At 70.7% G+C, this 458,750-nt stretch carries 423 protein-coding genes, 6 tRNA genes and 1 riboswitch (1 of these 430 cut by a window edge); of the genes, 163 read left to right on the forward strand and 266 right to left on the reverse strand.

Features of this window, described 5'->3' with window-relative positions; translation table 11 throughout:
- Positions 1-4,798 (reverse strand): bacterial Ig-like domain-containing protein (locus B7K22_RS12310; protein WP_234983278.1); only part of this gene is annotated, 4,798 nt, incomplete at its 3' end.
- Positions 4,799-5,548: 750 nt separating this feature from the next.
- Here B7K22_RS12310 and B7K22_RS02635 point away from each other — a divergent pair.
- Entirely contained in the window at positions 5,549-6,742 is a 1,194-nt protein-coding gene (locus tag B7K22_RS02635) for an ROK family transcriptional regulator (protein WP_084038220.1), read from the forward strand.
- A 193-nt stretch (positions 6,743-6,935) separates the two neighbouring features.
- On the opposite strand, the gene B7K22_RS02640 is transcribed toward B7K22_RS02635, so the two are convergent.
- The 3 genes from B7K22_RS02640 to B7K22_RS02650 all read right to left on the reverse strand — a co-directional run bounded on the left by B7K22_RS02640 (position 6,936) and on the right by B7K22_RS02650 (position 10,320).
- On the reverse strand, positions 6,936-7,937 hold the full coding sequence (locus B7K22_RS02640) for a sugar phosphate isomerase/epimerase (RefSeq protein WP_084038221.1): 1,002 nt from the start codon (positions 7,935-7,937) through the stop codon (positions 6,936-6,938).
- 40 nt (positions 7,938-7,977) lie between these two features.
- Positions 7,978-9,144: a Gfo/Idh/MocA family protein gene (locus tag B7K22_RS02645; protein WP_234983279.1), complete on the reverse strand. Its 1,167-nt coding sequence runs from the start codon at positions 9,142-9,144 to the stop codon at positions 7,978-7,980.
- Positions 9,145-9,255: 111 nt separating this feature from the next.
- Entirely contained in the window at positions 9,256-10,320 is a 1,065-nt protein-coding gene (locus tag B7K22_RS02650) for a substrate-binding domain-containing protein (protein ID WP_084038222.1), read from the reverse strand.
- Positions 10,321-10,593: 273 nt separating this feature from the next.
- On the opposite strand from B7K22_RS02650, the gene B7K22_RS02655 reads away from it, so the two are divergent.
- Both B7K22_RS02655 and B7K22_RS02660 read left to right on the forward strand, forming a co-directional pair.
- Positions 10,594-12,114: a sugar ABC transporter ATP-binding protein gene (locus B7K22_RS02655; protein WP_234983280.1), complete on the forward strand. Its 1,521-nt coding sequence runs from the start codon at positions 10,594-10,596 to the stop codon at positions 12,112-12,114.
- The gene (locus B7K22_RS02660) at positions 12,111-13,172 is read left to right on the forward strand and encodes an ABC transporter permease (protein WP_084038223.1); all 1,062 of its coding nucleotides are present in this window, start codon (positions 12,111-12,113) and stop codon (positions 13,170-13,172) included. The genes B7K22_RS02655 and B7K22_RS02660 overlap by 4 nt, the downstream gene beginning before the upstream one ends.
- A 98-nt stretch (positions 13,173-13,270) precedes the next feature.
- On the opposite strand, the gene B7K22_RS02665 is transcribed toward B7K22_RS02660, so the two are convergent.
- The 8 genes from B7K22_RS02665 to B7K22_RS02700 form a co-directional block, all read right to left on the reverse strand.
- Complete coding sequence (locus tag B7K22_RS02665; RefSeq protein WP_084038224.1) at positions 13,271-15,286, reverse strand: ABC transporter ATP-binding protein; 2,016 nt, start codon at positions 15,284-15,286, stop codon at positions 13,271-13,273.
- Positions 15,283-17,016, reverse strand: coding sequence for an ABC transporter ATP-binding protein (locus B7K22_RS02670; protein ID WP_084038225.1), 1,734 nt, complete (start codon positions 17,014-17,016; stop codon positions 15,283-15,285). Before B7K22_RS02670 ends, B7K22_RS02665 begins: the two co-directional genes overlap by 4 nt.
- Positions 17,017-17,018: 2 nt before the next feature.
- Complete coding sequence (locus tag B7K22_RS02675; protein ID WP_144276203.1) at positions 17,019-17,633, reverse strand: TetR/AcrR family transcriptional regulator; 615 nt, start codon at positions 17,631-17,633, stop codon at positions 17,019-17,021.
- 59 nt (positions 17,634-17,692) lie between these two features.
- Positions 17,693-18,274 carry an N-acetyltransferase gene (locus B7K22_RS02680; protein ID WP_084038227.1) on the reverse strand — a complete coding sequence of 194 codons (582 nt, stop codon included), beginning with the start codon at positions 18,272-18,274 and terminating at the stop codon, positions 17,693-17,695.
- Positions 18,275-18,290: 16 nt separating this feature from the next.
- On the reverse strand, positions 18,291-18,974 hold the full coding sequence (locus B7K22_RS02685; RefSeq protein WP_084038228.1) for a ThuA domain-containing protein: 684 nt from the start codon (positions 18,972-18,974) through the stop codon (positions 18,291-18,293).
- A gap of 136 nt (positions 18,975-19,110) precedes the next feature.
- Positions 19,111-20,037: a homoserine kinase gene (thrB, locus tag B7K22_RS02690; protein WP_084038229.1), complete on the reverse strand. Its 927-nt coding sequence runs from the start codon at positions 20,035-20,037 to the stop codon at positions 19,111-19,113.
- A 2-nt stretch (positions 20,038-20,039) separates the two neighbouring features.
- The gene (gene thrC, locus B7K22_RS02695; RefSeq protein ID WP_084038230.1) at positions 20,040-21,098 is read right to left on the reverse strand and encodes a threonine synthase; all 1,059 of its coding nucleotides are present in this window, start codon (positions 21,096-21,098) and stop codon (positions 20,040-20,042) included.
- Positions 21,098-22,387, reverse strand: coding sequence for a homoserine dehydrogenase (locus tag B7K22_RS02700; protein WP_371327643.1), 1,290 nt, complete (start codon positions 22,385-22,387; stop codon positions 21,098-21,100). The genes thrC and B7K22_RS02700 overlap by 1 nt, the downstream gene beginning before the upstream one ends.
- A gap of 76 nt (positions 22,388-22,463) precedes the next feature.
- Between B7K22_RS02700 and B7K22_RS02705 the strand changes: the two genes are divergently transcribed.
- A complete protein-coding gene (locus B7K22_RS02705; RefSeq protein WP_234983282.1) occupies positions 22,464-23,321 on the forward strand; it encodes a DUF817 domain-containing protein in 858 nt (285 codons plus the stop codon).
- A 16-nt stretch (positions 23,322-23,337) separates the two neighbouring features.
- Positions 23,338-23,910, forward strand: coding sequence for a hypothetical protein (locus B7K22_RS02710; protein ID WP_159448726.1), 573 nt, complete (start codon positions 23,338-23,340; stop codon positions 23,908-23,910).
- Between the two features lie 193 nt (positions 23,911-24,103).
- Here B7K22_RS02710 and B7K22_RS02715 read toward each other — a convergent pair whose 3' ends face one another.
- Positions 24,104-24,322: a hypothetical protein gene (locus tag B7K22_RS02715; protein WP_084038233.1), complete on the reverse strand. Its 219-nt coding sequence runs from the start codon at positions 24,320-24,322 to the stop codon at positions 24,104-24,106.
- Between the two features lie 129 nt (positions 24,323-24,451).
- Positions 24,452-24,688, reverse strand: coding sequence for a hypothetical protein (locus B7K22_RS02720; RefSeq protein ID WP_084038234.1), 237 nt, complete (start codon positions 24,686-24,688; stop codon positions 24,452-24,454).
- Positions 24,689-24,861: 173 nt separating this feature from the next.
- On the opposite strand from B7K22_RS02720, the gene B7K22_RS02725 reads away from it, so the two are divergent.
- Positions 24,862-25,902, forward strand: a complete 1,041-nt coding sequence (locus B7K22_RS02725) for a metalloregulator ArsR/SmtB family transcription factor (protein WP_084038235.1) — start codon at positions 24,862-24,864, stop codon at positions 25,900-25,902.
- Between the two features lie 14 nt (positions 25,903-25,916).
- Here the strand turns inward: B7K22_RS02725 and lysA are convergent, their stop codons facing one another.
- The 6 genes from lysA to B7K22_RS02755 are packed head-to-tail and all read right to left on the reverse strand — an operon-like array spanning position 25,917 to position 31,024.
- Complete coding sequence (gene lysA / locus B7K22_RS02730) at positions 25,917-27,269, reverse strand: diaminopimelate decarboxylase (protein WP_371327644.1); 1,353 nt, start codon at positions 27,267-27,269, stop codon at positions 25,917-25,919.
- 2 nt (positions 27,270-27,271) lie between these two features.
- Positions 27,272-28,948 carry an arginine--tRNA ligase gene (gene argS, locus B7K22_RS02735; protein ID WP_084038237.1) on the reverse strand — a complete coding sequence of 559 codons (1,677 nt, stop codon included), beginning with the start codon at positions 28,946-28,948 and terminating at the stop codon, positions 27,272-27,274.
- Between the two features lie 47 nt (positions 28,949-28,995).
- On the reverse strand, positions 28,996-29,367 hold the full coding sequence (locus tag B7K22_RS02740) for an MmcQ/YjbR family DNA-binding protein (protein ID WP_084038238.1): 372 nt from the start codon (positions 29,365-29,367) through the stop codon (positions 28,996-28,998).
- 54 nt (positions 29,368-29,421) lie between these two features.
- A complete protein-coding gene (locus B7K22_RS02745) occupies positions 29,422-30,174 on the reverse strand; it encodes an MBL fold metallo-hydrolase (RefSeq protein ID WP_084038239.1) in 753 nt (250 codons plus the stop codon).
- A 4-nt stretch (positions 30,175-30,178) separates the two neighbouring features.
- Positions 30,179-30,502 (reverse strand): hypothetical protein, encoded by a 324-nt coding sequence (locus B7K22_RS02750; protein ID WP_084038240.1) that lies wholly within the window; start codon positions 30,500-30,502, stop codon positions 30,179-30,181.
- Positions 30,503-30,520: 18 nt separating this feature from the next.
- Positions 30,521-31,024, reverse strand: a complete 504-nt coding sequence (locus tag B7K22_RS02755; RefSeq protein ID WP_084038241.1) for an asparaginase domain-containing protein — start codon at positions 31,022-31,024, stop codon at positions 30,521-30,523.
- A 135-nt stretch (positions 31,025-31,159) separates the two neighbouring features.
- On the opposite strand from B7K22_RS02755, the gene B7K22_RS02760 reads away from it, so the two are divergent.
- Positions 31,160-31,232: transfer RNA gene (locus B7K22_RS02760), tRNA-Arg, on the forward strand.
- 79 nt (positions 31,233-31,311) lie between these two features.
- Here the strand turns inward: B7K22_RS02760 and B7K22_RS02765 are convergent.
- The gene (locus B7K22_RS02765; protein WP_084038242.1) at positions 31,312-32,373 is read right to left on the reverse strand and encodes an NAD(P)-dependent alcohol dehydrogenase; all 1,062 of its coding nucleotides are present in this window, start codon (positions 32,371-32,373) and stop codon (positions 31,312-31,314) included.
- 166 nt (positions 32,374-32,539) lie between these two features.
- Between B7K22_RS02765 and B7K22_RS02770 the strand changes: the two genes are divergently transcribed.
- A complete protein-coding gene (locus B7K22_RS02770; protein ID WP_371327645.1) occupies positions 32,540-32,875 on the forward strand; it encodes a biopolymer transporter Tol in 336 nt (111 codons plus the stop codon).
- On the opposite strand, the gene B7K22_RS02775 is transcribed toward B7K22_RS02770, so the two are convergent.
- The gene (locus B7K22_RS02775) at positions 32,872-33,747 is read right to left on the reverse strand and encodes an aldo/keto reductase (RefSeq protein ID WP_084038244.1); all 876 of its coding nucleotides are present in this window, start codon (positions 33,745-33,747) and stop codon (positions 32,872-32,874) included. The genes B7K22_RS02770 and B7K22_RS02775 overlap by 4 nt on opposite strands.
- Before the next feature lie 137 nt (positions 33,748-33,884).
- Positions 33,885-34,364 carry a hypothetical protein gene (locus B7K22_RS11805; protein ID WP_159448727.1) on the reverse strand — a complete coding sequence of 160 codons (480 nt, stop codon included), beginning with the start codon at positions 34,362-34,364 and terminating at the stop codon, positions 33,885-33,887.
- A gap of 22 nt (positions 34,365-34,386) precedes the next feature.
- Here B7K22_RS11805 and B7K22_RS02785 point away from each other — a divergent pair, with 22 nt between their 5' ends.
- Positions 34,387-35,235 carry a patatin-like phospholipase family protein gene (locus B7K22_RS02785; protein WP_159448728.1) on the forward strand — a complete coding sequence of 283 codons (849 nt, stop codon included), beginning with the start codon at positions 34,387-34,389 and terminating at the stop codon, positions 35,233-35,235.
- Here the strand turns inward: B7K22_RS02785 and ald are convergent.
- The gene (ald, locus tag B7K22_RS02790) at positions 35,165-36,250 is read right to left on the reverse strand and encodes an alanine dehydrogenase (RefSeq protein ID WP_084038247.1); all 1,086 of its coding nucleotides are present in this window, start codon (positions 36,248-36,250) and stop codon (positions 35,165-35,167) included. The two genes, B7K22_RS02785 and ald, sit on opposite strands and share 71 nt — an antisense overlap.
- Positions 36,251-36,611: 361 nt before the next feature.
- Here ald and B7K22_RS12005 point away from each other — a divergent pair, with 361 nt between their 5' ends.
- Complete coding sequence (locus B7K22_RS12005) at positions 36,612-37,295, forward strand: head GIN domain-containing protein (RefSeq protein ID WP_159448729.1); 684 nt, start codon at positions 36,612-36,614, stop codon at positions 37,293-37,295.
- Between the two features lie 39 nt (positions 37,296-37,334).
- Here B7K22_RS12005 and B7K22_RS02800 read toward each other — a convergent pair whose 3' ends face one another.
- The 3 genes from B7K22_RS02800 to B7K22_RS02810 form a co-directional block, all read right to left on the reverse strand.
- On the reverse strand, positions 37,335-38,177 hold the full coding sequence (locus B7K22_RS02800) for a D-alanyl-D-alanine carboxypeptidase family protein (protein WP_159448730.1): 843 nt from the start codon (positions 38,175-38,177) through the stop codon (positions 37,335-37,337).
- Positions 38,178-38,331: 154 nt separating this feature from the next.
- Positions 38,332-39,360 carry a hemolysin family protein gene (locus B7K22_RS02805; protein WP_234983283.1) on the reverse strand — a complete coding sequence of 343 codons (1,029 nt, stop codon included), beginning with the start codon at positions 39,358-39,360 and terminating at the stop codon, positions 38,332-38,334.
- A complete protein-coding gene (locus tag B7K22_RS02810; RefSeq protein ID WP_084039694.1) occupies positions 39,357-40,664 on the reverse strand; it encodes a hemolysin family protein in 1,308 nt (435 codons plus the stop codon). The genes B7K22_RS02805 and B7K22_RS02810 overlap by 4 nt, the downstream gene beginning before the upstream one ends.
- Before the next feature lie 104 nt (positions 40,665-40,768).
- On the opposite strand from B7K22_RS02810, the gene B7K22_RS02815 reads away from it, so the two are divergent.
- The 6 genes from B7K22_RS02815 (at position 40,769) to B7K22_RS02840 (ending at position 48,379) form a co-directional block, all read left to right on the forward strand.
- Positions 40,769-41,671 (forward strand): ATP-binding cassette domain-containing protein, encoded by a 903-nt coding sequence (locus B7K22_RS02815; RefSeq protein ID WP_084038250.1) that lies wholly within the window; start codon positions 40,769-40,771, stop codon positions 41,669-41,671.
- On the forward strand, positions 41,668-42,474 hold the full coding sequence (locus tag B7K22_RS02820) for an ABC transporter permease (RefSeq protein ID WP_084038251.1): 807 nt from the start codon (positions 41,668-41,670) through the stop codon (positions 42,472-42,474). Before B7K22_RS02815 ends, B7K22_RS02820 begins: the two co-directional genes overlap by 4 nt.
- 196 nt (positions 42,475-42,670) lie before the next feature.
- Positions 42,671-46,426: a multifunctional oxoglutarate decarboxylase/oxoglutarate dehydrogenase thiamine pyrophosphate-binding subunit/dihydrolipoyllysine-residue succinyltransferase subunit gene (locus tag B7K22_RS02825; RefSeq protein ID WP_371327665.1), complete on the forward strand. Its 3,756-nt coding sequence runs from the start codon at positions 42,671-42,673 to the stop codon at positions 46,424-46,426.
- Positions 46,423-47,022 (forward strand): GDSL-type esterase/lipase family protein, encoded by a 600-nt coding sequence (locus B7K22_RS02830; protein ID WP_084038253.1) that lies wholly within the window; start codon positions 46,423-46,425, stop codon positions 47,020-47,022. Before B7K22_RS02825 ends, B7K22_RS02830 begins: the two co-directional genes overlap by 4 nt.
- 38 nt (positions 47,023-47,060) lie before the next feature.
- Positions 47,061-47,384 carry a helix-turn-helix transcriptional regulator gene (locus B7K22_RS02835; protein ID WP_084038254.1) on the forward strand — a complete coding sequence of 108 codons (324 nt, stop codon included), beginning with the start codon at positions 47,061-47,063 and terminating at the stop codon, positions 47,382-47,384.
- Positions 47,385-47,452: 68 nt separating this feature from the next.
- Positions 47,453-48,379, forward strand: a complete 927-nt coding sequence (locus B7K22_RS02840) for an arsenate reductase ArsC (protein WP_234983285.1) — start codon at positions 47,453-47,455, stop codon at positions 48,377-48,379.
- Here the strand turns inward: B7K22_RS02840 and B7K22_RS12450 are convergent.
- On the reverse strand, positions 48,328-48,840 hold the full coding sequence (locus B7K22_RS12450) for a helix-turn-helix domain-containing protein (protein ID WP_371327666.1): 513 nt from the start codon (positions 48,838-48,840) through the stop codon (positions 48,328-48,330). The genes B7K22_RS02840 and B7K22_RS12450 overlap by 52 nt on opposite strands.
- On the opposite strand from B7K22_RS12450, the gene B7K22_RS12315 reads away from it, so the two are divergent.
- On the forward strand, positions 48,754-49,065 hold the full coding sequence (locus B7K22_RS12315; protein ID WP_234983286.1) for a hypothetical protein: 312 nt from the start codon (positions 48,754-48,756) through the stop codon (positions 49,063-49,065). The two genes, B7K22_RS12450 and B7K22_RS12315, sit on opposite strands and share 87 nt — an antisense overlap.
- Here the strand turns inward: B7K22_RS12315 and pstB are convergent.
- The 5 genes from pstB to B7K22_RS02870 form a co-directional block, all read right to left on the reverse strand.
- Positions 49,041-49,796 (reverse strand): phosphate ABC transporter ATP-binding protein PstB, encoded by a 756-nt coding sequence (pstB, locus tag B7K22_RS02850; RefSeq protein WP_200807397.1) that lies wholly within the window; start codon positions 49,794-49,796, stop codon positions 49,041-49,043. The two genes, B7K22_RS12315 and pstB, sit on opposite strands and share 25 nt — an antisense overlap.
- Before the next feature lie 110 nt (positions 49,797-49,906).
- Positions 49,907-50,806 (reverse strand): phosphate ABC transporter permease PstA, encoded by a 900-nt coding sequence (pstA, locus tag B7K22_RS02855; RefSeq protein ID WP_084038257.1) that lies wholly within the window; start codon positions 50,804-50,806, stop codon positions 49,907-49,909.
- A gap of 5 nt (positions 50,807-50,811) precedes the next feature.
- Positions 50,812-51,750, reverse strand: coding sequence for a phosphate ABC transporter permease subunit PstC (gene pstC / locus B7K22_RS02860; protein ID WP_234983287.1), 939 nt, complete (start codon positions 51,748-51,750; stop codon positions 50,812-50,814).
- A 73-nt stretch (positions 51,751-51,823) separates the two neighbouring features.
- A complete protein-coding gene (locus B7K22_RS02865; protein ID WP_234983288.1) occupies positions 51,824-52,816 on the reverse strand; it encodes a PstS family phosphate ABC transporter substrate-binding protein in 993 nt (330 codons plus the stop codon).
- 348 nt (positions 52,817-53,164) lie between these two features.
- Complete coding sequence (locus tag B7K22_RS02870; protein WP_084038258.1) at positions 53,165-54,253, reverse strand: type IV pilus twitching motility protein PilT; 1,089 nt, start codon at positions 54,251-54,253, stop codon at positions 53,165-53,167.
- Between the two features lie 131 nt (positions 54,254-54,384).
- On the opposite strand from B7K22_RS02870, the gene B7K22_RS12455 reads away from it, so the two are divergent.
- Entirely contained in the window at positions 54,385-54,459 is a 75-nt protein-coding gene (locus B7K22_RS12455) for a 50S ribosomal protein bL37 (protein WP_371327667.1), read from the forward strand.
- Positions 54,460-54,551: 92 nt separating this feature from the next.
- Here B7K22_RS12455 and rsrA read toward each other — a convergent pair whose 3' ends face one another.
- Both rsrA and B7K22_RS02880 read right to left on the reverse strand, forming a co-directional pair.
- On the reverse strand, positions 54,552-54,788 hold the full coding sequence (gene rsrA, locus B7K22_RS02875; RefSeq protein ID WP_159448731.1) for a mycothiol system anti-sigma-R factor: 237 nt from the start codon (positions 54,786-54,788) through the stop codon (positions 54,552-54,554).
- Positions 54,769-55,383 (reverse strand): sigma-70 family RNA polymerase sigma factor, encoded by a 615-nt coding sequence (locus tag B7K22_RS02880; RefSeq protein ID WP_234983289.1) that lies wholly within the window; start codon positions 55,381-55,383, stop codon positions 54,769-54,771. Before B7K22_RS02880 ends, rsrA begins: the two co-directional genes overlap by 20 nt.
- Positions 55,384-55,604: 221 nt before the next feature.
- On the opposite strand from B7K22_RS02880, the gene B7K22_RS02885 reads away from it, so the two are divergent.
- The 4 genes from B7K22_RS02885 (at position 55,605) to hisN (ending at position 59,513) form a co-directional block, all read left to right on the forward strand.
- Positions 55,605-56,123 carry a hypothetical protein gene (locus B7K22_RS02885; RefSeq protein ID WP_084038261.1) on the forward strand — a complete coding sequence of 173 codons (519 nt, stop codon included), beginning with the start codon at positions 55,605-55,607 and terminating at the stop codon, positions 56,121-56,123.
- Positions 56,120-57,457: a 3-phosphoshikimate 1-carboxyvinyltransferase gene (gene aroA / locus B7K22_RS12185; protein WP_200807355.1), complete on the forward strand. Its 1,338-nt coding sequence runs from the start codon at positions 56,120-56,122 to the stop codon at positions 57,455-57,457. The genes B7K22_RS02885 and aroA overlap by 4 nt, the downstream gene beginning before the upstream one ends.
- Positions 57,454-58,476 (forward strand): ribosome small subunit-dependent GTPase A, encoded by a 1,023-nt coding sequence (gene rsgA / locus B7K22_RS02890; protein WP_200807356.1) that lies wholly within the window; start codon positions 57,454-57,456, stop codon positions 58,474-58,476. The genes aroA and rsgA overlap by 4 nt, the downstream gene beginning before the upstream one ends.
- Positions 58,477-58,718: 242 nt before the next feature.
- Positions 58,719-59,513, forward strand: coding sequence for a histidinol-phosphatase (gene hisN / locus B7K22_RS02895; protein ID WP_084038262.1), 795 nt, complete (start codon positions 58,719-58,721; stop codon positions 59,511-59,513).
- A 48-nt stretch (positions 59,514-59,561) separates the two neighbouring features.
- Here hisN and B7K22_RS02900 read toward each other — a convergent pair whose 3' ends face one another.
- Genes B7K22_RS02900 through B7K22_RS02910 form a run of 3 tightly spaced genes read right to left on the reverse strand, consistent with a single transcriptional unit; the run spans position 59,562 to position 61,868 of the window.
- On the reverse strand, positions 59,562-59,999 hold the full coding sequence (locus tag B7K22_RS02900; protein WP_084038263.1) for a hypothetical protein: 438 nt from the start codon (positions 59,997-59,999) through the stop codon (positions 59,562-59,564).
- A gap of 4 nt (positions 60,000-60,003) precedes the next feature.
- Positions 60,004-61,257, reverse strand: coding sequence for a hypothetical protein (locus tag B7K22_RS02905; RefSeq protein ID WP_084038264.1), 1,254 nt, complete (start codon positions 61,255-61,257; stop codon positions 60,004-60,006).
- On the reverse strand, positions 61,257-61,868 hold the full coding sequence (locus B7K22_RS02910; protein WP_084038265.1) for a hypothetical protein: 612 nt from the start codon (positions 61,866-61,868) through the stop codon (positions 61,257-61,259). Before B7K22_RS02910 ends, B7K22_RS02905 begins: the two co-directional genes overlap by 1 nt.
- 139 nt (positions 61,869-62,007) lie before the next feature.
- Between B7K22_RS02910 and B7K22_RS02915 the strand changes: the two genes are divergently transcribed.
- Positions 62,008-62,226 carry a helix-turn-helix domain-containing protein gene (locus B7K22_RS02915; protein ID WP_084038266.1) on the forward strand — a complete coding sequence of 73 codons (219 nt, stop codon included), beginning with the start codon at positions 62,008-62,010 and terminating at the stop codon, positions 62,224-62,226.
- A 20-nt stretch (positions 62,227-62,246) separates the two neighbouring features.
- Here the strand turns inward: B7K22_RS02915 and B7K22_RS02920 are convergent, their stop codons facing one another.
- Positions 62,247-62,756 carry a hypothetical protein gene (locus B7K22_RS02920; protein WP_084038267.1) on the reverse strand — a complete coding sequence of 170 codons (510 nt, stop codon included), beginning with the start codon at positions 62,754-62,756 and terminating at the stop codon, positions 62,247-62,249.
- A gap of 117 nt (positions 62,757-62,873) precedes the next feature.
- Here B7K22_RS02920 and B7K22_RS02925 point away from each other — a divergent pair, with 117 nt between their 5' ends.
- The gene (locus B7K22_RS02925) at positions 62,874-63,548 is read left to right on the forward strand and encodes a LysM peptidoglycan-binding domain-containing protein (protein ID WP_084038268.1); all 675 of its coding nucleotides are present in this window, start codon (positions 62,874-62,876) and stop codon (positions 63,546-63,548) included.
- Positions 63,545-63,934: an Rv3235 family protein gene (locus B7K22_RS02930; protein ID WP_144276205.1), complete on the forward strand. Its 390-nt coding sequence runs from the start codon at positions 63,545-63,547 to the stop codon at positions 63,932-63,934. Before B7K22_RS02925 ends, B7K22_RS02930 begins: the two co-directional genes overlap by 4 nt.
- Positions 63,935-63,937: 3 nt before the next feature.
- On the opposite strand, the gene secA is transcribed toward B7K22_RS02930, so the two are convergent.
- The 7 genes from secA to mtrA all read right to left on the reverse strand — a co-directional run bounded on the left by secA (position 63,938) and on the right by mtrA (position 73,521).
- The gene (gene secA / locus B7K22_RS02935) at positions 63,938-66,790 is read right to left on the reverse strand and encodes a preprotein translocase subunit SecA (RefSeq protein WP_084038270.1); all 2,853 of its coding nucleotides are present in this window, start codon (positions 66,788-66,790) and stop codon (positions 63,938-63,940) included.
- A 9-nt stretch (positions 66,791-66,799) separates the two neighbouring features.
- Positions 66,800-67,684, reverse strand: coding sequence for a DMT family transporter (locus B7K22_RS02940; RefSeq protein ID WP_084038271.1), 885 nt, complete (start codon positions 67,682-67,684; stop codon positions 66,800-66,802).
- 120 nt (positions 67,685-67,804) lie between these two features.
- Entirely contained in the window at positions 67,805-68,473 is a 669-nt protein-coding gene (hpf, locus tag B7K22_RS02945; RefSeq protein ID WP_084038272.1) for a ribosome hibernation-promoting factor, HPF/YfiA family, read from the reverse strand.
- Between the two features lie 127 nt (positions 68,474-68,600).
- Positions 68,601-69,371 (reverse strand): ComF family protein, encoded by a 771-nt coding sequence (locus B7K22_RS02950; protein WP_144276206.1) that lies wholly within the window; start codon positions 69,369-69,371, stop codon positions 68,601-68,603.
- A gap of 90 nt (positions 69,372-69,461) precedes the next feature.
- Positions 69,462-71,183: an LpqB family beta-propeller domain-containing protein gene (locus B7K22_RS02955; RefSeq protein WP_084038274.1), complete on the reverse strand. Its 1,722-nt coding sequence runs from the start codon at positions 71,181-71,183 to the stop codon at positions 69,462-69,464.
- Positions 71,180-72,763: an MtrAB system histidine kinase MtrB gene (gene mtrB, locus B7K22_RS02960; RefSeq protein WP_234983290.1), complete on the reverse strand. Its 1,584-nt coding sequence runs from the start codon at positions 72,761-72,763 to the stop codon at positions 71,180-71,182. Before mtrB ends, B7K22_RS02955 begins: the two co-directional genes overlap by 4 nt.
- Before the next feature lie 74 nt (positions 72,764-72,837).
- Positions 72,838-73,521, reverse strand: coding sequence for an MtrAB system response regulator MtrA (gene mtrA / locus B7K22_RS02965; RefSeq protein WP_084038276.1), 684 nt, complete (start codon positions 73,519-73,521; stop codon positions 72,838-72,840).
- Positions 73,522-73,820: 299 nt separating this feature from the next.
- Here mtrA and B7K22_RS02970 point away from each other — a divergent pair, with 299 nt between their 5' ends.
- The 5 genes from B7K22_RS02970 to B7K22_RS02990 are packed head-to-tail and all read left to right on the forward strand — an operon-like array spanning position 73,821 to position 79,073.
- Positions 73,821-74,798: a hypothetical protein gene (locus B7K22_RS02970; protein WP_084038277.1), complete on the forward strand. Its 978-nt coding sequence runs from the start codon at positions 73,821-73,823 to the stop codon at positions 74,796-74,798.
- Positions 74,799-74,802: 4 nt separating this feature from the next.
- Positions 74,803-75,441 (forward strand): DUF4129 domain-containing protein, encoded by a 639-nt coding sequence (locus tag B7K22_RS02975; protein ID WP_144276207.1) that lies wholly within the window; start codon positions 74,803-74,805, stop codon positions 75,439-75,441.
- Complete coding sequence (locus B7K22_RS02980) at positions 75,438-76,643, forward strand: DUF4350 domain-containing protein (protein ID WP_159448732.1); 1,206 nt, start codon at positions 75,438-75,440, stop codon at positions 76,641-76,643. Before B7K22_RS02975 ends, B7K22_RS02980 begins: the two co-directional genes overlap by 4 nt.
- Entirely contained in the window at positions 76,640-77,776 is a 1,137-nt protein-coding gene (locus B7K22_RS02985) for a MoxR family ATPase (protein WP_084038280.1), read from the forward strand. The genes B7K22_RS02980 and B7K22_RS02985 overlap by 4 nt, the downstream gene beginning before the upstream one ends.
- 4 nt (positions 77,777-77,780) lie before the next feature.
- Complete coding sequence (locus tag B7K22_RS02990; protein WP_084038281.1) at positions 77,781-79,073, forward strand: DUF58 domain-containing protein; 1,293 nt, start codon at positions 77,781-77,783, stop codon at positions 79,071-79,073.
- Between the two features lie 222 nt (positions 79,074-79,295).
- On the opposite strand, the gene B7K22_RS02995 is transcribed toward B7K22_RS02990, so the two are convergent.
- A complete protein-coding gene (locus B7K22_RS02995) occupies positions 79,296-80,291 on the reverse strand; it encodes a stage II sporulation protein M (protein WP_084038282.1) in 996 nt (331 codons plus the stop codon).
- Between the two features lie 40 nt (positions 80,292-80,331).
- On the opposite strand from B7K22_RS02995, the gene B7K22_RS03000 reads away from it, so the two are divergent.
- Positions 80,332-81,159 (forward strand): RDD family protein, encoded by an 828-nt coding sequence (locus tag B7K22_RS03000; RefSeq protein WP_084038283.1) that lies wholly within the window; start codon positions 80,332-80,334, stop codon positions 81,157-81,159.
- A 142-nt stretch (positions 81,160-81,301) separates the two neighbouring features.
- Here B7K22_RS03000 and ahcY read toward each other — a convergent pair whose 3' ends face one another.
- Genes ahcY through B7K22_RS03020 form a run of 4 tightly spaced genes read right to left on the reverse strand, consistent with a single transcriptional unit; the run spans position 81,302 to position 85,533 of the window.
- Positions 81,302-82,744 (reverse strand): adenosylhomocysteinase, encoded by a 1,443-nt coding sequence (gene ahcY, locus B7K22_RS03005; RefSeq protein ID WP_084038284.1) that lies wholly within the window; start codon positions 82,742-82,744, stop codon positions 81,302-81,304.
- Positions 82,741-83,715: a cation diffusion facilitator family transporter gene (locus B7K22_RS03010; protein WP_084038285.1), complete on the reverse strand. Its 975-nt coding sequence runs from the start codon at positions 83,713-83,715 to the stop codon at positions 82,741-82,743. Before B7K22_RS03010 ends, ahcY begins: the two co-directional genes overlap by 4 nt.
- Position 83,716: 1 nt before the next feature.
- On the reverse strand, positions 83,717-85,135 hold the full coding sequence (locus B7K22_RS03015) for a phosphomannomutase/phosphoglucomutase (protein ID WP_084038286.1): 1,419 nt from the start codon (positions 85,133-85,135) through the stop codon (positions 83,717-83,719).
- A gap of 41 nt (positions 85,136-85,176) precedes the next feature.
- On the reverse strand, positions 85,177-85,533 hold the full coding sequence (locus B7K22_RS03020; protein ID WP_084039702.1) for a DUF3499 domain-containing protein: 357 nt from the start codon (positions 85,531-85,533) through the stop codon (positions 85,177-85,179).
- A 71-nt stretch (positions 85,534-85,604) separates the two neighbouring features.
- Between B7K22_RS03020 and B7K22_RS03025 the strand changes: the two genes are divergently transcribed.
- Positions 85,605-86,009, forward strand: a complete 405-nt coding sequence (locus B7K22_RS03025) for a metallopeptidase family protein (protein ID WP_084038287.1) — start codon at positions 85,605-85,607, stop codon at positions 86,007-86,009.
- Positions 86,010-86,057: 48 nt separating this feature from the next.
- On the opposite strand, the gene B7K22_RS03030 is transcribed toward B7K22_RS03025, so the two are convergent.
- The 4 genes from B7K22_RS03030 to B7K22_RS03045 form a co-directional block, all read right to left on the reverse strand.
- Positions 86,058-87,338 (reverse strand): DUF5719 family protein, encoded by a 1,281-nt coding sequence (locus B7K22_RS03030; RefSeq protein ID WP_084038288.1) that lies wholly within the window; start codon positions 87,336-87,338, stop codon positions 86,058-86,060.
- Positions 87,335-90,496, reverse strand: coding sequence for a glycosyltransferase (locus B7K22_RS03035; RefSeq protein ID WP_084038289.1), 3,162 nt, complete (start codon positions 90,494-90,496; stop codon positions 87,335-87,337). The genes B7K22_RS03030 and B7K22_RS03035 overlap by 4 nt, the downstream gene beginning before the upstream one ends.
- A gap of 24 nt (positions 90,497-90,520) precedes the next feature.
- Positions 90,521-90,841 (reverse strand): WhiB family transcriptional regulator, encoded by a 321-nt coding sequence (locus B7K22_RS03040; RefSeq protein ID WP_084038290.1) that lies wholly within the window; start codon positions 90,839-90,841, stop codon positions 90,521-90,523.
- Positions 90,842-90,907: 66 nt separating this feature from the next.
- Positions 90,908-91,921 carry a glycosyltransferase family 2 protein gene (locus tag B7K22_RS03045; protein WP_084039704.1) on the reverse strand — a complete coding sequence of 338 codons (1,014 nt, stop codon included), beginning with the start codon at positions 91,919-91,921 and terminating at the stop codon, positions 90,908-90,910.
- 101 nt (positions 91,922-92,022) lie between these two features.
- Here B7K22_RS03045 and B7K22_RS03050 point away from each other — a divergent pair, with 101 nt between their 5' ends.
- Both B7K22_RS03050 and B7K22_RS03055 read left to right on the forward strand, forming a co-directional pair.
- The gene (locus tag B7K22_RS03050; RefSeq protein ID WP_159448733.1) at positions 92,023-93,264 is read left to right on the forward strand and encodes an LCP family protein; all 1,242 of its coding nucleotides are present in this window, start codon (positions 92,023-92,025) and stop codon (positions 93,262-93,264) included.
- A 65-nt stretch (positions 93,265-93,329) separates the two neighbouring features.
- The gene (locus B7K22_RS03055; protein ID WP_084038292.1) at positions 93,330-94,619 is read left to right on the forward strand and encodes an LCP family protein; all 1,290 of its coding nucleotides are present in this window, start codon (positions 93,330-93,332) and stop codon (positions 94,617-94,619) included.
- A gap of 123 nt (positions 94,620-94,742) precedes the next feature.
- Here the strand turns inward: B7K22_RS03055 and purE are convergent, their stop codons facing one another.
- Together purE and B7K22_RS03065 are read right to left on the reverse strand one after the other, a co-directional pair.
- A complete protein-coding gene (gene purE / locus B7K22_RS03060) occupies positions 94,743-95,252 on the reverse strand; it encodes a 5-(carboxyamino)imidazole ribonucleotide mutase (RefSeq protein WP_084038293.1) in 510 nt (169 codons plus the stop codon).
- Entirely contained in the window at positions 95,249-96,394 is a 1,146-nt protein-coding gene (locus B7K22_RS03065) for a 5-(carboxyamino)imidazole ribonucleotide synthase (protein WP_084038294.1), read from the reverse strand. Before B7K22_RS03065 ends, purE begins: the two co-directional genes overlap by 4 nt.
- 37 nt (positions 96,395-96,431) lie before the next feature.
- Between B7K22_RS03065 and B7K22_RS03070 the strand changes: the two genes are divergently transcribed.
- Positions 96,432-96,944: a GtrA family protein gene (locus B7K22_RS03070; protein WP_159448734.1), complete on the forward strand. Its 513-nt coding sequence runs from the start codon at positions 96,432-96,434 to the stop codon at positions 96,942-96,944.
- Positions 96,945-97,037: 93 nt separating this feature from the next.
- On the opposite strand, the gene B7K22_RS03075 is transcribed toward B7K22_RS03070, so the two are convergent.
- Together B7K22_RS03075 and B7K22_RS03080 are read right to left on the reverse strand one after the other, a co-directional pair.
- Complete coding sequence (locus B7K22_RS03075; RefSeq protein WP_084038295.1) at positions 97,038-98,348, reverse strand: ATP-binding protein; 1,311 nt, start codon at positions 98,346-98,348, stop codon at positions 97,038-97,040.
- Positions 98,349-98,357: 9 nt separating this feature from the next.
- On the reverse strand, positions 98,358-99,035 hold the full coding sequence (locus B7K22_RS03080) for a response regulator transcription factor (protein WP_084038296.1): 678 nt from the start codon (positions 99,033-99,035) through the stop codon (positions 98,358-98,360).
- A gap of 103 nt (positions 99,036-99,138) precedes the next feature.
- Here B7K22_RS03080 and B7K22_RS03085 point away from each other — a divergent pair, with 103 nt between their 5' ends.
- Both B7K22_RS03085 and B7K22_RS03090 read left to right on the forward strand, forming a co-directional pair.
- Positions 99,139-101,262 carry a hypothetical protein gene (locus B7K22_RS03085; RefSeq protein ID WP_084038297.1) on the forward strand — a complete coding sequence of 708 codons (2,124 nt, stop codon included), beginning with the start codon at positions 99,139-99,141 and terminating at the stop codon, positions 101,260-101,262.
- A gap of 130 nt (positions 101,263-101,392) precedes the next feature.
- Positions 101,393-104,332, forward strand: a complete 2,940-nt coding sequence (locus B7K22_RS03090) for an FtsK/SpoIIIE domain-containing protein (protein ID WP_084038298.1) — start codon at positions 101,393-101,395, stop codon at positions 104,330-104,332.
- A 5-nt stretch (positions 104,333-104,337) separates the two neighbouring features.
- On the opposite strand, the gene B7K22_RS03095 is transcribed toward B7K22_RS03090, so the two are convergent.
- The gene (locus B7K22_RS03095) at positions 104,338-104,781 is read right to left on the reverse strand and encodes a hypothetical protein (protein WP_144276208.1); all 444 of its coding nucleotides are present in this window, start codon (positions 104,779-104,781) and stop codon (positions 104,338-104,340) included.
- 167 nt (positions 104,782-104,948) lie between these two features.
- On the opposite strand from B7K22_RS03095, the gene B7K22_RS03100 reads away from it, so the two are divergent.
- Positions 104,949-105,203, forward strand: a complete 255-nt coding sequence (locus B7K22_RS03100; RefSeq protein ID WP_084038300.1) for a WhiB family transcriptional regulator — start codon at positions 104,949-104,951, stop codon at positions 105,201-105,203.
- Positions 105,204-105,237: 34 nt separating this feature from the next.
- Here B7K22_RS03100 and B7K22_RS03105 read toward each other — a convergent pair whose 3' ends face one another.
- Positions 105,238-106,686, reverse strand: a complete 1,449-nt coding sequence (locus B7K22_RS03105; protein ID WP_084038301.1) for a sensor histidine kinase — start codon at positions 106,684-106,686, stop codon at positions 105,238-105,240.
- Between the two features lie 57 nt (positions 106,687-106,743).
- Here B7K22_RS03105 and B7K22_RS03110 point away from each other — a divergent pair, with 57 nt between their 5' ends.
- From B7K22_RS03110 to B7K22_RS12010, 3 genes are read left to right on the forward strand one after another with little or no spacing between them, the layout of a single operon-like run.
- Entirely contained in the window at positions 106,744-107,241 is a 498-nt protein-coding gene (locus B7K22_RS03110; protein ID WP_084038302.1) for a DUF2505 domain-containing protein, read from the forward strand.
- The gene (locus B7K22_RS03115; protein ID WP_084038303.1) at positions 107,238-107,630 is read left to right on the forward strand and encodes a CrcB family protein; all 393 of its coding nucleotides are present in this window, start codon (positions 107,238-107,240) and stop codon (positions 107,628-107,630) included. The genes B7K22_RS03110 and B7K22_RS03115 overlap by 4 nt, the downstream gene beginning before the upstream one ends.
- Positions 107,627-107,998, forward strand: coding sequence for a CrcB family protein (locus tag B7K22_RS12010; protein ID WP_159448735.1), 372 nt, complete (start codon positions 107,627-107,629; stop codon positions 107,996-107,998). The genes B7K22_RS03115 and B7K22_RS12010 overlap by 4 nt, the downstream gene beginning before the upstream one ends.
- An 81-nt stretch (positions 107,999-108,079) precedes the next feature.
- Here B7K22_RS12010 and B7K22_RS03125 read toward each other — a convergent pair whose 3' ends face one another.
- The 4 genes from B7K22_RS03125 to B7K22_RS03140 form a co-directional block, all read right to left on the reverse strand.
- Positions 108,080-109,363 carry an APC family permease gene (locus B7K22_RS03125; RefSeq protein ID WP_084038305.1) on the reverse strand — a complete coding sequence of 428 codons (1,284 nt, stop codon included), beginning with the start codon at positions 109,361-109,363 and terminating at the stop codon, positions 108,080-108,082.
- 101 nt (positions 109,364-109,464) lie between these two features.
- A tRNA-Met gene (locus tag B7K22_RS03130) sits at positions 109,465-109,538 on the reverse strand.
- Between the two features lie 70 nt (positions 109,539-109,608).
- Positions 109,609-112,599 (reverse strand): UPF0182 family protein, encoded by a 2,991-nt coding sequence (locus tag B7K22_RS03135; protein WP_371327646.1) that lies wholly within the window; start codon positions 112,597-112,599, stop codon positions 109,609-109,611.
- A 40-nt stretch (positions 112,600-112,639) separates the two neighbouring features.
- Positions 112,640-113,848, reverse strand: coding sequence for a PDZ domain-containing protein (locus B7K22_RS03140; protein ID WP_144276209.1), 1,209 nt, complete (start codon positions 113,846-113,848; stop codon positions 112,640-112,642).
- 106 nt (positions 113,849-113,954) lie between these two features.
- Between B7K22_RS03140 and B7K22_RS03145 the strand changes: the two genes are divergently transcribed.
- The 3 genes from B7K22_RS03145 (at position 113,955) to B7K22_RS03150 (ending at position 116,661) form a co-directional block, all read left to right on the forward strand.
- On the forward strand, positions 113,955-115,361 hold the full coding sequence (locus B7K22_RS03145; RefSeq protein WP_234983291.1) for a zinc-dependent metalloprotease: 1,407 nt from the start codon (positions 113,955-113,957) through the stop codon (positions 115,359-115,361).
- Positions 115,362-115,496: 135 nt separating this feature from the next.
- Positions 115,497-115,655, forward strand: coding sequence for a DUF5679 domain-containing protein (locus B7K22_RS12190; protein WP_144276210.1), 159 nt, complete (start codon positions 115,497-115,499; stop codon positions 115,653-115,655).
- Between the two features lie 169 nt (positions 115,656-115,824).
- Positions 115,825-116,661, forward strand: a complete 837-nt coding sequence (locus B7K22_RS03150; RefSeq protein WP_144276211.1) for a hypothetical protein — start codon at positions 115,825-115,827, stop codon at positions 116,659-116,661.
- 5 nt (positions 116,662-116,666) lie between these two features.
- On the opposite strand, the gene B7K22_RS03155 is transcribed toward B7K22_RS03150, so the two are convergent.
- The gene (locus B7K22_RS03155; protein ID WP_084039712.1) at positions 116,667-118,649 is read right to left on the reverse strand and encodes an ATP-dependent DNA helicase UvrD2; all 1,983 of its coding nucleotides are present in this window, start codon (positions 118,647-118,649) and stop codon (positions 116,667-116,669) included.
- Positions 118,650-118,821: 172 nt separating this feature from the next.
- A complete protein-coding gene (nudC, locus tag B7K22_RS03160; RefSeq protein WP_234983293.1) occupies positions 118,822-119,706 on the reverse strand; it encodes an NAD(+) diphosphatase in 885 nt (294 codons plus the stop codon).
- Between the two features lie 201 nt (positions 119,707-119,907).
- Here nudC and B7K22_RS03165 point away from each other — a divergent pair, with 201 nt between their 5' ends.
- The gene (locus tag B7K22_RS03165; RefSeq protein WP_084038308.1) at positions 119,908-120,852 is read left to right on the forward strand and encodes a phosphotransferase; all 945 of its coding nucleotides are present in this window, start codon (positions 119,908-119,910) and stop codon (positions 120,850-120,852) included.
- Between the two features lie 5 nt (positions 120,853-120,857).
- On the opposite strand, the gene B7K22_RS03170 is transcribed toward B7K22_RS03165, so the two are convergent.
- Genes B7K22_RS03170 through B7K22_RS03185 form a run of 4 tightly spaced genes read right to left on the reverse strand, consistent with a single transcriptional unit; the run spans position 120,858 to position 129,239 of the window.
- Positions 120,858-124,148 carry an ATP-dependent DNA helicase gene (locus B7K22_RS03170; RefSeq protein ID WP_159448736.1) on the reverse strand — a complete coding sequence of 1,097 codons (3,291 nt, stop codon included), beginning with the start codon at positions 124,146-124,148 and terminating at the stop codon, positions 120,858-120,860.
- Positions 124,145-127,288, reverse strand: coding sequence for a UrvD/REP family ATP-dependent DNA helicase (locus B7K22_RS03175; protein WP_084038310.1), 3,144 nt, complete (start codon positions 127,286-127,288; stop codon positions 124,145-124,147). Before B7K22_RS03175 ends, B7K22_RS03170 begins: the two co-directional genes overlap by 4 nt.
- Positions 127,289-127,327: 39 nt before the next feature.
- Positions 127,328-128,299, reverse strand: a complete 972-nt coding sequence (locus B7K22_RS03180; RefSeq protein WP_084038311.1) for a DUF368 domain-containing protein — start codon at positions 128,297-128,299, stop codon at positions 127,328-127,330.
- 10 nt (positions 128,300-128,309) lie between these two features.
- The gene (locus B7K22_RS03185) at positions 128,310-129,239 is read right to left on the reverse strand and encodes a DUF3152 domain-containing protein (protein ID WP_084038312.1); all 930 of its coding nucleotides are present in this window, start codon (positions 129,237-129,239) and stop codon (positions 128,310-128,312) included.
- Positions 129,240-129,299: 60 nt separating this feature from the next.
- Here B7K22_RS03185 and B7K22_RS03190 point away from each other — a divergent pair, with 60 nt between their 5' ends.
- Entirely contained in the window at positions 129,300-129,518 is a 219-nt protein-coding gene (locus tag B7K22_RS03190) for a DUF3107 domain-containing protein (protein WP_084038313.1), read from the forward strand.
- 10 nt (positions 129,519-129,528) lie between these two features.
- On the opposite strand, the gene B7K22_RS03195 is transcribed toward B7K22_RS03190, so the two are convergent.
- Positions 129,529-130,032, reverse strand: coding sequence for a gluconokinase (locus tag B7K22_RS03195; protein ID WP_084038314.1), 504 nt, complete (start codon positions 130,030-130,032; stop codon positions 129,529-129,531).
- Between the two features lie 183 nt (positions 130,033-130,215).
- Here B7K22_RS03195 and B7K22_RS03200 point away from each other — a divergent pair, with 183 nt between their 5' ends.
- The gene (locus tag B7K22_RS03200; RefSeq protein WP_084038315.1) at positions 130,216-131,859 is read left to right on the forward strand and encodes a DEAD/DEAH box helicase; all 1,644 of its coding nucleotides are present in this window, start codon (positions 130,216-130,218) and stop codon (positions 131,857-131,859) included.
- Positions 131,860-131,950: 91 nt separating this feature from the next.
- On the opposite strand, the gene B7K22_RS03205 is transcribed toward B7K22_RS03200, so the two are convergent.
- Both B7K22_RS03205 and B7K22_RS03210 read right to left on the reverse strand, forming a co-directional pair.
- Positions 131,951-132,541: a GNAT family N-acetyltransferase gene (locus tag B7K22_RS03205; protein ID WP_084038316.1), complete on the reverse strand. Its 591-nt coding sequence runs from the start codon at positions 132,539-132,541 to the stop codon at positions 131,951-131,953.
- A 79-nt stretch (positions 132,542-132,620) separates the two neighbouring features.
- A complete protein-coding gene (locus B7K22_RS03210) occupies positions 132,621-133,448 on the reverse strand; it encodes a PHP domain-containing protein (RefSeq protein WP_084038317.1) in 828 nt (275 codons plus the stop codon).
- Here B7K22_RS03210 and B7K22_RS03215 point away from each other — a divergent pair.
- Complete coding sequence (locus B7K22_RS03215; RefSeq protein WP_084038318.1) at positions 133,441-134,862, forward strand: aminopeptidase P family protein; 1,422 nt, start codon at positions 133,441-133,443, stop codon at positions 134,860-134,862. The two genes, B7K22_RS03210 and B7K22_RS03215, sit on opposite strands and share 8 nt — an antisense overlap.
- Positions 134,863-135,043: 181 nt before the next feature.
- Entirely contained in the window at positions 135,044-136,033 is a 990-nt protein-coding gene (locus B7K22_RS03220) for an LLM class flavin-dependent oxidoreductase (RefSeq protein WP_084038319.1), read from the forward strand.
- 33 nt (positions 136,034-136,066) lie between these two features.
- Here the strand turns inward: B7K22_RS03220 and B7K22_RS03225 are convergent, their stop codons facing one another.
- Both B7K22_RS03225 and B7K22_RS03230 read right to left on the reverse strand, forming a co-directional pair.
- Positions 136,067-136,912 carry a DUF3800 domain-containing protein gene (locus tag B7K22_RS03225; protein ID WP_084038320.1) on the reverse strand — a complete coding sequence of 282 codons (846 nt, stop codon included), beginning with the start codon at positions 136,910-136,912 and terminating at the stop codon, positions 136,067-136,069.
- Positions 136,913-136,985: 73 nt separating this feature from the next.
- Positions 136,986-138,386 carry a PLP-dependent aminotransferase family protein gene (locus B7K22_RS03230; protein WP_159448737.1) on the reverse strand — a complete coding sequence of 467 codons (1,401 nt, stop codon included), beginning with the start codon at positions 138,384-138,386 and terminating at the stop codon, positions 136,986-136,988.
- A 97-nt stretch (positions 138,387-138,483) separates the two neighbouring features.
- On the opposite strand from B7K22_RS03230, the gene B7K22_RS03235 reads away from it, so the two are divergent.
- The 3 genes from B7K22_RS03235 to B7K22_RS03245 all read left to right on the forward strand — a co-directional run bounded on the left by B7K22_RS03235 (position 138,484) and on the right by B7K22_RS03245 (position 141,773).
- Complete coding sequence (locus B7K22_RS03235) at positions 138,484-139,893, forward strand: aminotransferase class V-fold PLP-dependent enzyme (protein ID WP_084038322.1); 1,410 nt, start codon at positions 138,484-138,486, stop codon at positions 139,891-139,893.
- A 90-nt stretch (positions 139,894-139,983) separates the two neighbouring features.
- Positions 139,984-141,273, forward strand: coding sequence for a magnesium transporter MgtE N-terminal domain-containing protein (locus B7K22_RS03240; protein WP_084038323.1), 1,290 nt, complete (start codon positions 139,984-139,986; stop codon positions 141,271-141,273).
- Positions 141,270-141,773, forward strand: coding sequence for a DUF1003 domain-containing protein (locus tag B7K22_RS03245; RefSeq protein WP_084038324.1), 504 nt, complete (start codon positions 141,270-141,272; stop codon positions 141,771-141,773). The genes B7K22_RS03240 and B7K22_RS03245 overlap by 4 nt, the downstream gene beginning before the upstream one ends.
- A 9-nt stretch (positions 141,774-141,782) precedes the next feature.
- Here the strand turns inward: B7K22_RS03245 and B7K22_RS03250 are convergent, their stop codons facing one another.
- On the reverse strand, positions 141,783-142,361 hold the full coding sequence (locus tag B7K22_RS03250; protein ID WP_084038325.1) for a hypothetical protein: 579 nt from the start codon (positions 142,359-142,361) through the stop codon (positions 141,783-141,785).
- A 165-nt stretch (positions 142,362-142,526) separates the two neighbouring features.
- Here B7K22_RS03250 and B7K22_RS03255 point away from each other — a divergent pair, with 165 nt between their 5' ends.
- Positions 142,527-143,651: an Mrp/NBP35 family ATP-binding protein gene (locus tag B7K22_RS03255; protein ID WP_084039716.1), complete on the forward strand. Its 1,125-nt coding sequence runs from the start codon at positions 142,527-142,529 to the stop codon at positions 143,649-143,651.
- 102 nt (positions 143,652-143,753) lie between these two features.
- Here the strand turns inward: B7K22_RS03255 and B7K22_RS03260 are convergent, their stop codons facing one another.
- Entirely contained in the window at positions 143,754-144,539 is a 786-nt protein-coding gene (locus B7K22_RS03260) for a hypothetical protein (RefSeq protein WP_084038326.1), read from the reverse strand.
- Between the two features lie 94 nt (positions 144,540-144,633).
- Here B7K22_RS03260 and B7K22_RS03265 point away from each other — a divergent pair, with 94 nt between their 5' ends.
- A complete protein-coding gene (locus B7K22_RS03265; RefSeq protein ID WP_234983295.1) occupies positions 144,634-145,863 on the forward strand; it encodes a galactokinase family protein in 1,230 nt (409 codons plus the stop codon).
- Here the strand turns inward: B7K22_RS03265 and B7K22_RS03270 are convergent, their stop codons facing one another.
- The 5 genes from B7K22_RS03270 to B7K22_RS03290 all read right to left on the reverse strand — a co-directional run bounded on the left by B7K22_RS03270 (position 145,864) and on the right by B7K22_RS03290 (position 150,809).
- Complete coding sequence (locus tag B7K22_RS03270; RefSeq protein ID WP_084038328.1) at positions 145,864-146,667, reverse strand: exodeoxyribonuclease III; 804 nt, start codon at positions 146,665-146,667, stop codon at positions 145,864-145,866.
- Entirely contained in the window at positions 146,667-147,554 is an 888-nt protein-coding gene (locus tag B7K22_RS03275) for a bifunctional methylenetetrahydrofolate dehydrogenase/methenyltetrahydrofolate cyclohydrolase (protein ID WP_084038329.1), read from the reverse strand. Before B7K22_RS03275 ends, B7K22_RS03270 begins: the two co-directional genes overlap by 1 nt.
- 10 nt (positions 147,555-147,564) lie before the next feature.
- Positions 147,565-148,863 (reverse strand): serine hydroxymethyltransferase, encoded by a 1,299-nt coding sequence (glyA, locus tag B7K22_RS03280; protein WP_084038330.1) that lies wholly within the window; start codon positions 148,861-148,863, stop codon positions 147,565-147,567.
- A gap of 157 nt (positions 148,864-149,020) precedes the next feature.
- Positions 149,021-150,097, reverse strand: a complete 1,077-nt coding sequence (locus B7K22_RS03285) for an acyltransferase family protein (RefSeq protein WP_084038331.1) — start codon at positions 150,095-150,097, stop codon at positions 149,021-149,023.
- 175 nt (positions 150,098-150,272) lie between these two features.
- Complete coding sequence (locus B7K22_RS03290; RefSeq protein ID WP_371327647.1) at positions 150,273-150,809, reverse strand: GNAT family N-acetyltransferase; 537 nt, start codon at positions 150,807-150,809, stop codon at positions 150,273-150,275.
- A 65-nt stretch (positions 150,810-150,874) separates the two neighbouring features.
- On the opposite strand from B7K22_RS03290, the gene purU reads away from it, so the two are divergent.
- Positions 150,875-151,732 (forward strand): formyltetrahydrofolate deformylase, encoded by an 858-nt coding sequence (gene purU / locus B7K22_RS03295; protein WP_234983296.1) that lies wholly within the window; start codon positions 150,875-150,877, stop codon positions 151,730-151,732.
- A gap of 46 nt (positions 151,733-151,778) precedes the next feature.
- Here purU and B7K22_RS03300 read toward each other — a convergent pair whose 3' ends face one another.
- Positions 151,779-153,500 (reverse strand): DUF222 domain-containing protein, encoded by a 1,722-nt coding sequence (locus tag B7K22_RS03300; protein ID WP_159448738.1) that lies wholly within the window; start codon positions 153,498-153,500, stop codon positions 151,779-151,781.
- Positions 153,501-153,567: 67 nt separating this feature from the next.
- Positions 153,568-155,442 carry a SpoIID/LytB domain-containing protein gene (locus B7K22_RS03305; protein ID WP_159448739.1) on the reverse strand — a complete coding sequence of 625 codons (1,875 nt, stop codon included), beginning with the start codon at positions 155,440-155,442 and terminating at the stop codon, positions 153,568-153,570.
- A 327-nt stretch (positions 155,443-155,769) separates the two neighbouring features.
- Here B7K22_RS03305 and B7K22_RS03310 point away from each other — a divergent pair, with 327 nt between their 5' ends.
- Complete coding sequence (locus B7K22_RS03310) at positions 155,770-156,795, forward strand: S-layer homology domain-containing protein (protein WP_144276212.1); 1,026 nt, start codon at positions 155,770-155,772, stop codon at positions 156,793-156,795.
- A gap of 43 nt (positions 156,796-156,838) precedes the next feature.
- Here the strand turns inward: B7K22_RS03310 and B7K22_RS03315 are convergent, their stop codons facing one another.
- The 8 genes from B7K22_RS03315 to B7K22_RS03350 all read right to left on the reverse strand — a co-directional run bounded on the left by B7K22_RS03315 (position 156,839) and on the right by B7K22_RS03350 (position 165,493).
- Positions 156,839-157,714 carry an N-acetylglucosamine-6-phosphate deacetylase gene (locus B7K22_RS03315; protein ID WP_084038336.1) on the reverse strand — a complete coding sequence of 292 codons (876 nt, stop codon included), beginning with the start codon at positions 157,712-157,714 and terminating at the stop codon, positions 156,839-156,841.
- 8 nt (positions 157,715-157,722) lie between these two features.
- Positions 157,723-158,505, reverse strand: a complete 783-nt coding sequence (locus tag B7K22_RS03320) for a glucosamine-6-phosphate deaminase (RefSeq protein WP_084038337.1) — start codon at positions 158,503-158,505, stop codon at positions 157,723-157,725.
- Positions 158,498-159,403, reverse strand: a complete 906-nt coding sequence (locus B7K22_RS03325; protein WP_084038338.1) for an ROK family protein — start codon at positions 159,401-159,403, stop codon at positions 158,498-158,500. The genes B7K22_RS03320 and B7K22_RS03325 overlap by 8 nt, the downstream gene beginning before the upstream one ends.
- Complete coding sequence (gene nagZ, locus B7K22_RS03330; RefSeq protein WP_084038339.1) at positions 159,400-160,830, reverse strand: beta-N-acetylhexosaminidase; 1,431 nt, start codon at positions 160,828-160,830, stop codon at positions 159,400-159,402. Before nagZ ends, B7K22_RS03325 begins: the two co-directional genes overlap by 4 nt.
- A complete protein-coding gene (locus tag B7K22_RS03335) occupies positions 160,827-161,675 on the reverse strand; it encodes a carbohydrate ABC transporter permease (protein ID WP_234983297.1) in 849 nt (282 codons plus the stop codon). The genes nagZ and B7K22_RS03335 overlap by 4 nt, the downstream gene beginning before the upstream one ends.
- Positions 161,672-162,640 (reverse strand): carbohydrate ABC transporter permease, encoded by a 969-nt coding sequence (locus B7K22_RS03340; RefSeq protein ID WP_084038341.1) that lies wholly within the window; start codon positions 162,638-162,640, stop codon positions 161,672-161,674. Before B7K22_RS03340 ends, B7K22_RS03335 begins: the two co-directional genes overlap by 4 nt.
- Positions 162,641-162,878: 238 nt before the next feature.
- Positions 162,879-164,219, reverse strand: coding sequence for an extracellular solute-binding protein (locus B7K22_RS03345; protein WP_084038342.1), 1,341 nt, complete (start codon positions 164,217-164,219; stop codon positions 162,879-162,881).
- 68 nt (positions 164,220-164,287) lie between these two features.
- Complete coding sequence (locus B7K22_RS03350; protein WP_084038343.1) at positions 164,288-165,493, reverse strand: ROK family transcriptional regulator; 1,206 nt, start codon at positions 165,491-165,493, stop codon at positions 164,288-164,290.
- Positions 165,494-165,746: 253 nt separating this feature from the next.
- Here B7K22_RS03350 and B7K22_RS03355 point away from each other — a divergent pair, with 253 nt between their 5' ends.
- Positions 165,747-167,651, forward strand: a complete 1,905-nt coding sequence (locus B7K22_RS03355; protein WP_084038344.1) for a CHAP domain-containing protein — start codon at positions 165,747-165,749, stop codon at positions 167,649-167,651.
- Between the two features lie 30 nt (positions 167,652-167,681).
- Here the strand turns inward: B7K22_RS03355 and B7K22_RS03360 are convergent, their stop codons facing one another.
- Entirely contained in the window at positions 167,682-170,330 is a 2,649-nt protein-coding gene (locus tag B7K22_RS03360) for a CDP-glycerol glycerophosphotransferase family protein (protein ID WP_084038345.1), read from the reverse strand.
- Positions 170,331-170,433: 103 nt separating this feature from the next.
- Here B7K22_RS03360 and B7K22_RS03365 point away from each other — a divergent pair, with 103 nt between their 5' ends.
- A complete protein-coding gene (locus B7K22_RS03365; RefSeq protein WP_084038346.1) occupies positions 170,434-171,204 on the forward strand; it encodes an acyltransferase in 771 nt (256 codons plus the stop codon).
- A 49-nt stretch (positions 171,205-171,253) separates the two neighbouring features.
- On the opposite strand, the gene B7K22_RS03370 is transcribed toward B7K22_RS03365, so the two are convergent.
- The 3 genes from B7K22_RS03370 to B7K22_RS03380 all read right to left on the reverse strand — a co-directional run bounded on the left by B7K22_RS03370 (position 171,254) and on the right by B7K22_RS03380 (position 175,598).
- Entirely contained in the window at positions 171,254-173,269 is a 2,016-nt protein-coding gene (locus B7K22_RS03370) for an acyltransferase family protein (protein ID WP_084038347.1), read from the reverse strand.
- Between the two features lie 80 nt (positions 173,270-173,349).
- Positions 173,350-174,339 carry a malate dehydrogenase gene (locus tag B7K22_RS03375; RefSeq protein ID WP_084038348.1) on the reverse strand — a complete coding sequence of 330 codons (990 nt, stop codon included), beginning with the start codon at positions 174,337-174,339 and terminating at the stop codon, positions 173,350-173,352.
- Between the two features lie 41 nt (positions 174,340-174,380).
- The gene (locus B7K22_RS03380) at positions 174,381-175,598 is read right to left on the reverse strand and encodes an NADP-dependent isocitrate dehydrogenase (protein WP_084038349.1); all 1,218 of its coding nucleotides are present in this window, start codon (positions 175,596-175,598) and stop codon (positions 174,381-174,383) included.
- Positions 175,599-175,836: 238 nt separating this feature from the next.
- Between B7K22_RS03380 and B7K22_RS03385 the strand changes: the two genes are divergently transcribed.
- Positions 175,837-176,700: an aquaporin gene (locus B7K22_RS03385; RefSeq protein WP_200807357.1), complete on the forward strand. Its 864-nt coding sequence runs from the start codon at positions 175,837-175,839 to the stop codon at positions 176,698-176,700.
- Between the two features lie 120 nt (positions 176,701-176,820).
- Here the strand turns inward: B7K22_RS03385 and B7K22_RS03390 are convergent, their stop codons facing one another.
- From B7K22_RS03390 to purN, 3 genes are read right to left on the reverse strand one after another with little or no spacing between them, the layout of a single operon-like run.
- On the reverse strand, positions 176,821-177,084 hold the full coding sequence (locus B7K22_RS03390; protein WP_084038350.1) for a DUF3017 domain-containing protein: 264 nt from the start codon (positions 177,082-177,084) through the stop codon (positions 176,821-176,823).
- 18 nt (positions 177,085-177,102) lie between these two features.
- The gene (gene purH, locus B7K22_RS03395; RefSeq protein WP_084038351.1) at positions 177,103-178,707 is read right to left on the reverse strand and encodes a bifunctional phosphoribosylaminoimidazolecarboxamide formyltransferase/IMP cyclohydrolase; all 1,605 of its coding nucleotides are present in this window, start codon (positions 178,705-178,707) and stop codon (positions 177,103-177,105) included.
- Positions 178,653-179,291 (reverse strand): phosphoribosylglycinamide formyltransferase, encoded by a 639-nt coding sequence (gene purN / locus B7K22_RS03400; protein ID WP_255372165.1) that lies wholly within the window; start codon positions 179,289-179,291, stop codon positions 178,653-178,655. The genes purH and purN overlap by 55 nt, the downstream gene beginning before the upstream one ends.
- Before the next feature lie 50 nt (positions 179,292-179,341).
- Here purN and B7K22_RS03405 point away from each other — a divergent pair, with 50 nt between their 5' ends.
- Positions 179,342-179,827 (forward strand): hypothetical protein, encoded by a 486-nt coding sequence (locus B7K22_RS03405; protein ID WP_084038353.1) that lies wholly within the window; start codon positions 179,342-179,344, stop codon positions 179,825-179,827.
- Here the strand turns inward: B7K22_RS03405 and B7K22_RS03410 are convergent.
- The 3 genes from B7K22_RS03410 to sucC all read right to left on the reverse strand — a co-directional run bounded on the left by B7K22_RS03410 (position 179,811) and on the right by sucC (position 183,505).
- Positions 179,811-181,160, reverse strand: coding sequence for a DUF6350 family protein (locus B7K22_RS03410; protein WP_084038354.1), 1,350 nt, complete (start codon positions 181,158-181,160; stop codon positions 179,811-179,813). The genes B7K22_RS03405 and B7K22_RS03410 overlap by 17 nt on opposite strands.
- Positions 181,161-181,451: 291 nt before the next feature.
- Positions 181,452-182,327 (reverse strand): succinate--CoA ligase subunit alpha, encoded by an 876-nt coding sequence (sucD, locus tag B7K22_RS03415; RefSeq protein ID WP_084038355.1) that lies wholly within the window; start codon positions 182,325-182,327, stop codon positions 181,452-181,454.
- Positions 182,328-182,338: 11 nt separating this feature from the next.
- Positions 182,339-183,505 (reverse strand): ADP-forming succinate--CoA ligase subunit beta, encoded by a 1,167-nt coding sequence (gene sucC / locus B7K22_RS03420; protein ID WP_084038356.1) that lies wholly within the window; start codon positions 183,503-183,505, stop codon positions 182,339-182,341.
- A gap of 281 nt (positions 183,506-183,786) precedes the next feature.
- Between sucC and B7K22_RS03425 the strand changes: the two genes are divergently transcribed.
- Positions 183,787-185,757, forward strand: a complete 1,971-nt coding sequence (locus B7K22_RS03425; RefSeq protein ID WP_144276213.1) for a choice-of-anchor U domain-containing protein — start codon at positions 183,787-183,789, stop codon at positions 185,755-185,757.
- A gap of 127 nt (positions 185,758-185,884) precedes the next feature.
- Here the strand turns inward: B7K22_RS03425 and B7K22_RS03430 are convergent, their stop codons facing one another.
- Positions 185,885-186,532, reverse strand: coding sequence for a response regulator transcription factor (locus tag B7K22_RS03430; protein ID WP_084038358.1), 648 nt, complete (start codon positions 186,530-186,532; stop codon positions 185,885-185,887).
- Positions 186,529-187,935: a sensor domain-containing protein gene (locus B7K22_RS03435; RefSeq protein WP_084038359.1), complete on the reverse strand. Its 1,407-nt coding sequence runs from the start codon at positions 187,933-187,935 to the stop codon at positions 186,529-186,531. Before B7K22_RS03435 ends, B7K22_RS03430 begins: the two co-directional genes overlap by 4 nt.
- A gap of 225 nt (positions 187,936-188,160) precedes the next feature.
- Between B7K22_RS03435 and B7K22_RS03440 the strand changes: the two genes are divergently transcribed.
- From B7K22_RS03440 to B7K22_RS12195, 3 genes are all read left to right on the forward strand, one after another.
- A complete protein-coding gene (locus B7K22_RS03440) occupies positions 188,161-190,365 on the forward strand; it encodes an MMPL family transporter (RefSeq protein WP_144276214.1) in 2,205 nt (734 codons plus the stop codon).
- Positions 190,366-190,551: 186 nt separating this feature from the next.
- Positions 190,552-191,427, forward strand: a complete 876-nt coding sequence (locus B7K22_RS03445) for a L,D-transpeptidase (RefSeq protein WP_159448740.1) — start codon at positions 190,552-190,554, stop codon at positions 191,425-191,427.
- A 115-nt stretch (positions 191,428-191,542) separates the two neighbouring features.
- Positions 191,543-191,971, forward strand: coding sequence for a DUF2510 domain-containing protein (locus B7K22_RS12195; protein ID WP_084038363.1), 429 nt, complete (start codon positions 191,543-191,545; stop codon positions 191,969-191,971).
- Here B7K22_RS12195 and B7K22_RS03455 read toward each other — a convergent pair.
- Positions 191,968-192,927, reverse strand: a complete 960-nt coding sequence (locus B7K22_RS03455) for an L-lactate dehydrogenase (RefSeq protein ID WP_144276215.1) — start codon at positions 192,925-192,927, stop codon at positions 191,968-191,970. The two genes, B7K22_RS12195 and B7K22_RS03455, sit on opposite strands and share 4 nt — an antisense overlap.
- 168 nt (positions 192,928-193,095) lie before the next feature.
- Between B7K22_RS03455 and B7K22_RS03460 the strand changes: the two genes are divergently transcribed.
- On the forward strand, positions 193,096-194,535 hold the full coding sequence (locus B7K22_RS03460) for a hypothetical protein (RefSeq protein WP_084038365.1): 1,440 nt from the start codon (positions 193,096-193,098) through the stop codon (positions 194,533-194,535).
- Between the two features lie 14 nt (positions 194,536-194,549).
- Here B7K22_RS03460 and B7K22_RS03465 read toward each other — a convergent pair whose 3' ends face one another.
- The 6 genes from B7K22_RS03465 to B7K22_RS03490 all read right to left on the reverse strand — a co-directional run bounded on the left by B7K22_RS03465 (position 194,550) and on the right by B7K22_RS03490 (position 200,710).
- Positions 194,550-195,179, reverse strand: coding sequence for a hypothetical protein (locus B7K22_RS03465; RefSeq protein ID WP_084038367.1), 630 nt, complete (start codon positions 195,177-195,179; stop codon positions 194,550-194,552).
- A 54-nt stretch (positions 195,180-195,233) separates the two neighbouring features.
- A complete protein-coding gene (locus tag B7K22_RS03470; protein WP_084038369.1) occupies positions 195,234-197,618 on the reverse strand; it encodes a UvrD-helicase domain-containing protein in 2,385 nt (794 codons plus the stop codon).
- Positions 197,619-197,672: 54 nt separating this feature from the next.
- Complete coding sequence (locus B7K22_RS03475) at positions 197,673-198,146, reverse strand: hypothetical protein (protein WP_144276216.1); 474 nt, start codon at positions 198,144-198,146, stop codon at positions 197,673-197,675.
- Positions 198,147-198,241: 95 nt separating this feature from the next.
- Positions 198,242-198,775, reverse strand: a complete 534-nt coding sequence (locus B7K22_RS03480) for a hypothetical protein (protein WP_084038373.1) — start codon at positions 198,773-198,775, stop codon at positions 198,242-198,244.
- A gap of 265 nt (positions 198,776-199,040) precedes the next feature.
- Positions 199,041-199,691, reverse strand: a complete 651-nt coding sequence (locus tag B7K22_RS03485; protein ID WP_084038375.1) for a response regulator transcription factor — start codon at positions 199,689-199,691, stop codon at positions 199,041-199,043.
- Positions 199,688-200,710 (reverse strand): sensor histidine kinase, encoded by a 1,023-nt coding sequence (locus B7K22_RS03490; RefSeq protein ID WP_084038377.1) that lies wholly within the window; start codon positions 200,708-200,710, stop codon positions 199,688-199,690. Before B7K22_RS03490 ends, B7K22_RS03485 begins: the two co-directional genes overlap by 4 nt.
- A gap of 195 nt (positions 200,711-200,905) precedes the next feature.
- On the opposite strand from B7K22_RS03490, the gene B7K22_RS03495 reads away from it, so the two are divergent.
- The 3 genes from B7K22_RS03495 (at position 200,906) to B7K22_RS03505 (ending at position 203,935) form a co-directional block, all read left to right on the forward strand.
- Positions 200,906-202,678, forward strand: coding sequence for a PspC domain-containing protein (locus B7K22_RS03495; RefSeq protein WP_159448741.1), 1,773 nt, complete (start codon positions 200,906-200,908; stop codon positions 202,676-202,678).
- The gene (locus B7K22_RS03500; RefSeq protein WP_144276217.1) at positions 202,675-203,115 is read left to right on the forward strand and encodes a hypothetical protein; all 441 of its coding nucleotides are present in this window, start codon (positions 202,675-202,677) and stop codon (positions 203,113-203,115) included. Before B7K22_RS03495 ends, B7K22_RS03500 begins: the two co-directional genes overlap by 4 nt.
- Before the next feature lie 97 nt (positions 203,116-203,212).
- Complete coding sequence (locus B7K22_RS03505) at positions 203,213-203,935, forward strand: hypothetical protein (protein WP_144276218.1); 723 nt, start codon at positions 203,213-203,215, stop codon at positions 203,933-203,935.
- 27 nt (positions 203,936-203,962) lie between these two features.
- Here the strand turns inward: B7K22_RS03505 and B7K22_RS03510 are convergent, their stop codons facing one another.
- Positions 203,963-205,369: a stealth family protein gene (locus B7K22_RS03510; protein WP_144276219.1), complete on the reverse strand. Its 1,407-nt coding sequence runs from the start codon at positions 205,367-205,369 to the stop codon at positions 203,963-203,965.
- A 524-nt stretch (positions 205,370-205,893) separates the two neighbouring features.
- Between B7K22_RS03510 and B7K22_RS03515 the strand changes: the two genes are divergently transcribed.
- On the forward strand, positions 205,894-206,961 hold the full coding sequence (locus tag B7K22_RS03515) for a hypothetical protein (RefSeq protein ID WP_084038386.1): 1,068 nt from the start codon (positions 205,894-205,896) through the stop codon (positions 206,959-206,961).
- Positions 206,962-207,082: 121 nt separating this feature from the next.
- Here B7K22_RS03515 and guaA read toward each other — a convergent pair whose 3' ends face one another.
- From guaA to B7K22_RS03540, 5 genes are all read right to left on the reverse strand, one after another.
- Positions 207,083-208,654: a glutamine-hydrolyzing GMP synthase gene (gene guaA / locus B7K22_RS03520; RefSeq protein WP_084038388.1), complete on the reverse strand. Its 1,572-nt coding sequence runs from the start codon at positions 208,652-208,654 to the stop codon at positions 207,083-207,085.
- A 3-nt stretch (positions 208,655-208,657) separates the two neighbouring features.
- Positions 208,658-209,053 carry a DUF3817 domain-containing protein gene (locus B7K22_RS03525; protein ID WP_234983298.1) on the reverse strand — a complete coding sequence of 132 codons (396 nt, stop codon included), beginning with the start codon at positions 209,051-209,053 and terminating at the stop codon, positions 208,658-208,660.
- Complete coding sequence (locus B7K22_RS03530; RefSeq protein ID WP_084038390.1) at positions 209,050-209,871, reverse strand: SURF1 family cytochrome oxidase biogenesis protein; 822 nt, start codon at positions 209,869-209,871, stop codon at positions 209,050-209,052. The genes B7K22_RS03525 and B7K22_RS03530 overlap by 4 nt, the downstream gene beginning before the upstream one ends.
- Entirely contained in the window at positions 209,868-211,058 is a 1,191-nt protein-coding gene (locus B7K22_RS03535; RefSeq protein ID WP_159448743.1) for a diguanylate cyclase, read from the reverse strand. Before B7K22_RS03535 ends, B7K22_RS03530 begins: the two co-directional genes overlap by 4 nt.
- Before the next feature lie 122 nt (positions 211,059-211,180).
- Entirely contained in the window at positions 211,181-212,311 is a 1,131-nt protein-coding gene (locus B7K22_RS03540; RefSeq protein ID WP_159448744.1) for a diguanylate cyclase, read from the reverse strand.
- Between the two features lie 229 nt (positions 212,312-212,540).
- Between B7K22_RS03540 and pta the strand changes: the two genes are divergently transcribed.
- The 3 genes from pta (at position 212,541) to B7K22_RS03555 (ending at position 216,659) form a co-directional block, all read left to right on the forward strand.
- On the forward strand, positions 212,541-214,622 hold the full coding sequence (pta, locus tag B7K22_RS03545) for a phosphate acetyltransferase (protein WP_234983299.1): 2,082 nt from the start codon (positions 212,541-212,543) through the stop codon (positions 214,620-214,622).
- 3 nt (positions 214,623-214,625) lie between these two features.
- The gene (locus tag B7K22_RS03550; RefSeq protein ID WP_084038396.1) at positions 214,626-215,762 is read left to right on the forward strand and encodes an acetate/propionate family kinase; all 1,137 of its coding nucleotides are present in this window, start codon (positions 214,626-214,628) and stop codon (positions 215,760-215,762) included.
- A 132-nt stretch (positions 215,763-215,894) separates the two neighbouring features.
- Positions 215,895-216,659, forward strand: a complete 765-nt coding sequence (locus tag B7K22_RS03555) for a hypothetical protein (protein WP_084038398.1) — start codon at positions 215,895-215,897, stop codon at positions 216,657-216,659.
- Positions 216,660-216,691: 32 nt separating this feature from the next.
- Here the strand turns inward: B7K22_RS03555 and B7K22_RS03560 are convergent, their stop codons facing one another.
- Positions 216,692-217,375, reverse strand: coding sequence for a glutamine amidotransferase (locus B7K22_RS03560; protein ID WP_084038400.1), 684 nt, complete (start codon positions 217,373-217,375; stop codon positions 216,692-216,694).
- Positions 217,376-217,418: 43 nt separating this feature from the next.
- Here B7K22_RS03560 and B7K22_RS03565 point away from each other — a divergent pair, with 43 nt between their 5' ends.
- Positions 217,419-219,383 carry an ABC-F family ATP-binding cassette domain-containing protein gene (locus tag B7K22_RS03565; protein WP_084038402.1) on the forward strand — a complete coding sequence of 655 codons (1,965 nt, stop codon included), beginning with the start codon at positions 217,419-217,421 and terminating at the stop codon, positions 219,381-219,383.
- Between the two features lie 4 nt (positions 219,384-219,387).
- Here the strand turns inward: B7K22_RS03565 and B7K22_RS03570 are convergent, their stop codons facing one another.
- From B7K22_RS03570 to B7K22_RS03585, 4 genes are all read right to left on the reverse strand, one after another.
- A complete protein-coding gene (locus tag B7K22_RS03570; RefSeq protein WP_084038404.1) occupies positions 219,388-220,560 on the reverse strand; it encodes an ABC transporter permease in 1,173 nt (390 codons plus the stop codon).
- A gap of 2 nt (positions 220,561-220,562) precedes the next feature.
- Positions 220,563-221,462, reverse strand: a complete 900-nt coding sequence (locus tag B7K22_RS03575) for an ABC transporter ATP-binding protein (RefSeq protein ID WP_084038406.1) — start codon at positions 221,460-221,462, stop codon at positions 220,563-220,565.
- Between the two features lie 124 nt (positions 221,463-221,586).
- A complete protein-coding gene (locus B7K22_RS03580) occupies positions 221,587-222,429 on the reverse strand; it encodes a helix-turn-helix transcriptional regulator (RefSeq protein ID WP_371327648.1) in 843 nt (280 codons plus the stop codon).
- A gap of 18 nt (positions 222,430-222,447) precedes the next feature.
- Positions 222,448-223,209: an SDR family NAD(P)-dependent oxidoreductase gene (locus B7K22_RS03585; protein WP_084038410.1), complete on the reverse strand. Its 762-nt coding sequence runs from the start codon at positions 223,207-223,209 to the stop codon at positions 222,448-222,450.
- Between the two features lie 242 nt (positions 223,210-223,451).
- Between B7K22_RS03585 and B7K22_RS03590 the strand changes: the two genes are divergently transcribed.
- Together B7K22_RS03590 and B7K22_RS03595 are read left to right on the forward strand one after the other, a co-directional pair.
- Positions 223,452-225,908: a phosphoketolase gene (locus B7K22_RS03590; protein WP_084039727.1), complete on the forward strand. Its 2,457-nt coding sequence runs from the start codon at positions 223,452-223,454 to the stop codon at positions 225,906-225,908.
- Between the two features lie 80 nt (positions 225,909-225,988).
- Positions 225,989-226,399 (forward strand): hypothetical protein, encoded by a 411-nt coding sequence (locus B7K22_RS03595; RefSeq protein WP_144276221.1) that lies wholly within the window; start codon positions 225,989-225,991, stop codon positions 226,397-226,399.
- A 78-nt stretch (positions 226,400-226,477) separates the two neighbouring features.
- Here the strand turns inward: B7K22_RS03595 and B7K22_RS03600 are convergent, their stop codons facing one another.
- Positions 226,478-227,068 carry a helix-turn-helix domain-containing protein gene (locus tag B7K22_RS03600; protein WP_084038414.1) on the reverse strand — a complete coding sequence of 197 codons (591 nt, stop codon included), beginning with the start codon at positions 227,066-227,068 and terminating at the stop codon, positions 226,478-226,480.
- Positions 227,069-227,135: 67 nt separating this feature from the next.
- On the opposite strand from B7K22_RS03600, the gene B7K22_RS03605 reads away from it, so the two are divergent.
- Positions 227,136-228,710: an FAD-dependent oxidoreductase gene (locus B7K22_RS03605; RefSeq protein ID WP_234983300.1), complete on the forward strand. Its 1,575-nt coding sequence runs from the start codon at positions 227,136-227,138 to the stop codon at positions 228,708-228,710.
- Positions 228,711-228,719: 9 nt separating this feature from the next.
- On the opposite strand, the gene B7K22_RS12015 is transcribed toward B7K22_RS03605, so the two are convergent.
- Together B7K22_RS12015 and B7K22_RS03615 are read right to left on the reverse strand one after the other, a co-directional pair.
- Positions 228,720-229,262 carry a hypothetical protein gene (locus B7K22_RS12015; RefSeq protein WP_084038418.1) on the reverse strand — a complete coding sequence of 181 codons (543 nt, stop codon included), beginning with the start codon at positions 229,260-229,262 and terminating at the stop codon, positions 228,720-228,722.
- 72 nt (positions 229,263-229,334) lie between these two features.
- On the reverse strand, positions 229,335-230,462 hold the full coding sequence (locus B7K22_RS03615) for a GuaB3 family IMP dehydrogenase-related protein (RefSeq protein WP_084038419.1): 1,128 nt from the start codon (positions 230,460-230,462) through the stop codon (positions 229,335-229,337).
- 87 nt (positions 230,463-230,549) lie between these two features.
- Between B7K22_RS03615 and B7K22_RS03620 the strand changes: the two genes are divergently transcribed.
- Both B7K22_RS03620 and B7K22_RS03625 read left to right on the forward strand, forming a co-directional pair.
- The gene (locus tag B7K22_RS03620) at positions 230,550-231,302 is read left to right on the forward strand and encodes an exonuclease domain-containing protein (protein ID WP_084038421.1); all 753 of its coding nucleotides are present in this window, start codon (positions 230,550-230,552) and stop codon (positions 231,300-231,302) included.
- A gap of 40 nt (positions 231,303-231,342) precedes the next feature.
- Positions 231,343-232,611 (forward strand): Glu/Leu/Phe/Val dehydrogenase, encoded by a 1,269-nt coding sequence (locus tag B7K22_RS03625; protein WP_084038423.1) that lies wholly within the window; start codon positions 231,343-231,345, stop codon positions 232,609-232,611.
- A 39-nt stretch (positions 232,612-232,650) separates the two neighbouring features.
- Here the strand turns inward: B7K22_RS03625 and B7K22_RS12320 are convergent, their stop codons facing one another.
- The 4 genes from B7K22_RS12320 to guaB form a co-directional block, all read right to left on the reverse strand.
- Positions 232,651-234,111 carry a glycosyltransferase gene (locus tag B7K22_RS12320; RefSeq protein WP_234983301.1) on the reverse strand — a complete coding sequence of 487 codons (1,461 nt, stop codon included), beginning with the start codon at positions 234,109-234,111 and terminating at the stop codon, positions 232,651-232,653.
- Entirely contained in the window at positions 234,108-235,289 is a 1,182-nt protein-coding gene (locus tag B7K22_RS12325) for a hypothetical protein (protein WP_234983302.1), read from the reverse strand. The genes B7K22_RS12320 and B7K22_RS12325 overlap by 4 nt, the downstream gene beginning before the upstream one ends.
- Positions 235,290-235,388: 99 nt before the next feature.
- Positions 235,389-236,138, reverse strand: coding sequence for a TSUP family transporter (locus tag B7K22_RS03635; protein WP_084038427.1), 750 nt, complete (start codon positions 236,136-236,138; stop codon positions 235,389-235,391).
- Positions 236,139-236,175: 37 nt separating this feature from the next.
- On the reverse strand, positions 236,176-237,684 hold the full coding sequence (gene guaB / locus B7K22_RS03640; RefSeq protein WP_084038429.1) for an IMP dehydrogenase: 1,509 nt from the start codon (positions 237,682-237,684) through the stop codon (positions 236,176-236,178).
- A gap of 256 nt (positions 237,685-237,940) precedes the next feature.
- Here guaB and B7K22_RS03645 point away from each other — a divergent pair, with 256 nt between their 5' ends.
- A complete protein-coding gene (locus tag B7K22_RS03645; RefSeq protein ID WP_084038431.1) occupies positions 237,941-238,231 on the forward strand; it encodes a WhiB family transcriptional regulator in 291 nt (96 codons plus the stop codon).
- Positions 238,232-238,306: 75 nt separating this feature from the next.
- Here the strand turns inward: B7K22_RS03645 and groES are convergent, their stop codons facing one another.
- Positions 238,307-238,600 carry a co-chaperone GroES gene (gene groES / locus B7K22_RS03650; protein WP_084038433.1) on the reverse strand — a complete coding sequence of 98 codons (294 nt, stop codon included), beginning with the start codon at positions 238,598-238,600 and terminating at the stop codon, positions 238,307-238,309.
- A 203-nt stretch (positions 238,601-238,803) separates the two neighbouring features.
- On the opposite strand from groES, the gene B7K22_RS03655 reads away from it, so the two are divergent.
- On the forward strand, positions 238,804-240,030 hold the full coding sequence (locus tag B7K22_RS03655; protein ID WP_084038435.1) for an SAM-dependent methyltransferase: 1,227 nt from the start codon (positions 238,804-238,806) through the stop codon (positions 240,028-240,030).
- A gap of 12 nt (positions 240,031-240,042) precedes the next feature.
- Here the strand turns inward: B7K22_RS03655 and B7K22_RS03660 are convergent, their stop codons facing one another.
- Positions 240,043-240,708 carry a LysE/ArgO family amino acid transporter gene (locus B7K22_RS03660; protein ID WP_084038437.1) on the reverse strand — a complete coding sequence of 222 codons (666 nt, stop codon included), beginning with the start codon at positions 240,706-240,708 and terminating at the stop codon, positions 240,043-240,045.
- Positions 240,709-240,778: 70 nt separating this feature from the next.
- Between B7K22_RS03660 and B7K22_RS03665 the strand changes: the two genes are divergently transcribed.
- Positions 240,779-241,687, forward strand: a complete 909-nt coding sequence (locus B7K22_RS03665; protein WP_084038439.1) for an ArgP/LysG family DNA-binding transcriptional regulator — start codon at positions 240,779-240,781, stop codon at positions 241,685-241,687.
- On the opposite strand, the gene B7K22_RS03670 is transcribed toward B7K22_RS03665, so the two are convergent.
- Positions 241,657-243,354, reverse strand: coding sequence for a glycoside hydrolase family 3 N-terminal domain-containing protein (locus B7K22_RS03670; protein WP_084038441.1), 1,698 nt, complete (start codon positions 243,352-243,354; stop codon positions 241,657-241,659). The genes B7K22_RS03665 and B7K22_RS03670 overlap by 31 nt on opposite strands.
- A gap of 7 nt (positions 243,355-243,361) precedes the next feature.
- Positions 243,362-244,402, reverse strand: coding sequence for a tRNA (adenosine(37)-N6)-threonylcarbamoyltransferase complex transferase subunit TsaD (tsaD, locus tag B7K22_RS03675; RefSeq protein WP_234983303.1), 1,041 nt, complete (start codon positions 244,400-244,402; stop codon positions 243,362-243,364).
- Between the two features lie 56 nt (positions 244,403-244,458).
- Between tsaD and B7K22_RS03680 the strand changes: the two genes are divergently transcribed.
- Positions 244,459-244,827: a DUF3817 domain-containing protein gene (locus B7K22_RS03680; RefSeq protein WP_200807358.1), complete on the forward strand. Its 369-nt coding sequence runs from the start codon at positions 244,459-244,461 to the stop codon at positions 244,825-244,827.
- Position 244,828: 1 nt separating this feature from the next.
- On the opposite strand, the gene rimI is transcribed toward B7K22_RS03680, so the two are convergent.
- Genes rimI through glmS form a run of 6 tightly spaced genes read right to left on the reverse strand, consistent with a single transcriptional unit; the run spans position 244,829 to position 249,783 of the window.
- Positions 244,829-245,335, reverse strand: coding sequence for a ribosomal protein S18-alanine N-acetyltransferase (gene rimI / locus B7K22_RS03685; RefSeq protein WP_084038445.1), 507 nt, complete (start codon positions 245,333-245,335; stop codon positions 244,829-244,831).
- Positions 245,336-245,343: 8 nt separating this feature from the next.
- The gene (gene tsaB, locus B7K22_RS03690) at positions 245,344-245,949 is read right to left on the reverse strand and encodes a tRNA (adenosine(37)-N6)-threonylcarbamoyltransferase complex dimerization subunit type 1 TsaB (RefSeq protein WP_084038447.1); all 606 of its coding nucleotides are present in this window, start codon (positions 245,947-245,949) and stop codon (positions 245,344-245,346) included.
- Between the two features lie 9 nt (positions 245,950-245,958).
- A complete protein-coding gene (gene tsaE, locus B7K22_RS03695; RefSeq protein WP_371327649.1) occupies positions 245,959-246,453 on the reverse strand; it encodes a tRNA (adenosine(37)-N6)-threonylcarbamoyltransferase complex ATPase subunit type 1 TsaE in 495 nt (164 codons plus the stop codon).
- A complete protein-coding gene (gene alr, locus B7K22_RS03700) occupies positions 246,450-247,559 on the reverse strand; it encodes an alanine racemase (protein ID WP_084038449.1) in 1,110 nt (369 codons plus the stop codon). Before alr ends, tsaE begins: the two co-directional genes overlap by 4 nt.
- On the reverse strand, positions 247,556-247,915 hold the full coding sequence (locus B7K22_RS03705) for a holo-ACP synthase (RefSeq protein WP_084038451.1): 360 nt from the start codon (positions 247,913-247,915) through the stop codon (positions 247,556-247,558). The genes alr and B7K22_RS03705 overlap by 4 nt, the downstream gene beginning before the upstream one ends.
- A gap of 2 nt (positions 247,916-247,917) precedes the next feature.
- Entirely contained in the window at positions 247,918-249,783 is a 1,866-nt protein-coding gene (gene glmS, locus B7K22_RS03710; RefSeq protein ID WP_084038453.1) for a glutamine--fructose-6-phosphate transaminase (isomerizing), read from the reverse strand.
- A 114-nt stretch (positions 249,784-249,897) separates the two neighbouring features.
- Here glmS and coaA point away from each other — a divergent pair, with 114 nt between their 5' ends.
- Complete coding sequence (gene coaA, locus B7K22_RS03715; RefSeq protein WP_084038455.1) at positions 249,898-250,872, forward strand: type I pantothenate kinase; 975 nt, start codon at positions 249,898-249,900, stop codon at positions 250,870-250,872.
- Between the two features lie 46 nt (positions 250,873-250,918).
- Here the strand turns inward: coaA and B7K22_RS03720 are convergent, their stop codons facing one another.
- The 47 genes from B7K22_RS03720 to rpsL all read right to left on the reverse strand — a co-directional run bounded on the left by B7K22_RS03720 (position 250,919) and on the right by rpsL (position 282,294).
- Entirely contained in the window at positions 250,919-251,791 is an 873-nt protein-coding gene (locus B7K22_RS03720; protein ID WP_159448745.1) for a DedA family protein, read from the reverse strand.
- A gap of 100 nt (positions 251,792-251,891) precedes the next feature.
- On the reverse strand, positions 251,892-253,253 hold the full coding sequence (gene glmM, locus B7K22_RS03725) for a phosphoglucosamine mutase (RefSeq protein ID WP_084038459.1): 1,362 nt from the start codon (positions 253,251-253,253) through the stop codon (positions 251,892-251,894).
- A 10-nt stretch (positions 253,254-253,263) separates the two neighbouring features.
- Positions 253,264-253,737 carry a 30S ribosomal protein S9 gene (rpsI, locus tag B7K22_RS03730; RefSeq protein WP_084038461.1) on the reverse strand — a complete coding sequence of 158 codons (474 nt, stop codon included), beginning with the start codon at positions 253,735-253,737 and terminating at the stop codon, positions 253,264-253,266.
- A 28-nt stretch (positions 253,738-253,765) separates the two neighbouring features.
- Positions 253,766-254,209 (reverse strand): 50S ribosomal protein L13, encoded by a 444-nt coding sequence (rplM, locus tag B7K22_RS03735; protein WP_084038463.1) that lies wholly within the window; start codon positions 254,207-254,209, stop codon positions 253,766-253,768.
- A gap of 164 nt (positions 254,210-254,373) precedes the next feature.
- Entirely contained in the window at positions 254,374-255,261 is an 888-nt protein-coding gene (gene truA, locus B7K22_RS03740) for a tRNA pseudouridine(38-40) synthase TruA (protein ID WP_084038465.1), read from the reverse strand.
- A 60-nt stretch (positions 255,262-255,321) separates the two neighbouring features.
- Complete coding sequence (gene rplQ / locus B7K22_RS03745) at positions 255,322-255,918, reverse strand: 50S ribosomal protein L17 (protein ID WP_084038467.1); 597 nt, start codon at positions 255,916-255,918, stop codon at positions 255,322-255,324.
- An 18-nt stretch (positions 255,919-255,936) separates the two neighbouring features.
- Entirely contained in the window at positions 255,937-256,926 is a 990-nt protein-coding gene (locus tag B7K22_RS03750) for a DNA-directed RNA polymerase subunit alpha (protein ID WP_084038468.1), read from the reverse strand.
- Between the two features lie 175 nt (positions 256,927-257,101).
- Positions 257,102-257,491, reverse strand: coding sequence for a 30S ribosomal protein S11 (gene rpsK / locus B7K22_RS03755; RefSeq protein ID WP_061963598.1), 390 nt, complete (start codon positions 257,489-257,491; stop codon positions 257,102-257,104).
- Positions 257,492-257,494: 3 nt separating this feature from the next.
- Positions 257,495-257,863 (reverse strand): 30S ribosomal protein S13, encoded by a 369-nt coding sequence (gene rpsM / locus B7K22_RS03760; RefSeq protein WP_084038470.1) that lies wholly within the window; start codon positions 257,861-257,863, stop codon positions 257,495-257,497.
- 132 nt (positions 257,864-257,995) lie between these two features.
- On the reverse strand, positions 257,996-258,109 hold the full coding sequence (rpmJ, locus tag B7K22_RS03765; RefSeq protein ID WP_061960951.1) for a 50S ribosomal protein L36: 114 nt from the start codon (positions 258,107-258,109) through the stop codon (positions 257,996-257,998).
- A 51-nt stretch (positions 258,110-258,160) separates the two neighbouring features.
- Positions 258,161-258,382, reverse strand: coding sequence for a translation initiation factor IF-1 (infA, locus tag B7K22_RS03770; protein ID WP_061960952.1), 222 nt, complete (start codon positions 258,380-258,382; stop codon positions 258,161-258,163).
- Positions 258,383-258,477: 95 nt separating this feature from the next.
- Complete coding sequence (locus B7K22_RS03775) at positions 258,478-258,786, reverse strand: hypothetical protein (protein ID WP_084038472.1); 309 nt, start codon at positions 258,784-258,786, stop codon at positions 258,478-258,480.
- Positions 258,787-258,944: 158 nt separating this feature from the next.
- Complete coding sequence (locus B7K22_RS03780; RefSeq protein WP_084038474.1) at positions 258,945-259,670, reverse strand: hypothetical protein; 726 nt, start codon at positions 259,668-259,670, stop codon at positions 258,945-258,947.
- A 180-nt stretch (positions 259,671-259,850) separates the two neighbouring features.
- A complete protein-coding gene (locus B7K22_RS03785; protein ID WP_084038476.1) occupies positions 259,851-260,459 on the reverse strand; it encodes a signal peptidase I in 609 nt (202 codons plus the stop codon).
- Complete coding sequence (locus B7K22_RS03790) at positions 260,456-261,412, reverse strand: hypothetical protein (protein WP_144276222.1); 957 nt, start codon at positions 261,410-261,412, stop codon at positions 260,456-260,458. Before B7K22_RS03790 ends, B7K22_RS03785 begins: the two co-directional genes overlap by 4 nt.
- A complete protein-coding gene (locus B7K22_RS03795; RefSeq protein ID WP_084038480.1) occupies positions 261,412-262,809 on the reverse strand; it encodes an RICIN domain-containing protein in 1,398 nt (465 codons plus the stop codon). Before B7K22_RS03795 ends, B7K22_RS03790 begins: the two co-directional genes overlap by 1 nt.
- Positions 262,806-263,393 carry a hypothetical protein gene (locus B7K22_RS03800; RefSeq protein ID WP_144276223.1) on the reverse strand — a complete coding sequence of 196 codons (588 nt, stop codon included), beginning with the start codon at positions 263,391-263,393 and terminating at the stop codon, positions 262,806-262,808. The genes B7K22_RS03795 and B7K22_RS03800 overlap by 4 nt, the downstream gene beginning before the upstream one ends.
- A gap of 163 nt (positions 263,394-263,556) precedes the next feature.
- Positions 263,557-264,174 (reverse strand): alternate-type signal peptide domain-containing protein, encoded by a 618-nt coding sequence (locus B7K22_RS03805; RefSeq protein WP_159448746.1) that lies wholly within the window; start codon positions 264,172-264,174, stop codon positions 263,557-263,559.
- A gap of 291 nt (positions 264,175-264,465) precedes the next feature.
- Positions 264,466-265,002: a hypothetical protein gene (locus tag B7K22_RS03810; RefSeq protein ID WP_084038486.1), complete on the reverse strand. Its 537-nt coding sequence runs from the start codon at positions 265,000-265,002 to the stop codon at positions 264,466-264,468.
- A 209-nt stretch (positions 265,003-265,211) separates the two neighbouring features.
- Positions 265,212-266,021 carry a type I methionyl aminopeptidase gene (gene map / locus B7K22_RS03815; RefSeq protein ID WP_084038488.1) on the reverse strand — a complete coding sequence of 270 codons (810 nt, stop codon included), beginning with the start codon at positions 266,019-266,021 and terminating at the stop codon, positions 265,212-265,214.
- Positions 266,022-266,024: 3 nt separating this feature from the next.
- On the reverse strand, positions 266,025-266,591 hold the full coding sequence (locus tag B7K22_RS03820; protein WP_084038490.1) for an adenylate kinase: 567 nt from the start codon (positions 266,589-266,591) through the stop codon (positions 266,025-266,027).
- Complete coding sequence (gene secY / locus B7K22_RS03825; protein ID WP_084038492.1) at positions 266,591-267,889, reverse strand: preprotein translocase subunit SecY; 1,299 nt, start codon at positions 267,887-267,889, stop codon at positions 266,591-266,593. Before secY ends, B7K22_RS03820 begins: the two co-directional genes overlap by 1 nt.
- A gap of 84 nt (positions 267,890-267,973) precedes the next feature.
- Positions 267,974-268,651 carry a 50S ribosomal protein L15 gene (rplO, locus tag B7K22_RS03830; RefSeq protein WP_084038494.1) on the reverse strand — a complete coding sequence of 226 codons (678 nt, stop codon included), beginning with the start codon at positions 268,649-268,651 and terminating at the stop codon, positions 267,974-267,976.
- Entirely contained in the window at positions 268,651-268,833 is a 183-nt protein-coding gene (gene rpmD, locus B7K22_RS03835; RefSeq protein WP_084038496.1) for a 50S ribosomal protein L30, read from the reverse strand. Before rpmD ends, rplO begins: the two co-directional genes overlap by 1 nt.
- Positions 268,833-269,393: a 30S ribosomal protein S5 gene (gene rpsE / locus B7K22_RS03840; protein ID WP_084038498.1), complete on the reverse strand. Its 561-nt coding sequence runs from the start codon at positions 269,391-269,393 to the stop codon at positions 268,833-268,835. Before rpsE ends, rpmD begins: the two co-directional genes overlap by 1 nt.
- Positions 269,394-269,417: 24 nt before the next feature.
- Positions 269,418-269,789: a 50S ribosomal protein L18 gene (rplR, locus tag B7K22_RS03845; protein ID WP_084038500.1), complete on the reverse strand. Its 372-nt coding sequence runs from the start codon at positions 269,787-269,789 to the stop codon at positions 269,418-269,420.
- 3 nt (positions 269,790-269,792) lie between these two features.
- Positions 269,793-270,329, reverse strand: coding sequence for a 50S ribosomal protein L6 (gene rplF / locus B7K22_RS03850; protein WP_084038502.1), 537 nt, complete (start codon positions 270,327-270,329; stop codon positions 269,793-269,795).
- 17 nt (positions 270,330-270,346) lie between these two features.
- A complete protein-coding gene (gene rpsH, locus B7K22_RS03855; RefSeq protein WP_084038504.1) occupies positions 270,347-270,745 on the reverse strand; it encodes a 30S ribosomal protein S8 in 399 nt (132 codons plus the stop codon).
- 60 nt (positions 270,746-270,805) lie between these two features.
- Positions 270,806-270,991: a type Z 30S ribosomal protein S14 gene (locus tag B7K22_RS03860; RefSeq protein WP_061960963.1), complete on the reverse strand. Its 186-nt coding sequence runs from the start codon at positions 270,989-270,991 to the stop codon at positions 270,806-270,808.
- A gap of 1 nt (position 270,992) precedes the next feature.
- Entirely contained in the window at positions 270,993-271,553 is a 561-nt protein-coding gene (gene rplE / locus B7K22_RS03865; RefSeq protein ID WP_084038506.1) for a 50S ribosomal protein L5, read from the reverse strand.
- Positions 271,550-271,891: a 50S ribosomal protein L24 gene (rplX, locus tag B7K22_RS03870; protein WP_084038508.1), complete on the reverse strand. Its 342-nt coding sequence runs from the start codon at positions 271,889-271,891 to the stop codon at positions 271,550-271,552. The genes rplE and rplX overlap by 4 nt, the downstream gene beginning before the upstream one ends.
- Entirely contained in the window at positions 271,891-272,262 is a 372-nt protein-coding gene (gene rplN, locus B7K22_RS03875; protein ID WP_084038510.1) for a 50S ribosomal protein L14, read from the reverse strand. The genes rplX and rplN overlap by 1 nt, the downstream gene beginning before the upstream one ends.
- A gap of 61 nt (positions 272,263-272,323) precedes the next feature.
- Positions 272,324-272,611 carry a 30S ribosomal protein S17 gene (gene rpsQ / locus B7K22_RS03880; RefSeq protein WP_084038512.1) on the reverse strand — a complete coding sequence of 96 codons (288 nt, stop codon included), beginning with the start codon at positions 272,609-272,611 and terminating at the stop codon, positions 272,324-272,326.
- A 12-nt stretch (positions 272,612-272,623) separates the two neighbouring features.
- The gene (rpmC, locus tag B7K22_RS03885; RefSeq protein WP_084038514.1) at positions 272,624-272,866 is read right to left on the reverse strand and encodes a 50S ribosomal protein L29; all 243 of its coding nucleotides are present in this window, start codon (positions 272,864-272,866) and stop codon (positions 272,624-272,626) included.
- The gene (rplP, locus tag B7K22_RS03890; RefSeq protein ID WP_084038516.1) at positions 272,866-273,285 is read right to left on the reverse strand and encodes a 50S ribosomal protein L16; all 420 of its coding nucleotides are present in this window, start codon (positions 273,283-273,285) and stop codon (positions 272,866-272,868) included. The genes rpmC and rplP overlap by 1 nt, the downstream gene beginning before the upstream one ends.
- A gap of 3 nt (positions 273,286-273,288) precedes the next feature.
- Entirely contained in the window at positions 273,289-274,110 is an 822-nt protein-coding gene (rpsC, locus tag B7K22_RS03895) for a 30S ribosomal protein S3 (protein ID WP_084038518.1), read from the reverse strand.
- Positions 274,110-274,475, reverse strand: coding sequence for a 50S ribosomal protein L22 (gene rplV / locus B7K22_RS03900; protein ID WP_084038520.1), 366 nt, complete (start codon positions 274,473-274,475; stop codon positions 274,110-274,112). Before rplV ends, rpsC begins: the two co-directional genes overlap by 1 nt.
- A 31-nt stretch (positions 274,476-274,506) precedes the next feature.
- The gene (gene rpsS / locus B7K22_RS03905) at positions 274,507-274,785 is read right to left on the reverse strand and encodes a 30S ribosomal protein S19 (protein WP_084038522.1); all 279 of its coding nucleotides are present in this window, start codon (positions 274,783-274,785) and stop codon (positions 274,507-274,509) included.
- A 12-nt stretch (positions 274,786-274,797) separates the two neighbouring features.
- A complete protein-coding gene (gene rplB, locus B7K22_RS03910; protein ID WP_084038524.1) occupies positions 274,798-275,634 on the reverse strand; it encodes a 50S ribosomal protein L2 in 837 nt (278 codons plus the stop codon).
- A 16-nt stretch (positions 275,635-275,650) separates the two neighbouring features.
- Entirely contained in the window at positions 275,651-275,956 is a 306-nt protein-coding gene (gene rplW / locus B7K22_RS03915; RefSeq protein WP_084038526.1) for a 50S ribosomal protein L23, read from the reverse strand.
- Position 275,957: 1 nt separating this feature from the next.
- Positions 275,958-276,644 (reverse strand): 50S ribosomal protein L4, encoded by a 687-nt coding sequence (rplD, locus tag B7K22_RS03920; protein ID WP_084039733.1) that lies wholly within the window; start codon positions 276,642-276,644, stop codon positions 275,958-275,960.
- Positions 276,645-276,648: 4 nt separating this feature from the next.
- Entirely contained in the window at positions 276,649-277,311 is a 663-nt protein-coding gene (gene rplC / locus B7K22_RS03925; RefSeq protein ID WP_084038528.1) for a 50S ribosomal protein L3, read from the reverse strand.
- A 26-nt stretch (positions 277,312-277,337) separates the two neighbouring features.
- The gene (rpsJ, locus tag B7K22_RS03930; RefSeq protein WP_042213186.1) at positions 277,338-277,646 is read right to left on the reverse strand and encodes a 30S ribosomal protein S10; all 309 of its coding nucleotides are present in this window, start codon (positions 277,644-277,646) and stop codon (positions 277,338-277,340) included.
- A 335-nt stretch (positions 277,647-277,981) separates the two neighbouring features.
- On the reverse strand, positions 277,982-279,172 hold the full coding sequence (gene tuf / locus B7K22_RS03935; protein WP_084038529.1) for an elongation factor Tu: 1,191 nt from the start codon (positions 279,170-279,172) through the stop codon (positions 277,982-277,984).
- Positions 279,173-279,296: 124 nt separating this feature from the next.
- A complete protein-coding gene (gene fusA / locus B7K22_RS03940) occupies positions 279,297-281,411 on the reverse strand; it encodes an elongation factor G (RefSeq protein WP_084038531.1) in 2,115 nt (704 codons plus the stop codon).
- Between the two features lie 38 nt (positions 281,412-281,449).
- A complete protein-coding gene (gene rpsG / locus B7K22_RS03945) occupies positions 281,450-281,920 on the reverse strand; it encodes a 30S ribosomal protein S7 (RefSeq protein WP_084038533.1) in 471 nt (156 codons plus the stop codon).
- On the reverse strand, positions 281,920-282,294 hold the full coding sequence (gene rpsL / locus B7K22_RS03950) for a 30S ribosomal protein S12 (RefSeq protein ID WP_061960979.1): 375 nt from the start codon (positions 282,292-282,294) through the stop codon (positions 281,920-281,922). Before rpsL ends, rpsG begins: the two co-directional genes overlap by 1 nt.
- Before the next feature lie 253 nt (positions 282,295-282,547).
- Between rpsL and B7K22_RS03955 the strand changes: the two genes are divergently transcribed.
- The 9 genes from B7K22_RS03955 to B7K22_RS03995 all read left to right on the forward strand — a co-directional run bounded on the left by B7K22_RS03955 (position 282,548) and on the right by B7K22_RS03995 (position 298,566).
- Positions 282,548-283,618: an FHA domain-containing protein gene (locus tag B7K22_RS03955; RefSeq protein WP_084038535.1), complete on the forward strand. Its 1,071-nt coding sequence runs from the start codon at positions 282,548-282,550 to the stop codon at positions 283,616-283,618.
- 75 nt (positions 283,619-283,693) lie between these two features.
- Positions 283,694-284,830, forward strand: coding sequence for a serine/threonine-protein kinase (locus B7K22_RS03960; RefSeq protein ID WP_084038537.1), 1,137 nt, complete (start codon positions 283,694-283,696; stop codon positions 284,828-284,830).
- The gene (locus B7K22_RS03965; RefSeq protein ID WP_084038539.1) at positions 284,831-290,839 is read left to right on the forward strand and encodes an Ig-like domain-containing protein; all 6,009 of its coding nucleotides are present in this window, start codon (positions 284,831-284,833) and stop codon (positions 290,837-290,839) included.
- A 37-nt stretch (positions 290,840-290,876) separates the two neighbouring features.
- Complete coding sequence (locus tag B7K22_RS03970) at positions 290,877-291,842, forward strand: MoxR family ATPase (protein ID WP_084038541.1); 966 nt, start codon at positions 290,877-290,879, stop codon at positions 291,840-291,842.
- Positions 291,843-291,881: 39 nt separating this feature from the next.
- Complete coding sequence (locus B7K22_RS03975) at positions 291,882-293,204, forward strand: DUF58 domain-containing protein (RefSeq protein ID WP_234983305.1); 1,323 nt, start codon at positions 291,882-291,884, stop codon at positions 293,202-293,204.
- A complete protein-coding gene (locus tag B7K22_RS03980; protein ID WP_084038543.1) occupies positions 293,204-295,699 on the forward strand; it encodes a transglutaminase-like domain-containing protein in 2,496 nt (831 codons plus the stop codon). The genes B7K22_RS03975 and B7K22_RS03980 overlap by 1 nt, the downstream gene beginning before the upstream one ends.
- Positions 295,686-297,116 carry a DUF5684 domain-containing protein gene (locus tag B7K22_RS03985; RefSeq protein ID WP_084038545.1) on the forward strand — a complete coding sequence of 477 codons (1,431 nt, stop codon included), beginning with the start codon at positions 295,686-295,688 and terminating at the stop codon, positions 297,114-297,116. Before B7K22_RS03980 ends, B7K22_RS03985 begins: the two co-directional genes overlap by 14 nt.
- Positions 297,113-297,940, forward strand: coding sequence for a PP2C family serine/threonine-protein phosphatase (locus B7K22_RS03990; protein ID WP_144276224.1), 828 nt, complete (start codon positions 297,113-297,115; stop codon positions 297,938-297,940). Before B7K22_RS03985 ends, B7K22_RS03990 begins: the two co-directional genes overlap by 4 nt.
- On the forward strand, positions 297,937-298,566 hold the full coding sequence (locus B7K22_RS03995) for a hypothetical protein (protein ID WP_084038547.1): 630 nt from the start codon (positions 297,937-297,939) through the stop codon (positions 298,564-298,566). The genes B7K22_RS03990 and B7K22_RS03995 overlap by 4 nt, the downstream gene beginning before the upstream one ends.
- 105 nt (positions 298,567-298,671) lie before the next feature.
- On the opposite strand, the gene B7K22_RS04000 is transcribed toward B7K22_RS03995, so the two are convergent.
- The 12 genes from B7K22_RS04000 to B7K22_RS04055 all read right to left on the reverse strand — a co-directional run bounded on the left by B7K22_RS04000 (position 298,672) and on the right by B7K22_RS04055 (position 314,329).
- On the reverse strand, positions 298,672-302,547 hold the full coding sequence (locus B7K22_RS04000; RefSeq protein WP_084038549.1) for a DNA-directed RNA polymerase subunit beta': 3,876 nt from the start codon (positions 302,545-302,547) through the stop codon (positions 298,672-298,674).
- An 18-nt stretch (positions 302,548-302,565) separates the two neighbouring features.
- A complete protein-coding gene (rpoB, locus tag B7K22_RS04005) occupies positions 302,566-306,045 on the reverse strand; it encodes a DNA-directed RNA polymerase subunit beta (protein WP_084038551.1) in 3,480 nt (1,159 codons plus the stop codon).
- Positions 306,046-306,500: 455 nt separating this feature from the next.
- The gene (gene rplL, locus B7K22_RS04010) at positions 306,501-306,890 is read right to left on the reverse strand and encodes a 50S ribosomal protein L7/L12 (protein ID WP_084038553.1); all 390 of its coding nucleotides are present in this window, start codon (positions 306,888-306,890) and stop codon (positions 306,501-306,503) included.
- A gap of 61 nt (positions 306,891-306,951) precedes the next feature.
- Positions 306,952-307,473, reverse strand: a complete 522-nt coding sequence (gene rplJ / locus B7K22_RS04015; protein WP_084038555.1) for a 50S ribosomal protein L10 — start codon at positions 307,471-307,473, stop codon at positions 306,952-306,954.
- A 273-nt stretch (positions 307,474-307,746) separates the two neighbouring features.
- A complete protein-coding gene (locus B7K22_RS04020; protein WP_084038557.1) occupies positions 307,747-308,547 on the reverse strand; it encodes a glycosyltransferase in 801 nt (266 codons plus the stop codon).
- Between the two features lie 34 nt (positions 308,548-308,581).
- Positions 308,582-310,387 (reverse strand): polysaccharide pyruvyl transferase family protein, encoded by a 1,806-nt coding sequence (locus B7K22_RS04025; protein ID WP_084038559.1) that lies wholly within the window; start codon positions 310,385-310,387, stop codon positions 308,582-308,584.
- Positions 310,388-310,721: 334 nt separating this feature from the next.
- Complete coding sequence (gene rplA, locus B7K22_RS04030) at positions 310,722-311,420, reverse strand: 50S ribosomal protein L1 (protein WP_084038561.1); 699 nt, start codon at positions 311,418-311,420, stop codon at positions 310,722-310,724.
- 58 nt (positions 311,421-311,478) lie between these two features.
- Positions 311,479-311,910 (reverse strand): 50S ribosomal protein L11, encoded by a 432-nt coding sequence (gene rplK / locus B7K22_RS04035; RefSeq protein ID WP_084038563.1) that lies wholly within the window; start codon positions 311,908-311,910, stop codon positions 311,479-311,481.
- Positions 311,911-311,970: 60 nt separating this feature from the next.
- Positions 311,971-312,825, reverse strand: a complete 855-nt coding sequence (gene nusG / locus B7K22_RS04040) for a transcription termination/antitermination protein NusG (protein ID WP_084038565.1) — start codon at positions 312,823-312,825, stop codon at positions 311,971-311,973.
- A 26-nt stretch (positions 312,826-312,851) separates the two neighbouring features.
- On the reverse strand, positions 312,852-313,109 hold the full coding sequence (gene secE, locus B7K22_RS04045) for a preprotein translocase subunit SecE (RefSeq protein WP_084038567.1): 258 nt from the start codon (positions 313,107-313,109) through the stop codon (positions 312,852-312,854).
- A gap of 57 nt (positions 313,110-313,166) precedes the next feature.
- A tRNA-Trp gene (locus B7K22_RS04050) sits at positions 313,167-313,239 on the reverse strand.
- A gap of 235 nt (positions 313,240-313,474) precedes the next feature.
- Positions 313,475-314,329: a type IV toxin-antitoxin system AbiEi family antitoxin domain-containing protein gene (locus B7K22_RS04055; protein ID WP_159448747.1), complete on the reverse strand. Its 855-nt coding sequence runs from the start codon at positions 314,327-314,329 to the stop codon at positions 313,475-313,477.
- A 224-nt stretch (positions 314,330-314,553) separates the two neighbouring features.
- On the opposite strand from B7K22_RS04055, the gene B7K22_RS04060 reads away from it, so the two are divergent.
- From B7K22_RS04060 to B7K22_RS04110, 10 genes are all read left to right on the forward strand, one after another.
- Positions 314,554-315,756 (forward strand): pyridoxal phosphate-dependent aminotransferase, encoded by a 1,203-nt coding sequence (locus B7K22_RS04060; RefSeq protein ID WP_371327650.1) that lies wholly within the window; start codon positions 314,554-314,556, stop codon positions 315,754-315,756.
- A gap of 137 nt (positions 315,757-315,893) precedes the next feature.
- Positions 315,894-316,781 carry an ABC transporter ATP-binding protein gene (locus tag B7K22_RS04065; RefSeq protein ID WP_084038573.1) on the forward strand — a complete coding sequence of 296 codons (888 nt, stop codon included), beginning with the start codon at positions 315,894-315,896 and terminating at the stop codon, positions 316,779-316,781.
- On the forward strand, positions 316,778-317,620 hold the full coding sequence (locus tag B7K22_RS04070; protein ID WP_084038575.1) for an ABC transporter permease: 843 nt from the start codon (positions 316,778-316,780) through the stop codon (positions 317,618-317,620). The genes B7K22_RS04065 and B7K22_RS04070 overlap by 4 nt, the downstream gene beginning before the upstream one ends.
- An 81-nt stretch (positions 317,621-317,701) precedes the next feature.
- A complete protein-coding gene (locus tag B7K22_RS12020; RefSeq protein WP_159448748.1) occupies positions 317,702-318,493 on the forward strand; it encodes a hypothetical protein in 792 nt (263 codons plus the stop codon).
- A gap of 34 nt (positions 318,494-318,527) precedes the next feature.
- The gene (locus B7K22_RS04085) at positions 318,528-319,982 is read left to right on the forward strand and encodes a cell wall metabolism sensor histidine kinase WalK (RefSeq protein ID WP_159448749.1); all 1,455 of its coding nucleotides are present in this window, start codon (positions 318,528-318,530) and stop codon (positions 319,980-319,982) included.
- A gap of 5 nt (positions 319,983-319,987) precedes the next feature.
- On the forward strand, positions 319,988-320,641 hold the full coding sequence (locus B7K22_RS04090) for a response regulator transcription factor (protein ID WP_371327668.1): 654 nt from the start codon (positions 319,988-319,990) through the stop codon (positions 320,639-320,641).
- Between the two features lie 57 nt (positions 320,642-320,698).
- The gene (locus B7K22_RS04095) at positions 320,699-321,973 is read left to right on the forward strand and encodes a sensor histidine kinase (protein ID WP_084038585.1); all 1,275 of its coding nucleotides are present in this window, start codon (positions 320,699-320,701) and stop codon (positions 321,971-321,973) included.
- The gene (locus B7K22_RS04100) at positions 321,970-322,668 is read left to right on the forward strand and encodes a response regulator transcription factor (RefSeq protein ID WP_144276226.1); all 699 of its coding nucleotides are present in this window, start codon (positions 321,970-321,972) and stop codon (positions 322,666-322,668) included. Before B7K22_RS04095 ends, B7K22_RS04100 begins: the two co-directional genes overlap by 4 nt.
- A 124-nt stretch (positions 322,669-322,792) precedes the next feature.
- A complete protein-coding gene (locus B7K22_RS04105; RefSeq protein ID WP_084038587.1) occupies positions 322,793-323,536 on the forward strand; it encodes an ABC transporter ATP-binding protein in 744 nt (247 codons plus the stop codon).
- Positions 323,537-323,541: 5 nt separating this feature from the next.
- Positions 323,542-326,088 carry an ABC transporter permease gene (locus B7K22_RS04110; RefSeq protein WP_084038589.1) on the forward strand — a complete coding sequence of 849 codons (2,547 nt, stop codon included), beginning with the start codon at positions 323,542-323,544 and terminating at the stop codon, positions 326,086-326,088.
- 118 nt (positions 326,089-326,206) lie between these two features.
- Here B7K22_RS04110 and B7K22_RS04115 read toward each other — a convergent pair whose 3' ends face one another.
- Positions 326,207-327,280, reverse strand: a complete 1,074-nt coding sequence (locus B7K22_RS04115) for a UDP-N-acetylmuramate dehydrogenase (protein WP_084038591.1) — start codon at positions 327,278-327,280, stop codon at positions 326,207-326,209.
- A gap of 27 nt (positions 327,281-327,307) precedes the next feature.
- Positions 327,308-328,660, reverse strand: coding sequence for an MFS transporter (locus B7K22_RS04120; RefSeq protein ID WP_084038593.1), 1,353 nt, complete (start codon positions 328,658-328,660; stop codon positions 327,308-327,310).
- A gap of 195 nt (positions 328,661-328,855) precedes the next feature.
- Here B7K22_RS04120 and B7K22_RS04125 point away from each other — a divergent pair, with 195 nt between their 5' ends.
- Positions 328,856-329,896 carry a LacI family DNA-binding transcriptional regulator gene (locus tag B7K22_RS04125; protein ID WP_159448750.1) on the forward strand — a complete coding sequence of 347 codons (1,041 nt, stop codon included), beginning with the start codon at positions 328,856-328,858 and terminating at the stop codon, positions 329,894-329,896.
- A 15-nt stretch (positions 329,897-329,911) separates the two neighbouring features.
- Here B7K22_RS04125 and B7K22_RS04130 read toward each other — a convergent pair whose 3' ends face one another.
- The 6 genes from B7K22_RS04130 to B7K22_RS04155 all read right to left on the reverse strand — a co-directional run bounded on the left by B7K22_RS04130 (position 329,912) and on the right by B7K22_RS04155 (position 332,454).
- On the reverse strand, positions 329,912-330,343 hold the full coding sequence (locus tag B7K22_RS04130) for a MaoC/PaaZ C-terminal domain-containing protein (RefSeq protein WP_084038597.1): 432 nt from the start codon (positions 330,341-330,343) through the stop codon (positions 329,912-329,914).
- Positions 330,340-330,786 (reverse strand): MaoC family dehydratase N-terminal domain-containing protein, encoded by a 447-nt coding sequence (locus B7K22_RS04135; protein WP_084038599.1) that lies wholly within the window; start codon positions 330,784-330,786, stop codon positions 330,340-330,342. The genes B7K22_RS04130 and B7K22_RS04135 overlap by 4 nt, the downstream gene beginning before the upstream one ends.
- A gap of 162 nt (positions 330,787-330,948) precedes the next feature.
- Positions 330,949-331,953, reverse strand: a complete 1,005-nt coding sequence (locus B7K22_RS04140) for an endonuclease/exonuclease/phosphatase family protein (protein WP_084038601.1) — start codon at positions 331,951-331,953, stop codon at positions 330,949-330,951.
- Positions 331,954-332,024: 71 nt separating this feature from the next.
- Positions 332,025-332,189, reverse strand: coding sequence for a 50S ribosomal protein L33 (gene rpmG / locus B7K22_RS04145; RefSeq protein ID WP_159448751.1), 165 nt, complete (start codon positions 332,187-332,189; stop codon positions 332,025-332,027).
- Between the two features lie 62 nt (positions 332,190-332,251).
- Positions 332,252-332,325 (reverse strand) — tRNA-Met (locus B7K22_RS04150).
- A 53-nt stretch (positions 332,326-332,378) separates the two neighbouring features.
- Positions 332,379-332,454, reverse strand: a tRNA-Thr gene (locus B7K22_RS04155).
- An 85-nt stretch (positions 332,455-332,539) separates the two neighbouring features.
- Here B7K22_RS04155 and B7K22_RS04160 point away from each other — a divergent pair.
- Together B7K22_RS04160 and B7K22_RS04165 are read left to right on the forward strand one after the other, a co-directional pair.
- Positions 332,540-333,913, forward strand: coding sequence for a winged helix-turn-helix domain-containing protein (locus B7K22_RS04160; protein WP_159448752.1), 1,374 nt, complete (start codon positions 332,540-332,542; stop codon positions 333,911-333,913).
- A 142-nt stretch (positions 333,914-334,055) separates the two neighbouring features.
- Entirely contained in the window at positions 334,056-335,543 is a 1,488-nt protein-coding gene (locus B7K22_RS04165) for a sugar porter family MFS transporter (protein ID WP_084038607.1), read from the forward strand.
- A 154-nt stretch (positions 335,544-335,697) separates the two neighbouring features.
- Here B7K22_RS04165 and B7K22_RS04170 read toward each other — a convergent pair.
- Positions 335,698-335,779: transfer RNA gene (locus tag B7K22_RS04170), tRNA-Tyr, on the reverse strand.
- 101 nt (positions 335,780-335,880) lie between these two features.
- Between B7K22_RS04170 and B7K22_RS04175 the strand changes: the two genes are divergently transcribed.
- On the forward strand, positions 335,881-336,372 hold the full coding sequence (locus B7K22_RS04175) for a YajQ family cyclic di-GMP-binding protein (protein WP_084038609.1): 492 nt from the start codon (positions 335,881-335,883) through the stop codon (positions 336,370-336,372).
- A 4-nt stretch (positions 336,373-336,376) separates the two neighbouring features.
- Here the strand turns inward: B7K22_RS04175 and B7K22_RS04180 are convergent, their stop codons facing one another.
- From B7K22_RS04180 to B7K22_RS04195, 4 genes are all read right to left on the reverse strand, one after another.
- Complete coding sequence (locus B7K22_RS04180) at positions 336,377-336,736, reverse strand: DUF4440 domain-containing protein (protein WP_084038611.1); 360 nt, start codon at positions 336,734-336,736, stop codon at positions 336,377-336,379.
- Positions 336,737-336,741: 5 nt separating this feature from the next.
- Positions 336,742-338,472, reverse strand: a complete 1,731-nt coding sequence (locus B7K22_RS04185; RefSeq protein ID WP_084038613.1) for a thiamine pyrophosphate-dependent enzyme — start codon at positions 338,470-338,472, stop codon at positions 336,742-336,744.
- 157 nt (positions 338,473-338,629) lie between these two features.
- On the reverse strand, positions 338,630-339,505 hold the full coding sequence (htpX, locus tag B7K22_RS04190) for a zinc metalloprotease HtpX (RefSeq protein WP_234983306.1): 876 nt from the start codon (positions 339,503-339,505) through the stop codon (positions 338,630-338,632).
- Positions 339,506-339,843: 338 nt separating this feature from the next.
- Entirely contained in the window at positions 339,844-341,226 is a 1,383-nt protein-coding gene (locus B7K22_RS04195; RefSeq protein WP_234983307.1) for an FAD-dependent oxidoreductase, read from the reverse strand.
- Positions 341,227-341,441: 215 nt separating this feature from the next.
- Here B7K22_RS04195 and B7K22_RS04200 point away from each other — a divergent pair, with 215 nt between their 5' ends.
- The 7 genes from B7K22_RS04200 to rarD all read left to right on the forward strand — a co-directional run bounded on the left by B7K22_RS04200 (position 341,442) and on the right by rarD (position 351,199).
- A complete protein-coding gene (locus tag B7K22_RS04200) occupies positions 341,442-342,578 on the forward strand; it encodes a phosphatidylserine/phosphatidylglycerophosphate/cardiolipin synthase family protein (protein WP_159448753.1) in 1,137 nt (378 codons plus the stop codon).
- Positions 342,579-342,832: 254 nt separating this feature from the next.
- A complete protein-coding gene (locus tag B7K22_RS04205) occupies positions 342,833-344,620 on the forward strand; it encodes a nitrite/sulfite reductase (RefSeq protein ID WP_304441538.1) in 1,788 nt (595 codons plus the stop codon).
- Positions 344,617-345,354 carry a phosphoadenylyl-sulfate reductase gene (locus B7K22_RS04210; RefSeq protein WP_084038619.1) on the forward strand — a complete coding sequence of 246 codons (738 nt, stop codon included), beginning with the start codon at positions 344,617-344,619 and terminating at the stop codon, positions 345,352-345,354. The genes B7K22_RS04205 and B7K22_RS04210 overlap by 4 nt, the downstream gene beginning before the upstream one ends.
- Positions 345,355-345,589: 235 nt before the next feature.
- Complete coding sequence (locus B7K22_RS04215) at positions 345,590-347,293, forward strand: glycosyltransferase (protein WP_084038621.1); 1,704 nt, start codon at positions 345,590-345,592, stop codon at positions 347,291-347,293.
- A complete protein-coding gene (locus B7K22_RS04220; RefSeq protein ID WP_084038623.1) occupies positions 347,290-348,096 on the forward strand; it encodes an HlyD family efflux transporter periplasmic adaptor subunit in 807 nt (268 codons plus the stop codon). The genes B7K22_RS04215 and B7K22_RS04220 overlap by 4 nt, the downstream gene beginning before the upstream one ends.
- Positions 348,093-350,141, forward strand: coding sequence for a glycosyl hydrolase (locus B7K22_RS04225; RefSeq protein ID WP_084038625.1), 2,049 nt, complete (start codon positions 348,093-348,095; stop codon positions 350,139-350,141). Before B7K22_RS04220 ends, B7K22_RS04225 begins: the two co-directional genes overlap by 4 nt.
- A gap of 116 nt (positions 350,142-350,257) precedes the next feature.
- Complete coding sequence (gene rarD / locus B7K22_RS04230; RefSeq protein WP_084038627.1) at positions 350,258-351,199, forward strand: EamA family transporter RarD; 942 nt, start codon at positions 350,258-350,260, stop codon at positions 351,197-351,199.
- Between the two features lie 19 nt (positions 351,200-351,218).
- On the opposite strand, the gene B7K22_RS04235 is transcribed toward rarD, so the two are convergent.
- The 19 genes from B7K22_RS04235 to B7K22_RS04325 all read right to left on the reverse strand — a co-directional run bounded on the left by B7K22_RS04235 (position 351,219) and on the right by B7K22_RS04325 (position 372,216).
- Positions 351,219-352,778, reverse strand: a complete 1,560-nt coding sequence (locus B7K22_RS04235; protein ID WP_084038629.1) for a hypothetical protein — start codon at positions 352,776-352,778, stop codon at positions 351,219-351,221.
- Positions 352,778-353,317 (reverse strand): sigma-70 family RNA polymerase sigma factor, encoded by a 540-nt coding sequence (locus tag B7K22_RS04240; RefSeq protein WP_084038631.1) that lies wholly within the window; start codon positions 353,315-353,317, stop codon positions 352,778-352,780. Before B7K22_RS04240 ends, B7K22_RS04235 begins: the two co-directional genes overlap by 1 nt.
- An 80-nt stretch (positions 353,318-353,397) precedes the next feature.
- Positions 353,398-354,057, reverse strand: a complete 660-nt coding sequence (locus B7K22_RS04245) for an O-methyltransferase (RefSeq protein ID WP_084038633.1) — start codon at positions 354,055-354,057, stop codon at positions 353,398-353,400.
- Positions 354,058-354,220: 163 nt separating this feature from the next.
- Positions 354,221-355,219, reverse strand: coding sequence for a polyprenyl synthetase family protein (locus B7K22_RS04250; RefSeq protein ID WP_084038635.1), 999 nt, complete (start codon positions 355,217-355,219; stop codon positions 354,221-354,223).
- Between the two features lie 8 nt (positions 355,220-355,227).
- On the reverse strand, positions 355,228-356,808 hold the full coding sequence (nuoN, locus tag B7K22_RS04255) for an NADH-quinone oxidoreductase subunit NuoN (protein WP_084038637.1): 1,581 nt from the start codon (positions 356,806-356,808) through the stop codon (positions 355,228-355,230).
- Complete coding sequence (locus tag B7K22_RS04260; protein ID WP_084038639.1) at positions 356,805-358,301, reverse strand: NADH-quinone oxidoreductase subunit M; 1,497 nt, start codon at positions 358,299-358,301, stop codon at positions 356,805-356,807. The genes nuoN and B7K22_RS04260 overlap by 4 nt, the downstream gene beginning before the upstream one ends.
- A gap of 3 nt (positions 358,302-358,304) precedes the next feature.
- Positions 358,305-360,185: an NADH-quinone oxidoreductase subunit L gene (nuoL, locus tag B7K22_RS04265; protein ID WP_084038641.1), complete on the reverse strand. Its 1,881-nt coding sequence runs from the start codon at positions 360,183-360,185 to the stop codon at positions 358,305-358,307.
- Between the two features lie 7 nt (positions 360,186-360,192).
- Complete coding sequence (gene nuoK, locus B7K22_RS04270) at positions 360,193-360,492, reverse strand: NADH-quinone oxidoreductase subunit NuoK (RefSeq protein WP_084038643.1); 300 nt, start codon at positions 360,490-360,492, stop codon at positions 360,193-360,195.
- Positions 360,489-361,292: an NADH-quinone oxidoreductase subunit J gene (locus B7K22_RS04275; protein ID WP_084038645.1), complete on the reverse strand. Its 804-nt coding sequence runs from the start codon at positions 361,290-361,292 to the stop codon at positions 360,489-360,491. Before B7K22_RS04275 ends, nuoK begins: the two co-directional genes overlap by 4 nt.
- Positions 361,285-362,046, reverse strand: a complete 762-nt coding sequence (gene nuoI / locus B7K22_RS04280; RefSeq protein WP_084038647.1) for an NADH-quinone oxidoreductase subunit NuoI — start codon at positions 362,044-362,046, stop codon at positions 361,285-361,287. The genes B7K22_RS04275 and nuoI overlap by 8 nt, the downstream gene beginning before the upstream one ends.
- Complete coding sequence (gene nuoH / locus B7K22_RS04285) at positions 362,043-363,422, reverse strand: NADH-quinone oxidoreductase subunit NuoH (protein ID WP_084038649.1); 1,380 nt, start codon at positions 363,420-363,422, stop codon at positions 362,043-362,045. The genes nuoI and nuoH overlap by 4 nt, the downstream gene beginning before the upstream one ends.
- Complete coding sequence (locus tag B7K22_RS04290) at positions 363,422-365,932, reverse strand: NADH-quinone oxidoreductase subunit G (RefSeq protein ID WP_084038651.1); 2,511 nt, start codon at positions 365,930-365,932, stop codon at positions 363,422-363,424. Before B7K22_RS04290 ends, nuoH begins: the two co-directional genes overlap by 1 nt.
- Positions 365,929-367,254 (reverse strand): NADH-quinone oxidoreductase subunit NuoF, encoded by a 1,326-nt coding sequence (nuoF, locus tag B7K22_RS04295; protein ID WP_084038653.1) that lies wholly within the window; start codon positions 367,252-367,254, stop codon positions 365,929-365,931. The genes B7K22_RS04290 and nuoF overlap by 4 nt, the downstream gene beginning before the upstream one ends.
- On the reverse strand, positions 367,251-367,904 hold the full coding sequence (gene nuoE / locus B7K22_RS04300) for an NADH-quinone oxidoreductase subunit NuoE (protein ID WP_084038655.1): 654 nt from the start codon (positions 367,902-367,904) through the stop codon (positions 367,251-367,253). Before nuoE ends, nuoF begins: the two co-directional genes overlap by 4 nt.
- Entirely contained in the window at positions 367,901-369,244 is a 1,344-nt protein-coding gene (locus B7K22_RS04305; protein WP_084038657.1) for an NADH-quinone oxidoreductase subunit D, read from the reverse strand. The genes nuoE and B7K22_RS04305 overlap by 4 nt, the downstream gene beginning before the upstream one ends.
- The gene (locus B7K22_RS04310; protein ID WP_084038659.1) at positions 369,241-369,951 is read right to left on the reverse strand and encodes an NADH-quinone oxidoreductase subunit C; all 711 of its coding nucleotides are present in this window, start codon (positions 369,949-369,951) and stop codon (positions 369,241-369,243) included. Before B7K22_RS04310 ends, B7K22_RS04305 begins: the two co-directional genes overlap by 4 nt.
- Entirely contained in the window at positions 369,948-370,499 is a 552-nt protein-coding gene (locus B7K22_RS04315; RefSeq protein ID WP_084038661.1) for an NADH-quinone oxidoreductase subunit B, read from the reverse strand. Before B7K22_RS04315 ends, B7K22_RS04310 begins: the two co-directional genes overlap by 4 nt.
- Before the next feature lie 6 nt (positions 370,500-370,505).
- On the reverse strand, positions 370,506-370,868 hold the full coding sequence (locus tag B7K22_RS04320; RefSeq protein WP_084038663.1) for an NADH-quinone oxidoreductase subunit A: 363 nt from the start codon (positions 370,866-370,868) through the stop codon (positions 370,506-370,508).
- A gap of 64 nt (positions 370,869-370,932) precedes the next feature.
- A complete protein-coding gene (locus tag B7K22_RS04325; protein WP_234983308.1) occupies positions 370,933-372,216 on the reverse strand; it encodes a geranylgeranyl reductase family protein in 1,284 nt (427 codons plus the stop codon).
- Positions 372,217-372,405: 189 nt separating this feature from the next.
- Between B7K22_RS04325 and B7K22_RS04330 the strand changes: the two genes are divergently transcribed.
- The gene (locus B7K22_RS04330) at positions 372,406-373,668 is read left to right on the forward strand and encodes an FAD-binding protein (RefSeq protein WP_084039745.1); all 1,263 of its coding nucleotides are present in this window, start codon (positions 372,406-372,408) and stop codon (positions 373,666-373,668) included.
- A gap of 27 nt (positions 373,669-373,695) precedes the next feature.
- Here the strand turns inward: B7K22_RS04330 and B7K22_RS04335 are convergent, their stop codons facing one another.
- Genes B7K22_RS04335 through B7K22_RS04350 form a run of 4 tightly spaced genes read right to left on the reverse strand, consistent with a single transcriptional unit; the run spans position 373,696 to position 376,148 of the window.
- Entirely contained in the window at positions 373,696-374,019 is a 324-nt protein-coding gene (locus tag B7K22_RS04335) for a hypothetical protein (RefSeq protein ID WP_084038665.1), read from the reverse strand.
- 28 nt (positions 374,020-374,047) lie between these two features.
- Complete coding sequence (locus B7K22_RS04340; protein WP_084038667.1) at positions 374,048-374,779, reverse strand: FHA domain-containing protein; 732 nt, start codon at positions 374,777-374,779, stop codon at positions 374,048-374,050.
- A 56-nt stretch (positions 374,780-374,835) separates the two neighbouring features.
- On the reverse strand, positions 374,836-375,597 hold the full coding sequence (locus B7K22_RS04345) for a hypothetical protein (RefSeq protein ID WP_084038669.1): 762 nt from the start codon (positions 375,595-375,597) through the stop codon (positions 374,836-374,838).
- Entirely contained in the window at positions 375,594-376,148 is a 555-nt protein-coding gene (locus tag B7K22_RS04350; protein ID WP_084038671.1) for a hypothetical protein, read from the reverse strand. Before B7K22_RS04350 ends, B7K22_RS04345 begins: the two co-directional genes overlap by 4 nt.
- An 89-nt stretch (positions 376,149-376,237) precedes the next feature.
- Here B7K22_RS04350 and B7K22_RS04355 point away from each other — a divergent pair, with 89 nt between their 5' ends.
- From B7K22_RS04355 to B7K22_RS04370, 4 genes are read left to right on the forward strand one after another with little or no spacing between them, the layout of a single operon-like run.
- Complete coding sequence (locus tag B7K22_RS04355) at positions 376,238-377,368, forward strand: hypothetical protein (protein WP_084038673.1); 1,131 nt, start codon at positions 376,238-376,240, stop codon at positions 377,366-377,368.
- A 40-nt stretch (positions 377,369-377,408) separates the two neighbouring features.
- Positions 377,409-381,716 carry an FtsK/SpoIIIE domain-containing protein gene (locus B7K22_RS04360; RefSeq protein ID WP_084038675.1) on the forward strand — a complete coding sequence of 1,436 codons (4,308 nt, stop codon included), beginning with the start codon at positions 377,409-377,411 and terminating at the stop codon, positions 381,714-381,716.
- A 34-nt stretch (positions 381,717-381,750) separates the two neighbouring features.
- A complete protein-coding gene (locus B7K22_RS04365) occupies positions 381,751-383,010 on the forward strand; it encodes an isochorismate synthase MenF (RefSeq protein ID WP_234983309.1) in 1,260 nt (419 codons plus the stop codon).
- Positions 383,011-383,045: 35 nt separating this feature from the next.
- Positions 383,046-383,750, forward strand: a complete 705-nt coding sequence (locus B7K22_RS04370; RefSeq protein WP_144276228.1) for a class I SAM-dependent methyltransferase — start codon at positions 383,046-383,048, stop codon at positions 383,748-383,750.
- Between the two features lie 19 nt (positions 383,751-383,769).
- On the opposite strand, the gene B7K22_RS04375 is transcribed toward B7K22_RS04370, so the two are convergent.
- The 3 genes from B7K22_RS04375 to B7K22_RS04385 all read right to left on the reverse strand — a co-directional run bounded on the left by B7K22_RS04375 (position 383,770) and on the right by B7K22_RS04385 (position 387,506).
- A complete protein-coding gene (locus B7K22_RS04375) occupies positions 383,770-384,879 on the reverse strand; it encodes a hypothetical protein (protein WP_144276229.1) in 1,110 nt (369 codons plus the stop codon).
- A 72-nt stretch (positions 384,880-384,951) separates the two neighbouring features.
- A complete protein-coding gene (gene menD, locus B7K22_RS04380) occupies positions 384,952-386,619 on the reverse strand; it encodes a 2-succinyl-5-enolpyruvyl-6-hydroxy-3-cyclohexene-1-carboxylic-acid synthase (protein ID WP_084038679.1) in 1,668 nt (555 codons plus the stop codon).
- Positions 386,616-387,506, reverse strand: coding sequence for an o-succinylbenzoate synthase (locus B7K22_RS04385; RefSeq protein WP_084038681.1), 891 nt, complete (start codon positions 387,504-387,506; stop codon positions 386,616-386,618). Before B7K22_RS04385 ends, menD begins: the two co-directional genes overlap by 4 nt.
- A gap of 211 nt (positions 387,507-387,717) precedes the next feature.
- On the opposite strand from B7K22_RS04385, the gene B7K22_RS04390 reads away from it, so the two are divergent.
- The gene (locus tag B7K22_RS04390; RefSeq protein WP_084038683.1) at positions 387,718-388,650 is read left to right on the forward strand and encodes a 1,4-dihydroxy-2-naphthoyl-CoA synthase; all 933 of its coding nucleotides are present in this window, start codon (positions 387,718-387,720) and stop codon (positions 388,648-388,650) included.
- Positions 388,651-388,736: 86 nt separating this feature from the next.
- On the opposite strand, the gene B7K22_RS04395 is transcribed toward B7K22_RS04390, so the two are convergent.
- Positions 388,737-389,819, reverse strand: a complete 1,083-nt coding sequence (locus B7K22_RS04395) for a DUF3048 domain-containing protein (protein WP_159448754.1) — start codon at positions 389,817-389,819, stop codon at positions 388,737-388,739.
- 32 nt (positions 389,820-389,851) lie between these two features.
- Here B7K22_RS04395 and B7K22_RS04400 point away from each other — a divergent pair, with 32 nt between their 5' ends.
- Both B7K22_RS04400 and B7K22_RS04405 read left to right on the forward strand, forming a co-directional pair.
- Entirely contained in the window at positions 389,852-390,898 is a 1,047-nt protein-coding gene (locus B7K22_RS04400) for an AMP-binding protein (RefSeq protein WP_084038687.1), read from the forward strand.
- Complete coding sequence (locus B7K22_RS04405; RefSeq protein ID WP_084038689.1) at positions 390,895-391,791, forward strand: 1,4-dihydroxy-2-naphthoate polyprenyltransferase; 897 nt, start codon at positions 390,895-390,897, stop codon at positions 391,789-391,791. The genes B7K22_RS04400 and B7K22_RS04405 overlap by 4 nt, the downstream gene beginning before the upstream one ends.
- On the opposite strand, the gene B7K22_RS04410 is transcribed toward B7K22_RS04405, so the two are convergent.
- The gene (locus B7K22_RS04410) at positions 391,788-392,060 is read right to left on the reverse strand and encodes a DUF4229 domain-containing protein (RefSeq protein ID WP_084038691.1); all 273 of its coding nucleotides are present in this window, start codon (positions 392,058-392,060) and stop codon (positions 391,788-391,790) included. The genes B7K22_RS04405 and B7K22_RS04410 overlap by 4 nt on opposite strands.
- Before the next feature lie 32 nt (positions 392,061-392,092).
- Here B7K22_RS04410 and B7K22_RS04415 point away from each other — a divergent pair, with 32 nt between their 5' ends.
- The gene (locus B7K22_RS04415; protein ID WP_084038693.1) at positions 392,093-392,386 is read left to right on the forward strand and encodes a PLD nuclease N-terminal domain-containing protein; all 294 of its coding nucleotides are present in this window, start codon (positions 392,093-392,095) and stop codon (positions 392,384-392,386) included.
- A gap of 22 nt (positions 392,387-392,408) precedes the next feature.
- Here the strand turns inward: B7K22_RS04415 and B7K22_RS04420 are convergent, their stop codons facing one another.
- The 7 genes from B7K22_RS04420 to B7K22_RS04450 are packed head-to-tail and all read right to left on the reverse strand — an operon-like array spanning position 392,409 to position 398,372.
- Positions 392,409-393,536, reverse strand: a complete 1,128-nt coding sequence (locus B7K22_RS04420) for a glycosyltransferase family 4 protein (protein ID WP_084038695.1) — start codon at positions 393,534-393,536, stop codon at positions 392,409-392,411.
- 13 nt (positions 393,537-393,549) lie between these two features.
- Positions 393,550-394,515, reverse strand: a complete 966-nt coding sequence (gene ccsB, locus B7K22_RS04425) for a c-type cytochrome biogenesis protein CcsB (RefSeq protein ID WP_084038696.1) — start codon at positions 394,513-394,515, stop codon at positions 393,550-393,552.
- Entirely contained in the window at positions 394,512-396,140 is a 1,629-nt protein-coding gene (locus tag B7K22_RS04430) for a cytochrome c biogenesis protein ResB (RefSeq protein ID WP_084038698.1), read from the reverse strand. The genes ccsB and B7K22_RS04430 overlap by 4 nt, the downstream gene beginning before the upstream one ends.
- Positions 396,140-396,913 carry a cytochrome c biogenesis CcdA family protein gene (locus B7K22_RS04435; RefSeq protein WP_084038700.1) on the reverse strand — a complete coding sequence of 258 codons (774 nt, stop codon included), beginning with the start codon at positions 396,911-396,913 and terminating at the stop codon, positions 396,140-396,142. The genes B7K22_RS04430 and B7K22_RS04435 overlap by 1 nt, the downstream gene beginning before the upstream one ends.
- Complete coding sequence (locus B7K22_RS04440) at positions 396,913-397,497, reverse strand: TlpA disulfide reductase family protein (RefSeq protein ID WP_084038702.1); 585 nt, start codon at positions 397,495-397,497, stop codon at positions 396,913-396,915. Before B7K22_RS04440 ends, B7K22_RS04435 begins: the two co-directional genes overlap by 1 nt.
- Positions 397,494-398,114, reverse strand: a complete 621-nt coding sequence (locus tag B7K22_RS04445) for a histidine phosphatase family protein (RefSeq protein WP_084038704.1) — start codon at positions 398,112-398,114, stop codon at positions 397,494-397,496. The genes B7K22_RS04440 and B7K22_RS04445 overlap by 4 nt, the downstream gene beginning before the upstream one ends.
- A 21-nt stretch (positions 398,115-398,135) precedes the next feature.
- Entirely contained in the window at positions 398,136-398,372 is a 237-nt protein-coding gene (locus B7K22_RS04450) for a glutaredoxin family protein (RefSeq protein WP_084038706.1), read from the reverse strand.
- 51 nt (positions 398,373-398,423) lie between these two features.
- On the opposite strand from B7K22_RS04450, the gene B7K22_RS04455 reads away from it, so the two are divergent.
- Entirely contained in the window at positions 398,424-399,251 is an 828-nt protein-coding gene (locus B7K22_RS04455; protein ID WP_084038708.1) for an HAD family phosphatase, read from the forward strand.
- Between the two features lie 210 nt (positions 399,252-399,461).
- On the opposite strand, the gene B7K22_RS04460 is transcribed toward B7K22_RS04455, so the two are convergent.
- Together B7K22_RS04460 and B7K22_RS04465 are read right to left on the reverse strand one after the other, a co-directional pair.
- Positions 399,462-399,560 carry a 30S ribosomal protein bS22 gene (locus B7K22_RS04460; RefSeq protein ID WP_005504750.1) on the reverse strand — a complete coding sequence of 33 codons (99 nt, stop codon included), beginning with the start codon at positions 399,558-399,560 and terminating at the stop codon, positions 399,462-399,464.
- Positions 399,561-399,627: 67 nt separating this feature from the next.
- On the reverse strand, positions 399,628-399,867 hold the full coding sequence (locus B7K22_RS04465) for a helix-turn-helix domain-containing protein (protein WP_084038710.1): 240 nt from the start codon (positions 399,865-399,867) through the stop codon (positions 399,628-399,630).
- Between the two features lie 178 nt (positions 399,868-400,045).
- Between B7K22_RS04465 and B7K22_RS04470 the strand changes: the two genes are divergently transcribed.
- The 3 genes from B7K22_RS04470 (at position 400,046) to B7K22_RS04480 (ending at position 403,149) form a co-directional block, all read left to right on the forward strand.
- Positions 400,046-401,419 carry a TrkH family potassium uptake protein gene (locus tag B7K22_RS04470; RefSeq protein WP_144276230.1) on the forward strand — a complete coding sequence of 458 codons (1,374 nt, stop codon included), beginning with the start codon at positions 400,046-400,048 and terminating at the stop codon, positions 401,417-401,419.
- Positions 401,412-402,071 (forward strand): TrkA family potassium uptake protein, encoded by a 660-nt coding sequence (locus B7K22_RS04475; protein WP_084038714.1) that lies wholly within the window; start codon positions 401,412-401,414, stop codon positions 402,069-402,071. Before B7K22_RS04470 ends, B7K22_RS04475 begins: the two co-directional genes overlap by 8 nt.
- Before the next feature lie 103 nt (positions 402,072-402,174).
- Complete coding sequence (locus B7K22_RS04480) at positions 402,175-403,149, forward strand: DUF4349 domain-containing protein (protein WP_159448755.1); 975 nt, start codon at positions 402,175-402,177, stop codon at positions 403,147-403,149.
- 131 nt (positions 403,150-403,280) lie between these two features.
- Here B7K22_RS04480 and B7K22_RS04485 read toward each other — a convergent pair whose 3' ends face one another.
- Positions 403,281-405,704: a GH36-type glycosyl hydrolase domain-containing protein gene (locus B7K22_RS04485; RefSeq protein ID WP_084038718.1), complete on the reverse strand. Its 2,424-nt coding sequence runs from the start codon at positions 405,702-405,704 to the stop codon at positions 403,281-403,283.
- A 148-nt stretch (positions 405,705-405,852) separates the two neighbouring features.
- On the opposite strand from B7K22_RS04485, the gene dcd reads away from it, so the two are divergent.
- From dcd to B7K22_RS04510, 5 genes are all read left to right on the forward strand, one after another.
- Positions 405,853-406,428, forward strand: a complete 576-nt coding sequence (gene dcd, locus B7K22_RS04490) for a dCTP deaminase (protein WP_084038720.1) — start codon at positions 405,853-405,855, stop codon at positions 406,426-406,428.
- Between the two features lie 64 nt (positions 406,429-406,492).
- Positions 406,493-406,620, forward strand: a riboswitch (TPP riboswitch).
- A 21-nt stretch (positions 406,621-406,641) separates the two neighbouring features.
- Positions 406,642-407,748, forward strand: a complete 1,107-nt coding sequence (locus B7K22_RS04495; protein ID WP_084038722.1) for a thiamine ABC transporter substrate binding subunit — start codon at positions 406,642-406,644, stop codon at positions 407,746-407,748.
- A 31-nt stretch (positions 407,749-407,779) separates the two neighbouring features.
- Positions 407,780-409,417, forward strand: coding sequence for an iron ABC transporter permease (locus tag B7K22_RS04500; protein ID WP_084038724.1), 1,638 nt, complete (start codon positions 407,780-407,782; stop codon positions 409,415-409,417).
- On the forward strand, positions 409,414-410,109 hold the full coding sequence (locus B7K22_RS04505) for an ABC transporter ATP-binding protein (protein WP_084038726.1): 696 nt from the start codon (positions 409,414-409,416) through the stop codon (positions 410,107-410,109). The genes B7K22_RS04500 and B7K22_RS04505 overlap by 4 nt, the downstream gene beginning before the upstream one ends.
- 188 nt (positions 410,110-410,297) lie before the next feature.
- Positions 410,298-411,131 (forward strand): inositol monophosphatase family protein, encoded by an 834-nt coding sequence (locus B7K22_RS04510; protein WP_144276231.1) that lies wholly within the window; start codon positions 410,298-410,300, stop codon positions 411,129-411,131.
- A gap of 82 nt (positions 411,132-411,213) precedes the next feature.
- Here B7K22_RS04510 and B7K22_RS04515 read toward each other — a convergent pair whose 3' ends face one another.
- The 3 genes from B7K22_RS04515 to B7K22_RS04525 form a co-directional block, all read right to left on the reverse strand.
- Positions 411,214-411,918, reverse strand: coding sequence for a hypothetical protein (locus B7K22_RS04515; protein ID WP_084038730.1), 705 nt, complete (start codon positions 411,916-411,918; stop codon positions 411,214-411,216).
- Positions 411,919-412,148: 230 nt separating this feature from the next.
- Positions 412,149-413,759 carry a 50S ribosomal protein L11 methyltransferase gene (locus tag B7K22_RS04520; protein WP_084038732.1) on the reverse strand — a complete coding sequence of 537 codons (1,611 nt, stop codon included), beginning with the start codon at positions 413,757-413,759 and terminating at the stop codon, positions 412,149-412,151.
- A 38-nt stretch (positions 413,760-413,797) separates the two neighbouring features.
- A complete protein-coding gene (locus B7K22_RS04525) occupies positions 413,798-416,134 on the reverse strand; it encodes a sodium-translocating pyrophosphatase (RefSeq protein WP_084038734.1) in 2,337 nt (778 codons plus the stop codon).
- Between the two features lie 165 nt (positions 416,135-416,299).
- Between B7K22_RS04525 and B7K22_RS04530 the strand changes: the two genes are divergently transcribed.
- Entirely contained in the window at positions 416,300-416,860 is a 561-nt protein-coding gene (locus B7K22_RS04530; protein WP_084038736.1) for a sigma-70 family RNA polymerase sigma factor, read from the forward strand.
- Positions 416,857-418,812 (forward strand): hypothetical protein, encoded by a 1,956-nt coding sequence (locus B7K22_RS04535; protein WP_084038738.1) that lies wholly within the window; start codon positions 416,857-416,859, stop codon positions 418,810-418,812. The genes B7K22_RS04530 and B7K22_RS04535 overlap by 4 nt, the downstream gene beginning before the upstream one ends.
- 259 nt (positions 418,813-419,071) lie before the next feature.
- Here B7K22_RS04535 and B7K22_RS04540 read toward each other — a convergent pair whose 3' ends face one another.
- The 5 genes from B7K22_RS04540 to B7K22_RS04560 all read right to left on the reverse strand — a co-directional run bounded on the left by B7K22_RS04540 (position 419,072) and on the right by B7K22_RS04560 (position 422,287).
- A complete protein-coding gene (locus tag B7K22_RS04540) occupies positions 419,072-419,464 on the reverse strand; it encodes an Rv3654c family TadE-like protein (protein ID WP_234983310.1) in 393 nt (130 codons plus the stop codon).
- Positions 419,461-419,784, reverse strand: coding sequence for a hypothetical protein (locus tag B7K22_RS04545; protein WP_084038740.1), 324 nt, complete (start codon positions 419,782-419,784; stop codon positions 419,461-419,463). Before B7K22_RS04545 ends, B7K22_RS04540 begins: the two co-directional genes overlap by 4 nt.
- The gene (locus B7K22_RS04550; RefSeq protein ID WP_084038742.1) at positions 419,781-419,948 is read right to left on the reverse strand and encodes a DUF4244 domain-containing protein; all 168 of its coding nucleotides are present in this window, start codon (positions 419,946-419,948) and stop codon (positions 419,781-419,783) included. The genes B7K22_RS04545 and B7K22_RS04550 overlap by 4 nt, the downstream gene beginning before the upstream one ends.
- Positions 419,949-420,098: 150 nt before the next feature.
- A complete protein-coding gene (locus B7K22_RS04555; RefSeq protein WP_084038744.1) occupies positions 420,099-421,193 on the reverse strand; it encodes a type II secretion system F family protein in 1,095 nt (364 codons plus the stop codon).
- Positions 421,193-422,287, reverse strand: coding sequence for a TadA family conjugal transfer-associated ATPase (locus B7K22_RS04560; protein WP_234983311.1), 1,095 nt, complete (start codon positions 422,285-422,287; stop codon positions 421,193-421,195). The genes B7K22_RS04555 and B7K22_RS04560 overlap by 1 nt, the downstream gene beginning before the upstream one ends.
- A 144-nt stretch (positions 422,288-422,431) precedes the next feature.
- Between B7K22_RS04560 and B7K22_RS04565 the strand changes: the two genes are divergently transcribed.
- From B7K22_RS04565 to B7K22_RS04590, 7 genes are all read left to right on the forward strand, one after another.
- A complete protein-coding gene (locus B7K22_RS04565; protein ID WP_084038748.1) occupies positions 422,432-423,232 on the forward strand; it encodes an HAD family phosphatase in 801 nt (266 codons plus the stop codon).
- A 69-nt stretch (positions 423,233-423,301) separates the two neighbouring features.
- The gene (locus B7K22_RS04570; RefSeq protein WP_144276232.1) at positions 423,302-424,051 is read left to right on the forward strand and encodes a sigma factor-like helix-turn-helix DNA-binding protein; all 750 of its coding nucleotides are present in this window, start codon (positions 423,302-423,304) and stop codon (positions 424,049-424,051) included.
- 1 nt (position 424,052) lies between these two features.
- Positions 424,053-425,597, forward strand: a complete 1,545-nt coding sequence (locus B7K22_RS04575; RefSeq protein WP_084038752.1) for a hypothetical protein — start codon at positions 424,053-424,055, stop codon at positions 425,595-425,597.
- A 79-nt stretch (positions 425,598-425,676) separates the two neighbouring features.
- Positions 425,677-426,348 (forward strand): sigma factor-like helix-turn-helix DNA-binding protein, encoded by a 672-nt coding sequence (locus B7K22_RS04580; RefSeq protein ID WP_084038754.1) that lies wholly within the window; start codon positions 425,677-425,679, stop codon positions 426,346-426,348.
- Between the two features lies 1 nt (position 426,349).
- Positions 426,350-427,831 (forward strand): hypothetical protein, encoded by a 1,482-nt coding sequence (locus tag B7K22_RS04585; RefSeq protein ID WP_084038756.1) that lies wholly within the window; start codon positions 426,350-426,352, stop codon positions 427,829-427,831.
- Between the two features lie 69 nt (positions 427,832-427,900).
- Entirely contained in the window at positions 427,901-428,068 is a 168-nt protein-coding gene (locus tag B7K22_RS12025; protein WP_159448756.1) for a hypothetical protein, read from the forward strand.
- Positions 428,069-428,219: 151 nt separating this feature from the next.
- Positions 428,220-429,158, forward strand: a complete 939-nt coding sequence (locus tag B7K22_RS04590) for a hypothetical protein (protein ID WP_084038758.1) — start codon at positions 428,220-428,222, stop codon at positions 429,156-429,158.
- Positions 429,159-429,250: 92 nt separating this feature from the next.
- Here B7K22_RS04590 and B7K22_RS04595 read toward each other — a convergent pair whose 3' ends face one another.
- From B7K22_RS04595 to B7K22_RS04600, 3 genes are all read right to left on the reverse strand, one after another.
- Positions 429,251-429,520 carry a hypothetical protein gene (locus B7K22_RS04595; protein WP_084038760.1) on the reverse strand — a complete coding sequence of 90 codons (270 nt, stop codon included), beginning with the start codon at positions 429,518-429,520 and terminating at the stop codon, positions 429,251-429,253.
- 174 nt (positions 429,521-429,694) lie between these two features.
- Positions 429,695-429,850: a hypothetical protein gene (locus tag B7K22_RS12030; RefSeq protein WP_159448757.1), complete on the reverse strand. Its 156-nt coding sequence runs from the start codon at positions 429,848-429,850 to the stop codon at positions 429,695-429,697.
- Positions 429,851-429,932: 82 nt separating this feature from the next.
- The gene (locus tag B7K22_RS04600) at positions 429,933-430,874 is read right to left on the reverse strand and encodes an AraC family transcriptional regulator (RefSeq protein ID WP_084039753.1); all 942 of its coding nucleotides are present in this window, start codon (positions 430,872-430,874) and stop codon (positions 429,933-429,935) included.
- A gap of 129 nt (positions 430,875-431,003) precedes the next feature.
- Between B7K22_RS04600 and B7K22_RS04605 the strand changes: the two genes are divergently transcribed.
- The 18 genes from B7K22_RS04605 to B7K22_RS04680 all read left to right on the forward strand — a co-directional run bounded on the left by B7K22_RS04605 (position 431,004) and on the right by B7K22_RS04680 (position 447,662).
- A complete protein-coding gene (locus B7K22_RS04605) occupies positions 431,004-431,837 on the forward strand; it encodes an NAD(P)H-binding protein (RefSeq protein ID WP_084038762.1) in 834 nt (277 codons plus the stop codon).
- A complete protein-coding gene (locus tag B7K22_RS04610) occupies positions 431,834-432,289 on the forward strand; it encodes a DUF1772 domain-containing protein (RefSeq protein WP_200807359.1) in 456 nt (151 codons plus the stop codon). The genes B7K22_RS04605 and B7K22_RS04610 overlap by 4 nt, the downstream gene beginning before the upstream one ends.
- A 116-nt stretch (positions 432,290-432,405) precedes the next feature.
- Entirely contained in the window at positions 432,406-432,705 is a 300-nt protein-coding gene (locus B7K22_RS04615) for a hypothetical protein (protein WP_084038764.1), read from the forward strand.
- Complete coding sequence (locus tag B7K22_RS04620) at positions 432,689-433,309, forward strand: hypothetical protein (RefSeq protein WP_084038766.1); 621 nt, start codon at positions 432,689-432,691, stop codon at positions 433,307-433,309. Before B7K22_RS04615 ends, B7K22_RS04620 begins: the two co-directional genes overlap by 17 nt.
- A gap of 176 nt (positions 433,310-433,485) precedes the next feature.
- Positions 433,486-433,779: a WXG100 family type VII secretion target gene (locus B7K22_RS04625; RefSeq protein WP_084038767.1), complete on the forward strand. Its 294-nt coding sequence runs from the start codon at positions 433,486-433,488 to the stop codon at positions 433,777-433,779.
- 53 nt (positions 433,780-433,832) lie between these two features.
- Positions 433,833-434,207, forward strand: a complete 375-nt coding sequence (locus B7K22_RS04630; RefSeq protein WP_084038769.1) for a WXG100 family type VII secretion target — start codon at positions 433,833-433,835, stop codon at positions 434,205-434,207.
- Entirely contained in the window at positions 434,204-434,491 is a 288-nt protein-coding gene (locus B7K22_RS04635; protein WP_084038771.1) for a hypothetical protein, read from the forward strand. Before B7K22_RS04630 ends, B7K22_RS04635 begins: the two co-directional genes overlap by 4 nt.
- Positions 434,492-434,505: 14 nt before the next feature.
- A complete protein-coding gene (locus B7K22_RS04640) occupies positions 434,506-437,388 on the forward strand; it encodes a glycohydrolase toxin TNT-related protein (protein ID WP_084038773.1) in 2,883 nt (960 codons plus the stop codon).
- The gene (locus tag B7K22_RS04645; RefSeq protein ID WP_084038775.1) at positions 437,385-437,918 is read left to right on the forward strand and encodes a hypothetical protein; all 534 of its coding nucleotides are present in this window, start codon (positions 437,385-437,387) and stop codon (positions 437,916-437,918) included. The genes B7K22_RS04640 and B7K22_RS04645 overlap by 4 nt, the downstream gene beginning before the upstream one ends.
- Positions 437,915-438,421, forward strand: coding sequence for a hypothetical protein (locus tag B7K22_RS12035; protein WP_159448758.1), 507 nt, complete (start codon positions 437,915-437,917; stop codon positions 438,419-438,421). The genes B7K22_RS04645 and B7K22_RS12035 overlap by 4 nt, the downstream gene beginning before the upstream one ends.
- A gap of 239 nt (positions 438,422-438,660) precedes the next feature.
- Positions 438,661-438,849, forward strand: coding sequence for a hypothetical protein (locus tag B7K22_RS11825; protein ID WP_144276233.1), 189 nt, complete (start codon positions 438,661-438,663; stop codon positions 438,847-438,849).
- Positions 438,850-438,861: 12 nt separating this feature from the next.
- A complete protein-coding gene (locus B7K22_RS12040) occupies positions 438,862-439,743 on the forward strand; it encodes a hypothetical protein (protein ID WP_159448759.1) in 882 nt (293 codons plus the stop codon).
- Positions 439,743-440,258: an Imm61 family immunity protein gene (locus B7K22_RS04655; protein WP_159448760.1), complete on the forward strand. Its 516-nt coding sequence runs from the start codon at positions 439,743-439,745 to the stop codon at positions 440,256-440,258. The genes B7K22_RS12040 and B7K22_RS04655 overlap by 1 nt, the downstream gene beginning before the upstream one ends.
- Positions 440,259-440,395: 137 nt before the next feature.
- Positions 440,396-442,393 carry an acetate--CoA ligase gene (acs, locus tag B7K22_RS04660; protein WP_084038781.1) on the forward strand — a complete coding sequence of 666 codons (1,998 nt, stop codon included), beginning with the start codon at positions 440,396-440,398 and terminating at the stop codon, positions 442,391-442,393.
- A gap of 96 nt (positions 442,394-442,489) precedes the next feature.
- Entirely contained in the window at positions 442,490-443,890 is a 1,401-nt protein-coding gene (locus B7K22_RS04665; RefSeq protein ID WP_084038783.1) for a mercuric reductase, read from the forward strand.
- A gap of 60 nt (positions 443,891-443,950) precedes the next feature.
- Complete coding sequence (locus B7K22_RS04670) at positions 443,951-444,565, forward strand: TetR/AcrR family transcriptional regulator (RefSeq protein WP_084038785.1); 615 nt, start codon at positions 443,951-443,953, stop codon at positions 444,563-444,565.
- On the forward strand, positions 444,562-445,326 hold the full coding sequence (locus tag B7K22_RS04675; RefSeq protein ID WP_084038787.1) for an ABC transporter ATP-binding protein: 765 nt from the start codon (positions 444,562-444,564) through the stop codon (positions 445,324-445,326). The genes B7K22_RS04670 and B7K22_RS04675 overlap by 4 nt, the downstream gene beginning before the upstream one ends.
- 5 nt (positions 445,327-445,331) lie before the next feature.
- Positions 445,332-447,662, forward strand: coding sequence for an FtsX-like permease family protein (locus B7K22_RS04680; protein ID WP_084039757.1), 2,331 nt, complete (start codon positions 445,332-445,334; stop codon positions 447,660-447,662).
- 21 nt (positions 447,663-447,683) lie between these two features.
- Here B7K22_RS04680 and B7K22_RS04685 read toward each other — a convergent pair whose 3' ends face one another.
- From B7K22_RS04685 to B7K22_RS04695, 3 genes are all read right to left on the reverse strand, one after another.
- Positions 447,684-449,765, reverse strand: a complete 2,082-nt coding sequence (locus tag B7K22_RS04685) for a prolyl oligopeptidase family serine peptidase (protein WP_084038789.1) — start codon at positions 449,763-449,765, stop codon at positions 447,684-447,686.
- A 65-nt stretch (positions 449,766-449,830) separates the two neighbouring features.
- Positions 449,831-450,115 (reverse strand): hypothetical protein, encoded by a 285-nt coding sequence (locus B7K22_RS04690; protein WP_144276235.1) that lies wholly within the window; start codon positions 450,113-450,115, stop codon positions 449,831-449,833.
- Positions 450,116-450,264: 149 nt separating this feature from the next.
- On the reverse strand, positions 450,265-450,984 hold the full coding sequence (locus B7K22_RS04695; protein ID WP_084038793.1) for a phosphatase PAP2 family protein: 720 nt from the start codon (positions 450,982-450,984) through the stop codon (positions 450,265-450,267).
- Positions 450,985-451,090: 106 nt separating this feature from the next.
- On the opposite strand from B7K22_RS04695, the gene B7K22_RS04700 reads away from it, so the two are divergent.
- Both B7K22_RS04700 and B7K22_RS04705 read left to right on the forward strand, forming a co-directional pair.
- Positions 451,091-453,400, forward strand: coding sequence for an RNA degradosome polyphosphate kinase (locus tag B7K22_RS04700; protein WP_084039759.1), 2,310 nt, complete (start codon positions 451,091-451,093; stop codon positions 453,398-453,400).
- Positions 453,397-454,368: an NUDIX domain-containing protein gene (locus B7K22_RS04705; RefSeq protein ID WP_084038795.1), complete on the forward strand. Its 972-nt coding sequence runs from the start codon at positions 453,397-453,399 to the stop codon at positions 454,366-454,368. Before B7K22_RS04700 ends, B7K22_RS04705 begins: the two co-directional genes overlap by 4 nt.
- 260 nt (positions 454,369-454,628) lie before the next feature.
- Here B7K22_RS04705 and B7K22_RS04710 read toward each other — a convergent pair whose 3' ends face one another.
- Together B7K22_RS04710 and msrB are read right to left on the reverse strand one after the other, a co-directional pair.
- Positions 454,629-455,258, reverse strand: a complete 630-nt coding sequence (locus tag B7K22_RS04710; protein WP_371327651.1) for a hypothetical protein — start codon at positions 455,256-455,258, stop codon at positions 454,629-454,631.
- Position 455,259: 1 nt separating this feature from the next.
- Complete coding sequence (msrB, locus tag B7K22_RS04715) at positions 455,260-455,724, reverse strand: peptide-methionine (R)-S-oxide reductase MsrB (RefSeq protein WP_084038797.1); 465 nt, start codon at positions 455,722-455,724, stop codon at positions 455,260-455,262.
- A gap of 361 nt (positions 455,725-456,085) precedes the next feature.
- On the opposite strand from msrB, the gene B7K22_RS04720 reads away from it, so the two are divergent.
- The 3 genes in view from B7K22_RS04720 to B7K22_RS04730 are tightly spaced (at most 3 nt apart) and all read left to right on the forward strand, a layout consistent with a single transcriptional unit that may run on beyond the window.
- Complete coding sequence (locus B7K22_RS04720) at positions 456,086-457,108, forward strand: siderophore ABC transporter substrate-binding protein (protein ID WP_084038799.1); 1,023 nt, start codon at positions 456,086-456,088, stop codon at positions 457,106-457,108.
- Positions 457,109-457,111: 3 nt separating this feature from the next.
- Positions 457,112-458,092: an ABC transporter permease gene (locus tag B7K22_RS04725; protein WP_084038801.1), complete on the forward strand. Its 981-nt coding sequence runs from the start codon at positions 457,112-457,114 to the stop codon at positions 458,090-458,092.
- Positions 458,079-458,750 carry the 5' portion of an iron chelate uptake ABC transporter family permease subunit gene (locus tag B7K22_RS04730; RefSeq protein WP_084038803.1) on the forward strand. 357 nt of this gene lie beyond the right edge of the window, so 672 of the gene's 1,029 nt are visible here — the first part of the coding sequence; the start codon lies at positions 458,079-458,081; the stop codon falls past the right edge of the window. Before B7K22_RS04725 ends, B7K22_RS04730 begins: the two co-directional genes overlap by 14 nt.

Genomic DNA, 458,750 nt, shown 5'->3' on the forward strand with positions numbered 1-458,750 from the left:
GCTCCTCGGAGACCGTGACGTCGAACGTCGTCGAGATCGACGTGTCCGCGTCGTAGGTCACGGTGAGCGTCACGTCACCAGCGGCCGACGAGTCGAAGCCGGTGACCGTGAACTCGTCATCGGTGAGCACCGTGGTCTCGCTGTCGGTCCACGTCGCCGTGACCTCCAGACCAGCCAGATCCAGGTCCTCGCCCACCAGGTACTCCGTCGTGGTCGGCAACTGCGTGACCTCGATCGACTCCACCGTGGCAGGCTCCTCGGAGACCGTGACGTCGAACGTCGTCGAGATCGACGTGTCCGCGTCGTAGGTCACGGTGAGCGTCACGTCACCAGCGGCCGACGAGTCGAAGCCGGTGACCGTGAACTCGTCATCGGCCAGCACCGTGGTCGCGCTGTCGGTCCACGTCGCCGTGACCTCCAGACCAGCCAGATCCAGGTCCTCGCCCACCAGGTACTCCGTCGTGGTCGGCAACTGCGTGACCTCGATCGACTCCACCACGGGGTCCTCGGTCGACGAGGGCGCTCCGACGTAGAGCACGTCGAGGTTGACGTTGCCGTCGTCGCCCGACTCGTAGCTCAACCGGATGGTGTTGGCACCAGCATTGAGGTCGATGTCACGGGTGACGGTCCCCCACTGGTTCCATGCCCCGGTCCTGGGGAGCTCCCACGCCGCGCGATCCTGGTCGTTGACGAACAGGCTCACGGTCTTGCCGCCATCGAACGGGTTGGGACCGTTCGCGTAGCGGACCGTCACAGGGTAGGTGCCCGTCTCGTCGACGGTGACCTCGAACGACACGCCCGCGCCGACATCCTCGATGCCGTCCACGAACCCCGAGCCGGAGTATCCCGCGTGCTCGGTGTCGGTATCTGCGGATCCGAGCAGCGTCGCTTCCTCCGCCTCGTACCAGTCGCTCTCGTCGTAGACCTTGACAGCGAACGTCGTCGAGATCGACGTGTCCTCGTCGTAGGTCACCGTGAGCGTCTGGTCGCCGGCGGTCGACGAATCGAACCCGGTCACCGTGTACACGTCATCAGGCAGAACCGAGATCTCGCTGTCGGACCACGTCGCCGTGACCTCCAGACCAGCCAGATCCAGGCCGCTTCCCGTCCGGTAGTCGGTCCGCGACGGAAGCTCCGTCACCTCGATCGACTCGACGAGGACGTCCTCGTCCGGGAGGCTGCCGACGTAGAGCGTGTCGAAGTTGACGTTGCCGTCATCGCCCGACTCGAAGCTCAGCTCGACCGTGTTGGCACCGGCGTCGAACTCGATGTCAGTGGCGATGGTGGCCCACCGGTTCCAGGCGCCGGTCCTCGGGAACAGCAGGTCCCCGCGGTCCTCGCCGTTGACGAAGAGAGTCACCGTCTTGTCGCCGTCGAACGGGTTGGGCCCGTTCGCATAGCGCACCTTCACCGGGTAGGTCCCCGCCTCATCGGCGGTGACCGTGACGGTCGTTGACGAGCCCTCGTTCCAGGTGCCGCCCACGTAGCCGGCTCCCGAGTACCCCGTGTGCTCCGTGTCGATGAACGCGCCGTTCTCCAGCACGCCCTCCTCCAGCTCGAACCAGTCGGATGCCTCGTAGACCGTGACGTCGAACGTGGTCGTGATCGACGTGTCCGCGTCGTAGGTGACCGTCAGAGTCACGTCACCGGCGGCCGACGAGTCGAAGCCGGTCACGGTGTACTCGTCCGCGTCCAGCACGGTCGTGGCGCCGTTGGCGCCCGACGCCCGAACCACCAGGCCATCGAGGATCAGATCACCGCCGACCAGGTAGTCGGTCGTGGCCGGAAGCTGCGTCACCTCGATCGACTCCACGTCGATGTCGGGGGTCTCGAGCTCCTTGATCTGGATGTCCCGGAAGGACACGGTCTCGTTCGCACCATGGTTCTGGATGCCCACGAAGCCCTGCGAGAGGTCCCGCGCTGGATCGGTGCTCGTGAAGTCGTTCACGAGGGTGCCGTTGAGGTAGACCTTGATGGTCTCGCCCTGCACCACGATCTCGTAGGCGTTCCACTGGCCCACCGGGTTGAGCGACTGCTCGACCGCGGCCGCGTCGGCGCCCTGGAACGTGTAGATCGCGCCCGTGGTGCGATCCGGCGCGTCCGTGGCGTCGATCTGGATCTCGTAGCCCTGGTTGATCGCGATGTTCGGATCGGTTCCGGGGTTGGGGAAGCCCACGAACACGCCTGCGTTGTGGTCCGCCACCAGCTTCCAGTCGAGCGTGAGGCTGTAGTCCTCGAACTGCTGCTCCTCGTACCACAGGAGGCCCAGGCCGCCAGAGGTCATCAGCGTGCAGTCCGCGGGACGTCCGAAGGAACCCGCTCCCGCGTGCCTCCACGCATCGAAGCTCGCGAGCGTGCCGTCGAACAGCGACGTGTATCCCTCGTCGGGCTCGACCGCCGAGCAAATGTCGAGGGTGTCGCCCACCGACAGAGCGTCGATGTTGACGTTGCCGTCATCGCCCTCGTCGTAGCGGACCGTCACGGAGTTGACGCCTGCATCGAGCTGCACGTCTCGGCTCGCCGTCGTCCAGGTCTTCCAGTCGGGGAGTCCGGCCAGGGCCCACGGCCCCACCTTCTCGCCGTTGACGTAGAGCGACATGTCCTTGACGCCCGCGAAGGGGTTGGGGCCGTTCGCGTAGCGCAGGTTGATCGGGTACGTGCCGGCCTCGTCGACGGTGGCCGTGAAGGTCACGCCTGCGCCGACCTCCTGGATGGCGTCCACGAATCCGGTGCCCGAGTAGCCGCTGTGCTCGGTGTCGACGCCGGCGGTGCCGAGCAGAGCCGACTCCTCGGCCTCGTACCAGCCGGTGTCCGGCGGCGCGACATACCCCGGAAGCGAGTTCAGCGTGTACCACGCCTCGGTGCTCCACAGCTCCTTGTCCGTCGCGGACTCGAAGGGACGCGGAGAGCGCACGTAGACCACGTGACCAGGCTCGAGGCCCTCGACCGCCACGGTCACGGTGGTGCCGTCCTCGGACACGGTGGCGTCCGTGACGAACAGCGTCTCCTCGCCGATCTTGGGACCGCCGTACTGGGCGGTCGGAGCGTAGCTCCACTGCTTGAAGGTGTACGCGTCCGCGATGTTCGTCGCGGTCTCCTCGGAGATGGGCTCCGTGTACTCGATCTCGAAGCCGCCCTCGATGACGCGCATCTCCTTCATGTCGAAGGTGTCTTCGCTCAGGGGAGAGAGCTTCTGCAGTCCATAGCGCAGCTTGCCGGACTCGCCCCAGTTGCCACCCTCGCCGGTGCCGCCGATGTACAGCGAGCCGTCCGGGCCGTAGATGACGCGGTTGACGCCCACCTCGAGGCCCGCGGTGTGACGGAAGGCAGCGCCCTGGTACTCGCCGTCGACCTCCTCGAGGAACGTGCGCTGCACGCCCCCGTAGGTCACGTCGCCGAACAGCATCTGCCCCGCGAAGTCGCCTTCCTCGACGAGCACAGGCGTGCTCGGCGAGTTGCCGATCTCGTTCTGCGGCAGCCACAGGGCCGGAGGCGTGACGGGGTTCGAGTCGAACGGTCCGGCCGGGTTCGTGTAGTGGTTGAAGAACCTGTCCTGCTTGACGTGAACGAGCTTCGAGCTCGGCAGCCATGCGCCCTGGTTGTCCATCGCGAAGATCTCGCCGTCGGGACCGAAGCTGATGCCGTTCGGCGTGCGCAGACCGCCCGCCACGTACGTCAGCTCGCCGGTCTCACGGTCGATCGCGATGGTGGTGCCGCGGTTCTCAGCAGGCTGCGGGTTGGTGGTCGCGCCGCCGTTGTTGATCGCGACCGACAGGTTGACGTAGAAGTTCTCGTCATCGTGGATGAGGCCGAAGGCGAACTCGTGGAAGTTGCCGCCGTCGGGCCACTCCGCGAGCGTGGTGTGCACGTCGTAGAAGCCGTCGCCGTCGGGGTCGGTCAGCTCGGTGAGCTGGTGACGCTCGGAGACGAAGATCGAATCGCCGATGACGTCGACGCCCATGGGGTTGAGCAGGTCGGTCGCGACCTTGGTCGCCGTGACGTCCTCAGGACCGTCCGCCTCGACTGCCCCCTCGACCAGGAAGACCTCGCCGGGCTCGGCGTCGGGGACCCAGCCCCCGGCGCTCACGGATCCGGTGGTGCTCACCAGTAGGTCGCCCTCGTCGTTGAACACCATGCCGGAGACCTTGGGCTCGAAGCCGTCGGGCCGGATGTCGACCAGTTCGTAGTTGGGGTTGACCGAGTCGAGGCGGAGGCCGTCGCCCGCCGTGTCGGTCGCACCCTCGCAGTACTTGAGGCCCGGTGCGGTCACGCGCACCACGCCCGCCTCGGTGCCAAGCGCGCTGAGCGGGATCGACTCGAAGCCCGTGGTGCCCGGGGGACTCCACTCGAGCAGCAGCCGCTGACCGCCGCCCTGCTCGAAGAACTCCACGAAGAGGTCGTGGTCGCCTGCAGTGAGCGACACGGTGCCGTCCACGCTCTCGGTCCCGTGGAGCCCGTCATTGTCGATGACCTGCGCCCCGTCGATGTGCAGAGCCGAACCGTCGTCGCTCGTGAGACGGAAGTCGTAGTCGCCGTCGGAGGGAACGGTCAGCTTCGCCGTCACGTGCGTCACGAAGTCATCCGAGCCGCCGAAGTCCGCCTCGGACTCCAGGTCGATCTCGGTGATGAGCCGGTCGACGTTGGGCGTCTGCCCGGACTTGAGCGTGCACAGCTGGCTCATGCCGGGAGGCATGTGGTACGTGCGCATCGTGGCGCCCGGCTCGTACGCCGTGTCAGCCGCAGCCGGGATGAGGCCCGCTCCTGCGACCAGGACGCCGGCGATGAGACCAGCTCCCACGGTTCGTGGCCTCGCAGCCGGACGCGAGTGGCGCCGGCTGCCGAGAGCGATGGTTGGGGGCATCGTTGCTCCTCTGTTGTCGGGGGGAGCCGACGACTCTGCCACAGTGCCATCATCGCCAGCAGTCAACCACCCTACGATAACTTCCTTTTCGCGACGTGTCTACAACTTATGCGTGCTGTTCGTCATTTTGGACTTCATGTTGGCCGGAGGGGGCGATCTCCCAGGGACAACACCGGCTGGGGTCGGCCCGCTGGGCCGCCGGAACGCGCGTTCCCAAGCGCAATCGGTCGAAACGATCTTTACGTCGCGACGCAGGTTACTTTTGCTCGATCGTCGTCGTAAGTGTGCCTGCTTCGGTGGCCTGCCGGACTCTCCGGCGCCCCGCAGGCCGCCTTATGCGACCACGCACGCGACACGCACGCCGAGCGCTGCGACGACGGAGTAGAGACGTGCGCTCGGACACAGGGCCGCGCCCGCTGCCGCTCGGTCGAGGCCGATCCGCGACGCGCATCGGCGCAAGTGACTGACAGCACCATCGCTCGCACCACCGGCGGTCGACTCACCCCGTGGTCTCCCCCACGGCCCCGTGCGCGCCCGCCGACGAGCGGCCCCAGGCCGCCTTTCGCGGCCGCCGCCCCCTCTCTGAACCCCGTCTGCGACCGCCGTTACGACGATGCCGACACAAAAGTCGCGACTTTCCGACCGTCCGGGGTCTCGCACGCGGCCTGCGACGGCTACGATCGAGGAATGATCGATCCTCGCGGGCAGGAGACCCTCACCGGGTCGGCACAGTCCGAGGTCTTCCAGATTCTTCGCGACGGCCACCCGCGCACACGTTCAGAGCTCGCGACCCTCACCGGACTCGCGCGATCGACGGTGGCCGCACGGGTCGACGCACTCCTGCGCGCGGGACTCGTGCGGCCGGTCGCGGATGCGGCGTCGACTGGCGGGCGACCTTCCCGCCAGTTCGCCTTCGACGGCGGGGGCCTCGGCGTCCTCGGCGTCGATGTCGGGGCGACCCACGTGCACATCGGCCTCTCGGATCTCCGCGGGGAGATGCTGAGCGACACCGCCACCTCGCTCGCTGTCTCCGAGGGACCCGAGTCGGTACTCGGCTGGGTCATCGACGAGGGGCGGCGCCTCCTCAAGGAGCGCGGCAACGGCGCGTTCCTGCGCGCCGTCGGCGTCGGGCTGCCCGGCCCGGTCGAGCACACCACCGGCCGACCGGTGGATCCACCGATCATGCCCGGGTGGGACCGCTTCGACGTCGCAGGCATGCTGGCTGAGGCCTTCGGCGTGCCGGTCCTCGTCGACAACGACGTCAACGTGATGGCACTCGGCGAGCGCATCAACCACTGGCCGGAGGTCGACGACCTGCTGTTCGTGAAGGTGAGCACCGGCATCGGAGCCGGCGTCATCAGCTCAGGACGGCTCCAGCGCGGCGCTCAGGGCATCGCCGGGGACATCGGCCACGTGTACGTGCCGGGCCGCGACGACGTCCAGTGCCGTTGCGGCAACGCCGGCTGCCTCGAGGCGATCGCGGCGGGGCCCGCCATCGCTGATGTCCTGCGTGCCGAGGGCTCTGAGGTCCACACGGTTCAGGACGTCGCAGCAGCGGTGACCCAGGGCGACGTCGCGGCGGTGCGCGCGGTGCGCGATGCCGGGCGCGTGCTGGGCCAGGTCCTCACCTCGTGCGTCAGCCTCGTCAACCCTGCCGTCATCGTGCTCGGCGGACCCATCGCCAATGCCGGCGACCACCTGCTCGCCGGCGCCCGCGAGGTGATCTACATGAGGTCGACGCCGCTCGCGACGGGCAGCCTGCAGATCGTGCGTTCGCGCGGCACGGCGATGGCAGCCGTCTCGGGCGCCACGTGCATGGCGATCCAGCATGTCCTGTCGGTGGAAGGCGTCGAGGCGCTGCTGCGCGACGCGACCACCTGAGTGCGCCAACGGCTCTCCACCGTGAGATCCGGCGCGGCCGCTGCCGAGCGCCAACGGACAGTCCGGGGTTCACCCGGCGAACGCCGGACGGTTGAACGCTGCCCGCGAACCTTGCGTCCGGCCCGGGAGACGCCAAACGGCGCGGCCCCGCCAGAGCAGGGCCGCGCCGCGGAGACGGAGCTGAGGTGGTGCGTCAGTCCTTCGAGCTGAACGCCGCATCGAACGCCGCGTCCGGCGCGTCGAAGGCAAGCCGGCGGACGAACTCCAGCGCCTCAGGCGCCCCCACGAGGCGGTCCATGCCGGCGTCCTCCCACTCGACCGACAGCGGGCCGTCGTAGCCGATCGCATTGAGCATGCGGAATGCGTCCTCCCAGGGCACGTCGCCATGGCCGGTCGAGATGAAGTCCCAACCGCGACGCGGATCCGCCCAGGCGAGGTGCGAGGACAGCCGCCCGTTGCGGCCGTTGAGTCGCTTCTTCGTGTCCTTGCAGTGCACGTGGTAGATGCGGTCCTGGAAGTCCCACAGGAAGCTGACGGGGTCGAGGTCCTGCCAGACCATGTGCGACGGGTCCCAGTTCAGGCCGAACGACTCCCGGTGGCCGATGGCCTCCAGCGTGCGCTTCGCCGTCCAGTAGTCGTATGCGATCTCGCTGGGGTGCACCTCGAGCGCGAAGCGCACGCCCACCTCCTCGAACACGTCGAGGATCGGGTTCCATCGGTCGGCGAAGTCCTGGTAGCCGGCCTCGACCATGTCTGCGGGCACCGGCGGGAACATCGCGAGGGTCTTCCAGATCGCCGATCCGGTGAACCCCACGACGGTCGAGACGCCGAGCTTCGCGGCCATGCGGGCGGTGTCCTTCATCGCCTCGGCCGCGCGCTGCCGCACGCCCTCGGGATCGCCATCGCCCCAGACCTCGGGACTGAGGATCTCCTGGTGCCTGCGATCGATCGGGTCGTCGCACACCGCCTGACCCGTGAGGTGGTTCGAGATCGCCACGATCGCGAGCCCGTGCCGGGCCATCAGGTCGAGTCTGCCCTGGACGTACTCGTCATCGTTCCAGCGGCTCACATCGAGGTGGTCCCCCCAGCATGCGAGCTCGAGGCCGTCGTAGCCCCAGCCCGCGGCGTGGGCCGCGACCTCGTCGAGCGGAAGGTCGGCCCACTGGCCAGTGAACAGCGAGATCTGTCGCGCCATTGCTGCAGTCCTTGTCTCTTGATTGTCTACGTCAGTGATGTCACGCGGCCGTCGAGGTCCACGCGCTCGCGTTGCCAGCGCTGCGCTCGACGGCGTCGAGCACACGCTGAACCTGGTAGCCATCGTCGAACGAGGGCGTGGGCTGCACACCCGCGGCGATGGCCTCGGCCAGATCCTTGACCTGGTGCGAGAACCCGTGCTCGTATCCGAGCATATGACCCGGTGGCCACCAGACGTCCAGGTACGGGTGACCGGCCTCGGTCACGTAGATGCGCTTGAAGCCCTGCTCCGTCGACTCCTCGGTGGCGTCGTAGAACTGAATAGCGTTCATGTCCTCGAGGTCGAAGAGGATCGCTCCCTTGTCGCCGGCGACCTCGACGCGCAGGGCGTTCTTGCGTCCGGTGGCGAAGCGGGTCGCCTCGAACACGCCGAGCGCGCCCGAGTCGAAGCGGCCGTGGAAGGAGGCGTAGTCGTCGACGGTGACCGGTCCGCGCTCCGCGCCCGCGGTGCCGGACAGTCCGTGTCCGTCCTGGAGCACCGGACGGTCCTTCACGAAGGTCTCCAGCACGCCGGAGACGTCGGAGATGGACGAGCCCGTGATGAACTGCGCCATGTCGATCGCGTGAGCGCCGATGTCGCCGAGCGCGCCGGATCCGGCCTTGGCCTTGTCCATGCGCCACGTGAGCGGCGCCTCGGGGTCGGCGAGCCAGTCCTGGAGGTACTGAGCGCGCACCTGGCGAACGGTGCCGACGGCGCCGCGGGCGACGAGGTCGCGGGCGAAGCTCGCAGCCGGCACTCGACGGTAGGTGAAGCCCACCATGGCGAGGGCGCCGCCGGGCGCTGACGCCGCAGCCTCGGCCATCGCACGGGCCTCATCCACGGTGTTGGCGAGCGGCTTCTCGCACAGCACGTGCTTGCCGGCCGCGAGTGCTGCGATGGCCATGTCGTGGTGCAGGTGGCCAGGGGTGACGATGTCGATGACGTCGATGTCATCGCGGGCCAGCACGGCCTCGAAGTCTTCGGATGCCTCAGCCCAACCCCACTTCTGGGCGAGGGCGGCGTTCTTGGCTGCGTCGCGGCCGACCATCACGGCCATCTCGACGGGGGCGGGGAGGTCGAAGAACCGGGGAGCGGTCCTCCACCCCTGGGAGTGTGCGGCGCCCATGAATCCGTTCCCGATCATGGCGACGCGCAGCGGCGCTGGCATCTAGGTCTCGCTTTCTCAACTATGGTGCGGCGGCAGTCGATGTGACTGGGCCCGTGTGACAAGGCCGATGTGGCGGCCGCCCCCGAGAGGGCGACCGCCACACCGTTGACGTCAGGACTCGAAGCCGATGTCCATGTAGTCGTCGACGTTCTCCGCGGTCACGACCGGCGCATCGAGGACGATGCGGCGCGGGATTCCGGGGGAGACCAGGTCACCCATGTTCTGGTCCTGCGCCAGCAGTCGCGCAAGGGCGATGCCGTCAGCGGCCTGGGTCGACGGGTAGATGACGGTCGCCTCGAGGACGCTCTCGCCAGAGGCGATCTCCTCCATCGCGTTGAGCGAGCCAGCGCCGCCCACCATGAAGAACTCGTCGCGTCCAGCCTCATCGATCGCCGCGAGGACGCCGATGCCCTGGTCGTCATCGTGGTTCCAGATGGCGTCGAACTGCGGGTTGGCGGAGAGCAGCTGCGCCGTGACCTCCTGGCCGCTGTCGATCGTGAACTCGGCTGCGACGCGCGCCGACACGGACAGGCCGCACTCGGCAAGAGCGTCGTTGAAGCCCGCCGTGCGGTCGGTCGTGAGCTGGAGCGAGTCGATGCCGGCGATCTCGCCGATGATCGCGTCGGGGTTGTCACCCAGGCGCTCGCACATGTACTCGCCTGCGCTCACGCCCATGCCGTAGTTGTCGCCCAGGATCGTGACGCGCGCAGCGTCGGTGGACGAGAACTCACGGTCGACGTTGACGACGGGCACGCCCGCGTTCATCGCGTTGATCGCGGCCTCGGTGAGCGCCGCGCCATCGGTCGGCAGCAGCACGATCACGTCGACGCCCTCGTTGACGAACGTCTCGACCTGGCTGATCTGCAGGTTGGCGTCGTTCGTGCCCTCGGCCACGCGCAGGTCGACGTCGTCGTAGGACTCCGCCTCCGCGATCGCAGCAGAGTTGATCGCACCGAGCCAGCCGTGGTCGGCCGCGGGGCCGGAGAAGCCGATGACGACGGTCTCGCCGCTGCCACCCTCCTCGGGGGCCGCCGACTCCTCGGAGCCGTTCTCCTCGGTGACCTCGCCCTCGCCGTCGTCGCCGTCTGAGCTGCAGCCAGCCAGCAGGGCGATGCCTGCGAGCGCTGCGCCGGTGCCGGCCAGCATCCGCTGTCGCCGGGTCCGGAATGCGTACATGGTGTTCCTCCTCTAGAGATCACTGTCCTCATTGCCAGTGAGCTGAGTCACGCAGTGCCGGGATTCGCGGTGCGATTCGGCTCGTCGTCCACACTGACTCCGTCAAGGTAACAGAGCCCAGGGCTCCGCGCACGACTTTTGCATGCGAGCCGTCATAACGGTTTCGCAACGAAGGAGATTCTCTCGCGCGCGCGTAGAGAACCAGTGCAGTGGCGCGCGGCGCACGCGGAGAGAGGCTTTCGACGGCTCTTGGCGCTGTGTTATGTTCTTCGCGTGATCGAAGACGACCACCCCGTGTCATTACTCGAGGTCCGGGGCCTCATCAAGAGCTTTGGCGCCGCTCGCGCCCTCAAGGGCGTGGACCTGGATGTCCATGCCGGCGAGGTGCACTGCGTGCTCGGCCAGAACGGCGCCGGCAAGTCCACCCTCATCAAGACCCTCTCCGGGGCGCATCAGCCCGACGAGGGCGAGATCCGCTGGAATGGCGAGGCGGTGACCATCGCGAACCCGGTGGCCGCCCTCGAGCTCGGGATCGCCACGATGTATCAGGAGCTCGACGTGGTCGGGGGCCTGTCCATCGCGGAGAACATCTTCCTGGGCCACGAGCTCGCTCGCGGCGGAGTGATCAGCCGGAGGGAGGCGGCCAAGCGCACCCGCGAGCTCATGCAGCGGCTTGGCCACCCCGACCTGTCGCCGTCGCGCGAAGTGGGCACCCTGTCCCCCGCCAACCAGCAGATCGTGTCCATGGCGCGCGCTCTCTCGCACGACATCAAGCTGATGATCATGGATGAGCCCAGTGCCGTCCTCGACTCCGAGGAGGTGAACAACCTCTTCCGCGTGGTCGAGGAGCTCACCAACCAGGGCATCGCCGTCATCTACATCTCGCACCGGCTCGAGGAGATCGAGCGCATCGGCGACCGGCTCACCGTCCTCAAGGACGGCGCGTCGGTGGGGTCGAACCTCCAGGTCTCCCAGACGCCCACTCGCGAGCTGATCTCGCTCATGACGGGCACCGACATCGAGCACGCCTTCCCGCCCCGCGTCCCGATCGCGGATGACGCCCCGGTGGTGCTGGAGGTCGAGAACCTCACCCTCGCCGGCGTGTTCGAGGGCGTCGACCTCTCCGTGCGCGCTGGCGAGGTCGTGGGACTCGCCGGCCTCGTGGGCTCCGGGCGCTCGGAGATCCTCGAGACCATCTACGGCCACCGCAAGGCGACGGCCGGCTCCGTCAAGGTGAACGGGAAGAAGCTCAAGCCAGGGTCGGTGTCGTCCGCCGTGAGCGCGGACGTCGGCCTGTCCCCTGAGGAGCGCAAGAGCCAGGGTCTGCTGCTCGAGGAGCCGATCTATCGCAACGCGACCCTGTCGACCTTCACCCGCTTCGCCAAGGCGGGCCTGCTCGACGAGGCGGCCGAGCGACGCGCCACCGAGGAGCAGATGAAGGCTCTCGAGCTGCGACCGGCCGAGCCCAACCGCATCACTCGCACCCTGTCCGGCGGCAATCAGCAGAAGATCATGCTCGCGCGCTGGCTCATCCACGGCACCGAGGTGCTCATTCTCGACGAGCCCACCCGCGGCGTCGACGTGGGCGCCCGCCAGGAGATCTACCGCCTGATTCGCGATCTCGCCGAGGCCGGGACGGCCATCCTCATCGTCTCCTCGGAGATCGAGGAGGTCCTGGGGCTCGCCGATCGCACCCTCATCATCGCCGACGGGCACGTGCTCGCCGAGCGTTCCACCGCCGACATCGACGAGCACGGCGTGCTCGACCTGGTCATGAAGGGAAGTGCCGCGTGAGCGAGCAGACCACCACACCCGACGCGAGCGGCCTCCCGGAGGGCCAGACGCCTTCCGCACCGGAGCCTGAGCAGCGATCGGACAACCCCCTGAAGAGGTTCTTCGCGAGCCCTGCCGGGCGCAGCGTCGGCCTCGTGGTCGCGCTCCTCCTGCTGGTCGCGGTCGGCGCCATCACCGCTGGCGAGAACTTCATGAACCTCGACAACCTCCTGGTGATCGTGCGCTACGCCGCCGTCATCGGCGTGATGGCGATCGGCATGACGTTCGTCATCACCGCGGGAGGCATCGACCTGTCGGTCGGCTCCGTGGTGGGGCTGTCGTCGGTCATCGCCACGCTGGGCGCCATCCAGACCGCCTCGGAGGGGTTCTGGCCCCTCATGGTGTTCGTGGCGATCGCCGTCGGCGTGATCACGGGCCTCACCAACGGCCTCATCATCGCGTACGGCAAGGTCGTGGCGTTCATCGCAACGCTCGCGATGCTCGTGGGCGCGCGCGGACTCGCGGAGATCATCTCGGGCCGGTCGACGCAGGTGGTGAACAACCGCGGCTTCCTCGACTTCTTCCGCGGCGACTTCCTGGGCATCGACTGGATCGTGTGGATCTTCGTGGTCGTGGCCATCGCCGGATGGTTCCTGCTCAACCGCACCACCTTCGGTCGTCGCACGGTCGCGATCGGCGGCAACCCGACCGCGGCTCGCCTCGCGGGCGTGAATGTCAAGCGTCACATGGTGTACCTGTACATGATCTCGGGCGCGTGCGCCGGCATCGCGGCACTGATCACCCTCTCGCGCACGACCGCCGGAACGTCGACCCACGGCCAGCTGGCCGAGCTCGACGTCATCGCGGCCGTCGTCGTCGGTGGCACGCTGCTGATCGGCGGTCGTGGCACCATCGGCGGCACGGTGCTGGGCGTCATGCTGTTCGCGGTGCTGGTGAACGTGTTCACGCAGAACAACCTCTCGAGCTCGTGGCAGCTGGTGGCGAAGGGCATCATCATCGTCGTCGCGGTCATGCTCCAGCAGCGCTTCGCGAACCGCGAGGGCGCCACATCGACCTGACCTGGTCCCCCCTAGGCTGAAGGCCGCCTCCCCGACGCGGGGAGGCGGCCTTCGGTCTTTCGGGCACCGGCCGTTCTCAGGGCCGATGCGCCGGTGGGTCAGGTGCGCGTCGCGCCGCGGTGCGGGTCGTCGTCGAGTGGCACGACCTCGGGACCGTCGTGGGCGGCGACGGCCGGGTCCAGGGCGACCGGCGCATCGGCCGGCAGACCCATCGGCGCCGCCGGTGGGGCGTGCGGGTCCTCAGGCGGGTCGACCTCATCGATGGGCGCCGCGAACTGCGCCTCGTAGAGCCGCGCGTAAGCGCCCTTCGCCTCGAGCAGCTCGGCGTGAGTGCCCTGCTCGACGATGCTCCCGCTCTCCATCACCAGGATCAGGTCCGCATCGCGGATGGTCGACAGGCGGTGCGCGATGACGAATGCCGTCCGGTCCTTGCGCAGCTCGGCCATGGCGCGCTGGACCAGGAGCTCGGTGCGGGTGTCCACGGAGCTCGTGGCCTCGTCGAGGATGAGCACCTGCGGGCGCGCCACGAACGCGCGTGCGATGGTGATGAGCTGGCGCTCGCCTGCCGAGATGTTCGTGGCGTCGTCATCCAGCACCGTGTCGTACCCCTCCGGGAGAGAGTGCACGAACCGGTCGACGTACGCGGCCCGCGCCGCGTCGAGGATCTCCTCCTCCGTCGCGTCGGTGCGTCCGTACGCGATGTTGTCGCGGATGGTGCCGCCGAAGAGCCATGTGTCCTGAAGCACCATGCCGGTGCGTGACCGCAGGTCCGCGCGGGTCATCGCGGAGATGTCCGTGCCGTCCAGCGTGATGCGGCCCGCATTCAGCTCGTAGAAGCGCATGATGAGGTTCACGAGCGTGGTCTTGCCGGCGCCGGTCGGCCCCACGATCGCCACCGTGCGCCCGGGCTCGACGGTGAGGTCGAGCCCGTCGATGAGCGGCTTGTCCTCCACGTACCGGAAGGAGACGTCCTCGAAGACCAGGCGACCGTGGTCGTCCGCTGGGGTCCGTGCCGCCGACGAGTCCGGCTGCTGGTCGTCCGCGTCGAGCAGCTCGAACACTCGCTCGGCCGATGCGACACCCGACTGCAGCAGGTTCGCCATCGATCCCAGCTGGCTGATGGGTTGCTGGAACTGCCGCGAGTACTGGATGAAGGCCTGCACGTCGCCGAGCGTCATCGTTCCGCTCGCGACGCGGAGTCCTCCCACGATGGCGATCACGACGTAGACGAGGTTCCCGATGAACATCGCCGACGGCATGATGATCCCGGAGATGAACTGGGCGCCGAAGCTCGCCTCGTAGAGCTCCTCGTTCTTGGCAGCGAACTCGCGCGCCGTCTGCTTCTGTCGTCCGAACACCTTCACGAGCGCGTGCCCCGTGTAGCCCTCCTCGATCTGCGCGTTGAGGTCGCCCGTGTGCCTCCACTGGGCGACGAACTTGGGCTGGGAGCGCTTCGCGATCTGCGCCACGACGACGGCGGTGAGCGGGATGGACACGAGGGCCACGAGCGCGAGCTGCCAGGAGATCGAGAACATCATGATGAGGATGCCGATGACGGTCAGCACGGAGATGAAGACCTGGCTGAGGGTCTGCTGCAGCGTCTGCGAGATGTTGTCGATGTCGTTGGTGACACGGCTGAGCAGGTCGCCCCGCTGGTGCGTGTCAAAGTAGCTGAGCGGGAGGCGGTGGACCTTGTCCTCGACGCTCTCGCGCAGACGGAAGATCGTGCGCTGCGTCACGCCATTCAGGATGAGCCCCTGAGCGAGCCCCAGGATCGCCGATCCCAGATAGATGATGACGACCCACAGCAGGATGCGGTGCAGCTCGTCGAAGTCGATGGCCCCTGCGAGGAAGCCCTCGAAGATCACCGTGGTCGCATTGCCGAGGATCTTGGGGCCCACGACGGACAGTGCCACGGAGCCGGTTCCCAGCAGCACCACGAGCCACACGAGCCACCGCTCGGGGCCGAGCAGTCTGACGAGCCGCAGCCCGGAGTCCTTGAAGTTGTCGGCCTTCTCGGTCGGGGCGCCCACACCCGGCCCGCCGGGCCCGTGCTGCGGCTGCTGCGCGGGGCGGGGCTTCTTGGCCTGCGTGGCCTGCGCGGTGTCGCTCATCCCGCCACCTCCTCGGCACGCAGCTGCGTGCTGACGATCTCCTGATAGGTCTCGGAGCTCTCGAGGAGCTCGTGATGGGTGCCGCGTGCCACGATCCGGCCGTCCTCCATCACGAGGATCTGGTCGGCATCGACGATGCTCGACACTCGCTGAGCCACGACGATCACAGTCGCGTCCGTCACCTCGCGGGCCAGAGCGGCACGCAGGCGCGCGTCGGTGGCCGTGTCGAGGGCGCTGAACGAGTCGTCGAAGATGAGCACGTCGGGCCGCCGCACGAGAGCGCGCGCGATCGCGAGGCGCTGGCGCTGGCCTCCCGACACCGTGGTGCCGCCCTGCGCGACGGGGGTGTCGAGCTGCTCCGGCATCGCACGCACGAAGTCCTCGCCCTGCGCGATCCTGAGCGCCGCCCACAGCTCCTCATCCGTGGCATCGTCACGGCCGTAGCGCAGGTTGGTCGCTATGGTGCCCGCGAACAGGTAGGGGCGCTGAGGAACAACGCCGATGCGCGACCACAAGGATTCCGGGTCCGCCTCGGTCACTCTCACCCCGCCCACGCGCACCTGCCCGCTGGTCGCGTCGTAGAGGCGCGGGATGAGGTTCACGAGCGTGGACTTGCCCGCTCCGGTCGAGCCGATGATCGCGGTGGTGGAGCCACGGGTCGCGGTGAACGTGATGTCCGCGAGCACCGGCTGCTCCGCGCCAGGGTAGGTGAACGAGACGCCGTCGAAGACGACCTCGCCCGTGCCGGGCACCTCCACCGAGGAGGACTCGCGACGGACCGTGGACTCGGTGTCGAGCACCTCACCGATGCGGTCGGCGGACACCGCGGCGCGCGGCACCAGGACGAACAGGAAGGTCGCCATCATCACCGAGAACAGGATCTGGATGAGGTACGACAGGAACGCCGTGAGCGCGCCCACCTGCATCTCGCCCGACTCGATGCGGTAGGCGCCGAACCAGATGACTGCGGCCGAGCTGAGGTTCACCACGAGCAGGACCAGGGGGAACATCGCCGACATGAGCCTGCCGGCCTTGAGCGCCGACTCGGTCACGAGGGCGTTCGCGTCGGAGAAGCGCTGGTCCTCCACGCTCTCCCGCACGAAGGCGCGCACCACCCGGATCCCGGTGAGCTGCTCCCGCAGCACCCGGTTGATGCCGTCGATCCGCACCTGCATCCGCCGGAAGTGCGGCACCATGCGCCAGACGATCAGGGTCACGGCGATCACCAGGACGGGGATGGCGACGGCCATGATGAGGGACAGCTCGACATCCTGCTGGAGGGCGAGCACGACGCCACCGATCAGCGTGAACGGCGTCGTGATGAGCAGGGTGCACGTCATGAGCACGAGCATCTGCACCTGCTGGACGTCGTTCGTCGTGCGCGTGAGAAGCGACGGTGCGCCGAACCGCTGCACCTCCGCCTCGGAGAACGTCGCCACCCGATCGAAGATGCTGGCGCGGAGGTCGCGGCCCACCCGCATCGCGATCTTGGCGCCGAAGTACACGGCGGTGATGGTGCACGCGATGCCGACGAACGACAGCGCCAGCATCCACCCGCCCATGCGCCAGATGTACCCGGTGTCGCCGGTGGCGACGCCATTGTCGATGATGTCCGCGTTGAGCGTCGGCAGGTAGAGGTTCACGATGGCCTGTGCCGCCTGGAACACGACCACCCCCACGAGCAGCCGCCAGTACGGCCTGATCGCGCTGACGAGCATCGTCCAGAGCATGATCACTCCCCTTCTGCGGCGATGCCGCGCAGGATGAAGTCCGAGAGGTGGCGCGGGTCCGTCGGGGTGGACGCCCGCAGGAAGGGCATCGACGTGCCGAACACGAGGATGCGGAGGTAGTCGACGGCGTCGGCGACAGGTACGCGAAGCCTGGCGCGGTCGGGCTCCAGCAGGCGTTCGACCACGCCGGATGCCTCGGCGAATGGTCCGCGGCCGGGAACGCCATGATCGTGCAGGGGACTGTGCCGGGCATGCTCCCGTGGGCCGAGTGCGCTCATGAACTGCACGACTCCCGAGACCCGCGCGTGGAGGACGGCGACCACCTGCTCGATCTTGGCCTCGAGCGGCAGCGTCGCGTCGACCTGCTCGAGCAGCAGCAGGGTGGCAGCCGGATCCATCACCTGGGCGATCGCCGCGTCGATCAGCTCGTCCTTGTCGGCGAACGCCCGATACACCGTGCCCTCTGCGATGCCGGCCGCGTCGGCGATCTGTCGGGTCGTGACCTCGGTGCCGCGCTCGAGAAGCAGGGGGATGACCGCGTCGACGATCGACGCCCGACGCTCGTCGGGTGCCATGGGACGCGCGCGTGCGGTGCGCTCGGCTGTCGTGGGTGTCACCGCGACACTGTAAGTGAGTGAGCACTCACTCGCAAGCCGAGGGAGCCCTGGCTCTCGACCTAGCCGAGCGCGCGAGCGAAGGTGACGGAGCCGCCGTCCCCGCCGATCTCGGTGAAGCCGACCCGGGGATAGAAGGCCTGTGCGCCCCGATTGTCGCGGGAGGTCACGAGGTGGACGCCCCGCGCTCCGCGCTCGCTCAGCAGTGCGCACGCCGCCTCGATCAACGCCCGGCCCGCTCCCCTCCCCTGCGCGGCAGGCAGCAGGTCGATGTGAAGGTGCGCCGGGTAGTCATCCACCGCGTCGACGACCATGCGCACCGGATCGGCGGCCGCGGGCAGAAGCCACCGGTCGCCTTCCGTGCGCTGATCTCGCGCCGGACGCGCGGGCCACCACTCGCCCACGAACCAGCGCTGGAAGGCACGGGTGTCGTCCGTGCCAAGGACGTAGCCAGCGACACCTTCGCCCTCGTCCCACACGAGCGTGAAGCCTCCCGGCCCTTCGAGATAGGGCAGCGCATAGACGTCCGCGAGCGCCGCGTCGTCGCAGAACATCCCCGTCGCATCCGTCCCGCTGTCCCCCGTCAGGAGGCAGATGCTCGCGATGACGCTCGCGTCAGCTGCCGCGGCCGGACGCACCGCCATCACGCGAGCTGGGTCGTCACCGCGACGCCCACTCCATGCCGCGTTTGATGAGCCGCGCGACCTCCGGGCGCTTGAGGACGTCCACGGTGTGCCCGAGCGACGTGACGAAGATTCGTCCTTCGCCCCACTCCCTGGTCCACGCGACTGGCATCCTGACCGGGGCGTGCCACTCGTCGCCGTCGCCCGGCTGGAGCTCGCAGTCGGCGATCACCTCGATGAGGTTGTCGGTGAGCACCCAGTACTGCTCCGTGCGGATGTCGAAGTCGGACACCCCATCCATGATGGGATGCTCGGGCGCCTGCACGCGAACGGTGTAGTCACGGTAGGGCTCGACGTCGAGGTGCCCGCGGTCCTCGGGCGCGTGCGGATGCGCGGCGAACTGCGCGCCGACGAACTGCAGGTAGTCGGTCGAGTTGCGGAACGAGTCGATGATGCCGCCGTGCCACCCTGCGAAGCCGGCGCCGCGCGCCACCGTGCGCCGCAGCCCGTCGATCTCGTCCACGGTGGCAGAACCCATGGTGATGCACTGGACGATGAGGTCGTAGCGAGCCATCGTGGCATCGTCCGAGTACACCTCAGGCGTCTCCTCGACGTCCACGACGAACCCGTGCCGCCGCAGGACGGGAATGAAGAGGTCCGTGGCGGCCACCGGGTCGTGGCCCGGCCAACCACCACGCACGATCAGGCACTGTCGAGACACGGAATCCCCTTCGGTTCGGTGCGGTGCGGTGCGGTGGTACGGCCATGATACGGGCGCGCGGGCGTCGTCAGACCACCTGCGCGCAGACGTGATCGACCTGTGACCGTCGCGGTCAGAGCACGACGGCGCGCCCGGCTCACAGCAGGGCCGACGTCGCCCCAGGGACTCGCTCCGCCGTCAGGACGCAGCGCCACGATTCCCCGCCGACCCCCTCGGCCCAGTCCAGCGTCCCGGAGTCCAGGCCATGCGCAGCGAGATCAACGCCCAGCACCAGCACCGATGGTCCGGCGCCCGACACCACCGCCGCGAGACCCTGGCCGCGCAGGCGCTCGATCATGGCGGGCGCCGCCGCCATGACGTCCGCGCGGTACTGCTGGTGAAGCCGGTCCTCGGTGGCTGCGAAGAGATCCTCGGGCCGGCCGGCCAACGCGTTCACGAGGAGCGCGGCTCGGCCGGCATTGAAGGCCGCATCCTCGTGCGGCACCCGTGACGGGAGGACCGACCGCGCCTGCTTGGTGGGCAGCACCGAGCCAGGGATCAGCACCGCGGTCTCGATCTCCTCTGCCACCTGGAGGGGCACGGCGTGGGCGCCGGACTCGTCGGACCACGCCACGGTCGCGCCCCCGTAGATGGCGGGGGCGGCATTGTCGGGATGGCCTTCGAATCGGGTCGCGATGTCCAGTGCGATCTCGGCGGACAGCGCCTCGGGCTCGGCGATGAGGCCGCGGGCGGCGGAGATCCCTGCGACGACGGCTGCCGCGGACGACCCCAGCCCCCGGCCGTGGGGGATGCGGTTGATGGCGCGGATCGCGAGGCCCACCTGCGACGCTCCCACCTGATCGAGCGCCTCGCGCAGCGCGCGCACCACCAGGTGCGTCTCGTCGCGCGGCAGGCTGTCCGCGCCCTCGCCCTCGATCTGGATCGCGACCGACGACGTGGCGACCGCACGCACCTCGATCTCGTCCGAGACACCCAGCGCCATGCCCAGCGCGTCGAAGCCGGGCCCCAGGTTGCCCGCCGTCGCGGGAACGGACACCCTGACGGCATCGGCCGCAAGCCTCATCGTTACAGCCCCAGCACCTTGGCCGCGGCGGCGACGTCGACGGGGATCACGGTGGGCTCGACCTCGTGGCCCGCAAGTGCGGTCGCGGTGTCCTTGAGCCCGTTGCCCGTGACCGTGCACGTGATGGTCGCACCCTGCGGGACCTCTCCCTGAGCAGCGGCTGCCAGCAGGCCCGCGATGGGCGCGGCCGATGCGGGCTCGACGAAGACTCCCACGTCGGCGGCGAGCCTGGCCTGGGCCGCCAGGATCGCGGCGTCCTCGACGGCGCGAATCCAGCCGCCCGACTCATCGCGCGCGGCGATGGCGAGGTCCCACGACGCTGGCTTGCCGATGCGGATCGCCGTCGCCACGGTCTCGGGGTCCTTGATCGGGTGTCCAGCGACGAAGGGCGCGGCACCTGCCGCCTGAACGCCCCAGATGCGCGGGGTGCGGGTCGCGCCTCCCGCGTCGCGCGCCTCTGCGAAGCCCATCCAATACGCGGAGATGTTGCCGGCGTTGCCCACGGGCAGCATGTGGATGTCCGGCGCGTCCCCCAGCTGGTCGACGATCTCGAACGCCGCCGTCTTCTGGCCCTGGAGGCGGTACGGGTTGACCGAGTTCACAAGCGCGACGGGGTAGTCCTCCGACAGAGATCGCACGATGTCGAGGCACTCATCGAAGTTGCCGTCCACCTGCACGAGGCGGGCGCCGTGCACGATCGCCTGCGCCATCTTGCCCGCCGCGATCTTGCCCTGCGGGATCATCACCACGCACTGCAGCCCTGCGTGCGCGGCGTAGGCGGCTGCCGAGGCGGAGGTGTTGCCCGTGGACGCGCACACCACGGTGTGGTCACCGTCCTTGACCACCTGCGTGATCGCGGAGGTCATGCCGCGGTCCTTGAAGGAACCGGTGGGGTTCATGCCTTCGACCTTCACATAGACGTCAGCACCCACCTCCTGCGAGATCGACGGCGCGTGGACGAGCGGCGTGCCACCCTCGCCCAGCGAGATGATGCGGTCCTCCTCGGTGAACGGCAGTCGGTCCAGATACTCGCGGATGATTCCGCGCCACACGTGCGCCATCAGGCCTCTCCCTCGATCCGCAGCACGGACCACACGTCGTTGACGGCGTCCGTCGCGCGCAGGTCCGCGACGGTCGCTCGCAGAGCCGCCTCGGGCGCGCGGTGCGTCGACAGGATCAGCCCTGCGTGACCGCGCCCAGCCATCTGGCGAACGGACTCGATTCCCACCTCGTGCGTCGCGAAGATCGACGCGACGGCAGCGAGCACGCCGGGCCGATCAGGCACCGACATGCGCACCGCATAGCGCGTCATGGCCGCGTCCATGGGCAGGACCTCGTGGCGCGCGTAGTTCGACTCGAGCGGACCCTTGCCGCCGTTGGCCTTGTGCCGAGCCACCGACACCACGTCGCCCAGGACGGCCGAGGCGGTGGGTGCTCCCCCGGCTCCCTGTCCGTAGAACATGAGCTCGCCAGCGGCCTCGGCCTCGACGAAGACGGCGTTGAACGCCCCGCGGACGCTCGCGAGCGGGTGGTCGGTGGGCAGCAGGGTGGGGTGGACGCGAACGGAGACCCCACCGTTGGCCTGCTCCGCGACGGCGAGCAGCTTGATGACTCGACCCGTCTCGGTCGCGGCCGCGATGTCGTCGGGTGTGATCTCGGTGATGCCCTCGCAGTAGACGTCGTCGAGCGACACGCGCTGATGAAAGGCGAGCGACGCGAGGATCGCCGCCTTCGCGGCGGCGTCGTGGCCGCCCACGTCCGCGGTCGGGTCCGCCTCTGCGTAGCCCAGGCGCTGCGCCTCGGCCACGACATCCTCGTACGACAGGCACTTGGTGGTCATCTCGTCGAGCACGTAGTTGGTGGTGCCGTTGACGATGCCCAGGATCCGGGTGACCCGGTCCCCCGTGAGGGACTCGCGGACGGGCCGCACCAGGGGGATGGCACCGGCGACCGCGGCCTCGTAGTAGAGGTCTGCGCCCGCCGCATCGGCGGCCTCGTAGAGCTCGGCGCCATGCGTCGCGAGCAGAGCCTTGTTGGCCGTCACCACGGCCGCTCCACGGGCGAGCGCGCGCAGGATCAGCGACTTCGCGGGCTCGTCGCCGCCCATGAGCTCGACCACGACGTCCGCGCGGTCGACGAGCGACTCAGCGTCCGACGTCAACGCCTCGACGGGAACCGCAGGGTCGCGCGGCACGGAGGTGTCGCGCACGTAGACGCCCGCAAGGGAGACCGGGGCGCCCACGCGGGCGGCGAGGTCGTCGGACTGCTCGAGCAGGAGCCGCACCACCTGGGTGCCGACGGTCCCGCAGCCCAGGACGGCGATGGTCACGGAGTCGGTGGGGGCAGACACGGCCACAACTCTATCGGAGCGCACCAAGCGCGCAGACGTCCCGCGGCAGCGCGCTGAGGTGGGCGAGGATGGCCCCATGAGACCTGTCGCGACCACGACCCTCGGCCGCCGCATGGGCGCTGGCGTCCGCCTCCTGTGGCGCTTCGCCTTCACCCAGATTCAGTGCCTTGCCTTTGCCATCGCGATCTTCGTGGCGATGGCCGTCACGGACGTGGTCTCGCTCCCGATCGCCCGCTACGACGCGCTCCTCGTCGCCGGCCTCGCGATCACGGCCGTGCTGTGGTGGACCGGTTACGAGACCACGCGCGAGGTCGGCGTGATCGCGGCGTTCCACCTCCTGGGGCTGCTGCTCGAGATCTTCAAGGTCGCGCAGGGCTCATGGAGCTACCCCGACGATGGGCTGACGATGGTCGCAGGTGTTCCGCTGTACTCAGGCTTCATGTATGCCGCCGTCGGCTCGTACCTGTGCCAGGCGTGGCGCCGCTTCGACCTGCGCATCACCCGCTATCGGAGCATCCCGATGGCGGTCCTCGCTGTGGCCGCGTACCTCAACTTCTTCACGCACCACTGGATCTGGGATCTGCGCTGGGGCATCGCGCTCGGGTTCATCGCGGCGATGTGGGCGACGTTCGTGCACTACACCGTGGGCGATCGGCGGCTACGGATGCCGCTCGCCGTTGCATTCGTGCTCATCGGCTTCTTCCTCTGGGCCGCGGAGAACATGGGCACCTTCCTCGGGGCGTGGCAGTACCCGGACCAGGCCGATCTGTGGCGCGCGGTGCATGTGGGCAAGCTCGGGTCATGGGCGCTGCTCGTGACGCTGAGCTTCGTCATCATCGCGACGCTCAAGCAGTATGAGGGAACCTTCTACGGGCATCCCGGCGACCGACCGTCCGTCGAGCGCACCGACGGTTGGGGCGACGAAGCACGCTGACGTAGGCTCGCGTGCCATGAGCGAGCACCCCTCCACGGTCCGTCCCGCCCGAGTCACGATGGTCTGCACCGGCAACATCTGCCGCTCCCCCGCGATGCACTACCTCGCGCAGCGCGACTGGGGCGACGCGGCGGAGGTGACGAGCGCCGGGATCTACGCGGAGATCGGGATGGATGCGACGCAGGAGATGCGCCGTTCAGCCAGGCGCCACGGGCTGACGATCCCGCGCCACCGGCCCACCCAGCTCGATCGTGCCATCCTCAGCCAGGCCGATCTGGTCCTGGTCGCGACGCAGCAGCACCTGACGTGGATCGAGCGCGAGTGGGGCTCGCTCGCCCCTCACGTGTTCGGCATCAAGGAGGCTGCGGAGCTGACGCAGAGGGCCGATGCGCCAGCTGGGGACAGCCCCCGCGAACGGCTGACGAACGCGGCGGCCTCGTTGCACGCGGCCAGAGTTGCGCATCCGGCACCGGTGCGCAGCCTCGACGACCCATGGTCGCTCGACGAGGCCACGTACGACCGCGTCATGGGCGAGATCGTCGAGGATCTCGAGGCGCTGACGGATTGGGCGGAGCTTCGCACCGCATAGCGGTCCCAGCGGACCGCTCAGTCGCTGCGTCACTCGCTCGCGGCACCGCTCGGCCGCTGAATCGCGCTGACGCAGGGCCCCGCCGCTACCGACGGCGAATCCGCCGGTGGTCGTCCGCAGGGACAACTTCGCTGCGGACGTGACAACGGCGGCCCGGGCGCTGAGGGGGCGATCCGGGCCGCTGCCGTCTCGCCTACAGGTCTGTGGAACGAGGCTGGCGGGTGCCGCCGACGGACTCGGCAGGAGCCACGTCGTCGTCCGACGAGACCGCCTCCTGTGCGCCCTCGTCGGTGCCATTCTGCTCGGGCTCGGGGATGTCGTCGAAGGGCGTGTGACCCTTGGTCTTGCGCTCCTGCTCGACCTCGTCAGCGAGGTGCTGCAGGGACTGGGTGCCTTCGTGATCGAACGCCATGACGGTCTCCTTCCGTCCTCCGGGAGCGCGTCGGCACCCGGAGCGGTCGACACGGTCGTCGCCCGCTTGCCTACGTCAACGCGCACATGCGTCTCAGAAAGTTCACAGGTGACGGCGATCGATCACCCGTCAGGGACGTCCGCTCTGCTGACCCTGGATGAACGATCCGGGCGGGACCTCGCCCAGCACGGTGTCGTTGTCGTGGTCCTCGCGGGTCTCACCGTCGTCCTCTGGCGTGTCGTCGTCCGGCAGGCTGGTCTTGCGTCCGGCCTGCTCGCGCTCAGCCTCCACGTCGTCGGCGATCGCCTGCAGGGCCTCGGTGCCCTCGCGGATCTCCTGCTCGTTCTGGTCGTCGGGGGTGGGCATCTTCCTCTCCCTTCGTCTCTTGCGACGGCTCTTTGCCGACGCTCGGGCAAACCAGGACCACCGCCGGGTTGTTCCAAGGTCACGCCGTTCGGCCTTCTCGCTCGCGGTTTGCACGGTGCTTCGATATCTGTCAAAGTAGACAAACATCGAAATAGCACTCCGAGGAGCGACCGATGACCACCACCCATCCCGATCGCGACACGTGCCTCTCCGCCGTCGAGGCGCACACCATCGACCCCGAGCTCGCAGTCGCCGCAGCGGGCGTTCTCAAGGCCGTGGCGGATCCGCTGCGCCTGCGGATGCTCGCGCTCATCGCATCCGCGCCCGACGGCGAGGCCTGCGTCTGCGATCTCAGCGAGCTCGCCGAGGTCTCAGGTCCCACCGTCTCGCACCACCTCAAGACGCTCAAGGATGCCGGCGTCGTGACGTCGGCACGCCGCGGAACGTGGGTGTACTACCGCGTGGCCGAGGACCTCGTCCCGACGGTCAGGGCGCTGATGGAGACCCTCGTCCCTGCCGTGGCCACCGCCCCGTCCGACCGCGCCGGAGCCAAGGACGAAGGCCGCGGCATTCCCGAGCTCGACAACGTCGACCGCGCGCTCGCCAAGGTCGAGAAGGACCTCGTCGCGCGCTTCCCCGACCTCGACGCCAGCACCGTGGTGCGCGTGGTGCGCGAGTCGCACACGGCTCTCTCGCGCCGCGCCGCGATCAAGCAGCACCTCGTGCCGCTCACTCGGCACTTCGCTCGCCAGCGGTTGGCAGACCTGCGCAAAATTGCGTCGCCCGACGTGCCGCATGCACCCCAGGTCCTGTTCGTATGCGTCCAGAACGCGGGCCGTTCTCAGCTCGCCGCGGCGCTCGTCCATCGCTACGCGGGCGAGCGAGTGACGGTGCGCTCGGCCGGATCGATGCCTGCGGCGTCGATCCACGCCGCCGTGCGCGAGCGTCTCGACGCCATCGGCGCGGCCCACGCGGCCTTCCCCAAGCCCCTCACGGACGATGCCGTGCGGGCCTCCGACGTCGTCATCACCATGGGCTGCGGCGACGTGTGCCCCATCTACCCCGGCACGCGATACGAGGACTGGCAGGTAGGAGACCCCGCGGTCGCCTCTCCGGCCGGCATCGCGGCCATCGTCGACGACATCGACCAGCGCGTGAGGGCGCTGCTCCGCCAGCTCCTTCCCGACCTCGAGCTCCCCGCAGCCCAGCCCTGAGCGCTCGCGAGCCCTCAGCCGGGCGCGACGTCCCAGCTGAGGAGGTCGTCGAGCGTCTCGCGGCGGATGAGCACCTGCGCGGCGCCGTCGCCGACCGCGACAACGGGCGGGCGCAGGATGGCGTTGTAGTTGGACGCCATCGAGCGACCGTAGGCACCGGTGGCCGCCACGGCGAGCAGGTCACCACGCGCCGTGTCCGCCGGCAGCTCGACGTCGCGGACAACGATGTCGCCGGACTCGCAGTGCTTGCCGACGACCCGCGACAGCACCGCAGGAGAGTGGGAGACGCGTCCGGCGAGCTCCGCCGAGTACTCCGCGCCGTACATGATGGTGCGGGGGTTGTCGCTCATGCCGCCGTCGACTGCGACGTACTGGCGCTCGCCGCCGTCGTCGAGCGCGACGCGCTTGACCACGCCAACCTCGTACACGGTGATGCCGGCAGGGCCGGCGATCGCGCGCCCGGGCTCGATCGACATGGCTGGCCACGACCCCCCTGCCGTTGCGAGGGCCGCCGCGACCGCATCGGCGATCTCACGGGCGGCCACCGCCGGGTCGAGGGCCTCGGCGCCGTCGGTGTAGGCGATCGCGTAGCCGCCACCCAGGTCGACCTCGGGCAGCTCGACGCCGGACTGGGCCGCGAAGGCGGCGCGCAGACCGAGCATGCGCTCCGCCGACTCGCGGAAGGCCTCCACCGACAGGATCTGGCTGCCGATGTGAGTGTGGATCCCGCGGAGTTCGAGCCCCGGCGCGGCGTGGGCCGCGCCGAGCGCCTCGAGCGCGGCGCCGCTCGCGAGCGAGAGACCGAACTTCTGGTCCTCGTGGCTGGTGGCGATGTACTCGTGCCCGCCCGCGTGGACGCCCGTCGTCACGCGCACCAGCACCGGCGCTGTGCGGCCCAGCGCCTGTGCGAGCCCTGACAGCACCTCGATCTCCGTCATCGAGTCGACGACGATGTGCCCGACGCCCGCCTCGAGCGCACGCGTGAGCTCGGCATCGGACTTGTTGTTGCCGTGCAGCGTGATGCGGTCGGCTGGCATGCCTCCGCGCAGCGCCAGCTCGAGCTCTCCCCCGCTCGCGACGTCGATGCCCAGGCCGTCCTCGTGCATCCACGCCGCGATGCGCGAGGCGAGCAGCGCCTTGGACGCGTAGTAGACGTCGCACGTCGCGCCGTGCGCGGCGAAGGCATCCGCGAAGTGCGTGGCGAACGCGCGCGCCCGCGAGCGCAGGTCGTTCTCGTCAACCACGAACAGTGGCGTGCCGTGCTCGCGCGCGAGGTCGCGGACGTCGATCCCGCCCACGCTCATCGCGCCGTCGTCTCCGCGCGCGTGCGTCGCAGGCCACACCGAGCGCGGCTCGACTCCCGCCACGGCTACATCCGCTCCGGGGCGCTCACGCCCAGCAGACCCAGCCCGTTGGCGAGCACCTGCCGCGCCGCGTCGTTGAGCCACAGCCGGCTGCGGTGAAGGTCGGTGATCTCCTCATCACCGAGCGGAGTCACGCGCGTGCGGTCGTACCAGCCGTGGTACACGGATGCGACCTCCTCGAGGTAGCGCGCCACGCGGTGCTGCTCGCGAAACTCGACCGCCTGGGTCACCACGCGCGGGAATTCCCCCAGCACGCCCAGCAGCTTGGACTCCCACTCGTGGTCGAGCGCACCGGCGTCGAAGCCGTCCTCGCGGCTGATGCCGTACTCGGCGGCGTTGCGGGCGACGGAGGTGGCGCGTGCGTGCGCGTACTGCACGTAGAAAACGGGGTTCGCGTTGGTCTTCGAGGCGAGCAGGTCGAGGTCGATGTCGATCGACTGGTCCGCGCTCGAGCGCGCGAGCGAGTAGCGCGCGGCATCGACGCCCACCGCCCCGACCAGGTCCTCCATCGTGACGACGGTGCCGGCGCGCTTGGACATGCGCACCGGCTGGCCGTCCTTTACGAGGTTCACCATCTGGCCGATGATGACCTCGACGATCTCGGGGGCATGGCCCAGCGCCGCGGCAGCGGCCTTGAGGCGCGCGATGTACCCGTGGTGGTCGGCTCCCAGCAGGTAGATGCACAGGTCAGCACCGCGCTCGTGCTTGTCGCGGATGTAGGCGATGTCGCCCGCGATGTAGGCCGCCTTGCCGTCGGACTTGATGACCACGCGGTCCTTCTCGTCGCCGTAGTCGCTGCTGCGCAGCCACCAGGCGCCGTCCGCCTCGTACAGCGCTCCGGAGGACTTGAGCTCCTCGAGGGCGCGCTCGACCTTGCCCGAGTGGTGCAGCGAGTCCTCGTGGAAGTAGACGTCGAAGTCGACGCCGAAGTCGTGGAGCGACTGCTTGATCTCCGCGAACATCAGCTTGACGCCCCGCTCGCGGAAGAACTCGAGGCCCTCCGCGCGCGGACGCTCCATGGGGTTCGTGTCCCCTGCCGCCATGGCCTCGACCATCACCTCGTCGGCGACGTCCTGGATGTACTGGCCGCCGTAGCCGTTCTCGGGGGCGTCCTCGCCCGCCACCACCGCGTAGAGCGACGCGGCGAAGTTGTCGATCTGGCTGCCGTGGTCATTGAAGTAGTACTCGCGGATCACGCGCGCGCCGTGGAACTCGAGCAGGCGCGCCAGGGAGTCGCCCACGGCGGCCCACCGCGTGCCACCCAGGTGAATGGGTCCGGTCGGGTTGGCCGAGACGAACTCCACGTTGACGGTGGTCCCGGAGAGGGACTCGCCGCGGCCGTAGTCCGCGCCGAGCTCGACGATCCCGCGCGCGAGCTCACCCGCGGCGGACGCGCTCACCCGGATGTTGATGAACCCCGGTCCGGCGACCTCGGCCGACTCGACACCGTCGACGGCGACCAGCCGCTCGACGAGCGTGTCCGCGAACTCGCGTGGGTTGGTGCCGGCCTTCTTGGCCAGCTGCATCGCGATGTTGGTCGCCCAGTCGCCGTGCTCGCGCTGACGCGGCCGCTCCACTCGCACCTCGTCGGGAACGTCGAAGGGCGACAGCTGGAAGTCGCTGTCGTCGATGCCCTGCAGGAGGGCGGCGCGAATCTGGGCGGAGAGCTCTTCTGGGGTCACCGGGGAAGTCTATCGGCGGCGGCGGCGCCGATGCGCGGGCCGGCTGCTCAGCGCAGCTCGGCCTGCACTCGCTTGGGCAGGGAGGCGCGGACGATCTCGTAGGCAGACTCGAGACTCTCGAGCTGGACGTCACGCGGGCAGTCGCCGTCCACGGAGATCGAGATCCACAGGCGCTTGTTCGCGTAGTGCCCCGGCGTCACCGATGCGTACTGCGATCGCAGAGCGGCGTTCTCCTCGGGATCGCCTTTGATGGTGAGTCCGGCAGCGCCGTCAGGCAGCAGTCCGAAGCGCCCGAAGTGCTTCCCGCCCACCTGGAACGTCTGAGCCCCCCAGTCAGGGTACGGAACCACGGTCGCGCCGGGCAGCCCCGCGATCGGGGCCGCCAGCCAGGCGGGCAGGTCGGGCACGTGGTGAGGCATGCCACCACCGTAGTCACCGCCCCTGACACGGGCTCGCCGGACGGGGGCCGCCGATCAGGCCAGCGTCCGGCGCTCGCCACGCTCCAGCACCGTGAGGCGGTCGGCCTTGCCGGCAGCCTCGAACCACGCGAGCAGGTCCCCGCGCGGCTGGGAGAAGTGCGCCCAGTCGTCGATGTGAACAGGCACCAGCGTCGCGGTGGGCCACAGGTCGCCGATGCGCGAGGCGCGTTCAGCGTCGGCGGTGAGCAGCATGTCGCCCAGTGGCTTGACCTTGGCCGCGCCGGCGAACACGATGGCGATGCCGACGGCCGGGAAGCGCTCCGCGACCTTGGCAGCCTTCTTCACCGAGGAGTTGTCCCCCGAGACGTAGATCGTCGGCCAGCCCTCCGCCTCGAGCACGAAGCCCGTGACCTGGCCGGTGACATGCTTGACGATCGACGGGCCGTGTCGCGCTGGCACCGCCGTGATGGTGACCGGCAGGTCTCCGGGGATGATCGCCTGGTCCCATCGGCTCAAGCCCTGGGCGCGCTCCAGGCGCTCGCCTCCTTCGGGAGTCGTCAGTACGTGAAGGACGTCATCGAGCATCGCGCGCCCCGTCACGTCGAGGTTGTCCTCGTGCTCGTCGTGGCTCAGGAGCACCACGTCCACCGCGCCCACCTCGTCTCGCGACAGCGCCGGTCCCGCCAGCTTGGTGAGATTGCCCACCGGCCCGGGCGGATCGAAGGTCGGGTCGGTGAGCAGGCGCAGTCCCGCATACTCGATCAGGACGGTCGGACCGCCCACCAGGGCGACGGGAACGCGCGGCATGGTGCTAGTCAAGCACCTGCACCGCGACCACGTCGCACTGCACGGGGAACGACTCCGCACACGCATCGGTCCACACCTGGATGTGCGCCCCCTCAGCCACGTCATGCCTGGTCTCGGCGCCTTCGAGAGGCGTCGAGTCGATCAGCGTGAACGCTGTCTGATCGAAGTACTCGTATCCGGTGTCAGGCAGGAAGATTAGTCCCGTCGCCTCATCGCCGGGCAGGACGCCGGCGACGGTGCCGACGGCATCCGGCTCCCGATCGGGGATCCCGGGCGCGCCGCACCCCGCCAGCACGAGGGCCGCGAGTGCGAAGGCCGTCAGTCGCATGGCTCCATCATGCCTGCCTCATGCCTTCCAGCTTCTGAAGGCACCGGTCGCGGCATCCTTGCGCACGGACCCGGCGGCGAACAGGCGCGCTCCCATCGCCACGTGGACGCCGGCTGGAGCGAGCTGCGCCGCAGCGAGAGCGAACCCGAGGTTCATGTGCGCATCGGAGCCGTGGACCGACTCGGGCCGCAAGGCCCCGGTGAGCACCACCGTCACGCCGTCACGTACGCGCGACTGGAGGTAGGAAGCGGTCTCCGTCATCGTGTCCGTGCCGTGCGTGACCACGATCGCGCGTTCGACGCTGTCGGCGATCGCCCGCGCGAGCCGGGCGCGGTCGCCGTCCGTGAGGTCGCGGCTGTCCTTCGCGAGCACGCGTGCCACGCGAATCGACACCGATGGCACCACGGTCGCGAGGATGCGAGCGACGGCGGGCTCGCCCACGCCGAGCTCGCCGTTCAGCAGGTACTCCTTGTCGATGGTCCCACCGGTGGTGAGGACCGCGACGTCAGCTGTCGCGCCCATGCCGCTCCTTCCACGCCGTGCCGCCCGGCAAGGCTACGGCCCACTCGTGCCTGACGGGCCGGTGCGTAGGACCGACACGCGCGGCCGTCGGCCTCCGTGCTGGTAGCCTTGACCGTCGCGGGAGGACTCCCGCAGGCCCCCGTAGCTCAGCGGATAGAGCGCCGGTTTCCGGTACCGAAGGTCGCAGGTTCGATTCCTGTCGGGGGCACGTCGTATGCTCGCGACACACGAGCCGCAGGGCACGCTGAGAGGCGTGGCTCCCTGCGGCTCTGTCGTCCCACTGCGCGTCAGCTCTCGACTCCCTGGCCGATCGTCGCCGCGTCGATCACGAACCGATACCGCACGTCGCCCTTGAGCACCCGCTCCCACGCATCGTTCACCTGAGACGCGTCGATGACCTCGACTCCGGGCGCGATGCCGTGCTCGGCGCAGAACTCGAGCATCTCCTGAGTCTCGGGGATCCCGCCGATGGTCGAGCCCGTGAACGATCGCTGGTTGGTGAACAGCCGGAACAGGCTGACCTTCGCGGGCTCGGGCGGGGCCCCCACGTTCGCCATCACGCCACCGAAGGCGAGCGTCTCGAGGTAGGCGTCGACGTCCAGCGGCGCGCTGACCGTGTTGATGATGAGGTCGAACGAGCGCGACAGCCCGCCCAGCACCGCCGGGTCGCTCGTCGCATGGTGGGCGGCCGCACCCAGCTCGAGCGCGTCCGCACGCTTCGCTGAGGTGCGGGACAGCACCGTGACCTCCGCGCCCATCGCCACCGCGAGCTTGACGGCCATGTGGCCCAGACCGCCCATCCCCACCACCGCGACGCGCGTGCCCGGTCCGGCGCCCCAGCGCTTGAGTGGCGAGTAGGTCGTGATGCCGGCGCAGAGGAGCGGGGCCGCGGTGTCGAACGCGATCGCCTCCGGCAGCGCGAGCACGAAGTGCTCGTCCACGACGACCGAGGACGAGTAGCCACCCTGCGTGATGGTGCCGTCTCGGTCGACGGCGCCATAGGTGTCGACGAAACCCTCGTCGCAGTAGTTCTCGCGCCCTGCGAGGCAGTTGTCGCATGCGCGGCACGAGCCCACCATGCACCCGACTCCCACGCGATCACCCACGGCGAGGCCGGCCACGTCGGAACCGACCTCGGCCACCACGCCGGCGATCTCGTGGCCGACCGTGAGCGGATACGACTGCTGCCCCCAGTCTCCGCGCACGGTATGGATGTCGGAGTGGCAGATGCCCGCCCATGCGATGTCGATGCGCACGTCCCTTGGCCCGACGTCGCGACGGGTCACAGTGCCGGACTCGAGCGGTCCGTCAGGGGTGCGGGCGACGATGGCGGCGACGTCTGTGCTCATGCCGGCATGCTACGGACCTCCCCCGGCGCACCGCGAGTCCCGCCGGGCGCATCGGCTGCGCTCCCCCCGGGCGGCGTCGCCAAGCGACCGCCGGTGGCACCGCCGTGGTCCGACCAGACGTTGACGATGCGGGCGGCGCCGTGGTCGGCTGATGCCAGGAGGTGTCGTGGACGACGACGAGCGGTGGCTGGTGATCGACGGGCGTCGCTGGCGACGAACCGATCCGTCCCTGCCCCCCGACCTCGTCGATGCCCTGAAGTCCCACCTGGGCCGAGCACGCGCCGCGGTACGGCCGGCCAAGCGTTCCGGGGACGACAAGGCGCTCGCCGCCGCGCGCGAACGCGTGGGCCTCGCCAAGCGCGGCCTGGGCGAGCGCGGCCCGCGCTGGTGGGACGAGCCCGAGGATGCGCGCCTCGCCAACGCGCGCGAGGCGCTGCGCGCACTCGACCGCCTCGCCCCGCCCGCACGCACCGGTCCGGACGCCGCCGACACGAAGGGCTAGCCGTCGAGCGTCACGGCGAGCGCGGACATCTCCTCGTCCGTCAGCTCGATCTCCCCCGCGCCTGCGGAATCGAGGATCGAGCTGGGGCGCGAGGCTCCAGGGATCGGGATGACGACCGGCGCGAGCGCGAGCTCCCACGCGAGCACGACCTGCTGCGCGGAGATGCCGCGCGCATCGGCGACCGCCTGGAACGGCGCGTGGAGGGTGCCCACGTCGCCGGCTGACCTGATGCCGCCCAGCGGGCTCCACGGCAGGAAGGCGACACCCAGCTGCGCGCACAGCTCGAGTTCGGGGTACGACGACGTGAACCGGGGTGAGAACTGGTTCTGCACGCTCGCGAGCCGGCCGCCGAGGACCTCGTTCGCCTCGCGGATCTGGTCGGGGTTCGCGTTCGAGATGCCCGCCATGCGGATCACGCCCTCGTCCAGCAGCTCGGCCAGCGCGCCGATCGAGTCCGCGTACGGGACGTGCGGATCCGGCCGGTGGTGCTGATGGAGGCCGATCGCGTCGACGCCCAGCCGCAGCGCCGACGCCTTGGCCGCCTCCTTGAGGTAGGCGGGGTCGCCGTTCTGGTACCACGTGCCGTCCCCTGGACGGAGGGAGCCCGCCTTGGTCGCGATCAGGACGGTATCACGCACCGCGGCATCGGGATACGCCGCCACGGCGCGGCCGATGAGCGACTCGTTGTGCCCGACCTCGCCAGGGTTCAGGTGATACGCGTCGGCGGTGTCGATCAGGGTGACGCCCGCATCGAGCGCCGCGTGGATGGTCGCGACCGACCGCGCCTCGTCCGGCCGGCCCTCGATCGACATGGGCATGCCGCCCAGTCCGATGGCGCTGACGGTTCGCTCTCCCAGCGTGCGCTGCAGCATGACTCTCCCAAGGCTGTGACGGTCTCCTGGCCTCGACGCTAGCGGCTGCACGCGTGAACGCAAGTCGCGCCCTTGTGCCAGTCGGCGCATCGGCCCTCCGCGAGGCGCGTCGACGATGGCCGACACGCCAGCCGACCTCAGCCAGCGGCCTGCTCGTCCCCGGCCACCGTGAGCTCGCCCACGGTCGCCGCTGAGCCGTCGACCTCGCCGCCGGCGACCGGCACCACGCACTGGCGGTAGGTGTCGCCCTCGAGCCGCCAGACCACGGCGAGGACGCCGTCTCCGTCCTCTTCATACGTGGCCGCAGCGGCCTCGTACCGCCCCACCCGCTGCGCGTCCAGATCCGCGAGGGGCGTGTCGACCTCGCCGTGAGTCTCGACCACGCCGTAGTGGTCCCGCCACTCAGGCGGCTCGTAGACATTGCCTCCCTGGACCGCGGGCGAGCCGGTGCCGTCGAGAGCGGCCTCGCAGGCGGCGATGGCTGCCTCCTCGACCGGGCTCGCGCCACCGCCAAGGGCGCTCCACACGAGGGACCCTCCCACGACGACGACCGCCGCTGCACCTGCCCCCGCCAGCGGAAGCCACGTGCGCGGCTTGGGCTCCCCGTCATCGGCCATGCCTTCAGCCTACGATGGCGGCATGGACGCCTGGGACGACCTGCGCGGCAGCGACGCGCTGGGACTGGCGCTCGGGGGCGGCGGAGCGCTGGGCGCGGCCCATGTGGGCGTCCTGCAGGTGCTTCACGAGCGCGCATTGGTGCCCACCGTCATCGCCGGAACCTCGGCGGGATCGATCATGGGAGCGGCCTACGCCATCGGCATCGATCCGTACGACCTCGAGGAGCGGACCGTCCGCGCGGGGTGGGGAACCTTCGGCTCGTTCTCCGCGAGGCCGGGACTCGGTCTGCTGACGGCCGATGCGCTGCGCGAGACGGTGCACCGTGTCGCCGGGGACGCGGCGATCGAGGACCTGCCCGTCCGATTCGCCGCGGTCGCCACCGACATCGAGACCCGGCAGGCCGTCGTGCTGGACCGAGGCCCACTCGCGGATGCCATCGCGGCGTCCATTGCCGTCCCTGGCATCTTTCGCCCCGTCCGGGTGGGCGGACGGACCCTGATCGACGGAGGGGTGGTGCAGAACCTTCCCATCGAGACGGCGTTCGGCCTGGGCGCGGACCGCGTGATCGCCGTCCGCCTCGCACCCGAGTGGGATGGGATGGGCGTCGAGCCCACGGCGCTGCACGTGCATGAATGGGTGATCCGGCCCGACGTCACGCTGATCCGGCCCATCCTCGAACGGCGCTCGCAGTGGCGGCCGCGCGACCTGCCGGGGATGATCGAGCTCGGACGCCAGGCCGCCGAGCGCGCGCTCGCGGACTATCCCGTGGTCTCCGAACGACCCGAGCGCGCGGAGCCGGTCATGCCGCCGGAAGATGAGGAAATGCCTGAGCAACCGCGGGGTATCGCACGGTTCCTCCATCGACATTGACGCCCCGCTCGAGCGCGGGATCCGCCGCGATCGCCGCGCGCACGCCGGCGGCCAGCGCCTCGACGTACGGGAACGTGACGTGGCTGAGCGCCGCCGTCGACGTCGCGCCGGCCGCACCGGGCATGTTCGCGACGCAGTACAGCAGGGAGCCCGCGACCCGGTAGGTGGGATCGTCATGGGTGGTGGGGCGCGAGTCCTCGAAGCAGCCGCCCTGATCGATCGCGATGTCGACCAGCACCGAGCCGGGTCTCATCCGCTGGACGGTCGCATGGGTCACCACTGTGGGCGCCGGGCGACCGGGGACCAGCACGGCGCCGATCACGAGGTCCGCGTCGAGCACCTCTCGCTCGACGTTCGCAGGCGTCGAGACGACGGTCCGCAGGCGCTCGCCGTGCTCCCTCGCGAGCGCCTCCAGTCGCGCCTCGTCGACGTCGACGACCACCGCATCGGCCCCCATCGCCACCACCTGCGCGAGAGCCGCTGATCCCGCCACTCCTCCGCCGATGACGACCACACGCGCGCCCGCCGCTCCCGGCGCCCCTGACAGCAGGGCTCCTCGCCCGCCCTGCGGGCTGAGCAGATGGTGCGCGCCCTCGGACGCGGCGAGCCTGCCCGCGATGACGCTCATGGGGGTCAGCAGTGGCAGCGAGCCGTCGTCGAGCTGCACGGTGTCGTAGGAGATTGCCGTGGTGCGGGCATCGACGAGTGCACGCGCGAGCGGCTCGTTGGCGGCGAGGTGGAGGAAGGTGAAGAGGGTGTTGTCCCGCAGGAAGCCGTACTCGCTCTCGAGAGGTTCCTTGACCTTGAGGACCAGGTCCGCGGCCCAGGCGTCCTCCGCGGTGCCGACGCGAGCCCCGGCGTCGCGGTATGCCTCGTCCGCCAGGAATGCGCCCGCGCCCGCGCCCGACTCGATCAGCACGTCGTGGCCCTGAGCGGTGAGGGCCCTCGCCCCGTCCGGCGTGAGCGCCACGCGCGTCTCGCGGTTCTTGATCTCCTGGGGCACGCCGATGCGCATGTCAGCTCCTCTGGCCCGTGCGGCGGGTGGCCTCGGGGCGTCCGGTGGCACGGCGGCCGGGTCTCGACGCGCCGCGTGCCTCCAGCCTGACGCATCGCGACTGCTCATGCCACGGCGAGATGGCCGACACGCCGCGCAATGGAGCGGTGCGACGTCACCCACCCCACGCCCGACGCCGTCCGGGCTCAGGGGAACTCCGGATCCGCTCCCCCGCACGGGTGATGGCTCTCCCCCTCCGCTGACTGCGCGACGGCCCTCGCATGGCCGATGCGGGGGTGGAGGGGCGGCGGCTAGCCTCGGCCACGCAACGATCGCGCAGGCGCCGTCGCCCACGCGACCAGGATCCGACCGAGGAGCAACCATGCCCGCCTTCCCCACACGCGCCCACAGTCGAGCCCTCGTCGCCGTCATCGCCGTGGCGGCACTCGCCGGCTGCTCGTTCTCGGCGCCCGACCTTGACGGCGTCACGGCTGTCGAGGAACGCACGGTCGACGCGTTCAATCGCATCGAGGTCAATGGGTCAGGCGACGTCGACATCACGGTCGGCGGCGGGCGCTCGGTGACCGTGACCGGCGACACCGCCCTGCTGGAGGGCGTCCGTGCGAGCGTCTCGGACGGCGTGCTGGCGCTCGATGGTCCCGACGGAGCGTGGGGCTGGACAGACGGTGCAGTGCACTACGCGATCACGGTGCCGGACCTCGCCGGCCTGGAGCTCTCTGGCTCCGGCGACGTCATGGTCGACGGGCTGAACTCGAGCGCGTTCGGGATCGAGCTCACGGGCTCCGGCAGCGTAAAGGTCGACGGCGTCACCGACGAACTGCACATCGCGCTCGATGGAGCGGGACTCACCGATGCCGCCATGCTCAGGGCTCGACACGCGACCGTCGACCTGTCGGGGTCAGGGGACGTCACCGTCAATGCGGACACGACTCTCGATGTCGAGATCTCCGGGGCTGGCGACGTCACGTACCTCGGCTCGCCTCAGGTGTCCGCGGACACGAGCGGGTCAGGAGTCGTCCGCGCGGCAGACCGCGACGAGTCGTGACGGCCCGGCGTGCGGCCGGACTCCCCGGATCGCGGGGCGTCAGTCGCTGCTGCGGTAGACGTCGCCCGCGCTCCAGTAGCCGGACTCGTAGACGCCCATGCGGTCGGTGCCGGGGAGGTACTCCCAGTGCCACGGCTCCCACTTGGAGGACTTCGCCCAGCCGGGGTTCACCCAGCCCCAGGTGCGCCCGTTCTCCTCGAGCCACGCCTTGGTCGCGCCGCGCGAGTCCCCTCGGCACAGGTCGATGGCCAGTCCCCACCCGTGCACCGACTTGCCTGGAGTCGCCGCGAGCCAGCCGCGGCTCGCCTTGGTCGCGTACTGGCCCGACAGGGTGCGGTACGAGTCGGACAGGCAGATGTCGCGTCCGAACTCCTCCTTGAAGCGGGCGTTGAGCTCGGCGAACGCGACTGCAGCGTCATTGCGCAGCTGCTCGCCGCCGCCGATGGAGCACAGCGAGTCCTCGGTGAGACGACCGTTCCTCCCCTCCCAGCCGAGCGACGGGTCGCAGTCCGGCAGGTTGGAGCTCACCGTGAACGTCTGTGAGGCCGCGAGCGCCGCAGAGGCCGAGTCCGGGTCAGGCAGCGGCAGGTCCGACTCCAGGAGCTGAGGGCCATCGCCCAGCAGCGCACGGGCGGTCGAGGGCGCCTCGGCCTCGGCGACGCCGGGCAGGTCCTCGACGGCACCCGCGTAGGGAGCGAGCGTCCCCATCACGGGGTAGACGACCATCGCGAGAGCGAAGCCTGCGAGGACTCCGGAGCGGGTGAGGACCTTGCGACGACGATGCGTGGTGCGGACCTGGATCTCCTGGGTCTGCAGCTGACGACGGTGCTTGCGCGAACCGTGCGCATGTGCCTGCGCGTGCGCGTCAGCAGCCGTGCTCACACGAGCCTCCAAAGACCATCTGTTTGCCATCGACGTCGGGGCCTCAGCCGCCGACCTTGGGTGCGAGTGTAACCAAATGGTAACGACGGCCTCAACTCCGAGACCGACCTGGTGTGTCGAATTGCACACCGCCCCGGTCTGGGGCCGCGACCGCTCAGTCGTGAGCCATCTCGTCGCGCACCTCTCCGACGAGCTCCTCGAGGATGTCCTCGAGGAACACGAGCCCGAGCACGTCGCCGCCGCTCTCCACGCTCGCCAGGTGTGCGCCCGATCGGCGCATGAGCGCCATGACGGTCTCGATCTCGTCGTCCGGCCCGATGACAGGGAGCTCGCGCACCCGCCAGTCCTGGATGGGCTCCTCCCGCTCCCCTGGGCGGGCGAACAGAGTGTCCTTCACGTGCAGATACCCGACGTAGCGCTCGCCGTCGCTCACCGGCAGGCGGGAGTAGCCGCTCGAGACGACCGCGCGCTCGAAGTCATCGACGCTCACCCCGGCCGGCACGCCCATCACGGCGTCGACCCCGACCATGACGTCGGCCGCGGTGTGGTCGGAGAACTCGATCGCACCCGTCAGCAGCCCTGCCGGGTCGGAGAGCGTCCCCTCCTCGCTCGAGCGCTCGACGATGGAGTGGACCTCGTCCGCCGTGAAGGCGCTGGTGACCTCGTCGCGCGGTTCGATCCCCACCATGCGCAGCAGCATGTTGGCGATCCAGTTGAGCGCGCCGATGATCGGCCGCAGCACGCGCGCGATCCACACGAGCGGAGGGCCGAACACCAGTGCCGCGCGGTCGGGGCTCGACACGGCCGCGTTCTTGGGCACCATCTCGCCCACGACCACGTGGAGCCCCACCACGATGGTCAGCGCGATCGCCACCGCCACCACGTGCGAGGCTCCCTCGGGAAGGCCGAGCTCGTGCAGGGGTCCCTCGAGCGCGTGGGCGATCGCCGGCTCGGCGACCACGCCGAGCGAGACCGAGCACACCGTGATCCCCAGCTGCGCGCAGGCGAGCATGAGGGACACGTTCTCCATGGCCCACAGGACCGTCCTGGCGGCTCTGGATCCAGCCTCCGCCCGAGGCTCGATGGCGCTGCGCCGCGCGGAGATGACGGCGAACTCCGCTCCCACGAAGAACGCGTTCGCCAGCAGCAGGCCGACGACTGTCAGCACCATCCCCGCGCTCACCTGTCGACCTCCGCGTCCTCGGCGAGCGGCGTGAGGCGGACGCGGTCGATGCGCCGCCCGTCCATGCGCTCGACCCTGATGACCGCGTCGGCGCACTCCACCTCGTCGCCCACCTCGGCGACGCGTGCCAGCTGCGCCATGACGAACCCGGCGACGGTCTCGTACGCCCGCGACTCAGGGATGGTGAGCCCAGCGACCTCGTCGACCTCGTCCGGCCTCAGGTCGCCCGGCACCACCCACGCACCGCCCGGTGCCTGGTGCAGCCCCGCGCGGCGCCGGTCGTGCTCGTCGGCGACCTCGCCCACCAGCTCCTCGACCACGTCCTCGAGAGTGACGAGGCCAGCGGTGCCCCCGTACTCGTCGATCACGACCGCGCACTGCGGGCCGAGAGCGCGCAGCTCCACCAGCAGCGGGCGCATCTGCATGGTCTCGGGGATGCGCGGCGCCTCGACCATCAGCTCGGTCACCAGCGTCTCCCCGCGCTCGTGGAACGGCACCGCGATCGCGGCGCGCAGGTGGACCATGCCCACCACGTCGTCGACGCCCTCGCCCAGGACGGGGAAGCGCGAGTGGCCCGAGGCGCGGGCGATCGCCATGACGTCCGCCGCGACCGCGTCACGGGGAAGCGTCTGCATGCGCGTGCGATCGGTCATCACGTCGATCGCAGTCAGCGAGTCGAGCTCGATGGTGTTCTTGAGCAGCAGCGCGGTCGACGGCGCGAGCGTGCCCGCCTCCGCGCTGCGCCGCACCAGGGCGGCGAGCTCCTGCGGCGAGCGGCCGCCAGCAAGCTCCTCGCGAGGCTCGATGCCCATCACCCTCAGGATCGCGTTCGCGCTGCGGTTGAGGCTCACGATCAGCGGCTTGAGCGCCGCCGTGAACCACAGCATCGACGGCGTGACCAGGCGCGCGGTGCGCTCGGGGTCGGCGAGCGCAGCGTTCTTGGGCACCAGCTCGCCCACGATCATCGAGAACGCATTGACGAGCACCAGCGAGAGCGCCCCGGCGACGCCGGCCACAGCGCCGCGAGCGAGCGGCGTCGACGCCAACGGGATCTCCAACAGCTCCACGAGCGCTGGCTGCGCGGTGTATCCCAACAGGATGGTGGTGAGCGTGATGCCCACCTGCGCCCCCGAGAGCTGCGTCGAGAGTCGGCCCAGCGCACGGCGCACACGGCGGCCCTTGCGGTCGGAGTCGTCGACGTGCGCGGGATCGAGCGCGACGAGCGAGAACTCTGCGGCGACGAAGATGGCGGTGCCGACCGTGAGAATCACGCCGAGCCCCACCAGCAGCCACTCGGTGGTCATGACGAATGCTCGGTGGTCATGACGGATGACTGTCAGCGTCCATGGTGTCGCCAGCATACTCAGCGGCCGATAGGGTCGGCGAGGTGCCGAACACAAGGAGCAGCATGGAACGTCGAGCCATCGAGGTGGCGGCCCTGACCAAGCGCTACGGGGGCGTCACCGCCGTCGGCGATCTGTCGTTCACCGCCCAGCCGGGCCGGGTCACGGGCTTCCTGGGACCCAATGGCGCCGGCAAGTCGACCACCCTGCGCATCCTCGTCGGCCTCGTCGCGGCAACGGCGGGCTCGGCGACCATCGGAGGCGCGCCGTACACGCGTCACGATCGCCCCGGCGCGGTCGTGGGCGCCCACTTCGAGGGCGCGTTCCACCCCGGCAGGACGGCGCGGCAGCATCTGCGCGCGTACGCCCCGCTCGTGGGACAGGACGATGCGCGCGTGGACACGGTGCTCGACGCCGTCGGCATGACAGGTGCTGCGGACAGGCGCGTGGGCGGGTACTCGCTCGGCATGCGTCAGCGGCTCGGCCTTGCCACCGCCCTGCTGGGCGACCCGAGCGTGCTCGTCCTCGACGAGTCGGCCAACGGTCTCGATCCCGCGGGCATCAAGTGGCTCCGCTCGTTCCTGCGCGCCTTCGCCGACGGCGGCGGCACGGTGCTGCTCAGCTCGCACCTGTTGAGCGAGGTCGAGCAGACCGTCGACGACGTCGTGGTCATCGCAAAGGGGACGCTGCGTCACCAGTCGACGCTCGCCGAGCTGCGTGCGTTGGCGCAGCCCGCGGTGCGGCTCGTGAGCCCCAACGCGGAGGGCCTCGCAGAGTTCGCGCGCACCCGCTTCCCCGACGCGCACACGGCCGTTCGCGTCGGAGAGGCGGAGATCCGTGGCGCGAGCGCGTCACAGGTGGGCGCCGCGGCGTTCGCCGACGGCCTCGAGGTCCACGGCCTGAGCGAGGGCGGCGAGAGCCTCGAGACCGTGTTCCTGCGACTGACCGGAGAGGAGGCTGTCGCATGAGCGCTGTGATCATCTCCGAGATCCGCAAGGTCAGCTCCACGAGGCTGTGGTGGATCCTCCTGCTGTGCATGGCCGTCGGCGTCGCGTTCATGACCGGGACGTTCGCCTTCACGCTGGCCTTCGCCGACCAGCTGGGAGGAGCCGATGCGCAGGCGGCTCCGGCGGACCCGCTCGCGACCGCGCGGACCATCTATGGGCTTCCGGTGTCGTTCGGATACGTGTTCCCGGTGATCCTCGGCGCTCTCATGGTCACGAGCGAGTTCCGCCACCGCACCATCGACACCACGCTCCTGCTCGAGCCCAGTCGGCTGAAGGTGATCGCCGCCAAGACGCTCGCGGTCGTGCCGTTCGCCGTCGTGTACGCGGTCACCGCCATGGTGGTCGGGGTCGGCGTGGGCGCCGGGCTGCTCGCGCTCGCCGGTGACCCCACGATGCTCGACGCGACGGGGGTGCAGCGATCCATCGCGATGGGCGCCCTCGCGCTCGTCGTGTGGGCGATCGTGGGCGTGGGATTCGGATGCGCGATCACCAACCAGGTGATCGTGATCGTCGCGCTGCTGTGCTGGACCCAGCTGGTCGAACCCATCCTGCGGGTGGCATTCGCGTTCGTCGAGCCGCTCCAGGGCGTCGCGAAGTTCCTTCCGGGTGCGGCGGGCGACGCGATGGTGGGAGGCAGCTTCTACACGGCCACCGGCGGCGGCGACCTGCTCGCGCCGTGGGCCGGCATGGCCGTGCTGTTGGGCTACGCCGTCGTCGCGGCGCTGATCGGCTGGCTCGTCACGTTCAGGCGCGATATCTCATAACGATTTCCCCAAGGACGGGGCACGCGGTACCGGGCTCGCACGTTTAGGCTGAACAATGTTGAGCACCACACCGTTGTCCCCCGACGCCCTGAGCGCCAAGAAAGCGAGCGTCCCCGACGTGTCCACCGACACCAGCGCGCCAGACACTGACCGCACCACCGTCTCCAGAAGCGCCGGGGCACCATCCGTCGCTTCGCTGATCCTCGGCGCCGGAGCCGCGGACACCCCCCGGACCCCCGCGCACGAGAGCGCTGGCAGCCCCGCGAGCGCATCGGCTCCGGCGCAGGCGAGCCCCGCGCAGGAGAGCACGTCCGAGGCACCTCCCGCCCCCGCGAGCTCCAGTGCCGACCCGACCACCGCATCGGCCCCAGCGGCCCCCACGCCCACGCCCGTGGCCTCCCACCCCTCCGCCCCCGCCAGCGCATCGGCCCCGGCGATGCCGGCCGCCGCGGCCTCAGCCCCCACCCCTCCCGCCGACCCCGAGGTGGACGGCGAGTCGACGGCGACGCAGCCCATCGCGACCGCGCAGGCCCCCACCGCCGCCTACCTCCAGAGCCACGACCACCAGATGCTCTACGCCAAGGACGTCAAGCACGGCGTCGAGCGCCTGCGCGGTCCCGCTGCGCGCGTGGTCACCAACATGGAGGCCAGCCTCGCCGTGCCGACCGCGACGTCGGTGCGCACCATTCCTGCCAAGCTGCTGATGGACAACCGCACCGTCATCAACAACCACCTGTCGCGCACGCGCGGTGGCAAGGTGAGCTTCACCCACCTCATCGGCTACGCGATCGTGGAGTCGCTCACCGAGCTGCCCGCGATGAACGTCGCGTACACCCAGGACGAGGGCAAGCCGGCGATCGTCACTCCCGAGCACGTAAACTTCGGCCTCGCGATCGACCTCGACAAGGGCGACGGCGTCCGCCAGCTGCTGGTGCCGAACGTCAAGGACGCCGACCGCATGGACTTCGCGCGGTTCTGGGCGTCGTACGAGGACATCGTGCGCAAGGCTCGCACCGGCGCCCTGCAGGCCACGGACTTCCAGGGCACCACCATCACCCTGACCAACCCCGGCACCATCGGCACCGTGCACTCCGTGCCGCGCCTCATGGAGGGCCAGGGCGCGATCATCGGCGTCGGCTCGATGGACTACCCCGCCGAGTATCAGGGAGCCTCCGAGGAGACCATCGCCCGGCTGGGCATCTCCAAGGTGATGACCCTCACGTCTACCTACGACCACCGCGTCATCCAGGGCGCGCAGTCCGGCGAGTTCCTCGCGCTCGTGCACAAGAAGCTGCTGGGCCTCGATGGGTTCTGGGACCGCGTGTTCGTGGCCCTGCGCGTGCCCTACGAGCCCGTGCGCTGGGTCCAGGACTCCGCGACCAACGAGGAGGCCGAGGCCGCGAAGCCCGCGCGGATCGCGGAGCTCATCCACGCCTACCGCTCGCGCGGCCACCTCATGGCCGACGTCGACCCGCTGTCAACTCGCCTGCGCAAGCACCCCGACCTCGACGTCCAGACGCATGGACTCACCCTGTGGGACCTCGACCGCTACTACGCCACGGGCGAGTTCGGCGGTCAGGACCGCTGGAAGATGCGCGAGGTGCTGGGCCGCCTGCGCGACGCGTACTGCCGCACCGTGGGCGTCGAGTACATGCACATCGCGGATCGCGCGCAGCGGGCATGGCTGCAGGAGCGGCTCGAGAAGAGCTACACCAAGCCCACCCGCGAGGAGCATCTGCGAGTCCTGCGCCGGCTCAACGCCGCCGAGGCGTTCGAGGCCTTCCTGCAGACCAAGTACGTCGGTCAGAAGCGCTTCTCCCTCGAGGGTGGCGAGTCCCTCATCCCGCTGCTCGACGCGATGATGAGCTCCGCGGCCGTCGCCGGCATCCAGGAGGTGTGCATCGGCATGGCGCACCGCGGCCGCCTCAACGTGCTCGCCAACCTGGCGGGCAAGTCGTACTCGCAGATCTTCTCCGAGTTCGACGGCACCGCCGTTCCCGGCTCGGTGCAGGGCTCGGGCGACGTCAAGTACCACCTCGGCACCGAGGGAACCTTCACGGCGGAGACCGGCGAGACCACCAACGTCTACCTCGCGGCGAACCCGTCGCACCTCGAGGCGGTCAACCCCGTGCTCGAGGGCATCGTGCGCGCCAAGCTCGACCAGCTGGGCGCTGACCCGGCCACCGACGGCTTCCCCGTGCTGCCGGTGCTGATCCACGGCGACGCGGCCTTCGCCGGCCAGGGCGTCGTCATGGAGACGCTGAACATGGCCGGGCTGCGCGGGTTCACCACTGGCGGCACGGTCCACGTCATCATCAACAACCAGGTGGGCTTCACGACCGGCCCCGGCGACTCGCGGTCGACGCGCTACTGCACGGACATCGCCAAGGGCTACCAGATCCCCATCTTCCACGTGAACGGCGACGACCCGGAGGCGTGCGTGCGCGCCGCTCGCCTCGCGTTCGAGTACCGCGAGGCCTTCGGCCGCGACGTGATCGTCGACATGGTCTGCTACCGGCGCCGGGGTCACAATGAGGGCGACGACCCCTCGATGACGCAGCCGCGCATGTACGACCTCATCGAGGCCAAGCGCTCCGTCCGCCACCTCTACACGGAGGCGCTCATCCGCCGCGGCGACATCACCGAGGCCGAGGCCGAGGCCGTCTCGCAGGACTACCTCGCCCAGCTCGAGCGGGTGTTCATCGAGACCCGCGAGGGCTTCTCCGGCACGGATGGCGAGTCCATCCAGGGTCTCGAGCTGCCCTCGTCGCAGTCGTCCGACGCCGGCGTCATGGTCGGATGGCAGACGGCCGCGACGGCCGCGCAGATCGAGCGGGTGGGCCGCGCCCACGTGCGCCCTCCGCAGGGCTTCGCCGTGCATCCCAAGCTCGAGAAGCTCCTCGAGCGCCGCGAGGCCATGACCAGGGACGGCGGCATCGATTGGGGCTACGGCGAGGTGCTCGCCTTCGGGACGCTGCTGCAGGAGGGCGTCCCGATCCGCATGTCGGGCCAGGACTCCCGCCGCGGCACATTCGTTCAGCGCCATGCCGTCTTCCACGACCGCGCGACCGGAGCCGAATGGGCGCCGCTGCGCTACCTCAGCGGCGACCAGGCACCCCTGCACATCTACGACTCCTCGCTGTCGGAGTACGCCGTGCTCGGCTTCGAGTACGGCTACTCGGTCGAGCGGCCCGATGCGCTCACGCTGTGGGAGGCGCAGTTCGGCGACTTCGTCAACGGCGCGCAGACCATCATCGACGAGTTCATCTCCTCCGCCGAGCAGAAGTGGGGACAGTCGTCGTCCGTCGTGCTGCTGCTGCCGCACGGCTTCGAGGGCCAGGGACCCGACCACTCGTCCGCCCGTGTCGAGCGGTTCCTCCAGCTGTGCGCGGAGGACAACATGATCGCGGCCATGCCGTCGACGCCGGCGAGCTACTTCCACCTGCTGCGTCGCCAGGCGTACGACCGCCCGCGCCGTCCGCTGATCGTCTTCACGCCCAAGTCGATGCTGCGCCTGCGCGCGGCTCAGTCGGACGTGGAGGACTTCACGAGCGGCACCTTCCGGCCCGCCATCGGCGACACCACCGTCGACCCGGCGGACGTGGAGCGAGTGCTGCTGTGCGCGGGCAAGGTCTACTACGACCTCGTTGCGCAGCGCGACAGGTCCGGTGACAGGTCCACGGCGATCGTGCGACTCGAGCAGCTCTATCCGCTCGACCGCGACTCCATCCAGGAGGCGCTCGCGCCGTTCGGCGACGCGCCTCTCACGTGGGTCCAGGAGGAGCCGCGCAACCAGGGTGCATGGACGTACCTCGCGCACGCCCTGCCGCGCGTGGTCGAGCGCGAGGTGGTGGGCGTCACACGGACGGCGTCCGCCTCGCCGGCCTCGGGACTGTCCTCTCGCCACAAGGACGAGCAGGAGGACCTGGTGACGAGGGCATTCGCGCGATGAGGAACGTGTTCTTCGTGGGCGACGAGCTGGTCGCCGGTCACGGAGACCCCAAGGCCCTCGGGTGGGCCGGACGGGTGGTCGCGCGCACCCTGCCCGTGGGACCCGACCTGCGCTTCCACACCCTCGCGGTGCCCGGCGAGACCACCGGCGAGCTCGCGAGCCGCTGGGACGACGAGGCGCTGCGCCGGCGCGGCGCGGAGGACGATGGCTCGGGTCCGGACTACGTGCTGTTCGCGATCGGACGCCACGACGTGTCCCGAGGCGTCTCCCCCACCATGACCCGGCTGCACCTGGCCAACACGCTCGATCGCGCATCGGCGCTGGGCATGAACGCGATGGTGGTCGGGCCACCGCCCATCGCGGTGGAGGACCGCCGCGCGCTCGCCGAGTACGCGGCACTCTGCGAGGAGGCTGCAGCCCGCCGCGACGTGCCCTACGTGGACATGTACGGCCCGCTCGTGCGTCACGACCAGTGGGCGACCGACATGGACACTGGCGGCGGCGCGCTCCCGCTCCAGGCCGGCTACGGCCTCATGGCGTGGCTCGTTCTCCACTCGCAGTGGCACTCCTGGCTCGGACTGCCCGAGCAGGACTAGGCGCCTTGCCGGGCCAGGACTTTCGATAGACTGGCGCGGTGTCCGCCACCGAACGCCACGCTCAATCAGGTGTCCCGCTGCCCACGTTGTCGACGGCCGATGCGACCGAGCGCGCCCGCGGCTTCGCCGCGATCGCGCATCCCACGCGCCTGCGCATCCTGAGCATCATCATGGGCACTTCCGGCGGACAGGCAACCATTGGCCAGCTCGCCGATGCCCTTGGCGTGAGCCAACCCACCATCACTCATCACGTCGCTCGCATGGTGGATGGCGGGGTGGCCGTCCGGGCGCCCGAAGGCCGGCAGGTGTGGGTTTCCGTGGCCCCCGAGCGCCAAAGCGCCGTCGAGGACCTGCTGCGGTAGCCGCCATGGCAACGCTCCCACCTACGCCGGCGGGCCACGGCCGGCCGTTGTCCGTCGAGGACGCGATCATGCGTGCCGCACAGTTGGACGCTCTGTCGGACCCTGACTGCATCAAGGTCCTCGTCGCACTTGCCAGCAGCCCGGTGCCGCTGCCGACCGTCGAAGTCGCCGTCGCGGTCTCCGCCGAGGTCACACGCACCTCACGCGCGCTCGACCGGCTCGTGGAGACAGGGCTCGTGACGCCGCATCGCGGACCCGCTTCGGTCGCGAACGCCGCTCCCGGTGTCGTCCTCACTGCGGACGCCTGGTTGAGGTTCGGCTCGCTGCTGGTCGACACCAGCGCACGTCCCCAGCCCGACGCCGCGACGCCCCAACGTATCTCCCGCATGGCCGAGCAGCTCTACGAACGTCATAGTGCGCACTTCTCGCTTCCTACTGTGCGCGGGTATGTCGAGGAGAGTTACGCGCTCCTCGCTGAGAGGGCGATGGTGACGACCTACCTCCCGACGCTCGTCTACCGGTTTGCCGAGGATCGCCTCGCAGCGCTTGCACGCGCCGAGGGTCGCACCCCCTCTCGCACGCCCGAGGTGCTCTTCGTGTGCGTGCACAATGCGGCGCGATCACAGATGGCCGCGGCGATGCTGCGTCACCGTGCCGGGAGGTCCGTGCTGGTGCGTACTGCAGGCTCCCGGCCAGCCAGCCGGATCAGTCCCGTGGTGATCGAGGCGCTCGATGAGATCGGCGTGCCGGTTGCGCATGAGTTTCCCAAGCCCCTCACCGACGAGGTGGTGCGCGCCTCGGATGTCGTGGTGACGATGGGGTGCGGAGAGGCGTGTCCGGTCTACAGCGGACGCCGCTACGTCGCTTGGGAGCTCGATGACCCGCTCGTCCTACCCATGGACGGGGTGCGGCGCGTGCGCGACGAGATCTCGACGCACATCGGTCAACTGCTCGAGGACCTCGACTCCGTTCCAGTGTCCTCGATGACCACGTAGCCGACACCCCGCACGGTCTCGATGGGACTAGGGGCGTCCGGAACGGCAGCGGTGAGCGCCTCGCGCAGCCGTCCGATGGCAACCCGCACATGCGCAGCCCCGTCGGTCACGTTCCGCGGGGCGCACTCGCTTGCGAGCTCCTGCGAGCCAACCACTCGCGGGAAGGCGTCGACGAGGTACGTGAGCACGTCGAGGTGGAAGGGCGCAAGCCTCACTTGGCGCCCGCGCCAGACTGCGCCGTGTGCAACCACGCTTACTTCGAGCGCGCCGACGCGACGAGCCGGTGTCGGCACTGCAGCCCGAGTCCTCACCCGCGCCACGCTGTCCCGCAGGCGGCGAGGGCTCGCGGGAAGCGCCAGGGTTCCTTCGGGCACGTGAGCGTCGACACGGCCGCGAGTCCCGAGGATGACGGGCACGTGCGCAAGCTCGGTCGCGATCGTGACGAGATCGTCGACCACCATGTCGCCGATGTCGGGGCCGACGAGCAGCGCCGCGATCGGTTCTCCCCGCCCAAGCGCGACGAGCGCGGCGACCGCGTTGTCGGCAACCTCGACGACCACACCTTCCCGAAAGAAGTCCAGGTGACGTCCGCGGAGCTCGCGGCGAGCGTCCAACCCCACCGCGAGAACGGTCGCGGGCCACGTGGCGATTGCCGTAGCTGTCATCCGAACCTCCCGCTGATGTAGTCCTCCGTTCGCTTGTCGACCGGTGACTCGAAGATCTGCGCCGTGTCTCCGAACTCGACAAGGACGCCCGTCCGATCGCCCGTGACTTCGTGGGCCTCCGCGGTGAAGAACGCCGTCTTGTCGGCCACCCGGGCCGCTTGCTGCATGTTGTGAGTGACGATGACGATGGTGTAGTCCGAGCGCAGCTCGTGCATGAGATCCTCGATGCGTAGGGTCGCGATCGGGTCGAGCGCCGAGCACGGCTCATCCATGAGGATGACCTCGGGGCGCACTGCGATGGTGCGTGCGATGCACAGACGCTGCTGCTGGCCTCCGGACAGCCCGAAGGCAGACTGCTTGAGTTTGTCCTTCACCTCATCCCACAGCGCCGCCTTCGTCAGCGCCTCTTCCACGAGGTCGTCCATCGAGTCGACCTTGAAGCCATTGACCCGGGGACCGTAGGCGATGTTGTCGTAGATGGACTTCGGGAACGGGTTGGGCTTCTGGAAGACCATGCCGATGCGGCGGCGCACCTCGATGGCGTCGACGTCCGAATGGTAGATGTCCTCGCCGTGGTAGCTGATCGTGCCTTCGACGCGCGCACCCTCGATGAGGTCGTTCATGCGGTTGAAGGACCTGAGCACGGTCGACTTCCCACAACCGGACGGGCCGATGAGTGCGGTGATCTCGTTGTCTCCGCATCCGAAGTTGACGTCGTGCACGGCGAGGAAGTCGTCGTAGAAGATGCTCACCGAGTCGCAGTCGAGGACGGGTGGGCGGTACTCCCGCGCGGCTTCGAAGGTGTCGGCGCGGGCCGCCGCCTCGGTGGTGTCGATGGGGTTCACCGATGGCCTCTCTATTCTCACCAGCGCTGCTGGTATCGGTTGCGGATGGCGATCGCCAGAGCGTTCATCGCGAGCAGCATGACAAGCAGGAGCACACTTGCCGCAGCCGCCAGCTCGTGGAAGCCCTCTTGCGGTCGCCCGGTCCAGTTGAAGATCTGGATCGGCATGGTGGTGTAGCCGCTCATGAGGCCGTTCGGGTCGAAGCTGAGGAACACGAGACCACCCAGCAGGAGCAGCGGGGCCGCTTCGCCCAGCGCGCGGGAGAGCGCCAAGATCGAGCCGGTGGCGATGCCGGGGACGGCCCCGGGCAACGTGTTCCGCAGCACCGTCTGGAGTGGCGTCGCCCCGACGGCGAGCGATCCCTGACGAATCTCCTCCGGTACCGCGCGCAAGGACTCCCGCGTCGCGATGATGACGACAGGGAGGATCAGCATCGACAGCGCTAGCGCACCCACCCACACCATGTTCTTGTTGGTGACGCCGAACAGCCCGAGTGCGGCCAGCGTGAGCATTCCGTAGATCACCGCCGGTATGGCGGCGAGGTTCTGCACGTTGACCTCGATGAAGCGGTTGAACCAGTTGTTTCGGTCCGCGAACTCCTCGAGATGGATCGCTGCGGCGACACCCAGCGGGATCGTCATGAACGCTGTGGTGCCTATCACCCACAGTGAACCGAGGATCGCCGGCCGGGCGCCAGCATCCTCGGGGTTCGACGCTGGGTACTCCGTGAAGAGCCGCGAGTCAAGCCGGTTCCAGCCGTCGATGATCGTGGTGACGATCAGCACGGCGAGGAAGACGAGCGCGAACACGATGCTGAGCCACAGCACGACCAGAAACGCGATGGAGCTGGCGCTTGTCTCCCCTCCCTTGGCCCGACCTCGAATGGTGCGCTCGATCGTTCCCTGAACTGTCCTCATGGGTATCAGTACGCCTCTCGAAACTTGCGGACGATCGCGATGCTGATGACGTTGATCAGGAGCGTCAGGAGGAACAGCAGCAGTCCTACGGCAAACAAGGTGTTGTACTCGAGAGATCCCACACGGGAGTCGCCGAGCGCGGCGTTCGCGATGAAGCCGGTCATTGTTTGGCCCGCTTCCAGCGGTCCCTCGACGATGCGCGCCTGCTGCCCTGCGGCGAGAGCCACAATCATCGTCTCTCCAACCGCACGGGAGATGCCCAGCACTACAGCGGCGATGATGCCCGACAACGCGGCTGGAAAGATTACCTTCACTGCCGTCTGGCGGCGATTGGCGCCGAGAGCGGCCGAGCCCTGTCTCAGGCTGTTCGGCACGGCGGACATCGCGTCCTCGCTGATCGACGCGATCGTCGGGATGATCATGATGCCCATCACGAAGCCGGCCGACAGGACCGAGAACGAACCCGTGTCAAGGTCGAACCAGTCGCGCAGCACCGTCGCCTGGATGAACTGCACGGCAAAGTAGCCGTAGACCACGGTCGGGATTCCCGCGAGCACCTCGAGCACAGGCTTGAGCACTTTCCGGGTGCGCCGATGTGCGAACTCGGACATGAAGACCGCGGCGCCGAGTCCCAGCGGGATCGCGAAGAACAGCGCGATCGCCGTGGTCCAAGCTGTAGCCGTGATGAGCGGCACGACTCCGAACGATGCATCGGCGAATCGAGGTGCCCAGCGAGTGCCGAAGAGGAACTCGTTGACCGGCACCTCCGAGAAGAACTCGATCGAAGGAATCAGCAGTGCCAGGACGATGCCGACCGTGATCACGATCGTCAGGGCGGCGGCGATGCGGAAGATGGTGCGAACTGCGAGGTCCCCTGGCCGACGCCGCTGGCGCAGGTCTGGCCGGTCTGGGCGAGCAGTCTGCGTGGTCATGGTGGTGCTCACGAGGGGCCGCGCCCTCCTCCCGAGGATCGGTCTGGCGGCAGCCCTGCACGAGGCTGCCGCCAGACGTGGCGAATCAGCCGACCAGCGATGCGAGCTCGGTCTGGGCCGTCTCGATCTGCTCGTCAGTCAGGGGGACGAACAGCGCCTCGGTCGCAATGTCCACGGCGGAGCCAACGTAGTAGTCGATGAAGTCCTGGAGCTCAGGCTTCTCCGCGTAGTTGGCGTTGTTGACGTAGATGAAGAGCGGGCGACCCAGCGGCGTGTAGGAACCGTCCTGGACGGTCTCGGTCGACGGGAAGACGCAGCCCTCGCCGCCGTCAACCTCGACGCCCTTGATGATGTCGGGGTTCTCCTCGAGGTAGCTCAGGCCGAAGTAGCCCAGCGCGCCCAGCTCTCCCGAGACACCCTGGATCGTCACATTGTCGTCTTCCGACGGGCTGTAGTCCGTCCGGCTCGCGCCTTCCTCGCCGTTGATCACGTCGGTGAAGTAATCGAAGGTGCCCGAGTCGGTACCCGCGCCGTACAAAGTGAGCGGCTCGTCCGGGAACGAGGGGTCGACGTCGCTCCACGACATGACTTGGCCCTCAGACTCGGGCGCCCAGATGGTGTTGATCTGCTCGACCGACAGGCACTGCGCCCAGTCGTTCTCAGGATTCACGACGACGGAGAGACCGTCGTTCGCGATGACGATCTCGGTGAACTCGACGCCCGCGGCCGCGCAAGTCTCCGCCTCCTCGTCCTTGATCGGTCGCGATGCGTTGGAGATGTCAGTCTCGTCGGCGCAGAACGTCGCGAAGCCACCGCCGGTGCCCGACGTCGCGACAGTGACCTGGACGCCTGGCTCGACGTCCCGGTAGAAGTCAGCGGCCGCCTCGGTGAGGGGCGAGACAGTCGACGACCCGTCGGCGGCGATCGTGCCGCTGAGGCCCGATCCCTCGCCGCCTGCGGCGCTGGTGCCGTCACTGGCCTCGTCCGCGCTGGACTGGCCACCGCAAGCGGCCAGGGTCATGACGACCGCCGCAGCGAGAGCTGCCCCGGGAACGATCTTCTTGGTGCTGATGGTCACTCTCGGTCCTTTCGTCGGCGCAACTCGCGCCGCGGATGGGATTCATGCCGGCAAGTCGCCGGCCTCGACCGATAGTAGTTTCTCTATATGAACGGGCGATGAACCGTCGGTGTACAACGCCTGATTTATAGGCGTTTCTCGATGATTGCTGTGCGCGCCCGGGCAACGTCGCCCATGCGTCCGCAGCGGCCCCTGCGCGAGCCGTCGACGTCCCTCGGGCAAGTTCCGCGCGCGGACCTGCTGTGCGCACATCTGCGCCGCACCGCGCTCGGCGGGGGGCAAGTCGGGCGCCCGCGACCGCCGCACCGCGCAGCTCGCCGCGCCCGCGTTGGAGAGCGCCGGTCGGCGTTAGACGATGACGCCCGCGTTGCGCAGGCTCACGAGCAGGTCGTGCGGACGGGAGGCGATCGCGACGGCGTCGTCGACCGACACCTGGTCGTCCTGCACCAGCTGGAACAGGTGCTGATCGAACGTCTGCATCTTGTAGTACTCGCCCTCGGCGATGAGGTCCAGGATGGGCGGCTGGCTGGTCGGGTCCACGATCGCCTCCTGGATGCGACCGTGGTTGACCATGATCTCCGCCGCGAGCGTGCGACCCGTGCCGTCGCCCTTGCGCACCAGGCGCTGCGACACGATGCCGCGCAGGGTCTGGGACAGGGTCGCGCGCACCTGGCTCTGCTCGTGCGGCGTGAAGAAGTCGATGATGCGGTTGATCGTGTCCTGCGCGTCCACGGTGTGGAGCGTCGCGAGCACCAGGTGGCCCGTCTCGGCGGCGGACAGCGCGGCGCGCACGGTCTCGATGTCGCGCATCTCGCCGACCATGATGACGTCGGGGTCCTGGCGCATGGCGCCGCGCAGCGCATTGGTGAAGTCCAGCGTGTCGGAGCGCACCTCGCGCTGCGAGATGATCGCCTTCTTGTCGGCGTGAAGGACCTCGATCGGGTCCTCGATGGTGATGATGTTGACCTCGCGGTAGGTGTTGATGAGGTCGATCATCGACGCCAGCGTGGTGGTCTTCCCCGAGCCCGTGGGGCCGGTGACGAGCACCAGTCCGCGCGGCTCGAGCGCGAGGTCGGCGATGACGGGCGGCAGCCCCAGCTCCTCCATGGGAGTCGCGCCCACCGCGACGCGGCGGAACACCAGGCAGTCGGTCCCGCGCGCCACATAGGCGTTGACGCGGAAGCGACCCACGCCCGACAGCGAGAAGGCGAAGTCAGCCTCATGCGTGTCGCGGAACTGCGCGACCAGGTCCTCGGGGAGCACCTGCGCGACCATGTTGCGCGTGTCCGCAGGCGTCAGCGGCGGCACCTGCAGCTTGCGCAGGCGGCCGTCCACGCGCACGCGGGGCGCGGAGCCCACCTTGCAGTGCAGGTCGGAGCCACCCGTGCTCGCGAGCGCGTGCAGGAACGGGATGACGGAAACTGGCTGGTCGCTCACGGAACCTCCATCGGCACGTCACAGTTCGATCTTGAGGGAGCGTAGTACCCCGTGCGCGTGCCCGGAGAGCAAGTGTGGGAAGATAGACAGTCGTCGATTCGTCAGCACCCGCGTGAGAAAGGGGGATCCGGATGAGCAAGCGAGGCCGCAAGCGCAAGGCGCGCGCCAAGGGCGGAGCCAACCACGGCAAGCGTCCCAACGCCTGAGCGCACGTACGTCGAGGCCGCATCGGAGCTCTCCGATGCGGCCTTCGTCGTGTCTGGGACCGGGCGCGACACGCAGGTGAGCGCCCTCGCCATCAGTCGTGTGCGCTGCGGATCGACGCGAGGATGCGCTCGCGCAGCTCCTCGGGCGCCGTCTCGCCGCCGGTGCGCGACGTCAGGTTCTTGATGCGTTCCTTGATCTTGTGCTCTGCCTCGCATGGCGGGCACGTCTTCAGGTGATCGCCGATGCGGCGAAGCTCGTCCTGAGGCAGTTCGTCGTCGATGTACTCGAACAGTCGATCGAGGGCCTCCTCACACTCCCTTCCGGGCATGGCACACCTCCCCACTGTCCTTCGTTGCTGCCTGGCGCTTGTCGTAGACGCCGCGGTCGGCCGCATAATCTCGTAGCTTCTCGCGAAGCAGCTTCCGTCCCCGGTGCAATCGCGACATGACCGTCCCCACCGGGGTGTCCATGATCTCGGCGATCTCCTTGTAGGCGAACCCCTCGACATCGGACAGATAGACGGCCATGCGGAAGTCATCGGGCAGCTCGGCGAGGGCCTGCTTGACCTCGTCGTCGCCGATGGTCTCGAGCGCCTCCTGCTCGGCGGACGCGAGTCCCGAGCTGGTGTGCTCGGCTGCGGCGGCGATCTGCCAGTCCTCCACCTGCTCCGCGTCGGAGAGCTTGGGCTGGCGCTGCTTCTTGCGATACGTGTTGATGAAGGCGTTGGTCTGGATCCGGTACAGCCACGCCTTCAGGTTGGTGCCAGGCTTGAACTTGTCCTGGGCCGCGAACGCCTTCGAGTAGGTCTCCTGGACGAGGTCCTCGGCATCGGCCCGGTGACGCGTCATCCTGAGCGCGGCCGCGAACAACTGATCCATGTAGGACAGCGCCTCGGTCTCGAAGTCCAGCTGAGCGTCGGTCATGACGGGCGATCCTACTGCAGTGCTCACCCTGTCCCCGCGCGAGTCAGCGCGCACGGGGCGCGTCGCAGTGCCATTCATGCCGGTCACAACGCGGGCGACGGGGACCCCATTCCCGACTTCGGCGGGTGTGGTGGGTGACGTTCGTCACGCCGCGCGGCCGGGCTGCAGGCCGATGCGCGCTCCCCTGTGCGAGTCGACCGCCGCTTGGTAGCGTAGGAGGCATGTTCCGACACCTCGCCAGGCCCCTGCTCGCCACGTGGTTCGTGTATGGCGGCGTCCAGTCCGTCCTCGAGCCAGAGAAGCGCGCCGAGCGCGCCGCGCCGGTGGTCGAGCCGCTCCTCAAGGAGGCCGGGCTGGAGGACGTGAGGACCACGGACCTCGTGAAGGCGCACGGCGTCGCGACCGTTGCCGCCGCGGCCGTGCTCGCGCTGTCGCGCACGCCACGCACCGCCGGCCTGGTCCTCGCCGGCCTCACGGCCGCCACCGTCGCGGCCGGGCGACCGTTCTGGCTCGAGCAGGACGAGGTCAGGCGGGAGGAGCAGATGGAGTTGTTCCTCAAGAACGTCTCGCTGCTGGGCGGCACGCTGCTCGCGGCAACCGCGGGGCACAGCCCCCGGCGCAAGGCCCGTGCCAAGGCGCTGAAGGCCAAGGAGCAGGCCAAGGCGGAGGCCAAGAAGGGCGCAGCCGTCGTGAAGAGCGAGGCCCGCCACGCCAAGCGTGCCGTGAAGAAGCGCACTTGAGCGTCACTGCGACGCACCCGCTCGGCACCGGCCCAGGCGAGGCCTGGCCGGCCCCCGTCGCCTCGGGTCCCCTTGACGCCACCGTCGAGGTCCCGGGCTCGAAGTCGCTCACCAATCGCTTCCTGGTGCTCGCGGCGCTCGCCGACTCCCCCGTCACGGTCAAGGGCGGACTGCGCTCGCGCGACAGCGCGCTGATGATCGCCGCGCTGCGTGGACTGGGCATCGAGATCGACGACGCAGGGGCCGAGTGGAAGGTCACGCCCGGTCGCGTGCGGGGCGGCTCGCACGTGGACTGCGGCCTGGCTGGCACGGTCATGCGCTTTGTCCCGCCGCTCGTGCTGCTCGCCGACGGCCCTGTCAGCTTCGACGGTGACGAGGGCGCGCGGGTCCGTCCGATGGGTCCCCTGCTGGACGCCTTGCGGGCGCTCGGCGCGCGCGTCGAGGACGAGGGCCGCGGCACGCTGCCGTTCACCGTGACGCCGCCGCCGTCCATCCCGACCGAGGTCGACGTCGACTCCTCGGCGAGCTCGCAGTTCGTCACCGGTCTGCTGCTCGTCGCCCCACGGCTGCCAGGCGGCCTCACCGTGCGGCACACCGGCGAGGTGCTGCCCAGCCTGCCCCACATCGACATGACCTGCGAGACGCTGAGGGCGGCGGGAGCACGCATCGACCAGCCCGACGAGCGCACCTGGGTGGTGCACCCAGGACCGATCGCGCTCGGTGACGTGCGCGTCGAGCCCGACCTGTCGAACGCGGGCCCGTTCATCGCCGCGCCGCTGGTCGCGGGCGGCACCGTCCGCATCCCCGGCTGGCCCTCGCGCACCACTCAACCTGGCGCTCTGTTCCCTCAGATCCTCGAGAGGATGGGCGCCACGTGCACGCTCGACGGTGGTGTGCTCACGGTGACGGCACCTGGAATCCTGTCCGCAGACGTCGCGGACGGCGCCCTGGTCGGGATCGACGCGGACCTGTCGCCGGCGGGCGAGATCACCCCCACCATCGCCGCGCTCTGCGCGCTCGCAGACTCCCCGAGCGTGCTGAGCGGCATCGGCCACCTGCGGGGCCACGAGACGGACAGGCTTGCGGCGATCTCCACGGAGGTCGACCGCGTGGGCGGGCGCTGCCTCGCCGGCGACGACTCCCTGACGTTCGACGGGATGCCGCCCACGGGCCTCAAAGCCGCCGCGATGGAGACGTATCACGACCATCGCATGGCGACCTTCGCCGCGGTCATCGGCCTCGCCGTGCCGGGCATCGACGTGCTCAACGTCGGCACGACGGCGAAGACCATGCCGGACTTCCCCGACATGTGGAAGGCGATGCTCGGCGCGTGAGGCGCGAATACGACGAGTCGGACGCGCGGGTGCGGCCCAACCGGCGCGGTTCGAGGCCACGCTCCAAGCGCCGTCCCGCGCACGAGGACGCGGTCCCAGGCACCATCGTCGGCGTCGATCGGGGCCGCCTCACGGTGCACCTCGACGACGGCGCGGCGACCGAGATCATCGCGGTGAAGGCGCGTGAGCTCGGTCGGCGCGGCCTGGTGGTCGGCGATCGGGTCGCGCTCGTGGGAGATGTGTCCGGCGCCGACGGGTCGCTCGCGCGCATCGTGCGCCGCGAGGAGCGCGCGACCGAGCTGCGCCGCACCGCGGACGACGCCGATCCCACGGAGCGCGTGGTCGTCGCGAACGCGCAGCAGCTGGGCATCGTGACCGCTCTCGCGGACCCCGAGCCCAACCCACGCATGATCGATCGATGCCTCGTGGCCGCCTTCGATGCCGGCATGGATGCGCTGCTGATCCTCACCAAGGCGGATCTCGCGAGCGCCGATGCGCTGGCGGCGGCGTATGCGCCGCTGGGCGTGGAGGTGGTCACCACGACCATGCGGCGTGACGGCGACGAGCGCACGATCGAGGGGCTCGACGACGTCCGGGACCGGCTCGTCGGTCGCACCACGGTGCTCGTGGGGTACTCGGGCGTGGGCAAGTCGACGCTCGTGAACGCCCTCGTGCCGGACGCGGGACGCGCGACCGGCGTGGTGAACGACGTCACGGGCCGCGGGCGCCACACCTCCACCTCGGCCGTGGCGCTCGAGCTGCCTGGCGGGGGTCGCATCATCGACACGCCGGGGGTACGGACCTTCGGGCTCGCCCACGTAAACCCCGACCACTTCATCGCTGCCTTCCCCGACGTCGCCGAGGCCGCGGCCGAGCGATGCCCGCGTGGCTGCACGCACGAGTCCGCGGAGGCCGGCTGCGAGCTGGACGCGTGGGCCACGGGGGACGCTGACCGCGAGGCGCGCGTGGACTCGATCCGCCGGCTGCTCACGAGCCGCGCGCAGGCCGAGAGCTACTGAACCGCCCGGACGAACTGTCCCGCTCACCCAGCGCGCGCATCGGCCCTGCGCGACATGTGGCGCAGCACCCTCCTGCGCCCACGTGAGCGCCCCGTGCACGCGCGCGGATGCCATCTCCAGACGCGCCCGCAAGGGAGCCCAGGCGTGCGATCACGCAGGCACCGCTCGCGCGTCCGCCCTCCGGGTCGCACGGCGAACGGAGCGCGCTCGTGCCCGGCTGCCTGCCCGCTAGCCTGAGTGCCATGCAACCCACCGGGCCCTACGCTGACGACCTGGCGCTCGCCCTGCGCATCGCCGACGAGGCTGACCGCCTCACCCTGAGCAACTTCGACGCTGACTCGCTCACCGTCGAGCTCAAGGCGGACGACACCCCTGTCACGGCCGTCGATCGCGAGGCAGAGCTGCTCATCCGCCGCCTGCTCGACGAGCACAGGCCTGCCGACGCCTTCCACGGCGAGGAGTTCGCCGACAAGGCCGGCGGCGCGCGCCAGTGGATCGTCGACCCCATCGACGGCACCAAGAACTACATCAGGGGCGTGCCCGTGTGGGCGACCCTCATCGCTCTGGTCGACGACGGCCGGCCGGTCCTGGGCGTCGTGAGCGCACCGGCGCTGGGCGCGCGATGGTTCGCCGCGAACGGCTCGGGCGCCTGGAAGGGCCTACGTGCGGCCGATGCGCGGCCGATCTCGGTGTCCGGCGTCACCTCGATGGCCGAGGCAAGCCTGTCGTACTCGTCGCTGTCCGGATGGGAGGAGCGAGGCCTGCTCGACGCCTTCCTCAATGTCACACGCTCCGTCTGGCGCACGCGCGCCTATGGCGACTTCTGGAGCTACATGATGGTCGCCGAGGGCTCGGTCGAGGCCGCGTGCGAGCCCGAGCTCGCGCTGCACGACATGGCCGCCCTGGTGCCCGTGGTCGAGGAGGCCGGTGGGACGTTCACGTCCCTCGCTGGGGAGCCGGGTCCGTTCGGAGGCGACGCGCTCGCCTCGAACGGCCACCTGCACCCCGCATTGCTCGAGGCGCTCGGCGGTCATTGAGCCCGGTGGCGCGTCGCGGCCCGGGCCGTGCACGCCGCGAGCGCGTGCTCAGAGCTCGAGGGCCGCGAGCTCTGAGGCGTCGTACCAGAGCAGGTCGCGCTCCTCGAGGCTCGCCAGGGCCTCAGCGTCGCCCTTGGCTGCAAGCGTCGCGAGCTCTCCACCGTCGGCCTCATCCACGAAGGCGCACGCGACAGAGTCCGGGTCCACACGGCCCACGAGCGTCACCGCCGCCGGGTGCCCTCCCGGGACCGGCGTGACGTCCTGGCGCGGGTAGTCGACCACGACCACGGCGCGCCGTGACGCTCCGAGCTCGAGCACCGCATCGGCCGCCGCGGCGTCCCTCACCTGCTCGGCGAGCTCCTCCTCGTCGTCGACCGCCGTGATGCCGAGCAGCCGTGGCGTGAGCGCATAGCCGGCGGCTGGCTCCCAGTGTCCTTCGACGGCGGCGGCGAGATCGGTCGGGATGACGGGCACGTAGACGCGCATGGTGTCAGTCTCCCACCGCTGCTCTCTCGGCGTCGGCGCGACGCGGCGGTGCGGGGGCGATGGCGGCATCCGCGACGGCGGCCGCGATCGTGGCGAGCGCGCGCCGTGCCCGCGAGCGGGGCGCACACTCGGCGAGAACCCGACCGGTCAGCACGGATGCATCCAGGGCCGCACCATCGAACGGGACGGTGAAGACGCTCGGCACGGATGCGAACCGCGCGAGGACATCAGCGACGGTCTCCTCCGGCCGCGCACCGGCGACCGAGGATCGCACGCGGTTGACGACCACCAGCGGGCTCGCGGCGACGTGCTCGGCGAGCGTGCCCAACCCGTGGATCAGTCGTTGCATCGCGACCGGCTCCGCACTCCCGACGGCGACCACCACGTCCGCGCTCGCCAGCGCCGTGATGGTCGCCGCGTTGCGTTGCGGCGCACGAGTGTCGTACTGCAGGTCCTCGTCCGCCTCGAGGCCGAACCCGCAGTCGACGATCACCAGGTCAGCGGCGAGCCGCGCCGAACCGAGCACCGCCTCCAGCGCCGACGCGGGCAGCTCCGGCCATCGCTCGGGGCGGGTGATCCCCGTCAGCACGGAGAACCTCTCCTCGATCACGACGGCGTAGCGGCTCAAGACGGCCGCGTCGACGCGCCCGCGCTGGGACTCGCGCACGGCTCCCACCAGCCCCGGGGCCTCGTCGGTCAGCCCGATCGCCTGAGCGACCGCGCCGCCGTAGGTGTCAGCGTCGACGAGCAGGACAGTCGTGCCCGACCGTGCGGCCTCCGCTGCGACATTGAGTGCGACGGTCGTTCGGCCCGGCGCGCCCGTTGGCCCCCACACTGCCACGATCGCTCCTGGCGGCATGGCGGACGCCGGCGCGACCGGAGGCGGGTCCCACCGCTCACGCAGCCGCGGATCCGCGAACGCACGCGCGACCCAGGTCGCGATCGCAGCCGGCTCCGCACCACGGGCCATCGCCGCAGGCGCCCCGAGCTCCCTCGCCTGGTCCACCGCGTCGTCATCGCCGGTGAGGACGAGCAGCGTCGGCACCGCGCGTCGCAGCAGGTCGATGGCTCCGCGCGTCAGCTGGGGCCCGTCGGTCACGATGACTGCGGCGCCGACCCCGGCGTCGGCCGCGGCCGCGGCCTCCGCCAGATCGGCGCACCTGCGGGCGACGGTGAGGTCGGGGTGCGCCTCGATCGCGGCGGCGATGGCGGTCTCCTCCTGCCCGTCGATCGCGAGGATCACGCCGACTCTCGCCATCAGCTGCCGCCGTGTCCGACGACGGAGACCTCTCCACCGGAGGCGACGGCATCGAGCACCGCGGCGACCTCATCGCGAGGAACCGTCACGTACACGGTCTCGCCGCCGCTCACGCTGAAGGCTCCATCGGCTCGAGCCACCTCCGCCACCACGAGGCCCGCCGCGACCAGCGTCGCCACGGGGTCGTCCCCTGCAGCGATCCAGAGGTCGACCGCGGAACCGGCGCCGATATTGGGAGCCAGCGGGGCGCTCGCGACCACGCCGAGCACGCGCCCATCGAAGGCGCCACCCGCGGACAGGGCAGCCGTGGGCAGCAGCTCGCCGGCTCCGACCGTTCGCGTGACGACATGCCCCCAGGGGGCCTCTCCCCCGACCGGCAGATAGGCGTCGCCTTCGACCTTAGCTCGAGTGACCGTCAGGTCTCCTTCAGCGAGGACCGTGCCCGGCACGAGCGCGCCGTGCGCAGAGTAGTACGCCTCCGTGCGGTCGGCGGCGCCCACCGCGGCGGCGACGCCCACGATCGCCGCGCACATCAGCAGGACGCCGGCGAGCAGCCGCGGATCGCGCCACGTGGGTCGTCGCAGCCGGCCCGCCACGCTGCCATCGTCCATGCTCGACCCCCCCGGGCGTGTGCGGCGGCGCACTCGTTGCGCCACTGCCGTTGGCGCCTATCCTGCCGACTGCTCGCGAATTCGCCAAGCCCCTGTGGACAGCGTCGGTCGCGCGATGCGCCCGTGCCACAATGACCGCATGACCGCTCGGTTCCTGACTCTCGAGTCCGTCCAGGAGGTGCTGAACATCTCCTCGCAGCAGGCCTATGCACTGGTGCGCAGCGGCGACCTGCCCGCGATCCAGGTCGGCGGCCGCGGTGTGTGGCGGGTCGAGGCCACCGAGCTCGAGAACTACATCGCACGCCAGTACGAGGCGTCTCGACAGCGCGCTTCGCAGGCGCGCGCCTCGGACGCCTAGCACCCCGAGCGCGGCTCTGGTCAGCGCGCGCTGACCTCGACGATCGACGCGATCGGGACGGTGCGGACCTCCCGCGGGGCATCGGCCTGGATGTCGATGTGGTCCGCGCCCACATCGTGGATGACTCCCACGACCTCGACGCCACAGCGGACGGACACCCGCGCCCGGTCACGGCTCAAGGCGCGCAGGGCGTGGGACAGAGTCAGGCGCTCCTCGACTGCGGTCAACGCATCGGCCCGCCGCGGCAGACCCGCGATCGCGGCAACCGAGGCCAGGGGCACCAGGCGCTGCAGCCCGTCGTCATCCAGCAGCAGCCATTGACCCCCTGAGTCGACCAGATCGCCTGCGATCCTGCTGCCATCTGCGAGGTCGACCGCCACCGCCGTGCCCCGCGCGGCCGCGATGCGCGCCGCCAACGCGACGGTCGCGCGCTCGCCTCGCGTGCGCTCCGCCACCTCGCGACGCCACTGCGATTCCTCCTGTGCGAGCGCCTGGCCCTCCAGATCCCTGAACAGCGCGTCCCATCGCATGCCCTCACGCTACGGCCAGCGCTGTCCACAGCCAAGGCCCGGGCACTCGACAGTTGCGCGCCACCGTTGTATACCTAGCATTATCAAAACGCATCAAACGTCATCAAGGAGCATCTCATGGTCTTCACGCCGCCGCCGAACGGCCCGCGATCACGAGTGCTGGCCGCGCTCGCCGTCATCGCCGCACCCGCCAGCGCGGTCGGCTTGGGCTCGCACGCATGGACGCTCGCGCGCACCGTCCAGCCGTCCACCGTGCAGCTTCACGACCTCGTCGCGCTGGGCGCGGCAGGAGCGGGCGCGGCCATCGCCACCGCTCTCACGCTCTCCGCCCTCGCGTTCGGCGCAACCTCGCCCGGCTCGCGTGCACGCGCCGCCGCAGCACGGTGCATGCCGCGCGCGTGGCGGCGGGTCGTCTCTGCCGCCGTGGGCGGAGCGGTCGCTACCGGCGCCTCGCTGCCCGCGGCCGCAGCTCCGGGCGCGGGATGGGAGGAGCCGGACCCCTCGACTCCACCGCCGGCTGCGGCCGGATGGGGCGGCGTTGCGGACGCGCCGGCAGCTCCGTCGACGCCGGACCTGGGTCGCCCACGGAGCTCGACCCCCGCGCACGACGTCGTGGTCGCTGCCGGCGACTCGCTGTGGGCGATCACCCAACGAGAGCACGGCGGCCCGCCCAATCAGATCGCCCGCGCGTGGCCCCAGCTGTACCGCGCGAACGAAGCCACGATCGGCGACGATCCCCATCTGATCCACCCTGGCCAGCGTCTCGAGCTCCCTGAGGGGTGGACGCGATGAGCGCGCAGCCGCTGTCCTCAGCGCAGCCGGCCCCCGGGCTGCTGCCGCGCGCACGCCGGGCGTTGGGCGATCCGACGCCCCTCGCATGCACCGTCGCCAAGGCGGCGATGGAGGCGGTGCTCGGAGGTCCGTCGCTCGACCCCTACGTCAGATGGCTCGACCCCGCCACGTTCAACCAGATCGCCCGTCAACGATCGCTCGCCCTTCGCGCAGGTCGCCGCCTGACGGGGCCAGTGGGCATCAGGCGAGCGCGCGCCTCGCGCGTCGCCCGCGATGCCGCCGAGGTCTCCGTGGTGATCGACTACGACGGTCGCTGCCGCGCCGCCGCCCTGCGCCTCGAGGAGGTCGCAGGACGTTGGCAGGTGACTCAACTGCTCCTGGGGTGAGGCTCAGACCTCGTTCTTGCCGTGGCAGGCCTTGTACTTCTTGCCGGAGCCGCAGGGGCACTGCGCGTTCTTGGCCGTGCCGGGGAAGGTCGCGCCGTCGTCGGAGGGCTTGTCTCCCGCCTTCGGGCCCGACTTCTTGACCGCGCCCGTGCCGTCGTCCGACGGTCCCGAGTAGGTCAGCGCGCCCATCGACGACTGCATCATGGTGCCCGGCGTGGCCGAACCGGTCGACACGGCGCGGCGCTGCTGCGGCGCCGCCTGTGCGGATGCACCGGATGCCGTCGAGGCCGCCGAGGCCTCGGTGAGTCCGGCACCCTCGGGCTGCTTCTCCCGCTTCTCGACGCGATACAGCACCTGCAGCGACTGCTCCTTGATCGAGTCCGTCATGGCCTCGAACAGCTGGAAGCCCTCGCGCTGGTACTCGATGAGCGGGTCGCGCTGGCCCATCGCACGCAGGCCGATGCCCTCCTTGAGGTAGTCCATCTCGTACAGGTGCTCGCGCCACTTCGCGTCCAGCACCTGCATCACGACCTGCCGCTCCACGGTGCGGGTGAGCTGCTCGCCCAGGCGCTCCTCGACGGCGTCGTACTGGACGCGCGCATCGGCGACCAGCTCGCGCGTGAGGAACGCGGTCGTGAGGCGGTCGAGCCCGCCGGCCTCCTCGATGAGCTCGTCCTCGGTCACCGACACCGGGTAGATCGAGCGGAGGTCCTTGATCAGCGCCTCGAGGTCCCAGTCCTCGGGAGAGCCCACGAGGGTCGCGGACTTCACGTAGGCGGTGACGACCTCCTCGATGAACTGCTCGATCTGATCGCGGAAGTCCTCGCCGTCCAGCACCCGGCGACGCTCGGCGTAGATGACGGAGCGCTGCGAGCTCATCACGTCGTCGTACTTGAGGATGTTCTTGCGGATCTCGGCGTTGCGGCCCTCGAGCTGGGCCTGCGCGGAGCGCACCCCGCGGGTGAGGACCTTCGACTCGATCGGCACGTCGTCGGGCAGCGCGCCGGAGTTCATCATGGTCGCCGCGAGCCCCGACTGGAACATGCGCATGAGGTCGTCCTCGAGGGACAGGTAGAAGCGGGACTCGCCCGGGTCGCCCTGACGTCCCGAGCGGCCGCGGAGCTGGTTGTCGATACGGCGCGACTCGTGGCGCTCGGTGCCCAGCACGTAGAGGCCGCCGGCAGCGAGAACCTCCTCGTGCTCGGTCGCGACGGCCGCCTTGGCCTCCTCGAGCACGCCGTCCCAGACCCGCTCGTACTCCTCCGGGTTCTCCTGGGGGTCGAGCCCGCGATCCGCCATCGCCTGGACGGCGCGGAACTCGGGGTTGCCGCCCAGCATGATGTCGGTGCCGCGGCCGGCCATGTTGGTGGCGACGGTGACGGCGCCCTTGCGGCCCGCCTCGGCGACGATCGACGCCTCCTTCTCGTGCTGCTTGGCGTTGAGCACCTCGTGCTTGATGCCGTGCTTGCGCAGCTCCTTGGAGAGCCTCTCCGACTTCTCGACGGACACCGTGCCCACCAGGACCGGCTGGCCATTCCTGTTGCGCTCGAGGATGTCCTCGATCACGGCGTCGAACTTCGCCTGCTCGGACTTGTACAGCAGGTCCGACTGGTCGGCGCGGATCATCGGCTTGTTGGTGGGGATCGGCACCACGCCCATGCCGTAGGTCGCGTTGAGCTCGGCGGCCTCGGTCTGCGCCGTGCCCGTCATGCCGGCGAGCTTCTCGTACTGGCGGAAGTAGTTCTGCAGGGTGATCGAGGCGTAGGTCTGGTTCTCCGCCTTGATGGCCACGCCCTCCTTGGCCTCGATCGCCTGGTGGAGGCCCTCCGAGTAGCGCCGGCCCTTGAGCAGGCGACCGGTGTGCTCGTCGACGATGTCGACCTCGCCGCCCTGGACTACGTAGTCGCGGTCGCGCTTGAACAGCTCCTTGGCCTTGACGGCGTTGTTGAGGAACCCGATGAGAGGCGTGTTCGCGGGGTCGTAGAGGTTCTCGATGCCGAGCGCCTTCTCGACCTTGTCGATGCCGGGCTCGAGCATGCCGACGGCGCGCTTCTTCTCCTCGACCTCATAGTCCTCGTCGATGACGAGGGACGCCGCGATGCGTGAGAACTCTTGGTACCACTTGCCGTGGTCGGCCTGCGCGGGCCCGGAGATGATGAGCGGGGTCCTCGCCTCGTCGATGAGGATCGAGTCCACCTCGTCGACGATCGCGTAGTGATAGCCGCGGTGCACGAGCTGCTTGGGGTCGAGCACCATGTTGTCGCGCAGGTGGTCGAAGCCGAACTCGTTGTTGGTGCCGTAGGTGATGTCCGCGGCGTACTGCTCGCGGCGCTGCTCAGGCGCCATCCCTGACAGGATGCAGCCGGTCTCCATCCCGAGGAACCGGAACACGCGACCCATGAGCTCGGACTGGTAGCTCGCGAGGTAGTCATTGACGGTGACGACGTGGACGCCGCGTCCGGTGAGGGCGTTGAGGTACGCGGGCAGCGTCGCGACCAGCGTCTTGCCCTCACCGGTCTTCATCTCCGCGATGTCGCCGCCGTGGAGCGCCGCCCCACCCATGATCTGCACGTCGTACGGACGCTGGCCGAGCGTGCGGCGCGCCGCCTCGCGGACCGCCGCGAATGCCTCCGGCATGAGGGAGTCGAGCGACTCGCCGCCCTCGTGACGCTCCTTGAACTCGTCGGTCAGTGCACGCAGCTCGTCGTCAGAGAGCTCCTCGTACACGCTCTCCATGGCGTTCGTCAGGGCGACGACCCTGCTCAGTCGGCGCAGCACGCGCCCTTCGCCCATGCGGATGAACCGGTCGACAACAGACACGAATGACTCCTCAAGGTGTGGATATCCACCAGCCATCGTAGGCGCTCACGCGGGAGCGCCCTGCGCGTCTCGCTGTGGGCGCAACGCCACGACGGCCGATGCGAGGGCGGCGCCTCCGACCACGCCCCACCACCCCAGCCGCTCGCCGAGCACCACGGCACCCAGGATGGCCGCGACGAGCGGCTCGAGCAGCGACACGACGGTCGCGACGAAGGGCGGGACGGTGACGAGCCCGGCGAGATACGCCACGTACGCCAGACCTGTGGAGAAGAGCCCCATCGACAGCGCCACGGCCCAGCCGTCGACGCCCAGGGGCGCGCCCCACCCGCTGAGCAGCGCGATCGGCAGCACCATCACCGCGCCCGCGGTAAACGACAGCGCGACCAGCCGCACCGACCCCAGCCCTGCCACCGGCACCCGGTTGACCACCGTGATCGCCGCGAACGCCGCGCCGGTGGCGAGCGCCACGGCGACCCCCGCCAGCGCATCGGCCCCACCAGATATCGAGGAGGCGCTCAGCGCGACCAGTCCCACGAGCGCGAGCGCGAGCGCCGCGAGCGAGCGGGGCGCCGGCGCACGCCGCAGCGCGATCGCGTCCCAGAGCGCCACCCACAGCGGCGCGGAGCCGATGGTGACGAGCGTCGCCAGGCCCACGCCCGCGAGCGCGATCCCCGTGAAGTACAGCACCTCGAACAGCGCCGTGAGAGCCGCGGTGACGAGGACCCGCCGCCAGGCGGCGCGCCCCATGCCCTGCGGGCCTCCTCGCAGACCCACCCACAGCGACAGCGCGACTCCAGCGATGAGCATGCGCCAGAACGCGACGGACGCCGGCGGCATGCCGGAGCCGTCGGCGAGCACAGCGCCCAGGAGTCCGCCCGTGCCCCACAGGCATGCCGCCGCGACCACCAGGAAGAAGTCACGGGTTCGCACGGCCCGATGCTAGTCGTGCCCGATGCTCGTCGTGCACGGTGCTCGTCTTACCCGATGCTGCCCGTCAGGCGCGCGAGGGGCGCGGGGCCCACGGTCCCGCGCCCCGAGAGCGTGGTGGGGTCAGGCCGTCTCGCGGCTCGCCTGAGCGTCCTCCTCGATGCGGATCACGCCGTAGGTCCAACCGCGGCGGCGATAGACGGCCGACGCGAGAGACGTGTCCGCGTCGATGAACAGGTAGAAGTCGTGCCCCACGAGCTCCATCTGGTCGATCGCCTCCGACACGGTCATGGGAGCCGCCTTGTGCGTCTTGGAGCGAATGGAGATGGGAGTGCCGTCGACGGGCACCTCGACGGTGGACCCCTCGGGAGCGCCTTCCCACGCCTCGACGCTCTGCACGCCATCGTCCGCGGGTGCCGGCGCGGGATCGGGGGCCGATGCGGCCGCGAGATCCTGCGCGACGACGGCGTGCAGCGACGGCTTGGACTTGTGCCTGGTCGCGCGCCGCTCGTGCTGCTTGCGCAGCTGCTCGACGATGCGCGCGTTGGCGCGCTCGAAGGCGACGTGGCGGTCGTCCGCAGCCGCCTCCGCGCGGATCACGCCATGGTTGTGGACGGTGATCTCCACCCGTTCGCGATCGGACGCCAGCCTCGGGTTGCGCTCGTGAACCACGTTCACCTCGGCGCGCGTGGCGCGCGGAGCGAGAGATTGGACCTTCTCCATCTTGTCGAAGATCAGCTGGCGCATGTCCTCGGAGACCTTGGTGTGGCGTCCGACGATCGCAATGTCCATGGTGGAGCTCCTTCTGCTGCTGGTGGGTGGCCAGGCGGCCAGGACTTCAGGTGGTGGCGGCGCCTCAGTTGCGCCAGCGGCATCACCTCCCAGCACATCGAAGGTGACGACTGTCGTCGTCTGTTCCTCAGGGTAGCCCGGCCCGCGCTCTCGCGCGACCAGTGTCGACGAACGTCGCGGTGAGCGCCCCGACCACGGTCGCCCCGGCGCGTTCGAGCGCCTCGACGCAGCCCGCGATGGTCGCTCCCGTGGTCAGCACATCGTCGATCAGCAGCACCGGCGCGGACGGCGCGGACGTGCAACTGATGGACCGTGCGCCCTCGCGCCATCGCCCGCGCGCCGATCGTCCGCGCGACTCCCCAGCACCGATGCGCAGGACGGCCTCGCACGTCGCCCGCATCCCGGCGTCATCGCACCCGAGCGCTGTGCCTCGCGCGAGTGCCCGAGGAAGGTCCGCGCCCCGCCTGCGGGTGCTCGCTCGCCGCGCGGGCGCGGGAACCACCGCCAGCGAGTACGCACCGTGAGCGAGGAGCGTGGTGGCGACCTCCGCCGCGGCACGGCGCATGGCGCTGGCGAGCCAACCATCGAGGTCGCGCCTCGAGCCATCCTTCCACGCCGCGATGGTGCCCCCTGTCGGGCCGTCGAGCGGCGCGATGGACCACACCGGCAGCGCCGCGCGGTCAGCGATGTCGAGTCGCGGCGCGAGGCCCTCGACGCGGACGGGCTGCTCCCACCAGGGAGCGGCACACGTCTGGCACAGCCGCGCGTCGGGCAGCCCGCACCCCGGACAGGACACGGGCACCGCGAGTCTCGCGAGCGTGGCCGCGAGCCTCCAGGGAGCGCCGTCTCGCGCGAAGGCGTCCCCACGCACCCCATCCGACGCCTGTGGCCCGTTCACCACGCCAGACTCGCGCACTCGGCGGCGCGAACGGGCCACCGATGCGCGGGCCGGGGGACGTCGTACGCCTTGGCCCGGCCTGGGGACGGGTCAGCCCGAGTAGGCGAGCTCCGAGACGCCCTCCACCACGGGCACCCACGTCGACCCTGAGCGCTCCTCGGCATGGCCATCCGAGGCGACGACGAGGATCGACGTCTCGCCGGCTCTGGCCGCGAAGTCGACAGCGTCGCGGATGGTCTGGATCGGGCGCGTGCCGCCGCCCACCTCGACGAGCCACAGCGTGGTGGGCGCGCCTTCCTGCACCTCGCCCAGCACGCCGACGGTGGTGTCATCTGACCACTCCACCTCGACGGCCGCGCCCACCCCCGAGCCCACCACGATGGGATCGGCGATGGCCGTCGGGACGCCGTTGCCGTCGCGCACGATCGCCGCGACCTCGACGACCGGCTGGCCGCCCGCTCGAGACACCACGGCTACTCGCGTTCCCTCCCGGGAGACCGCGAGATCCGTGATGCTGCGGGTCTGGATCCACTCGGTCGCGAGCCACGACACCGTGCCATCCGGTGCTATGGCCGCGAGTCCGCGGGTGCCGACGCTCTCCGCCGTCCACACGTAGCCGTGCCGGTCGAACGACGGGGAGACCAGGTCGTCGCCGTCGAGGAGCATGGTCGTGTCGAGCGCGGACTCGACGGGCGCTGGCTCTGCATCGGGGTCGACGGGAACGGTCGGTTGCTGGCCGAGCACGTCCGTGGCCAGCAGGTTGCCGCTGTCGACGAACGCGACCGCGCCGCCGGCATACGCGCGGGCGAGTCCTTCGGCGCCGGCACTCACTCCCCCGAGCGCCGGGTCCGTCGCCGTGAGCGAGTCGCCGTTCCACGTCCCGAGCCGCCTTCCGACGAACGCCGCTGCCTCGACCTCCGGCACCGGCGCCGGCGCCAGCTCGATCTCGCCCGCGGTCGCGATCGGCAGTCCGCCGCTGAGCACCTCGACACGAGACACCGTCGGCAGCGCGGTGAGCATCGCCTCCATCTGCGCCTGGGCGAGCGACCGCTGCTCGGGTGTGCCCGCGGACTGCGCGGTGACGTCGACGGTCGCGACGCCCTCCTCGACCACGACGGACTGGACCGCCAGCCCCGCCGCCGCGGGGAAGCCGGTGACCACCGCATCGGCGAGCCAGGGGGAAGGCCCCTCGATGAGCTCCCGCGCGGCCGAGGTCGCGATGTTGTTGTCGGGAAGCCACCGCAGCTCGGGCACCGCCGTGGTGAGGTCCGCGGTCGCGAAGACCAGGTCGACGGCGCGGAAGAAGCGGTCGAAGCTCGCCTGCGACATCACCACGCCGTCCGCGAGCTCGGAGATGCGCCACTGGCCATCCTCGCTCTGGCTGAGCTCGAACTCCAGGGGCGCGACCGCATCGTCAGCGGCGTCGAGCCGCCGACCGGAGTCGTCGATCGTGCTGGCGAGCGGGACCGGATAGGACACCGTGCTCGTGGCGACGTTCCACTCGGGCGTCACGCCGCCCGAGTCGTACACCAGCGTCTGCGCCGTCGGATTCCAGGTGCTCGCCGCCTCGTCCGTGAGGAACTCGCGGGCGACGTCGAACGTGGTGGCGACACCGCTGGCGGAAGCGGTGAGGAAGCCGGTGACGATCGCCGCCGGGCCGTCGGTGGGGCGCGGACCCTCGAGGATGGGCACGAGTGGCGCCACCGGAGCGAGCTCGGCATCGCCCTCCTCGACAGGCCCCGAGGTCGGTATCGAGGCGCATCCGGCCAGGGCGACGGCGGTGGCGGCCGCGACCATCGTGGCGCGCCTCATGCCTTGACCTCCGTGTCCTGGCCGTCTCTGCGCAGCCAGATGCCCTCCTGCAGCGTGACGGGCGGCCCGACCTTCTCGAACTCGCGGTCGCGCATGACGAGCGCGAGTGGGGCGTTCTTGCCCAGCCCCTCCGACGTGCGCGGGAGCAGCAGCCGAAAGCTCGCGCCGTGGCCGGGCGAGCCCCACACGTCGAGGGTGCCGTCGTGCAGCAGCGCGTCCTCGCGCGCGATCGACAGGCCCAGCCCCGTGCCGCCCATGGTTCGCGCCCGCGCCGAGTCCGCGCGCCAGAAGCGGTCGAACACCCGCTCCACCTGGTGGGGGGTGAGGCCCACGCCGTAGTCGCGCACCACCACCGCCACGCCGCGCCGGTTCGACCGGACGGCGATGTCCACCGGGGTGCCCTGGCAGTGTTCGATCGCGTTGGACAGCAGGTTGCGGACGATGCGGCCGACCCGAGGCCGGTCCATGGACGCCGTGTTCGGCCCGTCGGCGACGTAGAGCCGCAGGGAGACGCCGAGATCGTGAGCGATGGGTGCGACCGCGTCCACCTCGTCGCGCACCACGGCCGCGAGGTCGTGCTCCTCGAACTCGAGCTGCGCGGCGCCGGCGTCGATGCGGGAGATCTCGAGCAGGTCGCTCAGCAGCGCCTCGAAGCGGTCCAGCTGGGTGCTGAGCAGCTCGGCGGAGCGAGCGACGTGCGGAGCGAAGTCGCCGCGCGCGTCGTGGAGCACGTCGGAGGCCATGCGGATGGTGGTGAGCGGCGTGCGCAGCTCGTGGGACACGTCGGAGACGAACCGGCGCTGCAGGCGCGACAGGTGCTCCATGCGGGTGATCTGGCGCTGGAGCGACTCGGCCATCTCGTTGAAGGTCTGCGCGAGCGTCGCCATCTCATCATGCCCGCGCACCGTCATGCGCTCGGACAGCCGACCCTCGGCGAGCCTCGAGGCGACCCTGGCCGCCTGGCGGACGGGGCGCACCGCTTGAGCGGTGACGAACCAGGTCATCGCCACGACGAGCGCGACCAGCACGATGGCGCCGATCGCGAGCACGCGCTGGATGAGCGCGAGCGTCGCGGCCTCGTCGGCGAGCGAGTACACGAAGTACAGCTCATACGGGCCAGCGACCGGGATGTCGAGCTCGCTGCCCACCACCACCCCAGGCGCGCCGTCCGCTGGCAGCTCGACGTACTGCCACGGCTGCGTGGCGCCGTCGCGGACGGCGTCGCGCATGTCAGGGGAAACGACGGTGCGCAGGCCCTCCACGGACTCGCCGACGATCAGCGGCACCGCGGAGTCATTGTCGGGACTGCGCAGCATCACGAGGCCCCTGCTCTCGCCGCCGAGCCCATTGAGCTCGCGTTGCAGGTCGTTGACGAAGGTCTGGAGCTCGTCGGGGTTCGCGGCCGTGGTCGTGGCCGCGCGCAGCTGGGCGATGGCCGCGTCCTGCGCGCTCTCGGCGAGCACGCGGTCGACGCGCTCGTCCACCAGCCCGTCACGAATGTCGGTGGTGACGTACGCGCCGAGGAGGACGACGGTGCCGATGCCGACCACGAGCGTGGACGCCACGAAGCGCAGCGACATCGACCGAGACCACCGCCGCAGCCCCTGCTCCAGCGGAGCGATCAGGACGGCGCCGACCGAGCGCGCCGTGGGCCTCACGTCTGGTGCGCGCCCGCCTTGTAGCCCACGCCCCGCACCGTCTGGATGATCTCGGGGTTCTCGGGGTCGCGCTCGATCTTGGCGCGCAGGCGCTGGATGTGCACGTTGACCAGCCGGGTGTCGGCGGCGTGCCGGTAGCCCCACACGTCCTCGAGCAGCACCTCGCGCGTGAACACCTGGCCGGGCGCCCGCGCGAGCGTGACCAGCACGTCGAACTCGAGCGGGGTGAGAGGGATGGTCTCGCCGTCGCGCATCACCCGGTGTCCGGTCACGTCGATCTCGAGATCGCCGATGCGCACGACGGCTGGCGCCGCGTTGTCGTTGCGGCGCAGGCGGGCGCGCACACGCGCGATCAGCTCGCGCGGCTTGAACGGCTTGGGGATGTAGTCGTCGGCACCCGACTCGAGCCCCAGCACGACGTCGACCGTGTCGGACTTCGCGGTGAGCATGATGATCGGCACCCCGGACTCGGCACGGATCTCGCGGCAGATGTCGATGCCGCTCTTGCCAGGAAGCATCAGGTCGAGCAGGATCACGTCCGGCGCCTGCTCGCGGAACACCTCGAGCGCCCGGTCGCCGTGGTCGCAGAAGACAGGCTCGAAGCCATCGCCGCGCAGGACGATGCCGGTCATCTCGGCCACGGCGGGATCATCGTCGACCACCAGGATTCGTGCCGTCATGCGCCCATCTTGCCACGCGCGCCCCGCCACCAGCCGCGACGCCCCTCGGCTCGGCCGGTGCGGCATGGCAGGATAGGCCGCACCGACGAGGAGGAGCAGTGAGCGACAGCGCGCCGGGATGGTCCGGCACCGGGGGAACGCCCGATGCCGCGCAGCCCCCACGATCTCCATCAGAGCCGAGCCCGCAGTCCTGGGCCGCGCCCGGCTCGGCCGCGGCTCCGGCCCCTGGCGCCCCGGCGCCTACTCCGGCCCCTGCACCAGGGTTCGCGCACGCCGCCTCTCCCGGTGGCGGCGGCTTCGTGGCCCAGCCCGCCCCCACGTACCGCTCCTGGCAGCCGGGCATCATCGCGCTCCGGCCGCTGAACTTCGGCGACTTCCTCACCGTGCCGTTCAAGGCCATGCGCTTCAACCGCACGGTCGTCCTGGGCGGACCGCTGCTCTTCACGATCATCACCTCGGTGCTGACGGTGGCGGCGGGATGGGTGCTGTTCAACGACCCGCGCGTGGGCCTGATGGACGCCGCGCCGTCGTTCGACGGCATCAACACCCAGACCGTCATCCTGCTGGTGCTGGCCGCCGTAGCGCTGTTCCTCGCCGATGTGCTGTGCAGCTCGGTGGTCGCACCCGGCGTCGCTCGTGCCGTGCTGGGCGAGCGCGTGACCCTGGGCGCTGCGCTCACGCAGATGCGCCGCCGGCTGGGTTCGCTGATCGGGCTCTACCTCGTGGCGGGCCTCGTCTATGTCGCGCTGTTCGCGATCGCGCTCGTGCCGACGTTCCTGGGCGCGCTGTTCACCGACGATGGCGCCGCGGGCGCGTTCGTGTCCTTCCTGCTGATGACGGTGCTGCTGATCGCGGCGGCCGTCGTAGTCACGCTGCTGCAGGGCGTCGCGCGCGCCATGATCGTTCTCGAGGGGATCGGCATGGGCGCCGCCGTCAAGCGCGTGATGCGGTTGATCCGCGGCCGCTTCTGGTGGTCGATCCTGATCGTCGTCGTGACGGGAGTGCTCATCAACATCGTGGCCTCGACGCTGAGCTCGGTCGGCCAGATCGCCATGCTCGTCGCGGTCGCCATCGCGCCCGAGAACGTGGTGGTGCTGGCGATCAGCTTCTTCCTGATCTTCGGGCTGTCGTTCGTGATCGCGATGGTCGCCACCTACGCGTACATGGGCGCCGTCTACTCCCTGCTGTACATCGACCTGCGGATGCGGCGCGAAGGGTTCGACCTCGACCTGGCGCGTGCCGCGGAGGCGCGCGCGGCCGCTCAGGCGGGTCGCTGAGCACGTGCGCGCCGCCATCCCCGTCGACCCCGACGCCGAGACTGCCCGCGACTGGGCCGTCGACGAGCTCGCCAGGCCCGAGTACCGCCAAGGCGGCGACTGGTCCATCGATCAGGCGATCCAGCGCGTCTGGGAGTGGCTCGTCGAGCTGTTCGAACGCATCGGCGGCGTAGGCGACAGCGTAGGCATCCCTGGCGCGCTGTTCGTCGCTCTGCTCGCGACTGCCGCGGTCGCGCTCGTGACGTGGCTCATCCTCGGTCCCCTGCGCCGCTCCCGGCGGCGCGCGGCGGGCGGCGGGGTCCTCGACGGTGACGAGCGCTCCGCCCGCGAGATTCGCGCGTCCGCCGTGGGGGCTCACGCCGCAGGCGACTGGGACCTCGCGGTCATGGAGTGGTTCCGCGCCACGGTGCGCACCGAGCTCGAGCGCGGGGCGATCATCGACTCGCCTGGTGTGACAGCGCATGAGGCCGCGGTGCGCATCGGCGCGATCGCTCCCGGCGCGCGTGCCGACGTCGCGGCGGACGCGTCGGCGTTCGACACGGCGCGCTACGGCTCGGGCGGCCTCGGGGCCGCGGATGCCGACCACGCGCGCGCCACATGCGAGGCGATCAGCGCGCGACGCGCAGAGGGCGCCCCCGCGTGACGGCCGCGACGGACCTCCACCGCGCCCCCGACGGCCCCGGGGTGCTCGCGCGCGCCCGCAGCCGTCCCCTGGTGCCGATCCTCTCCGCGCTCTTCGTGATCTTCATCGCGACGCTCGTCCTCACCTCGCGCCCCGAGGACACCACGACGCTGTCGATCGACAACAGCGCCGAGGACGGAACCCGCGCGGTCGCGCAGATCCTCCGGGCACAGGGCGTCGACGTCCGCCAGACCCCGACCATGGCGGGCGCGAGGATCGACGATCCGTCGCGCACCACCCTGGTCCTGGCGGACGCGGGCGAGCTCATGGACTACCAGATCGATGCGGTGGCCGACTACCCCGGCGACATCGCGCTGATCAGGCCAGGCCAGGACCTGCTCGCCGCCCTCGAGACTGGCCTCACCGCCGACCCGACCCTCGACGCGGAGGTCCAGAGCGCGCAGTGCGCCGACGCCGACGCCATCGCCGCCGAGTCCGTCGCCACGTTGGACACGGTCCTCTCGGGTGGCGACTCCGGAGGAGCCGAGCTGTGCTTCGTCAACGCGGATGGCGCCGGCGCCTACGCCGTGATCGACGGCGAGCGCCGCGTGAGCGTGCTCGGGTCGTGGCCGATCATCACCAACGACCATCTCGACGAGCACGGCCACGCGGCGCTGAGCCTGCGTATGCTGGGGCGTCACGAGACCCTGGTCTGGTACGTGGGCGACCCCTACGACGTCTCGACGCTGACGTGGGAGGGCTCCTCAGGTGACGGTAAGGCGCCACCCACCGAGGTCGAGGCCAATCCCGACTTCCTGCCCCCCGGCACCATCCCTGTGCTGTTCATCCTGGCGCTCACGGTCGCCGTCGCCGCCATGTGGCGAGCGCGACGGTTCGGCCGGCTCGTGCGGGAACCGCTGCCCGTGGAGGTCAGGGCATCCGAGTCCACACGCGGGCGTGCCCGCCTGTACCGGCGCGCACGCGCCAGCGGCCGAGCCGCGGCGGCGATGCGCGCACGCGCCGCGCTGCGGATGGGTCGTCGGCTGGGAGTGCCGCGCTCCGCGGATCGCGCCGCGATCGTCGGCGCCATCGCGCGTGCCGCCGAGCGCGACCCTCGCGACGTCGACCGCATCCTCTACGGCGCGGCCCCCACCACCGACGCTCAGCTCATGACGACCATCGACGAGCTCGACACCTTGGAAAGAGAGGTTCACCGACCGTGACAGAGACCCCTGACAGCACCGGGACTCCCCCTCCAGCCGACGCCCCCGGCGACCAGGCGACCCCTGCCTCCGGCCCGGCCGGCGCATCGGCCGCATCCGCTCCGCCTGCCCCGACCGAGGCCGCGCCATCGCCACCCGCCGCACAGGCCTCGAGCCAGCCGGCCGAGCAGCCGGGCGACGATGCCGCGCCGGCGCGCAGGTCGCTCGCTGCACTGCGCACCGAGGTGGGCAAGGCCGTCGTCGGCCAGGACGCCATCGTCACCGGCCTCGTCATCGCGCTCCTGTGCCGCGGCCACGTGCTGCTCGAGGGCGTGCCGGGTGTCGCCAAGACGCTGCTGGTGCGCACCCTCTCGCACACCGTGAGCCTCGACTTCAAGCGGGTCCAGTTCACCCCCGACCTCATGCCGGGCGACGTCACCGGATCGCTCGTGTACGACGCCCGCACAGCCGCCTTCTCCTTCCGAGCGGGACCGGTCTTCACCAATCTGCTGCTCGCCGACGAGATCAACCGCACGCCGCCCAAGACCCAGTCGTCGCTGCTCGAGGCCATGGAGGAGCGCCAGGTCACCGTCGACGGCGAGGCGCGCGCGCTGCCCGAGCCGTTCATGGTCATCGCGACCCAGAACCCCGTCGAGTACGAGGGCACCTATCCCCTCCCAGAGGCGCAGCTGGACCGCTTCCTGATGAAGCTGCCCGTGCCGCTGCCCGAGCGCGCGGCCGAGGTCGACGTGGTGCTGCGCCACGCCGCAGGCTTCACCGCACGCGACCTCGAGGCAGCGGGAGTGCGCGCCGCCGCGTCCGTGGCCGACCTTGACGCCGGCCGCGAAGCGGTCGCTCGCGTGAGCGTGTCGCGCGAGGTCGCCCAGTACGTCGTGGACCTGTGCCGCGCGACGCGCGAGGCTCCTTCCGTCTCGCTCGGCGTCTCACCGCGCGGCGCCACGGCTTTGCTCAGCACGTCTCGAGCATGGGCCTGGATGCGTGGCGGGACCTTCGTGACTCCCGACGACGTCAAGGCGCTCGCCGAGTGGACCTTGGGCCACCGCATCCAGATGCGTGCGGAGGCCGAGCTCGAGGGCGTCACCAGCGCCGCCGTCCTGCAGTCCGTGCTCGCGTCCGTCCCCGTTCCGCGCTGACGCGATGTACATCACCGGGTGGACCGTGCTGCTGGCGGCCCTGGGCGCCGTCCCCGCAGCGCTCGTCCACGAGCGCACGTTCGCGTGGCTGTGGGTGCTCGGGGCGCTCGCGCTCGCTGGACTCGACGCGCTGCTCGCGCCGGGCCCGCGATCGGTGGCCGTGCGCCGTGCCGCCCCCGGCAGCGTGCGGCTGACGGAGTCCACCGCCGTGACCCTCGAGGTCGTCAACCTGGGGCGGCGCCGCATTCACGGCGCGGTGCGCGACGCGTGGCAGCCGTCGGCCGGGACGCGCTCTGACCGTCACCGCCTGCGGCTTGGCCGCGGCGAGACCATGCGGCTGCGCACCCCCGCCACGCCCACCCGCCGCGGTGACCTTCATGCGGACCTCGTGACCGTGCGGCTCGAGGGTCCGATGCGGCTCGCGGGTCGCCAGCGCTCGCTCGAGGCGCCGGCGACGCTGCGCGTGCTGCCGGAGTTCGCCTCGCGCAAGCACCTGCCATCGCGTCTCGCGCGCCTGCGCGAGATCGACGGCCAGACCGCCGTGCAGCTCAAGGGCGCGGGCTCCGAGTTCGACTCGCTGCGCGAGTACGTCATCGGCGACGACGTGCGGTCCATCGACTGGCGAGCGACCGCGCGCCGCGCGGAGGTGGTGGTCAAGACCTACCGCCCCGAGCGCGACCGGCGCGTCATGATCGTGCTCGACACCTCGCGCCTGTCTGCCGCACGCGTCGGCAACGCGCCACGGATCGACGCCTCGATCGAGGCGACCCTCCTGCTGACAGCGCTCGCGACCAAGGCAGGAGACCGCGTGCAGGTCACGGCGTTCGACAGGGTGGAGCGGGCGCGCGCGATGGGCTCCACGGGCCCGACCGTGATGCCGCAGCTCGCTGACGCGCTCGCGACCGTCACGCCGGCCCTGGTGGAGCCTGACTGGCCAGCCGTCGCGCGGCTGATCCAGAGCCGGCTGTCGCAGCGAGCGCTCGTGGTGCTGCTCACCACCATCGACGCCTCGGCCGTCGACGGCGGGCTGCTGGATGCGGTCGCCGCCATCGCCGCCAAGCATGCCGTGGTTGTCGCGACGGTCGACGACCCCGAGCTCGCGGAGCTCGAGGCTGGCCGCGAGGACGCCCACGAGCACTACGCGGCCGCCGCTGCCGCACGGACCGCGCTCGAGCAGGACTCCGTCGGCGCGCGCGTGCGCGAGCTGGGGGCCGACGTCGTGACGGCGCTGCCGGACGACCTGGCTCCCGTGGTCGCCGATCGCTACCTCGCGCTCAAGGCGTCCGGCCGGCTCTGATCCTCGCGCGCCAGCTCCCGTGCCGGCTCGCACGGGTCGACGCGCGGGCATTCGTCACTGACGACCCTCGGGAAGCCACGCGCGCAGGTACCCGAGGGGCGATCGCCGCCCTCGACCTCCGCTTGCTCACTACCCCGCATGCGCGGGGAAGGTCGGGTGCGCATCGGCCACCCGCATGCACGACGCTCGCATGCGTCGGGAACGCTCGCGCCCCGAGCCTCGTCAGCCGCGGACGGCCGCCGCGTCGGTCGCGAAGTCGCCGTCGAGGTCGCCGCTGACCTGCGCGTTCACGGCGTGGCGGCCCACGATGAAGATGTACATCCAGAACGCGGCGAACGCGAGCGCGCCGATCACGATCTTCACCGGCCACAGCAGGTCCGAGCCGGTGACGAACCCTTCGATCAGGCCCGACAGGAACAGCGCGCCGACGAGCCCGATCCCCACCGAGATCGTCACGCGACCCTCCTCGGCGAGCGCCTCGAGACGCGTGCGCGGGCCGGGCGACAGCATGGTCCAGAACAGCCGCAGGCCCGCGCCGGCAGCCACGAACACCGCGCTGAGCTCGAGCAGCCCATGCGGGATGATCAGCTGGAAGAAGATGTCGAGCAGCCCGGCCTCGGCCATCACGGCGCCGGCCACCCCCAGCTGGATCACGGTGTTGTACAGGAGGATCACGGGGAAGATGCCCGTCACCCCCAAGGCGATGCATTGCAGCGCCAGCAGGCCGTTGTTGGTCCACACGGAGGCGGAGAAGGACGCTGAGTCGTACTCGTAGTAGTAGCTCTCGAACTCGAGCTGCGCGATCGCGTCGCGCGTCTCGGCGCTGCCGATGAGCGCGAGCGCCTCGGGGTGCGTGACCGTCCACCAGCCCGACAGCGTCGCGAGGGCCAGGACGGCGATCGTCACCCCCACCCCCCACCACCGGACCCGATGGAGTGCGGCGGCCAGGCCCAGCGTGAGGTAGTGGCGCGCTCCCCTGGTCGACATCTCGTGAGCCCCGGTGAGCCAGACCCTCGCGTTCGCGAGGGTGATGGACAGGCGCGTCACGAGCCCCGGTTCCGGTGCCGCCGAGCGCAGCGCGGACAGGTCGCCCGACGTCGCCTGGTACAAGCGGGTGAGCTCATCGGCCTCCTGGCCGGTGAGCGAGCGGCGGCGCGACAGCTCCTCGAGACGGTCCCAGCGCTCGCGGCGCGCTGACGAGAAGGCGTCGAGGTCCACGCCGCTACGATGCCATAGAACCGCCTGCGAAGGGACCGCCATGGACACGCTCGAGGACGAGATCCTCACCGGCGAGGGCGTCGCACTGAGCACCGGCGCCGCCGCCGTCACGCACCGGATGCTCTCCGGGGTCCTCGACCTGCTCGTCTACGGCATCCCCGCCATGGCCGCCCTGTACTTCATGACGGGGGCGACGGTGCTGGCCAACGGCGCGCTCCAACGAGCCGTGACCATCGCGGCGATGGTGGTCATGCTCGTGCTGGTCCCCGCGCTCGTGGAGACGCTGTCGCGCGGCCGGTCGGTCGGACGCCTCGCCTGCGGCCTGCGCGTGGTGCGCGACGACGGCGGCCCCGTGTCCTTCCGGCACGCCTTCATCCGCGCCCTGACCGGCCTCGCGGAGATCTTCGCGACGTTCGGCGTCATGGCGATGACCGTGTCGCTCCTGAACGCGCGTTCCAAGCGGTTGGGCGACATCCTCGCCGGGACCTACTCGATGCGGGTGCGAGGGGCCAAGCGCGCCCTGCCTCCGCTGCAGATGCCGCCGCACCTGGAGTCCTGGGCCCGCACCACGGACATCACGCGCCTGCCAGACGGCCTCGCGCTCACGAGCCGCATGTTCCTCGCGCGCGCGGCGACCTTGAACCCTGACTCGCGCGCGCGCCTGGGCCGCGACCTGTCCGCGCGTCTCGCGGGCTACGTGTCGCCCCTGCCGGAGCCCGAGGCGCACCCCGAGTACCTCATCGCGGCCGTGCTCGCGGAGCGCGGGCGACGCGAGTCGTCGATCGAGGCGCGCCGCCAGGTGCGCGCGCGCGACGAGGCCGCGCGGGTGACCCGCCTGCCTTTCGGCATCCCCGACGCCGCCGACTGACCGCACGGCCCCAACCCGCGCATCGGCCCTGTGCAAGCCCTGGTGGTCGATTCTGGTGCATCAACTTCCCTAGGTGCGCGAGTTGGGCCCAACTCGCGCACGTAGGAGGGCGGGGTGAGCGAGAATCGACCACCCTGACCGGTCAGTAGCGGTAATGGTCCGGCTTGAACGGGCCGTGCTGAGGGATCCCCAGGTAGTCGGCCTGCTCCGCCGTCATCTCGGTGAGGCGCACGCCCAGCGCGTCGAGGTGCGTGCGCGCCACCTTCTCGTCGAGCACCTTGGGCAGCCGGTGCACACCCAGCGGGTAGGCCGACAGGTTGGTCCACAGCTCGATCTGCGCGAGCACCTGGTTCGCGAACGACGTCGACATCACGAACGACGGGTGCCCCGTCGCGTTGCCGAGGTTCAGCAGCCTCCCCTCGGAGAGGATGATCACCGAATGCCCGTCCGCGAAGGTCCACTCGTCGACCTGCGGCTTGATGGGCTGGTGCTTGGCTCCCGATCGCGCGAGGCCGGCCATGTCGATCTCGTTGTCGAAGTGCCCGACGTTTCCCACGATGGCCTTGTCCTTCATCGCTGCCATGTGCTCGACGCGGACGATGTCCTTGTTGCCCGTGGTCGTGATGAAGAAGTCGGCGCGATCGACGACGTCCTCGATGCGTGCCACCTCGTAGCCGTCCATCACGGCCTGGAGCGCGCAGATGGGGTCCACCTCGGACACCACCACGCGCGCGCCCTGGCCCCGCAGCGCCTCCGCCGCGCCCTTGCCCACGTCGCCGTAGCCGGCCACGAAGGCGACCTTGCCTCCCATCAGCACGTCGGTGGCGCGGTTGATGCCGTCCGGCAGCGAATGGCGGATGCCGTAGCGGTTGTCGAACTTCGACTTCGTCACCGAGTCGTTGACGTTGATCGCGGGGAACAGCAGCTCGCCTCGAGCGTGCATCTGGTCCAGGCGGTGCACGCCCGTGGTGGTCTCCTCGCTCACGCCCACGATGCCGGCGGCCATGCGCGTGAAGCGCGTGGGATCGGTGAGCAGGGAGCGGCGGATCACGGCTCGCATGCCCTCGACCTCGGCGTTGTAGGCGGGGTCCTCCTCCTCGAGCGGCGCGGGCACGGAGTTCGCGGCCTCGCATCGCGCGCCCTCGTGCACCAGCAGCGTCGCGTCGCCGCCGTCGTCGAGGATGATCGTGGGCCCGTCGTGGCCCGCCCACGTGAGGATCTGGTCCGTGTACTCCCAGTACTCCCGGATGGACTCGCCCTTGACCGCGAACACCGGAACGCCGTCGGGCGCGGAGTACGTCCCCCGGCCGACGACCACGGCGGCCGCCGCGTCGTCCTGCGTCGAGAAGATGTTGCACGAGGCCCAGCGGACGTCGGCGCCCAGCGCGGTGAGGGTCTCGATGAGCACGGCCGTCTGCGTCGTCATGTGCAGGGAGCCGGCGATGCGCGCGCCGGCGAGCGGCTGCGACGGGCCGAACTCCTCGCGCAGCGCCATGAGTCCCGGCATCTCCTGCTCGGCCAGGCGGATCTGGTGGCGGCCGGCCTCCGCGAGAGACAGGTCGGCGACAACGTGGTCAACGGTCATGGGTTCTCCTTGGGGGGCTTGGATGGCGCCGATGCGCTGGCAGGGCTGTCGCCCTGAGCGGCAGTGCGGCGCAGGTCGGGTTCGATGAAGATGAGGCGCGCGGCGGGGACCGCCTCGCGCAGGAGTCGCTCAGCCTGGTCGATGTGGTCGGCCAGCTGGTCGACGGTGGCCCCGTGCTCGACGCCCACCTTAGCCGCGATCATCACGTCGTCCGGCCCCAGGTGCATGGTGCGCAGGTGGATCACGTCGGTGAGCGGGGACGCCGCGAAGGCGCCGCGGATCCTCGCGAGGTCCTCGTCGGTGACGGACTCCCCCATGAGCAGCGACGTGGTCTCGCGGGCGAGGATCACGGCGACAACGATCAGCAGCACGCCGATCAGCGCAGTGCCGATCGCGTCCCAGATCCCGTCGCCGGTGATGATCGTCATCGAGATGCCGAACAGGGCGCAGGTCAGGCCGATGAGCGCCGCGGTGTCCTCGAGCAGGATGACCGGGACCTCGGGCGACCGGGAACGGCGGATGTAGCGCAGCCACCCGAGATCGCCGCGCACCGCATTGCCCTCCTTGATCGCCGTGCGCAGCGACGCCCCTTCGAGAGCCATGGCGACCAGCAGCACGACGATGGGCACCCACACCCAGCTCTCGAGCGGCTCGGGATCCTGCCACTTCTCCCACGCCTCGAACAGGGAGAACAGGCCGCCGGCAGTGAACAGCATGACGGCGACGAGGAAGGCGTAGTAGTAGCGGTTGCGGGCGTAGCCGAACGGGTGGGTGTCGTCGGCGGCGCGCACCGCCTTGCGCCTGCCGACGAGCAGCAGCAGCTGGTTGCCGGAGTCGACGACCGAGTGGATCGCCTCGGCGAGCATCGATGAGGCGCCGGTGAGAGCGAAGGCGATGAACTTCGTGACGCCGATGCCGAGGTTGGCGCTCAACGCGGCGACGATGGCCTTGGTGCCGCCCTCCGCCGCCATGTCAGCTCTGCCGGATCACGGCGAGCACCGCGTCGCGCAGGCGCTCCATCTCGTCGCGCGCGGCGGCCTCGGCGTTGAGCCGCAGCAGCGGCTCGGTGTTGGAGGGGCGGACGTTGAACCACCAGCGCGGCTCGGCCGCCCAGTGGTCGAACGTGAGGCCGTCGAAGTCGTCCACCTCCACGCCGTCGGCCTCGAAGGCCGCGCGCACGCGTGCGAGGGCGTCAGGCACCGAGTCGACCGTCGAGTTGATCTCTCCTGAGGCTGCATACGGCGAGTGCGACTCGAGCAGCGCGGACAGCGGCCGGTCCTGCGAGCCCAGCGCTGCGAGCACGTGCAGCGCCGCCAGCATGCCGGAGTCCGCGTAGAAGAAGTCGCGAAAGTAGAAGTGCGCGGAGTGCTCTCCGCCGAAGACGGCGTTCAGGCGCGCCATCTCCGCCTTGATGTAGCTGTGGCCCACGCGCGAGCGCACGGGTGTGGCGCCGGCGGCGGTCAGCTGCTCGGGCACCGCGCGCGACGAGATCAGGTTGTGGATCACCGTCGGGTGCCCGCCCTCCGCCAGCTCCCGCGCGGTCTCGCGCAGGCCGACGAGCGCCGTGATGGCCGATGCCGGGACCACCTCGCCGCGCTCGTCGACGGCGAAGCAGCGGTCGGCATCGCCGTCGAAGGCGAGGCCGATGTCCGCGCCATGCTCGCGAACCGCGGCCTGGAGGTCGACGAGGTTGGCAGGATCGAGCGGGTTGGCCTCGTGGTTCGGGAACGTGCCGTCGAGCTCGAAGTACAGGGGGATGATCCTCAGCGGCAGCTCGTCGAGCCCTGCGGCCGTTCCGAGCACCGCAGGGACGGTGTGGCCGGCCATCGCGTTCGCCGCGTCGACCACGACCGTCAGCGGGCGAATCCCCGACAGGTCGACGAGCCCGCGCAGGAAGGCGCCGTACTCCGCGAGCATGTCGCGCTCCGTGGCGACGCCCCGCGTCCCCACCAGCGGGATGCCGTCCGCCAGGTACTCCGCAGCGAGCTCGCGCACCGCGCCGAGCCCGGTGTTCTCTCCCACCGCTCGCGCCAAGGGCCGGCAGAGCTTCATGCCGTTGTAGCCGGCAGGGTTGTGGGAGGCGGTGACCATCACGCCTGGGCGCTCGAGCACACCGGAGGCGTGGTAGAGGCCGTCCGTCGAGCACATCCCGATGTCGATGACGTCGATCCCCCGGTCACGCAGACCCGCGCCCACGGCGGCCACGAGCGCTGGACCCGAGTCGCGCATGTCGCGGCCGATCACCACCTCGGTCTCGCCGTCGGGAGTCACCACCGCGTCCGCGAAGGCAGCGCCGATGGCTCTCGCCACCTCCGGCGTGAGGGTGTCGCCCACGATGCCGCGGACGTCGTAGGACTTGATCAGGGAGGTGAGATCGGGGCGCTCGGTCACGGAGCCAGGGTATCGGGCCGCGGCGCGCAGCCGCTCGCGCCTCAGGCGTCGCCGGAGACGACCCGCAGGTGCCCGCGACGCGGCTCCGAGGCGAGCGGTGCCGGCACGGCGGGGGCGGCGGCGCGGGCACGGCCCGCCTCGCGCACGGCCCGCGCCAGGGCGTCGATGTCATCGGGGCTCGGTCCAGCGTCGACGAACTCCTGGTGGATGTGCACGACGTCCCAGCCCCGCGGAGCCGAGAACCGCTCGGCGTGGAACGAGCACAGGTCGTAGCTGTGGGGCTCGGCCTGGGCCGCCAGCTGCCCGACCACCACGGTCGAGTCCGCATAGACGTAGGTCAGCGTCGCGGCCGCCGGGCGGTCGCAGGAGGTACGGGAGCACTGACGCGTCGACTTCACGCCTCCGGACACTACGCGCGCCGGGGCGCGCGGCCACGCTGCCACGCCGATGCGGGGGTACCGTGAGGACCATGACGCGGAGGGACAGGCACGGCCGTGGTCTGCGCTCGCCCCTGCTTCCCTACGACGCTCCTGGCTATCGCACGCGCTCCGAGGTCTTCGACGACGAGCTGCGCGATGCCGCCGAGCGCCTCGAGTCGCGCTGGGGACGGGCGTGGGGTCGGATCGACTTCGCGGCCGAGGACGTCCCGCCCTCGGATCCGACGCCGTGGGAGCACGGAGTGCCGCTCGGCCGGGTGTTCCCTTCCGAGCTGGGCCAGCCCACGCGCGTGGTCGTGTACAGGCGGCCCATGGAGCTGCGAGCGGAGCCAGGCGTCATGCGCATGCTGCTTCGCGACGTGCTCGCCGAGCAGGTCGGCGCGGTCCTCGGCCGCGCACCCGAGGACGTCGACCCCGAGTACGGTTCCGGCGGCTGAGGCGCGGCGGTGAGCGTCGCGGCACCGCGCCGCGTCGGACGGCCCCGCCTAGGGCGCGACCACCGCCTCGAGCACCGTGGGCTCGAGCTCCGTCGACACGGGCTCGATGGTGGTGGCGAATCCCGATGCGGCATCGGTGACGAGCAGCGCCCACGCGAACGGCTGGCTGCTCGAGATCACGGTGCCGGGCGCGAGATCGAGCGCCAGGCTCGCCATGCCGCTCGCGGGCACGTCGACGGCGACGGGCTCTCCTGCCGCGTCCGCCGTGAAGGTTCCGCCGCCTGCCGAGGCGACCACCAGCTGGACGGCACCGCTCGGGACCACGGCGGCGCGCTCGCGCTCGTCGGTCGTCGCCTGACCTCCGGTCCAGGCGTGGTCGTACGCCGTGGCTCCCGCTACAGGCGCCTCGCGGGCGATCCGCACCACAGCGCCGCCGACCACCGGTGAGGACGCCTCGACTCGGACGGCCTGCAGGCCTCCGGCGGGCACCTGCACGTCCGTGACCTCGCCTGGCTCGAGAGTGAGAGCGTCGTCGCCGAGCCATGGCAGCGGGCCGTCAGCGCCCAGCAGGGTGAGCGTGGCATCCGCGCCGTCAGGCGCGACAAGAGAGAGCGTCGCGACGGCGTCGTCGGTCGCGGGGCCGGTCACGGGCACGATGAGGTCCGTCGCCGGCGACGACGGGGAGACCCAGTCGGTGCCTGCCGCGGTGAAGCCGTCGAGGCGCGAGTCCTGGAGCGCGGCCACGACGCCCGTCCCGGGTGCCCTCACGCGCACCGCGAACGACTCGACCGCGAGGGCGACGGACTCGAGCAGGACATCCTCCTGCGCGTACGGAGCGAGCAGCACGGACAGCGGGTCCGCGCTGGCGCCGAGCGGACCATGGAGGTCGATGGTCGCTCGGACCGCGCCGGCTGTCGGATTCGCGAGCACCAGTCGAGCGCTGGAGCCGCTCGTGGTGGAGCCTCCCACCAGCCACTGCTCCTGTTCGGGAGCGGTGCATGCGGCGCCCGCGAGACCGGCGATGTCGCCCGAGCCGATGCGCTCGAGGGACACGGCCTGCTCCGCGTCGACGGCGGTGCCGGCGCCGATCGACTCGCCATCGGGGATCACGTCAAGGACCACATCGGTCGACCCGGAGTCGAGCTCCTCGTCGCCCGAGATGATCGAGCCCGCAGGGACGGTGAGAGGCCCAGGGCACACGACGGGCTGGCGCACGGGATCGACGCTCACCTCGACGGCGGTGCCGGGAGCGCCGCCGACGGGCGGTGAGCCGAGCGTCGCCACGCCCAGGACGGCGGCGAGTCCGATCACGGTCAGCACGAGCCTCATGGCGTGCGCTCCTCACGACTCAGGCGGCGGGAAGGGACGGGGATGGACGCGATGAGTGCCCACACGAGTGCGGTGAGGCCCACCCAGAACCACACCCGATACGCGCGATCGTCGTAGGCCACGACCACCTCGCCCGCTCCCGTGACGTCGAAGGTCTGACGCCCCTGCCCGTCGGCGCCGCCGTCCAGGATCGCGCCGCCCGCAGTCGCGGTCCAGGCGCGGTCAGCGACGTGGGCGAGCACGAGGGTGCCGGCGCCCGGCGCTCGCCAGGTCCCCTGGGTGGCTCCCATCGGCACCGGGAGCGTGGCGCCGTCGGCGGTGACGAACGTCGCGAGCGCCACCCGGCCGTCGCCATCGGGAGCTCCCACCCTCCAGGATGTGCCGCGATCCGATGCACCCATGAGCTGCAGGTCGGGGTTCTGACCGAGCGCGCCCGCCAGCCTGTCCGCGCCGGGCGCCACCACGATCACGCCGATGCCCCACCGGGCGAAGGCGTCGAGGTCTCCGTCGCCGCCCGCCGCGAGCGACGCGATCTCCTCGCCGAGCACGCCCGGACCGGTGACGGCTGCCGCGGCGGGTCCGCGCGTCGCCGGCGCGCCGTTCGCGAGCAGCGTGCCGGCCGTCGACAGCACCTCGACGCCGTCGCCCGGGACGACGACGTACGACACGGCACCCTCGTCCTCGTCGACGAGGAGGACTCGCTGGGACGGCCGAGCCTCCTGCTCGAGCGAGGCGACGAGGGGCAGCACGTCTCGGTCGGCCGGCTCGACGTCGCCGAGGGGCGCGCGGCCCGGCCAAGCTGACGCGGCGGCCGAGCCCAGCACGGCGACCCCGACGATGGCGATCGCGACCGCGGAGGCCGTGCGGCTCGCGGCCAGGCGCAACCGCGAACGCTGCGGCGCGGTGGCCGGCACGGTCTCGGCTGGCGGCGGGGCGGCGATGCGGGGTGCCGACGCCGTGCAGATCAGCGTCAGCGCAGCGACCACGACGACGGACATCGCCGGTCCGTACCATCCGGAGCCCGCCGGCGCATCGGCGCCGAGATCCGGCGACAGCGTGATGCCTTGGACGCCCACGGCAAGGGCGAGGCTGACGGCGGCGAGCGCCAGCGCGCCGAACGACAGTGACCTGCGACGGCCGACGACAGCCGCGATGGCCGCAGCGACCATGACGAGGATCGGGAGGGACCGCATCGACGCCTCGAACAGCAGAGGGACATCCCCCGTCTCGCCGATGCCGCCCAGCAGCATCTCCGCGGCGGACAGGCCGTCGGCAGTGGCCGACGGCCCCGGCTCCCGCGCCCCGATCGCGACAGCGGTGGATGCCCAGTCGGGTGACGCGACGAGCGCGGCGATGGAGGGCAGCGACACGGCGAGCGGAGCGATGGCCGCACCCCAGACCCGCCAGCGCGCCGAGCCCGCGGCCGCGCCCGCCACGGCGACCGCCACGATGACGAGCGGCAGCAGCATGGGCGCGGCGATCACGGCGACGCCGAGCGCCGCGCCGGCACCCATCGCCGCGCTCCGCGACGGACGGCGCACCACGGGGTGCTCGGCTCCGTCGGCCAGCGGCTCGCCGCGATGCCATCCGCCGGCGCGGGCCAGCCCAAGGACGGCCAGCGGCCCGACGACGTGGACCACCACCGCTGCCACCCGCCCTTGAGCGGCTGACTCCAGGGCCATCGGCCATAGGCCGTAGGCGGCGGCCGCGAGCGCCCTTGTCGGCAGCGCCCTGGTGAACGCGCCAGAGGCCGCCCAGGCGCTGAGGCCCGCGAGCAGCGGCGACAGCAGCAGCAGAACGCCCAGCCACGTCGCGAGGCCACCAGGGATCGCTGCGAGCGGCACGAGGAGCAGGCTCAGCCCTGGATCCATGGCCGGCGCGCCGAATGCCTGCGTGGACCAGCCCGTGAGCGCCCGGTTCCACAGGTCGCCCAGCGCGACATCGGTGACTCCCAGGGTCGCGCCAGTGAGCATCTGGCCGCCGGCGAGCCCCGAGAGCCAGGTCGGGTGGAGCACGATGCTGAAGGCGGCCAGTCCGATGCTCAGCGCCACGAGGGTGAGACGCCGGCGAGCGGCTGCGGTCGCGAGCTCCGCCCTCACCACATCGGAGGGCAGAGGGCTCTGGCGTGCTCGACCCCGCGCGCCCCACTCGAGCGCTCTGATGTGGCGGGCGACCGCGCGCGAATCCGCCAGCAGCCGCCGCTCCGCGTCAGTCGCCCGCCCTGCGCGCCGCACCCTCGAGCGCGCCCGCGGGACGTGGACGAGGAGACCGAGCACGCGCCAGGGCACCAGCAGGTCCGCCGCGAGCAGCCGCGGCTCGTTCTGAGCGACGCGCAAGACCGCCCGCGCAAGCGATCCGGCGAGCGCCCACAGCGCGATGAGAGGCACCGACCACCACGGGCCGTACACGAGGGCGTGGTACCACTCTGACGCGCGGCGCTCGCCGTACGTCGCCCTCCGGCCTCCCCCCGAGGCGCCGCGGCGCGCATAGAGGCGCTCCTGACTGTGGCGCACCCGTGCCGCCGGCACAGCCACCACGTCGTAGCCCGCACGCCATGCCCGGCGGGAGAAGTCGAGGCTTGCGGGCCAGCCGTCGGCGGCAGGGTCGAGCCCGTCGAGCGCCTCCCACAGCTCTCGGCGCACGAGGGCGCCGCCGAGGGACACGGCCAGCACGTCGTCGCGCTCGGCGTACTGCCCCTGGTCGACGTCGTCCTCCTCGACCAGGGGGATCCGGCGCGCGCCGACCCGCGTGGTCGTGGTGCCGAGCGACACGAGCCGGTCGGTCGCATCCCAGCGCACGTGTGCCGCGCCCACGACCCCGGCGAGACGACGCTTGCGAGCAGTGGCGGTGAGCGCCGCGAGCGCTCCCGGCAGCGGGGCCATGTCGTCGTGGAGGATCCAGACGAGCTCCGAGGGCTCGCCCGGTCGGGCATTGAGCACCGCGTCGACGGCCGCGCCCAGATCGCCCGCCTCGACGTCGAACACGTCGATGCGTGGGCTCCACCCGCCCGGGGGCGCCTCCACGGGAGCCGTCAGGGCCAGGTGGACCTCGTCTGGAGCCGGATCCTGGCTGAGGACGGATTCCAGGGCCGCGTAGAGGTGAGGGGACCGGCCGTCGCTGACGACCACCGCACGCACCACGATGCGAGCGGGACTCATGCGCTCCCCACGCAGGCCAGCCGCTTAGACAGCGCGGCGCTTGAGCTTGCGCCGCTCGCGCTCCGACAGCCCGCCCCAGATGCCGAAGCGCTCGTCGTTGGCGAGCGCGTAGTCGAGGCACTCGGATCGCACCTCGCACGAGGCGCAGACCTTCTTCGCCTCACGGGTGGACCCTCCCTTCTCAGGGAAGAACGCCTCGGGGTCGGTCTGGGCGCACAGCGCGCGCTCCTGCCAAGCGAGAGGGCCGTCATCGTCGACGGCCCCGAAGATGTCGACGACCGATGCCAGGGCTGGCGCCGGCTTGCCTGCGTCGGATGGCACTGCACCGCCGTAGATATTCCACATAGGCCGTCCTCCGATCGACTCGGCAGGATGGTGACCCTGCCTGTAGGAATTACACCGTTGTTATCCCTACGCGTCAAGCCGAGAGTAGCGCACCCCACGCAGGAATCCCGCACCCCACGCCAGGTGCATGGTGGCAAGGACCACCGGCATGCGCAGCCCCCCACGAAGCCCCGTTCGCGGCAGCAGCAGGAGGGATGCCGCGACGACGCCCACTACGTAGGCCGCAGGCACGAGCGCCGCGCACGCGATCGCGGGACTTCCGAGAGCCCATCCAATCGCCCCGACGACAGCGCCCGCCGCCACCCCTACGGTCGCCGCCGGTGCTGCGACGTATCGAGCCGACCAGCTGTCGGGGTGCCTGCGGAAGACCTCCCGCCGCCACTGGCCCGTCGTGAAGAACTGACGCCGCAGCGCGCTCCACGAGGCTCGTGGCGTGTACGGCACAGCCATCTCCGGCACGAACCACACGGTGCCTCCCGCGGCGCGCAGACGAAAGTTGAGCTCCCAGTCCTGCGCCCGCTCGAAGCGTTCGTCGTACAGCCCCACAGCCTCCAGGGCGCCGCGCCGGAAGACGCCCAGGTAGACGGACTCGGCAGCGCCCTCGGTGCCGCCCTGCCTGTGCCCCGCGCCGCCGAGACCGAACCGCGACGACATCGCCACGGCGACCGCCTTCGAGAACGGCGCCGACGCGACCGGCACCATACGCCCGCCGACGTTGGCCGCGCCAGTGCTCCGCAGCGCGTCGACCGCGAGGGCGATGTACCCGCGCGGCATGCGCGCGTGCCCGTCCATCCGCACCACGACGTCGTGAGCCGACGCGGCGATCGCGGCGTTCAGGCCATCGGGCGTGCGCCCAGACGGATTCTCGACCACCGACACGTGCGGCGACTGCGCCAGCCCCGCCGCGATGTCCTCGGTGCCATCGCCGGAGGGCCCCACGGCGATCACCACCTCGACGTCGCCGGCGTACCCGGAGTCGAGCACCGCGCTCACGGCGGCCGCCAGCTCCGCCGCCTCGTTGCGCACGGCCATGACGACGCTGACGGGCGGAACGGATGGCAGCTCTGACAGGTCGATCACGACTCGTAGGCTATCTCGAAGGCGCGACGACGGGTTCCCGCACGGCGTGTGCCGGCGTCCTCCCACGTAGCATGGGCAGCGTCGAGCACAGAGGAGGACGCGTGGCGGTGCCTGTGGAACGGGTGAGGCACGGCGATCGGCTCGGGCCGCACCCGGCGGTGCGCGCGCTCGCCATCGCCGTCGCGGCCGCCGTGGGCTTTGGCATCGTGTTCGCGCAGACCGTCACCTCGTCGTTCTCCGGCTCGCTGAGGACCGAGGATGTCGACCCCCTCATCACGTCGACCCCCGATGCGCCCGAGCCCACCCAGGAGGGCGCGGGCGAGCCTGTCAACATCCTGCTGATCGGGTCGGATGTCCGCAGCGGCGACAACGCGGCGATCGGGGGCGCCACCGGCGGCGGGATGCGGGCAGACGTGACGATCATCGCGCACGTGTCGGGCGACAGCTCGCGGGTCGACATGGTGTCGATCCCTCGCGACCTCCAGGTCGAGGTCCCCGACTGCACCAGGTTCGACGGGTCCGCCGTGCCAGGCGGCTACGGAGACTTCAACGTCGCGCTCGCCAACGGCGGGCGCGGCGGCAACGTCGCCGAGGGAGCGGCGTGCGTCATCAACACCATCCACGACGTCTTCGACGTGCGCATCGACCACTACGCGGTCGTCGACTTCAGCGGCTTCGTCCGGATGGTCGATTCCTTGGGCGGCATCCCCATGTGCGTCCCCGAGCGCATCGTCTCGGAGGACGCAGAGCTGAACCTCCGGGCCGGGCCGCAGGTGTTCGACGGGCTGACGGCCCTCAACTGGGCCCGCCTCCGGACCGCGGAGGTGGGGGACGTGTCCGGTTCCGACCTGCAGCGCATCGCGCGCCAGCAGGATCTGCTGGCGTCGACGTTCCGCACCGCGGTGTCGAAGAACCTGTTCTCCGACGCCGACCAGCTGGCGCAGTTCGTGCGAGCGGGGGCCGAGTCGCTCACGACGGACGAGAAGCTGGGATCCCTCACCGCGATGGCGTCCCTCGCCTTCCGGTTGCGCGGCCTCGGCCCCGACGACATCAGCTATGCGACCGTGCCGTGGGAGTACACGGACGGTCGCAACAACGTGGTCATGACCGACGATGCGGACATCCTGTTCGATGACCTCCGTCACGACCGGTCGCTGTCGGTCGCGGCCCAGGGCGACGCCACGTCCGAGTGGGGGGACGACGCCGGGGACGAGCCCGCATCCGAGCCCTCCGCCGCATCCACCGTGGCACCGCGGTCGCCCCAGCCGGAATCCACGGCGACGCGCACGGAGACGGTGCAGGACATCCTGGCCGAGTGCGACGCGCACGCGCGGGAACCGTGACGATCACCTGATCGTTACCCGCCCGGTACGCTTGTCCTCGCCCTCTCCTGCCACGAAGGAAGCCCATGGCTGCTCGCCGTCGCGCTCTCGCGCGCCACGCCTCGCGTGCGCCGCACCGACGCGCGCTCACGCTCCTCGCGAGCGGCACGGCGGCGGTGCTCGGGTTCGTGCTCGTCGGAGGCGCGAGCTACGCGATGCTCGCCCAGAACGCGCTGTCGCGCCAGGACATCTCCATGCTGGTGGCGCCGACGGACGAGAACGGCGAGACGATCGAGAAGGCCCCCGAGCCCACGGACTTCGCCGCCGGCGAGCCCATCAACATCCTCCTCATGGGCTCGGACGAGCGCAACGGCGAGAACGGCGACATCGGCGGCAGGGTCGCGGACGGCATGCGCTCCGACACCACCATGGTGATGCACATCAGCGGCGACCGTGCCCGCATCGACGTGATGTCGATCCCGCGCGATCTTCGCGTGCGCGTCTCGGACTGTCAGATGTTCGATGGATCGGTCAAGCGCGGGTGGACGGCGAAGTTCAACACCGCCTTCTCCCTGGGAGGCTCGAACGGCAACAGGGCCGAGGCGGCCGCATGCACCATGCGCACGGTGACGGACTTCACGGGCATCGAGTTCAACGGCCACTACGCGGTGGTGGACTTCAGCGGCTTCATCGACATGATCGACGCGCTCGACGGCATCCCGATGTGCATCCCGCACGACATGCGCTCCTCGAAGGCGAACCTCGACCTCGAGGCCGGTCCGCAGGTGCTCGACGGCCAGACCGCTCTCGCGTTCGCACGCGCCCGCACCGGCACAGGACTCGGGGACGGCACCGACCTCATGCGCATCGATCGCCAGCATGAGCTGCTGACGAACACCGCGCGCAAGGCGCTCGGCATGAACATGCTGACCGACGTCCAGCAGCTCACGCAGTTCCTGCGCGCCGGTACCGAGTCCGTGACGATCGACGAGCAGCTGGGCTCGCTCACCAACCTCGCTGGGCTCGCCTACCATCTGCGTGGCTTCGACACCTCGAACCTCGAGTTCACCACGGTGCCGTGGCAGTACGCCGGCGACGGCTCCGGCGACGTGGTGATGGTCGAGGGGCTGGCTCAGGACATGTTCCAGAGCATCGTCGACGACGTGCCCCTCCCGGACGCCGATCCGGATGCCGCCTCCGACGAGGCCACGGCCTCCGCCAGCGAGCCTGCGACCACCGCCTCACCCAGCACCGCGCCGGAGCGCTCCACGACTCCGGCGGCAGGCGCGACCGCCGCGGCGACCCCGTCGCCGTCGGCGACTGAGCCGTTGCGCGAGACGCAGGACGAGATCCTCGCGGACTGCGCCACCGCCTGACCCCGCCGCGCCCGACCCTTCCACCACGATGGGGCGTGCGCGGGCGTGCCAGCGCATCGGCCCCTGACCCCGGTCAGCGCGCGCCCTCCCGGCCAGCCTTCCCGGCGCCGGGCCGCAGCCGCACTAGGGCTCCTGGCGCAGAGCCTCACCCTTGTCGTACGCGATCCGACGGAGGTCGTCGCGGAACGCGTCCATGCGCGCGCGCACTGCCGCCGCGTCCTCATCGGAGCCGGCCCCGATGATCCGAGCGGCGAGCAGGCCAGCGTTGCGAGCGCCGCCGATGGACACGGTCGCGACCGGGACGCCTGCCGGCATCTGCACGATCGACAGCAGCGAGTCCATCCCATCGAGGTGCTTCAGCGGCACCGGCACGCCCACGACCGGCAGCGAGGTCACGGATGCGAGCATTCCCGGCAGGTGCGCCGCGCCTCCGGCGCCGGCGATGATCACCCTCAGGCCGCGTGCGGCCGCCTCCCGCCCGTACGTGATCATCTCGTCTGGCATCCGATGGGCGGAGACCACGTCCTTCTCGTACGGGATGTCGAACTCGCGCAAGGCCTCGGCGGCCGCCCGCATCACCGGCCAGTCCGAGTCCGAGCCCATCACGATCCCCACCGCCGCGCCGTCGCTCATGCCGCACCTCCGTCCCTCACGATAGCCGCGGAGGCCACAGCCCTGGCGTAGACGGCGTCGACGGCGTCGCCCGTCACCGTCACGTGCCCCACCTTGCGGCCCTGGCGCACGCCCTTGCCGTACAGGTGGACCTTCGCCCCTGGGTCGGATACGTCGGTGAGCGCCGTGCCGAGGTCTCCGCGCGCTCCCCCGAGCACGTTCGCCATCACCGTCACCGGAGCGAGCGCGGTCGTGGCGCCCAACGGCAGGTCGAGCACCGCGCGCAGGTGCTGCTCGAACTGACTCGTCACGGAGCCGTCGATGGTCCAGTGGCCCGAGTTGTGGGGACGCATCGCGAGCTCGTTGATGAGCAGTCCGTCCGCCGTCTCGAACAGCTCGACCGCGAGCACCCCCGTCACACCCAGCTCGGTCGCAATGCGCATGGCGATGTCCCGCGCTTGATCGGCACGCTCGGCGCTGAGGCCGGGAGCGGGGGCCGTGACCTCCGAGCACACACCGTCCCGCTGGACCGACTCCACCACCGGCCACGTCACCGCGTCACCGCTGGGACGCCGCGCGACCTGCACCGCGAGCTCGCGTGTGAAGGGGACCTTGGCCTCGGCGAGCAGTCGCGGACCTCCGTGGGCCGTCGCCTCGATCCAGTCACGTGCGTCGGCAGCTTGGGCGACGATGCGCACCCCCTTGCCGTCGTACCCACCCCTCGCGGTCTTGAGGACGACCGGGCCGCCCTGATCGGCGATGAACGCGGCGAGACCCTCCTCATCCGTGATCTCGCGCCACGAGGGGTTCGGCAGGCCCAGCTCCGCCATCCGGGCGCGCATCGCGATCTTGTCCTGCGCGAACGTCAGCGCCGCGAGTCCGGGCCGCGCCGGCACCCCGGCGGCGCGGCACGCGTCGAACACGTCAGCTGGAATGTGCTCGTGCTCCCACGTCACGACGGTGGGCGCTGGCCCCGCGAGAAGCCTGGCGACGGCGTCGGGGTCGGTGGGAAGGCCGACGACGGTCTCGTGCGCGGCCGCGGCCGCTGATGCGGAGTCAGACTCGACGAGGACCCTGAGGGTGATGCCAAGGGCGGTCGCGGCCGGGGCCATCATGCGGGCCAGCTGGCCGCCGCCCACCACGGCGACGATGGGAGCGGTCATGGCTGAACCCTACCGGCGACGACTACGCTCGAGTCTCGTGAATGCACGCTTGTGGCTGAGACAGCGCGCGGGCCAGCTCGTGCGCTTCGGCACCGTGGGCATCGCAGGCGTGGTCGTGAACCTCGCGGTCTTCAACCTCCTGCGCCTGGGCCCGCTCGCCCCCGATGCCGAGGTCGCGGGCGACGATGACCGCGTGGTCACGGCGAAGATCATCGCGACGCTCGTATCGATCGCGTTCGCGTGGTGGGCTCACCGCGGCTGGACGTTCAAGGGTGGGTCGCGCCACCGCCCCGCCCGCGAGCTCGCGCTCTTCGTGCTCATCAACGGCGTGGCGCTGGCGCTCGAGGCCGGGGTGGTCGCGATCAGCCACTACGCGCTGGGCCTGACCACCCTCGCGTGGGACAACGTCGCGTCGCTGGCCGGCATCGCCGTCGGCACGGTGGCGCGCTATGCCGGCTACACGCTGTTCGTGTTCCGCGCCCAGCCCGCTGCGCCCGAGCCGATGCGCCCGCCGCCCGTGGACGCGGAGACCGGCCAGGAACCCGCCTGACCAACGGCCGTCGGTCCACCAGCTCGGCCGGACGGGGCACGCGCAGGAACACGGCGCATCGGCGTATCGCGACGAGGAGCGTCGCTGACCGGTTCACCGCGAGCGACGCCGCTGGGGAAGCGTGGTCGAGTGAGGCACGACCGTGTCGAGGTCGACCATCTCGGGGACGCCCTGCAGGAAGATCGCGAAGGCAGCGGGCGCGCGATGCGCAAGCTCGAGGCGTCCCCCATCGGCCGTCACGAGGTCCCGCGCGAGCGCCAGTCCCAGTCCCGTGCCCCTGCCACCGGTGACCTCGCGCTCGAAGATGCGCGGGGCGATGTCCTCCGGCACGCCGTCGCCCTCGTCGCGCACCTCGATCACGATCGCATGGTTGGTGCCGGAGGCGCGGGTGGCGACGCTCGTCGTGCCGCCACCATGGTGGAGCGAGTTCTCGATCAGCGTCGCGAGCACCTGCGCCAGTCCCCCAGGGGTCGCGAACACCGTGGCGTTGGTGGGAGCGATGACCAGCTGCCGTCCGGCGCTGCGGAAGGCCTGCGCCCACTCCTCGCGCTGCTGGTCGAGCACCCCCTGGAGAACGAGCAGCTCGGTGCCGGAGCCCAAGGCGCGCCGCGAGCGTCCCAGCAGCTCGTCCACGACGCCCACCAGGCGCTCCACCTGCTCGAGCGACTTCTCGGCCTCCTCGCGAACCTCCTCCTGGCTCGACGTGGCGGCGATCTCCTCGAGACGCATCGTGAGCGCCGTGAGCGGCGTGCGCAGCTGGTGCGACGCGTCGGCGGCGAACGTGCGCTCCGCCGCGAGCCGCGCGGCCATGCGATCGGCGCTGCGGGCGAGCTCGTCCGCGACCTGATCGATCTCCTCGATGCCGCTGCGGTCGATGCGCGGGCGCACCTGACCCGTGCCGAGCTGCTCCGCGCTCGCCGCGAGGTAGACGAGCGGCGCCGTGAGGCGGTTGGCCTGCCAGATCGCGATGGACACCCCTGCGACGACGGCCGACACGCCCAGGGCGAAGACGATCGCCACGTAGCGGGCCGCCTGCCAGAACACGTCCCACCACGACACCGACATCACGACCACGATCCCCGAGTCCGTGACCGTCGAGTCCGAGAAGGTCGACGCCGGCTCCTCCCCCGCCGTCAGCTCCGTGCCGTCCGGCAGCTGGACGTAGATGTACGAGCCGGCGCCCGGCGCCGAGCTCACGTACGAGGCGAGGTTGTCCTCGGTGATCGTCTCGCCCGCCTGGTACCGCACGTCGAGGGCGCGGGCGGCCGTCGCCGTGCGCAGATCGAGGTCACGGAGCGCGTCGTCGCGGACGAGCTGGGCGACGAAGAATCCCAGCGGGATGCCCAGCAGCACCACGGCGACCGCGAGCGCGGAGATCGTGGCCTGGAGGACGCGGCGGCGCATCGCGCGCGCCTAGGCGTCGTTCTCGAACCGGAAGCCCATGCCTCGCACGGTGGTGATGTACGTGGGGTCGGAGGCGTCGTCCCCGAGCTTGCGGCGCAGCCACGACACGTGCATGTCCAGCGTCTTCGACGGCGCGCCGGCGTCCGCGTCCCACACCTCTCGCATGAGCGTGTCGCGGGAGACCACGGAGCCGGCGTTGGCGACCAGCAGGTGCAGGAGGTCGAACTCCTTGCCGCTCAGCTGGAGCTCAGACTCGTCGACGAAAGCCCGGTGGCCTGCGACGTCCACGCGGACTCCACGGACCGAGAGCTCGCCCGAGCCCTCGTCGGCGACGCGCCTGCGCAGCAGCGCGCGCACGCGCGCGAGCAACTCCGCGAGCCGGAACGGCTTGGTGACGTAGTCATCGGCGCCCGCGTCGAGGCCCACCACGAGGTCGACCTCGTCAGCGCGAGCGGTCAGCATGAGGATGGGGACCTGCAGGCCCTTGTCCCGGATGCGGCGTGCCACGTCCACGCCATCGATGTCCGGCAGCCCCAGGTCGAGGATGACCAGCTCGGCGTCGTCCGCCGCTCCCACGCCACCCATGCCGGTGCCGTGCCATTCGACCTCGTAGCCCTCGCGACCCAAAGCGCGGGTCAAGGGTTCTGAAATGGTCGGGTCATCTTCGACCAAGACAATTCGCGTCATGGGGCAACATTACCGGCGCGCACCGACTTTGCAATCCGCGCGGCACGCGCGCCGCGCACGGCGATCGACGAGGGCGAGGCGCGGGCCACTAGCCTGGGGCGTTGTGACGGACAGCGCTCGCCTTGGCCTCGACGACGGCGGTGCCGCCTCGCTCGGCAGAGCCGCTCGCGCCGTCGCCGCCGCTCCCGAGCGCGCGGTGCTCGTCGTGTGCGCGACCGCGCTCGCCGCCGGCCTCGCGGTGTCCGTGGGCGCGCACCTGTGGTGGGTCGTGCTGCCGCTCGCAGCAGCGCTGACCGCGCTGGCGTGGCGCGCGCTCGCGCCCCGGACCGCCGTCACGCTCGCGGAGGCCCGCGCCGGGGCGATCGCGACGGGCGGTGCTGCGCTGTGGACCGTCGTCAACGTCGCGATGGGCGCGGAGTACCTGCTCGTCGTGCGTGATCCCGGGTTCCTGACGCTGTCAGGCATGTGGCTGGTCGACCACCCGAGCACGGACATCCCCGCCCTCGGCGCCGAGGCGGCGGCGCAGGCTGGCACCCAGACGCTGCCGGACGCCGCGGAGGCGTGGAACCTCAAGGGGGACGTGGTGCAGCCCCAAGGAGCGAAGATGCTCCCGGCCACCATCGCCATCGGCGGCTGGATCGCCGGCGACGGCGGCGTGCTCGCCGCGAACGTCGTGATCGGCGCGGCCGGCCTGCTCGCCATCTACGCCGTGAGCCGCCTCTTCCTGTCCCCGTACCTGGCGCTCGCACCGGCGGGAGCGGTCGCGCTGACCGTCGCGCACATCGGGCTGTCGAGACCCGCCTACACGGAGCCTCTGACGCTGCTGCTGATCCTCGCGGCGGTGCTGTGGGCATGGCAAGGCATCGAGCAGGGCTCGACAGCGCTGCTCGCCGGAGCCGGCATGGCGAGCGGTGCGGCGATGCTCGTCCGCATCGACGGCACCGCGTTCGCCATCGGGGCCTGCGCGGGGGTGATCGCCGCGCTGCTCCTCGCGGGCGTGCCCGCACGCCGACGCCTCGCGCTGGGCGCGAGCTTCATCGGCGCTCAGCTGGCGTTGTCCGCCGTGGGCTACCTGTCGGTCGCGACGTGGTCCACCGAGTACCTGGCGCGGCTCATCTCGCGCTCGACGCTGCTCAATGCCGCCTACGTCCTGGTCGCGGTCGTCGGCCTCGCGCTCCTCGCGATCGCGGCGGGCCCCGGGACCGGCGCAAGAGTGGACCGGGCGCGCGCGTGGCTCGCGCGGTCGCGAGGGGGACGCCGCACGGCGGTCGCCGCAGGTATCTCGGTCGTCGCGATCCTGACGTTCCTCGCGGCGCGGCCGCTCTGGACGATCTCCCGACGTGGCGATGAGACGGAGTCGACGCGGTTCGCCAACGGCGTGGTCGAGAGCTTCCAGGCGGCTCAGGGGCTCGAGATCGACCCCGAGCGCACCTACGCGGAGTCGACCGTGACCTGGCTCTCGTACCACCTGACCTGGCCCATCGTGGCGCTCGCGATCGTGGGCATGGGCGTCGCGGCCTTCCTGGCACTGCGCAGCAGGCCGGTGTGGGCCGTGCTGCTGGGGGCAATCCTCGCCCCCAGCCTGCTGTACCTGATCTACCCCTCGATCATTCCCGACCAGATCTGGGCGATCCGCCGCTTCGAGCCCGCCACCATCCCCGGCTTCGCCCTCGCGGCCGCTCTCGCTGTCGGCACTCTCGCCGCGCTCCTGCGAACCGAGCGGGCGCGAGCCGTCGCCAGCCGCGTCGGCGCATCGGCCCTCGTGGCACTGCCCGTGCTGACCTGGGTGGCGCCCACGCCCGACCAGCCCACGCCGCTGTCGTCGGCGGTGAACGTCACCACGCGGGAGATGATCGGTGCGCGCGACATGCTCGATCAGCTGTGCGCGCTCGAGCCTGGCCGACCCATCATCCTCATCGGCACCTCCGAGGCCTTCGGCAGCCTGCGGATCACGTGCGATGTTCCGGTGGTGCTCGCGCTCGTCGATCAGAGCGCCGAGGCTCTGGCGGCGATGGCGGCAGCCTTCGAGACCGCACCCCTGGTGGTGACCCGCAGCCAGGACGGGGCGCCCTGGACCTCGATGCCTGCGCCGGCGGTCGACGCGCGCGTGCGGCACTCCGCCTACACGCTTGAGGGCCTGCCGCGCACGGTCTACGAGCGGAGCTACCGATGGCTCGCCGGGATCGTCCAGCCGGACGGCAGCGTCGCGCCCGTCACCCCTCCCTGACCCGGGGAGGCAGGGTGCCTTCCTGACCCTCGCGGCACCGGTCGCCACGGCGGACCGGAGCGGCTGGCAGTTCTCCACAGATCGCGAGCCACCCCTGGCATCCACGCCGCACAGCCGCGAGCCTGTCCGCATGCGCATCACGGCTCCCGGCGACCTCGATCTCGACGTTCGCCCAGGGACGACGGCAGGCGAGCTCGCTCGTGCGACGGGGCACGCCTCGCTGTGGTGCATGGGGCTCAGGCTCGACGCCGACCACCCGGCGGGCACCGCCCCGCTCGTGCACGGCGCTCGTGTGGCGGCGGAGCGCGAGCACCCACCGTGCGTCGCTTCTGTCCCCGGCATGCCCCTCGTCAGGGTCACCGCCGGGCCGAGCGCAGGCGGCAGCGCGCTGCTGACACCGGCAGGCATGACGATCGGGCGCGGCGCGCACTGCGACCTGGTGATCGACGATCCGGCCGTGTCGAGCTCACACGCCTTCGTGACCGGCGGCACTCGCCCGCGCGTGCGCGACATCGGGTCCCTCAACGGAACGCCCGGCCGCAGCCGCTTCTCGCGCCTGCGCCGTGGACGGCGGCTGGTCGCGGGCGCGTCCTTCGCGGTCGGCAGGTCGACCCTCGCCCTCGACATGGACGCTCCGGCCGATGCGCGGGCCGGGTCCGCCGCTCACGTCGCCTCGCGCCCGGCCCTCCACTGGGGTGCCGTGGGGGCGGCGCTCGTCGCCGGGGTGATGATCGCCGCTCTGACTGGCCGGTGGTACCTGGCGCTCGTGGCGCTGGCCGCGCCGCTCGGGATGGGCGTCGCGACCGTGGTCGCTCGGCGCAGGCGTTCGGAACCCGCCGACACCTCTTGGACGCCGCCAGTCGGCCCGATCGCCGTGCGGGGCGAGCTTCCGTGGGTGTGGGGCTACGTGCGCGCCGTCTGCATCGCGCGGGAGCGCGCGCCGACCTCGCCGCAGTGGCGCGAGCCCTGGATGCGCTGGCTCGAGGCCGGCGAGCCCGAGGACGTGTTCGTGCACGTGCCGCGCGGTCAGGGCCCGCCGTCGTGGTGCTCCGCCTTCGTCGAGGTCGGTCCGCACGCGCGCGTCGAGCACGGAGCGTCAGGCGCGGCACCGGCACCGCCGCTCGCGATCTCCGCCACCGTCGCCGAGGCCGCCGCTCGCCTGATCGCCGCGCGCTCCTCGGGTGAGACCCTGCCCGATGAGGTGCGCTGGGCGGACCTCGCGTCCGGCACCGACCTCGATGTCGCAGCGGGCGGCGCGGGCGGCCTGTCGCCCGACACCACGGGCGGGAGACGAGCGGGCAGCCCGCGCGTGCTCACGGTGGCGCTCGGCGAGGGCGCGCGCGGCACGGTCGAGATCGACCTCGATCACGACGGCCCCCACCTGCTGGTCGCCGGCACCACCGGATCGGGGAAGTCGGTCGCACTCGAGCTCGTGGTGAGCGCGCTCGCGGCCGCGCTGCCTCCGACCGACCTCACCGTCGCGCTCGTGGACTTCAAGGGCGGCGCAGGGCTTCGGGCGTGCGAGGCGCTGCCGCACGTGAACGGGACGCTCACTGACCTCGACGGCGCACTGGCGGCCAGGGTGGTCGACGCGCTGACCGACGAGCTCGCGCAGCGCAAGCGCCTGCTCGCCGAGCGTGGGCACGTCTCCCTCCAGGACTGGGAGCGCGCCGGAGGGGCGCCACCGCGCCTCCTCGTGGTGATCGATGAGTATCAGGAGATCGTCGGCCGTCATCCCGCGTTCCTCCCGGACCTCGCCCGGCTCGCGGCGCAGGGACGTTCGCTCGGGCTGCACCTGGTGCTGGCGACTCAGCGCCCAGCAGGCGCCGTGACGCCCGAGGTGCGCGCGAACGTGTCCACCACGCTCGCGCTGCGCGTCGCCTCCGCCACCGAGTCCCGCGACCTCGTGGGATCCGATGCGGCCGCCGGCATCGCCGCCGCGACGCCGGGGAGGGCCATCCTGGCGCGCGGTGGCGACCTGGTCGAGGTTCAGGTCGCGGCTCCACTCGCGCAGCCCGGCCCCCGGGTGCGTCGCGCGGGCTCCGCTCTCGCAGGGGACGCCAGCAGCCTCGCTGCCCTCGCGTGCGAGCGCTGGCGGGGCGTCGCACGGGCGCGGCCGCTGTGGGTCGCTCCACTGCCCCCGAGGTGGACAGCCTCAGCAGGGCCCCGCATCAGCGTCGCCCTCGCGGACGCGCCGCGCGAGCGCCGCCAGGGACCGGTGACGTGGGACCCGGGCATAGGAGCGGCGCTGATCGTCGGTCCCCCGCGGTCGGGGAGGTCGGGCGCCCTCGCCGCGATAGCGCGCCAGGCGGGTGCGGAGGGCCTCACCCCGGTGCTGCTGCCCCACGACCCGCGCGAGGCCGCCCGCACCCTCCACGTCGCGCAGGCTCGGCAGGATGTCCTCGTCATCGTCGACGACGCCGAGGCCGCGCTGGCTCGCCTCGCCCTCGTCGACGACGGCGCCGCCGCGGACCAGCTGCTCGCCCGGCTCGCCATGCGCCGCCCCACGGCACTCGCCGCCGCTCTGCACGCGCCGTCACGGCTCGGCCAGGGCACGGGCCTGCTCGCCGTGATCCCTGGCGTCGATGCTCACGCAGCGCAGGCGTGGGGCGTGCCGCGTGACGTCCGCGGGGCACACCGGGGTCCGGGGCGCGCGTGGCTGCGCGCGGACGCCGAGTGGACCGAGGCGCAGCTCGCGTGGGAAGCGACGGCGCCCATGCAGGCGCTGGTCCAGCCGTTGAAGCCACCGCCGCCGGGCGTGTGGGGCGTCGTGGGCGACCGCGCTGAGCCCCACGCTGCGCCCCAGGGCTCGGTCACCGTCCTCGGCGCGCCCGGCGAGGCGCGCGAGAGGCTGCTGCAGACCATGCCAGACGCCACGGTCACCTGCGCGGACGCGGTGCACATGGTGCTCCCAGGCACCGGAGCGGTCGTCGTGATCGAGCCGACCCCCCGCATCCTGCGCTCCCTCGCGCCCCGCGACTGGCAGGGCATCGCCGAGCCGGTGCCCGTCCCCGGCCGCATGGCGCTCGTGGAGTCAGGAGTCGCGCGGGCCCTCCGGGTGGCCGTGTGAGCCGGTCACGCCCCGGGAGCGTTCCCGCCGTGCAGGGTGGAGTCCTGCGCCTCGGAATCCTGCGCCTCTGCCGCGCGCGCGTGCGCGAGCGTGAGCGCCATGGCGCCCAGACCGGCCGCGATCGCCGCGAGGCCCCACGCCCACGACCACTGGACGAGCAGCGCGCCGGCGGCGACCTGCAGCAGCTGCCATGTCACGATGAGTCCCCGTGGCCATCGCGCTCCGCGCAGCAATCCCCATAACGCAGCCCCCAGCGCCGCCGCGGCCACGGCGACCAGCGCCGCGATCGCGATCGCCGCATCGGCCGGCGCCTGGCCCGTCACTGCCCTGGCGATGTAGACGGCGGCGATGGCGAGCAGCGCGAGCGACTCGAGCCCGACGAGCAGCGCGGCTCCCCATGCCAGCGCATGGGGTCGCAACGCCAGGCGGCCTTCAGGCGTTGATGTCATAGAGGACAACCGTATCGGCTGGACCATGTGGACGATCGCACAGCGTCAGACTCTTGTCATCTGTTCGTAACAATGAGAAACTTGAAGCAGTGACTACCGCGATGGCAGCGGCATGAACCCCCACCACAATGCAGGGCTTTGCCGCGCCTCCAGACCCAGGAGGAACCATGGATTGGCGTAACCGCGCAGCATGTCTCGATGTCGACGACCCGGAGCTCTTCTTCCCCGTCGGCAACACCGGCCCAGCACTCGTGCAGATCGAGAAGGCCAAGGCAGTGTGCAACACCTGCGAGGTCCGCGAGACCTGCCTGCAGTGGGCGATGGAGCACAACCAGGACTCCGGCGTGTGGGGTGGCCTGTCAGAGGACGAGCGCCGCTCCCTCAAGCGTCGCGCCGCCCGCGCGCGCCGCGCTGCCAAGTAGGCAGACTCCAGGCGGCGCGTGCTGACCGCTCGGGTCAGCGCTCGTCGTCGATCCTCGCCTCGACCTTGACGCTCGAGCCGGTCTCCGTGCGCTGCCACGCGATCGACCCCGACAGCTCGTTCTCGACCAGGGTGCGCACGATCTGCGACCCGAGACCGGACGGCTCCCCCGCGAGACCCACCCCGTCGTCGGCGATCTCCGCATGAAGGGTCTGCGCCTCGCGGGCGGCCGTCACCGTGATCGTGCCTGACTCACGGCCCTCGAACCCGTGCTCGACCGCGTTGGTGACGAGCTCCGTGATCACGAGCGCGAGCGAGGAGGCGTACTGGGCGGGGATCAGCCCGAAGTCGCCCTCGCGCACGATCTTCACCTGAACCCCAGGCGAGGCCACGTCCGCAGCCATGCGCATCGATCGCTGGGCGAGATCGTCGAAGTTCACGAGCTCGTCGAGCGTCCCCGACAGGGTCTCGTGGACCAGTGCGATCGTCGACACGCGGCGCATCGCCTCCGCGAGCGCCTCCTTCGCCTCGGGCGCCTGCACGCGACGCGACTGAAGCCGGAGCAGTGCGGCCACCGTCTGCAGGTTGTTCTTGACCCGGTGGTGGATCTCGCGGATGGTGGCGTCCTTCGTGATGAGCTCACGCTCGCGCCGGCGCAGCTCGCTCACATCCCTGCACAGCAGCACCGCTCCGGTGCGCTCGCCGTGGTCGGTCACGGGTATCGCCCGCAGCGACAGGCACGCGCTGTTGGCCTCGAGGTCGGTGCGCCACGCGGCGCGTCCCATCACCACCATCGCGAGAGTCTCATCGATGTGGACCTTGTCGAGCACGATCTCGCTCGTCACCCGCGGCAGCGAACGGTTCATGAGCGAGCCCGTGACTCCCAGGCGGTGGAAGCAGGACAGCGCATTGGGACTGGCGTAGGTGACGTGTCCGGCCGCGTCCAGGCGCAGCACCCCGTCGCCCACGCGCGGGGCTCCACGGCGCGGACCGGTCACCGAGGTCTGGACCGGGAACTCTCCGCGGGTGATCATGCGCAGCAGGTCGTCGGCCGCGCCCTTGTAGTTGAGCTCGAGGCGGCTCGACGACCGCGACACGGCCTGCGAGACCTCGCGGGTCAGCACGGCGATCGCCTTGCCGTCCATGACCACCGGCATGGCGTCCTCGCGCACGGCGTACGTCTCGTCCCAGCGCGGCTCGCGCGAGGCGACGATCTCCCTGTCATCGAGGGCGCGCTGCAGGTGCGCGATGCGACCTGCCGCTGCCATGGTGCCCACCACGTCCTCCTGGTGGACCGTCGGACCCGTCGAGGGTCGGCACTGCGCGATCGCGACGAACCCTCCCTCGACCTGCCGCCACATCACCAGGTCGGCGAAGGACAGATCCGCGATGATCTGCCAGTCGGCGGTGAGCAGCGCGAGCCAGTCGGCCTCTGCGTCCGTCACCGTGCCGTACTTCTCGGCGGTCTCTCTCAGGGTTGCCACGCCCACAAGACTAGGCAATCCGGCCGCGATACCCTAAGGCAGACCCTGGGGAGTGTCATGAACTTCAGTCATTCGCATCGCTTCGCCGCGACTCCGGACGGCGTGGCCGCCATGCTCGCCGATCCCGCGTTCGTGCAGCGACGCGGCGCCGCGTCCGGCACGGGCGAGCCCGACGTCGAGGTGGAGGGCACCGCCGAGGACGGCTTCACCGTGGCGATTCGCCAGCAGGTGCCATCGGACACCATCCCCGCTGAGTTCCGCTCGTTCGTCGGCTCGCGCCTGAGCGTGCGGTACACCGAGGTGTGGGAGCCCCCCAGCGGCGAGGACCGCACGGGCACCTTCGCGGTGGAGATCGTCGGCGCGCCCGGTCACGCCGCCGGATCGCTCGCGCTGGTGCCCGACGGTGAGGGCTCGCGTTTCGTGGCGACGGGCGCCATCACCGTCCGCGTCCCGCTCGTGGGCGCAATGATCGAGGCCGCCGTCAAGGATGCGGTCGTCAAGGGCCTCGAGGCGGAGCTCGTGGTCGCGGACGCGTGGCTCGCCGGGGACCGATGAGGCTGTCCCCCGCCCTGGCGGTGATGCTGGGCGGCTGCGCGGGCGGAGCCGTGCGCATGGCGATCGATGCCGCCTGGGACGCTCCCGGTCTGCCGTGGGAGGTCCTCGCGATCAATGTGGTGGGGTCGTTCGCCCTCGGCCTCATCGCGGCGCGCACCGCCGTGACCGGCGTGCGCTGGTGGACTCCGGCGATCACCACGGGAGCGCTCGGAGGGTTCACGACGTTCTCCGCGGTCGCCGTGCTTCCCTGGACGGCCGATGCACCCGTCGCGGCCTCGGTCGCGGCGCTCGTGGGCACGACGGTCGCCGCGGTGGCGGCAGCCGGGATCGGCTGGCACCTGGGAGGCGGGCGCCCCGGCTCGGCCGAGCTGCCGGAGACGGACCTGTGAGCGCGGGCGTGTGGGCGGCGGCCATCCTCGCGTGCGGGCTCGGCGCGACGCTGCGCTACCTCTTGGCGCGCCTGGACCCCGAGGGAGCGTTTCCCTGGCCCACCGTGGTCGCCAACGCGCTCGGGAGCATGATCCTGGGCTGCGTCGCGGCGGCCGTCGCCCATGGCGCATCGCCCGCCGCACTGGTCATCGTGGGATCGGGCTTCGCCGGCGGGCTCACCACCTTCTCGACGCTCGCCGTGGACGCCGTGACGCTGCTGCGCGAGGGACGGCTCGGGGCGTCGGGAGCGTATCTCGCCGCCACCCTGGCCGTCGGCCTCGCCGGTGCTGGCATCGGGTGGGTGGCGACCGCTGGCGTCATGGGCTGAACCACCGCGCCGTCGGGTCGGCGAGTCGCCCCGCCAACCGCACGCCCGGCCTCGCGCGACTCGGTTGGAACGACGGCCGCCTCAGGCTCGCGCGCGCGAGCGACGGCGGGCCACCGTCGCCACCGCGGGCCAGCCGGCCACGGCGGCGATGGTGATCGCGAGCACCCACCACGAGTCCGCCGCCGCCGGCGCCGCCACCGCCGCCAGCACCACGCAGCCGAGCAGGCCCAGCGCGCTCACGGGAAGGGGCACTGCCAGGGTCGCGGTCGTGCCGGCGCGGCGTTGGCGCATCGCCGCGACGTTCGCGACGGCGTAGTACGTGAGGATCGAGGCGACGCTCACCAGGATGAGGTCGGCGCCCTGCGTCCACACCAGCACGATCGCGAGCACTGCCACCACGGCCTCCGCCCGCCACGGGGCCCCCGTCGACCCCTGGCGGGCGAGCACACGAGGCAGGTCGCCCTCACGCGCCATGGCCATGGCGGTACGGCCGGCGCCTGCCATCACCGCGAGCATCGCGCCGCCGACGCTCAGCGCCGCGACCACGGCGACGATCCAGACCGGCATCCCTACCCGAGCGGCCAGCGCCTCGAGCGGGACGTCGCTCAGCGCCTGCTCGGGCAACGCGACGAGCGTGTGCAGCGACTGCGCGATGCCGACGTACAGCACCACGACGATGCCGAGAGCGACCACGATCGCGCGCGGGATGGTGTGCTCAGGATCACGCACCTCCTCGCCAAGTGTGGCGATGCGCGCATAGCCGGCGAACGCGAAGAACACCGCCGCGCACGCCACCAGGAACGGCGGGCCCCAGCCCGCGTCGGCCCCGCCCGCGGCCGAGGCCGACGCGTTCGCGAACCACCCGAAGCCCGCGCTCGCCGTGGTCGCGGAGAGCACGATCAGCGCCGACAGCGCCAGCACGACGACGACCGCGATGGCTGTGGCGCCGAAGGCGGTGCGCGTGATGCCACGCGCGTTGAGCGCCCAGGCGAGGACCACCGCGGCCGTCGCGACGCCCTGCGTGTGGCCCGGCAGCACGTAGGCGCCGAGCACGAGCGCCCCCACCGCGACGGAGACGGTCTTGCCCACCACGAACGAGGCCCCAGCGAGCAGCCCCCAACCGGCCGACAGCTCCGCCCTGCCGTACGCATACGCGCCTCCGGCGACCGGGTGGGCGGCGGCGAGCTGCGCCGTCGACAGAGCGTTGGCCAGCGCCACCGCTGCCGCCACCGCTACGGCGGCGAGGTACCAGTCTCCCGCTGCCAGCACATCGGCCCACATGCCCGAGAACACTCCAGCGCCGAGCATGGACCCCACACCGATGCCGACGGCGCCGAACAGTCCGATGCGGCGCGCCGAGGTCACGCGCGCAACGGTAGCGCGACGGCGCGCAGGTGGGAAGGGAGCCTTCCTCGCGCAGATGCGACGAAGGCCCGGACCAGTGGTCCGGGCCTTGCGTCTTGTAGTAGCGGGGACAGGATTTGAACCTGCGACCTCCGGGTTATGAGCCCGGCGAGCTACCGAACTGCTCCACCCCGCGTCGGCAGTGATCAACTCTATCTCACCGTTCCCGAGGCTCCAAATCGCCTCGGGAACGGCGAGGGAGTCGACTACCGCTGAGCCTCGGCCGCCGCCTCTGCGGCGATCGCGTCCTCGAGCGCCTCGGCCAGGTCCTCCTGGGCCTCGCCATAGGCCGTCCAGTCGCTCTCGGCGAGCGCGTCGTTGCTGTCCTCGAGCGCCTGCTGGGCCCGATCGAGCGCGTCCTCGAGGTCGGCCTGCGGGTCGCCGGCAGTCGTCGGCTGCGGGTCGGGCGTGGCCGAGCCCGATACGTCGGGCGTGGGCTCCGGCGTGGGCGAGGGCTCCGGGGTGATCGGGTTGCCGTCTTCGTCGAGCTGCGTTTCCGGCTCGACCTCCTCGACGGGCTCCTCCGGCTCGGGCGCAGCGCCCTCGCCGAACACCTGGTCGAGCGCCTCCTTGAGCGTGGGCGCGAACCCGACCTCGTCGCCGAAGGCGACGAACACCCTGCGCAGGAGCGGCACCTGCGTGCCCTCGCTCGACTGGATGAAGACCGGCTGGACGTACAGCAGACCGCCGCCCACGGGAAGGGTGAGCAGGTTGCCGTTCACCACGTCGGAGTCGCCGGTGCGCAGCAGATTCAGCGTCTCCTGCGCGTCGGGGTCGGCGTTGAAGTTGTTCTGCACCTGGCCGGGCCCCGGCACGGTCGTGTCCCTCGGGAGCTCGAGCAGCCTGAGGCGGCCGTACTCCTCCGCGACCTCGCCCGCAGCGTCGCCCGTCTCCGAGTCGACGGCGAGATAGCCGGTGAGGATGTTGCGGTCGGTGTTGCCGCCGGGGATGTAGTTGCTCGTGAGCGAGAAGGTGGGCGACGTCTGCCCCGGCATCTGCAGCGTCAGGTAGTACGGAGGCTGCAACGGGGTGCCCGCGGCGCCGGTCGAGCTGGCCGTCGGGTCATCCGGCAGGTCCCACTCGTCCTGGCCCGAGTAGAAGGCAGCCGCGTCGGTGACGTGGTAGCGCTGCAGCTGGTGCCGCTGAAGCTGGAACAGGTCCTCCGGGTAGCGCAGGTGGCTCATGAGGTCGCTCGTGATCGCGGAGACCGGCTCGAGCGCCGTCGGGAAGACGTTCTGCCAGGTCTGGAGGATGGGGTCCTCCTCGTCCCAGGCATAGAGCGTCACCGAGCCGTCGTAGGCGTTGACCGTCGCCTTCACCGAGTTGCGAACATAGTTGAGCGTGGTCGGGAACTGCGGGGTGTCGTTGCCGGCGAACAGGCCGGTTCCGGACACGGCCGCCGAGTAGGGGAACGAGCTCGCCGTCGTGTAGCCGTCGACCACCCACACCACCTGCTCGTCCACGACCGCCGGATACGTCGTGCCGTCGAGCTCCAGGTACGGCGCGACGCGCTGCACGCGTTCGATGGGGTCGCGGTAGTACAGGATCTGCGACTCCTCGGTCACGCGGTCGGAGAACAGGATCTGCTCCTCGCCGAACTTGATGGCGTAGAGCAGCTTCTCCATGAACGTGCCGATGCTCGGTCCGCCGTCGCCCTCGTACGTCGTGTTGACCTGGCCGTTGGGCGAGTCGTCGTCGGGGTAGTCGAGCTCCCACGGCTCCGTGCCCTCGGGAGCGCCCACGATGGAGTAGTCGGGAACCGTCTGCCCGAAGTAGATGCGCGGCTCGTACGGGCCCATGGCGCCCGTCGACGGGATGTTGCCCTCCCAGAACGACGGCTGGCCGTCGCGCGCGGTCGTGTTGCCGTAGGCGGCCACGACTCCGAATCCGTGCGTGAAGACCGTGTGGTCGTTGACCCACGTGCGGCTGTCGTCGCTGAGACCATCGAGGTTCAGCTCGCGCACGGCGATCACGGTGTCGTTGAGCTCGCCGTCCAGCTCATAGCGATCCACGGCGAGCTCGTCGGTGAAGTCGTAGTACTGCCGGTTCTGCTGGAGCTGCTGGAAGGCCGGCGACACCACGTTGGGATCGAGCAGTCGGATCTGCGTGGTGGTGTTCGCGTCGGCTCGCAGCTGGTCGGCCTCGGCGACGACGGTCGCGTCGTAGGGGATCGTCTCGATCTCGTCGACGCCGAACGCGAAGTGGGTGGCGTCGATGTTGCGCTGGATGAACTCCGCCTCGAGCGTCTGCGCGTTCGGCTCGACCTGGAAGCGCTGCACGATCGACGGGTAGATGCCGCCGATCACCAGAGCCGAGAGCACCATCAGCGACACTCCGACGGCCGGGATGCGCCAGTCGCCTCGCCAGATGACGGCGAGGAACATCAGCCCCACCACGATCGCGATGCCCGCGAGGATGGTCCGCCCGGGCATCACCGCGTTGACATCGGTGTACAGGGCGCCAAAGTAGTCGCCGTTCTGGGTGTTGAGGAGCGAGTATCGCCCGAGCCAGTAGTTGAGGGCGATGGCGATCATCACCACGAGGCCCGAGATGGCCAGCTGGATGCGCGCGCCCCGCGAGGCGACGAACGATCGGCCCCCGCCGATCCCGCCGTACAGCAGGTGCACGAAGGCGGCGAGCAGCGTGCACAGGATCGAGATGGTGAGCAGGAAGCCCACAAGGGACTGCGCGACGGGAAGCGTGAAGACGTAGAACGACGCGTCGAGGCCGAACTGCGGGTCGCTGACGCCGAAGGGCTCGTGATTCCACCACGCGAGGAACTCCGCCCAGCGCGCGGACATCGCGAGGCCGGCGATCAGACCCACGAATGCCGGGAGGGCCACCATCACCAGCCGCTCGACCGGGCGGATCTGCTCCCGCACCTGGTCGAGCGCGGTGCGCTTGCCCGTCACCGCCGGCCGAGCGCGACGCGCGACCCACAGGGTGATCCAGATGGCCAAGCCGGCGAGGAGACCGAAGACGAGGAACATCGCGATGCGCCAGCCCCACTGCGTCGTGAACACGCTCGTGTAGCCCACCTGCCGGTACCAGGCGACCTCGGTCCACACCTGGGCCGCCGCCATCACGATCACGATGACGATCGCGACGGCGAACGCGGCGAGCATGAGCGGGGAGCGGCGCCTGCGCGGCACCTCGACTGGTCCGCGCGGCGGCGTCGGTCGATCGTCGAACGTCACTGGTCTTTCCTTCGGCTCTGAGGTGTCACGTCACAGGTCATCATGGCGCGTCGCACGTGGGCAAGGCGGCGGTGTCAGCCGCCCCGATCGCCTGAACGGCCTCGTAGGCATCGTCAAGCGTGTCCACCGAGTAGACGTCGAGGCCGTCGGGAACGTTCCCGGCCACCTCGTCGCAGTTCTCGACGGGGGCCAGGAACGCGGAAGCCCCGGCGTCCTGGGCACCATACATCTTCATTCGGATCCCGCCGATGGGCCCCACGTCGCCCGAGACATCGATGGTGCCCGTGCCTGCCACGGCGGCGCCGGAGAGCTCGTCGACCTCGGTGAGCTTGTCGATGATCCCAAGGGAGAACATCAGTCCTGCGCTCGGGCCGGAGACCTCTGCGACGTTCACGGTGACGTCGATCGGAATGTCGAACGTCGGATCGACGTAGATTCCCATGATCGCATTGCCTGCGCCGTCGTCGAGCGTGGCGAAGGTCGCCTCACCCTGGACGCCGGCGCGCACGTAGCCCACCGTCACGTCGTCTCCGGGGGCGTGGTCGCGAAGCCCGTCGATCAGGGCCGCATACGAGTCCACCTCGACACCATCGAGGGACACGATGCGGTCGCCGGGCTCCAGCAGCCCAGCCGCGTTCGAGGACTCGTCGACGAGGGCCACGTCGAGCTCGGCGGGCACATGCTGGTCGAGTGCCTCGAGCGCTGCGACCGTCGCGGCCTCCTGAGACGTGATCCAGTCCTGCTGGGCCTGCTCCTCGAACTGCTCCTCCTGGTCAGGGGTGCCGAACACCTCCTCCTCCGGGACGACGTATGCCGAGGAGGATGCCCACTCGCGAAGCACCCGGCCGAGAGTGAAGGGCGTCGAGCTCGCTCGCGCGACGGACACGGTCGTGAGGCGCAGCTCGCCCGATGCGGGAAAGGTGGGTGCGCCGGAGATCTCCACCACCTCGACCCCATCCGACTCGCCCAAGGTGTCGTACGTCGGCCCGGGCCCGCCGATCGCGTACGCCGCCGGGAGTATCGACAGCACGGCGATGAGCACCGACGCGCCCAGACCGGTCACGGACATCACCAGCGATCGTCGGTCAGGCGCGCCCCCGTCATGGTCGTCGCCGTGCGCCGCGGCGGGCTCTCGATCACCCTGGGGCGGCTCGGCGACGAACGCGCCATCGATCGGCGAGGGAGCGGACCTGCCCGCGTCGCGCGCCACGTCTCCGGTCGCGTGGGGACGGTCGGGCGGCAGGGTCACCCGCCCATCATTGCTCATAGCGAACGATGCGCCCAATCGCTCCTCCCGAGCGTTAGTTTGGACGAGGCGACGCATCAGGTGCCGCCACGACCCCCAGGAGACGCCGGTGAGCGAGGACGAGACCCCGTGGATGCGACTGTTGCGCGAGCTGTTCGGGGATGACGCCGAGGCTGCGCTCGAGGAGCTCGAGCGCATGGGCATGGATCCCCAGGCTCTCGCACAGGCCAGCGGGATGCTCTCCAATCCGGCGATGATGGACCACGTGCTCGGGCAGATCCGCTCGCTCGTGACGCAGTCGCAGGGTGAGGACGTGAACTGGAAGCTTGCCCACGACGTCGCACGCGGCGTCGCGGCGCAGGGCGGCGACCCGTCGGTGACGGCACAGGTCGCGGCGACGCACCGCGCCGCCGTGTCGAGCGCCGAGCTCTGGCTCGACGCGGTCACCGACTTCGACCCCTCCCCCCTCGAGCCGAAGGTGTGGAGCCGCGCCGAGTGGGTCGAGGCGACCATGCCCACCTGGCGAGTGCTCGCGGGACCCGTCGCCACGAGCGTGTCGAAGGCGCTGGGCGGCATCCTCACCTCCGAGGACGCTGCGGGGCATCTGGGCGGGGAGGCGGCCGGGATCGTGGGCTCCGTGAGCCCCACGGTCACCGGCATGCACGTGGGCCAGGCGGCGGGCCAGATGGCTCGTGAGGCCTTCGGCATCACGGATCTGGGCTTTCCGCTGCTCGCCGAGCCGCGAGTGGTGATGGTGCCGGGAGCTGTCGCGGACTTCGCCGCAGGGCTGGGAGTGCCTGATGACGAGGTGCGCGCCTACCTCGCCCTGCGCGAGGCCGCCCACATCCGGCTGTTCACGGCCGCACCCTGGCTGCCAGGCCACGTCCACAACCTCATCGAGCGCTACGCGGCGGGCATCTCGATCGACCTCGAGGCGCTCGACGAGGCCGTCCGCCACGTGGGCCTGACCGAGCCCGACAAGCTGCAGGAGGCGCTCACGACCGGCATCTTCGCGACGCATCACAGCGATGAGCAGCGCGAGACGCTCGGCTCGATCGAGACACTGCTGGCGCTCATCGAGGGCTGGGTGCAGGAGGTGACGCTGCGCGCGGCGGCGCCCCACCTGCCCTCCATCGGCGCGCTGCGCGAGATGATGCGCAGGCGCCGCGCGTCCGGCGGTCCTGCCGAGGACACCTTCGCGACGCTGCTCGGGCTCGAGCTGCGCCCGCGACGCCTTCGTGATGCGGCCGCGCTGTGGGCGGCGCTCGGCCAACGTGCTGGCGCCGAGCGGCGCGACGCCGTCTGGGCGCACCCCGACGTCCTGCCGGGCGCAGAGGCGCTCGACGACCCAGCGGCGTGGGTGGACAGGCTGCTCGCGGGGACGGCGACGGACGAGGTCGACCGCGAGCTCGAGGCGCTGCTGAGCGGCGCGTGGGACAGTGGTTCCGCGGCCGGCGATGGAGGCGAGGGCCGTGCCGACGACGAGACCGGCGAGCCCGGCGACTCCGCGCCCTGAGATTCGAACGCACGACACGGTGGGCCTGCATTCGCGGCCACGGACGCGCCTGCGTCTAGTCTGAAGGCGAAGTGGCCCGTCGGGGCCATCAGAGCGTGCGGCTCCGGCGGCGCGCGTGAGAGAAGGAGAAGGCCCATGGCCGACAAGTACTCTGGCGAGTTCTACTGCGTGAAGTGCAAGGACAAGCGCACCACCGAGGGAGACGTCGTTGTCTCCGAGAACGGCCGCCGCATGGCGAAGGCCACGTGCCCCGAGTGCGGCACCAAGCTCAACCGCATCCTCGGCAAGGCCTGACCCCCACCGAGACTGACGAGGCGGGCAGCCCACGGGCCGCCCGCCTCTGTCATGTCAGGAGGGCGCCCCCGACCTGGGCACGCACCTCCGGCGCGCCCTGGGACGCCCGCCCCCAAGCGGCCCTGTGGAAAGCCCCCATGCCAGCGGCGTGCCTGCAACGCTGGGAGGCATGAGACTGCGCCCGGCCACACCCATCCTCTCCCGCGGCGATGGCGGCGCCCAGGTGGGGCTGGCCAAGCCGCTGGTGCTCGAGGGACTGAGCACCAAGGAGCTCGCGTTCCTCGCCACGCTCGAGGGCGGAAGAGCGATCGGACGTCTCGAGCGCCGCACATACGGCACCCTCATCGCCGCGCTCGAGGCGAGCGACGTCGAGGCGCGGCCGCCGCGCCCTCGCGGGGTCGCTCGATTCCACTCCGCCTCGGCCATCGCAGTCGACGCCGCGACCGCGCTCGCGCGGATCGGCTGGGCGGTGGCGTTCGCGGACGCTGCACCGCTCAGGAGAAGCGGTGTGACGGGGGCTCGCGTCGCGCCTGGGTCCTCGCGCGGCCTCGCCGCGGCGCACACCGTGTCCGCGCGCGTCGCCGGAGCGGACGTGCGTGCAGCGAGCGCACCCGCTGATCTCGAGGTGCTCGTCTCCGTCGGCCTGCCCGTCTACGCCGCACGCGCGCTCATGGCCGCCGACGTCCCGCACCTGCTGGTGTGCACAGACGAGCAGGGCGCTAGCGTCGGGCCGGTGATCACTCCCGGCGTGGGGCCGTGCTGCACGTGCTTGGGGCTGTGGGCCACCGAGGCCGATGCGCAGTGGCCCGCGCTGGCGCTGCAGTGCGAGGGGCGCACCCCGCACAGCGACCCGCTCGTGGCGTCCGTCGCGGGCGCGCTCGTCGCGCTCGTGGCCTCCGACTTCGCCGAGGGGCGCGATGGCAGCAGGTGGCGCGTCGACGAGGACGGTGTGCGCGGCCAACCGGTCGGGCAACGCCACCCCGCGTGCGCCTGCGCGAACCACTAGCGCGGTCAGTTCTCGGCGACCACCCGCAGCACGTGCTCGCCGAACTGGTCGAGCTTCACGGATCCCACGCCGTTGATCCGAGCGAGGTCACCGAGGGTGCGCGGACGCTTCACCGCGATGTCGATGAGCGTGGGGTCGGTGAACACGGTGAACGCCGGCTTCGAGGCCTCCTGCGCGACGCCCAGGCGCCATGCGCGAAGCGCCTCGAACAGATGCGCCTGGTCGGCGTCGAGCCCTTCGAGCCGCTCGGAGCGCGTCGCGCGGCGCGCGCGCGGCCTCGCGGCCTCGGGCCACCAGCGCTCAAGGAACCGGGTGCGCTTGCGGTTCGCGCGGCCACCGGCCTTCCGAGCGCGCGCGTACGACAGATGCAGGTGCTCCCGAGCGCGCGTGACGGCGACGTACAGCAGCCGCCGCTCCTCCTCGACGGCCTCGTCCGTCTCCGCCAGCGCGATGGGCATGAGCCCCTCGGAGCAGCCGACGACGAACACCGCGTCCCACTCGAGCCCCTTGGCGGCGTGCATGGTCGTCAGGGTGACCCCGTCGACCGCGGGGGCGTGCTGCGCCTGCGCGCGCTCGGCGAGGTGCTCGACGAGCTCGCGCAGCGTTGCGCCTCCGCCGGCATCCGTGTCGAAGTCGTCGGCGAGCTGGGCGATCGCCTCGAGCGCCTCCCAGCGCTCGCGCACCGCACCACGCGCGTTCGGTGCCGACTCCGACCAGCCGGCCTCCATGAGCACCGAGCGCACGCGCTCGCCGAGGGGAGCCTCAGACGCGGTCACCGCCTCGCCACGCAGCAGGACCATCGCCTTGCGCACCTCCTCGCGGTCGAAGAACCGTTGCCCGCCACGCACCAGGTAGCCGATGCCACGCTCGGCGAGGGCCTCCTCGAGCGCCTCGGACTGGCTGTTCGTGCGGTAGAGCACGGCGATCTCGCCAGCGGGGACGCCGCCCTTCATCAGGGCGTCGACGCGCTCGGCCACGCCAGCGGACTCCGCCGCCTCGTCGTCGAAGGCCGTGAAGATGGGTTCGGGGCCCGATGGGCGCTGCGAGATGAGCTCGACGCCGGCACGGCGCCCGCCGCGCTGGGCCATGAGACCGTTGGCGAGGTTCACGACCTGGGGCGTCGAGCGATAGTCGCGCACCAGGCGCACGACCGTGGCGTCCTGGTGCGCGCGCGTGAAGTCGAGCAGGTAGCCGGGGCTCGCGCCTGCGAACGAGTAGATGGTCTGAGCCGGGTCGCCGACGACGCACAGCTCCCGCCGGTCGCCCATCCACTGATCGAGCAGGAACTGCTGCAGCGGCGACACGTCCTGGTACTCGTCGACCACGAAGTGCCGATACTGCCGGCGGATCTGATCGCCCACCTCGCCGTGGCGCCCGATGATGTCGGCCAGCAGCAGCAGGATGTCCTCGAAGTCGAGCACCACCGCCTCCGACTTGGCGTCCTCGTAGGCGCGCAGCACGTCGGCCATCTGCTGCGCGGACACGCCGGCCGGCACCGGCCTGCCGTCGTCGGCGACGCGCCGCGCATAGTCCTCCGCACTCACCAGCGACACCTTCGACCACTCGATCTCGCTCGCGAGGTCGCGCACGGTGAGCCGATCGGGACTCAGCCCCACGCGGCGGGCGGCGCGGCCGACGATGGGCGCCTTCTGCTCCACGAGCTGCGGGATCTGACCGCCGACCACCTGGGGCCAGAAGTAGCTGAGCTGCCGCAGCGCCGCCGCATGGAAAGTTCGCGCCTGCACACCGGGCGCGCCGAGCGCACGCAGCCGCTGGCGCATCTCGCCCGCCGCGCGCGCCGTGAACGTGACCGCGAGCACCGACTGCGGCGCATACGCGTTCACGCGGACGCCGTAGGCGATGCGATGGGTGATGGCGCGCGTCTTGCCCGTGCCCGCTCCCGCGAGCACGCACACGGGACCGTGGAGCGCGGTCGCGACCTCCCGCTGCTCCGGGTCGAGGGCGTCGAGGATCGCGTCGGCTGACATGGTTGGCATTCTCTCAGCCCCAGGTGACAGGGAGGCAGCACGCTCCTCGCGTGTGGAGGGCCGATGCGACGGCGCGGCGCCCGCCCGCCCGCACGTGCCGACGGCTGGACGGCGGGCGGAGGGCGGAGGGCGGAGGAGTCGAGCCACCACCGCCCGCTGGGGCGCCGTCGGGTCAGTCGGCCTGGAGCCGGGTGAGGCGATCGCCGTCGCCGTGCCACTCCTCGAGCATGCGGCGCGCGATCGACCCGCGCGGCGCGATGATGAGCTCGCGCGCCTCGATGGCCGCCTCGAGCTCGTCGCGGGTCACCCACCTCGCGTCCGAGATCTCCTCCTCGTCGAGCGTGAACGCCGGATCCACCGCGCGCGCCGTGAAGCCGACCATCATCGACGCGGGGAAGGGCCAGGGCTGCGAGCCGATGTAGGTCAGGTCCCTCAAGCGCAGCCCGGCCTCCTCGGCAACCTCACGATGCACCGCCTGCTCGAGGCTCTCCCCCGGCTCGACGTAGCCCGCGAGGTGCGAGTAGCGCTTGACGGACCAGTAGCTGGCGTGCGCGAGCAGCAGGCGATCGCGCTCGTCCGTGATGGCCACGATCACGGCCGGGTCCGTGCGGGGGTAGAGGTCGCGCTCGCACCGAGCGCAGCGCCGCTGCCAGCCGCCAGGCGACGGCTCGGTCGACGTCCCGCAGCGCGGGCACTGAGCGTGGGCATCGTGCCAGTGGGCCATCGCCACGGCGGTCGTCGCAAGCTCCCGGTCGCGCATTCCGCGGTCATCGCCTCCGAGCCTGCCGAGCAGCGAGCGCAGCGGCTCGAGCTCACGATCGTCCTCAGCCGGCGCGCTCACGGCGACCACGTCCGCGCCGTCGTCGAGCCCCAGGTAGCAGACCACGTCGCGGGCGTCCCACGTCCCGGGTGCGAGCCGCACCACGCCGTCCGCGTCCGCCAGGACCTTGCCGTCCTCGACCGCGACCGCCATGGCCGTGCTGGTGTCGAGCGACAGGCGCCTGTGGGCGGCACGGTCGACCCGCATCGGCTCGAAGAAGTCCTCCCGTGTGCTCACCTGCCCAACCTAAGCCATCGCCGCCCCCTCCCCTTCCCGCCCCCTCCCCGCGAGATGGATCCCTCTCGTCGTTCTCGCGCCTTGGACCAGCGAGATGGATCCATCTCGCGGTCGCGAGGGGCGGTGGGCGCCGGGGCGAGAGCGGTGGGCTCACGGAGTGGGCTGTCGCGCGCGCGAGCGCGAAGGTCCTATCGTGAGGTCGTGCCTCGTTCTCCGCTCGCGCTCGCCGCGCTCGCGTCCGTCGCCGTGCCTGGCCTCGACGTGTACGACGTCCTGCGCAGCCCCCACACGGACGCGGACTTCGACGTGGTCGTGGTCAAGGACGCCACCGGCACGCGCTGGGTGGTGCGGGCCCCCAAGCGGCCCGCGGCTGGCGCGGCGCTCGAGGCTGAGCGCAGTCTGCTCTCGGCACTCGCTCGCGCGCACGACACCGGACTGGTCCCGTTCGACGTTCCCCGGCCACGAGGCGCCGCCACGCTCGCGGATGCCGAGGGCGGCAGGGCGGTGGTGTACTCCGAGATCGCGGGCAGCCCGCTCGTGCTGTCCAGGGTCGACCCCGGCCCGGGACTCGCCGCCGCCATCGGGACGGCGCTGGCCGCGATCCACGAGCTCCCGCCGACCCTCATCGAGGACGAGGGACTGCCCACGTACACCGCCGAGGAATATCGGGAGCGGCGCATGGCAGAGCTCGACGCGGCGATCGACACCGGCAAGATCCCGCCCCGGCTCGCGGACCGCTGGGAGCACCAGCTCGAGAACGTCGCGTGGTGGCGCTTCGAGCCCACCGTGGTGCACGGCGACCTGGGCGAGCACCAGATCCACGTGCGCGGCGACGCCGTGGTGGGCATCGGCGACTGGATGGACGCACGCGTCGCGGACCCTGCCGACGACCTCGCATGGCTGGCGGCGTCAGCGCCGGAGGACGTGCTCGAATCCATCACCGAGGCCTACCGCATGGGCCGGCGCGAGGCGCGCGATCCCCACCTGATCGACCGCGCGCGGCTGGCCTCGGAGCTCGCGCTGGTGCGCTGGCTCATGTACGGCGTGCGTACGGACAATGAGGACGTGATCTCCGACGGTGAGGGCATGCTCGCGGACCTCGAGACGCTGCTCTTCGACGACACGCTCGACGACGCGGAGGCGTAGCGCGCTCAGAAATCGCCGCGCAGCAGGGCGATGATCTCCTCGCGCTCCATCAGCCGCTCGGGCCGGACGGTCTGGTCCGACCCCACGTAGTAGAACGCCGCGTCGATGTCGGCCAGCGGCACCCGCTTCCACTCCGACCACGCGAGGCGGTAGACGGCGAGCTGGACCTCGCGGGCGCGCCTCTCCTCGGGGTCGCTGGGGGGACGACCGGACTTCCAGTCCACGACCGTCACCTTGTGGAGCCCCTGGCCGGGAGGGAATACGGCGTCGATGCGTGACCGGATGGTGATGCCCTCGACGGGCATCTCGACCCTCACCTCGATGTCGGTGGGCTGGCGGGCCGCCCACTCTGAACGCTTGAAGGTCTCGCGCAGCACTCCGATCTCCTGCGCGTCGACGGCCTCGTCCTCCAGCATGTCATCGGGCTCGAGCAGCACCGGGTGGCCGTAGTGGGACTCGATCCATAGGTGCAGCGCGTTGCCCCGCGCCGATGCGAGGGTGGGCTCCTGCGGCACCGGGCGACGCAGTTGGTGGGCGAAGGCGGCGCGGTCGCGCTGCAGCGCCACCAGGTGCGATGCGGTGAGGTGGCTGGGAAGGCGCACGGTCGCGGTCCCGCTCGCGCGCTGCGAGCGCTCGTCGAGCATGGCCTCGATGTCGCGACCCCACGGCAGCTCCGACCAGGCCGGTGCGGCGTCACGGGGAGCGGTCATCGCTTCGAGCACCTGGCGCGCCAGCTCGCGACGCCGACGCTGCTCGGCGCTCGGCGGCGTCGGCCACAGTGCCGTCGCAGGCTCCGTGGCCGGTCGCTGCTCGTCGTCGGCCGGCGCCGGCTCCCACGAGTCTCGCGTCACGAGCCCTGCATCGATCATCTCGGTGAGGAACAGCGAGGGCACGGATGGTGATGCCGCCGTGGTCCACCATGAGCCCGACAGCAGGACATGCGACCGCGCTCGGGTGACGGCGACGTAGAACAGGCGCCGCTCCTCGTCCACGCGGTGGCGCCCGGACTCGGCCTTGAATGCGTCGATGGCGTCCTTGAGGCTCGCTCGGTCGACGGCATCGCCCAGGTCGAACAGAGGAAGGTCGTCGCGATCGAGGCGCAGCGGTGATGGCAGCTGACCCGCCTCCGACATCCACGCGCCGTCGTTCACGGCGATCGCGCGCCTGCCGTCCTCGGCGGTCACCCTGGGCACGCCGCCCGACGGGAACTGGCTGCGCGCCCCGCGCCCGCTGCCCTGCGTGAGGCCGGGGACGGCAACGATGTCCCACTCCAGGCCCTTCGCGCTGTGGCACGTGAGGATCTGCACGGCACCCGGTTCGGGCTCCTTGACCGGCGCGGTCAGGCCCCGCTCCTCCTCGCGTGCGGCGTCGAGCCAGGCGAGGAACGCCCCGAGCGTCGCTCGCTCGGCGCCGGCGGCGAAGGACCGAGCAGCGTCGACGAAGGCGTCCACGTTGCGGGCGGCGCGGCCGTCAGGGCGGCTGACCTCGGCCTCGATGTCGAGGCCCCACGCGCGCTCAGCGAAGACGATGAGCTCGGTCAGCGGCAGGTACGTGTGCTCCCGGATGGCGCGGATGACGGACCGCAGCGCGCTCAACCGCGTGTGCGCCGCGGGCGACAGCGCGCGACCGGCGTGCGACCGCCACGCTGGGTCGGGCAGGTCGTCGAGCGCGTCCACGATGGTCGGCGCGTGCTCGCGATCAGCGCGCGACTCGCGGTCGCGATCGGCCCAGTCCTTGAGCGCCATGAGGTCGGCGGGCCCCAGGCACACGCGCTCGCCCGCCAGCAGCCTCATGAGGGAGTCTCCTCGCGAGGGGTCGTGAGCGGCCTGCAGCAGGGCGATGAGCTCCGTCACCTCAGGCGTGTCGATCAGCCCGCCGAGCCCGACCACCTCGTAGTCGATCCCGGCACGCACCAGCGCATCGACGATGGGGCCGAACTGCGCGCGCCGCCGGCACAGAACGGCCGCGGTGGGCGGGCCGGCTGCGGCATCGCCGGACGCTGCACGCAGCTCGGCGCGCCTCGCGACGATGAAGGCGGCGATGGTCCGCGCCTCGTCCGCGAGATCGGCTGCCATGTGGGACGCCACTCCCGGCGCGCGGCGTGCCGGCTCGGGCGCTCCCAGGAACTGGCCCTTCGACCGCAGCGGCAGCACCTGCACCTGCGGGTGGACGGGAAGCGAGCGCGCGATCACGTTGGCTGCGGTCAGGACGGACGCCTCGTTGCGCCACGAGACGGACAGGCTGCGCGTCGCGACGAGATCGGGTCCGCCGAACTGCTCGACGAACGACGACAGCGCGCTCGCCGAGGCTCCCCTGAATCCGTAGATCGCCTGGTTGGGGTCGCCGACGGCCATCACGGGGTGTCCGGGGCCGAACATCCTCGCGAACAGGCGCAGCTGAGCCGGCGAGGTGTCCTGGAACTCGTCCAGCAGCACCAAGCGGTAGCGGCTGCGTTCGATCGCCTGGACGCCCTCGAGGTCCGCCAGCTGCACGCCGTAGGCGACCTGGTCGGAGAAGTCGAGGTACGAGCCGTCGCGCTTGCGGCGCAGGAACTCCTCGGCCATGGGCGCGAGGTCGACGAGCGTCGTGAGCTGCTTGAGCGCGGTGGCCTCCGGCGTGGGGTTGCCGTTCGCGTTCACCATCGCCGTGCCGCCGCGCGCCGCCGGCAGGGAGCCGAGTCCCTCGAGCGTCTGCCGCGCCCACTGGCGGATCTGCCCTGGCGTGGTGAGGTGCTCTCGGCTCTGGGCCGCGAGCCTCTTGACGGCAGCCGTGAGCGTGCTGATCGCTGCAGAGGTGCCGATGGGCTCCGACCAGTGGGAGACGATGGAGTCCGCGAGCTGCCACAGTGCCGCGTCGGTGATGGTGGCCGCATCGGGATCCACGCCGATCCGCAGCCCGTGCTCCGCCACCAGCGACGCGGCGTAGCCGTTGTAGGTCGCCACGGACACAGGAGGGCGAGCAGGGTCGTCGCCGAAGGCGGAGGCGATGCGGCGGGCGGCACGCTCGGCGATCTCCGCCGCCGCCTTGCGGGTGAACGTGAGGCAGAGGATCTCGTCCGGGCTGAGGTGCCTGCCGAACAGTCGCTCGCCGTGGTCGAGCAGGTAGACCATGCGCATGGACAGGGTCTCGGTCTTGCCGGAGCCCGCCCCGGCGACGATGAGGGTGGGCTCGAGCCCCGCGCCGATGATCGCGGCCTGCTCGGGCGTGGGGGGCCTCACAGGATCGATGACCGCCGACAGCTCCGCGACCGCTCGTCCGGACCCGATGACGTGCCCGGTCCCCTCCTCGGCGCTCACGCGTCGCTCACCTGCCTGCCCTCGGGCTGGATCGGGCACGCTCGCCTGACCGGGCAGCGACCGCACATGTCGTTCTCGACCGCCGCGAAGCGCGTGCCGCGCATCACCTCGACCACGTTCGCGAGGCGCGCGCGCTCGGCGGCGACGTCGATGGGGGGCTGCTCCTTGACGCTGGGCGCCCTGGTGGTGCCGCCCACGAACACGAGCGCCGCGCCGTCGGCATGGTCGACGCCGGGGAACGCGCCGTGCTCGGCCGCGAGCTGGTACATCGCCAGTTGGGCATGAGTCAGCGGGTCACCGGCGTAGGAGGGATCGCCGGTCTTGAGGTCGACGATGCGGGTGCTCGCGCCGCGGGTCTCCACGCGGTCCGCGCTGCCGGTCAGCAGCGCCTGGCCGATCTCGACGTCGAAGCGGCGCTCGAGCGCGACGGCGTGGGCGGGGTTGGAGGCGAAGTACTCGGCGAGACGGCGCACCATGGCCTCGGCCTTGGTCCGCAGCGCGCGGTCGGGCAGGGTCGAGTCGCCGGCGATCTCGTGCCACCGCTCGCCGAGCGCGGCCACGAGCTCCTGCTCGGAGCCTGCGGGATGGTCGTGAGCCAGCTCGTGGATGAGCGTCCCGAGCTGCTGCTTGTCGCTGTCAGCACCCACCCCGCCGGCGCTCTCCAGCGCCCACCTGAGCCCGCACCTCTCGACGCCGTCGACCTTGGACGGCGACACCCTGACGAGGCCGTCGCCGTCGAAGAAGCCAGCTTCGGTCGAGGGCTCGGCGACGCCGCTCCACGAGCCAGGGTCAGCGCCGGGAACGCCGAGCGCCGCGAGGCGGGCGAGCGCCACGGCACAGCCCTCACGCCCTTCGCCCTCGATCGCGCCTCGAGCGCGCAGGGCCGCTACGGCGTGACGCAGGTCGGACACGCGCGGAACGGTCCCGGTGGCGACGGGCTCGACGCCGGTCGCGGCGCGGATCCAGTCCACGAACCGCGAGGGCCTGCTGTCCTCGTCCTCGACGCAGGTGATGATGGCGCGCCTGGTGGCGCGTGAGAGCGCCACGGCGAAGGAGCGTGTCTCGTCGTCCAGCACCGCGCGGCGGGAGGACGCCGCCAGCCGCGATCGCGCCTCGGGCCCGAGCGGCTCCGCCGTCGCACGAAAGGTCAGGAGCTCAGCGAGGTGCTGCGCTCCGAGCACGGAGTCGCGCAACCGGAGATTGGGCCACAGCCCCTCCTCGACGCCGGCGATCACGACGAGATCCCATTCGCGCCCTGCCGCCGACGCCGGCGTGGCGAACGCGACTGCTGCGCCCGCATGGGCTCGCGCGCCAAGGCTGTCGACCGCGAACTCCTGGGAGGCGAGGTGGTCCACGAAGCCCGCGACGCTCACGCCAGAGCGCCGCTCCTCGACGTTCTGAGCCTCGCGCATCAGCGCGATCACGGCGTCGAGGTCGGCATCGTCCCTCGCCGATCCGGCCAGGGCCGCGGAGCGCCATGACTCGGCGACGCCGAGTGCCTCCCACAGCGCCCAGATCACCCGCCGGGGAGAGCCGTGCCCGGCATCGCACACGGCGCGCGCCGCCTGCACCGCCGCGCTCGCGCGCGACGCTGCGCGCGCTTCCGGCCCACGCAGGCTCGCCCATCGCGTCGGATCGGCGAGCGCGTCCACGAGGAGCTCGCCCGCCTGTGCAGCACCTCCGCCGGCTCGATCCTCGCGGACCAGCTGGCGGCGCAGTCGGCGAAGTGCGACGGGGTCCATGCCGATCAGACGCGAGCCGAGCACCTGGGTCGCCGACTCCTCGCTCCATTCGGTCTCGCTCGCCGCGATGAGCATCATCGCGAGCAGCGGCGCGATGGCGGACTGCTCGTGGAGTGCGAGACCGTCGCCGAGCGTCTCGCAGGGGATCTCTGAGGCGAGCAGGTCCGCTCGCAGCTCCCGCAGCTGGCCGTTCGAGCGGGCGACGACGCCCATGCGGTCCCAGGGGATGGCGGGCCCATCGACGCCGTGGCGTGCTCGTCGCAGGGCGGCGGCGATGGCGCGCGACTGCGCGTACCGGTGCGGCGCGACGTGGATCTCGATGTCGGCGGCGCCCCCGGCAGGCATCTCGCCGGAGGGGCGCCTGGCGGAGCCGACGGACTGCGTGCCGATGCGAGACACGACGTGGTCGACGGCGTGGGCGAGGCCCGGGGACTGGCGCAGGTTGTCATCGAGCCGCACGAGCTCGGCGTCGAATGCACGACGGCCGGTGGACGCCGTCGCCTGGGCGAGAGCGCTCGGCACGGCCCCCCGGTAGCCCTGCACGGACTCGTCGGCATTGCCCACGAGCACCAGCCGGGCGCCCCCGGTCGCGAGCGCGTCGAGCAGCTCGATGGTCGCGGCGGTCACGTCCTGATAGTCGTCGACGACCACGAGGTCCCACGACGGCCGTGGACCCCATCCTCGCCGCCAGCCGTCGAGCGCCACGGCCGCCTCGCGTGCGGCGCTCGCAGGGTCGTACCGCAGGCCTCGCCCCTCCGTGTCGGGCCAGCGCGCGACCTGCAGGTACTCGTCGTAGACCGCCGCGGCGCGGTCCCATTCGACGCGTCCGGTGAGCGCTGCGAGGTCGCGAAGCCCGTCGGGGGAGAGCCCGGCCTCGGTGGCGCGCATGATCAGGTCGCGAAGCTCCGCGCGGAACGCGGGCAGCGCCGTGGCCTCGGGGGGCACCACGCCCGTCCAGTCAGGGGCGGACCCCGCGCCGCGGCGGTGACCTTCGAGCAGGTCGCGCAGCATCGCGTCCTGGTCGGCGCCTGTGATGAGTCGCGGCGGGGGCTCCTCGAGCGCCTCCGCCTGGGCGGACAGCACGGCGTGGGCGACGGACGCGGCCGTGTGGACCACGGCGACGCCGGAAGCGCGGCCGACGCTCGCGGCCACGCCGTCGCGCAGACGCGCCGCGCTCTCGCGAGTGGGCGAGAGCACGAGCATGCGCTCGGGCGCCACGCCGAGCTCGCTGGCCAGCGCGGCGGTCGCCGCCACGACGGTCGTCTTGCCCGAGCCCGGGGGGCCCACGATCACGACGTGGCCGTCCGCCTGGACGGCACGCTCGACCGCGGCCCGCTGCGATGCGACCAGCGCGGGCACGGCCGAGCGCTCGCGGGACGCGACGAGGGAGACGGTCATGAGCTCAGCGAATCACGGAGGTCTGACACCCAGGCACGTTCACGCTGGTGCGCTCGCCTCGGGCTGCACCACCCGCGCCCGAGCCGCCCGCTCGAGCGCCATGAGCGCCGTCACCGCCGCGATCCCCATGGCGAACAGGAGGATCACCGCGCCACGATGCTCCCCCGGCGGTTCGAGAGTTCCGTCCTCGCTCTGCCAGGGCCACAGCGCACGAAGGGACCCCACCATGAGGCCCGTCATGGCCGCGAGCGTCAGGTTGCGCCGGTGAGCGAGCAGCCATTGCAGCCCCGTCACGAACAGCGCCAGTCCCAGGATCGCGCCCAGCACGAAGGTGGCGAGATAGGCGAGGTCGCGATCGTTGACGGCAGCGAGGGTCGCACCGTACATCCCGAGCACGAGCAGCATGAACGAGCCCGACACGCCTGGCAGCACGAGCGCGCACACCGCGATCGAGGCCGACAGCGCGATCATCCACGGCGCGGGGTCGTCCTGCGGGGTGCCCGTCAGCCCCGTGAGCCAGAACGCCGCCGCCGCGCCCGCCACCGCCAGCGCGACCTCGCCGGCTCTCCAGCGCGTCACCATGCGGGCCGGCACCGCGATGGACGCGACGATGAGCCCGGCGAACAGCGCACGCGTCTCGACGGGGTGCTCCTCGATCAGCGGCGCGAGCGTCGCTGACACGACGATGATCGCCGCGAGCATGCCCAGCCCCAGGGGGATGAGCACCCCCCACCGCACGCGCGAGGAGTGCTCACGCGCGAGCGCGCGGGCGTCGTCCCGATGCCGGCGGCTCGCGAGCGAGCGAACGCCCTGCACGGCCGCGCGCACGAGCGACCCCGCCGAGTCGATGAGGGTGTCGTAGACGCCGACCACGAGCGCGAGGGTGCCGCCGGAGACGCCCGGCACGATCTCCACGGCGCCGATGACGGCGCCGCGCGCGACGTTGAGCGCCGCCGCGCTCACCGGATGACGCGGCCGCTCCGGCCCGGCTGCGGGGAGATCGGCTGGCATGCCCCGAAGTCTACTGAGAGTCGCCGGCGCGACCGGCGGCGGCCGATGCGCTGGCTGAGGCGCTCGGATCAGGCAAGGGCTCGTCGGGCGAGGGCCACGGGTTGGGTTCGCACTCGTCGCTGAGGTCGACCTGGTCTGCCATGACGATGGCCCTGCCAGAGGCGCACACACTGTCCTCGTCGCCCAGCACGTGACCGACGCCGTGGTTGAGCAGGTACACCCGTGCGCCTGTCGTGTCCGTGCCGTAGGAGTCGAGCCCCGCGGCCCAGTCGTACACGCTGATCGGCACGATGCCACGGGCGGCGCACGGGAGCTCGTCGGTTGCCGACGCCGACGGCTCCGGCTCCGCGTCCGCTCCGCCCTGCCCGCCAGTGGCGGCCGCAGCGTGCGGCTCCTGGCACACCGACGGCGTGGTCGCGGGGCTCGCGAGCACCACCCTGATGTCCGCGGCTCCAGCCGTGGGCACGAACTCGTAGCGCCCGCGCGCCCCCCACCCGCGCGGGTCCTCCAGAGCCGCGAGCACGAATGTGCTGAGCGCCGCACCGTCGATCTCGAGGCCGTCCTCGACGTCGACGCGCACCCATCGCACCGCTGCTGCGTCGCCGGTGGGCACTCCGTCGCGCGACACCGTGCGGAACGAGCCGTCGCCCTCCTCGGCGATGTCCAAGGACGTGAGGCCAGCGAGCCGGTCATCGTCGTCGAGGTCACGCGTGATCGGGTCGAGCGGCTCGATGCTGACCGCCGGCTCCGGGGTGGTCGAGGGCGATGGCGATGCGCTCGGGGACGGCTCCGGCTCGGCGAGGGTCGCGCCGAGCTCCCCCGTCCCCCATCCCACGCCGATGCCCACGGCGAAGGCCGCGAGGATCACCAGGACGATCGCCAGGACGCTCGGGCCGCCAGTTCTTCTGCTCGCGAACATCGCGCTGGCGCCTCGGATCACGCCTCTACGATAGTTGCAGACCCAGCGTCCCCTGACATCCCAGCATCCCCGGAGGCAGCCATGGAGATCCGCATCGGCGTGCAGAACGTCGCACGAGAGATCGTCATCGAGACGGACATGACGGCCGACGAGGTCTCCAAGGCCGTCAACGACGCCGTCGGCGGTGCGATCCTGGACCTCTCGGACACGAAGGGCCGCCGCCTCGTGGTGCCGGCGGGAGCGCTCGGCTACGTCGAGATCGGCGAGGAGTCGAAGCGACGCGTGGGGTTCGGCGCCTGACGATCGGGCGTCAGCGCACCGTGCCGGCGATCGCACGCGCGGCGTCTGCCGCGTCGACGGGCGCGTAGCGCTCGACGTCGACGCGCCCACCCCGCTCGTCGTCCTCGAGCGGCTCGAGAGTCGCGTACTGCGAGTCGAGCAGGCCCGCTCCGGCGAAGTGGCCGTCGCGCTCGCTGCGCAGCCGCACGCGTGCCTCGAGCACGTCCTGTCGCGCGTCGAGGTGGATGAACTGCACGTCATCGCCGGCGACGCCACGGATGCGGTCCCGGTAGGCGCGCCTCAGCGCGGAGCAGGCGACCACCGCGCGCTCGCGCTCGGCCAGCCACGACGCGACCGCATCGAGCCACGGCCACCTGTCCTCGTCGGTCAAGGCGACGCCCGACGACATCCTCGCCACCGCATCGGCCGTGTGGAAGTCGTCGGCGTCCGCGAACTCCGCGCCGAGGTCATGGGCGAGCAGCCTCCCGACCGTTGACTTGCCACACCCCGTGACCCCCATGACGACCGCTCGCATGCGTCGAGCCTAGGGCCTGGCCCGCAGCCGGATGCGCCCGGTACACTGGATGACGACCCGGGGCTGACCGGTCGTCATGAGAAGCGCGGTACCGCTGCAGACAGCGAAGGCCGCAAGGACAATGATTCGCGATCGGCTGCCCGCCGACAGCGCGCCCGAGCGCGCACCCGATCAAGGACTCTCATGACTGACACACCCACGGGCGCGGTCGCGCCCGCCGACGAGATCGCACCCGAGCCGACCACCGCATCGGCTCCCGAGAAGGCCTTCGCCGACTTCCCCATCAACCCGCTCATCGCCCAGGCGCTCGCGGACAAGGGCATCCTCACGCCGTTCCCGATCCAGGCCATGACCCTGCCTGTCGCGCTGTCCGGCCACGACATCATCGGCCAGGCCAAGACGGGCACGGGCAAGACCCTCGGCTTCGGCGTGCCGCTGCTGCACCGCACCGTCTCCCCCGGCGAGGCGGGCTTCGACGAGCTCGACGAGCCCGGCAAGCCGCAGGCCCTCGTCGTGGCCCCCACCAGGGAGCTCGCCGTGCAGGTGGCCGGCGACCTCATCACGGCGTCCAAGAAGCGCTCCACGCGCATCGTCCAGATCTATGGCGGCCGTGCTTACGAGCCCCAGATCGAGGCGCTGCAGAAGGGCGCCGAGGTCGTCGTCGGCACCCCTGGCCGCATGATCGACCTGCTGAACCAGGGCCACCTCGACCTGCGCTACGTGCGCACCGTGGTCCTCGACGAGGCCGATGAGATGCTCGACCTGGGCTTCCTGCCCGACGTCGAGCGGCTCCTCGCCGCCACCCCGGCCTCGCGCCACACCATGCTGTTCTCGGCGACCATGCCGGGCCCGGTCGTCGCCCTCGCGCGTCGCTACATGACCCAGCCCACCCACATCCGCGCGGCCGACCCCGATGACGACGGTGCCACCGTCAAGGCCATCAAGCAGCTGGTCTACCGCGCCCACGCGCTCGACAAGGTCGAGGTCCTCGCCCGCCTGCTCCAGGCGCAGGGGCGCGGCCGCACGGTGGTGTTCGCCCGCACCAAGCGCACCGCCGCCAAGGTCTCCGACGAGCTGCGCGACCGCGGGTTCGCGGCCGGCGCCATCCACGGCGACCTGGGCCAGGGCGCCCGCGAGCAGGCGCTGCGCGCCTTCCGCAATTCGAAGATCGACGTGCTGGTCGCCACCGATGTCGCGGCCCGCGGCATCGACGTCGAGGACGTCACGCACGTCGTCAACTATCAGTGCCCCGAGGACGAGAAGACCTACCTGCACCGCATCGGCCGCACCGGCCGCGCCGGCAAGACCGGCACCGCCGTCACGTTCGTCGACTGGGACGACATCCCGCGCTGGAGCCTCATCGACAAGGCGCTCGACCTGGGCTACCCCGAACCCGTCGAGACCTACTCGACGTCGCCGCACCTGTTCGACGACCTCGACATCCCGGCCGGGACCAAGGGTCGCCTGCCCAAGTCCGAGCAGCACCTCGCCGGCCTCGAGGCCGAGAAGGTCGAGGACCTGGGCGAGACCGGCAAGAAGCACGGCGGCGACCGCGGCGGCCGCGACGGCGGACGCGGCGGACGCGGCGGACGCGACAACGGTCGTGGTGGACGTGGCGGACAGGGCGGACAGGGCGGCCGCGGCCGCTCGCGCGGTGGCCGCGGCGAGGGCGGCTCCCGCGAGCGCGGCGCCGATGCGGGTGCGGAGCGCCGCACCGAGTCCGGCTCAGGCGAGGGCGGGCAGCGCCGCTCGCGCAATCGCCGTCGTCGCCGCAGCGGCGGTCAGTCGGGCGGCGCGCAGGGGCAGCAGTCCCAGCCGCAGGCCTGACGCACGCATCTGAACGACAGACCCCGCCGACCACCGGTCGGCGGGGTCTGTCGTCGCAGGGCACGTCCGCGCATCGGCCGTGCCGAGGCTCCTAGCCTGAAGCGAGCCGCGCGCGCAGGCCCTCCCGTACCGCGGGCCACTCGTCCGCGACGATCGAGAACACGACCGTGTCGCGCAGGTGGCCGTCTGGCATGATCCTGTGCCGGCGCAGGATGCCGTCCTGTCGCGCGCCGAGCTTGGCGATCGCCGCGCGCGACTGGGCGTTGCGGCGATCGGTGCGCAGCTCGACGGCGATGCAGTCGAGCGCCTCGAAGGCGCGCTCGAGCAGCAGCAGCTTCGAGGCGGGGTTCACCGCCGTGCCATGCACCGCGCGCGCGAGCCACGTCCAGCCGATCTCGACGCGGCGGTTCGGCTCGTCGATGTTCACGTAGGTGGTCATGCCGACGGCGCGACCGGACTCTGCGTCGACCACGGCCCATGGCGCCATCGTGCCCTCGTCCTGCAGGCGCAGTCGGCGGTCGATCTCCGCGCCCACCGCCGCGGGCTCGGGAATCCACGTGTACGTGAGGCTCGAGAGGTCACCGGCGGCGATCGCGGCGGCGAGGTCGTCAGCGTGAGCATGCGACAGTGCCTCGAGCCGCACCCACGCGTTGTCGAGAGTCGGGGTGTCGGCGAAGGCCATGGCGAAAGTCTAGGGACGGCGCGGCGTGCGCAGCCGATGCGCCACGGCCTGGCCGCCCGATCGCGTCAGTGCCGCCGCGTCAGGACGGCCGGGCCGCCTTGAGCCGCTCGTACGACTCGGGGCTCGTGAGGTTCTCGCCCAGACGGTTGCGCTTGCCCGTGCCGTGATAGTCGCTCGCGCCCGTCCTCACGAGGTCCAGCCGGGCGGCGACGCGCGCCAGGCGGACCACCTGGCGCTCGTCGTGGTCGCGGTGGTCCACCTCGAGACCCACCAGGCCCGTCGCGGCCATCCCCTCGATCACTGACGTGGTCACGACCCTGCCCCGCGCATCGGCCCCGGGATGCGCGAACACCGTCACTCCTCCCGCCGCGCGCATGGTCCTGATGGCGTCCTTGACCTCCGGGGCGTAGTGCGGGACGTAGTAGCGCGAGCCTGGGACGAGGATGGAGTGGAAGGCCGCGTCGCGGGTGGGCACCACCCCCTGCGCGACGAGCACGTCCGCGATGTGCGGACGGCCCACGGTGGCGGCTGGCCCGGCGTGCTCGCTCACTGCCTCCCACGTCACGGGGTAGTCCTCGCCGATGCGCCGGACGATCTCCCGCGCGCGATGCACGCGCGCGTCGCGGGTGCGGGCGAGCATCAGCTCGACGCCAGCGTCGTCGGGACGGTGCCAGTAGCTGAGCAGGTGGATCGAGATCCCGCGGTGGCGGCAGGACACCTCGATGCCTGGCACGAACTCGAGGCCCTCCCGGGCAGCCGCATCCGCCGCCTCGTCCCATCCGTCCACGCTGTCGTGGTCGGTCAGCGCGACCACGTCGAGGCCGGCCTCCGCGGCCTCGCGCATCACCTGTGCGGGCGTCCCCGTGCCGTCGGAGACCCGCGAATGCGTGTGGAGGTCGATGCGCATCAGGTCAGGCTATTGCACGGTGGCGTGCGACCATGGTGCGGTGAACGACGAGCAGTCCGACAAGTCCAACAAGGCCCGCGCGCTGCGCCCCGACAACGACGAGTTCAAGGCGTGGATCGGCTCTCGGTGGGCCGAGCCGGACGACCTCGAGACCACGGCCATGGCCTCCGCGTCCTTCGCCGCCGAGCGACGGGCGCGCCTGTCCGAGCGCTTCCCCGGCAAGCGCATCGTCGTGCCAGCCGGCGACCTCAAGGTCCGCTCGAACGACACCGACTACCGCTTCTCCCCCGACCGCGACTTCGCCTACCTGACCGGCCTGGGAACCGACCGCGAGCCTGGCGCGGTGCTGGTGCTCGAGCCCGCAGCATCCGGCCACGAGGCCACGCTGTACCTGCAGCCGCCCGCAGGCAAGGACGACGACGGCTTCTACTCCGATCCGCGCTCGGGCGAGTTCTGGATCGGGAGGCGGCCGGGCCTCGAGGAGTTCGGGGCCATGACGGGCATCGCGACGAAGCCCCTGAGCGAGCTGCCCGGCGACATCCGCCTCGCCGCCCACCCTCATAAGCCCATCCGGCGCGCGCTGTCCGAGATGCGGCTCGTCAAGGACGAGTGGGAGGTGCAGCAGCTGCGCGACGCGGTGGACGCGACCATCGCCGGCTTCGAGCGCGTGGTGGGCGAGCTGCCCCGCGCGATCGCCCACAAGCGTGGCGAGCGCGTGGTCGAGGCGACCTTCGACGGCCACGCGCGCGAGGAGGGCAACGCGGTGGGCTACGAGACCATCGCCGCCTCCGGCGCTCACGCGACCACGCTGCACTGGATCACCAATCACGGCCAGGTGCGCGCCGGCGATCTGCTGCTGCTCGACGCCGGCGTCGAGGTGGAGAGCCTCTACACCGCGGACCTCACCCGCACGATGCCGGTCGACGGCACCTTCACCGACGTGCAGCGCCGGGTCTACGAGGTGGTGCTCGAGGCTGCCGATGCGGCCTTCGCGGTCGCGCGACCCGGGATGACGTTCCGCGACGTGCACGAGGCCGCGATGGAGGTCATCGAGACGAGGCTGCGCGAGTGGGGCATCGTGCCCGAAGCGAAGTCAGAGGAGTCGAAGCTCTTCCGCCGCTGGATGGTGCACTCGACCTCGCACCACCTCGGCCTCGACGTGCACGACTGCGCGCAGGCCAAGCGCGAGCTCTACATGGACGGCCCGCTGCAGCCAGGGATGGTCTTCACCATCGAGCCTGGCCTGTACTTCAAGGCGGACGACCTCGCGGTGCCCGAGGACCTCCGCGGCATCGGCATCCGCATCGAGGACGACGTGCTCGTCACCGAGGATGGCGTCGAGAATCTGTCGGCGGCGCTGCCGCGCGAGCCCGGTGCCGTCGAGGCCTGGATGGCGCGCCACCGCAAGGGCTGACGCCGTCGCGTCCAGGCACTCGCGCTCGCCGTGACTGCCTCATGATGCGCCCTGGCAGTCATCTCGTGCCGCCTGAAGACGCAGATGCGGCACTCAGCGACTGCCAGGACGCAGGGAACCCCGGGCATAGCCGCGAGCGCACGGGTGTTGCCTGGCCAGACCCCATGCACCCAGGAGATTCATGAGCACGACCCTGTCCGTCCTCGACCTCGCGCCCGTCGCTCCCGGCGAGCGACCCGCGACCGCCTACGCCCACAGCGTCGACCTCGCACGCGCCGCCGAGCAGGCCGGCTACGAGCGCGTCTGGTACGCCGAGCACCACAACATCGACCGCATCGCCTCGGCAGCGCCCGCGGTGCTCATCGCCCATGTCGCGGCGCATACCCAGTCCATTCGCCTGGGCGCGGGCGGGGTCATGCTGCCCAATCACTCGCCCCTGAGCATCGCCGAGCAGTTCGGCACCCTCGCGGAGCTCCATCCCGGTCGCATCGACCTGGGGCTCGGCCGCGCGCCCGGCGGCGACCGCGCCGTGTTCGCCGCGCTGCGCCGCGAGCCGCAGGATGCCGACCGCTTCCCGCAGGACGTGCTCGAGCTCCAGGGCTACCTCGGCGAGACCAGCCGGGTGCATGGCGTCGAGGCGACACCAGGCAAGGGCACCGAGGTGCCGCTGTACATCCTGGGCAGCTCGCTGTTCGGGGCGCAGCTCGCCGCTCAGCTGGGCCTGCCCTACGCGTTCGCCTCCCACTTCGCGCCCGCAGCGCTGCACGAGGCGACTCAGGTCTACCGCGACACCTTCCAGCCGTCGGACCAGCTCTCCGAGCCGTACCTCATGGTCGCGGCGAACGTCTTCGCCGCCGCAGACTCCGCCACCGCACGGGACCAGTTCGAGCGCTCGCGCCGGTGGCGCGTGCGGGGCATGCTCAAGCGCGGTCCGGCGATCCCTGAGTACTCGGACGAGGACATCGACGCGTTCCTCGCCTCTCCCCAGGGCGCACCGATGGCGGACATGATGCGGTGCACCGCAGTCGGCTCCGGCGCCGATGCGCGCGCCTGGCTCGAGGATTTCGCGGGCTCGGTCGGGGCTCAGGAGGTCATCACGGCACACGGTGCGCTCGACGCCGACGCGCGCGTGGAGTCGGTGCGGCTCACAGCGGCCGGGCAGTCTCGCTGACGTGCCGGCGACAGCCCGCGCGCACCGGGCGACCTAGAGCTCCGGAAAGCTGCTGCCCGGGTCGGGGATGATCGTCAGGCCGGCGCCGCGTGGGCTGCTGCCTGTGCGCCAGTCGGCCGCGAGGCACGGGCGCAGCGCCTCCCAGAGGAAGTGGCGCGCGCCCGGCACTCCTGAGTCCGCGAACCATGCCCGCGTGGTGAACGCCGCAAGATCGGCGAGCTGGATGATCTCGCGATCCCAGGTGCTCAGCTCGGAGTCGATCCACAGCGGCTTGTCGAGGATGAAGTCGAAGTTCGGGCGGTACTTGCCCTGCGACGCTCGAGCGCGCATCACCGTCCGCATCGCGCCCGTCTCGAAGAACTTCTCGTGCTCCGTCTGCTGGTCGGCGACGAACGCCGCACTCGCGCCGCCGTACACGTGCTCCATGGTCAGCGCCACGCTCTGGTACAGGGAGGCGTAGGCCACTCCGAGCGGGTCGGCGCCTGCGGTGCTCGCAAGCATGCTCTTGTCGACGATGACCGAGAACACGACGGGCCTGAACTTCGCGAACAGCCTCTCCACGCTGTGGAGCAGGAGATTGAAGCTCTGCCTCGAGTCGATCACGTCGTAGGCCGACGGGAGGTCGCCGGCAGGCCCGCCCTCGAGCCGTCGGTTCAGCTGCCAGAGGTAGCGGCCCTTGATCTCCGTCTCACCCCAGGGAGCGGTCGTCGCGAGCTCGCCGAACGCACGCCGCTTGATGGCGGCGAAGTCGGCGGCGACCGAGCTGCGTGCATCATCGGGGATCGCGGCGGCGGCCAGCGTGAAGGAGCTGGCCAGGCGCGAGCTCCCGGGCCTTGGCGCTGACGTGCCACCGCTCTCATCGACGTAGAACAGCAGCAATGGTCCACCTCCTCTCGACTCCGCTCACCCTAGCGGGGCCGGTGCGGATCCCGATCGTCAGACCCGGTGAGGATCAGGCCGCGCGCTCGGCGAGCACCTTGACGCCCAGCCGCATCTCCTCCGGCGAGAGGTAGAACGGCAGCCGGAAGTACTCGGCTCCCGCGCCTGGAACCACCTCGAACGCGGTGCCGGGGGCGACGGGCACGCCGGCGTCGGAGGCGCGGGCGGCGAACCGCTCGGCATTGCCGCCAGGGATGCGCACCCACAGGCACGGCCCGCCGTCAGGGGTGCGGAACTCCCAGTCCAACCCGTGCTCGACGATGGCGTCGACGGTCGCGGCGAGCGACTCACGCATCGCATCGAGGCGCCACGCCAGGGTCGCGTCGTAGTGCTCGGTGAGGAGGACGGTCGCCATCTGCTGGAAGAAGGCGGGGCTGCCCAGGTCCATGGCGGCCTTGCGATTGCGCAGCTGGGTGGCGAGCGTCGAGTTGGCGTGCAGCCAGCCGATGCGCATGCCGCCCCAGAACACCTTCGACAGCCCGCCGATGGTCACCACGGTGGCATCGCTGCCGAGGGCCGCCAGCGGCGTGGGCGGCGTCCCGGTGAGGGCGAGCTCGCCCGTGATCCTGTCGTCGATCACGGTGGTGCCGGCGGCCGCCGCGGCGGCGAGGAACTGCTCTGCCTCGTCCGTCCCGAGCACGGTCCCCGTGGGGTTCTGGAAGCTCGTGAGGTAGGCGACGTCCGGTCGCGCGGCCCGGATGAGCTTGATGGCCGCGGGCACGTCGAGCCCGTCGGGCGCCATGGGCAGCGCGAGGGGGCGCGAGCCTGCTGACGTGATCGCGTCGAACACCCCGGGATAGGCCACCGCCTCCATGGCGACGGGACAGGACGGCCCAGCGAGCGCGGTGACGGCGAGCCACAGCGCCTGCTGACCGCCAGCGGTGATGACGATCTCGTCGGGACGGGCAGCGATGCCGCGAGCGCGCAGGTGCTCGACGACGGCCCGCACCAGCTCGGGGTCGCCCAGGGCCGCGTAGCCGGTGGAGCCGGCGAGCGCGCCATCGAGGATCGCCCCTGGGCTGTGCAGCGCTTGCGTCACGATGGGGGCGGCGGGCGGACAGGCCGAGCTCAGTCCGACCAGGGGCGCGCGCGTGCCGGGCAGGATCTTCGCGAAGCGGTCCTGATAGGACATGCCCTCGAGTCCGCGAGCGCGGGCGCCGAGCGTGGGGGCGGCGCCCGGTCGCACCTCGAGCCACTCGTCGTCGCGCAGGCGCTGGTACGCGGCGGTGACGGTGTTGCGCGACAGGTGCAGGGCCTCGGCGAGCGCCCGCTCGGAAGGCAGCTTGGTGCCGTGGTCGAGCGAGCCGGCCTCCGCCAGCGAGACGATGGCGTCGGCGAGCTGCGAGTACAGCGGGCCGGTGCCCGACTGCCAGTGGTCGAGGACGTCGCGGAGCTGATCGGCGGTGGTGCGCATGGAGCCATCCCACTCCAAACTGGCACTCCCGAGCAAGAGCCAGTGGCGCATCGGCTGGCCCTATCTTCCTGAGGCCAGTCGGGAGCATGCTCGCCTCATGACCACCACACCCCTCGAGCGAGTCCACACCAACCCGGTGACGCGCGCACGCACCCGCGAGCGCATCGGCCTCATCACCGAGGCGGCCCGCAGGGCCGGCTCGTATGCGGCCAACTCCGCTCACCGGCCCGTGCACCCGAGCCCCGACGCCATCGCCGCGCTCGACGCCTTCCGCACTCCCCTGCCCGAGCGTGGCCGGGACGCTCGCGAGGTACTCGCGGAGCTCGACGCCTTCGGCTCGCCTGCGACCACCGTCGTCAACGACGGTCGCTACTTCGGCTACGTGGTCGGCGGAACCGAGCCAGCGTCACAGGCGGCCGGGATCCTCGCCGGGGCGTGGGACCAGAACGTCGGCGGTGGCTCACCCGTCGGCCAGGCCATCGACGCCGTCGCATGCGCCTGGGTGATCGAGGCGCTCGGGCTGCCCTCCACGGCCGTCGCCGCGTTCAACGGGGGAGCCACCGTCGCGAACCTCACCGGCATCATCGCCGGCCGCGACGCCCTCCTGGCGCGCGCCGGCTGGTCGGTCGCCGAGCGCGGCCTGCAGGGAGCTCCTCCCCTGCGGGTGGTCGTGGGCGAGGAGGTTCACGCCTCCGCGCTCAAGGCGCTGCGCCTCGCGGGGTTCGGCGCGAGCCAGATCGAGCGCGTGCCCACCGATGCCGAGGGAGCGATCAGGGCCGATGCGTTCCCTCGCGCCACCGACCACCTCACCCTGGTGCTGCTGCAGGCCGGCAACGTCAACACCGGGGCGTCGGACCCGTTCGAGGCCATCATCCCTGGCGTGCGCGAACGCGGCGGCTGGGTGCACGTCGACGGCGCCTTCGGGCTGTGGGCGGCCGCCTCGCCTGCGCTGGCTCACCAGGTGGCTGGCGTCGAGCTCGCGGACTCGTGGGCGACGGACGCCCACAAGTGGCTGTCGGTCCCCTACGACTCCGGAGTGGTGATCGTGCGCGACCCGCAGGACCTTCACCGCGCCATGTCGGGAGATGCGCCGTACATCACGTTCGCAGCAGACGCACCGATGAACAAGGGCATCCAGATCTCGCAGCGTGCCCGCGCGATCGAGACCTGGGCGATGCTGTCGGCCCACGGCCGCGAGGGGCTCGCCTCCCTGATCGAGCGCACGTGCGCGCACGCGAGCCGGTTCGCCGCAGCGCTCGCCGAGGCGGGCGCCGAGGTGCTCGCCCCGGTGCGGCTGAACCAGGTGCTGGTCGCCTTCGGCGACGAGGACACCACCCTCGCGACCATCGCGGCGCTCGAGGCTGACGGCACCTGCTGGGCCGGCACCACCGTGTGGAAGGGCAGGCGCGCCATGAGGATCTCCGTGTCCGATGCGGCGACCACCGCCGACGACGTGGACGCCTCGGTGGCGGCGATGCTGCGGTGCTGGGCCGGCGTGCGACGCTAGCGCGACGCCGTCTCGCCTCGCCTCCGTCGAGGTCTCGGGCGCGGGCGCGGCCTTCGCCGTCCACGACGGTGCCGCCAGTAGGCTGAGCGCATGAGCCAGCCAGTCGAGCGGGTGTACGTCGCGCGCCTCGCGGGCACCACCGTCTTCGACCCCATCGGCGACGCCGTGGGCCGCGTGCGCGATGTCGTGATCCTCATGCGCCGCGGAAGCGCGCCCGTCGCCGTCGGCCTCGTCGTCGAGGTCCCTGGACGCCGCCGCGTGTTCCTGCCGCTCACGCGGGTCACGTCGATCGCGCCCGGCCAGGTGATCTGCACGGGCGTGCTGAACCTGCGCCGATTCAAGGCGCGCGCCTCGGAGACGCTCGCCATCGCGGAGCTCCTCGAGCGCTCGGTCACCATCAAGGCGGGTCGCGAGCAGGCGTTCATCGAGGACCTCGCGATCGAGCCGATGCGCGGAGGCACCTGGGCCGTGTCGAAGCTGTACGTCCGCAAGGCCGAGCGCCGCAAGGGCGTGCTGGGCTTCTCCCGCCGCGGGGAGGCCGTGGTGGTCGGCCTCGACGACGTCACCGGCGTCATGAAGCGCGACGAGGTGCAGGGCGCGCAGCTCGTGATCCAACGCTTCGCGGACCACAAGCCCGCCGACCTCGCGGCCGCGCTGATGGAGATGTCCCCCGCGCGCTCCGCGGAGATCGCGGCGGCTCTCGATGACGAGCGCCTCGCGGACGTGCTCGAGGAGCTGCCCGAGGAGGATCAGCTGCGCCTGCTCGGCACGCTGCAGTCGGATCGCGCGGCCGACGTGCTCGAGGCGATGGACCCCGACGACGCCGCCGACCTGCTGGGCGACCTTCCCGATGCCCAGGCGGAGGCGCTGCTGCGGCTCATGGAGCCCGAGGACGCCGAGCAGGTGCGCCAGCTGCTGGGCTACGAGGATGACACGGCCGGCGGCCTGATGACCACCGAGCCCGTGATCGTGGGTCCGGAGGCGACCGTGGCCAGCTGCCTCGCGCTCGTGCGCAAGCAGGAGCTCCCTCCCGCCCTCGCGTCGATGGTCTTCGTGGTGCGGCCCCCGCTCGAGACGCCCACCGGTCGCTACATCGGACTGGTTCACATCCAGCGACTGCTGCGGGAGGCGCCGCACGAGTCCATCGGCAGCTACTGCGACTCCGCCATCGAGGCGCTCGCGCCCCACGACTCGCTCGCCGAGGTCTCGCGGCGCATGGCCGCGTACGACATCCTCGCCCTGCCCGTGATCGACGACGACCACCGCCTCCTGGGCGCGATCTCGATCGACGACGTGCTCGATCATCTGCTGCCCAGCGACTGGCGTGAGCACATGGACGATGAGGCGAGCGACGGAGCCGCGCCCGGGGTGGCCTCATGAGCGACCGCCTCGACCGCCCCAAGGCCGAGCAGCGCAGGCCGTGGCACCGCCGCCGCAAGGGATCCGACCGGTTCGGCGCGGTCTCGGAGGGGATCGCCCGGTTCCTCGGCACTCCCCGGTTCCTCGTCTACCTCACGGTGTTCGTCATCGTGTGGCTCATCTGGAACACCTGGGCGCCGGAGTCGCTGCGATTCGACTCCGCGTCGAATGGCTACACGGCGCTCACGCTCATGCTGTCGCTCCAGGCGTCCTACGCGGCGCCGCTGATCCTGCTCGCGCAGAACCGTCAGGACGACCGCGACAGGGTCTCCGCCGAGCAGGATCGTCAGCGCGCCGAGCGCTCGCTCGCGGACACGGAGTACCTGGCGCGCGAGGTCGCCGCGCTGCGTCAGGCCGTCGGAGAGACCGCCACGCGCGACTTCGTGCGCTCGGAGCTCAGGGCGCTCCTGGAGGAGCTGCAGCAGCTCGACGCCGAGGACGCCGCGCGCGACGCGCGGTGAGCCGCCCCCTCACACCCGCGCGCGCGAGCGCCGCTGGCGACTGAAGAGCGCGGTCGACACCACCGCGCCAGCCATGATGAGGCCCACTGCGATGACCGCGACCAGCGAGTCCAGCGACGGCGTCGCCAGCAGGTCCGCCGTCTGGACAAGCTCGTTTCTCATGAGACCGGCGACGTCCGAGGAGGGGTCGATCGCCATCAGCAGCGCCGCGCCGGCCGCGGAGGCGACGCCCCACACCAGCGTCCCCACCGCGCTCGCGGCGAAGGCCACCGACCACCGATCCCGACCCCCGCCGAGCCGCATGCCCGCCCCCGTCAGCACCCCGATGATGAGAGACGCGGCCAGCACCTCGTGTCCCGTCAGGATGAACAGAGCGACGTACAGGACGCCGCCGAGGAAGGCGAACAGCACCCCGACCACCATCGAGCGCACCTTCGGCCGACCGGACGAGGGAGTCGACGCGTCCGTCGACTCCTGCAGGGGGACGTGGATGCGGGGCGCATCGGCGTCGCCCGCGCGGAGCCACCCCTGCGGCCCGAGAATCCCGTTCGGGTCGTCGGACTCCGGGTAGAAGGTCCGGGATCGCATCGGGCCCCCTCGCGCTCGCCAGCCTGATGATGGGGTGCATCGTCCCATGCGCCCCTGCCCCGCACAAGGTTGCGACACGGTGGCTGTGACCGAGTTCACATCGCGCCGAACGGCGATCGACGAGCGGGTGAGGGGGACCGAGTCCCAGCGCCTACCATGGGTGGCATGCCTACCGTCGAGCAGCTCCGCGACGCCCTCAGCACCGTCATCGACCCCGAGATCCGCCGCCCGATCACCGAGATCGGCATGGTGCGATCCGTGGACGTCGACGGGTCCACGGCGACCATCGGCATCGACCTGACCACGGCCGGCTGCCCCATGAAGGAGCGCATCACGGACGACGTCAAGGGCGCGGCCGCCCGCGTCGCGGGGGTCGAGCAGGTGTCGATCGAGCTCGGCGTCATGGACGAGGAGCAACGGCTCGCGCTGCGCTCCAAGCTGCGCGGCGGAAAGCCGGAGCCCGTCATCCAGTTCACGCAGCCTGGCAATCTCACCAAGATCTACGCGATCGCGTCCGGCAAGGGCGGCGTCGGCAAGTCGACCGTGACCGCCAACCTCGCGGCGGCGATGGCCGCCGACGGGCTGAAGGTGGGCGTGCTCGACGCCGACATCTTCGGCTTCTCCATTCCCGGCATGCTCGGCGTGACGGGGCAGCCCACGCGCCTGGATGACATGCTGCTGCCGCCCATCGCCCACGAGGTCAAGGCCGTGTCGATCGGCATGTTCGTGCCCGAGGGCCAGCCCGTCGTGTGGCGCGGGCCCATGCTCCACCGCGCCATCGAGCAGTTCCTCGCTGACGTCTATTGGGGCGACCTCGACGTGCTGCTGCTGGACCTGCCGCCCGGCACCGGCGACATCGCCATCTCCGTGGCTCAGCTCCTTCCGCACGCCGAGCTCGTCGTCGTGACGACGCCTCAGGTCGCGGCGGCCGGGGTCGCCGAGCGCGCGGGCTCGATTGCAACGCAGACCTCGCAGAACGTCGTGGGCGTGATCGAGAACATGGCGTGGCTCGACCAGGCCGACGGCTCGCGCCTGCACCTGTTCGGCGAGGGCGGCGGACAGGTGGTCGCGGATCGCCTGTCGAAGACCCTCGGCACGAGCGTGCCGGTCCTGGGCCAGGTGCCCCTCGACATCACCGCCCGCGAGGCGGGCGACGCCGGCACCCCGGTCGTCATCAGCGACCCCGGCTCGGTCGCCGCCGAGTCGATGCGTGACATCGCCCGATCGCTGACGGCGCGCCAGCGCGGACTCGCGGGACGCTCCCTGGGCGTCACCCCCGTCAAGCGCTGACGCGCTGGCGCGTGGAGCGGGGTGTCACCGGCTCGACGCGGCGGGCTCGGCGCATGGTTTCGACCAATCAGTGCTGAGCGCGCAGTGCTGAACGATCAGTGCTCAGCGTTCACTGCGCGCGCCCCAGCCGACGATGATCGCGGCCGAGAGTCCCGCGAGCAGGCCTCCCGTCGACACCGGCGGCGTCGCGAGCGCCGCCAGCAGGGCGTCGTTGAATGACGGGCCTTCAGCGCCGATGAGCTCGAGCGCGGGGAGGTCCCCCGACACCAGCCCGGTGATGGACATGACATGCACGCCGATGACAGCGGCGATGAACGCCTCGGCCTGGCGGCGCAGTCCGCCCGCATCGCTCAGGTAGCGCATCGAGAAGCCCACCGCGGCTGCGAGCAACGCTCCCAGGATGATCATCGCGAGAACGCTGGGCTTGCCTGGAACCAACACCGACAGCAGGAGCGCCACGAGGATGGCGACCACCAGTCCGGCCGTCAGCGGTCCCACGGCATTGGCCCGGACGGAGTCGAGGAAGGACCGGTCCGTCCGCCGCGGAGCCGGTGCGCCGGCAGCATCGGCCGAGACCGCGCCCGGCGATGCGGCAGGGGCGGCATGAGCATGCTGGCCAGGGCTCGCATCGGAAGCCTCGGGTGCGGCCTCGGGTGCGGCCGCAGGTGCGGGCTCGGGGTCAGCGATGGGCGCCGTGGCGGCGGAGCCGTCGCCGGCGGCCTGGCTAGCCTTCGCCTGGCTCGCCTTCGGCTTGCGCGGCGCGGACGTGCGCGCTCCCGCCGCACCACGTGAGGCCTTGGCAGCGCTGGACGTGCGCGGCGCTCGCTTCTTGGCCGGCTTGGCCTCGTCGCTGCCGGAGCCGGCAGGCTCGGACGTGCCTTCTGACATGGGCAGACCTCCTCGTAGCGGTGCGTTCGGCCATGGTACGCCCGCCGGTCAGCCGACCGTGACGCACGGTCTCGTTCCTGGCACAATGACCGTTATGCGGAGTGACGAGCCCCTGGGCGAGCCACGATGGATCGACCCGTGGACTCGAGGGCAGGGCGAGACTCGCGTCCGCGCGCTTTTCGCGCGGACGTGGGGGGCTGAGCCCGCAGGGGTCTGGTCCGCACCTGGCCGCATCACGATCATCGGCGAGCACACCGACTACTCTGGTGGCCTGTCGCTGCCGACCGTGACGGCCCACAGGACCTATGTCGCCGCCCGCCGGCGCGACGATGACACGGTGCGCGTGCTGTCGGAGGGCGCCGACGCCTTCGACGGCCCGGGAGAGCGCTGGACGGGCACGCTCACGGACATCGGTCCAGACCAGGTGAGCGGCTGGCCCGCGTACGTCGCGGGCGTGCTGTGGGCCCTTCGCGAGCGCGGCTATGACGGCCCTGGCATGGATGTGGTGATCGCGTCCTGCCTTCCGACGGCGTCAGGACTGGCATCCTCCGGAGCCGTCGAGTGCGCGACGGCGCTCGCGGCGAACGCGCTGTGGGGCCTCGCGCTGGACTCCGACGACGGCCACGCCGAGCTCGCCGAGGCCTGCATCGACGGCGAGGAGGCCATCGCCCGTGCGCCCACCGGCGGTCTCGACCAGCACACGCAGCTGCGCTGCCGCGAGGGCGAGGCACTCGAGCTCGACTTCTCGGAGCGGCCGCCGCGTGCCACGCACAGGCCGCTGTACTTCCCCGACTACGGGCTCGGACTTCTCGTCACCGACGTGCGCACGCGTGATCGGGACCGCACTCCCGGCTACCGGCGCCGCCGCGACGAATGCGCTGCGGCGGCGTCGGCCTTGGGGGTCGAGCGGCTGCGCGATCTCGCGGGAGACCACAGGGCCCGGGCGCGGATCGAGGCGCTGGCGGACCCGGTGCTGCGGGCTCGCGCGCGCCACGTGGTCGCCGAGATCGAACGGGTCGAGGACGTGAGTGCCCAGCTGGCGGGGACGGGGCCGGCGCACGAGAGGTTCGTCGACATCGGCAAGCAGCTGTTCCGCTCGCATGCCTCTCTCGAGGTGGACTATCACGCCTCCACGCCCGAGCTCAACCTCGCCGTCGACACGGCGTTCCGCAACGGCGTCCTGGGCGCCCGCATGGTGGGGGCGGGCTTCGGCGGCTCGACCATCGCCCTGGTGCGCAGGGCCGATGCGGATGGCGTCGCTCGCTCGATCGATCACGCGTTCGTCGAGGAGGGCCTGGAGCGACCGCGCTTCCTGATGGTCTGACTAGAGCTGGTAGTCCACCACCAGCGGAGCGTGATCGGACCAGCGCGTGTCGTACGACGGCGCGCGATCCACGCGAACGTCGGTGACGGCGGCCGCGAGGGCGGGCGAGGTGAGCTGGTAGTCGATGCGCCAGCCGGCGTCGTTGTCGAAGGCCTTGCCGCGCTGCGACCACCACGTGTACGGGCCGGGCTGATCGCCGGCGTGGACGCGGTGCACGTCCACCCAGCCCGCCTCGATCCAGCGGTCGATGTAGGCGCGCTCCTCGGGCAGGAAGCCTGCGGACTTGAGGTTGCCCTTCCAGTTCTTGATGTCGTTGGTGGTGTGAGCGATGTTGATGTCGCCCATCACCACCACGCGCTCGTGCGCGTCCGCGAGGGCGCCCAGCCGGGCGGTCATCAGCTCGAGGAAGGCATACTTGTCGGCCATCGACTCAGGCTTCTCGACGCTGCCGGAGTGGACATAGACGGACACGACGCGCACGTCGCCGGCAGGTGACGGCACGGTGCCCTCGACCCAGCGGCCGGTGTGCGTCGCCGCCGTCGCCGCGTCTCCAAGCGCCTCGGCGCCGGCGTGCACGTCGGACAGCTCCGAGCGCGCCAGGATCGCGACGCCGTTGCGACCCTTCTGCTCGCTGATGTGGTCCGCGACATGCCAGGTCTGGCCCAGCTGGGCCACCAGCAGTTCCTCCGGCGCGCGCACCTCCTGGAGGCACACCACGTCAGCGCCCACCTCATCGAGCCAGGGCAGCATGCCCTTGCGCAGCGCAGCGCGCACCCCGTTGACGTTGACCGACACGACTCGCATCAGCGAATCCCCGCCTTCCTCTCGCTTGCCTCGACCACGTTCGCCAGCAGCATCGCCCTCGTCATCGGCCCGACTCCCCCAGGATTGGGCGAGAACCAGGAGGACCGTGCCACCGCATCGGCGCTGATGTCTCCGGCGACCTTCGACTTGCCCGTCTCCGGGTCCGTGACGCGTGACACGCCCACGTCGACGAGCACTGCGCCCTCCTTGACCATGTCCCCGGCGATGATGCCCGGCACGCCCGCGGCGGCGACGATGACGTCCGCCTCCCGCGTGTGGGAGGCCAGGTCAGCGGTGCCCGTGTGACACAACGAGACCGTCGCGTTGACATCCTTGCGGGTCAGCAGCAGACCGATGGACCGTCCCACCGTCGTGCCGCGGCCCACGACCACCACGTGCTTGCCCCGCAGCGAGACGCCGTGGCGTTCGATGAGCTCGATGATCCCCTTGGGCGTGCACGGCAGGCTCGAGGTCACCGGCTCCGAGGTGCGCAGCACGAGGCGACCGAGGTTGGTCGGGTGCAGGCCGTCGGCATCCTTGTCCGGGTCGATCAGCTCGAGCACCCGGTTGGTGTCGATGCCGGCTGGCAGCGGCAGCTGGACGATGAAGCCCGTGCATGCAGGGTCCTCGTTGAGGCGCACGACCGCGGCCTCGATCTCCTCCTGCGTCGCTGTCTCGGGCAGGTCCTCGCGGATCGACGCGATGCCCACCTCGGCGCAGTCCGCATGCTTGCCGTTGACGTACCAGGTCGAACCCGGGTCGGACCCGACCAGGAGCGTGCCGAGGCCGGGCACCACGCCTTGAGCCTCGAGCGCCGCCGCGCGCTCGGTGAGCTCCGCCTTGATGGTCGCCGCGGTGGCCTTGCCGTCCAGTCGCTGCGCGGTCATCGGCCGCCCCCTACTGCTGGAGTCCGTCGTACAGCGGGAAGTCGTCCGCAAGCCTCGCGACGCGCGCTCGCAGGCCGTCGACGTCCGCGTCCTTGCCGCCGATCAGCGCCTGTGCGATGACATCGGCGACCTCGGTGAACTCCTCGGCGCCGAAGCCCCGGCTCGCCAGTGCGGGCGTGCCGATGCGCAGACCGGACGTGACCATCGGCGGACGCGGGTCGAACGGCACCGCATTGCGGTTCACGGTGATGCCCACCTCGTGCAGCAGGTCCTCGGCATCCTGGCCCGTCAGCGGCGAGTGCCGCAGGTCGGCCAGCACCAGGTGGACATCAGTGCCGCCCGTGACGACGCTGACGCCCGCCTCGACCGCATCGGCCGCGGTGAGTCGCTCCGCGATGATGCGCGCGCCCTCGAGCACGCGCTCCTGGCGCTCCTTGAACTCGGGGGCCGCGGCGGCCTTGAGCGCGACCGCCTTCGCGGCGATCACGTGCATGAGCGGGCCGCCCTGCTGGCCCGGGAAGACCGCGGAGTTGAGCTTCTTCGCGTACTCGGTGTCGCGCGACAGGATCATGCCCGAGCGAGGGCCGCCGATGGTCTTGTGGATGGTGGTCGACACCACGTCCGAGTGCGGGACGGGGCTCGGGTGCAGGCCGGCGGCGACCAGGCCAGCGAAGTGCGCCATGTCGGTCCACAGCTTGGCCCCCACCTCATCCGCGATCGAGCGGAAGGCCTCGAAGTCGAGGTGGCGGGGGTAGGCGGACCAGCCCGCGATGATGACGTCGGGGCGCTCGGCGAGAGCCTGCTCGCGCACCTGATCCATCTCGATGCGGTGGGTGACCTCGTCGAGGCCATACGCGGCGACCTCGTAGAGCTTGCCCGAGAAGTTGAGCTTCATGCCGTGAGTGAGGTGGCCGCCGTGGGCGAGCGACAGTCCCATGATCTTGTCGCCGGCGTTGATGAGCGCGTGGAGCACCGCCGCGTTCGCGGTCGCGCCCGAGTGCGGCTGGACGTTGGCGTACTCGGCGCCGAAGAGGCTCTTGGCGCGCTCGATCGCGATGGTCTCCGCGACGTCGACCTCCTCGCAGCCGCCGTAGTAGCGGCGGCCGGGGTAGCCCTCGGCGTACTTGTTGGTGAGCACGGAGCCCTGGGCCTGCAGGACGGCGCGCGGGACGAAGTTCTCGGACGCGATCATCTCGAGGTAGGTGCGCTGGCGGCCCAGCTCGCGGTCGAGGACCTGGGCGATCTCGGGATCGAAGTCCTGCAGCGTCGCGTTCATGACGTCTGCGGTGGCGCTGGAGTCGGTGGTCATCACTGTCCTTGTCTGTCCTGGGCGGCGGGGCCGCCGGGTGTCCGGTGACCTTGGCCCAGGCGTACGACCAACAGTCTCTTCAGAGGTGCCGCTCCCTCGTGGTGTCCCACTGCGCCAGTCGCGACGCGCGTCAGTCTAGCAATGCGCGCGGCTCGCGTCAGGCCCGCTGCCCCAAGCGCTCGCGCCACCACCGCAGGTCCATCAGCGGACGCGTCGCGGCGACCACGCGCGGCCGCGACGCGAGCCACGCGAACGTGATCGACCCGACGATCAGCGCGGGCAGCAGCACGGCTTCTGACCAGCCCTCCGGGAACCCGCGCTCGTGGCTCGGCATCAGCACCAAGGGGTGCAGGAGGTACACGGACAGGGTCGCCGCGCCCACGCTTGCGAGGCGGCCAGAGACCGGTCCGCTGAAGGCCATCAACGCCACTGTCAGCAGCCCGCCCACGGCGAGCACGCCTGCACGTTGGGCGATGCCTGCGGCGTCGATCACGCCGAGGTCACCGTAGCTGGAGCTCAGGAACAGCGCCGAGCGGTCCACATCGGCGTGAGAGCTCCACGACCATGCGAAGGCCACGACGAAGGACAGAGCAGCCGCTGCCCGCATGCCTGGCGTCCTCACCCGATCCCACCACTCGTCCTGCCACAGCAGTCCGGCGGCGAAGAACGGCAGGAACCCGATGATGCGCGACAGGCTCAGCTCCTCCCCGATCACGTCGACCGTGCCTGCCAGCAGCGCGGCGCACGCCGCAAGGGTGACGGCGGCAGGGATCCGCGAGATCCAGGGCGCGCCGAGGCGCCAGACGAACAACGCGACCAGGTACCACAGCGTCCATGCCGGGGTGAGCGGGCTGATGCCGGTCGGGTCAGGCGAGACGATGCTCGCGAGCGCGAAGTGCAGCAGCTCGAAGACGACGAAGGGGAACAGCAGGCGCTCGGCGAGAGCCCGCGCACTGGTCGTCGAGGCCCACCTGGTCAGGTAGCCGGACAGGAACACGAAGGCGGGCATGTGGAACAGGAAGATCCACTGCAGCAGCGCCTCAGACATGCGTCCCTCGAGCGGTTCGATGGCGTGGCCGATGACCACGAGGATGATGAGCACCCCCGCCATCGTGTCCAACGACAGGTCGCGCGCGCCGGGCTTGACCGCCTCTGCATCGGCCGTCGTCACCTCTTCGGTGGACTCCTCGGCATCCATGACTGCGCCGCGACGGTCGTCGTCCGGTCGCGCCACGCCCACCTCCGGCTCAGCGCCGGGACGAGCGCTGCGAGACGAGGCATGGCGGACCGAGGCATGGCGAGGCGAGGCTGACGTGACCACGACAGGGACAACGCCCGCGTTTCTGAGAGCTGCTCAGAAATCGAGGGCTGCTGCGGGTCGTCGGGATGTCCCGCTCAGGCAGTGCGGGTCAGTTGTCCCCGCGCACGGCATTGTCGGCCTCGTCGTCGACGATGGCGCCTGACTCGAGGACCTTGCGCAGGTAGGCGTATGTCAGATCGCCGGCAGCCTGGTCGAACTGATGCTCGTAACCGGCCTTGTTGTACAGCGCGATGTTGTGCTTCGAGTCCTGGCCCGTGAACACCCAGACCTCACGCGTGGTCTCCGGGAGGTGTCCGAGAACCGCGAAGAGCAGCTGCGTGCCGATCCCCCTGCCCTGCTTGTCGGGCGTCACGGCCAGTCGGCCGATGGTCGCCTTGTCGCCCTCCAGACCCACGCGGATCGAGCCGATGAGGCGGTGGCCCTCCCACGCGCCCAGCGTCACGACGTCATCGGACTCGAGGTCGACCTCGAGCTCCTCGAGCGTCTGCGTGAGCGCGGGGATGTTGGGGTCGTTGTACAGCTGAGCCTCCACGACGAACGCGGCGCGCCGCACCGTCAACAGCTCGCCGGCATCCGCCGTGCTCACGACATCGATGCGCACCTGGCCCTCGTCCATGGTGACCATCTTGCCACCGTCCGGACCCCTCGCCGCGCGACGTGCCGTGGCGAGCCGCGGCTAGGATGCGGGGCATGCCCAGCGTCGCCGAACCCGCCTGGATTCTCAGCCTGTCCTGCCCCGACCGACCTGGGATCGTGCACGCCGTCTCCGGCATGCTCGCCCAGCACGAGGGCAACATCACGGAGAGCCAGCAGTTCGGCGACCCCGACACCGGGCTGTTCTTCATGCGCGTCGAGTTCGCGAGCAGCGCGACTCGCGACGAGTTGGCCGCCGCCGTCGACGAGCTCGCGGGTGGCTTCGACATGACATGGAAGCTCGACGTCGCGGGTCGCCGCATGCGCACCATCGTGATGGTGTCGAAGGCCGCTCACTGCGTGAACGACCTGCTGTTCCGCGAGCGTGCGGGAACGCTGCCCATCGACATCGCCGCGGTCGTGGGCAACCACCCCACTCTCGCCAAGCTCGCGGAGTTCTACGGCAAGCCGTTCCATCACGTCCCGGTGACCGCGGACACGAAGCCCGAGGCTGAGGCGCGCCTGCTGACGCTCGTCGACGAGCTCGATGTCGAGCTCGTCGTGCTCGCCCGGTACATGCAGATCCTCTCCCCCGAGCTGTCGCGCTCGCTCCACGGCAAGGCGATCAACATCCACCACTCGTTCCTGCCCAGCTTCAAGGGCGCGCGACCGTACTTCCAGGCGCACGATCGCGGCGTGAAGCTCATCGGGGCCACCGCGCACTACGTGACGGCCGACCTCGACGAGGGGCCCATCATCGAGCAGGACGTGGACCGCGTCGACCACACGGCCACTCCCGAGACCCTGACGGCGCTGGGCGCGGATGTGGAGCGGCGCGCACTCGCCCGCGCGGTGCGGTGGCACGCGGAGCACCGAGTGCTGCTCGACGGGCACCGCACCATCGTGTTCAGCTAGACGGCGCTCCCTCATCCGGGAGCAGCGGGATCGACAGCGCATGCGCTCAGAGAAGCGTGAAGTGGCCGTCGGGTGGCGGCTGGTCGAGCCATGCGGGGGTTGCGGCGGGCTGAGGGCGCTTGCGACGTCGAGGCGACTGCTTGCGCTGTGACCGGTGCTCGGGTCGTGGCACGGCATTCGCAAGGGGCGCGTTGCGGTGCCCGGCCTCGCCGGGCGGTCTGGCTGCGAGTTCGAGCTCTCGTTGTTCTCGTGCGGTGATGCCGAACTTCGCTGTGCCGCCCAGTTGCCACGGCCGTTTCGGGTCCACCGACCCTGGCGGTCGGAAGTACACGTCGGTGGCGGTGGCGTCGATGTCCCAGCCGCCGGCATGAACCGTGTGGTGGCAGGCGACGCACAGCAGGACACCGTTGTCGAGATCGGTGCGGCCGCCATGGGACCACCAGTCGATGTGGTGGGCTTCGCAGTGGCTCACGGGTGCGCCGCACATCGCGCAGCCCCCATCACGGTGCACGAGGGCGGCCCGCTGAGCCGGGGTGAACAGCCGCTGCTCACGTCCGACGTCCAGCGGCTGAGAGTCGCCGCCGAGGACGACGGGCAGGAAGCCGGCGTCAACGGCAAGGCGTCGCAGCTGCGAGATCGGCATGGCGGCACCGTCGATGTCGGCCACGCCCGCGCCGGCACGCAAAGCGTCCAGGTCGATGCGGATCTCCACTCGGGTGGTGGCATGCGCGAGGGGTGCCTGGTCGCAGCCGAGCATGTGGGTCGCGAACGACGCCAGCGCGTCGGCGCGGATCTGGCCGGTGGTGCGCTTGTCCTCAGCGAGCGCATCACCGTCGCGGCGCCGGCGCAGCGCATCCTTGACCGCACCTTCCAATGCGGCACGGATGGGCGCGGCCGACACGGGATCGAGCACGCCCTTGACCTCGATGGCGCCGTCCTTGCGGTCGGACAGGATCAGATACCGGCTGTCATGCAGGTGTTCCTGGCGCCGCTCAGCGGCAGCGGCTTGGAGCTGATGCTGGAAGCGCCGCACGATCGGCGCAAGCTGCTCGAGGGACAGTCCCGGGGTCTTGGCGACGATGCGCTCCTCAGCAATGCGAACCTGTTCGGGCGAGGCATCATCACCCACCGCGTCGAGCATCGTCGTGATCATCGACGCCGCCGCGGCCGACAGGTCGCCCGCGCTGACCGCGCCAGCCACCACCGGATACACGGGTGTGTCTGGCTCCGGCACCGGCAGCCCCGCCTGCTCAGCCTCCGCAGCCCGGCGTTCATGCTCGGCGGCCTCACCCAGCGTCGCACCGGTGCGGATGAGATCGTGCGCCTCGCGGCGCGACCCGCCCGTGATCCCTGCCAGGAACCGCTCGGGGGTGGTGTGCCCGTTCTTGCGCGCCAGCCCCTTGGCGCCGAACTCTGGCGCGGAACGCCGGCCGATCTCCGCGGCAGCGGTGGCGACCATCAGGTCCCACTCCTTGCGTGCAGCGGCGGTCGCGTGCTGGACTTCGAGCAGCGCCCCCTCGGACAGGTCCCGGACCGTGGCCGCACAGATCAACTCCTTGGCCTTCGCGCGCGCCACCCGGTCAGCCTCAAGCGCTTGCGCAAGCTCGGCGGGGACCTCCGTGAAGGAGGACTCAGCAGGGGCCGTGGACGTCATGAACCCAGTCAAACACCACCCCCTGACACGACAAACAAGCCAGGTACCAGGCTGGGGAGAACACCAACCCGACACGACCCTGGGGATGCCAGCACGCGCATCGGCGCACGGCACGAGCGATGCCCTTTGCATCGCGCTCGGCGAGCGAGAGCCCGACCCCGGCAGAGCGGCGGACGCGAGCTCAGTAGTTGGGCCTGAATGACCACAGCCACGGCGACTTGCCGTGCGCCAGGGCGCTCCTGATCCGCTCGGCGCCCGTGATTGAGGCGGTCGCGCCTGCCGACGACGTGGCCGTCACCTTGGTCGCGGCCGCATCGGAGCCTCCGGCGGTGCGCGCCGTCACCGTGATCGATACCACGTCAGGCAGCCCGAACGCGGAAGCCGCCTCCGCCTGGGTGAGGGTCATGGTCCAGGACCGGTTCGGGTTGATCGAAGACTCGGACCACGGGTCGTCCACCGACCTCAGGTACGGGAGTGCTGAGCTCCAGATGTCCTCGCTGTTCTCCGTCTGGCCGCCGGAGGAGGAGAAGTAGTACGTGGCGGCGATCGAGCTGCCGTGCTTGAGCACCTTGCCGTCCGCGCCGCCGGACGAGTTGGTCGCGTCCACGGCGGCCACCCAGCGCTTGCCGTAGTAGGCGTCGGTGCCCTCGTTCTCCTTGGTCCACCCGGTGAAGTTCTGGTCTCGGGTGTCGTCGTAGACATGGCAGGTGCAGTTCGCGCTGTAGTTGCCCATCTGCCGGAGAGCGTAGCCACGCGCGACGATGCTCTGCGCTTGGAGCGCGTCGTGGTCCCACGACGACGGCATCTCCGCGATGCCGTACAGGTACTCCGTGTTGAGCGCCAGCTCATTGGCGATGATGATCCGGCTCTGCGGGACCGAGATCAGCAGCCTGCCGTGGCGGTACGTGCCGTGAGTGGCACGCCTCTCGGAGGCGCCATCGCCCTGGTAGATGTCCACGTAGGCGTCTTCGTTCGACCCAGGCTGGTAGTAGCTCGTCGCCTCCCACTGCAGCGATATGTCCTTGGTCGCGGTCGCATTCGTGCCGCCGTCGCGCTCGACGGTCACGGAGGTGCCGGAGCGCGTGACGTGGAGCTTCTCGTTGTTCGTGCCGGTCCAGGTGGTGTGCGGCGAGGTCGTGCCCTTGTCGAAGAACCGCATGACCCACCGGCCGTCGTCCGTGCTGTCCGGCCCGAGCGATCGCACCACCACGGTGACGGAGTCCTTCCCGTCGCTCCCGGAGCCGAACACCTCGACCTTGATGTCGCGCTGAGCGCTGACGGTGCTGACGGAGGTGCCGGCGTAGTACGTCTGCAGGATCGCGCCGGCGCCATGGCCGTCGAGCGCCATGGCCTGGGCTCCGTACTGCGACATGCCCACGCCGTGTCCATAACCGGCGCCGGAGATCGTGAACGACGTCGGTACGCCCACACCTGGCACGTCGGGACGTCCGGCCATCCGGTGGAGGAATGCCGCCGTGGCTTCGCGCGTGACGTCGGATGCGGGACGGAAGGTGCCGTCGGGCCAGCCCGTCGAGATCCCCGACCCGCTGAGCCACGTCACCTCCCGGTAGAAGGGGGAGGTCGGGGTCACGTCCGTGAACGGCGACGTCGACGGCGGCGTGAATGACGGGCTGTCGTGGAACCGGTAGAGGAAGGCCGCCATGGCGTCGCGGTCGATGGCCTCCCCTGGGCGGAACGTTCCGTCCGCCCACCCCGTCGCGATGTCCTGCTGCTCGAGCCAGACGATCGGCTTGTAGAACTGAGCGCTCGTGGGGAGGTCCGTGAACGGCGACGTCGTTGGCGAGGACACGGTCGGCGACCCGGCGTACCGGTACAGGAACGCCGCGAAGGCCCCCCGTGTCACGGCCGACGTTGGCCGGAACGTCCCATCGGGATACCCGGAGGCGATGCCCATGTTCGCGGCCCAGGTGATCTCCTTGACGAACGGATGCGACGCGGGGACGTCGGAGAAGTGGGTGGCGGCCGATGCGGTCGCGGCGAACAGTGGCATCGCGACAGCGGTCGCTGCCAGGGCGCTGATGGCTCGGCGGAGCACGGAGCTGAGGGTGACGTGCACGGGGAGCCTGCCTTGCATCGAGCGAGCGCCACGCGCGGCGGCCGTGGCAGCGCGTGACAGATGTGGCCAGTGTGACACATGGGGAGGACGGCGCAACCCCGGCATGTGCGTCGACACGCGCATGCAGACGCGCGCCCTCGGGCCCCGCCACGGATCGTCAGGACGCGCGCCCGGCTGAGGCGTTTGTCACATTTCGTTGATTCGGGGCATCGCGATTTCCCAGACTCCCTTGCGTACGGCAAGCGTGCACGCTCGCGTGCGCGTCGAAGGACCTGACGTGGAGAGGTGGCGATCACGGTGGCACACATGGGTGGCATGAGGATGGCTCGTCGCGCCATCGCGGCGATGGCGCTGGGCGCCCTCGCCGCCGTCGCGATCGCGCCTGCTGGCGGCGCCGGCGCCAGCGCCACCCAGACGGGCGCCGCAGTGATCCTCGCGAAGACCAACGCCTACCGCGACGGCGCGGGTGCATCGGACCTCATGCGAGCGGGACTGATCGACGATGTCGCCCAGGCGTGGGCACAGCGTCTGCTCTCGACCAGGACCCTCGCGCACAACCCTCGCTACAGTTCGCAGATGCCGAGCACCGGGCTGTCGGCAGCCGCCGAGAACGTGGCCTTCGCCTGCGGCTACGGCGGCGCCAAGGCCAACGCCGAGCGCATCATGGGCAACTGGTACAAGTCCGATGGCCACCGCAGGAACATGCTGAACAAGAGCTACACCCACATCGGCATCGGCTACGCATACGACTCCACGTCGGATTGCGCGTACGCGGTGCAGAACTTCGGCGCCTACGCGCAGGAGTTCTTCGATGTCCCCCGTCGCCATCAGTTCTACGACGAGATCGACTGGCTGTCGGGCGAGGGCATCACCACCGGGTACGCGGACGGCACCTTCCGACCCCGGGAGGACGTGAGCCGCGGCGCCTTCGCCGCCTTCCTGTACCGCCTCGCCGGCACGCCGCGGGTCTCGCTGCCGGCGAGATCGCCATTCACGGACGTGCCCACGAGTGCGCAGTTCTACAAGCCGATCGTGTGGCTGTCCCAGGAGGAGCTCTCCACCGGCTGGTCGGACGGCACCTTCAGGCCCCAGGACGAGATCTCGCGCGAGGCGATGGCGGCGATGCTCTACCGCTACTACGACGAGCCGCCGGCGTCGCACACCTCCGCGACCGCGTTCGACGACATCTCGCGTGAGTCGCCGTTCCTGCGGGAGATCAGCTGGCTCGCCTCCTCGGGCATCACCACCGGCTATGCGGACGGCACCTTCCGGCCGAGAGCACCGGTCACTCGCGACGCCACGGCGGCCTTCCTGGAGCGCGCCGAGAGCTGACACAGCGCGCTCGGCTCACGCCGCCGATCCTGCGAGCTGCCGCTCACTCCAGGCCCAGCGCGCGGCGAGGCGCCGTGGTGGCGGCCGCCAGCGCCGCATCGCGGCTCACGCCCGCTTCCACGCATACCTCGATCGCGCGCTGCAGGGTCAGCGTCGAGCCTGCGAGCGTGTCCGTTCCCGCGATGAGCGCGCGACCGCCCCTGACCTCGACGTCCAGCGACCCCAGCCGGTAGTCGCCATCGTGCGCCGCCGCGGCTGCCATCGCATCGGTGACCAGCACCACGCGCCCGTGGGCCGCGCGAAAGATGGTGGCGATCAGCTGAGGATCCACATGGATGCCGTCGGCGATCACCTCGATGAACACGCGTTCGTCGGCGAGCGCGGCGCCCGCCGGACCGATCTCGCGGGCGGTCACGCCCCGCATCGCGTTGAACGCGTGCGTCACGAGGGTCGCGCCGCGGTCGAAGGCCTCGCGTGCGAGCGCCGCGTCGGCCTCAGTGTGGCCCACCGCCACGGCGACGCCCGCACCCACGAACCGCTCGATCGCCTCGAGGGCGCCCGGGAGCTCGGGCGCGATGGTCACCTGCCGGATGATCCCGTCGCCCGCGGCCACGAGCTCGTCGACCACTGCCGCCCCGGGAGCGATCAGCGCGGCCGGGTCGTGCGCGCCCTTGCGCGCGGGCGCGAGGAACGGCCCCTCGAGGTGCGCGCCCAGCAGCGCGGGCTGCTCGGCCATCGCCTCGCGCACCACGGCGAGCTGCTCCCGCAGGACCGGCAGGGGCAGCGCCACGAGCGACGCGACCATGGCGTGGGTGCCCGCGCGCCGGTGGGCGTCGATCGCCCCGAGCGTGGCCTCGACCGTCGACCCGAAGGCGTGCCCGCCGCCGCCGTGGCAGTGGATGTCCGTCAGCCCCCGCATCGGTCCTCCTAGATGCCCTGCCAGTCAGGCTTGTTGTCCTGCGCCCAACGGTAGTAGTCACCGTGCTGGAGCGCCGACGCCGCGGCCGGGTCGAGCACGACCGTCACGTGTGGATGGAGCTGGATGGCGGAGCCCGGCATCGACGACGACACGGGACCCTCGACGGCTGCCGCGACCGCGTCGGCCTTGCCCTCGCCGAACGCGAGCAGCACCAGGTGCCGCGCGCGCAGGATCGTGCCGAGCCCTTGCGTCACACAATGCATGGGCACCTCGTCGAGCGAGGAGAAGAACCGGGCGTTGTCGCGGCGCGTCTGCTCGGTGAGCGTCTTGACGCGCGTGAGCGACGCGAAGCTCGAACCGGGCTCGTTGAAGCCCAGGTGGCCCGTCGAGCCGATGCCGAGCAGCTGCACGTCGACGCCACCGTGCGCGATGAGCGCCCGCTCGTAGCGGTCCCCCGCGGTCTCGATGCCGATGGCGGAGCCGTCCGGGACGTGCACGTGCTCGGGGTCCATCCCGAGCCGCTGCGTGACCTCACGATCGATCACCGCGCGGTACGACTCGGGATGCCCGTCCGGCAGGCCCACGTACTCGTCGAGCGCGAAGGCCGATGCGCGTGAGAAGTCCAGGCCGCCGCTCGCGTGCTCGCCCAAGGCGGAGTAGACCGGCAAGGGCGTCGATCCGGTCGCGACGCCGAGCGTGGTCGACGGATGCTCGCGCACCAGCGCGGCGATGTGCCCGGCGACGAGCGCGGCGCCGTCCTCCTTGCTGTCGAGGACCAGGACCTCAGGCATCGCTCACCTCCAGCATCGCGGCGCCGATGGCCGCCACGGGCTCGTCCGCCGGGGCGATGCTCATGCGCTCGCCCATGCGCAGCGACGCGAGGAACGGAGACGAAGCCTCCCAGTCCTCGATGACGGCACGCGCGCCGTCGGTGAGCTCGGGGCCGAGACCCGTCAGCCCGCCGCCCACGATCACGTGATCGAGGTCGAGCGTCAGCACCAGCACGCGCACGGCGCTCGCCAGACCGAACATCAGCCGATCGCGGATGGCGACGGCCTCGGCGTCGCCGGTGCGCGCATGCGTCAGGACGTCCTCGCTGGTCTGGCCGTCGCGCCCCCATTGGAGCGCGATCCCCGAACCGGACGCGTAGGTCTCGATGCCGCCGCGCAGCCCGTCAGCCCCCACGGGGCCCGCGGGGTCGACGGAGATGTGGCCGATCTCGCCCGCAGCGCCGTGCGCGCCCCGCCACAGGCGTCCATCGAGGATGATGCCCGCGGCGAGTCCCGTGCCGAGGTTGAGATAGGCGACCGACTTCCTGCCGTCACCGAGCAGGTGCCAGGCGCCCACCGCCGCCGCGTTGACGTCGTTCTCGACGAGGACGGCCCTGCCCCAGTGCGCCTCGAGCGCGCGACCGAGATCGAGCTCGGTGACCCCCAGGTTGAGGGCATGGCGCACCACCCCGCCGCTGATCGCGCCAGGGATGCCGACGCCCACGCTCGCGGCCTGAGCGACCGAGATCCCGGCGATGTCGCACGCCGCCCCCACGGCCTCCACGGCCGTGGCGATCACGCCGTCATCGCCCCTGCGCACGGGCACCCGGTGCCGGGCAGCGACAGCTCCGTCCGCGGCGAGGACCACCGCGTCCACCTTGGTCCCGCCGATGTCGACGCCGATGCGCTGGCCGGTCACGAGACCATCTCCAGCAGCGCAGCGCCCGCGAGCCTCGAGGCCCCATACGTCGCGATGTCGGCGTAGGGCGAGGAGGAATCTGGCCACCCCATGTCCACCGTGATCACGTCGCGCGCACGCAGCGCATCGATCGCCTCACGGATCCATGGGTGGCGGTGGTTGTCCTTGCCCACGGCGAGGATCAGCGCGTCGCTCGGCAGGGCCTGGACGTCGAGAGCATCGGACGGACCGACCACCGTGGCCGCCTCGGCGCCCGCAGCGAACGGTCCCCAGGGACTCGCCCCCACCGCCATGTTGGGGGCGGGCTCGAATCGAAGCCAATGAACAGGGGTGCTCGGCGCGCGAGCATCGAGGGCCGCGCGCGCGGCGTCAGAGACCGAGAACGAGTCGCGCACCGCGGCGAGGTCGAGCCCCTCGACGACGCCCGGCTCCGCGCCGCCCCACTCGCTCGCGGCGCCCCGCACCCGGGAGGCGAGGGAGCGCACCCGAGCCGCCGCATCGGCCACCCGCGATGACTCGAGCGCGGCAGAGGCGACAGCGGCGTCGATGGCGTCGACGATCTGTCCCATCTGCTCGTCGGTGTTGGCCGTGCCGATGCACAGCAGGTCGCAGCCCGCCGCGAGCGCTCGCGCGGCGGCGGCAGGGATGCCGATCTCGCCGGAGGCGCCCGCCATGTCCAGCGCGTCCGAGACGATGAGCCCCTTGAACCTCATCTCCTCGCGCAGGAGTCCCGTGAGGATCGCGTGCGAGAACGTGGCCGGATTGTCCGGATCGAGCGCCGGCACCATGATGTGCGAGCTCATGATGGTGAGCGCGCCTGCGTCGATGACCGCCTGGAACGGCGCGAGCTCGCGGGCGCGGAGCGTGTCGAGGTCGGCGTCGACGACGGGCAGGTCGTGGTGCGAGTCCTGCGCGGTGTCGCCATGGCCAGGGAAGTGCTTGGCGTTGGCGGCGACGCCCTGCGACTGCACGCCCTGCGTCCAGGCGACCCCATGACGGCCCACGAGCGCGGGGTCCGTCCCGAACGAGCGCACGCCGATCACGGGGTTGAGCAGGTTCGAGTTGATGTCGACGTCGGGGGCGAGCGTGAGGTTCACGCCCACGGCCGCGAGCTCGCGTCCGACCTGCGCACCCACCTCTCGGGTGAGCGCGAGGTCGTCGAGCCGCCCCAGGATCGCATTGCCGGGGAACGGCGAGCCGGTGCGCTGGTACAGCCGCGACACATCGCCGCCCTCCTCGTCGATCGACACGATCGCGTGGGGGTTGGCGGCGTGGATCGCATCGGTCAGCGACCTCAGCTGGGCCGGTGACTCGACGTTGGAGCCGAACAGGCAGACGCCGCCCATCCCCTCGCGCAGGCGCCGCTCGACCCAGGCGGGCAGCTCCGTGCCCTCGAAGCCCGGCATGAGCGTGGCGAGTGCCGTCATCCCTTCACCGCCCCGCCCACGAGCCCCTGGGTCATGCGGCCCTGGACGAACATGAAGAACACGATGACCGGCACCGCGACCAGGGTGGAGGCCGCCATGACCTCGCCCCAGTTGGTGGTGTTGACGGCGCTGTCCTGCAGGAAGCCGCGCAGCCACAGGGGCAGCGTGGCCTTCGAGCCGTCGGGCAGCAGGATCAGCGCGACGGCGAACTCGTTCCACGCCTGCAGGAACGCGTAGACGCCGGAGGCGACCAGGCCGGGAGCGAGCAGCGGGAACGTGATGCGCATGAAGGCCTGGTTGCGGCTGAGGCCGTCGACCATCGCGGCCTCCTCGAGCTCCGCCGGGATGCCGGCGACGAACCCGCGCAGCATCCAGATCGTGAACGGGATGACCGTGGCCGTGTAGATCAGCGAGACGCCCACGACGGTGTTGAGCAGTCCGAACCCGGCGATCATCTTGTACTGGGCGATGAACAGCGCCTCTGCCGGGATCATCTGGATCACGAGGACCGCGAGCACGAACTGCTTGCGGCCGCGGAAGCGGAACCGCGAGATGGCCAGCGCCGCGAGGAACGCGAAGGCGATGCAGACGATCAGCGTCAGGAACGTGATCGCCGCTGACATGCCGAGCGCGCGCAGGAAGGTGCCGTCCGACAGCGCCGCCTCGAAGTTGGACAGGCTTCCGCCGAAGGGAAGGAAGGTCGGGGTGAGCTGCTCGAGCGTCGAGCCAGGCAGGAACGAGGAGTTGACCATCCAGTAGACCGGGAACGCCCAGGCGAGGGTCGCGATCACCGCGATGGTCGCCCACCCGGCGCGGGCGGCGGGGCTCTTCTTGGCGAGGTTCATGACTGCTCGTCCTCCTTCATGAGCTGACGGACGTAGACCCATGACAGGCCCAGCGTGAGCACCATCACGACGATGGACGCGGTGGCGGCGAGCCCGAAGTCCTGCGAGCCGGTGCCGAGCTTGTAGATGTAGGTGCCCAGCAGGTCGTACTGCGAGCCGAAGGACCCCGCGTCCTGCAGCAGCTGGATCTGAGCGAACACGCGCAGATCCCAGATGAGCTGGAGCAGGAACACGATCGACAGGACGGGCTTGACGATCGGGAGGATGATGCGGCGAGTCATCTGGAAGCCGGTGGCGCCGTCGAGCTGGGCGGCCTCGACCACCTCGTCGCTCACCTGCGTGAAGCCCGCGTACGCGGAGAACGCGATGAACGGCACCGAGTACCAGATGATGATGATGGAGGCGACGGCGAAGAAGCTCCACGGGTTGATGAGCCAGTCGTGGCCGATCATGTCGACGCCTGGGATCAGGCTCAGCAGATAGTTGATGACGCCGTTGCGGTCGTCGAACAGCCATGTCCACACCGTCATGTACGCGACGATGGGCATCGCCCACGCGAGCAGCATCGCGATCTGCAGCGTGAGCCGGAGGGCCTTGCCCACGTTCTTCATCACGAGGGCGAGCGCGATGCCGAGCACCATCGACACGCCTGCGGTCACCAGGCAGAACACCACCGACTTGAGGACGATGGCCCAGAAGCCCGTGTCCGTGAGCATCTCGCTGTAGTTCTGCAGGCCCACGAACGGCGCGGGCTGGCCGAACTGCTGCGCGAGCCCGTACTCGCGGAAGGACGTCACGAACTGCCAGATCAGCGGGTAGCCCGTGCCGACCACGACGACGACGATCGCGGGGATGATGAGCCAGTACGGAAGCTTGGTCCTCCGGCGGCGGGCGCGTGGCGCGGGAGGGTCCTCCAGCCGCGGGGGCTGGGCCTGCGCCGGCGGGGCGACGGCTGGTGCGGACATGGCGGAGCCTTTCGAGCAGGGGGGATGTCGCGACACGAGACCTGCGCCTTCAGTGTCGCGCAGTGCGTGCGGAGGGGGGAGGGCCGATGCGCTGGCGCGTCGGGGCGCGAGACGCGTGGGTCCTCAGGGACGCGTCGGGCGGTTCGGGGTTCCGTGGGGCCGGGCGACCCCGGCGATGCTCCTGTGGGAGCCGGTGTCCCCGGCCCGGACGCGGGGGGCGTCCGGGCCGGGAAGCGTGTCAGCCGTTCAGCTGGGGCGTGATCTGTGCGTCGTACTCCGCAGCGAGGGCGGCGACGTCACCACCCTCGGCGACCGCCTGGAAGAACTCCTCCAGGAGGCCGGAGCCCTCGACGGCGGCCCAGCCGGGCGCGGCCGGGGTGAGCTTCGAGACCTGAGCGGTGTCCCAGGCGATCTGGCGGAAGTCGTCGGTCACGAAGGAGTCCTTCGCGTTGACGTTGGCGGGACCCAGACCGTTCTCGCCCAGCAGCTGCTGGTACTCGTCGGAGAAGATGATCCGCAGCAGGTCCCGCGAACCCTCCTGGTTGGCCGAGGTCGCCGAGATGCCGATGTTCGAGCCTCCGGCGAACACGGGGGCCAGGCCACCGTCGACTCCGGGCAGGCCGTAGGCGGTGTTCTTGGCGTCGTCCCACGCGAGGACGGGGTCGCCCTCCTCGGTGGTCTCGCCGGTGTCGAAGCCGATGCAGCAGGAGGCCCACGACGGAGCCATCGAGGCGGCGGCGGGGATCCCCGACAGCGAGCCGTCGTTGATGATGAAGTAGTTGTCAGCGTCCGTGTCGTTCGCCGCGGCGACCGACGCCGTCTGGAACATCTCCTGCCACTGCTCGATGCCGGCGACGCTCTCGGGGCTCGACAGGGTCGAGACCCACTGGTCGCCATCCTTGGCGGCGAGGTCACCGCCGTTGGCGAAGATCCAGGAGATGGCGTTGCGCCAGTCCTGGCCACCGAGGTAGAGACCGCCGATGCCCTGCTCCTTGAGCGAGGCGTGGACCTCGGTCACCTCGGCGAGCGTGGTGGGCGCCTCGACGCCGCCCTGCTCGTAGAGGTCGGCGCGCGCCCACATGTTGCGCGAGCCGAAGTAGTACGGGAGCGCGTAGGGCGTGCCGTCGACCGAGCCGACCTCCGTGAACGAGGGCAGCAGGTCATCCCCGCCGAGCTCCTCGTACACGTCGGAGAGGTCCGAGAAGGCGCCGACCGAGGTGAACGTGGGCGCCCAGGTGTTGCCGATCTCGACCACGTCGGGCGTGTTCGCGGCGTCCGGGAGCGCCGTCGTGAGGCGCGGCAGCGCGTCGCCCCAGGCGACGGCCTCGACGGTGAGAGTGCCTCCGTTGACCTCCGCGTACTGCTCCTCGAGGTAGGTCACCAGCGCCTCGGGAGTGTCAGGCGCGCCCATGAGCCACAGGCTGATGTCCTGCGCGACGGTCTCCTCTGCGGGAGCCTCCGAACCGTTGCCCTCGGGCTCGGTGGTGGGGTCCTCGTCGGTTCCGGACGACGAGCATCCTGCGAGGACGATGGCGGAGGCGGCCGCGAAGGCCACCGCACCGCTGGTCATCTTCTTCATTGATCTGCTTCCTTCTGTTGTGTGTGTGCCGTCCGTGACCCGAGGGCCACGTCGTTGTGGTGCGAGAGTCAGGAGACCCCCAGCTGTCCGGTGAGGACCATGACCACGGCGCCGAGCACGACGATGTCGCGCCCGAGCGTGGTCATCCGCAGCGTGAGATCGCCGTGGAGTTCGGCCATCGTTCGACTGCGGAGCGTCTCGGAGGTTCCCTCGAGGAGGTGACCGCCGAGCACGTTGAGCGGACCGGCGAGGACGACCTCGCCGATGTTGAGCGCGCCCACGACGGGGCCGAGCGAGATTCCCAGTCGCTCCCCTGCCTCGCGCAGGATGGCCTCGCGCTCGGGCGCTCCCGGCGCAGCCGCGAGGCGGGCCTCGAGGCGCGGGGTCGCGAGCCAGGTCTCGAGGCAGCCGCGCTTGCCGCAAGCGCACTCGTCGCCGCCATCCGTGCCCACCACCACGTGCCCGATCTCGCCGGCGGCGAAGCCGGAGCCATAGACCAGCTGGCCGCCCACCACGATGCCGGAGCCGACGCCTCGGCCCACGCGGATGAGCATCATGTCGGCCCCGGCCCCGCCGAACGAGCGCTCGCCGACGGCGGCCATGTTCGCGTCGTTCGCCACCTGCACGGGCAGGTCGTAGCGCTCGGCGATGGTGCGCTGCAGCGGCAGGTCGTGCCAGTCGAGGTTGGGCGCGCTCACCACGGTGCCGTCGAGGTCGACGAGGCCCGGGCTGCCGATGCCGATGCCGATCACGGGAGCCTGCGCGCGGGCGAGCAGGTCGTCGAGCAGGTCGCACACGGCGTCGAGCGCAGCCTGCCCGGTCACCGCGTGGACGGCCGCCTCCGCACGCTCGAGCACGGAGCCGTCGAGGTTGGTCACCACGCCGCGGAACACGGCGTTGTGCGAGAGGTCGAGGCCGATGATCGAGAAGCCGTCACGGTTGATGTCGAGCATCGTCGCTGGCTTGCCGGGGCGCGAGTCGGGGCGGATCCCAAGCTCGACGACGAGGTGCTCCTCGATGAGATCGGCGACCAGGTCGGAGATGGTGACGCGCGTCAGCCCCACCTCACGGGCGATGTCCGCGCGGCTCATGCCGCCGCCGCGGTAGAGCGCCTGCAGGACCAGGGCGCGATTGTGACGACGGGCGTGCTCAGGGCGAACCCGAGCGCCAGGGCGGACCGTGGCAGCGTGCGCCCGCGCCCGGCCCTGCCGGGCCCGATCGGGCTGCTCCGCCCGGTTCGTGGCGGTCGTTCGACGCGCCTCATCAGTCGTCATGGTTAGTTAGTAAAGGTTACTAACCAATGTCGTGCAAGAGGTCGGCGACGTTTCGGCCCAGAAAGTTACCGATCCGTGACCATCGCGGCGCTCCGCGCCGGAGACATGCCGCGTGATGGCCGCGCATATGCCGCGAACTGGCGGACTCTGGGACAGATCTCAGACTGCGCAGGTACGGTGTGCAGAGACACGTTCACTGCAGCCGGGCGGCGTCAGCCCGGTCATACCCGCCTAGCCGACGGAGGCAACGACAGTGCATCTGCTCTCTCCTGGGACCAGCCGACGGGCGACAGCGCTCACGCTGGCCGTCCTGGTTCTCACCCTCACGCCCACGTCCGCGACCGCCGCCGAGCCCATCGAACCCGGCGTCGAGCCCTCCGCTCCCGCGATCGAGCCCACCGCTCCCAGCGCCGAACCCGCCGCGCCCAGCGCCACGCCCAGCGCCGAGCCCAGCGCCAAGCCCAGCGCCCCCGCGGCCGCACCCGACGATGCGCCCGCCAGGTCCGCCGCCGTCGCGGCCCAGCCCATCGACGTCACGGCGCCCCGAGACCTCACCTATGGAGAGTCGGCCCGCGTCCGGTTCGAGGGCGCGGTGCCCGACGGCACGCAGGTCTGGGTCGAGTACCAGCGCGACGGCGCGTGGGTGCGCAGCTCGATCGGGGCGCGAGCCTCGGGCGGCGCCGGCTCGGTGTCGTGGACGCCGGGGGCGTCGCGCACCTATCGCCTGATCGCGGACGGCGCCGCCTCGTCCTCGTTCTCCATCGCCGTGCGCGCTCGCGTCACCTACTCCGCACCGTCGTCCGTCACGAAGGGCAGCCCCGTCAAGGCCCGCGTGACGGTCACGCCAGCGCGCTCGGGCACGATGGCTCTCTACTACTGGAGCGACGGCGTCCTCCGGAAGTCCAGCTTCGCCGCGAAGCTCACGAACGGCACGGGCACGGTGACGTGGACGCCGGGCGCGACGCGCAGCTACCGCCTCTATGCTCCTTGGGCCGAGCTCAAGAACTTCACGGTCGCGGTCACACCGAAGAGGACCCTGTGGGTCGAGACGTCGACGCCCTCCGCGAAGTTCCGCAGCCGTGAGCAGATCCGCATCGACGCCACGATCATGAAGCACGGCCGGGGCGCAGGCGACACTCCGTACGCGATCCAGCGTGCGGGCCTGTCCTCGGGATCGTGGAGCACCATCGCGCGAGGCACGAGCTCGTCGAGCGGCAGGGTCACGTGGAAGACGAACCCCAGCCAGAGCTACCGCTACCGCGTGGTTCCCGCGATTCCGGGTGGTCTCGCCGCAGCCAGCAAGGCCATCACCTTCCAGCGCACGACAGGCTCACGGACTCTCGAAGCTCGAGCCTCCGAGCTGTCGCGCAGCATGGGCGACCCGGTCGGCGGGATCTACTCGATCTCGGCAAGCATCCTGAACCGTCACGGCAACCCCTACGGCGCCACGTCGGCTCGCTACCGCGTGTACGAGAACGGCACGCTGATCGAGTATCGCGTCGGGAGCAAGCGCATCACCGTCAAGACCGACGGCCGCATCGGTGCCAACTATCTCGACACGCGGTACTGGCACAGCTCGCTGGGCCTGCCCCACTACGACGTGCGCTGCGGGCTCACGGAGGGAGGGTGCGTCCAGCGCTTCAGCAACGGAGCGCTGTACGCGAACGGGTCGTCCATGAGCCGCGGGGTGTACCGCGCCTACGGCGACACGGACGCGACGGAGATCCTCGCGGCTGCGCTCTCTCAGGCCGGTTACGAGGAGCCGAGCTGGCGCCGGAACAAGTACAACACGTGGGTGGGCGCATCGAACGCGTGGTGCGCAGTGTTCGTCGCGTGGGCGGCCTACGCCTCTGGCCACTCGGGAGAGATCCCCAAGACCACGAGCTTCTCCCGGTACGTCTCCACTCTCGAGTCCCGTGGCGTCCTGCGTGACCCGAACCGTCAGACGCCTGGGGTGGGCGCGGTGCTCATCTTCGACTGGGGCACCGGCACTCCGTACCACACCGGCATGGTGCTGTCGCGATCGGGCTCGACCGTCCGCACCATCGAGGGCAACACCGTCGCTCAGGGCTCGTCGGATCCGACCCGTGGCGTCTACGTGCGCTACCGGCCCATGAGCGGCGTCTGGAAGTGGTACTACCCGTCAGACCTTCGCTAGGCGCTCGCGCCGCCGCCCCGACCTGGCCCCTCAGTCGCGCGGGCTCGGTCGGGGCGGCGGCGCCTGCGGGATGGCGGAGGCGCTGCGCGCCGTCACCGGACGGTCGAGCGCGGCGACGGCGTCGATCACGCGCTGGCACGCGCCGTCATCCCTGAAGGGGAACGCCGCGTCCATCCGCCGCTGGTACTCGACCGGCACCTCGAAGGAGCCGTCCGCCAGCTCCTGGACGGCCGCGACTGCCTCGTCAGCGGACTTGACCACGCGACCGAACCCGTCATCGTCGTACGAGTAATAGCCCTGCCGCGTGGTGTGGGAGCCCCGGAACACGTCGCTGCGGTCGAACTGGAAGTACACGACAGGGCGCGCGATGAACGCCGCGTCGAACGCGATCGAGGAGTAGTCCGTCACGAGCACCGCCGCGTCCGCGAGCACCCTCTGGATGTCATGCGTCTCGTACGACAGCACGTTCACGTCGTCGGGAAGGCCGAACTGGTCGAGGTAGGGCTTGATGTTCGGGTGCGGCATGAAGTCGATGCGTTTGCCCGAGGCCCGCGCGACGTCGCGCAGCTCGCTCGAGGTGAGGAACGCGCGCCACTGGGATGCGTACTCCGTCTCCGCGAAGTCGTCGCGTTCGTCGCGCAGCCCCCGCGCGTCTGCCCCGCTCGAGAAGAGGGACTCCCTCCAGGTGGGCGCCACCACGATCGCAGACCGGTCGGAGACGTCCGCCGCCAGACGCATGAGCCGGTCGAAGCGGGGCATGCCCGTCAACGCGACCTCGCGCGGGGTGAAGCGATACGGCGAGCCATCTCCCACGATCGCCGCGTACTCGTCGGAGGTCGAGGTGAGGAAGAGGTCGAATGATCGTCTGTTGAGCCACCGGTGCAGACCTGTGTGCACCACACCGTGCTGCAGGAACACGAAGCGCCACCGCAGTCGCTGGATGCTCCTCAGCGACTGCGGACTGTCGACGTACGGCCCCGCCTGCGAGGACACCACGTGAGTGGCGTTGAGGCACACGAGCATCCATCGCAGCGACCCGTAGGCGAGCAGGTGCCCCACGCCCTCGCGCTTGAGTCGCCGATAGTCGCGCGACGTGCGATCCAGCGCGAACCACACGCGGCGGTCGGGATCGGCCGCTCGCATGTGCTTGAAGAGATGCTCGGCGTTGTCGTGCGCGGAGTCCACGCGGTCCATGAGCACCCAGGACCCGGCGTACCGCGCTCGCACCGGTCCCGCCTTCGCCAAGGAGCGGATGACCCACGACCGGACTCGTGTGAGATTCAGGTATCGCGACGCCACCTCTGTCACCGTCGACGCCGACGACGTCGACGCGGGCGGGCCCGACAGCACCGCCTTGAGCTCGTGCGGCGACCAACGGGTGTGCTCGCGCTGGGGGCGCGTCCGGCCGAGCGCGACCGGCACCCCGTCGAGGCTGAGCTCGAGCCTGGGCCCGGCGCTCACCCACAGGATCCGCTCGCGGGCCAAGGTGCGACCCGCGTAGATCACGTCGCGCGACTTCGCATAGACCGGCTCCGATGCGCGGCCGTCGAGCAGCACGGTCTCCCGCGGCAGCTGCCCCACATAGTGGTAGCTAAGACACACCAGTCGACGCCGGGAGTCGAGCTCGGTGAGCAGGACCGGCGACCCATGCCAGTCCACTGCCGAGTAGCCGTATCGCCACGCCACGTAGCGATCGATCGGCAGGCGCCGAGGCGACAGTCCCTCGAGCACGTGGAGATCGACGCGCGCGAGGATCGCGGCGACCAACGCGTGAAAGCGCGCATCGACACCGTGCATCTCCGCGTTCATCTGACTGCTGGGCGCCTCGTCGCCCCTGAAGTACCATCCGAGGTCGAACAGGACCGCGTGCTGGACGAACTCCGCGACGCCCTGCCCGTCGTCGGCCGCGTCGAGCAGTCCGAGGTGCCCGACCTCGAGCACCGTGGTGAACTTGGGCTCGTGGGCGAAGTAGGAACGCCCTGCGGTCGACACGTCGTCGCGCTCGGTGAACAGGTACTCGACGTCCGCGAACACCGCGGTGGGCGAGGGCGCCGCCAGCAGCGCGCGGCACAGCAGGTCCAGGTCGCCGAAGCCGTGCTCGAGCTCCGGATCGAACCGCAGGCCCGCGTCGCTGATCACGTCGAGCGCGATGAACGCGGTCCTCATCACGATGGGGAACATCTCGGGCGACCGCGCGAGGTCCACCTTCACGGCGCCGCCATCCTCGAACGGTCCGTCCAGCTGGACGTGCCTGCGCGCCCGCCCCGTCTCGGGCCGGTACTGGTGCTGGCGCGCCGACGCGACGCAGAACTCCGGAGACAGGACCTGCGCCATCCGCGCGAGGTAGTCCGATGCGAAGGTGTCGGGCCCCTCAGGGAAGGTGACCCACCACCCGCGATGCTCGTCGGTCGTCACCGCGTCCAGGATCGCGTTGCGCGCGCCCATCACGGACGTGGGTGCCTGGACCACGACCGCGTCGACGGCAGTCGCACGGACCCACGCCTGCACCGTCGCGGACACGTGGGCGTCGGCGCCCGAGTCCGCGATCACGACGCGGAGGCGAGGAGCGTTCTCCTGGGCCGCCAGCGCTCGCAGCAGCGAGTCGACCTCAGGCGAGGCGACCACTCCCACGGCTATCGCGGTCGCCTGATCGCGCGAACCGGTGAGGCGTGGAGACATGCCGGAGAGTCTATCGGCGTGGGCTCGCGCCGCCGCGCCGCCGTACGCTCGACTCCCGGGGGCATACCCTCGTCAGCAACGTGACGCAGCTATCGGAGGCACCATGGGGACAACGCTCACCTCGCTCGCGGCGTACTCGGACGACGACGGCAACTCCGTCGAGTACGCGGGCGCCAAGGCGCACGGCGCCATCTCGATCCTCTTCGCAGGCGGCAACAACAGCCTGATCGTCCATCCCGAGGCGAGGCTGCAGAAGCTGTCCGTGCGCTTCGACTGCAACAACGCGGTGCTGACCATCGGCGCGAACACGAACGGCCGCGACCTGATGCTGGGGCTGCGGCTCGGCGAGGACGCGAGCATCACGATCGGCGACAACGTGACCACCACCAACACGGTCATCATGTCGGCCGTGGAAGGCGCTTCGATCACGATCGGCCGCGACACGATGATCGCCAGCGGCTGCCAGGTGCGCACCGACGACGGCCATCCGATCTTCGACGTCCACTCCGGTCGGCGCGTCAATGTCGCGCGCGACATCACGGTGGGCGAGCACGTGTGGCTGGGGGGCGAGTCGGTCCTCCTCGGGGGCGCGAGCATCGGATCAGGAAGCGTCATCGGCTACCGCGCGATCGTGACGAGGTCGATCCCCAACAACGTGGTCGCCGCAGGAATACCCGCCAAGGTGATCAGGAAGCACATCGCGTGGGAGCGTCCGCACCTCTCGCTCGCCAAGCCGTACTACAAGCCCGATGCCAGCACGGTGAAGAAGAGCAAGCGGTACTGGGCCCCGACGCGCGAGGAGCATGGGCGGCCGAGCCTGAGACAGCGCCTCTCCCGGCGCCTCAGGCGCGCGCGTGGAGGCGCGCCGACGTGAGCGCTCCTGGCCGGCGGGCCTGGCCGGAGGGCCAACCGGTCGCCGGCCGCTAGCCGCGCCGCGCCTCCACCAGCGCCGCGCTCACCTCGGGCAGCAGGGTCTGCGCATAGGTCTTGGTCATGTGGCCATGGTCGAAGTACGTGATCAGCCCGCCGACGACCGGCTCGCACAGCTCCGCCGCGCACAGCAGGTCCGTGACCTCGAGCACGGTGACCTCGGCGGAGTCGAACGCACCCGCGGCCACGGCGAGCGGGTCGGGCTCGAGCGCGGCATCGCGCGGCGTCGCGCAGCGCTCCTGATAGTCGTCCCCCTCCGCGACGCAGGTGGGGACGTTGACGGCCGCAGCGGGCGTGTCCCTGAGGACCAGCACGTGCACGCCGGCATCGACGAACTCCTGGATCACCCGCGAGTACGACTCCTCCGCGACGCGCTGCTTGTCATCCTCGTCGACGCCGTCGAGCGGCGCGTAGGTGCGGTTCGACATCACGACTACGTCGTAGTCGCCGCCGGTGATCTGGGCGCGGGCCCACTCCCCGTAGGCCAGGCAGTTCTCCTGCTGCTCGTCGTCCGGGAAGACGATGGGAACGTCGACCGCATAGCAGACGGAGATCAGGTAGGTGTCGAGCGCGCCGCCTTCTGCCTCGACGGCCTGCTCCACAGGCGGATGCCAGTGGCCTGCGTGGGAGTTGCCGTAGAGCGCAACCCTGAACGACCCGTCCTGCTCTCCGTAGTGGCAGATCACGCGGTCGGTGAACGGGCGATTGGTCCAGCACTCGTCGGCGTACACATCCGGCTTGTCGTCCGCCGCCACCAGCGGCGACACCATGAGCTCCGTGGGTTCGCACGCCGGATCGCGCAGCGCATCGGCTCCCGCGCATGGCTGCGTCGCGGCCTCGATCGCCGCCTCGCGTTCGCGCTCGAGATGCGACTCGGTCGACGTCCACAGCCACAGCGCAGCGCCGACCGTCACCGCGACCATGGCCCCCAGCATGGCGAAGGTCGCCGCCTTGGATCGCACCAGCGCCGGCATCCGTCGCACGGGCTCCTCGACGAGCGCCCGCGAGGCCCACGCCACGAGCGCGATCACGCCGATCGCCGCAATCTTCACCGGCCAGAACACGGTTGCGCCCAGCGCGACGGGCAGGATGATCACCACGGACCAATGCCACAGGTAGATGCTGTACGACGTGTCGCCCATCCACTGGACCGCGGGCCACGAGAACAGCCGCCGAGGGCTGCCAGGGGCTCCGTCAGCGTCGGCCAGGATGACCAGCGCCGCGCCCACCGTCGGCAGCAGCGCCGCATACCCCGGGAACGGTGTGGCACCGGTGAGGATGACGGCGGACGCCACGATCATCGCGATCCCGAGCCACGACAGCCCCGCGCGCACCGCGCTCGCGAGCACGAGCGAGCTGCGAGCCACGAACCATGCCAGCAGCCCGCCCAGGGCGAGCTCCCACATGCGCGCGAAGGTCGAGAAGTACACCTGTCCACCACTGGTCGCGGTGTCGTGGATCGACCACGCCAGCGACACGGCGACGACCCCGATCGCGACCGCCCCCGTCGCGCCCAGGGAGGACCTGCGCAGGCGCGCGGCTGCGACCACCGCCAGCCCCAGCAGGATGGGCCACACGATGTAGAACTGCTCCTCGATCGACAGCGACCAGTAGTGCTGCGTGGGCGACGCGTCCGCGCCCTCCGCGAGGTAGTCGGTGGCCTGCCCGTAGAGGAACCAGTTCTCGACGTACAGCGACGCGGCGATGATCTCCTTCGAGACCTGGATGCGCACCGTCTCGGGCATCCACAGCACGGTCGCGATCAGCGTCGCGACGAGCACCAGTGCCGATGCGGGGATGAGGCGCCGCACTCGCCTCGCCCAGAACTCCGTGAGCGCGCCCCAGGACGACACGGGACGAGAGATCAGATGACTGGTGATCAGGAAGCCCGAGATGACGAAGAACACGTCGACGCCGACGTAGCCCCCCGGCAGCCGGTGCGGCCAGAAGTGGTACACGACCACCAGCAGCACCGCGAGCGCGCGCAGGGCCTGGATGTCCTTGCGCATGCCGCGCGCGCCTGCGGGAGCCCCCGCAGGCTTCGCCGCCGATGCCTCCGTGAGCTCGGGTGCGCCTGCTCCAGCAGCGGTCAGAGCAGCCCCAGTTCCTTCACCGCGTCCCGCTCCTCCACGAGCTCGGCGACGGACACGTCGATGCCCGCCCGCGCATCGGCGTCAATGTCGAGGCCCTGGACGATCTCCCACGCCCCGTCGCGCGAGACGGCGGGGAAGGAGGAGACCAGGCCCTCGGGAACGCCGTACGAGCCGTCGGACGGCAGCGCCACGGAGGTCCAGTCGCCCGCGGGCGTGCCGTGGACCCAGTCGCGCACGTGGTCAATGGCGGCGTTCGCGGCAGATGCCGCCGATGACGCGCCCCGCGCCTCGATGATCGCCGCGCCGCGCTTGGCGACGGTGGGGACGAAGGTGTCGGAGACCCACGCCGCGTCGCCGATGACGTCCGCCGCGGGCTTGCCGGCAATGGTCGCGTGCGCGATGTCCGGGTACTGCTTGGCCGAGTGGTTGCCCCAGATGGCGACCTTCGTGACGTCCGCGACCGTGGTGCCGCTCTTTGCCGCGAGCTGCGCGAGCGCGCGGTTGTGGTCCAGGCGCATCATCGCGTTGAAGCGCTCGGCCGGGACGTCAGGGGCGTGCGCGGACGCGATGAGCGCGTTCGTGTTCGCGGGGTTGCCCACCACCAGGATGCGGACGTCGTCCGCGGCGCCGGCGTTGATAGCCTCGCCCTGCGGGCCGAAGATGCCGCCGTTGGCGGCGAGCAGATCGCCGCGCTCCATGCCGGGGCCCCGTGGACGCGCGCCCACGAGGAGCCCGACGTTGACGCCGTCGAACGCCGCCTTCGCATCATCGAAGATGTCGACTCCCGCGAGCAGCGGGAAGGCGCAGTCGTCGAGCTCCATGGCCGTGCCCTCGGCCGCCTTGACCCCCTGCGGGATCTCCAGCAGGTTGAGCTTGACCGGGGTGTCCTGGCCCAGCATCTGGCCGGACGCGATGCGGAACAGCAGCGCGTAGCCGATCTGGCCCGCGGCGCCGGTGACGGTGACGGTGACAGGGGTGGTACTCACGTCGTGTCTCCTTCGTGGGTGAGGTTCGCCGATGCGCTGGCTCAGGCCAGGCGCGCGGCGAGGTTCTGGTCGAGCGTCGCGAGGAACTCCTCGGTGGTCTGCCATTCCTGGTCAGGGCCGACCAGCAGCGCGAGGTCCTTGGTCATGGATCCGGACTCGACGGACGTCACGATGACGTCCTCGAGGGTCTCGGCGAAGCCGGTGACCTCGGGGGTGCCGTCGAGCTTGCCGCGGTGCTTGAGGCCGCCGGTCCACGCGAAGATCGAGGCGATGGGGTTGGTCGAGGTGGGCTTGCCCGCCTGGTGCTGGCGGAAGTGGCGGGTGACGGTGCCGTGCGCGGCCTCGGCCTCGACCGTCCTGCCGTCCGGCGTCATCAGCACGGAGGTCATGAGGCCCAGCGAGCCGAAGCCCTGGGCCACGGTGTCCGACTGGACGTCGCCGTCGTAGTTCTTGCACGCCCACACGTAGCCGCCCTCCCACTTCATGGCGGCGGCCACCATGTCGTCGATCAGGCGGTGCTCGTAGGTCAGGCCCGCAGCCTCGAACTGATCCTTGAACTCGCGGTCGAAGACGTCCTGGAAGATGTCCTTGAAGGCACCGTCATAGGCCTTGAGGATGGTGTTCTTGGTCGACATGTACACGGGGTACCCGCGCAGCAGGCCGTAGGAGAACGATGCCCGCGCGAAGTCCTCGATGGACTTGTTGAAGTTGTACATCCCCATGACCACGCCGCCGTCCTCCGGCATCTTCACGATCTCGTGCTCGATGGGAGCAGAGCCGTCCTGAGGCGTGTAGGTGATGGTCACCGTGCCCGGGCCGGGCACCTTGAAGTTGGTGGACTTGTACTGGTCGCCGTGGGCGTGGCGGCCGATGATGATGGGCTTGGTCCAGCCGGGGACCAGGCGGGGGATGTTCGAGATGATGATCGGCTCGCGGAACACCACGCCGCCCAGGATGTTGCGGATGGTGCCGTTGGGGCTCACCCACATCTTCTTGAGGCCGAACTCCTCGACGCGCGCCTCGTCGGGCGTGATGGTCGCGCACTTCACTCCCACGCCGTGCTTCTTGATCGCGTGAGCGGCGTCGATGGTGATCTGGTCGTCGGTCGCATCACGCGACTCGATGCCGAGGTCGTAGTACTCAAGGTCGACGTCGAGGTAGGGGTGGATGAGGCGGTCCTTGATGAACTGCCAGATGATCCGCGTCATCTCGTCGCCGTCGAGCTCGACGACCGTGCCTTCGACCTTGATCTTCGCCATGGGTGGTCCTCACGTTCGTGTTGGGGTCCGGGTTCGGGGACGAGCCTAGTCCACTCGCGCCATGACCCTCATGCCGCGCTCGGCTGCCCGGGCCCGCACGAGCGATGCGATCCTGCGCCTCGCGATCGCCCGACTCGCCGGCGCCTGCAGGCGCGCCACCGCGCATCGGCCGCACGTACCTGCCAAGATCGAACAGGACGCGCGCACGCGCGCCCGCGGACGTGTAAGGAGAACCGACATGAGCGTGCCCGAGAACAACCCGACCGACGAGGAGCTCGTCGCTGACGACATGGCCTTCGAGGAGGAGCTCGAGGAGGACGTCTGGGTCGAGGAGGCCTCAGGGCCGTCGGTCGTCGCCCGCATGCTCGCCGAGGCAGGCGGCACGTTCATCCTCGTGTTCATGGGCGTGGGCGCGGCCCTGTTCTCCGGCGTGATGCAGTGGGGGCTGCTCGCGGTGGCGTTCGGATTCGCGCTGGGCGTCATGATCGCGGCGGTCATCTTCGGCGGCATCTCAGGCGCTCACCTCAACCCCGCCGTCACCGTCGGCGTGTGGCTCGGAGGCCGCTTCCCTGGCCGCGACGTCGCGCCGTACATCATCGGCCAGGTCGTGGGCGCGGCCGCCGCGGCCGGACTGTTCTCGCTGCTGGTCTCGACCAACGAGCTCTACGACCAGCTGGGCAGCACGCGCGAGTTCATCGGCACCGCCTCCAACGGCTACGGCGAGCACTCCCCCACGCAGTTCGCGTGGCTGCCGGCAGGCATCGTCGAGATCGTCATCGCCGCGCTGCTCGTCGGCGTCGTGCTCGCGGTCACCTCGGTTGCGAACAAGGCGGGCGCCGCGGCAGCACCGTTCGCGATCGGACTCACGGTGGGCTTCCTGGTCCTCGTGGCGATCCCGTTCACCAACGGCGCGCTCAACCCTGCGCGCGCCACCGGCACGGCGCTGTTCTCCGAGACGTGGGCGCTGCAGCAGCTGTGGCTGTTCTGGGTGGCGCCCATCATCGGCGCCGCCATCGCGGGCCTGCTGTTCCGCGCCTTCGGCCCCGAGGAGGACCTCATCATCGTCGAGCGGGTCGAGACCGTCGAGGTCATCAAGGACTGACCCTCTCGCGCCCTGTGGCGGCCCGGCCTGCGCACGCAGGCCGGGCCGTTCGCGCTCACGCCCTGTCGGCGGCGCTGCTGCGCGACGGGGTGAGCGAGGCCGGCGCGCAAGGCCGCCGTGCTACCCGAGCGGCGTCGTGAGCCCCAGGTACGCGAGCGCCGCGGCGAGGACGAGCATCATCGACACGTCCACCGCGCGCCGTCGCACCGAGAACACCCGCGTCGCCGGCAGAGCGAGCCGGGCGGCGGCTCCGAGGAACGCGATGCCCGCCATCACGAGCACCGCAGCTCGCACGCTCACCATGGCGCCGAACACCACGGCGCCGGCGACGACGAGCAGCGCGACGAGGGCGACGACCACGGTGGTCTGGGGAGTCTGAGGCATCAGGTCGGGGGCGCGCGCTCAGTGGAAGAAGTGCCGCGTGCCGGTGTGGTAGAGCGCGACGCCGGCGGCGTCGGCGGCGGCGATGACCTCCGCGTCCCGCACCGACCCACCGGGAGACGCGATGGCCTTCACACCCGCGTCGGCGAGGACCTGCAGTCCGTCGGGGAACGGGAAGAACGCGTCGGACGCGGCCACCGATCCGGCCGCACGCTCGGCGCCCGCGCGCTCGACCGCGAGGCGGCACGAGTCGACTCGGTTGACCTGACCCATGCCGATGCCGACCGCGGCCCCGTCCTTGGCGAGCAGGATCGCATTGGACTTCACGGCGCGGCACGAGCGCCACGCGAACTCGAGGTCGGCGAAGGTCTGCTCGTCAGCAGGCTCGCCCGCGACCAGGCTCCACGAGTCCACGGGGTCGCCAGGGGCGTCCACCGCATCGGCTCGCTGCACGAGCAGACCGCCCGTAATGCGTCGCCACTCGACCGCGAAGGGCCGAGCGTCGACCTCGAGCAGCCGGATGCTCTTCTTCGCCTGCAGGATCTCGAGCGCCTCCGGCTCGAACCCCGGCGCGACCACGACCTCGGTGAACACCTCGGCGATCTGGCGTGCCGCATCGGCCGTCACGGACCGGTTGGCGGCGATCACGCCGCCGAAGGCGGACACGGGGTCGGTCGCGTGGGCCCGCGCGTGGGCCTGCGCGATGGTCTCTCCCACGGCGATGCCGCACGGGTTGGCGTGCTTGATGACGGCGACGGCCGGTCCCGCGTGGTCGTAGGCGGCGCGCAGGGCGGCGTCGGCGTCCACGAAGTTGTTGAAGGACATCTCCTTGCCGTGCAGCTGGCGGGCGCCCGCGAGGCCGCCTCCGTCGGCGTGCGTGTACACGGCGGCATCCTGGTGCGGGTTCTCGCCATAGCGCAGCGTGCTCAAGCGTGCGAACGACGCGCCGATCCAGGCAGGCAGGGTCGCGCCCTGCTCTGGCGCCACCACGCTGGTCATCCACGACGCCACCGCGATGTCATAGTCGGCGGTGTGGCGGAAGGCCGCGGCAGCGAGTGCCTGGCGCTGCGCGAGCGTGAAGCCGCCGCCGCGCACGGCGTCGAGCGCGTCCGCGTACCCGGCGGGGTCCACCAGCACCGCCACCGACGGGTGGTTCTTCGCCGCGGCGCGCACCATGGAGGGCCCGCCGATGTCGATCTGCTCGACCACCTCGTCCTGTCCGGCGCCCGACGCCACCGTCGCGGCGAAGGGGTACAGGTTCACCGCCACGAGGTCGAACGGTGCGATGTCGAGCTCGTCGAGCTGGTCCCGGTGGGACGCGAGGCGGCGATCGGCGAGGATGCCAGCGTGCACACGCGGGTGAAGCGTCTTGACGCGGCCGTCGAGGCACTCCGGGAAACCTGTGATCTCCTCGACCGGCGTCACGGTGACGCCAGCCGAGGCGATGCGCGCCGCCGTCGAGCCCGTGGAGACGATCTCGACCCCCGCATCGGCCAGGCCCCTCGCGAAGTCCTCGATCCCCGTCTTGTCGTACACCGAGATCAGTGCCCGTCGCACCGCCTGCCGCTCGCTCACGCGCGCTCCTTCTGCTCGCCTATCGTCACTCGCCGTCCGTCGACGGTCCATCCTTCGCGCGCCATCCGTCCCACCGTGGTGGCGACGAGCTCGCGCTCGATCACCTTGATCCGCTCGTGGAGCGTCGTCTCGTCATCAGTGTCCCAGACCTCCACGGCCGCCTGCGCGAGGATGGGCCCCGTATCGATGCCCTCGTCGACCAGCATGACGGTGCACCCGGTCACCTTGGCTCCTCCCGCCAGAGCGTCGCGGACCCCGTGCGCGCCCGGGTAGGAGGGCAGCAGCGCCGGGTGCGTGTTGACGATCCGCCCGCCCCAGCGCGACAGCGAGGGTGCGCCGAGGATCTTCATGAAGCCCGCGCAGATCACCAGGTCAGGGGTGTGGGCTGCGATCGCGTCCGCGATCGCCTGATCCCAGTCGGCGCGCGCGTCGAAGTCCGCCAGCGCGACCACGTCCGTCGGGATGCCCGCCTTCCGCGCGATGGCGAGTCCCTGCGCGTCCGGGCGGTCCGCGATCACGGCGACGATCAGGGCGCCATAGCCGTCGTCTGCGGTCGCCTCGAGCAGCGCCTTCATGGTCGACCCCGCTCCGGAGATCAGGACGACCAGGCGGCGTGGAGGGGTCCGGTTTGTCACGGCCCCGAGCCTATAGGCATGCTTGAGGCCACACCTACGTGAGGACAGACGTGACCGACCCCGACGCGCCCCAGGCGGGCGCGAGCGATTCGCCATCGAGCGCCGGCCCCTCGCACGACGACGGTCCCGGCACGGGCATCCCTCCCGAGGCGCGGCGCGACCTCAGGATCTTCGTCGTCCTGATGGGCCTGACGGTGCTCCTCTACGCTCTCGCGGCGCCCTGGGCATACGCGATGATCGTGACGGGACCCGTGGCGGCGGCGTTCGGCGCCCTGGCTCTGTGGCGCTCCCGCCGCGCGAAGGGCCTGGTGGGCTTCCGCGTCTCGGTCGCGGTCGGAATCGGCCTGAGCCTGTTCTCCGCGCTGGTCGCGGTGTCCTTCATGATGTTCGCGGCCGTTCTCGCCGACTACAGCGGCTGCATGGAACGCGCCGTCAGCCAGGAGGCGCAGAACGCCTGCCAGGCTGATTATGAGCAGGGCATCAACGACCGGCTCGAGTCCCTGCTCGAGCGGTTCGAGGTCAGCGAGACGTCGTAGCGCGAGCGCCCGAGCGCGGCTCTCGCACGCTGGGGCTCGCGTTCGCCGAGGGGGTCGACTGCGCCGATGCGCTCGCCGGCTTCGCGCCGCTCCTCACCTCGGGTGAGGCGGAGGGTCTCGCGTGGTCGCCTTGCTGCGCGCGGGCGGGCCGGAGGAGGCCGCGCACGGCGACGTACGCCCGCGCGATCAGCGTTCCCACGACGAGTCCAGCGGCGGTCAGCGCCAGGAAGGCCGTGACGACCGGCAACGGATCGGGCCCGACGACGGCGAGCCGGCCGGGTCCGGCCGCGCCGTTCGCCGCGACCATCAGCGCGGCCACCATCGCGCCCGCCGTGGCCAACGCGACCAGGTCGGCCAGCGCGTCGCGCCGCCACCCGAGCGGGCTCGTCGAGAGCGCGACCCTCACCGCGGCGGCCGCGGCGACCAGCGCCACCGGCGCCCACACCCACGGGCCGCCCGCATCCGACGGCAGAGCGCCCAGGATGGGGAGGCCGGGAAGCACGTCGGCCGTGAGCGCGTCGGGCGCGTAGGCAGTGCCGGCGCCCACCGCGAAGCCCTGTCCGGTCAGCCATGCGAGCGCCCAGACCACCATCGTGAGGGCGTACACCGTCTCCCCCACCGCCAGCACCGCAGCGCCGACGACGTCGAGGTCGAGCGCCGTCGCCGCGTCGGCGATCCGCGCGCGGCCCTGAACCGCCCACAGCGTCTGCAGGGCGGCGGCGGCACCCACGCTGACCGCACCTATCGCCGCGGCGCGCCGCAGTCCCGCCCGGACGACCGCGGGAACGCGCAGCAGCCACCCGAGCTCGACGCCATGCGCGCGCCAGATCCCGATCGCCGTGGCGAGCGCCGCGAGCGCGACCGCGGCGACCGTCACGAGCGGCGCGGCGTCCTGCTCCTCCGGCAGCAGCACCAGGCTGGATCCCAGCGTGACGACGGTGGCGTACGTGGCGACGGCGAGACCCCAGCTCCCCCACGTGCGCGCGGCGAAACGGCGCGCGATCGCGGCGATGATCGCACCGAAGGCGACCGTCAGGCCCAGCGGGATGAGAGAGACCGTCGCGCCGCCGATCTCGACGGGCAGCCCGTGCCCGAGCAGCCACACGCGTGCGGCGACCACCGCCGGGACCCCCCAGTCGATGCCGGACGTCGCACCAGCATCGGGTGCAGCGGCGACCACCGCCATCGTGGGCGCGAGCACGAGCAGGTAGGACAGCACAGCGCCCTGCAGCCCCGTGAGGATGCCGCCCAGCCACGCGGGGGCCGCCATGACGGCCGCGACGCCTCGCCTGCCGAGCGCGCGAATGTCAGAGGCGAGGGATCGGGTGGACATGGCTCCATGGTCGCCCAGAGCCGAGCCGATTCTCTGCACCGCCTCGCCCGCCGCGGACAGTCCGAACCACGACGCGGTGCGGCGAGACTGGACCCAGCCCGCGCATCGGCCCTCCGTACCGCTCAACACACGGCTGGTGCGTAGGTGACCCATGTGACGCACGGTGGCGCACACCCGCATCACCGGCCCCTCACGTCCCTCGTGTGTGTTGAGCGGTACGCGACCGAGGCGACGACAGCACAAAGGCCCGGCCCCGGGGATCCGGGACCGGGCCTTCGTGCGGCGCAGCGGCTAGCTGAGGAGCTGGCGCATGAGCTCCGCGGTCTCGGTGGGGGTCTTGCCCACCTTGACGCCTGCGGCCTCGAGCGCCTCCTTCTTGGCCTGTGCCGTGCCGGCCGAGCCGGACACGATCGCGCCAGCGTGGCCCATGGTCTTCCCCTCGGGCGCCTCGAAGCCAGCCACGTAGCCCACGACGGGCTTGGTGACGTGCTGCTTGATGTAGGCGGCCGCGCGCTCCTCGGCGTCGCCGCCGATCTCGCCGATCATGACGATCGCGGCCGTCTCAGGGTCGTTCTCGAACGCCTCGAGGCAGTCGATGTGCGTGGTGCCGATGACGGGGTCGCCGCCGATGCCGACCGCGGTTGAGAAGCCGATGTCGCGCAGCTCGAACATCATCTGGTAGGTCAGGGTGCCCGACTTGGAGACCAGTCCGATCCTGCCGGGTCCGGTGATGTTCGCCGGGGTGATGCCCACGTTCGACTGCCCGGGCGTGATGAGCCCAGGGCAGTTGGGGCCGATGAGGCGCACGCCCTTGGACTGGGCGTAGGCGTAGAACTCGGCGGTGTCGGCGACCGGCACGCCCTCGGTGATGATGACCGCCAGGCCGATGCCGGCGTCGACGGCCTCGATGACCGCGGCCTTGGTGAAGGCCGGGGGGACGAACAGCACGGTGACGTCCGCGCCAGTCTCAGCCATCGCATCGGCGACCGAGCCGTAGACCGGGATGGTGGCGCCCTCGATCTCGACGGACGTGCCCGCCTTGCGCGGGTTGACGCCGCCCACGATCTGCGTGCCGGAGGCGAGCATGCGCGTGGTGTGCTTCATGCCCTCCGAGCCGGTCATGCCCTGGACGATGACCTTGGAGTCCTTGTTGATGAAGATCGACATGTGCAGGCTCCTTAGGCGTTGGCCAGCTCGGCGGCCTTGGCCGCGGCGCCGTCCATGGTCTCGACGATGGTCACGAGGGGGTGGTTCGCGGCGGCGAGGATCTCGCGGCCCTCGTCCACCGAGTTGCCGTCGAGGCGCACGACGAGCGGCTTGGTGGCCTCGTCGCCCAGCTGCTCGAGCGCGCCCACGATGCCGTTGGCGACCTCGATGCAGCTGGTGATGCCTCCGAACACGTTGACGAACACGGACTTCACCTGCGGGTCGTTCAGGATCACGTCGAGGCCGTTGGCCATGACGGATGCCGAGGCGCCGCCGCCGATGTCGAGGAAGTTCGCGGGCTTCACGCCGCCGTGCGCCTCGCCGGCGTACGCGACCACGTCGAGGGTCGACATGACGAGGCCGGCTCCATTGCCGATGATGCCCACCGAGCCGTCGAGCTTCACGTAGTTGAGGTCCAGCGCCTTGGCCTTCGCCTCGAGCGGATCCGCCGCGGCCTTGTCCTCGAGCGCCTCGTGGTCCTCGTGGCGGAAGCCGGCGTTCTCGTCGAGGGTGACCTTGCCGTCGAGGGCGATGATCTGACCGTCCTCGGTCCTGACCAGCGGATTGACCTCGACGAGCGTCGCGTCCTCGTTCGCGTACACGCCCCACAGCTTGACGATGACGTCCGCGACAGGCCCCTTGAGGTCCTCAGGGAAGTTGGCCGCGTCGACGATCTCCTTGGCCTTGGCGGCGTCGATGCCCGTCAGCGGGTCCACGGCGACTCGGGCGAGCGCCTCCGGGCGCTCGACGGCGAGCTGCTCGATCTCCACGCCGCCCTCGACGGAGCACATCGCGAGGTAGCGACGCTCGGCGCGGTCCAGCAGCACGGAGAAGTAGTACTCCTCGGCGATCTTCGCGCCCGCGGCGATCATCACACGGTGCACCGTGTGGCCCTTGATGTCCATGCCGAGGATCGCCTGCGCGGCGGCCTCCGCCTCCTCGGGCGAGTGGGCGAGCTTCACGCCGCCGGCCTTGCCGCGCCCGCCGGTCTTCACCTGCGCCTTGACGACGACGGTGCCGCCTCCCAGGGTCTCGGCGGCGGCCTTCGCCTCCGCGGGGGTCTCGGCCACGATGCCGGGCAGCACGGGTACACCGTGCTTCTCGAACATGTCGCGCGCCTGGTATTCGTACAGGTCCATGTGCGTCCTTTGTCGCGTGGGCGCGCGGGTGTGCGCGCCGCTGTGGTTCGGTGCGACAAGCCTAGTCGCCGCGCGTGACAGGGCGAGGACGGGGAGACGATGCGCGGGCGAGGAGGACACGTGCTCGTGCGTGGGACTCGCCGGGACGAGGGGTGCGCGTCGCGCGGCCGCACGGTCGGTGACATGCGCCACACCGCTGTTGGGGGCGTTCGAGCGATGCTGCTAGGTTCTCCCCCGTACCAGCGATAACGCTGGTGTCGAACACTCGCTGAGGGGCAAACGTGACGTTTCGCATGACAGTCGCGCGCTGGCGCGCGCTCGGATCGGCGGCCGGTGTGGCCGCGCTGACCACCGCACTCGCGGTGCCCGCGGGCGCGGAGCCTGGCTGCGATGGACTCGCAGCCGACTCCGCCGACTACGAGGCCGAGCTGTGGTGCGCGTCCGAGTCGACCGACGGGGAGCAGGTCATCACGCTCACGGACAGCTTCACGGTATCTCCGGAGGCGGAGAACGTGTACAACGGGTCGCAGCCGCTCACCATCACCGCCGAGCCCGGCGTGGTGGTCAGCGGGTCGGCCGAGGCTGCCACGGATGACATCTTCACCGGCTCCTTCCTGCTCGTGCCGCCGGCGTACGAGCCCCTCTCCACCGTCGAGCCCCTCTCGATCGAGGGTGGCGACGAGCCGATCGACCTCGACTCCCTCGACGCACCTGCCCAGGCCCAGGCGCTCATCGAGGAGGTCGCGCCGCTCGCGGAGCCTTCGGCGCTGCCGGCGTCGATCACCATCCAGGACGTCACCCTTCGCGACTTCGCGGACTTCGGCGTGATCGCCGTCCTGCGCGACGCTCCGCTGCACATCAGCGGCTCCACCTTCGCGGACAACGGCCCCGAGCTCGACCTGTCGAGCGAGCCGATCTTCGAGGCCGCCTTCCTGTCGACCGTCTCCGCCGCCGGCGACGTCGTCATCGAGGACTCTCTGTTCACCGGAAACTCCGGGTTCTACGGCGCGGGCGTGTCGAACATCGTCAGCGAGCTCATGACCGGCGGCGAGCGCGGGTCGTACCCCGGCATCACGGTGTCCGACTCGACGTTCGAGGGCAACACCGGCCTGCTCGGCTCCGCGGTGCTGTCGATCGGCGCCGTGGACGCACGCCGCTCCACCTTCGCCGACAACGCGGGCCTGCTGGGAAGCGCCATCATCGCCGGCAACGACCTGCTGATCGAGGACTCGACCATCGCCGGCAATGATGCGCGGCCGCAGTCCGAGGAGGAGCAGGAGATCTCCGGTGACGGCGGGGCCGTCGCGGTGCTCGGCGCCTTCGAGTCAGGCGCCGATGCCACGGTGTCCGTCGTCAACTCGACCTTCGCTGACAACGTCTCGCCGTTGGGCACGCTCATCGCTCCGTCCGTCGGGGCTCTGACCATCGACAGCTCGACGTTCGCCGGGAACACCGTCGAGAGCGAGCAGGGCGCCGACCTCGTGCTGGGCACCGCGGAGCACGCCACCATCGCAGCGACAGTCTTCGCCTCGGACGCTGCTGCCTGCGCCACGGACGGCGACTCGGCGATCGCGACCTCGTACGTCTTCGACGATGGCTCCTGCACCGACGGCTGGGCCGGCGAGGGCGACCTGGGCGACGGGCTCGATGCCCAGCTGGGCGCGCTCGCCGACAACGGCGGACCCACGGCGACCCTCCTGCCCGCTGCCGCGAGCCCGCTGGTCGATGCGGTGCCCGCTGACGCACTGGTCGCCGCACTCGACCAGCGTGGTGTGACTCGTCCCCAGGGCGACGCGGCCGACATCGGCGCCGTCGAGCTCGAGCCGTCCGAGGCCGAGGAGCCTGCAGTCGGCGAGACGATCGACTTCCAGGTCGTGACGCCGGGCGGGACGCTCTCCGGAACGGCCTCTCCCGCGATCGCCGTGACGGACGTGGCATGGGTCGACATCGCCGACCTGCCGATGCCGCCTGCCGGCGTCGCCACCCCGTTCGGCGCCGCGACGTTCGCGGTCGAGGTCCCCGCCGCGGGCGACACCGTCACCGTGACGCTGACCGCGCCGCGTCCGTTCACCGGCGCGTTCAAGGTGTCGGGAGCGGGCTGGGAGGCCATCGAGGCCGCGACGCTGTCCGCGGACGGCATGACGATCACCTATGCGCTCACCGACGGTGGGCCGCTCGACGAGGACGGCGAGGCCAACGGCATCATCGTCGACCCGGTCGCGCTCGCGGTGCAGGCGACCTTCACGGGCTGATCGCTGCCCCCGGCTGATGCGCGGGCGCGTCTCGTACGAGACGCGTCCGCGCATCGTCGTTCTAGCGGTCGATTCTCGCTCACCGACGGCCTGAGGTGAGCGAGTGGGGCGCCGTTCGCGCGTTCGGTCAGAGCTCGGCGGCGTCCCCTGGCCGCACGAACCCTGATTCGTAGGCCACGATCACGGCCTGCGTCCGGTCCCGCACACCCAGCTTGGTCAGGATCGACGCGACGTGCGACTTCACCGTCTCGACCGAGACGTACAGGTGGCCCGCGATCTCCTGGTTGGAGTGGCCGCGCGCGAGCTCGCGCAGGACGTCCTGCTCGCGCTCGGTGAGGTCGGGCAGCTCGTAGCCGCCCGCCTCGGAGAACCGTTCGATCACCGCCCTCGTCGATGCGGGGAACAGCAGCGACTCTCCCGTCGCGACCACGCGCACCGCCTCGATGAGCTCGGGGGGCGGCACGCGCTTGAGGACGAACCCTGCGGCCCCGGACCGCATCGCCTCGAACACGTACTCGTCCACCTCGAACGTCGTGAGCACCAGGACCTTCGCGGGCGAGCCCGAGTCCACGATGAGGCGGGTGGCCTCGAGGCCGTCCATGCCGGGCATGCGCACGTCCATGAGCACCACGTCGGGCGAGGCGCGCCGCACCTCGGCGACAGCGGCCGAGCCGTCGCCGGCCTCGGCCACCACCGTCCACCCCTCCTCGGACTGGAGGATCGCCTTCAGGCCCATGCGCACCAAGGGGTCGTCGTCGACGATCACGATCCTCATGCGCTCACCTTGGCACGGACCCTGTCCCAAGGACAGTCGCTCAGCGTCGGGTCCGAGCCCGCTGGCGACAGCTGCAGCTCAAGCGGGATCAGCACCAGCACCTCGTAGCCCCCGTCGTCGGTCGGGCCGATGACGCTCGCGCCGCCCAGCAGGGCGGCGCGGTCGCGGATCCCGGCGATGCCGTGGCGAATGCCGGGCCGCGCGTGGCGAAGCGCGGCGATGGGCTCGGCGCCGGCGGAGGCAGGGCCGTTCACGACCGACAGCCCGAGCGCGTCCTCGAGCGTGGCGGTGTGGACAGCGATGGTCGAGCCCGGGGCGTGCTTCGCGGCGTTCGTCAACCCCTCTCGGATTATCGCGTAGCCGGCCCTGGACAGCGCCACGGGCGGTGGCTCGGCCGCCAGCCGCTCGTCGATGGTGAGACCGGCCGCCCGCGCCTGCGAGAGCAGCAGGGGAAGGTCATCGAGCGTCGGCAGGGGTGCGCGGGGCTCCGCGTCGTCGCCGCGGATGGTGGCGATGATGCGGTCGAGCTCGCCCATCGCGACTCGACCGCGCTCCTCGATGTTGCGCAGCGCCTGGCGCGCGAACTCGGGGTCGGAGTCGAACACGTGCGCGCCGGCGCCCGCCTGGACGATGTTCATGGTGATCATGTGGCCGATGGAGTCGTGCAGCTCCTGGTCGATCCGCACCTGGGTCTCGGCGAGCTCAGCGCGCTCCGTCGCGTGCGCCACGCGATCCTCGTCGCAGGGACCGAGGGCCCAGCGCGCGAACGCCGTCTGCAGCGACGTGTAATGGTGCGACACCCACGCGAACATCGGGATCGCCGCGAGGATGACCGGGGCACCCACGAGCACCCAGAAGCTCACGAGGTCGACGATCTTCTGGGCGGTCGGCTCGTCCGCCCCTGGTCCGTGCAGGATGCCGGTGACGTGGCCGAGCGCCGTCAGCCACGCGCCGATGAGGCTGATCGGGACGACGACGGCCAGCAGCGCGAGCACGAAACCCACGGGGCCGAGCACGATGCGCCCCATCAGCCAGGCGAGGATGCGCCAGCTCTGGCCGTCGTGAAGGAGCGCGTGGCCCCAGCGGCCCCACTCGGCGACAGTGGGCGTCTGGCCCTTCTCGTGGATCCGATAGCTTCGCCCCGGCGGCGCCTCGATGCCCGCATCGAGGAAGCGGTTGGCCGTCGCCCGCTCGAGCTCGCCCACAGGCCGCAGTGACCACTGTGCGAATGCCAGGACGACCACGCCCACCCAGATGATGAGCAGGCTGATCCCGACGGCGTACATGGTCACCACGTAGGTGAACCACACGATCGAGACTGGCAGGCCGAGCAGGAGGTAGCCGATCTCGCGCCAGGTGCGCGACGACCAGGTCACGGCGAAGTAGCGGCGTGCGGCTTCCATTGCTCCATCCTGCCTGGCATCGCGGCCGAGCCCCCACACTCGCACGGCCAGTCGTGCCTCCCCCGCACGGGTGATCGGGCATCGGCCACGCTCCCCCGGCACCGCCTCACAGATCCCCCTAACCACGTCGCATCTCGCTCGCCAGCGGGCAGACCTGCGCCCTCAGCGGTCCCTAGCGTCGAAACGTCTCGATCCATGAGCACCCCTCACCATCAAGGAGGCACCATGTCCAGGGGATTCACCGGGCGCATCGCCCGAGCCACGGCGTCACGGCCGTGGGTGACCATCGGGGTGTGGCTCGTCGCCCTCGCCGGCGCGATCTACGCCGCGGGCGGGCTGGGCGACGCGCTCACCCAGGAGGAGAGGGTCCTCGTCGACGTCGAGTCGGGGACGGTCGAGGAGCTGGAGGAGCGGCTGCGCTCGCGCGAGGGCGACGGCGCCGGCGCCGGCGCCGCGGGCCACCAGGAGACGGTAATCGTGCAGTCCGACTCCGCAGCGTTCGGCGACGCGGCGTTCGATGCCACGCTGACCTCCCTCGCTGACGTCATGGGCGAGATGCCCGAGGTCGAGTCGGTCTCCGTGCCCACCGCCGAGCAGCCGATGCCGGTGTCAGCGGACGGCTCGACGGCTCTCGCGACGGTGATCTTCGATCCGACCATCGACGCCGAGATCGCGGAGGACTATCTCGCTGCGCTCGACTCCATCGAGGGCGAGGGCATCGTGATCACCTCCGTGGGCGACGTGTCCGGCGAGCACATGTTCGACACCCTCGCCGAGGAGGGCCTCATCCGGGGCGAGGCCATCGGCATCGGCGTCGCGCTGCTGATCCTGCTGGTCGTATTCGGCGCGCTGGTCGCCGCCGGGATCCCGCTGCTGGTGGCGATCGTGTCGATCGTCATGGCGGTGGGCGCGACGGCGCTCGTGGGGCAGGCATTCGAGCTGTCCTTCTTCGTGGTCAACATGATCACGATGATGGGTCTCGCGCTGGGCATCGACTACTCGCTCGTGATGGTGCAGCGCTTCCGCGAGGAGCTGCACCACGGCCACGACGTCATGGAGGCCGTCCAGATCGCGGGCAGCACGGCGAACCGGGCGGTGCTGTTCTCCGGCATCACGGTGGTGATCGCGCTCGTGGGCCTGCTCATCGTGCCGTCGACCATCATGCGCTCGCTGGGCGCTGGCGCCATCGTCGTGGCGATCATGGCGGTCGTCACGTCGCTCACGCTGCTGCCGGCCGTGCTCAGGCTGCTGGGCCACCGCGTCAACAAGGGCCGCGTGCCCTTCCGCAACCCGGACGCCGAGCCGCGACGCTGGAACGCGATCGCGCGCGTCGTGACCGGACGCCCCGTGCTGTGGGCGACCGCGAGCATCGCTCTGCTGGCGCTGCTCGCGATCCCCGCGACCCAGATGCGCCTGACGTTCCCCGGCATCGACGCCCTCCCGGAGGACAACGAGCTGCGCGTAGGCGTCGAGGCGCTCACGACCGAGTTCGACCAGGGGCAGTCCGCGACCGTCGTCGTAATCGAGGATGCGGCTGGCGCCGAGGCCCAGGTCGAGGCGCTCGCCGCGACCATCGAGGATGACCCCGCGTTCGCCGACACGGCGATCGACTGGCGAGGTGACGTGGCCTTCATCGACACTCAGGACGTCTACGATGCGGCGGACCCGCGCGCCGAGGAGGCCGTCGACCGACTGCGGGACACGGTGGTTCCCGACGGGCTCGCCGGCACGGCCGCCGTCGGGCACGTCGGGGGCGAGCAGGCTGGCGGCATGGACTTCACGGACGTCATCACCGGCATGACGCCATGGGTGCTGCTCATCGTGCTGGGCGCGAGCTTCCTGCTCCTGCTCGTTGCCTTCCGTTCCGTGGTGGTCCCGACGATGGCGATCGTTCTCAACCTGCTGTCGGCGGGCGCGGCATTCGGCCTGCTGGTGGCGGTGTTCCAGTGGGGATGGGGCGCTGAGCTGCTCGGTTTCGCCCAGGTCGACGGCATCGCGCCGTGGATCCCGCTGTTCACGTTCGCGGTGCTGTTCGGCCTGTCGATGGACTATCACGTGTTCCTGCTCAGCCGCATCCGCGAGCGTCACGACCAAGGGGCCTCGACCCGCGAGGCGATCGCCTATGGCCTGACGCGCACTGGACTGCTGATCACGGGCGCGGCGCTCATCATGGTCGCGGTGTTCGGCGGATTCGCGCTCGGCGACCTGTCCGAGTTCGCGCAGATGGGCTTCGGGCTCGCGGCCGCCGTCATCATCGACGCGACCATCGTCCGTTCCGTCGTGGTGCCGTCCGTGATGACGCTGCTCGACAGGCACAACTGGTACCTGCCGCGCTGGCTCGAGTGGCTGCCGCGCGTGAACGTCGAGGGCGAGGCGGCCGAGGAGCGGGTCAAGCCGGAGCCCGCCCTCGTGCCCGCTCGGCTGCGATAGGGCCGTCGTAGAAGAGCGCCGATGCGTGGGCGGGGTCCCGTACAGGACCCCGCCCGCGCATCGGCGCTGCTGGCGGTCGACGCTGGCTGATCCCGGCCCCATGGCCAGCGAGAGGCACCCCACTCGGTGGCCTGCGGGCGCAGGACAGCGGACATGGACCGCCGGAACGCCCACTACCCTGATCGGGTGTCAGACCCCGAGGAGCGCCCGCATCAGCCGAGCGCAGCGCCCGCGCGAGCCGCCGCTCCACGACGGCGGCTGCGGTTCATCGCAACAGGCGTGGTCGCCGTCGCGGCCATCGTCGCCGTCGTCGTGATCGCCACGCGCAACGAGCCGCGCGCCACCCAGGAGGCCCTGCGTGCGGTCACGACCACGCCGTCGCCGTCGGCGGAGACCACCGCCGCGCCAGAGCCGTCACCCGAGGCGGCCATCGCGCCCGGCGCCCTCGTGGTGTCGCCGGCCGGCGAGTCCCTCGCGGTCTACCCCGCCGCAGGCGACGCCGAGCCGTCCGAGTCGCTCGGGCAGTGGACCGCGCTGGGCGCATCGACGACCCTGCTGGGATTCGCCACCGAGACGGTCGGGGATGCGGAATGGATCCAGGTCGAGCTGCCCGGCGCGCCCAACCATCGGGAGGGGTGGGTGCGGGCGGACGACGTCCAGACCTCTGCGACCGACGTGCGCATCGACATCTATCTCGACGAGCGCGAGCTCGATCTCACCGACGGCGGCACGGTCGAGCTGACATCGGAGGTCGTCATCGGCGCCGACGAGTCACCCACGCCGCTCGGGGTGTTCTGGGTCACCGACCCCCTCGACTTCAGCGCCAACGACAGCGGTGTCTACGGGTCCTTCGCCATGGGGCTCAACGGCTGGTCCGAGGCGCTCTCCGAGTTCAACGGAGGAGTCCCGCAGATCGCCGTCCACGGCACCAACCAGCCGGAGCTCATGGGTCAGGCAGTGTCGAACGGATGCATCCGCGTGCCCAACGACATCGCGACGGCGCTGGGCGCGGTCGCCGCGCCCGGCACGCCCGTGGTGATCCACCAGTCGCGCTCGGCCTAGTGGGCTGTCGTCGCCCGATTCTCGCGGGCGCCGGTCGTGCACCACGCGCGCGTGCGCTCCGCGGTGCCTCATGCTTCGCACCCTATGCTCGGCGCAGGCGCTGAGGAGGGCACCGATGACCGAGATCGCCGCGGGCTGGTACACCGACCCGTCGAGTCCCATGCAGGTTCGCTACTGGGATGGGAGCGCATGGACCCACCAGGTCGCGCCGCATCCGGCCGTGCCCCCTCCCGCACCCGCGAGGGTCTCCGAGGACCTGGGCCCTGGCTCAGCGCTGCACTACTTGGTGCCGGTGGGCCGCTCATGGCAGGCCGTCGCCGCCCCGTGGATCGGCCTCGCCGCCCTCGTGCTCTTCTGGGTGCCGGCGGTAGGCCTGGGGGTGGGAGCGACGGCGGTCGCCATCGGCATCGCCGCGCTGCGCCGCGCTCGCTCCGGCGGCCACGGCAGCGGGCGCGCCATCGTCGGCATCGTGCTGGGCGCGGTGGGCGCCATCGTCGGTGCGATCGTGACCTTCGTCGTCGTGACCAGCTGGTTGGGCACCTAGGCGGCGACCGCGCCGAACCGTTCGGCCGTCTCGCGGATCGAGCGGGCGGAGGCCGCGAGGGCGGTGCGCTCGGCCTCGTCGACCGGCACCTCGACCTGGTGCTCGATGCCGCGTCGCCCCACCACGGCGGGCAGCGACATGCACACCTCGCCCACGCCCGGGTAGTCGATGAGCGTGGATACCGGAAGCACGCGGCGCTGATCGCCCAGCACCGCTTCGACGATGCGCGCGCCCGCGGCGCCGATGGCGTAGTTCGTGGCGCCCTTGCCCTCGATGATCGTGTACGCCGAGCGCATCACGTCGTGGTGGATGCGCTCGCGTACCGAGTCCGTCATGACCACCGTGCCGTCGCGTCCCTTCCACTCGTTGAGGGGGAGCCCACCGATGGTGGCCGAGGACCACAGCGCGACCTCGGTGTCTCCATGCTCGCCCGCGATGTACGCATGCACGTTGCCCACCGCCACCTGACACTCCGCAGCGATCTCGTGGCGCAGCCGCGAGCTGTCGAGCACCGTGCCCGAGCCGAACATCCGCGCGGGATCCATGCCGGACTTCTTGATCGCGGCGAGCGTCACCACGTCGACCGGGTTGGTGACGAGGATGTAGATCGCGTTGGGCGCGGTCTCGAGCAGCGGAGGCAGGACCTTGTCCATGAGAGAGATCGTCGCGCCGGCGAGCTCCATGCGCGACTGTCCTGGCTGCTGCTTGGCGCCCGCCGTGATGACGACCACGTCGGAGCCCTCGACGACGCCCACATCATCGGATCCCAGCACCGTTGCCTCGGGCATGAACTGAATGCCCTGGGCGAGGTCGAGCGCCTCGGCCTCGACCTTGGCCCTGTTGATGTCGTAGAGGGCCACCGTGCGCGCGAAGCCGCGCATCAGGCCTGCATAGGCGAGGGTCGCCCCCACCGCGCCAGCGCCGACGATGGACACCTTCGAGGTCTTGGACTCCACGCGCTCCTCCAGTTCTCGTGCCTGCTCGTCCAGCGTAGCGAGCGCGCGGCGCGGGTGTCCGTCTAGGCTCGGATCGACAGGCGGCGGCGACACGCGGCATCTTCACGCACCAGCGATACCGAGCAGCGATCATGCGAGGGTCCGCGCACGACCAGAACGGGGGGCACCATGCCACGACCGACGAAGGCCGAGATCGAGGCCCGGCTGCTGGAGCTGGAGGCCGAGAACGCACAGCTGCGCGCCGCAGCCCAGGAACCACGCATCGCCCAGGAGCCACCCATCGACCCGGCGCACGCCGCCTCCCCGGCGCGCGAGCGGCGACACGGTCGCGGACGGGCGATCCTCGCCACCGTGCTGATCGTCGTGGGCGCGCTGCTCGCCCCCGTCGCCACCGTGGGGGCCTTCGGAGCGCGCCAGATGAGCGACACCGACGTGTTCGTCGAGACCCTCGCCCCCCTGGCCAGCGACCCTGCCATCCAGCAGCTGATCGTGGACGAGGCCAGCGCTGCCATCGACAGCGCGCTCGACACGGACGCTCTGGTCGCGGACCTCGTCGACTCGCTCTTCGACGAGGATGCGCGACCGCGACTCGCGGCGGCGTCCGAGCGGCTGGCACCCCTGCTCGCCGACCAAGCTCGCAACGCCACCCGCGCGGCGCTCACGCGCGTCGTCGAATCCGATGCCTTCCCCGCCATCTGGGAGCAGGCACTGCGGGTGACCCACGTCCAGATGGTCGGGGTGCTCGAGGCGGACGAGACGGGCGGCGTCACCATCAGCGACGCCGGCGTGGTCGCGATCCAGCTGGAGCCGATCATCGCGGCGATCAAGCCCGCACTCGTCGATGCCGGCTTCGAGCTCGCCAACTCGATCCCCCAGGTCGACGCCACCATCGTCGTCGCGGAGATCCCGCAGATCGCGCAGGCCCGGCTGGGCTACTCGCTCCTGCTGACGGTGGGCCTGGTGCTGCCGTGGCTCGCGATCGGCCTTCTCGTGGTGGGCGTCGTGATCCACCCACGCTCGTCGCGCGGGGTCGTGCTCGCCGGGACGCTGCTCCTGATCGAGGGCGCGCTGCTGGGGAGCGCGATCGCCATCGGCGGCTCCGTGGTCGCCGCTGCCATCGCATCGCAGGTGCCGACCGCAGCGACCGACGTGGTCTACCAGGCGCTCACCGCGGAAGTCGCGGCTGTGATGCTCGCCTACGTCGCCGTCGGCGCGATCGCGATCCTCGCGGGCCTGATCGCTGGCCGCAGCCTTCCGGCGATGCGGGCCCGCGCCGCGGGGTCGAGAGGCCTGGCGCGCGTGACGGCGTGGCTCGACCGCCGCGGCTGGCGCTCGCAGCGGATCACGGCGGCGCTGCGACCCAACGGCTGGATCCTGTGGGTGCTCATCGGCGCGCTGTTCGTGATCCTCGCCGCCTCCATGCGCCCCCTGTCTCCTGGTGACGTCGCCTGGGGCGCGGTCATCCTCGCCGTGGTCGCCGTGCTGTTCTGGATCCTGCGCGGGCCCGACGTCGACGACGCCCCCGCGTCCAGCACAGGCGACGACGACGTCAGCAGCGCGAGGCAGCAGGACCGGACGACCGAGGCGGACCCCGCGGTCGTCATCTGACCGGCGTCAGCGGTTCAGCTCGCGAGCTGGTCGAAGCACGTGGGTGTCTCGGGCTCGACGGCGCGGCCCTCCAGCACCGACCCGCTGAGCACCGTGACGCCCAGGTCGTCGTCGATGCACCACACCATGTCGCCGCCGACGAGCTCTGCGCCCGAGGACCCCAGGGAGTAGTCCCCGACCCACGACGCGCTCGCACCGTCGGGCCCGTCGCTGCGCACGCGCATCACGATGGCCGTGCCGTCGCACCGCGTGCCGAGGTCGGACCCGGGAGCGCCCGACGTGAAGCCGCCGGCCGCATCCTCCTCCGGCCCCGGGAGCCATGGCTCGCCGCACCGTGGGTTGACGAGCGACGCCCATCCCTCGAGCTCGTCCACGTCGCCGTCGCACGCGTCGGTAGGGCTCACGGTGATGGTCGGGTCGAGGAGCGTGGCGTCGAGCGACACGATCGTGCCGGTGTCGATCAGCGGCACTCGCCGCCCGACCTCCGCGGTGCCATCCACCGTGACCTCGCCGCAGTGCCCTTCCTCCGACGCCGTCACCGTGAAGGGGACGACCGAGGACTCGCCATCGCGCACGGGCACGATCAAGGCCGCTCCGAGCACGAGCAGCACGGCGACGGCTCCTGCGACGATCCACCCGCGCATGCGCCCCCCTCGGTGCCGGTGAGGACGACTCTAGGCCCGGGATGACGCGGAGCGCTACAGCTTGTCGAGGCTGTTGAAGCGCAGCACCAGGCGCTTCACCCCGCCATCGCCGAAGTCGACGACGACCACTGCGTTGCGGCCGGCGCCCTCGGTGCCGACGACCTTGCCCATGCCGAACTTGTCGGAGATCACGCGCTCGCCCACCTCGAAGCCCACGTCGCCTGCGCCGCCCGGGGGCGATGGCGGCACGCGGCGGGTCTGCACGGCACCGGCGCGCGCGTACGTGTTGCCGTCCTCGCGGTCCTGGCTGCCTCCGTAACCGCCAGAACCGTACCCGCCGGACCCGTAGCCCATGCCGGACCATGACCCGGATCCGCGCCGGTCGCCGCGGCCGCGCGAGCCCACCGATGACGTCTCGGAGACGGTCCACTCGATGAGCTCGGCGGGGATCTCGTCGCAGAACCGCGAGACCCCGAAGTACTGGGGCGCACCCCAGCTCGCGCGCACCTGCGCGCGGGTGAGGTAGAGCCGCTCGCGCGCCCGCGTGAGGCCCACATAGGCGAGGCGGCGCTCCTCCTCCATGTCCTTGGGCACGCCGGACTCGATGGACCGCATATGGGGGAAGGTGCCGTCCTCCATGCCCGTGAGGAACACGACCGGGAACTCGAGTCCCTTCGCCGTGTGCAGGGTCATGAGCGTCACGACGCCGCCCGAGCCGTCGGCGTCGGGCAGCTGGTCGGCGTCCGCGACCAGCGCGACCTTCTCGAGGAAGTCGGCGAGCGTGCCGTCGGGGTTCTCCTCCGAGAACTCCCGACCCACCGCGACGAGCTCCATGATGTTCTCCACGCGGCTTGCGTCCTGCGGGTCGTCCGACGCGCGGTACGCGGCCAGCATCCCCGACCGGTCGGCGATCGCGTCGAGCACGCCCGCCGGCCCATTGTCCGCGGCGAGCGAGCGCAGGTCGTCCATGAGCGACACGAACTGCTCGATCGCGCGCACCGCGCGCGCCTGCAGCCCGGCGTCCGACGCGAACCGCAGCGCGCCGCCGAAGCTGACGGGCGCATCGGCCGTGGTTCGTGCCCGCCGCACCCGGTCGATCGCCTCGACCGACGTGTCGCCGATCGCCCGCTTGGGCGTGTTGATGATGCGCCGCGTCGCCACATCGTCGGCCTCGTTCACGACAGCCGCCAGGTAGGCGAGCATGTCCTTGATCTCCTTGCGCTCGTAGAAGCGCGTGCCGCCCACCACCTTGTAGGGGATGTCAGCGCGCATGAAGCGCTCCTCGATCACACGCGACTGGGCGTTGGCGCGGTACATGACGGCGACATCGGCGGGCGCGAGATCGTGCTCGCGCATGAGCCGACCGATCTCGTCCGCGATGAACGCCGCCTCCTCCTGCTCGGTCTCGCCCGCGTAGCCACGGATCCTCTCGCCGGCGCCTGAGTCGGTCCACAGGTTCTTGGGCAGGCGGCCATCGTTGTTGGCGATGACCGCATTCGCGGCGGAGAGGATGTTCTGCGTGGACCGGTAGTTCTGCTCGAGGCGCACGGTGTGGGCGGTCGGGTAGTCCTTCTCGAACTCCAGGATGTTGCGGATGGTCGCGCCGCGGAACGCGTAGATGGACTGGTCCGAGTCGCCCACGACGGTGAGCTCGCCGGCGGGCAGCGACGCATCGTCCGCGGGACCCACGAGCTCGCGCACCAGCACGTACTGCGCGTGGTTGGTGTCCTGATACTCGTCGACGAGGATGTGCCGGAACCGCGTCCTGTACTCGCGGGCGATGTCGGGGTTGTCCTGCAGCAGGCGCACGGTCTTGACGATGATGTCGTCGAAGTCGACGGCGTTGGCAGCCTCGAGCCGGCGCTGGTACTCGCCGTACGCGCGACCGGCTGCATGCTCGATCGAGAAGCGTGATGCCATCTCCGAGGCCGCGAGCGCATCGGCCGGCGTGATCAGCTCGTCCTTGTAGGTCCCGATGCGGTTGAGCAGCGCCTTCGCCGTGAACTTCTTGGGGTCGATGTCCAGCTCCTTCATGACCAGCTTCATGAGGTTCTGGGAGTCCGCGGCGTCATAGATCGAGAAGGTCGACTTGAGCCCTGCGGCCTCGTGGTCGGCGCGCAGGATCCGCACGCACGCGGAGTGGAACGTCGCGACCCACATGCGCCGCGCTTCCGGACCCACCAGCGCGGCGACGCGCTCGCGCATCTCGCCGGCGGCCTTGTTGGTGAAGGTGATCGCGAGGATCTCATGGGGACGCGCGCGGCCCGACTCGAGCAGGTGAGCGACGCGGTGCGTCAGGACGCGGGTCTTCCCCGAGCCCGCGCCGGCGATGATCAGCAGCGCCTCACCTTCGTGCAGGACGGCCTCGGCCTGCGAAGGGTTCAGGCCCTCCACGAGCGGGGAGTGGGGGGAGCTGTCGATATCGAAGAGCGCATCCATGACCCGACGAGTCTAGGCGCTGGGACCGACGCTGGCCGACCTCTCCCCGTCGCGTCAGGAGGCCTGGGCCGCCACGGTCACGGCCACTGCGCCGTGCCGCTCGAGCGCGGCCAGGGCCGCATCCGCGGCGGTGCGAACTGCCGCGTCCTCGTCGTACTTGGCCAGACCCAGCAGCATCCGCCACACCTCGCGATCCGCCGGGGCGCGCCCCGCCGTGGCGAGGATGCCGAAGCAGCGCGCGACGGTCGCCCGAACGGCCGGCCGGGAGTCGCTCGCCATGACCTTGAGCTGGGGAACCATCGCCGCCAGCTCGCCGATGCGCTGGTCGCGTGCCGCGGCGCGCGCGGCCCGATCCTCCGGCGACGCTCCCAGGGCCTCGGACGCCACGACTCCCACGGCGGTGACCGCGGCGCGCGACCTGACCGCTGGAGCCGGCCCGATCCGCGGGGCCGGCTCGTGCGCCTGATGGTGTCCCACCCAGAACGCGAGGGCGCGCAGGCGCGCGTCCTCCTCGTGGCGGACCGCCACGCCTGCCATCGTGCTCATGCCATCCGGGCGCGCCCTTGGCACCCGCTCCTGGAGCACCAAAGTACTCCACTTCGGCCGTCTGACAAGTGGGCAGGTCAGGACGCCAGTCGCGGCACCTCCGAGCGGCCGGCGAAGGCCGGGAGGACGTGGCGCTGGACGCCCGCGAGGATCTCGGCGGCCAGCCGGGTCGGGTCCTCGTCGGCGCGCACGGCCCACTTCACATCGGTGCCGTCGCCGAGCATCTCGCGCAGGCGAGCGCGCAGGCCGCCGACAGCGGCCACGTCCTGTGGCCAGTAGATGGTGGGATCGGGCGCGTCCGGCAATGCCGGCTCCGCCTCGCGCCACTGCGCCCAGGCCTCGCGCGGCACGGCGAGCACGTGGACGTCGAACCGCAACGAGCCCACGGTTCCCCACGCGAGCGGAGCGAATCCCACGCCCAGGTGCCACACCGAGCTCGGGTAGGCGAAGGCGTCGTCCTCGCGCGTCAGCCCCCAGGACTCCAGCACGGGCGCGATCTGCCCGTCGAGCATCGCTCGGTAGGCGCGTCGAGCGGTCGGCTCCGCCTCCACCTTCGGCAGCTCCGCGCGAAGCCGACGGGACCTGCTGCGCTCCGCGAAAGGCACGCTCATAGCTCCTGTTCTACACAAACACCGTGATTCCGGCACGCGGAGAACCGGGGGTTCATCGAGTGTTCAGCCGCTGGGGAGGGCCGATGCACGTGCTGGCTTGGGCGCGGACGATGCGCTCAGGCGGCCCTCGAGTGGCGCACTCGGCGGCTGCCAAGAGGCACAGTACCGGAACGATGCGCCCCGGCCGTCGTGCGGTCGAGCATCAGGACGACCACGGACGCTCGGCCACCGCCACGGCTCTCGGCGACCGCCCGGGCGCCGTGGGCTAGACGATGCGGCGCTGGGCCGCCCAGTGGGCGAGCTCGTGCCGGTTGGTGAGCTGCAGCTTGTGCAGCACCTTGCCCACGTGCGTCTCGACCGTCTTGATCGAGATGAACAGCTTCTCGCCCACCTCGCGATAGGTGTACCCGCGCGCGATGAGGCGCATGACCTCCTGCTCGCGCGCCGTCAGCTTGTCGAGGTCCTCGTCCGCAGCTGCGACCTCACCTCCCGCCGCCCCGAAGGCGTCGAGCACGAAGCCGGCCAGGCGCGGCGAGAACACGGCGTCGCCCGATGCGACCCGCCTCACCGCATCCGACAGATCGGGACCCGAGATCGACTTGGTGACGTAGCCGCGCGCACCGGCGCGAATCACGGACACGACGTCCTCAGCCGAGTCTGACACGGACAGGGCGAGAACCTTCGTGCCGTCGATCCGGCCCTTCAGCTCAGCGAGGACGTCGAGCGCACCGCCGCCCTCGCCGCCGGGCAGGTGCACATCGAGGATCACCACCTGCGGCCGCGTGTCGAGGATCTCCGCGACGGCGGACTCGACGTCGCGGGCCTCACCCACCACGTCGATGTCGTCGTCGAGCGATTCACGCACGCCTACCCTGATCACATCGTGGTCGTCCACGATCACCACTGTCACGCTCATCGCGCGCCTCCCGTCGGCATCTGAATGGTCACCTCGGTGCGTGAGCCAGGGGAGCTGCGCAGCTCTGCGCTGCCGCCGTGACGCTCCACCCTCCCCATGATCGAATGGCGGATCCCGAGGCGATCGCTCGGGACGGCGCCGGGGTCGAAGCCTGGGCCGCCGTCGCGCACGAACACCTCGTACGTGCTGCCGGCGACCTCGGCGTACACGCTGATCGGGCCCTCGGCGTGCCGTGCGGCATTCGCGACCGCCTCTCGGGACGCGTGGACCGCCGCCCACAGTCGCTCGTCGGTGGGCGCGTCGCCCACGCACACCACCTCGATCGCGACACCGTGCGTGTCCTCGACCTCGGCGACCGCGTCCTTCAACGCCTGCGCCACGGACTCCTCGACGCTCGGCCGGTCCTGATACAGGTAGGAGCGCAGGTCGCGCTCCTGCGCGCGAGCGAGCCGGGCGACGGCGTCGGGGTCATCGGCCCGCGCGCGAATCAGCGTGAGGGTCTGCAGCACGGAGTCGTGCAGGTGTGCGGCGATGTCCGCTCGCTCGTACTCGCGGATGCGCTCCTCGCGCTCGATGCCCACCTGGCGGATCAGACGCAGCCACCACGGCGCGAGCAGCAGCGCAGCGCCCACCGCCACGACGATGGGCGTCACGATGGCGCGCACCACCATCGTCTCGGTGTAGTCCCATGCGGCGAACCACCACAGGGCGCCCACCCCCAGCGCGAGGCCCACCAGCAGCCGCAGCCACGCGTCCCGCCGGAAGATGCCGGCGACGTCGAGCCGGCGCGCATCCTGCCCGAACGCGCCGTCGAGCGGGCTCCAGACCAGCCCCAGCCCCGCGAGATAGATCACCAGTGGAATCACCCAGGGCGCGAGCTCCTCGGTGCCCCACCGGTCGACCGCGAGCGCGCCGGCTACCGTGAGAAGAGCCGCGCCCACGAGCACCTGCCAGATCACGGGCGCCGAGCGACGGCGCTCGAGCGGGCGCGCGATCGGGCCCCTGGTCTGGCTGGTCATGGAGCAATCGTCACACAGCAGCACCGGGACAGGAGCGCGCATCGGCTCGTCTCAGGGGTGCTCCCGCACGAAGTTCAGGGGCGCGATCAGGGTGATACCTCATAGCGCGACCCCGTGGCCGATGCCGACACTGATACCAGCGCGGCGCCCCACCTGGCGTCCGTACCCGTAACGGCACGGCCGATGGAGAGACACATGAGCGAGACCCCGCAGCCTCAGAAGGAGGCCGCGTTCTTCACCTCGATTCGCAGCTGGGGCCTGACCCGCGGCGACAACGGCGTGGTCGGCGGCGTGGTGGAGGGACTCGGCCAGCGCATCGGTATGGCACGAGTGCCCGCTCGGCTGCTCGTCGTCCTCGCATGGATCCTGCTGCCCGGTGTCGTCATGCTCGGCTACGCCGCGGCGTGGGGACTGCTGCCCGACCGCCGGGGCACCATCATCATCCAGAACTTTGGCCGTGGCGTCACCAACGTGGGGGCGCTCCTGGGCATCGCGGTGCTGACCTTGTTCGGCGTGGGCGCCCTCAACAGCGGGCCCTTCCCCCTCGGGTGGGGCGGCGACCCGTTCCCGTGGGACGACATCAGCGTCAATGGGCCGCTCGAGGCCGTCGGGACGCTGATGGCCGTGGGGTTCACCCTCGCCATCCTCGGAGGACTCGCCGCGCTGATCTTCGTGCTCGTCCGCCGGTCGCGCAGCGCTGAGCCGCCCGGCACGGGTGGCCCCCACGCCGGCGGTGCGCCCACCACTCCTCCGGCCGCGACGCCCGGCGGGGCAGCAGCCCCTGCCGGCCCGGCCGCCCCGGCGTCGCCCACCGGCGATGGCGTCGCCGGCCAGGATCCCGACGGCGCGACCCCAGGCGAGTCCACGGACCCGACTGCGGCCCCCGCGCCAGGACGCGACGTCACGGACGAGCCGGCGACCGCATCGTCGCCCCTGACGGCGGCGATCCCGGTCGCCAGCGCTCCCCAGCCATGGGAGCCCGCCCTGCTTCCCGGCGATGCCCGAGCAGGTGTGGCTCCTTCTCGAGGAGCGGCAGCCGGCGCCGCGAGCGCCGCGGCGTGGGCGCACGCGCCCTCGGGCGGCTGGCCGAGCCACGAGACGCCCCCCACGCCGCCTCATCACGCTCCCCCACCACCTTCCGCGGCCGCTCGCCCAGCGCAGCCTCGCGCGCCGCGCGTCCCCGGGCCGGGCAAGGCGGCCTGGATCGCCTTCCTGGGCGTGATGCTGGTCTCGGCGGCCGTGGTCTTCGGGATCGGACGCTCCGGACAGCTCGCGGTCCCGGCGCCGCTCGCATGGGGAGCATGCGTGACGATCGGCCTGGGCGCGATCATGGTGATCGTCGCGCTGACGGGTCGGCGTCTGGGCTTCCTGGGGTTCCTCACCATCCCGGCAGTGCTCCTGAGCGTCCTGTTCGCCAGCAATGCGGGCGAGATCCGCGACGGGTTCGATGGCAGAGGCGACTGGTGGCAGGGCGACACGGTCATGTACGGCGAGGTGTCGGACCCCGAGGTCACAGCGGTCGGGCCCGACGAGCCGGAGACCACGCCCGTCGACCTCGGCTCCGCGCTGAGCTCCGACTACTCGACCATCATCGCCGCAGGCGCGTGCACCACCCCCATCGTCGCGCAGACGTGGGAGGAGGTCTCGCTCTGGGGCGAGGACAGCGCCACCGTTCGCATCGGTGAGATCGCGGCCGACACCGACCTGGAACTGACGGCCACCGCGACCCGCGTCGCCTTCCCGGCCGGGACCAGCATCGAGATCCTCGGCTCAGGCGAGACCACCGTGATCTGGGAGGACCGCGACGTGAGCTGTTACGACTGGAGCGAGGCGGCTCTCGACGAGTGGGGCGAGCCCACCGGCGCGGATCCGAGCACCGTGCTCCGTGCTTCCAACGCCGATCAGCCCGTCCTGACCCTCTCGGGCCGCGATGGCGCCGTCATCTACCTCGAGGAGGTCGTCCAGTGACCACTGCAGCACCACGGCGTCGCGCAGGAAGGCGCATCTCCGCAGCTCTATGGGGCCTGCTCGTGATCGGCGCCGGCATCCTGTCGATCGTCGCCTACTCGGGCTACGAGATCGACCTCGAGCTCGCCGCCATCATCCTCCTGGCAGCGGTGGGCGGCTGGATGCTGCTGTCCGCAGCCGTATCGGGGCTCGGTCGCAAGCGCGAGGCGGCCGCCGCGACGGCGCCAGTCGTCGAGGAGACCACCGTCAAGCCGACCGACCAGCCGTCCTCGACCGCGGGCGACCTTGAGACGGTCGCAGCGGACGGCGCGGTGGACTCTGAGCAGGACTCGGGATCGCAGGATGGCTCGCGGGAGCCCGCGGTACCCGCCGACGATCTGGAGCCCGAGCGGGAGACCGATGCTGATGGCCGGAACGGTGGTCGCGCCGCACGCTGACAACGGACGACCGCGCGACAAGGGACCATGCGGGAAGGCTGCCGGCCGGGCCCGCGTTGGACTCGGTGACCGACCGACCGGACCCATGGAGTGAACCGTGACCTCATCCCGATGGAACGCCCCGGTGCTCGCAACCCCTGTGCTCGCAGCCCCGGTGCTCGCAGCCCTGATGCTCGCGGGCTGCTCGGGAGACGAGGGCGCGCAGCCAGACGCCACGCCCACGCCCTCTGATGTCGTCGCCTGGTCCCAGGCCACCGAGCCACCGACCTCGTCCACGTCGGAGCCATCGGTCGACGTCGGCTCCGACGGAGACTCGACAGCCGACGCCCAGGACGCCGAGGGCATCGCCGCCCTCGGCACGGCGGTGGCCACGATCCGTGTGCCGCTTCCAGACGATTGGCAGTACGAGGGCACCTATGGCGACGGCACCCTGCCGTACGCCGTGCTCGTGGACGCGTCGCGACCCTTCGACCTGTCGGAGCCCGGCTCCGACGCCTATCGAGACTCAGTGTGGGTGCAGGTAGAGACCTACGCCGTCGGCGGCGACTCCCCCGTGGGTGAGGTGCCTCGCGAGGCTCAGGAGCTCGCTGACCTCCTCGCCGAGTCCTACGGAGCCGAGGCAGAGGTGATCGCCGGCGACGTGCCGACCGTCCATGTCGCGCCTGACGACGAGCAGGGCGGCGTGATCCACGAGCTGTATGCGCGCCATGGCGACATCTGGATCCTGGCACGACCGCACAACGTGGACGTCGACGCCTACCTCGACGGCGAGGACGTCCCGATCCTGCACGCGGTCCTCGAGGACTCCGAGATCGCCTGACCACGGCGGCCCGCAGGTGGAGCGGACCTACTCGCGCTCGAAGGTGCTGGGCACAGGGAACATGGTCTCGAGGAAGGCAGGGACCACGCGGTCGAGGTGGGCGGACTGCTCGGGCGACGCGTTCGTCTCGTTGAGACAGAACACATCCACCTTGCGGTTGTGGCGCAGCCGCGCCAACCAGAGGTCGACGTCGCGGCGCGCGAGGTCGATGTAGGAGTAGCGGATCTCGCCCTCGTGCGCGCGGCCCGACGCGTAGGCCCAGTAGTGGTGCAGCGCAGACGCGATGGAGATGTCCCACGGGTGGCGGAGCGAGGATCGGCTCGTGCTCGCGAACACCGCCGGCAGGCTCGCCTCCAGCTCCTCGAGCACATCCTTGCGCTGCGGATGGGGCGTGTGCTTGAACTTGTTCGCAACGGTGACGCAAAACGCATCGGCGATCAGCTGGCGGTTGTTCTTGGCGGCCGAGAGGACAGGAAGGTCGCGCGGCGACGGCGGCGCGATGTCCAGCACCGCGTTGGACCGGAAGAACTTGGTGACCCCGCCTGGGCCGAAGAAGAGCGTCGGCGATACCGGGCGGCCGAACATGATGTCGTCGTTCAGGTAGAGGTAGCGGTCGCTCAGGCCCGGGATGTGGTGCAGCTGCGACTCGATCGCGTGCGAGTTGAACACCGGCAGGACGGAGGGATCGGTGAAGATCTCCTCATGGTCGATCACGGTGACCCGCGGGTGGTCCTCGACGAGCCACGAGGGTCGCTGACGGTCCGTGACGATGTAGACGTGCCGCACCCATGGCACGTGCATCTCGAGGGATCGCAGCGAGTACCGCAGCTCGTCCCGGTTGGCGAACCTGGACGCCACGTCCGCCGCGTCGTTGTAGCCCTCGGTCTGGATCGATCCGGTCTTGCGGGCCTTGCGCTCGAGCCAGTGCGGATCGCTGCCATCGACCCAGGTGTAGACGACGTCGATGGGATCCACCACCGCATCGATCAGGGGCGGCAGGTCGGGCGTCGCCCGAGAGTCGCCCGCGTACGACTCCCATTCGCGCGGCTCGAAGTACGCGAACGGCGTCGCCGGCTGGGATGTGCGACGGTGGAGCGTGCCCCGTTCGAAGGTCTCGCCATCGACGCGCGGGGTGCCGGCCTCCAGCTCGGCGAAGGCGAGGATCCGCACCGTCTCGCGCTTGGACGTCAACCGGCGCTCCGGTCCGTCGATGTTCCTCCACGCCTTCGCGACGAGGAAGTCCGAGCTGTCACCGCCCGCGCGCTGGCTCGTCTCTCGGAAGGTCACGGACCATCCATCGGTGGACGACAGGCCCGCGAGCGCACGGCGGACCGCCATCGCATCCGACGCGCTGACGACGAGCTTCGGGGAGAACTCGTCCTTCGCCGGCAGGAGGAGGTGACGCACTCCCTGCTCGTCGAGCGCCGTTCGCACGCGCGCGAGGTTGTCGCGGACGACCTGCCCGGAGGAGTGCCCGCGCTGCGCGGGTATCCATGCTGCGCGGGCCTCCCGCGCCCGGCTCCGAGACCACTTGAGATCGAGGTACCGGATCAGGAGAGTCGCTGACAGACGCCCCGCCACGGCCGCGCGTACACGCCGCATGAGTCGTCTCACGGAGCGATTCCTCTCTCGGTCAAGCAACAGTGGCGCCTACGCGCCCGCGAACACCCTGCATGCGTCGCGCCCGACGACTTAGTGGACAGCTGCCGGGTGGGAACGTGACGATCCTACGTGCCTGCCGAGCGGTCCTGCCCCACGCGCCGCGGACGGAGGCGCGTTCGGGAGACGAGAGAGCAGTGACGGGCCGTGGGTGCGATTGCGCAAGGTCGCCCGGCCCTGTGATCTATGGCACTCCCGCTACGCCGCTGTGACCGCGTTGCGCCACAATCGCGCCAGGACGGACGTCGTCCATTGCTGAGGCGGCAACTTCCGCTCTCCCTTCATCTCCAAGGAGCACCATGATCCGGAAGGCACTGACCGTCGTCGCCGTCGCGTCTCTCGCCACCTTCGGCATCGCCGGTCCCGCCGCAGCCGACAAGACGGCAGCCGTGGACAAGGCGGAGTTCGACCTCGTCAAGGTCGGGCACACGCTCGGCTACGTCAACTCTGTGTTCGACTCGCTCGGAACCCAGACCTCGAGCCGCACCAGCGGCACGTCCAAGACTCAGACCCGCGCGTGGGACACGGTCTACGGGGACTACGGGACCGTGACCCTCAACTTCGTCGCCAAGAACGGCACGTGGGTGGTGACGAGCAAGCACGTGTACTGGGACCGCGACGCCGAGCGGACCGCCAACAAGGCCGTGAAGTCCGAGTACGACGCGGTCAAGATCGGCATGTCGATCGCCGACGTCCGCAAGAAGTTCGGAACCGCCGGCACGGTCACCGCTCAGTACCAGTCGAAGTCCAGCATCTACGCCGACCTCTCCTGGCCAGTCGAGGACGAGTACGGATCGGTGGATGTCGACTTCAAGTGGTCCAACGGCACCTACCGCGTGATCAGCAAGCTCGCCTACTGGGGCTCGGACATCGTCGATACCGCGAACAAGGCCACCAAGGCCGAGTACGACAAGGTGCCGCTGGGCACGTCCATCGCCGACGTGCGCAAGACGTTCGGCACCGCGGGCACCGTCACCGCGCACTACCAGGACAGCAGCACCGTCTACGCCGCCGTGTCCTGGCCTACTGAGGACGCGGACGGTTGGGTCGATGTCGAGTTCGAATGGTCCCAAGGCACGTACCGGGCCACGACCAAGTCCGCGCTCTGGACGTTCGACCCCGTGCCGACCGCTGACACAGCGACCCAGTCCGAGTACGCGAAGGTCACCATGGGTATGTCGATCACCGACGTGCGCAAGACGTTTGGCACGTCGGGGACCGTGGTGTACCAGCATCACGGCAATGGCACCTTGGCGGCTGACGTCTCCTGGCCCACGGATTCCGCGTACGGGTGGGTCAACGTGGAGTTCGAGTGGAGCAACGGCACCTACCGCGTGGTCGCCAAGGACGCCTACTGGGGCATCTGACGCCTCTCGCATGTCACCGCTGAGCCGCCCAGTGCTGATCCGTCAGCACTGGGCGATGCGCTGCTCGCCCGTCACGCGGTCTGGCGGGCCGGCGTGGCGGGGCGGGTGGCGGTAGGCCCCGTCACTCCCACTCGATGGTGCCCGGCGGCTTGCTCGTGACGTCGAGCACCACCCGGTTCACCTCGGACACCTCGTTCGTGATGCGATTCGAGATGTGCGCGAGCACGTCGTACGGCAGGCGCGACCAGTCGGCGGTCATCGCGTCCTCGGAGGACACGGGACGCAGCACCACCGGGTGGCCGTAGGTGCGGCCGTCCCCTTGCACGCCCACGGACCGAACGTCCGCGAGCAGCACCACCGGGCACTGCCAGATCTCCTGGTCGAGTCCCGCGCGGGTCAGCTCCTCGCGCGCGATCGCGTCCGCTCTGCGCAGGATCTCGAGCCGCTCCCAGGTGACCTCGCCGATGATGCGGATGCCGAGCCCAGGGCCGGGGAACGGCTGGCGGCCGACGATCTCCTCGGGGATGCCCAGCTCACGGCCCACGGCGCGGACCTCATCCTTGAACAGCGTGCGCAACGGCTCGACCAGAGAGAACTGCAGGTCGTCGGGCAGGCCGCCCACGTTGTGGTGGCTCTTGATGTTCGCGGCGCCCTCGCCGCCGCCTGACTCCACGACGTCGGGGTACAGCGTGCCCTGCACGAGGAACTCGACATCCTCGCCGTGGGCGCCCGCCTCCTCGACCACCTGACGCGCGGAGTCCTCGAACACGCGGATGAACTCGCGGCCGATGATCTTGCGCTTCTCCTCGGGGTCGCTCACGCCAGCGAGCGCAGTGAGGAACCGCTCCTTCTCGTCGCGGATGATGAGGCGCACGCCGGTCGACGCGACGAAGTCCTTCTCGATCTGCTCGACCTCGCCCGCACGCATGAGGCCGTGATCGACGTGGATGCACGTGAGCTGATCGCCCACGGCCTTCTGCACGATCGCGGCGGCGACAGCGGAGTCGACGCCACCCGAGAGCGCGCAGATGACGCGCTTGTCACCGACCTGGGCACGGATCCGCTCGACCTGCTCCTCGATCACGTTCTCGCTGGTCCAGTCGGGCTGAAGGCCCGCGACGTTGTAGAGGAAGTTCTCGATCGCGGCCTGACCCAGCGGCGAGTGCTTGACCTCGGGATGCCACTGCACGCCGCACATGCGCCGCTCGAGGTCCTCGAAGGCCGCGACGGGCGCGCCCTCGGTGGTCGCGAGCACCTCGAAGCCGGGAGGCGCGGCCTGCACGGCATCGCCGTGGCTCATCCACACCTCCTGCACGGCGGGGCTGCCCGCGAGCGACTGGCCGGGCGCACCGACCGTCGCCTGGGTCCGGCCGTACTCGCGCCGTCCCGTCTGCGCGACCGTCCCGCCGAGCGCCTGCGCCATCGCCTGGAAGCCGTAGCAGATGCCCATCACCGGCACGCCGGCCTCGAACAGCGCGGGATCGATCGTGGGCGCGCCGTCCGCGTAGACCGAGGAGGGGCCTCCGGACAGGATCACGGCGGCAGGATCCTTCGCGAGCATGTCAGCCGCGCTCATCGAGTGCGGCACGATCTCCGAGTACACGGCCGCCTCTCGCACGCGTCGCGCGATCAGCTGCGCGTACTGGGCGCCGCAGTCGACGACCAGGACCGGCCGGTGCTGGGTCTGGGTCACGGTTCAGCCCTCCTGAGCGGCGCGCACCTCGCGCGTCACCCGGTGCTCGATGAAGAACGACAGCAGCGGCACGATGCCGCCGAAGAACATGGTCGCGAGGCGGCCGTAGCCCCAGCGCGCCTGCAGCCACAGCTGCATCACGGTCACCAGGTAGATCACGTAGATGAACCCGTGCACCTGCGACAGGACGCCGAGCCAGTGATCGACGTCCTCGGTGCGCTCGAAGAGCGGGGTGTACGACAGCAGACCGAGGAAAACGAGGATCAGCATGACGCCGGTGACGATCGCCATCGCGCGGTAGCGCGTCAGCGCACCTGCGGTGACGGCCGATGCGCGGGTCGGGGAGGCCGCGTCCGCCGAGGTGGCGTTCGCGTCGGGTGCGGTCTCGGGTTCCGTCACGTGGCTTCTCCGGGCTGTGAGGCGGGCGACTCGGCTGGCGACGCAGGCGGGGCCTGCGGGCGCGCGCGTCCATTGTCCCGTATCCAGCGCATGCCCACGAACACGAAGAACGCCCCGAACAGCCACCACTCGATCGCGTACGTCAGCGAGCGGAAGTCGAGAGACCGCTCGGCCTCAGGCTCCGGCAGCACGCGCAGGCCGGGACCGGGCTCGTGCGCGGTGAGCAGAGCCGAGTACAGCGGGCTCTCCCAGTGCTGCGCGAGCACCGCTGGCGACAGCCTGTCGGCCCAGAACGCGCCCTGCGGCGCCTGCAGGTCGGGGTCCTGTGCGGGCGCGGCGCCCTCCGCCGAGCGCATCACCCCGTCGATCCGGGTCGTCTCTGGAGCCGAGGTGTCGAATCCGGCGACGTCCTCGGGCGCGAGCCAGCCGACGACCACGGGGAGAGTCGCGGGCTCGCCCGTGCCTGTGGCATCCGCGCTCACCGCGAACGCGCGCACCACCATCACGGCCTCCGCACCGTCGACCTCGCGGCCGGGCACGAGCGCGACGTCGGCATCGGCCCACGCGCCGTCGGCCCACACGTCGCGTCCGATCGCCGTGTCAGCGGTCGTCGCTGGAGCGGCGACCTCGGCGATCGCGACCGGCGGGTCCGGCTGGCGCACCTCGCCCTGCTCGGACGCGCGGTTCCACTGCCACATCCCCAGCGCGCCGCACACCGCCAGGGCGCCCAGCACGAGGACGGCGGCGGGAATCACGTGACCCCAGCGGATCCGTCCGGCGGCGCGCTCGGGAGGACCCTGGTCGCGCGGAGGCGTCATCGAGCGGAACGGCTCGCAGGAGCGGCGGCGGACGTCGTCCCGTGCGTGCCGGTCGCCGCGCGCTCGAGCGAGACGACGCGGTCGCGTCCCGCGTCCTTGGCGCGATACAGCGCCTCGTCGGCACGCAGGATCGCGTGGTGCGGGGTGCCAGAGGCGTCGCCTTCCGTGAGACCGATCGACACCGTGACGTAGTGCTCTCGGCCGTCATGCACCACCGGCGATGAGCCCACGCGCGACCGCACCCGCTCCATCATGATGCGCGCATCGGACATGCTCGCTCCCGGCAACACGAAGATGAACTCCTCACCGCCCCAGCGTCCCACAGAATCGCTCACCCTCAGCGCGCCGCGGAGTCGCGCACCGACGGCTGCGAGCACCGCATCGCCGCAGTCGTGCCCGAACTCGTCGTTGATGAGCTTGAATCGGTCGAGATCCGCGATCGCCAGGCAGAACGGCTCGTGCGCCGATCCGCTCAGGACCTCGAGCCGCTCCATCACCGGCCGGCGTGTCGCGAGCCCCGTGAGCGCATCCGTGTTGGCGAGGTACTCGGCGCGGGCCGCGCTCTCGGCCGCCTCCGATCGCGCCTGCTCGGCGCGGAAGTGACTGTAGGCCGCGAGCACGAACAGCGTGCCGGCGACCAGCACCGCGTTCACGGACAGCATCGCGTTGAGAACGAGCTCCGGCAGCTCGACCTCCGCGCCTGACGAGGGCATACGGAGCTGCGCGTACAGGAACGCTGCGAGCGCGAGTGCGGCGAACACCCACCTCAGCGCGCGCTGCCGCTCCGTGAGGATGAGGAACACCAGCTGTCCGGCGAGCAGCAGGTAGAGGTGGAGGCCCGCCTCCCACCCCACCCATGCGGTCGCGATGAGGAGCTGTCCGATCACCATCGACAGCAGCACGAGCGCCGCCGTCAGCTGACGCCCCAGCCGGGCGAGCAGCACGATCGCGACGTAGCCGATCGCGAAGCCCGAGTTGAGCGCCACGAGGCTCGAGAAGCCGGTGAAGTCGAACGTCATGAAGAACGCCGAGTACGACAGCGTCACGATCAGCCCGAACACAGCGAACGCGTGGGTGGTCGACACAGCCCGGCCAGCAGCGCCGCCCAGCCGCCCCACCTTGCGATCGAGCATGCGGTCCACGACGTCGCTCAACTGGCGCGCTCGCGCGCGGTCCCCCTGGTCCACCCTTGGTCTCCCTCCGCACGGCCCCCGTGCCCGCCTGAAGCGGATCACGGCCCCCGGCCGAGACTCCACCCTACTCAGCGAGCGGCGGCCTCTCCAGGGCAAGGCCCGCTCGCGCATCGGCGCTACTGGACGGCCTCTCCCAGCGACGAGCCCACGACGAGGTTGCGACCGGAGGCCTTCGCCTCGTAGAGCATGGCGTCCGCGACCCGCAGGACCTCGTCCTTGCCCGTGTGCTGCACCGCATGGGCGACGCCCACGGACATGGTCACCGGCTCGAGCACCGATGCGTCCGCGAACTCGGCCTCCAGCGCCCGCCGTGCGCCCTCCATGCACTCCACGCCTTCCGCGAGCGTCATCCCCGGCAGCACCACCAGGAACTCCTCGCCTCCCCAGCGCGCCACCGTCCCGCGCCCTTCGACGGCCTCCGCGAGGGTGCGGGCCACGTGGGACAGCACCACGTCGCCGGCGCCGTGACCCAGCCGATCATTGATGCGCTTGAAGCGGTCGAGGTCCGCGAGCGCGACGCAGTGCTCGCCGTCGCGTGCCGCCTGCGTGAGCACAGGAGCCACCCCGCGGCGATTGAACACCTCGGTGAGCGAGTCCGTGCGCGCGGCCACCTCCGCGTCCGCGAGCAGTCGCTCGTTGCGCAGGCGCTCACGCATGAAGAAGTAGGTGTTGAACCACGCGAGGATCGACACGATCAGCACGACGAGCCCGACGTTGGCGATCGCGAAGGTGCGCACCTGCTCCTGCGTGACATCGGCAGACCCGTCCTCGAACGGGCGGCTCCCGTACGTCCACACCAGCGCAGCGGTGGCGAGCGCGGTCATCGCCGCCGCCCCGGGCCACTCGCGTGGCGCGTAGAACACGAACGCGAGAGCCCCCACCGTCAGCAGCGGCAGCTGGAACCCGGCATCGACGGAGAACACCGAGGCGAGGTAGGTGAACTGCGCGATGGGGACGAGGAGTCCACCCGTTGCGGCGCTGAGGTACAGCTGGCGACGGTTGAGCTCGATGCAGATCACCCACACGCAGATCATCGCGAGGTGCGTGAGCGCGGGGGCGACGGTCGTGGGAGGGTCCGCGAGCGCGACGAAGGGCACCCACGGAAGCGAGATCAGCGCCGCCAGCAGGAAGAACCGGTTGGCGCCCATGACGGACCGAGCGCGCATGCGGTTGAGGGGCGTGACGCCTGCGTTGAGCACCCCCGTGACGGCGCGCGACACCGGCCCGCGAGCACGGGTCTTCGTCATGGCGCCGCCTTGGTTCGTCGGATGGCCGCGCAGCGGGCACGCGTCGCCAACGCATCCCCCCTGGTACGGCTCCCTTCGCGCGGGAGTCATCTGAGTCTAGGCCCGCGCCGCCCGCCGCGGAATCGACTGTGGCGCGCTGCACATGCTCCGCCGCCTGCGCGCGGGGCATCCCGGGCCCCTCACCGCGCAGGACCGTCGTCACGGGCGCCCACGTCAGGCCCATGGAAGGATGGGCAGCGTGGCACGGAGCATCTACATCGCGTCAGCCGAGGGCGACAGCGGCAAGTCCACCGTCGCGCTCGGGATCACCAACCTGCTGGCCCGCACCGGCGGGCGCGTAGGCGTGTTCCGGCCCGTCGCGCGAGTCGCGGACGGCTCGGACTACGTCCTCGACCTGCTGCTGGGCCACGACGCCGTCGACCTGACCTACGAGGAGGCAGTGGGCGTCACGTACGAGGACGTCCATGACGACCCCGAGCGCGCGCTCGCCACCATCGTCACGCGCTTCCACCAGGTCGCGGCCAAGGCCGATGCGGTCGTGATCGTCGGCACCGACTACACCGACGTCTCCGGCGCGGCGGAGTTCGAGTTCAACGCCAGGATCGCCGCGAACCTCGGCTCGCCGGTCGCGCTGGTGGTGCACGGCCGCGGCCGCACTCCGGAGGAGATCGCCCGCGTGGTCGAGCAGTCGCGCGCAGAGCTGGAGGACAGCCACGCGCGAGTCGCGGCCGTGTTCGCCAATCGCTGCGACCCGGCTCAGCTGGACGCGGTGCGAGCGGTGCTTCCCGACGGGATCGGCATGGGGGCGCTGCCCGAGGACCCCATCCTCGTCGCTCCCCTGCTGTCCGCGCTCATGGGCGCCGTGGACGGCCGGCTCGTCGCCGGCGATGAGGCGATGCTCTCGCGCGAGGTGCGCGCGGTGCTCATCGGCGCGATGACGCCCGAGCACCTTCTCGAGCACCTGGTCGAGGGCGCGGTGGTGATCACCCCCGGCGACCGGGCGGACGCGCTCGTGACGCTGATGTCCGCTCACGCGTCCGACAGCTATCCCTCCCTCGCCGGCATCATCCTCAACGGCGGCTTCGCCACGCCCGAGCCGGTCGCCCGGCTGGTCGAGGGGCTGGGCTCGGCACTGCCGATCATCGCGACCGACCACGGGACGTTCGGCACCGCTCGCCGCGCGTGGGCGACGCGCGGTCGGCTGTCGCGCGAGTCCCAGCTCAAGGTGGACCTCGCGCTGGCCATGTTCGATCGCCACGTCGACACCGAAGGACTCTCGAAGGTGCTGGATCTCGCGCGCACCGACGTCATCACTCCGCTGATGTTCGAGTACGACCTCATCGACCGCGCACGCGGCTCGCGACAGCGCATCGTGCTGCCCGAGGGCGAGGACGACCGGATCCTGCGCGCCGCGTCGACCCTGCTCACGCGAGACGTCTGCGACCTCACGATCCTCGGGACCGAGGCCACCGTCCGCAGCCGCGTTGCTGAGCTGGGGCTCGACCTGGACGCCGCCACCGTGGTGTCTCCCCACGATCCCGAGCTCGTGGAGCGCTTCGCCACGAAGTACTACGAGATGCGCAAGCACAAGGGCGCGACCATCGACGCGGCGCGCGATCGCGTGCAGGACGTGAGCTACTTCGGCACGATGATGGTGCAGCTCGGTCTCGCCGACGGCATGGTGTCAGGCGCCGCCCACACGACGGCGCACACCATCACCCCGTCGTTCCAGATCATCAGGACCGCGCCGGGCACGTCGATCGTCTCCTCGGTGTTCTTCATGTGCCTGGCGGACCGCGTGCTCGTCTACGGCGACTGCGCGGTCAACCCCGACCCCACGGCCGAGCAGCTCGCGGACATCGCCATCTCCTCGGCGGACACGGCCCAGCAGTTCCACATCGAGCCGCGCGTGGCGATGCTGTCGTACTCGACCGGCGAGTCCGGCTCCGGCTCCGACGTCGACAAGGTCAGAGAGGCGACCCGGCTGGTCCGCGAGCGCCGCCCCGACCTGCTGGTCGATGGGCCCATGCAGTACGACGCGGCCGTCGAGCCGTCGGTCGCCCGCTCGAAAGCGCCCGACTCTCCCGTCGCTGGCCAGGCGACCGTGCTCGTCTTCCCCGACCTCAACACCGGCAACAACACCTACAAGGCCGTGCAGCGCTCGGCCGGCGCGGTCGCAGTCGGGCCGGTCCTCCAGGGCCTCAACAAGCCGGTCAACGACCTCTCGCGCGGAGCGCTCGTGCAGGACATCGTCAACACCGTCGCCATCACGGCGATCCAGGCGCGGGGCCTGGACGCTCAGGAGGAATAGCACGTGACCGTCACCTACACGGGCATCGCCCTGGTCCTCAACTGCGGCTCGAGCTCGATCAAGTACCAGGTGGTCGACACCACCCGGGACGAGCCGCTCGCATCCGGCCTGGTCGAGCGCGTGAGCCAGCATTCCGAGGCGATCAAGGAGATCATCGGGTCGCTGTCGGCGGCCGACTCGGGAGTGGACCTCGACGCGCTGACGGTGGTCGGTCACCGGGTGGTCCAGGGCGGCGCCGAGTTCTCCGCCCCCACCATCATCGACGACGACGTCGAGCGGCAGATCGCGCTGCTCGCGACCCTGGCGCCGCTGCACAACCCGCCCAACCTTGCGGGTATCAGCGCCGCTCGCGACGCTTTCCCGCACCTTCCTCACGTCGCCATCTTCGACACGGCCTTCCACGCGACGCTGCCCGAGGCCGCCTACACCTATGCGATCGACCGGCGGGTGGCCCAGGAGCACGGCGTGAGGCGCTACGGGTTCCACGGCACCTCGCACAGCTATGTCGCGCGCGAGACGGCGCGACTCATGGGCCGCAGCTCCTCGGACCTCTCGCTCGTGGTGCTGCACCTGGGCAACGGCGCATCGGCCGCGGCCATCAAGGGCGGCGTCTCCGTCGACACCTCGATGGGCCTCACCCCGCTCGAGGGCCTCGTGATGGGCACGCGCTCCGGCGACATCGACCCGGCCGTGACGCTCCACCTCGCTCGGACGGCCGGCATGAGCATCGACGAGGTCGATGCGCTCCTCAACCGGCAGTCGGGCATGCTGGGGCTCACGGGCTACTCGGACATGCGGGACGTCTGGAAGGCCGCGGAGCAGGGCTCACGCGAGGCGGAGCTCGGGCTCGAGGTGTACTGCCGCCGCATCCGCGGGTATGTGGGCCAGTACTTCGCCCAGATGGGCGCCCTGGATGCCGTCACGTTCACGGCCGGCGTCGGCGAGAACGACCACCGCGTGCGGCTGCACGCCCTCGCGGGACTCGAGGCGCTCGGCATCGTCATCGACGAGGATCGCAACGACGGTCGCAAGCAGGAGCCCGCACTCATCAGCGCAGACTCTTCGAGGGTGCAGGTATGGGTGGTCCCCACCGACGAGGAGCGGGAGATCGCCCTTCAGTCGATCGCAGCGGTGTCCTGAGTCGTCACGTTCGCGGGGATTGCCCCCTGTGTGACAAATGCCACATAAACGGGTTCCCGTGTGCGATAACGCACACCCTACTCTTGCCTGATCGCTCCTCAGCAGGATCAACAGGCAAGGCAGATATCCCCCGTGATCGACGTGACCACCTGGACCGCGCACTTGACGCGAGAGCCGGATGACTCCTTCCTGAGCGCCATGGACCGGCGTTGGCGCGACGGCCTCGCCTCGCCTGTCGCGCAGTGCGCCTGGAGCCGCTGCCCTCTGCACACGCTCGCCCTGCTGCACCTCGATCGGGCCGCACACAAGCGCCGCCTGCACGCGCGCTACTTCGGCGCGGGCTCCTGTGAGGTGACCGGCCACGGATTCACGCCCATGTCCGACCTCATCCCAGGAGACAAGTACGGCCCCGAGTGCATCGATGTCGCCCACGTCGGCTCGGCGTCCACTTTGGCCGCGGCGATCGCCGCGATCAAGGAGGACAGGCACCTGCTGGCCTGCGCCGTCGTCACCGAGGCGCAGTTCGTCGCGATCGACACCTTCGACGACCACTCTGCGGCGCTGCTGAGGCCCGGTTCCCACGGCGCCATCGTTCCGTTCGTGTACGCCGCCGAGGACGAGTCGGAGGACGAGGCGTGGGAGCGCGAGGATCTGCTGCGCGCCAACGGCTACTCGACGTACACCGTGGACGTCTCGTCGATGGGCGACGACCCCCTCGCGGTCCACCGCAACCTCGCGGGCCTCATGGAGGACGTCCTCGACGAGATCGCGAACCTCAAGGCGGACGCCGCCGCGAACATCGCGTCGGACGGCGCACTGTGGCCCCTGATCGTGGTGCGCGCGCCGGACAGCTGGAACCCTGCGCTGGCCACGGACCGCGCACAGTCCCACCGCTGACCCCTTCCGCCATTGGCCCCTCCCGCTGGTTGTCAGGACTGGAGAGCGCGCAGCCAGTCCCTGATGAGCAGCACACCCGCGGCGGCCGCCTCATCCGCAACCTCAGCCGTGCGTGCGCGCAGCCCTGCCGCGTCGACCCCGCGCGCCGCGAGCTCGACCGAGTGACCGATGAGCCACTGCTCGATACGCTCGCCGTCTGCCTCGGCGTGAAACTGCAGTGCGAGTGCCGAGCCCACCGTGAAGGCCTGGCACGGCGTCGCTGGCGTCGACGCCAGCACCGTCGCGCCGGGCGGCGGCGTGATCGCGTCTCCGTGCCAGTGGAGGATCGGAGCGCCCTCGAGCCGCGCGAGCGGGGTGCGTTCGGCCGCCTCGGCCAGGTCGACGCGCCCCCAGCCGATCTCCGGCACGCCCGGCGCCACCGAGCCTCCCATCGCGGCCGCGATGAGCTGCGCGCCCAGGCACACCCCCACCGTCGGGCGGCCGGCGTCGACGCGCTCACGCAGCAGGAGCATCTCCGTGGCGAGGATGGGATAGGCCTCGACGTCGCCGACCCCGATGGGGCCGCCCAGCATCACCGCGAGATCCGCGTCGACGAGCGGCGCGAGGTCGTCGACGCCCGCGTCGAGGTACGCCACCTCGTAGCCGTGCGCGGCGATCTCCGCCTCCCACACTCCCAGGTCTTCGAAGGCCACATGGCGCACCGCGACGCATCTCATGGCGGCGAGCCTAGCGCCGGGTGCCCGCGACTACCCTTGATGGGTGGCACATCTGCTCGGCGCCCAAGGCGTCCACCTCGACTTCGGCACCGGCACCGTCCTCGACGAGGTGACGATAGGGCTCGAGGACGGCGACCGCATCGGCATCGTGGGCGCCAACGGCGCCGGCAAGTCGAGCCTGATGAAGATCCTCGCCGGCCGCCTTGCCCCCCACGAGGGCCGTGTGACCGTGTCGCGGGGCACGCGCATCGGCGTCCTCGACCAGTCCGACCACGTGGACGGCACGCTCACCGTGCGCGAGGCCATCGTGGGCGACGCCGACGACCACGAGTGGGCCTCCGACCCGCGCATCCGCGACGTGATGTCAGGCCTGGTCCCCGACCTCGATGCGGACGCCATCGTGCACGACCTCTCGGGAGGCCAGCAGCGCCGCGTCGCGCTCGCGCATGTGCTCGTCGACGACCACGACGTGGTCTTCCTCGACGAGCCCACCAACCACCTCGACGTCGAGGGCGTCGCCTGGCTCGCGGAGCACCTGGGGCGACGCTGGGCGCGCGGGCGCGGCGCGCTCGCGGTCGTCACCCACGATCGCTGGTTCCTCGACGCCGTCACCCAGCGAACCTGGGAGGTCGTCGACGGCGGCGTCGAGCAGTACGAGGGCGGGTACGCCGCGTACGTGCTGCAGCGCGTCGAGCGCGACCGCATCGCCGCAGCCACCGAGGCCAGGCGCCAGAACCTCCTGCGCAAGGAGCTCGCATGGCTCCAGCGCGGCGCCCCGGCACGGACCTCGAAGCCCAAGTTCCGCATCGACGCCGCGAACGCGCTCATCGCCGACGTCCCTCCCGTGCGCGATCAGGTCCAGCTCGCGCGCATGGCGACGGCGCGCCTGGGCAAGGACGTGGTCGAGCTGATCCGCTGCTCGGTGCGCTACCCGGGCGCCTCCGAGGACACGCTGACCGACGTCGACTGGAACATCGGCCCTGGCGACAGGTTCGGCATCCTGGGTGAGAACGGCGCCGGCAAGTCGACGCTGCTGCGCCTCATCACCGGCGACCAGGCGCCCACGAGCGGGCGCGTCAAGACGGGCATGACCGTGCGCGTCGCCCAGCTCAGCCAGCAGCTCGCGGAGCTCGACGAGCATGCGGGCGAACGCGTGTCGGGCGTGGTCAAGCGCTTCCGCTCCATCGAGCTCGCCGACGGCTCGGAGATGACTCCCACGCAGCTCCTCGAACGGCTGGGCTTCACGAGCGCGCAGCTGAAGACCCAGGTGGGCCGGCTGTCAGGCGGTCAACGGCGGCGGCTGCAGCTGCTGCTGGTGCTGCTGAGCGAGCCCAACGTGCTGGTGCTCGACGAGCCCACCAACGACCTGGACACGGACATCCTTGCGGCCATGGAGGACCTGCTGGACTCGTGGCCCGGAACGCTCATCGTCGTCAGCCACGATCGGTACCTGATGGAGCGCGTCACCGACCAGCAGTTCGCCGTCCTCGACGGCGGGATCCGCCACCTGCCCGGCGGGGTCGACGAGTACGTTCGACTCTCGCGCGAGCGTCGCACCGGAACCGGCGGCCTGGGGACGTTCGGCACGAACGCGGCCACCGCATCGACCTCCGCCTCCCCCAACAGTGCCGAACCTTCGCGCGCTGGCACGCCGGGACCGTCGCCCGGTTCCGCGAGTGGTCGCCGGGTGTCGGGCTCGGAAATGTTCGGGAGTGTCGGCAGCGAGGCCGGGGCTGCCCGCACAGCCGATGCACGGTCAGGGTCCGCGCCCGCCGCACCGGGCCTCTCAGGCGCCGAGCGGCGCTCCCTGGAGAAGGAGCTCGCCAGCGTGGAGAGGCGCATGCAGCGCATCGAGCTGGACACCGCCGCCATCCACGAGGATATGGCGACCCACGACGCGGGCGACTACGAGGGCCTGGCCCAGCTCAACGATCGCCTGCGCGAGCTCGCCGCGGAGATCTCCGAGCTCGAGGAGCGGTGGCTCGAGCTGGGCGAGCGGCTCGGCTGAGCGCTCAGCCCTGCCTGAGCGCGTCGCGCAGCTTCATGCGGCCGCCGGTGTTGAGCACTGCGCCCGCGTAGACCCGTCCGGCGATCCACGTCAGGACCGGGATGGAGATCACGCAGATGACGATGGAGATCGCCACCTCAGCGGTCGTGATCTCGCCAAAGGCCGCGCGCATGGGCACCAGGAACGGCGCGAAGAACGGGACGTAGGTCAGCACCTGCGTGATCATCCCGTCAGGGTTGTTGGGCACCAGGTAGATCGCGAGATAGAGCGGCACCATCATGAGCAGCATCATGGGCGTGGTGACCGCCCCGATGTCCTCCTGACGCGACACGAGCGCCGCGAGCCCGCCGAAGAACACCGTGAACACGGCGAAGCCGAGGACGAACCACACGGCGAAGTTGACCAACAGCGGCCCCATCTCGATCTCGAGCGTCGACAGCAGGTCGAGATACCACGCGGCGAACAGCAGCGGCACGACCATCGAGGCTGCCTGGACGAGCGCGTACAACCCCACGCCCAGCACCTTGCCTCCCAGCAGCGTCGCCGGTCGCACCGTCGCGAGCAGGATCTCGACCACCCGCGAGGACTTCTCCTCGACCACGCCCATCATGATCACGGACGCGCTCTGGATGAGGATCACGAACAGCACGACGATGACGACGAGGCCGGCGAAGAACGTGCCACCGTCGAACTCGCTGGTGTCGCCGACCATCGTCACGGTCGGCTCGGCGGCCGCGAGCGACTCGCCCACCACGGCGGGGTCGCCGCCGAGCGCGCTGACCTCGGCGTCCAACGCGACCGCCTGGGAGGCGCCGCCGACGAGGCGTGAGAGCGTCTCGTCCCCGCCACCGAGGTAGAGCTCGGGAGAGATGGGCTCGCCCGCGACGAGAGCGTGGACGCCGTCGGGCATCTCGCCATCGGCGGCCGGAGGCGAGACGTCGGTCTCCTCGAAGGCGTAGTTCGCGTCCTGCGCCTGGGCCGAGCTCTCGAGGTAGGGGATCAGCTCGGCCGTGGCCGTGTCGACCTCGACGAGCGCAGGCTCGTCGTCCCCGGTCAGGAACGGCTTCAGGATCATCGCGGCGGCCACGATCAGCACGATCATGATCGAGCTCGAGATGATGTTCGCCTTCGACAGCGTGCGCGTGCGGAACTCCCGCTTGGCGATCAGCCACACCATGCTCACGCCACCTCCTCGGTCTCGGAGACCACGTCTCGGAACAGGTCGGTCAAGGACGGCCGGACGGGCGTGAACTCGGTGACCGTTCCGGACGCGACGGCCGACGCGAGGACGGCTTGGCCGACCTCCGCGGACTCCGCGTCGACGCGCCAGCGACCCGGCCCGTCGGCCGTGAGCGTCACGCCCGCCGGCGCTTGAGGCTCCCCGCCTGACATGGCCAGCGTCCAGGCGGCGCGATCCGTCGCTCGGAGCTGGTCGATGGTGCCGTTGGCGACCAGTCGCCCCGACCTCACGATGCCCACGCGGTCGCACAGCCGCTCCACGAGCTCGAGCTGATGCGAGGAGAAGATCACGGGAACGCCGCGCTCCGCCTGCGCGCGCAGCACGTCGCTCATGACGCCGACCGCCACGGGGTCGAGCCCCGAGAACGGCTCGTCGAGGACCAGGATGTCGGGGTCGTGCACGAGCGCCGATGCGAGCTGCACCCGCTGCTGGTTGCCCAAGGAGAGCTTCTCGACCTCGTCGCCACGCCTCTCGGCCACGCCGAGAGTGTCGGTCCACTGCTCCATGGCAGCGACCGCATCGGCCTGGCTCAATCCATGCAGGCGCGCGAGGTAGACCAGCTGCTCGCCGACCTTCATGCGCGGATAGAGCCCACGCTCCTCGGGCATGTAGCCGATGCGTCGGCGCACGGCGAGGTCGACGGGAGCCCCGTTCCATCGGACCGCTCCACCGTCGGGCCGGAGCACCCCCAGGATGATGCGCATGGTGGTGGTCTTGCCGGCGCCGTTCGAGCCGACGAACCCGAACAGCTCGCCTCCCGGCACGTCGAACGAGACGTCCTGCAGTGCCTTCACCGTTCCATAGGACTTGGTGAGGCCATCGATCTCGAGCGTGGTCACGCGGGCTCCTCCTGCGTTGCGGGGCGGTCCCGCACCACCCTAAGGAACGTCCTGGCAGACCGCCATCCTCCACGCGGAGGAGCGCATCGGGCCACGCTGCTCGTGTCGAGACGGGCCCATCCCGTCAGCCCACGCGCTGGCGCCCGATCGCGTCGAGGAACGCCAGCTTCTCCGCGCTCGGCGATCCCGGCGTCGCTGTGAACACCAGCAGCGTCTGCAGCTGCGAGGGGTCGTGCAGGTGCTGGCAGTGGACGTCGATGATGCCGACCTCGGGATGCAGCAGGCGCTTCTGGTCGTGATGGCGTCCGACCTCGTGACGGGACCAGATCGCCGCGAACTCATCGCTGCGCTCGAGGAGCGCATCGACCACGTCCCTGAGCCGCTTCTCATCGGGGAAGCGTGCGAGCGACTCGCGCAGGTCCGAGGCGAACGTCCTGGCGAGGTGGTCCCGGTCACCCTCGGGATAGATCTCGCGCGCCCCCGGCGTCGCGAAGAATCGGTACGTCGCGTTGCGCTCGAGACCGTCCAGCCCGACCTGGTCGCCCAGCATCGCCACGGCGGCCGCCGTCTGCACGAGGGTCTCGCCGAGGACGTTCATCACCTGCGCCGGGGTGTCCTGCAGGCGGTCGAGCACCCGCATGAGGCCAGGTGAGATGTGATCCAGACGGACGGATCGCGATGGCGTGCCGTGGCCCGCGAGCCGGAACAGGTGGTCGCGCTCGTCGAGCGACAGCCGCAGAGCCCTGGAGATGGCGGCGAGCATCGGCTCGCTCGGCTGCGGCCCGCGCCCCTGCTCAAGCCGCGTGTAGTAGTCGACGGACATCTGCGCGAGCGCCGCGACCTCCTCGCGCCGCAGCCCGGCAGTGCGCCGGCGCGGACCGCGTGGCAGCCCCACGTCCTCCGGCGCGAGCGCCTCACGGCGAGTGCGCAGAAGGTCGGCGAGCTGCCCGCGATCCATGCCAGTCATGCGCCCCTTTCTACCCTCCTAGAGCCGCATCCCGCCGGATGCCTCGATCCTCTGGCCCGTGACCCATCCGGTGGGTCCGGTCAGCAGGGAGGCGATGAGGGGGCCGATGTCCTCGGGCTCGCCCACCCTTCCCATCGCGGTGGACGAGGCCACGAAGGCCCGGGACTGCTCGTCGTCCCTGTTCTTTCCGCCAGCGAAGTCCGTGGCGATGGCGCCGGGCGCGACCGCGTTGACGCGAATGCCACGCGGGCCCAGCTCCGCCGCCCAGTACCGAGTGAGGTGCTCGAGCCCGGCCTTGAGAGATCCGTAGGCCGAGTAGCCCGGCGACGAGAAGCGAGCGAGGCCGGTGGACAGGTTGACGATCGCCCCGCCGTCGGCCAGCAGGGGCGCGACGGCCTGCGTCAGCAGGAAGGGCCCGCGGAAGTGGACGGCGTAGAGGCCGTCCAGTGTCTCCGCGTCGGTGTGGCCCAGCGCTGTCACGGCGCCGTGGCCCGCGTTGTTGACCAGGTAGTCGAGCTGCTCGCGACCGCAGGCGTCGCGCGCGATCTCCGGGAGGTCCCGGCCGAGTGCGGCGATCGCATCCGGATCCCCGACATCGAGCTGGAACGCGGCGACGGTCGCGCCCAGCTCGCCGGCCTCCTCGACCACCCGTGCGGCGTCCGCCTCTCCCGAGCGGAACGTGATGATCGCATCGGCTCCCTGGCGAGCCAGGGCGAGCGTGGTCGAGCGGCCGAGGCCCCGGCTGCCGCCGGTGACGAGGGCGAGGGGTCGAGTGATCATGGCGTCTCCTTGCATCGTGGATGGATGACTCCACCGTGCCGCGCCCAGCGTGCCCGATGAAGGCCGCGTGCAACCAGGGATCGGGAAGGCCAGGATGAGGGCCGATGCGCGGGCCGGCCGGCATCGCAGGTCGCGTCTCGCCCGACTCGAGTGAACGTCGGATGACGGTCGCGACCCTCGACCTCGCGCATCGGCGCGACCGGTGCAATGCTGGGACGACCAGCGACAGCACGGAGGTCAGCATGACGGGCACGGCTTGGCGCACACGTACGAGCGACGCGGCGTCGCCCGACGAGATCGGCGCGGTCGACCGCTGGTGGCGCGCCACGAACTACCTGAGCGTCGGGCAGATCTACCTGCTGGACAACCCGCTGCTGCGCGAGCCGCTGCACCGCGACCACGTCAAGCCGCGCCTCGTGGGCCACTGGGGCACCACCCCTGGCCTGAACTTCCTGTACGCACACCTCAACCGCATGATCAAGGCGCGCCAGCAGGAGACGATGTACGTGATCGGCCCCGGCCACGGGGGGCCCGGGCTGATCGCCTCCAGCTACCTGGATGGCACCTACACCGAGACCTATCAGGACATCACCTACGACGAGGCCGGCGTCCAGAAGCTGTGCAAGCGATTCTCGTTCCCCGGCGGCGTGCCGTCCCACGTGGCCCCGGAGACGCCAGGATCGATTCACGAGGGCGGCGAGCTGGGCTACTCCCTGTCCCACGCGTATGGCGCCGCCTTCGACAACCCCGACCTGCTCGTGGCCACGATCGTGGGCGACGGCGAGGCGGAGACGGGCGCGTTGGCGACCGGCTGGCACTCGAACAAGTTCGTGCACCCCGTCACCGACGGCGTCGTGCTGCCGATCCTGCACCTGAACGGCTACAAGATCGCGAATCCCACGCTTCTGGCGCGCATCGGCGAGGATGAGCTGGACGCCCTGATGCGGGGCTACGGCCACAAGCCGCACGTGTTCACCGCTGGCTTCGACGATGAGTCCCACGAGTCGATCCATGGTCGGTTCGCGGCGCTGCTCGACGACGTGATGGACGAGATCGCCGCGATCAAGGCTGAGGCCGCGGACGACCCGGACATCGAGCGCCCCCTGTGGCCCATGATCGTGTTCCGTACGCCGAAGGGCTGGACCTGCCCCGCCGAGATCGACGGCGAGAAGACCGAGGGATCATGGCGTGCCCACCAGGTGCCGCTGTCGAGCGCCCGCGACACCGATGAGCATCTGCAGGTCCTCGAGGACTGGCTGAGGTCGTACCGCCCTCACGAGCTGTTCGACGAGGACGGCGCACTGAAGCCCGAGACCATCGAGATCGCACCCCAGGGTCACCTGCGCATGTCCGCCTCGCCGCACGCGAACGGCGGCTCCGTGCTGCGGGATCTGCGGATGCCGGACTTCCGCGACTTCGCCGTGGACGTGCCGAGCCCAGGCTCCGGTCCTGCCGAGGCGACCAAGCAGTTGGGCGAGATGCTGCGGTCCGTGGTCGAGATGAACCCCGACAACTTCCGCATCTTCGCCCCGGACGAGCTCGCCTCGAACCGTCTCCAGGCGGTGCTCGAGGTCACGTCGAAGGTGTGGGAGGGCGAGCGTGAGGACGATGGCACCCATACGGGTCCCAGCGGCCGCGTGCTGGAGATGCTGTCAGAGCATCAGTGCCAGGGCTGGCTCGAGGGCTACCTCCTCACCGGTCGCCACGGCCTGTTCACGTCCTACGAGGCGTTCGTCCACATCATCGACTCGATGTTCAACCAGCACGCGAAGTGGCTCAAGGTGTCGCGCGAGCTGCCATGGCGGCTGCCCATCGCGTCCCTGAACTACCTGCTGTCCAGCCATGTGTGGCGCCAGGATCACAACGGCTTCTCCCACCAGGACCCGGGCTTCATCGACCACGTAGTCAACAAGAAGGCGGAGATCGTGCGGGTGTACCTGCCGCCGGACGCGAACACGCTGCTGTCGACCTACGACCACTGCCTGCGTTCGCGCGACTACGTCAACGTGGTCATCGCGGGCAAGCAGCCGCAGGCGCAGTGGCTGACGATGGAGGAGGCGATCGACCACTGCACGCGAGGCCTGGGAATCTGGGACTTCGCCTCCTCCGTGCCGCTGGGCGAGGAGCCGGACGTGGTGCTCGCGGCCGCGGGGGACGTGCCCACGATCGAGGTGCTCGCGGCGGTCGACATCCTGCGCCAGGAGCTGCCGGATCTGAAGGTGCGCATGATCAACGTCGTGGATCTCATGCGGCTGCAGCCCGACGAGGAGCACCCCCACGGTCTTCCCGAGCGGGAGTTCGACCACCTGTTCACCACGAACAAGCCGATCATCTTCAACTACCACGGCTACCCGTGGCTCATCCATCGCCTCACGTACCGGCGCAACGGTCACCAGAACATCCACGTGCGCGGATACAAGGAGGAGGGCACCACCACCACGCCATTCGACATGGCGATGATGAACGACATCGACCGCTACCACCTGGTCATGGACGTCATCGACCGCGTGCCGCACCTCGGCTCGCGCGCCGCGTCGCTGCGTCAGGACATGCATGACCGGCGTCTCGCGGCGCGCAGGTACGCGCGCGAGCACGGCACGGACATCCCCGTGGTCCGCGACTGGGTGTGGCCGGATGCGGACGAGAGCACCAGGCAGGCGATGCAGGGCACGCAGTCCACGGGCGGTGACAACGACTAGGGCGCCGCTGCGCGGGTTCGGGCGGACATGCGCGGCGCCCGCGGCCGGGGAGCACCGGCAGCACACCCTACGATCGGCACATGCCATCACGAGAGCCCGCGAGCGCGTTGGTATGGTTCGCGCCCACCCCGACGGAGGTGCAGCTGCTCGCCTCGTGGGTCGACGCCTGGAACGACCGAACGGGAGACAGCGCCGTGGTCGGACCCGACGTCCGAGTTCGTCAGCGCAATCCCGACCTGCGCTACCCGAGCTTCATCGCCTCGCCCATCGCCCTCTCGCCCTCGCACGCTCCCACCTGGCCACTGATCTTCTCGTGCCATGCGATGTGGCCAGACGGCACGGAGGCCGCCGGGATCTGGGTCCGGGCAGGGGACGAGGCGCTCGCGGATCGTGAGGTGAGCTTCGACATCACCGCCGCCTGGTACGACGGCTGGGTCATCCGGCCGGATGAGATGCTGTTCACGCTGAGCTCGCCCGACCGCGACACGTGAACCCTAGGGCCGTGCGGCGAGCCGGTGCGCGACCTGGCTGGGCATGGGCTGTCAGGCGACCTCGACGAAAGTCCTGTCCTAGTCGGCCCCGCCTTGCGCGACAGCCACGCCCAGGGGGTCCTCCCCCACGTGGGTGTGCATCCGCTCGCCGGCCTCGTTGAAGATCGACAGCACCTCTGCGGGACGGCCGCGTGCGGCGCTCATCGCGTGCGGCACGCGGGTGTCGAACTCCGCCGCCTCTCCTGCCGTCAGCAGCAGCTCCTGCTCACCGAGGTGCAGCCGCAGTTCTCCCGACAGCACATAGAGCCACTCGTGCCCGTCGTGCACGCGCGGGGCAGGTGTCTCGGCGACAGGCGGGTACGTGATCCGGTAGGCGCGCAGCGTCGACGACTCCGGCGCGAGCGGCACCATCACCAGGCCGCCGCGCCTGATCGGCGCCCGCCGCACGCGGGGGTCGCGGTCCGCCGGCGGGAGCAGATCATCCACCCTGATCCCCAGCTGCCGCGTCAGCGGCAGCAGCAGCTCGAGCGTGGCCTGGCGCTTGCCGGACTCGAGCCGCGACAGCGTGCTCGCGGACACCGAGGCGCGCGTCGCGAGGTCCTCGAGCGTCCACCCACGCGCCTGCCGCGCGGCTCGCAGCCGCGGACCGACCTGCGACAGCTCATCCATCGCTCCAGCCTTGCATATTCTGCAAGATGACTTGCACATCAGCATCGGGAAGGCGCAGTCTCGTCACATGACACATCACCACGCCTCCATGGAGGTCCCCTGGGACGCCATCATCGTCGGCGGCGGCGCCGCCGGACTGTCGGCCGCGCAGATGCTCGGGCGCTCGAAGCGGCGCACGCTCGTCGTCGACGCCGGGAGTCCGCGCAACCGCTTCGCGTCGCACATGCATGGGGTCCTGGGCCATGACGGCCGCAGCCCCGCCGAGCTCCTCGAGATCGGGCGGCGGGAGCTCGAGCCGTACGGCGTCGAGGTGCGCAACGCCTCCGTGACCCACGTCGCCGACGAGGACGACGTCCTCGTGGTCACCACGCCGGACGGGACAGAGCGCACCCGCGCGCTGCTGCTCGCGACCGGCATCACCGACCAGCTGCCCGACGTGCCGGGCCTCGCGGAGCGCTGGGGCGCATCGGTCTTCCACTGCCCCTACTGTCACGGCTGGGAGGTGCGCGACACCCGGATCGGTGTCGTGGTCGCGGCTCCGGCACAGGTGCACCTGGCCTTCATGCTGCGCCAGCTGAGCGAGTCCGTCACCGTCTTCCTGCAGGCCGGCGTGGAGATCGAGGATGCGGACCGCACGCGCCTGGCCTCCCGCGGCGTCGACATCGTCGACAGCGCCGTCGCCGAGGTCCGCGGCGCCGGGCGGAGCGTCGAGGATGTCCTCACCGCAGACGGCCGCGTCGTCCCCCTCGACGCGCTGTTCGCCGGCGGCGCTCCCGCACCGCACGACGACGCCGTCTCGCCCCTGGGGCTCGAACGCGCCGACATGTTCGGCATGAGCTTCATCCAGGTCGACGACTCCGGCGCGACGAGCCACCCCCGCGTGTGGGCGGCTGGCAACGTCGTCCAGCCCATGGCCAACGTTCCGATGGCCGCGAGCGCCGGGGCGTGGGCCGGCGCGCACATCAACGGATTCCTGGTGGGCGAGGACTTCGACCGTGCCGAGATCGCCCGCCGCGCCTGGCCCGAGCAGGCTCCCGCCGATTTCTGGGAGGCGCGCTACGAGGGCGACGGTCCCGCATGGTCGGGCCAGGTGAACGCCACCCTCGCCGATGCGGTGGCCGGCCTGGAACCGGGCCGCTCGCTCGACCTCGGGTGCGGTGAGGGCGCCGACGTCATCCATCTCGCCCAGAAGGGCTGGGATGCCACAGGGCTCGACATCTCGGCCACAGCGATCGAGCGCGCGCGACAGGCGGCCGCCGATGCGGGCGCGGGCTCCGCAGCCTTCCTCGCCCAGGACCTGGCGGAGTGGGAGCCGGACGGCCACTACGACCTCGTCACCGCATCGTTCTTCCACTCGCCCGTCCACCTCGACAGGACGGCGATACTGCGACGCGCATCGGCCGCGGTCCGGCCAGGCGGCCACCTTCTCGTCGTGACCCATGCGGCTGCACCGCCGTGGGCGGACCCCGAGCACGTGCGCCACCACACGTTCATGAGCGCCCGCGAAGAGGCCGACGCACTGGCGCTCGACGACGCCGACTGGGATGAGGTGCGAGTCGAGGAGGTCGAGCGAGAGGCCATCGGCCCCGACGGGCGCGCAGGCCACCTCACCGACGGCGTGGTGCTGGCTCGCCGACGATGATGGCCCTGGCTACTCCGTGATGGTGTGGCTCCAGATCTCGGTGCCGTCCGCGTTGCGGTAGATGTAGACGGCCGACTTCTGCCCTTCGACGCCTGCCGCCTCCAACGCAGGGAACACCGCGGACGTCACGAGCGTCTCGATCGTCTCGATCGTCGCGTCCTGGGTCTGGGAGAACACCTCGGGGTCGACCTCGTCAGCGAACGTGTACGAGTACTCGACGGTGGCGGGCGGCACGGCGGTCACCGTGATGTCCGAGTAGAGCACGTCGAGCGACTCCGACATCGCCTCGAGCTGGTCGCGCTCGAGCTGCACGTAGGCCTCGAGGGCCTCCGACGGCGAGGACTCCTCCGCGGGGTCCGTCTCGGGCGCAGTATCCGCCGTCTCGTCGGGAACGGTCGAGCTCTCCGCGGCCGCCGCATCGACCGTGGGAGCGACGGCCTCCTCCGGATCGGAGGGCGATGAGCAGCCCGCCAGAGCCACCGCTGCGACGAGCGCGGCGGCGGACAGTGAACGGACGACGGCAGCGGGGCGCTGCGTGCCGCGTGAGGTCATGGGGTCCCCCTCAGGAGTTGTCGGTGCCGCCAACCTAGCAGCGGTGCCCGACACCGCACGCGGTCCCGCGCGTCACGAGCCGGGGTGGTACGGCGAGACCACCACGTCCACGCGCTGGAACTCCTTGAGGTCCGAGTAGCCCGTGGTCGCCATCGACCGGCGCAGCGCTCCCATGATGTTGGTGGTGCCATCCGCCCGGTGGCCGGGTCCCTGGATGATCTCCTCGAGGGTGCCGGTCGTGCCCACCTCGACGCGCTCGCCGCGCGGCAGCTCGGCGTGGTAGGCCTCCTGACCCCAATGGAAGCCTTTGCCGGGCGCCTGCGAGGAACGCGCGAGAGCGGCGCCCAGCATGACCGCATCGGCCCCGCACGCGAACGCCTTCACCAGGTCCCCCGCCTTGCCGAGGCCGCCGTCAGCGATCACATGCACGTAGCGGCCGCCGGACTCGTCCAGGTAGTCGCGGCGCGCCGCGGCGACGTCTGACACGGCCGTGGCCATCGGCGCGTGGATGCCGAGCGTGGTGCGGGTGCGCTGGGCCGAGCCGCCTCCGAAGCCCACGAGCACGCCGGCGGCGCCGGTGCGCATGAGGTGCAGCGCCGCCTGGTACGTGGACGCTCCGCCCACGATGACGGGCACGTCGAGGTCATAGATGAACTTCTTGAGGTTGAGCGCCTCGGCGTCGCCGGAGACGTGCTCCGCGCTCACCGTCGTGCCGCGGATCACGAACAGGTCCACGCCGGCCTTGAGGACCGTCTCGTAGTGCTCCTGCGTGCGCTGCGGGCTCAGGGCGCCGGCGACCGGCACGCCCGCGGCGCGGATCTGCTGGAGACGGGCCGCGATCAGCTCGTCCTTGATGGGCTCGCGGTAGATCTCCTGGAGGCGTCCGGTCGCGTCCGCGGCGTCGAAGCCGGCGATCTGCTTGAGAAGAGGCTCCGGGTCCTCGTAGCGAGTCCACAGGCCCTCGAGGTCGAGCACGCCGAGGCCGCCCAGGCGGCCGAGCTCGATGGCCGTCGCGGGGCTCATCACCGAGTCCATGGGCGCAGCGATCACCGGGATGTCGAACTGGAAGGCGTCGATCTGCCAGGACAGGCTCACCTGCTCGGGAGCACGCGTGCGCCGTGACGGCACCACGGCGACGTCGTCGAAGGAGTATGCGCGCCGTCCGCGCTTGCCGCGCCCGATCTCGATCTCGTTGCTCACCGGGACAGCCTATCGGCCCAGGCCCCAGCGGGCGCCGGGCTCCGTCACGGAGCGTGCGCTGTCAGCCTCGCGTGGGAGAGTGTCACCATGACCTGGCTAGACGAGACCATGGTGGGCTTCGACACCGAGACCACGGGCATCTCCACCGAGAACGATCGGATCGTGACGGCGGCGATCATCACGAGGTCGGGTGACCAGGTGCGGACCCGCACGTGGCTCATCGATCCAGGAGTCGAGATCCCGGCCGGCGCGACCGCCGTCCACGGCATCACCACGGAGCTGGCGCGCGCGGAGGGGATGCGGCCAGCCGATGCGCTCGAGGAGATCGCGACGGTGCTCGCGGAGGCGCTGGCCGCCGGCATCCCCGTCGTGGGCTTCAACGTCCAGTTCGACCTGTCCATCGTCGAGGCCGAGCTCGAGCGCCATGGGCGCGCGTCGCTCGCGTCGCGCGTTCCCCAGGGAGTGCGCCCTATCGTCGATCCGTACGTGCTCGACCGCCACCTCGATCGCTACCGCAAGGGCAAGCGCAAGCTCATCGACCTGTGCACCCTCTACGCCGTGCCGGTGGTCGCGGACGACCTCCATGCTGCGGATGCCGATGTGCTCGCGACCCTCGACCTGGTGCACGCGCTCGCCGCCGCCTACCCGACCATCGGGACGGTCGAGCTCGATGCCCTGCACGACCAGCAGGTGGCCGCGCACCGAGACTGGGCCGTGGGCTTCGCCGCGTGGCTGACCTCCCGCGGACGCACCGAGGACCTGCCGCGTCCCGAGTGGCCGGTGGCGAGCACTCAGGTCCAGCCTGCGCGAGGCGCGACCACGTCCGAGTCGCTGTTCTGAGCCGCGCGGCGTTAGCGTGAGGACATGATGACGAGGTCACATGTCCGCTGAGGCACCCCCTCCCCCGGCGGCGGGTCCCCTCGCCGATGCGCGCGCTCAGCTGGCGGAGGCGATCGAGCACCTGGGCGTGGACGCCGGCACCCACCGCATGCTCGCGACGAGCCGCCGGGAGATGGCGGTATCGGTGCCGCTGCGCAGGGATGACGGCACCATCGCGACCTACGAGGGCTTTCGCGTGCAGCACAACTTCTCGCGCGGCCCCGCGAAGGGTGGGCTCAGGTTCTCGACCGCCGTCGACCTCGACGAGGTGCGTGCCCTCGCGATGTGGATGAGCTGGAAGTGCGCGCTGGTCGACGTGCCCTATGGCGGCGCCAAGGGCGGCGTCGCGATCGAGCCCCGTGACCACTCGCTCGCGGAGCTCGAGCGCGTCACCCGTCGCTATACCTCCGAGATCCTGCCGATCATCGGGCCCGAGGTGGACATCCCGGCGCCCGACATCGGCACCGATGAGCGCACGATGGCGTGGATCATGGACACCTACTCGGCGTCGAAGGGCTTCACCGTCACCGGGGTGGTGACGGGCAAGCCCATCAGCCTGGGTGGCTCGCTCGGTCGCGCGATGGCGACGTCACGCGGCGTCGCCCATGTGGCGCTCATGGCGATGGCGAGCCGAGGGCTGGACCCGACCGGCGCATCGGCTGCCGTGCAGGGGTTCGGCAAGGTGGGACGCGGCGCGGCACGCCTGCTGGCCGAGGCCGGCGTGCGCGTGCAGGCCGTCAGCGACGTCGACGGCGCCGTGTGGTCGGAGGCGGGACTGGACATCGCCCGCCTGGGCGACCACGTGGACGAGCATGGCACCGTGGTGGGTTTCGACGGAGCCGAGGCGATGGACGCCGGCGGCCTCGTGACCCTCGACGTCGACGTGCTGGTCCCCGCTGCGGTCGAGGGCGTCATCACCGCAGACAACGCCGCTGACGTCAGGGCGCGCATCCTCGTCGAGGGTGCGAACGGTCCCACCACGAGCGCGGCGGACGCGATCCTCGCGGACATGGACGTGCTGATCGTGCCCGACATCCTCGCCAACGCGGGCGGTGTCATCGTGTCCTACTTCGAGTGGGTGCAGTCCAATCAGGCATACCGATGGTCGGAGCGCGAGGTCAATGACAAGCTCGAGGAGCGCATGACGCGGTCGTGGCACGACGTGGTCGACTACTCGGGCGTCCACGGCCTCTCCTATCGTCAGGCCGCGACGGCCCTCGCGGTGAGGCGCGTGATCGAGGCGCACGAGCTGCGCGGACTGTATCCCTGATCCGCCGCACCCCAAGCTCGGGCGGCGCAGGGGCAGGGCTCAGCCAGCCGAGGTGCGCGCAGGCTCCGGCCCCTCGTGCGCGCTCAGCCCGTGCTCGGTCTTCTCCCAGTAGTGGGGCCGGACGATGAGCTGACCCAGCCCCTTGTACGCGGCGATCGAGTGGAGCACCCAGTACAGCGGGTTGAGCAGGGCCCACGGCACCAGCCAGAAGGCGCCGCGCTTGAACGGTCCCATCATGTTGAGGTAGATGATCAGGCCATTGCCGATGAGGAAGTTGAGCAGGCAGACTGCCAGCACAGCCGGCGGGAAGTAGGCATCGAAGAACTCCTCGGGCGTCAACCACGTCACGACGGTGATCACCATGAAGGGCAGCACCCCGAGGAAGGTCAGCGGCGTGCCCCCGATCAGCAGCGCGAAGCCCCAGACGCGCCGCCACCCCAGCTCGCGCACCAGTCGCCGAGGCGACCGCGCGTGCACCAGCGAGGTCTGCATGTAGCCCTTGATCCAGCGGCTGCGCTGGCGGATGAAGTTCGGGATCGAGGTGTTGGCCTCCTCCCACGTCACGGAGTCGACGATGCCCACGCGATAGCCGAGCGCGCCGGCGCGGATGCCCAGGTCGGCGTCCTCGGTCACGTTGAAGGGATCCCACCCGCCCAGCTCCCTGAGCATGCTCGTGCGGAAGTGGTTCGACGTGCCGCCCAAGGGGATGGGAAGGGTGTCGACGTCGAGCCCGGGCAGCATGTAGTCGAACCAGTAGGAGTACTCGAGCGTGAACATGCGCGTCAGCAGGTTCTCGCGCGCGTTGAAGTAGTTGAGCTGGGCCTGCATCACGGCGGTGCGCTCACCGGCATGGCGGAACGCGAGGAAGGACTTCTTGAGCTGCAGCGGGTCGGGTGCGTCCTCGGCGTCGTAGATCACCACGAACTCGCCCGTGCACATGGCGAGCCCCACGTTGCACGCGCGCGGCTTGGTCTGGGGCTTGCCCCGCGGCACCACGACCACCGTCATGTAGTCGGGGGTTCCGGACGCCTCGATCGCATCGCGGGTCTCATCGTCCTCCCCCTCGACGAGGATCAGCACCTCGAGCTTGTCGGTCGGATAGTCGAGCGCTCCGAGGTTCGTGACGAGCCGATGCACGATGTTCGCCTCGCGGAAGACGGGCACGAGCACGGTGTAGACCGGCAGCTCGCTGTCCTCCAGCGCCTCGATCTCCGCTGGATCGATGTGGTCCACCAGGTCGTAGCGCGCCCCCCGGAGAGACACCCAGAACTTGAACGCCGTCGACGCCAGGAAGACCACGCTCGAGACGCCGAGGACCGCGATGATCGTGCCGACAGGAGCGATCACCAGCGCCACCACGAAGGCGATGAGCGCGACGGCGAGCACGATCTTCTGGGAGCGCAGCACCACCACCCGCGCAGACAGCCGCGGGTCGCGCTCCCACAGTCCGTACGTGGCCTCGTGCGCGACGTCCGCCGAGGCGGTGCGGATCCGGCTCACGACGGCCACCCCCTCGCGAGGGCGTCCATCCAGTCCTGCGACGCCGGGTACAGCACGAACGCCGTCACCCACGCGACCACGGCCTGGCTCACGGCCAGTCCTATGACCAGCGCCAGGTAGCCGCCTCGCGGGCGCCGAGGAAGCAACGCGATGCCGATCGTGAGGAGCAGCAGGAACGTCACTCCCGCAGAGCCGCTCGGCGTCGCGCCCAGCACGACGGAGAGAAGGATCGACGCCGTGACGAGCGGCGGCATGAGCGCGAGCAGAGGGCGCCGGACTGCGAGCGCGAAGGCCACCCCGGCCACGGCGGGAGCGAAGTAGAGCCAGCCCCACGGCCCGGTGAGCACGTCTCGCACGAGCAGAGCGCGCTCGAGATCGAACTGCAGGCCCTGCCCGCCGAACACGAAGAGCAGGTCGGAGCGGAACACGAGCCCCAGGACCGACACGGCCCCGAAGGCAGCGACGGTCGGGAAGACGATGACGAAGGCGTTCGCGAGCCTCGCGCCGCGACGGGAGTGCACGAGGAACGGCACCACGCAGCCAGCGATCACGATGGAGAACAGGAACGCCGGCGCGGAGAGCGCGGCGAGCGCGAAGAGGATGCCCGCGCGGAAGCCCGCCTGGGTGTTGGCGAAGACGATGAAGCGGACCACGTCGACGAGCCCTAGCCCGAAGAGCGCGAGCGCCAGAGTGATCTCGAGGTTGGTCGTCACGTTGGCTGCGAACAGCGGCGTGGCACCCAGCATGAGCAGCAGCACCACGCGCTCCGGCCACCCGTAGTCCTGCCGGCGCAGCCATTCGAGGACACGCTGCAGGAAGAAGCCGGCGATGAGCGAGCCGACGATCGCGAGCCCGACCGCACCGCCGGGCACGAGGAGCGCGGTCACGCTCGTCACGGGCGGGTACAGCCGCACCAGGATGTCCACGTCGGCCGGAGCCGCCGAGAGGGCCGACACCTGGTCCACGAGAGCGGCGTTCGGAGTCGCGGTGGAGAAGTACTCCTCCGGGTCGGCGGCGAGGGCTGCCGAGATCACCAGGAAGGGCACCGCGAAGGCGAGCCGCAGGGCCCACCGCGCAAGGCGCGAGGCCGGATACTTCGGGAGGGGGCCCCGACCCAAGCCCTCCCGCCGAGACGGCCGCGCCGCGTCGAGCGCGTGCGCGGGACTCGGGAGGGACATATCGACCATCATGGCACCGGGTTCGCGCGGCGCAACTGCCAGGGGGGATCGGTGTGACCAAGTGGGCACGCGCGCGCCACGCCCCGCCACGATCCTGCGTCAGGCGACGAGCACGCGCCACAGCATCGTGAGCGACACCACGACGATGAGGACCCGCAGCACGAGCGGGTTCACCCGCAGCAGGATGTGGGAGCCGATGTACGCGCCGATGAGCTGCCCGACGATCATCACGCCGCCGATGACCCACACCACCTTGCCGGCGAACGCGAACACGATCAGCGACGCGACGTTGGTGGCGAAGTTCAGGGTCTTCGCGATGGCGGTGGAACGCCTGAGCGGGAGAGCGCGCAGCGCGACGCCGGAGAGCGCGAACAGGGACCCGGTGCCGGGGCCGAAGGCGCCGTCGTACGCGCCGATCGCCGGCACCACGGTCGCCTCATAGGCCGGATCCGACATGCGCGGCCGAGCCGGAGGGTGATGCGCGCGGGGGACGAACAGGAAGTAGGCCGCGATGACGGCGAGCACCACGGGAATGACGATCTCGAGCGCGTCCGGCGACGCGAACAGGATCGCGATCGACCCCGCGATGGAGCCGAGGAACGCCCACAGCATGGGCCAGCGAACGTCGCGCCATCGGACCCCGTGCTTGCGCAGCACCTGGTAGGTCGCCATGCCCGTCCCGGCGGGAGCCTGCAGCTTGTTGGTGCCCAGCGCCTGGAGCGGCGGCACGCCAGCGAGCAGCAGCGCCGGCACCGTCAGCAGCCCACCACCGCCCGCGAGGGTGTCGAGGCATCCGGCGACGAGCGCGACGAGTGCGAGGACCGCGAGCAGCTGCCAGGTGATCTCCACGCGTCAGCGCCTGTCCATGGTGCCGGCGGCGCGCCGGTCAGCGACCCGAGTAGTTGGGCGCCTCGACCGTCATCTGGATGTCGTGGGGGTGCGACTCCTTGAGCCCCGCGGGCGTGATCCGCACGAACTTCCCCTTCGAGCGCAGCTCGTCGATGGTCCGCGCTCCCACGTAGAACATGGACTGGCCCAGGCCGCCGACGAGCTGGCGCGAGACGTCGTGCAGCGAGCCCTTGAACGGCACCCGTCCTTCGATGCCCTCGGGGATGATGTCGTCGTCGCTGGGTGCGTCGGACTGGAAGTACCGGTCCTTCGAGTAGGACACCCGGCCCCGGGACGCCATGGCGCCCATGGACCCCATGCCGCGGTAGAGCTTGAACTGCTTGCCGCCCACGAGCACCAGGTCGCCGGGCGCCTCGGCGCAGCCGGCGAAGAGGGAGCCGAGCATCACGGACTCGGCGCCCGCGACGAGCGCCTTCGCGATGTCTCCCGAGTACTGGAGGCCGCCGTCCGCGATGACGGGCACGCCGGCGGGCGCGGCCGCCTTGGCGGCCTCGTAGACCGCCGTCACCTGGGGCACGCCCACGCCAGCGACCACGCGCGTGGTGCAGATGGATCCCGGCCCGACGCCCACCTTGACCGCGTCGACGCCGGCGTCGACGAGCGCCTGCGCGCCCTCGCGGGTCGCGACGTTGCCGCCGATGACCTGCACGTGCGACGTGGTCGGGTCCGTCTTGAGGCGCCGGATCATGTCGATCATCGCCTGGGCGTGCCCGTGCGCCGTGTCGACCACGAGAGCGTCCACCCCGGCCTCGACAAGTGCCACCGCTCGCTCCCACGCATCTCCGAAGAACCCGACGGCGGCCGCGACGCGCAGCCTGCCGTGCTCATCCTTGGTGGCCTTGGGGTACTGCTCGGACTTGACGAAGTCCTTGACCGTGATCAGGCCGGTCAGCCTGCCGTGCTCATCGACGAGGGGCAGCTTCTCGATCTTGTGCTGGCCGAGCAGCGCGGACGCCTCGGCATTGGGCATGCCCTCGCGCCCGGTGACGAGCGGCATGGGCGTCATCGCCTCGCGCACGCGCCGCGACTCGAAGTCCTTATGGTCGATGAACCGCAGGTCGCGGTTGGTGATGATGCCCAGCAGGGTGCGGTCCTCGTCGACCACGGGCAGGCCGGAGACCCGATACTTCCCGCACAGCGCGTCGAGCTCGGCGAGCGTCGCGTCCGGCCCCACGGTGACGGGGTCGGAGATCATGCCGGACTCCGAGCGCTTCACGATCTGCACCTGATGCGCCTGGTCCTCGATCGACAGGTTGCGGTGGAGGACGCCGATGCCGCCCTGGCGCGCCATGGCGATCGCCATGCGCGCCTCCGTCACGGTGTCCATCGCGGCGCTCAGGAGCGGGATCGAGATGCGGATGTCGCGCGTCAGTCGCGTCGACGTGTCGACCTCGGACGGGATGACGTCGGACTGGCCCGGCAGGAGCAGGACGTCGTCGTAGGTGAGTCCGGTGAAGCTGAAGGGGTCGTTGTCAACGGGCGCCATTCGACGATTCTACGGAACTTCGACGCGGGCGCGGAACGCGCCGCTGACGGCCCGATGACGGCCCGGTGAAGCCGCGAAGAAGGGCCTTCCCATCGACTGAACTTCCAGGTATGAATGGAGGAGTGCACAATCTGTACGACGGATGTTATCGACTGTTGACCTATCCGATATGTCCGGAATACGGTGAGGTGTACCACCCGAGGTCGGGCTCAATGGAGAGCCTGAACCGTTTCCCAACACCAAGAATGGGGGCGCGATGGATTCGGTAGCGAAGCTTCCGGCACCGACGCAGGATCAGTGGGAATGGCAGTACGACGGAGCATGCCGGGATGCAGACCCCGACCTGTTCTTCCACCCCGAGGGCGAGCGCGGCGCGGCGCGACGTCGGCGGGCCGAAGCGGCCAAGCAGTACTGCGAGCAGTGCCCGGTGCTCGAGACATGTCGGGAGCGCTCCCTCATGGCTCGCGAGCCCTTCGGAGTGTGGGGAGGCATGAGCGAGGACGAGCGCCACGCGATGCTCGCGGGACGCCTGAAGAAGGCGAGCTGACGACCGCCGCACCTCAGACGCACGAAGGCCCCGGAGAACGATCTCCGGGGCCTTCGCCGCATTCTGGGGCTGCGATCAGCCGACCACGCCCAGCAGGTCGCGCGCCGAGAGGATCAGCAGATCCTCGCCGCCGTACTTGACCTCGGTGCCGCCGTACTTGCTGTAGATGACCTTGTCACCCACCGCGACGTCCAGCGGGATGCGGTTGCCGTTGTCGTCGACGCGACCCGGACCCACCGCGAGGACCTCGCCCTCCTGGGGCTTCTCCTTGGCGGTTTCCGGGATCACGAGGCCGGAGGCGGTGGTCTGCTCGGCTGCTGCCGGCTTCACCACGACCTTGTCCTCAAGAGGCTTGATAGAGACCGACACTGCGGACCTCACCTTCCATTCATCCAAGTTCTACACGTGGATCGCGACCGTCTCACGCCCTGCCGTCGCGGGGGTCAGAGCGTCAGGCGAGTGCCGCGCACTCCGTTCGGAGCACTGCCCAATTTAGCACTCACACCCAGCGAGTGCTAACCGACACCAGACGGTTCGCGCAGCGTGAAGGAGGCCCGTGAAAGGATCGCCCCATGGACGTCGTGATGGCCCGCGCGCTGGCCTCTCCCGAGGGCCTCTCACTGCTCGACGCCCTGCCGCCCTACTCGCCATCGGAGGCTGAGCGCGTGGGGCGTGAGCTGCGGGCCGGCGGCATCGCCCCTGAGCTCGTGGCCGCCGTCCTCACCCAGTCGCGGCTGAGAGCCGATGCGCGGGCGAAGTTCGGCGACTTCGCCGCCGGGATGCTCCTCACCCAGGCGGGACTCGAGCAGGCGACGCGGCTGCAGGTGGCAGCGCTCCACGCGCAGCGCTTCCGCGCGGCGGGTGCCCACAGGATCGCTGACCTGACGTGTGGGATCGGCGCCGACGCGATGGCGGCCGCGGCGCTGGGCCTCGGTGTCACGGCCTGTGAGCGCGACGAGGCGACGGCACTGTTCGCGGACCACAATCTCCGTCACTGGGACGACGCCCGCGTGGTGCACGCGGACGCGATGGACGTCGCGCATGCGCTCGACGTGGACGGCATCTTCGCGGATCCGGCGCGTCGGACGGCGCGCGGCAGGCGCCACGACCCGCGCGACTACTCCCCCGCCCTGGACGCGGTGCTCGCGCTGCGCGAGCGCGTCCCCGCGCTCGGCGTCAAGGTAGGCCCCGCCATCCCGCACGAGGCGGTGCCCGAGGACGCCGAGGCCGAGTGGGTGAGCGTGGAAGGGGCCGTGGTCGAGGCCGGCTTGTGGTGCGGACCGCTCGCCACCACCGCCGGGCACGCGGCGCTCGTGATCGACTCCGCTGGCGCGCACCGGCTCACCGGGTCGACCGATCGAGCCGCGGCAGGCGACCTGGGCGAGCACCTCTACGAGCCCGACGGCGCCGTGATCCGCGCTGGACTCGTGGGCGAGCTCGCGCAGCGCCTGGGCGCCCGTCTGGTGGATCCGACCATCGCGTACCTCGCAACAGACGCGGCGGTCGAGACGCCCTTCGCCCGCGGCTATCGAGTGGTCGAGGCCCTGCCGTTCAAGGTGAAGTCGCTCGCGGGCGCGCTGCGCGAGCGCGGGATCGGCACCGTCGACATCAAGAAGCGCGGCGTCGACATCACCCCAGAACAGCTGCGCCCCCAGCTGAGGCTGCGCGGTGACGGGCGCATCACCGTGATCCTCACGCGCATCGGCGACCGCCGCCTGGCGCTGCTCGCCGAGCCGCACCACCGCAGGCCCGCCCACGAGGCGGCCCACCCCACGAGTCGGCGCAGCGGCCCCTCCTGACGTACCCGATGCTCACAGCCCGAGCAGCAGTGTCACCGCGAGTCCAGCCATGATGGCGGCGATGGCGCCGTCGAGCACGCGCCAGGCGCCGGGGCGCGCGAGCACGCCAGAGAGCAGCCGGGCGCCGAAGCCCAGGCCAGCGAACCACACGATCGAGCCCGTCATCGCGCCGGCGGCGAAGACCCATGGTGCGGCCTGCGTCGCTGCGACCGTGCCGAGCAGCAGGACGGCGTCGAGGTACACATGGGGGTTGAGCCACGTGAGGGCGAGCGCCGTGGTAGCGACCGACGCCACGGTCGCGGCGCGCACGGCGACCACGCCGGCGGAGGCCGGGCCCGGCGCGCCGACGGCAGCAGCCTCAGCGCCGCCCGCGCCTGCTTCCGGCTCGAGCGCGCCATCGGGTGGGCGCCAAGCGCGGCGGGCAGCGACCACCGCATAGCCCAGGAGGAACGCCGCACCTGCGACACGCGCCGCGCCGGCGATCCACGAATGCGAGACGACGAAGGCTCCGAGGCCGGCCGTTCCCGCGGCGATCAGCACGGCGTCGGACAGCGCGCAGATGACAACCACCACGCCCACGTGCTCGCGCCGCAGTCCCTGACGCAGGACGAAGACGTTCTGGGCGCCGATGGCGATGATGAGCGAGAGCCCGAGACCTAGGCCGGACAGGAAGATCATGCATCCACGCTAGGAGGATCCGATGTGAAGCACCAGCAAGGGAACCTCACGCTCCATTAGCCTTGCTGATATGAAGGTGTCCCCGGATCTCGCCCTCACCCTCGCCGCCGCCGTCGACACCGGGTCCCTCGAGGCGGCCGCGCGCGCCCTGCACCTCACCCAGTCGGCGGTGAGCCAGCGCATCGCCGCCCTCGAGCGCCTCACCGGACAGGTGCTGCTCGTCAGGTCGCGGCCGGTGCGAGCGACGCCCTCAGGAGAGGCCGTCATCCGGTACGCGCGCCAGCTCGAGCACCTCGACGAGGACCTCGCGCACGGGCTGGGCCTCGATACGGCGGCCTCCGCACCGCTGCGACTCGCCGTCAATGCCGACTCGCTGTCCACGTGGCTGCTCCCCCCGCTCGCCCAGGCCTGCGCGCAGCTCTCGATCACGGTCGAGCTCCTCCGCGAGGACGAGGCGCGCACGGCAGACCTCCTGGCACGTGGCGAGGTGCTGGCCGCCATCACCACGCGCTCCCGGCCCGTGCCGGGGTGCACCGTCACCGGGCTCGGGTCCATGTCCTACCGCGCCTTCGCCACTCGCGACTACATGGCCCGATGGATGCCGGCAGGCGTGACCGTCGACGCTCTCGCCGCGGCGCCGGTCGTGGACTTCGATGGCAGCGACGACCTGCAGACACGGTGGCTGCGATCGTGGTCAGGCGACCTTGCTCCGCCTCGCCACCAGGTGCCCTCGTCCTCGGAGTTCGCGCAGGCCATCGCGCTCGGCATGGGCTGGGGCATGCTCGTCTCGGCCAACCCTGACGGCGCGGACCTGGTCGACCTCGGCGGCCCGACGATCGACGTGCCGCTGCATTGGCAGCAGTGGCGACTGGCGTCGACGAGCCTCCGGGCGGTCGCGGACGCTCTCGTGGCCGCCGCTCGCGCCGAGCTCGCGGCGACGCCAGGGCGTCAGGTCTCCTCAGCGCCGCACACGGCGTAGGGCAGATCGACGGCGACCGGCCAGGAGCCTCCCGGATCCCGTGCTCCGGTGAGGACGTCGACCAGCCCAGCCAGCGCATCGTCGGAGCGCCCGTACAGCGCGACGAAGACGTCCGCGTCACCGCGTTCGAGGACCCACGGCGCTCCCAGCGCGACCAGCACCTCCGCGTCGGGCACATCGGCGCCAGGGCCGACCAGAGCGATCACGGTCTCCGGCTCTGGCGCCGGATCGGGCGTTGCATCAGAGTCGGAGCCTTTGGAGCCGCGCCGCCCGGCAGTCGCCTCGATGCCGGCCGCAGCGAGCCCGCGGGCGACCTGCTCGCGCTGGGCGGTCGTGCCCCCGGTGACCAGCGCGGGCGCCGCCACGAGAGGAGGGGCGCACTCGCGGGCCGCCACGGTGGCGCCGGCGACCGCCAGCTCGCGCCCGTAGTTCTCGCCAGTGTCGACGAGCGGGCCGAGCCCGTCCTGCCAGCGTTGCAGGGCGATGAGCCTGGCGGCTGCCTCGTCCAGCCGCTCCCGCGGCACGTCGCCCGAGGATACGGCCGCGACCACGGCGTCCCGCGCGGCGATGGGATCGGCGGGCATGAGCAGCACGTCCGCGCCGGCGGCGAGAGCCTTGACGCTCGCCTCGCCAGGGTCGTGCGTCTGCGTGATCGCCCCCATGTCGAGGGCGTCGGTGATCAGGAGTCCGTCGAAGCCCAGCTCGCCGCGCACATACGCGTACGCGGCGGGCTCGAGCGTCGCCGGCGACGCGCCCCACTCGGCGACCGCGATATGAGCCATCATCAGCGCCGGCGCACCGGCGTCGACGGCGTGGGCGAAGGGTGCGATGTCGCGCTTCTCGAGCGCGGCGACGCTCGCACGTTGCACGGGCAGGCCCAGATGCGAGTCGGTGGTGACGGAGCCGTGGCCAGGGAAGTGCTTGATCACGGGCACCACCCCGCCGGCGAGGTAGCCGTCCACCGCGGCCTCGACGGTCGCGGAGACGTCATCGACCTGATCGCCCGCCGAGCGCGTGCCGATGGTCGGATCCGCCGGGCCGATCGTCATGTCTGCGACCGGCGCGAAGTTCATGGAGAAGCCCAGCCCGCGCATGTCGACCGCGGCCTGCGCGTAGACGTGCGAGACCTCCGCGGGATCGTGAGCAGCCCCGGCGGCCATGAAGGCGGGCAGGTCGGGCACCAGCCCTGCCAGCCGCGCCACGGTGCCGCCCTCCTGGTCGACGCTGACGATCGCGTCCCACGGGTGCACGGATGCACGCGAGATCGCGTTCGTCAGGGCGCGCACCTGAGCGGCCGAGTCGACTGCGCTACCCATCACGATGAGACCGCCGAACTTCCCGGCGGCCATGAAGCGGGCGGCCGCATCGGCATCCGGACTCGACCAGCGCGGGACGATCACGAGACCAGCCGCCTGCTCGAGGGAGAGCGCCTGGGCGTCCGCGAGCGCGCGCCGCCACTCGACGTCGCTCGGTCCCCACGCTCGGTCGGGCCCGGAGATGGGAGCCGTCACCTCGCGCCGTCCGTCGGGATCGGATGGAGCCGATGTGCTGGTTGCGCCCACTCCCGGCTCGCCTGTGCGCGGGTGCAGCAGAGCCGGGGCGACGATCGCGGCCGTCACGGCCACGACGGCACCCAGCGCCACCGCGGCGCGCACGACGGGAGTCACCGGCGCCTCAGGCGAGGATGCGGGTGAGCGGCATCGACGAGTCGACGCCGTAGCCGAGCGCGCTGGGCGCCAGCTCGCGCCGGGCCACCGCCGAGCCCAGCGCGGCGATCATCGCGCCGTTGTCCGTGCAGTAGCGGATGGGCGGGATCCGCACGTCGATGCCAGCGGCCTCGCCGCGCGCGACCGCCATCTCGCGCAGCTGGGAGTTCGCGGAGAAGCCGCCGCCGATCACCAGCGTCTCGACGCCGTGCTCTCGGCAGGCGTTGAGGGTCTTCATGACGAGGACGTCAGCCACCGCGTCGGCGAAAGACGCCGCGACGTCGGCCACGGGGACCTCGCGGCCCGCGTCGCGCTCGCGCTCGACCCATCGTGCGACGGCGGTCTTGAGCCCCGAGAATGAGAAGTCGTAGGCGTGCCTGTCCTGGAACTTGGGCGCCGTGAGCGCCCGCGGGAACGGGATCGCCGTGGGATCGCCGTCGCGTGCGAGTCGGTCGATGTGCGGGCCGCCGGGATAGGGCAGTCCCAGCAGTCGTCCCACCTTGTCGAAGGCCTCTCCTGCAGCGTCATCGAGCGTGTGTCCCAGCTCGGTCACGGAGGTCGCGACGTCGTCGATGAGCAGCAGCGAGGTATGGCCTCCTGACACCACCAGCGCCATCGTGCGGTCGGGGAACTCGCCGTGCACCAGCTCGTCCACGGCAGCATGGCCGATCACGTGGTTGACGCCGTAGAGGGGACGGTCGAGCGCGAGCGCCAAGGACTTGGCGGCAGCATTGCCCACGGTGAGCGACCCCACCAGGCCAGGCCCCGCGGCGACCGCGACCGCATCCACGTCGGACAGCGTGCGACCCGCGCGCGTGAGCGCCTCCTCGAGCGTGGGGATGAACGCCTCCAGGTGCGCCCGCGAGGCGACCTCGGGCACGATGCCGCCAAAGCGGGCATGCTCGTCCATCGACGAGGCCGTCACGTCCACCAGCAGCTCCGTGCCCTGGACGAGCGCCACGCCCGTCTCGTCGCACGTGCTCTCGATTCCCAGCACCAACGGATCCACGCGACCAGCGTAGCCGTGGTCGTGGGCACGCCTGGCTCTGCGAGAGAATGACGGCCATGCCCTCGAGCCTCGGATCCGCCGCCGACCCACGCCCGCCGATGCCCGCCTCACGACTCGGTCGCGCGTTCGTCGCGATCGCGGTGGTCGAGGCCGTGACGTGGACGGGCCTCCTGATCGGCATGCTGCTCGAGCATGTGCTGGACGTCACCGATCTGGGCGTGAGCGTCTTCGGCCCGCTCCACGGCGTGGCCTTCCTCGTCTACTGCGCGCTGGCGCTGGCCTGCGCGATCCGCTTCCGATGGGGCGTGGGGCTGACGCTCGTGGCGTGGATCGCGGCGGTGCCGCCCCTGACCACCATCCCGATGGAGCGGTGGCTGCGCCGGCGCGAGCGGCTGGGCACCTCCGAGCCGGCCACGTCCGCCTGAGTCAGGCGCCCACGCGGCGCATGACCAGCGCGTCCACGCCCTCCGGCTGGTAGTACTTCCTGCGTACCCGCACGTCCTCGAAGCCATGCGCTCGGTAGAGCGCGAGCGCCGCCCCATTGGTGACGGCGACCTCGAGCCATACGTCGGGAGCGGCGAGCCTCGCCGCCTCGGCGAGGAGGTCCGCCATCAGCGCTCGGGCGAGCCCGCGCCCACGAGCCTCCGGCGCGACCGCGAGATTCATGAGGTGGAACGCGTCGCCCTCGAAGCCGTAGACGGCATAGGCGGCCAGGGAGCCGTCCTGGTCGATTCCCCGCCAGCGCGAGAACCCGACGAGCAGCTCCTCGCGAATCAGCGCGGGCGACCACGCGGAGCGTCCGAAGATCTGCTGCTCGAGCGCGGCCACGCGCGGCACGTCGCCATCCGCGAGGTCGCGGATGAGCGCCGATGCGACCGCGGGTTGGCCGTCGCCCTCCCGTTCGAGCTGGTCGTCGCCGCTGCGCTCGGCCATGGAGGGGCTCAGGCGCCGGGGACGCCGTGCACGTCCGGCCGGCGCAGGTACAGCGGCTCGAGCGGGAAGTCCGTCTCACCGGCGGCGAGCGCGGACTCGACGACGCCCACGAGCGCCGCGGGGTCGGGATCGGCGGCGATGGCGCCGGGGAACTCTTCGGGGTACAGCGTGGCGCCGCGGCCCACCACGTTGCCCGCCACAGGCACGTCGACCGGCGCCGCGACGGCTGGGCCGTCGACCCGCACGCCGCCCTCGTAGCGAGCCCAGTAGACCTCCTTGCGACGCGCGTCGGCCACGACCGTCGCGTCGCCGTGGATGGCGCCGACCGCGTCGAGCGAGCAGGCGCCGCGGACGGGAACCCCCCACGCGAAGCCCAAGGTGCGGGCGGTCACCAGGCCCACGCGCAGCCCCGTGAACGGAGCCGGGCCCGTGCCGACCACGATCGACGCGACGCCACCACGCGACGCTCCCGCATGCGCGAGGACCTCCTCGACCATGCCGGCGAGCAGCTCGGCGTGGCCGCGGGGCGCGAACGCGGAGCGCGATGCCAGGGTCTCGCCGTCGCGCACGAGCGCGACCGCGACAGCGGCGGAGGTGTCGATGGCGAGGATCACGCGTCCAGCCTAGAGCTGCGGCAGCTCGACGGCGTCCCACCGCCGGCCGTGCGAGGTGATGCGGACGCGCCGCTCGCCGCCCGAGGGATCGTCCATGTCGAAGACGCCGCCGCGCTCACGCAGGATGGTGAGGTGCAGGCGGTCGTCGGACAGCGCCGCCGCATCGTCGCCCCACTCGACCACGGTCACGGCGTCCTCGAGGGACGTGTCCAGATCGAGGTCGTCGAGCTCTGCGAGAGTGGTCAGCCGGTACGCGTCGACGTGGACCAGGTCCGGTCCGTCGGTGAGCGACGGGTGGGTCCGCGCGATGATGAAGGTGGGGCTCGCGACGTCGCCGCGCACTCCCAGCGCCGCGCCCAGGCCCTGCGTCAGGGTGGTCTTGCCCGCACCCAGGTCGCCCGTGAGGATCACCAGGTCGCCCGCCTGCAGCACCGGCGCGAGCACGTCGGAGCCCAGCCTGCGCATCGTCTCCGCGTCCGGGACCGTCACGGTGCGGTCGATCACGCTCGCTCCTTGTCGCGCAGCGCGCCAAAGCGGCACACCACCTCGTAGTCGATGGTCTCGATCGCGCGGGCCCACTCCGTGGCGGTGGGACCGTCGGGACCGATGAGAGTGACGGTGTCGCCCGCGCGCACCTCGGTCACGGGGCCCAGGTCCACGACGAACTGGTCCATGCACACTCGCCCGGCGATGCGGTAGCGCCGCCCGCGTATCGACACCTCGGCACGATTGCCGGCGCTGCGGAACACGCCATCCGCGTAGCCTGCGCTCACGAGCCCGAGCGAGGTCGGGTACGGGGTCACGTAGTCGTGGCCGTAGCTCACGCCGTGGCCTGCGGGCACGTCCTTGACGAGGATCACCTCGGAGCGCACCGACATGGCCCGCGTGAGGCCGAAGTCACGGCCGTCGGGGTCCGGCACGGGCGGCAGCCCGTAGATCGCGATCCCCGGGCGCACGAGGTCGAAGTGCAGGTCCGGGCGCGTGAGAGTGCACGCCGAGTTCGCGAGGTGACGCACCTCCAGGTCCAGCGAGCGCTCCTGCGCGATCGCGAGCGCCGTGCGGAAGTTCGTCGCCTGATCGTCGATCGTGGGGTGACCGGGTGCATCGGCCCAGGCAAGGTGCGACCACATCCCCACCACGGTGATGAGGCCCTCGGCCTGCGCGGCGCTCGCGACGTCGAGCAGCGACTCGAGCTCGCGCAGCGGCACGCCTTCGCGTCCCAGGCCCGTGTCGACGCACACGTGCACGCGCGCCGCGACCCCCAGGTCCCGTGCCGTCGCGGCGATCGCTCCCACGACCTCGGGCGACGAGGCCGACAGATCGACGTCCGCGATGATGAGCTCGCGCACCGGGAAGTCCGGTCCGTACAGCCACGTGAGGATGCGGCCGGTGTCACCGCTGGCGCGCAGCGCGAGCGCCTCCGACGGCTGCGCCACTCCGAGCCAGGCTGCGCCGCCGCTGCGGGCTGCCCGCCCGCTCTCGACCAGGCCGTGACCGTAGGCATCGGCCTTGACGACGGCCATCACGTCGGCGGCGCTGGCGCGCCCACGCAGCACCTCGACGTTGCGGGTGATCGCGGCGTAATCGACCATGACCTCGAGCGCGCTCATCCGTCGGACTCCGCGATCACCACGGCGGACGCGATGCCCGCATCGTGCGACAGCGACAGGTGGAAGCGGGCGATGCCCAGCTGCGCCGCTCGCGCGGCCACGGTGCCGCGCACCTCGAGCTGGGGTCGGCCGCCGTCGGCGCGCAGCACCTCGGCGTCGTGCCACTGGAGACCGGCCGGCGCCCCGAGCGCCTTCGCGAGCGCCTCCTTGGCAGCCCACCTGGCCGCCAGGCTGTGAGTGCCGAACTCTCGCTCGGGCGGCGTGAACACACGCTCGAGGAAGCCGGGCGTGCGCTCCAGCGTCTCCTCGAACCGAGCGATCGCGACCACGTCGATCCCCACTCCCACGACGGCCACGGCTACTCGACCGTGACGGACTTCGCGAGGTTGCGCGGCTGGTCGACGTCGTATCCCTTCGCTGCGGCAAGCTCGAGGGCGAAGATCTGCAGCGGGATCACGCTCAGCAGCGGCGCCATCAGCACCGGGGCGTGGGGAACGTAGAAGACCTCATCCGCATGCGTCGCGGCGACCTCATCGCCCTCCTCGGCGATCACGAGCGTGCGCGCGCCGCGGGCACGCACCTCCTGCACGTTCGAGAGCACCTTCGCATGCAGCGACTCGCGCCCACGAGGGCTGGGCAGCACCACGAACACCGGCTGGTCCTGCTCGATGAGCGCGATCGGTCCGTGCTTGAGCTCGCCGGCGGCGAATCCCTCGGCGTGGATGTACGCGAGCTCCTTGAGCTTGAGGGCGCCCTCGAGCGCGATCGGAAAGCCCACATGCCGCCCCAGGAACAGGACCGTGCGCTCGTCGGCCATGGAGGCCGCCACCTCGCGGATGGGCGCCGACGTGTCGAGGACGCGCTGGATCTTCGCGGGGATCTGGTCGAGCTCCTTGAGCAGCGCATCGATCTCGTCGGGGAACTTGTTGCCGCGCAGCTCGGCGAGGTAGATGCCCAGCAGATAGCCGGCGGTGATCTGGGCGACGAACGCCTTGGTCGACGCCACCGCGATCTCGGGTCCCGCGCGCGTGTAGAGCACCGCGTCGGCCTCGCGGGCGATGGTGGAGCCCTGAGCGTTGACGATGCCGATGACGGTGGCGCCCTGGCTCTGCGCGTGGCGCACCGCCATGATCGTGTCCATCGTCTCGCCCGACTGGCTGATGGCCACCACGAGGGTCTTGATGGACACGATCGGGTCGCGATAGCGGAACTCGTGCGCAAGCTCGACCTCGACGGGGATGCGCGTCCAGTGCTCGATCGCGTAGCGGGCGGCGAGCCCGGCGTAGGAGGCGGTGCCACACGCGATCACGATGATCTTGTCGATCGACTTCAGCACGTACTCGTCGACCATGCCCTCGTCGAGCTTGAGGCGCCCCTGCTGGTCGACGCGTCCGCGCAGCGTGTCGGCGACGGCCGTGGGCTGGTCGTGGATCTCCTTGTCCATGAAGGTCGCGAAGCCGCCCTTCTCCGCGGCGGCGGCGTCCCAGTCCACGGAGTAGGGCTCGCGCTCGACGATCTCGCCACGACCGTTCGTCACGGTGACGGAGTCGGGGGTGATCTCGACCACCTCGTCCTGGCCGAGCTCGAGCGCGGTGCGGGTGTGCTCGATGAAGGCGACCACGTCCGACCCGAGGTAGTTCTCGCCATCGCCCAGCCCCACCACGAGCGGAGAGTTGCGGCGAGCGCCCACGACCGTGCGCGGGTCATGCGCGTCGACGGCCAGCAGGGTGAAGGCACCCTCGAGTCGGCCAGCGACCGCCCGCATCGCGTCCGCCAGGGCCAGCCCCTGCTCGACGTACGACGCGAGCAGGTGGCCGGCGACCTCCGTGTCCGTCTCGGACAGGAAGTCGACGCCGGCCGACGCCAGCTCGTCGCGCAGGACGGCGTGGTTCTCGATGATGCCGTTGTGGATGATCGCGAGACGGCCACCAGCCGCGAGATGCGGGTGCGCGTTGACGTCGGTGGGCGCACCGTGCGTGGCCCAGCGAGTGTGCCCGATCGCCGCCGTCGCCGGCGGGAGCGGCTCATCGGCGATCGCCTTCGCCAACCGCTCGAGCTTGCCCGACTTCTTGGCGACCGCGACCCGCTCGGGGTCCGACCCGACCAGCGCGATGCCGGCCGAGTCGTAGCCGCGGTACTCGAGCCGCGCGAGGCCCCCCATGATGACGCCCTCGGGCCTGTCTCCCGGCTCACGCGAGCTCACGTATCCGACGATTCCACACATGCGTCGAAGTCTACGTGGCGACGCGAGACCCGCCCGCGCATCGGCCTGCTCCACCTCCTCGCCTCCCCACGCCTGCCCTCGTCCCGCCCGGCGTGGCGCGGTGCCGTGAGACCGATGCGGTTGAATGGTCGCGTGAACGAGGTCAGCAAGGAGGACGTCGACAGTCCGTTCGTCACCCTGACACGTCCCGAGTGGTCCGCGCTCGCTCGATCGACCCCGCTGCCCCTGACGGAGGCCGACATCGCGCGCGTGCGCGGCCTGGGCGATCCGATCGACCTGGACGAGGTCGACACCATCTACCGGCCGCTGTCACGCCTGCTCGATCTGTACTCGGGCGCCGTCGAGGGCCTCCACTCGGCCACCGGCGAGTTCCTGGGCGAGCGGGCGTCTCGCACGCCGTTCGTGATCGGCATCGCTGGCTCCGTCGCCGTCGGCAAGTCCACCACGGCACGCGTGCTGCGCGAGCTGATGGCGAGGTGGCCGCGATCGCCGCGCGTCGAGCTGATCACCACTGACGGATTCCTGCACCCCAACGCGGTGCTCAAGGCGCGGGGCCTGCTGCAGCGCAAGGGCTTCCCCGAGTCCTACGACCGCCGCGCGCTGCGGCAGTTCATCGCTGATGTGAAGTCCGGGCGACCGGAGGTGAGCGCCCCGGTGTACTCGCACATCACCTACGACATCGTGCCGGGCGAGACGGTCACGGTTCGCTCGCCGGACGTGCTGATCGTCGAGGGCCTCAACGTCCTTCAGCCCGCCAGCCCTCGCGACCTCGATGACACTGCGCTCGCCGTCTCCGACTACTTCGACGTGTCGATCTACGTCGACGCCCAGCCCCACGACGTGCGCCGTTGGTACATCGAGCGGTTCCTCGAGCTGCGGGGCACGGCGTTCTCTCGACCCGACTCGTACTTCCGGACCTACTCGGAGCTGTCTGACGAGCAGGCGGTCACGCGCGCAGGCGAGATCTGGGACTCGATCAACGCGCCCAACCTCGCACGCAACATCGCGCCCACGCGCTCGCGCGCGACCATCATCCTCCACAAGGGCTCCGACCACCAGGTCGAGACCGTGGCGCTGCGCAAGCTCTAGGCGCGTCGCCCGCTGGCCTGGTTCGCCGCCCGGGGCGAGCCGCGAGTCATCGCTCGCGCTCGACGCGGTCCTGGGTGCCCGCATCCTGCTGCGGGGCCTCGGGGTCCGGGCGGTGTCGGCGCGTCGGGATCTGGCCGGTGACCGCCCCTCGCCGCTCCGCCCGGTGCGACCCACGCTCCTCCCTGCGCTCCGCGCGCTGGCGCGCGAGCTCCTCCTGGCGGGCGCGCTCCTCGGGCGTCATCGACTCCTCGATCTCGCCCACCAGATCGGGCAGGTCCGGCTGGCTCAGGCCGAACCATCCGAGCACCTTATCCACGAAGAAGCCCAGCACCACGCCCGCGACCACGCCGATCACGATGGACAGCACGAGGTTGTCCTCCGGGAAGATGGCGCCGGCCGCGGTGCCCAGCAGGATGCCCCACCCCGCCCAGATGCTCACGGCGATCGCGTCGACCCCCATGAAGCGCCGGTGCGGATACCTGAGCGCGCCTGCCGACAGGTTGACGACCACGCGGCCCATGGGTATGAAGCGCGCGGCGATGATGAACGTGGTGCCGCGGCGCTCGAGCTGCGTCTCCGCCCAGTCCAGGCTGGCGCGCCACCGGTCGCGCTTGAAGATGCGCCAGTTGCGCACGTCGACCTTGGAGCCCACGAAGTACGCGAGCTGGTCCCCGCACCACGCTCCCGCCGCTCCGCACAGGAAGATCAGCACCAGGATGGGGCTGCCGGTCTGGAACGATGCCGTCGCGGTCGCGATGATCACGGACTCGCTGGGCAGCACCGGGAAGATGCCGTCGATGAGCGACAGGACGAACACGCCAGGGTAGATCCACAGCGACTCGCTGAGCTCGAGGACCCACTCCTCGACCGTCGAGGAGAAGTGGAGGAGCCAGTCGCTGAACGTGCGGTCGTCGGTCACGCGCTCAGTCTCCCAGGTGCCACCCTCGGGCGCGATGGGGCATCACGCTGATTGACGGCTCATCCCTGCGGCCGATGCACGTGGCCGCGGATCCTGCTGGTCAGAGGGTGAGACGGCGCTTGACGGCCTCGGCGAGCTCGTCGGCGTGAGCGTTCGCGAGCTCGGCGGTCGCCGCCTCCACCATCACCCGGACAACGGGCTCCGTGCCTGACGGACGCAGGAGCACACGCCCGTCGGTCCCCAGCGCCGCACGCGCGGCCCCGACGGCCTTCTGCAGGTCAGGATCGGAGTGCACGCGCGTCCGGTCCACCCCCTTGACGTTGATGAGCACCTGCGGAAGCGTCTCGATACCTGCGCACTGCTCTCGCAGCGAGGAGCCGGCGTTGACACGCGCGGCCACCAGCAGGGCGCTGAGCACGCCGTCTCCGGTCGTGGCGTAGTCCGAGACGATCACGTGGCCGGACTGCTCACCGCCCAGCGAGTACCCGCCTTCCCGCATGGCCTCGAGGACGTAGCGATCGCCGACGGCCGCCTCGATGATCGTGATCCCCGCGGCAGTCATCGCGCGGTGCAGGCCCAGATTGCTCATCACTGTTGCCACGAGGGTGTCGTGATAGAGCGCGCCGGCGTCCTTGAGCGCGAGGGCGAGCAGGCCCATGATCGAGTCGCCGTCGACGACCTCGCCGGTGTGGTCGACGGCGAGGCAGCGGTCCGCGTCGCCGTCGAAGGCCACGCCGAGGTCGGCGCCGTGCTCCACCACCGCGGCCTGCAGGCTCTCGAGGTGGGTCGAGCCCACGCCGTCGTTGATGTTGAGTCCATCAGGCGCCGCGTTGATCGCGTGAACGGTCGCGCCGGCCTCGCGCAGCGCGGCGGGGCCGACGTGGCTCGCGGCGCCGTGAGCCCCGTCGACCACGATCGTCAGGCCCGCGAGGGGCTCCTCCGCACCCGCGAAGGAACGGACCGCGGAGACCACGTGCTCGACGTATCCACCGGCAAGGTGCGAGGCGTCCCTGATGGTCCCGACCTGGTCGCCGGTGGGCCGCTCCCACTCCTCGCCCAGTCGGTCCTCGATGGAGTCCTCGACGCCGTCGTCGAGCTTGTGCCCTCCGCTGCCGAAGAACTTGATGCCGTTGTCGGGCATGGGATTGTGCGAGGCGGAGATCACCACGCCGAGGTCGGCCTCGGTGGACGCGGTGAGGTAGGCGACCGCAGGCGTCGGCACGACGCCGACGTCGAGGACGTCCACGCCCGCCGATGCGAGCCCGGCGCAGACGGCGGCGCTCAGGAACTCCCCTGAGATGCGGGTGTCGCGGCCGATGACCGCGCGGGGCCGATGCCCCGAGAACTCGCCGCGCTCGGCGAGCACGTGCGCGGCGGCGACGGCGAGGTCCACAGCCAGCTCTGCCGTGATGTCACGGTTGGCCAGGCCGCGGACCCCGTCCGTGCCGAACAGTCGCGCCATGCGCGAGAGATTAGCGCTTCGAGTACTGAGGCGCGCGGCGGGCCTTCTTGAGGCCGGCCTTCTTGCGCTCGACCACGCGCGCGTCGCGGGTCAGGAAGCCCGCCTTCTTGAGGGCGGCGCGGTTGGTGTCCGCGTCGATCTCGTTGAGGGCGCGGGCCACGCCCAGGCGCAGCGCGCCGGCCTGGCCGGAGGGGCCGCCGCCATCGATGCGGGCGTGCACGTCGAACTTGCCCTCGATGTCGAGCAGCGCGAAAGGCGAGTTCACCAGCTGCTGGTGCACCTTGTTGGGGAAATAGTCCTCGAGCGAGCGGCCATTGATCTTCCACTCGCCGGTGCCGGGCACCAGGCGAACGCGGGCGATGGCCTCCTTGCGGCGGCCGAGGCCGGCGCCGGGAGCGATGGCCGAGGCGCCCTTGCCGCGCTCGGGCGCGGACTCGGAGGTGTACTCGGTGGGGGTGTCGTTCTCGACGGTCGTGTCAGTCACGTCAATCAATCCTTGGGGTCCGGGGCGCTTACTGCGCCACCTGCGAGATCTCGAACGCCTGCGGCTGCTGCGCGGCGTGGGGGTGCTCGGGGCCCGCGTAGACCTTGAGCTTGGACAGCTGGGCGCGGCCGAGCTTGGTGTGGGGCAGCATGCCCTTGACCGCGTTCTCGATGACCCGCTGCGGGTTCTTCTCGAGGAGCTCGCCGATCGGGACGGCGCTCAGACCGCCCGGGTAGCCGGAGTGGCGGTAGACCATCTTGTCGGCAGCCTTGTTGCCCGACAGGGAGATCTTGTCCGCATTGATGACGATGACGAAGTCGCCGCCGTCGACGTGGGGGGCGAAGGTCGCCTTGTGCTTGCCGCGCAGCAGCGAAGCGGCCTGAGAGGCCAGACGACCGAGAACCACGTCAGTAGCGTCGATGACGTACCAGTTCTTGGTGACGTCACCCGGCTTGGGAGAATACGTACGCACTGTGAAGCCTTCTTACTCGTTAACGATGATGCGGCGCGAAGCGCGCCACGGGGTTCGGTCGGCGGGTCCTGCGGAGGCGAGTGGGAGGCACTTCGCGCCGGAACGCACAACGACAGACGATTCTACCGGCACGCGCCGCGAGCGGTCAATTCCAGCGAGGCCGGTCACACCGACGAGCGTCGCGCGCGCGTGAGCTCCGTTCGGGAAGCCAGCTCGTCGTCCGCCGGGTAGGACACCCGCTCGAGCGTGAGACCGTGCGCGGGAGCGACGGCGATGGCCTGCGAGCGCTCGGTGCCGGCGGCGACGGACTCGAGCCATGCGAGGTCGCGCCGGCCCTGGCCGACGGGCAGCAACGCCCCCACGAGCGAGCGCACCATCGAGTGGCAGAACGCATCCGCGCGCACCGTCGCGACCACGAGACCCGCATCGGCACCGGACGCGACGCGCTCCCAGGACAGCTCCTTGAGGTCCCGGATGGTAGTCGCGCCCTCGCGGGCCCGGCAGAACGGTGCGAAGTCCCGCAGGCCCGTGAGCAGGGCCGATGAGCGGTTGAGGGCGTCGACGTCCAGGGCTGCGTCGTGCCACAGCACGTGGCGTCGGGTGAGCGGGTCCCGGAGAGCCGAGTCGTCGGCGACCCGGTACGCATACCGCCGCTCGGTGGCGGCGAAGCGCGCGTCGAATCCGACCGGCGCGATGGCGACGGTGCGCACCGTGATGTCGTCGGGCAGGATGCCATCTAGGCGCTCGCGCAGCCCGACCTCGGGGGTGCGCACGCAGCGCCCCGGCATGCGGCTCCACGACGCGGCGGGGATGTCCGCGTGGGCGACCTGATGGCGCGCGTGGACGCCCGCGTCGGTGCGCCCGGCGACCGTGAGCCGCACGGGCATCGACTCCCCCGTCGCGGGGTCACGGATGATGCGCGCGAGCGCCGCCTCCATCTCGCCCTGCACGGTCCGCAGTGACGGCTGCGTCGCCCAGCCCGAGAAGTCGGTGCCGTCGTACGAGAAGTCGAGGCGGACCCTCACGACGTCGCTGGGAACCAGTTCCGTCATGAGAGCCCGCCTCGACCGGTGACCGGAGGCGCGGGAGCTGGCCCGCGCATCGGCCGTACGTTACTTCTTGTCGTCCTCGGCTGCGTCGTCGGCGCCCTCGGCGGGCTCCTCCGAGTGCTCGCCCTCGACGGCGGCGGCCTCGGTGACCTCCTCGGGGCCCTCGGCGGGAGCGTCGGCGTGCTGAGCCTCGGCCTCCTCCGCAGGAGCCTCCTCGGCCGCAGCCTTGTCGGCCTTGGCCTTCGGGGCAGCCTTCTTGGTGGCCTTCTCGGCCTCCTTGGAGACGGCCTTCTTGGCCGGCGCACCGAACTCGACGAGCTCGATCACGGCCATGGGCGCGTTGTCGCCCTTGCGCGGACCGATCTTGGTGATGCGGGTGTAGCCGCCGTCACGCTCGGCGAAGCCGGGGGCGATGTCCGCGAACAGCGCGTGCACGACGCCCTTGTCCGACAGCAGGCCGAGCACCTTGCGGCGCGAGGCGAGGTCGCCGCGCTTGGCGAGGGTCACGACGCGCTCGGCGTACGGGCGCAGGCGCTTGGCCTTGGCGACGGTGGTGGTGATGCGGCCGTGCTCGAACAGGCTCTGCGCGAGGTTCGCCAGGATCTGACGCTCGTGCGCAGGACCGCCGCCCAGGCGCGCTCCCTTGGTGGGGGTAGGCATGGTTGCAGGTTCTCCTTGTTACTCTTCGCTGCCCGAGAAGTACACGCCCGCGGAGTTGCCGTCGTACTCGACGGCGCCGTCCTTGAGCGAGAAGCCCAGCTCTGCGAGCTTCTCCTTGACCTCGGTGATCGACTTCTGCCCGAAGTTGCGGATGTCCATCAGGTCCGCCTCCGAGCGGGCGGTCAGCTCGCCCACGGTGTGGATGCCCTCGCGCTTGAGGCAGTTGTACGAACGCTGGGTGAGGTTGAGCTCCTCGATGGGCTGGTTGTAGTCCTCCTCGATGGAGTCCTCCGAGTCCGAGGGCCCGATCTCGATGCCCTCCGCAGCCTCGTTGAGGCCCTTCGCGAGCGAGAACAGCTCGACCAGCGTCGAGCCGGCGGAGGCCAGCGCGTCGGAGGGCGAGATCGAGTTCTTGGTCTCGACGTCGATGATCAGCTCGTCGAAGTCGGTGCGCTGGGCCACACGGGTCGCCTGGACCTTGTAGGTGACCTTGAGCACCGGCGAGTAGATCGAGTCGACGGGGATCTGGCCGATCTCGGCGTCGTAGCCCTTGTTCATCGAGGCCGGCACATAGCCGCGGCCGCGCTCGACGGTCAGCTCGACCTCGAACTTCGCCTTCGAGTTGAGGGTCGCGATGTGCAGGTCGGGGTTGTGCACCTCGACACCGGCGGGCGGGGCGACGTCGGCACCGGTCACGGCGCCGGCACCCGACTTGCGCAGGTACATCACGACGGGCTCGTCGTGGTGCGAGGAGACCACGAGGTTCTTCAGATTGAGCAGGATCTCGGTCACGTCCTCCTTCACGCCCTCGATGGTCGTGAACTCGTGCAGGACGCCCTCGAAGCGCACCGACGTGATGGCGGCGCCCGGGATGGACGACAGCAGCGTGCGGCGCAGCGAGTTGCCGAGCGTGTAGCCGAAGCCGGGCTCGAGGGGCTTGAGTGAGAACTGCGAACGGTTGTCCGAAATGACCTTCTCGGTCAGCTGAGGACGCTGTGCGATGAGCACTGTTCATATCCTTTCCGAGCACCCGCTATTTGATGCTCGCAAGACCTGCCGGATCGGTCCGTCAGGGTGGAGGTGTGAAGTTGAAAGGAGGGGGATGGCCGATGCCGTGGCACCGGCCGTCCCTGAGGGGCGTGTCGCGCGGGTCACCTGGGGCGGCCTGCGCGGCCCCCGTTCGCTAGTTGCGGCGGCGCTTGGGCGGACGGCAGCCGTTGTGCGCCTGCGGGGTCACATCCTTGATGGAGGTGACCTCGAGGCCGGCGGCGGTCAGCGAGCGGATCGCCGTGTCGCGACCCGAGCCCGGGCCCTTGACGAACACATCGACCTTGGACATGCCCGCGTCCTGCGCGCGGCGCGCGGCGGCCTCGGCGGCCATCTGCGCGGCGTACGGCGTGGACTTGCGGGAGCCCTTGAAGCCCACCTGGCCAGACGACGACCACGACACCACGGCGCCCGAGGGGTCCGTGATCGAGATGATCGTGTTGTTGAAGGTCGACTTGATGTGAGCCTGACCGTGCGCGACGGTCTTCTTGATCTTCTTGCGCGGCTTGCGCGTGGGAGCTGCCATGGCTTACTTCTTCTTTCCGGCGACGGTCTTCTTGGGGCCCTTGCGCGTGCGGGCGTTGGTCTTGGTGCGCTGACCGCGGACCGGCATGCCACGACGGTGGCGCAGGCCCTGGTAGTTGCCGATCTCCACCTTGCGGCGGATGTCGCCCTGCACCTCGCGGCGCAGGTCGCCCTCGACCTGGAAGTTGGCCTCGATGAAGTCGCGGATGGCGACGAGCTCGGTGTCCCCGGCGTCCTTGACGCGGAGGTCGGGGCTCACGCCGGTGGCGGCGAGGATCTGGTGCGCACGAGTGCGGCCGATCCCGTAGATGTAGGTGAGCGCGATCTCCATGCGCTTCTCGCGCGGGAGGTCGACGCCGACGATGCGTGCCATTGTCTTTCTTCTACTCCTCAGTAGTCGGAGGTCTGACGCTCAGGCCTCCCGCGTCGTTGTCTGGTGCGGGCCTCGGCCTCCGAGCCGGGGGTTGCCTTGCGGCTGCCTGAACGTGGTCTGATGTGTTGTTGTCTAGCCCTGACGCTGCTTGTGGCGCAGGTTGTCGCAGATGACCATGACTCGGCCATTGCGACGGATCACCTTGCACTTGTCGCAGATGGGCTTGACGCTCGGCTTAACCTTCATGCTTCTTTCCTTGCATCGGGGCACGCGGAACGCCGGTGCGTGCCCAGGTGCTTACTTGTAGCGGTAGACGATGCGGCCGCGGGACAGGTCGTATGGGCTGAGCTCGACAACCACCCGGTCCTCGGGGAGGATTCGGATGTAGTGCTGTCGCATCTTGCCTGAGATGTGTGCGAGGACGAGATGACCATTGGTCAGCTCCACACGGAAGGAGGCGTTCGGAAGCGCCTCCACGACCGTGCCCTCGACCTCGATGACGCCGTCTTTCTTGGCCATGGACTCCACTCACGTTGGTTGGTTGCGCGGGCGCGCAAAAACGCCCGACGAACAACTATACGCCACTTGGTGTCGTCGCTCAACCTCGAACGACGTCAGCGGAGGCTGTTGCGCAGCCGCTGCACGGCGGCATCGGCGATGGCGGGTGTGCGGTGGTCGGCGAGAGCGCGGATGACAGAGGCGGGCGTGCGCGGGTTGGCGATGAGCGCGCGCAGCACCTCAGGGTCGCGATCGTGACCGAGGGACATCAATGCCGCCACCGGACAGTCGGAGCGTCGAGCGACGGCGGCCCTCACGGAGGGGCGGCGGTCGACGGCGAGACGCAGCAGATCCTGAGACGCCAGCCCCGCGTCGTGGACGAGCTCGAGCTCCTCCGACACGGGTCCCGCAGGCGACGTGCTCACTGCGTCACTCTCCTCTGTCTCGCCTCACGACGGGCCACCGCCCGACCGTGACTCTTACTGTAGGGAATGCTCACAGGACAACGCGGGAGCGTGTGGGGAATTCCATACGGCGCGTCCACGTGCAGAGCGCGGCCCGCGTCGACGAGCGCCGTCGACTGTCAGCCGATGCCCGGCTGGGGGCCCTCGGGCGAGAACTGCACAGGGAGGATGCCTCCCAAGGTGACCGAGGCGGCCCGCTTGGAGGCAGGAACTGCTCCTTCTCTGCCCCGCCCGACGGCGGGCCGCGGCGCATAGGCGCGCGGCGAGGTGCGCCGGGATGGAGCATCAGCCGGCGAGGCCTCTCCTGATCTCAGCCCGGCACTGTCGAGAGCCCTGTCGTGCAGCTCCGCCGGCAGTCCGCCGCCTGCGGTGGACGGTCCGCGGTCCTGTCGCTCGGCCGCGAGCTCGGCGACGGCGCGCTCGGCGGCGCGCCTGACCTCGGCTCTCCGATGGTCCAGAAGGCGGGCACGAACCGCATCGGGCGTCGCCCGGTTGTGGGCCACGGCCCTCAGGACGGAGGAGTCGCGATCGGAGGCCAGGTGCTCGAGCACGGCGGCGTTGGCCGCGGGGTTCGCTCCAACGGCCGCGCGCACGGCAGCGCGAGCGTCGTGGGAGAGGCTCGCGAGCACGGCGAGGGGGCAGTCCTCGCGCCTGCCGAGCACCTCGCGCACGTCGACGTCGCGGTGGTGAGCGAGCTGCGCGAACCGGGGCCTCGGAAGCTCCGCGCCGGATGCCTCGTGCCACTCGGGGCTGACCTGGCGACGGCGCACCTGCGACGTTCCGAGGCCCGAGCTCGCCATGAAGGCGCGCGACCACGAGCCGTCATCGCGCGCATCGGCCGCCACGTCGCTCCTGTTCCTCGCCGTCCACCGTCAACCAGCGCCGTACCAGCGCTGTGAGTCTCAGCGACGCTACGAGACGCACCTGACGAGGAGGCGACGCCACGGTGGCCGGCCGGTGAATGTCGCACGAACATTCCGGGCACCTTTCGTCAGGCGCGACGTCAAGGGAGCAGCGTGCGCCGGTCAGGCCCCGGCGGAGGCCCCCGTGCCGGCAGAGCTGGGCGCGCGCTCTCGGCGACGCTGCACGACCGCGCTGACCACCTGGTAGCCGGCGTAGAGGAACAGCACGCCCGCCACGATCGGGATGATGACGGCGCGCATGTCCCCGTTCACCACGTTGTTGACCCAGCCGATCCACGGAACGGAGTACCAGACCTCTCCGCGGAGCTGGACCTCCATCACCGGCTCCTCGTCCGGCACGCCGTTGGCATCCCCCTTGGTGACGAACCGCGGCTCCTCGCCGGGCACGCTCGGCTGGATGATCTCGACCACGCGGTGCGTCACGACCTCGGCCTTGCCCGACTCGAGCTGATACGTGATGACGGAGCCGATGCGAACGTCGTCGGGCTCCACGGGCCGCACGATCACAAGGGTGCCCGCCGGATAGCTCGGCTCCATCGAGCTGGTGATGATCGTGTACGGCGTGCTGCCGGTCACCGCCGGCAGGAGCACGACCAGGACCGCGACCAGCGACACGAGAGCCAACAGCCCCCAGCTGAGGCCAAGGCCGATGTAGCCCAGGAGGCCACGCTCCTTGGACTCGGTGTCCTCGCGTGCATCGATGTCGGTCATGATCGTCCTCCCGCGTCGCCGCGACGCCGCAGCACCCACCACGCCGCCACGCCACCCAGCACCAGTTCGATCATCCACGCGATGACGAACCACTCCTGGTAGAACCTCTCCGTGTTGAACTCGAGCGACGCGCCCGCGGGCTCCTCGTGAGTGTCTGGGGCCGGGTCCGCCGTCGGCTCGGGGGTCGGCTCGGCCGTGGGCTCCGCCGTGGGCTCGACGGACGGCGACGGCGTGGGATCGGGCCCGCCGACGGCGAAGCCGGGCACGACGACGACGCCGGGCGACGGGCGTCCCGCTCCGCCCGAGCCCGTGCCGTCCGACCCGTCCGAGCCGGGGCCGTCGGGGCGATCCGGTCCATCGGGCGTGGGCCGGGGGTCGACGGGCGTCGGCCCCTCACCTGGCTGCTCCCCTGGCGGGGTTGGAGTTGAACAACCGTCGGGCGCGGCGACATCGTCACTGGTCAGGGTGAGGACGATGGCGAAGTTTGCTGCCTCACCCTGTGCGGTCGTGCCGTCCACGTCCGCCATTGCGAGGTCGACATCGACGCGCAGCGATCCGCCGTCGGGCACGGCCGCGCCGCTCACGAGCGACGTGCAGCTGCCCACATCTGCGAGCGTGACCGGAGCGCCTTGGCTGGTGCCGGCGCTCGCGCCGACGGTGAGCGCCTCCACCAGGGCGGCGGCCCCCGTCACGTCAGCGATGGCGACCGCCAGGTTCGCGTCGCTGCCCCCCTCATTGCGGACCCAGAACGGCCGATCGATGGCAGCTCCGGGGACGACCACGACGCCGTCGAACAGCCCGCCCGGGTACTGAGCCGCGTAGCTCGATCCATCGGGCGAGATCGCGATGCTCTCCCCTGCGGCGTGCGCCGCGGGAGCCGCCGCGGACGCGGCGGTGGCTGCGAGCGCGACCGCCCACGCCACGCGCACACAGCGCGATCCGGAGGGGGCCATCAGCCCATCCCCGACAGGGAGCAGCCGTAGGAGTGCGAGATGAAGATGATCCCGGACCGGGTCCGGCTCGCCTCTCCGATGGCGACTCTGGTGCCCGCGTCACCGCCTGGACCGACCTCGTAGAGCTCGAGCGTCCATGACGCGCTCGCCCCGGTGGACGTCGCGATGTCGATCGTGAGGGAGCCAGAACCGTTCGCCGTGTTGGCGACGACGGCGCCGTTGAGGCGCGCCTCGTAGCGCATGTTGGGCGTAGCCGCGTTCGTGGTGATGCGGTAGTTGCCCGACACGACCGAGCACTGCACCGTCGATGGTGCGCCGCCTGTTCCTGAGAACAGGTTGCGCACCACCAGGAAGGACTGATCGGCACCGCCATCGCAGTTCTCCATGGTCGCATGGACATCAGTGGCCGGCCGCGTGATGCACTGGCCTGTCGACTCGTTGACGATCTGGTAGGCCGCGCGCACGCTCGACGCGCCCGTGTTGGTGCGCTGCAAGGTCCACCGCTGGTTCTGCGCATTCGACGCGGCGTTCATCGTGATGCCGGTGCCGGTCTGCTGCATGAGCAGGCCGTTGCTCTGGTTGGTCCGGATGGTGTAGTAGCCCCCGCCGGTCGACGTGAACTGCCAGGACTGGTTGGTCACACCGGTGGTCTTGCAGGGCCAACCACCCACATTGGACTGGCCGGAGAAGTGGTCGAGGCAGTGCGCCGTGGAGCCGCCCTGCCAACCGTGGATGAACGCCCAGACCGAGGCGCCCGTCGTGGGCGTGTGCAGCGGGAACAGGAACTGCGAGGCCTGTGTCGCTGTGGCGTTCGCGGCACCCGTGTAGGTGCCCAGGCTGATCCTCGCGTCCACGCGCGGAGTGAAGGTCACGGAGCCATTCGCGGGCCAGTTCTCGGTGGTGCGCGTCGCAGTCGTGCGCACGCAGTACGTGCGCGACTCCCCCGCTGCGAAGCCGTCGCCCGAGACCGTGGTGAAGCTGGCTGCGTTGGCCCAGGTGGTGCCCGAGGGCACGAGCGATGGCCCCGGCGTCGCGGCAGCCGTGCAGGGGTTGCCTGCCGTGGATCGCCACACGACATAGCCGAAGTTGCCACGGTACGTGTTGCCGTTCGTCGCGCTCAGGTCGAGGGTCACCGCGGCGCGCTGCGTGCTCGAGGTGGTCGTGTTGTTGGTGACCGTGAAGCTGCCGGTGCGAGCGAGAGCCTCGTTGGCCAGCGTCGCGCTCAGCGAGCCGAAGTTCGCGGTGGTGACCGTCAGGTTCGCGGTCGACGCGGGCGCTGTCACGCTGGCCTGGGTCGTCCAGTAGGCCCAGCCGGCAGTCGTGCCAGCAAGCACGGCGAAGGTGGCCAGCCCCGCGATCAGCGCGAGGCGGCGACGGCCGTGGTGGGCGCGAGTCATGGCGCCACCTGGATGCCGTCGAGGGTCACGGCATAGGTAGCCGCGGTCCCCTCGGTCGTCGACGGCGCTGACGTGGGGAGGACCAGTTGGAGGCACACGGTCGCGGTGGCGCCGGGCTGCAGCGCCGTGACGACCGTGCTCGAGGTGGTGCCGAGCGCCGCTCCCGGGAGGGTGGTGGTCGGGCAGGTGCCAGCGGCGAGCCGCACGTCCCAGGCGCGGGTCGCATCGAGCCTGGCGCTCACACGGAGCGGGACCACGCCGGTGTTGTGCAGGACCAGCTGGCGGCTGGCCACGTCGCCGGGAAGCATGTTCTGAAACACGCTCGCGGGGATCGAGACGGATCCGGCCGGCGCGCCTCCTCCCTGGGAGACCAGCAGTCGAGCGGATCCGGAGCTCACGGTGCCGCTGTCACCCATCGGGGTGGCGGCATTGAGGTAGGCGTAGCTCCCGCCGGCCGCGAGCACCGCGCCGGAGATCCCGACCGCGAGCGCCACCGCGGTCGCCAGCACTCCGCGGGCGCGGGGCGCGCGCCGGCGGTTGCCTGCGACCGGGTTCTGCCGGTCGGAAGGGAGTTGAGAGGCCATCGTCTACTCCAAGGGGGGCCGCACGGGGTGCGGCGGACATCATGGTGTGCGGTGCATCGCCACAGCGGCGCGCGTGACGCGCGGCGCTGAGCTGCGCAGAGGGCTCCCTTGCCATGGGGTCTCGCGCGGTCGCGAGACCCCATGCGGGGAACTCGAGCGGGTGCTACGGGGCGATGACCTGCGTGACCGTCAGAGCACCGTCGGCCACGAGGTCGACCGCGCCCAGCTGGGCGGCGTTGTCGGTGGCCGGGGAGCTGGCGCCACCGAAGGGCCAGTCGATGGTCCACGTGACCGTGATCGTGGCGGGCGCACCGGCGTTGTCGGTGACCTCGTAGACACCCGAGGTGCCGATCTCCGAGATGCTGGCGCCCTCCACGACCGTGACGTCGATGTCGCCGTCGGCGAGGATCGCCTCAAGCGCGGTGTCCTCGGTGTCGCTGGAGGCTGCGTCGACGGCAGCGTCGGCAGGCTCGATCTCGAAGGCGAGGTCGTCACCGGTCGCGGTGACCTCGAAGGTGTCCGTGTAGATGAGCGTGTTGCCCGGGACGATCTGCACGCCGGTCAGGTCGGTGAGCGCCTGGTCGCCGGTGCCGTTGAACTGCTTGACCCAGCCGTCGCTGGCCCCGTTGATCGGTGCGATCGAGAGCTGACCGGCGTTGACGGTGGTGCCGTCAGCGCCGAGCTCCTCGGTGTCGTTCCAGTAGGCGAGCGACGCAGCGCCGCCCATGAGCAGGATGACGCCGGATCCGGTTGCGATCGACGCCTTGGTGAGCTTGTTCATGCGGGTTCCCTCGATTGCCATCGTTGGCCGAAGCCAGTGTGAAGTGTTCCTCAGCGGTCGCTTCACAGAGCCTGCGGTGACCACCGAACGGCTAGCAGGGCGTTTGCGACTCACTGCCAACCGTTCGCCGACATTACGGCATCGGATTGGTTGTCGAAACCCTTCGAGCTGTCGGGTACGTCACACGTGCGAGGCGCGGGGCCGCATCTCCCGCACGGCGAGCGCCTCGCGGTGTGAGGCAGTTCACACGGAGATGGAGGTCTCCCAAGCCGTCTCACGCGTCGTCGAGCGTCACGCCTCCTCGGCTGGACGGTAGCCACGGACCGGCGCAGTGCGGACGGGACGCGCGGGCGGCTCCTCATACAGGTGGACCACGTCCGCGTAGGTGACGCGCTCGCGGAGCTCCGGAACGCCGTGGTCGCGCCCATGGTCGGGGGCCTCCAGCGCCGCGTCGAGCCGCCTCACGGCACGCGCCCGCACCTCGTCCTTGCGGTGGAAGGCGAGCCGTTCGGCGATGGCGTGGTCGAGCACGGGGTTGTCGAGCAGCGCGTGGAGCACAGCGACGTGGCGATCACCCGCCAGATGCTCGAGGATCGACGCGGTGGCTGACTCGTTGCCGGCCATCGCGGCCCGCACATCGACGTTCTTGTCGTGGGCGAGCGCGACCATCGTGCCGAGCGGCAGGTCGGTGCGGCGCGCGATGTGCTCGCGCACGAGCGCGTTCTTCCCAGCGGCGAGAGCCTGGATCTGACTCCGCCCGAGGTCCTGGCGCTGGGCGAGCTCGACGTCCTCGCTTGCGCCGTCCGCGTAGGTGAATCCCCGTGCCATGTCGACTCCATCCCGCCGAGGCCACGGTCCGCGCATCGGACCGGGCCCGCACTCGTGACGCTACGCCCGAGCCGTTGCAGCCGCATGGCTCCCGGGTAACTGCGACGTAACGCGCTGTCGGATTCGTCACACGGGAGGGAGCTGGCGACGCTGCGCGGCGCCGACCGGCGTCACCGCTGGCAGCGGTCCGTTCTCAGTTCTGAGCGAGGCTACGGCGCCATGGGAGCGATGCCGTGAGGGGCCAGGCCCGCCGCGCCGCCATCGGCGGCCGTGAGCACCCAGATGCCATCGTCGTGCACGGCGATCGAGTGCTCCCAGTGCGCGCTCCGCGAACCGTCAGCCGACACGACCGTCCAGTCGTCCTCGAGAATGCGCGACTCGGACGTGCCCAGCACGAGCATCGGCTCGATGGCGACGCACAGACCAGGCCGAACCTTGGGGTGCCGCCCGCGGGTGCGGTAGTTCATGACGTCGGGCGACTGGTGCATCTCCGTGCCGATGCCGTGGCCCACGAATCCGATCAAGGGGTGCAGGGCCGCCGCGTCGCCTGCGTCCTCGATGGCAGCGGAGACCTCGTCGAGCCTGCGCGCCGTCGCGAGGGCGGCGATGCCTGCCCACAGGGCCTTGCGTGTGCCGTCGACGAGCCGCTCATCGGCTGCGGTGAGCGCCTCTCCCACGATGAAGGTGACCGCCGAGTCGCCGTGCCATCCGTCCACGATCGCGCCGCAGTCGACGGACACGACATCACCTGCGGCGAGGACCCGCTCCCCGGGGATCCCGTGGACCACCTCCTCGTTGACAGAGACGCAGGTGGTCGCCGGGAAGCCGTGATAGCCCAGGAAGTTGGAGGTGGCGCCAGCCTGCGCGATCACCGCCGCTGCCGCGGCGTCCACGTCGCGCGTGGTGGCGCCCACGACGGCGGCCTCGCGAGCAGCGGCGAGGGCGCGTTCGACCACCACGCCCGCGCGGGCCATGACCCGCATCTGCTCCCGGGTCTTGAGCTGGATGCGCGAGGACACGCCTCAGTGCGCCTCGGCGGCCGCGACGATCCGCTCGGTGACGTCCTCGATCTCGCCCATGCCGTCGATCTGCACCAGCAGTCCGCGCCCCTCGTAGTAGGCGCTCACGGGAGCCGTCTGCTTCGCGTAGACCTCGAGACGCTTGCGGATCACCGGCTCGGAGTCGTCGGCGCGACCCTCGATCTCGGCGCGCTTGAGCAGCCGAGCGGTCACGGCATCCGCATCCGCGGTGATCTCGATGGCGACGTCGAGCTCGACGTTCAGGTCAGCGAGCATGCCCTCGAGCTCGACGGCCTGGTCGGGGTTGCGCGGGTAGCCATCCAGCAGGAAGCCGTCGCCGAGGTCATCCTGGCTCAGGCGGTCGCGGACCATCGCGTTGGTGATCTCGTCGGGCACCAACGCGCCCGCGTTCATGTACTCCTGGGCCTTCCGACCGAGATCCGTCTTGCCCTCCACGTTCGTGCGGAAGATGTCCCCGGTCGAGATCGCGGGGATGCCCCAGCGCTCGGCGAGCCTGGCAGCCTGCGTGCCCTTGCCCGCTCCGGGAGGACCGAGGAGAACGGTGCGCATTACTTGAGGAACCCTTCGTAGTGGCGCTGCTCCAGCTGGGACTGGATGCGCTTGACGGTGTCGAGGCCGACGCCCACGAGGATCAGCACCGACGCGCCGCCGAACGGGATCGACGTGTTGAGACCCAGGATCACGAAGGTGATGGTCGGGATGAGCGCCACCGCCGCCAGGTACAGCGAGCCGGCGGCCGTGATGCGAGACAGCACGTACGCCAAGAAGTCAGCGGTGGGCTGGCCCGGCCGGATCCCGGGGATGAACCCGCCGTACTTCTTCATGTTGTCGGCGACATCGTTCGGGTTGAACGTGATCGCCGTGTAGAAGTACGCGAAGAAGATGATCAGCAGGATGTACAGCCCGATGTTGAGCGGCGACGATGGGTTCGCGACGTGATCGTTGAGCCACAGCATCCAGCCGTCGGGGTCGTTGCCCGCGAACTGCACGATCACCTGCGGGAGCATCAGCAGCGATGACGCGAAGATCACCGGGATGATGCCGGCCATGTTGATCTTGATGGGGATGTAGGTCGACGATCCGCCGAGCATGCGGCGACCGACCATGCGCTTCGCGTACTGCACGGGGATGCGGCGCTGCGACTGCTCGACGAACACCACGGCGGCGATGACCAGCAGCACCACGATGCCGACCACGATCGAGTTCTGGAGGCCGTTCGACGAGTTCCAGATGGCCGAGGCCACGCCGGGGAACGACGCCGCGATCGAGGTGAAGATCAGCAGCGACATGCCGTTGCCCACGCCGCGCTCGGTGATCCGCTCGCCGAGCCACATGATGAGGACGGTGCCGGCGGTCATCGTCAGCACCATCACCGCGATGACGTTCCACGAGTCGTTGGGGACGATGGGCAGCTCGCAGCCCGGGAAGAACACGTTGTTGCGGGCCATCGTGATGTACGAGGCGGACTGCAGCGCGGCGAAGCCCACGGTGATGTACCGCGTGTACTGGGTGAGCTTGGCCTGACCCTCCTGGCCCTCCTTGTAGAGCGCCTCGAAGCGAGGGATCAGCACGCGCAGCAGCTGGACGATGATCGACGCCGTGATGTACGGCATGATGCCCAGCGCGAAGATGGACAGCTGCAGCAGCGCGCCGCCGGAGAAGAGGTTGAGGACCTGGAAGGCGGTGTTGGTCTCGGTGGTGCCCATGCACTGCTGCACGTTGCCGTAGTCGACACCGGGAGTGGGGATGGCCACGCCCATCCGGTAGATCGCGATGATCCCCAGGGTGAAGAGCAGCTTGTTCCGCAGGTCGGGCGTACGGAAAGCGCTCAGGAAGCCACTCAGCATTGATCCTCCATGGTTGTGAGCCGTCGCTGGCTCAACAGACGCGTCGGGGCGGGCCGCACGACACCGCGCGGCCCGCCCACGACTCTAGCCCTCGTTGACCGAACCGCCTGCGCCCTCGATCTTGGTCTTCGCGGACTGCGAAACCTTGTCCGCGTCCACGAGCTGAACCTTGACGGCGATGTCGCCGTCGCCCAGCACCTTGACGAGCTGGTTCTTGCGCACCGCACCCTTGTCGACGAGGTCGGCCTTGGTGACCTTCCCGCCCTTCGGGAACAGCTCCGCGATGTCGCCCACGTTCACCACCTGGTACGTGGTCTTGAACGGGTTCTTGAAGCCAGGGAGCTTCGGGATGCGCATGTGGATGGGCGTCTGGCCACCCTCGAAGCGCGCCGGCACCTGGTAGCGAGCGCCCGTGCCCTTGGTGCCGCGACCGGCCGTCTTGCCCTTCGACGCCTCACCACGACCCACGCGAGTCTTCTTGGTGTGAGCGCCGGCGGCAGGACGCAGGTGGTGCACCTTGAGCGTCGAGACCTTGGCCGCGGACTCCTCCTTCTTGGCAGGAGCCTTCTTGGCGGGAGCCTTCTTCGCAGCAGGCTTCTTGTCAGCCGATGCTGCGGCAGGCTTCTTGGCAGCAGGCTTCTTGGCGGCCGGCTTCTTCTCAGCCGTGGCCTTGTCGGCGGCGGCCTTCGAAGCCGCAGGCTTCTTGGCAGCCGGCTTCTTGGCGGCGGGCTTGTCTTCGGTGGCCTTCTTGTCCTCGGCCATCAGTCAACCTCCTCGACGGTGACCAGGTGGTCGACCGCCTTGACCATCCCGCGGATCTCGGGACGGTCCTCCTTGACGACGATGTCGCCGATGCGCTTGAGACCGAGCGACCGCACGGTGTCGCGGTGCTGCGGCTTCACGCCGATCGTCGACTTCTTCTGCTGAACCTTGAGGCGACCCATCACTTCACCCCCGCAGCCTGCGCGCGGAGCATCGCGGCCGGGGCCACGTCCTCCACGGCCTTGCCACGGCGAGCCGCGACGGCCTCGGGGCGCTCGAGGCGCTTGAGGGCGTCGACGGTCGCGTGAACGATGTTGATCGCGTTCGAGGAGCCGAGCGACTTCGACAGGATGTCGTGGACGCCAGCGCACTCGAGGACGGCGCGCACCGGGCCACCGGCGATGACACCGGTTCCGGGAGCGGCCGGACGGAGGTACACGACGCCGGCAGCGGCCTCACCCTGCACGACGTGCGGGATGGTGCCCTGGATGCGGGGGACGCGGAAGAAGTTGCGCTTCGCCTCCTCGACACCCTTCGAGATCGCTGCGGGGACCTCCTTGGCCTTGCCGTAGCCCACGCCCACGTTGCCCTCGCCGTCGCCCACGACGACCAGCGCCGTGAAGCTGAAGCGGCGGCCGCCCTTGACGACCTTGGACACGCGGTTGATGGTCACCACGCGCTCGATGAACTTGTTGTCAGGCTCGTTGCCGCGGCGGTTGTCGCGGCGGTTGTTGTCAGCCATGCGAATTCCTTATCTGTGTCCCGGCTACAGAGCCAGGCCACCCTCTCGGGCGCCGTCTGCCACCGCAGCCACTCGACCGTGGTACTTGTTGCCCCCGCGGTCGAACACGACGGTGTCGATGCCGGCGGCCTTGGCACGCTCGGCGACGAGCTCGCCCACCTTGGTCGCCTTGGCGGTCTTGTCGCCGTCCAGCTTGCGGACGTCGGCCTCGAGGCTCGACGCTGACACCAGGGTCCTGCCAGCCGTGTCGTCGACGACCTGCGCGACCATGTGGCGCGATGAGCGCGTCACGACCAGGCGCGGGCGCGCCGTCGTGCCGGAGATCTTCTTGCGCAGGCGGAAGTGGCGGCGCTTGCGCGCAACCGTCTTCCCCTTGCCCTTGACAGTGATGCTCATGGCTTACTTACCCGTCTTTCCGGCCTTGCGGCGCACGTGCTCACCCGCGTAGCGCACACCCTTGCCCTTGTAGGGCTCCGGCGGGCGAACCTTGCGGATGTTCGCTGCGACCTCTCCGACCTGCTGCTTGTCGATGCCGGCGACCGAGAACTTGGTCGGGCCCTCGACCGCGAAGGTGATGCCCTCCGGCGGCGCGATGACCACCGGGTGCGAGAAGCCGAGCGCGAACTCGAGCTCCTTGCCCTTGAGCGCGACACGGTAACCGGTGCCGACGATCTCGAGCTTCTTCTCGTAGCCGTTCGTGACGCCCTCGACCATGTTGGCGATGAGGGTGCGGGTCAGGCCGTGCAGCGACTTCGCGACGCGCTCGTCGTTCGGCCGGTTCACGGCGATGCCCTCGTCACCCTTCTCCACGGTGATGGGGGAGGCGACGGTGTGGGTCAGCGAGCCCTTGGGGCCCTTGACCGTGACGACCGCGCCGTCGATGGTGACGTCCACGCCCGAGGGGACGGAGACGGGGTACTTGCCGATGCGTGACATGTGGTTCGCTCCTTCCCTTACCAGACGAACGCGACGACCTCGCCGCCGACGCCCTTCTTCTCGGCCTCGCGGTCCGTCAGGAGACCGGAGGAGGTGGACAGGATGGCCACGCCCAGGCCGCCGAGAACCTTGGGGAGGTTCGTCGACTTCGCGTACACGCGCAGGCCGGGCTTGGACACACGGCGCACACCGGCGAGCGAACGCTCGCGGTTGGGGCCGTACTTCAGGGTCAGGGTGAGGGTCTTGCCCACCTCGGCATCGGTGGTCTCCGAGCCGGAGATGTAGCCCTCGGCCTCCAGGATCGTGGCGATGTTCGCCTTGAGCTTGGAGTGCGGCATGGCCACGGTCTCGTGGTACGCCGCGTTGGCGTTGCGCAGACGCGTCAGCATGTCTGCGATGGGATCAGTCATCGTCATGAGTGTCGAACTCTTCCTCGCCGTGGTTTCCTCGCGATGAGGACCTGTGGCGTAGTGGTTTTACCAGCTGCTCTTGGTGATTCCGGGAAGCTCACCAGCGTGAGCCATCTCGCGGAAGCACACGCGGCAGAGGCCGAACTTGCGGTACACGGAGTGCGGGCGGCCGCACCTCTGGCACCGGGTGTAGGCGCGCACGGCGAACTTCTGCTTGCCGGCTGCCTTGTTCTTCAGCGCAGTCTTGGCCATGTCACTTCTCCTTGAACGGGAAGCCCAGCTGCTTCAGCAGCGAGCGGCCCTCGTCGTCCGTGGTCGCGGTCGTGACGATGGTGATGTCCATGCCGCGCACGCGGTCGATCTTGTCCTGGTCGATCTCGTGGAACATCGACTGCTCCGTGAGGCCGAAGGTGTAGTTGCCATTGCCGTCGAACTGCTGAGGGCTCAGCCCGCGGAAGTCGCGGATGCGCGGGAGCGCGAGCGACAGCAAGCGGTCGAGGAACTCCCACATGCGGTCGCCGCGCAGCGTGACGTGCGCGCCGATCGGCTGACCCTCGCGCAGCTTGAACTGCGCGATGGACTTGCGGGCCTTGGTGACCTGCGGCTTCTGCCCGGTGATCGCGGTGAGGTCAGCGATCGCGCCCTCGATGAGCTTCGAGTCCTTGGCGGCGTCTCCGACACCCATGTTGACGACGATCTTGGTCAGACCGGCAACCTGGTTGACGTTCTCGTGGCCGAACTCCTCGACGAGGCTGGCGATGATCTCGCCGCGGTACTTCTCCTTGAGCCGCGGCGCAGAGGTGGCGGTGCTCATTCGACGTCCTTACCCGAGCGCTTGGCGACGCGCACGCGCTTGGTGCGGGTGCGACCGTCCTGCTCGACCTGCTCCGTGCGGTAGCCCACACGGGTGCCCTTCTTGGTCTCCGGGTCGACGAGCATCACGTTCGAGATGTGCAGCGACGCCTCGGTGGTGACGATGCCGCCCGACTGGTTGTCGCGGCTCGTGCCCGGCTTGATGTGCTTGGTGACGCGCTGGACGCCCTCGACGATCACGCGGTCGTTCTCGGTGAGGACCTCGAGCACGCGGCCCTGCTGGCCACGGTCGCGTCCGGCGATGACGACCACGAGGTCGCCCTTCTTGATCTTCGCCATCAGATGACCTCCGGTGCCAGCGAGATGATCTTCATGAACTTCTTGTCGCGCAGCTCGCGGCCCACAGGGCCGAAGATGCGCGTGCCACGGGGCTCGCCCGCGTCGCCCTTGAGGATCACTGCGGCGTTCTCATCGAACTTGATGTACGAGCCATCGGGACGGCGGCGCTCCTTGGAGGTGCGCACGACGACCGCCTTGACGACATCGCCCTTCTTGACGTTGCCGCCGGGGATGGCGTCCTTGACAGTGGCGACGATGGTGTCGCCGATGCCGGCGTAGCGGCGCTTGGAGCCACCGAGCACGCGGATGACAAGGATCTCCTTGGCACCGGTGTTGTCGGCGACGCGCAGCCGCGACTCCTGCTGAATCATGTCTTCTTCTCCTGTCGTCTGGTTCTCGCTGCGCTCGGCAACGAGCCTGGTCGAACGTTGGTTACTTGGCCTTCTCGACGATCTCGACCAGGCGCCACCGCTTGGAAGCGGACAGCGGACGGGTCTCCATCACGACGACGAGGTCGCCGATGCCGGCGGTGTTGAGCTCGTCGTGAGCCTTGATCTTGCTGTTGCGGCGGATGACCTTGCCGTACAGGGGGTGCTTGACGCGGTCCTCCACCTGCACGGTGATGGTCTTGTCCATCTTGTCGCTGACCACGTAGCCACGACGCGTCTTGCGGTACGCGCGGTGCTCGGCGGTGGCCGTCGCGTGCTTCTTACTCGACATAGTCGTTCTTCCTTACTCGGCCGACGCCGTGGGCGCCGTCCGGATGCCGAGCTCGCGCTCGCGCAGGATCGTGTAGATGCGGGCGATGTCGCGCTTGACGGCCTTGAGGCGGCCGTGGTTCTCGAGTTGACCGGTGGCCGACTGGAAGCGCAGGTTGAAGAGCTCCTCCTTGGCCTTCTTCAGCTCGTCCACCAGGCGCGAGTCCTCCATGGCATCGAGCTCGGTGGGGCTCAGGTTCTTGGTCCCGATAGCCATCAGATGTCACCACCCTCACGGGTCACGAAACGGGTCTTCATGGGCAGCTTGTGCTGGGCACGGCGGAGCGCCTCGCGGGCGAGGCCCTCGTCGACGCCGGCCAGCTCGAACATCACGCGACCCGGCTTGACGTTGGCGACCCACCACTCGGGCGAGCCCTTGCCGGAGCCCATGCGGACCTCAGCGGGCTTCTTGGTCAGCGGACGGTCGGGGTAGATGTTGATCCACACCTTTCCGCCACGCTTGATGTGACGGGTCATCGCGATACGAGCGGCCTCGATCTGGCGGTTCGTGACGTAGGCGGGCTCGAGAGCCTGGATGCCGAAGTCGCCGAACGTGACCTGGGTGCCGCCCTTGGCAGAACCCGACCGCTTGGGGTGGTGCTGCTTGCGGTGCTTCACTCGACGGGGAATGAGCATGGCTTAGCCTTCCTTCCCTGCGTCGGCCTGGGGGGCCTCCGCAGCGGCAGGCGCCTCGGCACGGGGTGCCTCGGCGGACTGACGAGGGGCGCCCTCGCGACGGGGGCCGCGGTCGCCACCGCGGTCACCACGACCACGGCCACGCTGCGGGCGGGGGGCCTTCGCCTGCTCGGCGGCCCACTCCTTCTCCGTCATGTCGCCCTTGTAGATCCACACCTTCACGCCGATCTGGCCGAAGGTCGTACGGGCCTCGAAGAAGCCGTAGTCGATGTTCGCGCGGAGGGTGTGCAGCGGCACGCGACCCTCGCGGTAGAACTCCGAGCGGGACATCTCGGCGCCGCCGAGGCGGCCCGAGCACTGCACGCGGATGCCCTTCGCGCCGGCACGCAGCGAGGACTGGATGCCCTTGCGCATGGCACGGCGGAACGAGACTCGCGACGCGAGCTGCTCGGCGATGCCCTGGGCGACGAGCTGAGCGTCGACCTCGGCGTTCTTGACCTCGAGGATGTTGAGCTGGACCTGCTTGCCGGTCAGCTTCTCGAGGTTGGCACGCAGCTTGTCGGCCTCCGCACCGCGGCGACCGATCACGATGCCGGGACGCGCCGTGTGCAGGTCGACGCGCACGCGCTCACGGGTGCGCTCGATCTCCACCTTGGACACGCCGGCGCGCTCGAGGCCCTGCGACATGAGCTTGCGGATCTTGACGTCCTCGTCCACGTAGTCGCGGTAGCGCTCGCCCTTCTTGGTCGAGTCCGCGAACCAGCGCGAGCGGTGGTCGGTGGTGATACCCAGGCGGTAGCCGTGCGGGTTGATCTTCTGACCCATTACTTGGCCCCTTCCTTGACAGGCGTCGCCACCGTCACGTTGATGTGGCTCGTACGCTTGAGAATGCGGTTGGCACGGCCCTGAGCACGCGGCTGGATGCGCTTCATGGTCGGGCCCTCGTCGACCGTGATCGAGGTGATCACGAGCTCGGACTCGTCGAAGCGCTCACCGGCGGCGTCGGCCTTCACGCGTGCGTTCGCGACGGCCGACTCGATGAGCTTGCGCACATCGGTGGCGACGGCCTGCGGCTGGAACCGCAGCGTGGAGATCGCCTCGGAGGCGTTCTGGCCACGGACCAGGTTCACGACGCGGCGAGCCTTCTGGGCGGTCACGCGAACGTATCGCGTCTGCGCCTTGGCTTCCATCTGAAACTCCTCTTACCTACGCCCGGGCGCCTTAGCGGCGGCCCTTGCGGTCGTCCTTCACGTGGCCCTTGAACGTGCGGGTGGGCGCGAACTCGCCCAGCTTGTGGCCGACCATCGCCTCGGTGACGAACACCGGGACGTGCTTGCGGCCGTCGTGCACGGCAAAGGTGTGACCCAGGAAGTCGGGGGTGATGACCGACCGACGGGACCAGGTCTTGATGACGTTCTTCGTACCCGCATCGTTCTGGGCGTCCACCTTCTTCTGAAGGTGGTCGTCGACGAAGGGGCCCTTCTTAAGACTGCGCGGCATTCCAGAGCCTCCTTAGCGCTTCTTGCCAGTACGACGGCGGCGGACGATGAGCTTGTCGGACTCCTTGCCCGGCTTGCGGGTGCGTCCCTCGGGCTTGCCCCATGGCGAGACCGGGTGGCGACCACCGGAGGTCTTGCCCTCACCGCCACCGTGCGGGTGGTCGACGGGGTTCATGACGACGCCGCGGACGGTCGGGCGCTTGCCCTTCCAGCGCATGCGGCCAGCCTTGCCCCAGTTGATGTTGGACTGCTCGGCGTTGCCCACCTCGCCGACGGTCGCGCGGCAGCGCGCGTCGACGTTGCGGATCTCGCCCGAGGGCATGCGCAGCTGCGCGAAGCGGCCCTCCTTGGCGACCAGCTGCACCGAGGCGCCGGCCGAACGGGCGATCTTCGCGCCGCCGCCCGGCTTGAGCTCGATGGCATGGATGACCGTTCCGACCGGGATGTTGCGCAGCGGCAGGTTGTTGCCGGGCTTGATGTCCGCACCCGCGCCGGCCTCGACCACGGTTCCCTGCGACAGCTTCTCGGGGGCGATGATGTAGCGCTTCTCGCCGTCCGCGTAGTGCAGCAGCGCGATGCGCGCGGTGCGGTTGGGGTCGTACTCGATGTGAGCGACGGTCGCGGGCACGCCGTCCTTGTCGTGACGACGGAAGTCGATCACGCGGTAGGCACGCTTGTGACCGCCACCCTGGTGACGGGTGGTGATGCGGCCCGTGTTGTTGCGGCCGCCCTTCTTGTGCAGCGGACGCGTCAGCGACTTCTCGGGCTCCGAACGGGTGACCTCGACGAAGTCGGCGACGGACGAGCCACGGCGGCCCGGCGTCGTCGGCTTGTACTTGCGAATAGCCATGAGATTCCTGTCCTTCTTAGCCCACGTGGCCGGAGAAGACGTCCAGGGCCTCGCCGCCACCCACGGTGACGATCGCGCGCTTGACGTCCTTGCGCTTGCCCATCCCGAAGCGGGTGCGGCGCGCCTTGCCCTTGCGGTTGATGGTGTTGACGGAGGTGACCTTGACGCCAAAGATCTGCTCGACCGCGATCTTGATCTCGGTCTTGTTGGCGCGGGGGTCCACCTCGAAGGTGTACTTGCCCTCATCCATGAGCGAGTAGCTCTTCTCCGACACGATGGGTCGGATCAGGATGTCGCGGGGGTTCTTGTTCAGCGTGGTCACGTTAGTTCTCCTCCGCCTCGGACTCGGTCGCGACGGCGGTCACGGACTTGCCCTTGGCCGGACCCGCGAGGAAGGCCTCGAGGGAGCCGGACGTGAAGACGGTGTCGTCGTTCACGAGCACGTCGTAGGTGTTGAGCTGGTCCACCGCGAGCACGTGGACGCCCGCCGCGTTGCGCAGCGACTTCCACGCGACGGCGTCCGCGCGCTCGAGCACTACGAGGGCACGGCGGCCCGAGGTGATGGCGTCGAGAGCGGCGAGCGCCGCCTTGGTGGACGGGGCGTCACCCTTCACGAGCGACTCGACCACGTGCACGCGACCAGCGCGGGCGCGGTCCGAGAGCGCGCCACGGAGGGCTGCGGCCTTCATCTTCTTGGGGGTGCGCTGCGAGTAGTCGCGCGGCTGCGGGCCGTGCACGACGCCACCGCCGGCGAACTGCGGGGCGCGGATCGAGCCCTGACGAGCGCGGCCGGTGCCCTTCTGCTTGTAGGGCTTGCGGCCACCGCCCGCGACCTCGCCGCGGGTCTTGGTGGCGTGCGTGCCCTGGCGCGCGGCGGCGCGCTGCGCGACCACGACCTGGTGGATCAGGGGGACGTTGGTGACGACGTCGAACACCTCGGCGGGAAGCTCGGCGGTGCCGGCCTTCTTGCCTGCGGCGTCGAGCACGTCGACGGTCTGCGTTTCAGCCATGGTGTCACGCACCCTTCACGGCGGAGCGGATGAGGACGACCCCGCCCTTGTTGCCGGGAACCGCGCCCTTGACGAGCAGCAGGCCCTTGTCGGCGTCGACCGAGTGGACGGTGAGGTTCTGGACGGTCTTGCGGGCGTTGCCCATGCGACCGGCCATCTTCAGGCCGCGGAACACGCGCGACGGCGTCGAGGCGCCGCCGATCGAGCCGGGCTTGCGGTGGTTGCGGTGAGCACCGTGGGAGGCGCCCACGCCGGCGAAGCCGTGGCGCTTCATGACACCGGCGGTGCCCTTTCCCTTGGTGGTGCCGGTGACGTCGACCTTCTGGCCTGCCTCGAAGATCTCGGCGGTGAGCTCCTGGCCCAGCGAGAAGTCGGCGGCGTCAGCGGTGCGGACCTCGGCCACGTGGCGGCGCGGCGTCACGCCGGCTGCCTCGAAGTGGCCCTTGAGGGGGTTCGTCACGCGACGGGGGTCGACGGCGCCGAACGCGAGCTGGACGGCCTCGTAGCCGTCACGCTCGACGTTGCGCACCTGGGTCACGACGTTGGTGTCGACCTGGACGACGGTCACGGGGATGACCCGGCCCTCGTCGTCCCACACCTGCGTCATGCCCAGCTTCGTACCCAGCAGCGCACGGACGGTGCGCTGGGCATTGGAAGTCGTAGTCATGGTGCTTGGGTTCCTTTACGTCAGCTCTAGAGCTTGATCTCGATGTTCACGTCCGCGGGCAGGTCGAGGCGCATGAGCGAGTCGACGGCCTTGGGCGTGGGGTCCACGATGTCGATGAGGCGCTTGTGGGTGCGCATCTCGAAGTGCTCGCGGGAGTCCTTGTACTTGTGGGGAGAACGGATCACACAGAACACGTTCTTCTCCGTCGGCAGCGGCACGGGGCCGACCACCGAGGCGCCGGCGCGCGTGACCGTCTCGACGATCTTGCGGGCGGAGGAGTCGATGACCTCGTGGTCATAGCTCTTCAGCCGAATGCGGATCTTCTGTCCCGCCATGGCGTTGTTCTGCCTTTTCTCTCAGACGACTGTGGTCTCCCACCCCCGACCCCCGCGCTCGGGCGTGTCGCGCACTCGCGACGCACTACCGCGCTGCTCGATCTCTCGAGATGTCGTGGGTGAGTGTGTGGCTGCCCGCAATGGGCAACCTGAATATTGTGCCAGATCCGCGGGGCGCTCGCAACACGGCGCCGAGGCTGCACGCGATGCCTCAGACTACCGCGGCACGTCCCCCTCGTCACCCCTTCGCTGCGAACGCCTCGCGACTCTGCTGGAATGCGAAAGCGGGGGCCCGGCCTGAGCCGAACCCCCGCTCGCGCTGAAGCAGCGGGTGCTTACTTGAGGATCTTGGTCACCGTGCCGGAGCCGACGGTGCGGCCACCCTCACGGATCGCGAAGCCCTGGCCCTCCTCCAGCGCGATGGGCTGGATGAGCTCGACCGTCATCTCGGTGGTGTCACCAGGCATGACCATGTCGGTGCCCTCGGGCAGCGAGATCACGCCGGTCACGTCCGTGGTGCGGATGTAGAACTGCGGGCGGTAGTTCGTGTAGAAGGGGTTGTGGCGGCCACCCTCGTCCTTGTTGAGGATGTAGCACTTGCCCTCGAACGAGGTGTGCGGCGTGGTGGTGCCGGGCTGGACCACGACCTGGCCGCGCTCGACGTCCTCGCGCTTGGTGCCGCGCAGCAGCAGACCGCAGTTCTCGCCGGCCCAGGCCTCGTCCATCTGCTTGTGGAACATCTCGATGCCGGTGACGGTGGTCTTCTGCGGCTCGCGAATGCCGAGGATCTCGACGTCCGAGTTGATCGCGAGCTTGCCGCGCTCCACCTTGCCGGTGACGACCGTGCCGCGACCGGTGATCGTGAAGACGTCCTCGATGGGCATGAGGAAGGGCTTGTCCATGTCGCGCACGGGCTCGGGGACGTTCTCGTCCACGGCCGTCATGAGCTCCTCGACGGACTTGACCCACTCCGCGTCGCCCTCGAGCGCCTTGAGCGCCGAGACCTTGATGACGGGGGCGTCGTCGCCGTCGAAGCCCTGCGACGACAGGAGCTCGCGGACCTCCATCTCGACGAGGTCGAGGATCTCCTCGTCGTCGACCATGTCGGACTTGTTGAGCGCGACCAGCAGGTAGGGCACGCCGACCTGCTTGGCGAGCAGCACGTGCTCGCGGGTCTGCGCCATGGGACCGTCGGTCGCGGCGACCACGAGGATCGCGCCGTCCATCTGGGCGGCACCGGTGATCATGTTCTTGATGTAGTCCGCGTGACCGGGAGCGTCGACGTGGGCGTAGTGGCGCGCCTCGGTCTGGTACTCGATGTGCGCGATGTTGATGGTGATGCCGCGCTCGCGCTCCTCAGGAGCCTTGTCGATGTCCTCGAAAGGCGTGAAGGGGTTGAGCTCCGGGTACTTGTCGTGCAGCACCTTCGAGATCGCAGCGGTCAGCGTCGTCTTACCGTGGTCGACGTGACCGATGGTGCCGATGTTGACGTGCGGCTTGGTCCGCTCGAACTTGGCCTTGGCCATGAGGGATTCCTCCAGATTTTTCTTTGAGACGTGAGGTAAAGATGCTAGTCCGTGAGGTGGCTGCGGGCCACTCGGGGCTTCATCCCTACTGGTCGCTATTGTTCCTTATTTCCAACCGGTGGGACTACTCGCCCCGGGTCTTCGCGATGATCTCGTCGGCAACCGCCTTCGGGACCTCCGCGTAGCTGTCGAACGACATCGAGTACACCGCGCGACCCGAGGTCTTCGAGCGCAGGTCGCCGACGTAGCCGAACATCTCCGACAGCGGCACCAGTGCGTCCACGACCTTCACGCCCTGAGCGTCGGTCATCTGACGAATCTGCCCGCGACGGCTGTTGATGTCGCCGATCACGTCGCCCATGTACTCCTCGGGCGTGCGGACCTCGACGGCCATCATCGGCTCGAGCAGCACAGGCTTCGCGAGGCGAGCGGCCTCCTTGAAGGCCATCGAGCCGGCGATCTTGAACGCCATCTCCGAGGAGTCGACGTCGTGGTACGCGCCGTCGAGCAGCGTCGCCTTGACGCCCACGACCGGGTAGCCGGCCTGGATGCCGAGCTCCATGGCCGCCTGGATGCCGGCGTCGACCGACGGGATGTACTCGCGCGGCACGCGACCGCCGGTGACGGCGTTGGAGAACTCGTACTGGACCTCGGCGTCGGGCTCGAGGGCCTCGAGCGAGATCTGCACCTTCGCGAACTGGCCGGAGCCACCGGTCTGCTTCTTGTGCGTGTAGTCGTACTTCTCGACCGTCTTGCGGATGGTCTCGCGGTACGCGACCTGCGGCTTGCCGACGTTCGCGTCGACCTTGAACTCGCGCTTCATGCGGTCCACGAGGATGTCGAGGTGGAGCTCGCCCATGCCGCCGATGACGGTCTGGCCGGTCTCCTCGTCCAGACGCACGCGGAAGGTGGGGTCCTCCTCGGCGAGCTTCTGGATCGCAGTCGACAGCTTCTCCTGGTCGCCCTTGGTCTTGGGCTCGATGGCCACGTCGATGACCGGGTCGGGGAACGTCATCGACTCGAGGACGACCTGGTGGTTCGGATTGCACAGGGTGTCGCCCGTGGTCGTGTCCTTGAGGCCGATGACCGCGTAGATGTGGCCGGCCTGGATGGTCTCGACCGGGTTCTCCTTGTTGGCGTGCATCTGGAAGAGCTTTCCGATGCGCTCCTTCTTGCCCTTGGTCGAGTTCACGACCTGGTCGCCGGTCTCGAGGTGGCCCGAGTAGACGCGCACGTAGGTGAGGCGGCCGAAGAACGGGTGCGCGACCACCTTGAACGCGAGCGCCGCGAAGGGCTCCTCGGCGTCAGCGTGGCGCTCGATCTCGATCTCCTCGTCGTTGGCGTCGTGACCCTTGATCGCGGGCACGTCCACCGGGGCGGGGAGGTAGTCGATGACGGCGTCGAGCATGGGCTGCACGCCGCGGTTCTTGAATGCGGAGCCGCACAGCACCGGGTAGATCTCGGACGCGATCGTCATCTTGCGGATCGCGGCCTTGATCTCCGACAGCGTGAGCTCCTCGCCGCCCAGGTACTTCTCGAGCAGGTCGTCGTCGGACTCGGCGACGGTCTCGAGCAGGGCGGCGCGGTACTCGTCAGCCTTGTCCTTGAGGTCAGCGGGGATCTCGGTGGTCTCGTAGGTCGCGCCCATCGTCACGTCGCCCTTGGCGTCGCCGGGCCACACCTTGGCGTTCATCTCGACCAGGTCGACGATGCCGACGAAGTCGTTCTCCGCGCCGATGGGCAGCTGGATGACCAGCGGCTTCGCGCCCAGGCGGTTGATGATGGTGTCGACGGTGAAGTAGAAGTCCGCGCCCAGCTTGTCCATCTTGTTGACGAAGCAGATGCGGGGGACGTCGTACTTGTCGGCCTGACGCCACACGGTCTCCGACTGGGGCTCGACGCCCTCCTTGCCGTCGAAGACGGCGACGGCGCCATCGAGGACGCGCAGCGAGCGCTCGACCTCGACGGTGAAGTCCACGTGGCCGGGGGTGTCGATGATGTTGATCTGGTTCTTGTCCCAGAAGCACGTGACCGCGGCGGACGTGATGGTGATGCCGCGCTCCTGCTCCTGCTCCATCCAGTCGGTCGTCGACGCGCCGTCGTGGGTCTCACCGATCTTGTAGTTCACACCCGTGTAGAACAGGATGCGCTCGGTGGTGGTGGTCTTGCCGGCATCGATGTGGGCCATGATGCCGATGTTGCGGACCTTGGTGAGGTCCGTGAGCACGTCCTGTGCCACGAGTGGTTCTCCTTGGGTTTCCGTCGAACGGGCGGCGACTACCAGCGGTAGTGCGCGAACGCCTTGTTCGACTCGGCCATCTTGTGCATGTCCTCACGGCGCTTCACAGCGGCACCCAGGCCGTTCGAAGCGTCGAGGATCTCGTTCATGAGGCGCTCGGTCATGGTCTTCTCGCGACGAGCGCGGGAGAAGTCGACGAGCCAGCGCAGCGCGAGCGTGGTCGAGCGGGTCGGACGCACGTCGACCGGCACCTGGTAGGTCGCGCCACCCACACGGCGGCTGCGGACCTCGAGGGCGGGACGGATGTTGTCGAGCGCACGCTTGAGCACGGTCACGGCGTCCTGGCCGGACTTCTCGCCCACGCCCTCGAGGGCACCGTAGACGATCGCCTCGGCGGTCGACTTCTTGCCGTCGAGCAGCACCTTGTTGATCAGCTGGGTGACGACGGGGGCGCCGTACACCGGGTCGTTGATGATGGGCCGCTTGGGGGCCGGTCCCTTGCGAGGCATTACTTCTTCTCCCTCTTCGCGCCATAGCGGCTGCGAGCCTGCTGGCGACCCTTGACACCCTGGGTGTCGAGCGAGCCGCGGACGATCTTGTAGCGGACACCGGGGAGGTCCTTCACACGACCGCCACGGACGAGCACGATCGAGTGCTCCTGGAGGTTGTGGCCCTCGCCGGGGATGTAGGCCGTGACCTCGATGCCCGAGGACAGGCGCACACGGGCGACCTTGCGAAGCGCCGAGTTGGGCTTCTTGGGGGTCGTCGTGTACACGCGGGTGCACACACCGCGACGCTGGGGGCTCGACTTGAGGGCCGGGGTCTTGGTCTTGCCCGGCTTGTCCTGCCGGCCCTTCCTGACCAGCTGCTGAATAGTAGGCACTACTTCTCCGTCTGTTGGATGTTGCGAAACTCGTGAGGGTCCGACCCCCGCGCCCGGGCGTGTCGAACTGGTGTGGCGCATGCCCATGCGGGCACGCACGAGGGCCCGGCGGCGCGGGCACGAATATCTACGATACCCGCACGGCGCGGCTCCGTCAAAGCAGAGAGCGCCGGCCGCCCGCCTCCCTCGCACCTGAACGGCAGAGGCGTGGCGACTCTCGCGGGTCGCAGGGACGCTCCTTATAGTAGTCCCCGTGTTCGCCTATGCCGCCGGGGCCCCCGACAGCCCCGGATACGCCGTCGTGACAGACCGCTTCCTGGTCCTGCTGAGCGCCGATGCGCCCGCGGAGACGGTGCGCGCGCTCCACCGTCTGCTCGACTCGCCGGCGGCGTCGGCTGAGGCGGCGATCGAGCGACTGTCGGCGCCGGAGGGAGCCGACAGGTTCGCTGTGGTCGAGATCGTCGACCCCTGGACCCAGACCTTCCACGTGTCGGTGCGCGGAGACATGCGGGTGGACATGGGCGGAGCCTCCACGACGCGCTTCACGTGGCCCCACGATGACGAGCTGCTCACCGGAGAGGCGGATGGCGTCGAGACGCTTCACCTCGCTCTCGGCGAGGTCGCCGGCGACAGCCCCAACCTGCCGCTGCGCCATGGCGCGGTGCTCGCGAGCGCCATCTTCCTCGACGCGGTCAACCTCAGCGAGGGTGCTGCGGAGCCCGACCCTCAGCACGACACGATCATCGCGGGCGCGGAGCCCGCGGTCGCCTCGCCGGCCTCGTCGCACCCCGTTGCTGCCCCTGCCCTGGCCACCGGCGCCGCCGCACCCGCCCAGCCGGCCCCTGGCCCGGCCGTGCCGGGCCAAGCCGAGGGCGCGACCCCGGCCCGCGCATCGGCCGCGACCGATCTGCCCCGCGCGGTGGATCCACGGCCGCGAGCCGTCGACCTGGCCTCGCTCATGGCGACCGGCCCGGCGCCGCTGTGGACGCTCACGCTGCCCGACGGCCACGAGCTGTACGCCGCGCCGCAGATCGTCGTGGGCCGGCGTCCGTGGCGGTCGAGCCCAGACGAGACCCAGACGTACTACGTCAAGGCCCCATCCCCGCATCGCGAGATCTCCAACAAGCACGTCGAGTTCACCGTCTCGGGAGGGCAGCTCCGTGCGCGCGACCTCGACTCCACCAATGGCACGGTCGTCGAGTCGCGCGACAAGCCTCCGCGACTGCTGCGCGACGGCAACGCCACGCGCCTCGACGTGGGCGACGTCGTCGACCTCGGCGAGGGCTTCCGCATCCGCATCGGCGCGCGCGCAGGGTCGTCTTAGTCACACTGTGATGGTCGACGGCGCGCGGTTTGGGCAGAATGTGCCTGGGTCTCAGAGACATAGGGGGTGAGGGCCGTGGCTAGACGTGCGACCGCACGCCCTCCCGTCCTGCCTGGCTACAGCTACATCCGCCCGCTCGGATCCGGCGGATTCGCGGACGTCTTCCTCTACGAGCAGGACATGCCGCGGCGCGTGGTGGCCGTCAAGGTGCTCGTGGACGACGCCGTCAACCCCGACGTCCTGCGAACCTTCAACGCCGAGGCCGACATCCTCGCGCGGCTGAGCGCCCATCCCTCCATCGTCACCATCCACCACGCCTCGATCTCTGCCGACGGCAGGCCGTACTTCGTCATGGAGTACTGCCCCGAGAACATGAGCGCCAAGTACAAGAAGGCCGCGCTCGGCGTGCCCGAGGTGCTCGACGCAGGCGTGCGCATCGCCGCCGCTCTCGAGACGGCGCACCGCAGTGGCGTCCTCCACCGCGACATCAAGCCATCGAACGTGCTGCTCACGACCATGGGCGCGCCCGCCCTCGCCGACTTCGGCATCGCCGCCGCGGTGTCGCGCAGCGACGAGGCCCCAGAGGTGTTCGCCATGTCGATCCCCTGGAGCTCCCCCGAGGTGCTGCAAGGCGACGTCTCGGGGTCGATCTCGTCCGAGGTGTGGAGCCTGGGCGCGACGCTGTACACGCTGCTGGCGGCCCGCGCGCCGTTCGAGCTGCCGTCGGGCGAGCGCATCCCACGGGAGCAGCTCCAGGCACGCACCATCAAGTCCAAGTACGTCCCGACCGGCAGGGACGACCTGGGCGAGCGGCTGGAGTCGGCACTCGCGCGCGCGCACGAGAAGCGCCCGGACGATCGCTTCCCATCGATGGCGGCCTTCGCCGAGGAGCTGCGCTGGGCGCAGTACGACCTGGGCCTGCCTCCGACCGCCTTCGACGTGGTCGACTCGTCCTGGGCCAGCGCCTCCGCACCGGTCGACTTCGAGCAGGACGCCTCGCGCGGGCCCGTGATCTCGACGGTGAGGCAGGACTCGCGGCGCGCCGAGCGGGCCAAGGCGCTCGCGTCCCAGCAGCGCATCCAGGAGCAGCGCGCGTCGGAGGGGACCGCCAAGCGGTCGACGGTGAGGGCGGGGGCGATCGGCGCCGTCGTGGGGGGGATGGTCGTGGCCGCCGCCGCCGTCGGAGCTCTGTTCGCGACGGGGGTGCTGTAGGTGGCCTCCGCTCCCCCGCCCGTGCGCCGGCGCGGGCCCGTGCTTCGCTGGTCGGCGGCCGCGGTCGCCGCGGTGACCGTCGTCACAGGCGCCGTCCTCGCGCAGGGCTACGACGAGCAGGAGATGCCGCGGCTCGAGACGGGCGTGTGGGTCACCCGCGACGACGGCCGCTACGCGCGCGTCAACACCGACCTGGGCGAGCTCGAGCTGGTGCGAGCCGTCGCGGAGCCCGCCGGCGTCACCCAGGCGGGGTCCCGCAGCGTCGTCTACACGCAGGGGTACGCGCAGGCGTGGCCCATCGACCCGTCGGCGCCGTTGGACCTCGTCGACGGCGGCGAGGACGGGCCGTCCCCAGCCGCGCAGCTCGCGAGCCCCACCCCCTCCGGAACGCAGCAGGTGGCAACGGCGGGCGACTATCTGCTGTACCGCACCGCGCTCGGAGAGGTGTACCTGGGGACCTACCCCGAGCAGGGCGCTCCGATGGGGTCCACCCAGCTCCTCGATCCGCTGGCCGGTCAGCAGGACGAGCAGGCGGACGACTCCGAGCGGTACGCCGCAGCGGCGGTCGCCGTCGACGACTCCGGAACCGTGGTCGCGTACTCGGCCGCCGAAGAGGCGATCCGCGAGTTCGACGCCTCCGACGGCACCTGGACGGGTGAGCCCGTGCCCGTCAGCCCCGCGCCCGCAACCGAGGCCGAGCTGTCTCTGTCCTTCGCGGACGACCTCTGGGTCATGCTCGACGCGACCACCGGGCAGCTGTGGGTCGAGGGCGCGGACGCGCCCGTCGCCCTCGAGCTCGAGCCCGATGCGGTGCTGCAGGCCACCGCGTCCGCAGCGGATGGCGTGCTCGTCGCCGACGGCGCCGGGCTGACGCGCGTCGACACCGTCACAGGCACCGCGGAGCGCATCGCCAATGCGTCGGGCACTCCGGCGCCTCCCGTCACCATCGACGGCAGAGGCTACGCAGCGTGGGTGAGCACTGCCGGTGCGTCCCTGTGGGATGCGGCCACGGGCGCCGTCACGTCTCTCGAGGTCGAGCCCGGCACCTTCGACGATGTCCAGGCCACGGCGCCGGCGTTCCGCTCGAACGGCGACCGTGCTGTCCTGTCAGAGTCCGGGACCGGCACCATCTGGACCCTGCCGGACGGCGAGCTGGTGCCCGCCGCCGCGTGGGACGCCGTCGAGGACACAGACGAGGTGCTCGGCGAGCGGGCGGTCGAGGACGTGGTCGAGCAGGAGCCACCGGTCGCCGTCGACGATGCCCTGGGCGTCCGAGCCGGATCCGTCGTGTCCCTGCCAGTGCTGTACAACGATCACGACCCGAACAGCAAGGACGTGCTCACGATCGACTCCGCAAGCATCTCCGGCCTCGACGACCCGGACTTCGGCGAGCTCGGCCTGGTGTCCCAGGATCAGCAGGCTGTGATCCGCGTGCGCGCCGCGTCTGGATCGACCAGCTTCACCTACGCCGTGACGGATGGCACCGCGACCTCCGAGGCCGCGACCGTGACACTGTCGGTGGTCCCGGAGAGCGAGAACTCGGCGCCGGTATGGTGCGGCGTCGACGCGTGCACCCAGGAGTGGCCGCGGCCCCAGATCGCGCCGGGAGGCTACTCCGAGATCCCGATCCTGCGCGGCTGGGTCGACCCCGAAGGCGATGCGATCGTGCTGACCGATGCGCGAGCGGACGACCTCGACGCCCCCGTCACCGTGGTGCCGTCTGACGACGGCTCCGTCGCCATCCGCCACCTCGACCCCAACGCCGGCGATGCGGTCATCCCCATCACCGTGACGGTCGCCGACGCGTACGGGCTCGAGAGCACGCGGGTGCTCGAGCTCCAGGTCACCGGCGCACCCGCGCTGGAGGCCCAGCCCATCGCGCTCGCCGGGGCACTCGGCGAGCCGCGCAGCGTCGAGATCGCCGACCATGTGAGCGGCGGGTCCGGCTCGTACCGGCTCGTGGACGCGCTGCTCACGCAGGCGAGCGATGACGTCACGGTGACGCCGATCGCCGCGAGCGGGGCGATCGAGCTGACGGCGCAGGCGCCCGGCCGCTTCAGCGCCACGTACACGGTCGAGGACACCGTGACGAACGCTCAGGCGACGGCGACGCTGCGGTACACCGTCGCGGAGGAGAGCCGCCCGATCACGATCCCGCCGCTGACCGCGTTCGTGCGCGCTCAGGAGGACACGACGGTCGACGTCCTCGCGGCGGCGCAGGAGACCTCGGGGCGCGTGCTGATGATCGCTGAGGCGACGAGCGCCGACCCGAACCTCAGCGTGAGCGTCGTGGGGACGTCCTACGTGCGCGTGAGCGGCACGACCGAGGACGGCGAGCCTGGTCGTGTGGGCACGGCGGACGTCCTGGTCGCGGACGGCGCCGGCAACACGGCCTCCACGCAGCTCACGGTGTTCCTGCTGCCTCCCGCCGACGGGCTCGGACCCATCGCGATGCCGGACACCGTCTCGGTGCGTGCGGGCAGCCAGATCGACATCGACGTCCTCGACAACGATGCCTCGCCGCGAGGAGAGCGGCTGATGCTGTCGCCCGAGATCGAGGGCTCGGGGCTCGCGGACGAGCTCGCGTTCGCGTCAGGGAAGACCCTGCGCTACCTCGCGCCGGCGACTCCGGGCGTGTACACGCTGCGCTACACGACCTTCATCGAGTCCGACGTGTCGCGCACCGACAGCTCGAGGGTCACCGTCACCGTCCTGCCCGAGGGAGCGAACCTCCCGCCTGAGCCCCGCACCCTCACGGCACGAGTGCTCGTGGGGCAGTCCGTGCGCATCCCGGTGGATCCCGCAGGCATCGACCCCGACGGCGACGCCGTCACCCTCGTCGACGTCAGCCAGCCGCCTCCAGCGATGGGCACCGCGTCCGTCTCAGGATCTGGCGCAGCCATCAACTACCGCGCGCCCATCCTTCCTGTCGAGGGCGGGCAGGTGACGTTCACCTACACCGTGGTGGACGAGCAGGGCGAGGCGGCGACCGCATCGGTGCGGGTGGGAGTCCTCGGCAGCGAGCTCAGCGATGTCGCTCCGGTCACGTACAGCGACTACGTGAGCGCGCAGGTGGGCTCGACGTTCCCCGTGCCCGTGGAGCCGCTGCTCAACGACTCGGATCCGCTGCAGGGCGAGCTGCGAGTCATCGACGTCCGCCCGAACGCGACGCCGGAGTCCTCGGAGTACGCGCGGCTCGAGGCGCTGCTCGACCGCGCGGCATTCGAGGCCGATGGCACCATCGCCGTGCTGCCGGGCGACGTCGCGGGCACTCACTCGTACATCTACACCGTGGAGTCCCCGGTGTCGCTGTCGACGGCGGAGGGCCGCATCGTCGTCGACGTGTCCGAGCAGGCGAACCCGTCGACGCTGCGCATCCAGGACACCGTGCTGACGGCGCGGACGCGGCACGACCTCGAGGCCGGCGTCGATGTCGTCTCGGGCAAGGTCCAGTGGCAGGGCGGCGATGTCTCCGGCCTCCGGCTCGCGCTGTGGGACGAGGTCCCGTCCGGGCTGACCGTCAGCGGCTGGACCGTCTCCGGCAGCCTCCCCCGCGAGCGCACGATCGTGCCGTTCTCGCTCACGGGCACCGACTACGCAAGCGAGCAGGTCACGAGCTACGGATTCCTGCGGATCCCCGCACTCGACGACATGCGCCTCCAGCTCGCCGCTGACATCGCACCCATCACGGTTGAGGAGGAGGCATCCGTCGACATCGACGTGCGCGAGCTGCTGGACATCGGCCCGACCGACGCCGTCGAGCTGCGGGACGACCCGGTCTACGCCGTCCAGCGCCCGAGCGCGCGGTGCACCCCAGGTGGTGGTTCGACGGTGACCTACGCCGCGGGTCGCGAGGCCCCCTGGGCGGACACGTGCTCCGTGGTCGTGCGCCTCGCGAGCCAGGACACGTGGAGCGTCGTGGCGGTGCCGCTGTCGATCGTGCCGCTCGACCCCCAACCCATCCTGGGGCCCGTCAGCCGCACCATTCGGCCGGCCGAGGACGACACCGTCGACCTCATCGGTGAGCTCGTCACCTGGGAGGGCGGCCGCGTGGGCGACGTCGCTGACCTCGCCCTCACGACGACGTACTCCGGCTCGGCATTCGAGGTCACGACAGCGGGCGGGGTGCTCACCGCCACGGCCAGAGCCGATGCTGTGCCCGGCACGCGCGAGGTCGTGCGCGTGTCGACGCCCACCTTCGGGGGCCTCGAGACGACCGTGACGCTCGTCGTGGGCGCCGCGGCCGAGGATGCGCCGCGCGGCGCGACCTTCCGCCAGACGTGCGACGTCAGCGCCTCCAGCCGCTGCACCATCACGGTCGCCGGCGTCGCTGGCGAGTACGACCCATTTGCGGGCGCCGCCGGCGGCGGGCTGACGCTCGACACGGTCGGATCCTCCGGCACCGTCTCCTGCTCGGTGGCGACGGTCACGAAGGCCTCCGACACCCAGGTCACGGCGACCTGGCCGAGCGGCCCGCGGCCTGAGGGCGGCGAGTGCGTGGTCAACTACACCGTGGTCGACGCTCAGGGCCGTTCGGGCGCCGGCACGCTGACGATCGACGTCCAGGGATACCCCAAGCCTCCGGCGAGCGTCACGACGAGCGGGTACACGGGCACCTCCGTCACGCTCGACGTCGCCTTGGGGCCGGCCGCGCAGGCGCATCCCCCCGTGACGAGCGTGGCGATCCTCCGAGGGGGCGGCGCGGTCGACGCGGCCTGCTCCTCCGCCGGCGCGTCGCTGTACCGGTGCACCGTCTCCGGCCTCGAGAACGGCGAGCAGGCGACCTACACCGCCCGTGCCGTCAACGCTGTGGGCGAGTCGCTTGACTCGACTCCCCACACCACGTGGGCGTACGAGAGCCCTGAGATCAGCTCCGTGACCGCCGCCCCCGTGTATCGCCCCACCACGACCTCCGCGACGCAGGGAGCCGTCGAGGTGACCGTCCAGTCGAGCAGCGACACCCGGTCCTTCACTGTCTCGGGCACCGACCGGACCATCCAGCGCAGCGGTGCCTCCACCACCTTCGAGATCGCGCTCCCCGTGGGACCGCAGGTGATCCAGGTGGTGCCGGTGAGCGGCTTCCGGCCGCCCACCAGCACCGACAACCTGGGTCAGGCCAAGAACGCCTCCGTCACGGTCGCCGGAAGTCCGTCGTTCGCCCAGGGCATCGACGCTGACGCGAACGGCACGTCCATCACGGTCTCCGGCGGGGGCCTGCAGACCAACTCATCGCAGCTGGCGCGCTCCGAGGTCTGGTTCGCATGGACGGGCTCGACGCCGTCCTGCTCGATGGACGGGTCCGGGCGCGCGCGCGTCGACGGCGCGTACCGCACGTCCTCCACCAGCACCATCAGCGGCCTGGAGGAGCGCGTCCGCTACCGCGTCGCGGTGTGCGGCTCGAACGGGTATGGCGCGGTCATGAGCGGTCAGGACGACGCCTACACGTGGGTCGAGTACAACGCGCCCAACGGCAACGCGACCTACCGCGTCGCCACCACCTGGGAGCAGTCGGGGCGCACCTATCACGCCCCGCTCCGCGACGAGCCGTCGCTCGCCCGCAACAACGACGACGGCACCTTGTACTACTGGTACGACGGCCGCAACCGCTCGACCGAGTTCCGCGTGCGCGAGGACGTCATCGAGGACATCACCGCCGCCTACTGCAGCACCTTCATCATCGAGTACTGCGGTGGCGAGCGAGCCATCACACCCGCGTCGGGGTCGCCTGCGGCGCCGGTGACCGTCACCTTCCCCGCGGCCCCGGGCGTCACACACCCCGATGGGTCAAGCCAGGACGCGTGCTGGCCCCAGGGCGCGCCGCCGGGATCAGGCACGGTGTCGATCAGCGGCGCGGCGAGCGGGTCCGCTTCGATCACCGTCGCCGATGGCTCCTTCACCGTGACGTTCTCCGGCGCGTTCGCGACGCTCGAGACCATCACGCACCCCTTCACCACGTGTGATCCGCCGCCGGACCCGGATCCGACGCCCTCACCCGAGCCGTCCCCGTGACGCATCCGTCCATCATCTTCTCCCGAGAGGCATCCTCATGACGATCTCGCCCGAACAGGCCCAGTGGTACACCGAGACGTTCTCGCTGCTCGCCGACAACGTCGAGCGCGCGATCCTCGGCAAGCGCCACGTGGTCGAGCTCGTGCTCGCGACAGCGCTCACCGGAGGCCACGTGCTCCTCGAGGATGTGCCGGGCACCGGGAAGACGGCGCTCGCCCGGACCCTCGCGCAGACGGTCAAGGGGACGTCGTCGCGCATCCAGTTCACCCCTGACCTGCTTCCCGGCGATGTCACCGGCGTCACCATCTTCGACCAGAAGAAGGGCGAGTTCGAGTTCCATGCCGGCCCGATCTTCGCGAACATCGTGCTCGCCGACGAGATCAACCGGGCGAGCCCCAAGACGCAGTCGGCGCTCCTCGAGGTCATGGAGGAGGGCCAGGTCACCGTCGATGGCGTCACCCGCCACGTGGGCCGCCCCTTCCTCGTCATCGCGACCCAGAACCCCGTCGAGCAGGCTGGCACGTACCGGCTCCCGGAGGCGCAGCTCGACCGCTTCATGATCAAGACGTCCATCGGGTACCCCGACGACGCGGCAACCCTGCGCATCATCCAGGGCGCCGCAGGTCCGGCGCCCGAAGTGCCAGCGATCGTGACGCCGGACACCATCGTCACGATGGCAGAGCTGTCGCGCTCGGTCTACCTCAACCCGCTCATCGCGGACTACATCATGCGGATCGTGGACGCGACGAGGCGCGCGAGCGAGGCGCGCCTGGGTGTGTCGGTGCGCGGCGCGATCTCGCTGACGCGCCTGGTGGCGACGTGGGCTGCTGCCCACGGCCGCACCTACGTCACGCCTGACGACGTGCGTGACCTCGCTGTTCCCGCGCTCGCGCACCGTCTCATTCTCGAGCCCGAGGCAGAGTTCGACGGCGTCACCCAGGTCGACGTGATCGGGCAGGTGCTTCTCGACGTGCCGGCGCCGTCGGAGAACGGGGCCAGCTGAGCCGTGTACGAGCACACGGAGACCCAGCACGGTCACACGGTGACCGGCACCCGCACGCGCGGGGTGACGGTCACGCGGTACGCCACCGAGCGCACCGGGATGTCCGCACGGGTCGAGGCCGGCCGGCGAGCGGCTGGCCGCGTCGGTGCGGCGGTGGCACGCGCGTGGTCCGCGACGGCTGAGACGATCAACCCTGCTGGCTGGCTGCTGGTCGCGGTCGCCGCGGGTGGATTCGCGGCCGCGTTCGCGTGGGGCTGGGCGGAGGCGTGGGTCGTCGCCGTCGCCGCGACCGCCCTGCTGGTGCTGTGCATCCCCTTCCTGCTCGGACGTCACTCGTACGAGGTCGCGCTCGAGTTCGACAGGGACCGCGTGGTCGCCGGCACCGATCTCGTGGCGGCGCTCGGAGTGCGCAACGTCGGCCAGCGGGTGTCATTGCCCGCTCTGCTCGACATCCCCGTGGGCGAGGGGCTCATCGAGGCGCACGTGCCGCTGCTGCGTGCGGGGCACGACCACCGCGAGACGCTCACCATCGCTGCCGAGCGACGCGGCGTGATCGCGGTCGGACCGATGACCATCGGACGCGGCGACCCCGTAGGCGTGCTGCAGCGCGACCACACGTGGCCGGACGTCCAGCACATCTACGTCCATCCGGCGACCGTGCCGATCCCGTCGACGAGCGCGGGGCTGCTGCGCGACCTCGAGGGCGTCGTCACCTCCACCATCGTCGACTCGGACCTCGCATTCCACGCGATCCGCGACTACCGTCCAGGGGATTCCCGTCGCCACGTCCACTGGAAGTCGACGGCCAAGACAGGTCAGCTGATGGTGCGCCAGTACGAGGAGACCCGTCGCTCCCGCATCGCGATCGCCATCGACCTCGACGTCTCGCAGTATCAGCACGAGGACGAGTTCGAGATGGCGGTCTCCGCCGCATCCTCACTGGGGCTCCAGGCCATTCGCGACGGCCGCGAGGTGGTGATCACCGCGAGCGCGGAGATTCCCCGCCATGCCGTGGAGCGCGTCCACTCGCTGCGCACCCTGCCCACCCTCACTCCCACGGCCATGCTCGATGGGATGAGCGGGATCGATGGCACCGAGGATGTCATGCCCCTGCCCCTCGTGGCGGGGATGACGGCCCAGGAGGCGGAGCATCTGTCGATGGTCTTCCTGGTGACCGGCTCGCGCCAGCCGCTGCCCTCGCTGCGCAAGGCCGCGGTCGCCTTCTCCGCTGACGTCACGGTCGTCGCCGTGCGTGCCGACGCGGGCGCCGAGCCGGCCGTGCGGTCAGCGCGCGAGCTCACCGTGCTGACCATCGGCATGCTGCACGACCTCGGCCACCTCATGCTGCGGGGGTCGGTGTGATGGCGGCCGCGCGCGGACGACGCGCCGTCGATCCCGCACAGCTCGTCGCGGGGCTGATCGCGATCGCGGCGAGCGTCGCCGTCGCCGTGGCCACGGCCTGGCCCATCTACGGCGACGCTCGGCTGATCCTCGCGGCGGCGGCAGGAACCCTGGTGGGCTCCGGCGGCGTGCTCGCAGGGTGGGCGCTGCGATGGCGCTGGTGGCAGACGGCCCTGATGATCACCATCGCCTACCTGCTGGTGGTGGTCCCGGTCGCGATCCCCTCGGCCATGACGAGCCCTGCGCGACTGCTGGCGGGCATCGGCACCGGCCTGACGGACATCGTGTTCGGCTGGAAGCGCCTGCTCACCATCTCCGTTCCCGCCGCGGACTACCAGAGCGTGCTCGTGCCGTTCCTCTTCACCGTCACCGTCAGCACCCTCATCGCGACGGCGCTGATCGTGCGGGGCGGCCGGTGGGCCCCCTTCGCCGCCGCGCCGATGCTGGCGATGCCGGTGTTCGGCGCGTACTTCGGAACCTCGCAGACGCGGCCGGACCTGAGGCTCGGCCCCTTCACCATCCCCGCGCCCGCGCACGTGGTGCTCGGCGTGGCGGCCGTGGCCGTCTGCGCGTGCTGGCTCCTCGTGCGCAGTCGCATCGCGCGCGCGGAGGCGATACGCACGGCCCGGTCTCGAACCGGCACGGCGCGGCTCGGCGCCGCCGCCGGATCCGCCGCGCTGCGTCGCCACCTGCTCACTGCAGGCATCGTCGTCGTCGCGCTGTCGGTGGCGGCCGCCGCCGCGCCCGTCTCCGCCGCCATCGGCGACCGCGAGGTGCCGCGCGACCAGATCGACCCGCTGCTCATGCTCCAGCGGCAGGCGAGCCCGCTGTCCTCGTACCGCCAGTGGTTCCGGACGGACAGCTTCGACGTTCCGCTGTTCACGGTGACAGGAGCCACCGGCGTCGATCGCGTGCGCATCGCGACGCTCAACTCCTACGACGGATCGGTGTATCACGTCGACGGGGATGCCGAGCTGTCCGACTTCAGCCGCCAGCCACGGACTCAGCACGCCGATGTGACCATCACCATCGGCGTCGGCTATGCAGGCGTGTGGGTGCCGCTGGTGACGGCCGACGGCGGCGCGCCGCAGTTCGGCGGCGAGCGTGCGTCCGCCCTCGCCGACTCGTACTACGCGTCGCCCCAGCTCGACGCGGGCGTCATCGTCGAGGGTCAGGACCGCCAGTCGGTCGAGGGCCTGCGCGCCGGGGACGTGTACTCGCTCGCGGCGGCCGCGGCGCCGGACATCGACGCCTTCAGGGCTGCGCCCGGCGGCGACCCGCTGATCTCCGAGGAGCAGCATCCGGCGCTCACGGCATGGGCCGATGCGCAGGAGCTCGACCGGTCGGGCGCATCGCTGATCGAGCTGGTGGACAGGCTGCGCGCTCGCGGGTACATCAGCCACTCCGCCACCGAGGACGCCGACGCGTCCTCGTGGATGGCCGACCTCTCCGCCCGCGCCTCGTTCGCCTTTCACGGGAGTCGCTCCGGCCACTCCACCGCGCGCGTCGAGGATCTCTTCGAAGCTCTCCTCGACCAGCAGGAGCGCGCCGGCGACGGCGCCTCCGAGGAGACGCTCGTCGCCGCCGTCGGCGACGATGAGCAGTTCGCCACCGCTGCCGCCCTGCTCGCGCAGCACCTCGGGTTCGAGGCGCGCGTGGTGGTGGGAGTCCGCCTGGCCGATGCGGGCTCGGGCTGGGCGGTGGAGCCGTGCGCCGAGGTCTGCACCGGCGCCAACGTCACCGCGTGGGCCGAGGCGCGGTCCCTGGACGGCGAATGGGTGGCGCTCGATGCGACACCGCAGTTCACCGTCCCGCCCAGCCTGATCGAGGAGGGCCAGAACCCGCCTGAGAACCCCACGGAGCCCGAGCAGATCGCCGCAGAGGTCATCGATCCCCCGACCATCCTCTCCGAGACGGTCTCGGAGTCGACCCCTGAGTCCGCCGTGGAGGATCCCACGTGGCTGCAGTCGAACCTCAGGGTCATCCTGGCGATCGCGAGCGTGGCGGTGGGCACGCTGCTGCTGATCCTGCCTCTGCTGGTGTTCCCCATCGCGAAGCGCGCGCATCGACGGTGGCGCCGACGCGCGCACGACCCTGAGGTGGCGATGGTCGGCGCCTGGGAGGAGCTCATCGATCGCTACGTCGACGCAGGGATGGCCGTCCCGACAGGGCTGACGCGAGCGGAGACCGCCGACATCCTCGACCGGCCGGCGGCCGCGTCGATCGCCGCGACGGTCGACCGAGCCGTGTTCGCCGAGCACCCGCCCGCCATCGACACGAGCACTGACCTGTGGGCGATCCTCGACGATGAGAGGCGTGCGGTCCGATCGGAGCTGCCGCTGCGCCGGAGGATCCGGGCAAGCCTCACCCCCGCCTCGTTCCTGCGCAGGATTCGCGCGCAGCATGCCGATGAGCGCTCCACGCTCCGACGGAAGGACAGCCATGGGCCCGAATGACACGACGAGCGCGGTCGCCACGCTCGTGATCCTGACCTTGGCCTACCTCGCTGTAGGGCTCGGCCTCTACCTCTGGTACGGATGGGCGCTGGCGCGTCTGTTCCGCAAGCTCGGTACGGATGGCTGGCGGGGCTGGGTTCCCATCGTGAACGAGATGACCATCTTCGAGCGGGGCGGCGTGCCGCCCTGGAACGTCGTGCTCTACTTCGTGCCGATCGTCAATCTCTATGCGCTGTACCTCAAGTTCGTCGCGGCGGGACGCATCAATGAGCGGTTCGGGCACGGCACGGGGATGTCGGTGCTCGCGGTGCTCGTCTCGCCGCTGTGGGCCACCATCGTGGGCGGGGCCAAGGTCGCCGACGCCGGTGTCGCGCAGACTCGCATGGCCGATGTCGCCGGGCACCGCGAGGTGCAGGGCGGGCTGGGCGCTGCCGAGGCGGCGTCCGCTCCGCGGACGGACCAGCCTGGCCGCGTGGCTCAGCCGCCCGTGGCGGTCGCCGCGCCTGCGCAGATCGCTGCGAGCTCGGCGGGTCCCCTCTCCCCTCGCTCGGCGCCAGCGGCGCCGACGCCGCCCGCCCCCGCACCAGCATCGGCGCCGTCGGCGCCTCGCCCGACGCTGTCCCCGCCGCAGCCGCTCCCTCACTCCTCGCCGTTCCTCGCCCCGCGCGGCGGACCGGATCACGCCGCCGCGGCAGGCGTCCCGGCCAGCCCGATTGCCGTCGGCGCCGTCGCCGACAGCGCCCAGCCGGGCGTCGGGCAAGCATCAGAGCCGGCAGCGGAACCCACGCGCGCGGCAGCCGATGACGAGCACGCGCCCGGCGGCCCACCCCCGATCGTCGTGCACAACCCGTGGGCGCGGCCGCCACAGGTGCGAGCCGAGCGGGCGTCCCCAGGGATCGCCGTGCCCTCGTGGCTCGAGGACGTCGAGCAGGCCGCAACGCCGGCTGCGAGCGATGACGGCGCGGCCGGGCCCCCCACTCCCCTTCCGGCGCCGCTGCCTGACGCCGACCCCAACGCTGCTCACGCGGACGTCGATGACGACGAGGACTTCGGCGAGACCGTCGTGGTCGACCGACGCCCACGGGTGACATGGCTCTTGACGGTGGACGGCGCTGGCGACCTTCCGCTCACCTCCGACCGCGTCATCCTGGGGCGGCGGCCCGCCCCGACCGAGCCTGGAACTCAGACGCTGGCCGTGCCAGACTCGACCAGGACGCTGTCGAAGGAGCACGCCAGGCTCGAACTGACGGACGGAGAGTGGTCGATCACCGACCTCGGGTCCACCAATGGAGTGATGCTCGTGGGGGACGATGGCGAGGAGACGTTGATCGAGGTCGGCGAAGCCGCCCTCGTGAAGGGACGCTTCGTGCTCGGAAAGGTCGGGATGACCATCGGCTACGCGACGGAGGACGCATGACGACCGTGTCGCTCGCGGGGCTCACGCTGAGCGTGGCCGCCGTCACGGACCCGGGCCTGCGCCGGCCCGCCAACGAGGACTCCATGCTCGCCGTCGGACCCGCGTTCGTGGTCGCGGACGGCATGGGCGGGTACGAGTGCGGCGACCTCGCCAGCGCGGCCGTGGTGAGCGCCTTCGCCGACCGCCTCCAGGGAGCCGAGTACGGCTCCTTCGCGGACGTGCACGCGGCGCTCCTGGACGCCGATGATCGCGTCGAGGTCGTCGCGCGCTCGACACGCACGGGGGCGGGCTCGACCGCGACGGGCGCGGTGCTGATCGAGCACGCCGGAAGGCCGCACTGGCTCGTCTTCAACGTCGGCGATTCGCGCGTGTATCGCCACCTGGGCAGCGACCTCGAACAGCTCACTCACGACCACTCGCTCGGGCGCGAGCTCGTCGAGTCTGGCCAGCTGCGCGCCGAGGATCTCGCCACCTACCCGGACAGGAACGTGATCACCAGGGCCATCGGCGCCGCCGACTCCCTCGCCGACAGCTGGCTGGTCCCCGTCGTCACCGGCGAGCGCCTGCTGCTGTGCTCCGACGGCCTGCACGGCGAGCTCGCCGACGAGGACATCCGCGCCGTGCTGACCATGAGCGGACACCCCGAGTCCGCGGCCAGGGTGCTGGTCGAGCGGGCGAAGGAGCACGGGGGTCGCGACAACATCACGGTGATCGTGATCGACGTGGTCGCGGGCGGCGCCTCGGTGCTCGCCGACGGCACCACCGAGGCCCACGAGGTGGTCATCCACGAGTTCGACGACGACACGCTCACGGTGTCGCAGTGACGTCGACGCCTGACGAGAGCGACGAGGATCGCACGCGCGTGGTCGACCGTTCCGCCCCTGCGGCTGACGACGAGGACCGCACGCGCGTGGTGGACCGCCCCGGCCCTGCGGCTGAGGATGAGGACCGCACCCGCGTGGTGGACCGTCCCGGCCCTGCGGCTGAGGATGAGGACCGCACCCGCGTGGTGGACCGCCCCGGCCCTGCGGCTGACGACGAGGACCGCACGCGCGTGGTGGACCGTCCCGATGGCCCGGACCACACGCGCGTGGTCGAGCGGCGAGCCCCCGCTGACGATCATCGTCGAGAGCCCCTCACGCTGCCCGCGTCCGGCAGTCGTCGCCGCGGCATCGCGATGCCGCCCAACATGGGCGGCGGCACTCCGCGCGCCGAGGCGGCCGTGGGTCCCGGAGCGGTCCACGCCTACACTCCGAGACCGCTGCCCGACGCGCCGGAGGCCGCAGCCAGCGTGACGGACGGGCCCGAGGCGACCCGCGCATCGGCCTCGGACCTGCCCTCGGTGAGGCGGCGGGGGCGCCGCACCGCGCGCGTGGCCGTGGCGACATTCGTCGTCACCTGCGTGCTCGCGGTGGTGGGCGCCATCGTCCTCGCCGTGCTCTGGTTGTAGCGCGGGCACGGACGCGCTCCGCGCATCGGCCGCGTCACTCCAGCGCATGGATGCACGAAGGCCCGGCCCCGCCTGAGCGGGACCGGGCCTCGATGCGTGTCGCTGCTACTCGCGCGGCAGGTCGAACTCCTCGAGCGGCACGGCCTCGCCGGTGCCCTCCGAGAAGTACTGGCCCTCCCACTCCTCGTACCCGAAGGTCGGGAACAGGTTGGCCTTGGCCTCCTCGGTCGGGTCGACCGTCGCAGTGCGGTACTGCTGCAGGCCGGTGCCGGCGGGGATGAGCTTTCCGAGGATCACGTTCTCCTTGAGGCCCAGCAGCGGGTCCGACTTGCCGGACATCGCCGCCTCCGTGAGCACGCGGGTGGTCTCCTGGAAGGACGCCGCCGACAGCCACGACTCGGTCGCGAGCGAGGCCTTCGTGATGCCCATCAGCTCGGGACGCGCCGAGGCCGGCTTGCCGCCCTTGGTGACGGTCGCGCGGTTGGCGGCCTCGAAGCGCGAGCGCTCCACGAGCTCACCGGGCAGCAGCGGTGCGTCGCCTGCCTCGAGCACCGTCACGCGACGGAGCATCTGGCGCACGATGACCTCGATGTGCTTGTCGTGGATCTCCACGCCCTGCGAGCGGTACACGTCCTGGACCTCGTCCACCAGGTGCTTCTGGGTGGCACGGGGGCCGAGGATGCGCAGCACGGACTTGGGGTCCACGGCGCCGGCGACCAGCTGCTGGCCCACCTCGACGTGCTCGCCGTCCTGCACGAGCAGGCGCGAACGCTTGGTGACGGGGTACTCGATGACCTCGTCGCCGTTGTCGGGAGTGATGACCAGACGGCGGGTGGCCTCCGAGTCGTCGACCTTGAGCGTGCCGGCGACCTCGGAGATCGGGGCCTCGCCCTTGGGGGTGCGTGCCTCGAAGAGCTCCTGGACACGAGGCAGACCCTGCGTGATGTCGTCCGCGGACGCCACACCACCGGTGTGGAACGTGCGCATGGTCAGCTGCGTGCCGGGCTCACCGATCGACTGGGCAGCGACGATGCCGACGGCCTCGCCGATGTCCACGAGCTCACGCGTGGCGAGCGAGCGGCCGTAGCACTTCGCACAGGTCCCGACGGCGGACTCGCAGGTCAGGACCGAACGGACCTTGACCTCCTCGATGCCCTGGTCGATGAGCGAGTCGATCAGCACGTCGCCGATGTCGGCGCCGGCCGTCGCGATCACGTCGCCCGAGCCGTCTGTGACGTCGGTCGCGAGGGTGCGGGCGAAGACCGAGGTCTCCACGCGCTCGTCCCTGACCTTCTCGCCACCGGCCGTCGTGTCCACGATCGGCATCGTCAGGCCGCGCTCGGTGCCGCAGTCGGCCTCGCGGACGATGACGTCCTGCGACACGTCCACCAGGCGACGGGTCAGGTAGCCCGAGTCGGCGGTGCGCAGAGCGGTGTCGGCCAGGCCCTTGCGGGCGCCGTGCGTCGCGATGAAGTACTCGAGCACCGACAGGCCCTCGCGGTAGTTCGACTTGATCGGACGCGGGATGATCTCGCCCTTCGGGTTGGCCACCAGGCCGCGCATGCCGGCGATCTGACGGACCTGCATCCAGTTACCACGAGCACCGGACCCGACCATGGTGTGGACGGTGTTGTGCTTGGGGAAGGACTCCCGCATGGACTTGTCGACCTCGTTCGTGGCCTGCGTCCAGATCTCGATGAGCTCCTGACGGCGCTCGTCGTCGGTGATCAGACCGTTCTCGAACTGCTCCTGGACCTTGACGGCCTGAGCCTCGTAGCGCTCGAGGATCTCCTGCTTGTTGGCGGGAGTCGCGACGTCGCCGATGCCGATGGTGACGCCCGAGCGCGTGGCCCAGTGGAAGCCGGCGGACTTGAGCGCGTCCAGCGAGGCGGCGACCTCGACCTTGGGGTAGCGCTCCGCGAGCTCGTTCACGATGTTGCCCAGGACCTTCTTGTCCACGTCGCGGTTGACGTAGGGGAAGGACACCGGCAGCAGCTCGTTGAACAGCGCGCGGCCCAGCGTGGTGGTCAGGATGAACTCCGTGCCCTCGACGTGGTCGTCGCTCAGCTCGTGGCCCAGCGGCGGGACGGTGTCGGCGTCCATGCGCAGCTGGATCTCGGCGTTGAGCGAGATGTCGCCCGCGTCGAACGCCATGCGCGCCTCGGCGGCCGAGGTGAACGCACGCCCCTCGCCCTTCTCGCCCTCCTTGTGGAGGGAGAGGTGGTACAGGCCGATGATCATGTCCTGCGAGGGCATGGTCACCGGACGACCGTCAGAGGGCTTGAGGATGTTGTTGCTCGACAGCATCAGCACGCGGGCCTCGGCCTGCGCCTCCGCCGACAGCGGCAGGTGAACGGCCATCTGGTCACCGTCGAAGTCGGCGTTGAACGCGCCGCACACGAGCGGGTGCAGGTGGATGGCCTTGCCCTCGACCAGCTGAGGCTCGAACGCCTGGATGCCCAGTCGGTGCAGGGTGGGCGCACGGTTCAGCAGCACGGGGTGCTCCGTGATGACCTCCTCGAGCACGTCCCAGACCTCGCCGCGCGACCGCTCGACCATGCGCTTGGCAGACTTGATGTTCTGCGCGTGGTTGAGCTCGACCAGCCGCTTCATGACGAACGGCTTGAACAGCTCGAGCGCCATCTGCTTGGGCAGGCCGCACTGGTGCAGCTTGAGCTGCGGGCCGACCACGATGACCGAGCGGCCCGAGTAGTCGACGCGCTTGCCGAGCAGGTTCTGGCGGAAGCGGCCCTGCTTGCCCTTGAGCATGTCCGAGATGGACTTGAGGGGGCGGTTGCCGGGTCCGGTCACCGGTCGTCCGCGACGGCCGTTGTCGAACAGCGCGTCCACGGCCTCCTGCAGCATGCGCTTCTCGTTGTTCACGATGATCTCGGGGGCACCGAGGTCGAGCAGGCGCTTGAGGCGGTTGTTGCGGTTGATGACACGGCGGTACAGGTCGTTGAGGTCGGAGGTCGCGAAGCGGCCGCCGTCCAGCTGGACCATCGGGCGAAGGTCCGGCGGGATCACCGGGATCGCGTCGAGCACCATGCCGGTGGGCGAGTTGGTGGTCGTCAGGAAGGCGTTGACCACCTTGAGGCGCTTGAGCGCTCGGGTCTTGCGCTGTCCCTTGCCGTTGGCGATGGTGTCGCGCAGCGACTCCGCCTCCGCCTCGAGGTCGAAAGTCTGGAGGCGACGCTGGATCGCCTCGGCACCCATCGAGCCCTTGAAGTAGGAGCCATAGCGGCGCGACAGCTCGCGGTAGAGCAGCTCGTCGCCCTCGAGGTCCTGGACCTTGAGGTTCGCGAAGCGGTCGAAGACCTGGTCGAGACGGTCGATCTCGGCGTCGGCGCGCTTGCGCAGGTTCGCCATCTCGCGCTCGGCGCCGTCCTTGACCTTGCGCTTGGCGTCAGCCTTCGCGCCCTCGGCCTCGAGCTCGGCGATGTCCTTCTCGAGCTTGACGGCGCGGGTGTTGATGTCCGCGTCGCGCTGGCTCGCGATGGACTTCTTCTCCTTCTCGATCTCGTTGCGGAGCTTCGGAAGGTCCTCGTGGCGGCCGTCCTCGTCCACCTCGGTCACCATGTAGGCGGCGAAGTAGATGACCTTCTCCAGGTCCTTGGGGGCCAGGTCGAGGAGGTAGCCCAGGCGCGACGGGACGCCCTTGAAGTACCAGATGTGGGTGACAGGAGCGGCGAGCTCGATGTGGCCCATGCGCTCGCGACGCACGCGGGAGCGGGTCACCTCGACGCCGCAGCGCTCGCAGACGATGCCGCGGTAGCGCACGCGCTTGTACTTGCCGCAGCCGCACTCCCAGTCGCGGGTGGGACCGAAGATCTTCTCGCAGAAGAGTCCGTCCTTCTCCGGCTTCAGGGTGCGGTAGTTGATGGTCTCGGGCTTCTTCACCTCGCCGTGGGACCAGCCGCGGATCTCCTCCGCGGTCGCCAGGCCGATGCGCAGGTCGCCGAACTCGTTGACGTCAAGCATTCGTTCGAATCCCTCTTCTTAGATCTCGTCGACGCTGGAGGCGTCCGGGCGGCTGGACAGGGAGATGCCGAGCGACTCGGCGGCCTGGTACGCGTCCTCCTCGGACTCACGCATCTCGACGACGTGGCCCTCGGAGTTGAGGACCTCGACGTTCAGGCACAGGGACTGCATCTCCTTCATGAGCACCCGGAACGACTCCGGCAGACCGGGGTCAGGGATGTTCTGACCCTTGACGATGGCCTCGTACACCTTCACGCGGCCCACGACGTCGTCGGACTTGATGGTCAGCAGCTCCTGGAGCGCGTAGGCGGCGCCGTACGCCTCGAGCGCCCACACCTCCATCTCGCCGAAGCGCTGGCCGCCGAACTGGGCCTTTCCGCCCAGCGGCTGCTGCGTGATCATCGAGTACGGACCCGTCGAGCGGGCGTGGATCTTGTCGTCCACGAGGTGGTGGAGCTTCAGGATGTACTTGTAGCCCACTGCCACCGGCTCGGGGAACGGCTCGCCGGAGCGTCCGTCGAAGAGCCGCGCCTTGCCGTCCTCGTTCACCAGGCGGTCGCCATCGCGGTTGGGGTTGATGGTCGAGCGGAGGTTGATCAGCGTCTCCTCCTGCAGGCCGTCGAACACCGGGGTCGCGACAGGGTTGCCGGGCTCGGAGAACTTGGCGGCCTCGGGCAGCTTCTTCGCCCAGGCGTCCTTGACGTCCGTCGCATCCCAGCCGTGCTTGGCCACCCAGCCGGTGTGGGTCTCGAGGACCTGTCCGACGTTCATGCGGCCGGGCACGCCCAGCGGGTTGAGGATGACGTCGACCGGCGTGCCGTCCTCGAGGAACGGCATGTCCTCCTGCGGCAGGATCGTCGAGATGACGCCCTTGTTGCCGTGGCGGCCGGCGAGCTTGTCGCCCTCCTGGATCTTGCGGCGCTGCGCGATGTACACGCGGACCAGCTCGTTGACGCCGGCCGGGAGGTCGTCGCCGTCCTCCTCGGTGAACACGCGCACGCCGATGACGGTGCCGGACTCGCCGTGAGGGACCTTGAGCGAGGTGTCGCGCACCTCGCGGGCCTTCTCGCCGAAGATCGCGCGCAGCAGGCGCTCCTCGGGGGTGAGCTCCGTCTCGCCCTTGGGCGTCACCTTGCCGACGAGGATGTCGCCGGCGCGAACCTCGGCGCCGATGCGCACGATGCCGCGCTCGTCGAGGTCGGCGAGGACCTCCTCGGAGGCGTTGGGGATGTCCCGGGTGATCTCCTCGGGGCCCAGCTTGGTGTCGCGGGCGTCGACCTCGTGCTCCTCGATGTGGATCGAGGACAGGACGTCGTCCTCCACGAGGCGCTGCGACAGGATGATCGCGTCCTCGTAGTTGTGGCCCTCCCAGCACATGAACGCGACCAGCAGGTTGCGTCCGAGCGCGAGCTCGCCGTTGTCGGTCGCGGGACCATCGGCGATGACCGAGCCCTCGACCAGCTTGTCGCCCTCGTCCACGAGCACCCGCTGGTTGTAGCTGGTGCCCTGGTTGGAGCGCTCGAACTTGGCGATGCGGTACGAGCCGGTGGTGCCGTCGTCGTTCGCGACGGTGACCAGGTCGGAGCTGACCTCGGTGACGACGCCGGCCTTGGTGGCCACGACCACGTCGCCGGCGTCGATCGCCGCACGGCGCTCCATGCCGGTGCCGACCAGCGGCGCCTCGGAGCGGACCAGCGGCACGGCCTGGCGCTGCATGTTCGCGCCCATGAGGGCGCGGTTCGCGTCGTCGTGCTCGAGGAACGGGATCAGGGCGGTCGCGACCGACACCATCTGGCGCGGCGAGACGTCCATGTAGTCCACGGCCTCGCGGGGGACGAACTCGACCTCGCCGCCCTTCGAGCGGACCAGCACGCGCTCCTCGGCGAACGAGTTGTCGTCGGAGAGCTCCGCGTTGGCCTGCGCGATGACGAAGTGGTCCTCGTCGTCGGCGGTGAGGTAGTCGACCTTGTTCGAGACCTTGCCCTTGATGACCTTGCGGTAGGGGGTCTCGACGAAGCCCAGCGGGTTGACGCGGCCGTACGTCGCGAGCGCGCCGATGAGGCCGATGTTCGGACCCTCAGGGGTCTCGATCGGGCACATGCGGCCGTAGTGCGACGGGTGGACGTCACGGACCTCCATGCCGGCGCGGTCGCGCGACAGGCCGCCGGGGCCGAGCGCGGACAGGCGGCGCTTGTTGGTCAGGCCGGCGAGCGGGTTGTTCTGGTCCATGAACTGCGACAGCTGCGAGGTTCCGAAGAACTCGCGGATCGCGGCGACCACGGGGCGCGTGTTGATCAGGGTCTGGGGCGTGATCGCCTCGACGTCCTGGGTCGTCATGCGCTCGCGGACCACGCGCTCCATGCGCGACAGGCCCGTGCGGATCTGGTTCTGGACCAGCTCGCCCACCGCGCGGATGCGGCGGTTGCCGAAGTGGTCGATGTCGTCGGTCTCGACCTCGACGGTGCCCGCGAGCGACTCGAAGGTCGGGTGGCCGGCGTGGGCGGCGGCGACGTACTTGACAGTCGCGACGATGTCGTCGAGCGACAGCACGGAGTCGCCGAGCGCCTTGCCGACCTTGAGCTTCTTGTTCAGCTTGAAGCGGCCGACCTTCGCGAGGTCGTAGCGCTTGGGGTTGAAGTAGAAGTTGTCGAGCAGGTTCTGGCCGGCCTCGACCGTGGGCGGCTCGCCCGGGCGGAGCTTGCGGTACAGGTCGACGAGGGCGTCCTCGGACGAGTGAACCGTGTCCTTCTCGAGGGTCTCGAGGATCGCGGGGAAGTCCTTGAACTCGTCCGCGATCTGCTCGTCGGTCATGCCCAGCGCCTTCAGGAACAGGGTGACGGGCTGCTTGCGCTTGCGGTCCACGCGCACGCCTACGGCGTCGCGCTTGTCGATCTCGAACTCGAGCCACGCGCCACGCGAGGGGATGACCTTCGCGGTGAAGATGTCCTTGTCGGACGTCTTGTCGGGGGTGCGCTCGAAGTACACGCCGGGCGAGCGGACCAGCTGCGAGACGACCACGCGCTCGGTGCCGTTCACGATGAACGTGCCCTTGGGGGTCATCAGCGGGAAGTCGCCCATGAAGACGGTCTGCGACTTGATCTCGCCGGTGGTGTTGTTCATGAACTCGGCGGTCACGAACAGCTGGGCGGCGTAGGTGAAGTCCTTCTCCTTGCACTCCTCAGGAGTGTGGCGCGGCTCCTCGAAGTACGGGTCCGAGAAGTTCAGCGACATGGTCTGGCCGAAGTCCTCGATGGGGGAGATCTCCTCGAAGATCTCCTGCAGGCCAGCGATCTCCGGGACGTCGTCCCGGCCCTCCTTCTTCGCGGCGGCCACGCGGGCCTGCCAGGCGGCGTTGCCGACGAGCCAGTCGAAGCTCTCGGTCTGAATGCCCAGAAGGTCGGGCACCTCGATGGGCTCAGAGATCTGAGCGAAGGAGATGCGCGAGGAGGCGGAACGGTTGGCGATGGCGGTTGCCGAGGGGGTGCGCGAGGCAGCCAAGGGCGGGTCCTTCCCTTTTGATAGCGTGCGTGACGCGCGTCTCAGACCACGGCTCCACCGGATCCCGGGGCGAAGCCACTCTCAGAGCGGACGCACGCCAGGTAGGCATATGAGGGCAGGGCATAGACAGCGCAACTACCTACAGTAGTCGCTGGGCGCGCGATTGTCCACCGGTGCCGCGGTGCCGTCAAGGACTCCGCGCCGGCCTGTCGCCGTATCGTGACCAAACCCGCGCATCGTCCCTGACCAGCGCCCGATGCCGCGGGGGCACGCCAAGAGTACCGCGCCCCGGCCCGTCCGCACAGCGCCTGGCACGGCGCTGTGAAGAACCGGCGCGTCAGCCCTGCACCCGCATCGGCGGCCGTCCTCGACGCCCGCGCTCGAACCGCAGAGAAGCAGAACGCCGAGCCGCCCCAGGAAGGGGCGACCCGGCGTTCGAGCCGAGAGCGGCGAGACTACTTGAGCTCGACCGTGGCGCCGGCAGCCTCGAGCTGCTCCTTGGCCTTCTCGGCGTCCTCCTTCTTGGCGCCCTCGAGGACGACCTTGGGGGCCTCGTCGACCAGAGCCTTGGCCTCGCCGAGGCCGAGCGACGTGAGCGCGCGCACCTCCTTGATGACCTGGATCTTCTTGTCGCCGACGGCGGCGAGGACGACGTCGAACTCGTCCTTCTCCTCGACCTCGGCGGCGGCCTCGCCACCACCAGCGGCGGCAGGCGCAGCGGCGGCGACCGGGGCGGCAGCGGTGACCTCGAAGGTCTCCTCGAATGCCTTGACGAACTCGGAGAGCTCGATGAGCGAGAGCTCCTTGAACTGCTCGATGAGCTCCTCGGTGGAGAGCTTAGCCATGATGTTCTTCCTTATCTTTCAGCTGCGTGGACAGCAGGTTCTTGCGATGGGGGTCGCGGCCTCAGGCCGCTTCTTCCTGCTTGGCACGCAGGGCGTCGACAGCACGCGCCGCCTGGGCGAGCGGTGCCTGGAACAGGTATGCAGCACCGAACAGCGACGCCTTCATGGCGCCGGCTGCCTTGGCGAGCAGGACCTCACGGGACTCGAGGTCTGCGAGCTTGTTGATCTCCTCAGCGGAGAGCACGTTGCCCTCGAGAACGCCGCCCTTGATGACGAGCTTGTCGTTCTCCTTGGCAAAGCCCTTCAGACCCTTTGCAGCCTCCACCGGGTCGCCGGTGACGAATGCAATGGCCGTGGGGCCGACGAAGAGGTCGTCAAGACCCTCGACACCGGCCTCCTTGGCCGCGAGCGCCGTCAGAGTGTTCTTCGCGACCACGTAGGTCGCGGCGCCGCGGAGCTTGCCGCGCAGCTCAGCGAGCTGCGGAACCGACAGGCCGCGGTACTCGGTGATCACCACAGCCGTGGAGTCACGGAACGCGTCCGTCAGCTCCTGGACTGCAGCCACCTTGTCTGGCGTCGCCATAGTTGTCCTTCCTTCAGGTGACCGTCGGCGCCTCCTCGCGGAGACGGCCCACCCCGGACAACAGAAAAGCCCCGCGCAGGCGGGGCTGGGCAGGACGCGTTGATGCGCGATCCTTCTCAGTTCACCTGCGCTGGCCTCCGCTGCTGCGGGACTTCGGACTGGTTCGCATGGCGAACCGGACGACCGGCGGTCTTGGGCCTGGACAGGATACGCGACCAAGGCGCCGTTGAGCAAACCGGCCGATGCGCGGGCTGGCCGCCGCGCCTGAGCGGCTCAGTAGCGAGCCGGCCGCAGGAAGCGCACCGCCCCACCCACCCCGATGGTCCTCAGGTGGCGCAGCGCGAACGCCGGCTTGAGCAGCCACACCCAGCCGCCGACGGCGCGGCTGAGCGCCGCCGACCTCGCATCGATGTCCGCTCCCGTCCCCCACCGCGAACCCGAACTCTCCGTGGGATGCATCGCCACCGTCGCCGGGACCGCATCGGCCCGCAGGCCGGCCCTCAGCAGGTCGGCGATGAAGATGTACTCGTCGCCCAGGTACAGGGCGGCGCCGGCGCCGAAGCGCTCGTCGAACCAGACGCCTGCGGCGCGCGTCTGCTCGACGTCCGCGATCATCTCGTAGGTGGCGGCCTTGCCGCTGTTGCGCAGCGTGAGGCGGGCGACGTCGTCGGGATAGGACTTGCGGAGCGTCCCCGACTCGTCCACGGCCCGGCCCAGAGCGAGGGACGCGCCCGACGAGCGCAGGTGGCCCAGCGCCGCGGCCACGCCCTCGAGGTCGACGGTGACGTCGTCGTCGCAGAACAGCAGATACCGCCGGGTCGCACGGCGAATCGCCTCGTTGCGGCTCTTGGCCACGCCGCGAGAGCGCAGCACCACCACCGTCGCGCCGCCCTCCTGGAGCCGCGCGATCTCGCGCGCCGCATCCTCGCTGACTGGCGCGTCATCCTCGCTCCCCGTCTGCGCGACCACCACCTGCTCGGCGCCGCCCAGCGCATCGGCGGTCGGAATGGCAGCCAGCCGGTCCACGAGGCTCGAATAGCCGATGGTCAGGTCGCTGAGGTCCGGCGCAGTCATGATGGGTCCATCATCCCCCACCGTGGCCGCGCGACTACGCCACGAGGCGCCCCTCCACCGTCGCGACCGCGTCGCGGATAGCGCCTTCGACGTCGTCGAGGACGTCTTCGCCCAGCCGCACGTCGAGCGTGAGCGGGTCGAGGTCGATGCGGGACAGGTCGGTCCCCACCACCGTCGGCTCCCTCAGGCCGTGGATCCCGACGCCGAGCGCATAGTCCTCATACTTGACGCCGCTGCCATGCACGGCGTCCTCGAAGCCCTCGAAGGTCACCAGGGCGCACGGGATCCCATAGCTGTGGCACGCGATCATCACGTGCATGGCGCTCGTCACCACCCGGTCGTAGCCCATCAGCTGCGCGAGCAGCTCCTCGATGCGGTGCGGGTGGCCGGCGAGGACGCTGAGCTCGTCCATGTCCTCGGCGAGCGCGAGCGGGGCGCGGACGTGCGCGTGGTGACGCACCACCGCGGTGCGCCCGTTGGTCTGCGCTCGCTCCAGGCTCACCACTCGGCGCACGAGGACGCCGGGGTCCCCGAAGCGCTCGACGTCCGGCCCTCCGGAGCTGCGGAGCGCCTGGGCGGTGAGCGGACCGCGCACCGACACCCACGTCGCGCGGGCCGCCAGCTCGACGTCGAGCGAGGAGACTCCCGTCCCGACCACCGTCGAGGTCCGCTCGACGAACCTGCCGATCGACCCCAGGCCCACGAGGTGCGCCCTGGCCTTCTTCGCGGTCGGCTGCTGGAGCGCGATCGGGCGACCGGAGACGTGGCCCACGATCATGGGACTGAGCCAGTCGCCGAAGTTGCCCGGGAAAGGCCGCGGCCACCACGCGAGAGGCAGCGGGGCGCCGACGCCTCGCGTGCGGTGGTGGAGGATGGCGTCGGCCGCGTCGAGCGCGGCGTGCTCCGCGTCGGTGAGCACCGCAGCGGCCACGAGGGCGGCCCGTTGGGCCGCGAACGCCCCGACGTCACCGCTCTGTGCGCGTGCGAGGAGCGATGTCACGATCGCCTGCCGTGCGGGAGACGAGAATCGCAGGTCATCCGACTGGCCGCCGAGGCCTCCGCCGGTCAGGACGGCCGTCACCCCCATCGAGTCCGCGACACGGCGCAAGGAGCGCTGCGCTCCCGCTGGCACGGTCCGCTCGAGGCGCTTGGCTGCCGCGAGGCCGGCTCGCCTGGCGTGCGCCAGAGGCGACTGTCGCCCCGACTCGGCGGCGCGCTCGTGCTGCGCGACCCTGCCCTTGAACTCCGCCACGTTCCCCGACGAGCCGAAGACGAAGAAGGCGCCGCCCGGGGTGGCGCCGTGGACGGCTCGCGACACCACGGCGATCGAGGGGATCACCTGAAAGGACAGCCGGTGCGCGTTCGCTCGCCAGGCCTCCTCGAAGAAGTAGTCATCCGTGGCCTTGAGCGTGGACGACCGCTCGAGCGCCGCCGCGTCCGCGATGAACCTGCGACCGGCGGCCGACGCCGAGATGCCGAAGAAGCACGGCTCCCAGAACCGCGTCCTCCGGTCATAGCCGATCGTCATCGGACTGCCGAAGCCGCGCTGGAATCCCACCAGGTCGGCGGAGAAGTGACGCACCGAGTCCGGAAGCGACACGAGGTCGCAGTCGACGTCGAGCCAGAACACGCGCCGCCCCGGATTGGCTTCGCAGACCTCCCACAGGAACGCGACCTTCTGGCGGCACACGTCTGCCCAGTCCTGATCAGCCCCCTTGTCGACCTCGCGAATCACGTGCTCGAGGCCCAGCGCGTCGAGCGAGCGCCGCAGGCGATCGCCGTGCGCCCGGTAGTAGTCGTCGGGGGTGTGGAACGAGCACACGATGGGCGCCTCGGACACGCCTGCCTCCTCCTGGGGTCGCCTACGCGCCCGTCTCACCGCAGGCTAGGGATCTCAGGTGACCGAAACCTGTCCAGACGATGAAGGTCTGGCGACGAGCGCATCGGCACCGAACGCATCGGCACTGAACGCATCGGGAGTAGGCCGGACGGGCTGAAGCAGTGAGCGGCGCCGATGCGGTGCCCGGGCATGCAGAAGGCCCGGCCCCCTGCGGGGACCGGGCCAGGCGCGGCATCGCCTGCCGGGTTACGGCACGGAACGCCACGCGTGCTCTCGGACGCTCGGTCCCGGGGTCGCCGGGCCTCGCGCGAGCGCGTCTGCTGAGGCTTGCGCCCTACTTCTCGACCTTGGCGAGCGAGTCCACCGGAATGCCGGGGCCCTGCGTCGCGGAGATCGAGGTCTTGATGATGTAGCGGCCCTTCGAAGCCGAGGGCTTCACACGCTGGACCTCGTCCAGCACGGCCTGGAAGTTCTCGAGCAGCTTCTCGTCGCCGAACGACGCCTTGCCCAGCACCGTGTGCAGGTTGGCGTGCTTGTCGACGCGGAACTCGATCTTTCCGCCCTTGATGTCGGAGACGGCCTTGGCCACATCCATCGTCACGGTGCCGGTCTTGGGGTTCGGCATGAGGCCGCGGGGGCCGAGCACGCGGCCCAGGCGACCGACCTTGCCCATGAGGTCGGGCGTCGCCACGACGGCGTCGAAGTCCTGACGGCCGCCGGCGACCTCCTCGATGAGCTCGTCGCCGCCGACGATGTCCGCGCCGGCCTCGCGGGCGGCGTCCGCCTTGTCACCGTTGGCGAAGACCAGGACCCGAGCGGTCTTGCCGGTGCCATGCGGGAGGATGACGGTGGAGCGGACCGCCTGGTCCGCGTGACGAGGGTCGACGCCGAGCTTGAACACGACATCGATGGTCGAGTCGTTGCTCTTCGAGGACGTCTTCTGCGCGAGGCGAACGGCCTCGAGCGGGGTGTACAGCTGGGCGCGGTCGACGAGCTGCGCCGCATCCTTGTAAGCCTTGGAGCGCTTGGTCATCTGCTTCTTCCTTTGCAGTCGTGGTGCGGGCCAGCGCGGCCCTGCCACTGGGGGGGTGTTAGTTGACGGTGATGCCCATCGAACGCGCGGTGCCCGCGATGATCTTCGCGGCGGCGTCGATGTCGTTGGCGTTGAGGTCGGCCATCTTCTGCTCGGCGATCTCGCGCACCTGAGCGTCGGTGATCGAGCCCACCTTGTCCGTGTGCGGGACGCCGGAGCCCTTGGCGACGCCAGCGGCCTTCTTGATGAGCTCTGCGGCCGGCGGGGTCTTCGTGATGAAGGTGAAGGAACGGTCCTCGTAGACCGTGATCTCCACCGGGATCACGTTGCCGCGCTGCGACTCGGTGGCCGCGTTGTAGGCCTTGCAGAACTCCATGATGTTGACGCCGTGCTGACCGAGGGCGGGGCCCACGGGCGGCGCAGGGTTGGCGGCGCCGGCCTGGATCTGGAGCTTGATCAGACCAGCGACCTTCTTCTTCGGTGCTGCCATGATGTGTTCGGGTCCTTCTGTGTTGGTGCGGCGGCGGGTGCCGCCTGAGGTGCTGGGAGCCTAGATCTTGGTGACCTGGGTGAACCCCAGCTCGACCGGGGTCTCCCGGCCGAAGATGGAAACGAGGACGTGGAGCTTCTGGGACTCCACGCTGATCTCGGAGATCGTGCCAGGGAGGGTCGCGAAGGGGCCGTCGATGACCGTGATCGACTCGCCGACCTCGAAGTCGACCTCGACGGGGCGCGCCTGCGCGGCCTGATCGGGCTCGGCGCTCGCGGCCTGGGGCTGCGACGGCGCGAGCATCCCGTAGACCTCGTCGAGGGTCAGCGGCACGGGCTGCTGGGCGTGGCCCACGAAGCCGGTGACACCGGGGGTGTTGCGCACGGTTCCCCACGACTCGTCGGTGAGGTGCATGCGCACCAGGACGTATCCGGGCATCCGGACGCGGGTCACGATCTTGCGCTGCCCGTTCTTCACCTCGGCGACGTCCTCCATGGGGACCTCGACCTGGAAGATGAAGTCCTCCATGTGGAGGGACTCGCGGCGGTGCTCGATGGCCTGCTTCACGCGCTTCTCGTGACCCGAGTAGCTGTGGACCACGTACCAGTCGCCCTCCTGCATGCGCAGCTCGAGGCGGAAGTCCTCGGCAGGGTCGGCCGGCGCGTCCTCGACGGCGATGGCCTCCTGGGTGGCCGCCTCGAGGGCGTCCTCGCTGGGCTCGCCGGGAACCGTGTCGTCGTCACCCTCGACCACCGCATCCTCGGGCGCGTCGCTCAGCGTCGCCTCGTCCACGGCGGGGGTGGTCTCCTCGCCAGCGACGTCCGCGGCCTCCTGAGCGCGCTCGGTGGCGTCGGCGATGTCGGCCACGAGCTCGTCAAGCTTGTCGCCGGCCTCGTCGAGCTTGTCGTCACTCACTCGTCATCACAACCTTTCCGAGACGGCTATCCGCCGAAGACCCAGGCCGAGGCCCAGTTGAACACGAAGTCGAGCCCGAACACGATGAGCATCATCACCGCGACGAACGCGAGCACGATCCAGATGTATCGGATCAGCTCTTCGCGCGTGGGGGTGACCACGCGCCTGAGCTCGGAGATCACCTGGCGCACGAACAGCGCGATGCGTCCAAAGATGCTGCGGCCCTCGCGGCTCTCGTGCCGCGGGTCCTTCTCTCCGGAATCCGTCACGGCAGATTCGCTCACCGGGAAGTCCTTCGCTTGTGGGGGTGGGGATCGTGGGCGCAGCGATGCCGCGCTCAGCAGGGTAGGAGGGACTCGAACCCCCAACCGTCGGTTTTGGAGACCGATGCGCTACCAATTGCGCCACTACCCTCCGGGAGCGTTGGGACTCCCGATGGCGATCCGATGGTCCGTGCCGGGGCGCGAGCCATCATGACGAAAGTCAATCGCCGAACTGCAATGGTACGGGCTCCGCGCCAGGAAAGCGAACCCGGCCCCCGCATCGTCCGTCCCGTGCCCTCCATGCGGGATCCTCCGCGCCCATCGTCGCATCCTTCCTCGGGATGCCACGTCCGTGGCCTCTCGAGGGCCGGACCCTCGCGCCGCCCTCAGGTGCCGCGAGAACGCAGCAGACTGATCACCGCATCCCCGACGTGCGGCGCTCCCGGCTCCACGAGCTCGCGGTGCGCGTAGCGCAGCACCGGCAGGCCAGAGGACTCGAGACGCCGGTCACGTCTGCGGTCGCGTATGAAGGCCTCGGGGTCCGTGTGGTGGGCGCGTCCATCGACCTCGACCACCACCGAATCCTCGACCACCATGTCCACGCGCCCGACCTGCCGAATGTACCGCTGCGGGTGCACCGCGAGGCCTCGCTCGACCACGTCCAGGCGGGCAAGCGTCTCCCCGATGGACTCAGCGCGCGGATCGGCGTGAGCCATGAGCCAAGAGCGACGCTCGCGCGACGTCAGAGTGAACCCCGCGACCTGGTCGGGCCGCACGAGGCCCTGATGCAACGCCGAGTCGACGGCGACCAGATGCTCGCGACGGTCGAGACAGCGGCCTGCGAGGTCGAGTGCCGTCGCCACGTCCTGCACGTGCGCCGGCCCGCGCATCGGCGGCAATGCCGAGCAGTAGTGGATCTGGGCAACGCTCGCGGCCCGCCTGCGCGCGCGAGTCGAGCGCGAGAATCCGTTCACCACAGCCACATGCGGCGCGCGCCGAGGGTGCAGGAGGAGCACGCCATGGCGAGAGAGCGCGCTGACGCACGCGAGGGCTCCACCCAGGCTCGCCGCGATCACCAGCGCCGGGTCCGCATCGTGCACCGCGTAGAGGCCTCGGCTGACGCGCCGGATCGACCCGTTGACGACGGCCGTTGCGATGGCTCGCTCCGAGGCGCCCTCGCGCAAGAGGTCCGATGTCCTGCAGACCCCGCCCGCGTGCTCGATCACCTGTCTCACATCCATGGGGATCAGCGTGCCCGGCCGTGTCCGGTTGCGGGATCCGGCACAGCAACCTGTGGACAGCGCATGTGGCTTCTCGAGGGTGAGCCGTGAGGTAACCCCGTGAGATCCCCTCATCTGTGGGCTCGGGCGGGCCGCCGGCCACGCGCCCCCTCAGGATGCCCCGGCCGTGGGCGGCGCGAGCCCTTCGGGTGACCCGGCGCGGCTGACATGGAACAATCGCAGCCGTGACCTCCAAGAACCGCGTCTCCGCCCGTCTTGGCGCCATCGCGCCGTCCGCCACCCTCGCCGTCGATGCGAAGGCCAAGGCCCTCAAGGCCGACGGCCGCCCTGTCATCGGGTTCGGCGCGGGCGAGCCCGACTTCCCCACGCCGCAGTTCATCGTGGACGCGGCGGTCGAGGCCGCCCGCGACCCGCGCAACCACCGCTACACGCCCGCCTCCGGCCTGCCCGAGCTGCGCCAGGCGATCGCGGACAAGACCAAGCGCGACTCGGGCTACGAGATCGACCCCGCCACCACGCTGGTGACCAACGGCGGCAAGCAGGCCGTGTTCCAGGCCTTCGCGGCGATCCTCGACCCGGGCGACGAGGTGATCCTCCCCGCGCCGTACTGGACCACCTACCCCGAGGCGATCGGCCTCACCGGCGCGACCACGGTCGAGGTGTTCGCCGGCGCGGACCAGGACTACCTCGTCACGGTCGACCAGCTCGAGGCCGCCCGCACGGACGCCACCAAGGCGCTGCTCTTCTGCAGCCCCTCCAACCCGACCGGAGCCGTCTACTCCCCCGAGCAGACCAAGGCGATCGGCGAATGGGCGCTCGAGCATGGCATCTGGGTCATCACCGACGAGATCTACGAGCACCTGCTCTACGACGGCGCCCAGTTCACGCCCGTGCTCTCCGTGGTTCCCGACCTGGCCGACACGTGCATCGTCCTCAACGGCGTCGCGAAGACCTACGCGATGACCGGCTGGCGCGTGGGCTGGATGGTGGGTCCGCAGGACGTCATCAAGGCGGCCACCAACTTTCAGAGCCACCTCACCAGCAACGTCGCGAACGTGTCGCAGCGCGCCGCCATCGCTGCGCTCGAGGGCGGTCTCGAGGAGGTCGCGCAGATGCGCGACGCCTTCGACAGGCGCCGCCGCACCATGGTGGAGATGCTGCGCGCGATCGACGGCCTCGAGGTGCCCACTCCCACGGGCGCTTTCTATGCGTATCCGTCGGTCGAGGGCGTCCTCGGTCGCGACATCAAGGGCCGCGTCGCCACGACGTCCGCGGAGCTCGCCACCATCATCCTCGAGGAGGCGGAGGTGGCCATCGTGCCTGGCGAGGCGTTCGGGCCGTCGGGGTACGCGCGCCTGAGCTACGCGCTGGGCGACGACGACCTCGCCGAGGGCGTGGGGCGCATCCAGGAGCTGCTCGCGTCGTAGGGGCCGCACCCTTCGTGGTCGGCACGGCTCGTCCAGACGGCCGATGCGACCGCCCGCTCGCGATCGTCCGCGCGGCACCCGGCGCTCAGCCGCGCGGGTGACGCGGCACCGGCGTCCCGGGTCTAGCCTCGGTGGTCATGGACGCACCCGCGATCGCCGTCACCGGACTACGGAAGACCTATGGCGGCACTCACGCCGTCGACGGCCTCGACCTCGAGGTCCGTCGGGGCGAGGTGTTCGCTCTGCTGGGCCCCAACGGCGCCGGCAAGACCACCACCGTCGAGATCCTCGAGGGGTTTCGCAAGCGCACCGCGGGCGACGTGTCGGTGCTCGGCGTCGACCCCGCGCACGCCACGCGCGAGTGGCGCGAGCGCGTCGGGCTCATGCTCCAGGGCACGTCGGGGCGCTCGGCGTTCACGGCGCGCGAGACGCTCCAGCACGCGAGCCGCGTCTACCCGAACCCGCGGGACGTCGACCGGACGCTCGCGACCGTCGGGCTGACGCACAAGGCGGACGAGAAGCCGCAGCGGCTCTCGGGCGGCCAGCGGCGCCGTCTCGACGTCGCCGTCGCGGTGATCGGTCGTCCCGAGCTGGTGTTCCTGGACGAGCCCACGACGGGGTTCGACCCCGAGGCGCGCCGCCAGTTCTGGGACATGATCGAGTCCCTCCGGGTGGGAGGCACCACCATCGTCCTCACCACGCACTACCTCGACGAGGCGGAGCGCCTCGCGGACCGCATCGGCATCATCGCCAACGGCTCCATGGTCGCTCTGGACACCCCCGCCGGGCTGCGCGCTCGCGCCTCGGGCGCGCACGTCACCTGGTCCGAGGGCGGGCGGCCCAGGCACGAGCGCACCGATGCCCCAGCGGCGCTGCTGCGGACCCTGCTCGCGCGGCACGACGGCGAGCTGCCCGATCTCGAGGTCAGGCGGCCCACGCTCGAGGAGGTCTATCTCGACCTCGTGGCGCCTGCCACGGCACCCGACGACATCATCGCCCAGCCCGCGACCGAGGAGGCGTCATGACCACCGCCGCTCGCGCATCGGCCCGAACGGCACCGCCCCGGCCCTCGTGGCTGTCCATGACGGCCGGCCGGATGCGCTACGAGATCACCGACTTCATGCGGTCGCGCGAGCAGATGGTGTTCATCTTCGCGCTGCCCATGATCTTCCTGGTGCTGTTCGGAACCATCTTCGGCACGGACGACCTGTACGGCACGGGAGTGTCCTTCGGTCAGTACTTCCTCGCCGGCATGATCGCCACCGGCATCCTCAACACGGGCTTCCAGTCGCTCGCGATCTCCATGGCGATCGACCGGGACGAGGACGTGCTCAAGCGGATCCATGCGACGCCGTTGCCGCCCACCGCCTTCTTCACGGGCAAGATGCTCCAGGTGCTGTTCGTCTCCATCGTGCAGATCGCGATTCTCATCGCGATGGGGGTGGGCCTATACGGCGTCGAGCTGCCCACGGACGCCGGGCACTGGTGGACGTTCACCTGGGTGTTCGTGCTCGGCACGGCGGCCTCGGCGGTGCTGGGCATCGCGACGAGCTCGCTGCTGCGCAACGGCAAGGCCGCGTCCGCGATCCTCACTCCTGTGGTCCTCGTGCTGCAGTTCACGTCGGGCGTGTTCGTGGTGTTCACGCAGCTGCCGGGCTGGATGCAGGACTTCGCGTCGGTGTTCCCCCTCAAGTGGCTCGCGCAGGGCATGAGGTCGGTGTTCCTGCCGGAGCAGTTCGAGGCGGTGGAGGCCTCCGGATCGTGGCAGCATCCGATGACGGCGTTCGTGCTGGCGGCATGGTTCGTCGTCGGCCTCGTCGTGGCGGTGCGCACGTTCCGGTGGCTGCGTGCCGAGGATCGCTAGCACGGAGCGATCCCGGCGCCGATGCGCTGGCTGGGACATCTCTGAGACGGGCCTCAGGCGCTGCGCGGCACAATGAGTGCCATGCCACGACCGAGCCTTCGCACCATCGCCGTCGCCGCGGGCCTCCTCGGCGTCACGATGATCGTGGCGGGCACGGCGACCGCGATGACGCAGGCGGAGCCGGACGTCCCGATAGCGAAGGCCGTGACGGTCGATGCGCTCGACACCCCTGTCGCGGCGGCAGCGGCGGCGCAGCCCGTCGAGGTGGGCCTCGAGCCGATCAGGTGCTCGGACGAGGGCGCCTGCGAACCGGGTGGCGGCCGGCCCGATGAGACGGAGCCGGCGCCTGCGAAGGAGGACGCCGCGGCGAGCACCGTGGCGCGCGAGCCGGCACCAAGAGACGCGCAGGAGCCAGCCCCGAAGAGGCCGAAGGACCCGGCGCGCAAGCCATCGACTCCCGCCGCGACCGCGCCCCCGTGCGACATGCCCGAGCCGCCGGCCAATCCGGAGGGCGAGGACTGGTCCGCGTGGAAGCACCAGTGGCGCACGTGGTTCGACCAGGCGCGCTCCGCGGCCCAGGCCTGCGGCCTCGGCCCGCGGCAGTGGCGCGAAGCGATGGAGGCTCACGAGTGGGGCGGCGCCCAGACCTGGGGCGATGCGTCCGCATGGCCCGACGGCCAGGCGCCCGAGACTGGAGAGCGGGCCGACAGGCACGGCGACGGCGGGGGCGAGCGCCTCGAGTGGCACCAGGACGGCTGGGCCAAGGACGACCGACGGGCCGACGGCTGGGGCGACGGCTGGGGCGAGCGCGGCAGCTGGGACCGTGGCCATGACCGCGACCGCAGCCACGAGGAAACCCGCAGCGGCCGCTGACGCCCCGCGTGCCGGCGTGCGCCGGCGCGGTAGCGTGACGGACGAGGAGGGTCCCATCGCGCATCTGCTCCGCACGCTCACGCGCCCCGCCCGCGGCATGACCGTGAGGGCGCGCGTGCTCGCGTACCTCGTCGGGCTCACCGCGCTCGCGCTCACCGTCGCAGGCGTGACCGCGTTCGGGATCGAGCGCACACGCATCGACGCGTCGATCACCGAGGACATCGGGCTGCGCACGCAGGCCTTCATCGAGCTTGCCCAGGAGCCGGACCCCACCACGGGTGAGCCGTACGCGTCCTCGGACGACCTCATGCGCGAGGCGATGATCCGCGTGGTCGCGACGCCCACGGAGAGCGCAGTGGCTCACACAGGCACGATCGCGAGGTTCGTGCCGTCGAACCCCAACCGGCTGAGGCTCGAGGACGACGCCGCGTTCCTCGCGACCGCCGCGCAGAACGCGACCGAGGTGGTGCGCGTGAGGTCCACCACCACCGACCTGGCGAACTACCGCTATGCGGCGGTGCCGATCATCGAACCCGAGGGCGACACGGTCGGGGTGTTCACGATCGCCGCTGACCGCGGCGCGCAGATGGCGAGCCTCAGGGAGACCTTCACGGTCTACGCGCTCGTCGCGATCCTCGCGCTCGCGCTGATAGGCATCGTCGCGTGGACGACCGTCGGGCGCATGCTGCGTCCCATCACCGTGCTCCAGGAACGCGCCCGTCGCATCAACGAGCACGGCCTCGCCGAGCGCATCCCCGTCACCGGGCACGACGACCTCGCGCTGCTGACGCGTACCGTGAACGGCATGCTCGACCGCCTGGAGCGCGCGTTCTCGGACCAGCGCCAGCTGCTTGACGACGCGTCGCACGAGCTGCGCACGCCCCTGTCGATCATGCGCACCAACCTCGAGCTGATCGAGCCCCGGGACCCGGACGAGGTCATGCGCACGCAGCGTGATCTGCTCGAGGAGGTCGAGATGATGTCGCGCCTGGTGGACGACCTGGTGACGCTCGCCAAGTCGGATCGCCCCGAGTTCGTGCTGCGCGAGCGCGTGGACCTGGCCGACCTCACTCGCCAGACCTTCGCGCGGGCCCAGGCGCTGGGCGATCGCGACTGGCAGCTCGAGGCCGTCGGCGATGGGCCGGTCGAGATCGACGCGCAGCGGATCACTCAGGCGTGGCTGCAGCTCGCGGCGAATGCGGTGAAGTTCTCCGACCCTGGGACCGTGGTCGCGCTGGGGACCGCGATCGAGGGCCCCGACGTCCATCTCTGGGTGCGCGACGAGGGCATCGGCATCGCACCGGAGGACCAGGCGCACGTGCTCGAGAGGTTCAGTCGCGTCGACCCCGAGGCCGAGGGAGCGGGGCTCGGGCTGCCCATCGCCGCCGCGATCGCCGCCGCTCACGGCGGCCGACTGGCCATCGAGTCGACCCTGGGCAAGGGCTCCGCCTTCGCCATCATCGTGCCGCGCAAGGGAGGCGATCCGTGATCAAGATGCTGCTCGTGGAGGACGAGGAACGGCTGATCGCCTCGCTCACGCAGGGCCTGCGCACCGCCGACATCGCCGTCACGAGCGCCCGGACGGGCAGGGACGGCCTCCGCATGGCGATCGAGGACGGCTTCGACATCATGGTGCTCGACATCGGCCTGCCAGACCAGGAGGGCTTCACGGTGCTGCGCAAGCTGCGCGCGTCCGGATCAGACCTCCCGGTCATCATCCTCACCGCGCGCTCGAGTGCCGAGGACACGGTGCGCGGCCTCGAGCGGGGAGCCGACGACTACATGCCCAAGCCATTCTCCTTCGATGAGCTCGTCGCCCGCATCCGCCTGCGTGCGCGCATCCCGGCGGAGGTCGCCGCGACCGAGACGAGGACCATCAAGGTGGGCAGGTGCGAGCTCGATCCGATGGAGCGCACGCTCGTCTGCGACGGCGCGGAGATCCCCTTGAGTCCTCGCGAGTTCCAGCTCGCGCAGCTGCTCATGTCGCGTCAAGGCGAGGTGGTGAACCGCGCCGAGGCGCTCGAGGAGGTGTGGGAGGGCGCCGCCAAGGACAACGTGCTCGACGTCTACATCCGCTACCTGCGCGCCCACCTGGGAGCCGATGCGATCGAGACCGTGCGAGGCGTCGGCTACCGGTTCGTAGGCTGAGGCCATCGGCCACGAGGCCGATGCGCGGGCGGCGGCATCGCCCTACGCTGAGGTGCCATGGACCTGAGGCCCCCACGCTGGAACGACGCTCTGATCGCGGGCGGGCTGCTCGTGCTCGGGGTGCTGTGGGCGGTGCAGCTCGAGAGCGCCCAGCTGCTGGCCCCGTCGCGCGAGATGGATCCGCTGGGGTACGTGCTGCTGGTGGGGCAGGTGATCCCGCTCATCTGGCGCCAGCGCTTCCCCCGCGCGGTCCTGTGGCTGACCTCTACGGTGTGGTTCGCGACCGCCGGCCTCGGATACGAGGCAGGCCCTGCGCTGCTGGCCGTGTTCGTCGCGATCTACGGCATCGGCGCGTTCCTGCCGCGCTGGACCGCCATCCGGCACGGCGCGGTGCTGCTCGGCCTCATGGTGGCCTGGACGTCGGTGGGTGTCGTTACCCTGGACTCGGTGCCGTGGTCGGCGCTCGCCGCCGTCCCGATCGGCGTCCTCATCCCGTTCGTCCTGGGCGTCACCGACAGGCGCCGGCGAGCCCGAGTCATGGAGCTCGAGATCGCGAGCGTGAGGCGCGAGCAGGCCGGGTTCGAGGCGGCGACCGACGCGGTTCGCGCCGAGCGTGCGCGCATCGCGCGCGAGCTCCACGACGTGGTCGCTCACGAGATCACGGTGATGACCCTGCAGGCGGAGGGTGCCCGCAGGCGTCTGGGCTCAGACGACGCCGAGCTGCAGGAGGCGCTCGGCACCATCGCGGCATCAGGGCGCAAGGGGCTCGAGGAGATGCAGCGGATGATCGGCGTGCTCCGTGCCTCGGAGCTCGAGGCCAACGAGCGGGCGGACGTCGACCGCGCCGTAGCCGCAGGCTTCGCGCCCGCCCGCGCGTCCGCGCTCGACGGGCGATCCCCCATGCCATCGCTCGCGGCGCTGCCATCGCTCGTGCAGCACGTGCAGGACTCCGGCCTGCCGGTCACGCTCGAGATCTCCGGGTCCGCGCACGTGCCGGCGGGCGTCGAGGTGAGCGCCTACCGGATCGTGCAGGAGGCACTGACCAACGCGCTCAAGCACGCGGGGTCCGGGGCGAGCGCGGAGGTGACGGTCAAGCGGACCGCGGACGCCGTCCACATCTCCGTCGTGGACGACGGCAGGGGCGCCGCCGAGGGCACCCGCCTGCCAGGCGGCCATGGCCTCGCGGGCATGGCGGAACGCGTGCAGGCGCTCGGCGGCGCCCTGTCGCACGGCCCGCGGCGTGGCGGAGGCTTCCAGGTCCACGCCGTGCTGCCGTCGGGGGATGATCAGGTGACCGGCCCCACGCCGGCGACGAAGGGAGCGAACGCGTGATCCGAGTGGCGCTGGTCGACGACCAGGCGATGGTGCGAGTGGGTCTCAGGATGATCCTCGAGGCAGAGGCCGACCTCGAGATCGTGGGCGAGGCGTCCGACGGCGCCGATGCGGTGGCGCTCGTGAGCGCCAACGCGCCCGACGTGGTGCTCATGGACATTCGGATGCCGGGCGTGGACGGGCTCGCCGCGACGGAGCAGGTGCTCGCCGCCCACCCGGAGGCGAGGGTGGTCATCCTCACGACCTTCGACGACGACGAATACCTGTACGAGGCGCTGAGGGTGGGCGCCTCCGGCTTCCTCCTCAAGAGCGCGGACGGCGACACGCTGGTCAACGCCGTTCGCGTGGTCGCCGCCGGTGAGGCCCTCCTCGCCCCCGAGGTCACCCGCCGGGTCATCGAGCGCTTCTCCGCGCATCGGCCGTCCGACGGCAACGCCGCCGAGGCCGATCACGTGAGCGCCGAGGACTATGTGCCGCCACCCGAGGCCATCGGGGACCTGTCCGAGCGCGAAGTCGAGGTGCTGCAGCTCATGGCGCGCGGCATGTCGAACCAGGAGATCGCCCAGGAGCTGTGGGTCTCCCCCACCACCGTCAAGACCCACGTGAGCCACATCCTCACCAAGCTGGGTGTGCGCGACCGCGTCCAGGCCGTGGTCGAGGCCTATGACTCCGGGATCGTGCTGCCGCGCGGTTGACGCGCAGGGGTCATCCCTGAGAACGAGTGGCTCGAACCGTTCTGAGGAGGGATTCCCGGCACCCGGCTCGCCTTGGCAGACTGAACCGCGGAACGGACCATCACCTCAGACGAAAGGCCCCGCCATGACCACCACGGCAGCCCCCGCGCTCGCTGCGACCATGCGAGACGGATACAAGGACTACGGCCACGGCGAGGCCGCGGTGCGCGCCCTCGACGGCATCAACGTCGACATCGCGCGCTCGGAGTTCACCGCGATCATGGGCCCGTCCGGATCCGGCAAGTCCACGCTCCTGCACACGCTCGCCGGCCTCGACCGCCTCACCGCCGGGTCCTCGACCATCGCGGACACCACCATCACCACGCTCACCGAGGCTCAGATCACCGAGGTGCGCCGCAAGTACATCGGCTTCGTGTTCCAGTCGTTCAACCTGATCCCCTCGCTGTCCGCGAAGGAGAACATCACCCTGCCGCTCGACATCTCCGGCGCGGAGGTCGACAAGACCTGGTTCGACGAGATCATCGGCATCCTGGGCCTCGCGGACCGCCTCACCCACCTGCCGGCGGAGCTCTCGGGCGGCCAGCAGCAGCGCGTCGCGGTCGCTCGCGCGCTTGTGTCGCGGCCCGAGATCATCTTCGCCGACGAGCCCTCCGGCAACCTCGACTCGCGGTCCGGGGCGGAGCTGCTGGGCTTCATGCAGCGCGCCGTCAAGGAGTTCGGCCAGACCATCGTCATGGTCACGCACGACCCCACGGCGGCGGCCTACGCCGACCGCATCCTGTTCCTCGAGGACGGCACGATCGTCGACGAGATGCGCGAGCCCACCGCGGACCGCGTGCTCGACCGCATGAAGCAGATGGGGCACTGAGCGCGATGTTCCGGCTTGCAGTCAAGTCCGTCCGGCACAATCCGAAGAGACTGATCCTCACCGCGATCGCGGTGGCGCTGGGCGTCTCGCTGGTGGCGGCTTCGCACACCTTCACCAACGCCTTGTCCAGCGGCTTCTCCGGCCTGTTCTCGGAGATCTACGCCGGCACCGACGTGATCGTCGAGAACGATCCCGATGCTGCGGAGACCGAGGGCGGCGACCCGTTCGCCGCGGTCGAGGGCGTCTTCGAGCCGTCCGTCGTCGATGACGTGGCGGCCGTCGACGGCGTCGAGGTCGCCATCGGCGGCATCCAGGTGGCCGGCTCGGTGCTGCCTCCGCCGTCGGACGACGCCCCCACCGACCCCTTCGCCGGTGGCGGAGGGGCGCCGAGCCAGATCTTCAACTGGTCCGGAATCCCCGAGATCGATCAGTCCACGCTCATCGACGGGCGCGGCCCGGAGTCCACCGGGGAGATCGTGCTCGACGTCGACTCCGCCCCCAGGCTCGGGTACGAGCTCGGCGACATGGTGGGCATCGCCACCGAGTCCGGCGTCGAGGAGTTCGAGCTGGTGGGCACCGTGCAGTTCGGCGAGTCCAACAGCCTTCAGGGAGCTACGCTCGCCTACTTGACGGACGATGACGCCCACGCCCTGGCGGGCGACGCCAACTTCCAGCAGATCAGCGTGCTCGTCGAGGACGGCGCTGACGCCGGCGCGGTGGCAGGCTCCATCGCTGACGTGCTGCCTGAGGGCACCCGAGCGATCACCGGCGAGGACAAGGCGGCCGAGGAGACCGAGGCGCTCGACGACGTGCTCCAGTACGTCGACATCTTCGCGATCGCGTTCGCCCTCATCTCGCTGTTCGTGGGCGCCTACATCATCGTCAACACGTTCCGGATCATCGTGACGCAGCGCACGCGCGAGTTCGGCCTCATGCGCGCGATCGGCGTCACGGGCTCGCAGGTGCGGTCGATGATCCTGCTGGAGGCGATCGTGGTCGCGATCCTCGCCTCGACCATCGGCATCATCGCGGGCTATCTCCTCGCGCTCGCCGCCTCCTGGCTCGTGAGCCTGTTCGTGGGCGACATCTTCGGCACCATGACCCTTCCCGTCGACGCGATCCTGTGGGCCTATGGCCTGGGAACGCTCGTGACGCTCGTGTCCGCGCTGCTGCCGGCCGTCCACGCCTCGCGCATCTCCCCCATGGAGGCGCTTCGCGAGTCGGCCACGAGCGGCAAGCAGCCCCTCAAGGTGCGCAACATCGTCGGCGGAGCCATGGCGCTCGTGGGCGCGGTCGTCATCTGGATGGGACTGTTCCTCGAGCTCGAGCGCCCGTACATCTATGTGGGAGCGGGCGCCGTCGCGCTCGTGATCGGCGTGACGCTGCTCGCGGCGCAGGTCCTCGTGCCCATGGCGTTCGGCCTGCGCAGCCTGCTGACGCGCATGTTCAAGGTGGACGGCAAGCTCGCCGCCAACAACATCCGCCGCGAGCCCCGGCGCAGCGCCAACACCGCGGCGGCGCTGATGATCGGCGTCATGCTGCTCGCGCTCGTCGCCACGTTCACCGAGTCGCTCAAGACGGTCGTCACGGCGCAGTTCTCGCAGACGCAAGCGGACTTCTTCGTCTTCTCCGGTCAGGGCGCGATCCCGACCGGGGCCATCGACGTGCTCGAGGATGCCGAGGGCGTGGCGCTGGTCACCACCCTCGGAGTCGACTCCGCAATCTACGAGGGTGAAGGACGCGCCGTGGCGAGCGTCGAGCCCTCGACGGTGGGCGAGGCGTTCGAGTACAACTCCGAGCCCGCCATGTCGGAGCTCGGCGAGGGCGAGGTCTTCATCGACCCCGTCATCCAGGATCTGGGAGTCGAGGTCGGTGACGCGGTACGGCTCGAGGGGCCCGAGGGGTCCGTCGATCTCGAGGTGGCCGGCCTGTACCTCAACGAGGGCGATGCGAACTTCTGGGTCGACCAGGCGACGGGCGAGGCGCTCTTCGGCGACTACTCGATCCTGCAGGCGCTGGTCGTGCTCGACGACGGCGTGGACGTGGACGAGGCGCAGACCGACATCCAGGAGGCGCTGTCCGAGGAGTTCCCGATGGTCGCGCTCCAGCAGCCCGGCCAGCTCGAGCAGCTCGCCAACACCTTCATCGACCTCCTTCTCGGCGTGATCTCGGCGCTGCTGGCCAGTGCGCTCGTCATCGCCATCCTCGGCGTCGCGAACACGTTGCTGCTGTCCGTCACCGAGCGCACCAGGGAGATCGGACTGCTGCGTGCCGTCGGTCTCAAGCGGTCCTCGGTGTGGCGCATGATCACTGTCGAGTCGATGGTCATGGCGGTGTTCGGCACCGTACTCGGCATGATCCTGGGCGTCTCGCTCGGGTCCGCGCTGGTGCTCGCGCTCGAGGACTTCGGCTTCGACGGCGTCACCGTGCCGTGGATCTGGCTGATCGTGTACACCGTGCTCGCCGCGATCGCCGGCGTGCTCGCGGCGCTGTGGCCGGCCTGGCGAGCCTCGCGGCTCGACATCCTCAAGGCGATCGCCACCGACGGCTAGCAGCTCCCACCACGGCGAGGGGCCGATGCGCGCTCACCCGAGCGCGCATCGGCCCCTCCGTCGCTCCCCCGGACGGTGAGCGAGTGGGGCCTCATACGCGCGCCCAAGGGGTGGGGCCTCAGAGCTCGATGCCGAGCAGGACCGGCTCAGGGACCAGAGTCACGCCGAACGCATCGCGCACCCCGTCACGCACCGTGCGCGCGAGCTCGACCACCTCGGCTGCGGGGGCGCCCCCGCGGTTCGTCACTGCCAGGGTGTGCTTCGAGGACAGGGCGGCCCGCGCATCGGCGCTCACGGAGAACCCCCGCGAGAATCCAGCATGCTCGATGAGCCATGCCGCCGACGTCTTGACCCGTCCCCCGTGGGCGGCGAACCTGGGCGCGTCCTCGGGCAGCGCGGCAGCCTGCTCGACGGACAGCACCGGGTTGGTGAAGAAGGAGCCCGCGCTCCACGTGTCGGGGTCGCTCTCGTCAAGGACCATGCCCTTGCGCCCGCGCACCTCGAGCACCGCGGCGCGGACGTCGGTCAGCGGCGCGCGATCGCCCTCCGCGATGTCGAGCGCGGCGGCGAGCTGCGCGTAGCGCACCGGCGCCGACAGGGTGCCCTGGCGCATCTGCATGGTGACGTCGAGGACCACGTAGCGCGGCGTGGGTGACCAGACGCCGGCGTCGGGCGCCTGGCCGAGCATCGAGCGCTTGAGCAGCGAGTCGCGGTACGAGAAGGCGCAATCGACTCGCGCGAGCGAGCGCACGCGACGCTCGAGCCGGTCCCAGACGCGCACCAGCGCGATCACGTCCGCGACCTCCGCGCCGTAGGCGCCCACGTTCTGCACGGGCGTGGCACCCGCCGAGCCGGGGATGCCGCTGAGCGCCTCGATCCCCACCCAGCCCTCCTCGCACGCGCGCTCCACGACGTCATCCCAGGGTGTGCCGGCGGTCACGGTGACGGAGACGCCGCCGCAGGCGCCGTCGTCCTGCACCATGATCTCGTTCCGCCGATCGCGCACCACGGTGCCTGCGAAGGGCTCGTCGCCCGCGAGGATGTTGGAGCCGCCGCCGAGCACGAGAACCGGTTCGCCCGTCTCGTCCGCGTCCTGCACCGCGTCGATCAGGTCACGCTCGCCGCGGGTGTCAACCAGGGCGCGGATGGCACCGCCCACGCGCAGCGTGGTGAGGTCGGCGAGCTGGGTCATGGTCTCAGCGTAGTTCCGCCGCGCCGGTCACTCGCCGCGCACGGGCGCGTCGGGTGCTCCGGTGCCGGTCGCGGCGCCCGGGGCGATGGCAGGTCCGTCCTTGTCGGCGAGCGCGAGACGGGCGGACCCTACGCGGCGCTCGGCCGCACGCCGGCTGCCGAGGAGCCTGCCGTCCTTGCGCACGGCGCGCGCGAGGGCGAACGACGTGATCGAGGCAGCGCTCACGACGAGCAGCGCGACGTTCATGGGGACCAGCTCCCCCAGGTTGCCGATCAGGGGCGGGACCATCAGGCCCGCCACGGTGGAGAAGGAGGCGACGGCGGCGACGCGCGCTGCGGCGCGCTTGGGGTCGTCGGCGGCTGCGGAGAACGCGATGGGCACGCCCAGCGCGGCGCCCAGACCCCACAGCATCGCGGCGAGGGGGACCAGCCACAAGGCGGGCGCGAGGGCGAACAGCAGCAGGCCGGCGACCACAGCGACAGCGCTCGCCCGCAGCGACACCACGCGGCCCAACCGGCCGATGATGGGGGCCCCGAACCAGCGCACCGTCACCATCGACACCACGAACACCCAGTAGATGAGGTCGCCCACGGACTCCGTGCGATCGAACTCGTCGACCACGGCGATCGACATCCACTGCGCGGCGGTCATCTCGGTCATCGAGGCGGCGAACACGATCAGGCCGATGAGCACCACGCGCCGCTCCTTGTACTCGGCGCGGGCGGTGGCGAACGGCCCGCCCAGAGTCGCGCCGGCCGCATCGGGGTCCGGCATGCCGTCGATGGCGGCGGCGGGAATGATCGCGAGCCGCACCACGGTCGCGACGGCAGCGGCCGCGATGAAGTGGGTGACCGGGGGGATGCCGGCGTGCGAGACGAGAGCACCGATTCCCAGGGCCACCGCCATGCCGATCGAGAACGCGGCGTGGAACTGCGGCATGACAGCGCGGCCCATCCGCCGCTCGACGTTGGCGGCCTCCGCATTCATCGCGACGTTGGTGAACGCGAACGAGAAGCTCACGAAGAAGTGCCCGACAGCGAACAGGGGCCGCGACTCCATCACCGTCGACACGGCGACCAGGGAGAACGCCGCGACGTGGCTGACGGTCGACCAGAACAGCAGCGCTCGCGTCCCGAAGCGCGCGGCCGCCCAGCCCGTCACCATGAGGCCCGCAAGGGCGCCGAACGAACCGAAGATGATGAGGTTCGCGAGCCCTGAGACGCTGACGTCCAGCAGGTCGCGGACGGAGGGCATGCGCGACAGGAACGTCGACAGCATCGCGCCCATGAGCGCGAAGAGACCGAGCACGCCCCAGCGGGCGGAGCGCACGCGGGCGTCCGTGGGAGAGGTGGTGGGCGGGTAGCCGTAGACCAGTGGCATGAGTTCCTGTCGATCTGGGGGGCGGTCGCCCCGATGGCGCCGCACGCCCGTCGCTGAGCGCACCAGGGTGCGCGCCGGCGCGTGCTGTGGCGCATGCGGTCGCGCGTGCGATCCGAGCGCCATTGTGCGGCTACGCTGTGGTCAGCGTCAAAACAGCCGGAGAGGGTGGACGTGGCAGCCAAGAGAAGGCCGACGATGGCCGACGTCGCCGCCAAGGCGGGCGTGTCCCTGTCCACGGTGTCGCTGGCATACTCGGGCGCCGGGCCCATCTCCCCCGAGATGAAGTCCCGGGTCGAGAAGGCTGCTGAGGACCTCGACTACGCGGGTCCGTCGGCGCAGGCGCGGGCGCTGCGTTCGGGCCGTTCGCACGTGGTGGGCGTGGTGATCCACGACACCTTCACCCTCGCCTTCCGCTCCCCCTACATCCTCGACGTCATGGACGGCCTGATCTCGAAGCTCGGAGACATGGGACTCGGCGTGCTGCTGATCCCTAACCCCAGCGACGAGTCGGACGAAAAGTCGCTCCTCGACACCGCGCCCATGGACGCCGCCGTCATCTTCCGCGTGCGCGACCACGACGAGCCCGCGATCGAGAAGCTCCGCAGGCGCTCGCTGCCCTTCGTCGTGCTGGACGGGGTCGCGCCAGCAGGGGCAGGACAGGTGTCGATCGACGACACCACGGCGACGGTGCAGCTCATCGAGCACCTGCGCGGGCTCGGGCACGAGCGCATCGGCACCATCACCCTCCCTCACGGGCCCGGCGTCGAGACTGGCCTGCGTCCCGTCGACTACATGCCCGAGTCCGCCTGGTCGCCCATGCACAACCGCCTCGAGGCGTTCCGCCGCGCCGGCGTCGAGCCGTGCGTGGTGGTCGAGGCGCGCGAGACGCTCGTCGCCGAGGGGATCGCGGCGGGCCACCTCGCGCTGACGCACGAGTCCCAGCCCACCGCGATCGTCGCGCAGTCTGATGTCCTCGCCGGCGGCGCGATCCTCGCGGCTCGCGAGCTCGACCTCAACGTGCCTCAGGACGTGTCGATCACGGGCTTCGATGGCATCGAGCTGCCATGGCTGGCCCCGCTCGAGCTCACCACCATCGTCCAGGACGGCGTGGTGAAGGGCGAGGCCGTGGCCCGAGAGGTGCAGGAGCTGCTGAGCGGCGAGACGCCGTCCCACAAGTGGATGGAGCTCGAGTTCCGGCAGGGCACGACGACCGGCGCCGTCAGCGCCAGACGCTGACGGCCTCGCTCGCCGTCACGTGCAGTCGACGACGGCCTGCGCCTTGCCGAGCACCTTGGTGTCGCCGTGGGACACGGTAAGGTCCACGCGTGCCGTCCGTCGCTCCGCGTCCAGCGCGCCGATGCGTGCGCTCACCGTGACGATCGCCTCACCAGGGTTGGGGACGGGCACCGGACGCGTGAAGCGCACCTGGTAGTCGGCGACGTTGCCCGCGCCGGCCCACTCCTCGACCACCGAGGCGCCCAGGCCCATGGTCAGCATGCCGTGGGCGATGACGCCGGGCAGGCCCACCTGCTCGGCGACCACATCGTTGTAGTGGATCGGGTTGAAGTCGCCCGAGGCGCCCGCATAGCGCACGAGCATGTCGCGCGTGACGGCGACCTCGCGCTCGGCGACCACCTGGCCCACCTCGAGCCCCGCGAAGCCCGGGCTGGTCGACTCCGTCATGCCGCCTCCCTCACCGCGAGCGTGCTCGTCACCGTCGACACGGGCGCCCCGTCGAGGTCGACGAGCTCCGCGCGGGTCGTGACCATCGAGATCCCTGCCCGCTGCTTGATCTCCTCGATGTGCACCGTCGTGGTGATGACGTCGCCTGCGATGAGAGGCCGCACATGCGTGAACCGCTCCTCCCCGTGCACGACCATCGAGAAGTCGACGCCCACCTCCGGGTCCGTCACCACGTGGAACTCGGCGCGCTGCGCGATGACCACGGCGAAGGTCGTGGGCGCGACGAGATCGAGGTAACCCTCGGCCTGCGCGACGGCGACCTCACGGTGAGCACCGGAGTAGGCGTCGACGGCGTCGGCGAACTCGCGGATCTTGACCCGCGTCACCTCGTACGGCTCGAAGGGGCCGTAGCTACGGCCCGCGGCTTCTGGATTCACTGGCACACGGCCAGCCTAGCGAAGGCCGAGGCCCCGAGCGGATGCACGAACCCGCAGATCATCTGCGGCGCGCGCGGGCGCCCCACACTCGCCGCGCGGACACTCTCAGACCTGTTCTGCGAGGTCGTGCAGACGACGGCCGGCCGATGCGCGGGCTGGCTTCGTCTCTCACTCACCTGGGTACGCGTACGTCACGACGAGTGCGCGGTGATCGGAGCCGGCGACGACGTCGGTGTCGACGTCGGTCGCCGCGAAGTCGACGTCGCGGGCGAGCACGTGGTCGATCGCGACGAACGGGAAGGCCGTGCGCTGCTCGGGGAAGGTCATCGGCAGGCCGGCGCCCGCCTGGTCCACCGCATCGATCAGGCCTTGGTCCAGCAGGTCCCGGAACGCGCGGTGGTCGCGCGTGAGGTTGAGGTCGCCGACCACGAGGGTGGGGCCGTCGATGCCGTCGAGCAGCGAGACCAGCGCCGTCGTGTCCGCGCTCCATCCTTCGTGGCGCCACGGGCCGGGAGCGGCCGGGTGGGGCGCGACGACCGTCAGCCCGCCGACAGCGTCGAGCTCGGCGCGGATGGTCCGCGAGACGAAGCCCGGCACCGCCGTCTCGCTGAGCAGCGGCTCGCGCGACCATAGCCCCGTGCCGGTGAAGCCGGGCTCCGGGTACGCCGCATCGTGGGCGAGCTCGTCCTCGAGACCCGCGGCGACGAGCGCCTCGGCTGCCTCAGGCGTGAGCTCCTGGATGGCGAGGACGTCTACCTCGTGGTCGCGCACGAGAGCGACCACGGCGTGAGGGTCGGCCTGGCCGAAGGTCATCGACACGGTTGCCACCGTGAGTGCGCGGGGACCCGCTGGGACGGCCCCCGAGGTCCACAGCGGCGCGTTCCACAGGACGACGGGCATGGCGACGATCACTGCTGCGGCGGCGAGCACCGCCGACCGGCCGACCACGGCGAGCACCACGGCGACGGCGGCTCCGAGCAGGGCCCACGGCGCGAGCGCCACGAGCAGCGCGAGCGGTCCCGCCTCGAGGCTGGCCGCGCGCGCGACGACTGCGAATGCCGCAGGCGCGATCGCGAGCCAACCGAGCGCCGTGGCGACCCTGCGCCCCGCGGTGCGATGCGAAGGCGAGGGACGCGGCGACTCCGCCCGCGCATCGGCCGTCCTGCCTGTCATGGGAGGAGTGTCGCATGCAGAAGGCCCGCCGCCTCCGAACGGAGGTGGCGGGCCTTCTGGATCAGCTCAGATCAGCGCGTCTCGCGGTGGGCGGTGTGCTTGCCGCAGTTGCGGCAGAACTTGGCGAGCTCCACGCGGTCAGGGTTGTTGCGACGGTTCTTGCGCGTGATGTAGTTGCGGTTCTTGCACTCGGTGCACGCGAGGGTGATCTTGGGACGGACGTCGTTCTTGGCCACGGGTTGCTCCCAGCCTTGTCGTGACGCGCGAAGCGCGTGAGCCAGGCGGACTGCCTGGAACGTAGCGAGGGCGGGACTTGAACCCGCGACCCCACGATTATGAGTCGTGTGCTCTAACCAACTGAGCTACCCCGCCGCGAGAATGGGACCGCCGCCGGCCTCGCGAGAGGTGCGGCGGCGAGCCATCCTTGGAGCCCCGACAGGGAATCGAACCCTGGACCTTTTCCTTACCATGGAAACGCTCTGCCGACTGAGCTATCGGGGCCAGCCGGACAAGAGTACACGCCGCGAGCGCCCGTTGTGAAATCGGGCAGCGGCCGCTGTCGGTGGCTCCCTCTAGGGTGAGGAACGTGACTGCAGACCTTCCCTCGACGGTGACGGCGGCGCAGGCCAGGCGCATCTTCCTGAGCGCTCAGGGGCTCTCGCGGCGGCGTCCTGCGCGACGAGCGCGCCCGACCGATTTCGCGGCGTACCTCGCGTTCCAGGGCGTGCTGCAGCTCGACACCGTCAACGTCCTCGCGCGGGCGCATTACCTGCCGCTGTTCTCACGCTACGGGCCGTACCCCATGGCAGAGCTCGACGCATTCCTGTGGGGCGACCCCCAGGGCCACTCGCCTCACGCCTTCGAGCACTGGGGACACGAGGCGTCCGTCATGCCCGTCGACGTCCTCCCGCTCATGCATCACCGCATGCAGGGACCATCGTTCCTCAACTGGAAGGCGCGCACACGCACCCGCCTGGAGCGCGAGAGGCCGGGCCTGGTCGACCAGGTGCGCGCCGTCGTCGAGGCCTCGGGCCCGCTGGTCGGCGCGGACGTCGAGCACCTCTCGCCCCGCGACGGGCCCAAGGGGCCCTGGTGGGACACGAGCCACACCAAGGACGCGCTCGAGTACCTGTTCATCTCCGGCATGGTCGCCGCATCGCGGCGCGGACACTTCGCGCGAACCTACGACGCGTGTGAGCGCGCATGGGGCATGCAGCCGGCCGATGCTGGCGCGGCTCCCGGCGCGGACGGCACCCAGGCGATCGAGGGGCACCCGTGGGGCGTTCCCGCGCCCGAGGCGCGTCAGGCGCTGTTCGACCGTGCCTTGTCGGCGTGCGGCATCGGCACGGTCAAGGACCTCTGCGACCACTTCCGGCTCCGCTACCAGGCGGGCCCGCGCACGCGCGACGTGGCGGGCGGCCAGGCGTGGGCGGCGTCGGCGGTGGAGCGGGGCCTCGCGCGCTGGGTCGAGGTCGAGGGGTGGCGCGAGCCAGCGCTGCTCGCCGTGGCACCGCCGGATGAGGCGGCACCCTGGCGGCGGGTCGCGCATGATCCCGGCCGTGCGACGGGGGCCGCGCTGCTGAGCCCGTTCGATCCGGTGTGCTGGTTCCGGCCGCGCCTGGCACGCATGTTCGGCATGGACTACCGCATCGAGATCTACACGCCCGCGCCCAAGCGCGTCTACGGCTACTACTGCCTGCCGCTGCTCGTGGGCGACCAGATCCCCGCGCGGTTCGACCTCAAGGCAGATCGCAAGGCGGGCGTGCTGAGGGTCGCGGCCTCCTGGCGCGAGCCCGCGACCGCGCCCGGCGCTCGCCGCCTGCCGGACGAGCGCATCGCCGCCGCTGCGGCGGACGAGCTGACGTTGACGGCCCGCTGGCTCGGGCTCGTCGACGTCGACGTCGCCCCTGTCGGCGACCTCGCACCCGCCGTCGCGTCCGCCTTCTCTGCGGGGGCCTGAACAGAGCGGGAGCCGCGGCTCGCGGGCGCATCGGCCCACGAATATGGCCGGTTCGGGAAGCGCCACAGCCCCACGAGGGTTACGGTGACGAGTATCAGCCCGGATGCGCGCTCGCATCCGCCGACGGCAGGAGATGTCACCGATGACGAGCACGCCAGCCTCCACCCCGACCGCCGCATCCCGCCTCAACCGGCGCGTGGTCGGCATCAGCATCGGAGCCGCCCTGGGCGGGTTCCTGTTCGGGTTCGACTCGTCCGTGATCAACGGCGCCGTCGACTCGATCCAGGGAGAGTACGAGCTCTCCGATGCCTTCACCGGCTTCGCCGTCGCCTCCACCCTGCTGGGCTGCGCGGTGGGCGCGTGGTTCGCGGGCACCATCGCCAACCGCTACGGACGCATCCGCGTGATGGTGATCGCGTCGATCCTGTTCCTCGCCTCCGCGCTAGGGTCCGGTCTCGCGTTCGGCATCTGGGACCTGGTCATCTGGCGCGTGCTGGGCGGTCTCGCAGTGGGCGCCGCGTCCGTGATCGCGCCCGCGTACATCGCCGAGGTGTCCCCCTCCAAGTTCCGCGGGCGCCTGGGATCGCTGCAGCAGCTCGCGATCGTCACCGGCATCTTCACCGCCCTGCTCACCGGTCAGCTCTTCGCCGAGGCGGCGGGCGGCGCCTCGGAGGACTTCTGGTTCGGCCTCGAGGCGTGGCGCTGGATGTTCATGGCCGAGGCTCTCCCCGCAGCGATCTACGGCATTGCGGCGCTGCGCCTGCCCGAGTCCCCGCGCTACCTCGTCGGTCAGGGTAAGGATGATCAGGCCGCGGACGTGCTGCGGATGTTCACCGGCGTCGATGACGTCGACCACAAGATCCAGGAGATCGAGGAGTCCCTCCACCGCGAGGAGAAGCAGAGCCTGCGCGACCTCCGCGGCCACGCGCTCGGGCTCAAGCCCATCGTGTGGACCGGCATCCTGCTGTCGGTGTTCCAGCAGTTCGTGGGCATCAACGTCATCTTCTACTACTCGACCACGCTGTGGCAGTCGGTGGGCTTCGAGGAGAGCCAGGCCTTCCTGACCTCGACCATCACCTCGGTCACCAACATCGTCGTCACCATCGTCGCGATCATCCTCGTGGACCGCATCGGCCGGCGCCTCATGCTTCTCATCGGCTCCACCGGCATGGCGATCTCGCTTGGCATCATGGCCATCGCGTTCTCGCAGGCGATCACCGATGACGCGGGCGAGGTGACCGGCTTCAACGGCGAATGGGGCACCATCGCGATCGTGGGAGCCAACGCGTTCGTCGTGTTCTTCGGCGCCACCTGGGGCCCCGTGGTGTGGGTGCTGCTGGGCGAGATGTTCCCCAACCGCATCCGCGCATCGGCGCTTGCGGTGGCGGCAGCCGCGCAGTGGCTCGCGAACTGGGCCATCACCGTGTCGTTCCCCACCTTCGCCTCCATCGGCCTGACGTTCGCGTACGGCTTCTACGCCTCGATGGCGCTCCTGTCGCTGATCTTCGTGTTCTTCCGGGTGCCCGAGACCAAGGGCATGGAGCTCGAAGAGATGAGCAGCGACGTGTCGGTCAAGCGGGGGCACTTCGTGCGCGAGACGGCAGGCACCGCGGCTGACGAGATTCGCTGAGCGCTGGTCGTCGTGGCGCTCAGCCGCCATGCTGTGACGCCGCGCGGCTGCGACCGACCGTGAGCCACCAGCTGCGCAGCAAGGTTGCGCCGGGGCGGGGGCGAGGCGCGCAGTGGGCACGCGAAAGGCCCGCCGCATCGCGACGGGCCGTGCGTGGCAGGTGAGGGATTCGAACCCCCGAAGTCAGTGACGGCTGATTTACAGTCAGCTCCCTTTGGCCGCTCGGGCAACCTGCCATGCGCCTGGTCGAAACCGCAAGCGGCGCGCATGGAAGGATAGCAACAGAAGCGGCCCCGGCGCGAACCGGCGCTGGCCCAGGTGACCCGAGGAGGATCCCATGGCAGGAGACAGCACCTTCGACGTGGTGAGCAAGATCGACCGCCAAGAGGTCGACAACGCGCTCAACCAGGCCTACAAGGAGATCAACCAGCGTTACGACTTCCGCGGCGTGGGTGCCTCGATCGAGTTCTCGGGCGAGGCGATCCTCATGAAGGCCAACTCCCCCGAGCGCGTGAATGCGGTGCTCGACGTGCTGATCGCCAAGCTCGCCAAGCGCGGCATCTCGATGAAGTCGCTCGAGTACGGCGAGCCGGTCGCCTCGGGCAAGGAGTTCCGGCTCGTCGCCGAGCTCAAGGAGGGCATCACGCAGGAGATCGCCAAGAAGCTCGGCAAGATCATCCGCGAGGAGGGACCCAAGACCGTCAAGTCGCAGATCCAGGGCGACGAGCTCCGGGTGTCGTCGAAGTCGCGCGACGACCTGCAGAAGACCATCCAGCTCCTCAAGGGCGCGGACGTCGACGTCGACCTGCAGTTCGTGAACTTCCGCTAACGACTCACGGCGACTGCTGGTGGACCATCATCCGCCAGCCGCCGCGCGAGCGCACGTAGGTGCTCGCGAGCATGGCGTCGAAGGGGTCCTCCTCGTCGCGCTCCGCGTGCACGTGGTACGCGACCACGGCGATGCCGGCTCCTACGTCGTGCACGGTGATGTCGTCGATCCGGTAGTCCTTCCACCGTCGCGACTCGGCCATGCCGTCAATGGCGTCGTCCCTGTTCATCACGCCGAACGGGAAGACCATCACAGCCTCACCCGCGAGGACGTCGTCGTAGAACTCCCGCGCATGGCCGTTGGTCAGCGCCTCCCAGCCGTCCCGCTCCAATGCGACCAGCTGCTCTGCTTCCTGCGTTCTCATCTCTCCTACCTCCTGCTCTCCACGGCCTCCGTGAGCTTCGCCACCGCGTAGCCCCACGCCTGCGACACCTTCGGGTTGGGCGGCACCGCGATCTCGTCAGGGTTCGTCACGACGTCGAGGAGCACCGGCCCGTCCTGCGCGAAGGCCCAGGCGAGCGCATCGTCGAGGTCACTCGGGTCCTCGACGCGCCGTCCAGCGAGGCCCAGCGCGACCGCCACGGCGGCCAGGTCGGGGTTGTCGAGCTGCGTGCCGAAGGAGGCGAGCCCACCCTCCTGCTGCTCGAGCTGGACCATGCCAAGCGACGCGTTGTCGAACACGACGACCACGACCGGCAACCGGTAGGTCACGGCGGTGCGCAGGTCGCCGAGCAGCATCATGAGGCCGCCGTCGCCCGACATCGACACGACCCGACGCGAGCGGTCGAGCGCCTGGGCGCCCAGTGCCTGCGGCAAGGCGTTCGCCATCGAGCCAAGGTTGAACGATCCGATGAGCTCACGGTCGCCCCGCATCTCGAGGAACCGCGCCGACCAGGTGGTCGACATCCCGGTGTCGGCGGTGAAGACCGCATCTTCGGGTGCGTGGCGGTCGACGGCGGCCGCGAGCGCCTCGGGCCGGATGCGGTCGTCGGGGTTGTCGAAGACCGAGCGCACCTTGGCGACCACGCCCGACTCCTCATAATCGGGATCCGCGACGTTCGCCTGGCGCTCGCGCCACTCGGAGTAGTCCTCGCGCGCCGAGTCGAGGTGAGAGGTGTCATCCCGCGCCGAGAGCCGCGGCAGCAGGGCACGCAACGTGTCACCCGCGTCTCCCGCGACGGCGATGTCCACGGCGACTCGGCGCCCGATGTGGGTCGCATTCTGGTCGATCTGGATCACGGTGGCGTTGTCAGGGTAGAAGTCGCGGTAGGGAAAGTCCGTGCCGACCATGAGCAGCACGTCGCAACTCTTGAGCGCGTTGGTCGCGGCCGGATTGCCCAGCAGGCCGGTCTGCCCCACGTGATACGGGTTGTCGCCATCGAAGCCGGTCTTGCCCTTGAGCGTGACGACCATGGGCGCGGCGAGCCGCTCGGCCACGGCGAGCGTGTCCTCGCGGGCATGCTCGGCGCCGCGACCCACGAGCATCGTCACCTTGGACGCTCCCTCGAGGGCCGATGCGGCAGCGGCGAGGTCCTCCTCGCTGGGGACAGCATCGCGGCCGGGCACGGCGAAGGCGGACGGCGCGGTGCCGTCCGGCAGCTCGAGCTCGCCCACGTCGCCTGGCACGGTCAGCACCGCCACGCCGCTCTGCGCGTACGCGGCGTTGACGGCCTGCACGAGCATCTGCGGCAGCTGCTCGGGGGACGTGAGTGTCTCATTCCACACGGACACGTCCTCGAACACGCGGTCGTTCGCGACCTCCTGGAAGTAGTCGGTGCCGATCTCCGGGCTGGGCACCTGGCCGCAGATCGCGAGCACCGGGGCGTGCGACTTCTTCGCGTCGTAGAGCCCGTTGATCAGGTGCAGCGAGCCGGGACCGACGGTGCCCATCACGACGCCGATGCGCCCCGTGAGCTGCGCCTGAGCGGCTGCAGCGAAAGCACCCGCCTCCTCGTGCCGCACGCCGATCCATTCGATCCGGTCCTCGGACCTGATCGCGTCCGTGAAGGGGTTGAGGGCATCGCCGACGACGCCCCAGACCTGGGACACGCCGTGCTCAGCGAGCGCGTCGATCACGTGCTTCGCGATGGTGGTGCTCATGCGGGAGTCTCCTCGTGGGCCGCTGGTCGCCTGCCGAGGTTCCCGCCGACAGGCCTCACCTCAGGTCCAACGCGGCCGCAAGGCCAAAGGATTCCCCGTTGCCCGCGCGCAGGCGCGCCACAGACGCGCGAGTGACATGCGGGCGGGGAGCCGCGAGCTAGAAGAGCTGCCCGTTCGCCCTCGCCATGCCCTCGAGGCGCGCCACCCGCTCGTCCATGGGCGGGTGCGTGGAGAACAGCTTCGCCATGCCGGCACCCGAGAAGGGGTTCGCGATCATCATGTGCGAGACGTTCTCGAGCGGCGCGTCCTGCGGGAGCGGGCGCGCCTTCGTGCCGGCCTCGAGCTTGCGCAGCGCGCTCGCGAGCGCCATCGGGTCACCGGTGAGCGCGGCACCGTCCTCGTCCGCGTCGTACTCGCGCGTCCGGGAGATCGCCATCCTGATCAGGCTCGCGGCGATCGGCGCGAGCAGCACCATCGCGAGCATCCCGAACACGCCCAGCGGGTTGTCGCGGCTGTTTCCCCCACCGCCGAAGAAGAAGAGCATCTGCGCGATCGCGGTGATCATGCCGGCGAAGGCGGCCGCGACGGAGCCGATGAGGATGTCGCGGTTGTACACGTGCATGAGCTCGTGCCCGAGCACGCCGCGCAGCTCGCGGTCGTCGAGCAGGTGGAGGATGCCCTCGGTGCAGCAGACGGCCGCGTTGCTGGGGTTGCGGCCCGTCGCGAACGCGTTGGGCGCCTGCGTGGGAGACACATAGAGCCGAGGCATGGGCTGGTTCGCCTCGGCCGACAGCTCACGCACGATGCGGTACATCGCGGGCTGCTCGACCTCCGTGACGGGCCGGGCGTGCATGGCCTTGATCGCGAGCTTGTCGGAGTTCCAGTAGCCGTAGGCGGTGCCGATCAGGCCCAGCCCGGCGAAGATCCAGATGTACTGGCCACCGCCCACGACCGAGCCGATGCCGAGCAGCACGACCCACAGAACCACGAACAGCCCGCCGGTCTTCAGACCATTGAAGTAGCGCTTTCCCAACTCATCCCTCCGGAAGACATTCTTGCGCATGAGAAACGGGCGATGGGGCATGCCGGTTCCCGGGCTCAGCGGGTGCGAGTCTCGCGAGGGCCGACTCGCGCACGTGCCCTCGGTTCGCCACCGATGCAGCTTCACGAGGGGGGTGCGGTCCGAGAGCCCTCTCGGCGCAGAGCGCGGGTGCGGGCGCGATCGCCGGAGTCGCCCGAGATCCGACTCGGGCGAGCGTAGTGGCGGGACGCTCGAGCCGAGCCGCCCTCGTCGGCGCTCGGGCGCCAGCCGGGCGTCGAACGCACGTGAGCCGGCGCCGGATTCTCCCCGGCGCCGGCTCACGTGTGAGATCAGGCCTGCTGCTTGAGGCGGCCCAGCGCGATGTCGGTCATCTCCTCGCGCGGCACCACCTTGATGCGCTCGCGGCCGTCGGCCTCGCCCAGCGCGCGCTCGTGAGCGTCGAGCAGCTCCCAGTCGTGCCACTGGACCACGGGCACGCCGCGCTCCTTGAGCAGGTGCAGGAGGTTGTCGGGGCTGAGCTGCTCCGCCCCGGCCTTGGACTCCGCGTAGAGGCGGTCGACGTCCTCGACCAGGTTCGCGATGGTCTCCTGGGCATCGGACTTGGTGTGGCCGATGAGGCCCACGGGCCCGCGCTTGATCCAGCCGGTGGTGTAGAAGCCGGGGACGACGTCGCCGCCGTCGACCACGCGGCCGCCCTCGTTGGCGATGGTGCCCTTCGAGTGGTCGAACGGCAGGCCCTCGATCTCGGTCCCGTAGTAGCCGACCGCGCGGTAGACGGCCTGGACGGGGTAGTCGATGAACTCGCCGGTGCCCTTGACGTTGCCGTCGCCCTGGAGCTCGGTGCGCTCCATGCGCACGGCCACGACCTTGCCGTCCTCGCCCAGCACCTCGTGGGGGCTCTGGAGGAAGTGCAGGTGGATGCGGCGGGAGGCGCCGGAGGGCTCCTTGAGGGTCCAGTCCGTCAGCGTCTTGACGACCTGCTTGGTCTGCTTGTTGTTCTCCGCGGCGTCGATCGAGGCCTCGTCGAACTCGTAGTCCTCGGGGTAGACGATGACGTCGACGTCGGGAACGTGGCCCAGCTCGCGCAGCTCGAGCGGCGAGAACTTCACCTGGGCGGGACCCCTGCGGCCGAACACGTGGACGTCCGTGACGGGCGAGGCCGACAGGCCCTCGAGCACGTTGTCGGGGATCTCCGTGACGGCGATGTCCTTGGGGTGCTTGGCGAGCACGCGCGCGATGTCGAGAGCGACGTTGCCCACGCCGAAGATCGCGATCTCCTTGGCGTCGAGCGGCCACGTGCGAGGCACGTCGGGGTGGCCGTCGAACCAGCTCACGAAGTCGGCCGCGCCATACGACCCCTCCAGGTCGATACCAGGGATGTTGAGATCAGAGTCCTTGAAGGCGCCGGTCGCGAAGATGACCGCGTCGTAGTGCTCCTGAAGATCCTCGAGGGTGAGGTCGGTCCCGACGTTGACGTTGGCCAGCAGGCGGATGTCGCCGCGGCCCAGGACGTTCGCGAGCGCGACGATGATCTGCTTGATGCGGGGGTGGTCGGGGGCGACGCCGTAGCGGACGAGCCCGAACGGAGCAGGGAGGCGCTCAATGATGTCGATCGACGTCGAGATGCCCGACTTGGACAGGATGTCGGCGGCGTACGTGCCAGCCGGTCCGGCGCCGATGATGGCGACGCGCAGCGGTCGTTCAGAGGTCACGAGGTTCTCACTTCGTCGGTGGGAGGCGGCGCGCCCGGCCGAACAGGCGCAACGGCACCAGAGTATAGACACACCTGCTGCGCGTATTGCATCGAGCTTCTGCGAACGGCGTCGCTCCCGGCACGCGTGGCCGCGAGGTGACCGACCCGTGAATCTTCCGTGACGCCGCGCGGCCGCGCCCGCCCCCGCGCGCAGCGCCGTGCCAGCCTGACGGCGTGACCGACACGGCATTCGCACCCGGGACTGATGGCAGTCACCGCGCGGTCAGCCCAGGCCCCGAACGAGGCAGGTCGGCCACCACCCTTCTGTGCGGGCAGGACTACGTCGCCGATGCGGCAGCGGCCATCGGGCGGGCGCGCAGCCGGGTGCGGCTCACCACGCTGACGATCGCCCGAGACGGCGCGACCGAGCGGATGATCGAGGCGCTGATCGCGGCCGCGCGGCGCGGCGTCGACGTCGCCGTCAGCGCCGACGTCTTCACGTTCGCGGACGTCGCGGGCAGCGTGCTGGGGCCCGCGACGCCCACGCCCAGGCGCCGCTCGGCCGTCGAGCTCACGCAAGAGCTCGAGGCGGCCGGGGTCCGGATGACGTGGCTGGGGTCGCCGCGCGGGCTGCTCTGGAGAGGCAGGACGCACACCAAGCTCACCGTCGTCGATGACGTCGCATGGTCGTTCGGGGGCGTGAACCTCGATGCTCCAGGCGTGCGCAACGTCGACTACATGGTGCGCGTCGAGGACGCGCGTACGGCCGATGCGCTGGCCGGGCTGCACGATCGCATCACCCAGGAAGGCTTCAGCCGGGCCGCGTCGACGAGCGTCGATGTCGCCGCCGGCAGGCTGCTGATCGACGGCGGACGCCCCGGCGACTCCGCGATCTATCGGGCAGCAGTGGCGTGGGCCGCGCGGGCGGAGCGGGTGCTGCACGTGTCCCAGTACTGCCCGACCGGGCCGCTGGGGCGGCTGCTCGCGGCGCGGGGCGACCTGTGGTTCAACGCGCCGCACCGCGCCTCCCCCGCCAACGGCGCCCTGATCGCATCCTCGATGCTCGCCACCGGACATCGCTCGCGCTATCGCCGGCGGCGGTACCTGCATGCCAAGGCGCTGGTGTTCACCATGCCCGATGGCTTGCGGGTGGCGCTCACGGGCTCGCACAACTTCGTGGCCGCCGGGGTGCGGCTCGGCACGCGGGAGATCGCGCTCGAGACGCACGACCCGACGCTCATCGACCAGATCGAGAGCTTTCACCGCACCGAGGTGGCGCAGAAGCGAGAGCCAGCCCACGCATCGGCCCTGCGCAGCACCCCCCACTCTCACGAGCGAATGGGGCCCCATTCGCTCGTCAAGGCCCCCTAAGTGACCGAGTTGGGCCCCATTCGCCGGGAAAGGGAGGGGTACCGCTCCCGCCGGGTCCTATGAGAGACTTGCACGCATGGCCCACTCGCAGAACGCCCGCGCATCGCTGATGTGCTGCGTCTGCTGTGCCATGTGTCTGTCGGCCTGACCGCCCACGGATACGTCCCACGTAGCCCCTGGGCGCTCGGCCACCGAGCGCGAACCAGCCGCGCTCACCTGGCCGAAAGCCCTCCCGACATGTCGAGGAGTCCTCGGTGACCGACACCGATGCCACCACTGCGGAGACCCGCACGCCTCAGGAGATCGCTGAGGCCGAGGAGCGCCGCCGCCACCGCGAGGAGGCGCGCGCCATCCGCACCCGCGAGGCCGCCGCGCGCCGCAACACCGCGTCCAAGGACGGCCAGTGGGCCGCCGGCGACCGCACGCCGCTGAACCCGAACGAGGAGATGAAGGCAGCGGGCGACCCGCTCGAGGTGCGCCAGCGCATCGAGTCGATGTACTCCAAGTGGGGCTTCTGGTCGATCCCTCCGGGCGACCTGCGCGGCCGCTTCCGCTGGTGGGGCCTGTACACGCAGCGTCGGCAGGGCATCGACGGCGGCAAGACCGCCGTGCTCGAGCCCCACGAGCTCGACGACGAGTACTTCATGCTGCGCATCCGCTCCGACGGCGGGCAGCTGTCGGTGGCGCAGGCGCGCGAGATCGGGCTCATCTCCCGCGACCTCGCGCGCGACACCGCCGACGTCTCCGACCGCCAGAACATCCAGCTGCACTGGATTCGCATCGAGGACGTCCCTGAGATCTTCCGCCGCGTCGAGGAGGTGGGACTGCTGTGCACCGAGGCGTGCGGCGACGTCCCCCGCGTGATCCTCGGCTCGCCCGTGGCGGGCGTGTCCAAGGACGAGCTGATCGACCCGACGCCGCAGATCCGCGAGATCATGGACAAGTACATCGGCTCGCCGGAGTTCTCGAACCTGCCGCGCAAGTTCAAGACCGCCTTCACCGGCCAGCCCGTCCCCGACATCCTGCACGAGGTGCAGGACATCGCCTTCTGCGCGGTCGAGCACCCCGAGCTCGGCGTCGGCTACGACCTGTGGGTGGGCGGCGGCCTGTCCGTCAACCCGTTCCTGGGCCACCGCCTGGGCGTGTTCGTCAAGCCAGAGATCGCGCACGAGGTCTGGAAGGGCGTCGTGTCGATTTTCCGCGACCACGGCTACCGCCGACTGCGCACCCGCGCCCGGCTCAAGTTCGTCCTCAAGGCGTGGGGCCCCGAGAAGTTCCTCGAGGTGCTCGAGAAGGACTACCTGGGCTACGAGCTGCCCAAGGGCCCGGCTCCCCGGCAGGCCGAGCGCGGCGACCGCGGCGACCACGTGGGAATCCACGAGCAGAAGGACGGCAGGTGGTACGTGGGCGTGGCCCCCGTGGCCGGCCGCGTCTCGGGCGAGAAGCTGCTCGAGATCGCGCGCATCGCGGAGTCCGTGGGCTCCGACAGGATCCGTCTCACGCCGCTCCAGAAGATCCTCGTGCTCGACATCCCCGAGGACCGCGTGAGCGAGGTCGTCAACGGCCTGCGCGCGCTCGAGCTCGAGTCCGAGCCCGGCGAGTTCCATCGCAACGTGATCGCGTGCACGGGCATCGAGTACTGCAAGCTCGCGATCGTCGAGACCAAGGCGACCGCACGCGAGGTGGTCAAGGTGCTCGACGAGAAGTTCCCCACGCTCGACAGCCCCATCACCGTCCACGTCAACGGCTGCCCGAACTCGTGCGCACGCGTGCAGATCGCGGACATCGGCTTCAAGGGCCAGCTCGTGCTGGACGAGGAGTCGGGCGAGCAGGTGCCAGGCTTCCAGGTCCACCTGGGCGGGCGCCTGGGCCGCGGCGACGACAACGACTTCGGACGCAAGATCCGCGGCCACAAGGTCACCCAGCTCGGGATGCCCGAGTACGTCGAGCGCGTGACGACCAACTACCTCGCGGACCGTACGGGGCCCGAGGAGGCCTTCGCCGATTGGGCCTTCCGCGCGGAGGAGGAGCTGATCCGATGACGATTCCATCGCTGCCGGGCAGCCTGGCCCTGACGGCGCTCAACCCGAGCGAGTGGAACGCCGAGACCTGCGCGCAGGCGAACTCGCTGCTCGAGACGGCCTCAGCGGAGCACGTTGCGGACTGGGCGGTCGCCACCTTCGGCAGGAGCCTGGGCGTCGCCGCCTCGATGCAGGACACGATCCTGCCGCACCTCTTCGGCACCCGGCTCGAGGGCGTCGACGTGCTGTTCCTCGAGACCGGCTACCACTTTCCCGAGACCGTCGCGACGCGCGACGAGGCGGCTCGCGCCTTCCCCATCACCGTCGTCGACGTGACGCCCCGCCAGACCGTCGCCGAGCAGGACGCGGAGTTCGGCAAGGACCTGTTCGCGCGCGACCCCAACCTGTGCTGCTTCATGCGCAAGGTGGATCCTCTCGCGAACGCCCTGACCCACTACGACGCGTGGGTCACCGGCGCTCGCCGCGTGGACGCCGTCACCCGCTCCGAGATGCCCGTGGTCAGCTGGGACGCCAAGCACGGCCTGGTGAAGATCAACCCGCTCGCGCTGTGGGACGACGAGGACGTGGAGCGCTACCAGGTGGACCACGACCTGCCTCGCAACCCGCTGGTCGCCCAGGGGTACCCGAGCATCGGCTGCGCGCCGTGCACGCGCAAGGTGCTGCCCGGCGAGGACGCACGCGCAGGGCGCTGGGCCGGCCAGGGCAAGACGGAGTGCGGCATCCACACAGGCTGATGTCCCTGGTGGGAGCACGGTCTCGAGATTTCTGTGGCGAGATGCTGGACATCTCAGACAGGTGACGCCCAGGATGGGTGTCGAGGGCATCGACCCTTGCGCCCCAGGGCCTGGCGTGGCCCTGAGTCCGTCGAAGACGCCGAACCCGTGACCCCTGTGAAGGGGGTCATGTCCCGCACTGACGAACGCGGGTCGCGAGCGTCTCGCTCCGGCCCACCGCCGCACGGAGCGAAACATGACTGCACCAGGTTCTTCCGCACCCACCGCACGCCTGAGATCCCTCCCCGAGCGAGAGCACGGCGAGAGGCCCAGCCCGCTGATGTTCCTCACCGTGGGCGCCGCCGGGCTCGGCGCGCTCTTCTACTCGCTGTTCCTGCTCGACCCCGACCACCGCGGGGACCCGCTGCCCTACGCGCTGGTGATCGTCACTGAGCTGATCCTGATCCTGCAGGCCTTCCTGGGGATGTGGACCATCCTGTCCGGAGGGCAGGATGCGCGCGACAGCACGTACTTCCACGAGCGAGACCGGCTCTACTCACCCGAGCGCTCGCGCCATGGGCTGCCGCCGCAGCTGTGGGACACCCACGTGGCCGGCCGGAGGGTCACGGTCGACGTGTTCATCACCACGTGCGGCGAGGATCCCGAGGTGATCAGACGCACGGTGCGCGCTGCCATGCACCTGCATGGGCGGCACCGCACCTGGGTGCTCGACGACGGCAGGTCCGACGCCGTGCGGGACGTCGCCGCCGGGGAGGGGGCGCGCTACGTCCGCCGCCTCAGCTCCGGCGGGGCCAAGGCCGGCAACATCAATCACGCGCTCACGCTCGCCAAGGGAGAGTTCTTCGCGGTGTTCGACGCCGACTTCGTGCCGCGCCCGGAGTTCATCGAGGAGACCCTGCCTCACTTCCACGACCCGGACCTCGCGTTCGTGCAGACCCCGCAGGCCTACGACAACCTCGACACCGTCATCGCCCGTGGCGCCGGGTTCATGCAGGCCGTGTTCTACCGGTTCATCCAGCCCGGTCGGAACCGCTTCAACGCGGCGTTCTGCGTGGGCACCAACGTGATCTACCGCCGCGCGGCCGTCGAGGACGTGGGCGGCATCTACACCGACTCGAAGTCCGAGGACGTGTGGACCTCGCTGATGCTCCATGAGAACGGCTGGCGGACGCTCTTCGTCCCCGACGTGCTCGCCGTCGGCGAGGCGCCCGACACCATCGAGGCGTACTCGAAGCAGCAGCTGAGGTGGGCGACAGGCGGATTCGAGATCCTCCTCACCCACAACCCGCTGAGCCCTCGCCGCCGGCTCACCGCCGAGCAGCGGATCCAGTACCTCGTCACGTCGACGTTCTACCTCACCGGCATCGTGCCGCTGATCCTGCTCGTGGTCCCACCGCTGCAGATCTACTTCGACCTCGCGCCGATGACCGTCGAGGCGTCGCCGCTGACGTGGCTGCTCTACTACGCAGGGTTCTACGCGATCCAGGTGCTGCTCGCGTGGCACACCATGGGCACCTTCCGCTGGGAGACGCTCACGCTCGCCGCAGTGTCCTTCCCGATCTACGTCAAGGCGCTGGTCAACGCCATCCGGCGCAAGGACGTGGGCTGGCAGGCCACGGGCACCGCTCGCGGCCGCTCGCCGTTCGACTTCATCGTCCCGCAGATGCTGGTCACGCTGTTCCTCGCGCTGACGTCCGTGGTCGGAATCCTCAAGGATCTCGATGCCGGCGCGCTGTCGCTCGCGACGGCCTGGAACGTGACCAACACCATGGTGCTCCTGCTGTTCGTGGTGACGGCGTGGCGCGAGTCGCGGGCGCGGCGGCGTGGCGACAGCGGTGCCGATGCGGTCGTCACCTCCCAGCCGCAGCGCACCGTCGTGGCGCGCCCCGATCCGGTCGGGGCGCAACCGTCCTGGGCGCGCGTGCGGGGCGCGTCATGAGCGCGACCACGTGGCTCCGTGTGAGCCTGGGGACGATCCTGGTGCTCGTGCTGGTGGCCGGGCTGCTCTACCTCTACACCGAGCGCATCTCCCACGCGGACAGCGAGGCCGCAGGCATCTCGGCCGACCTGCTGCCGGTCGGCACGGAGTACGGCGGGCTGGTGCTCGAGCAGCACGTCGAGGTGGGCGACACCGTCGCGGCAGGCGACGTGCTGCTCACGATCGACTCGAGCCAGCTGGAGGACGAGCTCGCGTCGCAGGTGCAGATCCTCGAGGCGCAGTACGAGGCGGACCTCGCGGTCGCGGAGATGGAGGCGCAGGGCCCTGAGCCGTCCGCATCGCCCGCGCCCGAGCCGCCCGTGCTGCCCGAGGTGACGCGACAGTGGCAGGTGGTCGCGGCCGCCAACGGCACCGTCGCCGACATCCCGATCGCCCAAGGCGGGTACGTGGGCTCCGGTGGCATCGTCGCGGAGATGTTCGCCGCGGAGTCGCTGTTCGTCGACGCGACGTTTCGCGTGGACGGCGACGACCTGCCCGCGATCTCGGAGGGCGCCGCCGCCGTCATCACGCTGCCCGATGACACGACCCTCGACGGCTCGGTCGAGACCATCCGGTTCGCGCAGGACGAGCTCGGCACCGTCATGGTGCTCGAGGTGGCCTCGAGCGAGCTCGAGGCGATGGACCCTGCTGGCGCGGCGACCCCGGGCACCCCCGTGCACGCCACGGTCGAGATCTCGCCGTCGGGACCGCTCGCCGACCTGCGCCGAGCGGCCGACAGCGCGATCGCGGGCATCGGCCAGTGACCCGCGCGCGGGTCGCCAAGGCCGCCGTGGCCGCCGCCGCGGCGACCGCGATCGTGGGGCTCGCCGCCTGCACAGGCGGCGATGCCGCGCAGTCGTCCCCGCGCGAGCCAACGCTCTCGGCCGGCGCATCGGTGAGTGCTCCGACGGGTGGGCTTGCCGACCCGGAGGGCGCGGCAGCCATGCTGCCTGCGATCGACGCCCAGCCGCCGACGACCCTCCACGTCGCGGACGGGATCCCACCCCCGACCAACCGCTGGTACTCGGCGCTCGCCTTCGGCGAGCAGGCGAATCCGGCATTCGCCGAGCCCCTGATGATCACGGCCCGCGACGGCGGGCTCGTGGTGGGCCTGCCCACCATCAGCGGAAGCGCCGACGCGATCACCGCGACACCCGGACCGACGCTTCAGATTCATGTCGAGGGCGGCGTTGGCAGGCCCGTCGTCAGCCGCGCAGATCCGGTGGGCGTGGGACTCACTGCGCGTGACGGGGACGGCGCGGATCTGGTCGAGTACTCCGCTGCCGCTGGCTGGCCAGCGATCGGGCTGACCGGCCTCGCGGATGCGACGGTGCTGGTGTCCGCTCCCCTCGAGCGTGCCAGCGGCGGTGCGTGGGTGGCCACGATCGACGGCTCCCGTTTCGTGGTGGTGGTCGACCGCGCCGAGGTCTCGGACCATGCGATCGACCTGGAGCCGGGCGGCACGGCCGTCATCGGGGCGGTGCCAGAGGGAGGCGATGCAGCCGCGGTCGCGGCAGCACTCGGCGACCCCGTGGAGGCCGTCGAGGTGGCGATGGGCGTGGGCGGCATCGTCGCGACCAAGCTGACCTACGCGGACAGCGAGACGGTGCTCGCCGTGCCCGAGGGCCGCACCGATGGCCTCGAGTGCGAGCTCGGCACCTACGCGTCCGTGACCGGCGAGCTCCACGCCTGCCGCGGCCGCTCGATGCGGTGGGAGGTCCCCGCCGTCGCGGCGCCCTCGAGCGTCGACCTGTCGGGCGCGTCCGACGAGGAGATCGACGCGGTGAGGACGGCGCTCGAGTCAGATGCGATGGAGGACGCCGAGCTGCCTCCTGACACCTACTTCGGAGCGAAGGCGCTGTACCGACTGGCCACCCTGGCGATGATCGCCGACGAGCTCCGCGAGGAGCGCCTGCGGGACGAGCTGGTCGGGCGCCTGGGCGCCGCTCTCACGACGTGGTCCGAGCTCGACGGCTGCGAGACGCGCGACGAGCGCTGCTTCGAGTACGACCCCACGATGAGGGGCGTCGTGGGGCAGCAGCCGGCGTTCGGCTCGGAGCAGTTCAACGACCACCACTTCCACTACGGCTACTTCATCGCGGCCGCGGCGACAGCGGTCGCGCTCGACCCGACTCTCGAGGAAGCCATCGCGCCGGCCATCGATCTGCTCGCGGCTGACATCGCGAGCACGGCGGCCTCCGAGAGCTTCCCCGCACTGCGAGTGTTCGACCCCTTCGCCGGCCACTCGTGGGCGTCCGGCACCGCGCCCTTCGCGGCCGGCAACAACCAGGAGTCGAGCTCGGAGGCGGTGCTCGCATGGTCAGCGCTGGCATCGTGGGCCCGCACACGCGGGGATGACGGACTCGAGCGGACGGCACAGTGGATGCTCGCTCTCGAAGCCGATGCCGCCGAGCGGCTATGGGTCGCCCCTGACCTGTCCGCCTACCCAGAGTACGCGCATGAGATCGTGTCGCTGACGTGGGGCGGCGCGCGCGAGTACGCGACGTGGTTCTCGGACGAGCCGAGCGCGAAGCTCGGCATCCAGCTCATCCCCATGGCTCCGGTGCAGGCGCACCTCGCGCCCGGCGGCGACGGTTCAGGGAGCGCGCTCACGGCGCGAGTCGAGGAGGCGGGGGGCGCGACACCGGGCCTCCCCCTGGCCGACTACGTGCTCATGTACAGCGCGCTAGCGGGCCCCGACGCACGCGCGTCAGCATGGTCCGCGGCTGCGACCTGGCCCGACGAGGCGATCGACGGAGGCAACTCGCGGACGTACCTCCTCGCCTGGATCGCGGCCGCGCCGCGCTGACAGGCGAGCCGTCCATCCGCCCCAGGTGCCAGCCCCGCCCTCACTGGAGCCTGGATCCTCGCTCGCACCCGCATCGGCGCGGTGCAGTGGGCGGTGCGCGGTGACACAATGCCCAGGTGAGCGAACCCCTGAGCAGAGCGGGCCTCGCCTACGGCGCCGGCGCGTACCTGATCTGGGGGACCTTCCCGCTGCTGATGGCCGCGCTCAAGCCGGCGGGCGCGCTTGAGATCACCGCGCATCGCGCCGTGTGGTCGGTGCTCGTATGCGCCATCATCGTCGCCGCGGTGGATGCGTGGCGGCGCGTGCGGTCAGCGCTGACCAACCCGCGCACCCTCGGGATCCTCGCGCTCGCGGCGTTCTTCATCGCCATCAATTGGCTGATCTACGTGTACGCGACCGTGACCGAGCACGTGAACTCCGCGGCCCTGGGCTACTACATCAACCCGCTGTTCACGGTCGCGCTGGGCGTGGTCTTCCTGGGCGAGCGGCTGCGGCGGCTACAGGTGGTCGCCATCGGGATCGCGACCATCGCCGTGGTCGTCATCGGCGTGGGGCTGGGCGAGTTCCCGTGGATCGCGCTCGCGCTGGCGACGTCCTTCGGCCTCTATGGACTCATCAAGAAGCGCGTGGGCTCATCTGTCGACGCGCTCACGGGGCTCACCGTCGAGACGCTCGTGCTCGCTCCCGCGGCCCTCGTGGGCCTGTGGTGGATTCACGACAGCGGGAGGCAGACGTTCGCGGTGCGCGGCGCGGAGGGGCTCGGCGGCGGGCACGACCTGCTGCTGATGTCGACCGGGGTGTTCACGGCGGGGGCGCTGCTGCTGTTCGCGGCCGGCGCCCGGCGGCTCCCGCTGTACGTCACAGGACTGCTGCAGTACATCGCCCCCACACTGATGTTCATCCTCGCTGTGTGGCACTTCGGCGAGCCGATGCCCGTGTCCCGGTGGATCGGATTCTCCCTGGTGTGGGTCGCGCTGGTGGTGCTGACCGTGGACGGATGGCGGCTGGGGCGCTCGCGGCGCGGCGAGGCGCGGGTCGAGCCCGCCGAACCGGTCTGACACCGCCTCGCCACGCCGTTCAGCCGCGTTCGGGGAAGTACACCTGCCAGGTCATCTCGTCGGCACTGGGGCCGTAGCCGTAGATCAGGCCGAGCTCCGCCTGTGCGACGTCGTCGGGATCCACACCGTCGCACGCCAGCGCGAGGTGGGAGGTGTCGCCGATGTACCAGAGGCGGTCGCCGGCTTGGGTTCCGGGGATCGGGTAGAGATCGTCCTGGCCGTAGCCCAAGACCAGGCCCTCATCCTCCTCCGTGTAGTGCTGCTGCCGCGCGATGATCCGGTCATCGTCGTCGACCCAGATCAGCGCCTCGTACACCACATTGCCCTCGACCTGTCCGGCGCGTTCGAAGGACGTGCTGTTCCACCCGGTGTCCATGCGACCCTGCCATTCGACCCCCTCGTACGTCGCCTCGGGTGCGCCCAGGATGTATCCGCCTTCTCCGAAGTCGAACTCGATCCCGGCCTCCTCGACGTCGAAGTATCGGCCGGTGTGGCGCTCGAGCCGTGTGGGCTCCGAGATGAGCTCCGCTGGGACCGGCGCTGAGCACCGGAAGATGGCGGACTCCGGGCCCTCCAGGTAGGGCTCCGCAACGAAGCCTTCCGGCTCAGGGGCGCCGCCGCTGGCGCCTGCTGCACTGATCGGCACCGGCACCCCGCACGCCGCCTCGTAGGTCTGCGTCGCGTCGTAGTGCGAGGTGATCTCGTAGGTCTCGCCGTCGGTGGCGGTCGCACGTATGGAGGCGCTCACCAGGCCGTCGTATTCGGCGATGGTCGCGCCCGGCTCTCCGCGACCGATCCTCACGGCCTCCTCCGTGCCGTCGGCGTACCGCACCACGGTCTCGACCACGGCATCGGCCCCGGCCACGGCAGGTCCGAGCCCCGTGCCCCCGAAGCCCAGCGTCGCCGTGTGGACCTCCATCAGCCGCTGCGGGTCGACCCACTCCGGAGCCGACTCGGGCGCGACCGTGGTCCACTCGTAGCCCAGCCCGGGGCCCTCAGGGCCGGCGAGATAGGCGGTGCCGCCCGCGCTTCCGTCCGTGCTGAAGTCGATGGCGAGATGCGACCACGGCATGGTCGCAGCGTGCTCTGGATTCATGCGATGGACGTAGTCGGGGACGTCCGGGTCCCCGGGCTCGGCCCGGGTGCCATCCGGGAACACCCATACCGCCTCGCCCGTGTCGTAGTTCTCGTAGAGGCGGCCGGCGTAACCAGCCGGGCCCCACGCCTCGGCGTTGGGCGCCGGGTACGTGTCGAGGTAGCACCACGCCGGGGCCCCGGCGGCGGGGCTCGGCAGGACGACCGGCTCGACGGTCGCCGCAGAGGGAGCGGTCGACGACTCCGCGGCCACGGTCGACGGCGCCAGAGCTCCACCGTCGTCACGCAGGGTCGGCATCGCGACGGCCGCGACAGCGATGGCCGTGCACGCTGCGGCGGCCCCGGCCACCGAGGCTGCCGCACGCCCGCGCCTGCGCCTCCGGATCTCCCGGAGCGCCGTCGTCGGCACGCCCGCAGCCGCGCCATCGAGCGCGCGCGCGTGCCCGTCGAAGGCATCGTGAATGACGTCTCGCAACTCTCGCATCACTGTCCCCTGCCCTTCGCCGCGACCACATCGATGGTCATCGGCTCCTCTTCCCAGTCCTCGGTCACATCCAGCAGCGGGGCCAGGCGCGCCGTCGCGTCGTACAGGTAGCGCTTGACCGACCCCTGCGCGAGCCCCAGCCGGTCCGCGATCTGCGGCACCGTGAGATCATCGAAGAAGCGCAGCACCACGCAGACCTGCTCCCGGGGTGCCAGCTCGCGCAGTGCCCGGCGCACGTCGAGGCCCGCCTCCAGATCGGGTCGCGCAGGCTCGCGCTCGAAGGAGCGGTCCATCGCACGACGCCGGCTCGCGGCGCTCCGGGCACGATCGATGACGATGCTGGGCATGGCTGATCGCACATAGGCTTCTGCCTCGCCCACCGACTCCAGGCGGCGTCGCTTGGAGAACACCTTCACCAGCGCATCGTGCACCAGGTCCTCGGCGTCGCCGTCGCGCCCCACCAGCAGCGCGGCGTAGGCGGTCAGGCGCGGCCCCCGCTCACGGACCAGCTGCTCGACCAGCGGCTGCCACGACACCATCGTCTCTCCCCTTGCTTCGTTGCTCTACCCCCCTGAACGGAGCCGCGCCAGGAATCGTTGGGTGGCGAGCAAGGGTTGGCTCAGTCCAGGACAGTCGCGAGCAGCAATCCGTCGTAGCCCTTCGAGCCGACCGTCTGCAGCACGGTCCCCTCGACACGGGGATCGGCGCCCACGCGCTCGAGGACTGCGCGCGAGCCCTGCACGCGCGCATCGGTCGATGCCGCATCGGCGACCGCGCCGTCGCGCACCACGTTGTCGACGATGACGATGCCACCAGGCCGCATCCGCGTCATCGCCGCCTCGTAGTAGTGCACGTTGTGGGGCTTGTCCGCATCGATGAAGGCGAGGTCGAAGGGCTCGTCGTAGGCGAGCGTGACGAGGTTGTCGATGGCGGGCCCCACCCGGATGGTCACGCGGTGACCCACGCCGGCCTCGTCGAGACTGGCGCGTGCGACGGCCGCATGACGCTCATCGATCTCGAAGGTGACCACCTGCCCGCTCGGCGGCAGGGCACGCGCCAGGCACAGCGTCGAGTACCCACCCAGCGTGCCGAACTCGACGGCGCGCTCCGCGCCGATCGACCGGGCCAGCACGCTCAGCAGGGCTCCCTGCGCACGGCTGACGGCGATGTCGGGCAGCCCGGCCGAGCGCTGCGCGGCCAGCACCCGATCGCCATCGGGGTCCGCGCCGAGCACAGCCTCCTCGACATAGGTGTCGACGTTCGTCCAGCGCTGGTCCATGGACCCACCCTAGAGGGCGGATGCACGGCCGAGGTGTCCGCGAGTGGACGCTCGACGATGTCCCGAAGTGCGCGAGTGGGGCCCAACTCGCTCACTTAGAGCCCTTGATGCGCGAGTTGGGCCCAATTCGCGCACCTGGGGGAGGGACGATGCGCCCGCTGGGTCAGGCGGCCCGCGCCACGAGGGCGTCGGCGAAGGTGAGCAGCGCATCGCGCACCTCGCCGTCCGGCAGCGGCTCGACCGCGGCCTTGGCGCGCTGCGCCCAGTCCTGCGCGAGCCGGCTGGTCTGATCGACCACGTCGTGCACGGCGAGTCTCTCCACGACGCTCGCAAGGGCCTCGTCCGAGGCGAGGTCGCCGTCGATGTCGGCGAGCAGTGCCGCGTCCTGCGCCGTCGCGTCGCCGCTCGCGACCAGGGCGCGCAGCAGCAGGACGGGCATGGTGGGCACACCCTCGCGCAGGTCGGTGCCGGGTGTCTTGCCGGTCGTCTCAGCGTCCGAGCGCACGTCGATGACGTCGTCGGCGAGCTGGAACGCGACGCCGGCGAGCTCACCGTACTCCGTGACGCACTGGACCACGCTGGGCGTGCAGCCGGCGAACATCGCGCCAAAGCGCGCTGATGTCGCGATCAGCGATCCCGTCTTGTCAGCGAGCACCTGGACGTAGTGCTCGATCGGGTCGTCCTCTGGCGCGGGACCGACGGTCTCATGAAGCTGGCCCAGGCACAACCGCTCGAACGTCTGCGCCTGGATGCGCACGGCCTCCGGCCCGAGGCCGGCGACCACGCGCGAGGCTCGTGCGAAGAGCAGGTCCCCGGTGAGGATCGCCACGGAGTTGCCCCACACCTCGTGCGCGGCCGGTGCTCCGCGCCGCGTGGGCGCGGAGTCCATGACGTCGTCGTGGTAGAGCGTTGCGAGATGCGTCAGCTCGACCACGACGCCAGCCTCGACCACCTCGGGTCGGGCGCCGTCGCCCAGCTGTGCGGTCAGCAGCGTCAGCATCGGCCTCAGTCGCTTGCCCCCAGCGTCCACGAGGTGGCGGGAGGTGGCGTCCGCGAGGCGATCCGACTGCGCCACCGCATCCCGCAGCCGCTCCTCGACGAGTGCGAGGCGGGGCGTCAGCTTGGCGTCGAGCGACGGCGAGCCGAGCGGCAGCTGGGTCATCGGAGGGCTCAGCCGTTCGGCAGCACGAGGAACTGCGCGGCGTCGGCGTAGACGTCGAGCACGCCGGAGGGCAGGATTCCGAGCACGAGCACAGCTGCGGCGGTCACCATGATCACCAGCCTAGCGAGCGAGCCATCCTCCACCTCGATCGCATCCTCAGCGCCGTCGGGCACGTCCGTCAGGAACATCAGCACCACGAGCCTGACGTAGAAGAACGCGGCGACGGCCGAGGCGATCACACCGATCAGCACGAGGGGCCAGCCGCCGCCGGCGACCGCAGCGGAGAACACCTCGAACTTGGCGATGAAGCCGGCCGTGAGCGGGATGCCGGCGAAGGACAGCAGGAACAGTGCCATCGCGCCCGCCAGCAGCGGTGAGCGCCTTCCCAGCCCGGCCCACTGGCCGAGCCGGACAGCCTCCGCGCCCACGCCGCCGTCCTCGCCGCGCTCGCGCACCTGCGAGACCACCGCGAAGGCGCCGATGGTCGCGAGACCGTAGGCGAGCAGGTAGAACGGCAGCGCGGCGATCGCCTCCTCGGTGAAGCCTGCGAAGGCCACCAGGATGAAGCCGGCGTGCGCGACCGAAGAGTAGGCGAGCATGCGCTTGATGTTGGTCTGCACCAGCGCGAGCACGGTGCCGAGCGCCATCGAGGCGATGGCGACGGCCCAGAACACCCAGCTCATCTCCCACTCGAGGGGGTAGAGCGAGGTGTAGACGATGCGCACGAGAGCGGCCGTCGCCGCCGCCTTGGTCGCCGCTCCCATGAACGCGGTGACCGGGGTGGGGGCGCCCTGGTAGGCATCCGGCGTCCATGAGTGGAATGGCACGGCGCCGATCTTGAACAGCAGGCCCACGAGCACCAGCGCCACGCCGGCGAGCAGGAGGGGCTCGCGGCCGCTGATCGCATCGATGCCGCGTCCGACCTCGACGAACGACGTCTGCGTGGTCGCACCGTAGACGAGCGCCACGCCGAACAGGTACAGCGCGGACGAGAAGGCGCCCAGCAGGAAGTACTTGAGCGCCGCCTCCTGAGACATCAGACGCCGGCGGCGCGCGAGCGCCACCATGATGTACAGCGCGAGCGAGAAGACCTCGAGCGCGACGAACAGGAACACGTAGTCCGTCACGCACGTGAACAGCATCATCCCGCCCACCGCGAAGAGCAGCAGCGGGAAGACCTCGGTCGCCTCGAAGCCGCGGCGGCGGGCGACGGTCTCCTCGATCGAGCCGGGCGCGGTCGAGCCGAGCGGGGTGAATGCCGACTCCCCGGCGCGGGTGCGCGACGCGAACAGGATCAGGCCGAGGATGCCGAACACGAGCAGCATGGTCTGCCATGCGAGGGACTGGCGGTCCACCGTCAGCATGGACTGGGCGACGACGGTGCCGCCGCCCTCGAGCGCCACCCACTGGACTATTGCCACGCCGAGCGCGACGACCAGCGCGATCAGGCTGTAGACGAACTGCACCGAGCGGCGCGTCGCCGGCGTGCGGATGAACGCCTCGATGAGCACGCCGATGGCGGCCGCGCCGAGCACGATGATGATGGGGGCCAGCGGCGCCCACGAGATCTCGGGGGTCACGAAGTTCACGCGCCGGCCTCCTCGATGGTGACCTGGGCGACCACGTCAGCAGACGGCTCGCGCAGGTAGTCGATGGCGACGCCGGGAGCGAAGCCCAGCAGCACCATCAGGGCGATGAGCGGCCAGGCGACGAGCCGCTCGCGCAGGGTCAGGTCGCGCACCGCCGGCACGGGCTCGGGCACAGGCCCGGTGAACACGCGCTGGTAGGTGCGCAGGATGTACAGCGCCGCGAGCACCACGGAGATCGCCGAGATGATGACCGCGACGGCAGCCACGGGGTACGCGCCCACGAACACCATGATCTCCGACACGAACGGCGACAGCCCCGGCAGCGACAGGGAGGACAGGCCGACGACGAGGAAGGTCCCGGCGAACACCGGCACCACCCGCTGCAGACCGCCGTAGGCCTCGACGTCCGCCGTGCCCGTGCGAGCGACCAGGAAGCCCACGAGCAGGAACAGCGCGCCCGTCGACAGTCCGTGGTTGAACATGTACAGCGCGGCACCCTCGATGGACGTCTGCTGGAACGCGAAGATGCCCAGGATCATCACGCCGAAGTGGCTCACGGAGGTGAACGCGACCAGGCGCATCATGTCCCGCTGCCCGATCGCGAGCAGTGCGCCGTAGATCACGGAGATGACGGCGAACACGATGATGCCGGGCGCGGCCCACTGCGCGGCCTCAGGGAACAGCACCAGGCACAGCGAGATCATGCCGAAGGTGCCGATCTTGTCGAGCACCGCGACGAGCAGGGCGGTCGTGCCCGGGCGCGCCGTCTCGGCCACGTCGGGAAGCCACGTGTGCACCGGCACCATGGGCGCCTTGATCGCGAAGGCCAGGAAGAAAGCCAGGAACATCAGTCGCTCCTGGCCCACGGACAGGTCCAGCGACCCGGTGAGGCCATCCGTGAGGAACGCCTGCTCGCCGCCGGGGCCCGCGAAGTACAGCGCCACCACCGCGACGAGCATGATGAGGCCGCCCGCGAGCGAGAACAGCAGGAACTTCACCGCGGCGTAGCGGCGCTGCAGGCCGCCGAACCGGCCGATCATGAAGTACAGCGGGATCAGCATGGCCTCGAACAGCACGTAGAACAGGAACACGTCGCGCGCGGCGAAGATGCCGACCATGAAGCTGAGCGACACCAGGATGAGCGCCATGTAGTCGCGGCGCGCCTTGACGTCCTTGTCCTCGCGCCACGCGGCGAGGATCGCGAGCGGGGTGAGGATCACGGACAGAGCGATGAGCAGCAGGCCGATGCCATTGATGCCGAGCGCCCAGCTGGTGCCGATCTGCGGGATCCAGGCGTAGGTCTCGGAGAACTGGAACGCGCCGGCATCACCCTTGTCGAACTGGAGCGCCATGATGGCGAACAGCACGATCTCGATGACGGTCACGCCCAGCGCGACCTCGCGGGCGCGGCTGCGCGCCGATGCGGGAAGGGCCCACAGCACCGCGGCGCCCACGGCGGGCAGCGCGACGAGGATGGTCAGGAACGGGAACACGGCTTAGAGACCCCCCACCACGATGACGGCAGCCAGAATGACGAGACCTACGAGCATGGTCGCGGCGTAGGAGCGGACCTGGCCGTTCTGGAGGCGGCGCGAGGCCTCCCCCAGGCTGGCCCACCCGCGCGCCTGCTTGTTGACCGCGCCGTCGACGACGGCGGCGTCCACATAGACCAGCGTGCGGGTCAGGTGCTGACCGGGGCGCTGGAACACCGCGCGGTTGACCGAGTCCTGGAAGAAGTCGCTGCGGGCGGTGATGGTCGCGAGGGACGCCGCCGGCGCCTCCTCGGGCACGTCGCCGCGACCGTACTTGAACCACGCCAACGCCGCGCCCAGCACGACCAGGATGAGCGTGGCGGCGATGATCACGGGGATCGGCAGCACGGGCTCGTGGTGCTCGGCGTGGCCGGTGACGGGCTCGAGCCAGTGGGTGAAACGGTCGCCCACGGCGAGGAACAGTCCGAGGAAGGCCGAGCCGACGGCGAGGATGATCATCGGCACCGTCATGAGCGCGGGGCTCTCGTGCGGGTGCTGGTCGTCCGTCCACCGCGCCTTGCCGTGGAAGGTCATGAAGAACAGGCGCGACATGTAGAACGCCGTCAGACCGGCGCCGATGAGCGCCGCTCCGCCGAACACCCAGGGCTGCCAGCCTTCGCCCACGAACGCTGCCTCGATGATCTTGTCCTTCGAGAAGTAGCCCGAGAAGGGCGGGACGCCCAGGATCGCGAGCCAGCCGAGCCCGAAGGTCACCCACGTCACCACCATCGCGGTGCGCAGCGCCCCGAACCGGCGCATGTCCACCTGGTCCTTCATGCCGTGCATGACGGAGCCGGCGCCCAGGAACATGCCGGCCTTGAAGAAGCCGTGCGTGACGAGGTGGAAGATGGCGAACGCGTAGCCGATGGGCCCAAGCCCGGCGGCGAGCATCATGTAGCCGATCTGAGACATCGTCGAGGCGGCGAGCGCCTTCTTGATGTCGTCCTTGGCCATGCCGATGAACGCGCCCAGCAGCAGCGTGAACGCGCCCACGGCGGCGACCACCACCTGCGCGTCGGGCGCGCCGTTGAACACGGGCGCGGAGCGGACGATGAGGTACACGCCGGCCGTCACCATGGTCGCGGCGTGGATGAGCGCGGAGACGGGTGTGGGGCCGGCCATCGCGTCGCCCAGCCAGGACTGCAGCGGGAACTGTGCGGATTTTCCACACGCGGCGACCAGCAGCATCAGGCCGATGGCCGTGAGCTGGGCGGTGGTCGCGGCCGGCGCCGACTCGGCGACGGTCGCGAAGTCCAGGCCGCCGAAGTAGGTGAACATCAGACCCATCGCGATGATGAGGCCGATGTCTCCCACACGGTTGACGAAGAACGCCTTGTTCGCGGCCGTCGCGTACTCCCGCCTCTGGTTCCAGAAGCCGATGAGCAGGTAGGAGGCCAGGCCCACACCCTCCCAGCCGACGAACAGCAGCAGGTACGAGTCCGCGAGGACCAGCAGCAGCATCGCTGCGACGAACAGGTTGAGGTAGGCGAAGAAGCGACGGCGGTCGGGGTCGTGCTCCATGTACGCCACGGAGTACACGTGGATCAGCGTGCCCACGAAGGTGATGAGCAGCACGAACGTGATGGACAGCGGGTCAGCGAGCAGGCCGACGTCGACCTGCAGGTCGCCACCGGGGATGAACCTGTACAGGGTGGTGTCGAGCGCTCGCTCCTCAGCGGGCTTGCCCAGCATCTCGAGCAGAGCCCCGGCGCCCACAAGGAAGGCGCCGCCCGAGGCGGCGACTCCTGCCCAGTGACCCCACGCATCGGCCCTGCGTCCCAGACACAGGAGGATCGCGGCGCTCGCCAGCGGCAGCGCGATGGCGAGCCAGATCAGTGACTGCATTGCAGGCTTATCCCTTCAGCTCGGCGGGTTCGTCGAGCGAGATGGTCTGGCGGGCGCGGAACACCGCGATGATGATCGCGAGGCCCACCACCACCTCGGCAGCGGCGACGACCATGACGAAGAACGCCATGATCTGGCCGTCGAGCTGACCGTGGAGACGGGAGAAGGCGACCAGCGCGAGGTTGGCCGCGTTGAGCATGAGCTCGACACCCATGAAGGCGACGATGGCATTGCGGCGTAGCAGCACGGCCGCGGAGCCGATCGAGAACAGGATCGCGGCGAGGTAGACGAAGGCCATGGCGTTCACTTGCCGTCCTCCTCGCTCGCGCGGGGCGCGCGCTGGTCAGACTCCCGCGAGGGCGCGTGGTGCGGCCGCTGGTGGTCCTCGGGGTTGGCGGTGCTGTCGAGGCGCTCCCGGAACTCGGCGCCGTCCGACATCTGATCGCGCACCTCGAGCACGCGCGAGACCGAGTGCTCGATGGGGTTGCCGTCCGGGTCGAGCGCAGGGACGTCGAGCGCGTTGTGGCGCGCGAAGACGCCCGGCATGGGCTTGTTGACCGGGTCCGCGCCGGCGAGCACACGCGCGGCGTGCAGCTCCGCCTGAGTCTTGCGCGGCAGGAGGCGCGGCGTGTGCGTCATCACGAGCGCGCCGATCGCGGCCGTGATGAGGAGCATCCCGAGGACCTCCATGACGAGCACGTAGCGGTCGAAGAGCACGAGCGCGATCGCCTCGGGATCGCCCACGACCTCGTCCGCCGGCGCGATCGTCACGCGGCCGATCACCGCGATCAGCAGCACGGCGAGGCCGCCGGCGGTGAAGAACGCTATCCACCGCTGACCCTTGATGGTCTCCTTGAGGTTCTCCCGCTGGTCGACGCCCACCAGCATCAGCACGAACAGGAACAGCATCATCACGGCGCCGGTGTAGACGACGATCTGCACCACGCCCAGGAAAGGCGCGCCGAGGCCGACGTAGGCCGCGGCGAGCCCGACCATGACCAGCACGATCGACATGGCGATGTGCACGGCCTTGCGCGCGAACAGCAGGGCGAGCGAGGGGATCACCGTCAGCAGGGCGACCACCCAGAACAGCACGGGGCTAACCACGGGTGCGACCTCCCACCGGGCCGGCGGGGCCGCTCAGCGCGGCATCCGGGGACTGCTGCGCGGGGCGCGAGCTGGCATCGTCCTCAGCGGAGCGGTTCTCGGGCAGCGTCGGGTCATCGGGCCGGCGCTCGCGCACCCAGGCCGTCTGCTCCTGGACCACCTGGGTCACATCGCCCTTGTAGTAGTCGTCATCGACCGTGCCGGGGACCATGGGGTGCGGAGCGGCGAGCATGCCGTCCTCCATGGGCGCCAGCAGATCCTGCTTCTCGTAGATGAGGCCCTCGCGCGTGGGTCCCGCCAGCTCGTACTCGTTGGTCATGGTGAGCGCACGGGTGGGGCACGCCTCGATGCACAGGCCGCAGAAGATGCAGCGCAGGTAGTTGATCTGGTAGACGCGGCCGTAGCGCTCGCCCGGCGAGTACTGGGCGTCCTCGGTGTTCGAGTCGGCCTCGACGTAGATGGCGTCCGCTGGGCACGCCCACGCGCACAGCTCGCAGCCGATGCACTTCTCGAGGCCGTCCGCGTAGCGATTGAGCTGGTGGCGGCCGTGGTAGCGGGGCATCGCCGGGGTCTTCTCGTCCGGGTACTGCTCGGTCACGGTGGGTCGGAAGAAGTTGCGCAGCGTCACGCCGAACCCGGCGACGGGCGCGAAGGTCTTCGCGATGGGTCCGTACTCGGGGAAGTTCGACTCGAAGCGCTGAGCCTCCCCGTCGCGCTCGCGATTCACCTTCCAGACGTCGTCGTGCTCGCTCATGCGGGCTCTCCTTGCGTATCGACGGCTTGCTTGTCGACGGCTTGCGTGTCGGCGGCGCCGGTGCGCGCCTCGACGGTCCTTCCGGACCGGGGCGACGCTGGCAGGGTCTGGTGGGGCAGCGGGGGCACCGGGTAGCCGCCCGCGAAGGCATCGAGCTCCTCCGGCTCGGGCTCGGGCTCCGGCTGGGGCTCGCCCTTGATGAAGCTGATCACCGCGATGGTCAGCAGCACGGCGACCAGGCCGGCGACCGCGTCGAACACGTTGAGGTCGCGGCCCCACGCCGCGAACGCCTGGCGGCCCACGGCGAAGAACACGAGCCAGCCGAGTCCGACCGGGATGAGGATCTTCCATCCGAACTTCATGAACTGGTCGTAGCGGAATCGCAGCAGCGAGCCGCGGATCCACACGAACAGGAACATCAGCAGCCAGATCTTGATGATCAGCCAGATGGGCGGGAAGATCCCCGAGTTGAGCATCTCCGCGCCGGGCCACGAGGCGGGCCACGGCGCGCGCCAGCCGCCCATGAACAGCGTCGCCGCGACCGCGGACACGTTGATCATGTTCATGTACTCCGCGAGGAAGAACCATGCGAACTTCATCGACGAGTACTCGGTCATGAAGCCCGCGACAAGCTCGCCCTCGGCCTCGGGCAGGTCGAAGGGCAGGCGGTTGGTCTCGCCCACCATCGAGATGATGTAGAGCACGAAGGCGGGGAACAGCGGCCAGATCCACCAGCGGTCGGTCTGGGACTCGACGATGCCCGAGGTGGACATGGTGCCCGCCAGCAGGAACACGGTGACGAACGCGAGCCCCATCGCGAGCTCGTAGGAGATCACCTGGGCGGTGGAGCGGATCGCGCCCATGAGCGGGTACGTCGACCCCGAGGCCCAGCCGCCCAGGACGATGCCGTACACGCCGAGCGCGGCGCACGCGAGGATGAACAGGATCGCGACGGGGAAGTCGGTCAGCATCAACGGCGTGTGCACGTCGGTGAACGGGATGTGGGTGACCGGGCCGAACGGGATCACGGAGAAGATCAGGAAGGCGCAGAACACGGAGATCGCCGGCGCGGCGATGTAGAGCACCTTGTCAGCGGCGCGGACGGTGATGTCCTCCTTGAACAGCAGCTTCATCGCGTCCATGACGGACTGCAGCAGTCCGAACGGGCCGTGGCGGTTGGGGCCGGGGCGCTCCTGGAGGCGGCCGATCACGCGGCGCTCGAACCACACCGCGAACAGCACGGAGGTCAGCAGGAACACCAGGATGATCACGGCCTTGATGATCGAGATCCAGATGGAGTCGTTCGCCAGCGCCTCGGTCACGGTGAGATCAGCCGGGTCGGCCACCTCCGTGGCGAGCAGGGACAGGCCGTGCATCAGATGCCTCCCTTGACGGTCACGAGCGTGCCGGGCTCGACGCCCAGCTCCTGCGCGACCCAGGAACCGGGCGACTTGGCGGGCACCCAGACCACGCCGTCGGCCATCTCGGTGACGACCACGGGCAGCTCGATCGCTCCCTTGGCAGCGCCGGTGATCGTGACCACGCCGTCCTTGACGCCGATGCGCTCGGCCGTGTGCGCCGACAGGCGGGCGACGGCGGTGCGTCCCGTTCCGGCGAGGTAGGGCTCGCCGTCCTGCAGGGCTCCCTCGTCGACGAGCATGTGCCACGACGCGAGGATCAGCTGGTCTCCCGTGGCCGGCGCGGGCTTGGCCGCCTTGACGGTCGGCGCCTTCATGCGCTGCCCCTTAGGCGCGGCACCCAGCACCGCGAGCTGCTCGTTGACGTCCGCGACCGTGCCGACCTTCAGGTCGACGCCGAGCTCGCGGCCCAGGAAGTCGAGCGCGCGGTGGTCGGAGATCGCCTCGGTGCGGATCGCGGTGGCGAAGCCGCGCAGCCGGCCCTCCCAGTTGACGAAGGTGCCAGGCTTCTCGAACGTGGGCGCCACGGGCAGGACCACGTCGGCGTGCTCAGACACCTCGGTGCGTCGCACCTCGAGCGACACCACGAAGTCGGTCGCCGTGAGCGCAGCGCGCAGGTCCGCCGTGAGGTCGGACGGCGTCACGCCGCCGACGACCAGTCCGGAGAGCTCGCCCGCCGCGGCGGCCGCGATGATGCCGGCGGCGTCGCGACCCGCGGCCTCGGGGAGCGAACCGACGGACCAGGCCTGCGCGACGGCGTCGCGCGCGGCCTCCGAGGCAGCGTCGCGCCCGCCGGGCAGCAGGCCCGGCAGCGCGCCGGCCTCAGCCGCGCCGCGCTCTCCCGCGCGACGCGGGATCCACGCGAGGCGGGCGCCGGTGCGCTTGGCCAGGCGCAGTGCCTCGGCCAGCGCACCCGGGACCGTGGCGAGCCGCTCGCCAAGGATGACGACGGCGCCGTCCTCCGAGAGCGCATCGGCCGTGTCCGTGCCCGCCTTGACCGCGGCGAGCGCTCCCGCCTCGCCTCCGGGGGCCGTCTGGATGAGACTCGCGGAGAGCTTCTCGGCGCCGCGCGACAGGAAAGGCGCGACGGTCAGGACGCTCTGTCGGCCCACGGACTTGCGCAGGCGCAGGAAGACCACGCCGCCCTCGTCCTCGGGCTCGAAGCCGACGAGCAGGACGGTCGGCGCCTTCTCGAGGTCGCCGAAGGTGACGCCCAGCCCGGTGCCGGCGACCGACGAGCCCAGGAACGCCTGCTCCTCGTCGGAGGCGCCGCGGGTGCGGGCGTCGACGTCGTTCGTGCCGAGCGCCACGCGAGCGAACTTCTGATAGGCGTAGGCGTCCTCGAGCGTGACCCTGCCGCCGGGCAGCACGCCCACGCCCTTCGCCTTCCTGTCGGCGGGGGTGCCGGTGCGGCCGGCCGCAGCGCGCAGGCCCGCTGCCGCGCGCGCGATCGCATCGGGCCAGGAGGCCTCATGGAGCTCGCCGTCCTCGCCGCGCACGAGCGGGCGCTCGAGGCGGTCGGAGAGGTTCTGCCATGCGAACGCGAAGCGGTCCTTATCGGTGATCCACTCCTCATTGACGACTGGGTCGTTGTCGGACAGGCGACGCAGGACCTTGCCGCGACGGTGATCGGTGCGGATGGCGGCGCCGGACGAGTCGTGCTCCGAGATGCCAGGGCTCGACACGAGGTCGAAGGGGCGGGATCGGAACCGGTACGCGGCGCTCGTGAGCGCGCCGACCGGGCAGATCTGGACCGTGTTGCCCGAGTAGTAGGAGGAGAAGGCCTTGCCGGACTCGTCCTCGGCGGCGACGCCGATGGGCTCGTAGCCGTCGAAGTCGAGCACATCCTCGTCGAACGTGCCGATCTGCTGCATCGCGCCGCGGTTCTGCAGGTCGATGAAGGCATCGCCCGCGATCTCCTTCGAGAACCGGGTGCAGCGCTGGCACAGGACGCAGCGCTCGCGATCGAGCAGGATCTCCGAGCTCAGCGCGAGCGGCTTCTCGAACACGCGCTTGACGTCGATGAAGCGCGACTCCGCGTGACCGTGGCTCATCGCCTGGTTCTGAAGCGGGCACTCGCCGCCCTTGTCGCACACCGGGCAGTCGAGCGGGTGGTTGATGAGCAGCAGCTCCATCACGCCCTCCTGAGCCTTCTTGGCCTCATCGGAGGTGTTCTGGGTGTTGACGATCATGCCGTCCATCGCCGTCATCGTGCAGGACGCCTGCGGCTTGGGGAACGGCCTGACGTTGCCCTCGCGGTCGGGGGCGGCCACGTCGACCAGGCACTGGCGGCACGCGCCGGCCGGCTTCAGCAGAGGGTGGTCGCAGAAGCGCGGGATGTTGATGCCCACCTGCTCGGCGGCGCGGATGATGAGCGTGCCCTTCGGGACGGTCACCTCGGTGCCGTCGATGGTGAGCGTGACGGTCTCGACGACCTCGGCTGTCGCCTTGTCTGCGGTCGAGGTCATGCGTGCGCCTCCTCGGTCGCCTCGGAAGTCTCGTAGTCGAAGAGTGCGGACTCCGCACGGTCGAACGGGCATCGCCCCTCCGTCACGTGCTGCTCGTACTCCTCGCGGAACAGCGTGACGGAGCTCGTGATGGAGCTGGTCGCGCCGTCGCCGAGCGCGCAGAACGAGCGCCCGAGGATCGAGTCACAGGTGTCGAGCAGCTGCTGGATGTCAGCTTCCGTGCCGTGGCCGTGCTCGAGGCGCTCGAGGATCTGGTCGAGCCAGAACGTGCCCTCGCGGCAGGGGGTGCACTTGCCGCACGACTCGTGCTTGTAGAACTCGGTCCAGCGGGACACGGCCCGCACCACGCAGGTGGTCTCGTCGAAGATCTGCAGCGCGCGCGTGCCGAGCATCGAGCCCGCGGCGCCCACCGACTCGTAGTCGAGGGGGGTGTCGAGGTGCTCGTCGGTGAACAGCGGGGTCGAGGACCCGCCGGGCGTCCAGAACTTCAGCTGCTTGCCGCCGCGCATCCCGCCCGCCATGTCGATGAGCTCGCGCAGCGTGATGCCCAGCGGCGCCTCGTACTGACCGGGGCGCTCGATGTGGCCCGAGAGGGAGAACAGTCCCATGCCCTTGGAGCGCTCGGTGCCCATCGAGGTGAACCACTCCACCCCCTTGTCGATGATCGCCGGGACCGACGAGATCGACTCGACGTTGTTCACGACCGTGGGGCGGGCATACAGGCCCTCGACGGCGGGGAACGGGGGCTTCAGACGCGGCTGGCCGCGCCGTCCCTCGAGCGAGTCGAGCAGCGCGGTCTCCTCGCCGCAGATGTAGGCGCCGGCGCCAGCGTGGACCGTCACGTCCAGGTCGTAGCCACTGCCGTGGATGTCCTTGCCCAGGTGGCCCGCCTCGTACGCCTCGCGCACGGCCTGCAGCAGACGGCGGTAGACGTGGACCACCTCTCCGCGCACGTAGATGAAGGCATGGTTGCAGCCGATGGCGTACGACGTGATGGCGACGCCCTCGACCAGGACGTGCGGCGCGGACAGCATGGTCGGGATGTCCTTGCACGTGCCGGGCTCGGACTCGTCGGCGTTGACCACGAGGTAGCGCGGCTTGCCGTCGTCTGGCGGCAGGAAGCCCCACTTCATGCCCGTGGGGAAGCCGGCGCCACCGCGGCCTCGCAGGCCCGAGTCCTTGACTGCCTGGACGATGTCGGCAGGGGCGAGACCGAGGGCCTTCTTGAGGGCGCCGTAGCCGCCCGCGTTCTCATAGGTGCCCAGCTTCCAGGACTGCTCCGCGTCCCAGGTGGCGCTCAGCACCGGCGTCAGGTCAGTCACTTGGATGCCTCCCAGCCCTGCTCGCGGGCGATCGTGAGCCCCACGACCGTGGGCTCCCCGATGCCCTGGTCCTCATCGGCGCGGCCGTCCTCGAAGCCCGCGAGCACCCGCGAGACCTCCTTGAACGAAGCGACCTTGGCGGGCCCGCGGGTGGGCTTCACGTCGCGGCCTTCGAGGATGTCGTCGACCACGCGCAGCGCCCGGTCGGGCGTCATGTTGTCGAAGAACTCCCAGTTGACCATCATCACCGGCGCGTAGTCGCACGCGGCGTTGCACTCGAGGCGCTCGAGGGTGATCTTGCCGTCCGCCGTGGTCTCGTCGTGCCCCACGCCGCAGTGCTCGGAGACCTGGCGCCAGATCTCGTCGCCGCCCATGATCGCGCACAGCGTGTTGGTGCACACCCCCACCTGGTACTCGCCGTTGGGACGGCGCTTGTACTGCGTGTAGAACGTCGCGACGGCGCTCACCTCGGCGCTCGTCAGCTCCACCTGGCGCGCGCAGAAGGCGATGCCGTCGGGGCTCACGTAGCCGTCGACCGACTGCACGAGGTGCAGCAGCGGAAGCAGGGCGGAGCGCTTGACGGGGTAGCGGGCGATGATCTCGGCCGCGTCCGACTCGAGCTGTGCCAGCGCGTCTGCGTCGTAGGTCATCGGTCGACGCCTCCCAGGACCATGTCGATCGACGCGATGGCGACCACGACGTCGGCGACCTGGCCGCCCTCGCACATGATGCCCAGCGCCTGCAGGTTGTTGAAGCCGGGGTCGCGGAAGTGCGCGCGCCATGGCTTGGTGCCGCCGTCGGAGACCAGGTGGACGCCGAGCAGGCCCTTCGGGCCCTCGATCGCCTGGTAGACCTGGCCGGCGGGGACGTCGAAACCCTCGGTCACCAGCTTGAAGTGGTGGATGAGCGCCTCCATGGACTCGCCCATGATGTGGCGGATGTGGTCCAGCGAGTTGCCCTGGCCGTCAGGACCGAGCGCGAGCTGCGCCGGCCACGCGATCTTCTTGTCGGCGACCATGACAGGGCCGTCGCCCAGCTGCTCGAGCCGGTCCGTGCACTGCTCGACGATCTTGAGCGACTCGTAGCACTCCTCCATGCGCAGCACCATGCGCGACCAGGCGTCCTGGTCGGTGCTGGTGGGGATCTGGAAGTCGTAGGTCTCGTAGCCGCAGTACGGCTCGGACTTGCGCAGGTCGTACGGCAGCCCGGTGGCGCGCAGCATGGGGCCGGTGATGCCCAGCGCCATGCACGCGGACAGGTTGAGCTCGGCGACGTTCTTGAGGCGCAGCTGCAGGATGGGGTTCTTGAGCTGCAGCGCCACCAGCTCGTCGAGCTTGGCCCTGACCTTGGGGATCATCGCGCGCAGCTGCGCGATCCCGTCCTCCGGCAGGCCTTGCGAGACGCCGCCTGGGCGGATGTAGTTGTTGTTGGTGCGCAGGCCGGTGATCGCCTCGATGACGCGGAACGTCTCCTCACGGCCCACGAAGGCCGTGGTCATGATGGTGGTGGCGCCCAGCTCGTTGCCGCCGGTGCCGACCGCGACCAGGTGAGAGCCGATGCGCGTGAGCTCCGCCATCAGGACGCGGAGGACGGAGGCGCGCTCGGGGATGTCATCCGTGATGCCCAGCAGCTTCTCGATGCCCAGGCAGTAGACGAGCTCCTGGCTCATCGAGGCCACGTAGTCCATGCGGGTGCAGAACGTGACGCCCTGCGTCCACGTCCGGTACTCCATGTTCTTCTCGATGCCTGTGTGCAGGTAGCCGATGCCGGCGCGGGTCTCCGTGACGGTCTCGCCCTCGATCTCGAGCATCACGCGCAGCACGCCGTGGGTGGACGGGTGCTGCGGGCCCATGTTGACGACGATGCGCTGCTGGCCCAGGCGCTTGGCCTCGTCGACGACCTCGGTCCAGTCGCCGCCGTAGACGGTGTACTCGGGTGCGTCGGGGTCCTCGACGAAGGCCCCGGTCGCGTGCGCGGTCTGGGTGCTCATCGGTACTGCCTCCGCTCGTCGGGCGAGGGGATCTCCGCGCCCTTGTACTCGACGGGGATGCCGCCGAGCGGATAGTCCTTGCGCTGCGGGTGGCCCACCCAGTCGTCCGGCATCTCGATGCGCGCGAGCGAGGGGTGGCCATCGAACACGATGCCGAAGAAGTCCCACGTCTCGCGCTCGTGCCAGTTGTTCATGGGGTAGACGGAGGTCACCGAGGGGATGCGCGCGTCGCCGTCGGCGACGGCGACCTCGAGCCGCAGGCGGCGGTTGTGGGTGATCGACTGCAGCGGGTACACCGCGTGCAGCTCTCGGCCGGTGTCCGCGGGGTAGTGCACGCCTGACACGCCCAGGCACATCTCGAAGCGCAGATCCTGGTCGTCACGCAGGTGCTGGCAGACGGCGACCAGGTGCTCGCGCGCGATGTACAGGGTGAGCTCGCCGCGGTCGACGACCACATACTCGATCGCGTCGTCGGCAGCGTCGCCCAGCAGTTCGGTGAGGATGTCCACCACCCCGTCGAACCATTCGCCGTAGGGGCGCTCGGAGGCGCCGGGCATGTGCACGCGATCGACCAGGCCGTCGTAGCCGGAGGTGTCGCCGCGCGCACCGAAGGCGCCCTCGCGGACGTTGATGAGGGTGAGCGGCTGACGGCCCTCCGACGACGGGGCCGCCGGCACGCCTGCCTGGATGTCGCTTCCGTCGGTCACCGCAGCAGCCCCTTCATGTCCGAGGTGGGCGTCGCCTCGAGTGCGGCGCGCTCGGCCGCGGCGGCGATCTCGCGGCGGTTGGCGCCCATGGGGCGGTCCCGCACCTGCTGCTGGAGCTCGAGGAGCGCGTGCAGCAGCATCTCGGGACGCGGCGGGCAGCCAGGGAGGTAGATGTCCACAGGGACGACGTGGTCGACGCCCTGCACGATCGCGTAATTGTTGAACATGCCGCCCGAGGATGCGCACACGCCCATCGAGATGACCCACTTGGGCTCGGCCATCTGGTCGTAGACCTGGCGCACGATGGGCGCCATCTTGTTCGACACGCGGCCGGCCACGATCATCATGTCGGCCTGCCGCGGCGAGCCGCGGAAGACCTCGGAGCCCAGGCGGGAGATGTCGAACCGCGGCGTGCCGGTGGCCATCATCTCGATCGCGCAGCACGCGAGGCCGAACGTCGCGGGCCACAGCGATCCTGCTCGCATGTAGCCCACGAACTTCTCGACCGTGCCGAGCATGAACGGAGGTGCGCTCTCTTCAATACCCATGTCTGATCAGTCCCACTCGAATCCGCCGCGGCGCCACTCGTACACGAAGGGGATCGTGATGAGGGCGAGGAAGGTCATGGTCGCGATGAGCCCGAACCATCCGAGGGCATCGTGCGCGATGGCCCAGGGGTAGAGGAACACGACCTCGATGTCGAAGATGATGAAGGTCATCGCGACCAGGTAGTACTTGATCGGGATGCGCCCGCCGCCGATGGCGCCCGGGGTGGGCTGCAGGCCGGACTCGTACTTGTCGATCTTGGCCGAGTTGTAGCGCTTGGGCCCGCCGACGAGCGAGCTCACCACCAGGCCGGCGACGGCCATGGCGGCGGCGACGCACACCATCACCACGATCGGCACGTACGGATTCACTGGATCGCTCCCACGGTTGTCATCTTGCTGATCGTCATCTCGTTGCTGGCCAGCCTCTCGCAGCTCAGGCGGCAGGCGCCAGTCGGGTGAGGCTCGACATCAAGCGGTCGGCCCAGTCGCCGCCGCGCGGCTCGTAGACGTCTGCCAAGAGTTTATGCGTGAATTGCATGACCAAGGGCCGCGGCAGCCCGTAGCGCGTGCAAGCCTTCATCACGGCCGGCCGAGAGATGAGCTGCGCGAACACCCGGCCCAAGCTGAAGTAGCCGCCCAGGTCCTCCTTCATGCGCGTCGCGTACGCCGCGAGGGCGGCCTCCTTCGCGGCGTCGGTGCGGGCCTCTCGCCATGCCACGGCCTGCTCGGCCGCGCGGCGAGCCGCTTGCATCGCGTAGGCGATGCCCTCGCCGTTGAAGGGGTTGACCATGCCGCCCGAGTCGCCGATCAGCATCATGCCGGGCACGTAGTGCGGCTGGCGGTTGAAGGCCATCGGGATGGCCGCGCCCTGCACCTTGGACACGGGCGCATCGGCATCGAAGCCCCATCCCTCGGTGCCGTGACGGACCCAGTTGTCGAACAGTGCCCGGTGGTCGAGCCTCGAGGGAGCGCCATCCGGGCTCAGGGTCCCGAGGCCGACGTTGGCCGTGCCATCGCCGAGCGGGAAGATCCATCCGTACCCGGGAAGCAGGTCCGACCTCTCTGGCTCGCCGCTCCAGATGGTCAGGTGGCCCTCCATCCACTCCTCGTCGTGGCGGGCGGTCTCGAAGTACGTGCGCACCGCGACGCCCATGGGCCGCTTGTCCATCTTCTCGATGCCCAGGCCGAGCGCGATGCGCGCGCTCACGCCGTCCGCGGCGATGACGAGCGGCGCCGAGCAGGTGACCTCGTCCCCCGTCTTGCGGCCCTTGTCGTCGGTCGCTCGCGCGGTGACTCCGGTGACGCGGCCCGTCCGCTCGTCGCGCACCGCGCCGGTGACGAACCAGCCCTCCCGCACGTCCGCGCCGGCCGCGCGCGCATGCTCGGCGAGGCGGTGGTCGAAGCTCGCACGCGGCAGCGAGAGGCCGTAGCTGGGGAACGAGTCCTGCTCGTGCCACGGGAACTCCAGGCGGTGCCCGCCCCCCACCATGCGCAGGCCCCAGTTGGGGATCCAGCCCTCATCGCGCGGCGTCGGCAGGCCGATGAGCTCCAGCTCTCGAACCGCGCGCGGCGTGAGCCCGTCGCCGCAGACCTTCTCGCGTGGGAAGAAGGACTTCTCCAGGGCGATGACATCGAAGCCTTCGCTCGCGAGGTAGCGAGCGGCCGCCGCGCCGCCGGGGCCGGCGCCCACGACGATGACATCGGCGGTGTTTTTCACGCCCCAAGCCTAATCGTTGTGAGCGAGTGGTCACGAACGCGTCCACGGCCGCTGTGCACGCAGAACAGGTCACTCCGCGGATGCGTGAATGGCCGCGCTGGCCCCCGCCGCATGGCGCCACCTCGCGCCGGCATGGGTCAGCGCATGGAGAGGTCCGGACCCGATCCGGCGACCGCCTACGCTCGAGGCATGAGCATCGGAGCCACCTGGGCCGGCACCCACACGTTCGCGGCGGCACGCCTGATCGAGGCCACGAGCATCGATGAGCTGCAGGAGGCCGTCGCGACGACCGACGGCCCCGTCCGAGCGCTCGGCACGCGCCACAGCTTCAACGACCTCGCCGACTCCCCCGGCACGCTCATCACCGTCACAAGCATCCCTGCGGACCCGGCGCTCGACGTCGGCAACCGCACGGTGACGGTCGGAGCCGGCGCCCGCTATGGCGATCTCGCGGTGTGGCTCGAGGCGCAGGGCTGGGCTCTGCACAACATGGGCTCGCTGCCGCACATCTCGATCGGCGGCGCGATCGCGACCGGCACGCACGGATCGGGGGTGACGAACGGCTGCCTCTCGGACGCGGTCGCGGCAGTCGAGTACGTGGATGCGGGCGGCCAGCTGCGCTCCGTGCGCCGCGGCGACGAGGGCTTCGAGGGGCTCGTCGTCGGGCTCGGCGCGTACGGCATCACCGTGCGCGTCACCCTCGACGTGCAGCCCACCTTCCTGGTGCGCCAGGACGTCTACCGCGACCTGCCGTGGAACACGCTGCTGGAGGACCTGCCGGGAGTGATGGGCGCCGGCTACTCGGTGAGCGCCTTCACGATGTGGGCGGAGGACACCGTGCAGCAGGTGTGGCGCAAGTCGCGCATCGGCATGGGCGACACGCCCCAGCCATCGTGGCTCGGCGCGCGCTTCGAGCGTCCCGACGAGTCCGGCCTCGTCGACGTGCCGCCGGCGAATCTCACCGTGAAGGGCGGCGCCGCGGGCCCCTGGCTCGAGCGCCTGCCGCACTTCCGGCTCGACTCCACGCCATCGAACGGCGACGAGATCCAGACCGAGTACTTCGTGGCGCTGTCCGACGGCGCGGAGGCCCTGCGCGCAGTGCGCTCCCTCGCCGATGACATCTCCCCGCACCTCCTCGTGACGGAGCTCCGCACGGTCGCCGCAGACGGGTTGTGGCTGTCCGGGGCCCACGGCCGCGACACCCTCGCGATCCACTTCACATGGCGCAACTCCCCGGCAGCCGTCGCCGCGCTCACCCCGAGGATCGAGGCCGCGCTCGCGCCGTTCGGCGCGCGCCCCCACTGGGGCAAGGTCCACTCCATGACGGCCGATGCGGTGGCTGAGGTCACGCCCCGTCTCGCCGATGCTCAGGAGCAGTTCGAGGCGCTCGACCCGGATGGCAGGTTCGCCAACGATCACCTGCGTCGGCTCGGGCTGCGGACGCCCCGATAGGAGGGGTGTTCGCGCGTCGCGCGACCGCTACCAGCCGGCGTGCCCCTGACACGCCTGCCCCAGGAGGTACATTCCGCGCTCGCGATCCGAGAAGGCGGCCCACACCCGCGCGCCGTCGCCGGCCTCTGCGGCGGCGCGGATCTCGCGCAGCGTCTGCACGCCGTGCCGTGTCCAGCCGTCGGCTGCGGCGGGCATCTGCGCGGGCCGCGCCGACTCGTTGGCCAGCAGCTCGTCCACGATCGTGACGATCTCCGCGCCCTTGCCGGGATCGGACTGGATGTCGAAGGCGGCGGCCATCAGCTTCACGGTCGGATCCTTGGCAGCCGCGCAGTAGTCGTCAATGTCCGCCACAGGTGTCCTCCTCGGTCGCGTGGTCGTCTCAGGTCGCCTGGCGCGCGACGAGGGTCGCCCGCACCTGGCCGAACAGCAGGGAGTCGCCGTGCCCGATCGCGACGGGCTCGCCTGGCACGCAGGTCAGCGTGACGCCGCCGCGCTCGACCTTCGTGCCGTTGGCGGAGCGCAGGTCCTCGACGGTCATCAGGTCGCCGCTGCGACGCAGCACGGCGTGGGTCCGCGAGATGGTGCGTCCAGCGTCGTCGACGGCGATCGCATCCGCATCCGCGTCGGCGGACGGCCGGCGACCGACGAACACGTCACGCGACAGCACATGGTCCGCTCCGTCGAGGGCGAGCACCCAGACGTAGACGGGGCCGCCCTCCTGGGCCCGGCCGTCGTGCGCGGGCTGACCGTCCGAGTGAGGGCGAGAGCTCGCCACGGGCTCCGAGTCAGGCGACGGCTGGACGGGCACAGGAGCGACCGGCGGCTGCGCGACGGGCGCCTGCGGCACGGGAGCCGCGCCAGGCGCCGCGACCTCCGGCGCCGTCACGCCAGGGGGCGCCGAGATGGGCGAGCCAGCACCCGCATCGGCACCGCGGTGCTCGTGCCCAGGAGCGCCTCGCGACGCCGGCCTGTCCGTGCTCTCTGCGCGATCCACGCGGGTCGCGCCGCGCGAGGGCTCGGCGCCGCGGCGGGCGACGAGCTGTCCGCAAGCGAGGCAGAACATGCTGTTCGGGCGCAGGTCGGCTCCGCAGTACGAGCACTGTGCTGCCACGTTCCGTTCACTCCCCCTGCCGTTGCGTCGCTCGCGAGTCTAGACGCTGGCGCACCTCACTGAGTAGCGCCGCCGCCGCACCCGCGTGCCGACGGGTCCGCCACCGCTGACCATTCGCTGAACTCCACCTCGGCGCTCCCGGACGGGTCGTCGACCGTGAGAAGCAACGGCACTGGGTCGCCGACCCCCGACACGTCGAGCTCGCCCACCACGGCTCCGCCGGCGACCACCTGGAAGGTCACGATGGCCCCGCCCGCGCTCACCTCGGCGCCACCCAGGAGCGCCTCGCCCAGGACCGTCCCGAGCAGCGCGTCGGCGCCGTCGAGCCACTCCCATCTCTCGCGCAAGGGGTCATCCTCGGCCAGGCACAGGTCGACCGAATCAGGTCGGCCGAGCGCGTCTGCGTACGGGGCATCGGCGCCCAGCCACCACGACTCGCCATCGCGCGACAGGGCGACCGTCGCGTCGTCCCACGTCACGGTCGCGTCGTACGCGACGTCGGAGCCCGACAGCGTGAACGCCAGCGGGGTGCGCTCGACGGAGCCATCCTCCTGCGTCGCGGTGCGCTCGAGCGCACCGGTCACCTCGACGGATGTCTGAGCCGCGACGGCGTCGAGGATCGCGGCGGGCACGGCGGCTGCCGGGACCACCTCGATGCCGTTGCGCTCAGCCGGCAGAGGGGTGACGGGAAGCGCGTCCAACCCCACGGGGACGGACGGTGAGACTCCGGTGACGGGCGCATCGGCTCCGCACCCGGCGAGTCCGAGCGCGCCGGCGACCCCTGCGGCCACCAGCGCGGCGAAGCGGCGCGTGGTCACCCGTCCGACACGCAGATCATCGATCCGCCGGCCTCCGCGGCGGCCTGCGCGGTCTCTGGCACCGGTGCGGCCTCCTCGCCCACGGGCACCACCACGAAGCAGGTGCGAGGCGTGTAGAGCCCCGCGCTCAGCGGAATCCACGCCGCCTCGCCCTGCACCAGCTGGCTCAGGTCCGCCGGGGTGTCGTCGCCGGGGTCGTAGGCGTACAGGGCGGCGCCGCCCGCCGCGCCCGACCAGGCCAGCGTGACGGAGCCCTCCTCGGTCGCGATCGTCAGGTCCTGGACCGCGAGCGCGGCGTCATCGTCACCGAAGGGGTCGAGCACGAGCAGGACGACCATCGCGATGATCGCCAGCACCGTCGTCACGACCGACACCACGAACGCGGGGTGGCGGAACCACCGCCGGCTCGCGGACTGCGCCTCCTCGACCTCGGGCAGCACCCGGCGGGGAGACTCGAGCCGCACGCGCGCCGCCTGCGAGTCGAGGTGCGGCACCTCTCGCCCCTCGTGGTCGTCGTGGCTGACACGGTGGTGCCCTGGGGCCACGCTCATTGTTGCCTCACGTCCTGCGGGATAGACTCCCGGCGACTCTCGATCGCGATGGTGACACCAGCATCCTAGGGGGACAGAGGGATGACCCGATGAGCCGCGGACACGACGGTGTGCCCGGCGCGCGCGCACGGCATGCCCTCGCGGCACCGGTGCTCGCCGGCGCCCTCGCCGTGGCCTGCGCCGCTCTCGCCCTGCCCTCGGCCGCGACCACCGACGCGCCAGACGAGGCGGCGGATCCTGGAGCGGATCCCATGACCGTCGAGGTCCCGTACCTGGCCGAGACTCAGGTCTCGATCAACCCCGCATGGACTCTGACGGCGTGCCCGGCCGCGCCCGACGGCGCCCCCGTGTCGGTGGCCTGCGACGAGTCAGGAGAGGGCATCGTCGTCACGGCCACCTCGTACGACCGGGATGCAGGTCCGTGGCCCTTCCCCGTTGAGGTGGAGCGCAACGGGGCCGAACCCGCCACTCTGGAGTACACGCTGGCGCTCGCCCCGCCCGAGCCGCCGACACCGGTCGCCGGCAGGCTGCCGGTCCCTGGCGTCGCCGGCGGCCGCACCCTCATTCCGCTCGCCTCGCTGGTCGAGGAATGCACCTACTGCGGCGACGGCGTGGCGGTGACCGCCGTCGCCGTCGAGCCCGAGGACGGGCCGATGCGCGTGCGGGCCTGGGTGGCGGAGCGCCACCTGGTGATCGATACGGACGAGGGCGCCACCGAGGCCGTGATCGAGGTGACCGTGGAGGACTCGGCTGGAGGTGCGTCGCAGGCGAGCGAGGTCACCGTGTCGCTCACCGGCCCGCCCTCGTCGCCTGCGGTGGGACTCCACGTGGTGATGCCAGCGACCTCCTCCGTGGAGCTCACGCCGGCCGACCTGGTGCTCAACGGCGGCGACGACGCCTGGAGCATCGTCGAGTGCGTGGGCCCGGCGCGTGGCACCCTGTCATGTGCTCCCGAGGGCATCGGCTACGAGCGCGACGCCACGGACCACCTCGACGATCAGCTGGCCGTCGTCCTGATGGCGCCGGACGGTCGCACGGCCACCGCGAGCGTCACCGTCTCCTCGTCAGCCGTGCGCCAGCACCTCGCCGGAGCCGCCAGGACCGAGGGGGGCCTGGCACCGGTCGCCACGCGGTCGCCGGCGAGCACGGCCACCGTGGACGCTGGGGCCGACACCGGGATCCTGACCGCGCTGTGGAGCCGGATACCGCGCCTCACCTGACCGCCGCCGACCGCACTGACGTACTGACCGAAGGAGCACCGTGACCCGCTTGCGACTGACAGCGCCGAGCAACGACGGCACCACCCTGTCGACGGACTGGCTGGTCGAGGTGGACGACGGCACGACGGTCGAGGAGCTCGCGCAGGCCATCGGGGTGCACCCTGGCGTGGTCGCGGAGCATGCGGACGGCGGGACCACCCTGCTCGAAGCCGCGGTCACCTCGGGAGCCGACCTGGCGCGACAGGGCTCGGTCGCGGCGGTCGGCTCGCTGCGGCTCGAGATCGTGGGAGGACCGCTCGCCGGGCACACGGTGCCGCTGACGCCTGGTCGACGACTGTCGGTGGGCCGATCGGGCGATGCCGCCATCACGATCGACGACACCTACCTCGAGCCGCTCCATGCCCATGTGACGCTCGATGCGAGCGAGGGCGGCGGACCGCTGACCCTGACGGTCGAGCCAGCGCAGGGCGCCCTGGTGGTGCTCAACGGCACCACCGTCACCGAGGACAGCTTCACGACCGTTCCGGCCGACCTCATCCAGATGGGCGCCCACATCCTGCGCTTCGGCATGGTGCCCGGCTCGGACGCCGACCTCACCCAGGACGACGCGGGCCACCGCGGGTTCAACAGGCCATCGCGCATCCTGCCCCGCACCGACGACCCGATCGTGTCGCTGCCAGGCGAGCGCCCCGAGGAGGAGGAGGGCACACCGCTGCCGTGGCTGTCCGCGATCGTGCCCGTGGTGCTGGGCGTGTCGATGGCGATGATCTTCGGTCGCGCGGTGATGCTCCTGATGGCGGCTGCGTCGCCCATCATGGTGGTCGGGTCCTTCCTGGCCAACCGCAAGCTCGCCCGCCGCCGCGGCGAGCGCACGGAGGCCACGTGGCGCGAGGAGATCCGCGAGACCGAGGAGCGCATCGACTCCCTCGTCCGAGAGCAGCGCATCCAGGCCTGGTACGACCAGCCCGATCCCGTCGTCATCCATGACACCGCCACTCGACCCACCGCGCGACTGTGGGAGCGCCGCTACGACGACCCCGACGCGCTGCACCTGCGCGTGGGAGTCGCTCAGCGCGACCTCCGCGTCTCGTTCGAGGGAGGCGGGCAGCGGTTCAGGGAGCAGCCCCACAGCGCGGGAGTGTCGCCGGAGCCCATCTCCGTGGACGCCGCCCAAGGACCCATCGGCATCGCAGGCACCGCGCACGCGACGCGCCTGGTGGCGCGGGCTCTGCTCGCGTCGATCGCGACGCTGCGGTCGCCGCGCGACTGCCAGATCGTCGTCATCTGCGACGACGACCCCGACCAGTGGGCCTGGACGTCGTGGTTGCCCCACACCCACGAGGACGCGCGCGTGGCGTCGACCATCGGCAACTCCGAGGACTCGCGCCGCGAACGGCTGCGCGAGCTCGCGGCGGTGCTCGAGATGCGGCGCCTCGCCTCCGCACAGGGGGTGGCCGCCGGCTCGCACGTGTTCGTGGTGCTCGACGGTGCGCGCCGCTACCGCATGCTTCCCGGGATGGTCGACCTGCTGCGCCGCGGCCACCAGCACGGCATCTACGTCATCGCGCTCGACGACGACCGGTCGCGGCTTCCCGAGGAGGCTGCGACCGTGCTCGAGATCGACCGCACGGACGCCGCCGTGGCGCGCCTGGAGTCCCGCGGCGAGTTCCAGCCGCGCGTGCTGCTGGACGGCATGTCGATCACCCATGCCGAGCAGATCGCCCGCGCCCTGTGCGGCTACCACCACATCAGCGGCATCGGCGACGACGGCGTGATGCCCCGCAGCCTGCGCTACGTCGATCTGCTCGGCGTCGACCTCGAGCGGCCTGGTCCCATCCTCGAACGCTGGGAGCGCACGCCGCGCCAGACATACGTGGTGATCGGCGCGGACGCGGACGGGGAGGTCGCGGTCGACCTCGCCGCTGCGGGGCCCCACGCGCTCGTGGCGGGAACCACGGGCTCGGGAAAGTCGGAGTTCCTGCAGACGCTCATCATCGCGCTCGCGATGGCGAACAGGCCCGATGCCCTGACCTTCGTCCTCGTCGACTACAAGGGCGGCTCCGCCTTCGCCGACTGCGAGCGCCTGCCCCACACCGTCGGGATGGTGACCAATCTCGATGCGCGCGAGACGGAGAGGGCGCTCGCCTCGCTCGAGGCGGAGCTCAAGCGCCGCGAGCGGGTGCTGAAGGACGACATCGGCGCCAAGGACGTCGACGTCGCGTGGGCGAAGAACCCCGAGGCGGCCGCGGCGGCCGGACTGGCGCGGCTGGTGCTCGTGATCGACGAGTTCGCCGAGCTCAAGACCGAGCTGCCGGACTTCATCAATGGCCTGGTGAGGATCGCGCGCGTGGGCCGTTCGCTGGGCGTGCACCTGGTGCTCGCGACCCAGCGCCCGTCGGGAGCGGTCACGCCCGAGATGCAGTCGAACATCAACCTGCGCGTCGCGCTGCGCGTGACCGACCACGCCGATTCGTCCGACGTCATCGGCTCGGGTGAGGCCGCGCTGATCAGCACCACCACCCCCGGTCGCGGCTACCTCAAGGCTGGCGCCAACCAGGCCCCCACGGCGTTCCAGGCCGCCCGCGTCGCCGGCGTGCGGCCCGGCACGGTCGCCGAGCACCGTGCGGCGCTGCCCGTGGCGCGCATCGGCTGGGACGCCGTCGCGTACGCGCCGCAGTTCCCGCCGGAGCCCACGCGAGCTGCCGACACGGTCGACCACGACGACACCGACCTGCGCGCGCTCGTGAACGTGGTGCTCGCCGCGGCTGACGCCGCGGGGATCCCCAAGAACCCGTCCCCCTGGCTCACGCCGCTGCCGAGCGTGCTGACCCTGGACCACTTCGTGGGCCAGCGCCTGCCGTCAGGCTCGCTCATCATCGGGCTCGAGGACGTGCCTGACGAGCAGCGCCAGGCGCCGCGACTGTGGAACGTCCTGGATGACTCTCACCTGCTCATCGCGGGCGGGGCGCGCTCGGGCCGCACGACGGCGCTGCGCTCGCTGATGCTCCAGATGGTGCAGCGATTCTCTCCTCAGGACCTGCACCTGTACGGCATCGACTACGGCAATGGCGCTCTCCTGCCCTTCGAGGGCGCGCCGCACACGGGCGCGATCGTGCCTGGCCTGGAAGCGGCCCGCGTGTCCCGTCTGCTCGATAGCCTGCTCCGCGAGCTCACCCGCCGTCAGGGGATCCTCTCCGCCGCGGGCGTGGGCTCGATCTCCGAGCAGCGCGCCCGCGAGTCCGACCCGTCCGCACGACTGCCGATCGTCGCCGTCGTCGTCGACGGCTGGGAGCGCGCGTCCGCGACCATGACCGCCGACGAGATGACCGCGCTGCGCGACAAGATGATGCGGATCGTGCGCGAGGGACCTGCGACCGGAATGACGCTCGTGCTCAGCGGCGACCGCACCCTGCCGGCGGACCGGATCGCGGGCGCCGTCGGCTCCACCTACGTGCTGCCCATGCGCGACGTGGCGGACTACCGCGCGGCTGGCATCATGATCCGCGAGCTGCCGGAGAACCTCCCTCCTGGCCGCGCGATGCACGGCACCGACGGCCGCGAGCTGCAATGGGTGGTGCTGTCACCCGACACCTCAGGCGAGGCACAGCACCGGCTGGTCGTGGACGTCGTCGCCGCAGTCAGCACGCACTGGGCGGAGACACCGGTGGCGAACCGCCCGCTGCGAGTCGACACTCTTCCGGCCCGCATCGATCTGGACAGCGCTCTCGCGCTTCCGGTCGCCGAAGGCTGCGACGCTCGCCATGTCACGCTCGCGGTCGGCGGCGACGAGCTGTCGCGCCTCACCGTGGACCTCGGCGCCCGCCAGCACCTGCTGATCGCGGGCGAGCGCGGCACAGGCAAGTCGACCGCCCTCGCCACGCTGTGCGTCCAGCTCGCGAGCGCAGGCGCGACCGTGCTCGCGATCTGCCCGCGCCCATCCCCCTTGTCGGAGGCAGCCGCCGCGGTCAAGGTCCCGGTGGTGTCCGATCCGACCACGGACGCCGCCGGGCTCGGCACCCCGCCGCCCGGTCGCATCGTGGTGCTCGTGGACGATGCCGACGCCATCAAGGACACTCCGCTCGAGATGGCGATCATGATGGACAGCGCCAACCGCACGTACGTGGCAGCCGCACGCACCGGATCGGTGGCGACGGCTTTCAGCGGCCCCATCGCGGAGGCCAAGAAGGCCGCACGCGGCATGATCCTGCAGCCGGCGTCGAGCCTGCTCGGGACGCAGGCGCTGGGGCAGTCGGTGCCCAAGCCGCTCGTTGGTCGCGGCACCCCTGGCGAGGGTGCCCTCCTGCTCGACGGCGACTACCTGGGTGTGCGAGTGCCGTTGCCGCGGTGACTCGACCCCCATCTCCGCGACGTAGGCTGACCGGGTGAGCGTGGAAGCCGCGACCCCTGGGCCGCTGACCGTCAGGACCGTGTCGATCGACCCTCCCGAGGACCTGCTCGCGGCCCTTCCTGAGGGCGGGATGTCGTGGGTGCGGCGCGGCGAGGGCCTGATCGCGTGGGGCGAGGTCGCGAGGTTCCGCGCCGAGGGCGCCAACCGCATCGACCAGGCGGATGCCTGGTGGCGTCGCGTCACCCGCCACGCGGTGGTGCGCGACGACGTGCACCGGCCCGGCACGGGGCTGGTCGCCTTCGGGTCCTTCTCCTTCGCCGACGCGTCCGCGGCCGGCGGCGCGCTCGTGATCCCGCGCTACGTCGTCGGGCTGCGCGGTGACTCGGCGTGGCTCACCGTCATCTCCGAGGACGGCCGCGCGGCCATGCCTGCCTTCGCCGACGTCGCAGCGCATGAGCCCGCGCCGCCGCTGCCTCCCGTCTCGGTCGACGAGGGCGACCGCGAGTCCTGGACCGGCGCCGTCGCGGCAGCCGTCGAGCGCATCGGCTCCGGAGAGCTCGAGAAGGTGGTCCTCGCGCGGGCCGTGTCCGCGCGGACCGAGCGACCGGTCGACGTGCGCGCGATCCTCGCTCCCCTCGCCGCCGACTACCCCAGCTGCTGGACCTTCCACATCGACGGGCTGGTCGGAGCGACGCCAGAGCTGCTCGCGCGCGTCGACCACGGCCTCGTCACCTCGCGCGTGCTCGCCGGCACCATCCGGCCCACGGGCGACGAGATCGCCGACCTCGCCCACGCGGCCGCGCTCGCGCGCTCGTCGAAGGACCGCGAGGAGCACGAGTACGCCGTGCGCTCGGTCACCCAGGTGCTCGAATCGCATTGCGGCTCGGTCAACGTGCCCGAGGAGCCTTCCGTCCTGCACCTTCCCAACGTCATGCACCTCGCGACCGATGTGACCGGCGTGCTGAGCCACAACGCCAGCGCACTCGAGCTCATCCGCGAGCTTCACCCGAGCGCCGCCGTCTGTGGCACGCCCACCCTGGCCGCGGCGCGCCTCATCGACGAGCTCGAGGGACTCGACCGCGGTCGGTATGCCGGCCCGGTGGGATGGATCAACGCGGCCGGTGACGGCGAGTGGTGCATCGGCCTGCGCTCCGCGGAGATCGATCCCGAGGACGCGACGCGCCTGCGTCTCTTCGCGGGCTGCGGGATCGTCGCGGCGAGCGAGCCGGACGCCGAGTGGGCGGAGTCGGAGGCCAAGCTCGAGCCCATGCGCCGGGCGCTCCAGGGCGGTTGACCCTCCCGCGACGAGGATTTTGCTGGCACAGTGGGATGTGGCAGGCCGCATGCGGCGCGCGTCATCGGCGGGAGGCGATCATGACGGAGATCCACACCTACGCCCCGCGTCACGACGAACCGGCTCGCGACGCTCACCGCGCCGCATGGGAGGAGCGCTACCAGTCCCGGCCAGCCGTGTGGTCCGGTCAGCCCAACCAGCCGCTCGTCGACGAGATCGAGCACATCGCCGAGCCCGGCAGGGCGCTCGAGGTGGGGTGCGGCGAGGGCGCCGATGCGGTCTGGCTCGCGGGACAGGGCTGGCTCGTGACCGCGGTCGACCTGTCGGCGACGGCGCTCGAACGCGCCGCCGTGCTCGCGGCCGATGCGGGGGTCGCCCAGCACATCACCTTCACCGACGCCCCGGTCGAGGACGTCATCGCGGGCTCCGAGGCGTTCAATCTGGTCACCTCGCTGTACACGCACCCGGATGCCGGGGGCCGTTGGCTCGTGGACACGCTCGCCTCCGCAGTCGCCCCTGGCGGCATGCTGCTCGTCGTCGCGCACCATCCGACGGACCCTCACGCCATGGAGCACCCTGACCTGCGCACGACGGCATTCGACGCGGCCGAGGTCTCCGACGCTCTCGATCGCGATCTGTGGGAGGTGTCCGCGACCGTCCGCGAGCGCACCACCCGCATGGCGGACGGCCATGAGCGGCTCTGGCGAGACTCGGTGCTCGCCGCGCGGCGGCACGGCTGATCCGCACCGCGCCTGCGGGTCAGCCGACCGGCACGCCTTCCGCCGTGCTGGCGATCCCCCGGACGCCGTCCGGCGGCGTCAGCGCCTCGAACTCGCCCGAGTCCGGCGCGTACCACCCGAGAGCGGGCGAATCGGCTCCGCTGGGGGCCCACGGGTCCAGGTCCCGAGCGGCGAGAATGCGCCGCTCAGCGGCCGCCAGCGCGGTGAGCCTGTACTCCTGCTCGGTCCGGGCGGTCGCGAGCACCGGCGTCCCCTCCACCGTGTTGGTGTTGACCCAGTGGCGGTCGAGCGCCACGAAGGCCGTCGAACCGAAGAAGAACGGATACTCCCCGAACTCAGCATCCGGAGCGTACTCGCCGGACGCCGCGTCGGGCGTCGCAAGCGCGACTGCACCGATCTCGAAGTGTGCATGCTCGACCTCGCACGTCACCGCGATCTCGATGCCGGACAGCCGGCCGCTCGCGATGCACGGACCGGGCGCTCCCGTCACCTCGACGAACCGCTCCTGGTCGGCCACCCACATCAGTGAGTCCTCGTGCGGAGCCGCCTCCCCCGGCGCGAGCACGCCGGAGCGCGCATCGAGCGTCGCGACCGTGGGCTCGTCGCCGCAGTCGGCGTGTACGAGGAAGCCGTTCGCGGTGGGGCTCAGCAGGCCGATCACGTCGGGCTCGCCCCTCGCGCAGGTCACGGGCGCGGCGTCTCCGGTGTCGAGATCCCACACCGCCCACTGCCGCGCAGAGGAGGTGTCGGACACGTCGACGGCGACGAGCGCCGTGCGCGCCTCCGCGGCGAGAGCGACGGGCTCGACGCGCACACCGCCCTCGAGTGCCAGTGCCTCCGCGACGGCTGCGTCGACATCGGAGTGCCAGGCCACGATGCCGTCCCCTCCCACGACCACCAGGGCACGCGGCCCGGAGGGGGCGGGCATCATGTTCGCCTCCTCGCCGGCCTCGAAGGTCCACGCAGCCACGACCTCGTCGGGCCACTCCACCGCCGATGGGGGTGGTGTCCCATCCACAGGCGCCCCATCAGACCCGCCTGGTCTCGCCTCGGCAGAGCTGAACGAGCACGCCGTCAGAGCCGACGCCGCGCACGCGAGGGCGACGGAGACGACTGGCGACACGCGCATCGGCTCTCCTTCCCCCTGAAAGTGTGACGTACGCGGACTCCGCATCGTTGGGGCCAGCCGCCGACTCGCAGCTCAGCGCACGCGTGCCTCGACCACCTCGAGCCCCCCGGGAGGCTTCGCGAGGGCCCGAGAGAGCGCCTCGGAGCTCTTGACGGCGGTGTGCGAGACGCCGTAGCCCGCGCACAGCGCGGCGAGGTCGGCGCCATGCGGCGTGGTGAACACGCGTTCGAAGTTGCGGGGATCCGCCTGGGAGTGCTCGAGGCCAGAGAAGATGGTGCCGCCGCCGTCGTTGACCACGACGATGCGCACGCGCGGCCTGCGCTCGCGCGGTCCCACCAGCAGGCCGCCGACGTCGTGGAGAAACGTCACGTCCCCCATGAGCGCGTGGGTGGGACGGCGGGTCGCGAGCGCGACGCCCACGGCCGTGGAGACCGTGCCGTCGATGCCCGCCAAGCCTCGGTTGGCGATCACCGTGGGAGCCTCACCAGCTGCCCACATGCGCCGGTCGCGATCGATGGCGCGGATGGGCCCGGAGGAGCCGACGACGGCGAGGTCCTCGGCCGTCAGGGCGTCGAGGAAGGCCGCTGCGACGGCGGCCGAGCCCCACGTCGGCTCCGGGACCTCGAGCGCATCGGCGGCCGCCCGCCATTGGGCGAGCCACGCCGAGTCCCCGAGCTCGAGCCTGCCGTCGGCCCGCGTCAGCCAGGCGGGCGGCACGGTCCTCAGCACCCGGTCCGCGTGACGCGGCGCCTCGCGCCACCGCGCGCCGTGTGCCGCGACGTACAGGGCGGGTGCGCGGGCGATGAGGCGTTGGATCGGGCGCGACAGCGTGGGCCGGCCGATCACCACCACCTGATGCACCTGCTCCGTCAGGTCCTTCCCCGCGGGAGCCTCGAGGAGATCCAGGTAGGCGCCGATGCAGGCATCACCCGCGCATGCGCCGGAGGTGGGCTCCGACAGCAGCGGCCACCCGTGTGCCTCGGCGACCTGGCGCGCCACGTCGCCTGCCCTGTCGCCGGCGATGACGACGCCGCGCTCGACCGCCGGAAGCGCAGCGGGGAGGTCCTCGCGGGTGATCACGCGCGAACCGTACGAGGGCGTGGCGTCCACGTGAGGCGGGCTGTCCCACACCCCGCCGTCGCCTCCCAGCGGCTCGCGGAACTCCAGGTCGAGGTGCACCGGACCCGGCGTGCCGGTCATGTCGTCGCGCGCCGGATCCCCCATGGCGATGAGGACGGCGCGCGCCGCGAGCTCCGCCGCTCGCCCCGGTGACTCCCCCTCGTCGGGTGCGGCCGCATCGGCGCTCCAGCGCACGAACGTTCCGAAGATCCCCACCTGATCCGTGGTCTGGTTCGCGCCCACGCCGCGCAGCTCTCCTGGCCTGTCCGCCGTGAGCAGCAGCAGCGGCACGCCGCCGTGGTGGGCCTCCATCACCGCGGGGAGCAGGTTGCCCACCGCGGTGCCCGAGGTCGTGATCACCGCCACCGGGCGGCACGCGCCCGCCGCCTCGTGGCCGCGCGCCAGGCCCAGCGCGAGGAAGGCCGCCGCACGCTCGTCGATGCGGACGTGGAGGTTCACGCTGGGCGCGCCGAGCGGAGGGTTGTCGCTGCCCGCGTCCGCGAGCGCGTGCGCGAGCGGTCCCGAGCGGGAGCCGGGACACAGGACGAAGTCCTCGACGCCGCGGGCGTGCAGCGACGCGATCAGCTCTCGCGCGAACGCGGCGGACGGGTTCGCGCTCACGCGGCGACCTCCAGCGTTCGAGGACCGAGGCGTCCGTGCACCGGCAGCCATGTCTCGGTCACCGTGTCGGTCGCGAGCAGCTCTCCGGTGCCCAGGCCACAGGCGAGCGGCTCGACGGGAAGGGCGCACGCGAGGGCGACGCCGGCGGCGAGACCCACGGAGGACTCGAGGGCGCTCGCCACCACGATCGGGCGCGGGTGCACCTGCTCGGCGATCTCGAGGCAGCGGCGCACACCGCCCAGAGGCTGGGCCTTGAGGATGATGACGTCCGCGGCATCGGCGGCCAGGACGGCGTCCGCGGTCCCGGGGACGCGGATCGCCTCGTCGGCGGCGATGGGCGTGTCGATGCTGCGCCGCAGCCGCGCGAGGTCGTCGACGGTGTCGCACGGCTGCTCCACGTACTCGAGCCCGGGCAGCCCGCCGCCGCGTGCCGCCCGCTCGAGCTCGTCGATCGCTCGAATCGCGTCATCGACGTCCCAGCCGCCGTTGACGTCGATGCGGAGGGCACCCAGCGGGCCGAGCGCGTCGGCGACCGCCTCGATGCGCGCGATGTCCTCGGCGAGGTCCGCTCCGCCCGCGACCTTCACCTTCGCGGTGGTCGCTCCGCCGGCTGTCGCATACGCGCGTGCCTGCTCCGGCGCGACCTGCGGGACGATGCTGTTGACGGCGACATCCGCGCGCACGGGGTCGGGCCAGCCGCCGGTCGCGGCCTCCATGGCTGCGCGCCACCACCGGCTCGCGCGCTCGGCGTCGTAGTCGGAGAAGGGGCTGTACTCGCCCCAGTGGGACTCACCGTCGGGTCCTGAGCCGCGGATGAGCACGCCCGAGCGACTCGTCAGGCCGCGAAAACGGGTGCGGAGCTCGACGGTGAAGGGCCTGAACTCCATGGGCACAGCGTACGGCCGGTGCGCGCCAGCCGCCGCGCGCCCGTCCCGCCCGTCCCGCCCGGACACTGCGAACCACCATCGCGGGTGCGCACCGGCGTGTCCCCCATCTGGGGCCGTTCACGCCGGCGTGTCGTTCGGCACGTGGTTCGCACTGTCCGGGCGGGGGCGACAGAGCGGTCGGTCGCCCGAGACGGGGCCTAGGCTGGCGAGCATGAGCGAGATCCCGGCGCAGGTGTCCGACACGTTCGATCCGCAGCAGTGGCGCGCGATCGACGGGTTCCCTGACGGGGACATCACGTACCACCGGTGGGTGGCGCGATCCGAGGACGGCGAGCGCGACCTGCCCGCCGTGCGCGTCGCGTTCAACCGGCCCGAGGTCCGCAACGCCTTCCGCCCGCAGACCGTCGACGAGCTCTACCGCGCGCTCGACCACGCCCGCCAGACCTCGGACGTGGCCGCCGTCATCGTCACCGGCAACGGTCCTGCACCCAAGGATGGGGTGTGGGCGTTCTGCTCGGGCGGCGACCAGCGGATCCGCGGCCGCGACGGCTACCTCTACGAGGGCTCCGCGACGGACGCACCCGCTCACGGCGGGCGTCTGCACATCCTCGAGGTCCAGCGCCTCATGAGAACCATGCCGAAGGTCACCATCGCCGCCGTCAACGGCTGGGCGGCTGGCGGGGGGCACAGCCTTCACGTGGTCGCCGACCTGTCGATCGCGTCGCTCGAGCACGCGCGCTTCAAGCAGACCGACGCCAACGTGGGCTCGTTCGACGCGGGCTACGGCTCGGCGCTGCTGGCCCGGCAGGTGGGCGACAAGCGCGCGCGGGAGATCTTCTTCCTCGCGCGGGAGTACTCGGCGGCCGAAGCGGCCGAGTGGGGCGCCGTCAACGAGGCCGTCCCGCACCAGCGGCTCGAGGACACGGCGCTCGAGTATGCGCGCCTGGTCGCCTCCAAGTCGCCGCAGGCCATCCGCATGCTGAAGTTCGCGTTCAACCTCGCCGACGACGGGCTCGCCGGCCAGCAGGTGTTCGCGGGCGAGGCGACCCGCATGGCCTACATGACCGAGGAGGCGCAGGAGGGACGCGATGCGTTCCTCGAGCGCCGCGACCCGGACTGGACCCGGTTCCCCTACGCGTTCTGACGCGCAATCTCCTCACAGGGGACGCGGGTCGGGTGAAACCGACACTGACGTCCTCATAGAGCGCTCAGGCGGAGATGGAGGCGCGGCTAGGAGAAGTCGACCGAGCCCTTGCCCGCACCACCCGACTGCGGAACCAGCTCGACCCACGTCTTGCCTGGCACGAGCTCGACGGGATCGCCCGCCTCGGTCGTCAGCACGTAGGGATCGAACTGCCCGGCCTTGGACCAGGTGATCGGAATGTACGAGTCCTCGACCGCCACGTAGCCGGTGCCCGAGTCCGTCACCACGATGGTCTCGGGGACCGACGAGCCGCCGCCTGAGCTGTTGCTGCGGAGGTCGGTCCACAGCACCACGACGTTGGTCGCGTACAGCTGCGTGCCGTCGGCGGTGACGTGCGGCGAGCCCGCCTCGGTGCGCAGCCAGACGCCGTCGCCCGCGTCCCACTCCCAGCCGGGCTGCATGCGCGGCGACATGTCGATGTCGATGGAGCTGACCGCGGTGCCCTCCTCGGCGACGTTCGAGGTCTCCGGCGGATAGACGTACGTGAACTGCGTGTCGGGGGCCGTCGCATCGGTCTGCTCGTAGAAGTCCGCCATCGTGCCGTGCAGGTTGTGCGGCGCTGGCTTGGTGCTCACGCGGAAGAAGCCGTAGCCGCCGACATCCTGGGCGATCAGGTCCTGACCCGAGGCGGCGGCGTCGTTGATGAACCCTCGCTGTGCGCCGGAGAAGATCAGCGGCCCACCCATGGAGCCCATGATGTTCTTGTCCATGGGTCGCATGGAGCGGATCGGGCCCACGGTCTCAGGAATGTCCGACTGGTAGACCGCGACCAGGCGCGAGATGCCGTACTCGACCTGCTCCTCGAACACGAGGTCCGCGTACTGCAGGTTGGACTGGGGGCGCGCGTTGGAGGAGTTCTCGATCTTGATGGACAGCGCGGCGCGTCCGACGTCCGCCGGGTCCGCGTCCGTGGCGTCGACGCCGGTGAGGGGCCACACGACCTCGGGCACGGGATCCTCGGGCGGCGGCGGCGCGGCGGATCGCGACGCGGTGGGCGAGACGCTCTGCGTGGTCGCGGGCCCAGACTCGACATCGGGCGAGGCGCATGCGGCCACCGTGAGGGTGAGAGCAGCGAGAATGGACGCAGGCGCGAGGCGCTGAACACTCATGCGCGACATTCTAGGCACTCTAGGCTGAGAGCATGACGTTCGCGCGCCTCGCCGATGGGCCCGCGCGGGCCGTCGCCGGGGCGGTCGCTGGAAGCGCTGATGGGCTGGTTGCGCCCACGTCAGGATCGACAGGCGCACCTCGCGACGTGCTCCTCCCGCGACGGGCGATCGTCGCGTCAGCGCAGGCCACGCTCGAACGACTGGGGGGCGGCGGCCACTGGCTGCTCGCGCTGCCGGACTCGAGGATCGCGGGAGCCATGGTCCGCGCGAGGGCGCTGATCGCCGATGCGCATCTCGCCGTCATGCCGGATGGCCCCTTCACCTCGGACGGCTTCGCGACGGCGGCGGCCGGCATGCCTCCCGGCCCCCGGTACGTGTCGCTGGTCCCCACCCAGGTGCGGCGGCTGCTGGCCGACCCCCGCGGGGCCGATGCGCTGGCGGGCTTCGACGCCGTGCTCGTCGGGGGCGCACCGCCGGGGATGGCGCTGCCGCCCAACGCGGTCGAGACGTACGGCATGACGGAGACCTGCGGAGGATGCGTCTACGACGGCACGCCTCTGCCAGGCACGAAGGTGGCCGTGGGCGGGGACGGGCGCATCCGGCTGGGCGGCCCGACCCTCGCCGCCGGCTACGCGGACGGCGACGATCGTGCGTTCGAGACCCGTGACGACGAGCGCTGGTTCCTCACCTCCGACCTGGGCAGCTGGGACGGCGCGGCGCTCGCGGTCCATGGCCGAGCGGATGACGTCATCATCACCGGCGGGCTCAACGTGCACCCCACGGCGGTCGAGCGAGCTCTGCTCGCGTCGCCGGAGATCGCCGATGCGGTCGTGACGTCCGTCCCGGACCGGGAGTGGGGCGAGCGGGTCGCCGCGCTCGTGGTGCTCGCCCGCGAAGGCGCGACAGGCGCCACGGCCGACGCCGCGGGCCAGGTGGCGGGCGCCGCCCAGGGGCTCGGGGCGCACGAGCGACCCCGGTTCGTTCTCGCGGTGGATGCCATACCTCGCACCGCCGCTGGCAAGATCGATCGCAGCGCCGCACGCGCGATCGCCGCGAGCGCCGCGAAGGAGGCCCCATGAGCACCACTGGATCCGACTGGATCGCCGGCGCGCGGCCGCGCACCCTCTGGACGGCGATCTCGCCGGTGGCGGTGGGTTCGGCGAGCGCCGCGGCGCTCGGCGCCTTCGACCCCGCGGCCGCGCTGGTCGCGCTCGTGGTCGCGCTCGCCCTGCAGATCGGCTCGAACTACGCCAACGACTACTCCGATGGCGTGCGCGGCACCGACGTCGACCGGATCGGCCCCGACCGCCTGGTCGCGACGGGCAAGGCGACGCCGTCCGCCGTCAAGGGCGCGGCAGTCGCGAGCTTCGCCATCGCGGCGCTCGCCGGGATCTTCCTGGTCGTGATGACGAGCACCTGGTGGCTGCTCGCGGTCGGCGCCCTCGCGATCGCCGCGGCCTGGACCTACACCGGCTCCAGCAAGCCGTACGGGTACGGCGGCTTGGGCGAGGTCAGCGTGTTCGTGTTCTTCGGCCTGGTGGCGACGCTCGGCACCATGTACGTCCAGGCCGGCACGATCACGTGGTGGGCCATCCCGGCGGCCACCGGCGTGGGCCTCTATGCCGTCGCGATGCTCATGGTGAACAACATCCGCGACCTCGACACGGACGCCGCGGCGGGCAAGCGCACTCTCGCGGTCAAGCTCGGCTCCTTCCGCGTGCGTCAGGTGTTCTCGGCCGTGGTGCTGAGCCCCGTGCTATGCACGATCCTCGTCGCCTTCGCCCAGCCGTGGGCGCTGCTGTCCGCCGTGGTCGCGCTGCCGAGCCTGTACTTCGCCATCGCCGTGCGTGTGGATGGCGCGATGCAGGAGCGGGCGGGGATGCCTCCCGCGACGCTCAAGACGGTGTTCGCGGGACTGTCCGCGGTGGGACTGCTCTACGGCCTGCTGCTCGCGCTGGGGATCGCCCTCTAGCGCGCGGTCTCGCCGGGGCGGTCGGAGGAGATCTCCTGATCCTCCTCGGCGTCGAGCCTCTTGATGCCGCGCTGAGAGGCGTCCATCGCGCTCGCCATCTGCTCCTGCGCGGCGCGCCGCAGCCCTGGCAGGGTGAGATAGGACACGAGCCACGCGATCACGAGCGCCGCGATGACGGCGATGATGTCGAACCAACCGACGGCCGCGAGGATCGCGAGCACGGCCACGAAGATGCCCGTGCGGGCGCCCCAGTACGCGACGATCTTCATGGCTTCAGGGTACGCGGCGTTAGAGTGAGGCCATGCCCCGGGTCCTGTTCTTCGCGGTGTACATCGCGATCACTGTGTACTGCATCGCCGACGCCGTCCAGCATCCCGACAGCGAGCCCTACGGCCTGCCTCGGTGGGCGTGGGTCGCGATCATCCTGCTCTTTCCCTATCTGGGCGCCGGAGTGTGGCTGTTCCTGAAGTTCTCGCGCCGCACCGGCGGAGCGCACCCGCGCAGCGCCGGCCCGATCGCCCCCGATGACGACCCGGACTACCTGCGGTGGCTCAAGGACCAGGAGCGCCGGCGCAAGCGCCAGGGCGGCGAGTAGTAGCGAGTCACCTCACGAGCGCTCACGCGGCGTAGAGGGCGAGCACCTGCTCCCCCACCGTCGCGACGTTGAACTGGCGCACCCGCTCGGCCTGCTCGGCGTGGAGCTCCTCGCGCAGCGCCGCGTCCTCGATGAGCCGCGTGAGCGCGGCCCCGAAGGCGTCGGAGTCGCGCGCGTCGACGCTCACCTCGGGACGCTCGCCGATCACCGACAGGTATCCGGGGTTCGCTCCGGCGAGCACCACGCCTGCTCCCGATGCCATCGCCTCCACCAGCACGATCCCGAAGCTCTCTCCCCCGGTGGCGGGGAACGCCGCGATGTCGGCATCGGCGTAGAAGGCGGCCTTGTCCCGCTCGGCGACGAAGCCCATCATCGTGACCCGATCACCCAGCCCCAGTCGGGAGATCTCCCCAGCCAGCGCATCGGCGAGAGGTCCCTTGCCGCCGATCCGCACCTCGATGCGGCGGAGCACGTCGGGCGCGACGGCCGTGCCGAGCGCGCGCACCAGCTCGACGGCGCCCTTGCGCTCGACCAGGCGACCCAGGAAGGCCACCACCAGCCGGCCGTCGGTGCCGAGGACGCGCGGCCGGGCAGCAGCATCGGCCGCGAAGCGGTCCACGTCGACGGGGCATGGGATCACACGAGCGGTGATCCCGAAGGCTCGGGCCGCGAACTCCCGCGCAGGCGGCGACACCGCGCAGAACGCGTCGAACTTCGCGAGATTGCGGCGCTGCCAGCGGCCCAACACCCGGGTGCCGTACTCGCTGACGACCCCGTCGGGAAGGATGTGGAACGTGCCCACGATGCGCACCGTCCGGGCCTGCACGCGCCGCGCCTCGTCGACCACGCGGGAGGCGAACAGCGGCGAATGGGGGATCTGGACGTGGATGACGTCGTAGCGCTCGCGCTCGAGGAACGCCCGCAGCACCGCCCGCGACGTCGGCAGCGGGACGCGAAGCCCGTTGCCGTTGAAGGTGACCCCGACGTTGCGCGCGAGGGAGTGCACCGTGACATCGTCGCGCGTGGCGGACGAGCACACGTAGTGCACCTCGTGGCCCTGACGCTCCAGGTATGACCCAAGCGTCAGCACGTACTGCTGGACGCCGTCCGGACGGTCGATCGAGTCGTCCAGCACCATCGCGATCTTCATGCAGGCAACCGGGTCACGCGTACGTGTGCATGCCCTGGAAGTAGATGTTGACCACCGTGAAGTTCATGATGAGGGCGACGAACCCGATGAGCGCGAGCACGGCGCTGCGACGGCCAGCCCAGCCCTGGGTGGTGCGCGCGTGCAGGTAGGCGGCGTAGATCACCCAGATGACGAAGGACCACACCTCCTTGGGGTCCCAGCCCCAGTAGCGGCCCCACGAGTGCTCGGCCCACACGGCGCCGGCCATCACGGTGAAGGTCCACAGCACGAAGCCCACGGCGTGCAGGCGGAAGGCGAGGGCCTCGAGCGTGGCAGGCGACGGCACGGCCTCGAGCCAGCGGAAGGGCTGCAGCCACGCCGTGCCGTTGTCTCGGTAGTCGCGCATGAGCTGCAGGACCGTCGCGACGGCGCCGACGATCAGGACGCCCGTGGCGATGATCGCGATCGACACGTGCACCACGAGCCAGAAGCTCTGCAGCGCGGGGCGCAGTCCCGTCGAGGCCTCGTACAGCACCGTCATGCCGATGCCCAGCGCGATGGTCGCGAAGCCGGTCACTCCCGGCGCGAGGTAGGACACGTCGCGCCGGCTCTGCACGATGAGGAAGACCACGACGGCGACGAAGGTGCCGGTGATCGTGTACTCGTACATGGTCGACCACGGGGCGTGCCCGGCCTCGACGCCGCGGGCGACCACGCCCACGCCGTTGAGGATCGCGCCCACGAGCGTCGTCGACTTCGCGATGCCGGCGGCCCTGGATCGCACGCGCGGCTCGGGCGCGGCGTCAGGACGCGCCGCCGATGCGCCCGCTGGGCTCTCGTCCGCAGGTCCACCGACGGCGACGGCCGCCTTGGCACGGGCTTTGGCCGCGACCTTGGCATCCGCGACGCGCGCGAGGTGGACCGAGGAGGCGACCATCGCGATGGCGTACAGCGCGACGGCGCCCCACAGCGCGAGCCAGCTGAGCTCCTGGGCGGTCATCGTTCCTCCGGGGTCGGTGCGACGGCGGGCGAGGTGCCCGACGTCTGGGCGAGCACCCGCTCGAGATCGTCGCGCACGCCAGCGTCGTGCGCGGGAGCCCAGGCGGCCGCCGTCACCACTGTAGTCTTCTGGCCCTCCGCGGGATTCACCGGGGCGACGAGCCAGATGCGGCGGCGCGGCGCGAACAGGCTCATCGACAGGCCCACCAGGGCGCCGATGGCCGAGCCCAGGAGCCATGGCAGCGTCGGGTCGCGGCGCAGGTCGAAGGCCGCGAAGCGCGGCAGCTCCTCCCACGTGACCGTGCCGAGGCCGTCGGGCAGCTCGATGGTGTCGCCCAGCTCCATCTCCACCACGAGCGGCTGGCCGTCGTCGCCGCGCAGGGGGCTGAGCTGCGATTCATCGAGCTCGTAGACGTTCTGCGGCACGCCGTCGTCCAGACCCAGGTCCCCGGTGTAGGCGCGGAGATAGATCACGGGGTTGGTGGGCGAGGGGTGCAGGGACTGCGCGGAGTCGCCGTCGGCCACCGCGGTGGGCAGCAGCGTGGCAGTGAAGCCCAGCTGCTCGCCGCTCGTGACATCCGGCACCTTGATGACTCCGGTCGAGGTGTAGACGTCGTCCTGCGGAAGGAACGGAACGGCGTCGCGGAAGGCGACGTTGCCGTCCGAGTCCGTGATGGAGAACACCGGGGCGTAGCCGTTGCCCTGCAGGTAGATCTTGGCTCCCTCCACCTGGATCGGGCGGTTCACCTGGGACTCGACCTCGCGCGGCTCCTTGCCCGGCTCCGTGAGAGTGGCGTGGGCTGTGAACTCCGTGGGCAGGCCCACGAGGTCGAACTCGGCGTCGAACTGGTCGAGCGTGAGCGTCCACGGCTCGAGCTGGCCCTCGCTGAACAGCGCCCCGGACTCGTAGGAGTCGTAGGCGACCACCGCGTTGGTGAAGGTGTCGCCCACGACGATCAGCGCCTGGCCGCGGTAGGTCAGCATCGCGCCCGTCGCCATGCAGATCAGGATCGCGACCAGCGACACGTGGAAGATCAGATTGCCCAGCTCGCGCACATGGCCCTGGTGGGCGGACAGCGCGAGCTCGGCACCCTCGCGTCCCTCGCGCTCGTCGATGCGCACGCGGTAGCCGCGCGCCCAGCGCCACGGCTGGGGACCCGAGCCCTCGAGACTGCGACGGGCCGATGCGAGGGCCGCCTGTGCCTCCACGTCCAGCTCGGCGGTCGTGGGCTCGTAGCGGTCGAGCCGGCTGGGGGCAGCCGGGATCGGGGCGCGCAGCTCGCGCCAGTAGACCAGGCAGCGCGGCACGATGCAGCCGATGAGCGAGGCGAACAGGAGCAGGTAGATCGCGGTGAACCACGCGGACCCGAACACGTCGAGGAAGCCCAGCCGGTCGAGCAGCGGACCCCAGAAGGGGTTCTCGTCGATGAATCCCTGCGTGTTGGCGGCGTCCTGCGGCCACTGCGGGAGCACCGAGCCGGGGATCGACGCGAGCGCGAGTAGGAGCAGCAGGATGAGCGCGACGCGCATCGAGGTGACCTGACGCCAGATCCACCGCAGCCAGCCGGTGAGTCCCAGGCGGGGGACGTTCGCGTAGGCGTAGTTGTCGATCTTGACGCGAGCCATCACACGGCCACCCAGAAGCCGTCGATCCAGCCCTGCAGCAGACTCGTCAGCTCCGCCCACAGCCCCGTGACGAGCAGCATGCCCAGCACGATCAGCATGGCGCCGCCGAGCAGCTGCAGGCCGCGGCGGTGGCGGCGCAGCCATGCGAGCACCGGCTTGGAGCGCTCGAACCAGATCGCGAGCGCGAGGAAGGGCAGGCCGAGCCCCAGGCAGTAGACCACCGCGAGCACTGACCCGCGCACGACGGTTCCCTCGTTGAGGCCCAGCGTCAGCACCGCGCCCAGGGTCGGGCCGAGGCATGGGGCCCACCCCAGCCCGAACACGATCCCGAGCAGCGGCGCGCCCGCGAGGCCGGCCTTGGGGCTCACGTGCAGGCGGCGCTCGTTCTGCAGGAACGGCACCGCGCCCATGAAGGCGAGGCCCAGCAGGATCACCAGCACTCCCAGCACCCGGGTGACGATCTCGAGCTGCTCGCGATACTGCGCGCCCGCCGCCGTGACGACGATGCTCAAGGTGACGAACACTGCGGAGAAGCCCAGGATGAACAGCAGCACCCCGAGCACCAGGCGAGGTCGAGAGGACCTGCCCCCCGCATCGGCCCCCGCCATGCCCGAGACGTAGCCCAGGTATCCGGGTACGAGAGGCACCACGCACGGAGAGGCGAAGCTGACGAGCCCCGCGAGGAGCGCGATGGGGATGGCGGCGAGGAGCGAGCCGGTCAGAATCTGCGAGGCGAAGTCGGAGCCGATACCGCTCGCAAGCGCGCCGGGCATCAGCCGGCGGCCCCTGACTCACTGCTGCCGGCGGCCGCATCGAGCAGCGCGGTCAGCGTCGACGGCTCGACCCGGCCGACGATGCGCGCGGCCAGCCGTCCCTCCGCATCGAGGATCAACGAGGTCGGCACGGCATTGATCGACACCAGGCCCTGCAGCTGCGCCGTCGCCTTGCCGTCGCCGTCGTCGATGCTCGGGTATTCGACGGAGAAGGTGCGATCGAAGGCCTGCGCCGTCTCCGCGTCGTCCCTGCTGTTGATGCCGATCACCTGGACGTCGTCGCGCTCATCGGCGGCGACGAGGTCGGGCGCCTCCGCGCGGCACGGCGGGCACGCCGCGTACCAGGTGTTGAGCAGCACCGCCTGGCCGCGGTAGTCCGCGACGTCGACCTCGTCGCCCTCGAAGCTCGTGCCCGTGAGGTCGAGGGGCTCGCCCCGCGAGGCCTCGTCGAACTCGGTGACGGTGCCGTCGCCGGACACATACCCGGGGCTCTCCGCGGCGTCGCCCGGCGCGCAGGCCGCGAGCCACAGCACCACGGCGATCACGATGGCAGCGAGCACCACCAGGCGGGCGCTGCGCTTCACGCGGGCACCTCGATGTGGGCGGCGGGCTCGCTGTACGACAGCGCCACCGGCTCGCCACCTTCGAAGCGGAAGCTCGTGAGCGACGCGAGCCCGCACTCGCGCGAGCGCGGGTCGTGCAGGTACCGGCGCTGCTCGTAGCTGAGCCGAGCCACCCAGATCGGAAGCTGATGACTGACCATGACGGTGTCGGAGTCGGGGTTCGCGGCGACGGCATCGCGAATCGCGGCCCACATGCGCTCGCGCTGCTCGGTGTACGGCTCTCCCCACGAGGGGCGCCACGGGTTGCGCAGGAGCCACCAGTCGCTGGGTCGCAGGAAGTCCTTGGCGCCGGACTGGACCGGCCGTCCCTCGTACGCGTTGAGGGCCTCGATGATCCGGTCCTCGGTGGCGATCTCGAGACCGAAGGCCGCGGCGATGGGCGCGGCGGTCTGCTGTGCGCGCAGCAGGGGGGAGGCGATCACGCGTCCCACCGGGACCTCGCGCGCCACCAGGTCGTCCGCCACGGCCTGCGCCATCGCCTGGCCGGCGTCCGACAGCCGGAACTCCGGCAGGCGCCCGTACAGGACCTTGTCCGGGTTGTGGACGTGGCCGTGACGCAGCAGGTGGACCGTGGGCATGGCGTCTATTGTCGCGCAGGGTCACGCCAGCGCGGAACGGAGCCTGTCCGCGTCGATCCGCCAGAAGCCCACCACCTGGCCGTCGACGATGACCACCGGCACCTCCTCGGCGAACCGCTCCGCGAGCCGAGCGTGCGCGTCCACGTCCACCTCACGCCACTCGACCCCCGCGGCCGAGCACACGGACGCCACCACAGCCCGCGCATCGGCGCACAGATGGCAGCCCTCGCGAGTGATGAGGCTCACACGGGCGGGCATGCGCCCAGAATACGTGCGGGTGGGCCGCGCCCCGTCGCATAGGCTGGCACGGTGACTGGCCCCGACACCGATGGCGCCGCGACGCGCATCGCAGCGTTCTTCGACGTGGACAACACGATCGTCCGAGGCGCCTCGGCCTATCACATCGCCCGGGGCCTCCATCAGCGCGGCTACCTGCGCAAACGGGACATCCTGCGCTTCGGCTGGGAGTCCGCCAAGTACTCGATGTTCGGCGAGAACAAGGAGCAGATCGACGACCTCCGCTCCGAGGGCCTGTCGATCATCAAGGGCTGGTCCGCCGCGGAGATGAACGCCGTGGGCGAGGAGGTCTACGACGAGGTCCTCGCGCTGCGCATCTTCCCGGGGACGAAGAGGATCATCGACGGCCACCTCGCGCAGGGCCACGAGGTGTGGCTCGTCACGGCCTCCCCCATCGAGGTGGGGCGGGTCATCGCGCGGCGCCTGGGCGTGACGGGAGCCCTGGGCACGGTCGCGGAGCAGGAGGGCGGCTACTACACGGGGCGCATGGTGGGCGACATGCTGCACCGCGAGGCCAAGGCGGCCGCGGTCCAGAAGCTCGCCGAGGAGCGCGGGCTCGACCTGGCGCGCTCCTACGCGTACGGCGACTCGACCAACGACGGACCGATGCTCGAGGCCGTCGGCCACCCCACGGCCATCAACCCCGATGCGCGCCTGCGGCGCCAGGCCGTGCAGCACGGCTGGCCCATCCAGGAGTTCCGCAAGCGCCGCAAGTCGGGCAGGCGCGGCGTGGTCAAGGCGTCGATCACCGGCGCCGTCTGGGCGTTCCTCGCGGTCGCACGCGGACTGCGCGCGTGCGGGCGGTCGATCTGGCGCAGCATCGTTCGCCGCGGCGCCTAGCCCTGGTGGAGTGTTCTCGCTCGTCTCAGTGCCTGAGGCGCGCGAGTTGGGCCCAACTCGCGCATCCAGGGGCGGTTGGTGAACGAGAATCGACCACCAGGAGGGCCGATGCGCTTGCCGGCTTCACGCCCCAGGCGCGACGACGCCCGCGCCACCATGGGGTGACACGGGCGTGCGCGTGCGTGCGGCCGGGACCTGCCCGGCGGGACGCTACTTCTTGTTGCGGCGCTGGTGGCGCGTCTTGCGAAGGAGCTTGCGGTGCTTCTTCTTCGACATGCGCTTGCGACGCTTCTTGATGACGGAACCCACGGAACCTACCTCGGATAGACGATGGTGCTACGGCGTCCAGTGCGCGCTGGACGCGACAGACAGCGACCTAGCCTACCGTGCCGGAGCGCCGGTCGTCATCCTGGGCCGGGAAGCCGCCCTGCAGCTCGGCCTGCTCCATGAAGGTCGCGACCGCAGCGGCGGGGACGCGGAAGGAGCGTCCGAAGCGAACGGCGGGCATGTCGCCGGCGTGCACCCAGCGGTACACCGTCATGCGGGACACACGCAGCATCTGCGCCACTTCGGCCACGGTGAGGAACGTGGTGCGCGACGCGCCATTGTCTGCCATGCGGTGTCCTGTCTCCCTCAATGTGCGATCGGCAGATGTATCGGCCGTCCGCCGCTTCAACTGTAGTGGCAGAAGTGACAGTTGTGAAGTGTGTTAAACCTGCCGATGATGAGAGAAGGCGGGCTTTGCCTGCCCTGTCGCAGCCCGCCGGGGCCGTGGCCCGAGGATGAGGAGTCGCATGGACACGCTGCGCGAGGCGCGAGCCGCCGCAGGCGATTGGTTCGACCGCACCGTCCTCCTGTCCCCCGCGCGCCTCGCGCTCGGCAGCTTCGCGCTCGTCATCCTGCTGTTCACGGGACTGCTGTCGCTGCCGGCGGCCACGGCCGAGGGGGTGCGCGCCCCGTTCATCGACGCCCTCTTCACCGCCACGTCCGCGGTCTGCGTGACGGGCCTGGTGACGGTCGACACCGGCACCTACTGGTCGCCGTGGGGACTGACGATCATCGCGGTCGGCATCAAGGTGGGCGGCCTGGGGATCATGACGCTCGCGTCGCTCGTGGGCCTGGCGGTGTCCAGGCGGATCGGACTCACCCAGCGGATCCTCGCGGCCGGCGAGGCCCGAGCGGCGGGCCTGGGCGACCTTCGCTCGCTGCTGAAGACGGTCGTGATCGTGTCCTTCAGCGTCGAGATCGTCATCTTCCTGATCCTGCTGCCGCGCTTCCTCACGCTCGACTACGGGGTCGCGAAGTCCTTCGGGTACTCGTCGTTCTACGCGATCTCCGCGTTCAACAACGCGGGCTTCAGCCCGGACCCCGTGGGACTCATCCCCTACGCCGGCGACCTGTGGATGCTCGTGCCCATCGGGCTCGGGGTGTTCGTCGGCGCCCTGGGCTATCCCGTCTACCTCAACCTGGTGCGAGGCTGGCGCCAGCCTCGGAAGTGGTCGTTGCACACCAAGCTCACGCTGATCATGGTCACCGCGCTGTCCATCGTGTCCGCGGGCCTGCTCGCGATCTTCGAGTGGTCCAACCCGGACACGCTGGGCGACCACTCCTCCGGCAAGACCATCGGCAACATCTTCTTCCAGTCGGTGAACCAGCGCTCGGGAGGCTTCAACTCCTTCGACATCGGCGACGCGCGCGAGCAGACCTGGCTGCTCGAGGACGTGCTGATGTTCATCGGCGGCGGGTCCGGATCGACCGCCGGAGGCATCCGCGTCACGACCCTCGCGGTGCTGCTGCTCGCGATCTGGGCGGAGGCTCGGGGCCGGCGCGACATGGAGGCCTTCGGCAAGCGCATCGGCACCGAGGTGCTGCGCGGCGCCATCGCCATCACCCTGATCTCCCTGTTCATGGTGATCGTCGGCACAACGGTGTTCATGGCGCAGACCGACATCCCCCTCGACCGCTCCCTCTACGAGGTGGTGTCCGCGTATGCGACGTGCGGCCTGTCGACCGGCATCACCAGCACGCTGCCGCCCGAGGCGAAGGGCACGCTCATCGCGATGATGTACCTGGGCCGCGTTGGCTCCCTCACCATCGCCGCGGCGCTAGCGTTGAACAAGCAGCGGCGCGTGATCCGCTACCCGTCAGAAAGGCCGATCATTGGCTAACCCCACCGCCACCGGCGTGCTCGTCATCGGACTCGGACGCTTTGGATCCGCCCTGGCCAACGCGCTCGACAGCATGGACCAGGAGGTCCTCGCCATCGAGCGGGACCCTGCACTGGTCGAGCGCTACTCCAAGCTCTTCCCCGTCGTGGAGGCGGACGCATCGGACCCCCTCGCGCTCGAGCAGGCGGGCGTCGAGGACTTCGGAGCCGCGGTGGTCGGCGTCGGCACCTCGCTCGAGGCGTCCGTGCTCATCACCGGCAACCTCGTCGACGCGAACGTGCCCGAGATCTGGGCGAAGGCCATCTCGGAGGAGCACGGCAAGATCCTGAGGCGCATCGGCGCCCATCACGTGGTGCTGCCGGAGTCCGAGTCGGGCAACCGCGTGGCCCACCAGGTGGGCGGCCGCATGCTCGATTACATCGAGATCGACGAGTCGTTCTCCATCGTCAAGATGAGCCCGCCCAAGGAGACGCACAACTTCTCGCTCGCTGACCTGCAGCTGCGCGACAAGTACGGGATCCAGGTCATCGGCGTCATGTCCCCCGACGGTGAGTTCGAGTACGGGCGCAAGGCCACGGTGGTCCACCCCGACGACGTGCTGGTCATCGGCGGTGACGAGGACCTCGTGATGCGGTTCGCCAACCGGCCGTAGGCACGCTCTGCCAGAACGGCCGATGCGGGGGCCGGGTCACGCTTTGATACCAGGCGCGACCCAACTGTTCCGGCGCCGTGTCCGTCTCCCTACTATGAGCGCCATGATCACGCATCAGCCGACGGCCCGACGCAGCGCCGTCCCAGCCTGGCTCGTCGCCGCGACCGCCGCCATCATGGTCGTGCTGCTCCTCGCGGCATGCTCCTCGAGCGACGGGGCGGAGATGTCGGCCTCCGACGCGGCCTACGCCGAGGGCGGCGACGCCGGCGGGTTCGAGGCCGACCGCGACGCGGCATACGACACGGGCGAGGAGTCGGGCGGCGACCCCGTGCCGGATGCCGGCCGATCGATCATCGTGACCGGCGAGATGTACATCACGGTCGACGACCCCATCGCCGCTGCGGATGAGGTGGCCGACGTGGTCCAAGGCGCTGGCGGTCGGATCGACGCGCGCGACGAGGAGGCGCCGAGCGAGAACTTCGGCGGCTCGGCCTCGATGACGCTCCGCATCCCCTCGGGCGACCTCGACGCGGTGGTCGACGACCTGCGGGGCCTTGGCGACGTCGACCGGTTCAGCACCAGCAACGCCGACGTCACCAACGAGGTGACGGACCTCGAGGCGCAGGTCTCCACCTTGCGCGCGTCGACGCAGCGCATCGAGTCCCTGCTGGTCGAGGCGGAGGACATCGCGGACATCATCAAGCTGGAGGACGAGCTCGCGAGCCGTCAGGCCGAGCTCGAGAGCCTCGAGGCGCGCCAGCGCGGCCTTGACGACGCCGTGTCGATGTCCACCATCCACCTGTCGCTCACCACCGAGCCCGCGGTCATCGTCGACGACGATCCCCGCTCGTTCTGGGACGGACTGGTCGCCGGCTGGGCTGGACTCGTCGGGTTCCTGTCCGGCCTGCTCGTGGTGGTCGGCGTGCTCCTGCCGTGGCTCGTGCTGCTCGCCGTCGTGGCCGCTGTGGTCCTCGCCATCGTGCGCGCCATGCGTGCCCGAAAGCTGCGCCGGGCCGAGATGCCCGCGTCGGGCCCCACGGACGCCGCTCCTCACGCGAACGACCGCAGCTCGACCTGACCCGCGCATCGGCCCTCAGCGTGGTGGTCGATTCTCGCTCACCATCCGTGCTTCGTGCGCGAGTTGGGCCCAACTCGCGCGCCTGAGCGCGTAGATGAGCGAGAAGCGACCAGCAGGGCCCGTCGATGTCGTCAGACGGTCGCGGTCACCTGCACCACGGACCCGGGCTCGGCATACGGCACCAGCGAACCCTCGATGGGCTCGCCGTTCACCGTCAGGACCGCACCCTTGCCGCCAGAGTTGGTCACCGTGATGACGTACTCGGCTCCGCGGATCTGCCGGCGCACCGTGTACTCCGCGATCTCGGCGCCGATGCACGGGTCGACCACGAGGCCGTCATAGTCCGCGCGCACTCCCAGCAGGTGCTGCGAGACCGTGACGAAGTTCCACGAGGCGGTGCCCGTGAGCCACGAGTTCTTGGCCTCTCCGTGGCGCTCGGCGTCCTTGCCGGCGATCATCTGGGCATACACGTAGGGCTCGAGGCGGTGGACCTCGGAGATCTCCTCGCGGTACGCGGGCGCGATCTGCTTGTAGTACTCCCAAGCCTGCTCCGCGCGGCCCACGATGGTCTCCGCGATGATCACCCACGGGTTGTTGTGGCAGAAGATGCCCGCGTTCTCCTTGTAGCCCGGCGGGTAGCTCGTCACCTCGCCCAGCTCGACGTGGTACTCCTGGAACGCCGGGTTGAGCAGCACGATCCCGTGCGGCGTGTTGAGCCGCTCGCGCACCGAGTCGAGGGCCTGGACGGCCTTGCCGTCCTCGAGGCCGATGCCGCCCATGACGCAGTAGCCCTGGGGCTCGATCCAGATCTGGCCGTCCTCGTTCTCGCTCGACCCCACAGGGTTGCCGTAGTAGTCGTAGGCGCGGCGGAACCACGCGCCGTCCCAGCCGTGCTCGACCACGGCGGCCCGCATCCGCTCGACTGCCGCCTCCGCGCGATCGGCCTCGGCGTCGTCTCCTCGCCGGCGGGCCAGCGCGGCGTACTCCGGGCCGATCGCGCAGAACATGCCCGCGATGAAGACGGACTCAGCGACGCCGCCGGTCTTGTTGCCCGTGGTCTGGAAGGACTCGCCGGGCTCCGTGGAGAAGCAGTTGAGGTTGAGGCAGTCGTTCCAGTCCGCGCGCCCGATCAGCGGCAGGCCGTGGGGGCCGGCCTTCTCGAGCGGGTGGTCGAAGCTGCGCCGAAGGTGCTCCATGAGGCTCGCGGCCGTGGACTCGTCGTTGTCGAACGGCACCTGCTCGTCGAGGATCGCGAAGTCGCCGGTCTCCTTGATGTAGGCCGCGACGCCGAGGATCAGCCACAGCGGGTCGTCGTTGAAGCCCGAGCCCAGCGTGTGGTTCCCGCGCTTGGTGAGCGGTTGGTACTGGTGGTAGGCGCTGCCGTCCTCGAACTGGGTGGACGCGATGTCGATGATGCGCTCGCGGGCGCGCTCCGGCACCAGGTGCACGAAGCCCAGGAGGTCCTGCGAGGAGTCGCGGAAGCCCATCCCGCGGCCCATGCCCGTCTCGAAGTACGAGGCCGACCGAGACATGTTGTAGGTCACCATGCACTGGTACTGGTTCCAGATGTTGACCATGCGGTCGAGCTTCTCGTCGCCGGACTCGACCGTGTACGAGCCCAGCAGGTCGTCCCAGTACTGGTTCAGCCGCGCGAACTCGGCGTCCGTCTTCGCGTTGTCGTCGAATCGTGCGAGCAGCTCGCGAGCGCCCGTCTTGTTGATGACGCCGGGTGCCTCCCACTTGTCGTCGCGGTCGTTCTCGAGGTAGCCCAGCACGAAGGTGTACTGCTTGGCCTCGCCCGGCGCGAGCTCGACCTTGAGGTGGTGCGAGCCGATGGGGTACCAGCCGGACGCCACCGAGTTGGTGGCCTCGCCCGCGTGCGGCACGGCGGCCTCATGGAAGCCGTTGCCGAAGCCCAGGTATGCGTCGCGGTCGGTGTCGAAGCCCGCGACGGGCGCGTTCACGCCGTAGACCGCGTAGTGGTCGCGGCGCTCGCGGTACTCGGTCTTGTGGAAGATCGCGCCGTCCTCGACCTCGACCTCGCCGATCGACAAGTTGCGCTGGTAGTTGGTCTGGTCGTCCTCGGCGTTCCACAGGCAGAACTCGATGAAGCTGAACAGGTCCACGCTCTTGGGCCCATCCGTGCGGTTGGTCAGCGTGACCTGGTGGATCTCCGCGTTGACGTCCACCGGCACGAACAGCAGCACGCTCGCCTCGAGTCCGCCGCGCTCGCCCGTGATGCGGGTGTAGCCCATGCCGTGGCGCGTCTCGAAGCGGTCGAGGTCCTTCTTGTACGGCCGGTAGGACGGGCTCCACACGTCGCCGCCGTCGTTGATCGAGAAGTACCGGCCGCCATCGTCCACGGGCACGTTGTTGTAGCGGTAGCGCGTGAGGCGGCGCATCTTCGCGTCGCGGTAGAAGCAGTACCCACCGGCCGTGTGTGACACGAGCCCGAAGAACTCCTGGGACCCCAGATAGTTGATCCAGGGGTAGGGCGTGTGCGGCGTGGTGATCACGTACTCGCGGGCTTCGTCATCGAAGTGACCGAACTGCATGGGGTGCTGCCTTCCAGGGATACGGGCCGAGCGGGTCTCACTCTAGCCGACATCGAAACGTTTAGATGCACCGCTTCCCCTCCAGTCTCCGCTCCTCAGCGTCCTCGCGCCCCCGTCTGCGCCACCCGACACCCGGTAGCGTGGGCGCATGCTGCTCTCCGACAGGGACATCCGGGCCGAGATCGAGGACGGGCGCGTCACGCTCGACCCCTACGAGCCGGACATGATCCAGCCGTCGTCCATCGACGTGCGGCTCGACAAGTACTTCCGCGTGTTCGACAACCACAAGTACGCCGCCATCGACCCGAGCGCGGAGCAGCCAGAGCTCACCCGCCTGGTCGAGGTGAAGGAGGACGGCCCCTTCGTCCTCCACCCCGGCGAGTTCGTGCTGGGATCGACCTACGAGTCCGTCGAGCTGCCCGACGACATTGCCGCGCGTCTCGAGGGCAAGTCCTCGCTCGGGCGTCTGGGTCTCCTCACCCACTCCACCGCTGGCTTCATCGACCCGGGCTTCGAGGGCAACGTCACCCTCGAGCTGTCCAACATGGCGACCCTGCCCATCAACCTGTGGCCCGGCATGAAGATCGGCCAGCTGTGCTTCTTCCGGCTGTCCTCCGCGGCCGAGCACCCCTACGGGTCCTCCGCCTACGGATCCCATTACCGCGGCCAGCGCGGCCCCACCGCGAGCCGGTCCTTCCAAAACTTCCACCGCACCGACGTGTAGCCGGCGCCGCCGCATCGAGCGGCGCACCCGCGACGGCCGGCTCGCGCATGGGCGCTATGCTGGCCGGACACGACAGGGGAGCGCTTCCCGACCACGACCGGTGGGGACCAGAGCGCTGAGAGTGCGGACCAGCCGCAGACCCTCGAACCTGATCCGGGTGATTCCGGCGTAGGGAGTCGAGACTCGTCCCCTCCTAGCAATGGGAGGCAGCACATGCGCATCGCGCGTGCCACCACCGCGGGGGCCATCGCCCTCGCCACCATCACCATGGCCGCCTGCTCGACGGACGCCGACGAGGGCCCCGACACGAGCGCGGACCCCACCCCCGCATCGGCCGAGCCCACGCCGACGGAGAGTGCCGACCTCACCGGGCAGACCGTCACCGTCGTCACCCACGACTCGTTCGCGGTGCCGGACGAGGTTCTCGCCGCCTTCGAGGACGAGACCGGCCTGACCGTGGAGTTCGCCGCACCCGGCGACGCCGGCGCGCTGGTCAACCAGCTGATCCTGACCAAGGACGCGCCCATCGGCGACGTGGTCTACGGCGTCGACACCACCTTCGCGTCACGCGCGATCGACGAGGGCGTGTTCGCGGACTACACCTCGACCGCGCCCGCCGCAGCAGATGCCGCGCAGTACGCGATCGCCGGCTCCAGCGCGCTCACCGCGATCGACTACTCCGACGTGTGCCTCAACTACGACATCGCGTGGTTCGAGGAGTCGGGGCTCGACGTGCCGCAGTCCATCGGCGCCCTGTCCGATCCTCAGTACAACGGCCTGCTGTCCGTCACCAACCCGGCGACCTCCTCACCTGGCCTCGCGTTCCTGCTCGCGACCGTCGCGGAGCTGGGCGACGACTGGACCTCCTACTGGGAGGCGCTGCGCGAGAACCAGGTGCGCGTGACCGCCTCGTGGTCGGACACCTACTTCGTCGACTTCTCGGTGCCCAACTACGGGGGCGATTACCCGCTGGTGCTGTCCTACGCCTCGTCCCCGCCGTCCGAGGTCATCGACGGCGAGCCCACCTCCGCCGCGCTCCTCGACACCTGCTTCCGTCAGGTCGAGTACGCCGGCGTCCTCGAAGGAGCGGAGAACCCCGCCGCCGGGCAGGCGGTCGTCGACTGGATGCTGTCCGACGAGTTCCAGGCGAACCTGCCGGACAACATGTACGTCTACCCGGTGTCCTCGTCCGTCGACGTGCCCGAGGCGTGGGCCGAGTTCGCGCCGCTCGCGGACGACCCCATCACGATGGACCCCGCCCAGATCTCCGCGAACCGCGACGACTACATCGCGGAGTGGACGTCGATCGTCATCGACTAGGCGCGGTCATGAACGCAGGCCGAGGAGCGCGATGAGGACCGCCGCCCACCATTCCCTCAGCTGGTGGCTGCTGGCCCTGATTCCTCTCGCGTTCCTCGGCCTGTTCTTCCTGTGGCCGCTCGGGTCGGTGCTGGTGCACGGCCTGTTCGACGGCGGGTTCGACGTCGCGGGCACCTGGGCGGTCGTCACGTCATCGCGCACGGCCGATGCGGTGGTCACGACGGCGCTGCTGGCGTCCGCTGGCACGGTGGGCTCGGTCCTTCTTGGGGTCCCTGGGGCGTACGTGCTGTACCGGCTGCGGTGGCGTGGCCAGCGCGCGGTCCGGGCCGTCGTCGCCGTGCCGTTCGTGCTGCCGACCATCGTGGTCGCCGCCGCGTTCTCGGCGCTGCTGGGGCGCTCGGGCCCGCTCGGCCTCCTGGGGCTGGACCAGTCGGTCGCGGCCATCATCGCCGCTCTCGTGTTCTACAACGTCTCCGTGGTCGTGCGCGTCGTGGGCGGTGCCTGGGCGGGGCTCGACCCGGCGACCGCGGCCGCCGCCGCCACCTTGGGCGCGGACCGGCGACGGGTGTTCGCGCACGTCACCCTTCCCGCGCTCGTGCCGGCGATCGCGTCCGCCGCGTCCGTGGTCTTCCTGTTCTGCGCGACCGCCTTCGGGGTGGTGCTGGTGCTGGGCGGCACGCGCGTGCGCACTCTGGAGACCGAGATCTACCTGCAGGTGAACCAGTTCCTCGACCTGCGGGCGGCGGCCGTGCTGTCGATTCTGCAGATCGTGTTCGTCGCGCTCGCACTGTGGCTGTCGGCGGCGGCGCGGCGCCGCCGCGAGCGGGTGCTCGGGGGTCGCTCGCTGGACGGGACCCGGCCGTTCGTGAGGGCCGATGCGTGGGTCGCCGCGCCCGTCCTCCTCACCCTGGGCGTGCTGGTGGCAGCGCCGATGTACGCCCTGGTCGAGAGGTCGCTGCGCACCCTCGACGGGCACGGGTTCGACCACTACATGGCGCTGTTCGGCGAGCCGGGCCGGACGGTGCTGCCGGTATCCGTCGCGCAGGCGGCCGTGAACTCGCTGGTCACGGCAGCCATCGCCGCCGCGGTCGCGTGCGTGGTCGGCCAGGTCGTGGCGGCGCTGCTGACGCGCCGCTCGCGACGGTCGGGCGCCTTGGATGCGGTGGTGATGCTGCCGCTGGGCGTGTCCGCGGTGGTGGTCGGCCTCGGCATGCTGCTGACCCTCAACCGGCCGGTGCTCGGGATCGACCTGCGGGGCTCGTGGTGGCTGGTCGCCATGGCGCAGGCCGTGGTCGCGCTCCCGCTCGTGGTGCGCACGCTGGTGCCGTCGGCGCGCGCGATCGACCCCCGTCTGCGCTTCGCAGCGGCGACGCTGGGGGCATCGCCCTGGCGGGTGTGGACCCGCGTGGACTGGCCGCTGCTGCGCCGTGCGTTCGGCCTGGCGGTGGGGTTCGCCTTCGCGATCGCGTTGGGCGAGTTCGGGGCGACCACGTTCGTCGCGCGCCCGGACCGGCCCACCCTGCCGACGGCGATCTATCGGCTGCTCGGGAGGCCGGGCATCGAGAGCATCGGCATGGCCTTCGCGGCGGCGGTGGTGCTGGCCGCGATGACGGCCGCGATCATGATGGTGTCCGAGCGCATGCGCACGCAGGTGGGAGCTGATCTATGAACCACTCGACCCAGAATGCAGCGTCGCGCGCGGGCTCGGCGCCGGCCGGTCTCGAGGTGCGAGACGTCCGGGTCGTGTACCCCGGGACACCACCCGTGGTGGCCGTCGAGGGCGCGACGCTGAGCGTCGCGCCCGGCGAGACGGTCGCGCTGCTGGGGCCGTCGGGCTGCGGGAAGTCCTCGCTGCTGGGTGCGATCGTCGGCATCGTGCCGGTCGCGGCCGGCGCCATCCTGTGGGACGGGTCGGATGTCACCGCCGTGCCGGTGCACAGGCGCGGCTTCGGTCTGGTGTTCCAGGACGGCCAGCTGTTCCCGCATCGGTCCCTCGCACGCAACGTGGCCTTCGGGCTCGAGATGGCGGGGATCGCGCGCGAGGAGCGCAGGGCTCGTGTCGAGGAGCTGCTGGACCTCGTGGGCCTGGAGGGATACGGCGCACGCGCGGTGACCGAGCTGTCCGGCGGCCAGCGCCAGCGCGTCGCGCTCGCGCGCTCGCTCGCCCCGCGCCCGCGCCTGCTCGCGCTCGACGAGCCGCTGAGCTCCCTCGACGCGGATCTGCGCGCCCGGCTCGCGGTGGACGTGCGCGACATCCTGGCCGCGGCCGGCACGGCAGCGATCGTCGTCACGCACGACCCGGCGGAGGCCGAGGTGATGGCCTCGCGCGTGCTGCGCATGGCGGACGGCCGCCTGCTCTGAGCCCGTCGTCCCCCGAGCCCCTGACGGCGGCCCAGCCGGCGCATCGGCCGTGCCCGAACTCACGGGCCAACCCGAGCGGGACCGCGGTTCCGAGCGGGCGGCAGCTCGACGGCCGGCAGTTCATCTGTGACGTCGTGCTCGGTGGCTCTGTTCACGTGGCCGTCACCGCGCTCTGAGAGGATGGACGCGTGAACACTGACAGAGTCGAACGGGCCATGCGCGACGTCGCGGACGAGGTGATCCGGCCCCGATTCCGCTCCCTCGCCGATGGCGAGATCTCCGCGAAGAGCGGCCCCAACGACCTGGTCACCGTCGCGGATGTCGAGGCCGAGCGTGCGCTCACGCCGCTGCTCGCCGACATCGAGGCGATCCCCGTCGTGGGAGAGGAGGCGACCGAGCTCGATCCGTCGCTGCCCGATGTCCTGGCGACCGCATCGGCCGCATGGACCCTCGACCCGGTCGACGGGACGTGGAACTTCGCGCATGGCTCGGTCGAATACGCCGTGATGATCGGGCGAGTCGCGGCCGGCGACACCGATGCCGGATGGATCCTGCACCCGGAGACCGGCGACCTGCTGCGCGGAGGCCGGGCGCTCGCACCCGAGGTGGTGAACGGCGACGGCGCGGTGACGGCGATGCGGAACATCGCCGGCCTCGAGCCGCGCCCGCTCGCCCAGCTGCGCGGCATGGCGACCCTCACCTTCGCTCCCGGGCCCGTCGCCGAGGGACTCACGGGGCTCCACGCCGACGTCGCCGAGATCACCCCGCCGCGCATGTGCGCCGGCTGGGACTACTGCGACCTCGTCAACGGCGACCTGGACTTCCTGCTGTACTTTCGCGCCAAGCCCTGGGACCACGCTCCCGGCGTCGCGATCGCTCGGGCGGCCGGACACGTCGCCCGTCATCTCGACGGCGCCGCCTACCGGCCGGGGGCGCCGGGGCGGCCCTTCCTCGTGGCCCGCGCCCAGGAATGGGACGCGCTCGCTGCGGCCATCAACCGCCACACGAACCACACGCTCTAGGTGCTGTCCCCCGCCGCGCTCGCGCGGTGGACGCGCTGCAGGGCCCCCGCTCATGTGCGAGGGCCCTGCAGTGGTGGTGAGATCAGGCGTTGACGGGCTCGTCGATGGACTCGATCGCGGGCGCCTCCTTGAGCGCTGGCTTCCTGCGGTCACCTGCCGCGGCCCAGATGAGGCCGCCGCCCGCGATGATCAGCGTGGCGCCCAGTCCGGCGGCGATGGCCGCGACGCCCAGGCCCATGGTGAGGACGTTGGCGGTGACGGAGCCGACGCCCAGCTCGCCGATGAGGGCGTGTGCGGTGGCGGTCCAGGCCTCGGCGCGAGCCGGGCCCTCAAGGGGGTGCATGCGGTCGAAGTCGGCCCAGTACTTGCCGTCGGTCGCGACCTCGTACGTGCCGGCGTCGAAGGTCTCGCCGTTGTACTCGACGGGCTCATCGAGGGTGACCGTGGTGGTGCCGTGCAGCGTGTGGTACGCCACGAGGCCCATCTGATACATGTACTCGGAGCCGGTGTTCACGAGCGGGTCGTTGGGGTCGAGCTCCGACGCCTTGAGGTCGTAGCCCCAGTCGTTCTCGACGAGGTCGATGATGCCCTGCGCTGCCGCGGTCTCGCCGCGGTCGATCAGCTGGCCGTCCTCGTTGTAGGTGAGGGTGACGTTCTGCGCCTCGGAGAACTTCTCGAGGGAGTGCTGCCCGGCGGCCACCTGGGTGTAGGCGAAGGCGCCCACCCCGATGAAGCCGAGTCCGATGACGGCGAGGACCACGCCTAGCGCCTTGAGTCGTGCGGTCATGATTTCTTCCTTTCCATCCGGGGTTGGATTCCGGTTGACTCAAGCGTTGCGGCAACGTTTCCGATTCATCCGGGACCATGGGCCCGGTGGTCGTCCCACACATGATCTACCAGGCAATACTCTGCGAAGAATGGTGGTGACGGTATGGCAACGGAGTGCGTTTCGCGTCGGGATCCGGACATTTCCGGGACGTTGGTCCCGCTCCCTGGGACGCCCGCTCCAACGCCGCGCTAGTGAACGAGGAAGCCGTCGCGCACCAGGTCGCGCACCGCGGGGACGAGCCCGCTCAGCATCCGACTCGACGGCACGTCCAGCAGAGCCGCGAGCGCGTGAGCGATCTGGCCCACCGTCAGCTCGCCATCGCACGCGCCCACCAGCCCCGCGAGCGCGGTGTCCGCCTTGATCGACCGGCCGAACCCGCCTCCCTGGCGCAGGAGGATGTGCTCCGGCTCGACCTGAAGGGGTCGGCCATAGGTCTCCTTGGTCACGTCGGGAGCGACGGTGAGCGCCGTGTCGAACAGGGCGTGGTCGCTGGTGTCGACCAGCCAGTCGTGGGCCTCGAGCGCCGCCGCCAGCGTGGGACCCAGGGGCGCTGCGAGCGCACCCTCGTGCTCCTCGAGCCGGCGCAGGGTCGGCACGCCGCTCGCTGGGCGGCGCAATGTGACGATGCCGAAGCCCACCGCATCCGCCCCGACCGCGTCGAACGCTCGCAGGTATGCCTCGTAGGCCGCCCAGAACGTCGCGGGATGGCGCTCGGGCGTGATGCCCGCATCCCGCAGCCAGGTCTCGGCGTACTCGGCCGGGTCGAGGACGTCGCGCTGCACGACCCACGCATCGACGGCGACGTTCGACGCGTCGAGCCACTCCTCGAGCCGCGACCGCCAGTCGCCGTGCATCTCCCAGTTGCCCAGAAGCTGAGCGACACCCCCGGGCGCCAGTACGTCCCCGAGGCCCGACAGGAGCCTCTCCATCACCCCGTCCCGCTGGAGCCCGCCGTCGCGATACTCGAACGCCGGCGCTCCGGGAGGCGTGATGACGAACGGCGGATTCGTGACCACCTGATCGAACTGCTCGCCGGCGATCGGCTCGAGCAGTGACCCCTCGCGCAGGTCCCACGGGGCGTGCGCGGCGGAGGGCCGATGCGCTCTCGCCTCCCGTTCGGCCGCTGCAGTCTCGCTCGCGTCGTCGCGCGGGGAGGGACGTCCGAGCGCGGGCGCGTTGAGCGCCTCGTTGAACCTCGCGAAGCCGAGGGCGCGGCGGGAGACGTCGGTGGCCACCACCTCGTCGGCGTGGAGAGACGCGTGGAGGGCCTGGATCCCGCAGCCCGTGCCGAGGTCGAGCACCCGCCCACGAGGCGAGCGCATGGTGATCGATGCGAGCGTGGTCGAAGCCCCGCCCACCCCGAGCACGTGGTCCTCCCCCACCGCGCGGCCCGTGACGGCCTCCCCCAGGTCGGAGGCGACCCACCAGTCCACCTGGCCAGCCTCGGTGGTGGCGGCATAGGGGCGCATGTCCGCGACAGCCGCCACAGCATCGGCGCTGTCGTTGCCCTGCGTGCGCACCAGCCCCGCCCGCTCGAGACCTGCCGCCCCCACCCGAGGCAGCGCGGCATCCACCTGAGCGCGGCTGACGGGATCGCCCAGCATCAGCAGCCGCGACAGCACGGCGATCCGGTCGGATCCGGCGTCTCGCGCCGCGACGACCGCGGGCATCACCTGCTCGCGCCCGAGCGCGCGCGTCGCCCGCTCGCCCAGCCGTTCGGACACCGCGTCGACCGTCCAGCCCGCGAGGTCAGCGCGCAGCGCGGCTGCGGTGGGCGCGTCGAGAGCCGGGGTGACCATGAGGGCGAGGCTAGCGCGCGGTCACCGCGGCGAGCGCGCTACTCGACCCGCTCGTCGACGGCCCCACCCGGCATGGGAGCGGCGTCGCCCTCCCCTGACGTTCCGTGGTCAGCCTCCTCCTCGATGCCGGAGGCATGCGACCGCCGCGAGGCGCCAGCGACGGCGACGATCGCGATGACCGCTGCGATGAGGGCGATGCCCCAGCGCATCCACGGGTTGGCGTCGTCGCCGTAGGACAGCAGCACCACCGCGGGAGCGATGAGCAGCGCGACCAGGTTCATCACCTTAATCAGCGGATTGATCGCGGGACCGGCGGTGTCCTTGAACGGGTCGCCGATGGTGTCGCCGATGACGGTGGCCTCGTGCGCAGGCGAGTTCTTTCCGCCGTGGTGGCCGTCCTCGACGATCTTCTTGGCGTTGTCCCACGAGCCGCCCGAGTTGGCGAGGAAGACCGCCATGAGCACCCCGGTGCCGATCGCGCCGGCGAGGAACCCGGCGAGCGCTCCCACGCCCAGTGCGAAGCCGACGAAGATGGGAGCCATCGCGGCCAGCAGGCCGGGGGTGGCGAGCTCGCGCAGCGAGTCCCTGGTGCAGATGTCGACCACCCGGCCGTACTGGGGGCGCTCCTCGCCGGTCATGATGCCGGGGTGCTCGCGGAACTGGCGGCGCACCTCGAGCACGATCGCGCCGGCGGCACGGGTGACGGCGTCGATCGCGAGGCCTGAGAAGAGGAACACGGTCGCGCCGCCGATGATCACGCCGACGAGCGTGAGCGGGTTGATGACCTCGTAGGAGAAGTCCGCGGCCTGTGCGGCGGCGTCGGACAGCGCGAGCGTGACGGCGTCCTGGTACGAGCCGAACAGGGCGGTCGCCGCGAGGACGGCGGTCGCGATCGCGATGCCCTTGGTGATCGCCTTCGTGGTGTTGCCGACCGCGTCCAGGTCGGTGAGGGTCTGCGCGGCCTCCTCGTCGACCTCGCCTGACATCTCCGCGATGCCCTGGGCGTTGTCCGAGACGGGACCGAAGGTGTCCATGGCGACGATCACGCCCACCGTGGTCAGCAGCCCGCAGCCCGCGAGGGCCACCAGGAACAGCGCGAGCGTGATGGACCCGCCGGCGACGAAGAACAGGATGACGACGGCGCCCGCGATGACGGTCGCGGTGTAGACGGCCGACTCCAGGCCCACGCCGATGCCAGAGAGCACCACGGTCGCGGCACCGGTCTTCGACGTCGCGGCCACGCGGCGCGTGGGCTTCTTCGCGGTGTCCGTGAAGAAGCCCGTGAGCCACAGGATGATGCCGGCCAGTCCGATCCCGACGAACACGGCGACCGTCGCCATGATGCGTGGGTCGCCGGACTCGTCGGCGATGGCCTCGGTGCCGATCTCCGCGAAGGACGAAGGAAGGTAGACGAAGGCCGCGACAGCGGCGAGCACGGCGCCGATGGCCGCGGAGACGTAGAAGCCACGGTTGATCGCCGCCAGCCCGGACTCGCCACCGCGCACCTTGGTGATGAACACGCCGACGGTCGCGACGATCGCGCCGATCGCGGTCACGATGAGCGGGAAGACCAGGCCCTGCTCGCCCATGGCGGCCTTGCCGAGGATGAGGGCGGCGACCAGCGTCACGGCGTAGGACTCGAACAGGTCGGCGGCCATGCCCGCGCAGTCGCCCACGTTGTCGCCCACGTTGTCCGCGATGGTCGCCGCGTTGCGGGGGTCGTCCTCGGGGATGTGCTGCTCGACCTTGCCCACGAGGTCGGCGCCCACATCGGCGGCCTTGGTGAAGATGCCTCCGCCCACGCGCATGAACATCGCGAGCAGGGCCGCTCCGAAGCCGAAGCCCTCGAGCACTGCCGCCGCGTCGCCGCGGTAGAGGAACACGACGGCCGCCGCTCCCACGAGCCCCAGGCCGACGACGGACATGCCGACGGCGCCTCCGGTCCGGAAAGCGATGCGCGCGCCCTCGGCGCGCCCGTTGCTCTGCGTCGCGGCGTAGGCGACGCGCACATTGGCCCGCACCGCGAGCCACATGCCCAGGTAGCCGATGGCCGCGGAGAACCCAGCACCGAGCAGGAAGAAGATCGAGCGTCCCACCCGCACCCCGGCGTCCCCTGGCAGCAGGAACAGCAACGCGAAGACGATGACTGCGAAGAGCACGAGGGTGCGGAACTGGCGGTTGAGATACGCGGAGGCGCCCTCCTGCACGGCGCCCGCGATCTCCTGCATCTTGGGCGTGCCGTCCGACGCCCTGAGCACCTGCTGGCGAAGGACGAAGGAGAAGATCAGCGCCGCGGCGGCGATCGCACCGATCACCGCGACGATGGTCAGGCTCGACCCGCCCACCTCGAGCTCGCTCGTGACTGCTGTTGTCATTCGTCCTCCTTGACGAGACAGACGTGGCGCGACGCCGGTGTCGCGCGAACGGTATGCCGGTCACTCTAGGGGACGATGAGAGGCGGGGCGAGGCGCGACCCAACGTTTCACGCCACCCGTGCGTCGACAGTGCGAGGAACCCGATCAGAGACGACCGGAGGGGACATGTCTCAGTGGCAGGACACGATGGAGCAGCTGGTGCGCACTCGCGAGCGCGCGCTGCTGTCCTACGCGTACCTCGTGTGCGGCAATCCCGTGCAGGCGCAGGACCTGGTCCAGGACGCGCTGGTGCGGACCTTCTCACGCGAGCGCAAGGGACTCACGGTCGTGAAGGCCGAGGGGTACGTGCGGCGCGCGATCACGACCGCGTACGTGGACATCTATCGCCGCCAGCAGCGGTGGCAGAGGGTTCAGCACCTCTTCCGACCGGACGCGTTCGCGCCTGACCGGCTGGGAGAGGTGGAGGCGGGATCGGACGTGGCCGATGCGCTCGCGACCCTGCCGCCACGCGTCAGGGCGTGCGTGGTCCTGCGGTACTTCGACGATCTGACGGTTCCTCAGATCGCGCGGCAGCTCGGCATCGCCGAGGGCACCGTGAAGCGCTATCTCAGCGACGGGCTGGGTCAGCTGGAGCTGGCGTTGGGTCCGCTCGAGGATGCGCGGTCAGCCGATGCGGGTGAGACCACCGTGGACTCATCGCGCTCTTCAGGAAGGAACGGATCATGAAGCTCTCAGATGCGCTTCGGGGCGCGGCGGACCGCGCTCCCGTCGACGAGGTGTCGGTGGGCGTGGGCACGGTTGCGGGTCGCGTCAGGCGTCAGCGAGCGGTGCGGACGGGGTCGACCGCGCTCCTGGGTGCGGGAGCGTGCGCCGTCATCGCCTTCGGGGCGCTAGGGCCCGTGTCGACCATCGCGAGCTCAGGGGACAGCGGCGAGGCCAACGCGCCCGCGGCAGCCTTGGAGGGCGAGGCCATGGAGGAGTCCGGCGCCGGCTACGACGCCGCGGGCGATACCGCGCTGGCGCGCCCGGCGGAGCAGTGGTGGTGCGGCTCGACCTTCTCCGCAGACGACGGCACGTGGGCCTGGGGCGACGCCTCGGGGGTGGACTTCGAGCTGGGCGAGCCCACCCTCGACGGCACGGAGCTGCAGCTGCCACACACCCTCACCGCGTCTCGCCCCGTCGACCTGATCTCGTCGCCCGACGCACTGATCGTGTGGGATGGGATCGTCGTGGGCCGGCTCGTGGGCGAGTCGCCGTTCACCTACGGCCCGGCCGACGAGCCCATGCTGCCCGAGGAGGTCTACGAGCGCCTCGACCCCTCGACGGAGTTCAGCTCCCTCGAGCAGTCCACCGTGATGGAGTCCGTGAACTGCTGGGATGGCGAGCCTCTGCCCGCTGGCACGTACGAGGTCCACCAGGCGTGGACGCTCGCCTACGCGGACGGCGCCGCGGAGCCTGCTCCCGCCGAGACCACCGAGCCTGCTGGGGAGCCCACGACCGGCCCCACCGACGTGCCGACGGAGGACGTCGCAGGGACCGACTCGTCAGTCGCGACCGACGGCGCCGAGTCCGGCGCGGCTGGCGGCGGTGCAGGTGGCTCGGAGGGCACGGCTTCAGAGGGCGAGCCGACGCCCGGCTCGGCGCCCTTCCCTGAGACGTTCCGGGTCGCGGCGGGACCCGTCCAGCACGTGGTCGACGGCGATCCGGTCGACGACCCGTTCGGCGCCTACCTCGGCTCGGGCGAGCCGGGTGAGCCTCCCGTCGACCCGATCGACCCCGTCGAGCCGAGTGACCCGGTCGACACTCCTGACGACCTGCTGACCCCGGAGTTGGCGAGGGAGCTGTTCGACGCGACCCGAGCATCGGCGCTGTGGGACATGGCACCCGGATCCCAGCGCTGGATCAAGACGCTCGACGCGATGGCGCACACCGACGACGCCTGGGAGTCGCGCTACTACGGATGCGTGTGGGATCAGGGCGTGGACGGCGCGTTCCCGAAGGAGTCTGCGGAGATGGGACTGCTCGATGTGCAGGTGGATGTGCCGTCCTCGATCTCGGTCAGCTACGGCTACGTCGTGGATGGCAATCCCCTCGTCACCGGCACGACCACCAACGTGTCGAAGCACACGATCCCCGGCTACTACTCGGGGCAGACGCCGGTCCTGGCACTCGTCAAGGATGGACGCGTGGTGGCGGAGTCATACACCGAGTCGCTCCAGCGCGGGGGACACGGCGTGGTCGAGCCGGCGATCGCCGAGATGTCCGTCGTCCCCGACGATGGCTTCTTCGCGCCCGGCCAGCAGAGCCACGCGGAGGCGCTGCTGCGCAACGTCAACGCCTGCGACGGATCCTCCGCCGTCGAGCCCGGGACCTACACCGTGCTGGTCCAGAGCAACGTCCACGTGGGATCCGGATACGCGGTCGCCTTCGGCGGCGCTGAGGACCTCATGGCGGAGCAGGAGGCTGCGGATGGTCGCGCGAGCAACGGCGAGCTCGACATCGAGAGCGGAGCCGAGGGCTCCTCGGTCCTCGAACCGGACGTCGGCACTCTCGTGGATGAGCCGAGCTTCGGCGGAGACGATGCGACCGACGCGGCGATCCTGCCCGCTCCTGACGGAGCGTACGACTGGGTGGAGTTCCAGGTCTGGACGTCGTTGGGCTCGCTGACGGTGCGCTGAACACAGGTCCGGCGGGCCCGATCGGTGGGCCCGCCGGACCTGCGCCATCGTCGGCGCAGCTCCAGTGTCCGCCCAGGCGCGTGGTGTGGCACGATGGCGCCAAGAGCGCGCCGGGCGATGCCCATCCGCGCTCTTCATGGCCCCGGAGGCGGCGTGATCCCCTCAGCCGCGCCGCCTCCGGGTCCCAGGTCCCGGGTCCCGGGTCCCGGGTCCCGGGTCCCAGGTGCCAGTCCCCTAGCTCGCGCTGGAGCGGTGGGTCTCACGGCGCGCGGGCCCACGCAGGTCCGGCGACGGCGGATGCCTCGGCACCGCGCCCGCCTCGCACCAGGACGGTCAGGGTCGCACCCGCTGCCGCGCACCGCACCACCGTGGCACGGTTCGCCCGGGCGGCGGCGCTCGCCGCCTCGCACGCGGCCTCTCGGGACTCATCGCCTTGAGCTGCGTGGCCTCGCGCTGCGTGCGCTCCGGCGAGCGCGGCCAGGTCCGCCGCGTTCTGGGCGTCGACGCGGGCGAGAGTCCGCGCCCCTGCACTCACCAGTGCCATGCCCAGCACGACGATGGCCACGACCAGAGCCAGCGTGAGCACGCTCCCCGACCCGCGCTCGCGCCCGCCCCCGGTGAAGGGAGCCGCCACCGCAGACGGCGCGCTCACGGAGGTCCCATGGCCGTGGAGGCCGCGCTCGCCGCGGGAAGCCACGCGGCAGTCTCGACGGTGACTCGGGCCGTCACGGCACCGCCTGACGAGGTGATCGTCACCTGGGCGACGGCGCTGGCGCCTGACACGGCCGCCACCGCCGCATCGGCGCCTTCGACCACGGCCGTCCGCGCCGCGAAGGCCGCGAGCTCCTCGGCGGTGATCGCATCGCGCACCCACCCCACCGCGGACAGCACGGCCCCGAGCACGAGCGCGACCGCGGGCAGGGCCGCCGCCAGCTCGACGGAGACCGACCCACGGTCGCGCCCGGTGCTCATCCGAAGGCCGAGCGCAGGATTCCCGCCAGCAGCTCGCGGACCTCGTCGGACCGGATCAGGGCGATGAGAATGCCGGCGAAAGCGGCGGCCGCCACTGTCACGAGCGCGTACTCGGTGGTGGCCATGCCGTCGTCCTCGCTCACCACTCGGCGAAGCAGGGTCATGGTGACTCCTTCCCGCTCCGGGCGTGCGCCGGAGCATGGCCAGCCTGCGGGAGCGTCGCGGTCGCCGCTCGCTGCACGCGGCGCCGCTGTGGGTCGGAGGTCGACCTGGCGGCCCTGGGGATGCAGCGAGCGCGCATCGCTTAGCGGCCGTCACGGAGCGTCAGGATCGATCCCGTCGATTGAGCCGAGGTCCGCACCCGCGATCACGGCGATCAGCAGCGGGACCACACCGACGAGCACGAACGAGGGCAGCAGGCACAGCGCAAGCGGGAGCGTCAGTCGCACGCCGAGCTCACCAGCAGCGCGCTGAGTGCGCCGGCGCTGCTCGCGTTCCAGGCGCGCCCTCGCGGAGCGAAGACCGAATCGCGCAGGAGCGCCGGCGTGAAGCGCGAGCGAGAGCGGCCCGGCGAGCACCTCCATGAGCTCAGCCGGACCGTCGCCGGGAGCACGCCGCGTGCGACGAGCGCGTCGGCGGCGACGCGGCGGACGCGTGCCGCCGGCGAGGCCCGCTGACTCGCGCCCGGAATCGGAGCCGCCCACCGCGCCCGTCGCCCGCACCCCCTCGGCCGGCGAGCGCTCAGCCCCGCTGCGCAGCCACGCCGCCATCTCGCGGAGCTGCCGCGCGCCGCGGGACTCGGCCACCTCCGCCACGCGCTCGCTCGCCTGGTCGACCGGCATGCCAGACGCGAGCGCGGCATCGAGGAGAGCCAGGATGACGGACGTGGGCACCTCGTTCGCGGACGGTCCACCCCCTGCAGCTCTAACCATGCGCGCCATCCACGCTGACCCGGCCCAGGTGAGAGCTGCGGCGCCCACCAGCAGCGCCCACCCGGCGGAGGTCCCGACGAGCAGCGATACGACAGACGAGTCGACGGCGGCGGCCAGCCCGGCGCCCACCAGCGGCAGCCATCTCAGGATCCTCGCGCTCATCCGCGGGCCCGCGAGCGCGGCCTCGGCGGCATCCTGCGCATCCCTGACCTGGGCGAGCGCGGCGTCGATCGCCTCGAGCACACGTGCGAGCGGGGCTCCCGTGTTGCGCGCCAGAGTCGCGGCCGCGATCACGGAGCGTTCGACCATGGCGTCATCCGCGAGATCGGAGGCGCCTTGCACGGGGACGCCGTCGCCGGCGGTGGTCACGCCCACGATCTCCCACGCGCGCTCGGGCCCCACCCCGGCATGCAGCAGCGCCACCGCGTCTGCGAGCACGGCATCCGGCCCTCGCGCGTGCGCGCCGCTGAGGCTCATCAGCCCGCCCTGCGCACTGCGCCGTGACGGGTGGCGTCGCCCATCGCCCCCGCGGCGCCCGCGACAGCGCCTTCACCCACCAGCTGCGCGAGGGCCATGATCCCGGGTCCAGCGAGGCTCCCACCCCGATGTCGCGTCAGTGCCGGCACCACGTCGAGGCCGCCGTCTGACCGCCCGACGAGCACCGCCACCTGAGACAGCCAGCGCCCCTCCTCGCGCCGTTCGACGTGGAGCACCACGTCGAAGGCGGCCAGCGCCTGCGCATGCACCGCCCGTTCCGGCATTCCCACGAGAGCGCCGAGCGTCGCGAGCCTCGTCGGCACCTGCGCGGGCGCATTGGCATGCAGCGTGGTCATGGATCCCGGGTGACCGGTGTTGAACGCCGCGAGCACGTCGCGAATCTCCACGCCCCGGCACTCTCCCAGCACCACGCGATCCGGCCGCATCCGCAGGGCCTCGCGCACCAGCTGCGCGAGCACGATCGCGCCGGCGCCCTCGATGTTCGCGCGCCTCTCGACGAGCCTCACCACATGCGCGTGGTGAGGCATGATCTCGCCCGCCTCCTCGATCACGACGATGCGCTCGGCGGACGATGCTGCCGACAGCAGCGCCGCCATCAAGGTGGTCTTGCCACTGCCCGTCGAGCCGGTCACCAGCAGCGAGGCTCGCCGCGCCACAAGCGCTGCGCAGACCTGCCGCATCACCCGGTCGAGAGCGCCGTTCGCCTCGAGGTCCTCGAGCGTGAGGGCGCGCTCGCGCACGATGCGCAGCGAGATGGCCGTGCACTCGGGTGCCACCGGTGGGAGGACGGCGTGCAGCCGCGTGCCGTCGGGGAGGCGCGCGTCCGCCACCGGCGAGGCGTCATCGAGGCGGGCTCCTCCCGCAGCCGCCAGGCGGGTCGCGAGCGCCCTCACGGCGCCGGCCGTCGCGAGATCGACCGCGACCCTCTCGAGCCCGCGCCCCCTGTCGATCCACGCCGCGCCGGGGGCGTGCACGAGCACGTCCGTCACCCCAGGGGCGAGCAGCCACGGTGCGAGGGGCCCTGCCCACGGTCGTGCGCTGACTCCCACCTCCCCCGCCTGTCGTTCCGTCACGTTGGCGAACGTGCCAGGCAGAGTCCGCCCGCGCATCGGCGCTGAGCCGTCGCTGGGGACCGCCGCTCCTGTCCTGCCCCTGGGGACGCACGGCGATGCGTGACGTCGGTGCGGCCAGTTAGGCTGACGGCAGGAGGAGATTCCATGCCCTTGCGCAACCGCAGTGCCCGGTCGGCGGCGTTCTTCGACCTCGACAAGACCATCATCGCCACCAGCTCGTCGATGGCCTTCGCGGGCTCGTTCGTGGATGGCGGTCTCGTCACCCGCGCGCACGCGCTGCGCACGGCGTACGCCCAGTTCCTGTTCCTCGTGGGCGGCGCTGACGAACGCCAGACCAACCGGCTGCGCGACTCCCTCAGCGACCTGATCAAGGGCTGGGAGGTCGCGAAGGTCCAGCAGATCGTGCAGGAGACGGTCCACGAGCACATCGACCCCGTGGTCTACGACGAGGCCCTCGACCTGATCCGCCGTCACCAGGCGAACGGCCGCGACGTGGTGATCGTGTCGGCCTCGGCCAGGGACGTCGTCGAGCCCATCGCGCAGCTCCTGGGGGCCGATGCTGTGGTCGCCTCCGAGCTGAAGGTCAAGAAGGGCTTCTACACGGGCGAGATCACCTTCTACGCCTACGGTGAGGCGAAGGCTGACGCCGTGCGCGCGCTCGCCGAGGAGAAGGGCTACGACCTGTCGCGCTCGTTCGCGTACTCGGATTCCATCACGGACACTCCCATGCTCAACGCCGTGGGCCATGGTTTCGTGATCAACCCCGACCGGGCCCTGCGTGCCGCAGCCGCGCATCACGGCTGGGGCGCGCTGCGGTTCAAGCGGCCCGTGGGCCTGCACTCGGGACCGTCGACGCGCTCGACCCTCATCACGGTGGTCGCGGTCGCGGCTGCCGTCGCCGCGACCGTCATGCTCGTCCAGGCGTCTCGCAGACAGGACGAGTAGAGGCACCGTCGCGTAGCGGCGGGCGGCCCTCGAGACGTAGTGTCAGAGGGGATCGAGGAGGAAGGCGCCATGTCGCGCTGGCAGCAGGCCTACTCCGCGCTCGCCGGCGAGCGCTACGCGGAGCTGCTGGCGCACGCGCGCCTGCTGACCGCCGGCGATGGCCAGGCCGAGGAACTGCTCGGACGAACGATCCGCGACCTGTTCACGCGATCACGGCGCCTCCCGCCGGCGCACCTCCTCTCTGTCGAGGTGCGCGACGCGATGTCGCGCCGCGTGGCCCTGGCCGGTGAGGGCGGCACCGCCGCCGCGACAGCCGACTACGGGTCGTTCGGGGACGCCGACGCGGCGCTGGACGCGCTCGCACCCGGTCGCGCCGGTCGCGACGGCGGGCACCATCATGGCTCCGTCCAGGGTGTCAGGACGCACGCGCGGGGCAGCACGGCGGCCGAGGACGTGGAGGACCGCGTCCCGGTCGACGGCGAGACCGCAGTGCCGATGCGCGGGTCGCCGTTCGCGCCACCGTCCGGTGAGGACGGCGCCCCACCCCCAGCCCACGTGGGGCGCGACTCGCCCGACGAGCTCGCGGAGGCCTTCGTGAACCTCCACCCCGCCGACCGGGCGCTCGTCATCATGTATCACCTCGACGGCCTGTCCCCACGGCGCATCGCCGCCCTGACCGGCATGGGCGAACCGGCCGTCCGGCGCCGCATCGACGCGGCGGCGAGGCGGTTGGGCAGCGCGGCGGGGATCGTCGTCGCCCCTGCCATCGCTGATGACGCGCTCGCTGAGGTCGAGGTCACCGTCGACGTGGGTACGTGACATGCGCGACCTGTCCGCCGAGCTCGCGCGCCTGCGCGATGGCCACGCGCGCCGCCTCGAGCACGCCCGCGCTCCGCAGTCATGGGCGCGCGACGTCGCGCGGCGGCGAGCGGGCCGCGCAGCCGCGTGGGCGGGGACGGCGAGCCTGGCCATCCTGGCGATCACCGTGGGTGCCGTGCACGGCGCTGCGAGCGACTCCACCGAGCCGCCGAGCGCCGCAGCGCACTCGCCCACGCCATCGCTGCCTCCAGCACCAGCCGAGGAGCCGGCCGCGTGGGCGCTCGCGACGGTCGAGTTCGGCGCGGAGCGAGACTGGCTCGCCGATCCTCTGGTCGAGGGGCCGCCGCAGTGCGGAGAGCCTCTGCCGGGCTCGATGTCCGCACGCGACGGCTTTCGCGCGGAGCACCAGGTGCCGGATCGCGTGTTCGTGCGTGCGGGAACCTCGGGCACGGCCGCCAGGGCGAGCGCCACGATCCGCTACGGCCGCCCGGACGAGTTCCCCGTGGTCGTGGACCCGATGGTCGGCCTCGTCGCGCGCGACGGCGTCGTGGTCGGTTGGCTCACCCCCAGCGCCCGCCGCGGCGTGACGACGTTCTCGCGCGCGTATCCCAGCACCCAGCACTGGATCGGGCTCGGTGTGCTCGCCGTCGCGTGCGACGGCGCCGCGGACGCAGGACCGACGGCCGGCACCCCTGCCGTCCGCACGCTCGAGGCGGGGGACTACGAGGTGGCCTGGATGACACGGGTGCACGCGACCGAGGAGGCCAATGCGAGAGCTGACTTGGCTGGCCGAGGGTACTCCGTTCCGCCCGCGAGCCTGCTGGCAGCCTTCCGGGAGGGCTCCTACGAGTGCGAGCGGGAGCGCGAGGAGTCCCGGAGCGCGCTGCCGCTGACGTGCGATCCGGGGGCCGTCCCTGGCACGGCCGTCGACGCCGAGGCGGGCTCGATCACCTTTCCGTACCGGGCGGACGCGTTCGGCCGAGAGGTGGACGTCACCTTCGTCACGAGGGCCGTGCCGCTCACGATCGATGACGCGGCGCTGGACCCGCGTAAGACCATCGAGGAGCAGAACCCGCCGCATGTCCCCGGCGAGCCGATGGAGTGCGGTGCGATCTACAGCGCGCTCAGCGAGTCGGCGGCGACCCTGCAGTGGGCCGACAGCGCGGGATCGGTCGAGTTCGACTCGCCAGCGCGGGTCCACGCCTGGGTCGAGGGCCGCGAGTGGACGTCGGCCGCGATCGTGGTCCCGGACGCCAGACTCTGGATCACGGAGCGAATCGACCGTCGCGCGGCGTTGAGCCAAGGCGGTTCGTACGCGTACTCGCTGCACCACGTCGTGGGGTCCGTGGACGTCGACCTGCCGCCGCGGATCACGGTGAGCCGCTACGACGGTCCCGCGGCGGTGGACCTGAACCTGGGGTCGGTCGACTGGTGCGCGGAGCCGTCCCGCTATCCGATGGGCTCGCTCGGGTTCTCGCTCGTCGCGCCCCACACGGTGGTGACGAACGCAGGAGTGGAGGAGTTCGAGGTCATCCGCATCGAGTGACATTCGCCGCGCGCCCCGCGCACCAGTGTCGCGCGACCCGTATTGTCGGCAGGAGCCGATTCACTGCGAAGGGGGCGATGTGGCGCGCTGGCAGGACCTGTACCAGCAGGCCGCACACGCGCGCTATCCCGCGCTCGTCGCCTATACCGCCGCGCTGACGGGCGAGGAGGCGGAGGACGCGGCGGCGCGAGTCGATCGGGCGCTCACGCAGGTCTTCGGCACGAGGCGCCGCCTGGCGGGTCCTGACGAGGGCGAGCGCGCCGTCCGCGCGGCGGTCATGGCGGCGTACCTGCGCGCCGCGGGCGACGCCGAGCCCGCCTCAGCTGAGCCGCCTCGCCATCACGCCGCACCTGACGATGCCGCCTTCGCTCCGCCATCAGACGTCCTGGCCCTCGCGGCCGCGCCTGGGCCTGACGCGTCCGGCACCCTCCGTGCGGACGAGGAGCGGCGCGACAGCACGCCGCAACCCGTGCAGGAGTCCGCGCACGAGCGCACCCCGGCCCTGGCATCGGCGCTGTCCACGCTGTCGCCGCGCGTCCGTGCGGCCGTGCTGCTGCGCTGCTACGACGACCTCACCATCGATCAGATCGCGCATCGCCTCTCCATGCCCCCACGGTTGGCCTCCGAGCTGCTCGACCGGGCCGCCGCGGCCCTGCACGTCCGCGGCTACGCCCTGCCCGACCTGATCGCCTCGGACGGCTCGCTCGAGACCGCGACGGTGACGGTCGCCGCACACGGCGAGGGGTGGTGACATGCGCGATGTGGCGCATGAGCTCGCAGCTCAGATCGCGGCCGATGCCCGGGCCCTCTCCCACGTGCAGGCGCCTTCCACCGTGCAGCGGGAGATCCGACGTCGGCGGCGCCGGTCGGCTCTGGGCTGGGGCGCGGGATCCGCGCTGGGTGTCGGCGCACTCGCCGTCGCCGCCGTGACGACGGCGGGCAGCCTCGCTGAGCCTGAGGAGGCGGCTCCCACGCCATCCGCCTCCTCGACCGCGCCCATCGCGTATGCGACGGTCGATCTCGACGACGCGGTCCCGTACGGAGGCTGGGGCGGACTCGAGTGGCTCGGTTGCGGGGATCCTGCGCCGGAGCCGGTCTCCCGCAGCGGCGGCTTCAGCGCCGCGTTCGAGTTCGACATCGACAGCGAGCTCTCGCAGGACGCATACGGTGCGACCGAGGTGTCGCTCGGATCCGTGGCGATCACCGGCTCGCCGGAGGTTCCGACCGGAGCGATGGTGAGCGCCCCGCTGATGATCTTCGTGCAGGACGGCGTGGTCGTGGGCTTCGACGGCGGTGGAGGGTCGGCGGGATGGATGGAGATCTCGCCAGACTGGTCGCTGGACGCCTCGGGCACGTGGTGGAACTATGCCTTCAGCTGCGACGCCTCTGCGGGCTTCCTCCCGCTCGAGGCGGGCGACTACGACGTGTACCTGGTCGCGCACATCGCGGCATCACCGCAGCTCGCGGCACTGCAGGACCTGTCGAACCAGGGCCTGACCATCGCCGACGCCCCCCACTGGGAGCACCTCCTCCCGGGATCGTACGAGTGCCAGCAATACGCGGACTGGCAGATGCACGAGCCACTGCTGTGCGATCCGGATGCGCATCCCGGCACGACAGTCGACCGAGACGCGGGAACCATCACCGTGCCCTACCACGCGAGTCTGCACGGGGCAGATCTCGACGTGACCCTGGTGTCCGAGCCGCGCGCCGTGACGCTCGGCGAGCCGAGCAACGCGCTCGGGTCCGCCGGCTCACCCGAGCCCCTCGCAGACGGCGAGGTGCCGCAGTGTGACGAGGTGTATGGCTGGGCCTACAGTCCCGGGCTCGCGCTCCACTGGCCTGGCGACCTCGCGAGCCTCGCGCCGGGCGACGTGATCGAGCCGGCCGCGTGGCCAGTGGAGGGCGACTGGTCCGAGGTCACTGTCGACCTTCCCTCGGAGGGGCGGATCTGGCTGTTCGAGGAGGCTGTGATCGACGTCGACGAGCACACCTCCGTTCACGCGGAGCGCGCCGTGGGCTGGGCCGATGTCACCGCCACCGTCGCGACCACGCTCACCGTGGTCCGCTACGACGGCCCTCAGCCGTGGAGCGTCCGGGTCGAGGACGTGCAGTGGTGCGGCGAGCGGGCGACGAGCGTCTTCAGCGCGATCATGGTCGAGCCCCTCACGATCACGGACGACGCCGGCACGCGCGAGGTCACGGGACCGATCGTCGTCAGCCCCCAGCGGTAGGGCCCCAACCCTTGAGGCCCTCCCGCGCGTTGTAGTGGCAGGACGCCAATGCGACAGGGACGGTGACGCGTGAGCAGGACGCAGATGGGGCTGGCGGCGGCGGTCGCGCTCGCCCTCGGCATCGCCGTGGGATGGACTGTCCAGGCATGGCAGCCGTCGCCCTCCCTGGGCCCGGTGCTGGGGCACGATGCTCCCGCAGCGTCGGCCGTGGCCCCCCTGATCCCGCCCTCGGCGTGACGGCTTCCTCACAGGGGACGCCCCTGACCAGGGACGGAGCGGGATCGTCCGCGCGGGCTATCGATTCGCCCGATTCGAGGCCGTACCATTGAGCCTCAATCACGAAGATTCACGGTGGCGCGAGCCTGCGCCGGAAGGACATGACGGCGCGATGAACAAGGGGCTCCTGGCCGTGGGCGCGGTCGCGTTGGCCGGCCTGTCCGCAGCGGTCGGCTGGTATGGAGTCCAGTTCCTCACGTCGTCGGAGGGCGAAGCAGCCGGCGAGCCGTCCGCCAGCCCCTCCGCGCCGGCGCAGACCGTGGCCGTGACCTTCGACGTCGGTGAGATCGAGGCGGAGGCCGGCGGCCTCTTCACGCCTCCCGAATGCGGCGAGGAGTGGTCCGCGGATCCCGCGACCGCCCACGGGATCTCTCCTCAGGTGACGGTCGAGAGTGACCAGACGGGCGCATCGGCCACCGTGTCGTTCGTCACCGACGCGGACCAGGCGACCGCCTTCCTCGCCCAGCAGGGCCAGCTCATCGTCACCCGCGATGGCGTGGTCGTGACGCCCGATTGGGGCAACGAGTTCGTGCCGGCGTACGCGGTCGCCTCCCCGGAGGGCGCGTCACCTGCCGGCGAGCCGCTCGACTTCACGGGCGCGTCGCTGTGCGACGTGTCCGCGCAGATGTCGGCGATCTGGGAGGGCTTCGACTGGGCGACGGCGACGGAGGAGGAGGTCGCCGAGCGTCAGGCCGCGGCCGCCGCCTTCGAGGACGAGAATGCCGATCTTCCCGCCGGCGAGTACAAGGTCTACGCCTGGACGCCCGTAATCCTGGGAGAGCCGGCCGCGGCGGCGCGCGCGCTCATCGAGGAGGGCTTCACCGACCTCGCCTACCTTCAGTACACCGCCGGCTACTCACCCCTCGCTGGCGCGCAAGAGCTCGAGCCGTACTGCTCGGAGTCGCAGACTCAGGGCGGCACGGAGATGCTGTGCGACGTCCCGCAGGAGGTGCTGACCGAGCTCCTCGAGCGCGAGGTGCCGGCCCACTACGTGGTCGAGGCTGCTCCCGCCATCGCGATCTCGGAGGCCGCGACCTTCACCATCGAGTGACCCTGCCCCCGCCGCGCCCGCGAGGGTTGGTCACGTCTCCTGCGCTGGGGGCGTCGTGCGGCGAGGCGAGGTGATGCAAGTTCGCGCGCGGCTCAGCCGGTCTTGCGGCGGAAGTCCTTCACGGCGTGTGCCTCGCCGTTGCCGTGCAGGGCGGTCGCAGATGTCGCCTGCGCGCCGGGGCGCGCCATCTGCCCGTCGTTCCCGACCGCGGCGGCCATCGTCTCCTGCGGGTCCGCGTCCTTGACGGCGTCGAGGAACTGCCGCGCCTCATCGCCTCGCATCATCTTGGCGAGTCTGCCGTGGTGGAAGATCGCCACTTCGCCATTGCTGCGAACACGGTAGTCGAATCCTTCAGCGCTCATGCGCCCATCGTCACACGTCGTGCGCGGCTGCGCGCGTCGACGGCCGCGCGAACCGCGCCCCTCGACGAGCGAAGTGGGCCCAACTCGCTCGCCTAGACGCTCAGGAGAGCGAAGTGGGCCCCTTTCGCCGTGTGGGGGAGGGTCGGCGGCGCCGATGCGCTGGCCGGGCTGCCGTCAGTCGCTCGGCGCTTCCTGATCGTCGGTCTCGCGGGGCTCGCCGTCGCCGTGCGGCACGGGCTTCTCCGTCGCCGCCTCCTTCGCGGGGTGCGTGTCCTCGGGATCGGTGGCGCCCTGCGTGGGCTGCTCGCCCTGGCTCCTGTCAGTGCTCATGAACCCATCGTCGCATCGCCCGACCTGCGGCGCGAGACCGTTTCACCGATCGCGGACGCGGGAATGATGAACGTCGTCCCCTTCACGCCACGCGGCGCCGGTGATCCGATGGGCTCACCCCGCGATGCCGCTTGAACGCCGCGCTCAGCGCGAACGGCGAGGCATAGCCCACCGCGCGCGCCACGGAGTTCAGGGTCGCGCTCTGATCGGCGAGCAGCATGTCCGCGGCCAGGTCGAGCCGCCACCCCGTCAGGTAGGTCATGGGCGGCTCGCCCACGAGCGCAGCGAACCGCCGCGAGAATGCCGCGCGCGACAGGCCGGCCTCTCGCGCCAGCGATGCGACCGTCCACTCCCGCGCGGGATCGTGGTGCATCAGCCTGAGCGCCGTTCGCACGGCATCGTCCGCATCGGCTCGGTACCAGCCGGGGGCATCCTCGCGGTCCAGCCACGCGCGCAGGCAGGTGATGAGCAGCAGATCGAGGAGCCGATCGAGCACGGCCTCCTGACCCTGCAGATCCTGCGTGACCTCGCGCGCGAGGAGTTCCACGAGCACAGGATCCACGTCGCCGCGTCGCAGCGCGATGCGATGCGGCAGAGCCTTGAGGAGCCTCCGGCCGACGGCGCCGTCCAAGGGATACGTCCCGGTGATGATGACGGTCTCACCCTCGAGGTCGTTGCCCCACGAGCGCACGCCGAACACGGTCATCGGCGAAGGGCCGCCGTCGATCGCACGGCAGATCTCCGTAGGTCCGACGACGACGGTGGGAGCGGTCGTCGGCGCGTCAGCGACCACGTAGTGCTCCGGTCCGCGGAGCAGGACGACGTCACCGGCGGCGAGCGTCTCGCCCGCGTCCTCATCGTCCGAGCCGCCCGGCCCCACCCATGCGCCGCCGCGCAGCACCGGCACGATGGTGAGCGGAGCCTCGTCCTCGATGCGCATGCCCCACGGCGCGCGAAGGTGGCTGCGCAGCAGGAACGCTCCCCGAGCCCGCGGCCCGTCGAGCAGACCTGACACCACGTCCATGACGCCAGCGTAGGCGCGAATCGAGCCAGGCGAGACGAATGCGTATGCGAGCGAGCGCATCGGCCATGGATCGTCTCGCCCTGCCGGCCTTCACTGGGGAGGTCATCCCATCCACACCAGGAGGTCACCATGTCACAGCAGTCCACGGCAGTCGTGCTCGGCGCCACCGGCAAGACCGGCCGGCGCGTCGCCGCCCGCCTCGAGCAGCAAGGCGTCGAGGTCCGGCGCGCCTCGCGCGGCAGCTCCCCGCGATTCGACTGGGAGGACCCCTCCACGTGGGCACCGGTCATCGATGGCGCCGACGCCGTCTACATGGCCTTCGCGCCGGACCTCGGCATGCCGGGAGCTCCCGAGACCGCGGCGCGCGCAGCCGAGCTGGCGCGCACGCTCGGCGCGACCCGCCTGGCGCTCCTGTCCGGCCGGGGCGAGACCGAGGCCCAGCGCGCGGAGGCCATGGTCGCGCAGGCCTTCCCCGAACGGACGGTGCTGCGGTGCGCGTTCTTCGCGCAGAACTTCGACGAGAGCTTCCTGCTCGAGCCGTTGCGCGCGGGCATGCTCGCGCTGCCCGTCACCGACGTCGCCGAGCCCTTCGTCGACCTGGAGGACGTGGCCGAGGTCGCCGTGGCCGCGCTGACGTCCGATGCGCACGCGGGCCGCATCTACGAGCTCACCGGTCCGCGCTCGCTGACGTTCGCGGAGGCCGTCGCGGAGATGAGCGGCGCGTCGGGACGGCCGATGCGCTATCACCCGATCTCTCTCGAGGACTTCGCGGCCAGCTTGGCCGCCGAGGGCATGAGCACGGGCGAGATCGACCTGCTGCGCTACCTCTTCACGGAGGTGCTCGACGGCCGCAACAGCATGGTGACCGACGGCGTCGAGCAGGCGCTGGGGAGGCCGGCGACGGACTTCCGCGACTATGCCGCGCGCGTGGGCAGCACGTGGGCCGTGGAGGCGACGGCGTGAGCGTGTACGAGGCCGTGGTCGCGGCGGCCGCCGTGATCAGCGGACTTGCAGGCGGCGTGTTGTATGCGTTCTCGGCATTCGTGATGGCCGGCATCCGCGAGCAGCCGGATGCCGCGGCCGCCGCGACCATGCAGGCCATCAACCGCCACGCCCTGCGCGCGCCGCTCGGCATCCTCATCCTGCTCACCATCACCGTGCCGCTCGCGGCGGCCGTGATGGCGATAGCGGGCGACGAGCCGCGCGGCGCCTGGGCCATCGCCGGTGCGGCGGTGGTCCTGGTCGCGGGGATCGGCGTGACGGCCGTGGGAAACATCCCGCTCAACGAGCGGCTCGCACGGGCGACCGATCCGGCGGCGTCATGGCGGGCGTTCGTCACGCCGTGGCTGCGGTGGAACCACGTGCGCGCGGCGGCCGGCGCCGTCGGGGCCTGCCTGTTCACGCTCGCGCTCTGAGGCCCCCACACCGCCACGACGGCCGTCCGCGCATCTGCGCTCCCCGAGCGCCGCTGCCGAGGCGCGTTGCCTATAGTGGACGCGACACCCCATCTGGAGCCGAGGTGAGAGCACGCATGAGCCGCACCACGACGCTCGTCCTCACCGCCGTGGCGGGAGCCGTCGGCATCGTCGTCTTCCTGCTGATCCTCGAGGCCGCCCCGGTCGACTCGCCTCGTCACTGGCTGCTCGGCGGGCTCCTGCTCAGCGGCTGCGGCCTCGTCGGCGGACTTGCCGGCGCCCTGCGCGAGCGGCGCCAGGCGCGCCTGGTGCCCGACCCTCGCACCGGGTTGACCTACGGCAGGGTGGCACGGTTGGATCACGGAGCACAGTCGTCCGACGGCACGAACGGAGAACCCGGTGAGCGCACTCCCTGACGGCGAGGTCCAGTACTGGAACAGTCGCAGCGCAGCGATACGAACCATCGTCAAGGGCATCGCGATGGCGACGCTCGGCCTGGCGGTCATCGCCATCATGATCTTCTGGTCGGACGGCATCAACGTCGTTCTGCGCATCGTGTTCGGCCTCATCATGGCGATCCCGCTCTTCAGGGGCCTGGGTCTGCTGTCCTCTGGCATCAGCATGACGACGGCCGACGGCAAGCTCGCCGTCGCCGTGTCCGATGAGGGCATCCGGGCTCCCGGCGTCGGGCTCACGCGCTGGGACCACATCGAGAGGCTGCAGGTGTATTCGGGTCACCGCAGCGCGAGCTGGCGGTCGGTGCTCGGAGGGCTCATCAGCAAGGATGGTGACCTGCGGCTCGTGGTGACCCGGAAGGACGACCCAGCGAAGCCGCAGCCCGAGATCGCGCGCTCCTTCGCGACGGCCTTCGAGAGCGACCTCGCGGGGCGTGATGGGGAGTTCGCCGAGCTCGCGCGCCTGGTCCACGGCGCCGCTGCCAAGCGCGGCATCCCGATGACGGTGCTCGCGGCCGGGCGGCCGTGGGTCGCCGAGGACCTGGGGATCCCGGCCGCGCAGTAGTGCGTCGCCGCCACCGCCAGTCGCGGGCTCGGACCCCCTCGATCGGCCGAGAAACGGACGAACCGTGACATTCCACGCACCGATGCAGTGAACGTCGCCACGTCGCCTTGCTCATCCGCGGCTCTCCCGGTTACCGTGAGTCCCGCGATGGCACCGCAACCGTCCTAGGAGGGGCAATGGCCGAGATCAAGGTCACGTCGGAATCACTGTCGAGCGTCGCGAACCAGCTGTCGTCTGGGGCGACCCAGATCGAGTCGCAGCTCGCGAACCTGAAGTCTCTCGTCAACGGCCTCGTGGCCGGCGACTGGGGCGGTGCCGCCTCGCAGAGCTTCCTCGACCTGTTCGAGCAGTGGGACACCGCTGGCATCCAGCTCAAGGAGTCGCTCGTGGGCATCTCGGACCAGTTGTCGAAGACGGCGCTGGCGTACGAGGAGTCCGAGAGCAACATCGCGAACTCGTTCCGCGGCTGACCCTGGTCGGAACGCCGCGCCTGCTGGGCGCGGCGCTGAGCTGAGGAGTCCCCGTGGGACAGTTCTACGTCTCGACCGGACAGGTCGCGACCACCGCCGATGCGCTCCAGTCGCTGCTCGCGCAGTTCGACGCGCAGATGGAGGCAGCGAACGCTGACGTCACCGGCGTCGTGGGCGCGAGCTGGACGGGAGCGTCCTCGGACGCGTTCGCCTCCGAGTGGCAGGCGTTCGTGGCCGATGCGGGTGTCACGCGCGCCGCGCTCGCGAGCCTCATCGCTCGCATGCGGGCCGCCGACACCTCGTATGAGGCCACCGATGCGTCGCGATCCGGTGCAGCGCGCACCGCGGCCACGCAGGTGGGCTCGATGATGCGCGCGCCGTCGGCGCGCGCGGGTGGCCGCTCTGCCGGTGTGGAGCGTGCCTCGTGACGCGCCACTCGGTCGACACCGCTGACCTGACGTCGCTGCGGCGCTCGCTCGACGATCTCGCGACGTTCCTCGAGGGCTTCGAGCGCTCCGCATCGAACCACGGATCCAACCTCCTGGCGGCGTGGTCGGGTCAAGCCTCGCGCGAGTTCATCGGCGAGGTGGGCGTGTGGTCAGTGGGCGCGCGCCTCCTCGGCGAACGCGCCGCCAATCTGTCCCAACGAGCGGACATCGCGCGCCAGAGCTACGAGGCCGCCGTCGAGCAGGCGAAGGAGGTAGCGGGCTGAGAGCCCGGATAGCCATGCCTACCCTCGATCTCGACCCTCGCGACTACGCGACCGCCGGCGACAACGCACTGGCTCGCGAGCGCGCCCTGTCGCGCGTGATCGGCAGCGCCTCGAGCGGACTGTCCGGCGGCTACAACATGGCCGGCTCCGACGACGGCGGGGAGCGCTTCGCCCAGGCGTACGACACCGCTGCGCGCGGCATCTTCGACGCCGCCGATGACGCCGCAGACGGCGCGCGCAACCTCGGCCGCGCACTCATCTACGCCGGAGCGCTCCACTCGGCGGCCGAACGCGGCGCACGCGGCGAGACGGGAGCCGGCCCAGGCTTCGCCGACCCCGGTGCGGGCGGCGGCGCGAGCACCGCGTACCCCCCCACCTCGTCCGGCGGCAACCCCATGCCCGTGCCCGGGCTCGAGATGATCATCGACTTCCTGGGCGGGCTGCTGTGGCCCGATGCAGACACGGACCGCCTGCGGAACGCCGCCGATGCGTGGAGCCAGTTCTCCCGCGACCTCACGTCGGAGGCCACCGAGCTGCGACGCGTCGCGGCCGATCTGTCGGGCATCACCTCGGGTGAGAAGTCGGGGTTCGACGAGCGCGTCAACGAGCTCGCCGACAGGCTCGACGAGATCGCCCAGGCGGTGGGCGGGGGCGAGGGCATCGCGAGCCAGTGCACCTCCTACGCGCAGCAGGTGGACGACACGCGCGAGCAGAGCCTCATCATGCTGCGTGACCTCGCGATCGAGATCGCGGCGACCGTGGCGGTCAGCGCCGCACTCAGCTTCGTCACCTTTGGTGGCGCAGCAGCCGTGGGCGCCGGCGCCGTCGCCGCCCGCACCGCCTGGTACGGAGCGCGCATCGCCACGCTGATCACTCGGCTGCGCGCCGTCGCCATGACGGTCGCGACCAAGCTCGACGATCTGGTCGCGTCCGTGCGTGCCCTGCAGCGCTGGCGCGCGTGGCAGGCCACGGGCTCGCTCGGATCCAAGGTGACCTTCGAGGCCGTCACGGACGGCGTGGGCGTGTTCGGTGCATCCTTCCTCACCGCCGACGACACCAACCCCTTCCTCGCCGGCGCGACCGCCATGGGCGGCGGCGCCTTCGCCAACGTCCTCACCAGCAACCGCTACCTCGACAACTTCGCCGGACGCGTGTTCGGCGGCCAGATCAGCGCCGCCACCGAGTACGGGGCGATCACCGCGATCGAGGGCGAGGAGTTCAACCTCACCGACCTGTTCATGTCGGTAGGTCTGGGCACCGTGGGCGCCGGCGTCACCGGCGTGTTCGGCGGCAAGACCCGCGCCGCGCGCGACATCACGTCCGGACAGCACCAGGCCGAGCTGGGCGCTGGAGGAATGTCCTCGAGCAGCCTGCCAGCCAACCCGACGAACACCGGAGCCGCGGCGGGCGGCGTCGCCGCCGATGGTCGGTCTGGGCCCAACCCCGACTTCGATGGACCGCAGACCGGCGCTTCCGACCCTGGATCCGACGCAGGAGCCGACGGGCCCGTGTCGATCCAGACGGGCGACGCCCCCACGGTGGGCGCCTCCGACGCGACCGCGGCCACGCCGACCGGAGGGGGCACGCCCGTTCCTCAGGGCGAGGCGCCCGTCGCCACCGGAGGCGACGCGGGCGGGGCTGCGCCTCAGGGCTCCGCGGCCACTCCCCCTGCGGGTGAGGCGCGTGTCGCGTCGGGCGGAGACGGCACGCCGTCCTCGCTCACGGGAGACCCTGCGCCTGTGGCCGACGCCACGCCCGCGACTCCGAGCTCGGAAGCGACCGCTGCTCCTCAGGCAGCGCCCGCCGGGAGCGATCCTTCAGGCGCTACGGCCGCAGAGCCCGCGCCCACGCAGCCGCTGGGCGACGTCAGCGGTGCCACCCCGGAGGCGGTCTCACCTGCCCCCGCGCAGACTCCGTCGCCGATCGACATCGCGGACGTTCCCGTGGTCGACGGCTCGCAGGCGCTCGCCGGCACCGACGCAGACGTGGCAAATGCTGCTGCGAGTACGCACCCCGGTGCGACTGCGGATGCCGTGGCCGACGGAGATGGATCGCACGTGTCGGCGGTCGACGAAACTACGCCGAACAGTTCCGGAGACGGGCACGCAGACGGTGACGGCACTGCTAGCGACAACGAGGCTGCCGCTGCAGAACGCGAGCCGACTGGAACAGCCGGCGACGACGCCGACGGTGAAATGGCGGGGAGTGGCGCCCCGGCCGATGCCTTTACCGCAGCGGTCGTCCCGCTGCCTGACCCGAATGCGGCGAGCGCTCCCCTGCTCACGCCTCAGGAGGTGCTGCCACCCGAAGGCCAGTCAGTGGACGCAAGTAGTCTGACCACGAGCGGCTTGCCTCACGATGTGCCGCAGCTGATCGATATGGAGCCCCACGTGGATGCCACGACGTTGCTCGGCTCGTCACCGGACGGCACACCGAACGATCTCCGGGGCTTCCAGGAGCACTTCATGAGGCACGACAGCGATGGCAAGCCGACAGACCTCGACTGGCCCCCGCACGATGGCGCTGTACCTGGCACGACCAGGCGCGCTACCGTCGCTGTCTACCAGGAAGTCTTCGGCAGTGACGTGTTCACCCGCGCGGGTAGTGAGTTCGGTAGCTTCGGCGCGCCGATCAGCCACGGCCAGTACTACACCCACGCTCAGTCGAGTTTGGCTCCCCGTACCCTGTTCGACGACTTCCACCACTACCGCTTCACGGCAGATGCAGATGCGAAGCTGTCAGACAGCGGCATCACGATGGTCGTCGAGCAGGTCGCGCCGGCCCTCGGCCGCCCTGGCGGGGGCATGCAGATGCGGTGGGTATCACCAGAAGGAGAGAATGTCAGCATCCTCCATCTCAAGGCCAAGGGGATCTTCGAGGAGGTGTACCTGCCGTGAGCGCGCTCGACATTCGACAATCGCTGTTGGCGCTGTTCGAGGACGCCGGGTTCGAGTGGCAACTATCGGAGGACGCCACGCAACTTGACGTGGGGCCCGACCTCTGGCAGTTGTTCTACCGCTGTGTGCTCAATGCTGACGGCAGCATTGACCTCTGGCGCAAGCGAGAGCGTTCCGACGGATTTGTTCACAAGGCCTGGTATGCATCGTGGTCATTTGCCGAGCGGTCACTTGCGCAAGACGCTGGGTCTGCCTCCCGGCGGGGGGCTCCGACCATCATGATCTCGGGATATCCCGTGGATCTTGATCCCCGATGTTCCCTCACCACAGAACTGGTCGACAGCGTCAAGTGGGTTGGCCTGCACATTGGCGACGAACTCGTCGCACGCTTCGGGAATGCAGGTGACGCTGCCTACGAGTCGCACCTGCTCACCGAGGATGTCGAGGCCATCATCGCTTCGTATCGTCACCCCGAGGGCAAACCACTGTTCGGCCTTGACGACATCACACCCCCGTCACTGAGATCATGACCGACGACAACGCACTAGCCGCGGTCCGCCAAGCTGAATGGTCGCGAAAGGTTTCGCAGTCGACCGTCCCCACCAGACTCGATGCGCTGTTACGCGACCTGCTCACCGACGGAGTCACAGGGGTGACTGTCTCCGCGGTACTCGCAGCACGACACGTTCAAGCAGCGGTCGACATCCACCATCCGTCGGGTGAGCACCAGGGTCCTCGTGGGCCGTTCACGCGCATCGTGGCGTCCCGAGAGATCGCTGAGCTCCTCGAGGCCCTCCAGCGAACGTGCTATCACCGCCACTTCGGCACGTGGTTCCAGGTCGAGGCTTCAGTCGAACCCGGTCGCGGCATCGAGATCCATGTCGACGACATGAAGGAGCCGCCGACCTTCGATCCACCACTCTCGGAGCTCGAGTGGCAGGCGGAGTGGTTCCTCCACCGACGCGACGACGAACACCTGCCTCCATGGTGGCGGACCAAGCTCTACCCGGACGAGCACGCTGCACTGGCCTAGCGGGTCCTCACAGTGAGATGCCACGATCCCGCACCACCGTTGTGGTTCCACGGCACCTACGCCTTCGTCAAAGGCGAGTAACTCGACTTTCGCCGCGAGTACGGGTGGGTGCTGTGGTCGCCCACCCCGCATGAGGGATTCACCAAGTCGCCGAAGGTGGCTTCATCTGTCCGATCACGGAGCCGTCGAAGGTCACCGCCGTGCGTATCGTGCATGGTGGGCGGTACAGAGGCGTGAACGTGACCGTCAGACCCCTGCCCCAAGGCGGCGTCATGCTCTGGGCCAGTGAAAGGCGTGCGCACGACGTGGGCTTTGAACGGCGCAACCGCGACGAGTGGAGCCTGGCAACGACGCTCGACGACGCCGAACTCACGGTCACGACGGAGCAGACGCCGGTCGATGCGCCGTGGCAGACTGACGCACGATGAAGGGACACCACTGTGGCCGAACTGATTCGCGCCACCCCGCCTGCTCGCATCTCGGCAGTGATCGGCTCCGGCCTGCCTTGGATCGCCGGCTACGTGGTTCGGGCCCAAGACGTCAGCGAGTCTCCGACGGCCGGCGCGCTCTACGCGGACCTCGGGCTCGGGTTTCCCGGTTCTCCGTACGGCGCACAGCGTGAGTTCGTCGACGTTCTGCGGGTGCCTGCGCAGTGGACGCTGCAGCTCGCGACACCGGGGGAAGGCGAGAATGCAGCGACGCCGCCGCTACGGGACCACCCACCGTTCGGCCAGACCGGCTTCATCGACAGCTCCAAGGCCTTCGTCCCCTACTGGTGGCTCGCGCCGTCCCCTGTGCCTGCGGGGACCACTCTGTGGCGCATCGGCGCCGATGGCAGCGCAAACACGATCGCGGCCTACGGGCATGTGGGCGTGGGCTGGCTCGCTTGCGCCCCCGCCGCTCGGATCGCTCATACCCCCATCCGTTTCACAGAAGTGCTCGGCATGTGGGCTCAGTATCGCGGAGAGCGCGTGCTCGCAGACATCCTGCCCGATGGCACTGCGGTCATCGCTGTCCCGGACCAGCGGGAGGGATGGCAGCCATCGCCCCGAGGCGTGTTCTGGACGGAGGTGTACCGCGCTGACCTCGACCGGGTGTGGGTCTCTCGCACGCTCGCGACATGGCGCGACCAGGAGTTCCAGGTCGTGGGGCTCGAGGGAGACGAGGCGGGTCGCACCGCTCACCTCGTGTACTCCGGGCACGACGCTGGAGTGGCAGGGTCACTGGGCCTGACCGAAACCGACGCCAGCGTCTACGAGGCCTTGGCGCCCATCTCCGAGCTGCACAACGTCAGGGAAGCCCAAACGGATCTGCCTGGCTGATGCGCGACCACGTGCTTGCAACTCTTGCCGCCTGGGCGGCACAGGTGGGCTACACCAGGATCGTCGACGACGGAGCGGTCCTGATCGCTGATGAGGGCGGAGAGATCCGCTTCTACGGCCGCCGCCAGGACGCCGGGTGGGCGCTGTCGAAGGCCGAACGTGCCGAGGACGAGACGCTGCTGATGGTCGCCAGCGATGTGACGAATATCGAGCGGTACCTCATCCAGCACCTTGGGTGGGGCGTGCGACGCCGCCTGGGCCTCAGCCAGATTCAGCTGCCGTACGAGCTGGATCACGTAGCAGACGGGTACCGCATCGATGTGGTCTCCGATGACTGGGCGGACCTCGTCGACTCGGCAACCGGTCAGACGGTCGCGGGTTTCCGGCACGTCAGCGTGCCCTACGAAGCGGTGTCGTTCTCGTGGTACGCCGATGTGGAGCCCGAGACGTTGCGCACCTGGTTGACGGATCCTCGCGGAGGCGGGCGGCTGCAGCGCTTCGTTGGCGCCCAGTAGCTGGACGGTGCGGGTGTCAGCGCACGACACGACCGCAGCTGCGCGTTCAGCACGCCTGGCGACCCTCGCATCGGCGCTCTACCAGGCACCCTTACAAACTGTTGGCGGGTTCATGAAACATGCCTAGGCTGGCGCGCATGGTCAACGACGTCCACACCCCGTCCCCCGCCCCCTCCGAGCAGGCCACCTTCGAGCCGCCCGCCGATTTCGCTGCCCGAGCGAACGCCCAGGCAGATCTCTATGACCGCGCCCAGCAGGACCGGCTGGGCTACTGGGCCGACCAGGCCCGCGAGCTGCGCTGGGACACCCCCTTCACCGAGGTCCTCGACTGGTCGGACGCCCCGCACGCGAAGTGGTTCGCCGACGGCACGCTCAACGCCTGCGACAACGCCGTGGACCGCCACGTGCGCGAGGGCCGCGGCGATCGCGTCGCGTTCTACTTCGAGGGCGAACCGGGCGACACCCGCACCCTGACCTATGCGGACATGCAGCGCGAGGTGTCGAAGGCCGCGAATGGCCTCGCATCGCTCGGCGTGACCAAGGGCGACCGCGTCGCCATCTACCTGCCCCAGATCCCCGAGGCCGTCGTGTCGATGCTGGCCTGCGCGCGCATCGGCGCCATCCACTCCGTGGTGTTCGGCGGCTTCTCCGCCGAGAGCCTGCGCCAGCGCATCGACGATGCGGAGGCGAAGCTCGTCATCACGGCGGACGGCGGCAACCGCCGAGGCGCGCACCTCGCGCTCAAGCCGCTCGTGGACGAGGCGCTCGCGCCGTCCGAGTCGCACCCCGAGCCCGCGGCGAGTGTCGAGCACGTCCTGACGGTGCGCCGTACGGGCCAGGACACCGCCTGGACCGAGGGCCGCGACCTGTGGTGGCACGACGTGGTCGAACCTCAGTCGGACAGCCACGATCCCGTGATGGTCGATGCCGAGCACCCGCTGTTCATCCTCTACACCTCCGGCACCACGGGCAAGCCGAAGGGCCTGTTCCACACCACCGGCGGATACCTCACCGGCGCGTCGAGCTCGCACCGATGGGTGTTCGACATCAAGCCCGAGGAGGACGTGTACTGGTGCTCCGCCGACGTCGGCTGGATCACCGGACATTCGTACATCGTCTACGGGCCCATGATCAACGGCGCCACCCAGGTGCTCTACGAGGGCGTCCCGAACGCCCCGCATCAGGGACGATGGTGGGAGATCATCGAGAAGTACAAGGTCACCATCTTCTACACCGCTCCCACCGCGATCAGGACGTTCATGAAGTGGGGCGAGGCGATCCCGGGCGAGTTCGACCTGTCATCCCTCCGCCTTCTCGGCTCGGTTGGCGAGCCCATCAATCCCGCGGCGTGGCTCTGGTACCGCCGCGTGATCGGCGGCGACCGCTGCCCGATCGTCGACACGTGGTGGCAGACGGAGACCGGCTCGATCATGCTGTCACCCCTGCCCGGCGTCACGCACACCAAGCCCGGATGCACTCAGGTGCCGCTTCCCGGGGTGAGCATCGACGTGATCGACGACGAGGGAAAGTCGCTGAGCCCCGGCGAGGGCGGATACTTGGTGGCCAGCGAGCCGTGGCCATCCATGCTGCGCGGCATCTGGGGCGACGAGCAGCGCTTCCGCGAGACCTACTGGGATCGCTTCCCCGGCAAGTACTTCGCGGGCGACGGCGCCAAGCGCGACGAGGATGGCGACATCTGGCTGCTGGGACGCGTGGACGATGTCATGAACGTCTCCGGCCACCGCCTGTCGACCACCGAGATCGAGAACGCCCTGGTCTCCCACCACTGGGTCGCGGAGGCTGCGGTCGTGGGCGCCGCCGACGAGACCACCGGCCAGGCTGTCGTCGCGTTCGTGGTCGTGAAGTCCGACGACGAGGGCGCGTCCGCGTCGGGCCACGAGGTCGCGGTGGAGCTGCGGAAGCAGGTGCGCAAGGAGATCGGCCCCCTCGCCACGCCGCGCACCATCCTGGTGGTGTCCGAGGTCCCCAAGACCCGCTCGGGCAAGATCATGCGCCGCCTGCTGCGCGACGTGGCGGAGAACCGCCCCGTGGGCGACGTGACCACGCTGGCCGACTCGTCGGTGATGGACGCGATCAGCGAGGGACTCAGCTCGGGCAAGGCCGACTCCGACTGAGCCGCGAGCCGAGCTGGCACTGCCCCTCGCGCGCGGAGGCGCGCGCGGATCAGAGCTGAGCGCGCGCGAAGCCCACGCATCTGCCCACAATGTCCCATGACTCTTCACCACGAGCAGTTCGACACGATCATCATCGGCGGCGGCCAGGCCGGACCCGGTCTCGCCTCGAATCTTGATGCGCGCGGCGAGAAGGTGGCCGTCTTTCAGGAGAGCGCCTTCGGGGGCACCTGCCTGAACGACGGGTGCCGTCCCACCAAGGCGCTGCGCGCCTCGGGTCACGCCGCGCACGCCGCGCGCACGGCGGGTCGCCTCGGGGTGCACGTCGACGGAGTGACCGTGAACGTAGCCGAGGCAGTCGAGCGCAAGGACGAGCTGATCGGCGGATGGCGCCAGAGCGGCAGCGAGTACTACGAGAATCACGACACCATCAGCTACGTCACGGCTCGCGCCCGCCTCGCGGGCAAGGACGGTGACGTGTACCGAGTCGAGTTCGGGGATCGGATCGTCACCGCGCGGAGGGTGGTCCTCAACCCCGGGGCACGCTCCGTGCCGCCTCCCATCGACGGACTCGATCAGATCGACGCTCTCGACCACCACACGCTGCTGGACCTCAAGGAGGCTCCACCCCGCCTGCTCGTGATCGGCGGCAGCTACATCGGTCTCGAGCTCGGGCAGATCTGGTCGCGCTTCGGTTCCCGCGTCACCATCCTGCAGTCCGGCGAGCACGTCATGCCCCGCGAGGACCCCGACATCGCCGCCGCCGCCGCGCGCTTCCTCGAGGACGAGGGCATCGAGATCCGGACGGGCGCGCGCGTCGTGCGCGCGGAGCGCTCGGGCGATGGCGTGACGCTCACCATGGACGACGGCGAGCGGATCGATGGCGACCGGGTCCTCATCGCCGCCGGCAGGGTCCCCAACAGCGAGGACCTGGGCCTGGACACCGTCGGCGTCGAGACGGACGCGCGCGGCTACATCACCACGGACGAGCACTTCCTCACCACCGCGCCCGACATCTACGCGCTGGGAGACGTCAACGGCAGGGGCGCGTTCACCCACACGAGCTATCAGGATCACGAGATCCTCGCCGACCACCTCGCAGGTGGCGAGCGATCGGCCTCGGGCCGCATCCCGACCTACGCGGTGTTCACCGATCCACCGCTGGGTCGCGTGGGCATGACTCTCGCGGAGGCGAGGGCCGCCGGCATCACGGTGAGCGTCGCCGACTACGAGATGGCGAGCGTGACGCGGGCGGCATTGGACGGCATCACCCCCGGCATGGTGCGGCTCGTGGTCGACGCGGAGCGCGACCGGCTCGTGGGCGCCGCAGTGCTGGGGCTGCATGGCGACGAGGTGATCCACTCCCTGTCGATGCTGATGCACCTGGACGGGCCAGCGTTGGCGCTCGGCACGTGGCTCGCGATCCACCCCACCGTCGCCGAGTTCCTGCCCACGATCTACGCGACGGCAGAGCCGGACTCCGCCTCCGACGACGCCTGAGTCCCGAGGCGGTCACCGCCTCACCGAGCATACTGAACGTTTGTTCAGTACAGTGGCCCCATGGCAGCCGAGACCACAGGACGCGACCGGATCGTCGACGTCGCGCTGCGGCTGTTCGCCCAGCGCGGTCACGACGCCGTCTCGGTACGCGACATCGCGGCCGAAGGGAAGGTCTCCGTCGGACTGATCGCGCACCACTTCGGCTCGAAGGAAGGGCTGCGTCGCGAGGTCGACGCGCACGTCATCGGGCTGTTCGATGACCTCACGGACACCGCCGTCGAGGCGAGCCCGGGGCCTTCCGGCGCCATCGCGGACAGCTTCGCCTCGCTCCTGCTGGGCCAGCTCCCCCCGGCCTCGCCCATCCCGGCCTACCTGCGCCGCCTGGTGCTGTCGGGGGATCCGGCGGGACGCGCCCTCGTCGAGCGGTGGCACGCGCTCAGCGTGGCGCTGCTCGACCGGATGACGGCCGCAGGCGCCGCCCGCGCCACGGCCGATCCAGAGGCGACGGCGGCGTTCCTGATGGTCAACGATCTCGCGATGATCCTGATGCACGAGCACATCGCGAGCGCCATCGGCGCGGACCCGCTCGGCCGCGACGGCGCGCAGCGCTGGGCGGCGGCGGCGGTGGACGCCTACACCCACGGCATCTTCACCCCACCCGAGGAGACACCATGACACCGACGACCACCGACGCCCAGCCCGATGAGCGCGCGGAGCGCTCCGGGCATACCGAGCCTTCCGTCCGCACCCGCGGCCTCACTCGCATCTTCGGGGAGGGAGACGCCGCCGTCGAGGCGCTCAAGGGCATCGACCTCGAGATCGCCTCAGGAGAGCTCGTCGTCATCCTCGGCCCCTCCGGCTCGGGCAAGACCACGCTGTGCAACATCATCGGCGGGATCGACCGGGCCTCGGACGGCACAGTCGAGGTTGCCGGCGAGGACATCTCGACCGAGGATCCTGGGCGTCTGAGCGACTTCCGCCGCGATCATGTGGGCTTCATCTTCCAGTTCTTCAACCTGATCCCCACGCTCACGGCGCGCGAGAACGTCGAGGTCATCATCGAGATGACCGGCCGCGGCGACAAGGGCCGCGTGCCGGAGCTCCTCGAGGCCGTCGGGCTCGGGGATCGGGTGGACAACTTCCCCGCCCAGCTGAGCGGGGGCCAGCAGCAGCGCGTCGCCGTGGCCCGTGCGCTCGCGACGGACCCCGAGCTGCTGTTCGCGGACGAGCCCACCGGCGCCCTCGACCTGCCTACGGGCCAGCAGATCCTGGCACTCCTCCAGGACCTCAATGCCCAGGGCAGGACGGTCATCATCGTCACCCACAACTCCTCCGTCGCGCAGATCGCGAACCGGGTCCTCACGCTGGTCGACGGCCGCATCGAGTCGGACGAGACCAACACGAGTCCGGCCGCCGCAGCCGACGTCACCTGGTGAGCGGCATGCAGGCGAGAACCCACAAGACGTTGCGCGACCTCACGCGCCAGAAGGCTCAGGTCATCGCGGTCGCCGTCACCATCGCGCTGGGCGTCATGATGTACATCGCCACCGCGGGCGCCTACCAGAACCTGTCCGCGTCCTACGACGCGACCTACGACCGCCTCGCGTTCGCCGACCTCGTGGCGAGCGGCGGCGACGCCCAGGCGGTCGCGCAGGCCGCGCTCGACGCCGGCGCGTCCGAGGCGATCTCCCGCACCCAGGTGGACCCGCCGCTGCTCATCGAGGACACCAAGCTGCTCGGGCGCGTCATCTCCGTGCCATCAGGCGAGCACCCGAGCATCGACGACGTCGACGTGATCGACGGCGACTACCTCGAAGACGGCGTGACCGACCAGGTCCTGCTCGAGAGGCACGCCGCGGAGACGTTCGCCATCGGCCCCGGCGACACCCTCGAGGTGTTCGCCGCGGACGGTTGGGCGACGGTCACGATCGCCGGCGTGGTCGACTCGCCCGAGTACCTGTGGCCGGCGCGCTCACGCCAGGACATCCTGGGCGATCCGCATGCGTTCGCCGTGGTGTTCGCTCCCGAGGACGCGGTCGCCGCCTGGTTCGCCGCCGATCCCAACCAGGCCCTGGCGCTCCTGCCGAACGGCGCGTCCGACGCGACCCGCGACCAGGTGAGCGACGCCATGGAGGCCGCAGGCGCATCGTCCGTGATGACCCAGGAGGAGCAGCCCTCCAACGCGACCCTGTCAGAGGACCTGCAGGGCTTCGACCAGATGTCCAAGGCCTTCCCCGCGCTGTTCCTCATCGCGGCTGGGGTGGCGGCGTGGGTGCTGCTGACGCGGCGCATCCTGCAGGAGAAGCCCGTCATCGGCACCCTCATGGCTGCCGGCGCGAGGCGCGGCCGCGTGCTCCGCCACTACCTGGGCCAGGGGCTGTGGATCGGGCTGATCGGGTCGGCGCTGGGGGTGGTGCTGGGGGTGCTGGCCAACAGCGCGATCACGACCGCGTACACGGGCTTCATCGGCGTCCCCGACACGGTGATTCAGAACTACCCGTGGATGATCGTGGCCGGCCTGTCCTTTGGCGCCGTCGTCGGCGCTCTCGGCGCGCTCGGACCGTCCGTGACCGCCTCGCGCACCGCCCCGGCCGCGGCGATGCGCACCCAGGGCACCGCCAAGCCGCCGGGGGCGTGGAGCGCGTTCGTCGCGCGCCAGACATGGCTGCCGACGAGCGGCCGCATGGCGCTGCGGGACCTTGTCCGCTCCAAGCGTCGCACCTTCGCGACCATGCTCGGCACCGTCCTCGCGCTCATCATGGTGCTCACCTCGGTCGGAATGCTCACGTCGATCATGCAGGCCATCGACATCCAGTACGAGGAGATCAATCTCGAGGACGCGACCGTGGTGACACAGCGCGACACGGTGGGGGCCGATGCGCTGGCGGAGGTCGACGGCGTCGCCGCCGTCGAGACCACGCACCTCGGTCAGGTGACGGTGGTGGGCCAGAACGGGTCGTACGCCACCGCCCTGCACGGGTTCGAGCCCGATACCCGGATGCACGGATTCGTCGGCCTCGACGGGTCACGTGTCGAGCTGCCCGCCGAGGGCATCCTCGCGGGGCAGGCCCTTCGCGACCTGCTGGACGTCGAGGCCGGCGACACTGTGACCCTCCACACCGAGGCCGGCGACTCGGACGTCACCATCGCCGCGTTCCTCGACGAGCCGATCGGCACCGCCGTCTACGCGACCAACGCGACCGCCGCATCGGCCCTGCCCGATGCCGGCGTCGACACCTTCGCGCTGGCGTTCGACGAGGGTGCCGACCGCGACGGCCTGCGCTCGACGGTCACCCAGATCGACGGCGTGGTCGCCTACCAGGACTCCCGCGCGATCATCGCGACCATCGACGAGTACCTGGGCCTGTTCTGGGTGTTCATCGGCGTGATGATCGTCCTCGGCACGGTGCTCGCGCTGGCCGTGATGTACGTGACGATGGCGGTCAACGTCGTCGAGCGCACAGGCGAGCTGGCGACGCTGCGCGCAGCCGGGGCGCCGCTGCGGCGGGTGGCGGGAGCGATCGCGACGGAGAACATGCTCGCCACCATCGTGGCGATCCCGGTGGGGCTCGTGCTCGGCGTGTGGTCGGCGTCCGCCTTCCTGCAGACCTTCAACGACGACCTCTTCACGCTCGAGCTGCGGTGGGCGTGGTGGACGCTGCCGGCCGCCGCGCTGGGCGTGGTGCTCGCGGCCCTCATCTCCCAGTGGCCTGCCTCGCGTCAGATCAGGAAGGTCGACATCGCCACCGTGGTGCGCGAGCGCGCCGCCTGACCGCGTGCGCGGCTCCGCGTGCTACCCCAGCACCTCCGGCAGGCCGAGCGGCTCGCCGAGCACGTGCTCTGACAGGAACGAGAACACCGTCTCGTACCAGACGATCGCGTGCTGCGGGGTGAGGATCCAGTGATTCTCGTCGGGGAAGTACAGGAAGCGGTGGGCCATGGTGCCGTCCTCGGCGGCGAAGTGCTCGGCGAGCTCGGCCCACAGCCGCAGGCCCTCGCCGATGGGCACCCGGTAGTCCTTGTCGCCGTGGATGACGAGCATGGGGCTGACGATGTCTGCGACCGCGTGGTGCGGGGAGTGCGTCTCCATCGCCTCGGCCGTGAAGATCGACTGCCAGTAGTCGGCGTGGTCCGTGGTGGGGCCGAACTGGTCGAGCGACCACAGGCTCGCGTGGGTGACGATCGCCTTGAACCGATCCGTGTGGCCAGCGACCCAGTTGGCCATGTACCCGCCGAACGACCCTCCCATCGCGGCCGTGCGCTCCGCGTCGATCTCGGGGCGAGCCTCGACCTCGTCGGTCAGTGACATGAGGTCCGTGAACGGCTTGTCGCCCCAGCTGTTCCAGCCGCGCGCGATGTACTCGAGCCCATAGCCGGTCGACAGCGCAGGATCGGCGAGCAGCACGGCGTAGCCGCGAGCGACGGCTGCCGCCGGGATCCATCGCCAGGACCACGCGTTCCACGATCCCAGCGGGCCCCCGTGGATCCACAGCAGCAGCGGGGCGGGGTCGTCCGCGGAGGCGCCAGGCGGCGTCAGCAGCCAGCCGGGCACGCGCGCGCGGTCCTCGGCGGCGGTCTCGACGCGCGTCATGGTCGCGGTGACCTCCGGCGCAGGTGCGGGGTGCGCCAGCGGGGTCACCGAGCCGTCAGCACCGATCCGCACGGGGTGCGCCGGCTTGAGCCAATTCGAGCGCAGCGCGACCAGGTCGCCGGTGGTGCGGTCGACCGCGACGTTCGTGTACGCGTAGTCGTCGCGGGTGAGCGCGGCGACGTCGCCGGTGGCGATGTCGATGCGGAAGATGGGCGCGCGGCCGTCGTCGTCGGCGGTCACGATGAGGGCGGCGCCGTCCGCCGAGAACACTCGCGAGGTCGCCCAGCGGTCCCAGTCCGCGGCGATCTCGCGCGCGTTCGATCCGTCGAGGTCGCTGACCCAGATCTCCTGGTCGGCAGGCCCCTCGGGGGTGGGCTTGTCGCCGCGGCCAAAGCTGAGCGTGGTGCCGTCGGGGCTGATCGCCGGGTCCACGAAGTCCACGCCCTCCTCGTCGAACAGCACCGTAGAGGCGGCCGTCGCGACATCGATGGAGACCAGCCGCAGGCGGCTCGACCGCCCGACGGGGACCCTCTCGACCGCGACCACCGTGGTGCCGTCGGGAGTGATCGCCGCCGACGGCGCCTCGGTGAGCCGCCCCGGCCGCGGGGTGAGGTCCCTCGGGCGCGGGAGGGTCTCCGGATAGGGCGTGGTCGCGGGGGCGCCGTCGCCGTCCGCGTCCGTGCCGGTGCTGGGGGCCGATGCGCGGGCGGCTTCGGCTGGCAGCTCGCCAAGGTCGAGCGACAGGAGGTGGGGCTCGGCGGGGCCCAGGTCGTGGTCCCAGTGCCGGATCGGATAGGTCGAGTGGACGATCGCGCTGACCTTGCGCTTCTTGCGGTCCGCACGGATGCGCGCGTCGTCCTCGAGGGTCTGCGCCGACGCCATGAGCGGAGAGCTCAGGACGGCGACCGAGGACTCCGAGGACACCGCGGCGAGTCCCGCGCCACCGGCCAGGCGCGTCACGCATCGGGCCTCGCCTCCGCGCGCCGGCAGCAGCCACAGCTGGGGCTTGTCCTCGTCGTCGCCGTCGGGACGCGCCGAGGTGAACAGCAGGTCACCGTCGGCCGTGAACGCCGCCCCTGCCTCACCCTTGGCGGAGCGCGTCAGGCGCACGGGCGTGCCCGAACCGTCCGCCGGCACCTCCCAGAGGGCGCGCTCGAAGGCGGTGGAGTCCGCGCTCAGCGTCGCGACGGTGAGCACCACGCGGGAGCCGTCGGGTGAGAGCGCGAGTCCCTCGATGCGCGGGATGGCGATGATGTCGGTCAGTGAGGAGTAGGCGTCTGTCACCCATCCACCGTACGAGCCAGATGCGACACGACTCACCCGGCCATGGTCCCGCGGTCGGGCGCCCGTCAGCCCAGGAGCTCGCCGGCCGCCCACCACAGCGCGGCAAGACCCAGCAGCGCCGCGAGCGCCACGAACACGTAGGTGGTCCAGCGGCGGCTGTGACGCAGCCCCGCTCCCACGGCAAGGGCGACGGCCGCGATCCCGATGCCGACCAGGACGGTGCGCGTCTGGTCGCCCAGGGCGCTGGATGTGGCGCTGCCAGCGAAGTCCGCGACCACGAGGGCGTAGGCGACCACGGCAAGTCCCGCCGCTGCTCCCACGCCGGAGACGGTCCACCCCGCTGCCCTCATGCCCCGCAACCTACCGCGAGAGCCCGGTTCCCGGGCGCAGGTGACGCGTCAGTGGGTCGAACGCTCAGCGCTCGGCCACCAGCACCCCACGCGCGGCGCGCGACAGCGGCCGTCAGCCAACTCCTTTGGCGCGCACGCCACCGGCGCACCTACGGCCCGGCAGAGGCCTGGTCGATCGGCACGCCCGCGCGCGTGCCCATGCGCAGGTCCAGCCACCTGTCGACGCAGATGACGAGCCCCAGCGTGAAGAGTCCCACGCATGCTCCCGCCAGCACGTCGGACAGGAAGTGATACCCCAGATACATCCGGGTGGTCGCGACGATCGCGGTGATCGCGATGGCTCCCAGCGACCACAGCACCAGCGCCAGCAGCGTCCGATGGCGCCGCCACAGCAGGTAGGCGATCACCATCACGAAGGTGGCGGCACCCGTCGAATGCCCCGAGGGAAACGAGAACGACGTCTCGTACCCCGGCACCACCTGGAAGAGCTCCTCGGGCCGAGGACGCTCGACGATCACCTTGATGGTCATTGTCATGATGGTGGACAGGATCATCGCGCCCGCAAGCAGCGCGGGGTCGCGCCATTGGCGCGTGCGCCACCACCACACGGCGCACCCCACACCCACGATGATGGGCAGCACCACCGGGCCGAACAGCGTGGTGATCCACGTCATCACGGTGGTCAGCCACGGCAGCCGATGGTCGTAGAACCACTGCGTGACCGGGTCGTCGATCTCGGCGAACGAGTCCTGCTCCTGCACCTCGTCGAGGATGGCGAAGAACCCGGCGGCGGCGACTGCCGTCACCACGAGGCCGGGAAGGAGCGCGCGCACGAGCGGCGGGAGGCGGTCCCAGGCATCACGCATCATCGGATCAGCCTAAGCGCAGGTTGCGCGGCGGTGAACCTTGCGGGGCCACCCGGATGAGCCCGCATCAAGGGTGGTCGCGCGCGCGGGCGCGTGCCACGATGGGCACATGCACGACGGCACCCGCACCGAGAGCGTCATCCCCGAGGACCTCGACCAGACCCAGCCCGCGCCGCTGCCCTCGGCAGATGCGGCCGCGCGCCCGGAGGAGCCGGCGAGCCCCGCCGCGATCGCGGCGGAGCTCAGTGTGCAGACGCCACCCTTCGAGGACCACCACGACGACGATCAGCTCGACGGCGACGAGCTCCCCGAGGACCGCTACCTCGACCGCGAGCTGTCGTGGCTGGCCTTCAACGAACGGGTGCTCGAGCTCGCGGAGGACGAGGAGACGCCGCTGCTCGAGCGCGCGAGGTTCCTCGCGATCTTCGCCTCGAACCTCGACGAGTTCTTCATGGTGCGCGTCGCGGGACTCAAGCGGCGCATCGCCGCCGGCTTCGCGGTGCCCAGCGCGACCGGCATGAGCCCGACCCGTCTGGTCGAGGCGCTGACCGAGCGCGCACACCAACTCATGGACCGCCACGCGGACGTGTTCGAGGACTCGGTCCGACCGCAGCTCCAAGAGCAGGGCATCCATCTGGTGCACATCGGAGACCTCGAGGAGGACGAGCGCGAGCGCCTGCGCAAGCTCTATCGCTCGGACATCTTCCCGGTGCTCACTCCCCTTGCCGTCGACCCCGCGCACCCCTTCCCCTACATCTCTGGACTCTCGCTCAACCTCGCGGTCGAGCTGCGCGACCCCGACTCCGGCAAGCAGTTCTTCGCCAGGGTGAAGGTCCCGGAGACCCTTCCGCGCTTCCTGTCCGTCGACTCGGCGGGTCACGCCGCCCAGGTGACCGACGCATCGGCCCTGTCCGATGAGCCGCGCTCGTTCGTGCCGCTCGAGGACGTCATCGCCGAGCACCTCGACTACCTCTTCCCCGGCATGGAGGTGATGTCGAGCTACACCTTCCGCGTCACCCGCAACGAGGACGTCGAGGTCGAGGAGGACGATGCCGAGAACCTGCTGAAGGCAATGGAGCGGGAGCTGCTGCGCCGTCGGTTCGGGCCAGCCGTCCGCCTCGAGGTGGCGCAGGACCTGCCGAGCAACGTCCGCGACCTGCTGGTGCGCGAGCTGGGCATCACCGAGCACGACGCCTTCCACCTGCCCGCTCCGCTGGACCTCACCGGCCTCAACGTCATCGCTGACCTCGACCGCCCGCGGCTGCAGTTCCCGGCATTCCGGCCCACGACGCACCACCAGCTCGCGCCCGTCGAGACAGCCGATGAGCAGAACGTCTTCGACGCGATCAGCCGCGGCGACATCCTGCTGCACCACCCGTACGACTCCTTCTCCACCTCGGTGCAGGCGTTCCTCGCCCAGGCGGCCACGGATCCCCGGGTGCTCGCCATCAAGCAGACGCTCTACCGCACCTCGGGCGACAGCCCCATCGTGGACGCCCTGATCGAGGCCGCACGCAACGGCAAGCAGGTGCTCGCGCTAGTCGAGATCAAGGCCCGCTTCGATGAGCAGCAGAACATCTCCTGGGCGCGCAAGCTCGAGAAGGCCGGGGTGCACGTGGTGTACGGCCTGGTGGGTCTCAAGACGCACTGCAAGCTGTCGCTCGTGGTGCGCCAGGAGGACGAGGGGCTGGTGCGCTACTGCCATGTCGGCACCGGCAACTACCACCCCAAGACGGCGCGGCTGTACGAGGACTACGGGCTGCTCACCAGGGACGATGCGGTGGGTGCCGACCTCACCAAGCTCTTCAACCAGCTCTCGGGTTACGCGCCCAAGGCGCGCTTCCGCCGCCTCATCGTCGCGCCCACCGGCGTGCGGCTGGGGCTGATCCAGCGCATCGAGGCCGAGGCCGAGCGCGCCCGCGCTGGCGAGGAGGCCTGGGTCAGGATCAAGGTCAACTCCATCGTCGACGAGAAGACCATCGATGCCCTGTACCGCGCGTCGAGGGCCGGGGTGAAGGTGGACCTCGTGGTGCGCGGCATCTGTGCGCTGCGCCCGGGCGTCGAGGGCCTCAGCGAGAACATCAGGGTCCGATCCATCCTGGGACGATTCCTCGAGCACTCACGGGTCTACGCGTTCGCGAACGGCGGCGACCCCGAGGTGTTCATCGGCTCTGCCGACCTCATGCACCGCAACCTCGACCGCCGGATCGAGACCCTCATCACCATCGCCTCCGAGCAGCAGCGCGAGTTCCTGCTGAACAACATCTCGATGGCGATGTCCCCGGACTACATCGGATGGGAGCTGGGCTCGGACGGCGCGTGGACGCGCAGCGACACCGCCGAGGACGGCACTCGGCTCAAGGACCTCCAGGCCACCTACATCAAGCGCCAGCCCAAGCGGAGGGCCAAGCGCAAGTGAGGCGCTACCCACCCGGCACCGTCATCGCGGCCGGCGCCTTGGTGTGGCGCATCCGCGACGGCCAGCTCCAGGTCCTCGCCGTGCACCGCCCCCGCTACGACGACTGGTCGTGGCCCAAGGGAAAGCTCAACACGGGTGAGACGCTGCCTGCGTGCGCGATCAGGGAGGTCGCCGAGGAGACCGGCAAGCAGGTGGTCCTCGGCCAGCCGCTGCCGACCCTGCGATATCCCGCCGGCGGCAAGACCAAGGTGGTCAAGTACTGGGCGGCGCAGGTCGCTTCGTCGTCGTCCGGTGCCGTCGCGGCCCGGCCTCGGGTCAAGGACGCGTCCAAGCACGAGATCGACAAGACCCGCTGGCTGACCGTCGCCGAGGCACGCCGCAAGATCACCTTCCGGGACGATCTGCGGCCCCTCGAGGTGCTGGTGGAGGCGTTCGAGAACGACCGGCTCGACACGCGCGCCTTCGTCCTCGCCCGGCACGCGCGGGCCAAGCGCCGCAAGGCGTGGGACGGCGAGGACATCGAGCGCCCCCTCACGTCAGCCGGCCAGTCGCGCGCCGGCCAGCTGGTGCCGCTGTTCGCAGCCTTCGGGGCGCGCCGCGTATCCTCCTCGCCCGCCCGTCGTTGCATGGCGACCGTCGAGCCCTACGCCGCCGCCGCCGACCTCGACATCAAGACCTACGACCCGCTCACCGAGCCTGGCCATGCGTCGAACCCGCTCGCGACTGCGAAGACGTTCGTGAAGCTGCTCGAGCGGCCCACGGGTCACGTCGTGTGCGCGCACCGGCCCACCCTGCCAACGATCGTCGAGATGATCCGAGCAGCGACGAGGCCCTACACGCGCGGCGCCCTCCCTCGCAAGAATCCGTACCTCCCGGCCGGCGGGGTGCTCGTGGCCCACGTGCTGGACACGGAGTCCGGCCCGCGCGTCACGGCCATCGAGACGCATCTGCTGCAGGTTCACCCGTAGCGCCACGCCGGAGAAGAAGGACATCGGACTGGGAGCGCCAGTCGGCGCGAAGGCCGCTCGAGGCGGCTGATGTTGGAGCCCGGGGCTACCGCAGTCCGATGTCCCCAACCACTGTACGCCTCCACTCCAGAGGCGCGAAATGGGCCCAACTCGCGCAGCTAGACGCTTAGACGAGCGAGTTGGGCCCCATTCGCGCGCCACGCGGGCACGCGGTGAGGGACGATGCGGTCATCCGCTCTCGCTGCCGCGTCGCCTCGGTCTCAGTCCAGGCGGTCCTCGCGCCACATCGTGGCGCAGCGCTCGAGGTCCTCGCCGGTGCGCAGCAGCTGGGCGGCCCGCAGCGCGGTCTGATGCGCGCGGCGGTCGTTGTGACCGTCGTCGGACTCGGCCTCGTAGGCGGCGCCCGTGGCCACCACGCGGCAGAAGGCTCCTGCGCGCTCGAGGGCGACCGCCAGGTCACCCGAGAACACGCCGGACAGCACGGAGTCCGCGAGCGCGCGCACCTCGGTGGGACCGGGCGGGTCCTCGACACCCGCGATCGCGTGGCGCACATGCGCGGCATGGACGCCGTGGTGATAGGAGCGCGCCACCGCTTCTGCGTCGTGCTTGACCCACTCGCGCAGCATGTAGATGCGCCACAGAGCACCGGGCAGGGTGTGCGCGCCGGCCTTGGACCACAGCATCGCGACCGTGTCGATGCCCTCCTCGTCGACCAGCCGCACCAGGCGTGCCGTCAGCGTGGGATCGGACGACGAGCGCGCCTGAGACACGAGCGCGAGCGCGGTCTCGTGTGCGATGAGGGCGCGATCGGCGGGGTCGATGTCCCCCTCGATCTGCTCGGCCTCCTCCATGTCGAGCATGGCGGGGCGCCGGAAGCGCGGCTCGGCCACGTCAGGAGTCCGTGGTCTCGGCGTCCGCCCCTGCTGCCTCGCGGGGGTCCTCACCCGGCCCGGCAGGCGCATCGGCCCCTTCGAAGGTGAGGGAGACGGAGTTGATGCAGTAGCGGTCGCCGGTGGGGGTCTGCGGCGCATCGGGGAACACGTGGCCCAGGTGCGAGTCGCACGTGGCGCAGCGCACCTCGGTGCGGATCATCCCGAGCGAGAGGTCCTCCGACAGGACGACCGCGTCGTTCTCGGCCGTGAAGAAGGATGGCCACCCGCAGTGCGAGTCGAACTTCGTGTCGGAGCGGAACAGCTCGGCACCGCACGCGCGGCAGCGGTAGACACCGTCGCGCTTGTTGTCGAGCAGCTCGCCGGTCCAGGCGCGCTCCGTGCCGGCCTCGCGCAGCACGTGGAACTCCTCGGGGCTCAGCTGCTCACGCCACTCGGCTTCCGTCTTGGTGATGCGATCGCTCATGGCCGCTCCTCTCGTCCTGCCCAGAATACGGGCCACCACAACACGCGACGCCCGGTCCGCTGAGGGGGGATGGACCGGGCGCCGCGTGCTGTCGTCGAAGCTCTGCGCGGCTTCCCGCCGTTGCAGGTTCACTGTGTCTGACGCAGGCAGGGGGCGTTTTGTTCCCTGGGTTCCGCCGATGCGCCGGCTCGGAGCTCTCGGCCGGTACTCGTCGCTCCTGGTAGTCGCCGATTGGCGGCAGTTTCGGCGAGACCGTTGGCTTTTTCGTCACTTGACGCTACCGTAAATCCCGCGCGGTTCCCCGCTGAGCGAACCGCATGCGACGTCGCGGTCATCGAACACACCATCACCTGGAGAATCCATGCCTTCCGCCACCACGCTGCGCGTGCCCGCACTGATCGCGGTCACCGCCTTCGCGCTCGCCGCCTGCGCCACCGAGACCGAGCCCGAGGAGACCAGTTCGGCCACCCCCGGGAGCGACGACCTCGCCCAGGTCGTCGACGAGAGCCCCTCCGCCGAAGCGCCCACCGAGGTCACCGTCACCACCACGTACGGCGGCGAGGACACCGTGCCCTACGACCCGCAGTCCATCGTGGTGCTCGACTACGCGGCGCTCGACACCCTCGACGCGCTGGGCCTGGGCGACCGCGTGGTCGGCATCCCTGCCGGCACTCCCGCGCCCACGCACCTCGCGCAGTACGCGGACAGCGCTGAGAGCGTCGGCAACCTCTTCGAGTTCGACACCGAGGCCATCAACGCCCTCGAGCCCGAGCTGATCATCGTCGGCGGCCGCTCCTACGATCAGGAGGAGTCCATGGAGGAGATCGCCCCGACGCTCAACATCACGTATGACTGGGGCTCGCAGGCGTTCCTCGACTCGATGAGCGCCAACACCCTCGCGCTCGGGCAGGTGTTCGGCCTCGAGGACCAGGCCGGCGCGGCGCTTCAGGACCTGCAGGCCAAGGCTGACGCCGTCGCGGCGCAGGCGGCAGACGACGGCACCGGACTCGTGGTGCTCACCAGCGGCGGCGAGGTCTCGGCCTACGGCCCGTCCGAGGAGGGGCGCTTCGACTTCGTCTACAACATCCTGGGCGTGACGCCCGCCGCCGAGCAGGTCGCGATCGACACCCACGGTGACGCGGTCTCGTTCGAGTTCCTCGCGGAGACCGACCCCGAGCTGCTCATCGTGCTCGACCGCGACGCGGCGATCGGCGAGGAGGGCGAGTCAGCGCAGGCGATCCTCGACAACGACCTCGTCAATGGCACGAGCGCCGTCCAGAACGACAAGGTCGTGTACGTCGACACCTCGAAGTGGTACCTGGCGTTCGGCGGCCTCACCGCTGTGAATGACATGATCGACGAGGTCGACTCCATCGTCGAGTGACGCATGCGCCGTCCCACACCTGACACCGTCGCGGCCGTCGCCCCCTGGGCGGCGGTCGCGCTCGTCGTCGTGCTCGGCGCAGTGTCGATGGCGATCGGCGTCATCGACCTGGGTGCGCTCGACGGCCCCGAGGCCCGGGAGCTGATCCTCACCAGCCGCCTGCCGCGCACGGCGGCGCTGATCTTGGCCGGCGCCTCCATGGCGGTCGCCGGCCTGATCATGCAGCACCTCGCGCAGAACCGGTTCGTAGCGCCCACGACCGCCGGCACCGTGGACGCGGCCGCCGTCGGCCTGCTGGTCGCGACGCTGCTGTTCACTGGCGCCGCGGTGATCACCAAGGTCGCCATCGCGCTGGTCTTCGCGCTCGCTGGCACCGCGCTGTTCGTGCTGCTGACCCAGCGCATCCAGTTCAAGGACATGATCCTCGTGCCGCTGCTCGGGCTGGTGCTGGCCGGGGTGTACCGCGCCGGCGCGGAGTTCTTCGCCTTCCGCGCGGGCCTCACCCAGGCACTCGACACATGGTTCAACGCGGACTTCTCGGGCATCATCGAGGGACGTTACGAGACGCTGTGGCTCGCAGGGCTGGCCGCGGCGGGCGCCTACCTCTTCGCCAACCGCTTCACGGCGGCCGGCATGGGCGAGGCCTTCGCCACGAACATCGGCGTCAACTACCGGCTGGTGATGTCCGGCGGCCTCGGCATCGCGGCGCTGGCGACAGCCGTGGTGGTCGTGACCGTCGGCGCGATCCCCTTCCTCGGGCTGATCGTCCCCAACATCGTCACGCTCGTCCTGGGCGACAACCTCAGGCGCGTGCTGCCCGTGACCGCGCTCGTGGGAGCCTCGCTGGTGCTGGTGTGCGACATCGTGGGACGCGTGCTGATCTTCCCGTATGAGATCTCCATGGGCCTCATCGTGGGCGTCGTCGGCTCGGCGGTGTTCCTCGCCATGGTGATGCGGAAGGGCAACCGCTATGCCACCACCTGACGTCTCCGTCGACCCCGTCACCCAGGCGACCGGAGCGTCCAGGGCCGCGCCCGCGCATCGGCGCCTGTCACGAGTGACCATCGTCCTCACGGCCCTGTCGCTCGTCCTCGCCGCCTCCGTGACCCTGTTCCTCACCTGGGACGTGGGCGGACACTGGGACTTCGCGCTGCCGCGCCGCCTCGAGCAGGTCGCCGCCCTGGCCGTGGTGGGAATCGCCGTCGCAGTGTCGACCGTGGTGTTTCAGACCCTCACCCAGAACCGCATCCTGACGCCGTCGATCATGGGCTTCGACGCCCTGTACGTGCTCCTCGCGACCACGCTGGTGTTCGTCCTCGGCAGTCGCGGGGTGGCGCAGATACCCGACCTCGCGATGTTCGGGCTCAGCACTGGCTTGCTGGTGGTCGGCGCGACGCTGCTCTACCGCTGGGTCCTGTCCGACCAGTCGCGCGGCCTGTACACGCTGGTGCTCGTGGGCGTCATCGCTGGCACGCTGTTCAGCTCGTTCGCGTCGTTCATGTTCCGGGTGATGAACCCCAACGAGTTCGCCGTGCTCATGGACGAGCTCCTCGCGAGCTTCAACCGCCTGGACACCACCGTGCTGGGCATCGCGGCCGTCGTGCTGCTGGCGGGCTCGTTCGCCGCGTTCAGGATGCGCCAC

The organism is Demequina sp. NBRC 110053, assembly GCF_002090095.1.
Classification (GTDB): domain Bacteria; phylum Actinomycetota; class Actinomycetes; order Actinomycetales; family Demequinaceae; genus Demequina.

Excerpts from the sequence above, each read along its gene's own strand:
- B7K22_RS04250 (WP_084038635.1), bottom strand. The coding sequence starts at position 355,219 with ATGACCCAGCTGCCGCTCGGCTCGCCGTCGCTCGACGCCAAGCTGACG.
- glyA (WP_084038330.1), bottom strand. The coding sequence starts at position 148,863 with ATGACCACCGACTCCAGCGCCACCGCAGACGTCATGAACGCGACGCTG.
- B7K22_RS03485 (WP_084038375.1), bottom strand. The coding sequence starts at position 199,691 with ATGAGCGTGACAGTGGTGATCGTGGACGACCACGATGTGATCAGGGTA.
- B7K22_RS03595 (WP_144276221.1), top strand. The coding sequence starts at position 225,989 with ATGCCATCACGAGAGCCCGCGAGCGCGTTGGTATGGTTCGCGCCCACC.
- B7K22_RS04675 (WP_084038787.1), top strand. The coding sequence starts at position 444,562 with ATGACACCGACGACCACCGACGCCCAGCCCGATGAGCGCGCGGAGCGC.
- B7K22_RS03350 (WP_084038343.1), bottom strand. The coding sequence starts at position 165,493 with ATGACGACTGATGAGGCGCGTCGAACGACCGCCACGAACCGGGCGGAG.
- B7K22_RS04055 (WP_159448747.1), bottom strand. The coding sequence starts at position 314,329 with ATGGATGTGAGACAGGTGATCGAGCACGCGGGCGGGGTCTGCAGGACA.
- B7K22_RS04555 (WP_084038744.1), bottom strand. The coding sequence starts at position 421,193 with ATGAGCCTCAGCGGCGCGCACGCGCGAGGGCCGGATGCCGTGCTCGCA.
- B7K22_RS04370 (WP_144276228.1), top strand. The coding sequence starts at position 383,046 with ATGTGGCAGGCCGCATGCGGCGCGCGTCATCGGCGGGAGGCGATCATG.
- B7K22_RS02705 (WP_234983282.1), top strand. The coding sequence starts at position 22,464 with ATGAGACCTGTCGCGACCACGACCCTCGGCCGCCGCATGGGCGCTGGC.
- B7K22_RS03390 (WP_084038350.1), bottom strand. The coding sequence starts at position 177,084 with ATGCCTCAGACTCCCCAGACCACCGTGGTCGTCGCCCTCGTCGCGCTG.
- rplE (WP_084038506.1), bottom strand. The coding sequence starts at position 271,553 with ATGAGCACCGCCACCTCTGCGCCGCGGCTCAAGGAGAAGTACCGCGGC.
- B7K22_RS03030 (WP_084038288.1), bottom strand. The coding sequence starts at position 87,338 with ATGAGGCTCGTGCTGACCGTGATCGGACTCGCCGCCGTCCTGGGCGTG.
- acs (WP_084038781.1), top strand. The coding sequence starts at position 440,396 with ATGGTCAACGACGTCCACACCCCGTCCCCCGCCCCCTCCGAGCAGGCC.
- B7K22_RS04485 (WP_084038718.1), bottom strand. The coding sequence starts at position 405,704 with ATGCAGTTCGGTCACTTCGATGACGAAGCCCGCGAGTACGTGATCACC.
- B7K22_RS03470 (WP_084038369.1), bottom strand. The coding sequence starts at position 197,618 with ATGGATGCGCTCTTCGATATCGACAGCTCCCCCCACTCCCCGCTCGTG.
- B7K22_RS12035 (WP_159448758.1), top strand. The coding sequence starts at position 437,915 with ATGACCGACGACAACGCACTAGCCGCGGTCCGCCAAGCTGAATGGTCG.
- guaB (WP_084038429.1), bottom strand. The coding sequence starts at position 237,684 with ATGGCGCCCGTTGACAACGACCCCTTCAGCTTCACCGGACTCACCTAC.
- B7K22_RS04465 (WP_084038710.1), bottom strand. The coding sequence starts at position 399,867 with ATGGCAGACAATGGCGCGTCGCGCACCACGTTCCTCACCGTGGCCGAA.
- B7K22_RS04450 (WP_084038706.1), bottom strand. The coding sequence starts at position 398,372 with ATGCCCGCCCGTGTGAGCCTCATCACTCGCGAGGGCTGCCATCTGTGC.
- B7K22_RS02755 (WP_084038241.1), bottom strand. The coding sequence starts at position 31,024 with ATGGGCGCGACAGCTGACGTCGCGGTCCTCACCACCGGTGGGACCATC.
- B7K22_RS04720 (WP_084038799.1), top strand. The coding sequence starts at position 456,086 with ATGCCTTCCGCCACCACGCTGCGCGTGCCCGCACTGATCGCGGTCACC.
- B7K22_RS02880 (WP_234983289.1), bottom strand. The coding sequence starts at position 55,383 with ATGACCGACGCTCAGCTGGACTTCGAGACCGAGGCGCTGTCCTACATG.
- B7K22_RS04600 (WP_084039753.1), bottom strand. The coding sequence starts at position 430,874 with ATGGACGTGGTGTCAGGTCTGCTCGACGGGCCGCGGGCTCGGGGAGCG.
- B7K22_RS04590 (WP_084038758.1), top strand. The coding sequence starts at position 428,220 with ATGAACAAGGGGCTCCTGGCCGTGGGCGCGGTCGCGTTGGCCGGCCTG.
- rplL (WP_084038553.1), bottom strand. The coding sequence starts at position 306,890 with ATGGCTAAGCTCTCCACCGAGGAGCTCATCGAGCAGTTCAAGGAGCTC.
- mtrB (WP_234983290.1), bottom strand. The coding sequence starts at position 72,763 with ATGTCGCTGCGCTTCGTGGCGTCCACGCTCGTGGTCGGCATCGGCACC.
- B7K22_RS04390 (WP_084038683.1), top strand. The coding sequence starts at position 387,718 with ATGAGCGAGATCCCGGCGCAGGTGTCCGACACGTTCGATCCGCAGCAG.
- B7K22_RS02740 (WP_084038238.1), bottom strand. The coding sequence starts at position 29,367 with ATGCCTCACCACGTGCCCGACCTGCCCGCCTGGCTGGCGGCCCCGATC.
- purU (WP_234983296.1), top strand. The coding sequence starts at position 150,875 with ATGCCCAGCGTCGCCGAACCCGCCTGGATTCTCAGCCTGTCCTGCCCC.
- B7K22_RS04215 (WP_084038621.1), top strand. The coding sequence starts at position 345,590 with ATGACTGCACCAGGTTCTTCCGCACCCACCGCACGCCTGAGATCCCTC.
- tuf (WP_084038529.1), bottom strand. The coding sequence starts at position 279,172 with ATGGCCAAGGCCAAGTTCGAGCGGACCAAGCCGCACGTCAACATCGGC.
- B7K22_RS11805 (WP_159448727.1), bottom strand. The coding sequence starts at position 34,364 with ATGGCCGATGACGGGGAGCCCAAGCCGCGCACGTGGCTTCCGCTGGCG.
- truA (WP_084038465.1), bottom strand. The coding sequence starts at position 255,261 with ATGACGGAACTGGTTCCCAGCGACGTCGTGAGGGTCCGCCTCGACTTC.
- B7K22_RS04175 (WP_084038609.1), top strand. The coding sequence starts at position 335,881 with ATGGCAGGAGACAGCACCTTCGACGTGGTGAGCAAGATCGACCGCCAA.
- B7K22_RS12015 (WP_084038418.1), bottom strand. The coding sequence starts at position 229,262 with ATGACCTCACGCGGCACGCAGCGCCCCGCTGCCGTCGTCCGTTCACTG.
- B7K22_RS02910 (WP_084038265.1), bottom strand. The coding sequence starts at position 61,868 with ATGGACGATGGCAGCGTGGCGGGCCGGCTGCGACGACCCACGTGGCGC.
- rpsM (WP_084038470.1), bottom strand. The coding sequence starts at position 257,863 with ATGGCACGCATCGTCGGCGTCGACCTCCCGCGCGAGAAGCGCATGGAG.
- B7K22_RS03600 (WP_084038414.1), bottom strand. The coding sequence starts at position 227,068 with ATGGATGAGCTGTCGCAGGTCGGTCCGCGGCTGCGAGCCGCGCGGCAG.
- B7K22_RS02900 (WP_084038263.1), bottom strand. The coding sequence starts at position 59,999 with ATGCGCGTCTACGTGCCCGTCATCCCGACCGATCTCGCCGCCGCCGTC.
- B7K22_RS04305 (WP_084038657.1), bottom strand. The coding sequence starts at position 369,244 with ATGAGCACCCAGACCGCGCACGCGACCGGGGCCTTCGTCGAGGACCCC.
- B7K22_RS03665 (WP_084038439.1), top strand. The coding sequence starts at position 240,779 with ATGAAGGTGTCCCCGGATCTCGCCCTCACCCTCGCCGCCGCCGTCGAC.
- rplK (WP_084038563.1), bottom strand. The coding sequence starts at position 311,910 with ATGGCAGCACCGAAGAAGAAGGTCGCTGGTCTGATCAAGCTCCAGATC.
- B7K22_RS02645 (WP_234983279.1), bottom strand. The coding sequence starts at position 9,144 with ATGCCAGCGCCGCTGCGCGTCGCCATGATCGGGAACGGATTCATGGGC.
- B7K22_RS04185 (WP_084038613.1), bottom strand. The coding sequence starts at position 338,472 with ATGAGCACCACCATCGCGAAGCACGTGATCGACGCGCTCGCTGAGCAC.
- rimI (WP_084038445.1), bottom strand. The coding sequence starts at position 245,335 with ATGGCCGAGCGCAGCGGCGACGACCAGCTCGAACGGGAGGGCGACGGC.
- B7K22_RS02775 (WP_084038244.1), bottom strand. The coding sequence starts at position 33,747 with ATGCTGCAGCGCACGCTGGGAGAGCGAACCGTCAGCGCCATCGGACTG.
- B7K22_RS04330 (WP_084039745.1), top strand. The coding sequence starts at position 372,406 with ATGAGCATCGGAGCCACCTGGGCCGGCACCCACACGTTCGCGGCGGCA.
- rplJ (WP_084038555.1), bottom strand. The coding sequence starts at position 307,473 with ATGGCGACGCCAGACAAGGTGGCTGCAGTCCAGGAGCTGACGGACGCG.
- B7K22_RS04470 (WP_144276230.1), top strand. The coding sequence starts at position 400,046 with ATGGACACGCTGCGCGAGGCGCGAGCCGCCGCAGGCGATTGGTTCGAC.
- B7K22_RS03480 (WP_084038373.1), bottom strand. The coding sequence starts at position 198,775 with ATGAGCGTGCCTTTCGCGGAGCGCAGCAGGTCCCGTCGGCTTCGCGCG.
- B7K22_RS04110 (WP_084038589.1), top strand. The coding sequence starts at position 323,542 with ATGTTCCGGCTTGCAGTCAAGTCCGTCCGGCACAATCCGAAGAGACTG.
- B7K22_RS04665 (WP_084038783.1), top strand. The coding sequence starts at position 442,490 with ATGACTCTTCACCACGAGCAGTTCGACACGATCATCATCGGCGGCGGC.
- B7K22_RS02745 (WP_084038239.1), bottom strand. The coding sequence starts at position 30,174 with ATGCCGCGCGTTCCCGTCGCCCTGGTGGGCGGTCCGACCGTCCTGATC.
- B7K22_RS12005 (WP_159448729.1), top strand. The coding sequence starts at position 36,612 with ATGCCCGCCTTCCCCACACGCGCCCACAGTCGAGCCCTCGTCGCCGTC.
- B7K22_RS04120 (WP_084038593.1), bottom strand. The coding sequence starts at position 328,660 with ATGCCACTGGTCTACGGCTACCCGCCCACCACCTCTCCCACGGACGCC.
- glmS (WP_084038453.1), bottom strand. The coding sequence starts at position 249,783 with ATGTGTGGAATCGTCGGATACGTGAGCTCGCGTGAGCCGGGAGACAGG.
- B7K22_RS03785 (WP_084038476.1), bottom strand. The coding sequence starts at position 260,459 with ATGACCGACATCGATGCACGCGAGGACACCGAGTCCAAGGAGCGTGGC.
- B7K22_RS03175 (WP_084038310.1), bottom strand. The coding sequence starts at position 127,288 with ATGACCGTCTCCCTCGTCGCGTCCCGCGAGCGCTCGGCCGTGCCCGCG.
- B7K22_RS04350 (WP_084038671.1), bottom strand. The coding sequence starts at position 376,148 with ATGAGCGTGGCCCCAGGGCACCACCGTGTCAGCCACGACGACCACGAG.
- B7K22_RS04495 (WP_084038722.1), top strand. The coding sequence starts at position 406,642 with ATGCGCATCGCGCGTGCCACCACCGCGGGGGCCATCGCCCTCGCCACC.
- B7K22_RS04690 (WP_144276235.1), bottom strand. The coding sequence starts at position 450,115 with ATGAGGGCAGCGGGGTGGACCGTCTCCGGCGTGGGAGCAGCGGCGGGA.
- B7K22_RS03540 (WP_159448744.1), bottom strand. The coding sequence starts at position 212,311 with ATGACGAAGACCCGTGCTCGCGGGCCGGTGTCGCGCGCCGTCACGGGG.
- B7K22_RS03320 (WP_084038337.1), bottom strand. The coding sequence starts at position 158,505 with ATGCCTGAGGTCCTGGTCCTCGACAGCAAGGAGGACGGCGCCGCGCTC.
- B7K22_RS02830 (WP_084038253.1), top strand. The coding sequence starts at position 46,423 with ATGAGGAACGTGTTCTTCGTGGGCGACGAGCTGGTCGCCGGTCACGGA.
- rpsK (WP_061963598.1), bottom strand. The coding sequence starts at position 257,491 with ATGGCAGCTCCCACGCGCAAGCCGCGCAAGAAGATCAAGAAGACCGTC.
- B7K22_RS03430 (WP_084038358.1), bottom strand. The coding sequence starts at position 186,532 with ATGAGGATCGTGATCGTCGACGACGACCCCTTGGTGCGCATGGGCCTG.
- B7K22_RS03680 (WP_200807358.1), top strand. The coding sequence starts at position 244,459 with ATGCCCTCGAGCCTCGGATCCGCCGCCGACCCACGCCCGCCGATGCCC.
- B7K22_RS02725 (WP_084038235.1), top strand. The coding sequence starts at position 24,862 with ATGACCACCACCCATCCCGATCGCGACACGTGCCTCTCCGCCGTCGAG.
- nuoH (WP_084038649.1), bottom strand. The coding sequence starts at position 363,422 with ATGCACGGCCTGTCCCTGCTCGCCACGGAGGTGGCCGACCCGGCTGAT.
- B7K22_RS02710 (WP_159448726.1), top strand. The coding sequence starts at position 23,338 with ATGAGCGAGCACCCCTCCACGGTCCGTCCCGCCCGAGTCACGATGGTC.
- B7K22_RS02650 (WP_084038222.1), bottom strand. The coding sequence starts at position 10,320 with ATGTACGCATTCCGGACCCGGCGACAGCGGATGCTGGCCGGCACCGGC.
- B7K22_RS03860 (WP_061960963.1), bottom strand. The coding sequence starts at position 270,991 with ATGGCCAAGACTGCGCTGAAGAACAAGGCAGCCGGCAAGCAGAAGTTC.
- thrB (WP_084038229.1), bottom strand. The coding sequence starts at position 20,037 with ATGAGGCTTGCGGCCGATGCCGTCAGGGTGTCCGTTCCCGCGACGGCG.
- B7K22_RS04095 (WP_084038585.1), top strand. The coding sequence starts at position 320,699 with ATGGACCTGAGGCCCCCACGCTGGAACGACGCTCTGATCGCGGGCGGG.
- rpmD (WP_084038496.1), bottom strand. The coding sequence starts at position 268,833 with ATGGGTCGCCTCAAGGTTCAGCAGAAGAAGTCGACGATCGGCGTGAAG.
- rplC (WP_084038528.1), bottom strand. The coding sequence starts at position 277,311 with ATGACTACGACTTCCAATGCCCAGCGCACCGTCCGTGCGCTGCTGGGT.
- B7K22_RS03990 (WP_144276224.1), top strand. The coding sequence starts at position 297,113 with ATGACGACCGTGTCGCTCGCGGGGCTCACGCTGAGCGTGGCCGCCGTC.
- B7K22_RS12450 (WP_371327666.1), bottom strand. The coding sequence starts at position 48,840 with ATGGTGGTCGACGATCTCGTCACGATCGCGACCGAGCTTGCGCACGTG.
- B7K22_RS02840 (WP_234983285.1), top strand. The coding sequence starts at position 47,453 with ATGCGTGCCGCACAGTTGGACGCTCTGTCGGACCCTGACTGCATCAAG.
- B7K22_RS03000 (WP_084038283.1), top strand. The coding sequence starts at position 80,332 with ATGGACACGCTCGAGGACGAGATCCTCACCGGCGAGGGCGTCGCACTG.
- B7K22_RS04315 (WP_084038661.1), bottom strand. The coding sequence starts at position 370,499 with ATGGGTATTGAAGAGAGCGCACCTCCGTTCATGCTCGGCACGGTCGAG.
- B7K22_RS04505 (WP_084038726.1), top strand. The coding sequence starts at position 409,414 with ATGAACCACTCGACCCAGAATGCAGCGTCGCGCGCGGGCTCGGCGCCG.
- B7K22_RS03580 (WP_371327648.1), bottom strand. The coding sequence starts at position 222,429 with ATGACTGGCATGGATCGCGGGCAGCTCGCCGACCTTCTGCGCACTCGC.
- B7K22_RS03655 (WP_084038435.1), top strand. The coding sequence starts at position 238,804 with ATGGACGTCGTGATGGCCCGCGCGCTGGCCTCTCCCGAGGGCCTCTCA.
- B7K22_RS04515 (WP_084038730.1), bottom strand. The coding sequence starts at position 411,918 with ATGACCGCACGACTCAAGGCGCTAGGCGTGGTCCTCGCCGTCATCGGA.
- B7K22_RS03335 (WP_234983297.1), bottom strand. The coding sequence starts at position 161,675 with ATGAACCTCGCCAAGAAGAGCCCCGCCGCCCGCGCCGGGTGGGCGACC.
- B7K22_RS03275 (WP_084038329.1), bottom strand. The coding sequence starts at position 147,554 with ATGACCGCGCAGCGACTGGACGGCAAGGCCACCGCGGCGACCATCAAG.
- B7K22_RS02820 (WP_084038251.1), top strand. The coding sequence starts at position 41,668 with ATGAGCGCTGTGATCATCTCCGAGATCCGCAAGGTCAGCTCCACGAGG.
- B7K22_RS03495 (WP_159448741.1), top strand. The coding sequence starts at position 200,906 with ATGAGCGAGACCCCGCAGCCTCAGAAGGAGGCCGCGTTCTTCACCTCG.
- nuoE (WP_084038655.1), bottom strand. The coding sequence starts at position 367,904 with ATGACCTACGACGCAGACGCGCTGGCACAGCTCGAGTCGGACGCGGCC.
- B7K22_RS03150 (WP_144276211.1), top strand. The coding sequence starts at position 115,825 with ATGAGACTGCGCCCGGCCACACCCATCCTCTCCCGCGGCGATGGCGGC.
- alr (WP_084038449.1), bottom strand. The coding sequence starts at position 247,559 with ATGAGCGCGCTCGAGGTCATGGTCGATTACGCCGCGATCACCCGCAAC.
- B7K22_RS04235 (WP_084038629.1), bottom strand. The coding sequence starts at position 352,778 with ATGCGAGAGTTGCGAGACGTCATTCACGATGCCTTCGACGGGCACGCG.
- B7K22_RS04445 (WP_084038704.1), bottom strand. The coding sequence starts at position 398,114 with ATGCCCACGGTCCACCTGCTGCGTCACGGCCACGTCCACAACCCGGAC.
- B7K22_RS04065 (WP_084038573.1), top strand. The coding sequence starts at position 315,894 with ATGGACGCACCCGCGATCGCCGTCACCGGACTACGGAAGACCTATGGC.
- B7K22_RS03040 (WP_084038290.1), bottom strand. The coding sequence starts at position 90,841 with ATGTGGAATATCTACGGCGGTGCAGTGCCATCCGACGCAGGCAAGCCG.
- B7K22_RS04535 (WP_084038738.1), top strand. The coding sequence starts at position 416,857 with ATGAAGCTCTCAGATGCGCTTCGGGGCGCGGCGGACCGCGCTCCCGTC.
- B7K22_RS02915 (WP_084038266.1), top strand. The coding sequence starts at position 62,008 with ATGACCGCTCGGTTCCTGACTCTCGAGTCCGTCCAGGAGGTGCTGAAC.
- B7K22_RS04480 (WP_159448755.1), top strand. The coding sequence starts at position 402,175 with ATGATCACGCATCAGCCGACGGCCCGACGCAGCGCCGTCCCAGCCTGG.
- B7K22_RS03065 (WP_084038294.1), bottom strand. The coding sequence starts at position 96,394 with ATGACCGCTCCCATCGTCGCCGTGGTGGGCGGCGGCCAGCTGGCCCGC.
- rplD (WP_084039733.1), bottom strand. The coding sequence starts at position 276,644 with ATGGCTGAAACGCAGACCGTCGACGTGCTCGACGCCGCAGGCAAGAAG.
- purE (WP_084038293.1), bottom strand. The coding sequence starts at position 95,252 with ATGAGCGACGGCGCGGCGGTGGGGATCGTGATGGGCTCGGACTCGGAC.
- B7K22_RS04695 (WP_084038793.1), bottom strand. The coding sequence starts at position 450,984 with ATGATGCGTGATGCCTGGGACCGCCTCCCGCCGCTCGTGCGCGCGCTC.
- B7K22_RS04165 (WP_084038607.1), top strand. The coding sequence starts at position 334,056 with ATGACGAGCACGCCAGCCTCCACCCCGACCGCCGCATCCCGCCTCAAC.
- rpsJ (WP_042213186.1), bottom strand. The coding sequence starts at position 277,646 with ATGGCGGGACAGAAGATCCGCATTCGGCTGAAGAGCTATGACCACGAG.
- rplQ (WP_084038467.1), bottom strand. The coding sequence starts at position 255,918 with ATGCCTACCCCCACCAAGGGAGCGCGCCTGGGCGGCGGTCCTGCGCAC.
- B7K22_RS04415 (WP_084038693.1), top strand. The coding sequence starts at position 392,093 with ATGCCCCGGGTCCTGTTCTTCGCGGTGTACATCGCGATCACTGTGTAC.
- B7K22_RS02640 (WP_084038221.1), bottom strand. The coding sequence starts at position 7,937 with ATGGCGCGACAGATCTCGCTGTTCACTGGCCAGTGGGCCGACCTTCCG.
- sucC (WP_084038356.1), bottom strand. The coding sequence starts at position 183,505 with ATGGACCTGTACGAATACCAGGCGCGCGACATGTTCGAGAAGCACGGT.
- secA (WP_084038270.1), bottom strand. The coding sequence starts at position 66,790 with ATGGCTGGTGGATATCCACACCTTGAGGAGTCATTCGTGTCTGTTGTC.
- B7K22_RS04385 (WP_084038681.1), bottom strand. The coding sequence starts at position 387,506 with ATGGAGTTCAGGCCCTTCACCGTCGAGCTCCGCACCCGTTTTCGCGGC.
- nagZ (WP_084038339.1), bottom strand. The coding sequence starts at position 160,830 with ATGACGGCACTCGCCACGCTCATGCCGGGCTTCGAGGGCACGGAGCTG.
- msrB (WP_084038797.1), bottom strand. The coding sequence starts at position 455,724 with ATGAGCGATCGCATCACCAAGACGGAAGCCGAGTGGCGTGAGCAGCTG.
- B7K22_RS12190 (WP_144276210.1), top strand. The coding sequence starts at position 115,497 with ATGGCCGACAAGTACTCTGGCGAGTTCTACTGCGTGAAGTGCAAGGAC.
- B7K22_RS03365 (WP_084038346.1), top strand. The coding sequence starts at position 170,434 with ATGGGGACAACGCTCACCTCGCTCGCGGCGTACTCGGACGACGACGGC.
- B7K22_RS04615 (WP_084038764.1), top strand. The coding sequence starts at position 432,406 with ATGAGCCGCACCACGACGCTCGTCCTCACCGCCGTGGCGGGAGCCGTC.
- coaA (WP_084038455.1), top strand. The coding sequence starts at position 249,898 with ATGCGGTTGAATGGTCGCGTGAACGAGGTCAGCAAGGAGGACGTCGAC.
- rpsG (WP_084038533.1), bottom strand. The coding sequence starts at position 281,920 with ATGCCTCGCAAGGGACCGGCCCCCAAGCGGCCCATCATCAACGACCCG.
- B7K22_RS04125 (WP_159448750.1), top strand. The coding sequence starts at position 328,856 with ATGGCCGACGTCGCCGCCAAGGCGGGCGTGTCCCTGTCCACGGTGTCG.
- B7K22_RS02905 (WP_084038264.1), bottom strand. The coding sequence starts at position 61,257 with ATGGCGAGAGTCGGCGTGATCCTCGCGATCGACGGGCAGGAGGAGACC.
- B7K22_RS04570 (WP_144276232.1), top strand. The coding sequence starts at position 423,302 with ATGTCGCGCTGGCAGCAGGCCTACTCCGCGCTCGCCGGCGAGCGCTAC.
- B7K22_RS03205 (WP_084038316.1), bottom strand. The coding sequence starts at position 132,541 with ATGGCCTTCGCCGACACCCCGACTCTCGACAACGCGTGGGTGCGGCTC.
- B7K22_RS04000 (WP_084038549.1), bottom strand. The coding sequence starts at position 302,547 with ATGCTTGACGTCAACGAGTTCGGCGACCTGCGCATCGGCCTGGCGACC.
- rplP (WP_084038516.1), bottom strand. The coding sequence starts at position 273,285 with ATGCTCATTCCCCGTCGAGTGAAGCACCGCAAGCAGCACCACCCCAAG.
- B7K22_RS04525 (WP_084038734.1), bottom strand. The coding sequence starts at position 416,134 with ATGACAACAGCAGTCACGAGCGAGCTCGAGGTGGGCGGGTCGAGCCTG.
- B7K22_RS03055 (WP_084038292.1), top strand. The coding sequence starts at position 93,330 with ATGGCTGCTCGCCGTCGCGCTCTCGCGCGCCACGCCTCGCGTGCGCCG.
- B7K22_RS04130 (WP_084038597.1), bottom strand. The coding sequence starts at position 330,343 with ATGACGGAGTCGACCAGCCCGGGCTTCGCGGGGCTCGAGGTGGGCCAG.
- B7K22_RS03245 (WP_084038324.1), top strand. The coding sequence starts at position 141,270 with ATGAGCGACCGCCTCGACCGCCCCAAGGCCGAGCAGCGCAGGCCGTGG.
- rpsE (WP_084038498.1), bottom strand. The coding sequence starts at position 269,393 with ATGGCTGACAACAACCGCCGCGACAACCGCCGCGGCAACGAGCCTGAC.
- B7K22_RS03215 (WP_084038318.1), top strand. The coding sequence starts at position 133,441 with ATGCGCATCAGGTCAGGCTATTGCACGGTGGCGTGCGACCATGGTGCG.
- rplF (WP_084038502.1), bottom strand. The coding sequence starts at position 270,329 with ATGTCACGCATCGGCAAGTACCCCGTCTCCGTCCCCTCGGGCGTGGAC.
- B7K22_RS02925 (WP_084038268.1), top strand. The coding sequence starts at position 62,874 with ATGGTCTTCACGCCGCCGCCGAACGGCCCGCGATCACGAGTGCTGGCC.
- ahcY (WP_084038284.1), bottom strand. The coding sequence starts at position 82,744 with ATGACCGTTGACCACGTTGTCGCCGACCTGTCTCTCGCGGAGGCCGGC.
- B7K22_RS04020 (WP_084038557.1), bottom strand. The coding sequence starts at position 308,547 with ATGACTGCGCCGGACCTCAGCGACCTGACCATCGGCTATTCGAGCCTC.
- B7K22_RS03515 (WP_084038386.1), top strand. The coding sequence starts at position 205,894 with ATGATCCGGAAGGCACTGACCGTCGTCGCCGTCGCGTCTCTCGCCACC.
- B7K22_RS03200 (WP_084038315.1), top strand. The coding sequence starts at position 130,216 with ATGACTGACACACCCACGGGCGCGGTCGCGCCCGCCGACGAGATCGCA.
- pta (WP_234983299.1), top strand. The coding sequence starts at position 212,541 with ATGGGCAGCGTGGCACGGAGCATCTACATCGCGTCAGCCGAGGGCGAC.
- rpsC (WP_084038518.1), bottom strand. The coding sequence starts at position 274,110 with ATGGGTCAGAAGATCAACCCGCACGGCTACCGCCTGGGTATCACCACC.
- B7K22_RS03230 (WP_159448737.1), bottom strand. The coding sequence starts at position 138,386 with ATGCGCACCACCGCCGATCAGCTCCGCGACGTCCTCGACCACTGGCAG.
- B7K22_RS04400 (WP_084038687.1), top strand. The coding sequence starts at position 389,852 with ATGACGTTCGCGCGCCTCGCCGATGGGCCCGCGCGGGCCGTCGCCGGG.
- glmM (WP_084038459.1), bottom strand. The coding sequence starts at position 253,253 with ATGGCGCGACTGTTCGGCACGGACGGGGTCCGCGGCCTGGCCAACCGT.
- B7K22_RS04090 (WP_371327668.1), top strand. The coding sequence starts at position 319,988 with ATGCTGCTCGTGGAGGACGAGGAACGGCTGATCGCCTCGCTCACGCAG.
- B7K22_RS03645 (WP_084038431.1), top strand. The coding sequence starts at position 237,941 with ATGGATTCGGTAGCGAAGCTTCCGGCACCGACGCAGGATCAGTGGGAA.
- B7K22_RS02785 (WP_159448728.1), top strand. The coding sequence starts at position 34,387 with ATGGACGCCTGGGACGACCTGCGCGGCAGCGACGCGCTGGGACTGGCG.
- B7K22_RS04700 (WP_084039759.1), top strand. The coding sequence starts at position 451,091 with ATGCACGACGGCACCCGCACCGAGAGCGTCATCCCCGAGGACCTCGAC.
- B7K22_RS02920 (WP_084038267.1), bottom strand. The coding sequence starts at position 62,756 with ATGCGATGGGACGCGCTGTTCAGGGATCTGGAGGGCCAGGCGCTCGCA.
- hpf (WP_084038272.1), bottom strand. The coding sequence starts at position 68,473 with ATGGACATTGCGATCGTCGGACGCCACACCAAGGTCTCCGAGGACATG.
- B7K22_RS03560 (WP_084038400.1), bottom strand. The coding sequence starts at position 217,375 with ATGAGATGCGTCGCGGTGCGCCATGTGGCCTTCGAAGACCTGGGAGTG.
- B7K22_RS03025 (WP_084038287.1), top strand. The coding sequence starts at position 85,605 with ATGACGCGGAGGGACAGGCACGGCCGTGGTCTGCGCTCGCCCCTGCTT.
- B7K22_RS03240 (WP_084038323.1), top strand. The coding sequence starts at position 139,984 with ATGAGCCAGCCAGTCGAGCGGGTGTACGTCGCGCGCCTCGCGGGCACC.
- B7K22_RS04595 (WP_084038760.1), bottom strand. The coding sequence starts at position 429,520 with ATGAGCGCTGAAGGATTCGACTACCGTGTTCGCAGCAATGGCGAAGTG.
- B7K22_RS03970 (WP_084038541.1), top strand. The coding sequence starts at position 290,877 with ATGACGATCTCGCCCGAACAGGCCCAGTGGTACACCGAGACGTTCTCG.
- B7K22_RS02680 (WP_084038227.1), bottom strand. The coding sequence starts at position 18,274 with ATGGCGGTGCGTCCGGCCGCGGCAGCTGACGCGAGCGTCATCGCGAGC.
- B7K22_RS03465 (WP_084038367.1), bottom strand. The coding sequence starts at position 195,179 with ATGCGCGGGTGGATCGTCGCAGGAGCCGTCGCCGTGCTGCTCGTGCTC.
- B7K22_RS03435 (WP_084038359.1), bottom strand. The coding sequence starts at position 187,935 with ATGGAAGCCGCACGCCGCTACTTCGCCGTGACCTGGTCGTCGCGCACC.
- B7K22_RS03795 (WP_084038480.1), bottom strand. The coding sequence starts at position 262,809 with ATGACTCGCGCCCACCACGGCCGTCGCCGCCTCGCGCTGATCGCGGGG.
- B7K22_RS04395 (WP_159448754.1), bottom strand. The coding sequence starts at position 389,819 with ATGAGTGTTCAGCGCCTCGCGCCTGCGTCCATTCTCGCTGCTCTCACC.
- hisN (WP_084038262.1), top strand. The coding sequence starts at position 58,719 with ATGCAACCCACCGGGCCCTACGCTGACGACCTGGCGCTCGCCCTGCGC.
- B7K22_RS04405 (WP_084038689.1), top strand. The coding sequence starts at position 390,895 with ATGAGCACCACTGGATCCGACTGGATCGCCGGCGCGCGGCCGCGCACC.
- B7K22_RS03270 (WP_084038328.1), bottom strand. The coding sequence starts at position 146,667 with ATGCGAGTCGTGTCGGTCAACGTCAACGGGGTGCGCGCTGCGCTGCGC.
- B7K22_RS03235 (WP_084038322.1), top strand. The coding sequence starts at position 138,484 with ATGACCACCACACCCCTCGAGCGAGTCCACACCAACCCGGTGACGCGC.
- B7K22_RS02930 (WP_144276205.1), top strand. The coding sequence starts at position 63,545 with ATGAGCGCGCAGCCGCTGTCCTCAGCGCAGCCGGCCCCCGGGCTGCTG.
- B7K22_RS03260 (WP_084038326.1), bottom strand. The coding sequence starts at position 144,539 with ATGTCAGAAGGCACGTCCGAGCCTGCCGGCTCCGGCAGCGACGAGGCC.
- B7K22_RS04670 (WP_084038785.1), top strand. The coding sequence starts at position 443,951 with ATGGCAGCCGAGACCACAGGACGCGACCGGATCGTCGACGTCGCGCTG.
- B7K22_RS03985 (WP_084038545.1), top strand. The coding sequence starts at position 295,686 with ATGGGCCCGAATGACACGACGAGCGCGGTCGCCACGCTCGTGATCCTG.
- rpmJ (WP_061960951.1), bottom strand. The coding sequence starts at position 258,109 with ATGAAGGTTAAGCCGAGCGTCAAGCCCATCTGCGACAAGTGCAAGGTG.
- B7K22_RS04520 (WP_084038732.1), bottom strand. The coding sequence starts at position 413,759 with ATGGTCACCCCGGCTCTCGACGCGCCCACCGCAGCCGCGCTGCGCGCT.
- B7K22_RS03360 (WP_084038345.1), bottom strand. The coding sequence starts at position 170,330 with ATGTCTCCACGCCTCACCGGTTCGCGCGATCAGGCGACCGCGATAGCC.
- B7K22_RS03090 (WP_084038298.1), top strand. The coding sequence starts at position 101,393 with ATGCGCATCACGGCTCCCGGCGACCTCGATCTCGACGTTCGCCCAGGG.
- B7K22_RS04115 (WP_084038591.1), bottom strand. The coding sequence starts at position 327,280 with ATGACCCAGCTCGCCGACCTCACCACGCTGCGCGTGGGCGGTGCCATC.
- B7K22_RS04575 (WP_084038752.1), top strand. The coding sequence starts at position 424,053 with ATGCGCGACCTGTCCGCCGAGCTCGCGCGCCTGCGCGATGGCCACGCG.
- B7K22_RS04605 (WP_084038762.1), top strand. The coding sequence starts at position 431,004 with ATGTCACAGCAGTCCACGGCAGTCGTGCTCGGCGCCACCGGCAAGACC.
- B7K22_RS03370 (WP_084038347.1), bottom strand. The coding sequence starts at position 173,269 with ATGCGCAAGGACATCCAGGCCCTGCGCGCGCTCGCGGTGCTGCTGGTG.
- B7K22_RS04070 (WP_084038575.1), top strand. The coding sequence starts at position 316,778 with ATGACCACCGCCGCTCGCGCATCGGCCCGAACGGCACCGCCCCGGCCC.
- B7K22_RS03460 (WP_084038365.1), top strand. The coding sequence starts at position 193,096 with ATGCCACGACCGACGAAGGCCGAGATCGAGGCCCGGCTGCTGGAGCTG.
- B7K22_RS04625 (WP_084038767.1), top strand. The coding sequence starts at position 433,486 with ATGGCCGAGATCAAGGTCACGTCGGAATCACTGTCGAGCGTCGCGAAC.
- B7K22_RS03190 (WP_084038313.1), top strand. The coding sequence starts at position 129,300 with ATGGAGATCCGCATCGGCGTGCAGAACGTCGCACGAGAGATCGTCATC.
- B7K22_RS04290 (WP_084038651.1), bottom strand. The coding sequence starts at position 365,932 with ATGACCTCGACCGCAGACAAGGCGACAGCCGAGGTCGTCGAGACCGTC.
- B7K22_RS04500 (WP_084038724.1), top strand. The coding sequence starts at position 407,780 with ATGAGGACCGCCGCCCACCATTCCCTCAGCTGGTGGCTGCTGGCCCTG.
- B7K22_RS02815 (WP_084038250.1), top strand. The coding sequence starts at position 40,769 with ATGGAACGTCGAGCCATCGAGGTGGCGGCCCTGACCAAGCGCTACGGG.
- B7K22_RS02810 (WP_084039694.1), bottom strand. The coding sequence starts at position 40,664 with ATGACCACCGAGTGGCTGCTGGTGGGGCTCGGCGTGATTCTCACGGTC.
- B7K22_RS04680 (WP_084039757.1), top strand. The coding sequence starts at position 445,332 with ATGCAGGCGAGAACCCACAAGACGTTGCGCGACCTCACGCGCCAGAAG.
- rplO (WP_084038494.1), bottom strand. The coding sequence starts at position 268,651 with ATGGCCGAGGACAAGAAGGCCACCGAAGACAAGCCCGCCGCCAAGAAG.
- B7K22_RS04355 (WP_084038673.1), top strand. The coding sequence starts at position 376,238 with ATGAGCCGCGGACACGACGGTGTGCCCGGCGCGCGCGCACGGCATGCC.
- B7K22_RS02670 (WP_084038225.1), bottom strand. The coding sequence starts at position 17,016 with ATGCTCTGGACGATGCTCGTCAGCGCGATCAGGCCGTACTGGCGGCTG.
- B7K22_RS03530 (WP_084038390.1), bottom strand. The coding sequence starts at position 209,871 with ATGACGCCTCCGCGCGACCAGGGTCCTCCCGAGCGCGCCGCCGGACGG.
- nuoI (WP_084038647.1), bottom strand. The coding sequence starts at position 362,046 with ATGAGCGAGCACGACGACGTCTGGAAGGTGAATCGCGAGCGCGACGGG.
- B7K22_RS04245 (WP_084038633.1), bottom strand. The coding sequence starts at position 354,057 with ATGGACCAGCGCTGGACGAACGTCGACACCTATGTCGAGGAGGCTGTG.
- rpsS (WP_084038522.1), bottom strand. The coding sequence starts at position 274,785 with ATGCCGCGCAGTCTTAAGAAGGGCCCCTTCGTCGACGACCACCTTCAG.
- B7K22_RS02765 (WP_084038242.1), bottom strand. The coding sequence starts at position 32,373 with ATGAGCACAGACGTCGCCGCCATCGTCGCCCGCACCCCTGACGGACCG.
- B7K22_RS03660 (WP_084038437.1), bottom strand. The coding sequence starts at position 240,708 with ATGATCTTCCTGTCCGGCCTAGGTCTCGGGCTCTCGCTCATCATCGCC.
- B7K22_RS03810 (WP_084038486.1), bottom strand. The coding sequence starts at position 265,002 with ATGGCACGGGGATTCACCTACGCGGACGGCGCAAGCGAGGACGTCGAG.
- B7K22_RS02955 (WP_084038274.1), bottom strand. The coding sequence starts at position 71,183 with ATGAGGCGCGCCACGATGGTCGCGGCCGCCACCGCCGTCGCCCTGGCC.
- B7K22_RS04240 (WP_084038631.1), bottom strand. The coding sequence starts at position 353,317 with ATGGTGTCGTGGCAGCCGCTGGTCGAGCAGCTGGTCCGTGAGCGGGGG.
- sucD (WP_084038355.1), bottom strand. The coding sequence starts at position 182,327 with ATGTCGATCTTCATCAACAAGGACTCCAAGGTCATCGTCCAGGGCATG.
- B7K22_RS03110 (WP_084038302.1), top strand. The coding sequence starts at position 106,744 with ATGAACTTCAGTCATTCGCATCGCTTCGCCGCGACTCCGGACGGCGTG.
- B7K22_RS04180 (WP_084038611.1), bottom strand. The coding sequence starts at position 336,736 with ATGAGAACGCAGGAAGCAGAGCAGCTGGTCGCATTGGAGCGGGACGGC.
- B7K22_RS04140 (WP_084038601.1), bottom strand. The coding sequence starts at position 331,953 with ATGACAGGCAGGACGGCCGATGCGCGGGCGGAGTCGCCGCGTCCCTCG.
- B7K22_RS04430 (WP_084038698.1), bottom strand. The coding sequence starts at position 396,140 with ATGGCTCGCGTCAAGATCGACAACTACGCCTACGCGAACGTCCCCCGC.
- B7K22_RS03380 (WP_084038349.1), bottom strand. The coding sequence starts at position 175,598 with ATGGCGAAGATCAAGGTCGAAGGCACGGTCGTCGAGCTCGACGGCGAC.
- B7K22_RS04435 (WP_084038700.1), bottom strand. The coding sequence starts at position 396,913 with ATGCCCGGCGCGCTTGCGAGCGGTATCGGCTCCGACTTCGCCTCGCAG.
- B7K22_RS12325 (WP_234983302.1), bottom strand. The coding sequence starts at position 235,289 with ATGTCCCTCCCGAGTCCCGCGCACGCGCTCGACGCGGCGCGGCCGTCT.
- B7K22_RS04550 (WP_084038742.1), bottom strand. The coding sequence starts at position 419,948 with ATGACCCTGCTTCGCCGAGTGGTGAGCGAGGACGACGGCATGGCCACC.
- B7K22_RS04375 (WP_144276229.1), bottom strand. The coding sequence starts at position 384,879 with ATGCGCGTGTCGCCAGTCGTCTCCGTCGCCCTCGCGTGCGCGGCGTCG.
- B7K22_RS03605 (WP_234983300.1), top strand. The coding sequence starts at position 227,136 with ATGACACATCACCACGCCTCCATGGAGGTCCCCTGGGACGCCATCATC.
- rpsQ (WP_084038512.1), bottom strand. The coding sequence starts at position 272,611 with ATGTCGAGTAAGAAGCACGCGACGGCCACCGCCGAGCACCGCGCGTAC.
- rplN (WP_084038510.1), bottom strand. The coding sequence starts at position 272,262 with ATGATTCAGCAGGAGTCGCGGCTGCGCGTCGCCGACAACACCGGTGCC.
- nuoL (WP_084038641.1), bottom strand. The coding sequence starts at position 360,185 with ATGCAGTCACTGATCTGGCTCGCCATCGCGCTGCCGCTGGCGAGCGCC.
- B7K22_RS02750 (WP_084038240.1), bottom strand. The coding sequence starts at position 30,502 with ATGCGACTGACGGCCTTCGCACTCGCGGCCCTCGTGCTGGCGGGGTGC.
- B7K22_RS04640 (WP_084038773.1), top strand. The coding sequence starts at position 434,506 with ATGCCTACCCTCGATCTCGACCCTCGCGACTACGCGACCGCCGGCGAC.
- B7K22_RS03385 (WP_200807357.1), top strand. The coding sequence starts at position 175,837 with ATGAGCGTGCCCGAGAACAACCCGACCGACGAGGAGCTCGTCGCTGAC.
- B7K22_RS03805 (WP_159448746.1), bottom strand. The coding sequence starts at position 264,174 with ATGAACAAGCTCACCAAGGCGTCGATCGCAACCGGATCCGGCGTCATC.
- ccsB (WP_084038696.1), bottom strand. The coding sequence starts at position 394,515 with ATGACCGCCCAGGAGCTCAGCTGGCTCGCGCTGTGGGGCGCCGTCGCG.
- B7K22_RS04420 (WP_084038695.1), bottom strand. The coding sequence starts at position 393,536 with ATGAAGATCGCGATGGTGCTGGACGACTCGATCGACCGTCCGGACGGC.
- B7K22_RS03220 (WP_084038319.1), top strand. The coding sequence starts at position 135,044 with ATGAGCACGACCCTGTCCGTCCTCGACCTCGCGCCCGTCGCTCCCGGC.
- B7K22_RS04655 (WP_159448760.1), top strand. The coding sequence starts at position 439,743 with ATGCGCGACCACGTGCTTGCAACTCTTGCCGCCTGGGCGGCACAGGTG.
- B7K22_RS03115 (WP_084038303.1), top strand. The coding sequence starts at position 107,238 with ATGAGGCTGTCCCCCGCCCTGGCGGTGATGCTGGGCGGCTGCGCGGGC.
- B7K22_RS04220 (WP_084038623.1), top strand. The coding sequence starts at position 347,290 with ATGAGCGCGACCACGTGGCTCCGTGTGAGCCTGGGGACGATCCTGGTG.
- B7K22_RS04210 (WP_084038619.1), top strand. The coding sequence starts at position 344,617 with ATGACGATTCCATCGCTGCCGGGCAGCCTGGCCCTGACGGCGCTCAAC.
- B7K22_RS04725 (WP_084038801.1), top strand. The coding sequence starts at position 457,112 with ATGCGCCGTCCCACACCTGACACCGTCGCGGCCGTCGCCCCCTGGGCG.
- B7K22_RS03570 (WP_084038404.1), bottom strand. The coding sequence starts at position 220,560 with ATGGTGTGGCTGATCGCCAAGCGGGAGTTCCGCACGCGCACGCTGTCG.
- B7K22_RS12195 (WP_084038363.1), top strand. The coding sequence starts at position 191,543 with ATGACCGAGATCGCCGCGGGCTGGTACACCGACCCGTCGAGTCCCATG.
- B7K22_RS03100 (WP_084038300.1), top strand. The coding sequence starts at position 104,949 with ATGGATTGGCGTAACCGCGCAGCATGTCTCGATGTCGACGACCCGGAG.
- thrC (WP_084038230.1), bottom strand. The coding sequence starts at position 21,098 with ATGGCGCACGTGTGGCGCGGAATCATCCGCGAGTATCTGGACCGACTG.
- rplV (WP_084038520.1), bottom strand. The coding sequence starts at position 274,475 with ATGGAAGCCAAGGCGCAGACGCGATACGTTCGCGTGACCGCCCAGAAG.
- B7K22_RS02885 (WP_084038261.1), top strand. The coding sequence starts at position 55,605 with ATGTTCCGACACCTCGCCAGGCCCCTGCTCGCCACGTGGTTCGTGTAT.
- B7K22_RS03980 (WP_084038543.1), top strand. The coding sequence starts at position 293,204 with ATGGCGGCCGCGCGCGGACGACGCGCCGTCGATCCCGCACAGCTCGTC.
- B7K22_RS03180 (WP_084038311.1), bottom strand. The coding sequence starts at position 128,299 with ATGCCAGCCGATCTCCCCGCAGCCGGGCCGGAGCGGCCGCGTCATCCG.
- B7K22_RS02665 (WP_084038224.1), bottom strand. The coding sequence starts at position 15,286 with ATGAGCGACACCGCGCAGGCCACGCAGGCCAAGAAGCCCCGCCCCGCG.
- B7K22_RS03440 (WP_144276214.1), top strand. The coding sequence starts at position 188,161 with ATGTCCAGGGGATTCACCGGGCGCATCGCCCGAGCCACGGCGTCACGG.
- rpsH (WP_084038504.1), bottom strand. The coding sequence starts at position 270,745 with ATGACGATGACTGATCCCATCGCAGACATGCTGACGCGTCTGCGCAAC.
- B7K22_RS04585 (WP_084038756.1), top strand. The coding sequence starts at position 426,350 with ATGCGCGATGTGGCGCATGAGCTCGCAGCTCAGATCGCGGCCGATGCC.
- B7K22_RS02990 (WP_084038281.1), top strand. The coding sequence starts at position 77,781 with ATGTACATCACCGGGTGGACCGTGCTGCTGGCGGCCCTGGGCGCCGTC.
- B7K22_RS03310 (WP_144276212.1), top strand. The coding sequence starts at position 155,770 with ATGGGTGGCATGAGGATGGCTCGTCGCGCCATCGCGGCGATGGCGCTG.
- B7K22_RS04530 (WP_084038736.1), top strand. The coding sequence starts at position 416,300 with ATGTCTCAGTGGCAGGACACGATGGAGCAGCTGGTGCGCACTCGCGAG.
- purH (WP_084038351.1), bottom strand. The coding sequence starts at position 178,707 with ATGGACCGTCGACGGACGGCGAGTGACGATAGGCGAGCAGAAGGAGCG.
- B7K22_RS03195 (WP_084038314.1), bottom strand. The coding sequence starts at position 130,032 with ATGCGAGCGGTCGTCATGGGGGTCACGGGGTGTGGCAAGTCAACGGTC.
- pstA (WP_084038257.1), bottom strand. The coding sequence starts at position 50,806 with ATGAGGACAGTTCAGGGAACGATCGAGCGCACCATTCGAGGTCGGGCC.
- B7K22_RS03265 (WP_234983295.1), top strand. The coding sequence starts at position 144,634 with ATGCGGAGTGACGAGCCCCTGGGCGAGCCACGATGGATCGACCCGTGG.
- B7K22_RS12020 (WP_159448748.1), top strand. The coding sequence starts at position 317,702 with ATGCCACGACCGAGCCTTCGCACCATCGCCGTCGCCGCGGGCCTCCTC.
- B7K22_RS03490 (WP_084038377.1), bottom strand. The coding sequence starts at position 200,710 with ATGACCAGCCAGACCAGGGGCCCGATCGCGCGCCCGCTCGAGCGCCGT.
- B7K22_RS04545 (WP_084038740.1), bottom strand. The coding sequence starts at position 419,784 with ATGAGCACCGGGCGCGACCGTGGGTCGGTCTCCGTCGAGCTGGCGGCG.
- B7K22_RS03620 (WP_084038421.1), top strand. The coding sequence starts at position 230,550 with ATGACCTGGCTAGACGAGACCATGGTGGGCTTCGACACCGAGACCACG.
- secY (WP_084038492.1), bottom strand. The coding sequence starts at position 267,889 with ATGCTGAGTGGCTTCCTGAGCGCTTTCCGTACGCCCGACCTGCGGAAC.
- B7K22_RS03800 (WP_144276223.1), bottom strand. The coding sequence starts at position 263,393 with ATGGCCTCTCAACTCCCTTCCGACCGGCAGAACCCGGTCGCAGGCAAC.
- B7K22_RS03820 (WP_084038490.1), bottom strand. The coding sequence starts at position 266,591 with ATGCGCACCGTTCTCCTCGGTCCTCCCGGAGCGGGCAAGGGCACGCAG.
- B7K22_RS03095 (WP_144276208.1), bottom strand. The coding sequence starts at position 104,781 with ATGACATCAACGCCTGAAGGCCGCCTGGCGTTGCGACCCCATGCGCTG.
- B7K22_RS03410 (WP_084038354.1), bottom strand. The coding sequence starts at position 181,160 with ATGTCCACCCGATCCCTCGCCTCTGACATTCGCGCGCTCGGCAGGCGA.
- dcd (WP_084038720.1), top strand. The coding sequence starts at position 405,853 with ATGCTGCTCTCCGACAGGGACATCCGGGCCGAGATCGAGGACGGGCGC.
- ald (WP_084038247.1), bottom strand. The coding sequence starts at position 36,250 with ATGCGCATCGGCGTGCCCCAGGAGATCAAGAACCGCGAGACGCGCGTG.
- B7K22_RS03155 (WP_084039712.1), bottom strand. The coding sequence starts at position 118,649 with ATGTCAGCCGACGCGATCCTCGACGCCCTCGACCCGGAGCAGCGGGAG.
- B7K22_RS03345 (WP_084038342.1), bottom strand. The coding sequence starts at position 164,219 with ATGAAGAAGATGACCAGCGGTGCGGTGGCCTTCGCGGCCGCCTCCGCC.
- B7K22_RS04105 (WP_084038587.1), top strand. The coding sequence starts at position 322,793 with ATGACCACCACGGCAGCCCCCGCGCTCGCTGCGACCATGCGAGACGGA.
- B7K22_RS03250 (WP_084038325.1), bottom strand. The coding sequence starts at position 142,361 with ATGCGATCCCGGACCTTCTACCCGGAGTCCGACGACCCGAACGGGATT.
- B7K22_RS03290 (WP_371327647.1), bottom strand. The coding sequence starts at position 150,809 with ATGGTCACCATGGACGAGGGCCAGGTGCGCATCGATGTCGTGAGCACG.
- B7K22_RS02720 (WP_084038234.1), bottom strand. The coding sequence starts at position 24,688 with ATGCCCACCCCCGACGACCAGAACGAGCAGGAGATCCGCGAGGGCACC.
- B7K22_RS03315 (WP_084038336.1), bottom strand. The coding sequence starts at position 157,714 with ATGCGGGGGCTGACGGACATCCACTGCCACGGCGGCGGCGGGCACGCC.
- B7K22_RS04565 (WP_084038748.1), top strand. The coding sequence starts at position 422,432 with ATGCCCTTGCGCAACCGCAGTGCCCGGTCGGCGGCGTTCTTCGACCTC.
- B7K22_RS04410 (WP_084038691.1), bottom strand. The coding sequence starts at position 392,060 with ATGAAGATCGTCGCGTACTGGGGCGCCCGCACGGGCATCTTCGTGGCC.
- B7K22_RS03010 (WP_084038285.1), bottom strand. The coding sequence starts at position 83,715 with ATGGCGGCGGAGGGCGGCACCAAGGCCATCGTCGCCGCGTTGAGCGCC.
- B7K22_RS03035 (WP_084038289.1), bottom strand. The coding sequence starts at position 90,496 with ATGAGTCCCGCTCGCATCGTGGTGCGTGCGGTGGTCGTCAGCGACGGC.
- rplA (WP_084038561.1), bottom strand. The coding sequence starts at position 311,420 with ATGACCAAGCGCTCCAAGGCTTACAAGGATGCGGCGCAGCTCGTCGAC.
- B7K22_RS03080 (WP_084038296.1), bottom strand. The coding sequence starts at position 99,035 with ATGACGCGAATTGTCTTGGTCGAAGATGACCCGACCATTTCAGAACCC.
- rpmC (WP_084038514.1), bottom strand. The coding sequence starts at position 272,866 with ATGGCTATCGGGACCAAGAACCTGAGCCCCACCGAGCTCGATGCCATG.
- B7K22_RS03340 (WP_084038341.1), bottom strand. The coding sequence starts at position 162,640 with ATGTCCGCACCAGCCGTCGCCCCGCCGGCGCAGGCCCAGCCCCCGCGG.
- rsrA (WP_159448731.1), bottom strand. The coding sequence starts at position 54,788 with ATGCCCGGAAGGGAGTGTGAGGAGGCCCTCGATCGACTGTTCGAGTAC.
- mtrA (WP_084038276.1), bottom strand. The coding sequence starts at position 73,521 with ATGACGGCACGAATCCTGGTGGTCGACGATGATCCCGCCGTGGCCGAG.
- B7K22_RS02635 (WP_084038220.1), top strand. The coding sequence starts at position 5,549 with ATGATCGATCCTCGCGGGCAGGAGACCCTCACCGGGTCGGCACAGTCC.
- B7K22_RS03075 (WP_084038295.1), bottom strand. The coding sequence starts at position 98,348 with ATGCGCCGCCGCGTCCTCCAGGCCACGATCTCCGCGCTCGCGGTCGCC.
- rplR (WP_084038500.1), bottom strand. The coding sequence starts at position 269,789 with ATGAGCATCACTGTCAAGGGCAAGGGGAAGACGGTTGCGCGCAAGCGC.
- B7K22_RS03790 (WP_144276222.1), bottom strand. The coding sequence starts at position 261,412 with ATGGCCCCCTCCGGATCGCGCTGTGTGCGCGTGGCGTGGGCGGTCGCG.
- rplB (WP_084038524.1), bottom strand. The coding sequence starts at position 275,634 with ATGGCTATTCGCAAGTACAAGCCGACGACGCCGGGCCGCCGTGGCTCG.
- B7K22_RS03625 (WP_084038423.1), top strand. The coding sequence starts at position 231,343 with ATGTCCGCTGAGGCACCCCCTCCCCCGGCGGCGGGTCCCCTCGCCGAT.
- rplX (WP_084038508.1), bottom strand. The coding sequence starts at position 271,891 with ATGGCGAAGATCAAGAAGGGCGACCTCGTGGTCGTCATCGCCGGACGC.
- B7K22_RS03255 (WP_084039716.1), top strand. The coding sequence starts at position 142,527 with ATGCCTACCGTCGAGCAGCTCCGCGACGCCCTCAGCACCGTCATCGAC.
- B7K22_RS02715 (WP_084038233.1), bottom strand. The coding sequence starts at position 24,322 with ATGGCGTTCGATCACGAAGGCACCCAGTCCCTGCAGCACCTCGCTGAC.
- B7K22_RS03590 (WP_084039727.1), top strand. The coding sequence starts at position 223,452 with ATGACGGGCACGGCTTGGCGCACACGTACGAGCGACGCGGCGTCGCCC.
- B7K22_RS03210 (WP_084038317.1), bottom strand. The coding sequence starts at position 133,448 with ATGCGCATCGACCTCCACACGCATTCGCGGGTCTCCGACGGCACGGGG.
- B7K22_RS03585 (WP_084038410.1), bottom strand. The coding sequence starts at position 223,209 with ATGATCACTCGACCCCTCGCCCTCGTCACCGGCGGCAGCCGGGGCCTC.
- B7K22_RS12030 (WP_159448757.1), bottom strand. The coding sequence starts at position 429,850 with ATGAGCACTGACAGGAGCCAGGGCGAGCAGCCCACGCAGGGCGCCACC.
- infA (WP_061960952.1), bottom strand. The coding sequence starts at position 258,382 with ATGGCCAAGAAAGACGGCGTCATCGAGGTCGAGGGCACGGTCGTGGAG.